This is a genomic window from Streptomyces sp. NBC_00158, assembly GCF_045160885.1.
In the GTDB taxonomy this organism is placed as follows: Bacteria; Actinomycetota; Actinomycetes; order Streptomycetales; family Streptomycetaceae; genus Streptomyces.
The window spans coordinates 6,338,676-6,795,927 of sequence record NZ_CP108161.1; the positions used below are offsets into that span (position 1 = coordinate 6,338,676).

Annotated in this window: 377 protein-coding genes and 8 pseudogenes (2 of these 385 only partly in view); 215 read left to right on the top strand and 170 right to left on the bottom strand. The window is 73.8% G+C overall.

Annotation, left to right across the window (positions count from 1 at the left end):
* A protein-coding gene (locus OG553_RS29225; protein ID WP_405981823.1) for an SRPBCC family protein crosses the window boundary here: on the bottom strand, positions 1-418 show its 5' portion. Its footprint begins 2 nt before the window's first position; the window shows 418 of its 420 coding nt (coding positions 1-418); the start codon lies at positions 416-418; only part of the stop codon is in view: it crosses the left edge, with 1 base visible at position 1.
* A gap of 155 nt (positions 419-573) precedes the next feature.
* On the opposite strand from OG553_RS29225, the gene OG553_RS29230 reads away from it, so the two are divergent.
* Positions 574-759, top strand: a complete 186-nt coding sequence (locus OG553_RS29230) for a DUF5999 family protein (RefSeq protein WP_125815414.1) — start codon at positions 574-576, stop codon at positions 757-759.
* Positions 760-904: 145 nt separating this feature from the next.
* Here OG553_RS29230 and OG553_RS29235 read toward each other — a convergent pair whose 3' ends face one another.
* Positions 905-3,046 (bottom strand): ATP-binding protein, encoded by a 2,142-nt coding sequence (locus OG553_RS29235; RefSeq protein ID WP_405981824.1) that lies wholly within the window; start codon positions 3,044-3,046, stop codon positions 905-907.
* A 76-nt stretch (positions 3,047-3,122) separates the two neighbouring features.
* Complete coding sequence (locus OG553_RS29240; protein ID WP_405981825.1) at positions 3,123-4,091, bottom strand: fibronectin type III domain-containing protein; 969 nt, start codon at positions 4,089-4,091, stop codon at positions 3,123-3,125.
* A gap of 231 nt (positions 4,092-4,322) precedes the next feature.
* Here OG553_RS29240 and OG553_RS29245 point away from each other — a divergent pair, with 231 nt between their 5' ends.
* From OG553_RS29245 to OG553_RS29270, 6 genes are all read left to right on the top strand, one after another.
* Positions 4,323-5,912, top strand: coding sequence for an ABC transporter substrate-binding protein (locus tag OG553_RS29245; protein WP_405981826.1), 1,590 nt, complete (start codon positions 4,323-4,325; stop codon positions 5,910-5,912).
* A gap of 38 nt (positions 5,913-5,950) precedes the next feature.
* Complete coding sequence (locus tag OG553_RS29250; RefSeq protein WP_405981827.1) at positions 5,951-6,916, top strand: ABC transporter permease; 966 nt, start codon at positions 5,951-5,953, stop codon at positions 6,914-6,916.
* Positions 6,909-7,775, top strand: coding sequence for an ABC transporter permease (locus OG553_RS29255; RefSeq protein ID WP_405981828.1), 867 nt, complete (start codon positions 6,909-6,911; stop codon positions 7,773-7,775). The genes OG553_RS29250 and OG553_RS29255 overlap by 8 nt, the downstream gene beginning before the upstream one ends.
* Before the next feature lie 65 nt (positions 7,776-7,840).
* Positions 7,841-8,743, top strand: a complete 903-nt coding sequence (locus OG553_RS29260; protein ID WP_405983171.1) for an ABC transporter ATP-binding protein — start codon at positions 7,841-7,843, stop codon at positions 8,741-8,743.
* Positions 8,736-9,395: an ABC transporter ATP-binding protein gene (locus OG553_RS29265; protein WP_405981829.1), complete on the top strand. Its 660-nt coding sequence runs from the start codon at positions 8,736-8,738 to the stop codon at positions 9,393-9,395. Before OG553_RS29260 ends, OG553_RS29265 begins: the two co-directional genes overlap by 8 nt.
* A 129-nt stretch (positions 9,396-9,524) precedes the next feature.
* A complete protein-coding gene (locus OG553_RS29270; protein ID WP_405981830.1) occupies positions 9,525-11,096 on the top strand; it encodes a hypothetical protein in 1,572 nt (523 codons plus the stop codon).
* Between the two features lie 42 nt (positions 11,097-11,138).
* Here OG553_RS29270 and OG553_RS29275 read toward each other — a convergent pair whose 3' ends face one another.
* Both OG553_RS29275 and OG553_RS29280 read right to left on the bottom strand, forming a co-directional pair.
* Positions 11,139-15,410, bottom strand: a complete 4,272-nt coding sequence (locus OG553_RS29275; RefSeq protein ID WP_405981831.1) for a trypsin-like peptidase domain-containing protein — start codon at positions 15,408-15,410, stop codon at positions 11,139-11,141.
* 151 nt (positions 15,411-15,561) lie between these two features.
* Positions 15,562-16,485, bottom strand: coding sequence for an ion transporter (locus OG553_RS29280; RefSeq protein ID WP_405981832.1), 924 nt, complete (start codon positions 16,483-16,485; stop codon positions 15,562-15,564).
* A 215-nt stretch (positions 16,486-16,700) separates the two neighbouring features.
* Between OG553_RS29280 and OG553_RS29285 the strand changes: the two genes are divergently transcribed.
* On the top strand, positions 16,701-17,921 hold the full coding sequence (locus OG553_RS29285; protein ID WP_405981833.1) for a sensor histidine kinase: 1,221 nt from the start codon (positions 16,701-16,703) through the stop codon (positions 17,919-17,921).
* Entirely contained in the window at positions 17,918-18,589 is a 672-nt protein-coding gene (locus OG553_RS29290; protein WP_405981834.1) for a response regulator, read from the top strand. Before OG553_RS29285 ends, OG553_RS29290 begins: the two co-directional genes overlap by 4 nt.
* 91 nt (positions 18,590-18,680) lie before the next feature.
* Here OG553_RS29290 and OG553_RS29295 read toward each other — a convergent pair whose 3' ends face one another.
* Entirely contained in the window at positions 18,681-19,085 is a 405-nt protein-coding gene (locus OG553_RS29295) for a DUF5997 family protein (RefSeq protein ID WP_405981835.1), read from the bottom strand.
* Between the two features lie 58 nt (positions 19,086-19,143).
* On the opposite strand from OG553_RS29295, the gene OG553_RS29300 reads away from it, so the two are divergent.
* Together OG553_RS29300 and OG553_RS29305 are read left to right on the top strand one after the other, a co-directional pair.
* Positions 19,144-19,956 (top strand): LysR family substrate-binding domain-containing protein, encoded by an 813-nt coding sequence (locus OG553_RS29300; protein WP_405981836.1) that lies wholly within the window; start codon positions 19,144-19,146, stop codon positions 19,954-19,956.
* A 94-nt stretch (positions 19,957-20,050) separates the two neighbouring features.
* The gene (locus OG553_RS29305; protein WP_405981837.1) at positions 20,051-21,451 is read left to right on the top strand and encodes an NADP-dependent succinic semialdehyde dehydrogenase; all 1,401 of its coding nucleotides are present in this window, start codon (positions 20,051-20,053) and stop codon (positions 21,449-21,451) included.
* 4 nt (positions 21,452-21,455) lie between these two features.
* On the opposite strand, the gene OG553_RS29310 is transcribed toward OG553_RS29305, so the two are convergent.
* Positions 21,456-22,049 carry a TetR/AcrR family transcriptional regulator gene (locus OG553_RS29310; protein WP_405981838.1) on the bottom strand — a complete coding sequence of 198 codons (594 nt, stop codon included), beginning with the start codon at positions 22,047-22,049 and terminating at the stop codon, positions 21,456-21,458.
* Positions 22,050-22,139: 90 nt separating this feature from the next.
* Positions 22,140-24,149: a discoidin domain-containing protein gene (locus tag OG553_RS29315; RefSeq protein WP_405983172.1), complete on the bottom strand. Its 2,010-nt coding sequence runs from the start codon at positions 24,147-24,149 to the stop codon at positions 22,140-22,142.
* Between the two features lie 298 nt (positions 24,150-24,447).
* On the opposite strand from OG553_RS29315, the gene OG553_RS29320 reads away from it, so the two are divergent.
* Positions 24,448-25,557, top strand: a complete 1,110-nt coding sequence (locus OG553_RS29320) for a hypothetical protein (protein ID WP_405981839.1) — start codon at positions 24,448-24,450, stop codon at positions 25,555-25,557.
* A gap of 64 nt (positions 25,558-25,621) precedes the next feature.
* Positions 25,622-26,605 (top strand): alpha/beta fold hydrolase, encoded by a 984-nt coding sequence (locus OG553_RS29325; protein ID WP_405981840.1) that lies wholly within the window; start codon positions 25,622-25,624, stop codon positions 26,603-26,605.
* Here the strand turns inward: OG553_RS29325 and OG553_RS29330 are convergent.
* Together OG553_RS29330 and OG553_RS29335 are read right to left on the bottom strand one after the other, a co-directional pair.
* Positions 26,602-27,309, bottom strand: coding sequence for a helix-turn-helix transcriptional regulator (locus OG553_RS29330; RefSeq protein WP_405981841.1), 708 nt, complete (start codon positions 27,307-27,309; stop codon positions 26,602-26,604). The two genes, OG553_RS29325 and OG553_RS29330, sit on opposite strands and share 4 nt — an antisense overlap.
* A 16-nt stretch (positions 27,310-27,325) precedes the next feature.
* Positions 27,326-28,255: an alpha/beta hydrolase gene (locus tag OG553_RS29335; protein ID WP_405981842.1), complete on the bottom strand. Its 930-nt coding sequence runs from the start codon at positions 28,253-28,255 to the stop codon at positions 27,326-27,328.
* Positions 28,256-28,384: 129 nt separating this feature from the next.
* Between OG553_RS29335 and OG553_RS29340 the strand changes: the two genes are divergently transcribed.
* Entirely contained in the window at positions 28,385-29,617 is a 1,233-nt protein-coding gene (locus OG553_RS29340; protein WP_405981843.1) for an MFS transporter, read from the top strand.
* On the top strand, positions 29,614-29,880 hold the full coding sequence (locus OG553_RS29345) for a hypothetical protein (RefSeq protein WP_405981844.1): 267 nt from the start codon (positions 29,614-29,616) through the stop codon (positions 29,878-29,880). The genes OG553_RS29340 and OG553_RS29345 overlap by 4 nt, the downstream gene beginning before the upstream one ends.
* Here the strand turns inward: OG553_RS29345 and OG553_RS29350 are convergent, their stop codons facing one another.
* Positions 29,881-30,336 carry a GNAT family N-acetyltransferase gene (locus OG553_RS29350; protein ID WP_405981845.1) on the bottom strand — a complete coding sequence of 152 codons (456 nt, stop codon included), beginning with the start codon at positions 30,334-30,336 and terminating at the stop codon, positions 29,881-29,883.
* A gap of 184 nt (positions 30,337-30,520) precedes the next feature.
* Complete coding sequence (locus OG553_RS29355; protein ID WP_405983173.1) at positions 30,521-33,997, bottom strand: M28 family peptidase; 3,477 nt, start codon at positions 33,995-33,997, stop codon at positions 30,521-30,523.
* A gap of 169 nt (positions 33,998-34,166) precedes the next feature.
* Here OG553_RS29355 and OG553_RS29360 point away from each other — a divergent pair, with 169 nt between their 5' ends.
* From OG553_RS29360 to OG553_RS29405, 10 genes are all read left to right on the top strand, one after another.
* Positions 34,167-35,126: a LysR family transcriptional regulator gene (locus OG553_RS29360; protein WP_405981846.1), complete on the top strand. Its 960-nt coding sequence runs from the start codon at positions 34,167-34,169 to the stop codon at positions 35,124-35,126.
* Positions 35,127-35,251: 125 nt separating this feature from the next.
* Complete coding sequence (locus OG553_RS29365) at positions 35,252-36,697, top strand: glyceraldehyde-3-phosphate dehydrogenase (RefSeq protein WP_405981847.1); 1,446 nt, start codon at positions 35,252-35,254, stop codon at positions 36,695-36,697.
* Positions 36,698-36,779: 82 nt separating this feature from the next.
* Positions 36,780-37,136 (top strand): zinc ribbon domain-containing protein YjdM, encoded by a 357-nt coding sequence (locus OG553_RS29370; protein ID WP_405981848.1) that lies wholly within the window; start codon positions 36,780-36,782, stop codon positions 37,134-37,136.
* A gap of 397 nt (positions 37,137-37,533) precedes the next feature.
* Complete coding sequence (locus OG553_RS29375; protein ID WP_405981849.1) at positions 37,534-37,719, top strand: thiazolylpeptide-type bacteriocin; 186 nt, start codon at positions 37,534-37,536, stop codon at positions 37,717-37,719.
* Positions 37,720-37,821: 102 nt separating this feature from the next.
* Positions 37,822-40,641, top strand: a complete 2,820-nt coding sequence (locus OG553_RS29380; RefSeq protein WP_405981850.1) for a lantibiotic dehydratase — start codon at positions 37,822-37,824, stop codon at positions 40,639-40,641.
* 29 nt (positions 40,642-40,670) lie between these two features.
* Complete coding sequence (locus OG553_RS29385; RefSeq protein ID WP_405981851.1) at positions 40,671-41,810, top strand: lantibiotic dehydratase C-terminal domain-containing protein; 1,140 nt, start codon at positions 40,671-40,673, stop codon at positions 41,808-41,810.
* Positions 41,807-43,585: a hypothetical protein gene (locus OG553_RS29390; protein WP_405981852.1), complete on the top strand. Its 1,779-nt coding sequence runs from the start codon at positions 41,807-41,809 to the stop codon at positions 43,583-43,585. Before OG553_RS29385 ends, OG553_RS29390 begins: the two co-directional genes overlap by 4 nt.
* Positions 43,585-45,519: a TOMM precursor leader peptide-binding protein gene (locus OG553_RS29395; RefSeq protein ID WP_405981853.1), complete on the top strand. Its 1,935-nt coding sequence runs from the start codon at positions 43,585-43,587 to the stop codon at positions 45,517-45,519. Before OG553_RS29390 ends, OG553_RS29395 begins: the two co-directional genes overlap by 1 nt.
* A gap of 36 nt (positions 45,520-45,555) precedes the next feature.
* On the top strand, positions 45,556-47,244 hold the full coding sequence (locus OG553_RS29400; protein ID WP_405981854.1) for a thiopeptide-type bacteriocin biosynthesis protein: 1,689 nt from the start codon (positions 45,556-45,558) through the stop codon (positions 47,242-47,244).
* Between the two features lie 133 nt (positions 47,245-47,377).
* Entirely contained in the window at positions 47,378-48,247 is an 870-nt protein-coding gene (locus OG553_RS29405; protein WP_405981855.1) for a DMT family transporter, read from the top strand.
* Between the two features lie 6 nt (positions 48,248-48,253).
* Here OG553_RS29405 and OG553_RS29410 read toward each other — a convergent pair whose 3' ends face one another.
* Complete coding sequence (locus OG553_RS29410; RefSeq protein WP_405981856.1) at positions 48,254-49,651, bottom strand: STM4012 family radical SAM protein; 1,398 nt, start codon at positions 49,649-49,651, stop codon at positions 48,254-48,256.
* A 191-nt stretch (positions 49,652-49,842) separates the two neighbouring features.
* Here OG553_RS29410 and OG553_RS29415 point away from each other — a divergent pair, with 191 nt between their 5' ends.
* Together OG553_RS29415 and recQ are read left to right on the top strand one after the other, a co-directional pair.
* Positions 49,843-50,982: a DUF1152 domain-containing protein gene (locus OG553_RS29415; protein ID WP_405983174.1), complete on the top strand. Its 1,140-nt coding sequence runs from the start codon at positions 49,843-49,845 to the stop codon at positions 50,980-50,982.
* Positions 50,983-50,991: 9 nt separating this feature from the next.
* Positions 50,992-53,013 (top strand): DNA helicase RecQ, encoded by a 2,022-nt coding sequence (gene recQ, locus OG553_RS29420; RefSeq protein WP_405981857.1) that lies wholly within the window; start codon positions 50,992-50,994, stop codon positions 53,011-53,013.
* A gap of 288 nt (positions 53,014-53,301) precedes the next feature.
* Here the strand turns inward: recQ and OG553_RS29425 are convergent, their stop codons facing one another.
* Entirely contained in the window at positions 53,302-55,683 is a 2,382-nt protein-coding gene (locus OG553_RS29425; RefSeq protein ID WP_405981858.1) for an ATP-binding cassette domain-containing protein, read from the bottom strand.
* 261 nt (positions 55,684-55,944) lie between these two features.
* Between OG553_RS29425 and OG553_RS29430 the strand changes: the two genes are divergently transcribed.
* Both OG553_RS29430 and OG553_RS29435 read left to right on the top strand, forming a co-directional pair.
* A complete protein-coding gene (locus tag OG553_RS29430) occupies positions 55,945-56,886 on the top strand; it encodes an NAD-dependent epimerase/dehydratase family protein (protein WP_405981859.1) in 942 nt (313 codons plus the stop codon).
* Positions 56,883-60,224 carry an aminotransferase class I/II-fold pyridoxal phosphate-dependent enzyme gene (locus OG553_RS29435; RefSeq protein WP_405981860.1) on the top strand — a complete coding sequence of 1,114 codons (3,342 nt, stop codon included), beginning with the start codon at positions 56,883-56,885 and terminating at the stop codon, positions 60,222-60,224. The genes OG553_RS29430 and OG553_RS29435 overlap by 4 nt, the downstream gene beginning before the upstream one ends.
* Before the next feature lie 19 nt (positions 60,225-60,243).
* Here OG553_RS29435 and OG553_RS29440 read toward each other — a convergent pair whose 3' ends face one another.
* From OG553_RS29440 to OG553_RS29480, 9 genes are all read right to left on the bottom strand, one after another.
* On the bottom strand, positions 60,244-60,813 hold the full coding sequence (locus tag OG553_RS29440; RefSeq protein WP_405981861.1) for a toxin: 570 nt from the start codon (positions 60,811-60,813) through the stop codon (positions 60,244-60,246).
* A complete protein-coding gene (locus tag OG553_RS29445) occupies positions 60,810-61,262 on the bottom strand; it encodes a helix-turn-helix domain-containing protein (RefSeq protein WP_405981862.1) in 453 nt (150 codons plus the stop codon). Before OG553_RS29445 ends, OG553_RS29440 begins: the two co-directional genes overlap by 4 nt.
* A gap of 306 nt (positions 61,263-61,568) precedes the next feature.
* On the bottom strand, positions 61,569-62,723 hold the full coding sequence (locus OG553_RS29450; protein ID WP_405981863.1) for an MAB_1171c family putative transporter: 1,155 nt from the start codon (positions 62,721-62,723) through the stop codon (positions 61,569-61,571).
* A 39-nt stretch (positions 62,724-62,762) separates the two neighbouring features.
* On the bottom strand, positions 62,763-63,491 hold the full coding sequence (locus tag OG553_RS29455) for a TetR-like C-terminal domain-containing protein (RefSeq protein WP_405981864.1): 729 nt from the start codon (positions 63,489-63,491) through the stop codon (positions 62,763-62,765).
* A gap of 115 nt (positions 63,492-63,606) precedes the next feature.
* Positions 63,607-64,998, bottom strand: coding sequence for a serine/threonine-protein kinase (locus OG553_RS29460; protein ID WP_405981865.1), 1,392 nt, complete (start codon positions 64,996-64,998; stop codon positions 63,607-63,609).
* An 11-nt stretch (positions 64,999-65,009) separates the two neighbouring features.
* Positions 65,010-65,807, bottom strand: coding sequence for a serine/threonine protein kinase (locus OG553_RS29465; protein ID WP_405981866.1), 798 nt, complete (start codon positions 65,805-65,807; stop codon positions 65,010-65,012).
* Between the two features lie 111 nt (positions 65,808-65,918).
* The gene (locus tag OG553_RS29470; protein WP_405981867.1) at positions 65,919-67,430 is read right to left on the bottom strand and encodes a peptidoglycan DD-metalloendopeptidase family protein; all 1,512 of its coding nucleotides are present in this window, start codon (positions 67,428-67,430) and stop codon (positions 65,919-65,921) included.
* Positions 67,431-67,437: 7 nt separating this feature from the next.
* On the bottom strand, positions 67,438-68,427 hold the full coding sequence (locus OG553_RS29475) for an alpha/beta hydrolase (protein WP_405981868.1): 990 nt from the start codon (positions 68,425-68,427) through the stop codon (positions 67,438-67,440).
* 179 nt (positions 68,428-68,606) lie between these two features.
* A complete protein-coding gene (locus OG553_RS29480; protein WP_405981869.1) occupies positions 68,607-69,869 on the bottom strand; it encodes an MFS transporter in 1,263 nt (420 codons plus the stop codon).
* A 152-nt stretch (positions 69,870-70,021) separates the two neighbouring features.
* Between OG553_RS29480 and OG553_RS29485 the strand changes: the two genes are divergently transcribed.
* From OG553_RS29485 to OG553_RS29510, 6 genes are all read left to right on the top strand, one after another.
* Positions 70,022-71,053 carry an ABC transporter substrate-binding protein gene (locus tag OG553_RS29485; protein ID WP_405981870.1) on the top strand — a complete coding sequence of 344 codons (1,032 nt, stop codon included), beginning with the start codon at positions 70,022-70,024 and terminating at the stop codon, positions 71,051-71,053.
* 409 nt (positions 71,054-71,462) lie between these two features.
* A complete protein-coding gene (locus tag OG553_RS29490) occupies positions 71,463-72,404 on the top strand; it encodes a FecCD family ABC transporter permease (RefSeq protein ID WP_405981871.1) in 942 nt (313 codons plus the stop codon).
* A complete protein-coding gene (locus OG553_RS29495) occupies positions 72,401-73,189 on the top strand; it encodes an ABC transporter ATP-binding protein (RefSeq protein ID WP_405981872.1) in 789 nt (262 codons plus the stop codon). Before OG553_RS29490 ends, OG553_RS29495 begins: the two co-directional genes overlap by 4 nt.
* A 10-nt stretch (positions 73,190-73,199) precedes the next feature.
* The gene (locus OG553_RS29500; RefSeq protein ID WP_405981873.1) at positions 73,200-74,054 is read left to right on the top strand and encodes a Rossmann-like domain-containing protein; all 855 of its coding nucleotides are present in this window, start codon (positions 73,200-73,202) and stop codon (positions 74,052-74,054) included.
* Entirely contained in the window at positions 74,051-75,151 is a 1,101-nt protein-coding gene (locus tag OG553_RS29505; protein ID WP_405981874.1) for a GHMP kinase, read from the top strand. The genes OG553_RS29500 and OG553_RS29505 overlap by 4 nt, the downstream gene beginning before the upstream one ends.
* Entirely contained in the window at positions 75,072-76,118 is a 1,047-nt protein-coding gene (locus tag OG553_RS29510) for a pyridoxal-phosphate dependent enzyme (RefSeq protein ID WP_405981875.1), read from the top strand. The genes OG553_RS29505 and OG553_RS29510 overlap by 80 nt, the downstream gene beginning before the upstream one ends.
* On the opposite strand, the gene OG553_RS29515 is transcribed toward OG553_RS29510, so the two are convergent.
* Complete coding sequence (locus OG553_RS29515) at positions 76,081-77,028, bottom strand: methionyl-tRNA formyltransferase (protein ID WP_405981876.1); 948 nt, start codon at positions 77,026-77,028, stop codon at positions 76,081-76,083. The genes OG553_RS29510 and OG553_RS29515 overlap by 38 nt on opposite strands.
* A gap of 269 nt (positions 77,029-77,297) precedes the next feature.
* Between OG553_RS29515 and OG553_RS29520 the strand changes: the two genes are divergently transcribed.
* The 8 genes from OG553_RS29520 to OG553_RS29555 all read left to right on the top strand — a co-directional run bounded on the left by OG553_RS29520 (position 77,298) and on the right by OG553_RS29555 (position 97,344).
* On the top strand, positions 77,298-78,668 hold the full coding sequence (locus OG553_RS29520; RefSeq protein WP_405981877.1) for a lysine N(6)-hydroxylase/L-ornithine N(5)-oxygenase family protein: 1,371 nt from the start codon (positions 77,298-77,300) through the stop codon (positions 78,666-78,668).
* Between the two features lie 17 nt (positions 78,669-78,685).
* A complete protein-coding gene (locus tag OG553_RS29525) occupies positions 78,686-79,753 on the top strand; it encodes a FecCD family ABC transporter permease (protein ID WP_405981878.1) in 1,068 nt (355 codons plus the stop codon).
* Entirely contained in the window at positions 79,750-80,811 is a 1,062-nt protein-coding gene (locus tag OG553_RS29530) for a FecCD family ABC transporter permease (protein WP_405981879.1), read from the top strand. The genes OG553_RS29525 and OG553_RS29530 overlap by 4 nt, the downstream gene beginning before the upstream one ends.
* A gap of 39 nt (positions 80,812-80,850) precedes the next feature.
* Complete coding sequence (locus tag OG553_RS29535; RefSeq protein ID WP_405981880.1) at positions 80,851-81,702, top strand: ABC transporter ATP-binding protein; 852 nt, start codon at positions 80,851-80,853, stop codon at positions 81,700-81,702.
* Between the two features lie 102 nt (positions 81,703-81,804).
* Positions 81,805-82,872: an iron-siderophore ABC transporter substrate-binding protein gene (locus OG553_RS29540; protein WP_405981881.1), complete on the top strand. Its 1,068-nt coding sequence runs from the start codon at positions 81,805-81,807 to the stop codon at positions 82,870-82,872.
* Entirely contained in the window at positions 82,869-84,668 is a 1,800-nt protein-coding gene (locus OG553_RS29545) for an ABC transporter ATP-binding protein (protein ID WP_405981882.1), read from the top strand. The genes OG553_RS29540 and OG553_RS29545 overlap by 4 nt, the downstream gene beginning before the upstream one ends.
* 42 nt (positions 84,669-84,710) lie before the next feature.
* Positions 84,711-95,657: an amino acid adenylation domain-containing protein gene (locus tag OG553_RS29550; RefSeq protein WP_405981883.1), complete on the top strand. Its 10,947-nt coding sequence runs from the start codon at positions 84,711-84,713 to the stop codon at positions 95,655-95,657.
* The gene (locus OG553_RS29555) at positions 95,644-97,344 is read left to right on the top strand and encodes an ABC transporter ATP-binding protein (RefSeq protein WP_405981884.1); all 1,701 of its coding nucleotides are present in this window, start codon (positions 95,644-95,646) and stop codon (positions 97,342-97,344) included. The genes OG553_RS29550 and OG553_RS29555 overlap by 14 nt, the downstream gene beginning before the upstream one ends.
* A gap of 23 nt (positions 97,345-97,367) precedes the next feature.
* Here OG553_RS29555 and OG553_RS29560 read toward each other — a convergent pair whose 3' ends face one another.
* Positions 97,368-98,504 (bottom strand): alpha/beta hydrolase-fold protein, encoded by a 1,137-nt coding sequence (locus OG553_RS29560; RefSeq protein WP_405981885.1) that lies wholly within the window; start codon positions 98,502-98,504, stop codon positions 97,368-97,370.
* A 93-nt stretch (positions 98,505-98,597) separates the two neighbouring features.
* Here OG553_RS29560 and OG553_RS29565 point away from each other — a divergent pair, with 93 nt between their 5' ends.
* Complete coding sequence (locus OG553_RS29565; RefSeq protein ID WP_405981886.1) at positions 98,598-98,810, top strand: MbtH family protein; 213 nt, start codon at positions 98,598-98,600, stop codon at positions 98,808-98,810.
* Between the two features lie 18 nt (positions 98,811-98,828).
* Here OG553_RS29565 and OG553_RS29570 read toward each other — a convergent pair whose 3' ends face one another.
* A complete protein-coding gene (locus OG553_RS29570; protein WP_405981887.1) occupies positions 98,829-99,815 on the bottom strand; it encodes an Lrp/AsnC family transcriptional regulator in 987 nt (328 codons plus the stop codon).
* A gap of 296 nt (positions 99,816-100,111) precedes the next feature.
* On the opposite strand from OG553_RS29570, the gene OG553_RS29575 reads away from it, so the two are divergent.
* The 6 genes from OG553_RS29575 to OG553_RS29600 all read left to right on the top strand — a co-directional run bounded on the left by OG553_RS29575 (position 100,112) and on the right by OG553_RS29600 (position 106,165).
* The gene (locus OG553_RS29575; RefSeq protein WP_405981888.1) at positions 100,112-100,642 is read left to right on the top strand and encodes a hypothetical protein; all 531 of its coding nucleotides are present in this window, start codon (positions 100,112-100,114) and stop codon (positions 100,640-100,642) included.
* Between the two features lie 38 nt (positions 100,643-100,680).
* The gene (locus OG553_RS29580) at positions 100,681-101,103 is read left to right on the top strand and encodes a CBS domain-containing protein (RefSeq protein ID WP_405981889.1); all 423 of its coding nucleotides are present in this window, start codon (positions 100,681-100,683) and stop codon (positions 101,101-101,103) included.
* A 38-nt stretch (positions 101,104-101,141) separates the two neighbouring features.
* Positions 101,142-101,384, top strand: a complete 243-nt coding sequence (locus OG553_RS29585; RefSeq protein WP_405981890.1) for a DUF6213 family protein — start codon at positions 101,142-101,144, stop codon at positions 101,382-101,384.
* An 89-nt stretch (positions 101,385-101,473) separates the two neighbouring features.
* Entirely contained in the window at positions 101,474-102,889 is a 1,416-nt protein-coding gene (locus OG553_RS29590; protein ID WP_405981891.1) for an amidase, read from the top strand.
* A 122-nt stretch (positions 102,890-103,011) separates the two neighbouring features.
* Entirely contained in the window at positions 103,012-104,562 is a 1,551-nt protein-coding gene (locus OG553_RS29595; protein WP_405981892.1) for an alpha/beta fold hydrolase, read from the top strand.
* 13 nt (positions 104,563-104,575) lie between these two features.
* Positions 104,576-106,165, top strand: a complete 1,590-nt coding sequence (locus OG553_RS29600; RefSeq protein ID WP_405981893.1) for an alpha/beta fold hydrolase — start codon at positions 104,576-104,578, stop codon at positions 106,163-106,165.
* Positions 106,166-106,421: 256 nt separating this feature from the next.
* On the opposite strand, the gene OG553_RS29605 is transcribed toward OG553_RS29600, so the two are convergent.
* Positions 106,422-107,426: a BTAD domain-containing putative transcriptional regulator gene (locus tag OG553_RS29605; RefSeq protein ID WP_405981894.1), complete on the bottom strand. Its 1,005-nt coding sequence runs from the start codon at positions 107,424-107,426 to the stop codon at positions 106,422-106,424.
* A 313-nt stretch (positions 107,427-107,739) separates the two neighbouring features.
* On the opposite strand from OG553_RS29605, the gene OG553_RS29610 reads away from it, so the two are divergent.
* A complete protein-coding gene (locus tag OG553_RS29610) occupies positions 107,740-109,230 on the top strand; it encodes a DHA2 family efflux MFS transporter permease subunit (RefSeq protein WP_405981895.1) in 1,491 nt (496 codons plus the stop codon).
* 19 nt (positions 109,231-109,249) lie between these two features.
* Here OG553_RS29610 and OG553_RS29615 read toward each other — a convergent pair whose 3' ends face one another.
* Together OG553_RS29615 and OG553_RS29620 are read right to left on the bottom strand one after the other, a co-directional pair.
* The gene (locus OG553_RS29615) at positions 109,250-109,936 is read right to left on the bottom strand and encodes a 4'-phosphopantetheinyl transferase superfamily protein (RefSeq protein ID WP_405981896.1); all 687 of its coding nucleotides are present in this window, start codon (positions 109,934-109,936) and stop codon (positions 109,250-109,252) included.
* 114 nt (positions 109,937-110,050) lie between these two features.
* Positions 110,051-110,809, bottom strand: a complete 759-nt coding sequence (locus OG553_RS29620) for a BTAD domain-containing putative transcriptional regulator (protein WP_405981897.1) — start codon at positions 110,807-110,809, stop codon at positions 110,051-110,053.
* Positions 110,810-110,951: 142 nt separating this feature from the next.
* Here OG553_RS29620 and OG553_RS29625 point away from each other — a divergent pair, with 142 nt between their 5' ends.
* The 3 genes from OG553_RS29625 to OG553_RS29635 are packed head-to-tail and all read left to right on the top strand — an operon-like array spanning position 110,952 to position 114,421.
* Positions 110,952-112,484, top strand: coding sequence for an FAD-dependent monooxygenase (locus OG553_RS29625; protein ID WP_405981898.1), 1,533 nt, complete (start codon positions 110,952-110,954; stop codon positions 112,482-112,484).
* Between the two features lie 12 nt (positions 112,485-112,496).
* Complete coding sequence (locus OG553_RS29630) at positions 112,497-113,579, top strand: DUF1611 domain-containing protein (protein WP_405981899.1); 1,083 nt, start codon at positions 112,497-112,499, stop codon at positions 113,577-113,579.
* Positions 113,579-114,421, top strand: a complete 843-nt coding sequence (locus tag OG553_RS29635; protein WP_405981900.1) for an SMP-30/gluconolactonase/LRE family protein — start codon at positions 113,579-113,581, stop codon at positions 114,419-114,421. Before OG553_RS29630 ends, OG553_RS29635 begins: the two co-directional genes overlap by 1 nt.
* Positions 114,422-114,427: 6 nt before the next feature.
* Here the strand turns inward: OG553_RS29635 and OG553_RS29640 are convergent, their stop codons facing one another.
* Genes OG553_RS29640 through OG553_RS29650 form a run of 3 tightly spaced genes read right to left on the bottom strand, consistent with a single transcriptional unit; the run spans position 114,428 to position 116,638 of the window.
* Entirely contained in the window at positions 114,428-115,603 is a 1,176-nt protein-coding gene (locus tag OG553_RS29640; RefSeq protein ID WP_405981901.1) for an MAB_1171c family putative transporter, read from the bottom strand.
* Positions 115,600-116,145, bottom strand: a complete 546-nt coding sequence (locus OG553_RS29645; protein WP_405981902.1) for a toxin — start codon at positions 116,143-116,145, stop codon at positions 115,600-115,602. Before OG553_RS29645 ends, OG553_RS29640 begins: the two co-directional genes overlap by 4 nt.
* Before the next feature lie 7 nt (positions 116,146-116,152).
* A complete protein-coding gene (locus OG553_RS29650; protein ID WP_405981903.1) occupies positions 116,153-116,638 on the bottom strand; it encodes an XRE family transcriptional regulator in 486 nt (161 codons plus the stop codon).
* A 177-nt stretch (positions 116,639-116,815) separates the two neighbouring features.
* On the opposite strand from OG553_RS29650, the gene OG553_RS29655 reads away from it, so the two are divergent.
* On the top strand, positions 116,816-117,574 hold the full coding sequence (locus OG553_RS29655) for a sensor histidine kinase (RefSeq protein WP_405981904.1): 759 nt from the start codon (positions 116,816-116,818) through the stop codon (positions 117,572-117,574).
* On the top strand, positions 117,553-118,278 hold the full coding sequence (locus OG553_RS29660; RefSeq protein ID WP_405981905.1) for a response regulator: 726 nt from the start codon (positions 117,553-117,555) through the stop codon (positions 118,276-118,278). Before OG553_RS29655 ends, OG553_RS29660 begins: the two co-directional genes overlap by 22 nt.
* A 96-nt stretch (positions 118,279-118,374) precedes the next feature.
* On the opposite strand, the gene fabG is transcribed toward OG553_RS29660, so the two are convergent.
* Both fabG and OG553_RS29670 read right to left on the bottom strand, forming a co-directional pair.
* The gene (gene fabG / locus OG553_RS29665; RefSeq protein WP_405981906.1) at positions 118,375-119,079 is read right to left on the bottom strand and encodes a 3-oxoacyl-ACP reductase FabG; all 705 of its coding nucleotides are present in this window, start codon (positions 119,077-119,079) and stop codon (positions 118,375-118,377) included.
* A gap of 58 nt (positions 119,080-119,137) precedes the next feature.
* Complete coding sequence (locus tag OG553_RS29670; RefSeq protein ID WP_405981907.1) at positions 119,138-120,193, bottom strand: ketoacyl-ACP synthase III family protein; 1,056 nt, start codon at positions 120,191-120,193, stop codon at positions 119,138-119,140.
* Between the two features lie 276 nt (positions 120,194-120,469).
* Between OG553_RS29670 and OG553_RS29675 the strand changes: the two genes are divergently transcribed.
* The 7 genes from OG553_RS29675 (at position 120,470) to OG553_RS29705 (ending at position 127,215) form a co-directional block, all read left to right on the top strand.
* Positions 120,470-120,742 (top strand): acyl carrier protein, encoded by a 273-nt coding sequence (locus OG553_RS29675; RefSeq protein ID WP_405981908.1) that lies wholly within the window; start codon positions 120,470-120,472, stop codon positions 120,740-120,742.
* On the top strand, positions 120,735-121,970 hold the full coding sequence (locus OG553_RS29680; RefSeq protein WP_405981909.1) for a beta-ketoacyl-[acyl-carrier-protein] synthase family protein: 1,236 nt from the start codon (positions 120,735-120,737) through the stop codon (positions 121,968-121,970). Before OG553_RS29675 ends, OG553_RS29680 begins: the two co-directional genes overlap by 8 nt.
* The gene (locus OG553_RS29685) at positions 121,967-123,118 is read left to right on the top strand and encodes a beta-ketoacyl synthase N-terminal-like domain-containing protein (RefSeq protein ID WP_405981910.1); all 1,152 of its coding nucleotides are present in this window, start codon (positions 121,967-121,969) and stop codon (positions 123,116-123,118) included. Before OG553_RS29680 ends, OG553_RS29685 begins: the two co-directional genes overlap by 4 nt.
* Before the next feature lie 74 nt (positions 123,119-123,192).
* Complete coding sequence (locus OG553_RS29690) at positions 123,193-124,254, top strand: aldo/keto reductase (protein ID WP_405981911.1); 1,062 nt, start codon at positions 123,193-123,195, stop codon at positions 124,252-124,254.
* 56 nt (positions 124,255-124,310) lie between these two features.
* Positions 124,311-125,519 (top strand): MFS transporter, encoded by a 1,209-nt coding sequence (locus OG553_RS29695; protein ID WP_405981912.1) that lies wholly within the window; start codon positions 124,311-124,313, stop codon positions 125,517-125,519.
* 16 nt (positions 125,520-125,535) lie between these two features.
* The gene (locus tag OG553_RS29700; RefSeq protein WP_405981913.1) at positions 125,536-126,477 is read left to right on the top strand and encodes an AfsA-related hotdog domain-containing protein; all 942 of its coding nucleotides are present in this window, start codon (positions 125,536-125,538) and stop codon (positions 126,475-126,477) included.
* A gap of 51 nt (positions 126,478-126,528) precedes the next feature.
* A complete protein-coding gene (locus OG553_RS29705; protein ID WP_405981914.1) occupies positions 126,529-127,215 on the top strand; it encodes an HAD family hydrolase in 687 nt (228 codons plus the stop codon).
* A 48-nt stretch (positions 127,216-127,263) separates the two neighbouring features.
* Here OG553_RS29705 and OG553_RS29710 read toward each other — a convergent pair whose 3' ends face one another.
* From OG553_RS29710 to lanKC, 3 genes are all read right to left on the bottom strand, one after another.
* Positions 127,264-128,049 carry a GNAT family N-acetyltransferase gene (locus tag OG553_RS29710; RefSeq protein ID WP_405981915.1) on the bottom strand — a complete coding sequence of 262 codons (786 nt, stop codon included), beginning with the start codon at positions 128,047-128,049 and terminating at the stop codon, positions 127,264-127,266.
* A complete protein-coding gene (locus OG553_RS29715; RefSeq protein WP_405981916.1) occupies positions 128,039-129,670 on the bottom strand; it encodes an amidase family protein in 1,632 nt (543 codons plus the stop codon). Before OG553_RS29715 ends, OG553_RS29710 begins: the two co-directional genes overlap by 11 nt.
* A 235-nt stretch (positions 129,671-129,905) precedes the next feature.
* Positions 129,906-132,608 carry a class III lanthionine synthetase LanKC gene (gene lanKC / locus OG553_RS29720; RefSeq protein WP_405981917.1) on the bottom strand — a complete coding sequence of 901 codons (2,703 nt, stop codon included), beginning with the start codon at positions 132,606-132,608 and terminating at the stop codon, positions 129,906-129,908.
* Positions 132,609-132,878: 270 nt separating this feature from the next.
* Between lanKC and OG553_RS29725 the strand changes: the two genes are divergently transcribed.
* From OG553_RS29725 to OG553_RS29740, 4 genes are all read left to right on the top strand, one after another.
* The gene (locus OG553_RS29725) at positions 132,879-135,893 is read left to right on the top strand and encodes a type 2 lanthipeptide synthetase LanM family protein (RefSeq protein WP_405981918.1); all 3,015 of its coding nucleotides are present in this window, start codon (positions 132,879-132,881) and stop codon (positions 135,891-135,893) included.
* 82 nt (positions 135,894-135,975) lie between these two features.
* On the top strand, positions 135,976-136,185 hold the full coding sequence (locus tag OG553_RS29730; protein WP_405981919.1) for a hypothetical protein: 210 nt from the start codon (positions 135,976-135,978) through the stop codon (positions 136,183-136,185).
* A gap of 139 nt (positions 136,186-136,324) precedes the next feature.
* A complete protein-coding gene (locus tag OG553_RS29735; protein WP_405981920.1) occupies positions 136,325-139,288 on the top strand; it encodes a helix-turn-helix transcriptional regulator in 2,964 nt (987 codons plus the stop codon).
* A 174-nt stretch (positions 139,289-139,462) separates the two neighbouring features.
* The gene (locus OG553_RS29740) at positions 139,463-141,301 is read left to right on the top strand and encodes a BTAD domain-containing putative transcriptional regulator (protein ID WP_405981921.1); all 1,839 of its coding nucleotides are present in this window, start codon (positions 139,463-139,465) and stop codon (positions 141,299-141,301) included.
* On the opposite strand, the gene OG553_RS29745 is transcribed toward OG553_RS29740, so the two are convergent.
* Genes OG553_RS29745 through OG553_RS29770 form a run of 6 tightly spaced genes read right to left on the bottom strand, consistent with a single transcriptional unit; the run spans position 141,298 to position 149,238 of the window.
* Positions 141,298-143,439: a prolyl oligopeptidase family protein gene (locus OG553_RS29745; protein WP_405981922.1), complete on the bottom strand. Its 2,142-nt coding sequence runs from the start codon at positions 143,437-143,439 to the stop codon at positions 141,298-141,300. The two genes, OG553_RS29740 and OG553_RS29745, sit on opposite strands and share 4 nt — an antisense overlap.
* Positions 143,440-143,450: 11 nt before the next feature.
* Positions 143,451-144,896, bottom strand: a complete 1,446-nt coding sequence (locus tag OG553_RS29750) for an MFS transporter (protein ID WP_405981923.1) — start codon at positions 144,894-144,896, stop codon at positions 143,451-143,453.
* Positions 144,893-145,822: a DUF6895 family protein gene (locus OG553_RS29755; RefSeq protein WP_405981924.1), complete on the bottom strand. Its 930-nt coding sequence runs from the start codon at positions 145,820-145,822 to the stop codon at positions 144,893-144,895. Before OG553_RS29755 ends, OG553_RS29750 begins: the two co-directional genes overlap by 4 nt.
* A 2-nt stretch (positions 145,823-145,824) precedes the next feature.
* Positions 145,825-147,084: a radical SAM protein gene (locus OG553_RS29760; protein WP_405981925.1), complete on the bottom strand. Its 1,260-nt coding sequence runs from the start codon at positions 147,082-147,084 to the stop codon at positions 145,825-145,827.
* Positions 147,081-148,043, bottom strand: a complete 963-nt coding sequence (locus OG553_RS29765; RefSeq protein WP_405981926.1) for a DUF6895 family protein — start codon at positions 148,041-148,043, stop codon at positions 147,081-147,083. The genes OG553_RS29760 and OG553_RS29765 overlap by 4 nt, the downstream gene beginning before the upstream one ends.
* A complete protein-coding gene (locus tag OG553_RS29770; protein ID WP_405981927.1) occupies positions 148,015-149,238 on the bottom strand; it encodes a glycosyltransferase in 1,224 nt (407 codons plus the stop codon). Before OG553_RS29770 ends, OG553_RS29765 begins: the two co-directional genes overlap by 29 nt.
* A 528-nt stretch (positions 149,239-149,766) precedes the next feature.
* Between OG553_RS29770 and OG553_RS29775 the strand changes: the two genes are divergently transcribed.
* The 6 genes from OG553_RS29775 to OG553_RS29800 are packed head-to-tail and all read left to right on the top strand — an operon-like array spanning position 149,767 to position 156,938.
* Complete coding sequence (locus OG553_RS29775; protein ID WP_405981928.1) at positions 149,767-150,852, top strand: radical SAM protein; 1,086 nt, start codon at positions 149,767-149,769, stop codon at positions 150,850-150,852.
* A complete protein-coding gene (locus OG553_RS29780; RefSeq protein WP_405981929.1) occupies positions 150,849-151,511 on the top strand; it encodes a hypothetical protein in 663 nt (220 codons plus the stop codon). Before OG553_RS29775 ends, OG553_RS29780 begins: the two co-directional genes overlap by 4 nt.
* Positions 151,508-151,735, top strand: coding sequence for an aroma-sacti cluster domain-containing protein (locus OG553_RS29785; protein WP_405981930.1), 228 nt, complete (start codon positions 151,508-151,510; stop codon positions 151,733-151,735). Before OG553_RS29780 ends, OG553_RS29785 begins: the two co-directional genes overlap by 4 nt.
* Positions 151,736-151,768: 33 nt before the next feature.
* Positions 151,769-155,491, top strand: coding sequence for an adenylate/guanylate cyclase domain-containing protein (locus OG553_RS29790; protein WP_405981931.1), 3,723 nt, complete (start codon positions 151,769-151,771; stop codon positions 155,489-155,491).
* A complete protein-coding gene (locus OG553_RS29795; RefSeq protein ID WP_405981932.1) occupies positions 155,488-156,321 on the top strand; it encodes a S8 family peptidase in 834 nt (277 codons plus the stop codon). Before OG553_RS29790 ends, OG553_RS29795 begins: the two co-directional genes overlap by 4 nt.
* 26 nt (positions 156,322-156,347) lie before the next feature.
* A complete protein-coding gene (locus tag OG553_RS29800) occupies positions 156,348-156,938 on the top strand; it encodes a GAF domain-containing protein (protein ID WP_405981933.1) in 591 nt (196 codons plus the stop codon).
* Between the two features lie 10 nt (positions 156,939-156,948).
* On the opposite strand, the gene OG553_RS29805 is transcribed toward OG553_RS29800, so the two are convergent.
* The 3 genes from OG553_RS29805 to OG553_RS29815 all read right to left on the bottom strand — a co-directional run bounded on the left by OG553_RS29805 (position 156,949) and on the right by OG553_RS29815 (position 165,212).
* Positions 156,949-158,451 (bottom strand): hypothetical protein, encoded by a 1,503-nt coding sequence (locus OG553_RS29805; protein WP_405981934.1) that lies wholly within the window; start codon positions 158,449-158,451, stop codon positions 156,949-156,951.
* Positions 158,448-164,579, bottom strand: a complete 6,132-nt coding sequence (locus OG553_RS29810) for a hypothetical protein (RefSeq protein ID WP_405981935.1) — start codon at positions 164,577-164,579, stop codon at positions 158,448-158,450. The genes OG553_RS29805 and OG553_RS29810 overlap by 4 nt, the downstream gene beginning before the upstream one ends.
* Before the next feature lie 273 nt (positions 164,580-164,852).
* The gene (locus tag OG553_RS29815; protein ID WP_405981936.1) at positions 164,853-165,212 is read right to left on the bottom strand and encodes an ArsR/SmtB family transcription factor; all 360 of its coding nucleotides are present in this window, start codon (positions 165,210-165,212) and stop codon (positions 164,853-164,855) included.
* A 130-nt stretch (positions 165,213-165,342) separates the two neighbouring features.
* On the opposite strand from OG553_RS29815, the pseudogene OG553_RS29820 reads away from it, so the two are divergent.
* A pseudogene (locus OG553_RS29820) lies at positions 165,343-166,647 on the top strand (MFS transporter); the annotation flags it as partial.
* Here OG553_RS29820 and OG553_RS29825 read toward each other — a convergent pair.
* Together OG553_RS29825 and OG553_RS29830 are read right to left on the bottom strand one after the other, a co-directional pair.
* Complete coding sequence (locus tag OG553_RS29825) at positions 166,572-167,690, bottom strand: fatty acid desaturase family protein (protein ID WP_405981937.1); 1,119 nt, start codon at positions 167,688-167,690, stop codon at positions 166,572-166,574. The pseudogene OG553_RS29820 and the gene OG553_RS29825 overlap by 76 nt on opposite strands.
* 7 nt (positions 167,691-167,697) lie before the next feature.
* Positions 167,698-168,753 carry a ferredoxin reductase gene (locus OG553_RS29830; RefSeq protein ID WP_405981938.1) on the bottom strand — a complete coding sequence of 352 codons (1,056 nt, stop codon included), beginning with the start codon at positions 168,751-168,753 and terminating at the stop codon, positions 167,698-167,700.
* A gap of 86 nt (positions 168,754-168,839) precedes the next feature.
* Between OG553_RS29830 and OG553_RS29835 the strand changes: the two genes are divergently transcribed.
* Positions 168,840-169,979: a helix-turn-helix domain-containing protein gene (locus OG553_RS29835; protein WP_405981939.1), complete on the top strand. Its 1,140-nt coding sequence runs from the start codon at positions 168,840-168,842 to the stop codon at positions 169,977-169,979.
* A gap of 88 nt (positions 169,980-170,067) precedes the next feature.
* On the opposite strand, the gene OG553_RS29840 is transcribed toward OG553_RS29835, so the two are convergent.
* A complete protein-coding gene (locus OG553_RS29840; RefSeq protein ID WP_405981940.1) occupies positions 170,068-171,738 on the bottom strand; it encodes a multicopper oxidase family protein in 1,671 nt (556 codons plus the stop codon).
* Positions 171,735-172,265, bottom strand: a complete 531-nt coding sequence (locus OG553_RS29845) for a hypothetical protein (RefSeq protein WP_405981941.1) — start codon at positions 172,263-172,265, stop codon at positions 171,735-171,737. The genes OG553_RS29840 and OG553_RS29845 overlap by 4 nt, the downstream gene beginning before the upstream one ends.
* 158 nt (positions 172,266-172,423) lie before the next feature.
* Between OG553_RS29845 and OG553_RS29850 the strand changes: the two genes are divergently transcribed.
* The 5 genes from OG553_RS29850 (at position 172,424) to OG553_RS29870 (ending at position 177,491) form a co-directional block, all read left to right on the top strand.
* On the top strand, positions 172,424-173,317 hold the full coding sequence (locus tag OG553_RS29850) for a hypothetical protein (protein ID WP_405981942.1): 894 nt from the start codon (positions 172,424-172,426) through the stop codon (positions 173,315-173,317).
* 3 nt (positions 173,318-173,320) lie between these two features.
* A complete protein-coding gene (locus OG553_RS29855; RefSeq protein WP_405981943.1) occupies positions 173,321-174,454 on the top strand; it encodes a sensor histidine kinase in 1,134 nt (377 codons plus the stop codon).
* A complete protein-coding gene (locus tag OG553_RS29860; protein ID WP_405981944.1) occupies positions 174,451-175,104 on the top strand; it encodes a response regulator in 654 nt (217 codons plus the stop codon). Before OG553_RS29855 ends, OG553_RS29860 begins: the two co-directional genes overlap by 4 nt.
* A 448-nt stretch (positions 175,105-175,552) precedes the next feature.
* Positions 175,553-176,752, top strand: a complete 1,200-nt coding sequence (locus tag OG553_RS29865; RefSeq protein WP_405981945.1) for a PP2C family protein-serine/threonine phosphatase — start codon at positions 175,553-175,555, stop codon at positions 176,750-176,752.
* Between the two features lie 187 nt (positions 176,753-176,939).
* Complete coding sequence (locus OG553_RS29870; RefSeq protein ID WP_405981946.1) at positions 176,940-177,491, top strand: DUF5994 family protein; 552 nt, start codon at positions 176,940-176,942, stop codon at positions 177,489-177,491.
* Positions 177,492-177,576: 85 nt separating this feature from the next.
* On the opposite strand, the gene OG553_RS29875 is transcribed toward OG553_RS29870, so the two are convergent.
* The gene (locus OG553_RS29875; RefSeq protein ID WP_405981947.1) at positions 177,577-178,395 is read right to left on the bottom strand and encodes an alpha/beta fold hydrolase; all 819 of its coding nucleotides are present in this window, start codon (positions 178,393-178,395) and stop codon (positions 177,577-177,579) included.
* A 92-nt stretch (positions 178,396-178,487) separates the two neighbouring features.
* Here OG553_RS29875 and OG553_RS29880 point away from each other — a divergent pair, with 92 nt between their 5' ends.
* Positions 178,488-180,509, top strand: a complete 2,022-nt coding sequence (locus OG553_RS29880) for a transcriptional regulator (RefSeq protein ID WP_405981948.1) — start codon at positions 178,488-178,490, stop codon at positions 180,507-180,509.
* 257 nt (positions 180,510-180,766) lie between these two features.
* Here the strand turns inward: OG553_RS29880 and OG553_RS29885 are convergent, their stop codons facing one another.
* Both OG553_RS29885 and OG553_RS29890 read right to left on the bottom strand, forming a co-directional pair.
* Positions 180,767-181,468 carry a DUF6766 family protein gene (locus OG553_RS29885; protein WP_405981949.1) on the bottom strand — a complete coding sequence of 234 codons (702 nt, stop codon included), beginning with the start codon at positions 181,466-181,468 and terminating at the stop codon, positions 180,767-180,769.
* 81 nt (positions 181,469-181,549) lie between these two features.
* The gene (locus OG553_RS29890) at positions 181,550-181,999 is read right to left on the bottom strand and encodes a hypothetical protein (protein ID WP_405981950.1); all 450 of its coding nucleotides are present in this window, start codon (positions 181,997-181,999) and stop codon (positions 181,550-181,552) included.
* Between the two features lie 393 nt (positions 182,000-182,392).
* Between OG553_RS29890 and OG553_RS29895 the strand changes: the two genes are divergently transcribed.
* On the top strand, positions 182,393-182,692 hold the full coding sequence (locus tag OG553_RS29895) for an isoamylase early set domain-containing protein (protein ID WP_405981951.1): 300 nt from the start codon (positions 182,393-182,395) through the stop codon (positions 182,690-182,692).
* A gap of 42 nt (positions 182,693-182,734) precedes the next feature.
* Here OG553_RS29895 and OG553_RS29900 read toward each other — a convergent pair whose 3' ends face one another.
* The 4 genes and pseudogenes from OG553_RS29900 to OG553_RS29915 all read right to left on the bottom strand — a co-directional run bounded on the left by OG553_RS29900 (position 182,735) and on the right by OG553_RS29915 (position 185,250).
* Entirely contained in the window at positions 182,735-183,562 is an 828-nt protein-coding gene (locus OG553_RS29900; RefSeq protein ID WP_405981952.1) for a ribonuclease BN, read from the bottom strand.
* A 216-nt stretch (positions 183,563-183,778) separates the two neighbouring features.
* Positions 183,779-184,329: pseudogene (locus tag OG553_RS29905) on the bottom strand (phytoene desaturase family protein); the annotation flags it as partial.
* Positions 184,323-184,589, bottom strand: coding sequence for an SRPBCC family protein (locus OG553_RS29910; protein WP_405981953.1), 267 nt, complete (start codon positions 184,587-184,589; stop codon positions 184,323-184,325). The gene OG553_RS29910 and the pseudogene OG553_RS29905, both read right to left, overlap by 7 nt.
* 268 nt (positions 184,590-184,857) lie before the next feature.
* Entirely contained in the window at positions 184,858-185,250 is a 393-nt protein-coding gene (locus OG553_RS29915; protein WP_405981954.1) for a hypothetical protein, read from the bottom strand.
* Positions 185,251-185,715: 465 nt separating this feature from the next.
* On the opposite strand from OG553_RS29915, the gene OG553_RS29920 reads away from it, so the two are divergent.
* From OG553_RS29920 to OG553_RS29930, 3 genes are read left to right on the top strand one after another with little or no spacing between them, the layout of a single operon-like run.
* On the top strand, positions 185,716-186,402 hold the full coding sequence (locus tag OG553_RS29920; protein WP_405981955.1) for a HemK2/MTQ2 family protein methyltransferase: 687 nt from the start codon (positions 185,716-185,718) through the stop codon (positions 186,400-186,402).
* The gene (locus OG553_RS29925) at positions 186,395-186,655 is read left to right on the top strand and encodes a CDGSH iron-sulfur domain-containing protein (protein WP_405983175.1); all 261 of its coding nucleotides are present in this window, start codon (positions 186,395-186,397) and stop codon (positions 186,653-186,655) included. The genes OG553_RS29920 and OG553_RS29925 overlap by 8 nt, the downstream gene beginning before the upstream one ends.
* Positions 186,655-187,683 (top strand): iron-containing redox enzyme family protein, encoded by a 1,029-nt coding sequence (locus OG553_RS29930; RefSeq protein ID WP_405981956.1) that lies wholly within the window; start codon positions 186,655-186,657, stop codon positions 187,681-187,683. Before OG553_RS29925 ends, OG553_RS29930 begins: the two co-directional genes overlap by 1 nt.
* 14 nt (positions 187,684-187,697) lie before the next feature.
* Here the strand turns inward: OG553_RS29930 and OG553_RS29935 are convergent, their stop codons facing one another.
* A complete protein-coding gene (locus OG553_RS29935; protein ID WP_405981957.1) occupies positions 187,698-189,551 on the bottom strand; it encodes a SpoIIE family protein phosphatase in 1,854 nt (617 codons plus the stop codon).
* 272 nt (positions 189,552-189,823) lie between these two features.
* Here OG553_RS29935 and OG553_RS29940 point away from each other — a divergent pair, with 272 nt between their 5' ends.
* The 15 genes and pseudogenes from OG553_RS29940 to OG553_RS30010 all read left to right on the top strand — a co-directional run bounded on the left by OG553_RS29940 (position 189,824) and on the right by OG553_RS30010 (position 201,602).
* On the top strand, positions 189,824-190,921 hold the full coding sequence (locus OG553_RS29940; RefSeq protein WP_405981958.1) for a YbdK family carboxylate-amine ligase: 1,098 nt from the start codon (positions 189,824-189,826) through the stop codon (positions 190,919-190,921).
* An 11-nt stretch (positions 190,922-190,932) separates the two neighbouring features.
* Positions 190,933-192,309 carry a mycothione reductase gene (locus OG553_RS29945; protein ID WP_405981959.1) on the top strand — a complete coding sequence of 459 codons (1,377 nt, stop codon included), beginning with the start codon at positions 190,933-190,935 and terminating at the stop codon, positions 192,307-192,309.
* Between the two features lie 17 nt (positions 192,310-192,326).
* The gene (locus OG553_RS29950) at positions 192,327-192,815 is read left to right on the top strand and encodes a flavin reductase family protein (RefSeq protein ID WP_405981960.1); all 489 of its coding nucleotides are present in this window, start codon (positions 192,327-192,329) and stop codon (positions 192,813-192,815) included.
* A 198-nt stretch (positions 192,816-193,013) separates the two neighbouring features.
* Positions 193,014-193,274, top strand: a pseudogene (locus OG553_RS29955) (LLM class F420-dependent oxidoreductase); the annotation flags it as partial.
* 35 nt (positions 193,275-193,309) lie between these two features.
* Positions 193,310-193,981, top strand: a complete 672-nt coding sequence (locus tag OG553_RS29960; protein ID WP_405981961.1) for an HAD family hydrolase — start codon at positions 193,310-193,312, stop codon at positions 193,979-193,981.
* Between the two features lie 183 nt (positions 193,982-194,164).
* Positions 194,165-194,707, top strand: coding sequence for a hypothetical protein (locus OG553_RS29965; RefSeq protein WP_405981962.1), 543 nt, complete (start codon positions 194,165-194,167; stop codon positions 194,705-194,707).
* Between the two features lies 1 nt (position 194,708).
* Positions 194,709-195,242, top strand: a complete 534-nt coding sequence (locus OG553_RS29970) for a hypothetical protein (protein ID WP_405981963.1) — start codon at positions 194,709-194,711, stop codon at positions 195,240-195,242.
* A gap of 601 nt (positions 195,243-195,843) precedes the next feature.
* Positions 195,844-197,214: an FAD-binding oxidoreductase gene (locus OG553_RS29975; RefSeq protein ID WP_405981964.1), complete on the top strand. Its 1,371-nt coding sequence runs from the start codon at positions 195,844-195,846 to the stop codon at positions 197,212-197,214.
* A 364-nt stretch (positions 197,215-197,578) separates the two neighbouring features.
* The gene (locus OG553_RS29980) at positions 197,579-197,920 is read left to right on the top strand and encodes a metalloregulator ArsR/SmtB family transcription factor (RefSeq protein ID WP_280913739.1); all 342 of its coding nucleotides are present in this window, start codon (positions 197,579-197,581) and stop codon (positions 197,918-197,920) included.
* A gap of 14 nt (positions 197,921-197,934) precedes the next feature.
* Complete coding sequence (locus OG553_RS29985; protein ID WP_405983176.1) at positions 197,935-199,650, top strand: SulP family inorganic anion transporter; 1,716 nt, start codon at positions 197,935-197,937, stop codon at positions 199,648-199,650.
* Complete coding sequence (locus OG553_RS29990) at positions 199,647-200,069, top strand: pyridoxamine 5'-phosphate oxidase family protein (RefSeq protein WP_405981965.1); 423 nt, start codon at positions 199,647-199,649, stop codon at positions 200,067-200,069. The genes OG553_RS29985 and OG553_RS29990 overlap by 4 nt, the downstream gene beginning before the upstream one ends.
* A gap of 17 nt (positions 200,070-200,086) precedes the next feature.
* Entirely contained in the window at positions 200,087-200,491 is a 405-nt protein-coding gene (locus OG553_RS29995) for an ATP-binding protein (protein ID WP_405983177.1), read from the top strand.
* 16 nt (positions 200,492-200,507) lie between these two features.
* The gene (locus OG553_RS30000) at positions 200,508-200,918 is read left to right on the top strand and encodes an STAS domain-containing protein (protein WP_405981966.1); all 411 of its coding nucleotides are present in this window, start codon (positions 200,508-200,510) and stop codon (positions 200,916-200,918) included.
* A 46-nt stretch (positions 200,919-200,964) separates the two neighbouring features.
* The gene (locus tag OG553_RS30005) at positions 200,965-201,090 is read left to right on the top strand and encodes a PhnA domain-containing protein (protein ID WP_405981967.1); all 126 of its coding nucleotides are present in this window, start codon (positions 200,965-200,967) and stop codon (positions 201,088-201,090) included.
* A gap of 176 nt (positions 201,091-201,266) precedes the next feature.
* On the top strand, positions 201,267-201,602 hold the full coding sequence (locus OG553_RS30010; RefSeq protein WP_285341461.1) for a helix-turn-helix transcriptional regulator: 336 nt from the start codon (positions 201,267-201,269) through the stop codon (positions 201,600-201,602).
* Positions 201,603-201,763: 161 nt separating this feature from the next.
* On the opposite strand, the gene OG553_RS30015 is transcribed toward OG553_RS30010, so the two are convergent.
* Genes OG553_RS30015 through OG553_RS30025 form a run of 3 tightly spaced genes read right to left on the bottom strand, consistent with a single transcriptional unit; the run spans position 201,764 to position 202,517 of the window.
* Positions 201,764-201,922, bottom strand: a complete 159-nt coding sequence (locus OG553_RS30015; RefSeq protein WP_405981968.1) for a DUF6126 family protein — start codon at positions 201,920-201,922, stop codon at positions 201,764-201,766.
* Positions 201,919-202,122: a hypothetical protein gene (locus tag OG553_RS30020; protein WP_405981969.1), complete on the bottom strand. Its 204-nt coding sequence runs from the start codon at positions 202,120-202,122 to the stop codon at positions 201,919-201,921. The genes OG553_RS30015 and OG553_RS30020 overlap by 4 nt, the downstream gene beginning before the upstream one ends.
* A complete protein-coding gene (locus tag OG553_RS30025; protein WP_405981970.1) occupies positions 202,119-202,517 on the bottom strand; it encodes an ATP-binding protein in 399 nt (132 codons plus the stop codon). Before OG553_RS30025 ends, OG553_RS30020 begins: the two co-directional genes overlap by 4 nt.
* A gap of 4 nt (positions 202,518-202,521) precedes the next feature.
* On the opposite strand from OG553_RS30025, the gene OG553_RS30030 reads away from it, so the two are divergent.
* Positions 202,522-202,812, top strand: coding sequence for a hypothetical protein (locus tag OG553_RS30030; protein WP_405981971.1), 291 nt, complete (start codon positions 202,522-202,524; stop codon positions 202,810-202,812).
* A gap of 66 nt (positions 202,813-202,878) precedes the next feature.
* On the opposite strand, the gene OG553_RS30035 is transcribed toward OG553_RS30030, so the two are convergent.
* The 3 genes from OG553_RS30035 to OG553_RS30045 form a co-directional block, all read right to left on the bottom strand.
* The gene (locus tag OG553_RS30035; RefSeq protein WP_405981972.1) at positions 202,879-203,622 is read right to left on the bottom strand and encodes a carbonic anhydrase; all 744 of its coding nucleotides are present in this window, start codon (positions 203,620-203,622) and stop codon (positions 202,879-202,881) included.
* 146 nt (positions 203,623-203,768) lie between these two features.
* The gene (locus tag OG553_RS30040) at positions 203,769-204,152 is read right to left on the bottom strand and encodes a DUF305 domain-containing protein (protein WP_405981973.1); all 384 of its coding nucleotides are present in this window, start codon (positions 204,150-204,152) and stop codon (positions 203,769-203,771) included.
* Positions 204,153-204,236: 84 nt separating this feature from the next.
* A complete protein-coding gene (locus tag OG553_RS30045; protein ID WP_405981974.1) occupies positions 204,237-204,563 on the bottom strand; it encodes a DUF6153 family protein in 327 nt (108 codons plus the stop codon).
* On the opposite strand from OG553_RS30045, the gene OG553_RS30050 reads away from it, so the two are divergent.
* The gene (locus OG553_RS30050; protein ID WP_405981975.1) at positions 204,558-204,791 is read left to right on the top strand and encodes a hypothetical protein; all 234 of its coding nucleotides are present in this window, start codon (positions 204,558-204,560) and stop codon (positions 204,789-204,791) included. The genes OG553_RS30045 and OG553_RS30050 overlap by 6 nt on opposite strands.
* Positions 204,792-205,041: 250 nt before the next feature.
* Here the strand turns inward: OG553_RS30050 and OG553_RS30055 are convergent, their stop codons facing one another.
* From OG553_RS30055 to gntD, 17 genes are all read right to left on the bottom strand, one after another.
* Positions 205,042-206,253, bottom strand: a complete 1,212-nt coding sequence (locus OG553_RS30055; RefSeq protein ID WP_405981976.1) for an argininosuccinate synthase-related protein — start codon at positions 206,251-206,253, stop codon at positions 205,042-205,044.
* Positions 206,253-206,477, bottom strand: a complete 225-nt coding sequence (locus OG553_RS30060) for an acyl carrier protein (protein ID WP_405981977.1) — start codon at positions 206,475-206,477, stop codon at positions 206,253-206,255. Before OG553_RS30060 ends, OG553_RS30055 begins: the two co-directional genes overlap by 1 nt.
* 9 nt (positions 206,478-206,486) lie before the next feature.
* Complete coding sequence (locus OG553_RS30065) at positions 206,487-208,043, bottom strand: amino acid adenylation domain-containing protein (protein ID WP_405981978.1); 1,557 nt, start codon at positions 208,041-208,043, stop codon at positions 206,487-206,489.
* Positions 208,044-208,046: 3 nt separating this feature from the next.
* Entirely contained in the window at positions 208,047-208,253 is a 207-nt protein-coding gene (locus tag OG553_RS30070) for an MbtH family protein (RefSeq protein ID WP_405981979.1), read from the bottom strand.
* Positions 208,250-208,417 (bottom strand): hypothetical protein, encoded by a 168-nt coding sequence (locus OG553_RS30075; protein WP_405981980.1) that lies wholly within the window; start codon positions 208,415-208,417, stop codon positions 208,250-208,252. Before OG553_RS30075 ends, OG553_RS30070 begins: the two co-directional genes overlap by 4 nt.
* A 1-nt stretch (position 208,418) precedes the next feature.
* Positions 208,419-217,322, bottom strand: a complete 8,904-nt coding sequence (locus tag OG553_RS30080; protein WP_405981981.1) for an amino acid adenylation domain-containing protein — start codon at positions 217,320-217,322, stop codon at positions 208,419-208,421.
* A gap of 98 nt (positions 217,323-217,420) precedes the next feature.
* Complete coding sequence (locus tag OG553_RS30085) at positions 217,421-218,326, bottom strand: NAD(P)-dependent oxidoreductase (RefSeq protein WP_405981982.1); 906 nt, start codon at positions 218,324-218,326, stop codon at positions 217,421-217,423.
* A gap of 49 nt (positions 218,327-218,375) precedes the next feature.
* Positions 218,376-219,140, bottom strand: a complete 765-nt coding sequence (locus OG553_RS30090; protein WP_405981983.1) for an SDR family NAD(P)-dependent oxidoreductase — start codon at positions 219,138-219,140, stop codon at positions 218,376-218,378.
* Complete coding sequence (locus tag OG553_RS30095; RefSeq protein WP_405981984.1) at positions 219,137-220,156, bottom strand: Rieske 2Fe-2S domain-containing protein; 1,020 nt, start codon at positions 220,154-220,156, stop codon at positions 219,137-219,139. Before OG553_RS30095 ends, OG553_RS30090 begins: the two co-directional genes overlap by 4 nt.
* Before the next feature lie 41 nt (positions 220,157-220,197).
* The gene (locus tag OG553_RS30100) at positions 220,198-223,497 is read right to left on the bottom strand and encodes an amino acid adenylation domain-containing protein (protein ID WP_405981985.1); all 3,300 of its coding nucleotides are present in this window, start codon (positions 223,495-223,497) and stop codon (positions 220,198-220,200) included.
* Entirely contained in the window at positions 223,494-224,651 is a 1,158-nt protein-coding gene (locus OG553_RS30105) for a pyridoxal-phosphate-dependent aminotransferase family protein (protein ID WP_405981986.1), read from the bottom strand. The genes OG553_RS30100 and OG553_RS30105 overlap by 4 nt, the downstream gene beginning before the upstream one ends.
* A 77-nt stretch (positions 224,652-224,728) precedes the next feature.
* Positions 224,729-227,527, bottom strand: coding sequence for a non-ribosomal peptide synthetase (locus tag OG553_RS30110; protein WP_405981987.1), 2,799 nt, complete (start codon positions 227,525-227,527; stop codon positions 224,729-224,731).
* A 139-nt stretch (positions 227,528-227,666) separates the two neighbouring features.
* Positions 227,667-228,503, bottom strand: coding sequence for an SDR family oxidoreductase (locus OG553_RS30115; RefSeq protein WP_405981988.1), 837 nt, complete (start codon positions 228,501-228,503; stop codon positions 227,667-227,669).
* Complete coding sequence (locus OG553_RS30120; RefSeq protein WP_405981989.1) at positions 228,500-229,189, bottom strand: thioesterase II family protein; 690 nt, start codon at positions 229,187-229,189, stop codon at positions 228,500-228,502. The genes OG553_RS30115 and OG553_RS30120 overlap by 4 nt, the downstream gene beginning before the upstream one ends.
* Positions 229,190-229,310: 121 nt before the next feature.
* Entirely contained in the window at positions 229,311-230,555 is a 1,245-nt protein-coding gene (locus tag OG553_RS30125) for an MFS transporter (protein WP_405981990.1), read from the bottom strand.
* Positions 230,552-231,706, bottom strand: coding sequence for a capreomycidine synthase (vioD, locus tag OG553_RS30130; RefSeq protein ID WP_405981991.1), 1,155 nt, complete (start codon positions 231,704-231,706; stop codon positions 230,552-230,554). Before vioD ends, OG553_RS30125 begins: the two co-directional genes overlap by 4 nt.
* Positions 231,707-231,716: 10 nt before the next feature.
* A complete protein-coding gene (gene gntD, locus OG553_RS30135) occupies positions 231,717-232,724 on the bottom strand; it encodes a guanitoxin biosynthesis L-enduracididine beta-hydroxylase GntD (RefSeq protein ID WP_405981992.1) in 1,008 nt (335 codons plus the stop codon).
* An 895-nt stretch (positions 232,725-233,619) separates the two neighbouring features.
* On the opposite strand from gntD, the pseudogene OG553_RS30140 reads away from it, so the two are divergent.
* Positions 233,620-234,104: pseudogene (locus OG553_RS30140) on the top strand (ATP-dependent endonuclease); the annotation flags it as partial.
* 154 nt (positions 234,105-234,258) lie between these two features.
* Here the strand turns inward: OG553_RS30140 and OG553_RS30145 are convergent.
* Positions 234,259-235,128 (bottom strand): hypothetical protein, encoded by an 870-nt coding sequence (locus OG553_RS30145; protein ID WP_405981993.1) that lies wholly within the window; start codon positions 235,126-235,128, stop codon positions 234,259-234,261.
* 441 nt (positions 235,129-235,569) lie between these two features.
* On the bottom strand, positions 235,570-235,872 hold the full coding sequence (locus OG553_RS30150; protein WP_405981994.1) for a hypothetical protein: 303 nt from the start codon (positions 235,870-235,872) through the stop codon (positions 235,570-235,572).
* Positions 235,873-236,058: 186 nt separating this feature from the next.
* Between OG553_RS30150 and OG553_RS30155 the strand changes: the two genes are divergently transcribed.
* From OG553_RS30155 to OG553_RS30175, 5 genes are all read left to right on the top strand, one after another.
* Complete coding sequence (locus OG553_RS30155) at positions 236,059-237,270, top strand: IS701 family transposase (protein WP_405983178.1); 1,212 nt, start codon at positions 236,059-236,061, stop codon at positions 237,268-237,270.
* Positions 237,271-237,410: 140 nt separating this feature from the next.
* Positions 237,411-237,995 (top strand): DinB family protein, encoded by a 585-nt coding sequence (locus OG553_RS30160; protein WP_405981995.1) that lies wholly within the window; start codon positions 237,411-237,413, stop codon positions 237,993-237,995.
* Positions 237,996-238,043: 48 nt separating this feature from the next.
* Positions 238,044-238,861, top strand: a protein-coding gene (locus tag OG553_RS30165) for an IS5 family transposase (protein ID WP_405981996.1) whose coding sequence is annotated in 2 segments (ribosomal slippage) — positions 238,044-238,386 and positions 238,386-238,861 — 819 coding nt in all. Because the reading frame shifts where the segments join, the coding sequence is not laid out codon by codon here.
* 514 nt (positions 238,862-239,375) lie between these two features.
* Positions 239,376-239,573, top strand: a complete 198-nt coding sequence (locus OG553_RS30170) for a hypothetical protein (protein WP_405981997.1) — start codon at positions 239,376-239,378, stop codon at positions 239,571-239,573.
* A 220-nt stretch (positions 239,574-239,793) separates the two neighbouring features.
* Entirely contained in the window at positions 239,794-240,375 is a 582-nt protein-coding gene (locus tag OG553_RS30175; protein WP_405981998.1) for a WYL domain-containing protein, read from the top strand.
* A 202-nt stretch (positions 240,376-240,577) separates the two neighbouring features.
* Here OG553_RS30175 and OG553_RS30180 read toward each other — a convergent pair whose 3' ends face one another.
* Both OG553_RS30180 and OG553_RS30185 read right to left on the bottom strand, forming a co-directional pair.
* A complete protein-coding gene (locus OG553_RS30180; RefSeq protein ID WP_405981999.1) occupies positions 240,578-240,778 on the bottom strand; it encodes a hypothetical protein in 201 nt (66 codons plus the stop codon).
* Positions 240,779-241,145: 367 nt separating this feature from the next.
* Complete coding sequence (locus tag OG553_RS30185) at positions 241,146-248,468, bottom strand: LamG-like jellyroll fold domain-containing protein (RefSeq protein WP_405982000.1); 7,323 nt, start codon at positions 248,466-248,468, stop codon at positions 241,146-241,148.
* Between the two features lie 253 nt (positions 248,469-248,721).
* Here OG553_RS30185 and OG553_RS30190 point away from each other — a divergent pair, with 253 nt between their 5' ends.
* A complete protein-coding gene (locus tag OG553_RS30190) occupies positions 248,722-249,099 on the top strand; it encodes a hypothetical protein (protein WP_405982001.1) in 378 nt (125 codons plus the stop codon).
* 230 nt (positions 249,100-249,329) lie between these two features.
* Here the strand turns inward: OG553_RS30190 and OG553_RS30195 are convergent, their stop codons facing one another.
* Together OG553_RS30195 and OG553_RS30200 are read right to left on the bottom strand one after the other, a co-directional pair.
* Positions 249,330-250,853 (bottom strand): aldehyde dehydrogenase family protein, encoded by a 1,524-nt coding sequence (locus OG553_RS30195; RefSeq protein WP_405982002.1) that lies wholly within the window; start codon positions 250,851-250,853, stop codon positions 249,330-249,332.
* Positions 250,854-250,909: 56 nt separating this feature from the next.
* The gene (locus OG553_RS30200; RefSeq protein WP_405982003.1) at positions 250,910-252,196 is read right to left on the bottom strand and encodes a GAF domain-containing protein; all 1,287 of its coding nucleotides are present in this window, start codon (positions 252,194-252,196) and stop codon (positions 250,910-250,912) included.
* A gap of 197 nt (positions 252,197-252,393) precedes the next feature.
* On the opposite strand from OG553_RS30200, the gene OG553_RS30205 reads away from it, so the two are divergent.
* Complete coding sequence (locus tag OG553_RS30205; protein WP_405982004.1) at positions 252,394-252,984, top strand: MOSC domain-containing protein; 591 nt, start codon at positions 252,394-252,396, stop codon at positions 252,982-252,984.
* A 38-nt stretch (positions 252,985-253,022) separates the two neighbouring features.
* Here OG553_RS30205 and OG553_RS30210 read toward each other — a convergent pair whose 3' ends face one another.
* Together OG553_RS30210 and OG553_RS30215 are read right to left on the bottom strand one after the other, a co-directional pair.
* Entirely contained in the window at positions 253,023-253,499 is a 477-nt protein-coding gene (locus OG553_RS30210; protein ID WP_405982005.1) for an SAM-dependent methyltransferase, read from the bottom strand.
* 109 nt (positions 253,500-253,608) lie between these two features.
* Positions 253,609-254,397 (bottom strand): hypothetical protein, encoded by a 789-nt coding sequence (locus tag OG553_RS30215; protein WP_405982006.1) that lies wholly within the window; start codon positions 254,395-254,397, stop codon positions 253,609-253,611.
* A gap of 144 nt (positions 254,398-254,541) precedes the next feature.
* On the opposite strand from OG553_RS30215, the gene OG553_RS30220 reads away from it, so the two are divergent.
* Positions 254,542-255,456, top strand: coding sequence for an oxygenase MpaB family protein (locus tag OG553_RS30220; RefSeq protein ID WP_405982007.1), 915 nt, complete (start codon positions 254,542-254,544; stop codon positions 255,454-255,456).
* Positions 255,457-255,513: 57 nt separating this feature from the next.
* On the opposite strand, the gene OG553_RS30225 is transcribed toward OG553_RS30220, so the two are convergent.
* A complete protein-coding gene (locus OG553_RS30225; protein WP_405983179.1) occupies positions 255,514-256,122 on the bottom strand; it encodes a class I SAM-dependent methyltransferase in 609 nt (202 codons plus the stop codon).
* 170 nt (positions 256,123-256,292) lie between these two features.
* On the opposite strand from OG553_RS30225, the gene OG553_RS30230 reads away from it, so the two are divergent.
* From OG553_RS30230 to OG553_RS30260, 7 genes are all read left to right on the top strand, one after another.
* The gene (locus OG553_RS30230; protein WP_405982008.1) at positions 256,293-257,153 is read left to right on the top strand and encodes an MHYT domain-containing protein; all 861 of its coding nucleotides are present in this window, start codon (positions 256,293-256,295) and stop codon (positions 257,151-257,153) included.
* Positions 257,154-257,200: 47 nt separating this feature from the next.
* A complete protein-coding gene (locus OG553_RS30235; protein ID WP_405982009.1) occupies positions 257,201-259,813 on the top strand; it encodes a nitrate- and nitrite sensing domain-containing protein in 2,613 nt (870 codons plus the stop codon).
* Complete coding sequence (locus OG553_RS30240; protein ID WP_405982010.1) at positions 259,813-260,256, top strand: roadblock/LC7 domain-containing protein; 444 nt, start codon at positions 259,813-259,815, stop codon at positions 260,254-260,256. Before OG553_RS30235 ends, OG553_RS30240 begins: the two co-directional genes overlap by 1 nt.
* Positions 260,257-260,273: 17 nt before the next feature.
* The gene (locus tag OG553_RS30245; RefSeq protein ID WP_405983180.1) at positions 260,274-260,654 is read left to right on the top strand and encodes a DUF742 domain-containing protein; all 381 of its coding nucleotides are present in this window, start codon (positions 260,274-260,276) and stop codon (positions 260,652-260,654) included.
* A complete protein-coding gene (locus tag OG553_RS30250; protein WP_405982011.1) occupies positions 260,654-261,295 on the top strand; it encodes a GTP-binding protein in 642 nt (213 codons plus the stop codon). The genes OG553_RS30245 and OG553_RS30250 overlap by 1 nt, the downstream gene beginning before the upstream one ends.
* 308 nt (positions 261,296-261,603) lie before the next feature.
* Entirely contained in the window at positions 261,604-262,002 is a 399-nt protein-coding gene (locus tag OG553_RS30255; protein ID WP_042800536.1) for a roadblock/LC7 domain-containing protein, read from the top strand.
* A 125-nt stretch (positions 262,003-262,127) separates the two neighbouring features.
* Positions 262,128-262,910 (top strand): DUF6397 family protein, encoded by a 783-nt coding sequence (locus OG553_RS30260; protein ID WP_405982012.1) that lies wholly within the window; start codon positions 262,128-262,130, stop codon positions 262,908-262,910.
* Here OG553_RS30260 and OG553_RS30265 read toward each other — a convergent pair.
* From OG553_RS30265 to OG553_RS30275, 3 genes are all read right to left on the bottom strand, one after another.
* Positions 262,874-263,275 (bottom strand): YchJ family protein, encoded by a 402-nt coding sequence (locus OG553_RS30265; protein WP_405982013.1) that lies wholly within the window; start codon positions 263,273-263,275, stop codon positions 262,874-262,876. The two genes, OG553_RS30260 and OG553_RS30265, sit on opposite strands and share 37 nt — an antisense overlap.
* 78 nt (positions 263,276-263,353) lie before the next feature.
* Complete coding sequence (locus OG553_RS30270; protein WP_405982014.1) at positions 263,354-264,256, bottom strand: acyl-CoA thioesterase; 903 nt, start codon at positions 264,254-264,256, stop codon at positions 263,354-263,356.
* A 67-nt stretch (positions 264,257-264,323) separates the two neighbouring features.
* On the bottom strand, positions 264,324-266,846 hold the full coding sequence (locus OG553_RS30275; protein ID WP_405982015.1) for a DEAD/DEAH box helicase: 2,523 nt from the start codon (positions 266,844-266,846) through the stop codon (positions 264,324-264,326).
* A 145-nt stretch (positions 266,847-266,991) separates the two neighbouring features.
* On the opposite strand from OG553_RS30275, the gene OG553_RS30280 reads away from it, so the two are divergent.
* The gene (locus OG553_RS30280; protein ID WP_405982016.1) at positions 266,992-267,783 is read left to right on the top strand and encodes a metal-dependent hydrolase; all 792 of its coding nucleotides are present in this window, start codon (positions 266,992-266,994) and stop codon (positions 267,781-267,783) included.
* A gap of 86 nt (positions 267,784-267,869) precedes the next feature.
* On the opposite strand, the gene OG553_RS30285 is transcribed toward OG553_RS30280, so the two are convergent.
* From OG553_RS30285 to OG553_RS30300, 4 genes are all read right to left on the bottom strand, one after another.
* Positions 267,870-269,651, bottom strand: a complete 1,782-nt coding sequence (locus OG553_RS30285; protein ID WP_405982017.1) for an ABC transporter ATP-binding protein — start codon at positions 269,649-269,651, stop codon at positions 267,870-267,872.
* Positions 269,648-271,477, bottom strand: coding sequence for an ABC transporter transmembrane domain-containing protein (locus OG553_RS30290; RefSeq protein WP_405982018.1), 1,830 nt, complete (start codon positions 271,475-271,477; stop codon positions 269,648-269,650). The genes OG553_RS30285 and OG553_RS30290 overlap by 4 nt, the downstream gene beginning before the upstream one ends.
* Positions 271,478-271,618: 141 nt before the next feature.
* Complete coding sequence (locus OG553_RS30295; protein WP_405982019.1) at positions 271,619-274,555, bottom strand: FAD-binding and (Fe-S)-binding domain-containing protein; 2,937 nt, start codon at positions 274,553-274,555, stop codon at positions 271,619-271,621.
* Between the two features lie 63 nt (positions 274,556-274,618).
* Positions 274,619-275,089, bottom strand: a complete 471-nt coding sequence (locus tag OG553_RS30300; RefSeq protein WP_405982020.1) for a MarR family winged helix-turn-helix transcriptional regulator — start codon at positions 275,087-275,089, stop codon at positions 274,619-274,621.
* Between the two features lie 85 nt (positions 275,090-275,174).
* Here OG553_RS30300 and OG553_RS30305 point away from each other — a divergent pair, with 85 nt between their 5' ends.
* The 3 genes from OG553_RS30305 (at position 275,175) to OG553_RS30315 (ending at position 279,042) form a co-directional block, all read left to right on the top strand.
* Positions 275,175-277,100 carry an ABC transporter ATP-binding protein gene (locus OG553_RS30305; RefSeq protein ID WP_405982021.1) on the top strand — a complete coding sequence of 642 codons (1,926 nt, stop codon included), beginning with the start codon at positions 275,175-275,177 and terminating at the stop codon, positions 277,098-277,100.
* Between the two features lie 62 nt (positions 277,101-277,162).
* Positions 277,163-278,068, top strand: a complete 906-nt coding sequence (gene mltG / locus OG553_RS30310; protein ID WP_405982022.1) for an endolytic transglycosylase MltG — start codon at positions 277,163-277,165, stop codon at positions 278,066-278,068.
* Positions 278,069-278,139: 71 nt separating this feature from the next.
* Complete coding sequence (locus tag OG553_RS30315) at positions 278,140-279,042, top strand: hypothetical protein (protein ID WP_405982023.1); 903 nt, start codon at positions 278,140-278,142, stop codon at positions 279,040-279,042.
* Here the strand turns inward: OG553_RS30315 and OG553_RS30320 are convergent.
* Positions 278,955-280,106 carry an FAD-dependent oxidoreductase gene (locus OG553_RS30320; protein ID WP_405983181.1) on the bottom strand — a complete coding sequence of 384 codons (1,152 nt, stop codon included), beginning with the start codon at positions 280,104-280,106 and terminating at the stop codon, positions 278,955-278,957. The two genes, OG553_RS30315 and OG553_RS30320, sit on opposite strands and share 88 nt — an antisense overlap.
* A gap of 158 nt (positions 280,107-280,264) precedes the next feature.
* Here OG553_RS30320 and OG553_RS30325 point away from each other — a divergent pair, with 158 nt between their 5' ends.
* Both OG553_RS30325 and OG553_RS30330 read left to right on the top strand, forming a co-directional pair.
* Positions 280,265-285,451, top strand: a complete 5,187-nt coding sequence (locus OG553_RS30325; protein ID WP_405982024.1) for a caspase family protein — start codon at positions 280,265-280,267, stop codon at positions 285,449-285,451.
* A complete protein-coding gene (locus tag OG553_RS30330; protein WP_405982025.1) occupies positions 285,448-286,296 on the top strand; it encodes a hypothetical protein in 849 nt (282 codons plus the stop codon). Before OG553_RS30325 ends, OG553_RS30330 begins: the two co-directional genes overlap by 4 nt.
* A gap of 26 nt (positions 286,297-286,322) precedes the next feature.
* Here the strand turns inward: OG553_RS30330 and OG553_RS30335 are convergent, their stop codons facing one another.
* On the bottom strand, positions 286,323-287,177 hold the full coding sequence (locus tag OG553_RS30335; RefSeq protein ID WP_405982026.1) for a helix-turn-helix transcriptional regulator: 855 nt from the start codon (positions 287,175-287,177) through the stop codon (positions 286,323-286,325).
* A 53-nt stretch (positions 287,178-287,230) separates the two neighbouring features.
* Between OG553_RS30335 and OG553_RS30340 the strand changes: the two genes are divergently transcribed.
* Positions 287,231-288,745 carry an MFS transporter gene (locus tag OG553_RS30340; protein WP_405982027.1) on the top strand — a complete coding sequence of 505 codons (1,515 nt, stop codon included), beginning with the start codon at positions 287,231-287,233 and terminating at the stop codon, positions 288,743-288,745.
* A gap of 96 nt (positions 288,746-288,841) precedes the next feature.
* Here the strand turns inward: OG553_RS30340 and OG553_RS30345 are convergent, their stop codons facing one another.
* Positions 288,842-289,567 (bottom strand): HAD family hydrolase, encoded by a 726-nt coding sequence (locus tag OG553_RS30345; RefSeq protein WP_405982028.1) that lies wholly within the window; start codon positions 289,565-289,567, stop codon positions 288,842-288,844.
* A 4-nt stretch (positions 289,568-289,571) separates the two neighbouring features.
* A complete protein-coding gene (locus tag OG553_RS30350) occupies positions 289,572-290,051 on the bottom strand; it encodes an Lrp/AsnC family transcriptional regulator (protein WP_405982029.1) in 480 nt (159 codons plus the stop codon).
* Positions 290,052-290,182: 131 nt separating this feature from the next.
* On the opposite strand from OG553_RS30350, the gene OG553_RS30355 reads away from it, so the two are divergent.
* Both OG553_RS30355 and OG553_RS30360 read left to right on the top strand, forming a co-directional pair.
* Positions 290,183-291,580, top strand: coding sequence for a cryptochrome/photolyase family protein (locus OG553_RS30355; RefSeq protein ID WP_405982030.1), 1,398 nt, complete (start codon positions 290,183-290,185; stop codon positions 291,578-291,580).
* A gap of 4 nt (positions 291,581-291,584) precedes the next feature.
* A complete protein-coding gene (locus tag OG553_RS30360; RefSeq protein ID WP_405982031.1) occupies positions 291,585-292,571 on the top strand; it encodes a MerR family transcriptional regulator in 987 nt (328 codons plus the stop codon).
* On the opposite strand, the gene OG553_RS30365 is transcribed toward OG553_RS30360, so the two are convergent.
* Both OG553_RS30365 and OG553_RS30370 read right to left on the bottom strand, forming a co-directional pair.
* Positions 292,495-293,106 (bottom strand): RNA polymerase sigma factor, encoded by a 612-nt coding sequence (locus OG553_RS30365; protein WP_405982032.1) that lies wholly within the window; start codon positions 293,104-293,106, stop codon positions 292,495-292,497. The genes OG553_RS30360 and OG553_RS30365 overlap by 77 nt on opposite strands.
* A gap of 128 nt (positions 293,107-293,234) precedes the next feature.
* Entirely contained in the window at positions 293,235-293,942 is a 708-nt protein-coding gene (locus OG553_RS30370) for a YoaK family protein (protein ID WP_405982033.1), read from the bottom strand.
* 79 nt (positions 293,943-294,021) lie between these two features.
* On the opposite strand from OG553_RS30370, the gene OG553_RS30375 reads away from it, so the two are divergent.
* Positions 294,022-294,615, top strand: a complete 594-nt coding sequence (locus OG553_RS30375; RefSeq protein WP_405982034.1) for a histidine phosphatase family protein — start codon at positions 294,022-294,024, stop codon at positions 294,613-294,615.
* A gap of 7 nt (positions 294,616-294,622) precedes the next feature.
* Here OG553_RS30375 and OG553_RS30380 read toward each other — a convergent pair.
* A pseudogene (locus tag OG553_RS30380) lies at positions 294,623-295,198 on the bottom strand (PLP-dependent aminotransferase family protein); the annotation flags it as partial.
* 3 nt (positions 295,199-295,201) lie between these two features.
* Between OG553_RS30380 and OG553_RS30385 the strand changes: the two are divergent.
* The 3 genes and pseudogenes from OG553_RS30385 to OG553_RS30395 all read left to right on the top strand — a co-directional run.
* Positions 295,202-295,321: pseudogene (locus tag OG553_RS30385) on the top strand (carboxymuconolactone decarboxylase family protein); the annotation flags it as partial.
* Between the two features lie 69 nt (positions 295,322-295,390).
* The gene (locus OG553_RS30390; protein WP_405982035.1) at positions 295,391-296,908 is read left to right on the top strand and encodes an APC family permease; all 1,518 of its coding nucleotides are present in this window, start codon (positions 295,391-295,393) and stop codon (positions 296,906-296,908) included.
* 9 nt (positions 296,909-296,917) lie between these two features.
* Positions 296,918-297,340, top strand: coding sequence for a universal stress protein (locus tag OG553_RS30395; protein WP_385758849.1), 423 nt, complete (start codon positions 296,918-296,920; stop codon positions 297,338-297,340).
* Between the two features lie 12 nt (positions 297,341-297,352).
* Here OG553_RS30395 and OG553_RS30400 read toward each other — a convergent pair whose 3' ends face one another.
* On the bottom strand, positions 297,353-298,975 hold the full coding sequence (locus OG553_RS30400; RefSeq protein ID WP_405982036.1) for an FAD-dependent monooxygenase: 1,623 nt from the start codon (positions 298,973-298,975) through the stop codon (positions 297,353-297,355).
* Positions 298,976-299,306: 331 nt separating this feature from the next.
* Between OG553_RS30400 and OG553_RS30405 the strand changes: the two genes are divergently transcribed.
* The 4 genes from OG553_RS30405 to OG553_RS30420 all read left to right on the top strand — a co-directional run bounded on the left by OG553_RS30405 (position 299,307) and on the right by OG553_RS30420 (position 303,923).
* On the top strand, positions 299,307-300,812 hold the full coding sequence (locus tag OG553_RS30405) for an FUSC family protein (RefSeq protein ID WP_405982037.1): 1,506 nt from the start codon (positions 299,307-299,309) through the stop codon (positions 300,810-300,812).
* 76 nt (positions 300,813-300,888) lie between these two features.
* Positions 300,889-301,446 (top strand): GNAT family N-acetyltransferase, encoded by a 558-nt coding sequence (locus tag OG553_RS30410; protein ID WP_405982038.1) that lies wholly within the window; start codon positions 300,889-300,891, stop codon positions 301,444-301,446.
* 213 nt (positions 301,447-301,659) lie between these two features.
* On the top strand, positions 301,660-302,799 hold the full coding sequence (locus OG553_RS30415; protein WP_405982039.1) for a nitric oxide synthase oxygenase: 1,140 nt from the start codon (positions 301,660-301,662) through the stop codon (positions 302,797-302,799).
* A 56-nt stretch (positions 302,800-302,855) separates the two neighbouring features.
* Complete coding sequence (locus OG553_RS30420) at positions 302,856-303,923, top strand: lactonase family protein (protein WP_405982040.1); 1,068 nt, start codon at positions 302,856-302,858, stop codon at positions 303,921-303,923.
* A 78-nt stretch (positions 303,924-304,001) separates the two neighbouring features.
* Here OG553_RS30420 and OG553_RS30425 read toward each other — a convergent pair whose 3' ends face one another.
* From OG553_RS30425 to OG553_RS30435, 3 genes are all read right to left on the bottom strand, one after another.
* Entirely contained in the window at positions 304,002-304,922 is a 921-nt protein-coding gene (locus OG553_RS30425) for a hypothetical protein (protein ID WP_405982041.1), read from the bottom strand.
* A 110-nt stretch (positions 304,923-305,032) separates the two neighbouring features.
* The gene (locus OG553_RS30430) at positions 305,033-305,719 is read right to left on the bottom strand and encodes a uracil-DNA glycosylase (RefSeq protein WP_405982042.1); all 687 of its coding nucleotides are present in this window, start codon (positions 305,717-305,719) and stop codon (positions 305,033-305,035) included.
* A 49-nt stretch (positions 305,720-305,768) separates the two neighbouring features.
* Entirely contained in the window at positions 305,769-306,857 is a 1,089-nt protein-coding gene (locus OG553_RS30435) for a WD40/YVTN/BNR-like repeat-containing protein (RefSeq protein WP_405982043.1), read from the bottom strand.
* A 228-nt stretch (positions 306,858-307,085) separates the two neighbouring features.
* Here OG553_RS30435 and OG553_RS30440 point away from each other — a divergent pair, with 228 nt between their 5' ends.
* Positions 307,086-308,186: an NADH:flavin oxidoreductase/NADH oxidase gene (locus OG553_RS30440; protein WP_405982044.1), complete on the top strand. Its 1,101-nt coding sequence runs from the start codon at positions 307,086-307,088 to the stop codon at positions 308,184-308,186.
* Between the two features lie 116 nt (positions 308,187-308,302).
* Positions 308,303-308,656 (top strand): ArsR/SmtB family transcription factor, encoded by a 354-nt coding sequence (locus OG553_RS30445; protein ID WP_405982045.1) that lies wholly within the window; start codon positions 308,303-308,305, stop codon positions 308,654-308,656.
* Positions 308,657-308,705: 49 nt separating this feature from the next.
* Here the strand turns inward: OG553_RS30445 and OG553_RS30450 are convergent, their stop codons facing one another.
* Both OG553_RS30450 and OG553_RS30455 read right to left on the bottom strand, forming a co-directional pair.
* Complete coding sequence (locus tag OG553_RS30450; RefSeq protein ID WP_405982046.1) at positions 308,706-310,091, bottom strand: FAD-dependent oxidoreductase; 1,386 nt, start codon at positions 310,089-310,091, stop codon at positions 308,706-308,708.
* Positions 310,092-310,143: 52 nt separating this feature from the next.
* A complete protein-coding gene (locus OG553_RS30455) occupies positions 310,144-310,800 on the bottom strand; it encodes a DUF305 domain-containing protein (protein ID WP_405982047.1) in 657 nt (218 codons plus the stop codon).
* Positions 310,801-310,876: 76 nt separating this feature from the next.
* Between OG553_RS30455 and OG553_RS30460 the strand changes: the two genes are divergently transcribed.
* Complete coding sequence (locus tag OG553_RS30460; protein WP_405982048.1) at positions 310,877-312,364, top strand: LVIVD repeat-containing protein; 1,488 nt, start codon at positions 310,877-310,879, stop codon at positions 312,362-312,364.
* Positions 312,365-312,380: 16 nt separating this feature from the next.
* Here OG553_RS30460 and OG553_RS30465 read toward each other — a convergent pair whose 3' ends face one another.
* The 4 genes from OG553_RS30465 to OG553_RS30480 form a co-directional block, all read right to left on the bottom strand.
* Positions 312,381-313,004 (bottom strand): TetR/AcrR family transcriptional regulator, encoded by a 624-nt coding sequence (locus tag OG553_RS30465; RefSeq protein ID WP_405982049.1) that lies wholly within the window; start codon positions 313,002-313,004, stop codon positions 312,381-312,383.
* A gap of 37 nt (positions 313,005-313,041) precedes the next feature.
* Entirely contained in the window at positions 313,042-313,707 is a 666-nt protein-coding gene (locus OG553_RS30470) for a phosphatase PAP2 family protein (protein ID WP_405982050.1), read from the bottom strand.
* Positions 313,708-313,741: 34 nt separating this feature from the next.
* Positions 313,742-314,680 carry a M56 family metallopeptidase gene (locus tag OG553_RS30475; RefSeq protein WP_405982051.1) on the bottom strand — a complete coding sequence of 313 codons (939 nt, stop codon included), beginning with the start codon at positions 314,678-314,680 and terminating at the stop codon, positions 313,742-313,744.
* A gap of 102 nt (positions 314,681-314,782) precedes the next feature.
* Entirely contained in the window at positions 314,783-315,328 is a 546-nt protein-coding gene (locus OG553_RS30480; RefSeq protein ID WP_405982052.1) for a DUF5134 domain-containing protein, read from the bottom strand.
* Positions 315,329-315,459: 131 nt separating this feature from the next.
* On the opposite strand from OG553_RS30480, the gene OG553_RS30485 reads away from it, so the two are divergent.
* Entirely contained in the window at positions 315,460-316,002 is a 543-nt protein-coding gene (locus OG553_RS30485) for a GNAT family N-acetyltransferase (protein WP_405982053.1), read from the top strand.
* 54 nt (positions 316,003-316,056) lie between these two features.
* Here the strand turns inward: OG553_RS30485 and OG553_RS30490 are convergent, their stop codons facing one another.
* Together OG553_RS30490 and OG553_RS30495 are read right to left on the bottom strand one after the other, a co-directional pair.
* Positions 316,057-316,749, bottom strand: coding sequence for a glycerophosphodiester phosphodiesterase (locus OG553_RS30490; RefSeq protein ID WP_405982054.1), 693 nt, complete (start codon positions 316,747-316,749; stop codon positions 316,057-316,059).
* 190 nt (positions 316,750-316,939) lie between these two features.
* Positions 316,940-317,590, bottom strand: a complete 651-nt coding sequence (locus OG553_RS30495) for a PadR family transcriptional regulator (protein WP_405982055.1) — start codon at positions 317,588-317,590, stop codon at positions 316,940-316,942.
* Positions 317,591-317,639: 49 nt separating this feature from the next.
* On the opposite strand from OG553_RS30495, the gene OG553_RS30500 reads away from it, so the two are divergent.
* The 5 genes from OG553_RS30500 to OG553_RS30520 all read left to right on the top strand — a co-directional run bounded on the left by OG553_RS30500 (position 317,640) and on the right by OG553_RS30520 (position 322,985).
* Positions 317,640-318,782, top strand: coding sequence for an LLM class flavin-dependent oxidoreductase (locus tag OG553_RS30500; RefSeq protein ID WP_405982056.1), 1,143 nt, complete (start codon positions 317,640-317,642; stop codon positions 318,780-318,782).
* 276 nt (positions 318,783-319,058) lie between these two features.
* Positions 319,059-320,465: a DUF6421 family protein gene (locus OG553_RS30505; protein ID WP_405982057.1), complete on the top strand. Its 1,407-nt coding sequence runs from the start codon at positions 319,059-319,061 to the stop codon at positions 320,463-320,465.
* Between the two features lie 26 nt (positions 320,466-320,491).
* Positions 320,492-321,241 (top strand): SDR family NAD(P)-dependent oxidoreductase, encoded by a 750-nt coding sequence (locus tag OG553_RS30510; protein WP_405982058.1) that lies wholly within the window; start codon positions 320,492-320,494, stop codon positions 321,239-321,241.
* On the top strand, positions 321,238-322,299 hold the full coding sequence (locus OG553_RS30515) for a threonine aldolase family protein (RefSeq protein ID WP_405982059.1): 1,062 nt from the start codon (positions 321,238-321,240) through the stop codon (positions 322,297-322,299). Before OG553_RS30510 ends, OG553_RS30515 begins: the two co-directional genes overlap by 4 nt.
* Positions 322,300-322,385: 86 nt before the next feature.
* Entirely contained in the window at positions 322,386-322,985 is a 600-nt protein-coding gene (locus tag OG553_RS30520; RefSeq protein WP_405982060.1) for a transglutaminase family protein, read from the top strand.
* On the opposite strand, the gene OG553_RS30525 is transcribed toward OG553_RS30520, so the two are convergent.
* A complete protein-coding gene (locus tag OG553_RS30525) occupies positions 322,921-324,159 on the bottom strand; it encodes an MFS transporter (RefSeq protein WP_405982061.1) in 1,239 nt (412 codons plus the stop codon). The two genes, OG553_RS30520 and OG553_RS30525, sit on opposite strands and share 65 nt — an antisense overlap.
* Before the next feature lie 82 nt (positions 324,160-324,241).
* Here OG553_RS30525 and OG553_RS30530 point away from each other — a divergent pair, with 82 nt between their 5' ends.
* On the top strand, positions 324,242-324,841 hold the full coding sequence (locus OG553_RS30530; RefSeq protein ID WP_405982062.1) for a CGNR zinc finger domain-containing protein: 600 nt from the start codon (positions 324,242-324,244) through the stop codon (positions 324,839-324,841).
* 27 nt (positions 324,842-324,868) lie between these two features.
* Here OG553_RS30530 and OG553_RS30535 read toward each other — a convergent pair whose 3' ends face one another.
* Positions 324,869-325,597, bottom strand: coding sequence for a lysophospholipid acyltransferase family protein (locus OG553_RS30535; RefSeq protein WP_405982063.1), 729 nt, complete (start codon positions 325,595-325,597; stop codon positions 324,869-324,871).
* A 189-nt stretch (positions 325,598-325,786) separates the two neighbouring features.
* Here OG553_RS30535 and OG553_RS30540 point away from each other — a divergent pair, with 189 nt between their 5' ends.
* From OG553_RS30540 to OG553_RS30560, 5 genes are all read left to right on the top strand, one after another.
* Positions 325,787-326,161 carry a thioredoxin family protein gene (locus tag OG553_RS30540; protein ID WP_405982064.1) on the top strand — a complete coding sequence of 125 codons (375 nt, stop codon included), beginning with the start codon at positions 325,787-325,789 and terminating at the stop codon, positions 326,159-326,161.
* Positions 326,162-326,417: 256 nt separating this feature from the next.
* Positions 326,418-326,957: a flavin reductase family protein gene (locus OG553_RS30545; RefSeq protein WP_405982065.1), complete on the top strand. Its 540-nt coding sequence runs from the start codon at positions 326,418-326,420 to the stop codon at positions 326,955-326,957.
* Between the two features lie 202 nt (positions 326,958-327,159).
* Positions 327,160-327,945, top strand: a complete 786-nt coding sequence (locus tag OG553_RS30550; RefSeq protein ID WP_405982066.1) for an electron transfer flavoprotein subunit beta/FixA family protein — start codon at positions 327,160-327,162, stop codon at positions 327,943-327,945.
* Between the two features lie 59 nt (positions 327,946-328,004).
* Complete coding sequence (locus tag OG553_RS30555; RefSeq protein WP_405982067.1) at positions 328,005-328,967, top strand: electron transfer flavoprotein subunit alpha/FixB family protein; 963 nt, start codon at positions 328,005-328,007, stop codon at positions 328,965-328,967.
* Positions 328,968-329,152: 185 nt separating this feature from the next.
* A complete protein-coding gene (locus OG553_RS30560; protein WP_405982068.1) occupies positions 329,153-330,451 on the top strand; it encodes a DUF6986 family protein in 1,299 nt (432 codons plus the stop codon).
* 34 nt (positions 330,452-330,485) lie between these two features.
* Here the strand turns inward: OG553_RS30560 and OG553_RS30565 are convergent, their stop codons facing one another.
* Complete coding sequence (locus tag OG553_RS30565; RefSeq protein ID WP_405982069.1) at positions 330,486-332,690, bottom strand: WD40 repeat domain-containing protein; 2,205 nt, start codon at positions 332,688-332,690, stop codon at positions 330,486-330,488.
* A 147-nt stretch (positions 332,691-332,837) separates the two neighbouring features.
* Here OG553_RS30565 and OG553_RS30570 point away from each other — a divergent pair, with 147 nt between their 5' ends.
* Positions 332,838-333,032, top strand: coding sequence for a hypothetical protein (locus OG553_RS30570; RefSeq protein WP_405982070.1), 195 nt, complete (start codon positions 332,838-332,840; stop codon positions 333,030-333,032).
* On the opposite strand, the gene OG553_RS30575 is transcribed toward OG553_RS30570, so the two are convergent.
* Positions 333,022-334,011, bottom strand: coding sequence for a LacI family DNA-binding transcriptional regulator (locus OG553_RS30575; protein WP_405983182.1), 990 nt, complete (start codon positions 334,009-334,011; stop codon positions 333,022-333,024). The genes OG553_RS30570 and OG553_RS30575 overlap by 11 nt on opposite strands.
* 220 nt (positions 334,012-334,231) lie before the next feature.
* On the opposite strand from OG553_RS30575, the gene OG553_RS30580 reads away from it, so the two are divergent.
* Positions 334,232-335,269 (top strand): NUDIX domain-containing protein, encoded by a 1,038-nt coding sequence (locus OG553_RS30580; RefSeq protein WP_405982071.1) that lies wholly within the window; start codon positions 334,232-334,234, stop codon positions 335,267-335,269.
* Between the two features lie 87 nt (positions 335,270-335,356).
* Here the strand turns inward: OG553_RS30580 and OG553_RS30585 are convergent, their stop codons facing one another.
* Both OG553_RS30585 and OG553_RS30590 read right to left on the bottom strand, forming a co-directional pair.
* Positions 335,357-336,058, bottom strand: coding sequence for an MBL fold metallo-hydrolase (locus tag OG553_RS30585; RefSeq protein WP_405982072.1), 702 nt, complete (start codon positions 336,056-336,058; stop codon positions 335,357-335,359).
* 122 nt (positions 336,059-336,180) lie between these two features.
* Positions 336,181-337,545: a dipeptidase gene (locus tag OG553_RS30590; protein ID WP_405982073.1), complete on the bottom strand. Its 1,365-nt coding sequence runs from the start codon at positions 337,543-337,545 to the stop codon at positions 336,181-336,183.
* Positions 337,546-337,706: 161 nt separating this feature from the next.
* On the opposite strand from OG553_RS30590, the gene OG553_RS30595 reads away from it, so the two are divergent.
* Positions 337,707-339,035: a geranylgeranyl reductase family protein gene (locus OG553_RS30595; protein ID WP_405982074.1), complete on the top strand. Its 1,329-nt coding sequence runs from the start codon at positions 337,707-337,709 to the stop codon at positions 339,033-339,035.
* 105 nt (positions 339,036-339,140) lie between these two features.
* On the opposite strand, the gene OG553_RS30600 is transcribed toward OG553_RS30595, so the two are convergent.
* Positions 339,141-339,599 carry a nitroreductase/quinone reductase family protein gene (locus OG553_RS30600; protein WP_405982075.1) on the bottom strand — a complete coding sequence of 153 codons (459 nt, stop codon included), beginning with the start codon at positions 339,597-339,599 and terminating at the stop codon, positions 339,141-339,143.
* Positions 339,600-339,763: 164 nt separating this feature from the next.
* Between OG553_RS30600 and OG553_RS30605 the strand changes: the two genes are divergently transcribed.
* Both OG553_RS30605 and OG553_RS30610 read left to right on the top strand, forming a co-directional pair.
* A complete protein-coding gene (locus tag OG553_RS30605) occupies positions 339,764-340,462 on the top strand; it encodes a TetR/AcrR family transcriptional regulator (RefSeq protein ID WP_405982076.1) in 699 nt (232 codons plus the stop codon).
* Positions 340,463-340,641: 179 nt separating this feature from the next.
* The gene (locus tag OG553_RS30610) at positions 340,642-341,598 is read left to right on the top strand and encodes a spherulation-specific family 4 protein (RefSeq protein ID WP_405982077.1); all 957 of its coding nucleotides are present in this window, start codon (positions 340,642-340,644) and stop codon (positions 341,596-341,598) included.
* Positions 341,599-341,608: 10 nt separating this feature from the next.
* Here the strand turns inward: OG553_RS30610 and OG553_RS30615 are convergent, their stop codons facing one another.
* Both OG553_RS30615 and OG553_RS30620 read right to left on the bottom strand, forming a co-directional pair.
* Complete coding sequence (locus OG553_RS30615) at positions 341,609-342,820, bottom strand: GDSL-type esterase/lipase family protein (protein ID WP_405982078.1); 1,212 nt, start codon at positions 342,818-342,820, stop codon at positions 341,609-341,611.
* A 158-nt stretch (positions 342,821-342,978) separates the two neighbouring features.
* A complete protein-coding gene (locus tag OG553_RS30620) occupies positions 342,979-343,722 on the bottom strand; it encodes a maleylpyruvate isomerase family mycothiol-dependent enzyme (RefSeq protein WP_405982079.1) in 744 nt (247 codons plus the stop codon).
* Positions 343,723-343,848: 126 nt separating this feature from the next.
* Here OG553_RS30620 and OG553_RS30625 point away from each other — a divergent pair, with 126 nt between their 5' ends.
* Positions 343,849-344,469, top strand: coding sequence for an alpha-ketoglutarate-dependent dioxygenase AlkB family protein (locus tag OG553_RS30625; protein WP_405983183.1), 621 nt, complete (start codon positions 343,849-343,851; stop codon positions 344,467-344,469).
* A gap of 41 nt (positions 344,470-344,510) precedes the next feature.
* On the top strand, positions 344,511-345,773 hold the full coding sequence (locus OG553_RS30630; protein ID WP_405982080.1) for an ROK family protein: 1,263 nt from the start codon (positions 344,511-344,513) through the stop codon (positions 345,771-345,773).
* 51 nt (positions 345,774-345,824) lie between these two features.
* Here the strand turns inward: OG553_RS30630 and OG553_RS30635 are convergent, their stop codons facing one another.
* On the bottom strand, positions 345,825-346,370 hold the full coding sequence (locus tag OG553_RS30635; RefSeq protein ID WP_405982081.1) for an ATP-binding protein: 546 nt from the start codon (positions 346,368-346,370) through the stop codon (positions 345,825-345,827).
* 209 nt (positions 346,371-346,579) lie between these two features.
* Between OG553_RS30635 and OG553_RS30640 the strand changes: the two genes are divergently transcribed.
* On the top strand, positions 346,580-347,743 hold the full coding sequence (locus OG553_RS30640) for a PLP-dependent cysteine synthase family protein (protein ID WP_405982082.1): 1,164 nt from the start codon (positions 346,580-346,582) through the stop codon (positions 347,741-347,743).
* An 8-nt stretch (positions 347,744-347,751) separates the two neighbouring features.
* Here OG553_RS30640 and OG553_RS30645 read toward each other — a convergent pair whose 3' ends face one another.
* The 6 genes from OG553_RS30645 to OG553_RS30670 all read right to left on the bottom strand — a co-directional run bounded on the left by OG553_RS30645 (position 347,752) and on the right by OG553_RS30670 (position 354,699).
* Positions 347,752-348,240, bottom strand: coding sequence for an SRPBCC family protein (locus OG553_RS30645; RefSeq protein ID WP_405982083.1), 489 nt, complete (start codon positions 348,238-348,240; stop codon positions 347,752-347,754).
* A gap of 99 nt (positions 348,241-348,339) precedes the next feature.
* Positions 348,340-350,832, bottom strand: coding sequence for a right-handed parallel beta-helix repeat-containing protein (locus OG553_RS30650; protein WP_405982084.1), 2,493 nt, complete (start codon positions 350,830-350,832; stop codon positions 348,340-348,342).
* A 121-nt stretch (positions 350,833-350,953) separates the two neighbouring features.
* Positions 350,954-351,562 (bottom strand): hypothetical protein, encoded by a 609-nt coding sequence (locus tag OG553_RS30655; protein ID WP_405982085.1) that lies wholly within the window; start codon positions 351,560-351,562, stop codon positions 350,954-350,956.
* Positions 351,563-351,739: 177 nt separating this feature from the next.
* Positions 351,740-352,567: an MOSC domain-containing protein gene (locus OG553_RS30660; protein ID WP_405982086.1), complete on the bottom strand. Its 828-nt coding sequence runs from the start codon at positions 352,565-352,567 to the stop codon at positions 351,740-351,742.
* Between the two features lie 105 nt (positions 352,568-352,672).
* Positions 352,673-353,251, bottom strand: coding sequence for a DUF6643 family protein (locus OG553_RS30665; RefSeq protein WP_405982087.1), 579 nt, complete (start codon positions 353,249-353,251; stop codon positions 352,673-352,675).
* Positions 353,252-353,517: 266 nt separating this feature from the next.
* The gene (locus tag OG553_RS30670; RefSeq protein WP_405982088.1) at positions 353,518-354,699 is read right to left on the bottom strand and encodes a glycosyltransferase; all 1,182 of its coding nucleotides are present in this window, start codon (positions 354,697-354,699) and stop codon (positions 353,518-353,520) included.
* A gap of 206 nt (positions 354,700-354,905) precedes the next feature.
* Here OG553_RS30670 and OG553_RS30675 point away from each other — a divergent pair, with 206 nt between their 5' ends.
* Both OG553_RS30675 and OG553_RS30680 read left to right on the top strand, forming a co-directional pair.
* Positions 354,906-355,700, top strand: a complete 795-nt coding sequence (locus tag OG553_RS30675; protein WP_405982089.1) for a glutamate racemase — start codon at positions 354,906-354,908, stop codon at positions 355,698-355,700.
* Between the two features lie 207 nt (positions 355,701-355,907).
* On the top strand, positions 355,908-357,068 hold the full coding sequence (locus tag OG553_RS30680; protein WP_405982090.1) for a hypothetical protein: 1,161 nt from the start codon (positions 355,908-355,910) through the stop codon (positions 357,066-357,068).
* Positions 357,069-357,520: 452 nt separating this feature from the next.
* On the opposite strand, the gene OG553_RS30685 is transcribed toward OG553_RS30680, so the two are convergent.
* Together OG553_RS30685 and OG553_RS30690 are read right to left on the bottom strand one after the other, a co-directional pair.
* Positions 357,521-358,444 (bottom strand): ADP-ribosylglycohydrolase family protein, encoded by a 924-nt coding sequence (locus tag OG553_RS30685; RefSeq protein WP_405982091.1) that lies wholly within the window; start codon positions 358,442-358,444, stop codon positions 357,521-357,523.
* Complete coding sequence (locus OG553_RS30690; protein WP_405982092.1) at positions 358,441-359,037, bottom strand: TetR/AcrR family transcriptional regulator; 597 nt, start codon at positions 359,035-359,037, stop codon at positions 358,441-358,443. Before OG553_RS30690 ends, OG553_RS30685 begins: the two co-directional genes overlap by 4 nt.
* A 100-nt stretch (positions 359,038-359,137) precedes the next feature.
* Between OG553_RS30690 and OG553_RS30695 the strand changes: the two genes are divergently transcribed.
* The 4 genes from OG553_RS30695 (at position 359,138) to OG553_RS30710 (ending at position 363,094) form a co-directional block, all read left to right on the top strand.
* Positions 359,138-360,214 carry an FAD-dependent oxidoreductase gene (locus OG553_RS30695; RefSeq protein WP_405982093.1) on the top strand — a complete coding sequence of 359 codons (1,077 nt, stop codon included), beginning with the start codon at positions 359,138-359,140 and terminating at the stop codon, positions 360,212-360,214.
* A 163-nt stretch (positions 360,215-360,377) separates the two neighbouring features.
* Positions 360,378-360,893: a hypothetical protein gene (locus OG553_RS30700; protein WP_405982094.1), complete on the top strand. Its 516-nt coding sequence runs from the start codon at positions 360,378-360,380 to the stop codon at positions 360,891-360,893.
* A gap of 64 nt (positions 360,894-360,957) precedes the next feature.
* Positions 360,958-362,583 carry an apolipoprotein N-acyltransferase gene (gene lnt / locus OG553_RS30705; RefSeq protein WP_405982095.1) on the top strand — a complete coding sequence of 542 codons (1,626 nt, stop codon included), beginning with the start codon at positions 360,958-360,960 and terminating at the stop codon, positions 362,581-362,583.
* Positions 362,584-362,620: 37 nt separating this feature from the next.
* Complete coding sequence (locus OG553_RS30710; RefSeq protein WP_405982096.1) at positions 362,621-363,094, top strand: NUDIX hydrolase; 474 nt, start codon at positions 362,621-362,623, stop codon at positions 363,092-363,094.
* On the opposite strand, the gene OG553_RS30715 is transcribed toward OG553_RS30710, so the two are convergent.
* Complete coding sequence (locus tag OG553_RS30715; RefSeq protein WP_405982097.1) at positions 363,091-363,882, bottom strand: trypsin-like serine peptidase; 792 nt, start codon at positions 363,880-363,882, stop codon at positions 363,091-363,093. The genes OG553_RS30710 and OG553_RS30715 overlap by 4 nt on opposite strands.
* Positions 363,883-364,121: 239 nt before the next feature.
* On the opposite strand from OG553_RS30715, the gene OG553_RS30720 reads away from it, so the two are divergent.
* Both OG553_RS30720 and OG553_RS30725 read left to right on the top strand, forming a co-directional pair.
* A complete protein-coding gene (locus OG553_RS30720) occupies positions 364,122-365,411 on the top strand; it encodes an ATP-binding protein (RefSeq protein ID WP_405982098.1) in 1,290 nt (429 codons plus the stop codon).
* Positions 365,412-365,804: 393 nt separating this feature from the next.
* A complete protein-coding gene (locus tag OG553_RS30725) occupies positions 365,805-366,131 on the top strand; it encodes a DUF6191 domain-containing protein (RefSeq protein WP_405982099.1) in 327 nt (108 codons plus the stop codon).
* Here OG553_RS30725 and OG553_RS30730 read toward each other — a convergent pair.
* The 5 genes from OG553_RS30730 to OG553_RS30750 all read right to left on the bottom strand — a co-directional run bounded on the left by OG553_RS30730 (position 366,109) and on the right by OG553_RS30750 (position 371,408).
* A complete protein-coding gene (locus OG553_RS30730; RefSeq protein WP_405982100.1) occupies positions 366,109-366,726 on the bottom strand; it encodes a hypothetical protein in 618 nt (205 codons plus the stop codon). The two genes, OG553_RS30725 and OG553_RS30730, sit on opposite strands and share 23 nt — an antisense overlap.
* Positions 366,723-368,336, bottom strand: coding sequence for a serine/threonine-protein kinase (locus tag OG553_RS30735; protein WP_405982101.1), 1,614 nt, complete (start codon positions 368,334-368,336; stop codon positions 366,723-366,725). The genes OG553_RS30730 and OG553_RS30735 overlap by 4 nt, the downstream gene beginning before the upstream one ends.
* A gap of 129 nt (positions 368,337-368,465) precedes the next feature.
* Positions 368,466-369,722 (bottom strand): Tm-1-like ATP-binding domain-containing protein, encoded by a 1,257-nt coding sequence (locus OG553_RS30740; protein ID WP_405982102.1) that lies wholly within the window; start codon positions 369,720-369,722, stop codon positions 368,466-368,468.
* Positions 369,723-369,770: 48 nt separating this feature from the next.
* Positions 369,771-370,262 (bottom strand): NUDIX domain-containing protein, encoded by a 492-nt coding sequence (locus OG553_RS30745; protein WP_405982103.1) that lies wholly within the window; start codon positions 370,260-370,262, stop codon positions 369,771-369,773.
* Between the two features lie 84 nt (positions 370,263-370,346).
* Entirely contained in the window at positions 370,347-371,408 is a 1,062-nt protein-coding gene (locus OG553_RS30750; protein WP_405982104.1) for a cation diffusion facilitator family transporter, read from the bottom strand.
* A 160-nt stretch (positions 371,409-371,568) separates the two neighbouring features.
* Between OG553_RS30750 and OG553_RS30755 the strand changes: the two genes are divergently transcribed.
* Genes OG553_RS30755 through OG553_RS30765 form a run of 3 tightly spaced genes read left to right on the top strand, consistent with a single transcriptional unit; the run spans position 371,569 to position 375,551 of the window.
* Positions 371,569-373,929, top strand: coding sequence for an FHA domain-containing protein (locus OG553_RS30755; RefSeq protein ID WP_405982105.1), 2,361 nt, complete (start codon positions 371,569-371,571; stop codon positions 373,927-373,929).
* Positions 373,930-373,938: 9 nt separating this feature from the next.
* Positions 373,939-374,592 (top strand): hypothetical protein, encoded by a 654-nt coding sequence (locus tag OG553_RS30760; RefSeq protein WP_405982106.1) that lies wholly within the window; start codon positions 373,939-373,941, stop codon positions 374,590-374,592.
* Positions 374,589-375,551 carry a serine/threonine-protein kinase gene (locus tag OG553_RS30765; protein WP_405982107.1) on the top strand — a complete coding sequence of 321 codons (963 nt, stop codon included), beginning with the start codon at positions 374,589-374,591 and terminating at the stop codon, positions 375,549-375,551. The genes OG553_RS30760 and OG553_RS30765 overlap by 4 nt, the downstream gene beginning before the upstream one ends.
* 28 nt (positions 375,552-375,579) lie before the next feature.
* On the opposite strand, the gene OG553_RS30770 is transcribed toward OG553_RS30765, so the two are convergent.
* Complete coding sequence (locus OG553_RS30770) at positions 375,580-376,821, bottom strand: streptophobe family protein (RefSeq protein WP_405982108.1); 1,242 nt, start codon at positions 376,819-376,821, stop codon at positions 375,580-375,582.
* A 137-nt stretch (positions 376,822-376,958) separates the two neighbouring features.
* Between OG553_RS30770 and OG553_RS30775 the strand changes: the two genes are divergently transcribed.
* The gene (locus tag OG553_RS30775; RefSeq protein WP_405982109.1) at positions 376,959-378,386 is read left to right on the top strand and encodes a DUF6777 domain-containing protein; all 1,428 of its coding nucleotides are present in this window, start codon (positions 376,959-376,961) and stop codon (positions 378,384-378,386) included.
* Between the two features lie 12 nt (positions 378,387-378,398).
* Positions 378,399-380,468 (top strand): SpoIIE family protein phosphatase, encoded by a 2,070-nt coding sequence (locus tag OG553_RS30780; protein ID WP_405982110.1) that lies wholly within the window; start codon positions 378,399-378,401, stop codon positions 380,466-380,468.
* 6 nt (positions 380,469-380,474) lie between these two features.
* Here OG553_RS30780 and OG553_RS30785 read toward each other — a convergent pair whose 3' ends face one another.
* From OG553_RS30785 to OG553_RS30800, 4 genes are all read right to left on the bottom strand, one after another.
* A complete protein-coding gene (locus OG553_RS30785) occupies positions 380,475-381,314 on the bottom strand; it encodes a DUF4328 domain-containing protein (protein ID WP_405982111.1) in 840 nt (279 codons plus the stop codon).
* Between the two features lie 173 nt (positions 381,315-381,487).
* Positions 381,488-383,410: an ABC transporter permease gene (locus OG553_RS30790; RefSeq protein ID WP_405982112.1), complete on the bottom strand. Its 1,923-nt coding sequence runs from the start codon at positions 383,408-383,410 to the stop codon at positions 381,488-381,490.
* A 132-nt stretch (positions 383,411-383,542) separates the two neighbouring features.
* The gene (gene modA / locus OG553_RS30795) at positions 383,543-384,373 is read right to left on the bottom strand and encodes a molybdate ABC transporter substrate-binding protein (RefSeq protein WP_405982113.1); all 831 of its coding nucleotides are present in this window, start codon (positions 384,371-384,373) and stop codon (positions 383,543-383,545) included.
* A gap of 139 nt (positions 384,374-384,512) precedes the next feature.
* Positions 384,513-384,908 carry a molybdopterin-binding protein gene (locus OG553_RS30800; RefSeq protein ID WP_405982114.1) on the bottom strand — a complete coding sequence of 132 codons (396 nt, stop codon included), beginning with the start codon at positions 384,906-384,908 and terminating at the stop codon, positions 384,513-384,515.
* A gap of 134 nt (positions 384,909-385,042) precedes the next feature.
* Here OG553_RS30800 and OG553_RS30805 point away from each other — a divergent pair, with 134 nt between their 5' ends.
* Positions 385,043-385,477, top strand: coding sequence for an RNA-binding S4 domain-containing protein (locus OG553_RS30805; protein WP_405982115.1), 435 nt, complete (start codon positions 385,043-385,045; stop codon positions 385,475-385,477).
* A gap of 276 nt (positions 385,478-385,753) precedes the next feature.
* Here the strand turns inward: OG553_RS30805 and OG553_RS30810 are convergent, their stop codons facing one another.
* From OG553_RS30810 to dhaK, 3 genes are read right to left on the bottom strand one after another with little or no spacing between them, the layout of a single operon-like run.
* Positions 385,754-386,161 carry a PTS-dependent dihydroxyacetone kinase phosphotransferase subunit DhaM gene (locus OG553_RS30810; RefSeq protein WP_405982116.1) on the bottom strand — a complete coding sequence of 136 codons (408 nt, stop codon included), beginning with the start codon at positions 386,159-386,161 and terminating at the stop codon, positions 385,754-385,756.
* Entirely contained in the window at positions 386,158-386,775 is a 618-nt protein-coding gene (dhaL, locus tag OG553_RS30815; protein ID WP_405982117.1) for a dihydroxyacetone kinase subunit DhaL, read from the bottom strand. Before dhaL ends, OG553_RS30810 begins: the two co-directional genes overlap by 4 nt.
* A 37-nt stretch (positions 386,776-386,812) precedes the next feature.
* Complete coding sequence (gene dhaK, locus OG553_RS30820; RefSeq protein WP_405983184.1) at positions 386,813-387,811, bottom strand: dihydroxyacetone kinase subunit DhaK; 999 nt, start codon at positions 387,809-387,811, stop codon at positions 386,813-386,815.
* Positions 387,812-387,991: 180 nt separating this feature from the next.
* Here dhaK and OG553_RS30825 point away from each other — a divergent pair, with 180 nt between their 5' ends.
* On the top strand, positions 387,992-389,032 hold the full coding sequence (locus tag OG553_RS30825; RefSeq protein WP_405982118.1) for an MBL fold metallo-hydrolase: 1,041 nt from the start codon (positions 387,992-387,994) through the stop codon (positions 389,030-389,032).
* Between the two features lie 4 nt (positions 389,033-389,036).
* Here OG553_RS30825 and OG553_RS30830 read toward each other — a convergent pair whose 3' ends face one another.
* Positions 389,037-389,501 (bottom strand): MarR family winged helix-turn-helix transcriptional regulator, encoded by a 465-nt coding sequence (locus OG553_RS30830; RefSeq protein ID WP_405982119.1) that lies wholly within the window; start codon positions 389,499-389,501, stop codon positions 389,037-389,039.
* Positions 389,502-389,613: 112 nt separating this feature from the next.
* On the opposite strand from OG553_RS30830, the gene OG553_RS30835 reads away from it, so the two are divergent.
* Together OG553_RS30835 and OG553_RS30840 are read left to right on the top strand one after the other, a co-directional pair.
* Positions 389,614-390,174, top strand: coding sequence for a DoxX family membrane protein (locus tag OG553_RS30835; RefSeq protein WP_405982120.1), 561 nt, complete (start codon positions 389,614-389,616; stop codon positions 390,172-390,174).
* Between the two features lie 67 nt (positions 390,175-390,241).
* On the top strand, positions 390,242-392,035 hold the full coding sequence (locus OG553_RS30840) for a glycoside hydrolase family 15 protein (protein ID WP_405982121.1): 1,794 nt from the start codon (positions 390,242-390,244) through the stop codon (positions 392,033-392,035).
* Between the two features lie 64 nt (positions 392,036-392,099).
* Here OG553_RS30840 and OG553_RS30845 read toward each other — a convergent pair whose 3' ends face one another.
* The 3 genes from OG553_RS30845 to OG553_RS30855 all read right to left on the bottom strand — a co-directional run bounded on the left by OG553_RS30845 (position 392,100) and on the right by OG553_RS30855 (position 397,433).
* Entirely contained in the window at positions 392,100-393,509 is a 1,410-nt protein-coding gene (locus tag OG553_RS30845; protein WP_405982122.1) for an APC family permease, read from the bottom strand.
* 296 nt (positions 393,510-393,805) lie between these two features.
* Entirely contained in the window at positions 393,806-396,016 is a 2,211-nt protein-coding gene (locus OG553_RS30850) for a PP2C family protein-serine/threonine phosphatase (protein ID WP_405982123.1), read from the bottom strand.
* Positions 396,017-396,020: 4 nt separating this feature from the next.
* Positions 396,021-397,433, bottom strand: a complete 1,413-nt coding sequence (locus tag OG553_RS30855; protein ID WP_405983185.1) for an MFS transporter — start codon at positions 397,431-397,433, stop codon at positions 396,021-396,023.
* Positions 397,434-397,708: 275 nt separating this feature from the next.
* Between OG553_RS30855 and OG553_RS30860 the strand changes: the two genes are divergently transcribed.
* Positions 397,709-398,626, top strand: a complete 918-nt coding sequence (locus OG553_RS30860; protein WP_405982124.1) for a LysR family transcriptional regulator — start codon at positions 397,709-397,711, stop codon at positions 398,624-398,626.
* Between the two features lie 101 nt (positions 398,627-398,727).
* On the top strand, positions 398,728-399,444 hold the full coding sequence (locus OG553_RS30865; RefSeq protein ID WP_385761778.1) for a class I SAM-dependent methyltransferase: 717 nt from the start codon (positions 398,728-398,730) through the stop codon (positions 399,442-399,444).
* Between the two features lie 14 nt (positions 399,445-399,458).
* Here the strand turns inward: OG553_RS30865 and OG553_RS30870 are convergent, their stop codons facing one another.
* Complete coding sequence (locus tag OG553_RS30870) at positions 399,459-400,370, bottom strand: alpha/beta hydrolase fold domain-containing protein (RefSeq protein WP_405982125.1); 912 nt, start codon at positions 400,368-400,370, stop codon at positions 399,459-399,461.
* A gap of 227 nt (positions 400,371-400,597) precedes the next feature.
* On the opposite strand from OG553_RS30870, the gene tdh reads away from it, so the two are divergent.
* The 4 genes from tdh (at position 400,598) to cpt (ending at position 405,236) form a co-directional block, all read left to right on the top strand.
* On the top strand, positions 400,598-401,626 hold the full coding sequence (gene tdh, locus OG553_RS30875) for an L-threonine 3-dehydrogenase (RefSeq protein WP_007262513.1): 1,029 nt from the start codon (positions 400,598-400,600) through the stop codon (positions 401,624-401,626).
* 846 nt (positions 401,627-402,472) lie between these two features.
* Positions 402,473-403,681 (top strand): glycine C-acetyltransferase, encoded by a 1,209-nt coding sequence (locus OG553_RS30880; protein ID WP_405982126.1) that lies wholly within the window; start codon positions 402,473-402,475, stop codon positions 403,679-403,681.
* Positions 403,682-403,693: 12 nt separating this feature from the next.
* Positions 403,694-404,608 carry a LysR substrate-binding domain-containing protein gene (locus OG553_RS30885; RefSeq protein ID WP_405982127.1) on the top strand — a complete coding sequence of 305 codons (915 nt, stop codon included), beginning with the start codon at positions 403,694-403,696 and terminating at the stop codon, positions 404,606-404,608.
* Positions 404,609-404,681: 73 nt separating this feature from the next.
* Positions 404,682-405,236, top strand: a complete 555-nt coding sequence (gene cpt, locus OG553_RS30890; protein WP_405983186.1) for a chloramphenicol phosphotransferase CPT — start codon at positions 404,682-404,684, stop codon at positions 405,234-405,236.
* Between the two features lie 173 nt (positions 405,237-405,409).
* Here the strand turns inward: cpt and OG553_RS30895 are convergent, their stop codons facing one another.
* Entirely contained in the window at positions 405,410-406,285 is an 876-nt protein-coding gene (locus tag OG553_RS30895) for a LysR family transcriptional regulator (RefSeq protein WP_405982128.1), read from the bottom strand.
* A 71-nt stretch (positions 406,286-406,356) separates the two neighbouring features.
* Here OG553_RS30895 and OG553_RS30900 point away from each other — a divergent pair, with 71 nt between their 5' ends.
* Entirely contained in the window at positions 406,357-406,725 is a 369-nt protein-coding gene (locus OG553_RS30900) for a nuclear transport factor 2 family protein (RefSeq protein ID WP_405982129.1), read from the top strand.
* 32 nt (positions 406,726-406,757) lie between these two features.
* On the opposite strand, the gene OG553_RS30905 is transcribed toward OG553_RS30900, so the two are convergent.
* A complete protein-coding gene (locus tag OG553_RS30905; RefSeq protein WP_405982130.1) occupies positions 406,758-407,546 on the bottom strand; it encodes a DeoR/GlpR family DNA-binding transcription regulator in 789 nt (262 codons plus the stop codon).
* 196 nt (positions 407,547-407,742) lie between these two features.
* Here OG553_RS30905 and OG553_RS30910 point away from each other — a divergent pair, with 196 nt between their 5' ends.
* The 9 genes from OG553_RS30910 to OG553_RS30950 all read left to right on the top strand — a co-directional run bounded on the left by OG553_RS30910 (position 407,743) and on the right by OG553_RS30950 (position 417,931).
* Complete coding sequence (locus OG553_RS30910; protein ID WP_405982131.1) at positions 407,743-408,645, top strand: SIS domain-containing protein; 903 nt, start codon at positions 407,743-407,745, stop codon at positions 408,643-408,645.
* The gene (locus OG553_RS30915) at positions 408,642-409,484 is read left to right on the top strand and encodes a class II fructose-bisphosphate aldolase (RefSeq protein WP_405982132.1); all 843 of its coding nucleotides are present in this window, start codon (positions 408,642-408,644) and stop codon (positions 409,482-409,484) included. Before OG553_RS30910 ends, OG553_RS30915 begins: the two co-directional genes overlap by 4 nt.
* A gap of 133 nt (positions 409,485-409,617) precedes the next feature.
* Positions 409,618-410,790, top strand: a complete 1,173-nt coding sequence (locus OG553_RS30920; protein ID WP_405982133.1) for an LLM class flavin-dependent oxidoreductase — start codon at positions 409,618-409,620, stop codon at positions 410,788-410,790.
* Entirely contained in the window at positions 410,787-411,857 is a 1,071-nt protein-coding gene (locus OG553_RS30925; RefSeq protein WP_405982134.1) for a zinc-binding dehydrogenase, read from the top strand. Before OG553_RS30920 ends, OG553_RS30925 begins: the two co-directional genes overlap by 4 nt.
* Before the next feature lie 397 nt (positions 411,858-412,254).
* Positions 412,255-413,334 (top strand): hypothetical protein, encoded by a 1,080-nt coding sequence (locus tag OG553_RS30930; RefSeq protein ID WP_405982135.1) that lies wholly within the window; start codon positions 412,255-412,257, stop codon positions 413,332-413,334.
* 99 nt (positions 413,335-413,433) lie between these two features.
* A complete protein-coding gene (locus OG553_RS30935) occupies positions 413,434-415,158 on the top strand; it encodes an Ig-like domain-containing protein (protein WP_405983187.1) in 1,725 nt (574 codons plus the stop codon).
* Between the two features lie 128 nt (positions 415,159-415,286).
* Positions 415,287-416,477 carry an acyl-CoA dehydrogenase family protein gene (locus OG553_RS30940; RefSeq protein WP_405982136.1) on the top strand — a complete coding sequence of 397 codons (1,191 nt, stop codon included), beginning with the start codon at positions 415,287-415,289 and terminating at the stop codon, positions 416,475-416,477.
* A 279-nt stretch (positions 416,478-416,756) separates the two neighbouring features.
* Positions 416,757-417,065: a transposase gene (locus OG553_RS30945; protein WP_405978164.1), complete on the top strand. Its 309-nt coding sequence runs from the start codon at positions 416,757-416,759 to the stop codon at positions 417,063-417,065.
* Positions 417,062-417,931 carry an IS3 family transposase gene (locus OG553_RS30950; RefSeq protein ID WP_405982137.1) on the top strand — a complete coding sequence of 290 codons (870 nt, stop codon included), beginning with the start codon at positions 417,062-417,064 and terminating at the stop codon, positions 417,929-417,931. The genes OG553_RS30945 and OG553_RS30950 overlap by 4 nt, the downstream gene beginning before the upstream one ends.
* Before the next feature lie 37 nt (positions 417,932-417,968).
* Here OG553_RS30950 and OG553_RS30955 read toward each other — a convergent pair whose 3' ends face one another.
* The 3 genes from OG553_RS30955 to OG553_RS30965 form a co-directional block, all read right to left on the bottom strand.
* Positions 417,969-418,532 carry a CBS domain-containing protein gene (locus OG553_RS30955; RefSeq protein WP_405982138.1) on the bottom strand — a complete coding sequence of 188 codons (564 nt, stop codon included), beginning with the start codon at positions 418,530-418,532 and terminating at the stop codon, positions 417,969-417,971.
* 10 nt (positions 418,533-418,542) lie between these two features.
* On the bottom strand, positions 418,543-419,013 hold the full coding sequence (locus OG553_RS30960) for a cyclic nucleotide-binding domain-containing protein (RefSeq protein WP_405982139.1): 471 nt from the start codon (positions 419,011-419,013) through the stop codon (positions 418,543-418,545).
* A gap of 95 nt (positions 419,014-419,108) precedes the next feature.
* A complete protein-coding gene (locus OG553_RS30965; RefSeq protein ID WP_405982140.1) occupies positions 419,109-420,530 on the bottom strand; it encodes an MBL fold metallo-hydrolase RNA specificity domain-containing protein in 1,422 nt (473 codons plus the stop codon).
* A 177-nt stretch (positions 420,531-420,707) separates the two neighbouring features.
* Between OG553_RS30965 and OG553_RS30970 the strand changes: the two genes are divergently transcribed.
* The 12 genes and pseudogenes from OG553_RS30970 to OG553_RS31025 all read left to right on the top strand — a co-directional run bounded on the left by OG553_RS30970 (position 420,708) and on the right by OG553_RS31025 (position 432,807).
* A complete protein-coding gene (locus OG553_RS30970) occupies positions 420,708-421,784 on the top strand; it encodes a zinc-dependent alcohol dehydrogenase family protein (protein ID WP_405982141.1) in 1,077 nt (358 codons plus the stop codon).
* A gap of 14 nt (positions 421,785-421,798) precedes the next feature.
* A complete protein-coding gene (locus tag OG553_RS30975) occupies positions 421,799-422,473 on the top strand; it encodes a helix-turn-helix domain-containing protein (protein WP_405983188.1) in 675 nt (224 codons plus the stop codon).
* Positions 422,473-423,231, top strand: a complete 759-nt coding sequence (locus OG553_RS30980; protein ID WP_405982142.1) for an HAD family hydrolase — start codon at positions 422,473-422,475, stop codon at positions 423,229-423,231. Before OG553_RS30975 ends, OG553_RS30980 begins: the two co-directional genes overlap by 1 nt.
* A complete protein-coding gene (locus OG553_RS30985) occupies positions 423,222-425,627 on the top strand; it encodes a glycoside hydrolase family 65 protein (protein WP_405982143.1) in 2,406 nt (801 codons plus the stop codon). Before OG553_RS30980 ends, OG553_RS30985 begins: the two co-directional genes overlap by 10 nt.
* An 85-nt stretch (positions 425,628-425,712) precedes the next feature.
* Positions 425,713-426,162, top strand: coding sequence for a universal stress protein (locus OG553_RS30990; RefSeq protein ID WP_405982144.1), 450 nt, complete (start codon positions 425,713-425,715; stop codon positions 426,160-426,162).
* 132 nt (positions 426,163-426,294) lie between these two features.
* Complete coding sequence (locus OG553_RS30995; protein WP_405982145.1) at positions 426,295-426,597, top strand: DUF1801 domain-containing protein; 303 nt, start codon at positions 426,295-426,297, stop codon at positions 426,595-426,597.
* A 396-nt stretch (positions 426,598-426,993) separates the two neighbouring features.
* Positions 426,994-429,435: a phosphoenolpyruvate synthase gene (gene ppsA / locus OG553_RS31000; protein WP_405982146.1), complete on the top strand. Its 2,442-nt coding sequence runs from the start codon at positions 426,994-426,996 to the stop codon at positions 429,433-429,435.
* Between the two features lie 43 nt (positions 429,436-429,478).
* Positions 429,479-429,976 (top strand): flavodoxin domain-containing protein, encoded by a 498-nt coding sequence (locus OG553_RS31005; protein ID WP_405982147.1) that lies wholly within the window; start codon positions 429,479-429,481, stop codon positions 429,974-429,976.
* Positions 429,977-430,018: 42 nt separating this feature from the next.
* Complete coding sequence (locus OG553_RS31010) at positions 430,019-430,615, top strand: hypothetical protein (protein ID WP_405982148.1); 597 nt, start codon at positions 430,019-430,021, stop codon at positions 430,613-430,615.
* Positions 430,616-430,749: 134 nt separating this feature from the next.
* On the top strand, positions 430,750-431,034 hold the full coding sequence (locus OG553_RS31015; RefSeq protein ID WP_405982149.1) for a DUF1876 domain-containing protein: 285 nt from the start codon (positions 430,750-430,752) through the stop codon (positions 431,032-431,034).
* Positions 431,035-431,146: 112 nt separating this feature from the next.
* A pseudogene (locus tag OG553_RS31020) lies at positions 431,147-431,989 on the top strand (ABC transporter ATP-binding protein); the annotation flags it as partial.
* Positions 431,986-432,807 carry an ABC transporter permease subunit gene (locus tag OG553_RS31025; protein WP_405982150.1) on the top strand — a complete coding sequence of 274 codons (822 nt, stop codon included), beginning with the start codon at positions 431,986-431,988 and terminating at the stop codon, positions 432,805-432,807. The pseudogene OG553_RS31020 and the gene OG553_RS31025, both read left to right, overlap by 4 nt.
* Positions 432,808-432,825: 18 nt before the next feature.
* Here OG553_RS31025 and OG553_RS31030 read toward each other — a convergent pair whose 3' ends face one another.
* Complete coding sequence (locus OG553_RS31030) at positions 432,826-435,186, bottom strand: phosphoketolase (protein ID WP_405982151.1); 2,361 nt, start codon at positions 435,184-435,186, stop codon at positions 432,826-432,828.
* Between the two features lie 238 nt (positions 435,187-435,424).
* Between OG553_RS31030 and OG553_RS31035 the strand changes: the two genes are divergently transcribed.
* Positions 435,425-436,300, top strand: a complete 876-nt coding sequence (locus OG553_RS31035; protein ID WP_405982152.1) for a universal stress protein — start codon at positions 435,425-435,427, stop codon at positions 436,298-436,300.
* A gap of 67 nt (positions 436,301-436,367) precedes the next feature.
* Here OG553_RS31035 and OG553_RS31040 read toward each other — a convergent pair whose 3' ends face one another.
* Positions 436,368-437,075, bottom strand: coding sequence for a response regulator (locus tag OG553_RS31040; RefSeq protein ID WP_405982153.1), 708 nt, complete (start codon positions 437,073-437,075; stop codon positions 436,368-436,370).
* Between the two features lie 274 nt (positions 437,076-437,349).
* Between OG553_RS31040 and OG553_RS31045 the strand changes: the two genes are divergently transcribed.
* Positions 437,350-437,676: an STAS domain-containing protein gene (locus OG553_RS31045; RefSeq protein WP_405982154.1), complete on the top strand. Its 327-nt coding sequence runs from the start codon at positions 437,350-437,352 to the stop codon at positions 437,674-437,676.
* 7 nt (positions 437,677-437,683) lie between these two features.
* Positions 437,684-438,133, top strand: coding sequence for a pyridoxamine 5'-phosphate oxidase family protein (locus tag OG553_RS31050; RefSeq protein WP_405982155.1), 450 nt, complete (start codon positions 437,684-437,686; stop codon positions 438,131-438,133).
* Positions 438,134-438,147: 14 nt separating this feature from the next.
* On the opposite strand, the gene OG553_RS31055 is transcribed toward OG553_RS31050, so the two are convergent.
* The gene (locus OG553_RS31055) at positions 438,148-439,830 is read right to left on the bottom strand and encodes a GAF domain-containing protein (protein ID WP_405982156.1); all 1,683 of its coding nucleotides are present in this window, start codon (positions 439,828-439,830) and stop codon (positions 438,148-438,150) included.
* Between the two features lie 272 nt (positions 439,831-440,102).
* Here OG553_RS31055 and ppk2 point away from each other — a divergent pair, with 272 nt between their 5' ends.
* Positions 440,103-440,897, top strand: coding sequence for a polyphosphate kinase 2 (ppk2, locus tag OG553_RS31060; RefSeq protein WP_405982157.1), 795 nt, complete (start codon positions 440,103-440,105; stop codon positions 440,895-440,897).
* Between the two features lie 22 nt (positions 440,898-440,919).
* On the opposite strand, the gene OG553_RS31065 is transcribed toward ppk2, so the two are convergent.
* The 6 genes from OG553_RS31065 to OG553_RS31090 all read right to left on the bottom strand — a co-directional run bounded on the left by OG553_RS31065 (position 440,920) and on the right by OG553_RS31090 (position 445,982).
* On the bottom strand, positions 440,920-441,912 hold the full coding sequence (locus OG553_RS31065) for an Acg family FMN-binding oxidoreductase (protein ID WP_405982158.1): 993 nt from the start codon (positions 441,910-441,912) through the stop codon (positions 440,920-440,922).
* A gap of 24 nt (positions 441,913-441,936) precedes the next feature.
* Complete coding sequence (locus OG553_RS31070; protein WP_405982159.1) at positions 441,937-442,815, bottom strand: universal stress protein; 879 nt, start codon at positions 442,813-442,815, stop codon at positions 441,937-441,939.
* A gap of 110 nt (positions 442,816-442,925) precedes the next feature.
* Positions 442,926-443,522: a CBS domain-containing protein gene (locus tag OG553_RS31075; RefSeq protein ID WP_405982160.1), complete on the bottom strand. Its 597-nt coding sequence runs from the start codon at positions 443,520-443,522 to the stop codon at positions 442,926-442,928.
* 13 nt (positions 443,523-443,535) lie between these two features.
* Positions 443,536-444,138: a CBS domain-containing protein gene (locus tag OG553_RS31080; RefSeq protein WP_405982161.1), complete on the bottom strand. Its 603-nt coding sequence runs from the start codon at positions 444,136-444,138 to the stop codon at positions 443,536-443,538.
* 271 nt (positions 444,139-444,409) lie between these two features.
* Positions 444,410-445,279: a universal stress protein gene (locus tag OG553_RS31085; protein ID WP_405982162.1), complete on the bottom strand. Its 870-nt coding sequence runs from the start codon at positions 445,277-445,279 to the stop codon at positions 444,410-444,412.
* 34 nt (positions 445,280-445,313) lie between these two features.
* On the bottom strand, positions 445,314-445,982 hold the full coding sequence (locus OG553_RS31090) for a CBS domain-containing protein (RefSeq protein ID WP_405982163.1): 669 nt from the start codon (positions 445,980-445,982) through the stop codon (positions 445,314-445,316).
* Positions 445,983-446,233: 251 nt separating this feature from the next.
* On the opposite strand from OG553_RS31090, the gene OG553_RS31095 reads away from it, so the two are divergent.
* From OG553_RS31095 to OG553_RS31115, 5 genes and pseudogenes are all read left to right on the top strand, one after another.
* Complete coding sequence (locus tag OG553_RS31095) at positions 446,234-447,142, top strand: universal stress protein (protein WP_405982164.1); 909 nt, start codon at positions 446,234-446,236, stop codon at positions 447,140-447,142.
* Positions 447,139-448,002, top strand: a complete 864-nt coding sequence (locus OG553_RS31100; RefSeq protein ID WP_405982165.1) for a universal stress protein — start codon at positions 447,139-447,141, stop codon at positions 448,000-448,002. The genes OG553_RS31095 and OG553_RS31100 overlap by 4 nt, the downstream gene beginning before the upstream one ends.
* A gap of 7 nt (positions 448,003-448,009) precedes the next feature.
* Positions 448,010-450,586, top strand: a complete 2,577-nt coding sequence (locus OG553_RS31105) for a cation-translocating P-type ATPase (RefSeq protein ID WP_405982166.1) — start codon at positions 448,010-448,012, stop codon at positions 450,584-450,586.
* A gap of 35 nt (positions 450,587-450,621) precedes the next feature.
* Positions 450,622-450,831: pseudogene (locus tag OG553_RS31110) on the top strand (DUF1918 domain-containing protein); the annotation flags it as partial.
* 112 nt (positions 450,832-450,943) lie between these two features.
* A complete protein-coding gene (locus tag OG553_RS31115; RefSeq protein WP_405982167.1) occupies positions 450,944-452,707 on the top strand; it encodes a GAF domain-containing protein in 1,764 nt (587 codons plus the stop codon).
* A gap of 15 nt (positions 452,708-452,722) precedes the next feature.
* Here the strand turns inward: OG553_RS31115 and OG553_RS31120 are convergent, their stop codons facing one another.
* The 3 genes from OG553_RS31120 to OG553_RS31130 form a co-directional block, all read right to left on the bottom strand.
* Positions 452,723-453,421 (bottom strand): response regulator, encoded by a 699-nt coding sequence (locus OG553_RS31120; RefSeq protein ID WP_405982168.1) that lies wholly within the window; start codon positions 453,419-453,421, stop codon positions 452,723-452,725.
* A gap of 85 nt (positions 453,422-453,506) precedes the next feature.
* Positions 453,507-454,145, bottom strand: a complete 639-nt coding sequence (locus tag OG553_RS31125) for a CBS domain-containing protein (RefSeq protein WP_405982169.1) — start codon at positions 454,143-454,145, stop codon at positions 453,507-453,509.
* 26 nt (positions 454,146-454,171) lie between these two features.
* Positions 454,172-454,636 (bottom strand): Crp/Fnr family transcriptional regulator, encoded by a 465-nt coding sequence (locus tag OG553_RS31130; protein ID WP_405982170.1) that lies wholly within the window; start codon positions 454,634-454,636, stop codon positions 454,172-454,174.
* Positions 454,637-454,858: 222 nt separating this feature from the next.
* Here OG553_RS31130 and OG553_RS31135 point away from each other — a divergent pair, with 222 nt between their 5' ends.
* The 3 genes from OG553_RS31135 to OG553_RS31145 form a co-directional block, all read left to right on the top strand.
* Positions 454,859-455,098, top strand: coding sequence for an SHOCT domain-containing protein (locus OG553_RS31135; protein WP_405982171.1), 240 nt, complete (start codon positions 454,859-454,861; stop codon positions 455,096-455,098).
* 58 nt (positions 455,099-455,156) lie between these two features.
* On the top strand, positions 455,157-455,627 hold the full coding sequence (locus OG553_RS31140; protein ID WP_405982172.1) for a pyridoxamine 5'-phosphate oxidase family protein: 471 nt from the start codon (positions 455,157-455,159) through the stop codon (positions 455,625-455,627).
* Positions 455,628-455,722: 95 nt separating this feature from the next.
* Positions 455,723-457,252, top strand: partial view of a SulP family inorganic anion transporter gene (locus OG553_RS31145; RefSeq protein ID WP_405982173.1) — the 5' portion only. The gene runs 174 nt beyond the window's last position; the window shows 1,530 of its 1,704 coding nt (coding positions 1-1,530); the start codon lies at positions 455,723-455,725; its stop codon lies off the right edge, out of view.

Genomic DNA, 457,252 nt, shown 5'->3' on the forward strand with positions numbered 1-457,252 from the left:
AGGTCAGGAGGCGGACCAGGGCCCGGGTGAAGAGGTGCCGGCCCGCGCGGGCCACGAGGGGGTCCAGGGCGCGGGGGAGGGGGCGCAGGCGCAGGTCCTCGCGCCAGTGGACCTCCGTGCCCCCGGCGGGGAGCGGGCGGAGCTCGATCTCGGCCCAGCCCGTCACCGCCCTCCCGCGCTTCTCCAGCCGGACCAGGTTCGGGGGCTCCCAGACGACGACCTCCATGGTGTCGTCCAGCGTGATGCTTCCCACTCCCGTGCGCGCCGTGAACCGCGTTCCGGCGCGCGTCGGCGGTTCCGTCTCGATGATCGTCCGGGTCAGCGGCACCTGTTCCCCGTGGCGTTCCCAGTCCGTGAGCCGCCCCCACACCTCGGCGGGCGGCAGGGACGTGCGGCGAATGATCCGGATAACGGGCATGAGCGCATGGTAAGCGGGCATACACACCCTGAACTGGACGTCGAATACGGCTTCCGTCGGAGGGCGGCGATCAGTAATACTCACCGCCACCGTGGATCGTGGGTTCGACCGGGTGACCACCGGCCCTCCCGCCCCACACTGCGAGGAGGTGCGCCATGTGCTCCCACCAGCCCCCCTGCCCGCCCGCCGACAGCGCCGACCACGAGGCCGCGCGCGTCGTGGCCTCCCATCCCGAACAGGGCTGGAGCCTGCTCTGCAACGGGGTGGTCATCTTCGACGACACCGGTGAACTGCTCCCCGAAGGCCGGACGGTGGAACCCCGTCGCCCGGCGCTGGTCTGAGCGAGGAGGCAGCATGCGCCAGCAGCTGATCCGCAAGCCCGTCCCCAAGCCCGCCCCCCGAGACCTGGACCTGCGCACACCGTCGGGCAGACCCCTCCCGTACTGACGGGAGCCCAGGCGTTACGCGGCCCACCGGCTGGGAAACCTAGCCGGTGGGTGCCGCCGCACCGCCGCGGAACGCGGTCTCGTACGCCGCGTCGCCGATCGCCGCCCTGGCCTGCCGCTCGCCCTGGTCCCGCAGGGCCGTCAGCGAGGGCGAGCCCATCTGCGGCCTGCCCACCGTGCGCCACCAGGCGTGTCCGGTGCCGAGCAGCCGCGCCGCCAGTTCCCCGTCGCCGAGGGCCGCCACCGCCGCCGCGAGCAGGTCCAGGCCCAGGGCGATGCCGAAGCGGTCGCCCAGCAGCCGCTTCCCGGACAGCATGGCCCGTACGTGCCGGGCGGCCTCGTCGTACTGGCCGAGCCCCAGTGCCGCGACGGCCAGCACGTAGTCCGCGTACGCCCGCAGCCAGCGCTCGCCCAGGTCCGCGCACGCCTCGCGCAGCCCGTAGGCCTCCTCGGCGGCCTCCTGGAAGCGGCCGAGGTCGCACAGGGCGTACGCCGTGACCAGCCGGCACAGCAGCCAGCCCGGGCCGTCGGCCCGCCCCTCGTGGGACGCCCGCGCCCGGGGCCCCGCCAGCGCGAGCGCCTCCACCGGGTCGCCCGGCATCATGACCGACACCCCCCGCAGGTAGGCGGCGCGCAACCGCCGCTCCGGGTCGCGGAGCAGGGACGCCTCCCGGACGCACTCGGCGCCCATCGCCTGGGCCCCTTCCATGTCGCCCTGGAGCAGCATCGTCAGCCCGAGCGCCCACTGCGCCTGGACCCGGGCGGCCCCCGGCTCGGGGGCCCCGCGCAGGGCCCGCTCCAGGAAGCCCCGGCCCTCGTGGACGTGCCCGCACGAGAACCAGAAGAACCAGAGCGCCCCGGCCATCTCCAGGGCCGCCGCGGGGTCCGTGCCGAGCAGGTGTTCCAGGGCGGTGCGCAGCTGCGCGTGCTCGGCGCTCATCCTGCGGTACCACTCCAGCTGGCCGGACCCCAGCCAGCCCTTGTCGGCGGCCCCGCAGAGCGCGGCGTACCAGTGGGCGTGCCGGTCCGCCACGGTCCGTACCTCGTCCAGCTCCGCGAGCCAGTCGTGGCCGAACTCCCTTATGGTGTCGAGCATCCGGTAGCGGGCCCCGGCCCCGCGCTCCCGGGAGCGCCGTACGACGGACTTGGCGACCAGTCCCTCCAGTACCCGTTCCACCCGCGCGGCCGGCAGCGGCCCGCCGGCGCACACGGCGCGGGCGGCGGCGACGTCGAAGTCCCCGCTGAAGACGGACAGCCGTGCCCACAGCAGCCGTTCCACCGGCTCGCACAGTTCGTGGCTCCAGCCGATCGCGGTGCGCATGGTCTGGTGGCGGGGCGGGAGCACGGCACGGGTGCCGGAGAGCACCTCGAAGCGCGCGCCGAGGCGCTGCGCCACCTGCTCCAGGCTCCACAGCCGCATCCGGGCCCCGGCCAGTTCCAGTGCGAGCGGGATGCCGTCCAGCCTGCGGCACACCTCGGCGGCGGTCCGCGACCGCGCGGGGTCGGTGAACGCGGCCGAGGCGCCCGGGCTGACGGCGACGGCGCTGGCCCGGAAGAGGGCCAGTGCCTCGCTGTCGGGGCCCTCGCAGGACAGCGGGCGGACTTCGAGCACCGTTTCGCCGGGGGAGTCGAGCCGCTCGCGGGAGGTGGTCAGCACCGTCAGGCCGGGTGCGGACTGCAGCAGTTCGCCCGCGAGGTGGCGGACCTCGGAGACCATGTGCTCGCAGGTGTCGAGGACGAGCAGAAGGGCCTTGTCGGCCATCCACGCGCACAGTTCCTCGTCGAGGGGGTGCACGGAGTGGTCGGCGAGGCCGATGGCGTGCGCGACGGTCGTGGTGAGCAGTGCGGGGTCGCGCAGCGGCGAGAGCTCGACCCACCAGATCCCGTCGGGCCAGGCGCGGCCGGGGCGGCGGCCTCCGGGCCGGGGGGCCAGGCTGTGGCGGGTGGCGGCGCGCAGGGCGAGCCGGGACTTGCCGACACCGCCGACCCCGGTCAGGGTGACCAGTCTCCGTTCGCCCAACAGGCCGTCGAGGGTGTCCAGTTCGCCGTGCCTGCCGATGAAGCCGGCGGCTTCCGGGGGCAGGTTGCCCGGCAGGTGCGCGGGGGCGGCTCCGGGGTCCGGGGCGGGCTCCCCGCATGCGGATTCTGTCTGATTGTGGTTGACCGAGTACTCACCGAACACGGATGTATTGTGCGCGATCTTCTTTCGCGGGGTCTGCCGTTCGGGACGGATCGGCCCCGGTCCGGGCGGGCGGGGGTCAGCCGGACAGCAGGATCCGCCGTTCCTCGGAGAAGGCGCCCCAGTTCCCGTCGGGCAGCCGGGCGCGCAGTTTCAGCGTCCAGGCCGTCCCGGCCGGCTCGGTGGTGGTGAGCCGGTAGGAGGCCCGGCCCTCGGGTACGGCTCCGGCGCCGAACTGGACGACGGTGACGGGCCGGTCGTTGACGTAGAGCTGGTACTCGCTCGTCGGGCGGCCGGTGTCGGGGGCGGTCCAGGTCAGCTCCACGGCGCCGGGGGAGGGGGAGGCGGTGAACGAGCCGGGGGCGGTGCGCGGCGCCTGGCCGGGGTCGGCGGGGGTGGTCACCGCCACGGGCGGGCCGTCCGGGGAGGAGTTGTCGGAGCCGTCGCGGGCGCGGACGGTGAAGGCGTAGGCGGTGCCCGGCTGGAGGCCGGTGACCGTGGTGGACCGGTCCGTGCCGGGGGCGGTGTGGACGCGGACCCCGGCCTGGTAGACGTCGTACGCGGTCACCCCGGTGTCGTCGGTCGCCGCGCCCCAGCTCAGCCGGGCCTCGTGGGGGCCCTCGGCGCGGCCGTCGGCGGTGGGCGGGGCGGTGGGGGGCTGCCGGTCCTCGGCCTTGGCCTCGGGGGTGGTCACCTCGGCCGGGGCGCTGAGCGGGGAGCGGTTGCCGGCGGCGTCCTTGGCGCGGACGGCGAAGGAGTACGCGGTCCGGGGGGCGAGGCCGGTGATGTCGGTCATGGTCTTGTCGGCGGGGAGTTCGCGTACCAACTGGCCGCCCTGGAACACCTGGTAGCCGCTGACCCCGTCGGCGGTGCCGGGCGCCCGCCACATCACGTGGACCGAGGTGGCGCTGCCCGCCTGCGCGGTGAGCCCGGTGGGGGTCGCCGGGGGCCGGGTGTCGCCGTCCGCGCCGCACGCGGCCAGGGCGGCGGTCAGGCCGAGGGCGAGCGCCGCCGCCCCGGCGCGGCGCGGGGAGGTGGTGCCTCGCACGGGATGCCCCTTCCGCCGTGGGTGCGCGCACGGGTCCGCCGTGCGCATGCCCTCGGTCCGCTATTGGTCTAGACATATATGGCACGGGCGGGGCGGGCCCACAAGACCCCGCGGCCGACGGCTGCGCGGTCGGGGTGCGGGTCTGGGCGGGTTCGTCTTCATCTGCTCTTGTCTGGCAGTATTGCGATCTCTTTGCAATAACGGATGATTTTGAACAGGGATGTGCACAGCATGACGGCCCGGACAGTACGGGGAGCGGCCGGCGCGACGCTCGCCACCGCGCTCATCACGGGCCTGGCGGCCTGCTCGAACCCCTCGGGGGCCGCTTCGCAGGCGGATTCCGCGGTGGTCGGCATCGCGACCGAACCGGAGAGCCTCAGCCCGCTGCTCGGCTACGGCAAGGACGGCAACTCCAAGATCTTCGACGGGCTGCTCACCCACGACGCGGACATGAAGCTGAAGCCCGCGCTGGCCGAGGCCCTGCCCGAGGTCTCCGCGGACGGCCGCACGTACACGTACAAGCTGCGCCAGGGCGTGAAGTTCAGCGACGGGGAGCCCTTCACCGCCAAGGACGTCGAGTTCACCTACCGGACCATCCTCGACCCGAAGACCAACAACGCCTCCAAGACCGAGCTGGACGCCGTCGAGAGCGTCACGGCCCAGGGCGCCGACAAGGTCGTCTTCACCCTCAAGTACCCCTACGCCCCGTTCGCCGAGCGGACCGTGCTGCCCATCGCGCCCGAGCACGTCGCGGGCCGCCAGGACGTCAACAGCGGCGAGTTCACCACGAAGCCCGTCGGCACCGGCCCGTACCTGCTGACCGGCTGGTCCAAGGGCGAGAAGCTCAGCTTCAGGGCCAACCCCGGCTACTGGGGAGGCGAGCCCGCCGTGAAGAAGTTCACCATGGCCGTCGTCAAGGACGACGACGTCCGCGCGACCCGGCTGCGCGCCGGGGAGCTGGACGCCGCCGTCCTGCCCCCGAACCTCGCCCGGGGCTTCGCGCAGGACAAGGCGCGCAAGACGTACGCCGCCAAGACCTTCGACTACCGCAACGTGACCCTGCCGACGCACCACCCCGTCACCGGTGACGTGGCCGTGCGACGGGCGCTGGACATCGCCGTCGACCGGCAGGCCATGGTCGACAAGCTCCTCGACGACGCGGGCAAGGCCGCCTACGGTCCCGTGCCCACCGACAGCCGCTGGTTCACCCCGGGCACGGAGCGCCCGTACGACCTCGAACGGGCCAAGCAGATCCTGGACGAGGCCGGCTGGAAGGCCGCAGACGACGGCATCCGCGCCAAGGACGGCGTCCGGGCCTCCTTTCCGCTCTGGTACACCTCCGGCGACAAGATCCGCCAGGACCACGCCCTGGCCTTCGCCTCCGACGCGAAGAAGGCCGGCATCGAGGTCAAGACCGAGGCCGGTACCTGGGAGGTCATCGAGCCCCGGATGAAGACCGACGCCGTCCTCGCCGGCGGCGGCTCCCCGGCCGACCCCGACTTCGACCAGTACCAGCTGCTGACCTCCTCCCTCGCGGGCGACGGCTTCAACAACATGGCCCAGTACGCCAACCCGGCCGTCGACCGCGCCGTGGCCGACGGCCGCACCAGCGGGGACCCGGCCGCACGCAAGGCCGCGTACGACACCGTGCAGCGCGAACTCGTACAGAACCCCGGCTACGTGTTCCTCACCCACATCGACCACCTCTACGTGGTGAACGACAAGTGGGAGGGCCCCTCCACCCAGGTCGAGCCGCACGACCACGGCCTCGGCTCCGGCCCCTGGTGGAACGTCGAGAGCTGGAAGCCGAAGCAGAAGTGACGTTTCCCCGCCGTCCGGGCCGCCCGCCATGGGGGCCGATGGCCCGGATGGCGGGACGGCGGACCCTGTCCGCCGTACCCGTCCTCCTCGTCGTCACCTTCGGGGTCTTCGCCGTCGCCGCCCTGTCCCCCTTCGACCCCGTGAAGGCGTACGCCGGCACCGCCGGACTCACCGCCTCCCAGGCCGAACTCGACCAGCTGCGCGCCAACCTCGGCGCGGACCGGCCCTTCCCCGCCCAGTGGTGGGACTGGCTCACCTCCGCGCTCACCGGCGACCTCGGCGACTCCGCCGTGATGCGCCAGCCCGTCGCCGACGTCATCGCCGAGCGCGTGGGCTGGTCCGCGCTGCTCGCCGGCTGCGCCTTCGCCGTAGCCGTCCTGCTGGGCACGCTCCTCGGGGTGCTCGCCGCCCGCCGCCAGGGCGGGGCCCTGGACCGGGCCGCGTCCGGCCTCGCCTACACCCTGGAGGCGGCCCCCGCGTTCTGGCTCGGGCTGCTCGCCGTCTGGTTCTTCTCCGTACGCCTCGGCGTCCTGCCCTCCGGCGGGCTCACCGACGCCGCCGACGACACCGTCACCTTCTCCGGGGTCGCCTCCCACCTGGTGCTGCCCGCACTGGTCCTCGGCGTCTCCCAGCTGCCCTGGTTCTTCCTCTACGTACGCCAGGGCGTCGCCGACGCCCTCGACGAGGACCCCGTACGCGGGGCCCGCGCACGGGGCCTGTCAGAGCGACGGGTCCTGCTGGGCCACGCCCTGCGCTCCGGGATGCTGCCCGTGCTCACCCTCATCGGCTCCCGGGTACCGGAACTGATCACCGGCGCCCTGCTCGTCGAGACCGTCTTCAGCTGGCCCGGCATCGCCGCCGCCACCGTCACTGCCGCCACCTCGGTCGACTTCCCGCTGCTGGCCGCGCTCACCGTACTGGCCACCGCCGCCGTACTCGCCGGCAACCTGCTGTCCGACCTGCTGTACGGGCTGGCCGACCCGAGGGTGGGCTTCGATGGCTGACACCGCCTGGCGCCGGCACGGCCCGGACCGCCGCTCCACCCGCGCCCTGCGCGTGCGCACCGCGGCCGCCGTCACCGCCCTCCTCGTCCTCGCCGTCCTGCTCGTGCCCCCGCTGGTCCGGCTCGACCAGCAGGCCGTGGACCTCTCCGCCAAGCTGCTGCCGCCCTCCTGGCAGCACCCCTTCGGCACCGACGACGTCGGCCGCGACCTGCTGCTGCGCTGCGTCTACGGACTGCGCGTCTCCCTGCTCGTCGGCGTGGTCGCCGCGCTCGTCGCCACCGTCCTCGGCACCGCCGTCGGCGCGGCCGCCGGAGCCCTCGGCGGCCGCACCGACCGGCTCGTCATGCGGGCCGTCGACGCCCTCTCCGCCATCCCGCACCTGCTGCTCGGGATCTTCATCGTGGCCCTGTTCCGGCCGGGAGTCTGGCCCGTCGTGGTGTCCGTCGCGCTCACCCACTGGCTGTCCACCGCCCGCATCGTGCGCGCCGAGGTGCTCTCGCTGCGCGGCCGCCCCTACGTGGACGCGGCCGTCTCCGGCGGCGCCTCCCGATGGCGGGTCACCGTCCGGCACCTGGTCCCCGGCGTGCTGCCGCAGGCCGGGCTGGCCGCCGTGCTGATGATCCCGCACGCCATGTGGCACGAGTCCGCCCTGTCCTTCCTCGGCCTCGGCCTGCCCGCCCACCAGGCCAGCCTCGGCACCCTCGTCCAGGCCGGCCGCGGCTCGCTGCTCGCCGGCGACTGGTGGCCCACCCTCTTCCCCGGCCTGCTGCTGATCGCCCCCACCCTGGCCATCGCCGGCCTCGCGGGCGCCTGGCGCGACCGCCTGAGCCCCCGCCGCCGCTCGGAGCTGAACCTGTGACCCCGCACCCCGCCCCCACACCCCCCGCCCGGGAGGTCCTGCGCGACGTCCTGCGCGTCGAGGGGATGTCCGTCCGCTTCCGGATGCGCGGCGGACGGTACGTCGAGGCCGTCTCCGACGCCGCCTTCGGCCTCGGACCCGGCGAATGCCTGGCCCTCGTCGGCGAGAGCGGCTGCGGCAAGTCCGTCCTCGCCTCCGCCCTGCTCGGCCTGCTCCCCGGCAACGCCGAGACCACCGGCTCGGCCCGCCTCGGCGACGGCCTCGACCTGCTCGCCGCCGACGAGAAGACCCTGGCCCGCACGGTACGCGGCCGCCGCGTCGGCCTGGTCCCGCAGAGCCCCGCCGCGCACCTCACCCCCGTCCGCTCCGTCCGTTCCCACCTGGAGGAGACCGTCCGGGAGCTCACCGGCACCCGCGACCCGCGCGGGGCCGCCGAAGCCGCCGCCGACCGGGCCGCCTTCCCCGCGGGCCACCTCGACCACCACCCCCACCAGCTCTCCGGCGGTCTCGCCCAGCGCGCCGCCACCGCGCTCGCGCTCATCGGGGACGCACCCCTGCTCCTCGCCGACGAGCCGACCACCGGCCTCGACCGGGACCTCGTGGAGCGCACCGTCGACGAACTGCGCGCCCACACCCGGGACGCCGGCCGCGCCCTGCTGATGATCACCCACGACCTGGCGGCCGCCCAGCGCGTCGCCGACACCGTCGCCGTCATGTACGCGGGCCGGATCGTGGAACTAGCCCCCGCCGGAACCTTCTTCGGCACCCCCGGCCCCCGCCACCCCTACGCCCGGGGCCTGCTCGACGCCCTGCCCGAACGGGCCTTCACCCCGATCCCCGGCGCCCCGCCCGAGCTCGGCGACCTGCCGCCCGGCTGCGCCTTCGCCGCCCGCTGCGCCCTCGCCGACACCGCCTGCCGGGCCGGGCGGCCCCCGCTCGCCGAAGGGGTGGCCTGCCACCATGCTTGAGCTCAAGGGCATCACCGCCGGCTACGACCGCCGGGGCCCCGTCGTACGCGACGCGCACCTCGCCCTGCACCCCGGCGAGGCCCTCGGACTGCTCGGCCCCAGCGGCTGCGGGAAGTCCACCCTCGCCCGGGTCGCGGCCCTGCTGCACCGCCCCGACCGGGGCACGGTCACCCTGGACGGCCGCACGGCGACCGGCTTCCGGCACCGCGCCCCGCGCTCCCTGCGCACCGCGGTCGGCGTCGTCTTCCAGCAGCCCCGACTCTCCGCCGACCCCCGCCTCAGGCTGTACGACCTCGTCGTGGAACCGCTGCGCGCCACGGGCAGGCGGGGAGAGGCCGAAGCGGCCGTCGCCGAGCTGGCGGACCGGGTCGGCCTCGGCGCCGACCTCCTCGCCCGGCGCCCCCACGAGGTCAGCGACGGCCAGCTCCAGCGGGCCTGCGTGGCCCGGGCCCTGGTGCTCCGGCCGCGCTGGCTGGTCTGCGACGAGATGACCGCGATGCTCGACGCCTCGACCACGGCGGCCCTGGTCGGCGTGGTCGAGGAATACCGGAGGGAGACCGGAGCAGGTCTCCTGGCCGTCGGGCACGATCCGGTGCTCCTGCGCAGGTGGTGCGACCGGACGGCCCACTGGAGCGACATCGCGGACGGTTGATCGACTGTTGCGCCTTCGTGAATCATCCGGTCCCTCCATGGACTCCTCGGGCAGTGCGATCTAGCGTCTGGCGGCGGCGCGATGTCAGACGCAATGTCAACAACACTGAGGAGCAAGGAGGATGACCGGATGTTCCGAAGAGCGCTGAACTGCGCCGTGGTCCCAGCCATCGCCGCCCTGACGGTGATCGGCGGGATCGCCCCGGCCGCCCGGGCCGACGAGATCCCCAAGGCCCCCGGCCACCGCCTGGTCAGCCACTACGAGGGCGGACCCGCGACCGCCGCCCCGCTGCCGGGCGAGGCCCCGCCGCAGCACCCCTTCCTCGCGCCCAACGGCCGCAGCGGCATGCACTCGGACGCGGCCGGCAGCGCCACCTCGCCGTGGTCCGGCCCCCTGGGGAAGAACCCCCGGGTCACCAGCGAGAAGATCGCCGCCCTCGGCGGCGAGTGCGCCACCGCCACCTTCGACGCCGGCGGCCGCCTCGTCACCGTCTGCGGCACCTTCTCCGGCTTCAAGGTCAAGCTCCTGGAGCCCCGTACGCTCGCCACGCTCGCGGAGTACCAGCTCCCGCAGCGCTCTTCCACGGTCGAGGCGATCACCTCGCTCGACTTCGCGAAGATCTTCAAGGACACCTCGGGCGGCGCCTACTTCTACCTGGACGACCAGGACCGCGCCGTGCTGGCCGACTCCCGCCAGCACGTCCTGCGCCTGTCCCACTCCCAGAACCCCGACGGGAGCTGGAAGTTCACCGTCGACGACGACTGGGACCTCACCGGCCAGGTGCCGCACGACTGCGTCAGCTGGACCAACCTGTGGCCCAGCGGCACCTGCGACCCCGTCACCTCGGTCATGCCCGACTGGAACGGCCGCATCTGGTGGGTCACCCGCCAGGGCCGGGTGGGCACCGTGGACCCGGCGAGCGGCCAGATCCGGTCGATCCGGCTGGAGGGCGAGGAGATCCAGAACTCCTTCTCCGTTGCCGAGGACGGTGTCTCCATCGTCACCGACCACGCCCTCTACAGCTTCCGCACCCGCGCCGACGGCACCCCCGAGGCCCAGTGGCGCCAGACGTACGACCGCGGCACCGGGACCAAGCCCGGCTCCGTGAACCAGGGTTCGGGCACCACCCCGGACCTCTTCGGCAACGGCTACGTCGCCATCACCGACAACGCCGACGACCGGATGAACGTGCTGGTCTACAGGCGGGGCGTCGACGTCCCCGCCGACCGGCGGCTGGTGTGCAAGGTGCCCGTCTTCGGATCCGGCGCCTCGACCACCGACAACTCCCTGATCACCTGGGGCAACAGCATCATCGTCGAGAACAACTACGGGTACGAGAACCCCACCTCGCTGCTCCTGGGCAAGTCGGTCGTCGGCGGCGTCAGCCGCATCGACGTCCGCGCCGACGGCAGCGGCTGCGACACGGTCTGGGAGAGCGCGATCCGCGCTCCCTCCGTGGTCCCCAAGCTCTCCACCGCGAACGGGCTGCTCTACTTCTACGAGAAGGAGCCCAACTTCTGGGGCATCGACTCCTGGTACCTCACCGCGGTCGACTTCCGCACCGGTGAGCGCCGCTGGCGGCAGCTGACCGGCACCGGGCCGCTGTACGACAACAACTGGGCGCCGATCACCCTCGGCCCCGACGGCACGGCGTACGTCGGCGTGTTCAACGGCATCGTCGCGGTCCGCGACGGCGGCTGACCCACCCGTCTCCGAGCCCCCGCCCGCACCCCGGGCGGGGGCTCACTCCTGGAGCGAGGCGCAGGCGTCGGAGCGGGCCCCGGGCGGGAGGAGTTCCCGTTCGGGCCCGGTCAGGTCCCGTGCGGCCAGCGCGCAGGCCCGCTCGCGCCAGGTCTCCGGGTCCAGGGGGAGCACGTCCACGGACGAGCCGTCCGCCCAGGCGAGCTTCGTCCCGTCCGCCGACCAGTCACCGGCGGCGCCGTAGCCGGGGGTGAAGCGGTACAGCTCCGTGCCCTTCTCCACGTCCCAGAAGGTGAAGGAGTTGGTCGTGGCGACCGTGCTCAGCCTGGACGGGGCGGGGAACCCGTTCAACCACTGGACCCCCTGGTACACCAGGGTCTTCCACTTCTTCCGCTCCATGTCCCGGACCTTGAGGGCTCCGTCCGTGGTGACCATCGCCAGCCGCCGGCCGGTCTGGTCGAAGGACAGGTGGCGGGGGTTGCCGTTCTCCGACTCGAAGGTCTCGACGACCTGGCCCTTCTTGAAGTCCCAGATCTGGATCTGGTCTCCCCCCGTACGGACCGCGGCCTGTTCGTACCCCGGCCGCGCCACGCCGAAGACGGCCGAGGCCGCGCCCGACACCTCGACCAGCTCCTGGGCCGACGGCCGGTAGGTCCGGCCCTGCTGCGTGCCGGTCTTCAGGTCCCACCGGGACACGTAGGAGACCGCCGAGACCACGGCGTGGTCGTTGCCGTCGTACCAGACGTTGACCCAGGCCGGGGTCCGGCCCGTACGCGGGTCCGGGCGCGCCGGGTCGATGCCCGGGGGAGCCGGCAGCCCGAGGCGGCGGCCCTCGGTGAGGGCGGGGCCGCCGCCCGGCGCCCCCACGTCCCACACCAGCACCCCGCGACCGTCCGTGGTGACGGTCAGCAGCCGTCTGCCGTCCGGGCTGAACTGCGGGTAGATCCGCGCCAGCGGGGAGGAGGGACGAACGCCCGCGAGCTGGCTGCGCGTCTTCAGGTCCCACAGGCGCAGGCCCGCGCCGTCGGCGTCGACGGTGGCGACCCGGCCGTGGTCCACGTCCACGGTGCGGACGAGACTCGTGAGCATGGCGCTGTCGAAGACGGTCGGCCGGGGCACCTTCGCGACGACGACGGTGCCGCCCGCGCTGACCGCCGCCTTCAGCGCGTCCGGGGGGCCGGTGAGGCTGATGGACGGCAGTGCCGAGGAGCCGGCGACGAACTCGTCCTGCTGGGCGGCGGCCGGCAGGTCGAGCGTGGCGGGCAGGCCGTCCTCCAGGTCCAGCACCAGGAAGCGGTACCGGCCGAGGCTCGCCCCGAAGCGCTGTGCCGGGTTGAGCAGGAAGCGGCCGGTGCGGTCCAGGCGGGGTACGTACAGCGGGCAGACCAGGCTCAGCTGGCTCGTGGTGTACTGCTTCCTCACCTTCGGCTGCCCGGTCAGGTCCCATGCCTGCAGGGTTCCGTCGGCGGTGCACCGGACGAGGGTGGAGCCGTCCGCGCTGACCGTGACGGGACCCGTGTCCTGGCTGCCCCAGGGTTCCTCTTCGCGGCGGCCGTCGGACAGCTGCCAGCGCACCAGCCGGCCGCTCGCCCCGGCTGCGGCGCCCTCCTGGACGATCCGGCCGATCACGGTGTCGCCGTTCGGCCCGAACCAGGCGTGCGAGACGTTCCAGCCGTCCGGTGGTGCGAGGGTGCCGCCGACAGGGGTCCCGCTCGGGGCCTCCCACACCGACACCCCTTCCGAGGGGACCGCCGCCAGCAGCCGCCGCCCCGCGGCGTCGAACCGGAGGTCGGTGGCCGACCGGGCGTTGTCCCGCGCCCGGTCCGTGCGGCGCAGCGGCACCGTCGGCCAGGTGCCGTCGGCCCCGCGGACCCCCAGTGTGACGAGGCCGATGACATTCGAGGTCGCCACGGTGCGGCCGTCGGGGGAGGCCGCGATCAGGTGGACGTTGCCCTCGGTCCGGACCGGGGAGAGGCGCGGTGCCCCCGTGCCGAGGTCGGCCCCCCAGATGTCGCCGGACTGCAGGCCCACGGTCACCCGGCTGCCGTCCTCGCTGAGGGCCGCCTCCCGGATCTCGCCCTTACCCTCCAGCACGACCTGGTCGACGTGCCGCATGCGGACGTACTGCTCGAACAGGGCCGTCTCCGCCTCGGGCTCCGGAGCCGTGCGGTACGCCGTCGCGCCCATCAGCGCCGACGCGGCGAGCGATACGTCGTCCAGCCGGCCCGCCAGCTGCGCGATCTGCGGCGACGCGGCCTTGCGCAGGTCCTCGTCCAGCCTGCCGTTCGCCCCGTACAGCTGCCACGACGCCAGGACGGCGACGGCCAGCAGGAAGCTCAGCAGGGAGATGCCCGCCCGCCTGAGCCTGCGGGAGCGTCTGGTCTGTGCCGCTTCGTCCGCGCGGCGGGACAGGCCCGCTTCGAGGAACTCCCGCTCGTCCACCGAGAGTTCGTCCCCGCGCAGGCCCGTCTGGGTGACGGCGGCGTCCAGCGGCGCGCCCGTCGGTAGCTGGTCGCGGGACCGGCCGAGCTCCTGCCAGCGCTCCAGGTCGCGCCGGAAGCCGGCCCGCCAGGTGAGGAACTCCCGGTCCTGCGCCACCCGTTGGGCCAGCGTGGGCCAGGCTCCGATCAGCGCCTCGTGAGCCAGCTCGACGGTCTGTCCCCGCTCCGGGTCCCCGCCCACGACGAGGATCCGCCGCTCGGCGAGCAGGCCGGCGATCCGCCACCGCTCCTCCCCGGCGTCGGACCGGCCGAGCACCGCGCGCAGCGGGGCCCCGCCGCCCGGAGCCATCCGGACCAGCGCCGTCAGCAGCCGCAGGGCCTCCTCCTCGTCGGCCTCCGCGACACAGGCCCGCCAGGCCGCCTCCGCGTGCCGGCCCAGGGCCCCGCGGACGCCGCCGATCTCCTCGTACGAGGCGAAGCGCAGCCGGCCCATGGCCCGTTCGTCCCACAAACGCGCCAGGACGAATCCCAGCAGCGGCAGTGCCCCGGGCTCGGCGCCGGCGTCGTCCAGCATCCGGCTGACGAGGCCCGGGTCGTACGACACCGCCGGGATCCGGGCCAGCGGCCGCAGGACGACCTCGGCCATCTGGGCCCGGGTCATCGGCAGCAGCGGCCGGACCGCCGTCCGGCCCAGCGCGGGCCCGAGGACGGGGTGCGCGAGGGCCGCCTCCAGGAAGTCGGCCCGCAGCGTCAGCAGCACCCGCAGTCCGGCCGGGGGCGGCTCGGGGAACAGCAGCGAGGCGGAGCCGTCGTCGCCGGACCGGCCCTCCGCCAGCAGCGCCTCGGCCTGGTCGAGCACGACGAGCAGCCGGCCCGCCCGCTCGCCGAGGGCCTGCCGGGCGGCCGCGGCCAGCCCGTGCCGGGCCAGCTCCTCCTCCAGCTCCCGGGGCCCCGCCGGCCCGTCGCCGAGGCGGGCCAGCTCCGAGGCGAGCGCGGTACGGACCGGCAGCCCCTCGGCGGCCCGCACCACCAGCACCTCGTACCCCCGGGCGCGCAGCCGGGGGGCCACCCCCGCCAGGGCCAGCGAGGACTTCCCGCAGCCGGACGGACCGACCAGGGCCACGCGGGAGCGCGGGCCGTCGTCCAGCAGGCCGGCGACGTCCGCGGCCTCCGGGTCCCGGCCGAAGTACACCTCCGCGTCGGCCTCCCGGAAGGCGGCGAGGCCGCGGAACGGGGAGGCGGGACTCAGCAGCGGGCCGAGCGCGGGGACCTCCGCGATCAGGGTGAGGGTGGGGATCACGAAGCTCTGCCGGTCCCCGGACAGCTGGGCGGCCACCACCATGCCGACCACCGCCCCGGCCTCCTCGTCCCAGACGGGGCTGCCGCTGAAGCCCCGGTCCACGGCCACGCCCTGCTGGTCGGCGCCCGACAGCTGCACCCAGTTCTCGGCGGTCCAGCCGCGCAGCCGTCCCGCGTGCCAGACGCCGCCCGGGAAGACCGCGGGGAAGCCGGCCACCCGCACGGAGTGGTCCCAGACGCTCGCGGGCGAGGCCATGGCGAGCGCGCCCGCACCCGCGACGGGCGTCCGCAGGCGCAGGACCGCGACGTCCCCGGTACCGTCCGCACGCATCGGAACCCAGTGCTCCACCTCGGCCGGAACCGGCCGGGAGGCCCCGGACAGCGGGCGGTCCAGGGTCAGCTCGCCCGTCGGCGCGGTGACCTGCGCACGGGGTGTGCCGAGCGCGTCGGCCACGACGTGCGCGCAGGTCAGCGCCAGGTCGGGAGCCACCAGGAAGCCTGCCCCGGCCGGTCCGGCCGGGCCCGCGACACGGACGATGGCCGAACCGAGCAGCGCGTCCGCCCCGGTACTCATGACCGCCCCCTCCCCGTTGCCCAGCGGCTCGGTGCCGTGGGCAACTTTCGCACGGGACGGGGGAGTTGGGGCAAGGCCCGGGAGTGCCCGCGCCGGGGGTTGGCCGAAACCCCGCCGAGCGGTCCCGGCTGCGGGCCGCGGGGGCGGTCCGCTACCTGGCGGTTTCGAGCGGCCGGTCCGCCAGGAGCTCCGGTTCCGGGGCGGGAGGCGGTACGGCCCTGGCCGGATCGAGACTCGCCTCCAGGTCGTCCAGCGCCAGGCGGGCCGCCGCGATCCGGTCCCGGACCTCGTCCACCGGGTCCATGGCGTTCGCCGCGCGCTCCCGGGCCCGCGCGTCCGCCTCCTCCATCTCCCGTGCCTCGTCCAGGGAGTTGAGCACGACGCCGATCAGGACGTTGACCAGGACGAAGGAGGCGAGCAGGGCGTACGAGGCGTAGTAGAGGATGCTGAACCGGGAGATCTCCAGCCCGGCCCGGACCGCGTCCGTCAGCCCGTCCAGGGTGGTCAGCAGGAACAGGGTCAGCGCGGCCCGCCCGATCGAACCGTAGTGCTGCGGGTCGGAAGCGGCGAAGCAGACCCAGCCGACCATGGCGTACACGTACACCACCAGCGCGCCGATGAACAGGAAGCTGGCCGTGCCCGGCAGGCTGCGCCCGACCGCCAGCAGCAGGATCCGCAGGTGGGGCAGGAAGCGGGCGGTGCGCAGCACGCGGGCGAGGCGCAGCAGCCGCAGCACGGTGGTGTTCTCGCGCAGGAACGGCAGGAAGGCGGAGGTGACGATCAGCAGGTCGAAGATGTTCCAGGGGTCCCGGAAGAATGCTTTCGGCCGGTCCGCGTGCGCGCCCAGGCGCAGCAGCATCTCCACCGTGAACAGGGCGAGGCAGGACTGCTCCGCGATCTGGAGCGCCTGGCGGTACTCGGCGGCCAGCCCGCTGTACGTCTCCAGGCCCATCAGGGCCGCGTTGAGCAGGATCGCGGCGAAGACGCCCATCCCGAACGGCGGCGCCTCGGTGATGCTGCGGCAGCGGGCGGCAAGTCTCCGGCGGCCGGATCCGGCCGGCGTGGGGTCCGTCATGGTGTCCCTCGTACTCGTGCTCGTGTGGCCCGTCTGGCCCGTGGTCGGCGTCGTCGTACGGACCGGCGCGGGGCGGGGGCGTGCACGCCGGTCCGTACGACCCTCTAACGCCGCACGGCCGGACGGGTTTCAGGCGGCCGGGCGCAGCGGACCCTCCCCGGGGCTTAAGCCCCGGGGCCGATGCCCCTCCTGACCAGGCTGGTTACTGTCGCCGCATGGACAGGACCACACGAAAAGCTCGCCTCGGAGCGGCAACTGACATCGGATCAGGCGCAGGGGGCACCGCCCTCGCCTGGGCGGGGGCCGCAGGCCACCTCGCCGTCGCGGGCCTGCTCGTCGGTGTCGCCCGCTACACGGCCCCCGGGGTGCTCGCGGGCGTCCTGCTGCTCGCCGCCGGGCTGTCGGCCGGGCTGCTGCGGCGCAGGCCCCTGACGGCCCTGGCCCTGACCCTCCTCGCCGGGTCGGCCGTCACCTTCTCGGCGGGCGGCTACGGCTCGCAGCGCCTGCTCGTGTACCTCCCGGCCGCGCTGCTCCTCGGCTTCGTCGTCGCCACCCGGCCGCGCCGCACCGCCGTGGCCGCCGGCGTGCTCTGCGCGGCGGTCGAGCTGCCCGCCGTCGGCCTGCTGGCGCCGGGGACGGACGTGCTCGCCGCGGGCCTGATCGCGGCCCTGACGCTGGTGCTCGCCTGGCTTGCCGGGCTGACCCTGAGCCAGCGCCGCGAGCACGCCGTCGAACTGCGCGGCAGGGAGGTGGCGGAGGCCGTCACCGCCGAACGCCTGCGCATCGCACGCGAGCTGCACGACATGGTCGCCCACAGCATCGGCGTCATCGCCATCCAGGCCGGCGTGGGCAGCCGGGTCATCGACACCCAGCCCGAGGAGGCGCGCGGCGCCCTCACCGCCATCGAGGCCACCAGCCGCGAGACCCTCGCCGGGCTGCGCCGGACCCTGGTCGCCCTGCGCCGGTCGGAGCCCCGGGACGACGGGGACGACCGGGACGACGAGGGCGCCGCGCCGACGGCGCCCGCGCCCGGCCTGGCCGACCTCGACGCGCTGGCGGCCTCGCCCGCCGGAGCGGGCGTACGGGTGGACGTACGCCGGACCGGCGAGCCGCGCAGGCTCCCGCCGGAGATCGAACTGTCGGCGTACCGCATCGTGCAGGAGGCCCTGACGAACGTGGTCCGGCACGCGGGAGCCGGCGCGGGGGCCCGGGTGACCCTGGACTTCCGGGAGTGCGAGCTGGCGGTGGAGGTCGTCGACGACGGCCGGGGAGCCGCGGCACGCCCCGGGAGGACCGGTTTCGGCATCACCGGCATGTACGAGCGGGTCGCCCTGCTCGGCGGCCGGTTCAGCGCCGGACCCCGCCCCGAGGGCGGCTTCCGGGTCGCGGCCGAACTGCCCCTGCCCGTCACGGCGGCGGCGGAGGCGGCCCGATGAGCCCGGCACCGGTGCGCGTCCTGCTGGTGGACGACCAGCCGCTCATCCGCTCCGGACTGCGGGTGCTCATCGCGGACACCGCCGACCTGGAGGTGGTCGGCGAGGCCGGCACGGGCGGGGAGGCGGTCCGGCTGGCCGCCGAGCAGGGACCCGACGTGGTGGTGATGGACATCCGGATGCCGGGCATGGACGGCATCGAGGCGACCCGCCGGATCACGGCCGGCCCCGGCTCGCCCCGGGTGCTCGTCCTGACCACCTTCGACGAGGACGAGCACGTCTACGGGGCGCTGCGCGCCGGAGCCAGCGGCTTCGCCGTCAAGGACATGGCCCTGGACGAGATCCTGGCGGCCGTCCGCGTGGTCGCCGCCGGGGACGCGCTGATCGCGCCGGCCGTCACGCGCCGCCTGATCGCGGACTTCGTACGCACCCCCGTGCGGGAGCAGCGGCGGACCGTGCGGCCGGTGGAGGGCATCACCGACAGGGAGCGGGAGGTGCTCACCCTGGTCGGGCGGGGCCGGTCGAACGCGGAGATCGCCGCCGAGCTGTACATCTCCGTGGCCACGGCCAAGGCCCACGTGGCGCGCCTGTTCGGCAAGCTGGGCGCCAGGGACCGGGTCCAGCTGGTGATCACCGCCTACGAGGCGGGCCTGGTCACACCGTCGCCCTGAGCGGGCGCGCCGCCCGGGGGTACGGCGAACGGCCGGGCCGGGATCCCCGAGGGGGCCCGGCCCGGCCGTCGGTGTGCCGTGGGGGCGGGGCTCAGTCCTGCTTGCCGGCGCGCCGGGCCGCGTCCTGGGCCTGCTTCTCCTTGATCCGCACGGTTTCCTTGCGGACCTCGGCCTGGGTGGTGCGCTCCTTCTGCAGCCACTCCGGGTTCTCCTGCTTGATCGCCTCGATCTGCTCGGTGGTGAGCGCCTCGGTGACCCCGCCGCGCGCGAGACCGGCGATGGAGACGCCCAGCTTGGCGGCGACCACCGGACGCGGGTGCGGGCCGTTGCGCCGCAGCTCCACCAGCCAGGCCGGCGGCTCGGCCTGGAGTGCGTTCAGCTCGGTGCGCGAGACCACGCCCTCCTGGAACTCTGCGGGGGTGGCCTCGAGGTACACACCCAGCTTCTTCGCCGCGGTCGCGGGCTTCATCGTCTGGGTGCTCTGGTGCGACGTCATGGGGTCAAGGGTATCGAGCATGTGCACTACCTCCGACCACGACCGGTAACCTGGCGGGGTGACAGGCTCGGATACACCCCCTTCGTTCCGGCTCGCCTATGTCCCGGGAGTGACGCCCACGAAGTGGGTGCGGATCTGGAACGAGCGGCTGCCCGACGTCCCCCTGACCCTCGTCGGCGTACCCGCCGCCGAGGCGTTCGCCGCGCTGCGCACCAGCGACGCCGACGCCGGGTTCGTACGGATGCCGGTGGACGGGGCGGACCTCAGCGCGATCCCCCTCTACACCGAGACGACCGTCGTGGTCGTCCCGAAGGACCACCTCGTGGCCGCCGTCGAGGAGATCACCACCGCGGACCTGGCCGACGAGATCGTGCTGCACCCCCTCGACGACGTCCTCGTCTGGGAGACCCTGCCCGGCCGTCCCGCCTTCGAGCGGCCCGCCACCACGGCCGACGCCATCGAGCTGGTCGCGGCGGGCATCGGCGTCCTCGTCGTCCCGCAGTCCCTCGCCCGCCTGCACCACCGCAAGGACCTCACCTACCGGACGGTCTCCGACGCCCCCGCCTCGCGGATCGCGCTGTCCTGGCCGGAGGAGAAGACCACCGACCTGGTGGAGGAGTTCATCGGGATCGTCCGCGGACGGACCGTGAACAGCACCCGCGGCCGGCAGCCCACCCCGCCGCAGCCCAAGCAGCGCAAGGCCGCCGGGGGCGCCGGCGGGAAGACGGGGGCCAAGGCCGGCGGCGCCAAGGCCGGCGGCGCGAAGAGCGGTGGAGCCAAGCCCGCCGCCCGGTCGGGCGGCAAGCCCGCAGCCAAGCCCGCAGCCAAGCCCGCCGCCAAGCGCGGCGGCAAGCCGCGCGGGCGCCGCTAGGGCTCAGAGCCGACCGCGGCCGGTCCTCGCGTTGCGGGGGCGGGTCCGGGCGGGCAGGGTCGGTGGGGCGGCTCCCTCGCAGGAAGGTCCGACCATGCCCATCGCCACCGTCAACCCCACGACGGGCCAGACGCTGCTCTCCTTCGACGCCCTCGACGCGGCCGGCATCGAACGCTGCCTGGCCCTGGCCGCCCGCACGGCGGCCTCGTACCGGCGCACCTCCTTCGCCGAGCGCTCCGCGCTGCTGAACCGGGCGGCGGACCTGCTGGAGGCGGAGGCCGAGGACGTCGCCCGCACCATGACCGTCGAGATGGGCAAGCCGCTCGCGGCGGCCCGCGCGGAAGCCGCCAAGTGCGTCAAGGCGATGCGCTGGTACGCGGCCCGCGCCGAGTCCCTCCTCGCCGACGAGCACCCCGCCGACGCCGACGTCCGCGACGCGGGTGCCTCGGCCGTCCGGGTCCGCTACCGGCCCCTGGGCGTGGTGCTCGCCGTCATGCCGTGGAACTTCCCGCTCTGGCAGGTCGTGCGGTTCGCCGCGCCCGCGCTGATGGCCGGCAACGTGGGCCTGCTCAAGCACTCGTCGAACGTCCCCCAGACCGCCCTGTACCTCGGCGACCTCTTCCACCGGGCGGGCTTCCCGCAGGGCTGCTTCCAGACCCTGCTGATCGGCTCGGGCCCCGTCGAGGGCATCCTGCGCGACCCCCGGGTGGCGGCGGCCACCCTGACCGGCAGCGAACCGGCCGGACGGGCCGTGGCCTCCGTGGCGGGGGACGAGGTCAAGAAGACGGTCCTGGAGCTCGGCGGCAGCGACCCCTACGTCGTGATGCCCTCGGCGGACGTCGCCCGGGCGGCCAGGACCGCGGTGACCGCCCGGGTGCAGAACAACGGGCAGTCCTGCATCGCCGCCAAGCGGTTCATCGTCCACACCGACGTCTACGAGGAGTTCGCCCGCCTCTTCACCGAGGGCATGCGGGCGCTGACCGTCGGCGACCCCATGCGGGAGTCCACCGACGTCGGCCCGCTGGCGACCGAGAGCGGCCGCGCCGACGTGGAGGAGCTGGTCGACGACGCCGTTCGCCACGGGGCCACGGTCCTGTGCGGCGGCCGCCGGCCGCCCGGCCACCCCGACGGCTGGTTCTACGAGCCGACGGTGCTGGCCGACGTCACCCCGGCCATGCGCATCGACCTGGAGGAGACCTTCGGCCCCGTCGCCACCCTCTACCGGGTGGGCAGTCTGGAGGAGGCCGTGGAGCGGGCCAACCACACGCCCTTCGGACTCAGCTCCAACGTCTGGACCCGGGACGACTCCGACCTGGAGCGCTTCGTCGCCGAGCTCGACGCGGGCGGGATCTTCGTCAACGGGATGACCGCCTCCCACCCGGCCCTGCCCTTCGGCGGGGTCAAGCGGTCCGGGTACGGGCGGGAGCTGTCCGGGCACGGCATCCGCGAGTTCTGCAACATCACCACCGTCTGGCAGGCCGCGGAGCAGGGCTGACCGCTCAGCCCTCCATCAGCCCCAGCACGTGCTCGGTGATCATGTCGAGGACCGCCCCGGCGGCCTTCTCGTCGCCGAGCACCAGGACGCTCAGGGTCAGCCCGTCGGTCATGGCCGCCAGGTACCGGGCCAGGACGGGTGCCGGGACCTTCGGGACGAGTCCCATGTCCCGGCACAGCTGCCCGATCAGCTCCTCGTACGTCTGGCAGTACAGCTCGTACTGGCGGCGGGCCAGGTGCTCGAAGCCGGGACGGCGCAGGGCGTACTGGGTGAGCTCGTAGGTGAGCATGTGCTCGCCGGGCTGCGCCCCCACGTGGTCCCAGTACGCCTGGAAACCGGCCCGGACGGTCTCGCGGAGGGTGGGTTTCGGCCGGATCGCCTCCCTCACCACGCTGATGTAGTGCGCGGTGATCGCGTCCAGGACGGATTCCAGCAGCTCCTGCTTGGAGTCGAAGCAGTAGTGGAAGACGCTCAGGGACACGCCGGCCTCGGCGGCGATCGAGCGGGTCGTGGTCCGGGCGACGCCGTCACGGGTCATCGCGCGGATCGCCGCCTCGGTCAGCTGGGCGCGCCGCTCGGCCGACGGCATGCGGGGCATGGAACTCCTCGGGGTGGGGCCTTCGGGCCGGGGCCTTGGGGTACGGCGGCGGGGCCGGCCGGACGTTCCCGGCCGGCCCCGCCGGTGGTGTCAGCTGCTGAAGACGCCGACCTCGTGGAGGGAGTACCCCCACTGGGTGGCCCGCTGGACCCCCTGGACGCGCAGGTACCGGGCCGTCACCCCGGAGAAGCGGGCGGTGTCGAGGCCGCCGTCGCTGTCGGAGGTGGACCAGACCGTCTGCCAGTCAGAGCCGTCCGTGGAGACCTCCAGCCGGTACGCCTTGCCGTACGCCCGCTCCCAGTCGAGCGTGACCCGCCCGATCCGGTGCGCGGAGCCCAGGTCGATGCGCAGCCACTGGCCGTCGTTCCACTCGCTGGCCCAGCGCGAGCCGGAGTCGCCGTCCACGGCCCGGCCGGGGGAGTAGTCGACGAAGGGGTTCCACCACTCCGACGAGGAGGCCGAGGCGGAGGAGCCGGCGGCGAGGTTCACCGACGACCGGTGCCGCTCCGAGGCCCCCCAGGTGCCGAGGTAGGACTCGGCGCCCTTGAACAGGTCGTCCACCACGTCCTGGCCGCCGGTGAGCCGGATGTCCTCGATCCAGTCGGGGACCAGGCCGTAGTGCGAGGCGCCGTCGGTGTTGAGGTCCCAGGTGCGCTGCCCGGTGGTCTGCCGGTCGATGACGGAACCGCCGTCGGTGCTGGTGAAGGGGTACTTCACCGGGTTCGGCGTGTTCGCGCCCCGGGGGCCGGGCCAGCCGCCCACGCCGTTCATGTCGGTGCCGTAGCCGTAGCCGACCTTGTACTTGTCGCGCAGGGCGTCGGTGCGCTTGGCCTCCGCGCTGAAGGCCTCGGAGCCGCTCATGTACTGGGCCGCGAAACCGCCCAGCTTGTAGAGCCGCTCGGTCCAGCCCAGGTCCATCCAGCTGTGCGATGAGATGACGCCCGGGTAGGACTCGGACTCCAGGATGTCGAAGGCGCGGCCCGCGGCCTTGACGCTCATGTGGTCGACCTCGAGCATCATTCCGCGCTTCATCATGCCGCGGACGGCGTACTCGCCGAGTTCGGTGAGACCGCGCTTGTTGCAGCGGGCGTCGGAGGAGTACGAGGGGACCGCGACCCCGGCCGGGAGCTCCTTCTGCGCCGCCGGAGCCGCCGCGAGGCCGATCGGGTTGTCCTTCTGCGGGCCGGTGCACTGCTCGGTCTGCCAGAAGGTGCCGGTCGACAGGAACTGGCCGACGTTGATCGCGGTGCCGAGGGCGCCCTCGTCGAAGCGGACCCCGCACAGGGCGTTGTCGAACTTGTGGCAGAGGAACATGCTGCGCACGCCCAGCTTGTACAGCTCGTCGAGGCCCCGGTCGACGTCGGCCTTGCCGCACTGGGCGACGTCGAGGATCTGCTTGCAGCCGAAGGGCTCGGAGGTCTCGACCCCCATGACGACGGCCAGCTTCCCCTGCTTGACGACCTCGCGGGCCTGGTCGGAGTCGGTGACGATGCGGAACCAGCCCTTGCCCGGGCCGCCGTACATCTTGTCGACGAAGGCCTGCATGTCGTAGGTCTTCTGCGCCTCCAGGCGGATGGCGGTCATCTCGTCGCAGCCGCGGTCCTTGAAGAAGTAGACCGAGCAGATCACCCCGTTGGTGACGAGGTCGTTGACGAGGACGCGCTGCCCGCCGCGCCAGGCGCGTTCGACCCAGGCGTAGTAGTTCTGCTGGTGGGTCAGCGAGTCGTGGGCGGGCCAGTCCTTGAAGGTGGGCCAGCCGTTGGGGTCGTGCTTGCCGTCCCCGCCCTTGGTGATGAAGTCGAAGACGGCGAGGGTGCCGTCGGGGTAGTGCTCGGGACAGTCCTTGAGGGCGTCCGCGACGCCCGCCTCGGAGAAGGGCTTGCCGCAGATCAGGCGGCCGCCGAAGCCCTCGTTGGACATCAGGTGGTCGTGCGCGTCGACGAACCCGCGCACCTTGCCCTGGGCGTCGGTGCCCTTGAAGGGCTCGCCGGTGACGTTGATCGCGGAGTCGGGCTGGGGCCGGGCGGTGGGGTTCCACCAGCCGGCGTCGGCCGTGGAGCCGGCGTCGGCCGAGGACAGCGGCGCGGGGCCGAGCAGCATGGCCAGCGCGGCGACGAGCGGTGTCAGGAGCGCGAGGCGGCGGCGCCGTCGGCGGGCGGCGCCGCGGTACGGCCGTGGGGGCGGGTGAGGGGTCAAGGTCATCACTCTTGTCTTCGGTCGTCGGATGCGGCGCGATCGGATCCGGGCATGACTTGTCATGCCCCGCACAAAGGTGGGACGAGAATCCCGACTGGCTCGAAAGGAGTCAAGAGTCCGGGACGGATGACCTGATCGGAAGATGATCCGACGATGGCCGGAAAGGTCAGGAGTGCGGAAGGGGCCTCCTAGCCTGCCCCGCATGCGACGCCTCCCCCTGCCCGGTCATCCCCTGGAGACCAGCCGCCTCCTGCTGAACCTGCTCACCCTCGCCACCCTCGCCGCCGTCTTCGCGGCGGTGGTCCTCGGCGGCTACCCGGCCGGCGGCATCACCCTGCTGCTGGTCCTCGCCGCCCTGCTGGTGTGGAGCGTGCGCTTCCGCAAGGAGTCGCTGCGCAGGCTGGAGGTGGAGCGCGCCGAGGACCTGCTGGCCCACGCCGAACTCCTGGAGCAGCGCCAGCAGTACGCGCGCGACCGCGGGTTCGCGTACGAGGAGACCAGCGCCGGGCCGGCCGTCGGCTTCGGCCGGATCGAGCAGCACGTGCCGCAGGACCCGGCGGAATGGGAGGGCGGCGCCACCATGGGGGAGCGGGTCAAGGAGGCCCCGCACCTGGAGCGCCTGGTGGGCCTGGCCCGGCACGCCCGCGAACTGGTCGCGGAGGGCGTCGTGAGGATGGACCGGGAGGGCTTCCGCGTCACCGTCTTCGACCTGGAGCTCGTCGACCACGAGGACCTCGGCGGCCTCGTCCGGATGCTGAAGCCCGCCGCCGCGCTGGAGGCCTCCAAGGACTACGTCACCGTATGGTCGGTGGAGCTGCCTTTCCCGCTGCCGTACGTGTCCTCCGCGTACGCCTGGGACGGCCGGCGCGACCCGGTCGAGGCGCTCGCCGAGGGGGAGGAGCGGATCGAACGGCGGGCCGAGGACCGGGAGTTCGCCGACAGGCTGCTGTCCTACCCGGCCGTGCGCGAGGACGCCCTCTCCGACACCGCCCACCCGTGGTTCCTCGACGGAGCCCGGCTCGTCGCCTGCGCCCGCTCCAACCGGGGCGTGGACCCGTGGACCGTGGAGGCCACCGCCGCCCGCCTGGCCCGGCTCGCCGCCCGGGTGCCGTGGACGGAGCTGGAGCGCTTCCGGGTGACCGACCCGCAGGACGGGCCGGTGCGCGCCGGCCGGATCCGCTGGACGCACCGCTGGCACGGGCTGCCCGGCCGGCCCCCGACCGCCCGCGCCCTCCTGGAGGAGCGGCAGATCACCCACGCGGGCCTGCGGGCCTTCGTACCGGCCGACGAGGGCTTCGACGAAGGGAGTTGACCGCACGGCCGGCACTGGCCGGATCCGGGCGGTACCGGCCGGAGTCGATCATAGGGTCGGAGGCATGAGCGAACAGAGTGACATCGTCGAAGGCGGCGGCCTTTCCCGACGCGGGGTCCTGCGGGTCACCGCGGCCGGCGCGGGTGCGGTCGCCGCCGTGGGCGCCGGGGCCTCCGCCGCGCACGCCGAGGGCCGCAGGTCCGCTGCGCCGACCTTCGTCCTGGTCCACGGCTCCGGGAGCAACTCCTACGGCTGGTCCGCGGTCCTCGCCGAGCTGGGCCTGCGCGGCCACCGGACGGTCGCCGTCGACCTCCCGGGCCACGGCCCCGGCTCCTACGTCCCCCTCTCCTACCAGTCCCCGCAGGACCTGGACCGGCTGGCCACCGAGCCCTCGCCGATCGGCCGGGTCACCCTGGACGACTTCGCGGAGCACGTCGTGGGCGTCGTCCGTGCCGCCCACCGCAACGGCCCGGTGGTCCTGGTCGGGCAGAGCCTGGGCGGGGCGACCCTGAACGCGGTCGCCAACCGGGTACCCGAACTCCTCTCCCACCTGGTGTACGCCTCGGCCTTCTGCGCGACGCGGCACACTTCGGTGACCGAGCTGATGACGACCCCCGAGGCCTCCACCAGCTCGCTGTTCAAGATCCCCCCGTTCAGGACCCCGCCGGAGCTGGGAGTCAACCGGGTCAACTGGCGCTCCGCCGACCCGGCCTTCTTCGCCGTCATGAAGGAGGCCCTGGCCGCCGATCGGACCGACGCCGAGGTCCGGGCGCTGCTGGCCACCCTGGAGCCCGACGAGTCCTCGGCGATCGGCAACGCGGACTCCCGCGGGCTGGCGGACCGCTGGGGACGCGTCCCGCGCACCTTCCTCCGGTTCACCGAGGACCGCTCCATCCCGGTACCGCTCCAGGACCTGATGATCCGCGAGGCCGACGGGGCCACCCCGCGCAACCGCTTCCGCGTACGCTCGATCGCCGCCCCGCACGTCGGGCCGCGCGCCGCCGTATGGGGGGACGAGCTGGAACGGGTCGGGGAGCTGTGCCGTTAGGCCGTAGGTGACGCCAGGGCGGGGCGGGCGTCCGCTCCGGCCGAGCCGTGCAGCAGCGCGGCCAGGTCGTGCGGCCGCGCCCGCTCGCCGGTCGGGGCCGCCTCCGCGATCCGGTCCAGCCGGAAGCCGCGGCCGGCCCGCCGGGTGCGGCACCAGGCGATGAGGTACCAGCGGCCGTCGACGGTGAGCAGCCCGGCCGGCTCCACCACCCGGTCGCTCGCCCGCCCCTCCGCGTCGACGTAGGACAGCCGCAGCACCAACCGGTCGGTGAGGGCCCGTTCCACGGCGGCGCGGACCGCCGCGGGGGTCCGTGACGGCAGGGCGACGATCCGGGCGGCAAGCTCCCGCGCCGCCGCCGGGGCGGGCCCGGTCATCGACGCGATGAGCTTCTGGTGGGCGGTGCGGGCCGCACCCGCGTAGGGGGCGCAGCCGGCGGCCGCGGCGAGGGCGGAGGTCAGAGCCGCGGCCTCGTCGGCGGTGAAGCGGACCGGGGGCAGGGTCATCGCCGGGTCGAGGGCCCAGCCCCCGCCCCGGCCGGCCGTGGAGCGCACCGGGACGCCGGAGTCCATCAGCGCCCCGAGGTCGCGCTGCACCGTGCGCCGGCTGACCTCGAACCGCGAGGCGAGCGCCGCGACCGTGAGCGGCCGGGGCGCGGCCGCGCGCAGCTCCTCCACCAGGGCGTAGAGGCGGGTCGTGCGGTTCATGCGGCCGACGCTACCGTCACGCGGAGGCCAGGAACGCGCGCTCGCGCTCCTGCTCCCGCTCGGTGACGGCCAGCGGGAACAGGGTGAAGCCGTGCATGGCGCCGGCGACGACGCCGAGCCGTACGGGAGCCCCCGCCGCCCGCCAGCGGGCGGCCAGGAACAGCGAGTCGTCCAGCAGCGGATCCTCGGTGCCGACGACGATCCGGGCGGGCGGCAGGCCGGCCAGGTCGGCGAACAGCGGCGAGACCTCCGGCGCCCGGCGCTCCTCCGCACTCATGCCGGGGGTGATCAGCCCGTAGCCGCCGCGCAGCGTGTCGGTGTTGGAGAGCAGCCGCCGGGAGCCGAACGACCGCTGACTCGGCGTCATCGACAGGTCGTACGCGCCGAACAGCAGGTTCGCGGCCCGGAAGGCGCCGGTGATCCCGTGCCGGTCGCGCAGGCGCAGCAGGGTCAGGACGCTCAGGTGGGCCCCGGCCGACTCGCCGCCGATCAGCAGCCGTCCGGTGCCGAACTCGGCCGGGGCGTGCTCCACCAGCCACCGGGCGGCCGCCTCGCAGTCGTCGGGACCGGCGGGGAAGGGGTGTTCCGGTGCGAGCCGGTACTCCACGCTCACCACGGCCAGCCGAGCCCGTACGGCCAGCCGCCACAGTCTCCCGTCCTGTCCGGCCGCGGAGCCGAACGCCCAGCCGCCCCCGTGGACGTGCAGGTACACGCCGTCGACAGGCCCGGGCACGAACGTCCGGACCGCCACCCCGCCCGCGAGGACGCGGTCGCGGCCGTGCGGCAGCCGTACGGGGGGCGTGGATCCGCCGAGCCGGTTGCGCCTCAGGAGCGCCAGCAGGGCGGCGTCCGGGGCTCCCTCACGGGCCGGCCGGTCCGCGGCGGTCCCGTACTGCTCGTTGAAGGCCAGGGTTTCGGAGAGGAGGTCCTCGTCGGTGATCGTCATGCGTCGACGGTCGCAGCCTTCCGCGACAGCCCCGTGTCACCTTTTCCCGGGGACCCGCGGCCCCCGCCCGATGTCCCACCATGCGAAACGATCTGTCTCACATCGCGGCACGTTCATTAGGGTGGGGGCATGAACGAGGAGCGGATACCCCGTAGTTGGCTGATGCTCGCCCTGGGAACGGCCGGCCAGACAGCGAGCACCACCGCGCTCTACGGCCTGCCGTACCTGATCCCCGCGCTCCAGGAGGAGCGGGGGCTGTCCCTGGCCGGCGCCGGGCTCCTCGTCACCTGCCCGGTCATCGGGATCCTGTTCGGCCTGACCGGCTGGGGCGCGGTCGCCGACCGGTACGGGGAACGCCCGGCGCTGACCATCGGGCTGCTCGCCGCCGCCTGTGCCCTGGCGGGCGCGGCGGCCGCCCGGGGGCCGTGGGTGCCGGCCGTCCTGCTGGTGCTGGCCGGGGTGGGCGGCTCCGCCGTCCACTCGGCCTCGGGGCGGCTGGTCATCGGCTGGTTCCCGCCCGGCCGGCGGGGCGTCGCGATGGGGGTGCGGCAGGCGTCGCAGCCGCTCGGCACCGCACTGGCCGCGGCGGCGTTCCCGCCGCTCGCCCACCACTTCGGCCCGGCGGCGGTCTTCGGATTCTGCGCGGTGCTCTGCGGGGCGACGGGCGCGGCGATCGCCCTGTTCGCCGTCGACCCGCCGCGTCCCGCGAAGGCGCCGGGCGTACGGACGCCCGCGCCGTACCGGAGCGGGGACGGCTACCTGTGGCGGATCCACGCCGTCGCCGCGCTGCTGTGCGTGCCGCAGTTCGTGGTGACCGGGTTCTCCCTGCTGTTCCTCACCGAGGTGCGCGGCTGGTCCGCCACCGCGGCCGGGACCGTGCTGGCCCTGGCCAATCTGGCCGGGGCGGGGGTGCGCCTGCTGGCCGGCTGGTGGTCCGACCGGGTGGGGAGCCGGACCGGCCCCATGCGGCTGCTGGCCGTGGCCACCGCGGTGGACCTGGTCCTGCTCGTCGCCGGTGCGGCCTGGGACTCCCCGGCCGGTACGGCGGCCCTGCTGCTGGCCTCGGGCCTGACCGTGAGCACCAACGGCCTGCACAACACTGCGGTCGCCGAGTACGCGGGCCCCGACTGGGCCGGCCGGGCCCTCGGGGTGCACGGGATGGGGCAGCACGCGGCGGTGGTGCTGGTCCCGCCGCTGGCCGGGGCCCTGGCCGCCGGCCACGGCTACACCCCGGTCTTCGCCCTCGCGGCGGCCTTCCCGGTGCTGGCGGTGGTGCTGCTGCCCGCGGCCGACCGCCGGGTGGACTGGCCGGCCGTGCCGGCCCGGCGGGCTCCGGCCGGGGGGCCTATCGTCGAGGTATGAGCGGGACGGTCGTGGTGTACGAGTACGACGGCGCGGCGGGAGCGGCGCCCGGTGCCGGAGCGGCGGTCCTGCGCGTGCACGCGGCGCCCGCCGCCCCCGGGCAGAGCGGGGTGCGGGGGCCGAGGACCCTGTGCGGCAGGGACACCTTCGCCATGGGGACGGCCCCGTGGCAGCCCTCCGGGCACCCCGGCTCCGGCTGGTACCCCCCGGAGCACGCCGACCGGATCTGCCCCGCCTGCGACGACGTGGCCGGCGGGGACTGATCAGCGGCCGGGTGCCATGTCGTAGGTGACCCACATGGTCCGGGTGGCCACCTGGTCGTACTTGGAGCGCGCCCGGTGGTTGTCGTCGGCGGTGATCCACCGCACCACGCTCCACCCGCGCTCGGCGGCGAGCCCGCGCAGGGCCCCGAGGAGCAGGTCGGCGGCGCCGGAGCCGCGGTGCTCGGGGGCCACGAACAGGTCGTCGAGGAAACAGCCGGTGGTCGCGGACAGCGGCCGGGCGAAGGGCCGGTAGTGCGCCAGCCCCAGCAGCCGCCCCCCGGAGTCCTCGGCCACCAGGGCGTTCACCTCGTGGCCGGGGTCGATCAGCCACGCCCACACCGTCGCGGCCGCCTCCTCGGTCTGCTCCACCCGGTAGAAGTCCGCGTAGCCCCGGTACAGGACGCGCCACTGGGCGAAGTCCCCGGGCTGGACGGCGCGGACCAAGATGTCGGACATGTGGGGCAGCTCCTCTGATCGGCGGACCGACGCAACGTAGCAAGGGGCCGCCGCCCCGGCACCTGTCCACGGAGGTGCCACGGCCGTCGTCGTTTTCGACGCGGCGGCGGTTGCGGCCGCACGCGGCGGAGCCCGGCCGGGGGTGCCGGCCGGGCTCCTGGGTGGGGCGGGTGGTGCCGTCGGGTCAGCTCGTCTGGAGGGTCACGTCGTCCACCACGAAGGAGGTCTGGAGGGACTGGTCCTCCACCCCCTTGAACTGCAGGACCACGGTCTGCCCGGCGAACTGGGAGACGTCGTAGCTCTTCAGGGTGTAGCCGGAGCCCGCGTCCAGGTTGGACAGGGTCGCCAGGGTCTGGCCGCCGACCGAGACCGTGAAGGTGTCGTAGGCGACGTTCTCGTTCTCGTCGGTGTCGATGTGCAGGTAGAAGGAGAGCCGGCCGGAGGCGCAGCCGGCGGGCAGGGTCAGGGACTGCGAGGCGGTGTCCGTACGGGAGCTGCCCCAGCCGTTCAGCCAGGCCATGTACGAGCCGCCGTGCGGGGCCTGGCCGGACTGGTTGGTGATCACCCCGGAGGTCGTGGACCACGGGGCGGAGCCGCTCTCGAAGCCGCCGTTGGCGACGACCTGGGCCGGGGTGCAGGTGCCGCCGCCCCCGCCGACGGTCAGCGTGTACGTGGTGCTGTGGCTGACGGAGCCGGTACCGGTGACGGTCAGGGTGTGCGTGCCGGCGGGGGTGCCCGCGGCGACCTGGACCGAGAGGGTGGCGGACTGGCCGGACTGGACCGAGGCCGGGCTGACGGTCGCGGTCACGCCGGAGGGGGCGCCCGTGACGGACAGGGCGACGGTCTGCGGGCTGCCGCTGACGGTGGCGGTGTTCACCGTGGAGGTGACGCCGTCGCCCGGGTTGGCGGAGCCGGCGGCCGGGCTGGTGGCGATGGAGAAGTCGGAGGCGGGGGTGCCGCCGCCGACGGCCGTCTTCCAGATGGCGTACGCGACGCCGTCGGCGCTGCGGTCGAGGACCGTGGCGCTGATGTTGGAGGTGGTGTCGCAGGAGCTGTGGTAGCAGGAGTCGTACGCCGCGCCCGCGGTGCCGCCCCACTTCGAGGCCTGCGCGGAGGTCTTGCGGGCGCTGGCGCCGGCGGCGTAGCCGGAGGTGGGGATGCCGGCCTGCTGGAAGGAGTAGTCGTCACTGCGGCCCTGGCCCTCGGTGTTCTCCTCCGGGGCGAGGTTCAGCGAGGTCCAGTACGCCTTCAGCGGGGCGGCGGTGGTGGAGTTGACGTTGTTGATGAAGTAGCCGCCGTTGGTCGAGCCGACCATGTCGAAGTTGTAGTAGCCCTTGATGGTGGCGCGCTGGGCGCTGGTGAGCTGGTTGACGTAGAACTTCGAGCCGTTGAGGCCCTGCTCCTCGTCGGTCCACCAGGCGAACCGCACGTGCTGGGTCATCGTCGGGTTCTTCTGGGCCAGGACGAGGGCGTTCTCCAGCAGGGTCGCGGAGCCCGAGCCGTTGTCGTTGATGCCCGGTCCGGCCGAGACGCCGTCGAGGTGGGCGCCGAACATCACGGTCTTGTCGGCGGGGCCGCCCGGCCAGTCGGCTATCAGGTTGTTCGACGGGTAGGTGCAGGAGGTGCAGGCCTGCTCGGTGACGGTGTAGCCGGCGGCCTGGAGCTTGCCCTTCACGTACGCGAGGGACTGGGTGTAGCCCGCGCTGCCGGCCCGGCGGTTGCCGCCGTTCTGCGAGGCGATCGTGCCGAACTGGGCCAGGTGCGCCTGGACGTTGGCGACGCTGATGTCGGGCGCCGTCGGGTCGGGCTGGGTGCCGCCCACGTTGAGGGCGTAGTCCACGGTGTGCGCGAGGGACGCGCCCTGCCCCTTGACGGTGACGGTGGAGGCCCCCGGCGCCGCGTTGGACGAGGCGGAGAGGGTCAGCGTCGAGGACTGCCCGGACTGCACGGTGGCCGGGTTGAAGGAGGCGGTGACCCCGGCGGGCAGGCCCGTCGCGGTGAGGGTCACCTGCTGGGCGGAGCCGCTGGTGGTGCTGGTGGCCACGGTGGTGGTGACGGAGCCGCCCTGCTGGACGGTGCCGGAGGCCGGGTTCAGGGAGAGCGAGAAGTCGTTCTGCCCGCTCGGGGTGCAGGTCGGGTCACCGCTCTGGGCGGGCACGCTGATGGCGTCCCAGGCGGCCTTGGTCTTGTTGAACAGGTTGCAGGTGGCGTCGAGGGACTTGGCCGAGCTCAGCGTGGCCGTCCGGTACTTCTTGTAGGACATGCTGCTGGTCTTGAGGAGCATGCCGCCGTAGAAGATCTTGCCGGCGTTCTGCACGCCGACACCCGTCAGCGCGGTCTGGTTGCAGGTGCTGCTGTTGGGCTTGCCGCCACCGGGGTTGGTGCCCTCGGCCAGCAGGTAGAACCAGTGGTTGAGCGGCCCGGCGGCCTTGTGGACCTCGGTGCCGGGGATCGCGGAGCTGTAGCAGGCCGGGTCGTTGTTGACGGCCGGCGGGTCGTACATGTTGCGGATCGGGCCGCGGCCCTGGAGGTTGATGACCTCGCCGACCGTGTAGTCGGGGGTGTCGTACGGGGACGGTTCGTTGACGTACGCCTCGGTCAGCGCGCCGAATATGTCGCCGGTGGCCTCGCCGAGGCCGGCCTCCTGGCCGCTGGTGCCGCCGGGGGTGTTGGAGTCGATGGCGTGCCCGTACTCGTGGGCCACCACGTCCACGCCGGCGATCCACTCGTTGGCGCTGTTGCGCCCGATGGTCACCGAACTGCCGTCCCAGTAGGCGTTGAGGTCGCTCAGGCCCACCTTGCCGGGGAAGCTGCGCCCGTTGCCGCTGACGCCGTTGCGGCCGAGCCACTGGGACAGCATGTCCCACTGCTTCTGCGCGGCGAACATCAGGTCGACGCACCCGGTCTCCTTGGAGGTCGGGTTGCCGGTGCCCCAGGAGTCCGAGGACTTGCTGAAGACCGTTCCGGAGCTGTAGTCCGCGCAGCTCAGACCCGGGCGGTTCGGGTCGCGCAGGGAGTACGTGCCGCCGGAGGCGGTGGTGTCGATCGTCAGCGGGTTGGGCCCGTTCCACTTGCTGTTGCCGGTGCCGGCCACGACGTCGTCGTAGCGGTCGACGACCTTCCCGGTGCGGGCGTCCACGAAGACGTGCAGCCGACTGGGCGCCGTACGGCTGCGGCCGGTGAGCACGGTCTCCCAGGCCAGGACGGGCTTGTCGTCCTTGAGCCGGACGACGAGCCGGCTGCTCTCGACCTTGTCCACCTTCTCCAACTCGCGCCGCGAGGAGGCCTCGGCCGCCTTCGCGTCGACGTCCGGGGTGGTCGCCACGTCGATCACCGTCGCGGAGGCCGACTGGAGCGCGCGGACCCGGCCCTCGCCGTCGGCGAGGACGACCGCGTCGCCGCCGACCACGGGCAGGCCGCGGTAGCTGCGCTCGTACGCGACGGAGTACAGGTCCTTCACCCAGGGGGTGACCTGGCGCCGTTCGTACTGCTGGCGGGGGGAGTTGACCAGGGTGTCGAGGCCGCTGCGGACGGCCGCGTCCGCGGCGGCCACGGCCCGCTCGGCCTTGGACTGGCGGGGTGGTACGGGATCCGGCTGCGCGGCCGACGCGGTGCCGGCCAGGGCGCCGGCGAGGCTCGCGGTCAGCGCGAGGGCTGCCACGGACGCCGTCCATCTGGTGGGCTGCACGAGTCCACTCCGATCGTGTGTGGGGGGTGGGTGGCGGTACGCGTCGCCGAGTATGGGCGTGGACATGGCGAGATTGGGACATCCCTGCGGGCATAAGGCGCGGGTTATGGTGCGCCGCCGTGGAGCTTCGTAAGCTGCCCGGATGCAGCTGGAGTTGAGGCATCTGCAAGCCGTCTGCCGGATCGCCGAAGCGGGCAGTCTGGGGGAGGCGGCCAGGCGGCTGGGGGTCTCGCAGCCGGCGCTCTCCGCCCAGCTGCGCCGGATCGAGGCGGTCACCGGCGGGGAGCTCTTCGCCCGGGGCCGCCACGGTGTGGAACCCACCGCCCTGGGGCACTTCGTGCTGGCCAAGGCGCGCCGCGTGCTGGGGGAGATGGCCGCCCTCGGCGCCGAGGCGCGTGCGCTGGCCGCCGACGCCCCGCTCAGGCTCGGCTGCATCCTGCTCGTGCTCCTGGACGGCCTGCTCGCCCGGACCGACCAGGCCCTGTCCGGGCGGGAGGTCACCGTGGACCTGGAGGACTCCGTCACCGCCCTGGTGCGGATGCTCGGCGCCGGCCAGTACGACGTGATCGTGTACGGGGAGGTGAACGACTACGAGGTCCCGCTGCCCCGAGGGGTCGCGGCCCGGACGGTGGTGCCCCAGGAACCCTTCTGCATCCGGATGTCCTCGGGGCACCGGCTCGCCGGACGCGCGACCCTGGAGCTGGCCGAGCTGGCCGGCGAGCAGTGGATGACGCTGGTGGAGGACGACGACGGCGGCCCCGAGGCCCTGATCGAGGCCTGTGCGAAGGCGGGCTTCGTCCCCTCGTTGCGCCACCGGATCACCGACCGCCAGATGCGGCACGACCTGATCGCCGCGGGCCGCGCGATCGCCCTCTGCCAGCCCACCGCCCCGCCCGTGCCGGGGACCGTGATGCGCCCCCTGGCGGGCACGCCGGTCACCGGCCGCATCCGCCTGGCCTGGAACCGCTCGGCGGTCCCGGCGCAGCAGGCGGAGCGGCTCTACCGCGCGGCGGTCGCCGCCTACCTGGCGAACGTGGACAACAACGACTTCCACCGAGCGTGGTGGGACGCTCACCCGGAGGCCCGGCCGGCGCTCGACTGAACCCGCAAGGCCGCAGCTCAGGCCGGGGGCGGGCGGTGCCGGCGGCGCTCAGGAGGTCCCCCTTGGAGGAACGATCCGGCGGCGGGTTAGCATATGAGCGCCGCCTAGCTCGAAAGATAACGTCTGTGACTGTCAACGAGGACTCGTTCGCCAACTGGAAGACCCGCGAGGAGATCGCGGAGTCGATGATCCCCCTCATCGGGAAGCTGCACCGGGAACGGGACGTAACGATCCTGCTCCACAGCCGCTCCCTGGTGAACAAGTCGGTCGTGAGCATTCTCAAGGCCCACCGCTTCGCCCGGCAGATCGACGGCGAGGAGCTGTCGGTCACCGAGACGATGCCGTTCCTCCAGGCCCTCACCGCCCTCGACCTGGGCCCGTCCCAGATCGACATCGGCATGCTCGCCGCCACCTTCAAGACCGACGACCGCGGTCTGTCGGTCGAGGACTTCACCGCCGAGGCCGTCATCGGCGCCACCGGCGAGAACAAGATCGAGCGCCGCGAGGGACGCGACGTCGTCCTCTACGGCTTCGGCCGCATCGGCCGCCTCGTCGCCCGCCTGCTCATCGAGAAGGCCGGCTCCGGCAACGGCCTGCGCCTGCGCGCCATCGTCGTGCGCGGCGGCGGTGAAGCGGACCTGGTCAAGCGCGCCTCGCTGCTGCGCCGCGACTCCATCCACGGCCAGTTCCAGGGCACCATCACGGTGGACGAGGCCGCGGGCACGATCGTCGCTAACGGCAACACCATCAAGGTGATCTACGCGAACGACCCGTCCGAGATCGACTACACCGAGTACGGCATCAACGACGCCATCCTCATCGACAACACGGGCAAGTGGCGCGACCGCGAGGGCCTCTCGCAGCACCTGCGCCCGGGCATCGACAAGGTCGTCCTGACGGCCCCCGGCAAGGGCGACGTCCCGAACATCGTCCACGGCGTCAACCACGACACCATCAAGCCGGACGAGCGCGTCCTGTCCTGCGCCTCCTGCACCACCAACGCGATCGTCCCGCCGCTGAAGGCGATGGACGACGAGTACGGTGTGCTCCGCGGCCACGTGGAGACCGTCCACTCGTTCACGAACGACCAGAACCTGCTGGACAACTACCACAAGGCCGACCGTCGCGGCCGCTCCGCGCCGCTCAACATGGTCATCACCGAGACCGGTGCCGCCTCCGCCGTCGCCAAGGCGCTGCCGGACCTCAAGGCCCCGATCACCGGCAGCTCGATCCGCGTCCCCGTCCCGGACGTCTCGATCGCCATCCTGAGCCTGCGCCTGGGCCGCGAGACCACCCGCGAAGAGGTCCTGGAGTACCTGCGCGGCGTCTCCCTGCACTCGCCGCTCAAGCGCCAGATCGACTTCACCACGGCCCCCGACGCCGTCTCGATGGACTTCGTGGGCTCGCGCCACGCCTCCATCGTCGACGCCGGCGCCACCAAGGTGGACGGCGACAACGCCATCCTCTACCTCTGGTACGACAACGAGTTCGGCTACTCGTGCCAGGTGATCCGCGTCGTGCAGCACGTCTCCGGGGTGGAGTACCCGACCTACCCGGTCCCGCAGGTCTGATCCCGCGCACAGCCGCACAGCACGCTCCGGTGCCCCGCCGACTCCCGTCGGCGGGGCACCGCGCGTTCCGTAGACTGGACGGGTGACCGAGAACGTGCTTCCCCCCTGTCCCGAATGCTCCGGCCCCTACGCCTACGAGATGGGCGCCCTCCTCGTCTGCCCCGAGTGCGGGCACGAATGGCCCCTCGCCGCCGGCGGGGACGGCGACGCCCCCCAGGAGCGGGTGATCAAGGACTCGGTCGGCAACGTGCTCGCCGACGGGGACACCGTGACCGTCGTGAAGGGCCTGAAGGTCAAGGGCCACCCGACCGGCATCAAGGCGGGCACCAAGGTCCGGAACATCCGCCTCGTCGACGGGGTCGACGGTCACGACATCGACTGCAAGATCGACGGCTTCGGCGCCATGCAGCTGAAGTCGAGCGTGGTGAGGAAAGGCTGATTTCCCACTGACGCCACTCGCCCTTTCCGCCCCCGTCCACCTCTGGAGGACGGGGGCTTCGTCGTATCCGGACCGGCCGGTGGTGCCCTTTCCGGCCGCGATGGCTTGACCGTGCGGATCCGATGCCCGGCGGGGAGGTTTTTTCCATGAAATCCCGCCACTTGCCGTACGGGTTGGGAAATGCGGCTGGATCTCCGCTCTAGCGGACCTTCGGGCGGCTGGGTGATTCTGATTCCGGGTCGGCCGCTCCAGTGGCCGGATGTCATCGATACCCGACCGGGCCGCAACCCGAGAAAATCCGGCATTCCCTCCGGCGGCCCGCGAGCCGTTTCACCGGCCTGCGGAATTCCGCCCAGTGCACCTTTCGGCTTCCGCTTCCACCCTCAGGGAGACACCCATGTCCGACACCGCGCGCACCCCCGAATTCGCCTTCGAGGACCTCGACCTGGACCTCGGGGACCTCACCGTCACCGCCATGCGGGACACCGTCGCCCTCCCCGAGGGCGGCGCGTCCTCGGGCTCCTGCTCCTGCCAGGCCTCCTCCTCCTGCGCCAAGCCCCACATGGACATCCCGCTGGGCTGACCCGCCCGCGAGCGACCGCACGTCCCCGTCACGGAACCGCTTCCCGCCGCGCCCCGAGTGCGGCGGGAAGCCCGCGCGCCCACACCCACAGGAGGGACCGGCATGCCGCAGCCGCAGCCGCACCGCACGTCGGCCGGGGCCCCGGCCGAGCCCGGCGGCTACCGGGTGTGGGCCGCGCCGTACGCGCTGGTCCGCGCCACCGCGCTGACCCACCCCGCCCAGACACCGGACGCCGCCGCGTTCCGCACCCTGCTCGCACGCCTGCGGGACACGGAGCGGCTGCTGCTGGAGACCGCCGCACCGCTCTGCGACGACCTGTACGACAGCCGGGCCGGGCACCCCGAGGCCCTCCACCGGGACGTGGTCCTCCCGCTGCGCCGCGCCCTGCACAACGGACGCGAACCCCGGCCCGCCCTGCTGGAGCGCCTCGGCGACCTCCCCGAGCGGCTGCCCCGGCTCGGCGCCTGGCTCGCCCTGCGCGACCGCCGCACCGCGCTCCTCGCCGCGCTCGCGGACGCCGCCGCCCCCGCCCTGGCCGCCGAACGCGGAGCCCTGGCCGGGCTCTGCCGCGAGCCGGCCCTCGCCAAGGCCGTCGCCCTCACCAGCACCGACCTGCTGCGGGCCGTGGAACGGGCCGCCACCGGGGCCCGGGACCGCAGGGCCCGCAAGGAGGAGGCGGCCGTCCTGCGCTACGCCCTGCGGGCCAGTACCAAGACCAGCCCGCTGTCCTGGTTCACCGCCGTCGGCTGGGGAACCCTCCCGGCGGAGCCCTCCCGGGCCGTCCCCTCCTGGGGGCGGGCGCCCCTGTTCGACGGCCCGCTCCGGTCGGTCGTCCAGCCCAGCCGGACCCTGACCACCGCCCTCACCCTCGCCCTCCTGGACGCCCCGCACCGCCGGGCCGCCCTGCCGCACCGCATCACCAGCAGCGCCCGTACCGCCGCCGGGCGGGCCGCCTACTCCCGGGACCGGACCGCCTTCGCCGGGGGCCGCTACCTCGTGGCCGGCGAGGACGAGGCCGAACTGCCCGCCACCGGCCCGCTGGGCCTCGTCACCGAGCGGGCCGCGGACCCCCTGCCGCTGGACGAGCTGACCGCCCTGCTGGCCGACGCCCTGACGGGCGCGGGCGCCGGGGACGGCGGCCGGGCCGCCGCGGCCGGTTTCCTCGCCCGGCTCGCGGACGCCGGGCTGCTGGTGCCGGGCGAACCCCTCCCACCGCAGGACCCCGACCCGCTGGGCGCCCTCGCGCACTGGCTGCGCTCCCTGGCCACCACCGAGCCCGCCACCGCCGAGGCCGCCGCCAACGACGACGCCGAGGCGGCTACCGCTGGCGCCAGCGCCACCACCACCGACGACGCAGTCGCCGCCCCCGCCGCCCCCGCTGTCCCTGCTGCCGACGACGTAGACGCTGCCGGCGACGTCGCCCACGCCCGGCGCCTCGGCGGCATCGCCCGGCTGACCGCCGGGTTCGCCGACGCCCCCGCCGCCGGCCGGCCCGCCCTGCTCGCCGCCCTGGCCGACCGCTGGACCGAGGCGCTGGCCGCCGCCGGCCGCCCCGTCCCGGCCGTGTCCGCCCCGCTCAGCACGGTCTCCGAGGACGTCGTCGCCCCGGACCCGCTCGACCTCGACGGGTTCCTCGGCGCGGCCGACCACGAGGCGCTCGGCGAGCTCACCCCGCTGGCGGAGCTCTTCGACCTCGGCCACCTCCTGCGCCGCGTCGTCCGCGACCGCTTCGTCGCCCGCTACGGACCCGGCGGGACCTGCCGCCACCCGTGGGAGTTCGGGGCCGAGGTCACCGAGGCCTGGGAAGCCGCCGGACGGCTCGCCGCCCTCGACCCCGCCGACGCCCTCCCCACCGGCACCGGCCCGCTGGCGGCCCTGCGCGCCGAGGCCGTCGCCGCCGTACACGGGGCCGCGCTCGGCGCCCCGGCCGACGCCGCCGAGATCGTCCTGCCCCCGCACCTCCTCAAGGGCCTCGGCGACCGGCTCCCCGACTGGGCCCTGTCCCGCCCCCTCGGCTACGCGTACTTCCTCCAGCGCGACCCCCGCCACGGCCTGCTCTGCGTCAACCAGGTCTACGGCGGCTGGGGCCGCTTCACCAGCCGATTCCTCGACACCCTCGACCCCCGCGCCGCCGCCGAGGTCTCCCGGCAGGTCCGGCGCGCCCTCGGCCCCGGGGCCCGGGCCGCCCAGATCCGGCCCGTCGGCGGCTTCAACGCCAACCTCCACCCCCTCCTCGTCCCCGACGAGATCGGCCCCGACCGCCGCTGGACCCCCCTCGGCGAAGCCGACCTCGACCTCGTCCACGACGAGGCCGACGACCAGGTGCGCATCCGGCTCCGCGACACCGGCGAACTCCTCGACGTGCTCTACCCCGGCTTCCTCTCCCCGGTGCTGCTGCCCCGCCGCCTCGGCGCCCACCTCGCCGACCAGCCCCACGGGGTCGTCGACCTCCGCCCGCTCGTCCCCCGCACCGCCCTCACCGCGCCCGGCGGCGCCCGCGTCACCCACACGCCCCGGCTGCGCCACCGCCACGTGGTGCTGCGCCGCCGCCGCTGGCTGCTCCCGCCCGACGCCGTCGACCGGCTGCGCGCCGACCTCGCCGCAGGCGGCGAGGTCCCGGCCGCGGCAGCCGCCCGCTGGCGCGCCGCCCTGGGCCTGCCCGAACAGCTCTTCCTGCACCCCGCCGTCACCGCCCCCACCGGACGCCCCGCCGAGGACTTCCTGACCGGGCTGAGCCGCCCCAAGCCCCAGCTCGTCGACCTCGGCAACGCCCTGCACCTGCGCTGCCTGGCCAAGTGGCTCTCCCGCCACGGCGGCGGCGCCGTCCTCGAAGAGGCACTGCCCGCCCCCGGAGCCCAGGACGCGCCCACCCGCGCCGTCGAACTCGTACTGGACGCCTACCGGGCCGGGCGGACCCGATGACCCGCCCCCGGACAGCAGAGGAACCGACCATGCCGGCACCCACCAGCCGCGCCCTCGACGTGATCGCCTACCACCACCACCCGGTCAAGGCCCCGCTGCTGCGCGGGGCGCTGCTCCCCCTCGCCGCGGACGCCGCCCGGCAGGGGCTCGCCGCCCACGTCGAACGGCACTGGCTGTACGGCCCCCACCTGCGGCTGCGCCTCCAGGGCCCGGCCGACCGGGTGGAGGCCGCCGCCGAGGCCGCCGCCACCGGGATCCGCGACTGGCTGCGCCTGCACCCCTCGCGCGGCGACCGCACCGAGGCCGAACTGCTGGCCGCGGCCGCCGAGGCCGGGCGCGCCGAACTCGTCCCCCCGCCCTACGGGCCGATCACCCCGGACAACACGGTCCGCGTCGAACCCGCCGACCGGTCCTCCGTACGCGCCCTGCTCGGCGACGACGGCGCCGCCCTGCGCGACGACCTGCTGCGCGACGGGCTCGACGCGCTGCGGGCCGGCGCCGGCTTCCTCGGCGACCGCGGCGAAGACGGGTCGGCCCGGATCCGGCTCGCGGTGACCGCGCTCGCCGCCCACGCCGCCGCCCACCCCGCAGGCCTGGCCGGCGGCCACTGGTCGTACGTCTCCCACCTGGAGGACTTCCTCCTCCACGACGACCCCGACGGCAAGCTGCGGGCCTCCTTCGACCGGCAGTGGGAACGCGCGGGAGACGGCGTCACCGCGCTCGTCGGCCGGATCGCGGACGGCGGCGCCCAGGACTGGGAACGCCCCTGGGCCGACTTCTCGGCCGGTGCCTGGCAGCTGACCCGCACCCGGTACGAGGCCGGCGCCGACCTGCACGGCAGCCCGCCCGCCTACCGGGAGCGGGCCACGGCCACCGGGGACCGGGCGGCGGCCGAACGCTGGAACCCGGACACCCGCACCCGCTACAGCGAGTTCCACCGGCTGCTGAGCCGCGCCGACCCGGACGGGGCCATGTTCGGCGACCCCGACTACCTGGTCTACCGGGCCTGCACCAACGCCCTCTACCGGCTCCTCGCCATCTGCGACGTCCGTCCGCTGGAGCGGTACCTGGCCGCGCACCTGGTCGTCCGCACGGTCCCCGCGCTGGCCGGCTCCGACTGGCGCACGGAACTCGACGCCGTCGTCGCCGCCGCGGAGCGCGGCGCGTGACCGCCGCCGAGCGGGCCACGACGGCCGTCGCCGCCCGGGACGCGCGCAGGCTCCGGCCGGGCGTCGCCGTGACCCCGCTGCGGGCCGGACTCCACCTGCGGGGCCGGGCCGGCAGCGTCACCCTGGAGGGCAGCGCCGCACTGCCCGCACTGTGGCAGTGGCTGGAGGGCCCGCTGCGCGCCGGCGCACTCGACGAGCACCTCGACGCGGCCGGGGCCGGCCCGGCGCTGCGCACCGCCGTCGAGACCCTGCTCGGGCAACTGGCGGCGCACGGCCTGCTCGTGTCCGACCCGGCGGACCCCGCGGACCCCGCCGGTCCCGCCGGGTACGCGGACCAGGAACACGACCCCGTCGCGCTGTGGCTCGGGGCCACCGCCGAGCGGCCCGCCGCCGCCCGGACCGCACTCGCCGCGGCCCGGGCCGAGGTGCTGGCCGGCGACCCCGACGGGCCGCTGGCCCGGGCCGCCGGGCGGGCCCTGGAACTGGGCGGCGTACCCGCCACCCGCACCGCCGACCCGGCCCTGCCCCCCGGCCGGGTGCTGCTCCACCTCCACGGCACCGGCCCGGTCCGCGCCCTCGCGGCCGGGCTGCTCCCCGACGGCGGCTACGCCACCGCCCCCGCCGGCCCGGCCCAGGCCCGCGCCGACGCGGCGGCCCTGGAAGCCCGGACCCGCCCCGGCGACAGCCCCGGCCGGAGCGGCGCCGCCCCGGCCCCGGCACTCGCCCCGCTGCTCGGCGGCGCGGCCGCGCACCGACTGCTGTGCGCGGCCGCCGGGCTCCCCGACCCGGCGGACGAGGGCGGCGACGACCGGCTGCTGCCCGGCCTCCCGGCGGTGCTCCTCGCCGGGGCCGCGCCCCTGCGCGCCGAGTACCGCACCTGGCTCGGGCCCCTCCGGTCGGACCCCGGTCGGCGGACGGACCTCGCCCCCGCCGCCACCCTCGGCGAAGCCCTGCGCCGGCTGTCGGCCCTGACCGACGAGCGGTGCGGCGCCCTGCCCGCCCCGCGCGCGGCGGACCTCAAGCAGCTTCCGGTGCCCCTCGCCGCCTGCGAACTCCCCGGCGACGGCCCGGCTCCGCGACGCCTGACCGCCGGGGCGCCGAGGCTGGACCTGGCCCGCCTGGAGCTGCTGTGCCGGACGGCGGAACTGCTGATGGGCGGAGCGGGATCCACCGTCGGCGCGAACCCCGGCCACGCCCACGGCCGGGCCCTGCGCGCCGCCTTCGCCCGCCGCGCGGCCCGGACGCCCGGCGCGGCCCCCGGGGCCGTCGCCGTCGCCGATGCCGAGTGGGCGGGGCACCCCCAGTTCCGGCACTGGTGGCACACCCTGACGGCCCGTCTGGAGGTGCCCGCCCGGCTCCGGGTGCTGCGGCCCGGCCCGGACGGGATCCACCACGCCGTGGTCCGCCGGGCCGGGGACCCCGAGGTGCTGGGGGAGGCCGTGGAGGCCACCCCGGGCGACGCGGCCGCCTTCGCCGCGCTCGCCGCCGTGGCCGCCGTCCGCGCGGGCGGGCCCGCCGGAGCCCCGCCCTCCGGCGGGGCCGTCGCCCCGCTGGCCGCGGCCGGCACCCGCAGCGCCGGCTGGGAGGACGACGGCTGGACCGGACACTGGCTGGCCGGCACCGCCGCACGCGAGGAGGCCTTCCAGGACGCCCTGCGCCGCGCGGCCGGACCCTCCCTCGGCACGGGCCCGGCCACCCCGGCCCGCGGCGGCGAACTCCCGGCGCTGCTGCGGGCCTTCGGGTTCACCGTCCTGCCCACCCCCGAGGAGCCGTGATGACCACAGCAGTCCGCACCGCCCCGGCCGCGGCCGCCCTCTTCGAGGCCCTGCCCGTCCCGGTCCTCGACGCCCGGGCCGCACTGGCTGCCACCGCGGGCACCGCCGCCGTCCTGCTCACCGAATGGACGCAGGGGCTCGCCGAGGAACTGAGCCGGCACGCGCTGGCCCACCCCGTGGCCCTGGTCCCCGTACGCTTCGACGGACCCCTCGCGGTGGTCGGCCCGCTGCTCGCACCCGGCGCGCCGGCCTGCCTGAGCTGCGCCGAGCACCAGCGCCTGGCCACGGCCGGCGGACGCGTGCCCCGGCAGAGCCCGGCGCTGGCGATGGCCGGCGTACCGTCCCCCGCGCTCGCCGAGTCACTCGGCGCCCTCGTACAGGACCTCCTGGACGGCCACGCCCGCCCGGCCCCCGCCCAGGACCCGCCGACCGCCACCGTGCACCTGCTCCACCAGGGACGCGGCACCTGGTCCGCCCACCGGGTCCGCCCGGTCGGCGGCTGCGCCGTCTGCCACCCGCTGCCCGCCGACTCCGCGGCCCCGCCGGACCCGCTGCCCTCGGCACCCCGCCCGCTGCCCGACCCGTACCTGCTGCGCGCGCCCAACCCCCGCACCACGGCCGCCGGCCTGCGCGCGGCCCTGTACGACGACCGGTTCGGGCCGGTCCGCGGCCTGTTCCGGGCGGAGGACTCCGCCGTCTGCCTGACCAGCGCCCTCGTCACCGACGGCCGGGACGTCGACGACGGCGGCCACGGCCGGGCCTCGGACTTCGACGGCAGCGAGCGGACCGCCCTCTTCGAGGCAGTCGAACGGTACGCCGGGATGCGCCCCACCGGCCGCCGCTCCGACCTGCGGGCCTCCTTCGCCGAACTCGGCCCCGAACGCGCCCTGGACCCGGAACGCCTCGGCCTGCCCGACCCCGCCCACCACGGGCACCCTGCCTCGCCGACCGTCCCCTACACACCGGACCTGGAACTGGACTGGGTGCGGGGCCGGTCGCTCACCCGGCGCCGGGAGATCGCCGTCCCCGAGCACGTGGCGTACTGGGACCCGCCGGGCGGGGGCCGCCCGCGCGTCGTCTACGAGTCCTCCAACGGCTGCGGCCTCGGCAACAGCCCCGAGGAAGCGGCGCTCTACGGCCTGTTCGAGGTCGCCGAACGCGACGCCTTCCTGATGGCCTGGTACGCCGCCACCCCGCTGCGCCGCGTCCAGCCGCCGCCCGAGGACACCGAAACGGCCCTGCTCGCCGACCGGGCCGCCCTGGCCGGCTACCGGCTGCTGCTGCTCGACGCGACGAACGACTTCGGGATCCCGGCCGTCGTCGCCGTCTGCCGCTACGAGGGGTCCCACCCGGACGCCCCGCGGATGTTCCTCGCCGCCGGCGCCCACCACGACCCGCGCGCCGCGATCCGCTCCGCGGTGTCCGAGGCCGTCACCAACGTGCTGGAGTCCGCCCAGCGCTTCCTCGCCGAGGACCGCCCGCGCGATCCCGAACGGCTGCGGCCGATGCTGGACCGCCCCGAGCTGGTGGTCACCCTCGACGACCACGTCGGCCTGGGCGCCCTGCCCGAGGCCGCCCCCAGGCTGGAGTTCCTCTTCGCCGACACCCCCCGCGTGACCGTCGCCGAGGCCTGGCCGGGAGCGCCCGAGCCGGTCGCCGACCTCTCCGCCCTGCTCACCGCGACGGTGGACCGGCTGGCGGCGGCCGGACTCGAAGTGGTCACCGTCGACCAGACCGAGCCGGGCCTGCGCCGGAGCCTCGGCCTGCACTGCGTCAGGGTGGTCGTGCCCGGCGCGCTGCCGATGACCTTCGGGCACGTCAACCGCCGCACCCGGGGCCTGCCCCGGCTGCTGGAGGTGCCCCACCGGCTGGGCCGCACGGACCGGCCGCTGCGCCACGAGGACCTCTCCCTCCACCCGCACCCCTTCCCCTGAACCCCCGACCCCCGAACGAGGACCGGACGTGACGCCGTGACGACCCCCGACACCTGGCACAGCCAGCACCTCTTCCTGCACTCCGCCACCGAGGACACGGACGCGTTCCTGCTCGACCGGGCGGCCCCGCTCCTCGACGGCCTCGTCGCCGCGGGCGAGGCCGCCGGATGGTTCTTCATCCGCTACGGGGAGGACGGCCCCCACGTACGCGTCCGGGTGCGCGGCCTGAGCCCCGCTGCCGCCACCGCGCTCCCCGGCGAACTGGCCCGCGTCGCCGAGGGGGTGCCCGCACTGCCCGGCCCGTGGCCCACCCGCCACGGCGAGGTGCGCGCCGTGCCGTACGAGCCGGAGACCGGCCGCTACGGCGGCCCCCGGGCGCTGCCCGTCGCCGAGGAGGTCTTCGAGGCCTCCACCCGGGCGGCCCTCGACACCCTGCGCGCGCTGCCCGCGGGCGGCGGAACGGGAGCCCGGCTGACCGCCGCCGCCGACCTGGCCCACACCACGGTGCACGCGCTCGGCATGGACCCGCTCACCGCGGCCCGCCGGCTGCGCGGGCACGCCGCCGGCTGGCGCTGGGTCACCGAAGTGCCGCTGCTGCCCGCCGCGTCCGTGCACACCCGCGTCAACACCGTGTACGCGGCGCAGCGCACGGGCCTGCGCCGCCGGGCGCGGGTGCTGCGGGAGCGGCTCGCCGCGGGCACCGCCGAGCCCCGGCTCCTGCGGTGGGCGGCCGCCGTGCGCCGGGCCGACGGACGGCTGCCGGACCTGGGGGAGGAGCTCCGGGCCTGGGTGTGGGGCTCACAGCTCCACATGCTCTTCAACCGGCTGGGGATCACCCCCGACGAGGAGCGGGCCGTGTGCCGGCTGGCCGCCCGCACCCTGCTGGAGGCCGAGGAGGAGCCAGGGGAGGGGCCCGGGGAGGGGCCCGGATACTTCCCGGAAGGGCACACCGCCGCCGACTTCCGCTACCTGGAGCGCAGCAAGTTCCAGATCGGGCGCGGCGAGGACAGCGAACTGCGCGACCTCCCGGAGGGCGCGGACCGGGCCCGGGCGGCCGGCCCCGAACTGGCCCTGCCCGCCGCCCCGCTGCCCGAGGTGCCGCTGTCCGCCGTGCTGGCCGCCCGCACCTCGATGCGCGGCCGGCTCCGGGGACCGCTGGACGCCGCCGCCCTGGGCTCGCTGCTGTGGCACTCCCTGGCCGAGAGCGCCCGCAGCGAGGAGCCGGACCCGGACGGCGGCCCGCCCTTCACCCTGTCCCACCGGCCCTACCCGAGCGCGGGAGCCCTGTACACGGCCCGGGTGCGGCTGCTGGTCTTCGACGTGGAAGGGGTCCCGGCGGGCACGTACGACTGCCTGCCGGAGCGGCGCACCCTGCGCCCGGTGGGCCCGGCGCCGGCAGTGGCGGACCTCAAGGCCCTCTCCACCTACCTGTCCCGGCCGGACACGGCCCCCCACTGGATCGGCGTCGACGAGGCTCCCGCGGTCCTCGCCGTGTACGCGGACCTCGGCCTGCTGCGCCGCCGCTACGGCCTGCGCGCCCTGCGGCTGGGGCTGCTGGAGGCCGGCCACCTCACCCAGACCCTGCTGCTGACCGGTGCGGCGCTGGGCCTGGCCGGTACTCCGCTGGGGGGATTCCACGACGACCTCGCGCACGAACTCCTCGGCCTGGACGACCTGGAGCAGCCGCTCCAGTACCTGCTGCCGCTGGGGCGGCGGGCGCCGTGAGCGCCCGGCGCCTTTGTGCGAAGGCACGGACCGGGCCCCGCGCGCGGGCGGAATCCCATGGTTTTCCCCAGTAGGTCCGGCGGCTCCGGCCCGATACGTTCGCCACGTTCCGGATGTGGCGAAAGGGGAAACCGTGGGAGCGGTGGCGTCCGTACTGGCGGCGGCGGTGCTGTGGGGGACGGTGGGGCCCGCCCAGCTGTGGGCGGACACCGGCGTGCACCCGGTGTCGCTGGGGGCCTGCCGGATGCTGCTCGGCGGTCTCGTGCTCAGCCTGCTGACGGTCCGTCCGGCGGGACTGCGCAGTCTGGGCAAGCCCGGAGCGGGCCGGTGGCTCGTGCTGAGCGTGCTGGTGACGGCCGCCTTCCAGGTGTGCTTCCTCCAGGCGGTGCAGCGCGGCGGAGCGGCCCTGGCGACGGCCGTGGCCTTCGGGACCGTGCCCGTCGTCGGAGGGCTGAGCGCCCGGTGGCTCACCGGCGAGCGGCTGACCCGCCGCTGGCTGTGGGGGACGGGCTGTGCCGTGGCCGGCATCGCGCTGTTGCTGCTGCCCGGCAGCGGGGCCCGCGCGGACCTGCTCGGGCTGGTCTTCGCGGTGGTGTCCGGGGCGAGCTTCGGCGTGTACATCGCCGCGTCGAAGCAGCTGGCCGCCCGGGGCGCGGACCTCGCCACGGCGGCCCCGGTGAGCGTGCTGTGCGCGGGGCTGCTGGTCTCCCCGTACCTGCTGGTGGCCCCCGAGGGGCTGGCCACGGGACGCGCGCTCGCGCTGATCGGCTGGCTGGGCCTGGGCACGACCGCGCTCGGCTACCTGCTGTTCACGCGCGGCGTCGGCCGGCTCAGCGCCGCCACGACGGGGACGCTGAGCCTGACCGAGCCGCTGGTGGCGGCGGCGCTGGGGATCGCCGTGCTGGGCGAGCGGCCCGGTCCGAGCGCGGCGGCCGGAGCGGCGCTGATGCTGCTCGGGCTGGTCCTCGTATCCCTGCCGGAGCGGCGCCGGGCCCGGCCGTAGGGCCCGCTACCGGTCCTGGTAGGAGGTCATGTTCGCGCGGACCCGGTCCGAGAAGAACATCGGGCCTATCGCGTCGGCCCAGGCCATGCCGTCCGGGGTCAGGCCCAGCGTGCCGCCCTTCTCCCGCAGCCAGTTCCGCTTCAGCAGGAAGCCGAGCTGGGGCCCGAAGTCGTCCTCGAAGCGCGTCGCGAACCGCTGTTCGTAGGCGGCCGTGCGCATGCCCGTGGACTCCAGCAGGTGCTGGAGCACGTACATCCGGCGGCGCTCGCCGTCGTCCATCCGGAACGCCCACTGGGCGCGCCGGAACCGGTCGGTCGGGGTGGCGACGTAGTCGTCGATGATCCGCCGGACCTCGGGCACCGCGACCGCGTAGTCGGTGGTGTAGTGCAGGTCGGTGGTGAACGAGCGTGCGCCGACGCCCAGGCCGACCATGCCGGCCTGCTGGTTGTACTCGCTGATGCTGCTGCCGTCGGTGTCCTCCACGGCGGCGGTGCCGGAGCGTCGGAAGACCCGCATGGAGGTCTGCTCGTAGCCGGCGGAGAGGAGGTGGTCGCGGCCGTAGCGGTAGAGCCGCAGCCGCTGGTCGTTCCAGTCCTGGAGCGTCTTGGCGTGGCGGGTGCTCAGCCCGGTCAACGGGCGCACGTACAGCGGGTAGAGGTAGATCTCCTCCGGCGCCCAGGCGAGGGCGGCGTCCAGCGAGACCCGGAAGGTGCGCTCGGTCTGGCCGTCGATGCCGTAGATGAGGTCGATGTTGAGGATCGGGAACCCGGCCTCCTTGAGGCGGGCGAGGGAGGCCTCGACCTCGGCGCGCTTCTGCGGCCGTACGGCGGCGCGCGCCTCCTCGTCGACGAAGCTCTGCACGCCGATGCTCAGCCGGGTCGCGCCGCGTTCTGCGAGTACGGCGATCCGGTCGGCCGTCGCGGTGGCGGGGGAGGTCTCCACCGACCAGGAGGCGGCCTTGAGGTCCGCTCCCATGACGTTCTCGCTGATGTCGCAGAGGCGGGTGAGTTCGTCCGCGGTCAGGTAGGTGGGGGTGCCGCCGCCGAACGCGGCGAGGGTGAAGCGGATCGGCTCGCCCTTGGCCTCCAGCGCCTCGCGGGTGACCCGTGCCTGCCGCTCCAGGGTGGCGAGGAACGCGCCGGTGACCTCCTCCGGCGCACCGGTGCGGGTGAAGAGGTTGCAGAATCCGCAGCGCATCTCGCAGAAGGGGATGTGCGCGTAGAGGGAGAGCGCGTCCAGGCGCTCCCCGGACCACAGGTCGCTGAGCAGCGGGCCGTCCTCCAGCAGGCGGTACGCCTTCTGGTGCGGGTATGCGTACACGTACTGCTCGTACGGGGTTTCCGGATCCGGATCGGCGGGGGAGGCCGGGAAGGACGGAGCGGGGAGCAGAACAGGCGTCGTCATGACGGGAACCGACTCTCTCTCGGTAAGAAAAGGGGACGTCACTCTTCGTGACCAGGCGTCACCTTAGGTTCGGGCTCCGGCCGTTTTCAGCAGTGCAATTCCCATGAACCGCCTTTCGGTGTGTAGAGCTTCATATGTACTTTTTGCGGAAGCTGGGATTCCGTCCCGGGGGCGGTGTATCCGTGACCGCCATGGAGAACAAGCGCAGACTTCTCGTCGCCGCCGGGGGCGGCGGCGACGCCATCACGGCCGCCATGGTCCACGCCGCCCTGTACGGCGCGGACACCCCGGCACTCGTCCTGACCTACGCCTGGGAACGGCTGGTCGTCGACCCCGTCCCGGGCCCGAGGCGCGCCGGCGACTTCCACGGCACCGAACCCGCCGCACCGGACCTCGCCCTGCTCACCCCCGCGACCCGGCCCGTCGCCCCGGCCGGCTCCCTGCTCCCGCGGCTGTCCGGCGCACTGCGTCCGCGCCTGGGACTGCTGGACCCCTACGACGGCGCGCTCGGCCTCGCCCGCCAGATCGGGGCGGCCGCCCGCTGGTGCCGGGCCGACCGGATCGACCTCGTCGACGTGGGCGGCGACATCGTCGCCCGGGGCGACGAGCCCACCCTGCGCAGCCCGCTCGGCGACGCCCTCGCCGTCGCCGCCTGCGCGGCCACGGGCCTGCCCGCCGACGTGTACGTGGCCGGGCCCGGACTCGACAACGAGGTGCCCCCGGCCGACCTGCTGCCCCGGCTCGGCGAGCCCGCCCTCACCCTCGCCGCCGGGCACACCGACGTCGTCGCGGGGGTCTTCGACTGGCACCCCTCCGAGGCCAGCGCCCTGCTGGTGGCCGCCGCCCGCGGGGTGCGCGGGGTCTGCGGCACCCGGGACGCCCCGCAGCCGGTCCACCTGGACGCCCGGGCCGCCGCCGTCCACCGGCTCACCCTGGACCGGGCCCTCTCCCTCAGCCCCCTCGCCCGCGCGCTGGCCGGCACCGCAGGCCTGGCGGAGGCCGAGGAGGCCTCCCGCGCCGTGTGCGGCTTCTCGGAGATCGAACGCGAACGCCACCGCGCGGCGGCCCTGCCCGCAGCCCCGCCCGTCCCGCGCCCGGACCGGGACCCCGCCGCCGTCCGGGCCCGCTTCGCCGCCTGGGAGCGGGAGGCGCTGGCGGACGGGATCGCGTACGCCACCACCCGCCGGATCACCGAGGACCTGGACCTGGCCGCCGGGGAGGCGCGGGGCCTGTTCGCGGCGCTGGACGGCCGCCGGGCCGCGCCGCTGTGGCGGCTGGGTCCGGCCACCGGCCGTCCACAGGCGGGACTGGCTGTCGGCGGAGGCCGCTAGGCTTCTCGAATGGCTCTTTCGGACGCTTCCCCCGAGATCTCGGACTCCCTGCAGGTACTCCACCGCGTATTCGGCTACACCTCCTTCCGCGGTGAGCAGGAGCAGATCATCGAGCAGGTCGCCGGGGGCGGCGACGCCCTCGTGCTGATGCCGACCGGCGGCGGCAAGTCGCTCTGCTACCAGATCCCGGCGCTCGTCAGAGAGGGCACCGGCATCGTCATCTCGCCGCTGATCGCGCTGATGCAGGACCAGGTGGACGCGCTCACCGCCCTCGGGGTACGGGCCGGGTTCCTCAACTCCACCCAGGACCCCTACGAGCGGCAGGCCGTCGAGCAGGCCTTCCTCGCCGACGAGCTGGACCTGCTCTACCTGGCCCCCGAGCGGCTGCGCACCGAGGGCACCCAGCGGCTGCTCGACCGGGGGAAGGTGTCCCTGTTCGCGATCGACGAGGCGCACTGCGTCGCCCAGTGGGGCCACGACTTCCGGCCGGACTACCTGGCCCTGTCGATGCTGCACGAGCGGTGGCCGAAGGTGCCCCGGATCGCCCTGACCGCGACCGCCACCGAGGCCACCCACGCCGAGATCGCGAAGCGGCTGGGCCTGGAGGAGGCCCGGCACTTCGTCGCCAGCTTCGACCGGCCCAACATCCAGTACCGCATCGCCGCCAAGGACAAGCCGCTGGCGCAGCTGCTGGAGCTGATCAGGTCCGAGCACGACGGGGACGCCGGCGTCGTCTACTGCCTGTCGCGGTCCTCCGTGGAGAAGACCGCCGCCTTCCTGGTGGAACAGGGCATCGACGCCGTCGCCTACCACGCCGGGATGGACGCCCGCACGCGCGCCGCGAACCAGTCGCGCTTCCTGCGGGAGGACGGGGTCGTCGTGGTGGCCACCATCGCCTTCGGCATGGGCATCGACAAGCCCGACGTCCGCTTCGTGGCCCACCTGGACCTGCCCAAGTCCGTCGAGGGCTACTACCAGGAGACCGGCCGCGCCGGCCGCGACGGCGAGCCGGCCACCGCCTGGCTCGCGTACGGCCTCCAGGACGTGGTCCAGCAGCGCAAGCTCATCGAGGGCTCCGAGGGCGACGAGAACCACCGCCGCTCCCTGGCCGCCCACCTGGACGCCATGCTGGCGCTGTGCGAGACCGTCGACTGCCGGCGGGTCCGGCTGCTCGCGTACTTCGGGCAGGCCGGCGAGCCCTGCGGCAACTGCGACACCTGCCTGACGCCCGCCGAGTCCTGGGACGGCACGGTCGCCGCGCAGAAGCTGCTGTCCACCGTGTGGCGCCTCGCGCGCGAGCGGCGCCAGAAGTTCGGCGCCGGGCAGATCATCGACATCCTCCAGGGCAAGAAGACCGCCAAGGTCATCCAGTTCGACCACGACGGCCTGTCGGTGTTCGGCGTCGGCGCGGACCTGAGCACCGGCGAGTGGCGCGGGGTCGTCCGCCAGCTGCTGGGGCTGGGGCTGCTCGCGGTGGAGGGCGACTACGGCACCCTCGTGCTGACGGACGCGAGCGGCGAGGTGCTGGGCGGACGCCGCACCGTCCAGATGCGCAAGGAGAAGGCGCCGGCGGCCCGGAAGAAGGAGTCCGGCTCGCGCTCCGGCAAGAGCGCCCGCGTACCGGTCGACCTGCCCGCCGCCGCGGTGCCGGTCTTCGAGGCCCTGCGCGCCTGGCGCGCGGCGACGGCGCGCGAGCAGGGGGTCCCGGCGTACGTGGTCTTCCACGACGCCACGCTGCGGGAGATCGCCACGAGCCTGCCCGGCACGGTCGGGGAGCTGTCCGGCGTGAGCGGCGTCGGCGAGGCCAAGCTCGCCAAGTACGGCGAGGGCGTCATCGAGGCCCTGGCGGACTTCACGGCCGGCGCGGCCCCGGCCGCCGCGGCAGCGGGAGCCACGGGAGCGGGAGCCACGGGAGCGGGGGCCGCCGGAAGGGGAGCCCCGTCGGCCCACGAGCCTCCGCACGGGGCCGAACCGCTCGACGAACCGCCCTTCGACCTGGACGAGGACCCGCCCTGGGACGACTGGGAGTAGCAGGTCCGGCGATCCGGAACGGGATCGTCAGGCCCGCGTCAAAGATCGGTCTCCTTGTGCAAAGGGCACGTCAGGAAGTACGCCCAGGGGAGTCGGCCGGCCACAGACTGGTGGTGCGACGGAGCCGGACGACGGCCGGCGGCACGCCGACCGGAGCACGGTCCCACCGTGGGGGTACGGACCGGGCGCCGGGGGCGCGTGCCGTCTCCGTTCGCACAGCACGGGCCGTCCGGCCTCCGGTGTGGGGATACCGGTGCCCGGACGGCCCGCGTGCTGCCGGGGGACCGCTCAGACGCCCACGTACGCCGCGAGGTGCTCGGCGGTGAGGGTGGAGCCGGCGGCGACGAGGTCGGCGGGCGTGCCCTCGAACACGATCCGGCCGCCGTCGTGCCCGGCGCCCGGCCCCAGGTCGATGATCCAGTCCGCGTGCGCCATGACCGCCGGGTGGTGCTCGACGACGATCACCGACTTGCCGGAGTCGACCAGCCGGTCCAGCAGCCCGAGCAGCTGTTCCACGTCGGCCAGGTGCAGGCCCGTCGTCGGCTCGTCCAGGACGTAGACCCCGCCCTTGTCCGCCATGTGCGTGGCCAGCTTCAGCCGCTGCCGCTCGCCGCCCGACAGCGTGGTGAGCGGCTGGCCGAGGGTGAGGTAGCCCAGCCCGACGTCCGCGAGCCGGCCCAGGACGCGGTGCGCGGCCGGGACCCGGGACTCGCCGGAGCCGAAGAACTCCTCCGCCTCGCGCACCGGCATCGCCAGCACCTCGCTGATGTCACGGCCCCCGAGCCGGTAGTCCAGCACCGACGCCTGGTAGCGCTTGCCCTCGCAGTCCTCGCAGGTGGCGGAGACGCCCGCCATCATCCCCAGGTCCGTGAAGACCACCCCGGCGCCGTTGCAGGCCGGGCAGGCGCCCTCGGAATTGGCGCTGAACAGGGCCGGCTTGACGCCGTTGGCCTTGGCGAACGCCGAACGGATCGGGTCGAGCAGCCCCGTGTACGTCGCCGGGTTGCTGCGGCGCGAGCCGCGGATGGGGCCCTGGTCGACCGAGACCACGCCCTCCGCCGCCGGGACCGAGCCGTGCACCAGGGAGCTCTTGCCGGAGCCGGCGACCCCGGTGACCACCACCAGGACCCCGAGCGGGACGTCCACGTCGACCGCGCGCAGGTTGTGCGCGTCCGCCCCGCGGATCTCCAGGACGCCCGAGGGCGTCCGTACGCCCTTCTTCAGGCCGGTGCGGTCCCCCAGGTGGCGGCCGGTGACCGTGCCGGAGGCCCGCAGCCCCTCCACGGTGCCCTCGAAGCAGACCGTGCCGCCCGCGGTGCCGGCCCCGGGGCCGAGGTCGACGACGTGGTCGGCGATCGCGATGGTCTGCGGCTTGTGCTCCACGACCAGCACCGTGTTGCCCTTGTCGCGCAGCCGCAGCAGCAGGTCGTTCATCCGCTGGATGTCGTGCGGGTGCAGGCCCGTGGTGGGCTCGTCGAAGACGTACGTGACGTCGGTGAGCGCCGAGCCGAGGTGGCGGACCATCTTGACGCGCTGCGCCTCGCCGCCCGAGAGCGTGCCCGCCGGGCGGTCGAGCGCGAGGTAGCCGAGGCCGATCTCCACGAAGGAGTCCAGGGTGTGCCGGAGCTTGTCCAGCAGCGGCGCCACCGAGGGCTCGTCCAGACCGCGGACCCAGGCGGCCAGGTCGCTGATCTGCATGGCGCAGGCGTCCGCGATGCTCACCCCGCCGATCTTCGAGGACCGGGCCTCGGCGGTGAGCCGCGTCCCCTCGCACTCGGGACAGGTGGCGGAGGTCGTCGCCCGCTCCACGAACGCCCGGATGTGCGGCTGGAGCGCGTCGAGGTCCTTGGACAGCATCGACTTCTGGATCTTCGGGATCAGGCCCTCGTAGGTGAGGTTGACGCCGTCGACCTTGATCTTGGTCGGCTCCTTGTGGAGGAGGTCGGCCAGCTCCCGCTCGGTGAACTCGCGGATCGGCTTGTCCGGGTCGAAGAAGCCGCAGCCGCCGAAGATCCGCCCGTACCAGCCGTCCATGCTGTAGCCGGGGATGGTGAGCGCGCCCTCGTTGAGGGACTTGGAGTCGTCGTACAGCTGGGTCAGGTCGATGTCGGAGACGCTGCCGCGGCCCTCGCAGCGCGGACACATGCCGCCGGTGCGGTTGAAGGTGGCCTTCACCGTCTTCTTGGCGCCCTTCTCGACGGTGATCGCCCCGCTCGCCCGGACCGAGGGCACGTTGAAGGAGTACGCGCCCGGCGGCCCGACGTGCGGGTCGCCGAGGCGGCTGAAGAGGATCCGCAGCATCGCGTTGGCGTCGGTGGCGGTGCCGACGGTGGAGCGGGGGTCGGCGCCCATCCGCTGCTGGTCGACGATGATCGCCGTGGTCAGCCCTTCGAGCACGTCGGCCTCGGGCCGGGCCAGCGTGGGCATGAAGCCCTGGACGAAGGCGCTGTAGGTCTCGTTGATCATCCGCTGGGACTCCGCGGCGATCGTGTCGAACACCAGCGAGCTCTTCCCCGAACCGGAGACCCCCGTGAACACCGTCAGCCGGCGCTTGGGGATCTCGATCGCGACGTCCTTGAGGTTGTTCACGCGCGCGCCGTGCACGCGGATCAGACCGTGGCTGTCGGCGATGTGGGGTGCGGGCGATCCCGAGTCGGTCCTCTTGGCCATGCTCTTCGTGTCTCCATCGCTCGGTCCGGCCCGTGCGGCGTGGACGCCGCACCGTACGGCAGCCACGCTATGCGGGGTCCGGGGTGCGGCGCTTCTCGAATCCTGACCGGTCCGCCCCGCCCCGCCCGGACCCGGTGCCCGTTCCACTGCGCAAAGCCCTCCTGACCGGCGCAAACCGCCGGGCGTCTTCAAGCCAAACGCGCCTCGGCGCCCCGAGGGCGGCTTGCCGGGGACCAGCACCCCCCGCGCTAGTGTGCGTACGTGAACTCTCATGTCGTCATAGGTTTCGGGCCCGCCGGGGCCGCCACCGCTCGGCTGCTCGCCGGACGGGGCCACTCAGTCAAGGTCGTCACCGCCTCGGGACGGGCCCCGGAGCCCGGCATCGAGCACGTCGCACTGGACGCCCGGGACGCCGCGCGCCTCACCGAGCTGGCGCGCGGCGCCGTCGCCCTCCACAACTGCGCCTCGCCGCCCTACCACCGCTGGGCCGCCGAATGGCCCGCGCTCGCCGCGTCGTTGTGCACGGCGGCCGAGGCCACCGGCGCCGTCCTGGTCATGCTGGGCAACCTCTACGGGTACGGCCCGGTGGCCGGCCCCATGACGGAGGACCTGCCGCTCGCGGCGACCGGCCCCAAGGGACGGGTCCGCGCGGCCGCCTGGGAGCGGGCGCGCGCCCTCCACGAACAGGGCCGCATCAAGGCCGTCGAGGTACGGGCCTCGGACTTCTTCGGACCCGGCGTCACCGACGGCGGGCACCTGGCCGCCCGCGTGGTGCCCCCGCTGCTGCGCGGCAAGCCGGTCTCCACCCTCGGCGACCCGGACGCCCCCCACAGCTGGACCTACCTCCCCGACGTGGCCCGGGCCCTGGCCGAGGCCGCGGGCGACGAGCGCGCCTGGGGCCGGGCCTGGCACGTTCCGACCGGACCCGCCCTGTCCGTCCGCGAGATGACCGGCCTGCTGGCCGCCGAGGCGGGCACCCGGCCGGTCGCCGTGCGCGGGCTGCCCCCGGCCGTCCTGGCCGTCGGCGGGCTCTTCTCCCCGCTGCTGCGCGAACTCAAGGAGATCCGCTACCAGTTCGACCGCCCGTTCGTCGTCGACTCGACCGCCTGGGAAACCGCGTTCGGCGTACGGGCCACCCCCGTCGACGAGCAGGTGAAGGCGACCGTGGCGTGGTGGCGCGAACGCCTGGAAGCCGGCCGATGACCCCGCCGGACCGGCCCACCCCGGTGACCCGCGACGACATCGCCGTCGTCGGCATGGCGTGCAGGTTCCCCGGCGCCCGCGACCTCAACCAGTACTGGCGGCTCCTGACCGACCCGGAGCCGCAGTTCTCCGGGATACCCGACTCCCGGTGGCGCGCCGCCGCCTTCCTGAGCGACGACTTCCGCGACACCTCGGCCGCCTACACCGACACCATGGCGCTGCTGCCCGACGTGGACCGGTTCGACGCCGCCCACTACGGCATCCCGCCGCGCCGGGCCCGGGCCATGGACCCCCAGCACCGGCTGCTCATCGACCTCGCCCGCGAGGCGGTCCAGGACGCGGGCTGGGAGGTGGACGGCTTCGACCGCGAGGAGACCTCGGTCATCACCGCGCTCACCGAGAGCGGCTACCGCCAGCTCAGCACCATGCGGCTGCGCATGCGCCAGCTGGCCGGAGGCGAGTTCGGGGCGCGGGCGGCCGGCCCGCACTGGCAGGAGACCGTCCGCGCCGTCGACGGCCTGCACGGCACCTCCGCCGCGGGGCTCCTGCTCAACATGGGCCCGAACACCATCAGCTCGGTCCTCGACCTGCACGGCGAGAGCTACGCCCTGGACTCCGCCTGCTCCGGCGGCCTGATGGCCGTGGCCAACGCCGTGCACGCCCTGCGCGCGGGCCGCACCCGCATCGCCCTCGCGGGCGGCGCGCAACTGGTCCTCACCCCCGACCTGCTGGTGGGCCTGTGCCGGATCGGCGCGATCTCGCGCAGCGGCCGCTGCCTGCCCTTCGGGGCGGGGGCCGACGGGTTCGTCCTCGGTGAGGGCGCCGCGGTCCTGGTCCTGCGGCCCCTGTCCGACGCCCTCGCCGCCGGGGACCGCGTCTACGCGGTGATCCGGGGTGTCGGCACGGCCAACGACGGGACCGTGCAGGGCGGGATGCACCCCCGGGCGGCCGGACAGCTCCGCGCCCTGCGCCGGGCCTACCGGGACGCGGACCTGGCGCCCGACGCGGTGGACTACCTGGAGGCGCACGGCACCGGCACCACGGTCGGCGACCCCGTCGAGCTGGAGGTGCTGCGCGAACTGCGCGGCGAGGGCGCCCGCCCGGCGCACCTCGGCGCGGTGAAGGCGGTGGTCGGCCATTCGCTGAACTCCGCCGGCATGGCGGGGCTCGTCAAGTCGGTGCTGGCCGTGCACCGGGGGGTCGTTCCGCCGCAGCCGGGGTTCGAACCGGCCGACGGAGCCCTGCTGGACTCCGCGGGGCTGACCGTCCCGACGGCACCGGTCCGCTGGCCGGAGACCGGCCGGCCGCGACGGGCCGGCGTGAGCGCCTTCGGCTTCGGCGGCACCGGCGTCCACATGGTGGTGGAGCAGGCCCCCGACGCGGCCGTGCCCGCCGGACCCGGGCAGGGGCCGCACGTGCTCGTCCTCACCGCCCGCGACCGGGCGGGGCTGGCCCGGCACGCCCGGGAACTGGCCCGGGTCATCGCCGAGGACCGGCCGGAGCCGGCCGCGGTGGCGGACACCCTGGCCCGCCGGGCCCCGCTCGGGGAACGGCTCGCCCTGGTGGTGCAGGACGCCGCCGACGCCGTGGCGCGGCTGACGGAGGCCGCCGCCGGGGTGGAGGCCGGGCGTACGGGTGACCCCGGGGCGGAGCCCGCCGTGTTGCCCGGCCCGCGCCTGCCGCCGTGCACCCTGCCGCCGAGCCCGCTCGCCCCGCGCCGCCACTGGGCCGTGGACGAGGCGGCCCGCGAGACGGCCCCCGGCCCGGCCGGCCCGGACGCGCCGGGGGAGGCGTACCCGGCGGAGCGGCCCGTGGCGGGACCGGCGGTGCCTTCCGGCGCGGAGTCCGTCGCCGCCGTCGTGCTGGAGGAGGTCTCGCGGGCCGGCGTCTTCCCGCTCTCGGACCTGGGCACGGACATGTCGCTCGTGACCGACCTCGGCTTCGACTCCCTCATGCTCCAGGAGCTGGAGGTCAACATCGGCAAGCGGGTGCCGGGCTTCCGCGCCGAGGAGCTGTTCACGCCCGGCCTCACCGTCGGCCGGCTGATCGCGGTGGCCGCGGGGGAGGTCCCGGCGGCCTTCACGGCCCCTGCGGAAACGATTCTTTTCGACGTGCCGCCGCAGTGGAGCACCGACTCCGCCCGGGTCGACGAGTTCCCCGAGGTGGCCCGGTTCGAAGAGCGGCTCGACGCGGTCGCCGGGAGCCCCTCGGGGTACCCGTACTTCCGGGTCCACGAGGGCACCATCACCGACACCACGGTGATCGGCGGCCGCCCGTACCTGTCCTTCGGCAGCTACAACTACCTCGGCCTGTCGGGCCACCCGGCGGTCAACGCGGCCGTGCACGAGGCCGTGGAACGGTACGGGACCTCGGTCTCGGCGAGCCGGGTGCTCTCCGGCGAACGCGACCTGACCGTACGGCTGGAGCGGGCGCTCGCCGACTTCCTCGGCGTCGGGGACTGCCTCACCCTGGTCAGCGGCCACGCCACCAACGTCACCGCGATAGGCCACCTCGTGGGCCCCGGCGACCTGGTGGTCCACGACGCGCTCGCCCACGACAGCATCCTCCAGGGCTGTGCCCTCTCGGGTGCCGCCCGCCGCCCCTTCGCCCACAACGACACGGGCGAGCTGGAGCGGATGCTGAGGCTCAACCGGTCCCGGTTCCGGCGGGTCCTGATCGCCGTCGAGGGCGCGTACAGCATGGACGGGGACCTCGTGGACCTGCCCGCCGTGATCGAGCTGAAGAAGCGCTTCGGCGCCCTGCTGATGGTGGACGAGGCGCACAGCATCGGCACGGTGGGCGGGAGCGGCCGGGGTGTCGGCGAGTTCCACGGGGTGGACCGGTCCGACGTGGACCTGTGGATGGGCACCCTCTCCAAGGCCTTCGCCAGCTGCGGCGGCTATCTCGGCGGCTCCGCCCGGATGGTGCGCTGGCTGCGCCACACGCTCCCCGGCTTCGTCTACAGCGTCGGCCTGACCCCGGCCAACGCGGCGGCGGCGCTGGCCGCCACCGAGCTGATGACGGCCCAGCCGGAGCGGGTCCGGGCGCTGCACCGCAACTCCGGGCTCTTCCTGGACCTCGCCTCCTCGGCCGGGCTCTCGACGGGCTCCAGCGGCGGGACGCCGATCGTGCCGTGCATCCTCGGGGACTCGGCGAAGACCCTGCGGGTCGCGCACCGGCTCTTCGAGCGGGGCGTCGTCGCCGATCCCATCTTCCACCCGGCGGTGGAGGAGGGGCTGTCGCGGCTGCGGTTCTTCATCACCAGCGAGCACCGCGAGGAGGACATCAGGCGCGCGGTCGCCCTGCTGGCCGGGGAGGTGGCGTCCGCCGGGGCGTGAGCCGGTGGGTAAGCCCATCTCAGATCAGGGTGCGTTCTATGCGGCTGAGGGTGGCGCTCTTCGCCGGGCGGTCGCCCGTGCCCTCCTCGGCGTCGGCGGCGGGCTGTTCGGCGCCCCCCATGCGCTGGGAGAGGAGGTAGGCGATGATCTCCGCCTCCTGTTCCTGGACGTCGTCGTAGGTCGCGCGCAGGAGCATGTCGCGCACGATGTCGGGGTCGAGGTCGGGGAACAGGAGACGGGCGGCCGCCTCGTCCAGTCCGCCGGCCCCGCGGTGGCAGCAGATGATGTGGCCCAGCTCGTGCAAGATGATGTGCTCCTGATGCGCGCTGGTGGTGTTGGCGTCGTAGAAGATCAGGTCCTCGTCGCGGGCGGCGACCCACATGCCGCACGGGTGCGACGAGGGCATCTGCATCGGGACCAGGATGATCGGACGGCCGCGGACCTCACCGAGGTGGCGGCAGAGCTCGGCGACGTCGGGGGCTTCGGGGAGGCCGAGTTCGGCGATGCGCCGGGCTCCGGCCTTCCGCAGCTTCTTCAGCCGGCTGCGGCGGTCGTGGTCGGCGGCCCGCTCCTTCCAGGCGCCCCTCATCCGGGGTCGTTGGAGTCGGTGACGGGGGGAAGGCCCTGCAACTGCCGGTACTGGTCCATGATGGCCGTGATCGCGGCGAGGTTCTCCTTCTTCATGCCCGCCGCCCGCATCGCCACGGCGCGGACGCCGGACTGGCGCAGCGCCTCGATGGCGGCCACCTGGCTGAGCACGGACTCGGCGACCTTGTCGTCGAAGAAGTAGGCGACCGAGACGCCGAAGAAGCGGGCGAGGGCCGCCAGGAGGTCGGGCGAGGGGTTGGAGCGCTTGCCCGTCCGCAGCTGGGACAGGTAGACGCCGCCGACCTTGAGTTCGGGGTTGGCCCGTTTGAGCTCCTCCGCGACCTCTGCGTTCGTCCAGTGCTTGCCCTTGGGGCGGACGGTCTTGAAGAGGTCGTCGAGGCGCGTCGCGAGCAGGGGACGGTCCTCGGCCTCGGTCTCGGTGTCGGTCATGGTGATCCTTCCTCCCGTCACCTCCTCGGTATAGCCCTTGGCTATACGTCAGTTTCACAGATTAGCGGTCAGTTGACAATTGGGCTGGACTCCTGCCAACGTTGGGTCTCGCCGATAGCTGGCAGTTAACTCGACTCACGGGGGTTTGTCGGTTGGCTCGCCGGTGAAAAACGGACTGGCCCGGCCCTCGGGGGATGGGCCGGGCCAGTCCGGGCGGTGTCCGCCCGTCCCGCCCCGTGCGGAGACGGGGGGTAACGGGGGAGCCACCCGCCCGGTTTGACGGGGGATGCAAACCGGGCGGGAGCTTCAACTCGCGGTGCCGAGCTTACTGTAGGCAGCCGCAACTTTGGTGAGCCATGCGACCTCCGCCGTGAAGTTGTCGGTGTCGCGGTCGTCGAAATCGCCGGCGTCCTTGCTGTCCTGAGGGACTGTGCCGTTCCGCTTCGCCAGCAGGGCCTGCTTGATCTGCGCGGCTTCCGTGAACGCCTGCCGGGACTCCTCGCTGGCGTCCTTGCCCGCCCCCGCGGAACCGGGGGCGGTGCGGTCGATGTAGGGGCGCAGATCGCGCCACCCGTCGCGTATCTCCACGACCCGGCGGTGCAGCCGGTAGTCCATCTCCGAGACCGCGGCGCTCGGCGGCTCCAGCGCGATGTCCGGGGAGGACTCGTACAGGTCCCGCCACAGCGGGTACAGCGCCCGGTAGGACCGGTAGCTGCGCGCCCAGTCCAGCAGCCTGGTGGCCGAGGGACCCCAGGAGGAGTTGGTCAGGCTCAGCGACAGGATCACGATGCCCGTGGCGCTGAAGACGTTCGACGCGAGCTTCCAGACGCCGATGTCGACCCCGGCCGCGGCCGTCAGGATGTTGACGGTCCGCGCCGAGCAGTACAGGAAGAGGACCACCGCGGCGACGCGCAGCATCCGCAGCGCCTGCCGCAGCGAGGCGTTGTCGGTCATCTCGGCGTAGGGACCGCACTGGCGGAAGATCGTGACGCACGGAACCGCCTGCGACACGATGAAGGCCAGCAGGTACGTGAGCACCAGCGGCTGGCCGCTGCCCGTGTCGAAATCGGTGGACGGCCGGTTCGTCCCGTCCGCCAGCAGGAACAGCGCGACCAGCCCCACGTTCAGCGCGAACCCGGTGACGGTCCACCAGCGCGCCCTGCGCAGCGCCTCCTCGTCGGCGTCCGCCCACTTCAGCAGGATGATCTGCGAGCTCACGCAGAAGGCCACCGCCGCCAGGTGCATGAGGAGGATGGCGAGGTTGCCGACGCCGAGGACGCTGCCGCCGCCCATGGCGACCGCGCCCATCGTGAAGGTCAGGCACTGGAGCAGGAGGGTGGTGATCAGCGCGCGGTAGGCGCTGTCCCGCCAGCTGCGCCGCGCCTGGCACAGCCGGTAGACGAGCGCCGCGTACGACGACAGCGCCGCTATGACGAAGCAGAGGGTTCTGGTGGTGTTCACGTCCTGGATTTTCTGCGGGTACCGCGTAGGGGGTGGGGGTCAGGCCGTCTGTTCGGGCAGGGGGACGTCGAGTCCGACGCCCTCGGCCGCCACGGCGATCGCGTAGTCGAAGAAGGCCGCCTCGTCGCTGACGCTGTCGTGGGTGCGGCTGAACACCTGGAAGACCAGGAGGCCGATCAGGTTGCTCCACAGGACGATGCCGCGCTCGATGATGTCCGAGAACGGAGCCCCGGGCACCCCGCCGAAGGCCGCCACGGCCTCGGGCAGCAGGAGCCCGCGGGCCGGCGGCGTCCGCCGGGGCGGGGTGAGCTCACCCGCCTCCAGGGCCGAGCGGATGATCCCGGCGAGGACCGCGGGCGTACGAGAGGCGGGCGGGACGGTGTCCTGCGGCGCGTGGTACCCCGGTACGGGCGAGCCGTAGATCAGGGTGAACTCGGCCGGGTTCTCGAACGACCACCGCCGCAGCGCCCGGGTGGCCGCGAGCAGCCGTGCGCCGGCCGGGGATCCCTCGGCCGCCGCGGCGGCGTCGGCCCGCTCCATCGCGGCGCCCGACGCGTCGTACGCGTCGACGACCAGGGCGGTCAGCAGGTCGTCCCGGTGGGGGAAGACGGCTTCCACTTCGGTGACGGCGAGGCCGCCCTCGTGCGCCACGGCCTCCGGGGACAGCCCTGCGGCCCCCAGCTTCGCCAGCTGCGCACGAGCGGCGTCCAAGACCCGGGCCGCCGGGCCCGTGCGTTCGGGATTCGAACTCGTTGCGGAAACGTCCATGCCGGAACCGTACCGGCCGCGGGTCGGCGGCCGTGAGCGCGACCGCCCGGACGCCCCGGCCGGACGCCGTGTTCCGGCCACCGCCCGCGCCGTCCGTCCCGTGTGCCCCGCGTGCTCAACGCGCCTTCGCCGGGGCCGGGCAGCGGGGGAGCGCCGGCCGGTCCTTCGTCCGCACGGCGGGCAGCCAGGCCCGCTCCCCGGAGTCCGCGCCGGACGGGCGGACCCGGAACCAGAGCGTGGAACGCATGTCCGACTCGTCGATGACGGCCTCGCCGCGCGGCAGTTCGCAGTCCGCCTCCAGTGCGTCGCCGTGCCACACCCGGGCCGGCGCCACGTTCCCCGCCGCGTACGGCAGCAGCGGGTCCAGCGCCAGGCCCAGGCTGCACTGCGGGTCCCGGTCCGACCGGTCCTGGCAGGCCCGTTCGGCGTTGAACACCCGGACCCGAGCCGGACCCGGACCGGATCCGCCCGCCGGTCCCGCGTACCACCAGGCACCCGCCGCCCCGCACGCCGCGACAGCCAGCGCGGCCGCGGCACGGGCCCACCGCCGCCGGCGCCCCGGGCGCCCCCCGGAGCCGCCCGCCGGCCGCGGCTCCGCCTCCCGGGCCGCGATCCGCGCGAGCAGGCTCTCGGCGGTGTACCCGGCACGGGCCTCGTGGGCCGGGGCCAGACAGTCGGCGGCCAGCGCGCGCCAGAACGGCGGGACCCCGTCGTCCATACGCAGCGGGGCCCGCCCGGCCGCGTACTCCTGCACCGCGTTGCCGCGCGCCATCGGCGTGGCGCCGGGGAACAGCGGCGTGCCGGAGGTGAACACCTCGTGGATGACCAGGCCCAGGGCCCAGATGTCGGCGCTCGGGCGGACCCGTACGCCCAGCTCGCCCAGCGGCGCCCGCCAGCGCTCTGGCGGCAGGTAGTCCGGGGTGCCCATCGGCGGCGCGTAGCCGTGCGTCCCGGTCAGCTCGGTGGCGAGCCCGAAGTCCGAGAGCTTCACCGAACCGTCCGCGCCGATCAGGACGTTCTCCGGCTTGAGGTCGGAGTGCACCCAGCCGCTGCGGTGCAGATGGGCCAGCCCCTCGCAGATCCCGGTGATCAGCCGGCCGCCCTCCGTCTCGTCCACCCCGGCACCGATCAGGTCCCGCAGACTGCCGGACGCCCGCTCCATCACCAGCACGATCGCCCCGTCCAGGGAGGGGTGCTCCGGTGCGCGCAGCACCGCGGTGTCCAGCAGCCGCACGAGCCGCGGATGCCCGGCCCGGCGGCCGAGTTCGACCTCGCGCCGGGCGGACTCGGCCACGCTGCGGGCCTGGCGCGGGGCGAGCCCCGCCGTGGGCAGCACCTTGAGGGCGACCTCGCCCGGCTCCGCGCCCGCCCGGACCGGCCGCCCCGCGTACACCGTCGCCCAGCCGCCCGCACCGATCGGCTCCGCCACCACCCAGTCGCCCACCAGGTGTCCCGGAGGCAGCAGTTCCGTACGGTCGCTGCCCCAGGAGGCCTCCGGACTCCGCACCCGTGCCACCTCTACCGCCCCCGCGCGCCCGATCCGGTCCGCGGCGGCAGCAGCGCCAGGTGCTCCTCCCGGACCACGCCGAACTTCAGCGCGAGCCCGACGACCGCGTCCCGCTTCCCGTTGCGGCGGTCGCCCCGGCCCGCGCCGGGCGCGCCGGGCGCCTCGATCCGCAGCTTCTCCCCGGCCAGGTAGTCGATGTGCGAACTGACCGCCCGCGCCGTCAGCCGGCCGCAGCCGGGATGCGTCCGCAGTCGCTCCACCACCTGCGGGGTGGTCGGCACCGAGAGCGGCGACTCGTCCCGCAGCCAGGGTTCGCAGAGCGCCACGAGCACCAGGAAGTAGGTCGCCGTCTCGTCCAGCGAGTACGCCGTGACCGTACGGCCGGCGCCCGGACCGCCCGCGCCCGGCGGGTCCAGGTAGACGTGGTCGGGAGCGTAGACCTGGAAGGAGAGGGTGGTCCCGCGCCGGGTGGGCAGCACCACCCGGGAGAACTCGAACGGAATCGGCGCCCCGGCCCGGCGGGGCGGGACCCGCAGGTACTCCCCGGCCCCCTCCGGGTTCTCGACGAGGTAGCTCTGCGCCGCGCTGTGGTTGGTCAGCTGCCAGTGGTCCTCGCAGACCCGGATCTCCCCGGCGAGCCGGGACACGGACTCGTCGGCGAGCGGGAGCTCGACCGGCGTCCGGGAGGAGCCGCGCCCGAACCGCGCGGCCTCTCCCGGACCGAGCCGTAACGTCACTCCGCCGCCGCCCGCTTCACCGTCCGCCGGGCCACCGCTGCCCGGCGGCAGATGGACGACTATGCCGCTCACGGCTCCCCCTGTACGACGCGTTGACGCGTCGGCCGACGTCATCGACAGGGAACGTTACCGGCTGCGCGCGCGGCTGCACCGTGCGACATCGGCCAATTGCACGTGGGGGTCTCAGTCGACGGCGGGCCCGGAAGCGCCGTTCACCCAGGCCCATTCGGACCAGCTGGAGAAGCCGGTCTGCCACTTGTGGTGGACCCCGGCGGCGCTGGTCCCGAAGACCTCGATGCGTCCGTCGGCGTTCGCGGCGGCCGTGATCTCGGTGCCGCCGCCCCCGAAGGCCTCCCACGGGCCGAAGGGGGCGTTGACCCCGGTCTGCCACAGGTGCTGGGCGGTGCTGCCGTTGATCGCGAACACCTCGACCCGGCCGTCCGGCGAGCGTTCACTGGTGAGCTGGGAGTCGGCGGGACCGCCGGTGGGCTCCCAGCCGGACCAGCTCGCGGGGCCCGTCTGGTACTTGTGGAAGACGCCGACGGGTCCGGAGGCGAAGACCTCCAGCCTGCCGTCGCGGTCGTGGTCGACGGTGAGGTCGCGCCCGCCGCCGCCGAACTCCTCCCATGTGGACCAGCCGCCGTTGGCGGTCCTCTGGTAGAGGTGCTGGAACGTGTCCCCGCCCAGGGCGAAGACTTCGAGGCGCCCGTCCGGCGACTTCTCCATCTCGATGCGGCTGTCGGCCGGTCCGCCGTCGGCGGGTTGCCATTCGGACCAGCCGCCGTTGGGGGTGCTCTGGTAGCGGTGGAAGACGCCGACCGGGCCCGAGGCGAAGACTTCGAGGCGTCCGTCGGCGTTGGCGCCGACGGCGATGTCCTTGCCTCCGCCGCCGAAGCCCTCCCAGCCGGACCAGGCGCCGGAGGGGGAGAGCTGGTAGCGGTGGGAGAAGGTGGCGCCGTTGATGGCGAACAGTTCGAGCCGGCCGTCCGCGTTGGGGCCGATGGCCAGCTCGGCGCCGCCGGGTCCGCCGAGGGGTTCCCATTCCGACCAGGCGCCGTTCACCGTGTTCTGCCAGGCGTGGTGGATGCCGTCGGCTCCGGCGGCGAACATTTCGAGGCGTCCGTCCGCCGACCGCGCCGACACCACCCGCCCCGACTCCGCCGGATACGTCAACGGGGCGGGCCGGGGGCCGGTGCCGGGGGTGCAGGGGAGCTCCACGCCGCGCTCGGAGAGGTACACCTCGGGGTCGATCCCGTACGAGGTGGAGGGGTCCCCCCAGATCCGCAGGTGGAGGTGGGGGCCGCTTGAGTTGCCCTCCTGACCCATCAGGGCGATCTGCTGCCCGGCGACGACGTGCTCGCCGACGGCCACGTCCCGCTGGTACATGTGTCCGTACTCGGAGATCCGCCCGTCGGGGTGCTGGACGCGGATCCACTGGCCGTAGCCGTCGGCGAATCCGGAGTGGGTCACCTCGCCGTCGCCGATCGCGTGGATGGGCGTGCCGATGGGGGCGGCGATGTCCACGCCGTTGTGGCCGCTGTGGTGGTGCTGCGAGACGTAGCCGGCGGCCGGGCAGGCGGCGGTGGGAGCGGCAGTGGGCCGGGCGGCGGCCGCCGGGGCAGCCGCCAGCGCGGGCAGCAGGGCGGCGGCCGCCGTCAGCAGGACGCGCAGCGCGCGCCGGGAACCGGGGAGCATCCGCCCGTCACGCCTTGCGGAGCCGGGCGATGACGCCGTCTATGTCGCGCTGGAGCAGGTCGTGGCGGACGAAGTGGCCGCCGGGCACCTCGTACGACTCGTGCGGGATCCCGGCGCGGTCGAGCAGCGCGCGGAACTCCCGCTGTCCGGCGAGGACCTGGGTCTCGTTGACGGTGTCGAACCAGTTGACCGGGTCGGGGCTGGTGCCGGCCACGAGGAAGACCCGCTTGTGGCGGTAGCTCTCGATCCGCTCCACCGGGTTGTCGGCGCTCACCCGGGCCTGGTCCCAGAAGGGGGCGCCGTAGATGGTGCCGCCGCTCAGGTCGAGGGCGGCCGCCGAGGCGTTGGCCCAGTGGCCGACGAGCCCGCCGTCCCGGCGCAGGCTGGCCGGGCCGGAGTGGGCGCTGACGGACGCGAAGTGGCCGTAGTACTCGGCGGCGTACTTCAGGGCGCCGAAGCCGCCCATCGAGAACCCGGCCACGGCCCGCCCGTCGTACTCGGCGTACGTGCGGAAGTTGGCCTCGATCCACGGCAGCAGCTGGGCGATGTGGAAGGTCTCCCAGTTCCGGGGGCCCACGTTGGAGCTGACGGGGTTCGAGTACCAGCCCGCGTGGCCGCCGTCGGGCATGACCACGATGAGCGGCTTGCCGGCCGTCCAGTCGCGGATGCGCTCCCGGTCGAAGGTGATGAAGTCCTGGTCGGTGCCGCCGCCGTGGAAGAGGTACAGCACGGGGTAGGTGCGGCCGCTCCAGTGGTAGTCGTCCGGGAGCAGGACGTTCACGGCCGGGTCCCAGCCGATGGCGTCGGTGTCGAACCGGTAGTACCACATGCGGTGGTCGCTCTCGTTGCGGTCCACGATGCGCAGGCCGAAGCCGTCCCCGGCGGCCGAGGCGGCGGTGGCGCCGGCCAGCACGCCCCCGGCGCCGAGGGCCAGCGCCGCCGAGAGCCCGCCGGCGGACTTGAGGATGCTCCTGCGGGTGGGGTGCTGCGCGGTCAACGGGGCCTCCCGGTGCGAAGGGTGCGGCTTGGGGGGCGTGCTGAGCGCCCCGGCGGCCGTACGGACTGGCGCTCGGGAACCTAACAACGGGCCTGCGGCCGGGGGATCCGGAACATTGCGGAATGACACCCGCGCCGCCCTCGGGTAGCGGGTGCCGGGGAGCCCCCGGCCGCGGCCGGTCAGTCCCGCGCCGCCGGGGCCGTGCGGGCGAAGTGGCGGGCGGTGGGGGTCAGGGCGGCCGCCGCCGGTACGAGGAAGCAGGCGGCGGCGCAGGCCGTGAGGACGGGGGTGACCCCGAAGGCGGTGATGGCCGGGGCGATCAGGGCCAGGCCGACCGGGGCCAGGCCGTAGGAGACGAGGAAGTCCAGCGAGGAGACGCGGGCCAGCTTGTCCGGGGCCACCTCGCGCTGGGTGGCCGTGAACCAGGGCACGTTGAACAGCTCTATCCCGGTCCCGGCGACGGCGTACGCGGCGACGACCACCGCCGGGTGCACGGGCAGGACGAGGCTCAGCGGTGCGAAACCGTACGCCGCCAGCCCGGCGAAGGCGGCCCAGCCCTGCGAGCGCGGCCGCAGCCGGGCGGTGAGCAGCGCCCCGGCGAGCGCGCCGACGGTGTAGGCGGTCATGGCCGCGGCCAGCACCCACTCGGTGCCGTAGCGGTCCCGGCTGATCAGCGGCAGGGCGACGCTGGTGGCGGAGTAGCCGAGCGAGATCACGCAGACGAGGGCGGCGAGTCCGGCCAGGAACCAGGGGTGCCGGCGGGCCTCGCGTATCCCCTCGGCGAACTCGGCGCGGAAGCCGGCGCGGGGTGCGGGACCGGCCGCCGCGGCCGGGGCGGCGGTGCCCCGGGCGGGGACGAGGGCGGCGACCAGCCAGAGCAGTCCGATGCCGAGGAGCAGCGTGCGGACGTCGAGGAAGGCGGCGAGCAGCGCCGTCAGGGCGGGGCCGGCGAGCGTGGAGGCGCGTACCGCGAGGGTCATGGCGGCGTTGGCCTGCTGGCGGCGCTCCGGGTCGACGGTCTCGGCGACGAGGGCCTGGAACGCCGGGCGGCAGGCGCCCTGCCCGGCGCCGGCGAGGGCGGCGGCGGCCGTCATCAGCACGAGGGAGCGGCCGAGTCCGGCGGTGAGCAGGGGGGCGGCGGCGCCCGCCGCGAGGGCGGACCAGAGGACGACCGCGCGGCGCGAGTGCCGGTCGGCCAGTACGCCGCCCACGGCGACGGCGGCGAGGAAGCCGACGGTGCGCGCGGCGAGGACCAGGCCGAGTCCGGCGGCTCCGAGGTCGCGGTGGAGGACGGCGAGCCCGAGGACGAAGGGCAGGGCCCAGGTGGCGAGGCCGGAGGCGGTGGTGCCGGCCCAGAGGCGCAGGAAGGCGGGGTCGCGCAGGATCGAACGGGGCGGCGGGGCGGGGGACTTGACGGTGGTCGGCGCGGGTGTGGTGGCCACGGGTCGGGTGCTCCTGGAAGGCGGGGAGGCGGTTCGGTGAACCACCCCCGAGGTGGTTAATGAAAATGATTGCCATTACAGTACCCTTCCATCGCGGCAGTTCTGCCCGGTGCACGACAACGCCCGCCCCCGCCTCCCGGACCGGAGAACCCATGCGCCACCCCGCCCGCCCCGCCCTCGCCCTCACCCTCACCCTCGCGACCCTCGCCACCGCCGGCTGCTCCACGGCGGGCGGCGGTGGCTCCGGCGCGGCCGCCGCCGGCCCCGCAGCCGCGTCCTCCGTCACCAGCTGCGGCACCCCGCTCACCTTCGCCAAGCCGCCGGAGCGGGCCGTCGCCCTGGACCAGGCCTCCACCGAGACCCTCCTCGAACTGGGCCTCCAGGACCGGATGGCCGGAACCGCCAACCTCAAGACGAAGATCCCCCCGCAGTACGAGGCCGCCTACGCCAAGATCCCGGTCATCGCCCCCAAGATCGCCACCGGCGAGCAACTGCGCGCCGCCACACCCGACTTCGTCCTCGCCGGATCCACCGACCTCTTCACCCCGGACCGCGCCGGAACCCGCGAGGAGCTGGCCGCCCTCAAGGTCCCCGCCTTCGTGAGCGCCGTGGACTGCCCCGACCGGAACCCGGCCGGGAAATCCCCCTTCGAGCTCCTCTTCTCCGACTACGAGAACCTCGGCCGCGTCTTCGGCGCCGGGGAACGCGCGGGCCGGCTGGCCGCGGGCCAGCGCGAAGCCGTGGCCAAGGCGGCGGAGACCGGTGCCAAGGCGGCCCGGGGGGCGGACCGGCCCACCGTCGTCTACCTCTACTCCGTCTTCAACGGCATGCCCTACGTGGCCGGGAAGAGCGGCCTGCCGAGTGAGATGAGCCGGATCGTCGGCGCGCGCAACGCCTTCGACGACGTCGACGGGGACTGGCCGGAGGTCTCCTGGGAGGAGGTCGCCAAGCGCGACCCGGACTTCATCGTGATCGGCGACCTCTCCGAGCGCGGCCGCCCCGGTGACAGCGCCGCCGAGAAGCGCGCCGTGATGGCGCAGCACCCGGTGGTCTCCCGGCTGGGCGCCGTCCGCGACGGCCGGATCATCGAGGTGCCGGGCATCGAACTCGACCCCTCCGTACGGTCGGTGCACGCCCTCGGGCTGCTGGCCGCCGGGATGAAGGACCTCGGCCGTGCCCGTTGACCAGGCCGCCTCTGCCTCCGGCGCGGACTCCGGTCCCAGTGCGGGCCACGGCTCCGGCGCACGCCGCAGCGCAGGGGCGGGCTCGTGCCCCGAGACCGGCTCCGGCTCTGGGCCTGGCTCCGGGTCCGGGTCCGGCACCGGGTCCGGCACCGGGTCCGGCACCGGGTCCGGCGCCGGCTCCGGCTCTGGCCCTGGGTCCGGCGCTGGCTCCGGGGCCGGGGCGGGGTCCGAGTCCGGGTCCGGGTCCGGGTCCGGCGCCGGGTCCGGCTTCGGCTCTGGCCGCGGCGCCGGGGCCGGCGCCGGGGGGCTTCGGGCTCGGGTTGTCGGCGGTGTTCGGGCTCGGCGCGGGGGCCGTGCGGTTCGGGGTCTCGTCGCCGCGGTCGTTCTGGCAGGCTCCCTCGCGGCGGCCGTGCGCACCGGCACCGCCGACATCGGCTGGAGCGGCCTCGGCCGCGCACTCGGTACCCGGCTCGGCCTGGCCGTGGAACCGCTGCCCCCGCTGCTGGACTCCCTCGTCTGGGACCTGCGGCTGCCGCGCGTGCTGATGGCCGCCCTCGTCGGCGCCTCCCTCGCCGTCTGCGGCGCGGTCCTCCAGGCCGTCACCCGCAACGCCCTGGCCGACCCCTACCTGCTGGGCGTCTCCTCGGGCGCCTCGGCGGGAGCCGTCACCGTCGTGGTGCTCGGGGTGGGCGCGGGCGCGCTCGGCGTCACCGGCGGGGCGCTCGTGGGAGCCCTGCTCGCCTTCGGGGCGCTCCTGCTGCTGCTCCGGCGCACCGGGCTGGACTCGGTCCGCATCGTGCTCACCGGTGTGGTCGTCGGCCAGCTCTGCACCGCGCTGACCTCGCTCGTCCTGATGGCCTCGGCGGACGCCGACACCACGCGGGCCGTCACCCACTGGCTGCTCGGCTCGATGGCCCCGGCCCGCTGGGACACCGTCGCGGTCTGCGCGCTCGTCACCCCGCTGGGCCTGGCGGCCGCCTGGCTCTGCTCCAACTCCCTCGACGGGCTCGCCTTCGGCAGCGACACCGCCGCCTCCCTCGGCATCGGCGTACGGCGCACCCGGCTGCTGCTGCTCGTGGTCACCGCCGCGCTGACCGCCGTGGCCGTGGCCACCGTCGGTGCCATCGGCTTCGTCGGCCTGATCGTCCCCCACGGGGTGCGGTTCCTCGTCGGCCCCCGGCACCGGGTGCTGCTGCCGTACGCGGCCCTGGCGGGCGCGGTGTTCCTGGTGTGGACGGACGCGCTGGCCCGGATCGCGTTCGCGCCCCGCGAGGTGCCCGTCGGCGTGATCACCGCCCTGCTCGGCGTACCGCTCTTCCTACTCGTCCTGCGCAGGAGGGGGGAACTGTGAGGATCACCGCCGAAGGGCTGAGCTGGTCGGTGGCGGGCACGCCCGTCGTACGCGGCGTCAGCCTGGACGTCGCACCCGGCGAGACGGTCGGCCTCCTGGGCCCCAACGGATCCGGCAAGTCCTCGCTGCTGCGCTGCCTCGCCGGGCTGCGCACCCCCGACGCCGGAACCGTCCGCTACGACGGCGAGTGCGTACGGGACTGGAGCGCGCGCCGGACCGCCCGGCACGTCGCCTTCGTCGGACAGGACGCGGCCGCCGACAGCGATCTGACGGTCGCCGACGTCGTCGGCCTCGGCCGGACCCCGTACCGCGACCGCTGGCGCGGACCCGACGCCCGCGACCGGGCGGTGGTGGCCGCCGCGCTGGACCGCCTCGGCCTCACCGGCCTCGCCGGCCGCTCCTGGCGGGCCCTGTCGGGCGGCGAACGGCAACGCGCCCACATCGCCCGCGCGCTGGCCCAGCAGCCGAACGGGCTGCTCCTGGACGAGCCGACCAACCACCTGGACGTCCGCCACCAGCTGGAGCTGATGGAACTGCTCACCGGTACCGGCCGGACCGTCCTGGTCGCCCTGCACGACCTGTCCCTCGCCGCCCGCTACTGCGACCGGCTGCTGCTCCTGCACCACGGCCGCCTGACCGCCTCGGGCACCCCCGCCGCCGTACTGACCCGCGAACGGCTCGCCGCGGTCTTCGAGGTGGACGCCGAACTCACCACCGACGCCCTCGGCCACCCCGCCGTCGGCTACCGGGGACCCCTCCCCGCGACATCCCGACCCGCCCCCTGAAAGGACCCCCGTGCACAGCACCACCAGCACCACCGCCACCGACACCGCCCACAGCGTCGACTCCCTCGTCGAAGCGGTCCTCGCCGGATCCCACGGCCCGCTCCCCTCCGGGCTCACGGCCACCAGCGTCTTCTGGATCCACCACGGCACCCGGCTGGCCGGCGGCGACACCACCTACCTCAACCAGTACGTCCTGGTCCGGCTCGGCGCCTCCTTCGGCGGCTGCGCCTTCGAGGCCGGGCAGATCGACCCCGCGCTCTGCCACGAGTACTCCGGCGCCCCGCTCGACGTCCTCCTGCGAGAGGCCCCGCGGCCGCTGCGGACCGCCGCGCTCGACGCCTACCTCGGCGCGGTGCGCCCGCACACCGGGGCCGCCGCCGCGGGCGAGGCCGAACCCGTCGTCCTCCCCGCCGGGACCCCGGAACTCCGGGCCGGCGCCAGGGACGCGGCCATCGCGGGCCTGCTCGACATCGAGGAGGGAGCCCGCGTCGGCCTGATCGGCGTGGTGAACCCGCTGGTAGCGGCGATCCGCGAGCGCGGGGGCCGGCCGCTGCCCTGCGACTTCAACCTGAAGGCGACCCAGTGGGGAGACCCCGTCACCGACGACATGCACGAGGTGCTGGAGCGCGCCGACGCCGTCGTCGCCACCGGGATGACCCTGGGCAACGGCTCGTTCGACACGATCCTGGAGCGCTGCCGGTCCCGGGGCGTCCCGCTGGTCGTCTACGCCCAGAGCGGCAGCGCGGTGGCCCGGGCCTTCCTCGGGTCCGGGGTGACCGCCCTGTCCGCAGAACCGTTTCCCTTCTCCCAGTTCAGCGCCGGGGAGACCGTCCTGTACCGCTACCGGACGGCGGGCCGCGCGTGATCCCCGCCGCCCGTACGGCCCCCGCCCGTACGGTCCCCGTCCGTACGGTCCCCGTCCGTACGGCCCCCACCCGTCCCGCCCCCGCCCCGGGCGGCCTCCGTACGGGCACCGGGCGCGCCCCCTGCCACCACGGCGAGCTGCTCCAGGGCGTCTTCCTCGACGGCGCGGGACGCCGCTGCGCGGGCCTGGTCACCCTCCCCATGCCCGGCCCCGCCGGCCGCGCCCGGTTCCGGCCCCGGCCCGGCACCGCCCCGGACGACCTGACCGTCGTGCCCGAGGGCCGGACCAAGGCCGCGCGGGCCGCCGTCCTCGCGGTCGCGGAGTGCGCGAGGCGGTCCGGACGGGCCGCCTGCGGCGGCGAGCTGAGGCTCACCGGGGGCGTCCCGGTGGGCCTGGGCATGGGCAGCTCCACCAGCGACGTGATCGCCGCCGTGCGCGCGGTCGCCGACGGGTACGGGCTGCGGCTCCCGCCGGACGCGGTCGCGCGGCTGGCCGTACGCGCGGAACTGGCCAGCGACCCGCTGATGCTGGACGGCCGCCCGGTGCTCTTCGCGCAGCGCGAGGGCCGCGTCCTGGAGGTCCTCGGCCCGGCCCTGCCGCCGCTGGTCGTGGTGGGCTGCGCCCTCGGCGGCGGCTCGCCCGTGGACACCCTGTCCCTGCCCGCGCGCCCGCCCGCCGAGGCCGGGGCGGACGAGGTGCGGGCCTTCGAGCGGCTGCGCGCGCTGCTGCGCCGGGCGGTGGCCACGGGCGACGTGCGGCTGCTCGGCGAGGTCGCCACGGCCAGCGCCCGGATCGGCCAGCGCGTCCTGGCCCACCCGGAGTTCGACGACCTGACCGACGTCGCCCGGCGGGTCGGGGCGGCGGGCGTGCAGATCGCGCACAGCGGATCCGTGGCGGGCCTGCTGTTCGACCCGGCCGCGCCCGGCCTGCGCCACCGCGTCCGCTCCTGCGTGCGGGCCCTGGACGCCCACGGCATCCCCGCCACCCGGACCTTCACCACCACCGAGGAGATCCCCCATGGACCAGCACATCGCGGAGGCGGTCGGCCGGCCGGACCTGGTACGGCTCGACGACCGGCTCGTCTGCCTGCGCTTTGAGACGATGAAGGCCGTCTCCGCCCTCGCGGCGGTGCGCCACCTGCTGGACACCGGAGCCGTGCGGCGCGGCGACACCCTGCTGGACAGCTCCAGCGGGATCTACGCGTACGCCCTGGCCCTGGCCTGCCACCGGTACGGCATGCGCTGCCACATCGTCGGCTCGACGACGGTGGACCGCACCCTGGGCGTCCAGCTCGCCGTGCTCGGCGCGACGCTGGAGCGGATGGAGCCGTGCGACGACCTCAAACTCGACCAGAAGCGGCGGGTCGAGCGGATCCACGAGATCCTCGCCGAACACCCCGAGTACCACTGGATGCGCCAGTACCACGACGACGTCCACTACCTCGGCTACCGGGCCGTCGCCGACCGGATCCGGGGGGCCGTCGGGGACGGCCCCCTCACCCTCGTCGGCGGGGTCGGCTCGGGCGCCTCAACCGGCGCCCTCGCCCGCTACCTGCGCGGGGGCCCGGGCGGGAGCGCGGACGTGGAGCTGGTCGGCGTACAGCCGTACGGCAGCGTCACCTTCGGCGCGGAGCACGTCAGCGACCCCGAGATCATCATCGCGGGCATCGGCAGCTCCATCCCCTTCGGCAACGTGGCGCACGAGCTCTACGACACCCTGCACTGGGTCTCCTTCGACGCGGCCCTCGCGGGCGGAGTCGACCTGCTGCGCCGGCACGCGGTGTTCGCGGGGCTGTCCACGGGCGCGGGCTACCTGGCGGCCCGGCACGAACGCGGGCGCGCCCCGGAGCGGACCGTCGTCTTCGTCGCGGCCGACACGGGCCACCGCTACGTGGACTCCGTCTACGCCCGCCACGGCGAGGCCGCCCGCATCGGCGACCTCGTACCGCGCGAGGTCACCGGTACGGACGAGCTGTCGCTGCCGTGGTCCCGGATGCGCTGGAACCGCCGCCCGGACCCCCGGGGGCTCACGGCGTGCGGGTCAGGTACCCGCCCATGGAGGTGAAGTACTCGGTCGCGGGGAGTTCGCGCCCGTCCTCGGTCCGCACCCGGGTGACGGCCAGGCCGTGGTTGCGTCCGGTGGCGGCGCCGGCGCCGGCGACGATCACCACGCCGTCGCCCTCGCGGTAGAAGATCCGGCCGGGCGTGCCGCCGTAGCGGGCGCCGGAGACCCTGGCGGCGAGGACCTCGATGCGCCTGCCCCGGTGGAAGGTGAAGGCGCTGGGGTACGGGTCGGACTGGGCGCGGACCAGGCGTTCGAGGGTCTCGGCGGGCCAGGTCCAGTCGATGCGGCCGTCCTCGACGGAGCGCTTGTGGAAGAAGCTCGCCCGCGAGCGGTCCTGGCGGGTGAACTCCCTCTGCCCGGAGGCGATCAGGCCGAGCGCGCCGATGGTGACCGGGGCGATCAGGTCGACCGTCTTGTGGAAGAGGTCGGTGGCGGTGTCGGCCGGTCCGACCGGGACCGCCTCCTGCCGGACGATGTCGCCGGCGTCGAGCTCGTCGTTCATCATGTGCGCGGTGACGCCCACTTCGGTCTCCCCGTTGATCAGGGCCCAGATCAGCGGGGAGAAGCCGGCGTACTTCGGGAGCAGCGAGTCGTGCACGTTCAGGGTGCCGTGGCGGGGGAGGCCGAAGACGCGCGGGGGGATCCAGGTCCGCCAGTTGTTGGCGACGATGACGTCCGGGTCGGCCGCCTTGAGGCGCTCGAACAGCTCCTCGTCGTCGGGGCGGTTGCGCAGCAGCACCGGGACGCCGTGCTCCTCGGCGAGGTCGGCGACGGAGTCGCTCCAGATCTTCTCGTAGACGTGCTCGCTCTTGGGATGGGTGACGACCAGCACCACGTCGTGTTCGGAGTCCAGGAGGGCTTGCAGGGTCCGGTGCCCCCAGGTCTGGTAGCCGAACATGACGACCCGCATGGAGTTCCTCCTCAGCGCAGGGGGTTGGCCGCCGGTCAGTTAAGCAAGGCTTGCCTAAGTGCGCAACGGGGCGCATTGGGGGGCGCGTTGGCGTCCGCGTGCTCCCGTCCGGTCGGCTCTCCCCTCGACAGCCCCAAGAACATCAGCTTAGCCTTACCTAAGTTCCGGATCGGGGCCTCGGCCTGCGCACCGGCCTCCCGTACGTCCCCACTGCCCGACCAACGGCCGCCGCGCGGCGCTGCGGCCGCCCCCCGCACGATGGGAGTGACATGGCACAGGCTCGTCCCGGCGACGCCCCCCTGATCCACGACCTCGTAGGCATCGGCTTCGGGCCGTCCAACGTGGCCATGGCGATCGCGCTCAGCGAGCACAACGCACGCGTCGGCAGACAGGGCGCGATCACCGCCCAGTTCTTCGAGGTCCAGCCGCGCTTCGGCTGGCACCGCGGCATGCTCATCGACGACGCCACCATGCAGGTGTCCTTCCTCAAGGACCTGGTGACCCTGCGGAACCCCGCCAGCGCGTTCAGCTTCCTCTGCTACCTCAAGAGCAGGGGCAGGCTGGTCGACTTCATCAACCACAAGAGCCTCTTCCCCCTGCGGGTGGAGTTCCACGACTACCTGGAGTGGGCGGCCGCCCAGGTCGACGACATGGTCTGCTACGGCCACGAGGTCGTGGGGGTGACCCCCGTCCTGTCGGACGGAGTCGTGGAACACCTCGACGTCACCGTCCGCTCCGGTGAGGGGCTCGCTCTGCACCGGGCCCGCAACCTGGTCATCGGGACCGGGCTGCGCCCCCTGATGCCGGAGGGCGTCGACCGCACGGAGCACGTCTGGCACACCTCCGAACTGCTGACCAGGGTCGAGGAGATGGCGGGGGCCGCGCCCTCCCGCTTCATCGTCGTGGGCGCGGGGCAGAGCGCCGCGGAGAACGTGGCCTACCTGCACCGGCGCTTCCCCGGGGCCGAGGTCTGCGCCGTCTTCACCCGCTACGGATACAGCCCCGCCGACGACAGCGGCTTCGCCAACCGGATCTTCGACCCGGAGGCGGTCGACGCGTTCTTCACCGCCCCCGAGGACGTCAAGCGCGGCCTGATGGACTACCACCGCAACACCAACTACTCCGTGGTGGACATCGATCTGATCGACGACCTGTACCGGCAGATGTACCAGGAGAAGGTCCTCGGCACCGAACGCCTGCGCTTCCTCAACGTCTCCCGGCTGACCGAGGTGAAGGAGGACCCGGGGGCCGGCGTACGGGCCACCGTGCGGTCCCTCGTCACCGGCGAGGAGACCCCCCTGGACGCCGACGCCGTGGTCTTCGCCACCGGCTACCGGCCCGCCGACCCCCTCGGCCTCCTCGGCGAGGTCGCCGACCGCTGCCTGCGCGACGCGGAGGGGCGCGTGCGCGTCGGACGCGACTACCGCATCGGGACCGATCCCGGGGTGCGCTGCGGCATCTACGTGCAGGGGGGAACCGAGCACACGCACGGCATCACCTCCTCGCTGCTGTCCAACACCGCCGTCAGGGTCGGCGAGATCCTCGACTCCCTCCTCGGCCGCACCCCCGGATCCGGCTCCGGCGACGGGCCGGGCGCGGCCCGGACCGTCGTGGACGGCACCGGCAGCACCGCCCGCTAGCCGAAGGGACGGAGTACGTGGACACGGGTACGAGCGCGGTGGAGGTCCCCGCGCCCCGGGGCGCCTCCCGGCCGCCGCGCCGGCGGCGGCCGGTGGGGCCGGGGGCGCTGGTGGCGGTCCTGCTCGCGGCGGCGCTGGTCTCGCTGGCCGTCGGCGCCCGCGCGCTGACCCCCGCGGAGGTGTGGCAGGGCCTGTTCGCCGCGCCGGACCCCGACCGGCGGCTCACCGAGATCCGGCTCATCGTGCAGACCGTACGGGTGCCCCGGACGGTGCTCGCGATCGTGGCGGGCACTGCCCTGGGGGTCGGCGGGGCGCTGATCCAGGGGTACACGCGCAACCCGATCGCCGACACGGGCCTGCTGGGGGTGAACTCCGGCGCCTCGTTCGCCGTGGTGACCGTCGTCGCGGTGTTCGGGTTCACCGGCCCGTTCCAGTACGTCTGGTTCGCCTTCCTGGGGGCGGCGGTCGCCGGGGCCGTCGTGTTCGGGCTGGCGAGCATAGGGCGGGGGGCCGGCAACCCGCTGACCCTGGCCCTGGCCGGGCAGGGGGTCACGGTGTTCCTCGCGGCGATGACCACGGCGGTCGCGCTGTCGGACCAGGCGTCGCTGAACGCGCTGCGGTTCTGGAACGCGGGCTCCGTGGCCGGGGTCGGCTTCGACGTCATCCGGCCGGTGGCCGCCTTCGTCGCGGCCGGGCTGGTGCTGGCCCTGGTCACCCTGCCCGCCGTCAACCTGCTGAACCTGGGGGACGACGTGGCGCGCGGGCTCGGCGTGAACACCACGCTGGTCCGGACCGCGGGCATCGTCGCCATCACCCTGCTGGCGGGCGCGGCGACGGCGGCGTGCGGCCCCATCGCCTTCCTCGGCCTGATGGTGGCCCACGTGGCGCGGTACCTGACCGGGCCGGACTACCGCCGGCTGGTGCCGTACGCGGGCCTGCTCGGCGCGATCGTCCTGCTGGTCTGCGACATCGCGGGACGCCTGGTGGTGCGGCCGGGCGAACTGGACGCGGGGGTCCTCGTGGCCCTGCTCGGGGCGCCGTTCTTCGCGGTGCTGGTGTGGCGCGGGAGGTTCAAGAGCGCGTGAACGGGACGGACACGAGGGCTGCGGTGGCACCGGGCGTACGGCTCGGCCGGGTGTCGTTCGTCTGGCGGCCGTGGATCGCGGCGGCCACCCTGCTGCTGGCCGCGGCGGTCTTCCTGCTGGGCTGCCTGTCCATCGGCGTGGGGGAGTTCCCCATCGCCCTGCCGCAGGTGATCGCCACCGTCCTCGGCGGCGGCGAGCGGGTCGACCAGTTCGTGATCATGGACCTGCGGATGCCGAGGGCGCTGGCCGGACTGGTCGTGGGCGTGGCCCTCGGGGTGTCCGGGGCGATCACCCAGTCCGTCGCGCGCAATCCGCTGGCCAGCCCGGACATCCTGGGGATCACCGGGGGCGCCGGCATGGTGGCGGTCTTCCTGGTCACGGTCTCCGGAGGGGCCGCCGCGGCGGTCGCCGACTCGGTGGGCCTGTCCGCGGCGGCGCTCGCGGGCGGGCTCGGCGCGGGCCTGCTGGTCTACTTCCTGGCGTGGCGGCGCGGGATCGACGGCTTCCGGCTGGTCCTCATCGGCATCTCGGTCAGCGCGGTGACGGAGGCGGTCACCACCTGGCTGCTGGTCACGGCGGACATCAGGGACGTGGCGCGGGCGCAGGCGTGGCTGATCGGCTCGCTGGACGGTCGCTCGTGGGGCGAGGTCCGGGTGGCGCTCTGGTGCACGCTCGTGCTGCTGTGCGTGGTGGCGTGCGCGGCGTTCCAGTTCAAGCCGCTGCACCTGGGTGACGAGGTCGCCGCCGGGCTGGGCGTGCGCTACTCGGCCGTACGGGCCGTGCTGCTGCTGTGCGCGGTGCTGCTGGCCGGTGTGGCGGTGAGCGCGGCGGGCCCGGTCCCGTTCGTGGCGCTGGTGGCGCCGCAGGCGGCGATGCGGCTGGCGAGGTGCCCGACACCGCCGTTGGCGGCCTCGGGGCTGGTGGGGGCCCTGCTGCTGATCGGGGCCGACCTGGTCGCCCGTACGGCCCTGCCCGTCACCCTTCCCGTCGGCGTGGTCACGGCCGCGATCGGCGGTCCCTTCCTCGTATACCTGCTGGTGCGGGCCAACCTCCGCTAGCGGCACGGATTCGCGTACACACGGAAAGCAGGGGGAACAGTGGCAGCGGAGCACGACGGCGGGGGCGCCCCCGGGCCGGGTGGCGCCGCCCGGCTGGCGGCCAGGGGCGTCACGGTCGGGTACGGCGGGCGGAGCGTCATCGAGGACCTCGACGTGGAGATCCCTCAGGGGGTGGTCACCACCATCATCGGGCCCAACGGCTGCGGGAAGTCGACCCTGCTGCGGACCCTGTCGCGGCTGCTCAGGCCGACCGGCGGGACCGTGGTGCTGGACGGCGAGGACATCGGCCGGCTCCGCACCCGGGACGTGGCGAAGAAGCTCGGCCTGCTGCCGCAGGCGCCGGTCGCGCCGGAGGGGCTCACGGTGTCGGACCTGGTCGCGAGGGGCCGGCACCCGCACCAGGGCTGGCTGCGGCAGTGGTCCTCGGACGACGCCGCCGTGGTGGAGCGGGCGCTCGCCATGACCGGGGTGTCCGACCTGGCCGACCGCCCGGTGGACACCCTCTCGGGCGGGCAGCGCCAGCGCGTCTGGATCTCGATGGCGCTGGCCCAGGGCACCGACCTGCTGCTGCTCGACGAGCCGACCACCTACCTCGACCTGGCCCACGCGATCGACGTCCTCGACCTGGTGGACGACCTGCACGAGGGCGGCCGCACGGTGGTCATGGTGCTGCACGACCTCAACCTCGCCGCGCGCTACAGCGACAACCTCGTGGTGATGAAGGCGGGTTCGGTGCTGGCGCAGGGCCATCCGAGCGAGATCGTCACCGCCGGCCTGCTGCAGGAGGCCTTCGGCCTGCGCGCGGAGGTCGTCGACGACCCGGTGGGCGACCGCCCGCTCGTCGTCCCGATAGGCCGCGCGCACGTGCGGCGAGGTCCGGCTCGGACATAGATCCGGGCTCAACTAAGGCTAGGCTGCCCTCAGTTGGGGCGCTAGGGTTTGGCTGCCTTCGGGCAGCACTGCAATGGACGGCACGAAAGCAAGGGATTGCGGATGCTCCTCCAGCGAACGGCACCACGTACCCACCCATCGCGGCGGCCGGCAGCGGTCCTGACCGCCGCCGCCCTCGGAGCCGCCCTCCTCGCCGGATGCGGTTCCGGCACGGCGGACCAGGCCGACAAGAAGAGCGGCGAAGCCCCCGTCGGCACGGCCGGCACCTTCCCGGTCACCGTGGAGCACGCGTTCGGCACCACCAAGGTGGACAAGGCCCCCCGGCGGGTCGTCTCCGTCGGCTACACCGACGACCAGGCCGTCCTGGCGCTCGGCACCAAGCCCGTCGGCATGGTCGACCAGTACCCCAACCCGCCGGGCACCAGCCCCGACGTCAACACCCAGTGGCCCTGGGTGAAGGACAAGTGGGGCGACACCCGCCCCGAGGTCGTCATGAACAACGGCGACACCGGCCCCAACTACGAGAAGATCGCCGCCCTGCGCCCGGACCTGATCATCGCCGTCTACTCCGAGATCGACCGGGCCGCCTACGACAAGCTCTCCAAGATCGCCCCCACGGTGGGCCGCACCAAGGCCGAGAAGGAACCCTTCAGCGCCCCCTGGCAGGACAACGCCGTCCACATCGCCAAGGCCCTCGGCCAGGAGCGCAAGGGCGCCGCACTGGTGAAGGGCATCCAGGACAGGCTCGACGCGGCCCGCGCGGCCCACCCCGAGTTCGCGAACCGGACGGCCGTGGCCCTGTCCTGGTACAAGGACGCGGCGGCGCCGTTCACCACCACCGACGTACGCGGACGGCTGGTCACGGGCATCGGCTACAAGGGGCAGACCGAGATCGACAAGATCGCGGACGGCAAGTTCTTCACCGTGCTCTCCCCGGAGCGGATGGACCTGATCGACGTCGACCGGATCTTCGTCATCAACGACAAGGCGGACCAGGAAGCCCTGAAGAAGTCCGAGCTGTTCACCAACCTGAAGGCCGTCAGGAACGGAAAGGTCTCCTACCTCCTCGACAGCGAGGGACCCGCGGTCGGCGCCGCCATGTCCCAGGGCACCCTGCTCTCCCTGCCCTACGCGATCGACGAACTCGTCAAGGCGGCCGGACAGGGGTGAGCGCCACCGACACCGCAACCCGGGCCCCGTCGGCCCTGCGCACCACCACGGGCCGCGAGGCCGCCCGCTGGGCCGGGGCCTACTGCCGCGAACGGCCCTGGCTGACCTCCGCCACCGTTCTCAGCACGGTGGCGGGGGCCGCGCTCCAGGTCCTCCCGCTGCTCCTGCTCGGCCGGGTGGTCGACGCGGCGGCCGCCGGCGGCCCCCGCTCGGTCCTGTACACGACCGGGGCGGTGATGGCGGCCGCCGCGCTGCTCGGCGCGGCGGCCGGCGCCCTCTCCGCCTACCTGGTCGGACGGCTCGGCGCGGACCTGCTCGCCCGGCTGCGCGAGGTCGCCGTCCGGGCCGTCCTGGGCATGCCCAGCGCCCGGATCGAACAGGTCGGCCGCGGCGACGTGCTGTCCCGGGTCGGCGACGACGTCGCCGTCCTGTCCCGGGGCATCCGCTCGGCCGTACCCACCGTCTTCTCCGCCGGCGTGCTCGTCGTCATGGCCACCGCCGGCATGTTCGGCCTGGACTGGCGGCTCGGCCTGGCCGGCGCCGGCGCGCTGCCCGCGTACGCGTTCGCCCTGCGCTGGTACCTGCCCCGGTCCGCCCCGCTCTACCGCAGGCAGCGCGCCGTCCAGGCCGACCGCGCGCAGGCGCTGATCAGCGGGCTCGACGGGATCGACACCGTCCGGGCCTACCGGCTCGAAGGGGCCGTCCGGGAGAAGGTCACCGCCGAGTCCTGGCGGGTGCGCGAACTCGGCATCGAGGTGTTCCGGCTCTTCGGCCGCTTCGTCGGCAGGGAGAACCGCGCCGAGTTCATCGGACTGGTCCTGATCATCCTGGTGGGGTACGCCCTGCTGGAGGCCGGCGCCGCGACACTGGGCGAGGTGGCGGCGGCCCCGCTCGTCTTCCACCGGCTCTTCACCCCGCTCGGCTCCATCATGTTCACCTTCGACGAGGCGCAGAAGTCCGGCGCGAGCCTGACCCGGCTGGTCGGAGTGCTCGGGGAGAACACCGCCGACCGGCTCGTGGGCACGCCGGCCGTCGCCCCGGCGGAGCCCGGCGCCCACCCGCTCACCGTCAAGGGCCTGACCTTCACCTACCCCGGCGCCGAGGAGCCGGTGCTGCGGGACGTCGACCTGGCCATCCCGGCGGGCGGCTCGCTCGCCCTCGTCGGGGCGACGGGCGCGGGCAAATCCACCCTGGCCGCGCTCGTCGCCGGCATCGGAACCCCGCAGGCCGGCTCCGTGCACATCGGCCCGACCGACCTCGCCGACCTCGACGAGGCGGGCGCCCGGGCCCTGGTGAGCATCCTGACCCAGGAGACGCACGTCTTCTCCGGGACGCTCGCCGACGACCTGCGCCTCGCCGCGCCCGCGGCGTCCGACGCCGAACTGGCCGACGCCCTGCGCACGGTCGGCGCCGACGAGTGGGCCGCCGCCCTGCCCGACGGGCTGGACACCCCGGTCGGCGAGGGCGGCGAACGCCCGGACGCCACCCTGGTCGCCAGGATCGCCCTCGCCCGGCTGGTGCTGGGACGTACGCCCGTGGTGGTGCTCGACGAGTCCACGGCCGAGGCGGGCAGCGAGGGCGCCGCCGGACTGGAGCGGGCCGTGCGCGCCGCCTGCGCCGGCCGGACCACCCTGTTCGTGGCGCACCGGCTGACGCAGGCGATGGCGGCCGACCGGATCGCCGTGCTGGACGCGGGACGGGTGGCCGAACAGGGCACCCACGAGGAGCTGGTGGCCCTCGGAGGCAGGTACGCGGACCTGTGGCGGGCCTGGCGCGAGGGCAGCAGGCCCACCTGACCGGGTGGGCCACCGCAGGAAGACCGAAGGGGCGTTGAGGCTTTGAGGACCGAACCGACCGCTCGTCTCGTACGGCTCGCTCCCACCCGGCTGGCCGGGGTGCGCCGAAGGGCCGGCGACCACGGCGACCGGACCATCACCACCGCCTGCGCCATCGCGCTGGCGTACCGGGCGACGGGCCGCGGCCCCGACGGCACGGCACTCACCCCGGGCACCCCCTTCACCGACCTCCTCGCCCTCGTCGGCGCCGGAGCCGCGACGGCGCCGGCCGGCTGGGAGGTCGGCGCGGACGGCCGGAGCATCGCCGTACCCGAAGGCGTCGAACGGGCCGACGCCCAAAGGACGCTGGACGACCTGGCCGACTTCCCCGCCCGCCCCCTCGGCACCATCGGACCGGGCGGCGCCGCCGAGCGGGCCCGGACCCTGGCCGCGTGGAACGACACCGGGGCGGAGCGGGACCGACCGACCGTCGTGGAGATGTTCCGCGAGCAGGCACGGACCAGGCCGGACGCCGTCGCCGTCCTGGACGGGCACCGGTCGCTGACCTACGGCCGGGCCGCGGAACTGGCCGCCCAGCTGGCCCACCACCTGACCGGGCGCGGCGTCACCGCCGAACAGGTCGTCGGCATCTCCCTGCCCCGCTCCGCCGACATGGTGATCGCCCTCCTCGGAGTGCTCCAGGCGGGAGCCGCGTTCGTGCCCCTCGACCCGCAGTGGCCGGCCGCCCGCCGGGCCGCCGTCATCCAGGACGCCGGCGTGGTGCTCCAGCTCAACGACACCGGCGAACACGACCCCGCCGAACCGGAGGCCGTGGCCGTCGACCTCGGTGACTGGGCCTTCGCCTCCCACCCCGCCGACGCGCCCGCCGCCACCGTCCCCGGCGCCGCCCTCGCCTACGTCATCTTCACGTCGGGATCGACCGGCCGGCCCAAGGGGGCCATGATCCGGCACGAGGCGATCAGCGAACGCCTCCTCTGGCAGAGCCGGGAGGTCCTGGGCTTCGGACCCGACGACGCGTCACTGTTCAAGGCCCCGCTGTCCTTCGACATCTCCGTCAACGAGGTCTTCCTGCCGCTCGTCACCGGCGGCCGGCTGGTGGTCCTGCGGCCCGGAGGCGAACGCGACCCGCACCACCTGCTCGGCGTCATCGCCGGGCAGCGCGTCACCTTCACCTACCTCGTCCCCTCCATGCTGGACGTACTGCTGGAGATCACGGGCGACTCCGGACGGCTCGACAGCCTGCGCCACGTCTGGTGCGGCGGCGAGGTCCTCACCCCCGAACTGTACGAACGCTTCCGCGCCCGGCTCGGCATCCCCATGTACCACGGCTACGGCCCCGCCGAGACGACGATCGGCGTCTCCCACGTCGTCTACCGGGGCGCCGCCGAACGCCTCACCACCTCCATAGGCAAGGCCAACCCCAACACCCGGCTGTACGTCCTCGACGAGGAACTGCGCCCCGTCCCCGTCGGCGTCGGCGGCGAACTGTACGTGGGCGGCTTCCTCCTCGGCCGCGGCTACGCCGGCGCGCCCGGACTCACCGCCTCCCGCTTCGTCGCCGACCCCTTCGCCGCGGACGGCTCCCGCCTCTACCGGACCGGCGACCTCGCCCGCTACGCCCCGGACGGCTCGCTGGACTTCCTCGGCCGGGCCGACAACCAGGTCAAGATCCGGGGCATGCGGCTGGAGACCGAGGACGTCGAGGCCGGCCTCGCCGAACACCCCGAGGTCCGGCACGCCTGCGTCGTCGCGCGGAAGAACGCCGCCGGCGCCACCCACCTCGTGGGCTACGTCATCCCGGCCGCCGGAAGCGAACACCTGCGGGGCGACGAGGTCCGCGACTGGGCCGCCGCGCACATGGTCGAGTACATGGTCCCCGCCCGCGTCGTCGTGCTCAAGGAGTTCCCCCTCACCGCCAACGGCAAGACCGACCGGGACGCACTGCCCGAGCCAGAGACCGGGGCCGGCCCGCTCCTGGCACCCGCCACCGAGAGCGAACGCCTGGTCTGCGCCGCCTTCGCGGCCGTGCTCGGGCTCGACGAGGTCGGTGTCGACCAGGACTTCTTCCGGCTCGGCGGGGACAGCCTCCTGGCGATCTCCCTGATCGGCGCCCTGCGCGAGGCCGGACTGCACGTCACGGCCCGGCAGGTCTTCACCCACGGCGTGGTGGGCGCCCTGGCGGCAGTGGCCGGCCGCGGGGGCACCGGCCCCGCCGACGACGCCGACACCCCCACCGGCCCCGTGACCGGATCACCGGTCGTGCGCTGGCTCGGCGAGACCACCGGCGCGATCGACGGCTTCGTCCAGTCCGTGGTGCTCGACACCCCCGCCGCGCTCACCGCCGAAGCCCTCGACCGGATCCTGACCGCCCTGCTGCACCGCCACGACATGCTCCGCGCCCGCCTGGTACGCGGCGACCACTGGGGCTTCTACGTCCCCGACGCCGGCCCGGCCCGCGCCCGGTGGGAGCAGAGCGACCGGCCCCTCGACGCGTGCGTGGCGCTCGCCACCGCCGGACTCGACCCGGAGGGCGGCGTCATGCTGCGCGCCGTCTGGCGCCGCGCCGCCCGCCAACTGGTCCTGGTCGTCCACCACGTGGTGGTCGACGGGGTGTCCTGGCGGATCCTGCGCGACGACCTCGCCACGGCCTGGCGGCAGACGGCCGCCGGCGAGCCCGTCGAACTCCCCCCGGTGGGAACCTCGTTCCGACGCTGGACCCGGCTGCTGGAACGCGCCCGCTTCGACGCCGACCGGGACCACTACCGGCGTCCGCTGCCCGGACCCGACGCACCGCTCGGCCGGCGCCCGCTCACGGACGCCGACACCGTCGCACGGGAACGCGAGGCGACCGTCACCGTCGGCCCCGACGTCACCGCCGCCCTGCTCGGCACGCTCCCCGCCCGGTTCCACACGGGACCGGGTCCCGTACTGCTCACCGCCCTCGCCGTCACCCTCGCCCGGTGGCGCCGCCGGCTCGGGCAGGACCAGACGTACGCCCACGTCGAACTGGAGGGCCACGGCCGCGAAGGCGCCCTGCTGACGGACACCGCCGGCTTCGAACCCGACCTCTCGCGCACCGTCGGCTGGTTCACCACCCTCTTCCCCGTGACCGTGGACCCCGGACCCGCGGCCGACCCCACCGCGCCCGCCCACCTCGCCGCCGCCCTCAAAGCGGTCAAGGACGACCTCGCCCGCGTCCCCGGCAACGGCCTCTCCTACGGGGTCCTGCGCCACCTCGCCGGCACGCGCTTCGACGCCCCCGCCCCCCAGGTGCTCTTCAACTACCTGGGCCGGTCCGGCGCCGGAACCCCCGGAGACTGGGAACTCACCGGGACCACCAGCCAGCTGGGGGAGCGCCGCGACCCCCGGATGCGGCTGCCGCGCGCCCTGGAGTTCAACGCCGTCGCCCGGCCGGCCCCGGCCGGCGGGTACGAGCTGGTCACCACCGTCACCTGGCCCGAGGGGATGTTCACCGACGAGGACGTCGCCACCCTCACCGGCTGGTTCCGGGAAGCCCTCACCGGCCTCGCCGGCCTGGTCCCGCTCGGCCTGGGCGGCCACTCGCCCGGCGACTTCCCCCTCGTCGCGCTCACCCAGGACGACGTGGACGCCCTCGACGGGCCCGCCCTGCGGGACGTACTGCCGCTGACCCCGCTCCAGGAAGGCCTCTACTTCCACTCCGTCTTCGACGACGACTCCCCGGGCAGCTACGTCGAACAGCAGCTGCTGACCCTGGAGGGCGAGGCGGACGCCGGGCGGCTCGCGGCTGCCGCCGGCCGGCTGCTCACGCTCTTCCCGAACCTGGCCGCCCGGTTCACGGACCTCGCCGACGGCCGGGTGGTCTGCGTACTGGAAAGCGGCGCCGAAGCCCCCTTCACCACCCTCGACCGGCCCGGCGCCACCGCCGAGGAGATCGCCGCCCACGCCGAGCAGGACCGCCGCGCCGGATTCGACCTGGCCGCGGGCCCCCTCATGCGGTACACGCTGATCCGCACCGCACCCGGACGCGGCGTCCTGGTGCAGACCGTCCACCACCTCGTCGCCGACGGCTGGTCCGTGCCCCCGATGCTCCGCGCCCTGCTGGCCGAGTACCACGCACCGGGCAGCGTGCACCCGCGCGGCACCTTCACCGACCACGTGCGCTGGCTGGCCGCACGCGACCAGGACGACAGCGACCGGGTGTGGGGCGAACAGCTCGCCGGCCTCCCCGGCCCCTCACTGGTCGCCGAAGGACACACCCCCTCCGACCGGTTCGCCGACGCCACCGCGGAGGCGGACGGGGACCCCGACGCGGCCGCCCGCGCCGCCGGAGTCCCGCTGAGCGCCGCCGTGCACGCCGCCTGGGCGCTGACCCTCGGCGGGCTCCTGCACGGCACAGACGTGGTGTTCGGCTCCACCGTGTCCGGGCGCGACACCGGCCTGCCCGGCATCGAGGACATGGTCGGCCTGTTCATCAACACCGTCCCCGTGCGCGCCCGGTGGACCCCCGCCACCACGGCCCGCGAACTCCTCGACTCCGTGCGCGAACACCAGGGCGCGGTCCTGGCCCACCAGCACGTCTCCCTGGCCCGCATCACCCGGCGGGCCGGGACAGGCCCGCTCTTCGACACCCTCGTCGTCTTCGACGTCGCCACCGACCCGGCCGCCCTCCGCCGCCCCGGGGACACCCTCGCCGTCACCGCCGTCGTGAACGAGGGCGCCCCGCACTACCCCCTCACCCTCGTGGTGGAACGCCCCGACGGGAGCCGTCCGCGCTTCAACCTGATCCACGACAGCGCACTCCTGTCCGAGGAGGACGCCCGCGCGCTCCTCGACACCTTCAACCGCACCCTCACCACCCTGCTCACCCACCCCGACGCCCCCGTCGCAGGCCTCGCCCCCGCCGGCCGGCCCCGGCTCCCCGCCGCGTCCGCCCGTACGACCCTCGGCGCGCTCTTCGACGCCGCCGCCCGCCGGGACCCCGCCGCGACCGCCGTCACCCAGTGCGCACTGGACGGCGCCACCCGCTCCCTGACCTACGGCGAACTGGACGCGGCGAAGCGGGATCTGGCCTCCGTCCTGCGCGCCGCCGGCGTCGGACCGGGGGTACGGGTCGCCGTCGCCGTACCGCGCTCGCTGGAGCAGGTCGTCGCCCTGCTCGCGGTCGTCGGCGCGGGCGGCGCGTACGTACCGCTGGACCTCGCCCACCCGGACGAACGCCTGGAGTACGTGCTCGCCGATGCCGCTCCGCAGGCCGTGCTCGTCGACGCCGGGCAGCGGGAGCGCCTGGCCCGGCTGCTCGACCGGGCGGGCGTCGCGGCCCGGCTGCTGGTGCCGGGGGAGGAGCCGGCACCGGAAGCGGGCACCGCCCCGCCCCCGGAGGCGGGCCCGCACGATCCCGCGTACGTGATCTACACCTCGGGCTCCACCGGCAGGCCCAAGGGCGTCGTCGTCACCCACGCCAGTGTGGTGGCCCTGCTGGCGAACACCTGGCACGACCTGGACCCCTCACCGGACGACGTCTGGGTGCAGTTCCACTCGTACGCCTTCGACTTCGCGGTCTGGGAACTGTGGGGCGCGCTCGCGCACGGCGGCGAACTCCTCGTCCCGGACTACGCGCTGACCCGCTCCCCGGCCGACTTCCACCGGCTGGTCCGCGAGCGCGGCGTGACCGTCCTCAACCAGACCCCCTCGGCCTTCCACCAGTTCACCGAGGCCGACCGGCAGGCCGGCTCCCCGGCCACCGCACTGCGCCGGATCGTCTTCGGCGGGGAGCCCCTCGACCTCGGACGGCTGCGCGACTGGACCGACCGGCACGGCACGGACTCGCCCGAACTGGTCAACATGTACGGGATCACCGAGACCACCGTCCACGTCACCGGGCGGCGGCTGACCGAAGCGGACTCCGGCCGGGGCGACGGGGCCAGCCCCATCGGCACCGCCATCCCCGGCCTGGCCGTCCACCTGCTCGACGACCGGCTCCGCCCGGTGCCGCCGGGCCGGGCCGGCGCCGTCTACGTGGCCGGCGACCAGGTCGCGCTCGGCTACCTCGGCCGGCCGGGACTCACGGCGGGCCGGTTCGTGGCCGACCCGTTCGCCGGCGACGGCTCCCGCATGTACCACACGGGGGACCTGGCCCGCCGCACCCTCGGCGGCGAGCTGGAGTTCACCGGCCGCGCCGACGACCAGGTCCAGGTCAAGGGCTTCCGCATCGAACCCGGCGAGGTCGAGGCCGCGATCAGGGAACTCGACGGGGTGACCGACGCGGCCGTCACCGTGGCCGGCGGGGACCACCTCGTCGCCCACGTGGTCGGCCCGCTGCCGGGCGGCCCGGACGCCCTCATCGGCGCGCTCTCCGCGCGGCTGCCCGCCCACATGGTGCCCGCCCGGGTGCTCACGGCCGGCACCCTGCCCCTGACGGTCAACGGGAAACTGGACCGGGCGGCCCTGACCGAGCGGGCCGAACGGCAGCAGGAGCTCGTGGCGGCCCCGGCCCGCCCCGCCCTGGAGGCGCTGGTCGGCGTCTTCTCCGGCACCCTGCCCGGCACCGCCGTCGACGCCGACAGCGACTTCTTCCGGGCCGGCGGCGACAGCATCCTCGCCATCACCGTCGTCAACCGGGCCCGGGCACTGGGCCACCCGATCACACCCCGGGACGTGTTCCTGCACCGGACCCCGCGCGCCCTCGCCGAGCACCTGGCGGCCCGCACGCCGGGGACACCCCAGGCCCCCGTCCCCGATTCCGCGGCGGACGACGGCCCGCTGCCGCCCACGCCGATCATCCTGCGCCGGCGCGAACTGGGCGGCACCCTCGACCGGTTCGCCCAGGCCCGGACCCTCACCGCACCCGGGGGCACCGCCTTCGCCGACGTCCGGCGGGCCGCGAACGCCGTCGTCGCCGCACACCCGGTGCTGCGGCTGCGGCTGAGCACCGCGCACGGGGTGTGGGCCCTGAGCACCGGACCCGCCCGCGCCGTGGAGCCCGTACGCGCGGACACGGCCGACGCGGCCGCCGCCGCCGACGAGGCCGCCGGCCGGCTCGACCCCGCCACCGGCGACGTCGTCGCCTTCACCTGGCTGGAGCCGGCCCGGACCCTGGTCGTCACCGCCCACCACCTCGCCGTCGACGCCGTGTCCTGGAACGTCCTGCTGGACGACCTGGCCGCCGCCCTGCGAGGCACCCCGCCCGCCCCGCCGACCACCTCCTACGCCGAGTACGCGCGGGCCCTGGCCCACGGAGCCGCCCCCGGCCCGGACGAGGCCGCCGGGCTCGGACACTGGATCCGCACCCTCCAGGCACCCCCGCTGCTGCCCGCAGGACCCTCCGGACCCCCGCGCACGACCACGGCCGTGCTCCCGCCCGCCACCGCCGACCTCCTCACCCGGACCGCCCCCGCCGCCCTCGGCACCGGCCTCACCGAGCTGCTGTGCGGCGCCCTGCGCACCGCCCTGACCCGGATCCAGACCGTCCCCGCCGACCTCGCGGTCGACCTGGAGCGGCACGGCCGGGACCCGGTGCTGCCCCACCACGACTACACCCGCACCGTCGGCTGGTTCACCTCCATCGCCCCCGTACGGCTCAGCCCGCACACCGACCCCGTCGCCGCGGCCCGCGAGGCCGCCGCACGCCGCCCCGACGAGGCGGCGCACCGCGCCTACGGGCGGCTGCGACACCTCGACCCGCAGACCGCCCCGCTGCTGGCCGCCACCGGCACCCCGCAGGTCCTCCTCAACTACCTCGGCCGGGGCGGCGAGTCGCAGGTGCCGCGCATCACCGGCGGCGCACAGGACAGCCCGTACGCCGTGGAGGTCAACGCCTGGACCGACGCGGCCACCGGCGCCCTGCACGCGGAGTTCACCCTCGACGGGGGCGTCCCCGACGAGCTCACCGGGCACTGGCTGGACGCCCTGGAGGAACTCGCGGACGCCGCCGGTGCGGCCGGGCGCACGGCGCCCGTCACCCCGCTCCAGCGCGGCCTGTACTTCCAGGCCCAGCTGGGCGGACCGGCCGGACACTACGTCGCGCAGAGCTGGTTCACCTTCGACCGGCGGCTCGACACCGGGGCCCTCGCCGACGCCATGGCCTGGGTGACGGCACGCCACCCCGTCGTCGGCGCCGGCTTCACCACCGACGAGGACGGCAACCCCGTCCAGGTCCTCGCGGCGGGCCGGCGCGCCGCCGTCCGCACCCTCGCCCTCACCACCGACGCGGAGGTCGAGGACCTCCTCGCCCGGGACCGCGACACCGGATTCGACCCCGCCGAGCCCCCGCTGCTCCGGCTGACCGTGGTCCGGCTGCCCGGCGGGCACGACGGCCTGCTGCTCAGCTACCACCTGCTGCTGTGGGACGGCTGGTCCCGCGAGACCGTGCTGCGCGACCTGTTCGACGCCTACGAGGCCGCCCTCGCCGGAACCCTCACGGCCCCCCTCCCCGCCACGCCCGGCTTCGAGGAGTACGCCCGGACGCTCGCCGCCCGGGACACCGCGGCCGCGGAACGCTTCTGGGCGCAGCAGCTGGCCGGCCTGCCCGGCCCGACCCTCCTCGCCGGGGCGGCGCCGGAACTCGCGGACGGCCTGCCCCGCACCCTCGTCGACACGCTCTCCGCCGAGCGCTCGCAGCGGCTGCGGGACGCCGCGCGGACGCACGGCGTCACCCTGAACACGGTCCTGACCGGCGCGTTCGGCCTGCTGCTCGGCGCCCGCACGGGCCGCGCCGACGCCGTGTTCGGCGTGACCGTCTCCGGCCGCGAGGGCGAGGGCCTGTCCGGCATCGTCGGCGTGCTCCTCAACACCGTGCCCGTGTGGACGCGGCCCCGGCCGGCCGCGACGGTACGGGAGTACCTGGCGGAGGTGCAGGCGGCCCGGGTGGCCGCGATGGAGCACGAGCACCTGGGGCTCGGCGAGATCCAGCGGGCCGGCGGCCACGACACCCTCTTCGACAACCTGTTCGTGCTCCAGAACTTCCTCGACACGGACGCCTTCGCCGCGATGAACACCCGGCACGGCATCACCTCGGTGCGCGCCGACGACTCCACCCACTACCCGTTCACCTGGGTCGTCACCCCGGGCGAGCGGCTCACCGTCAAACTGGAGTACCGCGACCACGACGCGCCCGCCGCGCGCCGCCTCCTCGACGACTACCTGCGCGTCCTCGACGATCTGACCGGCGCGGACGGACCCGTCGGCGCCCTGCCCGGACCCGGCCCCGAGCCCGTGGCCGGCGTACGCACCGACATCGGCACCGACACCGTCGTCGACCGGTTCGACCGCGCGGCGGACCGCCACCCGGATCGGGTCGCGCTCGTCGCCGGCGGCCGCGCCATGACCTTCGGACGGCTCCGCGACCGCAGCCGCGAGGTCGCCGGGGTCCTCGCCCGGCGCGGCATCGGCCCCGAGCGGAACGTGGGCATCGCCGTCCCGCGCTCCCTCGACTCGATCGTGGCGCTGTTCGCGGTGCTGCGCACCGGGGCCGCGTACGTACCGCTGGAGCTGGACCACCCCGACGAGCGGATCGCCGCCATCGTCGCGGACGCCCGCCCCGACGCGATCCTCACCGTCGCAGCCGTGGCCCCCCGGCTCACCGGCGAACTGATCGAGCTGGACCGGCCGCTGCCGCGGGCCGCGCCGCTGGTGACGTTCGCCCCCGGGGACCCGCACCGGCTGCGGCACCCCGCCTACACGATCTACACCTCCGGATCCACCGGCCGGCCCAAGGGCGTGGTCACCGAGTACGCCGGGCTCACCAACATGCTGGTCAACCACCAGCGCCGGATCTTCGCGCCGGTGCTCGCCGCCCACCGGCACCGCACCTTCCGCATCGCCCACACCGTGTCCTTCGCCTTCGACATGTCGTGGGAGGAGCTCCTGTGGCTCGCCGACGGCCACGAGGTGCACGTCTGCGACGAGGAACTGCGCCGCGACGCCCCCCGGCTGACCGCCTACTGCCTCGAACACCGCATCGACGTCGTCAACGTCACCCCGACCTACGCGCGGCAACTGGTGGCCGAGGGCCTCCTCGACGACCCGGAACACCGCCCCGCGCTCGTGCTGCTGGGCGGCGAGGCCGTCACCCCGGACCTGTGGCGGCGGCTCGCCGACACCGAGGGAACGGCCGGCTACAACCTGTACGGGCCGACCGAGTACACCATCAACACCCTCGGCGTCGGCACCTTCGAATGCCAGGACCCGGTGGTGGGCGTGGCCATCGACAACACCGACGTGTACGTACTCGACCCCTGGCTGCGGCCGCTGCCGGACGGGGTGCCCGGCGAGCTGTACGTGGCGGGCACCGGCATCGCCCGCGGCTACCTCGGCCGGCCGGGCCAGACCGCGCACCGCTTCGTGGCCTGCCCGTTCGGTGCCCCCGGCGAGCGGATGTACCGCACCGGCGACCTGGTGCTGCGGCGGCCCGACGGGAACCTCGCCTACCTCGGCCGCACCGACCAGCAGGTCAAGATCCGCGGCCACCGGGTCGAACCGGGCGAGGTCGAGGCCGCGTTCACCGCGCACCCGGCGGTCCGGTTCGCGGCCGTCGTGGCCCAGCCCGATCCCGGGGCGGGCGGAGGGCACCGGCTGGCCGCGTACCTCGTCCTCGTGGACGGCGCCGAACTGGCGGCCGTCGCCGCCGAGGTGTGCGCCGCGCTGCCGGACTTCCTGCGCCCGGTCCACTACGCGCGCGTCGAGGGCATACCGCTGACCGTCAACGGGAAGGCCGACACCGCGGCGCTGCCGCAGGCCCGGCCGCTCGGCGCGCTCGGCACGGCGGGGGAGCGCGGCCCGCGCCCCGGGACCGAGACCGTGGTCCGCGCGTACTTCGCGGAGGCACTGGACCTGGACGACGACGAGGTGAGCGCGGTGGGCGACTTCGTGTCCCTCGGAGGGCACTCCATGCTGGCGGTGCGGCTGATCGGGCTGCTCCGCCGCGAGTACGGTCCCGTCATCACCATCCGAGACCTGTTCACCCTGCGGACCCCGGAAGCGATCGCCCGTCACCTCGATGAACACTCCTGACACGCGGGAGCCGCGCACGGGCTCCGACATCCTGCGCACCGCGCTGCGCCGCAACCGCGGCGCCATGGCCCGGGGCACCGTCCTCATGGGGCTGTACCAGGCGGGCGAGACCGCCTTCCCCATCGCGCTCGGCCTGATCGTCGAGCTCGCGCTGCGGGAGCGGAGTCCGGGCGCGCTCGCCCTGTCCGTCGCCGCGCTGGCCGTGATCATCACGACCGTGTCGCTGTCGTGGCGGTTCGGCATGCGCGTCCTGCAGAAGGCCAACACCACCGAGGCGCACCGCTGGCGGGTCCGCGTCGCGGACTGCGGACTCCAGCCGGTGGCCCGGGACACCGGCCTGAAGTCCGGGGAGGTGCTGACCCTCGCCACCGAGGACGCCGACCAGACCGCCGACATCATCGAGGTGGTGCCCCTGCTGATCAGCTCGCTCGTCGCGGTCCTGGTCGCGGCCGTCGCGCTGGGCCTGGCCGACCTCCGGCTCGGCCTGCTGGTCATCGTCGGCACCGTGGCGATCCTGTCCGTCCTGAGCGTGCTGTCCAGACGGATCGGCGCCGGCACCCGCGAACAGCAGGCCCGGGTGGCGCGGGCGGGCGCGAAGGTCGCCGACCTGATCACCGGCCTGCGGCCGCTGCACGGGTTCGGCGGCAACCACGCGGCGTTCCGCTCGTACCGGGAGGTCAGCGGGGAGGCGAGGCGGCAGGCGGTCGCCGTCGCCCGCGTCAACGGCGCGTACGCGGGCACCGCGCTGGCCCTCAACGCGGTCCTCGCCGTCGCCGTGACCCTGACCGCCGGATGGCTGGCCTTCGAGGGCAGGATCACCATCGGCGAGCTGGTCATGGCCGTGGGGCTGGCGCAGTTCGTCATGGAGCCGCTCAAACTGTTCTCGGACATGCCCAAGTACGTGATGACGGCGCGCGCCTCCGCCGAGCGCATGGCCCTGCTGCTGGCCGCGCCCCCGGCGGCCGTCCCGGGGGCGGACCGCCCGGCCCCCGGCGCGGACCTGGAGGTCGACGGCGTCCGCCACGGGGCGCTGAGCGGGCTGCGGTTCCGGGTGCCGGCGGGCGGGTTCGTGGCGATCGCCGCCTACCAGCCGCGCGCCGCCGCCGACCTGGCCTCGGTACTGGCCCTGCGGGTGCCGCCGGGCGCGTACGGGGGAGCGGTGCGGCTCGGCGGACGGGACCTCACGGACCTGTCGGTGGTGGCGGTACGGGAGCACCTGCTGGTCAACCCGTACGACGGGGAGATCTTCGCGGGCACCCTCCGTACGAACATCGACCCCTCGGGCACCAGTACGAAGGTCCGCGAGGCCGTCGGGGCGTCGATGCTGGCCGACGTCGTCGCCCTGCACCGCGAAGGCCTCGACCACCCCGTCCGCGACCGGGGCGCGAACCTGTCCGGGGGGCAGCGCCAACGCCTGTCCCTGGCGCGGGCGCTGGCCGCCGACAGCGAGGTGCTGGTCCTGCACGACCCGACGACGGCCGTCGACGCGGTCACCGAACAGCTCATCGCGCGGGGCGTCGCGGAGCTGCGCCGGGGCCGCACCACGGTCGTGATCACCAGCAGTCCGCCGCTCCTGGACGCCGCCGACCGGGTCCTCGTCCTGGACGGCGGCGTGATCACCGCCGAGGACACCCACCGCAACCTGCTGGCGGGCGACCCCGACTACTGCCGGGCCGTGGCCCGTTGACACCCTTCCGGGGGTGCCGGGGATCAGCCGAGCGCCCAGGCGACGTCCCGCAGCAGCGCGTGCCGCCACCCCGCCCGGTCGTGCGCCGATGCCGAGCGCGAGACGCGCACGGCCGCGCCGGCCCGCTCGGCCAGGGCCTCGGTCAGCGCGCAGTGCGGCAGCATCCGCGTCTCGTGCTCCCCGACGTCGAAGGCGACCCGCAGCCCGGACAGGTCGGTGCGCCCGCGCAGCCGTGCGGCGACGGCGCCGCCGACCGGCCCGCCCAGCGGGTCCGCCGAGCCCGGGGCGCCCGGCGTCCACCAGAAGGACCCCGACTGGCAGGCCACGCGGGACACCAGCTCCGGGAACTCCAGCGCCGCGTACACCGCGCTGAGCCCGCCGAGGCTCTGGCCCGCGACCACCAGCCGGTCCGGGTCCGCGGGCACCCCGGACGCCGCCACCAGCGGGAGCAGCCCGTCCCGGACCGCCTCCCACAGCCGCGGACCGCACGCGAACTCGGTCTCCCGGTCCCCGGCGGGCAGGAAGACGAGGGTGACGGGGGGCACCGCGCCGGCGGCCACGGCCGCCTCGAAGGCGGTCGCCGCCGGGTGCAGGTACAGCCAGTCGTCCCCGTCGAGCAGCAGCACCAACGGCCCGCCGCCGCCCACCGGATGGAGGCGTACGGTGCGCCGCCTCCCGGTCACCCCGCCGTCCCAGCGGATCCGGGCGGCGGGCAGGGGCAGCACGGGGTCCGGGCCGAGGTCGGGCCAGTACGGCTGGGCGGGGGCGTCCGGGGTCGCGGCGACGGACCGGTCGCCGCCCGCACCGGCCGGGTTGAAGGGGTCGGCGTACGCGGCGCCGTCCGCGCGGAACCAGTAGGTCACGCGCAGCCGTTCGGGCATCGGCACCTCGGCGTACCAGCAGTCCGTGCCGGCCCACCGGTGCAGCGGCACGGGGTCCGACCAGCTCTCGAAGACCACGTCCGCCGGGGAGCCGCGCCACAGGAACAGGGTCGTCCAGCCGCCGCCACCGCCGTCGCCGGCGGGCACCGACGAGGGCGGGCCCGCCGCGCCCACGGCCGTCCAGAACTCCCCGCTGCCGGGAGCGCCGGGGAGTCCGTAGGCGGCGAAGGGGCTCCGGGCGCCCTCCGAAGGGCGGTCGACCGCGTCCGTGGGGCGCATCGGGGTCTCCTTGTGAGCGGCAAGGGGAACGTCTAGGCTCATCGTAGTCAGGTGAGCCTAACCTAATCAGCGTGTTCCGGGGAGGCACCCAGCATGAGCACCAATCCGTTCGACGACGCCGAAGGCCGTTTCCTCGTCCTGGTGAACGACGAGGGCCAGCACTCGCTGTGGCCCTCCTTCGCCCCGGTGCCCGGCGGCTGGACGGCCGTCTTCGGTGAGGACACCCGGGACGCGTGCATGGACTTCGTCGACACCCACTGGACCGACCTGCGCCCCCGCTCGCTCGCCGAGTCCATGGACGCCTGACCCGCGGGGGCGCCCCCGTCAGGCGCGCTCCGCGGCCCCGGCCCGCTTGTAGGTCCGCATCAGCAGGGCGGTCTCCACGCGCGCGGTCCCGCCCAGCCGGGCGAAGACGCGGGACGAGAAGGCGTGCAGGTCCGCCAGGTCGCGGTGGCTGGAGTAGCCGAGCAGCCCCGCGTCCCCGGTGGTGACGACCAGGTGGCGCACCGCCGGCTCGCCCGCCAGCAGCCGCACCGCGGCGCCCAGCCGGCGGTGCGCCACCGCGATCCGGAACCGGGCCTCCACCGGATAGCCGAGCACCGCCGGATCCGCCAGCAGCCGCAGGTGCAGGATGTGCGAGGTCATCAGCCGGGCGAGGCGGCGCCGGGCGGTGGTCTCGCCGACCTGGAGCTCGCGGGCGAGCCGGGTCGTCGACATCCGGGCGTCCCGGCCCAGCAGCTCCACCAGCCGCCGGTCCAGACCGTCCACGGCGAGCGGCGCGGGCAGTTCCAGCCCCGCCATGGCCAGCCGGCGCACCTCGGTCGGCTCGTCGTCGTACGGGGCCCAGTCCCCGGCGGTCAGCAGCAGCCGCAGCACCACGCTGGAGTGCACGTCCACCACCCCGTCCAGCCGTCCGATCACCGAGTCGACCAGGGTCAGCAGGGCGTCCTGGCCGGGGGCGTTCAGCTCGGCGAACACCTCCAGGGCGCCCGTGGCCACCTCCACGGACCGGGTCTCGGGCCGCCGGGCGAGGGTCAGGGCGGTCTCGTGGACCCGCCCGGGAGCGCACCGCACGGCCAGCTCCGCGGTGATCCCCTCGCCCTGGTACTCGGGGGCGAGCGCGGCCGTGAAGCGGACGTGCCCGGTCGAGGTCATCCGCTCCAGGCGGCGGGCGACGGTCCGCTCGTGCACCCCGACCGCGTCGGCCACGTCGGCGAAGGCGGCCCGCGGGTCGCGGTGCAGGATGCGCAGCACCGCGTGGTCGACGGCGTCGAGCTCGGGCGGCGCGGGGCCTCCGGCGGCGGTGTCCACGGCTCCGTCCATCCTGTCGGCCCGCCGTGCGGGGGCACGGGGGCGCCCGGCGGCTCACGGCCGACCCGGCGGCTCACGGCCGACCCGGCGGGCCCGGCCGACCCGGCGGTGGTCGGCGGAGCGCCGGGCCGCCCGGCGTGCCCCGTCGGCCGGACCGCGTGCGGATCAGGGGCGTCCGGCGGATCAGCGCCGGTTCAGGCCCTCCGGCCGGAGCCCGGGCCGCCCGGCCCCGGCTGGACGGGTGCGTCCTGACGTGTGGGGTGTGGCTGCGGCTGACTGGTGGCGGCCCGGTGTAGTTGCCGGTCACCAGCGAGGAGCTCGCCGAGCTCCAGGCCCGCGTCCGGGCCTGCTTCGAGGCCGGGGCCCTGGCCACCGGCGCCGAGCTCGCCCTGGAGACCGTCGGGAACGGCTACGCCGACCTGCGCCAGGACTTCGCCATGGGTCGCGGCTACCTCGCCGCCGCCCGCGAGCTCGGACGCCGCGTCCAGGACCTGGACCCGACCCTGCGGGGCGGCTCTACGGACATGGGCAACGTCTCCCACCTGGTCCCCACCATCCACCCGATGATCGGCTACGACTGCGGGGACGCGATCATGCACAACCCGGAGTTCACCCGCTACGGGGTCTCCGCCCAGGCCGACCGCGCGGTGCTCGACGGAGGCCTGCTCATGGCCTGGACCGCCATCGGCCTCGCGACCGACCCCGGCCACCGCGCCTCCCTGCTCGGCCGCCTGGCCGCCCGCCGGGAGTCCCCCGCCGCCGTCGGCCCGGGGCCGGACCGGGCCCCCGCGCGCGGGGGTGTGCGTACCGCCCGCCGGGGCGGGTAGGCGCCCGCCAGGAGCCGCTTCCAGCAGCGGGAGGACCCATGACCCGAAGCGTCCACGAGGTGATGACCTCGAACCCGGTGACCGTCGAGAAGCTGACCTCGCTGGCGGAAGCCGCCCGGGTGATGCGGGACGCGGACATCGGGGACGTCCTCGTCGTCGACGGGGGCCGGCTCCACGGCATCCTGACCGACCGGGACCTCGTCATCCGGGGCATGGCCGAGAACCGGGACCCGGCCGAGACGACCGTGCAGGCCATCTGCACCGCCGAGCCGCTCACCGTCCGGCCCGGCGACGACGTGCACCAGGCGGTCGCCCTCATGCGGCGGAGCGCGCTGCGCCGGCTGCCCGTGCAGACGGAGGACGGGGAACTGGTGGGCGTCGTCACCCTGGGCGACCTCGCGGTCGAGAGCGACCCCGGCTCGGCCCTCGCCGCCATCGCGGCCGCCGAACCCGGCAGCTGAGGACCGCCGCCCGGCGGGGGAGCGAGGGAGGTGCCGCCGTGAACGCGTCCATCCCCCTGGTCTGCGTGCCGGACGGCCGGGTGCTGATCCCCGCCGAAGAGGTCACCGGCCTGCTGCGGCACCTCGCGGGGGAGTGGCTGTACGCCGTCTACCAGGGCGAGGCCGAGCTCGACCCGAAGACCACCCTCGGCCTGGCCGGCGTACTGATGGCCTTCGCCGACCAGATCGACGTGGAGTGCATCGCGTACCTGGCGGGCCCGGAAGAGGACCCCGGCGGATGATCGCGCCAACACCGTTGAACCCCTCCCGTGTTACTTCCTGGTAGGGAATGATGGCGGGCGACCACTTACAGGGCGGGGGCTGATCAGCGGTGACCACTTTCGACAACCTGACCAGGGTGCACGCGTTCCGGGACGACTCCCTGGGCGAGCACGACGCCGTGGGCCTCGCCGCGGCGATCCGGCGCGGCGAGGTCTCCGCCGCCGAAGCCGCCCGCGACGCGCGGGAGCGGGTCCGGGCGGTCGAGGACCGTCTCCACGCGGTCGAGACGTACGCGGACACCCCCGCCCCCACCCCCGCGGCGACCGGCGCCTTCGCGGGCGTGCCCACCTTCGTCAAGGACAACACCGACTACCAGGGGCTCCCCACCGGCCACGGCAGCAGCGCCTTCCGCCCCGCCCCGGCCCGGCGGCACGCGCCCTTCGCCCGGCAGTTGCTGAGCAGCGGCGTCACGGTCCTGGGCAAGACCCGGCTGCCCGAGTTCGGCTTCAGCCCGAGCACCGAGTACGAGGACGCCGAACCGGTCCGCAACCCCTGGCACACGGACCGCTCCGCCGGCGGCTCCTCGGGCGGGGCGGCCGCGCTGGTCGCCGCCGGAGCGGTGCCCCTCGCGCACGCCAACGACGGCGGCGGCTCGATCCGGATCCCCGCCGCCTGCTGCGGACTCGTCGGCCTCAAGCCGACCCGCGGCCGGGTCGTGCCGAACGACCAGAGCCGCCGGCTCCCGCTCGACCTCATCTGCGACGGCGTCGTGAGCCGCTCGGTACGCGACGCCGCCGCCTTCCTCGCGGCCGCCGAGACGTACTGGCGCAACCCCGCGCTGCCGCCGGTAGGCCTGGCCGAGGGCCCGACGGGCCGGCGGCTGCGCATCGGCTTCCTGGCCGACTCGCCGAGCGGCGTACGGTCCGACGACGCCACCCGGCAGGCGGTCGACGCCACCGTGACCGCGCTCCGCGGACTCGGGCACACCGTCGAGCCGGTGGAGATGGCCATCGACCCCTCCTTCACCGACGACTTCCTCACCTACTGGGGCATGCTGTCCTTCCTCCTGGGCGTCACCGGCCGCACCCTCGGCACCGGTTTCGACCGCGACCGCATGGACGCCCTCAGCCGCGGACTGCGCGGGACGTACCTGGAGAACTGGCGGCGCACCCCCGGGGTGCTGCGCCGTCTGGGGCGCACCAAGGAGGCCTACGCGGCCGCCTTCCGCGGCCACGACCTCGTCCTCACCCCCGTACTCGCCCACACCACCCCGCCGATCGGCCACCTCAGCCCGGCCGTCCCCTACGCCACGCTGATCGCGCGGATCCTCGCGTACGTGGCCTTCACCCCCGTCGACAACGTCGTCGGCACCCCCTCGCTCTCGCTCCCCGCACCGACCGCGACGGCGGACGGACTGCCCGTCGGCGTCATGTTCTCCGCCCGCCCCGGCGGCGAACGCACACTGCTGGAGATCGGCTTCCAGCTGGAGGCCGAGCACCCGTTCCGGCGCGTCCAGGACCGGTGACCCGCCACCGATGTGCAGGCGCCCCGACCGGGCGGTAGCGTCGGTTGTGTGCGATCCGTCCGCACCGCCGGGCGCCGCCCGGCGGGCAACTCGGGGATGTCGGCCGAGGAGCGGGATCCGGTATGACGAAGCACACCCTCCACGCGGCCGCCGCCGCGGCCGCCCTCGCCTGCCTGTCGGCGGCCGGCCCGGCACAGGGCGCCGCGGGGGCACCGGCGCAGCCCGCGGGGACCGGCCCGGCGGCCCCGTCCGCCCGGTTCGTGCCCGGCCCCTGCCCCAGGACGCCCGAACCGATCGAGGCGCTGGGCACGGCACGGTGCGGATACCTCGAAGTCCCCGAGGACCGGACCCGCCCCCCGGGCCGGACCATCAGGCTCGCCGTCGCGGTCATCAAACCCGTCACCACCAAGCCGGCCCCGGACCCGCTGGTGTTCATGGCGGGCGGCCCCGGCGCCGACACCTTCGACGACATCCCCTTCCTGATCGACTCCGGTCTGAACAAGGACCGCGAACTGATCGTCATGGCCCAGCGCGGCAACCTCTACGACCATCCGAACCTCGCCTGCCCGGAGGTCGACCGGGCCAACGAGAAGACCGTCGCCTTCGGCTGGGACGCGCCCGAGGCCGAGCAGCTCGTGCTGAAGGCGTTCAAGGAGTGCCGGGACCGCCTGACGGCCGACGGCACCGACCTGAGCGCCTACAACAGCACCGAGAACGCGGCCGACTTCGCCGACCTGCGCACCGCCCTCGGCATCCCGCAGTGGAACGTCTACGGGTACTCGTACGGCAGCAACCTGGGCCTCACCTACCTGCGCCTGCACCCCGAGGGGATCCGCTCGCTGGCGATCGACTCGCCCAGCCCCCCGCAGGTCACGATCCTGCCGTGGGGCTGGAGCAGCGCCAGGGAAGGCCTCGACGCCGTCTTCGACGCCTGCGCGGCCCAGCCCGCCTGCAAGAGCCGCTACCCCGGCCTCGACAAGACCCTGGACGAGCAGGTGGCCGAGCTGGAGGCGAACCCCCTGAAGCTGAACACCCGTCCGCCGGGCGCCGGGAACCCCGTCGGGGTCGTCCTCGACGGAGGCACCCTGCTGAACATGATGGTCGGCTTCAACGTCAAGCCGGTCGACATTCCGGCAGCCCTGGAGGAGCTGGGCCGGGGCAACCCGCAGCGCTTCGCGCAGGGCCGCGCCAAGGACGCGGTCCAGCCCAAGGGTCTGGTGGCGCACGGCCTGACCCAGTCGGTCGCCTGCGCCGAGTGGGTCCCGGGCACCTCGGAACCCGACGTGGCGGCCGCCGGGCGCGAGGCCTTCCCCGGGTGGCCGGAAACGGTCCTGGCCCAGGTCCCGCAGCTGCCCTTCGAGTACGACGTGTGCAAGGTCTGGAACGTCGCCGACAACGCCGCCCGGCACCGGGTGGCCACCGTCAGCTCGGTACCGGCGCTCGTCATCTCCGGAACCTTCGACATGAAGACCGGGGCGAACTACGCGAAGGACGCCTCACGCACCCTGTCCCGCTCCACCTCCGTGCTGGTCCCCGGGATCGGGCACTGGGTGGTGCCGCAGTCGAAGTGCGCCCAGCAGGTGCTGGCCTCGTTCCTCGCACGGCCGACCGCACCCGACACCACGTGCGTGGCCGGCCTCGCGCCGGCACCGTTCACGATCGCCCCGAAGTGACCGGGAGGACATGATGGCTTCCCACCGCGCGCCCCGCCGCCGCACCGCACGCCGGATCCGCGCCACCGCGGCCGGCGCCGCGACCGGGCTCCTCATCACCGGCCTGCTGGCGGCCCCCGCCCAGGCGCGGGACGACACCGGAGGGCCGGTCGGAACGGCCGCGGGGAAGGCGGGCGACGCCACCTACGAGCCCGGCCCCTGCCCGAAGACGCAGTACCCCGTCCCGGAGATCGAAGGGGCCCGCTGCGGCACGCTCACCGTGCCCGAGAACCGGGCCGGGCCCGGCAGCCGCACCATCAGGCTCGGTGTGGCGGTCGTGCCGGCCAAGGCCGCCCAGCCGAAGCCCGACCCGATCGTCTGGCTCGCCGGCGGACCGGGCGACGACGCGGTCGGAGAGGCGAAGATGGCGGTCGACGGCGGCCTCAACCGCGACCGCGACCTGATCCTCATGTCCCAGCGGGGCACCTACTCGGCCGACCCGGCGCTCACCTGCCCCAACGTCGACGAGTTCAACGCGCGCGTGGTCGGCCTCGTCTACGACGCGGCGTCCACCGAGACCCTGCACGTCCAGGCGACGAAGGCGTGCCGCGACAAGCTGGCCGCGACCGGGGCCGACCTCAGCGCGTACAACGACATCGAGAGCGCCGCCGACCTCGCCGACCTGCGCACCGCGCTGGGCCTCAAGGAGTGGAACGTCTTCGGCATCTCCTACGGGACCCACCTGGCGCTGGTGTACATGCGCCTGCACCCGGAAGGCATCCGGGCGGTCGGCCTCGACGGCATCCTGCCGCCCTCCAGGGGAGGTTCGGCCGCGGCCTGGAGCAGCGCCCGGCAGGGCTTCGACGGCCTGTTCAAGGCCTGTGCGGAGCAGCCCGCGTGCAACAGCCGCTATCCGAACCTCCCGGCCACCTTCGAACGCCTCGTCCGCGAACTGGAGGCCAAGCCGGTCACCACCACCGTCACCGTCCCCGGCCGCTCCGAACCGGTGAAGGTCGTACTGGACGGCGGGGCCCTGGTGACCTGGATGACCTCGGCGACCCACACGGCGACCCAGGTGCCCCGCGCCCTCGACGACCTGGCGCACGGCAAGCCGCAGCGGATCGCGCAGCAGTGGGCGGGATGGAGGCTCGCCCCCCAGGCCATCGGGGCCACCTCACACGGGCTCGTCTACGGAGTCTTCTGCAGCGAGTGGATCCCGTTCGAGACCCCGGAACAGGCGCTCAAGGGAGGCCAGGACGCCTTCCCGTCCTTCCCCCGTTCGGTACAGGAGCAGGCCCCGCAGCTCAACTCCCTCCGGCCCGACTGCGACGTGTGGAAGGTCGCGGCGGCGCCGGATTCGATCCGCGACACCACGAACGGCGACATCCCCACCCTCGCCATCTCCGGCGGCTTCGACGCCCAGACCGGCGCGGACAACGGCCCGTACGTGGCCCGCACCCTGAGCAGGGCCCACGTCGTGACGGTCCCCTACGAACCCCACGTGGTGTTCGCGACCTCGAAGTGCGCCCAGGAGATCACCGTCTCCTTCTTCGAGAACCCGGCCGCACCGGACACGAAGTGCCTGAGCGGCCTGGAGGCCCCCGCGTTCGAGACCGGCCCCTGACCGGCCCACCGGGCGTCCGTGCCGGCCCCGCCCCGCACCCGGCCCCGGTCACCCGGAATTTCGGACAGGGGCCGCCGGACCGGCCGGCGATCCGCCACGCCGAGACCCGGCCAGAACCAGAACGGCACCACCAAACTCAAGCGACGGCGGCCACAGCGCCGGATGCTGCGAGGAGGACCTCCGGGACCTGATCCCCAGGCTCGAACGGGCCTTCGCCGCCGCCTGACCCGCGGCCGGCCGGGCCGGGTCCCGCGGGTCAGGCCCGGCCCCCGCACAGGATCATCCGGTGCGTCCGCCGCAGCACCCCGCTCGGCGGAACACCCAGCTCCACGGCCAGCAGCCGGCGCGTGCGGTCGAACACGGCCAGCGCGTCGGCCTGCCGGCCCCCGCGGTACAGCGCGCGCATCAGCATCGCCGCCACCGGCTCGTTCAGGGGGTGCGCCGCGCACAGCGCGTACAGCTCGGCCACCGCCTCGGAGCACCGGCCCAGCCGCAGCTGGTGCTCCAGCTTCCGCTGCGCGATGCCGAGCCGGCGCTCCGTGAGCCGCAGCCGCTCCAGCTCGGCGAGCGGCCCCGGCAGCCCGGCCAGGAGCTCCCCGCGGAACAGGTCCAGCGCCCGGGAACACAGGCGGACGGCCTCCTGCGCGTCTCCGGCCCGGTCCGCCGCCCCGATCTCCCCGGCCAGCTCCTCCAGCCGTACGGCGTCCACCTCGACCGCGCCCGGGACCAGCCGGTAACCGCGCGGGCCGTGTTCGATCACCGGGTCCGGGACGCTCCCGGCACGCAGCGCCTTGCGCAGCCGGTAGACGTACACGGGCACCACGTTCGCCTCCGGCGGCTCCGCCCCCCACACCCCGTCCAGCAGCTCCCGCCGGCCGAGCGTGCGCCCCGCGCCCAGGGCCAGCGCCGCCAGCACGGCCTGCTGGCGCAGGTGCCCCAGCCGGACGGGCCGCCCGTCCTGCCACGCGCGCAGCGGCCCGAGCACGGAGATCCGTATCCGGGGCCCGGCGGTCGGCACCGGACCGGCCGTTCGGGTCCGGGGACCGTGCCCCGGCACGGCCAGACCGAGGTCGAAGGCGTGCACGATGGCGGCGGACCGGTCGCGCAGCCCGAGCTTCACCAGGATCCGGGCGAGCCGCTCGGCCACGGCCTCCTCGGGGACCGCGAGGGCGGCGGCGATCTCGTCGTCCCGCAGTCCGCAGCCGACCGCCGCGAGCACCTCGCGCTCCGGTTCCCCGAGCGGGACGGCGGTCGTCGGCATCACAGCCCCCAGGACTCTCGGTCGGACGGTCGGTCGGACGGACGGACGGACGGACGGACGGATGGTCGGACGGTCGGACGGTCGTACGGACCGCCGGCCGGGCCGGGGTCGCCGACAAGCTAGCGCCCCCGGCCCGGCCGGGACATCCGGAACCATCCGGAGTGACGCGCTGCCCCTTCCGGACCGACAAAATGGTTTGAGCCCCGGCCGCGCTGCCGACAGGATCGGGTGACACCGATGAGTTCTTCCCGGCGCCGAGGTCCGTCCTCCTGTCCGGCCACGCGCGCAGGAAGCTCACCCGACGGAAGGCACCATGCCCGTACCCCCCGCATCTCCCGCAACGCCCGCCCACCCGCCCGCTCGCGTCACCGCCGTGCTGCGGGTCCTCGTGCTGTCCACGTTCGTCGTCTTCCTCAACGAGACGATCATGGTCAATGCGATCCCGAGGCTCATGCGCGAGTTCGAGGTCACCGCGGCCGCCGCCGGGTGGCTCTCCACGGCCTTCATGCTCACCATGGCCGTCGTCATCCCCGTCACGGGCTGGTTCCTCCAGCGCGTGACGACCCGGACCGCCTTCGGCCTGGCCATGGCGCTGTTCCTCGTCGGCACGGCCCTGGCCGCCGCCGCGCCCGCCTTCCCCGTACTGCTGGCCGCCCGCGTCGTCCAGGCCGCCGGCACCGCCGTCATGATGCCGCTGCTCATGACGACGCTGATGACCCTCGTGCCCCCGCAGGACCGGGGTCGCGTCATGGGCAACATCACCCTCGTCATCTCCGTCGCCCCCGCCCTCGGCCCCGCCGTCTCCGGCGTGCTGCTCCAGCTGGGCAGCTGGCGCCTGCTGTTCCTGGCCGTGCTGCCCATCGCGGGGGCCATGGCCCTCTTCGGCCGCCGCACCCTCGTCAACATCGGCGAGCCGCAGGCCGGCCCGATCGACTGGCTGTCCGTCCCGCTGGCCGCGGCGGGCTTCGGCGCACTGGTCTACGGCCTGAGCGAGCTCGGCGCCGGGGACGCCTCCCAGGCCCCGGTCTCCCCCGAGGTCACGACCGTGGTGGGCGCCGTACTGGTGGCCCTGTTCGTCTGGCGGCAGTTGGCCCTGCAGCGCTCGTCCACGCCGCTGCTCGACCTGCGCGCCCTGACCTTCCGGCACTTCTCCGTGGCGCTCGCCCTGATGTGCCTGTCCTTCATGGGCCTCATGGGCGCCTTCATCCTGCTGCCGATGTACCTCCAGGAGGTGTGCGGCCTCACCTCGCTGCAGACCGGCCTGCTGCTCATCCCCGGCGGCCTGACCATGGGCCTGCTCGGACCGCAGGTCGGCAAGCTCTACGACCGGGTCGGCGCCCCGCGCCTGGTCGTGCCCGGAGCCGTGGTCACGGCGGTCTGCCTCGCGCTGTTCGCCCTCACGGGCGAGGGCACCTCCCCGTGGCTGGTGCTCGCCCTCCACGTGGCCCTGAGCGCCGGCATGGCGTTCGTGTTCACGCCCGTCTTCACCTCGGGCCTGTCCGTGCTGCCGCCGCACCTCTACCCGCACGGCTCCGCCATCCTGGGCTCGCTCCAGCAGGTCGCGGCCGCCGCCGGAACCGCACTGGTCATCAGCGTGATGACGGGACACGCCGCCTCGGCCGCGGCCGACGGCGCCGACGCCACCGGCGCCCTGGCCACGGGCGTCCGGTGGGGATTCGGCGTCGGTGCCGTACTCGGAGCCCTGACCGTGCTGGTCGCGCTCGTGGTCCGCACCCCGCCCGTGCCGGAGCCGCCCGCCGAGGCGCAGCCCCAGGACGACAAGGCGGCCGGGAAGTCCGCCTGAGCCCCTGACCGGCGGCGGCTCACCGCGGGCCGTCGCCGGCGCGGAGCAGCACCGTCGTCCACACGTACGGGCCCTCGTGGCGGACCTGCCCCCGGACGGTGCACCCGCCCGGGAGCAGCCCGGGGGCGGGGGCCAGGCGCAGCCCGTTCCCGTTCCCGGCGTCCGGGAGGACCTCCAGGTCCTGGAAGACCGGCTCCCGGGGCAGGTCCAGGGCGGTGGCCGCCTTGTAGAAGGCCTCCTTCGCCGAGAACAGCACCGTCAGGAGCCGTGCGCCCGCCGCGCCGCCCCTGACCAGGGCCAGCTCCGCCGGTGTGCAGACGAGTCCGGCCGCCTCCTGCGAGAGGCGGCCGACGCGTTCGACGTCCACCCCCACCGCGGACACGTCCGGCCGGGTGGCCGCCAGACACGCGGCGGCCGCACCCCGGCAGTGGCTGATGGACCCCCGTGTCCCCGCCGGGAACCGGGGGCGCCGGCCCTCGCGCAGCACCGGCCCCGCCCGGCCCAGCAGCCGCAGGGCGTCGGCGGCCGCGGCGCGCCCCGCCGCGAAGTCCCGGTGGCGGGCCGGCGGCACGCCCCGCATCAGGGCCCGCTCCTCGGGGTGCAGGCCCTCCCCTTCGGCGTCCCCGCGCGCGCCCGGCAGGCGCAGGACGGCGACCACCCCCCGCGCGGGACGCACCGCGAGGACCCGGGTCCCCGTGCTCGCCACGCTTTTATCCGGCTTTCATGGCGGCGCCCCATGATCGGGACTCCAGGCGGAGGACGACGGCGGAGGAGGCCCATGTCCGGCAGGCGCGGCGGGCGCGGCAGGCGCACGACCCGGTCACGCGAGCACGCTCCACGCCGGACCGTCGGCGGGTTCGAGCCCCAGCTCGTCCCGCAGCATGGTCCGGAGCTCCTCGAAGGCGCTCAGCGCCTCACCACGGCGGCCCGACTCCCGCAGGGACTCGATCAGCGAGTGGTGGAACCACTCGTTGAAGGGGTGCGCGGCGACCAGGTCGCGCAGCTCGGGCACGAGGTGGGTGTGACGGCCCCGGCGCATCTCCGCCTCGACCCGCACCTGATGGGCCCGTACGCGCAGCTCCTCCAGGTACTGCGCGTGACCGGCCAGCACCCGCCCCGGGCGGACCGTGGCCAGGGCGCGGCCCCGCCACAGCGCCAGCCCCGCACCGCAGGCGGCCACCGCCTCGTCCACCCGGTCCGCGGCGAGCAGCCGCTCGCCCTCCCGCAAGAGCCGCGTGAACCGGGTCGCGTCCAGCTGCTCCGGGTCGATGTCCAGCAGGTAGCCGGACCGGCCGGTGCGCAGCAGCCGCTGCGAGGGGGCCCCGAGGACCTCGTCGAGCTGGCGGCGCAGGTGGTAGACGTGCGTGCGCAGGGTGCTCAGCGCCCAGCGCGGCGGCCGCTCCTCCCACAGCTCGTCGACGAAGGTGTCGGTCTCCACCACCCGGCCCGCCCGCAGCAGGAGCAGGGCCATCACCTTGTTCACCATCGGCCCGCGCAGGGTGTGGGGGGTGGTGCCCGCGGAGACCCCGAGAGCCCCGAGCACCGAGAAGCTGATCTGGCCGGCCACTGCTGCCAGCACCTCCGTCAGTCCGCCGGCGACACCGTGCGCATCGCCGTCCGAGGGCTGGAATACAAGCACGCGCGCGGGCCGTGACCGGCGGTTCTGCCCCGCAAGAGGCGCACGCCTGCGCCTAAAGAGACATCCGTAGGAAGGTGGGACCATGAACGAATCACCGCAGGTGCTCGTCGTCGGAGCCGGCCCGGTGGGGCTGGTGACGGGGATCGAACTCCTCCGGCGCGGAGTGCCGGTGCGCGTCGTCGACCGCTCCGAGCGCCCCAACCCCCATTCCAAGGCGATCGCCCTGTGGCCCCGGGGCATCGAGGCCCTGGCCCGGTTCGGCGCCGCGGACGAACTGCACCGCCGCGGTGTGGTGCTGCGGGCCCAGAACTACCACTCGCAGGGCGAGCGGGTGGCCCGGCTGGCGTTCGGCGGGATGCGCCGCACCCGCTACCCGTACGCCCTGTCGATCCCGCAGCAGGAGACGGAGGCGGTCCTGCGGGACGTCTTCCGGGAGCTGGGCGGGACGATCGAGTTCGGGACCTCCCTGACCTCCTTCACCCAGGACGCCACCGGGGTGAGCGCCGGACTGGAGACGGCGCAGGGCCGGGTGACGGAACGCTTCGGCTGGCTCGTGGGCTGCGACGGCGCGCACAGCAGGGTCCGCGAGGTCCTCGGCGTGCCCTTCCGGGGCAGCTCCTACCCGCAGCAGTTCCTGCTCACGGACGGCCCGGTCCGCACCCCGCTGGCCCACGACGAGGTCCACTACTTCATGTCGGCCGCCGGCGTGCTGGTGGTGGTGGGGCTGCCGGGCGGCATGTACCGGACGTTCGTCAGCGCGGCTCCCGACCTGGCGGTGGACGACCCCCGGGAGGCCGTGCAGCGCGCGGCCTCGGAGCGCTGCCCGGTACCGATCGAGCTCCTCGGCGAGCAGCGCACCGGTGTGTTCCGGGTGCACCGCAAGGTCGCCGACCGGCTGCGCTCCGGCCGGGTGCTGCTGGCGGGCGACGCCGCGCACATCCACAGCCCGGCGGGCGGCCAGGGGCTGAACACCGGTATCGAGGACGCCGCTTCGCTGGCCTGGCGCCTCGCGGGGGTGTGCGAGGGCCGGTGGGGCGAGGAGGAGCTGGCGCGCTGGGAGGAGGAGCGGCTCACGGTCGCCCGGGCCGTGGTCGGCGACACCGACCTGCAGACCCGGATGTGGACGATGGGCGGCTGGCGCGCCCGCGCCCGGGACGCGGCCCTGGGCGCCGCCGGACGCAGCGGGCTCCTGAACCGCGTCGTCGTACCGCGCCAGGCCCAGCTGTCGTTCGCCCATCCGGGCCCGCGGCGGCAGGCCGGCCACCTGCGGACCGGGATGCGGCTGCCGGACGTACCGCTCGACGCCCGGAGCGGGCGCTGGCTGCGCGACGAGCTGGGCGACCCCGCGCCGCTGCTCCTGCTCTTCCCCGGAACGGGCAGGCACCGCAGGGACGTCGGGGGAGTGGCCGACATCTTCCGCAAGGCCCACGGCGCCCTCCGGGTCACGGTGGTCCCCGACGCGGACGGCACCGGCCACTCCCTGCTGGGGCTGGCCCGCCCGTGCGCCGTTCTCGTGCGGCCGGACGGGACGGTCGCCTCGCTGGGCGACCCCTTCCGTGACGAACTCCACTCGGAGGCGCGGCATTTGACCGGAATGACCGCCGGGGCCAGGTAGTTGGGAGACGACATGGATCTTCTTTCGGAATTCACCCGACTCCCCTTACCCGCCGTTCTGTTCGCCGACGGGGTGTTCGCCCACCCCGAGGGGAAGACCGTCCAGGGGGTGATCCGGCACAGTACGGTGCTCCGCCCCGTCGCGGTCGTCGACCGCTCCCACCCCCACCCGACCTCGGCGTCCGTGCTGCCGGGGACCGACGTCCCGGTCGTCGGCTCCGTCGCCGAGGCCATGAAGTACGGCCCCGAGGCACTGGTGGTGGCGCTGACCGAATCCGATTTCGGCGAATCGGCCGGCGGGAAACTGCTCCACACCCCGAGGGATCCGGGCGACCTGCCGGACCTGTGGTGGGAGGAGATACGCACCGCCGTCCGCGGCGGCCTGCACGTCATCTCCTGTCTCCACGCGCAGCTGCGCGAAACGGAACTCGCCGGAATGCTGGCGGAGGGGCAGCGCATCGTCGACGTGCGACGCCCGTACGGCGTACTGCCCAAATACTCCGGACGGGTCCCCCGGCGGCGCGCCAGACTGATCCACGTCGCGGGCAGCGACTGCGTCGTCGGGAAGCGCACCACCGCCCTCCAGATGCACCGGGAAGCCCTTTCCCGCGGGACCGACTCCGGCTACGTGGGAACCGGCCAGACCTGCCTGCTCGCCGGATGCACCGAAGGCGCGATCGTCGACCGGACACCGGTGTTCCAGGCCGCGGGCCTCGTCGAGCACCTGGTCCAGCAGGCCGACGCCCGCCACGACCTGCTGATCATCAAGGGCCAGGCGTCCGTCATGCACCCGGCGTTCGGCGGCCTGGCCTCCGCGATCCTCCAGGGCTCGCAGCCGGACGCGGTCGTCTTCGCCCACGACCCGCGGCGCGCCTCCCGCTACCACTGGGACCATCTGCCGCTCGCCGACCTGGAGACGGAGATCCGCACGGTCGAGGCCCTCGGCGGCGCCCCCGTCGCGGGCATCGCCACCCGCGGCCGGGACAACGTACGACGGCTCCGCCATCTCGGACTGCCGGTCGCCGACGTCCTCGACGGTGACGGGGCGGCGGTCCTGCTCGACGCGGCCGAGGCCGTCTGGGCGGGGGGCCGGTGATGGGAGTGGAGGTGGCGCTGCGCGCGGTGGCGGCCTTCGCCGAGTGCCCGACCTGGGACCCGGCCGACGGAACCCTGCTGTGGGTCGACATGAACCGCTGCGAGGTGCACCGGCTGCGTCCCTCGGACGGGACCGGGACGGTCCTGCGGTTCGACCAGCCCGTCGCCGCCGCCAAGCCCCGGGCCGGCGGCGGGCTGGTGCTCAGCATGCGCGACGGCGTGGCGGTGCGCGATCCCGACGGGACGCTGCGTCCGCTCGCCGACTGGTCGGCCGAGGGCGTACGGGGCAACGACGCGGGCGTCGACGCGCGGGGCCGCCTCTGGGTCGGCACCATCGCGGGCCCCTCCGCCCCCGGCTGGCTGGGCCGGGTGTCCCCCGGGGGCGACACGCACCGCGCGCTGTCGGGCACCCGGCTGAGCAACGGCATCGCCTGGAGCCCGGACGGCGGGCGGATGTACTTCGTCGACACCCCGACGTGCCGCATCGACGTGCTCGACTACGACCCGGCCGCGGGGGAGGCCTCCGGCCCGCGTCCGTTCGTCGAGCTGACCGGCACGGCCGGGGTGCCCGACGGCCTGTGCGTCGACGCCGACGGCGGGGTGTGGGTGGCCCTCTTCCGCGGCGGCGCGGTCCGCCGCTACACGCCCGGGGGCGCGCTCGACCGCGAGATCCGGTTCCCCGCCGCGCTGACCACGGCGTGCGGCTTCGGCGGGACCGGGCTGACCGACCTCTACGTCACCACGGCCCGGCGCGCGCCCGAGTACGACGAACCGCTCGCGGGCAGCGTGTTCGTCGTGCCCGGCGCGGGCCGGGGCCTGGCCCCCGTGCCGTTCGCCGGCTGAGGACGGTCAGGGGGCCGCCGATACGACGCCGGGCTCCGGCCGGGCGGGGCGGGTGAGGGCGAAGGCCCGGGACACCTGGACGAGCCACCGCACGTCGGCGGAGAAGTCCAGGTCGTCCGGGCCCACCGCCGCCCCGGCCGCGAGGTCCTGCGCCCGGTCCTCCCCGGTCCGTGCCGCGAGGGCGGCGGCGATCCGCGCGGCCTCCCAGCGGGCCCGCTCCTCGACGGTCCCGTCGGGGCCCGGGGCGGGCCCCAGGTCCGGGGAGACCCGCCCGCCCAGGGCCAGGCAGCCGTCCCGGATCTCGATCACCCGCCGGTGCAGGCGGAACCGCAGGTCCCACAGGGCGAACAGGTCGCTGCGGGGAGCGGGCTGCAGGGAGGTCTCGGGGTGGGCCCGGTAGAGGGCGTACCAGAGCGGGCGCAGCAGGCGGAACCGCCGGTAGTCCGCCCACCAGGCCCGTACCGCCTCCAGGCGCGGTCCCCACAGCGGGGCCGTCCACCCGATGGTGTTCAGGGTCAGACCCACCGTCAGGCAGGTGCGGATGAAGCCCGCGGCGGCGGCCGGGTCCCAGCCGTGGTGCACGAGGAAGATGTCCGCGAACCGGCCCAGGGAGTAGACGAGGTCGAGGCAGGCTCCGGCCGCCGCGGTCCGCAGCCCGCGCCGGAGCCAGACGTCCTCGGTCAGCCGGGCGTAGAACCGGCAGGCCTTCGCCACCACGGCCTTGCCGATGGTGAAGGCCGTGAGGTAGACGACCTGGTAGGCCACGAAGTACGGCTGCTCGCGCGGGTGCGCGAACGTGTTCCGGGGGTGGCCGTGCAGCACGGCCAGCTCGAAGAGGACGGCCATGGCGGCCGGTACGCAGGCCAGCAGGGCCAGCCGGCGGCGCGCGCGGGCGCGGGCCTCCGCCCTCGGGTGCAGCCAGTGGATGAGCAGCACCTGCTGGCAGGCGATCGCCGCGATGATCCACATCTGGACGGACACGTTGTACCAGGTGACCGTGCCGAAGAGCTTCCCGGTGAGGTGGGCGGGCGTGGACATGGCGAGGTACATGCCCTGGCAGCCGAAGGACGCGCACAGGGCGACGAGCGCCGGCTCCCGGCCGCGCCGCAGGACCGGCGGCAGGGTGCGGGCGAAGGCGAACCAGCAGACCAGCGCGCCCAGCGGGTAGCGGAGGCTGTTCATGTCCGGCCCCGGCGGCGCCAGTCGAGGGAACCCTGGATCCGGCCGAGCACCCCGTCCGCCTCGGCGGCGGCCGTGCCGGGCCGCGAGCGCAGTCCCTCGCCGAGGAGGAACGCCATCACCTCGGCCTCCCGTTCCTGGCTGTCGGTGTACGTGTCCCGGCACAGCAGGTCCTGCACGAGCGAGGGGTCGAGGTCCGGGAAGAGCGCGGCGACGGCGGACGGGTCGCCGGTGCCGCTGCGGTGGCCGCACACCATGTGCGCGAGCTCGTGGGCGATGATGTGCTCCTGGTGGTGCCGGCTGGTGTGCTGCTCGTAGACCACGTAGTCGGCGTCCGAGAAGGCCAGCCACAGCCCGCACGGGCCCGAGGTGCCCAGGGGCATGGGCAGCAGGTGGATGGGCCGTCCCCGGCAGCCGCTGAGGTGGTCGCACAGGGTCATGAGGTCGTAGGACCCGGGCAGCCCGAAGTCGGCCAGCCGCTGCCGCCCCTCGCGGCGCAGCGCCCGTAAGCCGCCCCGGCGCCGGATCCGCTGTGGGAGTCGCATGGGCGCTCTACTCACCGGCCCCCGCCGCGCCGCCGGCTGCGCCGGCCGCGCTGTCGTCGGGCTGGCCGCCCGCCGTGCCGGCCCGGCCGGACTGCCCGCGCGAGGCCGCCGAGTGCAGCAGGCTGACCTCGCGGATGATGCGCGCCAGGTGCTTGCGCCCGGAGTCGTCCATGCTCATCGCCCGCAGCGCGATGTCACGGACCTCGGCGTTGCCCATCGCCGAGGCCAGGGCGAGCTGGGCGTCGACCCGCTCGGCGGTGTCGTCGTCGAAGAAGTACGCGGCGGGCACGCGGAAGAACGCCGCCAGCGCCTCCAGGTGCCGCTTGGTGGGGTTGTCGCGCTGCCCGGTGCGCAGCTGCCAGACGTACGTCTTGGAGAACGTGCCGCCGCTCAGCCCGCTGCATCCGCGGGCGACCTCGTCGTACGTGTACTCCCGGCCGTTGGTGCGGATGGTCCTGAAGAGCTTGTCGACCTTGTCTGCCAAAGAGGGCATCAACGCTCCTTCCCGTACGCCAGCGTGAACCGTCAAGGTGACGGCGGCCAATCGTAGTTGACAGCCCTCGGGGCCGCACCTACGGTCGGAGCGTTAGCTGAGATGAACACGCGGGTGGACACCGGTAGCCGTCGACGGTCGGCAGGCCGGCAGGACGCCCGACTGGGGGAGGTTTGCGTGGGAAACGTCTCTGTGACCGGCCGGCGCGGCGAACTCGACGCGCCGCCGGGCCGCTTAAGGCCCGGGGCGCCGCGGGCACACCGGCCGGCTCCCGCCGACGACTGCTGCGGCAGCCTGGCCCGCGACGTCCACGACCACCTCGGCGCAAGCCTCGCCCTGGCCCTGCGCCACCTGGAGCTGTACCGGGTCAAGACCCGTACCGCGAAAGCGGACCCGGCCGCCGAACGGCACCTCGCGGCCGTCCACGACGCCCTGCGGGAGGCCGCGGCCCAGACCCGGGGCCTGGCCGCCGGACTGCGCGACATCGGCGCCGCCGCCGCGTCCGAGGGCCTGGAGGAGGCGCTGCGCCGCCAGGTGGACCGGCTCAACCTGGCCGGACTCCCCGTCCGGTTGACGGTGGAGGGCGACGAGTCACGGGTACCGCCCGCCCACCGCCGTGAACTCGTCCTCGTCGTCGGCGAGTTCCTGCGCAACTCCTTCGGCCACGCCGACCCGCGCAACCTCACCGTCGGCGTACGGATCTCCGGCCACCGCATCACGCTCCGGGCCGCCGACGACGGCCGGGGCTTCCACCGCGACGCCCCCGGCGGCCACCGGGGCGGACTCACCGCCATGCGCGAGCGGGTGGCACGGCTCGGCGGGCGCAGCCTGCTCCTCAGCGCACCGCGCAGGGGCACCCGGCTGCTGCTGTGGGTGCCGCTGGCCGACGGCCACGGACCGTACTCGGGGGAGACATGGAAACCATTCGCATCCTGATGGCCGACGACCACACCCTGCTCCGCGACGCCCTGGCCGAACTCCTCGAAACCGAGGAGGACTTCGAGGTGGTCGGGGTGGCCGGGGACGCCGCCGAGACCGTGCGCCTCGCCGCCGAACTCCGCCCCCGCGTACTCCTCCTGGACATCGAGATGCCCGGCAACCACGACCCGGCCGCCACCGTCCGGCACCTGCGCCGGGCCGCGCCGGAGACCCAGATCCTGGTGCTGACCATGCACGACGACCCAGGGCTGGTCCAGGCGCTGCTGCCGCTCGGCATCCGGGGGTTCCTGCACAAGACCGTGAGCCACCAGTCGCTGGCCGGCACCGTGCGCGACGTCTGCTCCGGCGGCGGCCGGGTCACCATCTCGCTCTCCGCCCGGAGCCTGGCCGCCCCCGCGCCCGCGGACGTCGCACCGCTCTCGGTCCGCGAGACGCAGGTCGTGGAGCTCGCCGCCGGCGGACTGAGCAACTACCGCATCGCACGCCGGCTCGACATCGCGGAGGGGACCGTGAAACGCCACATGCGCAACATCTTCGACAAGCTGGACGCGGGCTCGCGCGTGGAGGCGGCCAACAAGGCGGTGGAGCGCGGCCTGATCGCCCCTCCCGTGACCGCCCCCCGGGGCCTGCGCGACACCCGGCAGCTGCGGGACGCCGTCCTCAGGGGCCCGCGCGCCCTGCCGGAAACCGCTCTGCGGTGACTCCGGCCGGGCGCGTTCCGGGATCGCTCCGGGTGCGCTCCGGGATTGCCCCGGGTGCGTTCCGGCGGCGGCCCGGTCGGCCGCCGCCGGAACGGCTCAGATGCCCATGCCGATGCCGCCGCCCACGGGCAGCACCGCACCGGTCACGTACCCGGCCTGCTCCGACGCGAGGAACCGGACCGCCGCAGCGACCTCCTCCGGCGTACCCGGCCGGCGCAGCGGGGTCATCGCCATGCACTCCTTCATCCGCCGCTCGGTCAGCCCGCTCGTCATGTCCGTGTCGATGATCCCCGGCGCCACCAGGTTCACCGTGATGCCGCGCGGCCCCAGCTCCCAGGCGAGCGAGCGGGCGAAGCCCAGCAGACCGGTCTTCGTCGCCGCGTAGTTGGTCTGCCCGGGGGAGCCCAGGAACCCCAGCGCCGACGACACCAGGACGATCCGGCCCCGGCGGGCGGCGAGCATCCCGCCCGCCGCGGCCCGCACCGTACGGAACACGCCCTTCAGGTTCGTCTCCACCACCTCGTCGAACGCGTCGTCCTCCATGCGCAGCAGCAGGGTGTCCCGGGTGATCCCCGCATTGGCCACCAGCACCTCCACCGGACCCTGCTGCTCCGCGACGGCCGCGAACGCGGACCTGACCGAGGCCTCGTCGGTCACGTCGCAGTTCACCCCCAGGAACCCCTCCGGCGGGGTCCCGGACCGGTGGCCGACCGCCACCCGGTCCCCGTCGGCGGCCAGGGCCCGCGCCACGGCCAGACCGATCCCCCTGTTGCCTCCGGTGACGAAGACGGAACGTGACATGTGTTGCTCTCCTTCCGGGAAACCGGGCGCCCGCCCGGCCTCGTGAACGGCGCGAAGGTCATCGCGCCGGGGACTCCACCAGCAGGCACGACCAGGTGAAGCCGGCCCCCGCGCTGAAGACGAGGGCGGCGGTCCCGGGCGCGGGCAGCCCCCGGGCCGTCAGCTCGGCGATCCCGGCGACCGCGTCACCGGCGCCCAGGTGCCCGGTCTCCCGGCCGGGGTCGAGCAGCCGCGCCCCGCCCACCAGCTCCCCGAGGACCGGGAGCCACGACTCGGCCAGTGTCTTGGCGCCGAACCGGGGCAGCACGACGTGCGTCAGGCGCGGGTCCCGCCCGTCCATGCCGCCGTCGGCCAGCGCCTGCGCGACGACCGTGCGGACGGCCCGCCGGTTGGACGTGGTGAACGGCAGCATTCCGTGGGCGCTGAGGTAGGCCCGCTTGGTCGCGCGCATGTCGACCCGGTCGCGGTGCCCGCGGGCGACCGGCGAGAAGGGGTCCGCGCCGCGGTGCATCTCCTCCAGCAGGGGATCCGCGACCGTCGCGACCGACCGCAGCAGCAGCACGTCACCGTCCGCGGCGGGCCGGCGCAGCAGCACGGCCGTACCCGCGTCGCCGTACGCCACCCCGAAGTCACCCGCCCAGCGGTCGAAGCCCGGCCCGGCGAACCGGTCACCGGTCGTCACCAGGCCCAGGCGCGGCCGGGCGGAAGGGGACGGGTCGGGCGAGGCCAGCCACGCCATCACCAGCCCGATGGCGGCGGCACCGCCGTTGCACACCTGCTGGACGCCCACCGGCAGCGCCCGCAGGGCGTCGAGCCGACGGGCGACGTAGTGGGCCGGCGACCACAGGTCGTGCCCCTGGTAGTACATCCACGCGTGCGCCAGCACGTCCAGCTCACCCGCGTCCACACCCGCCCCGTCCAGCACCCCGCGGGCCGCGAGCACCGCCGCGTCGGGCGGGGCGACGTCCCCCGCGTCCGGCACGCTCTCATGCCCCAGGGCCTCCGCGTCCCGCCTGCGCAACCGCCCCGCGGCGACCGCGTCCGAGGCACTGGAGCGCCCCTCCGGCAGCCACAGCCCGGCCGTCACGATGCCCACCGGCTCGGTCGGTCTCATCCCCGCACCACCTCCGCAACACGGAATCGTCTTCACGTCCGGAACGCTCGGGCGCGCCGATGAAAGCGCGGGCAAAACCGGCCGGAAACCCCCGCGGCCGGTCCGGAACACCCCCATCGGCATACGGCCCGCACCCTGGCGGAGGCACCCCCCTATGTCACTTTCGGAGTGCTTGCCGCTGCCTCCAGGCCTGGGATTGGCTGGTTCAGGCCGCACCGGAGACGTGCAGAACTCCCGGCCGCGACCTCCCACACCAGCGAACCGAAGGGCAGTCAGATGAACGACACGGCGATATCCGAGGACCGCCGCGCACAGGTCCGGGCCATCGTGGCGGACGTGCTCGAAGCGGACCCGGACGCCCTGACCGACGAGAGCAGCTTCGCCGACGACTTCGACGCGGACTCGCTGCTGATCATCGAGATCTACTCGCGGTTCGAGCGCGACCTCGGCATCCGGATCCCGAAGGAGGACCTCGTCGAGCTCGACGAACTCCCCAGCGCCTACCGACTCGTCGCCAAGCACAGCACCCCGGAGGCGCTGGGTGTCTGACGAGTCCTCCGCCACCGGGCGCAGGGTCGTCGTCACCGGACTCGGCGCGGTGAGCAGTCTCGGGCTCGGTGCCCGGGCGCTCACCGCGGCGGTCCGGGCCGGACGCAGCGGCATCGGCCCGATCGCACAGTTCGACGGAACCGGCTTCGAGCGGGTCCTCGCCGGTGAGGTGCGCGGCTTCCACCCGGAGGTGCACCTGCGGGGAACCGACCCCGCCCGCTGGGGCCGCAGCGGCCGCTTCGCCGCCGCCGCCGCGCGGATGGCGGTCACCGACGCGGCGGTGGACCCGGCCGCACTGGCGGCCGGGAACACGGCGAGCTGCTTCGGGACCACCAACGGCGAATCCCTCGAACTCGAAGGACTGACCCGGCAATGGGTCGACGACGGCCTCGCCGCGCTCGACCCGCGGCTCGCCGGCCGCGCCGACGCCGGCCGGATCGCCGCCGCCGTCAGCGCCGAACTCGGCCTGAGCGGCGAGTCCGTCACCCTCGGCACCGCCTGCGCCGCGGGCAACTACGCCATCGGCTACGGCTACGACCTGGTCCGCACCGGAGAGGCCGACGCCGCCCTGTGCGGCGGGGCCGACGCCTCCAACCGGGCCACCCACGCCGGGTTCCACCGCCTCGGAGCCCTCGCCGAGGACGTCCCCCGCCCCTTCGACCGGCACCGCGACGGCATCGTCACCGCGGAAGGCGGTGCGGCCCTCCTGCTGGAACCCCTCGAAACGGCCCTGGCGCGCGGCGCCCGGATCTACGCGGAGGTCCTCGGGTACGGCATGACCTGCGACGCCGCCCACATGACCAACCCCGACGCCGCGTCCATCGCCGAGTGCATCCGGCGCGCCCACCACAACGCCGGCGTCAAGCCCGGCGACGTCGACTACATCTGCGCCCACGGCACCGGCACCAGGGCGAACGACTCCACGGAGACGGCCGCCGTGCGCGAGGTGTTCACCGACGGCCCGCCGCCGATCAGCTCCGTCAAGTCCATGCTCGGACACACCATGGGAGCGGCGGCCGGCTTCGGGGCCCTGCTGTGCTGCGCCGCCCTGTCCGAAGGGTTCCTCCCGCCGAGCGCCACCCTCCGCGAGGTGGATCCGGCACTGGGCCCGGGACTCGACTGCGTACCGGGACGGGGCCGGGACGCCCGGCCGCGCATCGTACAGAACCACGGCTTCGCCTTCGGCGGGAACAACGCCGTGACGATCTTCGGGGAGTTCACCGGATGAGCATCGTGGAAGACCGGCGGCCTCCGGCCGCCACGGCGCGGACGGTGGCCCCCCTGGCCCTGGACACCGCCGGCGTGATCAGCGCGGCCGGCCCGGGACTGCGCCCCCTCGCCGACGCCCTGCGGCACGGCGCGGCGGCCGGCGGACGGTTACCCGCCGCCCACGACGCGGAGGACTACCCGCCGCTCACCCTGCGTCCGGCGGACTTCGAGGCCGGCGACCTCCTCGGCACCAAGGGCCTGAGCCGGCTCACCCGTGCCGAACAACTGGGCATGGCCGCCGCGACCCTCGCACTCGAACCGCTCCCCGACCGCTCCGGAACCGGCCTGGTCCTCGGCACCGCGGTCGGCAGCAGCGGCGGCATCGGCCGCTTCAACCGGGACACCTTCGTCCGGGAACGCCCCTACATGGTGAACCCGTCGGCCTTCCCGGGCACCCTGATGAACTCGGTGGCGGGACGCACCGCCATCCGCCACGGGCTCACCGACGCGAACGCCACCGTCTCCGGCGGCCCGCTGGCCTTCCTGCACGCGCTGCGCTTCGCCCGCAACGCCCTCGCGGGCGGCCACGCCCGCCGGATGCTGAGCGGCGGCGTGGAGGAACTGTCACCCCACGGCGCCTGGGCGTGGCACCGGACCGGAGCGCTCGCACCCGGGACCGCGCTCGGCGAGGGCGCCGCGGTGTTCGCCCTGCGGCCCCTCCCGGACGGGGCCGCAGGCGAGCGCCCCCTCGCCCTCCTCATGGCCGTCACCACCGGCTTCGCCGCGGGCGGCCCCCTCGCCGCCGCCAGTCGCCTCACCGCCTGCGTACGGGACGCCCTCGCCCGCAGCGGGGTCGCGGCCGCCGACGTCGCCGTCGTCGCACCCGGCGCGGCCGGCCGGCGGGGCTGGGCCGCCGTGGAGCGGCGCGCCCTCCGCGCGGCCCTGGACGGCCCCGACGCCACCGGGGGCCGGCACCTGCTGTGCGTACGGGAGGTCCTCGGCGAGACCCACGGCGCGAGCGCCGCCCTCCAGACGGCGGCCGTGATCGCCCGCTGGCACGACCCGCACCTCGACACCCGCCGCGAACGGGCCGCGCTCGTCACCTCGGTCGGCCCGGACGGCTCGGTCGGCTGCGCCGTCCTGCTGCACCCGTACGCCGACGCCTGACGCACCCCGCCCCCCCTCGATCCACCGATCCACCGATCCACCGATCCACCACCACGTGAGGACGTGACCTCCCCATGCGCTACCGCTACCTCGGCCGGACCGGCCTCCAGGTCTCCGAGCTGTCCTTCGGGGCCGCCACCCTCGGCACCCCCGGCGCCTTCGGCGGGCTGCCCGGCGCGAACTGGTCCCAGTTCGGAGTCAACGCGGGCGACGACGCCGTACGCCTGGTCCACGCCTGCCAGGACGCGGGCGTCAACTTCTTCGACACCGCCGACGTCTACCGCGACGGCGAGTGCGAGGAACTGCTCGGCCTCGCACTGAAGGGCCGCCGCGACAAGGCCGTCATCGCCACGAAGGCCCGCTTCCGCACCGACCCCGCCGACGTCAACGCGGCCGGCTCCTCCCGCCACCACCTGGTGCGCGCCGTCGAAGCCAGCCTGCGCCGCCTCGGCACCGACCACATCGACGTGCTCTACCTCCACGGCACGGACCCGCGCACCTCCCTGGAGGAGACCCTCACCGCCCTCGACGACCTCGTGCGCGCCGGAAAGCTGCGCTACACCGGCTGCTCGAACTTCCCCGGCTGGCAGCTGATGAAGGCGCTGGACGTCTCCGACCACCGCAACCTCGTCCGCTTCGCCGCCTACCAGGGCTACTACAACCTCGGAGCCCGCGAGCTGGAGCACGAGATCGTCCCCGCCGCCGCCGACCAGGGCGTGGGCATCACCGTCTGGAGTCCGCTGGCCGGCGGCTTCTTCACCGGCAAGTACCGGCGCGGACAGGAGGTCTCCCGGGAGTTCCGGCTGGCCCACGAGGGCCCCGCCTCCATCGCGCCGCTCACCGACCGGGAGCAGGCCTACGACGTTGTCGAGGTGCTCGACGTCATCGCCCGCGAACGCGGCGTCTCCATCGCCCAGGTCGCCCTCAACTGGGTGCTGAGCAAGCCCGGCGTGACGTCCGTGGTGTTCGGCGCCAGCCGCCCCGCCCAGCTCCAGGACAACCTCGCCGCCGTCGAATGGGAGCTCACCACCGAGGAACGAAAGCGCCTGGACGCGGCGAGCGAACGCCCCGCCCCCTACCCGTACTGGCACATGCGGGCGATCGCCGGCGACCGCGACCTCCCCGGCGACCTCTAGGCCGCGCCCCCCGCCCACCCCACCGTTCCGCCCGAGCCCGACCCGGGAGCACACCCGTGCCCATAGCCGTCATCGCCCTGTCCCTCAGCGGCTTCGCCATCGGCGTCGCCGAGTTCATCATCGCGGGGATCCTCCCCGACATCGGAGCCGACCTCTCCGTCTCCGTCCCCACCGCGGGACTCCTGGTGTCCGGGTACGCCCTCGGCGTCGTCGTCGGCGCCCCCGGCCTCACCGTGCTGTGCGCCCGCACCGAACGCCGGAGCCTGCTGATCCGGCTCATGCTGCTCTTCCTCGCCGGCACGGTCCTCTCCGCCCTCGCCCCCGGGTACGGGCTGCTGATGACGGGCCGGGTGCTGTCCGCCCTCGCCCACGGCGCGTTCTTCGGCGTCGCGATGGTCGTCGCCGCCGACCTCGTCCCCGAGGACCGCAAGGGCCGCGCCGTGTCGATGGTCGCCGCCGGGCTCACCCTCTCCACGATCCTCGGCGTCCCCGCGGGCACCTTCATCGGCCAGCACTTCGGCTGGCGCTGGGCGTTCTGGATGGTCGCGCTGTTCGCCGCCGCGGGCCTGGCGGGCATCGCCGCGCTCGTACCCCGGACCCCGGCGCCCACCGGCACGGGACTGCGTTCCGAACTGACCGTGCTGCGCCGCCCCCAGGTCCTGCTGGTCCTGCTCACCACGGTGCTCGGCTTCGGCGGCGTCATGACCTCCTACACCTACATCGCCGAGATGGTCACCCGGGTCACCGGCTTCACCGACGACGCCGTCACCCTGATCATGGTGCTCTTCGGCGTCGGCATGTTCGTCGGCAACCTCGTCAGCGGCCGGCTCTCCGACCGCGCCCCCAAGAGCGCCATGTGCGGTGCGCTGGCCCTGCTGACCCTCGTGCTCGGCGCGTTCACCTTCACGGTGCACGACAAGGCCGCCACCTGCGTGACCGTCTTCCTCTTCGGCGCGGCCACATTCGCCACCATCGCCCCGCTCCAGATGCGGATCATGGCCAAGGCCGACGGCGCCCCCACCCTCGCCTCGGCCTCCAACATCGCCGCCTTCAACCTCGCCAACGCCGCGGGCCCCCTCCTCGGCGGCCGGATCATCGCCGCCGGCCTCGGCTACCCCGCCCTCAACTGGGCCGGAGCCCTCGTCACCCTCGCCGGACTCCTCCTCGCCGGCCTCGGCGTGGCCGCGGAACGCAAGGAGCGCGCCACCACCCCGGCCCCGCAGCACCCGACGGCGGCTCCGCTGCCCTCCTCCCCACGCCCCTGAACCGAAAGGAAACCCCGTGGCAACGCCCACCGCCACCCTCGCCTACGACCGGACCGTCTCCCGCGCGCTCGTCCACCGCTGGGCCCTGTCCGAGGTGTTCCTCACCGACTCCGTCGCCACCGGCGAGGACACCTTCACGGCCGCCGCGCAACTGCCGCTCTCCCACGCCCACTACCGGGACCACGAACCAGGACGCGCCTCCCACGACGCGCTGCTCGTGCTGGAGAGCTGCCGCCAGGCCGTCACCTACGCCTCGCACCTCCACGAGGACGTGCCGCGCGACACCACGTTCATGGTCACCTCCTGGACGCTCGACATCACCGGCCCCGAAGCGCTCCGCTGCGCCGACCGGCCCGGGGAACTGCGCATGGACGCCGAGGTCACCGCACGCGCCCGGCGCGGCGGACGGCTGCGCCGGCTGGCCTTCGCCATGGACCTCGTACTCGACGGCCGCCCCCTGGGCCGGCTCACCATGGACATCAACTGCACGCCCACGGACCAGTACCACGCACTGCGCCACATGCAGCGGGGCACCACCGTCCCCACGGCCTTCACCCTGCCCGCCCTGCCCGACGGAACACCGGTCGACCCGGCCCGGGTCCGCCGGCTCGACCCGGCCAACGCCGTCCTCGACGCCGCACACCTGGCCCCGGACGCCCTGACCGCGCTGCTCAGCCCCCGCACGTTCGGCAACCGCAGCATGTACGACCACCCCTACGACCACGTCCCGGCCATGGTCTTCAGCGAGGCCGCACGCCAGTGCGCCCTGCTGCTCGACCCGGAACGCGGCACCGCACGCGTGCTCCGGCTGCACGGGCGCTTCCTGAAGTTCGCGGAACTGGACGAGGAGGTGCGCCTGACCGCCGTGCCCGAGGAGGGCGGCGGCCCGGGGGAGTTCCGCATGACCGCCGTCCAGCAGGACGAGACCGTCGCGGAGGTGCGCGTGGCCCTGGGCTGACCCCCGTCCCCTCGCTCCCCTTCCCCCCTCCCCCTCCCACCGGAGCCCTCCATGACCACGGCACTGCCGACGGCCACGCGCGCCGTCGCCTTCTTCGACGTCGACGAGACCCTCACCACCGTCAAGACCATGTTCGACTTCTACGACTTCTTCCTCGAAGCCGTCGGACACACCCCGCAGGAACAGCTCAGGCTCCAGCGGGAGGCCCGCGACCTGCTGCGCCCCGGCCTGCCCCGGGAACAGGGCAACCGGCTCTTCTACCGCCGCTTCGCCGGCCACACCGCCGAGCGGGCCGCGGCCGTCGGCCGGGCCTGGTTCGAGCACCATCTGCGCCGGGGCGGCTTCTTCCACCAGGACGTCCTCGCGGCGCTCGCCGCCCACCGGGAGCGCGGCCTGGCCACCGTGCTCGTCTCCGGCTCCTTCTCCGCGGCCCTGGACCCGGTCGCCGCCCACGTCGGCGCCGACGCGGTGCTGTGCACCCGCCCGGAGGTCCGGGACGGCGTGTACACCGGGGAGGTGCTGTCCACGATGATCGGCGACGCCAAGGCCCGCGCCGCCCGAGAGCTCCTGTCCGGGCACGGCATCGGCCCCGAGCAGTGCCACGCCTACGGTGACCACGTCTCGGACCTGGGCATGCTCCGCCTCGTCGGGCACCCGGTCGTCGTCGGCGACCACCCGGACCTGCTCGCGGAAGCCGGCCTGCACGGCTGGCACCGGCTGCCGGGCACCGCGGCCTGACCGAGCCCGCCGGCCCGCCGGTGCGGGCGGTCCCGGCGGGCCGGCGGGTCAGGTGCGTTCGAAGCCGTGGGAGCGTCCGACGACGGTGAAGCCGCGCCGTCCGTACCAGTGGCGCGGCCAGTCGTCGGCGTCGGCGATCAGGAAGCGCGTACCGCAGCCGGCGTCCGCCGCCCGGCGCAGCGCGGCGGTCAGGACGGCGTCGGCGTGACCGCGCCGGCGGTGGTCCGCGGCGGTCATCAGGGCCTCGACCTGGGCGATCCCGAGGCCGGGTTCGAGGTAGAGGTCCGTCCAGGCGGCCACCTCGCCGTTCCGCGCCCGTGAGCCGAGGAGGCACACCCGCTCGGCGCCCCGGCGACGGGTCGCGTACCGGTCGACCAGCATGCGGACCACCTCCTCGTCGGCCTGCGGCAGCGAGGCCCGCCAGCCGGCCGACACCGGCTCCCTGATCTCCTCCAGGGTCACCTCGCCGACCGTGCTCCCGTCCCCGTCCCCGGCCGGGGGAGCGGGGGCGGGGCCGGTGTGCCGCATCACCAGGTAGGAGGAGTGCCGGTAGCCGGCCCGCAGCAGGTGTTCGGCGCAGGCCAGGCCGAAGCCGTCGTCCAGGACGGAGACGATGCGGAACGGCCGCTCGGCCATCGCCCGGTCCACCAGGTCCGGCACGGCGGCCGGATCCACCCCCGGCCGCTCGACCACCACCTGGTTGTGCGACCAGGAGCCGGCGAAGCGGTCGTCGAACACCGCGAAACCGCACGGCAGTTCCACGGTCCGCTCGGCCTGCCGCCGTGCGAACCCCGCCAGGAACGCGTTGATCCGCCCGAGCTCGTCACTCCCCACGGCGCGCGTCCGGGCCGGCGGAGCCGGATGCCGTGGAGGGCAGGTACCGCGGCGCGCGCCAGGCGTCCAGGCGGTGCTCCACCGCCGCACCCAGCCTCAGCAGCCCGGCGTCCTGCCGTTCCCCGGCCATCAGGAGCAGGCCGACCGGCAGCTCGCCGACGAATCCGGCGGGCACGGACAGCGAGGGGTAACCGGCCACGGCGGCCGGGGTGGAGGAGGGGATCACGTCGTTGTCGCCCCGCGCGCAGTCCGTCGTCCAGGCGGGCGGGTTCGTCGGGGCGGCGATGGCGTCCAGGGCATGGACGGCCATGGTCTCGTCGATGGACCGCCGGGACAGGTCCTTCAGCTCGGCGCGCGCGGCCCGGTATCCCGGGTCGGTGGTCGGCGGCGCGGTCAGGGCCTGCTCGAACAGCTCCTGGCCGGCGAAGCAGGTCCGCTCGGCCGGGTGCGTACGGTTGAACGCGATCAGCCCGGCCAGGTCGCGCGGCCCGCCGCGGGAGCCGAGGTACGCGTCGATGTCCCGGTGGAACTCGCTCAGCAGGGCGGGGAACTCCAGCTCCGCGAGCCGGTCCTGGTACGGCGGCGTCACCTCGACGACCTCCGCGCCGGCGGCGCGCAGCCGCTCCGCCGTCCGGGTCATCAGGGCGTCCACCCCGGCGCCCAGCGAGGGGAGCCGCCACAGGCCGATCCGCTTGCCGCGCAGACCGCCGGCGCGCGCGTCCGCGGCCGTGAGGCCGAAGGCACCGTCGGCGCCCGCGGAGCCGTGGCCGCTGAGCACCGAGAAGGCGATCGCGGTGTCGACGACGCTGCGCGCCATGGGGCCGGCGGTGTCCTGCTCGGCGGAGATGGGCACCACGCCGGACTGGCTGACCAGCCCGAGGCTGGGCTTGTGCCCGACGACCCCGTTCATCCCGGCCGGGCACACGATCGAGCCGTCCGTCTCGGTGCCGATCGCCACCTGCGCCAGCGACGCGGCGATCGCGGCGGCCGAACCGGCCGAGGAACCGCACGGATTGCGGTCCAGCACGTACGGGTTGTGCGTCTGCCCGCCCACCGCCGACCAGCCCGACGTGGGCTTCGCCGCGCGGAAGTTGGCCCACTCGGACATGTTGGCCTTGCCGAGGACCACCGCGCCCGCCGCACGCAGCCGCCCGACCAGCTCCGCGTCCCTGGCCGGCGGACTTCCGGCCAGCGCCAGCGAACCGGCCGTCGTCGGCATGTCGCGCGTGTCCACGTTGTCCTTCAGCAGGACGGGGATGCCGTCGAGCGGTCCGCGCACCTTCCCGAGACGGTGCCGGACGTCGCTCTCGGCCGCCTGGCGCAGGGCCGTCGGGCTGGTGCGCAGCACCGAGTTGACCTTCGGGTCGACGGTCTCGATCCGCCGCAGGTACGCCCGGGTCAGCTCCGACGAGGTCAGCGACCCGCGGCCCATGCGCGCCTGCAACTCGGGGATCGTCACCGAGTCCAGGTCCACTCCGCCCAGGAGCCCCGACCCGGCGCGGTACGCGGACCCGTCGGCACCGGACTCGGCGGCCTGCGCACGCTGTCCCGCACCACCCGCGGCCAGCAGGGGAACCACGGCCAGGGCGGCGGCCAGCGCCGCGACGCTTCTCGTCTTCATGGACGACAGCCCACACCGCGAACACCCCCGGCCACAAGCGAGTTCTGCGCCTCTTCACACCAACGCACCGGGCCGGGACCGGTGGCGGGGGCTCACCGGTCCCGGCCCGGTGGGGCGGCGGGCCGCTACATCGGCTCGGGGAAGATGTCGCTGATGCTCCAGGCCACGCTGAAGCAGGGAGGGAGGGAATTGGCCTCCGGCTCGGTGTCCAGGGACTGGAGCGCGAGGATCTGGCTCATGATGCTCTCCTCATGGTGGTGGGACGGGTCCGGTCGGGGACCGGGTACCCGGGCGCGCGGCCGACCGCCGCCGTGCCCGGGAGTTCATGGGGACGGTCCGCCCGGTGCTCCGGGGCGGCCGGCAGGAGCGGGCCGGACAGCAGGCGGTGCAGGGCCAGCAGGACACCGGCACTGCCACTGGACAGGTCGGCGGTGAACCGCTGCGAGCCCGCTCCGAGGAAGCGGACGCCGCGCCGGTACGGGACGGCGTACTTCAGCAGGCCGGTCGTGGCGCGCACCGCGTCCTCGCGGGCGGCGGCCGTGCCGGTGAGCTCGGCGTGCCCGGTCAGGAACCAGGCCAGCCCGGCCAGCCCGCGGTACAGGCCCGCCTCCTTCGTGGCCCGGGAGACCCGGACGCCGGCGACCAGCCCCGGCAGCGCGGCGGCGCAGCGCTCGTCCGGCGCGGTGGCCACGTAGCGGGTGAGTACGGCGGCCACCCCGGCCGCGCCCGTGGCCAGGTACGGCATGGCACGGGTGTGCCGTGCGTCGTCGGAGACGGACAGGGCGCCGTCGCCCGGCGGGAAGGTCCGGTCCAGCTCCTGGTGGAGCAGCGTGCGGCCCGCCTCCAGGAACCGGGTCTCGCCGGTGTCGCGGGCCAGGCGGTGGAGGAAGAGGGCGAGCCCCGAGCGGCCGTGCAGCAGGCCGCGGGCGTCGTGCTCGCCGAGGACGGCCGGCAGATCGGGGGTGCGCAGCAGGGCCTCGCCCGCCGCGGCGGCCCGCTCCAGGTGGCCGCCCTCCCCGGTCAGCCGGTACAGGGCGAGCCAGCCCAGGCCGACCCCGGCCCGCCCGCCGGCCAGGGTCCCGCAGGCGGTGGTGAGCGGGTGGCTGTCGGCGTCCCGGAGCAGGTCGAGGGCCTCGTCCGGCCGGCCGAGGGCGGCCAGTACCCGGGCGACGCCGGCCGAGCCGACGAGCAGCCCGGGCGGCAGCGCGTCGCGCAGCGCCAGCGCGTCGCGGCGCAGCCGTACGGCGATCTCCTCCGGTACCGCGACGCCGGCCCGGTGCAGGGCGTGCACCACGCCGGCGGTGCCGTAGGCCAGGCACACGTTGTTGGTGTGGAACGCCTCCGGCGAGGGCGGGAAGACCCAGTCCGGCCGGTCGGGATCGGCCGTCGCCAGCAGTCCCTCGGCGACCTCCCCGGCCAGCCGGGCGAGGCGGCCGCGCGGATCGGCGTCCACACCGGCGTCCGTACCGGGGTCCACATCGGCGGCCGTACCGGGGTCCTGGCCGGCGGCAGCGGCCCGCGCCCGGTCCTGCGTCAGGTGGAAGGCCGTCGCCCGCCGCCACAGGTCCTGCGGCGGGGCCACCTCCGCCAGGTCGCGGCGCAGCAGCGCGAGGTTGGCGGGCGCGTGCTCGGCCATCTCGTTGAACGGTGCCAGGAAGGCCAGCGCGACCGCCGCCGCGCCGTACCGGTCCCGCAGCAGCGGATCGGCGTCGCCCCGCAGCAGGCCGGGCGGCGGCGTGAACCCCGGGGTGCCCATAGGGGAGGGCGGCCCGGACAGCGGCGAGGCCGCCTCGAAGTCCACCAGCCGTACCCCGCCCGACGGGGTGACCAGGACGTTGCCCGGGCTGAGGTCGCCGAACCGGTAGCCGGCCGCGTGCAGCCGCTCCAGCGAGGCGTCCAGCCCGGCCAGCAGCTGCCGGCACGCCTCGTAGTACGCGGCGACCGACCCGGCCGTGCGGTCGGCGCGGGCCAGCGGGGAGGACCGGCTCAGCCAGCCCACGAGCGGCTGCCCCGCGACGTACTCGGTGACGAGGAAGTCGTGCTCCCACTCCGTGAAGTGGTCCAGCGGCTCCGGGCCCACCCCGGGGGCGGACGCGTGCAGCTCGCACAGCACCCGGTGCTCGTGCCGCAGCCGCGCCTGCGCGTCCGTCCCGTCGAAGACCAGGCCGTTGTGGGCGCGCGCCTCCTTCAGGAAGACCGTCCGGCCCGTGCGCCGGTCCACCGCCCGGTAGGCGCCGCCGGCGTTGCTCAGGCGCACCGCGCCGGTGACCTCGTAGTCGCGGATCAGGATCGGGCCCGCGTGCGGCCGCTCCTCCTCCTCGACGAACGGGTCCGCGATCCCCTCGGGCAGGTGGAAGGCGGGCAGCCGCAGGTCCACCACCTCGCGGCCGGAACCGTCCAGGACCAGCCCCTCCCGGGTGCCGTCGGCCCGCAGCCGGCTGCGGCCGCCGAAGGAGCCGTACCGGTAGTGCACGGTCCGCGAGTCGCGGAAGCGCCGGTCGGTGAGGACGTACGGTCCCTCCTCCCCGTCGAGCGCGTCGCGCAGGCGTTCCAGCAGCCGGCCGGCGGTCGCCGTGTCCGGCGGGTAGACGGCGCAGAACTTGCCCGCCTGGGCCCGCCCGGCGTGCTTGTGGTGCAGGAACAGGAAGAAGAGCCGGGCGCTCAGGTGCTTGAACGGCACGCCCTCGGAGAAGCAGATCCCGGCGACCGTGTCGAGCACGTGCTGCGCCCGGTCCAGCCGCGCCGACACGTGGATCTTCCAGCCCTGTTCGGCGAGGGGGGTCGACGGCCCGGCCCAGAGCGTCCAGATGCCCCGGTCGGCGCCGTGCAGGCCGGGCGGCACCTCGCGGGGAGCGAACCGCGGCCCGGGGTCGGCCACGCGGGCGGGCGGCAGGTAGTACTCCCGGTCCGCGAGCGCTTCGCCGAAGCCTTCGAGCACGGGATCTCCTCGCGGGGTGGTGACGGACGGTCGCAGCGGTCGTGGCAGACGCTAGGAACGGCGGGTATGGAAACGGTTCGGCGGCGGCATGCGACCGGTATCGGACGCGAGCGCCGGGCGCCGTAGCACCCCCCGCTCGAACCCGGCTCGCGGCGGGGTGGAAAACATGGGGGACCGACCCCCATGTGCCGGGGGCACCCCGCGTACCAGGATCGGGCGTGGCGCGGAGCGGTGCGGAGGGGCGCGGCGCGGTCGAGGAGGGGCGGGGCGATGGTGGCTGGGCAGGGGCGGGCGGGGGACCCGCCGTCGGCGGACGGGCGGTGGTGGGAGGCCGGGCTGGTCGGCGGTGACGGCGGTGGAGGGCGCCCGGACTGGGCCGCGTTCGCCGAAGGGGCCTCGGCCGCCGCACCCGAGGAGGCCGTGGCGCCCGAGGGGGACCATCCGGGGCTCGGCGGCTTCGAGTGGGTGCTGCGGCCGTTCACCGCCCGCGCCGGGGAACGGCTGGAGCGCGGCGTGTCGGAGCGGGCGCGCGGGCTGGTGGACCTGGCCGCCGTACGGGAGGACCTGGAACGGCACCTCGGCGGCAGGCTGGCCCGGGCCGCGGCGCGGACGCTGGTGCAGGAGCTGTACGAGGCGCGCGGCGCGGGCCGGCTCGAAGGGGACGACACCCGGGCCCGGTTCCGGGACTTCCTCGGGCGCACCGCGTCCCGGCGCGGACTGACGGCCCTGCTGGCCGGCCGGCCGGTGCTGGCACGGATCCTGGGCCGGGCGGCGCTCGACGCGGCGGACGCCGCCCGGGAGGCACTGGAGCGGCTGGCGGACGACCGCGCCCGTCTGGCCTCCGGCCTGCTGGAGGGGGCCGGCGGGAGCGTGCTCGTCGGCGTCGAGCCGGGCGCCGGCGACGGCCACCGGGGCGGGCGGAGCGTGATGCTGCTGCGCTTCGCCGACGGGACCCGGCTGGTGTACAAGCCCCGGCCGCTCTCCGCGCACCGCCACTTCAACGACCTCGTCGCCTGGTTCAACGCGCTGCCCGGCTCCGTGGACCTCCGTACGCTGCGGCTGCTCGACCGGGGCGACTACGGGTGGGTGGAGTTCGTCGCCGCACAACCCTGCGACTCGGCCGAGGAGGTCGAGGAGTTCTACCGCCGCCAGGGCGCGCTGCTGGCGCTGCTGCACCTGGTCGACGGGACCGACCTGCACCACGAGAACCTCATCGCCGTCGGCGCCCACCCGGTCCTGGTCGACGTGGAGACCCTGTTCCACCCGCCGCTGGTCGGCACCGCCACCCAGGACCCCGCGGCCCGCGCGCTCCACGACTCCGTGTACCGGGTGGGACTGCTGCCCCAGCTGCTGGTCGGCGATCACAGCGCCCTGGACGTGTCCGCCGTCGGCGGCGGCCGCGAAGCGGCTTCGCCCGTCGTCCGGGCGGACTGGGCCGACGCCGGCACCGACCGGATGCGGCTGGTGCGCCGGGCCGGGCGGTTCGGCGAGTCCGCCAACCGGCCGCGCCTCGCGGACGGCGCCCCCATCGAGCCTGCGTCCCACGTCGAGGCGCTCTGCGCCGGATTCCGCGCCGGCTACGCGGCGGTCGCCGCGGCCCGGGAGGAACTGCTGCACGGGACGGCCCTGTTGAAGGCGTTCGCCGAGGACGAGGTGCGGGTGCTGGTACGCCCCACCTGGGTGTACAGCACCATGCTCGACGAGTCGACGCACCCCGCGCTGCTGAAGGACGCGGCCGAGCGGCAGCGGGTCCTGGAGACCCTGCGGACCGACGCGCTCGGCAAGGTCCTCGCACCCGACCTGGTGGACGAGGAGATCGCCCAGCTCTGGGCGGGGGACGTACCGCTGTTCACCGCCAGGCCGGGCCGGGACCGCCTGTGGGGCACCCCGGAGCGGCCGCTGGGCGGCCGTACGGACCTCGCCGGCACCGCCCGGGTCGCCGCGCGGCTCGCCGCCCTGGACACCGTCGACCGCCAGGACCAGGAGTGGATCGTACGGGCCGCCATGGCGACGGCCTCCCGGGCGCCCGCGCACCGGCCCGTCGGGGACCGGCGCACCCGTACGGCGGAGCGCGCCCCGGAGCCGGAACGGCTGCTGTCGGCGGCCCGGTCCGCCGGGGACCGGCTGGTCTCCCTCGCGTACCGGGAAGGACCGCGCAGCAACTGGATCGGCCTGGAGCTCCTGGACGACCGCTACTGGCGGATCGGCCCGATGCCGGCCGACCTGGCCGGCGGGTACACTGGGCCGGCCCTGTTCCTCGCCCAGCTGGCGGCGCTCACCGGGGCCGGGCACTACGCCGAGGCGGCCCGTACGGCCCTGGCGCCGGTGCCCGGACTGCTCGACGCGCTGCGCGCCCGGCCCTCGGACCTCGGCGCGGTGGGCTCGGGGGCCTTTTCCGGCCTCGGCGGCATCGCGTACGCCCTCGCCGAGACGGGACGCCTGCTGGACGATCCCGAGGTCGGCTCCTGGGCGTCCGCCGCGCTGCGGCTGGCGGGGGCGGCGGCCCGGTCCGAGGGGGAGTACGGGGTCGGGGCGGGCGTGGCGGGCGGGCTCGCCGCCCTGCTGGCGGCCCATCGGGCCGGCGCCGGCGGCGGGAACGTGGGGCCGGAGACCTGGCGGGCCGCGCGGGCCTGCGCGGACCGGCTGGCCGCGGTGGATCCCACGGCCGGGGGGCGGGGCTTCACGACGGGGGCCGCCGGACTCGGATGGGCGCTGCTGCGGTTCGCCGAGGCCGACGCGGAGAACGGGGGCGCGCGCGGGGACGGCGAGCGGTACCGGCTCGCGGGCCTCTCCGCGCTGCGGGCGGCCGTCGCCGGGCAACCGGAACCGGACGCGGGCCCGGACGCGGGCCCCGGTGCGCTCGCGGGGGACGGCGGGGCCCGCGCCTCGGCCTGGTGCCGGGGGAGCGCCGGCATCGCGCTCGCGGTACTGGACGCGCCGGGCGCCCTGGACGACCCCCACCTCGCGGCGTGGTCGCGCGGGACCGTCGAAGCGCTGGGCCGGGACAGCCCGGCCGCCGACGACAGCCTCTGCCACGGCGAGGCCGGACTGTGCGAACTCCTGGCCCACGGCGCGGTACCCGAGGCCCGCCCGCACTGGATCCGCCGGGCCGGAGCACTCCTCGCCTCCGCCGAGGAGACCGGTGCCCGCAGCGGCGCCCCCGACGGGGTCGCCCATCCCGGCCTGCTGACCGGGCTGGCGGGGATCGGCCACGGACTCCTCCGGGCGGGGTTCCCGGAACGGGTGCCCTCCCTGCTCCTCCTGCACACGTCCGGCCCGGCCTGACCACCACCGGACAGCACGACGGCACGACAGCACGAGCGCATCACCGCACCACCACCCATCCCCCGGACACGAAGGACGGACGATGAGCATGCAGATCAACGACTCGGTGAAGTACGTGGACGGCAGCGCCGGCGCGGAGACCGCCGCCCACGAACACCCGGTCGGCGAGGTCGTGTTCGGGACGGCCGGGACACTGGGGCTGCGCAGCCGCCTGCTCCGGGCGGCGGACTCCGACGCGGCCGCCTTCTCGGTCGACGTGCCCTGGACCACCGGCTCCCTCACGTTGTTCTGACGGCCGACGGGCCGCCGGGGCCGACGGGCACGCCGCACCGGCGGCGTGCCCGGGACGGCGCCGTGATCCGGAACGGGCGGTGGCCGGGGGTTTCCCCGGCCCTTTGCCGTGCCCGAACAAGGTCAAGTAGCCTGCGCCCATGCGAGCGACGTCGTCGGTCATCGTGGGGCGGAACGCCGAGATCCGGGCGCTGGACGAGGCCCTGGAGAGCGTCGGGAGGGGTGCCGGACGGGCGGTGTTCCTCGTCGGCGAGGCGGGGATCGGCAAGTCCAGGCTTGCGGGCGAGTCCGCCCTGCGCGCGTACGACCGGGACATGCCGGTGCTGCGCGGCCGCGCCACCTCCACGGGGCTCGTCGTGCCCTTCCGGCCGCTGGCCGAGGCGCTGTCCTCGCGGTTCCGGGCGGCGGGCGCCCCGGACGATCCGGAACTCCAGCCCTACCGGCCCGCGTTGGCCGGCCTCGTACCGGAGTGGCGGTCCGCCGCGGTGCCGCCCGGATACGCGATATCGCTCGTCGAACTGGCCGAGGCGCTGCTCCGGCTGCTGGCGGTGCTCGGCCGCGAGCGGGGCTGCGTGATCCTGCTGGAGGACCTGCACGACTCCGACACCGAGACGATCGCCGTCGTCGAGTACCTCGTCGACAACGTGGCGGAGCTGCCCGTCCTCCTCGTCGGCACCCTCCGGCCCGACCCCGGCCCGGCGCTGGACCTCGCGCTCGCCGCCGAGCTGCGCAACACCGTCGCCCTGCGGGAACTGGGGCCGCTGGACGGGACCTCCGTACGGGACATGGCGGCCGCGTGCCTGGACGTCGCACCGGGCGAGGTGCCCCCGGCCGCGCACCGGCACCTCGCGCAGTGGGCGGGCGGGAACCCGTACCTGGTGGAGGTGCTGCTGGCCGACCTGCTGGACACGGGACGGCTGAGCCGGGCCGACGGCGGGTGGCGGTTCGCGGCACAGGGCGGGGCGACGGTACCGGCGGGCGCGGTCCGCAGCTGGGCGCGCCGCCTGGACCGGCTCGACGAACCGGTGCGCGAACTGCTGCTCGTCGCGGCGACGCTCGGCGGCCGGTTCTCCGTCGGCGCCCTCAGGGCCGTGACCGGCCTCGACGACCGGGCGCTGTTCGCCCACCTCCGGTCGGCCTCCGAGGTGGGGATCATCGCCCCCGACGGGGCCGCCCACGACCACTACGCCTTCCGCCACGCCCTGACCGCGGACGCGCTCAGGGCTTCGCTGCCGCCCGCCGAGCAGGCCGCGCTGGCCCGCCGGGCGGCCTCGGCCATCGAGGAGTGCGCCGCGGAACTCGGCGGTGACCAGCGCCAGTTGGTGGCGACCCTGCAACTGGCGGCGGGCGACAGGGTGGCGGCGTCCCGGCAGTTCGCCCAGGTCGGCCGGCAGATGCTCGACGCCGGCGCGTCCGGCTCGGCCGCCGTGCTGCTGGAGCGTGCCCGGGGCCTCGCGGCCGACGAGGAGAGGCACGAGGTCACGGTGCAACTGGCCATCGCCCAGGCCGAGTCCGGGCGGCTCGACGAGGCGGCCGCACTGCTCGACGACCTCCCGCCGGTGCCCGCCGGATCGCTCGCCGCGGAGTTACGGGCCCAGGCGCACACCCAGGTCGCGTGGGTCGCGACCATGGCGGAGCAGAAGGAAGAGGCGCGCCGCCGGATCCGCGCCGCCCGCGCCCTGCTCGGGTCCGCCCCCCGCCCGGAGCAGGAGGCGGCACTGGCGGTCGTCGAGGGCCACCTGGCACTGCTGCCGGAGCAGGACGGCGGGGGCGAGGGGCAGGGGCCGGTGGGCCGGGGCGGCGGGGACGGCCGCGAGCGGCTGGAGGAGGCGGAACGTTCCGCCCGGCGTGCCGCGCTCACCGCGGAGGAACGCGGCCGGCCCGTGGTGGCCTGCCAGGCCTGGCAGCTGCTCGCCATGCTGGCCCGCGAGCGCGGGTTCGACGAGGCGGACACCTGTCTGGAACGGATGCTGAGGGTCGCCGAGGAGCACCGGCTCGCCGTGTACCGGGCCGAGGCGCTGGTGCGGCTCGGCACCAACGCCTTCATGCGCACCGGTGAGGCGACCCGCCTGGAGACCGCCCGTACGGCGGCCCACGAACTCGGCTCCCTGGCCCTGCTCCAGGCGGTCGACGGGTTCCTCGCCATGCAGGCCGTGCTGGGCGGCCGGTGGGACCGGGCCCGGGAGACCGTCGACCGGCTGGTGGAGGCCAGCGCCCGCCTCCAGAACCTGTCGACGCACCGCTACCTGCTCCTCGTCGACGCCACGCTCGCCGCCCACCAGGGGCGGGCCCGCGAACAGGAGAAGGCCCTGCTCCGGTTCCGCCGGGCGGGCGGCGAGGAATCCATGCTCGTGCCCCTGCAACGCGGACTGTGCCAGGCCGTGGGCGCGCTGATGGGGGAGGACCGGGACCGGGCGAAGGCCGAGATCGCCGCGGCGCTGGCCTGGGAGCGGGCGCACCCGAGCTTCTTCTACCTCAGCGGCCGGTACGGGCTCGGCCCCCTGCTGCGGATCGTCGACGGCGAGGACGACGGCCGGGAGGCGTACCGGGAGGCGCTGGCCTCCCCGGGCGGCCAGCTCGCCTGGAACCGGATGTTCCTCGACATGGCGGACGCGGTGCTGCGCGGCCGGGACGGCGACCCCGACGGCGCGCGCCGCGCCGTGGCACGGGCCGGCCGTGCGGCGACGGTGTTCCCCCGGGCCTGGCACCTCGCCCTGAGGCTGACCGCCGAGGCGGCGCTCGCCGACTCCTGGGGCGAGCCCGTCGCCTGGCTGCGGACCGCAGAGGAGCACTTCCACGACGCGGGCGTACCGCCGGTGGCCGGGGCCTGCCGGGCCCTCATGCGGCAGGCGGGCGTCAGCGTCCCGCAGCGCCGCGGCGGCCGCGAGCGGATCCCCGCGGGCCTGCGCACCGCCGGGGTCACACCGCGCGAGTACGAGGTGTTCGTCCTGCTCGCACAGCGTCCCGGCAACCAGCAGATCGCCCAGAGCCTGTGCATCTCGCCCCGGACCGTGGAGAAGCACATGGCGAGCCTGATGGCCAAGACCGGCTCCGCCGACCGCTCGGCCCTGTGCGCCCTGTCCGCGGAATCCGCGCAGGAGTAGGCCGGGCCTCCGTCGTTGGGATGGGGGCCGCTCCCGCCCATATGGGGGTCCGGACCCCCATGACGCGCACCAGGGCGGCACGACTCTGCGTACCCGGCACCGATGTGTGCCGGGTACGGGCGCCGGATCATCGAACGGACCGACCAACTCCCGTCACCCACGGAGGTCCGCTCGATGCCGCGTCCGTCCGCGCAGCCCGCAGCCCCATCCGGCACGCTGAGGTTCTCCCTCCTCGGCCCGCTCGCGGTCCACCGGGACGACCGGGCGCTGCCGCTCGGTCCGCTGAAGCAGCGGGTCGTGCTGGCGGCCCTGCTCGGATCGGCCAACAGCCCCGTGTCCGTGGACGCGCTGACCGACGCGGTCTGGCAGGAGGAGCCCCCGCGCACGGCCCGCAAGAACCTCCAGGTGTACGTGAGCGCCCTGCGAACGCTGCTCGGGGACGACGACGCGGACCGGCCGCGGCTCACCCACACGGGTGGCGGATACGTGCTGCGCGTGGCGGAGGACGAACTCGACCTCCTGCGGTTCCGCTCCCTGGTGCGGGCCGCCGAGGGACAGGGGGCCCGCCAGGCCGCCCGCTTGCTGCGACAGGCCCTCGACCTGTGGCAGGGCCCCCCGCTCGGCGACGACCTGTGCCGGTCACCCCGGCTCGCCGAGGACGCCGAACGGCTGGAGCTGCACCGCCTGACGGCATGCGAGAGCTGGGCGGAGGCAGAACTGGAGCTGGGCGGCGCACCCGCCGTGGCCGAGGGGCTGCGCGAACTCGTGGAGCGGCACCCGCTCCGCGAACGGCTCCGGTCCGCCTGGATGTCCGCGCTGAGCGGGTCCGGCCGGCAGGCCGAGGCGCTCGCCGCGTACGACGACTACCGTCAGCTGCTCGCCCGCGAACTGGGCCTGGAGCCGGGCGGAGCCATGGCCGCCCGCTACCGGACGATCCTCTCCGGCGACCACCGGACCGGGACGGGCCCGGCCCCCCGGCCCCGGACCGTCCGGCCGCCGGCCGTCCTCCCGCCCGACCTCGTCGACCACACCGGACACGGCGAGGAACTCCGCCACCTCCTCGACCTCCTGGAGGACGAGGACGCCGGCCGCGTCACCCTGCTCTCCGGCCCCGCCGGAGCCGGGAAGACCGCCCTGGCGGTACGGGCCGCCCACCAGCTCGGCGACCGGTTCCCCGACGGCCGGCTCTGCGTCTCCCTGCGCGACGCGGACGGCCGCACCCGCCCGCTGCCGGCGGTCCTCGCCGAACTCGCCGAACTCGCCGAGCTCGCCGAACTCACCGGACGGACCGGCCGGTCCGGTCCCTCCGGCCCCGAGGACTGGCGGGAGTGGCTGGCCGGACACCGCGTACTGGTCGTCCTGGACGACGTACCCGACGAACGCGCCGCACGGCCGCTGCTCCCGTGCGGCGGCCGGGGCAGGGTGCTGCTCACCGCGCGCGGACAGCTGGGCGGTCTGGCGCCCGTGCACCGGATCCCCGTCCCGCCGCTCGGCACCGCCGAATCGGTACAGCTCCTCGCGGGGCTCGTCGGCCAGGGCCGGGTCCGCGCCGACCGGGAGTCCGCCCTGCGCATCGTCCGCGCCTGCGGCGGCTCGCCGCTCGCGGTCCGGGTGAGCGGCATGCGGCTCGCGGTGCTCCGCCACGTGCCGCTGCGGGAGTTCGCGGACCGGCTCACCGACCCCGCCGGGGCGCTGGACGAACTGACCTCCGGGGACGTGTCCGTCCGCCGGTGGCTGGCCCACGGCTGGGAGGCGCTGCCGGAACAGTGGGGCCGGGACGCGGAACGGCTCGCCGCCGGCACCGGGGAGGGCCCCTTCGGCCTGACCGAGGCGGCCGAGGCCCTCGGCTGCGACGAGCGGCACGCCGTACGGGTGGTGGAGGCGCTCATCGACGCCGGCATGGTGACCTCGCCCTGCGGCGAGGTCACCGCGCACGCCGCCCAGTACGAACTGCCCCACCTCATACGGATGTACGCGCGCGGTGTCGGCCTCGGCACCCCCGTGCTGACCTAGGGAGCCCTTTCCGGACCGGGACGTCCGGGGGCCGGGAGCCCCACCCCCCGTGCGAGGAAGGCGAGGCACTCGGCCTGGAGGGCCACCGCCCGGGACGCGGAGCGGTCGCCGTGGCCGACCCCGCGCTCCAGCCGCAGCAGCACCGGACCGGTGCCCGATGTGGCGTGCTGGAGCGCGGCGCACATCTTGCGGGCGTGCAGCGGATCGGTGCGGGTGTCCCCGTCCGCCGCGACCAGCAGCACCGCCGGGTAGGCGGTGCCGGGCGTGACCCGGTGGTAGGGGGAGTAGCCGAACAGCACCGGCAGCAGCGCGGGGTCCCGCGCGCTGCCGTACTCGGGAGTCCAGCTGGGGCCGAGGCCGGACAGTTCGTAGCGGACCATGTCCAGCAGCGGGGACGCGCACACCACGGCGGCGTACTTCTCCGGCTGCTGGGTGAGGGCGGCGCCCACCAGCAGCCCGCCGTTGGAACCGCCCATGACGGCGAGGCGGCCCGGAGCGGTCCAGCCCTCCTCGATCAGGCGGTCGCCGGCCGCCGCGAAGTCGTCGAAGGTGTTCTGCTTGTCCTTCCCGCTGCCCGCCCGGTGCCAGGCCTCGCCCTCCTCGCCGCCGCCGCGCAGCCCCGCCCAGGCGAACACCCCGCCGGCCCTGACCCAGGCGAGGACCTGGGCGCGGTACCGCGGCGACATGGTCTTGCCGAAGCCGCCGTAGCCGGTGAGCAGCGCCGGGCGCGGCACGTCCGGACGGCCGGAGGGGGAGATCACGAACATGCGCACCACCGTGCCGTCCCGCGAGGGGAACGCGACCTGGCGGGTGACCGCGCCGCCGGCGCCCGGGGCGTCCGGGGCGTCCCGCTCCCAGCGCGTCACCCGGCCCGTCCGGGCGTCGAAGCGGAGCACCCGCGGCGGAGTGACGAAGTCGGTGTAGGCGAAGAAGGCCTCGTGACCGCCGGGCGGCCCGGCCGAGAAGTCGCCGACCGCGCCGGTGCCGGGCAGCGGGAGCGTGCCGACCTGCCGCCCTTCGACCAGGTCGTGCACGGTCACCTCGGCCACCGTGTTCCGCGTCCACGCGGCCAGGCCGAGCGGGTGCTCCAGGTCCGGCCCGGACAGCACGGTGAAGTGCGTCAGCACCGCGTCGGGCCGCTCGGGGACCACCTCGCGCCAGGCGTCGGCCCCCAGGCCCAGCCCGTCCGGGCGGCACGCCACGACGCGTCCCCGCGCGGCGTCGCGGTCGGTGCGCAGCCACACCGTGTCCCGCGGACCGGTGCCGGGCACCGCGTACAGGCGGGTGGCGGCGTCCATGCCCTCCTGGACGGGCCGCAGCTCCGGGCGCTCCGGCGGCCCCGCCCACAGGTCGGCCAGGTAGACGTCGGTGCCGCGGCCGGTGCCGAGCGTGGCCGTGACGCCGAGCCAGCGGCCGTCCGCGGTCACCGAGACGCTGTAGAACTGGGTCCTGTCCCGCCCCTCGCCGAAGACCACGGCGTCCGCCCCGGGGTCCGTGCCGACCCGGTGCAGGCAGACCCGGCGGTGGTAGCGCCCCTCGCCGGGGTGCAGCCGGGGGTCGAGGTTCCTGACGTAGTAGAACGCCCCGCCGCCGGGCAGCCAGCCGATCGACGACCTGCGCACCCGGTCCACCGGCCCGTCGACGACTTCGCCGGTGGCCACGTCGAGCACCCGCAGCAGCGAGTCCTCCGTGCCGTCGCGGGACACCTGGAAGGCCAGCAGCCCGCCCTCCACGGAGGGCTCCCAGGCGTCGAGCACGGTGCGTCCGGACGGATCGAGGGCGGCGGGGTCCAGCAGCACCCGTCCCGCCGGGTCCGCCCCGGGCTCCGCGACCATGAGCACGGGATGCTCCCGGCCGGCCTCCTGCCGCAGCCAGAAGGTCCTGCCGCCGCGGACCCTGGGCGTCCGGACGCGGTCCACGGTGTCGATCGCCGCCACCTCCGCCTTCCAGCGCTCCAGGTCCGGCCAGGACGCCCGTTCCGCCTCGTACAGCGCCTCCTGCCCGGCGCTCCAGCGGAGCGTGCCGGGGGACCCGGCGTCCTCCAGCGGGCGGTACGGGTCGGGGACGCGCAGGCCGTGCAGTTCCTCGACGGCGTCCTGCCGTTCGGCGTACGGGTAGTGGCGGGGCTCCGGGGTCACTCGCTGCTCCCTCATCTGGACGGCGGCCGGGAGACGGGGTGCGGTGCGGGCGCGGGCGCTGTGGTGTCCTCGCCGGATCCCCCGCCGGTCTCCCCGGGCCCCTTCCGGGCGTCCTGCCCGGCGTCCTTCCCGGTGCCCTCCGCGCCTTCCGCTCCGGGCAGGGCCGCCACCGCGAAGACGCCGGCCAGCAGGACGATCAGACCCGACGCGGCGATGACCGTGTCGACGGGACCGAACCGGAGCCCGCCGAGCGAGCCCCCGGCGTCCCTCAGCACGGACCCGGCGAGCCAGCCGGACAGGGCCGCCGAGAGCATCGACGCCAGCCTCGTCACCGGGTAGAACACGGCCATCACCCGGCCCCGGTAGTCCGGCGGCGCCGCCGCGAGCAGCAGCGGTGACATCGCCGTGTTCAGCACGGTGAGCGGAACGGCGAACACGAAGAGCAGGGCGACGCCGCCCACGAAGCCGGTCTGCCGGGAGTAGGCGACCAGCAGCACGCCGCTCACCAGCAGGGCGGTCCAGGTGGTCCGGCGCGCCCCGAGCCACTGCACCACCCGGCCCCCGGCCAGCGCCCCCGCGATGCCGCCCGCGCCCATGGCCATGCCGAGGTACCCGTAGAGGCGGGCGTCCGCGTGGAGGTTGTCGGTGGCGAAGAAGACGTTGAGGGTGCCCAGCGCCCCGACCCCGAACTGCCCGATGACGGACAGCAGGAGCAGCGCCACCAGGAACCGGCTGCCCGCGAAGAAGCGCAACCCGGCCGTGAACTCCTGCCGCAGTCCGGCCCCTTGCCGTCCGGCGGGCGGCCGAGCGCCCTCGGGGGCACCGGGGCCGGCCCCGGGTGCGGGCACGCGGACGGCTCGGATCGCGGCGTAGGACACCGCGTACGTCAGCCCGTTGAAGAGCAGCGCCCACTGCAGCCCGGCGCCGAACAGCAGCGGCGCGGCGAGCGGCGGCCCGATGATCCAGGCCGTCTCGCCGGTCGCCTGCCCGATCCCGGCCGCCCGCGCCCGGTCGGCGTCCCCGGTCACCAGGTCCGCGAGGACGGCGAAGCGCGCCGGGGAGAAGAACTGGCCGGCCGTGTGGAGCAGGAGCACGGTCGCGTAGACCAGCGCGAGCCACACGCCGGTCGGCAGGGCGCCGGCCGGCAGGAAGGCGAGGGCCGCCGGCACGGCCACCAGGGCGCCGCGGACCACCTCGGTGCGCAGCATCGTGGCCCGCTTGTCCCAGCGGTCGACGAACACTCCCGCGAGCGGCCCGATGACCAGCACGGCGACGCTCGACGCCATCACGATGCCGCTGACCGCCAGCGGCGCCCACGGCTCGTCCTTCGCCAGCACGGTGGCCACCCACAGCACCAGCGTCGTGCTGAACACTGCGTCCCCGACGGAGGAGACTGCCTGGCCGATCCAGAGCCGGGTGTAGTCGCGGTTGATCAGGATCGGGCGCGGCCTCCTCAAGACGGCCTCGGCGAGGAGACGGCCAGCGCCATGAGGGCGGTGACCAGGGTCGTGTGGTACGCCTTCGCGAAGAACTCCCCGGCCGGGGCCGACGGCCGCGCCGCGAGCGCCGCCGACCGCCCCGGGAGCGCCCCGTCGGGCCGCTGGGCCCGTACCAGGCAGTCCACGGCCGCGGCTCCGGACGGCGTGTCCAGCGGATCGAGCCCCAGGACGAACTGGGTGAGGACCAGCTCCGCGGCCAGGTCCCACAGCTCCTGCCCGACGCAGTGGCGCAGCGACCGGTCGACCAGGTCCAGCGCGTGCGCCAGGGCCTCCCCGTCCAGCCTGGGGGCGGTCCGGCCGAAGTCGCCGAGGTAGAAGGCGGTGTGCGTGACGGCGTACGCCTGCGGGACGGTGAGCGGCGCACCGTCCGGGGAGGCGGGGTTCCCGGGCCCGGCCGCGGGGAACGCGACGAGCGGGCTGTGCGGCAGGAGTTCGGCGTACGGTTCGATGCCGTGGCGGAGCCCGGCCTTGTCCGCGTAGTGCCGGACCTCGATGCGCTGGTACGGGGACTTCCCCCGGGGCGAGAGGAACCCGGGGTCGAGCCGTGCGAGCACCTCCCGGACCTGCGTGCGGTCGATCCCGTCCGGGGCCAGTGCGGCGTAGACCAGCCCGTACGTGGACGCGTACGTCGGGACGCCGGCGAACAGCGGCGGCAGCGCCGGGTCCTGCCACAGCTCGCGGACCAGGGCCGCGGCCCCGCCCAGGCCGTCCGCGGGGCCGGCGGGGCGGGCCGCGCAGTGGCAGAGCAGGGCCAGTTCCAGCACCGCCTTGGCCCGGCCGTGGCCGGCCGGCCGGGGGCTCGCCGAGAACGGGTCGAAGAGGTCCAGGTTCCCGTCCAGCCAGCCGAGCGCGCCGGCGGAGAGCCGCTCCAGGGGTGAGGACATGGCTACAGGCGCCCCGTCTCTTGCAGGTAGTCGAGCAGGGCCGTGTCGACGGAGTCGCGGAACCGTGCGAGCGTCCGCGCGTCCTCGTCGTACCGGTAGAGGTCCTGGCAGGCGATCCAGCGGTCGCGGGTCGTCCCGCCCGGCAGGTAGCCGTCGGCGACGGTGCCGACCTCCCAGTCGGGCTTGCCCGCTGTCTCCCAGCAGCTGGCCAGGGTGCCGTCCGCGCTGACCACCGCGCCGTAGCGGCCGTCGGTGTGACCGCAGGTGACGCAGGTCTTGCGGGAGCCGGGGCGGCTCACGGTGAAGCCGAGGTCGAGCGCCCGGCGCTGCCAGCGGCTGAACGCGGCCGGGAGCTCGCCCGTGTGCAGCAGGCTGTTGGCGTAGCCCACCCCGACGTCGCCGATCCGGGCGAAGTAGAGCGTGCACCGGGCCGGGTCGAGGGCGCCGGCGAGCCGCTCGACCAGGGCGTCCACGCCGTGGAAGGTCTCCTGGGAGACGTTCACCCGCAGCGTCCACTGGAGCGCGGTGGCCTCGGAGGCCCCGGCGATGTTGCCGACGATCTTGTCGAAGGTGGCGCCGCCGTCCGCCCGGCCGACCCGGATCCGGTCGTGGTCGGCGCGGTCGCCGTCGAAGGTGACCTGGACCGACGTCAGCCCCAGGCCGGCGAGCCGGCGGGCGAGGGACGGGGTGAGCAGCGTGGCGTTGGAGATCATCCAGGCCGAGGTCGGCGCGATCTCCGCGGCCCGCTCCAGCAGTTCCAGGCAGCCGCGCGGGTTGAGCAGGGGCTCCCCGCCGAAGAGCAGGATGCGCAGCTTCTCCAGGCCGGCGGCGGCCATCTGCCGCCCGGTGAAGCCGAGGATCTGGGTGATGGTGTCCGAGGTGAGGCGGGTCTGGGCGATCCGGGGCGGCCGGCTGCCGCCCAGCTGGTCCTGGGCGGTGTTCTGGAAGCAGTACCCGCAGCCCAGGTTGCAGTGGGTGCTGGTGAGGACCGTCAGCGCGTAGGCGCTGATCCGGCCTTCGGCGAACATGCCGCTCTCGTGCAGCCGCCGCTCCGCGTCGGGCAGCAGGGCCCCCTCGGGCGTGACGTGCCGGTCGCGGAGCCGGGCCACCCCGCCCGGACCCAGGAACCACCAGTTCCGCTCGCCCTTCAGGAGACGGGCGCCGGAGGGGAGCGGCTCGGGGGCCGGCGCCTGAGAGCCCGGGTCCGGCGCCCGGCCGAGGTTCACGGGCAGGCCGACGTTCACCGCTTGGTCGATGCTCACAGGTTCTCCCGTACGGCCGTTGCCGCTGTCAGGGCGGGCTCGCCGGTCCGGCCGCCGGTGACGACGAGCGTCATCAGCGCCACGACGAGGGTCACTTTGTAGGACTTGCGGAAGTACTCCACGGGCGTGGCGTCCGCGGGGACCCGCTCGGCGGTGGAGCGCCCGGGAACCGCCCCGTCGGGGGCCTGGGCCGCGCACAGCATCCGCAGGCCGGCCGCGCCGGAGGGGGTGCGCAGCGGATCGGCGCCCAGGCAGTACTGGGCCAGCAGCAGCTTCGCGGTCACGTCCCAGTCGCCGATGGCCACGCAGTGGTCCGTCAGCCGTTCCACCACGCAGAGCGCCCGCCCCCGCTCGTCCTCGGGGAGCGGGAGGCCGCGCAGGCCGAAGTCACCGAGGTAGCAGAGGGTGTGCGCGACCTGGCAGCCGTCCAGGTCGGTGGCGGGCAGCGTGGCGGCCCGGGGCAGCGGACTCGCCCGGTACAGCTCCTCGTACGGGGCGAACCGGTGCGGGACGCCCGCGAGATCGGCGTAGAACCGGGCCTCCAGGTGCAGGAACGGGGGCTTGCGGCCCGGGGTCAGGTAGCTGCCGCCGGCCAGCCGGTCCAGCACGGCACGCGCCGCGCCGCCGGCGGACCCGGCAGGAGCCAGCGCCCCGTACATCAGCTCGAACTGTCTTGCGTGCCTGCCCTCCAGGGTGAGCAGCCGGGGGAACCCCGGGTCCTGCCACACCTGTTCGACCACCCCGGTCACCGCGGCCAGCGAGGGGTCCGCGGGCGCGCACCTCTCCCAGTAGCGGCGCAGCATCGCGAGCTGCAGGAGGGCCTTCACCCGCGGGGTCACCGGCAGTTCGGCCTGCGCGGCGGGCGAGGCGAGGTAGGCCGCGTGCAGCCCCGTCCACCGCCGGGCGCCCGCCGACAGGGCGGCCACGGCCTCATCCGGGCCGGCTGATCGCGTACTCATGCTTCTCCTTCGGGGGAACGGCCGACCCGGCCGGGGGAGCGGCGGACACCCCGCCCAGCCGCTCGACGACATCGGCCGCGCGCACCGCGCCGTCCGCCGCGGCCAGCCTGCCGCCGAGCGCGAGGGCACGGGCCCGCAGGCCGTCGTCCCGCCACGCGGACTCCAGCAGCCCCGGGGCGGGCACGGACGGGCTCTTCGGGAAGTGCGCGGCCACGCCCGCCCGCAGGCAGGCGCCGGTGAGCAGCGGCTGCTCGGAGCCGTTGGGCGCGAGCGCGAGGGGCCGGCCGCGGAGCAGCGCGGCCAGCACGGGTGCGGAAGTGCCGCTGCTCAGCACGAGGCCGGCGCGGTCGACGAGCGGTCCCATCCACGGCTTGCGGACCAGCAGGACGTCCGCGTCCGGGGCGGGCCGGGGGTCGGTCGAGCGGCCCTGCTCCACCACGGCCTGGAACCGGCCGCCGGTGAAGGCCTCGTTGAGCCGCGGCCACAGGCTCCTGCCCTCGAAGAACCGGCCGAGATGGACGTACACGACGGGCTTGCCCGACCGCGACAGGTGCTCCCCGACCGCCTCGACCTCCGCCGGGTCGGGCGTCGGCTCCCAGGACAGCGGCCCCACGTGCCGGACCCGCTCGGGCAGCAGCGCACCCGGATGCTCCAGCTCCGGGTCCCCGCGCAGCAGCAGCGCGTCGCCCGCCAGCGGCTCGTCCCCCCAGCGGGAGGCGCGCCCCGCCAGACCGGTCTCCTCCCGGAGTTCGGCGTGGATCCGCAGGCAGTCCTGGGTCCGGCTCTGCCGGGTCCGGCCCATGTGCGGTTCGTCGTCGCCGCCGGACCGGTAGTCCCACAGGTGCACCGACAGCCCGACCACCACCACCGGCACGTCCAGCGTCTCGGCGGCCAGCAGCGCGCCGTTGCAGAGCACCGAGGTGACCAGCAGGTCGGCCCCCGTCTCCCGGGCCGCGCGCAGGACCGCCCGGTACTGCGCCGCCCCGTTCGGCCCCCACCACGCGGCGGAGAACGCCCGGTGGCCGCCGTAGTCCTCCGCGGCGTGGAACGGAAGTCCGGCGTCGGCCGCGGCGGCCGACGCGGAGGACCGGCCCAGCACGCCGACGTCATGGCCCCGGCGCCGCAGTTCCCGGCCGGCCGCGATCGACGGATAGAGGTAGCCGCCGTCGCTGAGCGGACAGAGAAGGACCTTCATGTTGTGCCGCTCCCCACGGTGTGGCGGTCCAGGTGCCCGAGTGGCCGCGGGCCCCCGGCTCCGGCGGTGTCTGCCGGGAGCCGGGTGGCCCGCGCGGTGCTCAGGCGAGGTGACGGATCGTCACATCTCGTGGCTGTGGTTCACGATGCAGCCGGCCTCGGCCTCTTCGTCCTCGCTGTGGGCGACGACCTCGATGTCCTCGTTCTCGGTCTCCGGGTTCGTGTTCTCGGGCATGTTCTTCTCCTTTGGTCGTCGGCGTCGTCCCGCCGGCTGAGAAGAAAATTACGGAGCCCGGGTACGGGAACGCCTGGCCACCGGTTCGGCACCGGTATGCGCCGAGCCCACGGCCCCGGCACGCCCCCGCACCCCCGCCGCCCGCCCCGCCGCACCCCCGCGTCCGGCCGCGCCGACCTGCGGACCAACCGATCACCAGGCGTTCCCGAACCGGAAGCCAGCCGCGCGCGGGCACGATCCGGGGCATCATCCGCGCGCGGCACGGGCACGCGGCACGCGGACGGAGGAGGAGACATGGAGCTGGCGGAGCTCATCGGCCTGCGGCCGGTGCCCTGTGGCGGCCTGCTGGTGGCACTCACCCGCCGCTGCCCCATGAGCTGCGCGCACTGCTCCACCAGCTCCTCCATGGCCACCGCCGAGGAACCCGACCGGACGCACCTGCTGCGCTTCATCGGCTCGTTCGGCCCGCAGGACCGCCCCGAGGTGGTCATGATGACCGGCGGCGAACCGCTGCTGCTTCCCGGACTCGCCGCCCGCCTGGCCGGCCTCGCCCGCGCCGCGGGCTCCCGCACGGCCCTCCTCAGCGGCATGTTCTTCGCCCGCGACGGCCGCGTCCCGGACCGGATCATGCACGCGATCACGTCCCTCGACCACTTCTCGGCCAGCATGGACGTCCACCACGAGCGCGAGGTCCCCCGCGCCGACGTGCTGCGCGCCCTGCGCGCCGTGCTCGACGCCGGGATCCCCGCCAGCGTCCACCTCACCGGCACCGGCCCCGACGACCCCTACCTCGCGGACGCGGTCGGGGACGTCCGCCGCGCCTTCGGCGGCCGGGTGCCCCTGCTCGTCAACGAGGTCCGGCCGCTCGGCCGCGCCACGGGCCTCGTCCCCGCCACCCCGGACGGACCCGACGGCTCCCTGGCGGCGCCGTGCACCCTCGCCGCCTGGCCGGTCATCGCCTTCGACGGGACCGTGGCCGCCTGCTGCAACCAGTGGACCGTGGACCGCCGCCCCGTCCCCGCGCACCTGCGGCTCGGACACATCGCCGAAGACGACTGGCCCGCCGTCCGCGAACGCTCCCTCGGCTCCCCGGTCCTGCGGATGCTGCGCTCCGTCGGCCCCCGCCGGATGCACTCCCGGTACGGGACCACGCCCGCCCCCGCCGGCTACTGCCGCGGCTGCCACGCACTCGCCGACCGCCCCGAGGTCCTCGCTGGCGCGGCCCGCGACGCCGGCGGCCGGGTCGGCGAACTCCTCGACCGGCTCGGCGCGGAGCAGCAGCTCGCCGCCGGACCCGCCGCCCTGGTCCGCCGCATGGGCTGCGCCCGCTACGCGCACCTGGTCGAGCCGCTTCCCGTGAAGGAGGAGAGCCGGCGATGACCGCCCCCGCGTCCCTCGCACTGAGTACCAAACTGATGCCCACCACCCCCGCCCTGCGCGCCGCGACCGCGCTCCTGTGGCGGCCGGACGGACTCCGGCAGCGCTACCCCCGCTACCTGGCGGCCATGTACGCGCTCGTACGCGCCTCGGTGCCGCTGCTGGAACGGGCCGCCGAACGCTGCTCCGAGCTGGACGACGCGCAGGCGCGGAGCCTCGCGGCGTACTACACCCGCCACGCCGAGGAGGAACGCGGCCACGACGCCTGGCTCCTGGAGGACCTCGCCGCCGCCGGTGCCGGGCCGGCCGCCGTGCCGCCCCCCGCCGTCGTCGAACTCGCCGGGGCCCAGTACTACCGGATCGAGCACGAGCACCCCGTCGTCCTCCTCGGGTACATCGCGGTCCTGGAGGGCAACGCCCCCGGGCCCCGGCTCGCCGACCGCCTCGCCGAGGCCACGGGTCTCCCCGAAGGCGCGTTCCGCACCCTCAGGGAACACGCCGAACTCGACGGCGGCCACCTCGATGACCTCCACCGGGTGCTCGATGGACTCGCACCGTCCCCGGAGCGGCAGACCACCGTCTCCGTCAGCGCGCTGCACACCGCGAACCTGCTCACCCGGCTCTTCCTCACCCTCGCCGACGACCCCGGAGGACACCCGTGACCGAGGACACCGCCCCGCACGACGGCACGCCGCCCGGGCCCACCCTGGAGGCGCTGACCGCCGCGGGCTTCGACACCGACCGCCTCAGCGGGGACCAACTGGAGGTCCTGCGCGCCCTGGCCCCCGAGGAACTGGCCCTGCTCGTCGACATCAGGGGCCGCCTCGACGCGGCCGCCCCCGAGGTCCAGGCCCACGCCGACGTCGCCGGCGGCGCCCTCTTCTGACCCCCGCGGTCCCGCGTCCCCCGGAGGAACCCCATGCCGTGCACCTCGTGCCGGAGCGCACTGCCGCCCGGCGCCCGGTTCTGCCCCTCCTGCGGCAGCCCGTGCGCCCCCGGGCCGGTCACGGCCCGGCCGACCGGCCGCAAGGTGGTGACCGTCCTCTTCTGCGACCTGGTGGGCTCCACGGAGCTCTCCGGGGCGCTGGACGCGGAAACCCTGCGCTCGGTGACGCTCCGCTGGTTCGACCTGATGAGGCAGCGGATCGAGGAACAGGGCGGCACCGTCGAGAAGTTCATCGGGGACGCCGTGATGGCCGTCTTCGGCGTACCGGCGGTACGGGAGGACGACGCCCGCCGGGCGGTCGCCGCCGCCCTCGCCATGCGGGAGGCGCTCGACGGGCTCAACGCCCGGCTGGAACAGGGCGTCGGCGTCCGGCTGGAGATGCGCATCGGCCTCAACACCGGCCAGGCCGTCACGGGTTCGGCGATCCAGCGGCAGGCGATGGTCTCCGGCGAGGTGGTCAACGTTGCCGCGCGCCTGGAACAGAACGCCGCCGCCGGGGAGATCCTCATCGGACCGGACACCCTGGCCGCCGCCGGACCGGGCGTCCGGACGACGCGGACCGGCCCGCTGCTGCTCAAGGGCAAGAGCGACCGGGTCACCGCCCACCGCCTGCTCGGCCTCGACGAGGAGGAGGGCCCGGAGGCCCTGCGCCGCTTCGACCTCGCGTTCGTCGGCCGCACCCGCGAACTCGCCCTGCTGGAACGGACGCTGGACCGCGTGACGCGCACCCGCCGGGCCGACCGCCTGGTGATCGGGGGCGAGGCGGGCCAGGGCAAGACCCGCCTCGTCCGCGAGTGGCTCCACCGCTCCACGCCGGTGCCTCCGGCCACACCCCCAGAGCCCACGGCTACGGCCGCGCCTGCGGCCGTGCCCGCGCCCGAGCCCACGGCCGCGCCCGAGCCCGAGCCCACGGCCGCGCCCGAGCCCGAGCCCACGGCCGCGCCTGCGGCCGAGCCCACGGCCACGGCCGCGCCTGCGGCCGAGCCCACGGCCACGGCCGCGCCTGCGGCCACGGCCGCGCCTCCGGCCAGGCCCACGCCCACGGCTGAGGCCGCACCCACGCCCGAGCCCACGGCCACGGCCGCGCCTCCGGCCAGGCCCACGCCCACGGCTGAGGCCGCACCCACGCCCGCAGCCACGCCCTGGCCTCCGGCCACGCCTCCGGCCAGGGCCACGCCAGCGCCTCCGGCCACGCCAGCGGCCAGGGCCACGCCGGCGTCAGCGGCCACGCCTCCGGCCGTGCCCGCGCCAGCGGCCACGCTCACGGCTATGCCCGCCGCCATGATCGCGCCCGCAGCCGGCCCCGTGCTCACGGCCACGCCCGCGTCCACGCCCGCAGCCGGCCCCGCGCCCGCGCCCAAGGCCGCACCCGCGTCCGAGGCCGCGCCCGGCTTCGTGCCCCCGGCCCCGCGGCTCGGCGCCGGGCGGTGCCGGGCGCGGGGCGAACAGCCCAGCCTCGGGCCGCTCGCCGATGCCGTGGCCGGCCTCCTGGCGGCCGGCTTCCCGCTCGCACCGTCGCCCGAACTGGACCTGCTCCACCAGGGCCTGCTGCTGGACGGGACGCCCAACCCCTCCCCGGCGGACACCTGCGCCGCCCTCGCCAAGGTCCTCACCGGGCTCGCCGCGGCACAACCGGTGGTCCTGGTGATCGACGACTGCCACTGGGCCGCGCAGCCCCTCTTCGACGCCCTCGACCGGCTCCTGCGGGCACTCACCGACGCGCCCGTCCTGATCGTCCTCCTCGCCCGCCCCCAACTGTTCGACGCCCGGCCCGAGCTGGCCCTGGACGCCGTGCCGCTCGGCGGGCTCTCCGACGCCGAGGCCCAGCTCCTCGCCGCCGAGCTGACCGGCGGAACGCCGGACGGCGAGCCGCTCGGCCCCCGGGTCCTGGCACGGGTGGGCGGGAACCCGCTGCACCTGGAGCAGCTGCTGGCCGCGGTCGACCCGGTCGACGCGGAAAGCGTCCCGCTCCCGCTCCAGGCCCTGATCGGCGCCCGGATCGACGCGCTCGAACCGCCCGAGCACCAGGCCCTGGGCCTGGCGTCCGTCCTCGGCGGCGACTTCACCGCCGGCGAACTCACCGCACTCGCCGGACAGCCCGCGCCGCAGTGGACCGGGGCCGGACTCCGGCCCGTGCTGCACCGCCTGGTCCGGCACCGCCTGATCCGGCCGGACGGCGAGGCGTTCCGCTTCGCCGGAGGACTGGTCCAGGAGGTCGTCTACGCCAGCCAGTCCAAGCAGGACCGGGCCGACCGGCACGAACGGGCGGCCCGGCTGGACTCGGTCCGCCGCCGGGGCAGCGCGGCCGTCGGCGGCCACCTGGAACAGGCGTACCGCTACCGGGCCGAGCTCGGCGCCCAGGACGCCCACACCGACGCGCTGCGCCGCCGCGCCGCCGACGCCCTCGCCGAGGCCGGCCGGCTGGCCCTGGCCCACGCCGACCCCGTGTGGGCCGCCGACGTACTGACCAGGGCCACGGCCCGGTACGCGGCGGGCGAGCCGGGCAGCACGGCGGCCCGCCGGCGGCTCGGCCAGACACTGCTGGACCTGGGGCGCGGCCCGGAAGGCAGAGCACTGCTCGAAGAGGTGCTCGCCGAGTCCCCGGCCGGCGGCGCGGAAGCGGTGGAGACCGCGCACGCCCGCCTCGCCCTGGCCTCCGCCGGCCGGACCGCCGGACCGGCCGAGTCGGCGGCGGAGGCCGCCGGCGCCACCCTGCCGGTCTTCGAGGCCGCCGGCGACGACCTCGGCCAGGCCAGGGCCTGCCTGCGGCTCGCCCAGCGCGCCCAGGAACAGGGCCGCCACCGGGAGGCGGAGCAGCTCCTCGCCCGCGCGCTCGACCACGCCGTACGCGCCGACGCCGAGCCGGAGCGGGCCGCGGCCCTCGGCGCGACCGGGGTCTCCCTCTGGCGCGGCCCCCAGCCGGTCGCGGACGCCGTCGCCCGCTGCCGCGAACTCCTCGCCGACCAGGGGGCCGGCCGCCGGGCCGTCCGGCTGACGCTCAACTGCCCGCTGGCGGTGGTCCTCGCCCTCCACGACGACCGCGACGGGGCCCGGGCCTGCCTCGCGGAGGCGGAACACCTCGCCAAGAGGCTCGGCTACGCCGAGGCCGACGCCTTCCTGCCGATCTTCACCGCGACCGTGGCCGACCTGGCCGGCCGCCGGGAGGAGGCGCTCCTGAACCTGGACCGGGCCGCCGCCGCCGCGCGGGACCTGGGCGCCACGGCCCTGCTGCGCAGCGCCCTGCTGGACGCCGCGCGCATCCGGCTGGACCTCGGCGACTGGCGCACCGCCCACGGCACCCTCGCCGAACTCGACGGGGAGCGTCCGCAGCCGGCCCGCCCGCGGGCCGAGGCCGCGGACCTCGACGGCCTGCGCGCCCGGATCGCCGCCGAGCAGGGGCGGGCCGTGGCCGCCACCCGGCTCGCCGCCCGGGCGCTCGCCACCGCCGCCCGCACCGACTCGCCCATCGTCCAGGGCACCGCCGCCCTCGACCTGGCCCGTACGGACCTCGCGCTGGGACGCCCGGCCGACGCGGCCGCCGCGGCGACGCGGGCCCGCCGCGGCTTCGCGGCCAAGGGCCACCTCCCCGCCGTACGCCGCGCCGAGGCCGTGCTCTCCCGCTGCCACAGCCTCTCGCCCTGGCACGGCCCCGCCGCCGGACGCACCGCCGGAACCGGAAAGGAACCGCCACGATGACCGCCGCACGGCAACCGGGGCCCGCACTCACCTGGGGCCTGCGCGGGCGGAGCCCCTCGGACGTGCCCGTGGAGGCCGACGGCCCGCCGGACCCGCCCGCCGAGGGCCTCCTCGGCGGCACCGGACGCGGCGTACGCGTCTGCGTGGTCGACTCGGGCGTCGAACGCGACCACCCCATGGTCGGCCCGCTCGACCGCTCCTGGCGGGTCTTCAAGGACGCCGACGGCGTCCACGTCGAGGAGACGGAGGAGGGGGACGCCTGCGGCCACGGCACCGCCTGCGCCGGGATCATCCGCCGCATCGCGCCCGACTGCGAGCTGTCCAGCGTCCGGGTCCTCGGCGACCGGTTCTCCGGCAGCGGCGACGTCCTCCTCGAAGGGATCCGGTGGGCCGTGAGCCGGCGGTTCGACGTCGTCAACCTCAGCCTGTCCACCACCCACGACCGCTTCGTCGAGGAACTCCGCAGGCTCGCCGACGAGGCGTACTTCCAGCAGACCGTGATCGTCGCCGCCGCGCACAACACCCGCGTGGAGAGCTTCCCCTGGCGCTTCTCCTCGGTGATCTCGGTCGGCAGCCACCAGGAGGACGACCCGGACCTCCACCTCTACAACCCCGACCCCCCGGTGGAGTTCTTCGCCCCCGGCCAGAAGGTCCAGGTGGCGTGGCTCGGCGGCACGTCGATCCGCAGCTCCGGCAACAGCTTCGCCACCCCGTTCATCGCCGGGCTCTGCGCCCGGATCCTGTCCAGCAGCCCCCGCCTGACCCCGTTCCAGCTCAAGAACGCCCTGTACCTGTCCGCAGCCAACGTCCGTGTCCACGGACGCCGGTAACGACCGGCGCCGGAAGGGAAGCCCCCATGGCCCAGACGACCGCCCCCGCCCCGCCCGCAGCACCCCGGCCGGACCCCGCCGTGGCGGAACTCCTCCAGTCGGTGGTGGACACCGCGCGCGCCATCTTCGGCGCACAGGCGAGTTCCATCATGCTCCTGGACGCCGCGGCCGACGAGCTCGCCTTCGCCGCCGTCTCCGGACAGGGACAGGAGTTCCTGGTGGGCCGGCGGTTCCCGGCGGGCCGGGGGATCGCCGGCTGGGTCGCCGCCTCGGGCGAGCCGATGGTGGTCGACGACCTGCGCGCCAGCGCCTCATTCGACCGGGACATCGCCGAGTCCACCGGCTACGTCCCGGACGCGCTGATGGCGGCCCCCCTCGTCCGCGGGGACCGGGTCCTCGGCGTCCTGGAGGTGCTCGACCCGTCCCCCCAGGCCCGCTCCGGCCTGCCCGAACTGGACCTGCTGGGCCTCTTCGCCCGCCAGGCCGCCGTGGCCCTGCACGTCCTGACCACCCGCACCCCCCACCCCGCCCCGGACACCCCGGACACCCCGGACACGCCCCCGCGCACCGAACTCCTGCGCCTGCTCTCGGAAGCCCGCGCCCTCCTCGGAGGGTGAGCGCGGCACCTCAGGAGCACAGCACGCGCACCAGGGCCTCCAGGGCGGCGTTGTCGAGCGCGGTGCGGTGGGCGAGCTTGTTGCGGGACGCCCGCAGGGTGCGCAGCCGGTCGGCCTCCGGCCGGCTGAGCCGTACGTGGCCCTGCACGTGGGCGCGCCACATCGCCCCGAGTTCCATTTCGGCCCGTGGGCCGTAGAGGGCGGCGAGTTCGGTTCCGGAGATCCGCGACCGGACCCCGATCACTTCGGTGAACTGCTCCCGGGCCTCGTCGAGCAGGGGCAGCAGCGCGTGGTTCTGCGCCAGCCAGATCCGGGTGCGTACGCTGTGCTCGCGTTCGGCCCCGCCGTCGGGGCGGCGGCGCAGCCGCCCGTCCCACCTGTCGAGCGTGCCCCGGTCCCACTCGGCGCGCAGCGCGGCGTTCGGATGGAGCGGGGCCGCCGTGGGCTCCGCGTTCCGAGGGCCGGGCACGGGCACCCCCCGGTCGGGATCCGGTCCGGCCGTGAGCCGCAGCAGGTGGGCGGGGAGGCCGTCCGGGAGCCCGTCCCACTCGACCGCCAGCCGCGCCGCCAGATCGAGGAAGGGACCGCACACCTCGACCACGGTGGCCTGCGCCACCGCCTCCAGGAGCTGGTGGCGGGCCGCGGGCCCCGGCGGGCGCGGCCGGGTCATGGAAACCACGGTGGCCGTGTCCAGCCGGCCCAGGACGCCCCACCACCAGTGCACGCCGACGTCCTCGCGCGCGATCTGCTCCGGCAGTTCCACGGGGAGCCCCGCCGAGGAGGCCAGCACCAGCAGCCGCGGGCGCCGGCCCGGAGGCAGGCCCGCGGCCTTGACCGTCGCGGACAGCCGCCGCAGCAGGTCGGTGGCGGCCGTGGGGGCCGGTTCCCGCCAGCCGCGCACCACGATCACCCGGGCAGCGCCGGGGTCCGCCGGGGCGGCGGTGAGGCGTTCGAGGAGCCCTTCGGTCCCACCGTGCCGGTCTGCGTCGGCGGCGGAGTCACCCAGCTCCTTGAGGATCCGGTCGGCCAGGGAGTGCGGGCCGAGCTCCTCCGGCGGTCCGTCCGGTGCCGGGGCCGCACGGGTCCGCGGCACGGCGGCGTTCCCCGTCCGTACGCCGGAGAAGGCGGACAGCCCGTCGTCGTAGTCCAGGATCGGGTCCATGCCGCCCCACGGGTCCGGGGACGGGGGAGGCGGCGGGGCCGGGCCGGGTCCCGCGGTCGGCACGCCGTCGCCGGGCGCGGGTACGAGGGTGAAGTCCGCCAGCTCGTGGAGGAGTTCGTCCAGCAGGGCCTCGGCAGTGGCCGGCGATCCGGTCAGGTGGACCTGCGGGAGGAGGCAGAGGCAGCTCCGTCCCGCCCGCAGGTCGCCGAGCAGCCTTCGCACCCACAGCCGTGCTCCGGGCAGCGCGGTCACCCCGGTCCCGGCGGTGCCGTCGGCCCCGGCGGTCACCTCGGTTCCGGCGGCCCCGGCGGTCACCTCGGTTCCGGCGGCCCCGTGGGACGTCGCCGTCACGACGGTTCCGACAGGACCTGGAGCGCCCGGAAGGTGATCCGGTCCAGCGAGCAGCCCTCCGGTCCGTCGTCCAGCACGCCGTGGTCGAGCAGCCGGCCCACGAGCGGCCCGACCTCCTCGATCGGCATCCCGGTGACCGACGCGATGTCGGCGTACGTGCACCCCTCGCCCGGCTCCACGTACTGGCTCCACTCGGTCAGCACCTCGGCCAGGCCGGGTTCGAGTCCGACCCGCTCCAGGTGCACACGGGCGAAGTCGCGCTGCCCGATGAAGTCCCGGGCGTCCTCCAGCGCGGCTTCCAGCGTGGAACCCTCCCGCGTGATGCGGTGCACGGTCCGCTCCAGCAGGTGGGGCCAGCCACCGGTGAGCTCGATGACCCGCCGTCGCTTGTCCGGGGTGTCGAACGGACACTCCGGCCAGGCGCGGAGACTGTCCGCGGTCCACCGCTCGGGGCGCACCACGCAGGTGATGAGCTCCTCCTTCTGACCGGGCTCGGCCGGGTCCACCAGCAGGACGGCCGTCCGGTGCGGCACCGCGCCCTCCGGAGCGGCGGTGTGGGCGTGCAGGGCCCTGGCCCAGTCGGCGACCTCGGTGCCCCCGCGGCCCCGGACGTCGGCCAGGATCAGGAACGGCCGTCCGTCCGTGCCCTCCATCAGGGCCGCGGGCGGGGTGCCGGCGGCCACCTCCTGGAAGTCCAGCCCGCGCGCGGTGGAGTACGACTTCACCGCGCGCTTCACGAGGGCCGGCCCGTGGGCCCGGGTCAGGCAGACCGCGGCCACCCCGGGAGCCGTCACCAGGTGCAGCTGGTGTTCGGTGAGCGGGCTGTAGCGCGCGATGCCCTCGCCGTCCGGCCCGACGAAACGCCTGGAGAACCGGGGGTTGTAGTCGTAGGGAAGGTCGAACTCGGTCTGCCGCAGTTCGAGTTCGAGGTCCTCGCGGGTTCCCAGCATGCTGACGACGTTCGGGCTGCGGACGGCGTACAGGCGGGCGTCGGCCAGCCGGATGAGCAGGCCCAGGCCGACCATCTCGTCCAGGTAGATCCGTACGTCGCTGGCGGTGAGCGAGCTGAACCCCTCCCGCCAGCGCTCCTTGGCGGCCCTCAGGAGCTCGTCGGCGTCGTAGCCGTACCGGTAGCGGTCCTCCTGGCTGCGCAGGGCGATCACGAGGGCCAGGACCCGGTAGCGGTCCTCCAGGTTGATGGTGATCCGCAGCCGCTCCGCGATGTGCCGGTGGACCTGCGCGGATCCCGTCACGGACCGGACGTCCTCGTCCGTGACCGTGATCGGCCACTTCGCCGAGGCCAGCGACTTCCCGCGCAGGGTCGCGACGAGCCGCTCGCAGAAGATCTGGACCAGACAGGCCTGGTAGTTGGTCGCGGCGAGCACCCGCCAGACCAGCTCGGGGCGCTCGAAGCGGTACCCGAAGGCCGCCATCGGCTCGACGACCAGGCGCTGCGCCTCGGCCGGCTTCAGCGTGCTGATCAGTACGTCCGGACCGCCGTGCGTCAGGGGCACGTTGGACAGGTGGCTGAAGCGCTGGACCTGGTGCAGACCCGCGAAGACGATCTTGAACCGGCGGTCGGTGCGGTCCATCAGCCCCTTCAGCCGGAGCACGTTGGAGAAGGTCGCCTCGCCGCCCCGCCCGCGCACGGCCTTGGAGTCGGCGGTCAGGAAGGCGTCGGCCTCGTCGGCGAGCACCAGCACGCGCCTGTCGTGGCCCTCCTCCAGCCACCTCTCCACCCCGGCGAGCATCGCATCCGGGGTCCGGCCGGAATCCGCGTTCCCGCTCAGCACGCCGACGCGCTTGAGCTCGTCCTCCAGCACGGCCCAGATGCGCTCGGCCGGCTCGGCCTCGCCGACGCCGCGGGCCTTGAGGTCGACGTAGATGGCCTTGTGCCCCGCGGCACTGGGGAAGGACGCCTGCACCTTGCGCAGCAGCGCGGACTTGCCCAGCTGCCGCCCCCCGTAGAGGAACAGCGCGCCGAGCGGGTCCGTGACGGCCGCGATCTCCTCCTGGCGCCCGTAGAAGACCTCCGGCGGCACGAGCCCGGCCACGAAGGGCGTGTACGGGTTGTAGGCCGTCCAGGGCAGGGTCACCCGCTGGGTGGCCCGGAACGACCGCGGCGAGCGCGCCGCGATCCAGCCGAACACGGCGGGGTCCACCACCAGCGCCTGCTGGGCGGCGGCGGTGCGCGCACGGGCCGCCATCTCCCGCCGCCCGTTCAGCCCGAGCGGGTACAGGTAGAGGATCAGGCAGGCACCGGAGTCACTGCTGTCCAGCAGCTCCAGCGGGCTGCGGCCGCGCTGTTCGTCGGAGACCACCAGGATCGTGTACGAGGACGCCGCCGAACCCAGGGCCGCCACGTAGCCGGGAGCCGTCTCGCTCGCCCGCGCCCGGGCGGTGAGCCGCAGGACACCGCGCACCTCGTGCCGCTGGTCCCGGACCGGTGTCTGCGGGCACTCCAGCCCCAGCACGCGCAGCACCGACGGGATGTGCCGCTGCCACTCCGACCCCCGGGTCGAGGGGCGGCACAGGGCGTCCCACGATTCCAGTCCGCTCTTCGCGCCCTCGGTGAGGGGCTCCCCGTCCAGGTGGAAATCGGCCCAGGGGCGGGCGGAGTAGCCCTGTGCACCCGCCTTGCGCACCCCCGACAGCTCGATGCCGGCGGTGAAGCGCTCCAGCTCCGCACCCGAGTCCGTACCGCTCCAGACGGGGAGGGGCTTCCCCTCGCGCAGCAGCGCCAGACACTCCTCGGCGGTCACCGTGTCCCCGGCGTCGAGCAGGGAGGTGAGGTGCTGCAGCTCCCCGTCCGGGGGGTTCAGCGCGGCCAGGCTCTCGTGGAGGCTCTCCACGTACTCGCGGACCTTCGCCCGCATCTCCGCCTCCAGGGCGGTGATGCCGGCGCAGGCGCGGCCGAACGCGCCCTCCGGGGCGGGCCTGCGCAGCTCTTCGAGCCGGCCCACGAGCTCCCGCTCCGTCTGCATGTCGAGCTGCTGGGTGCGCAGTTCGGCGAGCAGCGCGCTGGCGGCGGCGTGGGCCCTGCGGTGGGCCGCGCTCCAGCGCGTCCACTCGGGGTCGCGCGCCTGACGCCATTCGCGGGGCACGGCCCCGACGCCCTCCGGGAGGGCGGGGACGAGGTCCTGCTCCAGCGCCGACACCAGGGCGTCGGCGAGGTGAAGGTCGCCCCGCTCGCAGTACCGCCTGAGCACCGCGCGGGCGTCGACGGGCTCCAGCAGCGTGAGCACCGCCTCCCCGAACCCCTCCTCCTCGGGCCGGGGCGCGCCCTCGGCCGACCGGGGGAGTTCCGGAGCCGCGAGCAGGGACTCCGTCCGGGGCTGGTCCGCCGTGCGCACGGAGTCGGGGTCGCTCGCCGGCACGGTGCTCCCGGGCGAGCGGTCACCGTCGAGCAGCCAGGTGCGCAGCCGGAGCAGGGCGGCCCCCTCGATGCCCGGCGGGGGCGGCTCGTGGCGCACCTGGTCCAGGGCGTGGCGCAGGCCGGTGGCGCTGTCCGCCCGCTCGTTGACGGCGGGAGCGGCCAGTGCCCGGGCCCGGCACAGCAGGTCGGAGACCTGCTCGATGCTGCGCAGCAGGGCCCTCTTGGCGGCGGCCTCGATCGGCTCCTTCGCCTGCTTCGGCGTCCGGATCTCGGCGTCGGCCTCCTCGATCATGCGCTCCGCGGATCCGCGCTTGCGGAAGAGCTCCCAGACCTGGTCGAGGTCGGCGGCCCCGGCGCCGCCGGCCGCCCAGGCGCTGACTCCGTCCAGGGCCTTCCCCAGGGGCTGGTCCGAGTCGATCAGACGGGTCCTGACCTGGGTCGCCCGGGTGTAGCCGATGCGCTGGTGCCGCAGGGCGTAACGCAGCTCGTCGGCTTCGGTGGAGAGCTGCTCCGGAGTGAGTCCCGACATGTCGTCGGTGGTCAGCCGGGTGGCACCGAGGTCGAGCCGGTGGTAGCGGCGCAGGGCGTCGACGGCACGCTCCAGGAGCCTGCCCCAGTTCCCGGGGACGGTGGAGGAGAGGTCCGCCTGGATCAGGAGGTCGTTGGGCCATCCCGCCAGCAGGCCGGCCCGCAGCGAGGCCACGGCGGCCAGCACCAGGGCGGGCCGGTCGGCCTGGAGCAGCTGGATCTCCGGGTCGAAGCCGGTCATCACGGCCACGGCCTCGCCGTCGTCGTCGCACGCGAAGGCGGCCTCGGCGAAGGCGAGGCATTCCGCGCGGTGCGGGGGCTCGGCGGAGCCGACCGTCGCCCAGTAGGCCTCCTGGAAACGCCCCTGGCCGACCAGCCGCGTCGCCGCGGCCTCGCCGTCGGCCCGGTCCGACGCCGGCGCCCACGGCAGGAAGCGCGGACGGGCGGTGCCCTGCGGACCGGCGGTGCCTTCCGGACGGGTGGGGTCCTCCTGACGGGCGGTGGCCTCCGGATGGGCGGTGCCTTCCGGCCCGGTGGTGCGCTCCAGGCGGGCGTTGCCTTCCGGACGGGCGGGGTCCTCCGCAACAGCGGTGGCCTCCGGACGGGCGGTGGCCTCGGGCCCGGTGGTGCGCTCCGGACCGGTGGTGCGCTCCGGACGGGCGGGGTCCTCCGCAATGGTGGTGGCCTCCGGACGGGCGGTGGCCTCCGGACCGGTGGTGCGCTCCGGACGGGCGGTACCTTCCGGACCGGCGGGGTCCTCCGCAACAGCGGTGCCCTCCGGACGGGCAGGGCCCTCCGGAACGGCAGTGCCCTCCGGACCGGCGGTGTCCTCCCCAGCGGTGGTGCCCTCCGGACCGGCGGGGGCCTCCACGCGGGCCCCTTCCGGCCGCGGGTCGGCCCCGGCCGGCGGCGTCGTCTGCGGGGCGGCCTCCGCGGCGGGCGCCGGACCGGCCGGTGTCTCCTCGGCCGGGGCGGGTTCCGCCGTCGGCGCGGCCTCCTGGGCGCCGGCGGTGACCGGCCCGGTGTGCGCGGCCGCCTCGGCTTCGGGCAGCGCGGTCGGGTGCGTGTCCGGGGGAACGGCCGGCGCCGCCGCCTCGGGGGCCACGTCGTAGGCCGGGGGGACGGGCTCCGGGGCCACCGCCGGTTCGGTTCCGGCACCCGCGTCGAGGCCCCGGCTCTGCTCGGGCACGGTGCCGGACGGGGACGCGTCGTCCGGCGGCGCGGCGGCGGGACGGGACCCCGCCGTCACGAGTTCGCCGATGCGCGCCTCCAGCACGGTCAACGACTCCTGCAGCTGTGAGCGGTGCGGGGCGCCGGGAGCGGTCCTCTCCAGCAGGGCACGGAGCCCCTCACGGTCCCCGTGCAGCCTGTCCAGCTCCTCGGCGCGCTCCGCCGCGGCTTCCCGCAGCTCCCGCAACTCCCGCAAGATCTCGTCGAGTTCGGCGAACCCCGCCCCCGCGGACCAGTCCCGCCCGTCTCCGGCGAGCCGGTCCGCGATCCCGGACCGGGCCTGCCGCCACTCCTCCAGCCGTACGGAGAGCCGCTCCGGGACGGCCCGTCCCGCCCGGACCCGGTCGGCCGCCTCCTCCAGCAGCCGGCCCAGTTCCTCCGACCGTTCGCTCAGCACCTGCCGCGACGCGAGCAGCTGCTCATCGGTGATCCCTGCGGTCAACGGGTCGCCCTCTTCCCCTCGTACGGCATCGGCCTCGACGGCCCCTTCTCCACCGGCTCCGTCCGCGCCGTCAGGACGGCACAGCCCGTCGCCGCGCTCGCACCTGCACGGGCTCCCGGCGGTCGAGGCGGCCGCCCAGAGTTCGTCCCAGTGCTCTGCGACCAGCCCGCTGCCGGCGACACCACTCGTCGCGAGGCCGTGGAGGGTGATCTGCGCGAGCACGGGATCGACCGCGGTCAGCATGTGCCGCAGCTGCTCCGGGTCGGACGCCGGCCGTTCCCCTGGCGGTTGCCCGTAGCACCGCTCCCAGCGGTGCGAGGCCAAGCCCGACGCGTACTGCGCGATGGCCGCGAGGCCGCCCGCACTCGCGCGGCTCAGCCACGTACGGGCCGCCAGGAGCTCGCGGCGCCGCACGCGCGGCGTCGGCCCCTTCGCCGCGCCGGCGATCCCCGGTATGTGCGCCAACATGCCCGGGACCATGAGGAGTTCTCGCAGGGCGCGGTCGTCCAGTCGGGTCACCCAGGCACGGAGGCCGTCCCCCTCTGCGTGCATGGCACGGATCTTGCCAGACGCACGTGCCCTCGCAGGGGGCTTCCGTCAGATCGAGCCCGGGAGGGAGGTCCCCACGGCCTCCACCGCCGGACCGGGGCGTCTCAGACCCCCTTCGCGAAGACGAGGACCTCGGTGGAGGCGAAGCCCGTGCGGGCCGGGAAGCCGGCCTCCAGGCCGCAGCCGAGGCTCTCGAAGAGGTCCACGCACGCCCGGCGGGGCATTGCGGCGTTCCGGAGAACGGGATGGACGAGTCCGGCGGTCGGCCTCCGGGGCTCAGTCGTGCGGGGCCTCGCCGCTCACCCGGTGGTCGGCGTGGCTGAGCGCCTCCGTGACGAGGCGGCGCAGGTGGCCGTCGCCGAGCCGGTAGAAGACGTGCCGTCCCTCCCGGCGCGTTTCGACCAGTCCGGCCAGCCGCAGCTTGGCCAGGTGCTGGCTGACGGCGGTGCGCGAGGCCGTGCACCGCTCGGCCAGCGAGCCGACGTCGGACTCCTCCCGGGTGAGGAGCCAGAGCAGGTGCAGCCGCGTGGTGTCCGAGAGCAGGGCGAACACCGCGGCCGCTTCGGTGAGGCGGGCGTCGTCCGGCGCGTGCAGATGCGCAGTGCTTGCAGCTGGGAGTGACTCGCTCACGGGCATGCGAACAGGGTATGCCGGTCGCCCGCCGCGGCCGTGGCGGGGGACGGCGCGAGATCCAGCAGTCATGTGCGCATGTGCGCACATGACTGTACGGTGGTGGGGTCCGTTCCTCCCCGCGAAGGACGTCCGCATGCTTTCCGTGCTGCGCAACCGCACCTACCGGCGTCTGTTCACCGCCCAGGTCATCGCCCTCGCCGGTACCGGACTGGCCACCGTGGCCCTCGGCCTGCTCGCGTACGACATCGCCGGGCCCCGCGCCGGATCCGTCCTGGGCACCGCCCTCGCGATCAAGATGGTGGCCTACGTGGCCCTCGCCCCGGCGATCGGCGCGGTCGCGCACAGGGTTCCGCGCCGGACCCTGATGGCCGGCTCCGACCTGACCCGGGCCGCCGTGGCGCTGGCACTGCCGTTCGTCGACCAGGTCTGGCAGGTCTACGTCCTGGTCTTCGCCCTCCAGGCCGCCTCCGCCGCCTTCACCCCGACCTTCCAGGCGGTCATCCCGGAGGTGCTGCCCGAGGAGCGGGACTACACCCGGGCGCTGTCCCTCTCCCGGCTCGCCTACGACCTGGAGAGCCTGTTCAGCCCGGCCCTGGCCGCCGCCCTGCTGACCGTCATGAGCTACGGCTGGCTCTTCCTCGGCACCGTCGGCGGCTTCCTCGCCTCCGGCGCGCTCGTGGTCTCCGCCGTCCTGCCCAAGCCCGCCACCCGGGCTCCGGAGCGGCCGGGCGGTGCCTACGCGAAGGCCGGGGCCGGCAGCCGCCTGTTCTTCCGCGTACCGAGCCTGCGCGCCCTGCTGTGCCTGAACCTCGCCGTGGCGGCCGCGAGCGCCCTGGTCACCGTCAACACCGTCGTCCTCGTACGCGACGGCCTCGGCCGCTCCACCGGCGACGTCGCCTTCGCGCTGGGCGCGTACGGAGCCGGCTCCATGCTGGTGGCGCTGCTGCTGCCGCGGATCCTCGACCGGGTCGCCGACCGCACCGTCATGCTGCGCGGCGCCCTGGTACTGAGCCCGGTGTTCGCGGCCGTCGGCGCGATGACGGCCGCCCCGGCCGGCGCCTGGCGCTGGCCGGCGCTCCTGGCCGCCTGGGCGGCGTTCGGCGCCGCCTGCTCGATGGTCCTCACTCCGACGGGACGGCTCATCCGGCGCTCGGCCCCGCCCGAGGGGCGCACGTCCGCCTTCGCCGCCCAGTTCTCCCTCTCCCACGCGGCCTGGCTGCTCACCTACCCCCTGGCGGGCTGGGTGGGAGCCTCGGCCGGGCTCCTCGCCGCCGTCGTCGTGCTCGGAGCGATCGCGCTCGCCGCGGCGGTGTCGGCCGCACGGCTGTGGCCGGCCCGGGACGCCGACGACGCACCCGGCGATCAGGCGGCGACGAGTTCCCGCTCGCGGTCCGGCGTCCCGGCCTTGGGCTTCCTGTTCGGCAGCGAGAGCCGGAAGACCTTGCGCCACGCGGAGAACACCTGCTTGGGCAGCGGCCCGGTGACGTACTCCAGCTCGTACTTCTCGAACAGCGCGCGGACCTTCACCGCGACCTCGGCGTACCGGTTGCTCGGCAGGTCGGGGAACAGGTGGTGCTCGATCTGGTGCGACAGGTTGCCGGTCATGAAGTGCATGGCCCTGCTGCCGCTGATGTTCGCCGAGCCCATCATCTGGCGCAGGTACCACTGGCCGCGGGTCTCGCCCTTGATCGACCGGCGCTCGAAGACCTGCACGCCCTCGGGGAAGTGCCCGCACATGATCACCGAGTGGGTCCAGAGGTTGCGGACCAGGTTCGCGGTGAAGGTGGCGGCGAGCGTGGTGAGGAACGAGGGGCCCGACAGCAGCGGGTGGATCACGTAGTCCTTGAGGACCTGCTTGCGGATCTTGCGGCCCACGGCCCTGGCCCGCGCACGGAACTCCGGGTCCTTGCGGCGGCGCTTGTGCAGGTTCTTGCCGAGCTCCAGGTCGTACGCCGCGATGCCGTACTCGAAGAAGCAGGCGTTGATGAAGTTCCACAGCGGCTGGCCGAGGTGGAACGGGTGCCACCTCTGGTCCTCGTCGACGCGCATGATGCCGTAGCCGAGGTCGTTGTCCTTGCCGATCACGTTGGTGTACGTGTGGTGCAGCTCGTTGTGCGAGTGCTTCCACTGGTCGGACGGCGAGACGTGGTCCCACTCCCAGGTGGTGGAGTGGATCTTCGGGTCCCGCATCCAGTCCCACTGGCCGTGCAGGATGTTGTGGCCGATCTCCATGTTGTCCATGATCTTCGCCACGGACAGCCCGGCGGTGCCGATCAGCCACGCGGGCGGGAAGAACGAGAACAGCAGCACGCCCCTGCTGACCAGTTCGAGCTTGCGCTGCGCCGAGATGACCTTGCGGATGTAGGCGGCGTCCTTCTCCCCCCGGTCGGCGATCACCTCGTCGCGGATCGCGTCCAGCTCGCGGCCGAGCTCCTCGATCTGCTCCGCGGTCAGGTGGGCGGTGGGGTCGATGGCGGTCAAGGTGCTCCTACCGTTCGATGTCGCAGGGGCCCGCGGCGGCGGACACACAGGTCTGGATGAGGACGCCCGGTTCGGCCTCGGTGATCTCGCCGGTGCGCAGGTCGCGGACGGCGCCCGCCTTGAGCGGCGTCACGCAGCCGAAGCAGATGCCCATGCGGCACCCGGACGGCATGAGCACGCCGGCCTCCTCGCCGACGTCCAGCAACGGCGTCGCGCCGTCCGCGTCGACCGTCTTGCCGGTGGAGCTGAAGGTGACCTCGCCGCCGTCACCGGTGACGACGACGCCGGGGCGGAAGCGTTCGGTGTGCAGGCGCTCCCGGACGCCGCGTTCGCGCCAGAGCCCCTCGGCGGCGTCGAGCAGGCCCGCGGGCCCGCAGGCCCAGGTCTCGCGCTCGGCCCAGTCGGGCACCAGCTCGTCGAGGCGGGCGATGTCGAGCATGCCGTCCGTGTCGGTGTGCACCTCGGTGAGCCGCAGCTTCTCGTCCGCCACCAGGCCGTGCAGCTCGTCGCGGAAGATCACGTCCTGCGGCCGGGGCGCGCAGTGGACCATGGCGACGTCGTCGAACTCGACGTCACGCAGCATGCCCATCGCGGGCGTGATGCCGCTGCCGGCCGTCAGGTAGAGCACCTTGGCGGGCTTGGCCTCCGGCAGTACGAAGTCACCGGTCGCCTGGTCGAGCTGGACCAGCGTGCCCGGTCTCGCCCTGCGGACCAGGTGGTTGCTGACCTTGCCGCCCGGGATCGCCTTCACGGTGATCGTGACCCGGCCGTCGCGGCGGCCGGTCGGCGAGGTGATGGAGTAGGCGCGCCACAGGCGCCTCCCGTCGACGTCCACCCCGATCCGCACGTACTGACCGGCCGTGTGGCCGCGCCAGCCCCGTCCCGGCCTGATCACGACGGTCGCGGCGTCACCCGTCTCGGGGTGCACGGCCTCGATGCGCCCTCGCAGGTCGGCGCCCGCACGCAGCGGGCTGACCAGGTCGAGGTAGTCCGACGGCAGCAGCGGCGTCGTGACCATCTCCAGCAGTTTCCACGCCCCACTGCGGAGGGCTGCACTCGTCATGACTTCAGCTTGATCTGCCTCAAGGCGTAAAGTCCTGACCGCAGGACGTGAATCTGCTCGGCTGAATTGTTCGCAGGGAATAAAAGATGAGCCACCCAATCCGGAGAGTCACCGACCTGTCCCTGGACGCGACGACGGTCACCGCACTCCGGGCCGCGCTGAGGACCACCGCCGACGAGGTCGTCCAGGCGATCATCGACGAGGTCCCTCCCTACGCCAACGCCCTTTCGGGCCGGATGGGCGTCACCATCCGGCGAGCCGTCCGCACCGCCCTGGGGCACTACCTGGACCTCGCGAGCGGGGACGCCACAGCCGGTGACGCCGGTGACGCGGCCTACGAGCTGGGCCGCGGCGAGGTGCGCGACGGCCGGTCGATGGACGCCCTGCTCAGCGCCTACCGCGTCGGCGCCCGCGTGGCCTGGCGGTGCCTGGCGGCGGGCGCCGTACCCGCAGGTCTGCCCGCCGCCGAGGTCGCCAAGTTCGCCGAGCTGACCTTCGCCTACATCGACGAGCTCTCCGCCGCGAGCGCCGCCGGCCACGCCGACGAACTGGCCGCCCGGGGCCGGGACCAGGAGCGCCACCTGGAACACCTGGCCCGGGACCTCCTCGCCGGCGCGAGCCCGGACGTCCTGCTGGCCTCCGCCCAACGGGCCGGATGGCAGCCCCCGGTTTCGCTGACCGCGGTCCTGCTGCCCGCCGCCCATGCCCGGCCCGCCTACCGCGCGCTCGACCCGGGCACCCTCGTCCTCGACGACCTGCCGGACGCCTCCGGTGTGCTGCTCGTCCCCGATGCCGACCGGTCGCACCTCCTGCGGCAGCTGGCCGGCCGCACCGCCGTGGTCGGTCCGGCCCGGCCGTGGACCCGCGCGTCCGCCTCGTACGCACGAGCCGCCCGCGCGCGCTCCCTCTCCGGCGACATCCGCGACACCGAGGAGCACCTGCCCGAGCTGGTGCTGAGCGCCGACGCGGACGCGTTCGCGGACCTGCGCGCCCGAGCCCTCGCACCCCTGCGGGCCCTGCCCGTCGCGACCGCACGGAGGATGGAGGAGACCTTGCGGGCGTGGCTGCTCCACCAGGGCAGGCGGGACGAGGTGGCGGCGGCGTTGTTCGTCCACCCCCAGACCGTCCGCTACCGGATGTCGCAACTGCGGGAGCTGTTCCCGGACCTCGCCTCGCCCAACCGGGTCCTGGAGCTGACGCTGGCGGTCGGTCTCCGGGCCGGCTGACGCGAAGGACGACAGTCGGCGCGGCCCTCTGGCGGGGCCTGGTCGGAAATGGTCCGGATCTCGGGTTCGGGATGTGCCGGGGCCGCCCTCAGACGACCCTGAAGTTGGCCATCATCGCCATGTCCTCGTGCTCCAGGTTGTGGCAGTGCATCATGTACCTCCCCTTGTAGCCGTCGAAGCGGGCCAGGACCTCGACGACCTCGAAGGGGCGTACGTCCACCGTGTCCTTCCAGCCGCCGTCCGTCTCCAACGGGCCGCCCGCGCCCCGGCCCACCACGGCGAAGTGCGCCAGGTGCACGTGGACCGGGTGGTGGAAGTCGCTGGAGAACCGCCACCGTTCGACCGTCCCCAGCGCGGGGTCGGCGAGGTCGCCCGCAACCTCGAACGGCCTCCCGTTGATGGTCCACATCGCCCCGGTGCCGGCGGCCTCCGTGCGCCGGAAGTCGAACACGCGGGTACGGACGGCCTCGCTCCGCCGGGGCAGGTTCAGTTCCGCGAGCAGGGGCCGGACGACCGAGTCGTCACGGGCGGAGCGCACGACGCGAAAGCGCATCACGTCCCGGGTGGCCTCCGTCTCGCCCACCGCATTGCGTACCGTGACCAGTGTTCCGACCGGGTAGCGGCTGAAGTCGACGACCAGGTCGAAGCGTTCGGCCGGCGAGAGCGGCACCTCGTGGTGCCGACGCGGCCCGGCCAGCAGCCCGGCGTCGCTGCCGACCTGCGCGAACGGCGCGCTGCCGTCCGGCGGCGGCGGGGAGAGGCGCAGCCGGTAGCGGCGGGCGTTGGACGCGTTGAGGAACCGGAACCGGTAGCGCGCGGCATCGACCTCCATCTCGGGCCATGGGGCGCCGTTGACCAGGAGCACGTCCCCCAGCACCCCCTCCATGTAGTCCTCCGTCACCCCCGGCACGCCGGTGAGGCTCGGGTCGACCGCGGGGTAGCGGAACTGCCCGTCGGCGTCGAAGGAGCGGTCACACAGCATCAGCGGTACGTCGCGAGCGCCCCCGGGCAGACCCGAGGCGTCCTCCGCGGCGTCCGAGACGAGGAAGAACCCGGCCAGCCCCCGCCACACCTGCGGCCCGGTGAAGTCCATGCGGTGATCGTGGTACCAGAGCGTTGCCGCCCGCTGACGGTCGAGCGGATAGACGTAGTCCCTGGTCCGCTCGTGCAACGTCCACGCGTCGGGCGGTACGTGTGCCATCGGCATCGCCCCGTGCCCGCCCCCCGACCCGCCGCGGTGGCCGCCGTGCCCGGTCGGCGAGGGGCCGGCGCCCGGCCGGAATCCCCCGGCCGGCACGACGAGGTCGGTCGGATACCCGTCCGAGTCCGCGGGCGTCACGCCCCCGTGCAGATGCGTCGAGGTCGGTACGGCGAGCTCGTTGGTCACCCGTACGGTCGCGGCGCGCCCGGACCGCATGCGGAAGGTCGGCCCCGGGAAGGTCCCGTCGTACCCCCACACCGTCGTGCGGACCCCGGGAAGCACCTCTACCGGTGCTGCGCGCTGCACGACTTCGAAGAGTTCGCCGCCCGCCGGCCCGCCGTTCCCCACCGCCCGCGCGGTCCGCGGAACCGGCAACGGTACCGTGAACCGCCGGGGCAGCCGCGCCCCACCGCTGCGCAGCAGCTCGCCGCTGGTCTCGGGGGAGCAGCCGGTGGTGAGGGCGCCGGTCAGCCCGGCGACCGTGGCGCCTGCGCCGAGGCCCAGGAAGCGCCTGCGGGACATCGCCGTCCGGTGCGTGTGCCCGCCCGTGCCCGTCATCGCGCGACCTCTCCTCGTGCCGCCGGGAGGGTGAGCGGGGCGCCGGGGCCGGGCGTCCCGTCGGCGAGGTGCCGGCGGTAGCCGTACGCCCAGATCAGCTGTCCTGCCGCGAGTCCGAAGAGGCTGAGGCCGAGGGGTATGTGCAGCGCCAGGTTCCGCCCGTGCCCCGCCCCGATCTGTGCGCCGGTCAGGGCGAACAGTCCGAGGGGGAACGCGACGTACCACAGCGGTCCGCGCCCGAACCACCACAGCGACAGTGCCGCGGGAACCGACAGCATCGGCACCAGGATCAGCGCGCCGCCCAGCGCTCCGTGAACCTTCAGGAGGTTCACATCGCCCGTCACGAACCGCCCCGCGAGCGCGGCCTGGGCGATGATGCCCGCAGCGAACACAGTGGCCAGCGTGCGTACGACGGCGATGGGCCAGCGCCGAGGGCGTACCCGGGCCCTCGCCGCGGCGAGTCCCTTCGGCCGCGGTCCGTGCTCCACGGCGACGCCGTGTCCTTCTGCGTACGGGGGTCGTCTCATGGACCGCATCGTGCCGCCCGGCCACGCGGCACCGCGTCCGCCCGGAACGGCAATCGGCGCGTACGTCCAGGGCAGTAGCGTCATCCCCGGGCGGTACCCGTCCGGTGCCGTCACCGACAGGACGCGGACGACGGTCCCCGGCCGCCAGTGTTGCCCTCATGAAGCGCATCCTGATTCCGGCCCTCGCCGGATCCCTCCTCGCCACCGTCTCCCTCCTCGCGGCCGCCCCCGCGGGCGCGGCCGCCGCCCCCGCATCGACGGCGCCCGTGGCGCGGGGTGTCCCCGCCCAGGCGGTCGACATCACGGTCACGCCCGACGGATTCGACGCACCGCCGACGCTGCGCGCCGGGTCGGCGACACTGAGCGTCCGTTCCACCGATCCCTCCGGCGCCTGGCTCGGACTCGTCCGCCTCCGCCCGGGCATCACCCTCGACCGCTACCTCGACGATCTGCGGCGGGCCATGGGCGACGACCCGGCCGAAGCCGTCGAAGGCAGCCGTGCCGTGGCCGGGGACGTGGAGATGCTGGGCGGTGTCGCCGTGGCGCACGACCCGGCCTCGGCCACGATCCCGCTGACGCCGGGCGACCACTACCTGATCGACTTCCGCGATGCCGGGCTGCCGGATCTGGCGAGCCGGGTGCGCCCGGTGCGGGTCGTGCCGGGCCACGCGGGCCCGCACGTCCGCCCCACCGCGCGGATCACGCTCACGGACGGGCGGTTCGACGCACCGCCCGCGCTGACGGGGCCGGCGCTCGTGGTCAACCGGTCGCGGCAGCACAACGAGGCCATGCTCATGCCCGTCCGGCCCGGGACCTCCCTCGCCGACCTGGACGTGTTCTTCACCGCCGTCGACGCCGGACGGCGTCCGACGGGCTCGCCGTTCACCGGCGGCCCCACGGGCGTAGTGCCCTTGTCTCCCGGCCGGTCGGTGACCCTGTGCGCAGAACTCCCGCCCGGAACCTACGCGTTGGTCACTTGGGTACGGGACCTGCGAACCGGCAGGATGTTCGCGGCGCAGGGAATGCGCGCGTTGATCAGGGTGGGGGAGTAGGACATGGCAGGAGCGGCCGACATCGGGCTGGGCGCAGGCCTGGCCACTCTGGTCCTCGCGACCAGCCTCCTGGAGGTGGGACCGCCCGGCCCCTCCGGTCCGCTGGACCTGGGGGCGGTCGCCCTCGCTGCTGCGGCCGGCGCGGCGGTGACGTTTCGGCGCGGGTTCCCCGTCACCAGTCTGCTGGCGGTCAACGTCATCACGTTCGCGTGGTTCCACTTCGACTACCACGGCAGGCTGATCACCCTCGCACCGCTGATCGGCTGCTACACGCTCGCCGCCTACCGGGGCCTGCGGCCGGGCGTCGCGGGCGGCCTGCTGACCGCCGCGGTCACGGTCGTCACGGTCCGATGGGCTCTGAACGGGCAGTGGTTCGGCGATCAGGTGTTCAACGGCGTACCGCTGGAGGCCGCCGCGACCGCCCTGGGCGCGGCGGTCCACTACCACCGGGCGTTCGCGTCGGGAGCCCGCGAGCAGGCCGAACGGATCGCCGAGGCCCGGTCCGACCAGACCCGTCGGCAGGCGGCCGAGGAGCGGCTGGAGATCGCCCGCGAACTTCACGACGTGTTCGGCCACACCATGGCGGCGATCAGCGTGCAGGCCGGAGTCGCCGTACACGTGATGCACCGCAAGCCGGAGCAGGCGTCCGAGGCACTGAACACGATCAAACGGATCAGCGACGAGGGGCTGTCGGAGGTGCAGGTGCTGCTGCGCGCGATGCGCTCTCCGGACATGCGCACGGCCACCGGAGGCCTGGCGCAGCTGGACAAACTGCTCGACACCGCCGGGGTCGCCGTCGAGCTGGTCGTACGGGGCGAGGACCGGACCGTACCCGTCGCCGTGGACCTCGCGGCGTTCCGGATCATCCAGGAGTCGTTGACCAACGTACGGCGGCACGCGCGCGCCTCGACCGTACGGGTGGAGCTGAACTACGGTGCGGACCAGGGCGAGATGCTGGAGGTCATCGTCAGCGACGACGGGAAGCCGGCCGACGCGGCGACGACGGTCGGCGGCCACGGGATCGAGGGCATGCGGGCACGGTCGCGGAAGCTCGGCGGAACGCTCGTCGCCGGGCCACGGCCCGAGGGCGGATTCGAAGTGCGCTGCGCACTGCCGATCAGGAAGGACACCCCGTGATCAAGGTGCTCATCGCCGACGACCAGGCGCTGGTGCGCGGCGGCTTCCGGATGCTGGTCGACAGCGAACCGGACATGACGGTGGTCGGCGAGGCGAGCGACGGAGCCGCCGCCGCCGACCTCGCCCGCGCCACCCGCCCCGACGTGATCCTGATGGACGTGCAGATGCCCGGCGCCGACGGAATCGAGGGCATCCGGCGGGTGGTCGCCGACCCGGGCCTGGCCGGCGTCCGCGTGCTGATCCTCACCACGTTCGACGAGGACGACTACGCCATCGCCGGCCTCCGCGCGGGCGCGAGCGGTTTCCTGCTCAAGAACACCGACCCCGCCCAGCTCCTCCACGGCATCCGGGTGGTCGCGGGCGGCGAGGAGCTGCTGTCCCCTGGCCTGACCCGCCGCCTGATCGCCCGGATGACCGACCCGTCCACCTCCGTCAACCACGACGTGTTCGCGCAGCTCACGACACGCGAGCGCGAGGTCGTCGCGCTGGCCGCCCAGGGCCTGGGCAACGACGAGATCACCGCCCGGCTGGTCATCAGCCCGGCAACCACCAAGACCCACGTCAGCCGCGCCCTGACCAAGCTCGGCGCCCGCGACCGCGCCCAACTGGTGGCCCTGGCCTACCGCCACGGCCTGGTCCAGCCGGGGTGAACGGCGCGGCACCGGGCTCGGATCGAGGAGTCGCCGTCGTTCCCGCCCGGGACTGACTTCCGCTACTCCAACACCGACACCGTGCTCATCGGCCTGGTCCCGGAGCGCGAGCATCAGGCCGAGCGGCTCGCCTCGATGCTGCCCGATCCGGGAAGACCGGACAGCAGCCACGTCCTCGGCTTGGCGAAGCGCCGCCTCGACCGTGCGTACGGGGCGCCCGCGAACCTGACCGATGCCGCTCTCGCGGACGTCCTCGTCGGCGGTGCTGTTCCCGGCGGCCGGTGTGGCTTGCCGGGCCGGCGAGGGGCATTCTTGTGGGTGAGCCCGCGGTGCGGGTTCGGGCCATGTGTCTGACCGGCTCCGGGCGCGCTCCTGGGAGCCCGGTGCCCGCGTCGCCTACGGCTGTGCCGGACAGGGTTGCGCACCCCGCGTGATTGGAGGCACCTGGATGGCAGCCCGACAGGGCGGGGGGCCGGACCGCTCCGAGAGTTTCGGGGAGGAGCTGTTGGGTGGGCTCCTGGACCTCGCCACGGAGCTGCCGCCTCATCTGGTCGGTCCGGCCGTGGCCGGCACGGTGACCCGGCTGGGAGGACGGCAGGTGCAGATCCTCCTCCAGGACTACGGGCAGGAGAAGCTGGTTCCCCTGGAGGGCGAGGGGCTGGCGGGTGGTGAACCGCTGTGCATCGACCGCTCGGATGCGGGCCGGTGCCTTCTCACGTCCCGGCCGGTCGAGGTGGTGCTGGGCGAAGGGGTGCGCGTCTTCGTGCCGCTGTGGGACGGCGGCGACCAGGCGGGCGTCCTGGCCGTCACGCTGGACCGGCTCGATGACGACGACCGCCGGATCCTGCGCAGGATCGCGGGCCTGGCCGCCGACATGATGGAGAGCAAGAACGGCTACACCGACGTCTTCTTCCGCACCCGGCGCAGCGAGCCGATGAGTGTTGCCGCGGAGGTCCAGTGGTCGCTGATGCCGCCCCTGGTCATGGTGACGCCACGCGTCACCGTCGCAGGAGTCCTGGAGCCCGCCTACGACGTGGCGGGCGACAGCTTCGACTACGCGCTGAACGGGGACACCTTCCACCTCGCGATGATCGACGCCATGGGACACGGCCTGAACGCGGCCGCGATGGCCACGGTGGCCATCGGCGCGTACCGGCACGCCCGCCGGATCAGCATCGAGCTGTCCGAGATCTACCTCTACATGGACCGGGCGGTGGCCGAGCAGTTCGCGCCCGACCACTTCGTCACCGCCCAGATGATGCGCCTCGACACGGACACGGGCCGCCTGCAGTGGGTCAATGCCGGCCACCCTGCCCCCATGCTGGTCCGCGGGCACCGCGTCGTGGGCCGCTTGGACAGTCCCACGACCCTGCCCGTCGGCTTCGGGGGAGCGCAGCCGCAGGTCAGTGAGGTGGCGCTCGAACCGGGGGATCGCATCCTCTGCTTCACCGACGGGCTGATCGAGGAACACGAGAGCGGGCAGGAGCAGTTCGGCGAGGACCAGCTGATCGACTGGGTGAACCAGCTGGAGGAGACGGACCGTGCGGTCCGCGCGGTGGCGCGGGACCTCTCCCACACGCTCAAGCGGGCACGCGGCGAAGTCACCTCGGACGACGCCACCCTCGTCCTGGTCGAGTGGCGCGGATAGCGGGGCGCGTGGGCGCTTCGCCCCCGGGCGTCGCCGTCCAGGCCGGCTCTCGAAACCGCTCGTCCGGCCCCGCAGCGGAGTAGGCTGGGATTACCGGGAGTAACTCGTGCACCCGCGACCGCGCGGACGTCGTTTCCGGCGATCAAGGAGCCGCCCGGCAGGGCGGTCCGGAAATGGGTCCGCGATCATGCCTGCTACCGCTTCCCTGTTCCCCGCACGTTTGGCCCTGACACCGAAGACCGCCCTCGCCGGCCTGTTGGACGGCGCGTGGTGGCCCAGGTCCCGCGATCTCGTAGCTGAGCTTCCGTCACTGGTCGAGGCGCTGGAGGGCCGCTTCGGACGCGTCACACGCGTCGCGGTGAATCCCACCTGCTGGCTCGTCGTCCCGCACAGGGTTTTCGTCGCAGGGCACATCGTGCACGTGGGCTGTTTCACGGAACAGGATTCCGACAAGATGATCCTGCTCTCCTACGCCGTCGGCCGCTGCGACCTGCTGGTGATCCCGCCCGAGACCGAGCCGGCCGCGGTGGACCGGCTCATGACCGCTGCCGCCCTCCCCGGCAACGTCCGGGCCGTCGGCACCCTGATGACCGACGAAGCCGCAAACGGCCTCCGCATCCGAAACGCGCGAAGGGGCGAGGACGCCGGAGAGACCGATGGCGGAACCCCGGCGACGCCCCGTCGGCACCCCGTCGTCGCGGCACGGATGATCCTGCTGCCGTGGAACCTGCGGAGGTGACCGCGCAGACCGTGCACCCGAAGGGGCCGAGCGTCGTCCCACGCCCCCGGCACGTCGTGAGCGGGCCCGGGCGCGGCGCCCGTGGTCAGGATGTGATCGGGTGCTGCTCCAGGAACCGGGCCAGGGCCTCGGCGACCGGCCGGGGCCGTTCGATGTGGAGCAGATGGCCGACGTCGTCGATGACGCACTCCTCGACGTCGGGCACGGTCGAGCGGAGGAACTCGGCGACCTCGACCCACAGCCGTAGGGTGTCGCTTCCCAGCAGGGACAGCACCGGTCGGCGGATCGCCGCGGCGTCTTCCGGGTTGAACCGCCACTCGGCCAGGGCGGGGAGCTCGATCCCGAAGAACGTGTCGGCATCCTTGACCGCCTGCTCGACGCTGCCCGGCATGCGGTCTTCGAGCAGGGCCCGGCAGCGTTCCCCGTCCATGCCGCTGACGAGGGACAGGAACAGCTCGATGGCGCGTTCGGCGTCCCCGTCGGCGTACGCTCCGAACGCCGGCGCCGCCTGTGTGAAGAACGCCTCGCCCGCGGGTACGGACAGCAGGGAGAGCTCCAGCAGGGCGACCGTCGCGATGCGGTCGGGATGGTCCTGGGCCATCTGGGCGGCGACCGCCGCGCCGCTGGAGTGTCCCGCCACGTGGGTGCGGCCGATGCCGAGGTGGTCGAGCAGCGCGATGGCGTCGGCGGCGTGGTCGGCGACCGTGACCGGTCCGGGGGTGTGGGTGCTGCCGCCCCAGCCCCGCTTGTGGTAGCGGACGAGCCGGTAGCGCTCGGTGAGTGCCGGTTCGGCGAGGAGCGGGGCGAACCCGTCGGCGAGGACCGGGCTGATGAGCAGGACCGGCTCCCCGGTTCCGCGGATCTCGTGTTCCAGCCGGATGCCGTTCACTGTGGCGGTGTCCATGATGTCCTCCCATGAGGTTGTGGCTCACCATGGAGGCGTAAGCAGGACGCTTACCGCCGTAACCGGCCGAACCCGGGATCGAGGGAATGCCCGTGACCCACGCCGCTGGGGACGGAAACGACCTGGAGCGGGCGCGGAACGCCGCGGCCCGCGGAGCGTGGTCGGACGCCTACGCCGGGTTCCTGGCGGCCAGGGATGCGGGCGGCCTCGACCCGGACGGGCTCGCCGAATTCGCCGACGTCGCGTACGCCGCCGGACACCTTGACGTCACGATCGAGACCTGGGAGCGCCTCCACGGCGAACTGTCCCGGCTCGGCGAGGACGATGCCGCGGCCGGCGCCGCAGTACGGGTCGCCATGCACCTGCTGTTCGACACCGCGCTCATGGCACCCGTACGAGGATGGCTACGCCGCGCGGACCACCTGCTCGGCCCCCCGCCACCCCTGACCGGCGCGCACGCGTGGTTCGCGGCGGTGCGCACCTTCGAGCGCCTCCTCAGCGGCGACCTGGAAGCCGCGCGGGGCTGGGCCGAGCGGGCGGTCGAGACGGGCTCGCACACCGATCCGGCGGCGGCGGCGATCGGGCGGGTGGCCCAGGCGAGACTGGTGATCCTCGACGGTGACGTCGCACGGGGCCTGGAACTCCTCGACGACGCCGGCACGGCGGCGATGGCCGGCGACCTCGATGCGCTGTCGACCGGAGTCGTCTACTGCGAGCTGGTGTGCGCACTGCAGGGCCTGGCCCAGTACGACCTCGCCGAACAGTGGACCGAGGCGATGGAACGGTGGGCGCGCACGAACGCGATCGGCAGCCTGCACGGCCGGTGCCGGGTGCACCGGGCCGAGATCCTGCGCCTGCGGGGCCGGTGCGCGAGCGCCGAGCAGCAGGTGTTGCTCGCGTGCGAGGAGCTGCGCCCCTACGTACGGCGCGAGCTGGGCTGGCCGCTGACGGAGCTGGGCCGGATCCGGCTGCGCCGTGGCAACCGGACCGGCGCGGAAGAGGCGCTGCTCGCCGCCCACCGCCTCGGGTGGGATCCCGAACCAGGGCTCTCGCTCGTCCGGCTCGCCGACGGTGACGTCGACACGGCGGCCGCCGCGATCCGGGAGGCACTGGCGCGGCCGCTGCCGGTGCCGTCGAAGGAGCTGCCCCCCACCTCCGAGCTGCGGCGGGCACCGTTGCTGGACGCACAGGTCAGGATCGCCATCGCCCGCGCCGACCTGGAGACGGCGCGGGTAGCGGCCCGCGAGCTAGAGGAGGTGGCCGTCGCCTTCGAAAGCAACGCGCTCGCCGCATCGGCACTGCGAGCCCGGGGGGAAGTCCTGCTCGCCGAGGGCGATGCGTCCGGCGCGTCCGCGTTCTTCACCGGTGCCGTCCGGGCCTGGAACGATGTCGGCGCCCCCTACGAGACGGCCGAGTGCCGGCTCCGGCTCGCGGACGCCCAGCGGGCCCTGGGCAACCTCCGGGCCGAGACCTTGGAGCGGGAGGCGGCGCGCAGCGAGCTCGATCGGATCACCCGGGCTCCCGCGGCCGAGGAGCCGCGGACGGACACGGCCGGGCTGGACTCCTTCGTCCGGGAGGGCGACTACTGGAGGGTCGTCTTCGACGGTCTGAGCGTGACCGCACGCGACAGCAAGGGCATGCACCACCTCGCCCGCCTGCTCGCCGCGCCGGGCCGGGAGTTCCACGTCCTCGACCTCGCCGCCGCCGACACCGCCGCCCCCGACGCCGCAGCCAGGCTCGCCCGCGCCGGCGACGCCGGTCCCCTCCTGGACGCCCGCGCCAAGCAGATGTACCGCCGGCGGCTCGCGGAGATCGAGGAGGACATGGAGGAGGCCCGCGCCGACAACGACATCGCCAGGCAGGAACAGACCGAACTGGAACGTGGATTCCTGATCAGCGAACTCACCCGGGCCGTCGGGCTCGGCGGGCGCGACCGGCACGCCGGCGCAGCCTCCGAACGGGCCCGGGCCGCCGTCACCCAGGCCGTACGCAAGGCGATCGGCCGTCTCCGCGACGTGTTGCCGGCCCTAGGCGACCACCTCGACCGGACGATCCGCACGGGAACCTACTGCGTCTACGCACCTGATCCGCGCGTTCCTCCGTGGTCCACGTGACTCCAGAATCACCCCGCTTCGCTTGCTGCTCCAGAGACGCGGAGCGCGGTGCCTGGCCCGGGCTCTTGCGCAGTTCAGGCACCGGTCCCACGTCTCCAGAAGAAGCCGAGCTTCTTGGGGGAGTAGCTGACCAGGAGGTTCTTCGTCTCCTGGTGGTACAGCAGCTGCACCCACGCTGACCAGCGAGAACGAAGCCGTGCGCGGCACCTTGGAAGCGGCTGGTCCGCTCGTCGGACGCAGGGGATCGCTTGTGCGGTTCAGCCCTCCACTCCCGTGGCGGTGTGCGGGGCTCCGACGGGCTTGGATTCCGGGGAGCCGCGCTGGCGCAGGTAGACGGAGAGGATGGCCATGGCGGCCACGGCGAGGAGTTCGGACTGCCAGTTCTGCAGCGAGCGGTTCCAGAAATCGGCGGAGGCCAGGTAGGCGGTCCAGGAGACGGGCGGCTGGAGCCGGCGCAGTTGCTGTTCGTCGTAGGCGGCCGTGCCGGCGATGGACTGGGCGAGCCAGGACAGGAAGAACAGCAGGGCCATCACGGTCCCCAGGGAGCGCGAGTACAGGTGCTGCCGCCAGTCCTTGGTACCGGCCCAGCGGGGGGAGTCGGCTCTGGCGTGGTCGCCGATTCGCTGCTCCCGGTCGCTTTCCGGTCCTGCCTTGTGGAGCTCTTTGGATTCCGGGGAGCCGCGTTGGAGGAGCCAGACGGTGCCGAAGACGTAGAGGAAGAACTGCAGGAACTCCGACTGCCAGTTCTCGCTGACGTCGACGGCGAAGTCCGATGACATCAGGTACTCCCCGAGTGCCAGCTGCTGCATCCCGTCGACGGCCAGGTCCTCGTTGAAGCCTGCGTGCCCGGAGAATGCCTGGCCGGCGAGGACGAGCAGGAAGGCGCCTCCGAAACCGAGGGTGAGGCTGTTGTCCCGCCAGAACCCGCCCCGGCGACCTTCCCGCGGCCCGCGGCTCACCGGTGCAACGCTCCGATCGTGATGAAATACCCCAGGCCGGCCAGGATCGTCGCCAAGCAGCCGATGAACAGGAAGCGCACGTCAGCCGCCTTTCAGCGAGCACCGGTAAGGCTGGTCGCCCCGTGGCGTGCAGCCCGCGGCGACCACCTTCCAGCCGTCGTGGAACTGCGACAGGAACAGGGTGTCGTGCTGCAGGCCGAGCAGCGCCTGCCGTCCGTACACCTGCGCGGCGCGCACCTGGCCGGCTGCCGGAAGGCCCTGACCCCGCAGCGCGGGACCGCACGGCAGGTGCTGGTCCTCCTGGAGCTGCTGCCGGGTCTGCGGTGCCAGCAGCGCGCATGCCCGGGGGTAGTCCGCGTCGGCGAGGGCCTGCTCGAAGGCGCTTCCGGCCTGCGTGGCGCCGTCCACTCGGGCCGCAGGCGCCCCGCACCCGCACAGCATCGCCGCCGCTCCGACGGCCGCCACCACGCTCATCGCCAGGTCACGAGCAGGCGCGCCGTGCCAGAACCCGTGGCCATGGCGGCTTCTCACGCGCTGTCCGCACCGGGTACGGCGAGCGGATCCCCGGGGGTCTTCTTCTCGGCCTCGAACCGCTCGTTCGAGGGCTCCACGTCCATGTCCAGCTCCTCCACCGTGACGATGCGGTCCCCGGCCCCGGTCGGGCACCAACGCCACCATCGCTCCGCAGGAGACCCACACCCCGGCTTCCGGCATTGGACACACGGGAGACCGCCCGCCCGGACGAGCTCCTGGTGCTGAGATCGTCGTGGCGACGGTGTTGTCCGCGGCGGTGCTTCAGCCCGGGGAGACCTGCCGCGGGAGGGTGCCGGGTTTGGACCGGACGGGTGACCTCCTGCAGGACCCACGGTCGTGTGCGGGGAACCAGAGCTGGCCACGCGCGAGGATGCACGGGCTCATTCCCCCATGTCTTCGCGTCTGGAGTTCTCCGTGCTCGAACGCAAGCAGCTCAAGGGTCGTACGCAGGTCACCTTCATCCTGCCGGAGAGCACTCCGGACGGGCCGGTCAGCGTCGTCGGGGACTTCAACCACTGGAATCCGGCCGCCCATCCCCTGAAACCGCGGGGCGACGGCACCCGCGCCACGACCGTCACCCTCGCCGCCCACGGCGGCCACGCGTTCCGCTACCTCGCGGCCGGCGACTACTGGTTCGACGAGGAGCACGCCGACGGCCACGACGGCACCAACAGCCGCCTCCACACCTGACACGGGACAGGCCGTGCCGGGCGCCGGCCGATCCTGGTCCTCTCAGGGGCCAGGGGCCGGTGGCTGGGCCCGGCGCCCCAGTTCGTCCTGGACGAGTCGGCCGGCGAGTGCCCCGCCGAAGACGACGACGCCGATGCCGACGAGCCAGGTCTGGATGACGAGGACGGTTCCGAACGGACCGTACGTGACGGCGCCGGACGCGATCAGCGGTGAGAAGACGAGCCGGGAGAAGACCCGAAGTCCGAGCAGCCCGACCATGGTGGCCACCGCCCCGGGCAGGAGGGCGAGCCACCCGACCCGGCCGCCGAGCAGCAGCCGCTGGGACCACCAGAAGAACAGGGTGCCGATCGCCACCGTGACGAACCCCCGGGCAGGGGAGTCCCGCCACGGTGACGTGATCGCCGAGAGGTAGAGGACGGCGATCAGCACGCCGAGCCACAGCACGTGCCGCCAGCGGGCCCACCAGCGGGCAGGAGGCAGATCCCAGATCCTTTCGTAGCCGCTCTGCAGCACGGTGCCGAAGGACAGGCCGAACACGGCGAGCAAGGCCAGGCCGAAGGCCGTGGTGGTCCGCCACGCCTCACCGGGCAGGGCGAAGAGCCGGTCGATCTCCGCCCTGGCGGCCTGCGACACTCCGAGCCCGTCTCCCAGCCACTGCGCGAATTCCTGTCCGCCGGTGCTGTTCGCCGCGGACACGACGATCAACAGCGGTACCAGCGTCAGGAACCCGAGCGCGGCGAACCCCAGCGAGCGCTGCCACAGTTCCACGTCCCGGACGCGCCCCCAGCGTCTGCCGGCCCGAGTACGACGGATCGTGCTGCGCAGCCGTGCGAAGCGCAGCCACCGGGCCGGCCCACGGGAGGCGGTCATGGCGCTCTCGCCGACAGGTACGGTGACCGGCACGAGGCGTGCGAGGACGAGGTCAGGTACATGGCCGCTCCAGTTGCTGCTGATTCCCAAGGTAGGACTCCCGCGCCCGGCAGCCCACCCCCTGCGGCCCCTCGCTCGGTCGGAGCAGGGTCCTCGCTGGGGCAGCGCAACAGATGTCCCGCCTGAACCGCCTGGAGCGACGAGGGCAGCGGCAGGTCAGATGTGCTGGGCGCGGTGGAGGGGGGTGTGGAGCCCCTGGGCCCGGAGCGCTGCCCGGGCGGCGTTCGCGCCGGGCGCTTCGTGGACCCCTCCACCCGGGTGGGCGGCTGCGGAGGCGAGGTACAGGCCCTTGACGGGGGTCTCCGGGCGGCCGGTGCCGGGGGTGGGGCGGAAACCGCCTGTTGGTGCAGGGCGGCGGTGCCGTTGTTGATGGCACCGTTATGGAGGTTCTCGTTCATGGTCTGGAGGGTGGTGGGGGCCAGGATGCGGCGGGCGCCGATCAGTGTGCGGAATCCGGGCCCGAACCGTTCCACCTGCGCTTCGATGCGGTCCGCCATCGCTTGCTGCTCACGGGCGTCCCACCGGCCGGTGATGCCGTCGGGGCCTGCGTCGGCGGTGATGTGCTGGGGGAGATGGGTGTAGGCCCAGGCCGATTCGGTGCCGGCCGGTGAGCGGCTGGGATCCGCTGTGGTCATCTGGCCGAAGAGGGCGAACGGTTCGTCGGGAACCTGCCCCATGGCGATCTGCGAGGCGAACCTCGTCAGGCTGGCGTGCCGAGGGGCTTGAAGGAGGCCTCCAGTTCCAGCTCCCGGCCCGGCTCGGCGTGACGGACGGTGGTGACCCCGTCGAACGACCACGGGCCCAGGCGGATGGTCTTGCGCAGCCGCGAGCCGACCCCGGGCCAAGCGCCGTCGAGGGGCGCGGACTCGGAGGGCCCCACCACCCACTCGCCGTACGCGTTCGGCTCCGCGAGCACCGCCCACACCGCCGGAGGGGAACGCCGGATCAACTGGTGTCGGACGGCCATGGGGAAATCCTTCTGCCGGGGCGGAGGGAGAGCGGCGCAGCCGCAGTCGTGCAGGGCCTGCGCCGGACGGGTGGCTGAGGCGGAGCTTGCGGTACGGCGGCCGTGTGACCGCGAGACCTTGCTGTCTGATGGAGTGGCGCTGCGGGCGGTGCCCTTTGTCCACCTGCCTTGGCGACCAGGCCTCCTGCTCCTTGCGAAGCCGTCACACGTTTGCGCCGGGAGCGGGGGCCGCCCGCGGGGACGTGCGCAGCGGGTGCAGATGCGGGGGTCAGCCGGCGCTGCGGGTACCGGGCGGGTCCTGGGGGTCGATGCCGGTCGTGGCGGATGCGTCCTTGGTTCCGCTGGGGCGCTGGGAGCGGCCCCGGGGACCGGTGTCGTGCATGCCCTTCTCGTCACGGCCGGCCTTGCTCTGGTCCTCGCCGCGGCGGCCCCTGCTTTTCACGGGCCTGCCGTGCGGGTTCCCCGCTTCCTCTGGGGAAACTTCGCGCCCGGGGCCCTTGGCGGGGGCGTACTGGTCGGGGTGGAAGGAGCGGTGGGCGCTCGGGTTGTCCTGCTGACGGGTCTCGTCGACATCGGGAGACCATCCGTGCTGTTCGGTGCCCTTGTGCGGGCCGGGGCCCTCACCGTGCGTGGGTTGGGACGACTTCGGCTGTTTGGCCATGATGATGCCTGCCTGCCTTTCCTGCGGCCCGTTACCAGTAGTACTTGCGTCCGCCCAAGGAGTGTCCGAGGGCGACCATGAGGTCCTCCGATTTCACTGTGACGCTCCTTCCAGCCTAGGCGTCATCGTCACCGTCGGCGTGCCGTGCATGGCGGAGGGCCCTGCCCAGGGCGCGAGGCCTCCTCGGACCAGCCTCCGCCCCCGGATGACAGCCGGCGGGCGAACTCGGAGGACGGCTGAGTTCGCAACTTCGATGCCGCTCGCACGATGAGCCTTGTTGCCCTTGCGTGGACACCCGGAGTTTCCGGGAAACGAAATGCGGTGTGTGGCCGCATTGGATTTCGTCTGATCCTCCTGAGTTCGGCGGGGTTCCGGATGGTGAGCACTTGGAGGGGCAGGCGCAAAGCCTCAGCCGGCTACCGCCGTTCGTCGGGGCGGCGTAGCGGTCGGTCAAGGAGGTGCGCCGTGTCCTGTTCTGCTCTGGCCGGGAGCGAGCTGCCTGCCGGCCTGATCGCTCTGCCGGGTGTCTACCGGCCGCAGGCGGACACCCGGCTCCTCGCGGCGGCGCTCGACCGTGAGGACTTGGGGCCGCAGACCGACATGCTGGAGATCGGGACGGGCACGGGAGCCCTGGCCCTGCATGCCGCCGGCCGCGGTGCGCGGGTAACGGCGGTCGACGTGTCGTGGTCGGCGGTGCTCACGGCCCGCCTGAACGCCCTGCGCCGGCGGCTTCCCCTGCGGGTGCTGCACGGCGACTTCGCGGCGCGTGCCGCCCGGCGTCGCTTCGACCTGGTCGTCGCCAATCCGCCCTACGTCCCCGCCCCGCAGGCCCAACTGCCTTCACACGGGCCGGAACGCGCCTGGGACGCAGGCCCCGACGGGCGCACGGTCATCGACCGCATCTGCTCGGCCGCTCCGGCTCTGCTGCGCCCCGGGGGCACCCTGTTGATGGTGCATTCGGGGATGTGCGGGACAGAGGAGACCGTCGCACGGCTGACCCGCGTGCGGCTGGTCGCCGAGGTCACGGCGACGGCCTCCGTACCATGGGGCCCCGTACTGCGCTCGCGGCGGGCCTGGTTGGAGCGCCGGGGTCTGGCGGCCGAATCCGAGCAATGGGAAGAGCTGGTGATCATCCGTGCCCGGCATCTCTGACCGGTCCGCTGCCGACGTGCCGGACCCGGCGCACGCGGGTGCTCCCGCACGCCGGGTGTTCGTCGATCCGCAGGGCCCGGTACTGGTCGAGGGCCCGGTCGAGATCGTCCTGGAGGACGGGGCGGTCGCCCGCTCCGACCGCTTCGTGGTCGCGGTGTGCACGTGTCGCCGCAGTCGCACGTACCCGTGGTGCGACACCAGCCACCGCCGCCGCGCGCGAGCCGTCTCGCCGCCCGAGGACGGGAAGCCGTGATGAGCCCCGCCACCCTGAGAGCGGCGGCGACAGCTGTCGGCCCCCACCTGGTCGAGGGGCGGGGCGAGCTGTCCGGCGCCGTGACCGACGCCCTGCGGTCCGGCCGCCCGCCGGCATACGACCCGGAGCAGGTCCTCGGGGCCGATCCATGGGGGGAGGACGTCCAGCTCGCGCTGTACCTGCTGTACGAGCTGCACTACCGCGGCTTCGTGGGCGTCGACGACGCACGCGAATGGGACCCCGACCTGCTGCGGCTGCGCCGGGCCCTCGAAAGCGGCTTCCTACACGTTCTGCGGGCTGAACTGTCCGATGTGCCGAAGTCGGTCGAGGACGCGTTCGCGCCGCTCCTCGTCGAGCCCGTCGACCTCTCCGGCAGTCTCAGCCACTACCTGGAAACCGAGGGCGAGCTGTGGCAGTTGCGTGAGTACGCGGCCCTGCGCTCCCTCTACCACCTCAAGGAGGCCGACCCGCACGCCTGGGTCATCCCCCGGCTCACCGGCCGCGCCAAGGCCGCGATGGTGGCCGTCGAGTACGACGAGTTCGGCGCCGGACGCGCCGACCGCATCCACGCGCAGCTCTTCGCCGACCTCATGGCCGATCTCGAACTGGATCCGACGTACGGCCGCTACCTCGACCAGGCCCCGGCGGTCCTCCTCGCCACGGTGAACCTGATGTCGCTGTTCGGGCTCCACCGGGCCCTGCGCGGTGCTCTCGTCGGGCACTTCGCGTGCGTGGAGGTCACCTCGTCTCCCGGCTCCCGCCGCATGGCCCACGCCATGCGGCGCTGCGGGGCCGGCCCCGCAGCCGAGCACTTCTACGCCGAGCACGTGGCGGCCGACGCCGTCCACGAGCAGGTCGTACGCCACGAGGTGATCGGCGGCCTCCTCGCCGACGAGCCCGCCCTGGAGGCGGACATCGCCTTCGGCTGCGCGGCCACCGTACTCCTGGAAGACCGCCTCACGGCTCACATCCGCGGGGCCTGGGACCAGGGGCACACAGCTCTGCGCACCCCCTCGCCCGAGCCGTGACGGGAGCGGCGGGGTCAGGGAATGCGCAGTGCCAGCAGGACGACGTCGTCTTCGGGGGGCGGCTGGGCCATCCGCCCGCTGATCTGGCGGAGCAGTTCGGGCAGTGGACGGTTTCCATGGCGGTTCAGCAGGCCCGCGAGCTGTGTGATGGCGGTGTCGATGTCGCGTGCGCGTTGTTCGACGAGGCCGTCGGTGTAGAGCAGCAGGGTCGTGCCCGGGGGCAGTTCGCGCCGGTGCTCGGTTCGGGACACGTTCTCCAGGGCGTGGTGGAAGAGGGGGTCGTGTTCTTCCAAGAGGTCCACCCGGCCGTCGGGGGTGCGCAGGAGCGGTGGGGGGTGGCCGGCGTTGGACCAGGTCAGGGTCCAGGGCGTACCGGGTGGGGCGGGGTCGAGGCGTGCGTGTACGAGGGTGCCGCCGGCCTCGATGGGGAGCACGGCGCAGGTGGCGTCGAGGGCGGTGAGAGCGGTGGCGGGGCTGTGCGGGGGATGGTCGAGGGTGGCCTGGCGCAGCATGCTGCGGACCTGGCCCATCACGGTGGCGGCGTGCATGTCGTGGCCGGTGATGTCACCGACGGTGATCATGAGGGAGGAGTCCGCGCCGGACGAGGCGGGCGGAAGGTGGTAGGCGTCGTACCAGTCCCCGCCGATCATGTGGTCATCGGCGGCGGGCTGATAGAAGGCGCTGATCTCGATGCTGTTGGCGAGGGGCAGATCGGTGAGCATGGCCTCCTGGAGCTGCCGGGCGACGGAGATCCGCTCGTCGAGGTACTGGGCACGCTCCACCGCCTGCGCGATGTAGCCGGATGCCGCGGTGAGCGTGGCGCGTTCGGTGAAGCCGACCTCGTGCTGTTTGGCCCAGCCGATGGCGAGCACTCCCAGCAGGGCGCGGCTTCCCCACAGCGGCAGGCACATCACGGTCGTCAGGCCCAGCCGGTCGAACAGGCCGACCGCCTCGGGGCTGTATCCGGCGACGAGCGCCTCGCGGTCCGGCACGAACACGGTCCGGCGTTCCCGCATGGCCCGGGCGCTGGGAAACGCGGCGCCCGTCGGCAGGGTGAGGACCTCGCGCTCCACGGAGCTCGCGTCGTCAGGGTCGGGGATCCTGCGCAGTTCGTCCTGACCGACGACGAGCAGGCCGACGTACGAGGGCTTTCCGACACCGGCGAGGAGGTCGTGGAGGCGGCGTCGTACGTCCTCCAGCCCCGAGGTCTGGGCCAGTTCCTCCGAGGCCTTCAGCAGCAGCTCGGCGTGGTCCAGACCGGTCTGGGCCTCGCGCTCCAGCCGCTCCGCTTCGCCGCGGGCCCGCTCGGCGGCGGCGCGTGCGGTTTCCAGTACCTTCTGGGCGGAGCGGCGCTGTGCCGACAGGATCCGCAGGCACAGCTCGGCCGAACAGGCCGCGGCCAGGTCCTCCAGGTCGGCCAGTTCACCGGCGTCCCAGGTCCGCGGCTCGTGGTCGATCGCGCACAGGGCACCCAGGACCAGCCCTTCGCCGTCGGTCAGCGGCATTGCGCCGAACGCGACCATCCCGAGGTCCGCGACGGCCGGGCTGGTGCGCAGCCGATCGTCCGCACGGACGTCGGACACGACCAGCGGCTGCCCCGAGGCCACGACGAACCGGCAGAGCGAATGCGAGTGGGGCAGCGTCCGCCGTCCCGCCCAGGGCTCGGGCAGGCCGAGCATGCCGGGCAGGATCTGATGACCGTCCTCGGCCAGCGAAACGAGGGCCGCGGGCACACGAAGCAGTCGTGCCACCAGCCGGGCGAACCGGTCCATCCCTGGGTCGGGGGCGGCCGACAGCCCGGCCAGCCGCAATACCCGCCGGCGTGCGGTGTCGGAGCCCGCTCGCGGGCCCCGGTCCTGCTGTGCCATCTGTCCTCCGGTCCCGCTGTCCCGAGGCTTTGTCACCAGCATCGCAGAACGGCCGGGGCGGAACGACCGGCGTGCGGACTGGTCAGCAGACGTCGAGCCTTCCCGCTCCGGTTCGCGGGCCGGATTGTGGGCAGTCGCTGGTGTGACGGGTGAGCCCGCAGGGTTCACCTGTAGCCAGGCCGACGAAGGGCATGTTCATGTCCCCCAAAGCGAGGGCCCCGGTCCGTGCAGTGAATCGCGTCCACGAAGACCTGCCACGAGACGCCCGGCGGATGACGGTGGGGGTGGAGGAGGAATACGTGCTCGTGGAGCGGCGCACGGGGATCCCCGTGGCCCGCGGTCCGCTCGTCGTGGAAGCCGCACGTGCGGTACTGGGCGACCAGGCACAGCCGGAGTTCTTCGGCGCGCAGGTCGAGGTGTGCACCCGCCCCACGGCATGCCTGGCCGAGCTGAGGTCCGAGCTGGCGCTGCTGCGGCAGGTGATGGCCGAGGCCGCGGCCGGTGAGGGCTGCCTGCTGGTCGCCACCGGCACCCCGGTGATCCCTCCGGGGCGGCCGCCGACCGTGACCCCGGGCGACCGGTACGGCCGGATGGCCGCCCGCTGGCCCTCTCTCGTGCGTTCGTACGACGGGATGGTGTGCGGCTGCCACATCCACCTCGGCGTGACCGGACGCGGCCAGGCACTCGCCCTGGCCAACCACATGCGCCCCTGGCTGCCGATCCTGCAGGCGCTCGCCGCCAACTCGCCCTTCTCCCTGGGCCACGACACCGGCTGGGCCAGCCGACGGTCCGTGGAGCACGCCCGCTGGCCCGGCGTCGGGCCCGCCCCCCTGCTCGACGAAGCCGGCTACGACCGCCTCGCCGACCACCTGGTGCGCACCGGCACCCTGCTCGACCGCCGGATGATCTACTGGTACGCACGCCCCTCCGAGCACGTGCCGACGCTGGAGATCCGGCTCTGTGACGTGAACGCCGACCTCGACGTCGTGATCCTGCTGACCGCCCTCGTACGGGGGCTGGCCACAGCGCTTCTGCCCGAGATCGCCGAGGGGCGGCCGGCTCCCCGTCCCCCCGAGCCAAGGCTGCGTGCCGGCCACCGGCTTGCCGCGCAGCAGGGGCTGGAGGGCGAGGGGCTCGACCCCGTGAGCGGGGCGTCCGTACCGGCCGTGAGCTCCGTGGAGCGGCTGCTGGCGCGGGCGGGGCCCGGACTGGCAGCAACGGGCGACCGTGATCTCGCGGAGGAGCTGTTCGACCGGGTGCGGCGCTGCGGCGGGGGAGCCGCCCGCCAGCGTGCGTCATATCGGCGGCGAGGCCGCCTGAGCGACGTGGTCGGAGACCTGTCGCGTACGACCCTGACCGCCGGGACATGAAGGAGCACCGGATGCTCCACCACGATCTCGTCGTCATCGGGGCGGGGTCGGGCAACGCCGTCGTCGACGACTCGTTCGCCGATCTGGACGTGGCCATCGTCGAGGAGCGCTGGTTCGGCGGGACGTGCCTCAATGCAGGATGCATCCCGAGCAAGATGCTCGCCTACACGGCGCACATCGCCCGGACCGTCCGGGAAGCGGCGGCGTATGACGTGGATGCCGAGCCGGCAGCGGTGCGCTGGCGCGAGGCGCGCGACCGGGTCTTCGGGCGGCTGGACGCCGATCGGGACAGGGGGCGAAGGGGCCGTGAGCAGGCGGAGTGGGTCACCGTGTACGCGGGCACGGCCCGCTTCACCGGGCCCGGGACCCTGCGGATCGACACTACGGACGGGGCGGGCGGGGCCGTCGACGTCAGCGCCGGGCAGATCGTCGTCGCTGCGGGCGGTCGGCCCCTGGTCCCCGGTCCCGTCGCGGAGTCAGGTCTCCCGTACGAGACGTCCGACACCGTCATGCGCATCGACGCCCCGCCCCGGCGCCTGGCCGTCCTCGGTGGCGGCTACATCGCCGCGGAGCTGGCCGAGGTGTTCGCCGAGGCAGGAAGCGCCGTCACCATCGTGGAGAAGGAGGAGCTCCTGCTCGGCCCGCAGGACGAGACGGTCGCGCAGCGGTTCACCGAACTGGCACGCTCCCGCTACGACCTCAGGCTCGGCCGGGAGCTCACGGCGGTCGCGGGACGGCCGGGCGCGGTGCGGCTGGTCCTGGACGACGGATCGACGGTCGAGGCGGACATGCTGCTGGTCGCGGTCGGCCGGGTTCCGAACAGCGACCGGCTGAACCTCGCAGCAGCCGGCATCGCCACCCACGACGACGGCCGCGTGATCGTGGACCGGCACCAGCGCACCACCGCAGAGGGCGTCTTCGCCCTGGGGGACATCTGCTCGCCGGTTCCTCTCAAGCATGTGGCCAACCGGGAGGCTGAGGTCGTCGCGCACAACCTCCGTCACCCGGGCCACCTGATGGCGTGCGACCACGAGCTGGTGCCGGCGGCGGTCTTCACCCAGCCCCAGATCGCGTCGGTCGGCTTCACCGAGCAGGACTGCCGCGACCGTGGGCGGGACTACCTCGTGGGCACGGCCGGTTACGGCGACGTCGCCTACGGCTGGGCGATGGAGGACACCACCGGCTTCTGCAAGGTGCTCGCCGAGCCCGGTACCGGGCGGATCCTCGGTGCCCATCTGATGGGCGCGCAGGCGTCCACCCTGATCCAGCCCCTGGTCCTGGCGGCGACGCTCGGTATCGACGCCGCCACCCTCGCCGACTCCCCGTACTGGATCCATCCCGCGCTCACCGAGGTCGTGGAGAACGCCCTCCTCGAACTCGGCCTGTGAGCCCCCGAGGAGGCGCCGTGACGGAGCTCGACCCCTTCACCGACGATCTCGACGGCCCGATGTACGTGGTCACGGTCGCGTCCGGCGCGGAGCGGGCGGGCTGCCTGGTGGGCTTCGCCTCACAGTGCTCCATCGACCCGCCGAGGTTCATCGTCTGGCTGTCGGCCGCCAACCACACCTACCGCGTCGCGCGCGGGGCCGAGTACCTGACCGTGCACCTGCTCCACCAGGAAGACCGGGCACTGGCGGAGCTCTTCGGAGGGGAGACGGGCGACCGGGTCGACAAGTTCGCAGCGGTCGGCTGGCGGCCGGGAGAATCAGAGACCCCGATCCTGGAGCAGCTCTCCACCTGGTTCACCGGCCGGATCGAGGGGCGCATCGAGGGCGGCGACCACGTGGGCTTCCTCCTGGCACCCGCAGCAGTGTGCCCGCCGGGCGAGGGCCCGCCGCCCCCACTGCTCCGGTACCGGGAGCTGCGTGATCTCGAGCCCGGCCACCCCGCCTGAGGTCGCGGAGCGCGCCCGCCCGGCCCAGGCCCGGGCACGTTTCAAGGGGGCCGAATCGGTTAGGTGCCCGGCATGGTGCGCATCGGGTACACGATGATGACCGAGCAGGCCGGGCTCCGGGAGCTGGTCGAACACGTGGTGAAGGCGGAGCGGGCGGGGTTCGGCTTCTCCGTCATCTGCTGGAGGCCCAAGGGCACGCGCCCTACGCGTGGACAGTTCCCGGTCTCCTACGACCCCGACCGTGAGGCGGCCGTGGCCCGGGCGCACGACCAGTTCCGTTGGGCACTCGGCGGCTGGAAGGCCAACGCCGAGCTCCCCGGCCCCGCATGCTTCGCCCAGGCCTCGCAGCACACCAGACCCGAGGACGTCGCCGAGGCCATCCCCTGCGGCGACGACCAACAGGAGCCGTTCCTGGACTGGTCCGCCGCGAAGCTGCTGCCGGCCCTGGGAGACCTGTGAAAGCGGCCGGCTACCGAGCCCTACAGGAGGCGGACATGAACCGTGCCGCTCTGTTCGACGTCGACGGCACCCTCGCCGACACCAATCACCTGCACGTCGTCTGCTGGTGGGAGGCCTTGCGGCAGGCGGGCCACGACGTCGCGATGCACGACATCCACCGCGCGATCGGGCTCCCGGGCGAGGACCTCCTTGGACATCTGCTGGGCGAGGACCGGGACAGGAGCGAGGACGACGAGCTCAGCGCCGCCCACAGCACCCTCTACGGCACGTACTTCGACCGGCTGCCGCCACTCGACTCGGCCGCCGACCTGCTGCGCGAGCTGGACCGACGGGGCTGGCGGGTCGTGCTCGTGACCTCGGCGAAGGACACCGAACTCGAAGCGCTCAAACGGGCCGTCGACGCCGACGAGGCCATCAGCGCGACGGCGAGCTCCGACGACGTGAGCGAGGGCAAGCCCGCACCGGAACCGGTGCACCACGCCCTCGGCCTCGTCGACGCACCCGCGCACGGCTCCGTACTCGTCGGCGACACCGTCTGGGACATGCAGGCGGGCTCCCGCGCCGACGTCGTGTGCGTGGGACTGCTCTGCGGCGGCATCCCGCGGCGCGACCTCGAAGAGGCCGGGGCCCGAGCCGTCTACCGACACCCCGCCGACCTGCTCGCACACCTCGCCACCAGCCCGTTCGCCGACGGCCACGCTGCTTGAGCCGCGACCGGCCGGGTAGGCGCAGGGCGTACGAGAACGCTCTGTACGACGGGTGGGCCCGCGCCCCGCCGACCCCGGGGACAAGCCGTCCCCGGCTGCCCCGCCCGCCGAACCGCCGTCTCCCACCGACAGGGGACAGCCGCATGACTGAGGTCGGATGAGGCCCCAGGACGGAGGCCAACCATGTCAACCAGCACACTCATAGCCATCATCGCCATCGCAGCCGTCGTCGTGATCGTGCTCGCGGTCGGACTGTCGATGGCGGCCCGCCGCCGGCGTCTGCAGGACAAGTTCGGACCCGAGTACGACCGCACGGTGGACGCTGAGGGCGGCCGCATGGCCGCCGAACGCGAGCTACGGGCCCGCGAGGAACACCACGACGAGCTTCAGATCCAGGAGCTGCCACCTGAACGGCGAGACCGGTACGTCGTCGAATGGCGCACCGTCCAGGAACATTTCGTGGACCGGCCCGAAGGGTCCGTGCAGGAGGCCGACGAACTGGTGTCGCGACTCATGAGCGAGCGGGGCTACCCCACAGGCGACTACCACGGTCAGCTGCGTGACCTCTCGGTCGAACACGGCCGCACCCTGGAGCACTACCGGGCCGCCCACGACGTCAAGGTGCGCAGCGCCGGTCACCGGACGACAACCGAGGAACTCCGCGGGGCGATGGTGCACTACCGAGCCCTGTTCGACGACCTGCTGACCGACCAGAGGAGCCGTTGAGATGCAGAACCACGCAAGCGGCAACGAACGAGTGGGGGACGCCGGCATCACGACGGAGGACATCGCCCATCCGGTGCCGGCTCCGCATGCCGGAACGGACACCGGTGCGGACGCCGAATCCGGTGGTGCGTCGGCCGACGGGCGGACGCCGCCCGTGTACCCGGGGGAAGCCACAATGGACGCGGCTGCCGAGAAGCGCCGCGAAAGCGGGGACGAGCCCCCGACGGACGGTGGACCGGAGGTCGGTTCGGTAAAGGCCGGTGCCGATGAGCCACTGCTGGGTGCCGAGGACACCTTGGAGTACCACAAGGCGTGGAGCGAAATACAGGGCCGGTTCGTCGACGATCCGCAGGAGGCGGTCAGGTCGGCGGACACCCTGGTCGCCGAGGTGATGCAGTCCCTTGCCGGTTCGTTCTCCGCCCACAAGCAGGGGCTGGAGGAGCAGTGGGGCCGGGGCGGAGAGGTCGCGACCGAAGACCTGCGCCTGGCGCTGCAGCACTACCGGTCGTTCTTCAACCGCCTCCTGAACACCTGACCTGTCTGATCGGTCGCGTTGGGTGTCTGGTGTGGGCGTCGCCCGGAGGAGGCAACACCCACACCAAGTGACGGACTTCGCCCCTAGAAGAAGCCGAGCTTCAAACGGCAGTTGGCATGGCCCTTGGAGGAAGCTGGTCCGGAAATGGCCCGGATCGTGGTGCGTGCGGTCCTGGGGCGGCGGGGATGGGGTGGGGCGGGAAGTTCTGGGAGCGATCGGGAGCGGAGAGCCCGGCGGGGTCGGGCGAGCTGGGGCCCCGCCCTCCACGATGCCTCTGGCGCGAGCGTCGACGGTGCCGCGCCGAAGCCCGCGCGAGCGACGCGCGGCCCACCCTGCTCGCAGGCCGGCGCTGTCCCGGACCGTCCGGGGCGGTGCACCCACGTCGTAAGCACCGCCTGCTGCGAATCGGGTCCCGGGCGACGTCTCACGCCCAGGTCGCTCGAGGGGTTCCTGTTGACGCTTCACCCCATCGGCGTAGCGTGAATCTAGGCCCTGTCCAGTGGCAGGCGGCCTCGGGGCTCGCGGGAAGTTCCACCGTTCGACGCCGCGCCGCTGCCACAGGCACCACGCCTTCCGAGCCAGGGCAAAAGGAGCGATGGCCATGGGCAACATCTCTGTGGACCAGCTGCGCCAACGGGTGCGCGGCATGGTCGTCACTCCCGGGGACGAGGCTTACGACGAGGCCCGCAAGGTGTACAACGCCATGATCGACAGACGGCCGTCCGCCGTCGTGCGCTGTGTCAACGCGGGTGACGTCATGGCGGCCGTCGACTTCGCCCGGGAGAACGGACTCGACCTGGCGGTCCGCGGCGGCGGGCACAGTGTGCCCGGCTTCGGCACCTGTGACGACGGCGTGGTCGCCGACCTGTCCGCGATGCGCGGCGTCCGCGTCGACCCCGTACGCCGGACGGCGCGCGCCGAGGGCGGTGCGACCTGGGGCGACTTCAACGCAGCCACCCATGCCTTCGGCCTGGCGACGACCGGTGGGATCATCTCCACCACCGGCGTCGGCGGCCTCACCCTGGGCGGCGGCATCGGATACCTCGACCGCGGACTGGGTCTGAGCTGCGACAACCTGGTCTCGGCCGACGTGGTGACTGCCGACGGCCGGCTCGTCGTGGCGAGTGAGCAGGAGCACGAGGACCTCTTCTGGGCGCTGCGCGGCGGTGGTGGCAATTTCGGCGCGGTGACCTCCCTCGAATTCCGGCTCAGCCCTGTCAAGGACGTCTACGGCGGGCCGATGCTCTTCGAGCTGGACAGCGCCGGCACGGTCCTGCGTTCCTTCCGGGACTTCATCGCCGACGCGCCGGAGCAGCTCGGCGGGTTCCCGGCCTTCCAGATCGCCCCGCCGCTGCCGTTCATCCCCGAGGACCGGCACGGCGAGCCCTTCGTCCTGATCGTGTCGTGCTGGGCGGGTCCGCCGGAGGAGGGCGAGCGAGCGCTCCAGCCCTTCCACGACTTCGCCCCGGTGGTCGCGGAGCACGTCGGCGTCATGCCGTACCCGGCGCTCAACAGCGCCTTCGACGGGCTCGTGCCGCCCGGTCTCCAGCACTACTGGAAGGCCAACTTCGTGACGGAGCTGAGCGACGCCGCGATCGAGGCGCACCTGGTGCACGGCCCGCGCCTGCCCGCCGTGAACTCGACGGTCCACATCTACCCGATCAACGGCGCCTGCCACCGGGTCGCCCCGGATGCGACGGCCTTCGCCTACCGGGACGCCTCCTTCGCCACCGTCATCGCGGGCATGTGGCCGGACCCCGCCGACAACGAGGCCAACACCGCCTGGGTCCGCGACTACTACGAGGCCACCGCCCCGCACTCGGAGGAGGGCGGCTACGTCAACTTCATGGCCGACGACGACCAGGGCCGCATCCGTGCCAACTACAAGGGAAACTACGACCGCCTCGTCGAGGTCAAGCGCACCTACGACCCGGGGAACCTCTTCCATCTGAACCAGAACATCAGGCCTTAGCGGGTGTCTTACGTGGCAGGCTTCGCGCGCTTTGCGTTCGCCGGACTCCATGCCGGGCAGCGCGAGGTGCGTGACGAGCCGGGGTCCAACCGTGCGTCCGGATCTTGGTCCGAGCGGTCGTCGGCGGGGAGGGGTCGGGAGTTCCGGGAGGGGCCATCGGCCGGCTTGGTCGCACTTGACGAGTTCGATGGGCCCGATGCAGCCGCGTCCCTGGTCTGAACTTCACGGGAGGCGGTGGATCGCAGGATCTGTGAATTGCAGAAATCTGCAATTTCATAGATGCTGTGATTGCTGTGTCCCTGGTAGCCGCGGGCACAGCACCAGGCATCTGCCCCTTTCGGGGTGGTGAGAAGGGTGCGAGACAGTGCCGGTTCCGCTGTACCAGGCCAAGGCCGAGTTCTTCCGGATGCTCGGGCACCCGGTGCGGATAAGGGTTCTGGAGCTGCTGCAGGACGGGTCGATGCCGGTGCGGGACCTGCTGGCCGCGATCGAGATCGAGCCCTCCGCCCTGTCCCAGCAGCTCGCGGTCCTGCGCCGCTCGGGGATCGTCACCTCGACCCGTAACGGCGCTACCGTCGTCTACGCACTGGCCGGCGGGGATGTTGCGCAGCTGATGCTGGCCGCACGGCGGATCCTGACCGAGGTCCTGAGCGGGCAGAGCGAGCTGCTCGAGGAGTTGCGCGAGTCCGAGGTCCCGGCCTCGTGAGCGTGAACACCGCCATGACGGCCGTGCTCGGCCGGGTCCGTTCCGTCCTGCCCGCCCGGGCCGATTACGCGGTCATGGCCCGCAACCCTCGCCGGGACCTCCTGGCCGGCCTCACGGTGGCGATCGTCGCGCTTCCCCTCGCCCTCGGGTTCGGGGTCTCCTCCGGGCTGGGCGCGGAGGCCGGGCTGGCCACCGCCGTGGTCGCGGGCGCGCTCGCCGCCCTGTTCGGCGGGTCGAACCTCCAGGTGTCCGGGCCGACCGGTGCGATGACCGTGGTCCTGGTGCCGATCGTCGCCCGGTACGGGCCCGGCGGCGTCCTGACCGTCGGGCTGATGGCCGGCTTGCTCCTGATCGGTCTCGCCCTGCTGCGGGCCGGGCAGTACATGCGGTACGTACCGGCACCTGTGGTGGAGGGCTTCACCCTGGGGATCGCGTGCGTGATCGGTCTCCAGCAGATACCCAACGCGCTCGGCGTGGCCAAGCCGGAGGGGGAGAAGGTCCTGCTCGTGGCCTGGCGTGCGGTCACGGGGTTCGTGGCCGTCCCGAACTGGACGGCGATCGGCTTCACGACGGGTGTCGCGGCGGTGATGCTGGCAGGTGCCCGGTGGAAGCCGACGATCCCGTTCTCGATCGTCGCGGTGATCGCCGCGACCCTGATCGCGCAGCTCTTCCACCTGGACGCGGCGGCCCCGATCGGTGACCTTCCTCCGGGGCTCCCCGCACCGTCTCTGGCCTTCCTCGACGCTTCCGCGTTCGGGTCGCTGCTGGCGCCGGCGGTCGCGGTCGCGGCGCTCGCCGCGCTGGAGTCGCTGCTGTCGGCGACCGTGGCGGACGGGATGACGGTGGGGCAGCAGCACGACCCGGACAAGGAGCTGTTCGGGCAGGGCGTCGCCAACCTCGCGGCGCCGCTGTTCGGCGGAGTCCCGGCCACCGCCGCCATCGCCCGCACGGCGGTCAACGTCCGCACCGGCGCCTCCTCCCGGCTGGCAGCGCTCACCCACGCCGCGGTGCTCGCGGTGATCGTGTTCGCCGCCGCCCCCTTGGTGTCGAAGATCCCCCTCGCCGCGCTGGCCGGAGTGCTGCTGGCGACGGCGATCCGGATGGTCGAGGTCGGCTCGCTGCGCGCGATGGCGAAGGCGACCCGCTCGGATGCCGTCGTGCTCGTCCTGACCGCCGCGTGCACCCTGGTCCTCGACCTCGTGTACGCGGTCATCATCGGCCTCGTCGTCGCGGGAGCCCTCGCGTTGAAGGCGGTGGCGAGCCAGGCCCGGATGGAGCAGGTCGACTTCCGGCCTGACCTGCCCGGTGAGCACAGCGACGAGGAACACGCCCTGCTGGCCGAGCACATCGTGGCCTATCGCATCGACGGCCCCCTCTTCTTCGCCGGCGCCCACCGTTTCCTCCTCGAACTCTCGGAGGTCGCCGACGTGAAGGTGGTGATCCTGCGCATGGCACGGGTGACCACCCTGGACGCCACCGGCGCCCTCGTCCTCAAAGACGCCGTCGAGAAGCTGAACCGGCGCGGCATCGCCGTCACGGCCTCCGGCATCCGGCCCGGCCAGCGACAGGCCCTGGACGCCGTCGGCGCCCTGGACCTGCTGTGCCTGGAAGGCCGCGACTACGCCACCACCCCCGAGGCCATCGCCGGCGCCCGCGAACACCTGGAGCAGGCGGGCCTGCTGCCCCGTACGCATCACCGACCGCACCGCATCCGGAAGGCCGCACGATGACCGTCCCCGCCGACCTCCGCATGATCGAGGTCTCCGGCACCGAAGCCCTGTGGCTCCTCGAAGGCTCCGCCCAGGGCCGACTCGTCTACATCCAGCGGGAGGTGGCCGTCGTCCGCCCCGCCGCACACGTGATGGAGTACGGACGCCTCGTCGTCCGAGCCCCCGTGCAGGCCGCCACCATCCCCGGCCGGGCCGTGCTCACCTACCACGCCGATGAGATCCGCACCCCCGCCGGCACAGGCTGGACGGTGACCGCCCACGGCCCGGCCGACGTCATCGCAGACCCGGACGAGGCCGCCCACTACCGGCGCACCCTGTCAGGCTGGGCCCACGGCCCGCACGACACCCTGCTGCGCCTGTACCCGCAGTCCGTGTCCGGGTTCCGCTTGGCCCGCACCGTGAACGGGGCGGGCCGGTGAGCGTCCAGGTCGAGGCGATGCCCTACCGGCACGTTCTGGACGTGCCCGCCATGGGAGGCGCTGTCCGCATCGCCCGCGAAACCACCGAGCTCGTCCTCGTCGAGTGCGGGGTGGGCCTGCGGCATCCGAGCGTGGACCCGGCGCTGCTGATCCTGGCCGAGCTGGTCACCAACGCCGTGCGCCACGCCGCCGCGACCTCACCGGTGATCACCGTGACCTACGCCCATGGACCCGGAGCCTTCGCGTTCGCCGTCCACGACCGCCACCCCTACCTGCCGAGTCTCTTCGGGGCGCTCGGCACCGCCCCGCGCGGCGGCCTGGCCATGGTGGTGGAAATGACGTTGGAGCTGGGTGGCACCGCCGTCGTACGGGCGGACGCGGACGGGCGCGGCAAGGCCATCTGGATCACCCTTCCCCTGTGAAGCCGAGGAGCTGACGTTGACGATCGAATGGCGCTACACCACCCGCCAGGACCTGGGCGTACTGTCCCTGGCCGGGTACCTCGGCGCGGAGGCCGCCGACCGGTTCACCGGCGCTGTCGGCTGGGCGCTCGCGAGGGGCACCGGCCCGGTCATCCTGGACCTGACCGGCTTGCTGGGCTGGTCGGCCGGCGGGCAGATCGCCGTCGCCCAGGCCGCCCGCCGCCTCGCCGGGAGCGGGCGCCGGCTGGAGCTCGCCGCGATCCCCGCGGACGGCTCCCTCGTCCCCGACGCCACCTGCCCGCCCGTCCCGGTCCACTGTGACCTCCCCGCCGCGCTGGCCGCTCACGGAGTCCACGGGACGGTCAGGCAGTACCCCACCGATGACCGGCCCATTCCGCAGTCCCCCGAGGCACCCGCCCTCACCTGAACGCAGCAGCCCATCCTCAAGACCAGCGACGAAGGACATCGGCACCATGAGCGACATCATCTTCAAGGACTCCAACGGCACCGTCCTGGAGACCGGGGACTCGGTCACCCTCACCAAGGACCTGAAGGTCAAGGGCCTGGTTCTGAGGACCGAGTTCCTCAAGAAGGCCTGACCGGCGAACGGCCTGCCTGGGCGGGCCGAACGTCACGAAGGCACCCCGCCAGGTCCCGAGAGTTGCAGGGATCTGCAATTGTGGAGGTCACAAGGTGTGAAGAGGGGCGAACCGACGCCCCCGCGAGGAAACGGCTCCGGGTGGATGAGATGGGCAGTCGAGGCAGAGGTACGCAGGTGAGCACGCCGCTTTACCAGCTGAAGGCGGAGTTCTTCAAGACGCTGGGGCACCCGGTGCGCATTCGCGTTCTGGAACTCCTGTCCGTACGCGAGCACGCGGTCGCCGAGATGCTGCCCGAGGTCGGCGTGGAGGCCGCGAGCCTCTCCCAGCAGCTCGCCGTCCTGCGCAAGGCCAACTTGGTGGTCACCCGCCGGGAGGGCTCCAACGTGTTCTACAGCCTCACCCACCCCCAGATCGCCGAGCTCCTGCGGGTCGCCCGCGGCATCCTCTCCGGCGTCCTGGAAGGTCAGGCCGAACTCCTTGCCGACCTCAAGGCCGGCCGCCACGCCTGAACGATCCTCCCGCACGGTGCCGGCCCTGCGGGGCCCGCACCCCACATGCGGCGGCCGTCTTCCGTTAGTGCGGGTTCAACGCGCTTCTGACACCGGAAGACGGCCGCTCCCTCATATGCCGAACCGCGCCGCAGGCGTTCGGCCCCACTTCGGTCCCCGTCTCACTTCTGGGCGTGCTGCCCCAGGTAGAACAGCAGCCAGATGAACCCGGCGAACACGTGCGTGCCGAAGATGTAGAAGAAGGCCCGCATCGCAACGCCCTTCTCCTTCCACTTCTCGTGCTCCGTCGCCGTGTCCTTCTCGGGCGGGTCGTCCGTCATGACGCACCTTCCTCCTTCGTTCTCGGCTTCTCGACCGGGCGGCGGTACGGGCGGACGCGGGCCTGCATGCCGTGTTCGCCGGCGTACGCGATGGCGGCCGGGACTTCACCGGCCTCGACCGTGCGAACCTCCGGCTCGGGGCCGGGTCCGAGGTAGGTGATCTCGTACAGCTGGACGACCCTTTGGCTCCTGCTGGTCACGGTGTGCCTTCCGGCAGGATGAAGCGGACGAGCACCGTTTTGCCGTGCCCGCCGGCGGAAGGCTCGATACGGACGTCGCCGCCGAACGTGCGTGCCAGGTCGGCCACCGTGCGCAATCCCCGCCCGGAGGTCCGGCCGGCATCGGCCGGCGTTATCGGGTGCGGGTCCAGGTCCTCGACCGAGACCGCGAGCAGGTGCTCGGTCATGTGGAGAGTCACCTCCGCATCCGGGGAGTCCTGAGCGTGCCGGACGGCGTTGGTCACCAGTTCGCTGACCACCAGGAGCACGGCGCCGAAGAGGGCGCTGGACCTCTCGAGCCCGAAGGAGACGAGGGACCGTTCGCTGCGCTCGCGCGCGGCCCGCACGGAACCCGGCACCAGCGGCACCGTCCACACGTGCTTGAGCACCTCGACGGCAGGCCGGCCGCTGGGGTGCCGGGCCATCACCGACGCCTCGGACGCGCCGGTGCCGCTGTCTGGTTCACCGGCCGTCTCCCGCGTCGGTGGCCACACCGTGATCGTGGGCCACGCGCAATGCGTCCTCCAGCTCCTCTGCCGCCTGTGCCTCCTCGAAGGCATCGTCAGCTTCCTGTGCGGCCTGGAGACGGGCCCGCGCCACGCGGACCCGTTCCAGCGCCGCTTCCTCGAACCCGGCCACACCGCGACCCCCGTCCACCATATCCAGAACTAGTAAATTGCATAACTCTGCAAGTCTAGCTGGTGCGGGTCCGTTGGGAAGTTCACCGGCCCAGGCTGATCAGGGCACCTTGCGCACCAACTGGCTGGTCAGCTCGTAGCGGGCACCGACTACGGCCAGGCAACCGTCGGCGACCCGGGCGGCGAGGTCCGGCTCGGCGGCAAGGCGCGCCCGGACCCGGCGGACGTTCTCGGTGACCGCCGCGTCGATCCGGGCGTCGCCCTGAAGCCGGTGGTCGATCGCCGGCCGGATCCGGTCAGCCAGGTAGGCGATGTGCGCCGGGAGCTCACCGCCGGCCTCGGCGTGCACGGCCGCAGCGACCGCCCCGCACCCCTGATGCCCCAGGACGACGATCAGCGGGACACCCAGTTCCAGCACGCCGTAGGCGATGCTGCCCAGGACTGCCTCGTCCAGGACTTCGCCCGCCGACCGCACGGTCAGCAGATCTCCCAGCCCCTGGTCGAAGACCAGCTCCGGCGGCACCCGAGAGTCCACGCACCCGAGCACCACGGCGAACGGATGCTGCCCGCCCACCAGCGCCCGGCGCACATGCCCGGCGCGGTCCGGATGGCTCTCGTGGAACGTCCGCCAGCGCCGGTTTCCCGCCTCCAGCTCGCCCCACGCCTGCCGGGGCCCGGCAGGCCGCGGCCTGCGGACAGCTGCCTCCCCGGCCCGTGCGCCTGAGGCTGCCGACGGCCCGCACGCCAGCCCGACCCCTAACGCCAGGGCCCCGCTCAACCCCGCACGCACCATTCGGCGCCGCGCGAGGACCACCTCGGATTCGCAGTCACGATCGACACTCATGTCTGGACAAAGTAGGTGCCGGCCCTTGTCGGACATCAGGCAAAGGCCGGCCTTGAGGAAGATTTGGCCCGCGTTGGAGGTGCGCGTTTCCGGGGCGGGTCCGAGCTCTGTCGGGGCAGGGCGGCGAGGGCGCCGCCCTGCCGGTGTCAGCCGGCCTTGAGCATGCCGCGCATCTGGGCGATCTCGGCCGTCTGGGAGGTGATGATGTCGTCGGCCAGGGCCTTGGCGGGGCCGTGGGCGCCCTGCTGCTTCTCGGCCTTGGCCATGGCCACGGCGCCTTCGTGGTGGCCGATCATCATGGTCAGGAACATGGTGTCGAAGGCGTTGCCCCTGGTCTTGCCCTGCGCGAAGGCGACGTCCGCCTGGTTGTGCCGGTCGGCCTCCGACGGCGCCGGGGCGGTCGCCGTGGCCGGAGCGGTGCCGGCCGTGTCCGTGGTGTTGTCGCTGCCGCACGCGGCAAGGACCAGTCCCGCGGCGACCGCGGTGGCCGCCAGGGCAGCCCGGCGCGGCAGGGATCGGTTCGTGTTCATGTCGCTGAGCTCCGGTGATTCGGATGCGGGAGGGGCTGGCTCTCCGTGGCCGACGTGCTCGGGCGTGTGCCACGGGAGGAGCTCCTACGTCCGCAGGACCTGGAGATCGGCGAGCGAGGGAGGTGCCCGCCCTCCGTCGGGCTGATGGACCAGTGCGAGCGACGGTGCAGGCTGGGCAAGGACGAGGCTGCCGGGCATGCGGCTGAGGTGCGTGGTACCCGGCGCGGCGACGCGGGGGGCACCGGGCAGGGCCGGGGAAGCGCACATCTGGTCCGCACGACCGGCGTCCCGGACCGGGCCGCGCTGCTCGTCGTCGCACGGATACAGCGGGCCGGCGGCCGCCGCGTGGTGGGACACGTGCACCGTCACGCCCGTCGCCGGGAGCGCGGCGGAGGCGCCGAGACCGTGCATCCCGAGCAACCCGATCAGGAGAGCGAGGACGAGCAGCGCCCCGAGCCGCGGGACCGGCCGGGGCTGCGTGCGGGGCTCGTGGCGGGCTCGAAGACGCCGGCGGCGATGGGCAGGGCGATGGCGTTGTCGCGGCGTCGTTGGCGCCGCCGGGGCATGCAGCTGACGACGGCGTTCTACGCGCCGGATTCGATGCCGCAGCCGAAGCGATGGAAGCTGGCTGCGGGCTAATCGGCGATGCTCCACCGCATCGGGAAGTAGATCAACGGACCACTGGCCTCACCGATCAACGGGCTCACTTGGCGGGCTTGTTTGGTGAGACGAAGGGCGAGGAAATGGGGGGGGGTGCCTCTCGGCAGAGGAAACTCGTGCCGAGAGGTCTGCTCCCCGGACTCTTCGGCTGCCGCGGACAGCTGAAGGGCGCCGCAGAAGGCTAGGGTCTGGAAATCTCGTCCGTAGACCTGACGCCAGTGGCGACTGGTCAGATGCCGGGCCGGTGCGAGGCGACCTCCGCCGCGATCGACCGCCGCTCCCAGGTCTCCCGGTCTCGCAGGTAGCGGGGGCGCTCGGCGACGATCGAGCGGGTCTCGGCCGAGCCCGGTGAGAGCCGCCAGCGAACCGAGCCCGTGATGTCACGTGAGCAGACTTCGATGAATGCCTGGACAGCCGCCCTGAGTTCCCCGTACCAGCGGCCCTCCAGAGCCTCGCGTACCCAGAGCTGTTCGAGCGGCATCTTCTCCCGCAGGGTCTCCGCGTCGAGCACGGCGTTCTCCAAGAGCCGGTAGCCGCGCAGCAGCAGCCAGGCCGCCGGCATCTCGCGGATCTCCAGTACCTTCTCCCCGTGGTCCAGATGTTCCAGGCCGCTGTAGCGGCCCATGCCGTAGCGGCCCACGCGCGCGTTCAGCTCGGCGATCAGCTCGGGGAGCGCGAGCGCAGTACCGTCGACTGCCACGGGAACGCCCCCCTGGAACGCCACCTCGACCGTATCGAAGCCGACAGCGTGAGCGTCCGGGAGCCTGCTCCACCGGTACAGTTCCTCCGGTACCGCGTGCGCCTCGGGATCATCCAGGAGTCCGGACTCGAACTCCCGGCACCACAGATTGGAGTCGCCGCTCACTGTGCGGCCGTCCAACTCGTCGACCCCGACCTCCTTCAGTTCCTGAATCTTCTGTGTCCGGTCCACTGGGTCCAGGTCGTACGGGCTGCCGTAGCGGCCGCGCCAGCCGAGCAGGTCCAGGGCTCCGTTGAGCCGCCGGAGGGTGTTCTGGGAGCGGTTCGCCGTGTGCAGCAGCAGCCGTGCACCGAGCCGGTCTGCCACCTCGACCGCCTTCGCCGCGATCAAGGGTCGGCTGAGCGACGAGCTGATGGGGTGGGTGCCCAAGTACACCGCTTGTGCAGCGATGGCCGGACGGATGAAGTCGGCCGCGAACCGCTCCCGTGCATCGACCACATGCAGTGTGACGCCCAGCTTGGCTGTGACCTGTTCCTGGAGGTCGTGCCCCTCGTCCGCGTCGAGGCCGACGCTGACGGCGTGCACGTTCGAGGCGCCCGCCAGCCGCAGCCGGTGCAGCAGATAGGTGCTGTCGAGCCCGCCGCTGAACAGGGTGACGACCGGATGGTCGGGCGCGGACCGGATGGACGCGGTGATGTCCCGGAAGGACCGGATCAGGGGAGGCACGCCGGCAGACGGCATCACAGGGATGCTCCGCTCTGCAGGTACGCGCAGACGCCTGCCACCGTCGGTCGTTCGAAAAGCTCGTCCATCGGCACCTCGACGTCAAGACGCTGCTTGATGAGCGCCTGCATGCGCACCATCAGCAGGGAGTGCCCGCCCAGCATGAAGAAATCGTCGTCGTCGGAGAAGTCGTCCAGGCCCAGGACCTCGGCCCATATGTCGTGCATCTGCTCAGTGATCAAGAGAGTTCCTCAGTTGTGTGCCAGACGGGTCAGAGCCGTCCGGTCGACCTTTCCATTGGGGCTGAGAGGGAACGTCGGCATCAGGACGACATGCTGCGGGACCATGTGATCCGGCACGGAAGACCGGACGGCGACCCGCACGGCCTGGGCGTCCACCATCATCGACGGCGCCGGTACGACGTACGCGATCAGCTCGCCCCCGCGGGTCGTGACGGCTGCCGCGTCGGCGACATCGGGCAGCGTCCGCAGCGCTGTCTCGACATCCCCCAGGTCGACCCGCATGCCGCGCACCTTGACCTGGGAATCTGTCCGCCCGACAAAGATCAGTTCACCGTCGGAGCCGACGCGCCCGAGATCCCCGGTGCGGTACAGCTCAACGGCCCCTTGGGGCGTGTCCAGACGGGTGAACCGCTGCCGGCTCAGCGGGTCGGCGTTGAGGTACCCGGCGCCGACACCGCGCCCCGCCACGCAGATCTCGCCGGTCTCGCCCGGGGCCACCGGCGCCAGATCACCGCCCAGGACGTACACGTCGGTGTTGGCGAGCGGAAGCCCTGCGGGCACACCGCTGGTCACGTACCGGTCCCAGTCGTGCAGTTCGTGCGCCGTGGACGCATCGCTGCACTCGGCGACTCCGTACAGGTTGACGATACGACAGCGGTGTCCTGGACCGCGCGCCCAAGGGGAGACCCGTCCCGCCGACAGTGCCTCGCCCCCGCAGAAGAGCACCCGCAGCGATGCCAGTGGGGAATTCGCCTCATCCTCATCCCCCTCCCCGACCAGCAGGTAGAGGGTGCTGGGAGCACAGTGCAGCGTTCTCACACCGAATTCACGAATGAGCCGGCGGGCGAGCAGCACGTCGAATCGCCGGCTGGGCAGAAGATGCAACGTGGCACCGGTGAACAGGGGCATCAGCAGACTGCGCTGGGTGATGTCGAACCCGAATGAGCTGACAACCAGGTTGGACGACTCCACACCGAGTCCGTACGAGTCGGCGAGCGATTCCAGCAGGTTGAACCAGCCCTCGTGCCGGACGGCTGCGGCTTTCGGCGTACCGGTCGACCCAGAAGTGAACACCACGTAGCACGGAGCATCCGGGGCGAGGTCAGGACGGGGATCGCCCTCGGACGCCTGATCGCAGGACCCGGCCGTGGCGACGTCCGGGGCGAGGACCTCGATGCCGCCGTGGTCGACGAGTCGCCGCGTTGCATCCGAGGCCACCACATGGGTCATGGCAGGAAGCTGGGCGACGTTCAGGCGCAGCCGCTCCGCGGGGTAGGTCGGGTCGAGCGGCACGTACGCCGCACCCGACTTGAGCACCCCGAGGACGGCGACCACCAAGTCGACCGAGCGATGCAGACACACCCCGACCAGGGAACCGGGACCGATCCCGCGGGCGGTGAGAGTGTGAGCGAACCGGTTGGCGCGCGTGTTGAGTTCCCCGTACGTGTACTGGCCGGTCGAATCCGTGACCGCCGGGGCACCCGGGCGGTCGGACGCATGGGCCTCGAAGACCCGGTGGACGAAAGGAGAGCTGTGGCGCGGCGACCGCGGTCCTGAGAGGAGCATGGGTCAGGCGCTCCCGTCCACGCGGGCGCTCACCGGGCGCATGTCGGTCCACTGGGCTTCGATGTGGTCCACGCAGGACTGTCGGCTGCCCGGCCCCGCGGTGACCGACCAGCCCGGCGGGACCTCCGCGAAGCCCGGCCACAGCGAGTACTGACTCTCGTCGTTGACCAGCACCAGGAACTCGCCGTCCGGGTCGTCGAATGGATTCATGCCTCGATCTCCTCTGTGAAGGTGCGGCTCTGGACGCGTCCGATCGCGTCCAGAAGGCCGGGGGCGGCCATCGGTGCGGTGTGGCCCTCCCCCTCGTGTCCCTCGAAGCCGCCGTGACCGCGGGGGCCGGGCAGTTCGCCCTCGGGCCCGTTCGGCGGATTCATGTCATTTCTCCCGGGTGAGGTGCCGCAGCACCCGGCCGATGGCAGCCAGCGGGGTCGGCGCGGCCATGCCCAGATGAGTGCTGTCCACGTCGTGGACCTCGATGTCACCGAGCACGTGGGACCGCCAGGTGGCACTCACGGACGGTTGCGTCAGCCCGTCCGAGGCGCGAGCGGCACGGAAGAAGACGACGTCGCCGTCGTAACAGCCCGGGGTGTGGCGGTCCATCAGTTCGATGTGGCGGGCGACCGCATGAGCGAGGCCCGCGATCTGTCGTGGTTCGAGGGCGGCCAGCGCGGGGTTGTCGCGCGCGACGAGGGCGGCGAGCGCCTGATCGTCGGGTCGCACGGGGTGCTCGGCGAGCGCCCCCGCCACGTCCGCACCTTCACCGAGCAGATCCGCGACCACCTCGGCCCAGTCCGCAGCCGTGTCCGTCCCGTCACCCGGGCGCGGATAGCTGTCGAGCAGCGCGAGCAGTGCGACCTCTTCGCCGGCGGCACGGAGCCGTACCGCCATCTCATGCGCGACCAGGCCTCCGAAGGACCACCCCAGCAGACGGTACGGGCCCGTCGGCTGCACCGCGCGCACGTGGGTGAGGTAGGCCGCGGCCATCTCGGCGATGCTCGTGGGCAGCCGCTCCGGCTCCAGTAGCCCCCGGGTCTGCAGACCGTACAGCCCGGTCCGGGGGTGCAGGTGCGCCGCGAGCCCCGCATAGCACCAGCTCATCCCGAGTACCGGATGCACGCAGAACAGGGGGCTGTGCGCGGCGCCCGCACGGATCGGCAGCAGGGTGCGCAAGGAGCTCTCCCGTCGCGCCTCCTGATCGCCCGAGCCGTCCAGCAGCCCGGCCACCGTGGGGGTGTCGAAGACATCCCGGACGCTCACCTCGAGCCCCAGCTCGGCACCGATCCGTTTGACCAGCCGTGCCGCGAGGAGGGAGTGACCACCCAGGTCGAAGAAGCCGTCGTCGATGCCGACGCGGGACGCGCCGAGAAGCTCTGCGAAGATCCGGCACAGCTGTTCCTCGCGGTGGTCTCGAGGTCCGCGCAGCTCGCCGTCGGCCGAGTAGCTCGGTGCAGGCAGGGCGGTACGGTCCAGCTTGCCGTTGACGGTCAGGGGAAGCGCGTCCAGTACGGGGAACGCCGCGGGCACCATGTGGCCGGGCAGGGTGGCGGAGACGTGAGCGCGCAGCTCAGCAGCGCTGACACCCCCGGCGCTGTGGGCTTCGTCCGGTACGACGTACGCCACCAGCCGCTGGTCCCCCGGCCGGTCCTCGCGTGCCACGACGGCGACCTGCGCCACCGCTGGGTGCGAGATGAGTGCGGCTTCGATCTCGCCGGGTTCAACGCGGAACCCGCGCAGCTTCACCTGACGGTCGGCGCGGCCCAGATACTCGAGGGTGCCGTCGGTGCGGAGCCGTACGAGGTCACCGGTCCGGTACATCCGCTCGCCCGGTTCGCCGAACGGGTTGGCGACGAAGCGTTCGGCCGTCAGCTCGGGGCGGTTGAGATAGCCGCGTGCCAGCCCCGCGCCGGAGACGTACAGCTCGCCGGCCACTCCGGTCGGGGTGGGGGTCAGGCGTGCGTCCAGAACGTGGACCCGGGTGTTGGGCAGCGGCCTGCCGAGGGTCGGAGCCGTTCCCCCGCGGACTTCGGCGTACAGGACGTCCACGGTGCACTCGGTCGGTCCGTACGAGTTGTAGCCGCGCAGGTCCGCGTGCGTGCCCAGCTCCTCCCAGAGGTCTCGGCCGATGTCCTCACCGCCGATCCAGAGCAGGGCCGGACGGTGCCCTTCCTCGGCGAGCAGCCCCGCGGCCAGCAGCTGTCGTGCGTAAGTCGGGGTGATGTTGAGCATGTCGAGGCCGAACGACGCGGCATGGCCGACGAGGGCGTCCGGGTCCCGGCGGGTGGCGTCGTCCAGGACGTGCAGCTCGTGCCCGGCAATCATGCCGAGGATGTCGGTGGTCGACGAGTCGAAGGAGAAGGACGCCATCGCGCCGATCCGCAACGGCTTCTCGGAGCCGAGCAGTACCTTCTCGTACGCCGCGGCCAGATGGGTGAGGTTGGCGTGGGTGACCACGACGCCCTTGGGCCGGCCCGTGGAGCCCGAGGTGTAGATGACGTACGCGGGGTGGTGCGGCCGCAGCGCGTCGCGGGGCGGGTTGGTGGCGGGGCGTTCCGCGAGCGCCACGCCGGGATCGTCGAGCACGAGCCGCGCAGCGGTGGCGGTCGTGGGCAGGCGGTCCTGCCCTGTCGAGTCCGTCAGGACCAGAGCCGGTCGGGCGTCGTCCAGCACGTGTGCGATGCGGTCGGCCGGATACTCCAGGTCGATCGGCAGGTAGGCGGCACCGGACTTCAGAACCGCGAGCAGCGCGACGATGAACCGTACGGACCGGGGGAGGGCGAGGGAGATGTAGTCCTCGGGGCCTGTGCCGTGGCTGCGCAGGTGGTGGGCGAGTTGGTTGGCCTGTTCGTTGAGCTGGGCGTAGGTGAGGTGTTCGTCCTGGCAGCGGACGGCGATGGCGTCGGGGGTGCGGGCGGCTTGTGCTTCGAAGAGTTCGGGGACGGTGGAGTGGCTGGAGGCGGGGGTGGCGGTGTCGTTGAGGTCGGTGAGTCGTCGGCGTTCGTCGTCGGTGAGGATGTCGACGTCGCCGATGGGGAGATCGGGGTCGTTGGTGAGCGCGGTCAGGAGGTGTTCGAGGCGGCGGGCCAGGAGGTCGGCCGTGGCCTGGTCGAAGAGGTCGGTGGCGTACTCCACGACACCGGCGATGCCGGCCGGTACTCCGTGGTCGTCGTGCCGCTCGGCCATGTCGAAGATCAGATCGAACTTCGCCGAGGCCAGCCTGCCGGTCTCCGTGGTACCGGACAGACCGTCGAGTCCTGTGGCCGGGATGCCCGCCGTGTTGTCCAAGGACACCATCACCTGGAAGAGGGGGTGGCGGGCGGGTGAGCGGGTGGGGTTGAGGGCTTCGACGACGCGCTCGAAGGGCACGTCGGCGTGGACATAGGCTTCCAGGTCGGTGGTCCGGACGCGGGCGAGGAGTTGCGTGAAGGTGGGGTCGCCCGAGAGGTCGGTGCGCAGGACGAGCGTGTTCACGAAGAACCCGACCGCCCGATCCAGCGCGTCGTCGTCGCGGCCGGCCACATCGGTTCCGAGGGGGATGTCGTTCCCTGCGCCGAGGCGGTGGAGGAGCGTGGCGAGCGCGGCGTGGAGCACCATGAAGACCGTCGCGTCGTGTGAGCGGGCCAGTGCGGTGATCCGTGCGTGGGTCGTGGCGGGGATCTCCAGTGAGACGGTCGCTCCCCGGTGGGTCGGCTGGGCCGGGCGTGACCGGTCGTACGGAAGTGCGAGTTCCTGCGGTGCGCCCTGGAGGGCCTTCGTCCAGTACCGGACCTGGTCGGCGAGCGGGCCGGAGTCGTCGTCGCCCAGGTAGGTGCGCTGCCACAGGGTGTAGTCGACGTACTGCACCGGCAGCGGCGTCCATGCCGGCTCGCTGCCCGACAGGCGCGCCGAGTAGGCCAGGCTGAGGTCCTGCACGAGCGGCCCCAAGGACCAGCCATCACACGCGATGTGATGGATGTTCAGGACGAGCACATGCCGGTCGACGCCCATGTTCAGCAAGGTCGCCCGCGCCGGGAGGTCCGAGGCCAGGTCGAAGGGCTCGTTGACGGCGGTGTCGACCTCACGGTCGGCCTCCGAGGGGTCACGGTCCCGGATCGCCAGGGTTGGTGCGCCCTGTGCCGGGTCGAGCACGATCTGGCAGGGTTCCTCGCCGGACACGCGGTAGACGGTGCGCAGGATCTCGTGTCGGGTCACCAGGTCCACGAGCGCGGCCTGGAGTGCCGACGGATCGACCGTGCCCGCGAGCCGGAGCACCACCGGCACGTTGTACGTGCTGTTCGGCCCCTCCAGCTGTGCCAGGAACCACAGCCTGCGCTGCGCGAACGACAGGGGAACGACATCCGGCCGCACCGTCGGCACCAGTGCCGGCCGGCCCCCGGCCGAACGCGCGGCGGCCACCCGCTGCGCGAGCCCGGCCGGCGTCGAAGCCTCGAAGACATCACGAATCCCGACCTCCACACCGAGCACTCCTCGTACGCGGCTGATCAGGCGGGTCGCGAGGAGGGAGTGGCCGCCGAGATCGAAGAAGTCTTCGTCGACGCCAACACCGGGTGAGGCAAGGAGCTCGGCGAAGACCCGGCACAAGGCCTGCTCGACGGAGTTGCGTGGTTCGCGCGTCGAGGCGTTGGCCGCACGCACGGGCACGGGCAGGGAGCGCCGGTCCAGCTTGCCGTTCGGGGCGAGCGGGAAGGCGTCCATGACGACGAACGCGGTGGGGATCATGTACTCGGGAAGCAGGGCGCGGGCGTGTTCGCGCAGTGGCTCGACACGGAGTCCGTGGACAGGTTCGGTCGGAATGACGTACGCCACGAGTTCCTTCACGCCGGGCCGGTCCTCGCGGACCGTCACCAAGCACTGGCCCACCGACGGGTGGCGGTCGATGACGGCTGCTATCTCGGCCGGCTCGATCCGGAAGCCCCGGATCTTGACCTGGTCGTCTGCTCGGCCGACGAACTCCAGCTGTCCGTCACGGTTCCAGCGGGCTATGTCCCCGGTGCGGTACATGCGGTCCCCGGCCGGGCCGAACGGGTTCGCGACAAATCGTTCCGCCGTGAGGTCGGGGCGCTTGAGGTAGCCGCGGGCCAGCCCAGCGCCGGCGAGATACAGCTCTCCCGTCACACCCGGCGGTACCAGCCGCAACCGGTGGTCCAGGACGTAGGCGCGGGTGTTGGCCATGGGCCGGCCGATCGGGGCGACGCCGTCGGTGTTGCCGTCGTCGTACCAGGCGGTGGCGTAGACGGTGCACTCGGTGGGCCCGTAGATATTGGCGATCCTGGCTTTCGGGAGTGCCGTGCGCAGGTCCTTCACGAGCTGGGGCGGGACCGCTTCACCGCACAGGGCCACGTCGCCGGCGTTCAGCTGCACCGGGCCGCCGCCGAGGACGGCGGCGAAGACGGACGGCACGCCGCTGATGAGAGTTCCGGACCAGCCGCCCCGCTGGGTGACCTCCAGCAGATCCCGCACGATCTCGACGGTTCCGCCCAGAGTGAGCGGGACGAGCCACTCGAAGACCGACACGTCGAAGTTGAGGGACGTGGACAGGAGCGTGTGGGCCATCCGCTCGGGGCCGTAGTCCTGCGCGGCCCACAGGCAGAAGTCGACGACGTTGCCCTGGGTGACCACCACGCCCTTGGGCCGGCCGGTGGACCCGGAGGTATGGAGGACGTACGCGGGGTTCTGCGAACCCAGAGGCCGGGTGCGGTCCTGGTCGAGCAGGTTCGTCGGGGAAAGAGGCCTCGCCCGTACTTCCTCCAGCAGCACCCTCACGGTGTCACCTGCGGGCAGGACGTGCTCGACGTCACCGGTGGTGAGGACGCAGGACGGCGCGGCGTCTCCGAGGATGTAGGCGATCCGCTCGGCCGGGTAGTTCAGGTCGATCGGCTGGTAGGCGGCGCCGACCTTGAGCACGGCGAGGGCGGCGGTGAGCAGTGCCGGTGATCGGGGTAGTGCGAGGGCGACGTAGTCCTCGGGGCCTGTGCCGTGGCTGCGCAGGTGGTGGGCGAGTCGGTTGGCCTGTTCGTTGAGCTGGGCGTAGGTGAGGTGTTCGTCGTGGTAGCGGACGGCGATGGCGTGGGGGGTGCGGGCGGCTTGTGCTTCGAAGAGTTCGGGGACGGTGGTGTGGGGGGTGGGTGGGGTGGTGGTGTCGTTGAGGTCGGTGAGTCGTCGGCGTTCGTCGTCGGTGAGGATGTCGGCGTGGCCGATGGGGAGGTCGGGGTGGGTGGTGAGCGCGGTCAGGAGGTGTTCGAGGCGGCGGGCCAGGAGGTCGGCCGTGGCCTGGTCGAAGAGGTCGGTGGCGTACTCCACGACACCGGTGAGGCCGGCCGGTACTCCGTGGTCGTCGTACCGCTCGGCCATGTCGAAGATCAGATCGAACTTCGCCGCCTTGAGCCCGCCCTGATCGACGGAGCAGTCGACCCCGGACCAATGATGGGCCGCCCCGTCCACGGGCGATTGGTTGTTGAACCACAGAGCCACTTGGAAGAGGGGGTGGCGGGCGGGTGAGCGGGTGGGGTTGACGGCTTCGACGACGCGCTCGAAGGGCACGTCGGCATGGGTATAGGCCTCGAGGTCGGTGTCCCGGACGCGGGCGAGGAGTTGCGTGAAGGTGGGGTCGCCCGAGAGGTCGGTGCGCAGGACGAGCGTGTTCACGAAGAACCCGACCGCCCGGTCCAGCGCCTCATCGGTGCGGCCCGCATGGTTCGTACCGAGGGGGATGTCGTTCCCGGCGCCGAGGCGGTGGAGGAGTGTGGCGAGCGCGGCGTGGAGCACCATGAAGACCGTCGCGTCGTGTGAGCGGGCCAGTGCGGTGATCCGTGCGTGGGTCGTGGCGGGGATCTCCAGTGAGACGGTCGCTCCCCGGTGGGTCGGCTGGGCCGGGCGTGACCGGTCGTACGGAAGTGCGAGTTCCTGCGGTGCGCCCTGGAGGGCCTTCGTCCAGTACCGGACCTGGTCGGCGAGGAGACCGGAGTCGTCGTCGCCCAGGTAGGCGCGCTGCCACAGGGTGTAGTCGACGTACTGCACCGGAAGCGGCGCCCAATCCGGCTCGCTGCCCGACAGACGCGCCGAGTACGCGAGGCTCAGATCCTTCACGAGCGGCCCCAAGGACCAGCCATCAAAGGCGATGTGATGGATGGTCAACACCAGTGCGTGTCGGTCGGGGCCCGTAGTCACCAGCGTCGCCCTGAGAGGGAGGTCGGAGCCGAGATCGAAGGGTTCGTTGACCGCGGCCTCGACCTCGCCGACCGAACCGGAGGGGTCACAGTCCCGGATGACCAGGGTTGGTGCGCCCTGCGCCGGATCGAGCACGATCTGGCAGGGTTCCTCGCCGGACACCCGGTAGACGGTGCGCAGGACCTCGTGTCGGGTCACCAGGTCCACGAGCGCGGCCTGGAGTACTGCCGGATCGACCGTGCCCGCGAGCCGGAGCACCACCGGCACGTTGTACGTGCTGTTCGGCCCCTCCAGCTGTGCCAGGAACCACAGCCGGCGCTGGGCGAAGGACAGGGGCACGACATCCGGCCGCACCGCCGGCACCAGTGCCGGCCGGCCCCCGGCCGAACGCGCGGCGGCCACCCGCTGCGCCAGCCCGGCCGGCGTCGAAGCCTCGAAGACATCACGAATCCCGACCTCCACACCGAGTTTCGCTTTGATCCGGCCGATCAGTTGGACGGCGAGCAGCGAATAGCCTCCGACTTCGAAGAAGCTCTCGTGTTCCGCCACCGAAGGCGTGCCGTCCTCTTTCGCCGGCAGGTCGAGGAGATCGGCGTACACCTCACGCAGTTCCCTCGTCAGCTCGCCCGGATCCGCGGCCGGAGGCGTGTACGCGGCTGCGGAACCGGCCGGGGCCGGGGACTCGGGCGCGATCAGGATCTCCTGCTCGCCGCGCAGTGACTCCTCCTCGGAGAGCATCGGGGGCTCCTCGATCCGACGCTCGGGCTCCGCCATCAGACCTGCCAGCAGCCGGAGGTACCGGTCGGCGAACCGGCGCACCGTCGCCTCGTCGTAGAGCGCAGTCGAGTACTCCAGCTGGAGGTGGGGCCGGTCGGATCCGGTGACGACCGTCACGGTGAGGTCGACCTTGGCCGTGCCGGTCCACACCTCCTCGTGCTCACCGCTGCGGAGCAGCCCCGGGTGCGCGTCACGGGGCGGCGTACGGTCCTCCGCGGAGAAGATGATCCCGAACAGCGGGTGCGATCCCGCCGGATCACGCTCAGGGCATAGCCGCTGCATCAGGACGTCCAGCGGGACGTCCTGATGTGTGAGAGCCGCCAGTGCGGTGGACCGCACCTGATGGAGCAGCTCGGTGAACGTGGGTGTTCCGCCGAGATCGCTGCGCAGCGGCAGGGTGTTGACGAACAGCCCTATGAGGTCTGCGGCCTCCGGGCGGGTGCGTCCTGCCGCGGGCACGCCGACGACCACGTCCGGGCGTCCGGTAGACCGGTGAAGGAACGTTGCGAACGCAGCGAAGCAGACCATGAACGGGCTGCAGCGCTGTTCCCGGGCCGTGGCCCGTATCCGCTCCTCCAGGCCCTGGGGCAGCGGCACCAGGCAGGCGGCACCCGCGTGGTCGGGCCGGGGCGGACGAGGACGATCCCCCGGGAGTCCGAGTGGCCCGCCGACCCCGCGCATGCGCTCCTCCCAGTGGGCGAGCTGTTCCTCGAGCCCGTGGACGTCCACGCGCTCGCGCAGGCTTTGCGCGTAGGGGCCGTACTGTGCGGGCAGCGGCGGCAGGGGGCTCGGTCGGCCCGCCTCGAACGCCTCGTAATGGGCGTCGATCTCCTTGTGCAGGAGCTCGCGGGACCAGCCGTCGAAGACGATGTGGTGCGCGGTGAACAGGACGACGTGGTTCTGCGGGGCGAGCGTGATCAGTTCGACACGCAGCAACTGCCCGCGGGTGAGGTCGAAGGGTCGTTCTCCTGCGGCTCGCAGCGCATGGGCCAGCAGAAGCTCCCTTTGCGCCTCGTCAGCGTGCGTGAGGTCGGTCTCACGCCACTCCGGACGCTGACCCTCCTCGACGATCTGGGACGGAACGCCGTCCGTGCTGACGAAGCGCGAGCGGAGGGCGTCGTGTCGACGGGCCGTCTCGTCGACGGCCGCGCGCAAGGCGCCCGCCTCGATCGGGCCGCGCACGCGCACCGCCCAGGGGATGCTGTAGAGCGTCCGGCCCGGCATCAGCTGGTCGAGGAACCACATGCCGTGCTGGGAGGGTGACAGCGGATACCGCATCGCGGCTGCGGCCCGCACCTGATCGCCGGTGCCGCCGGGTTCCCGGTCAGTCCCTGCCATGGAAGAACATTCCCTTCGTCAACTGCGTGATGGGGTCCCGGTCCGGTCGGACGGTCCCCGCGTCTTGCTTGCTCGTGGTCGCCGCAGGGGCGGGCGGCTCAGTAGCCGAGCTCGGCGGAAACGGTGTTCCGCGGCTCGTGGCCCCGGGCGAGACGTTCGATGTTGTCGCGGACCAGATCGGCGAAGGCAGGCCATGAGTACGGCAGGTCACCCGCGCAGTGGGCGGTGAGGAAGCAGTTCTCCAAGTCCCACAGCGGATGGCCTTCGGGGAGCGGCTCCGGATCCGTCACGTCGAGCGCCGCGGCGCCGATCCGTTGCTCGCGCAGTGCCGTGATCAAGTCGTCGGTGACGACGAGTCCTCCGCGCGCCACGTTGACGAGGCAGGCGTCCGGGCGCATGGCCGCCAACACCTCCGTGTCGATCAGGCCGCGGGTGCCGTCCGTGAGTGCCGCGGCGAGTACCACCACGTCGGCCGTCGCCACGACGTCGACCAGCCGGTCGGACGTCACGACGCGCACCGCTCCCTCCACGGGCTCGGCGCGTCGGCGTACGACCGTGGGCCGGACCCGCAGCGGGGCGAGCAGCCGCAGCAGGGCTTCGGCCACCTCGCCGGCGCCGACGATCACCACGTCGGCGCCGTACAAGGAGCGCGGCTCCTGGGGTGACCAGCGGCCCCGGCGCACCGAGCGGTCGGCCGAGCGCAGCGCGAGCATCGACAGCATCAGCGCGTGCTCGGCCACCGGCTCGGCCAGCACTCCGCGGGCAGAGGTCCAACGTACGTCGGCCCGCATGAAGGGCGTGTATTCCTCCACGCCCGACCACGGCAGCTGTACCCAACGGACGTGTGGCATGCGGGCGAGTTGCGCGGTGAGCGCTGCGGGGTCCGAGCCGAGCCAGACGAGCGCCTCCGCCCGTTCGGGCGGAACCTGCTCGCAGGGCGCCTGTTCGAGGGCGGCGCGCAGGGCCGTCGGGAGGGGCTGCGGGTGCACCGCAATCCTGATCATGGAAGTTCTTCCTCGTCGGGGTGGCTTTCGCATTGCGCGGGCCGCGCGGTCACATCGCGATCCCGCCATTGGGGCTCAGCAGCCAACCCACGTAGTAGTCGGCTTCCGCGGAGGCCAGGAAGCACACGCTGGCCGCGATGTCCTCCGGCCTGCCCCAGCGGCCGGCCGGGATGGAACGCTCGCGCTCCGGGTTGTACGTGATCGGGTTGGCGGTGAGCATGGGGGTCTCCGTCATCCCGGGGGCGATCGCGTTGACATTGATGCCGTGGGGGATCAGTTCATGGGCGAGTGCCTTGGTCAGGCCGATGACCCCGCTCTTGGCCGCGCAGTAGTGGACGAGTCGGGCCTCTCCGGTGAGGGCCAGGTCCGAGGAGATGTTGACGACGCGCCCGCGACCGCGCGCGATCATGTCGGGAACCACCGCGCGGGTGACCAGGTAGACACCCTTGAGGTTGGTGTCGAGCACCCGGTCCCACTCGGCTTCCTCGAGCTCCGTGACGGCTGCCCGGGAGATGACGCCGGCGTTGTTGACCAGGATCCCGATCGGCCCGAAGGCCTCGTGGGCCGCCGCCACCATCCGCGCGACCGCCTGCGCGTCGGATACGTCGGCCTCGACGGCCAACGCCCTGCCACCCTCCGATTCGATCGCCTCGACGACGGCGCGGGCTTGGCTCTCCGTGTTCCAGTGGTTGACGGCCACGGCCGCGCCCTCAGCGGCAAGGGCACGGGCGGTTGCCGCACCGATCCCGGTGGCGGCGCCGGTTACCAGGGCGACCTCGCCTGCGAAACGGGGGGCGTGGATGCGAGGGGTCACCGCGCGTCCAGACCCTTCTCCTTCGTGAAGGTTTCGAGGAGTTCGATGTAGGTGCGACGGTAGGCGATGGAGTACTTGTCGGCAGGGGCGTGCGCCTGGGCGTGTACGTCCAGGGGAGCCTCGCGCGGCTCCTGGTTCTCCACGATGGGGAAGTCCTCTTCGAAGATGACCCGCTCGTATTCCCACATCTGCTCGATGGACACGCCGTGCTGTTCTGCCACGATCCTGTCAATCCCGACCACCCAGAACTCCCGCACGCGCAGGCCGTCCTCGGTGATGGGCGTCGCGAACTGCGCGACGAGCCGGCGACCGCCGTCGGGAAACGTGGTCCGGATCCACGCGAACATCGGCAGGGACAGGTGGTACGTGAGTGTCTGCCCGGTTCCGAGTGCCTTGTTCCCTTCCAGGGCCGTGCCGCCCAGGTCGGTGGAGAGCTGCCATTCGAGGTCCCAGCCGTCGCGGTGCACCTGGTACGGGTCCACGACACGGCGCACATCGGGCCCCATGCTGCCCTGGTGCACGAACGGGAAGTGACCCATGTCCCGGAAGTTCTCGGTGAGTTGCCGCATGCCGCAGTTGAGGTCGTTCGGCTCTCCGAAGGCGAGCTGCCACTCGACGGTACCCACGTCTGCCAGCTCGGGCAGTGGCAGGTAGGGCTCCTCCAGACAGCTCCAGACATGGCCGTAGGCCTCTGCCACCCGGTAGGTCTGAAGCCGTGCGCGCACCGGAGTGCTTCCCGGTGGCAGGGAGGGGACGTGCGTGCACACGCCGCTGCCGGCCGAGAAGATCCAACCGTGGTACGGGCATTCGAGGCCGCCGTCCCGGATCTCGCCCATGGAGAGGTCCACGCCGCGGTGCGGGCAGGCGGCACGGGCCACGGTGAGGGTGTCCCCGACCCGGTACGCCACGAGCTTGGTGCCGAGGATGTTGGCCTGGACCGGCCGGTCGGTGACGTCTTCGATGCGTGCGATCGGGAACCATGTGTGGCGCAGGAGTTGGTACTCGCGCGGGTCCATAGCTTTCTCGTTTCGGTAGTGCTGGTACAGCTGGGGGTTTCTCAGGCGTTCGGCCGGGGTCCCGGCGTGCTCTCGACCCTTCCCATTGCTTGGAACCCGTGTTCCGGGAGCGAGCGGCACGCAGCCGCGAGCCTGGCCGCGGTGTCGGCGTCGATGCGGGCCGTGCGGTGGTCGAGGCGCCCTTCGAGGCGGTCCGCGTGCTCCGTGACCGTCAGGACGAGGTCGGTGTGCGCCGTGCCGGTCGGCAGATCGTGGGCAGGGCCCGGAGTCAGCCCGGGCCATACCAGATCCAGGGACGCATTGCGTTCGTAGTTGAACAGGACGTTGAAGAAGGGGTTCTCGCCGACCCTTCGGCGGGTGGCGCCCGCGGTGTGCGCGATGATCCGGTCGATCGGCACGTCCTGGCGCGCGAAGGCGTCCAGGACGCACTGGTGCACCGAGTCGAGTACCTCGTCGTACGTCATGTCCTCGTCCAGACGTGGACGTATGACCAGCGTGTTGACGAACATCCCGACCACGTCGCGGAACTCCGGCTGGCTCCGGCCGAGGACTGGCGTGCCGACCGCGAAGTCCTGCTGCCCGGTCTCTCGCCTGAGCATGGTCAGGAAGGAGGCGAGCAGCACGACGAAGGGTGTGACACCAGCGGCCGTGGCCGCGCGGTGGAGGTCAGTGCGTGAGCCGAGCGTGAAAGTGATCGAGTCACAGGTCTCGTCCCCCAACCCGCGGCCGGTCCCGGTGTCCGGCGCGGCGGGCCAAAGGGGGGTGGAGCCGTCGAGTTGTTCACGCCACCAGTCGAGCTGGTCTGCGGCCTCGGGACTGTCGAGGAACGCCGCTTGCCAGGCAGCGAAATCGGTGTGCCGGGCCTTTGTCCCGTTTGGTTGCGGGTGGTGCCCGGGGGTGCTGAGTTCCCGGCCGTACGCGTCGGCCAGCTGCTCCAGGACCACCTGCTGCGAGCGCCCGTCGAGGATGAGGTGATGTGCCGCGCAGACGAGGAGATGCTCTTCGTTCCCGACGCGGAGCAGGCTCATCCGCAGCAGCGGGCCCTTCGCGGTGTCCATGGGCGCCCGGCCGAGTGCAGCCGCGCGTTCCAGGGCTTCGGCCTCGGGGTCGGTGGCCTCCCGGAGGTCCTCGATGGTGAACGTGGCGGGGGAGCCGGCGACTTGGGCGGGCTCGCCGTCGATGTTGGCGAACGCGGTGCGCAGCGCCTCGTGCCGAAGGACCAGGGCGTCGAAGGCCTTTCGCAAGGCGTCGTGGTGGAGGCGTCCGGAGAGGCGGCACAGCCAGGGAGTGCGGTAGAGGGTGCTGGCGGGAGCGAGCAGTCCATGGAACCAGATCCCGCGCTGGCTCTCCGAGAGGGGGCCGAACACCGGCAGACCGCTGCGTGCTCCGAGCCGCTCGGCGAAGTCGGCCCGGCGGGCGCGCGCCGCGTCGAGGTCGGGCACCCCGGCGGTCGCGGTGCCCGAGGGAGGCGCCGCGTCCACGACCGCCGCCAGTCGGCGCACCGTGGGGGCGGCGAACACGTCCCGGGCCCGTGGATCGCGGCGGAGGTCACTGCGGATACGGCCGAGGACGCGCTGGGTCAGGAGCGAGTCGCCGCCTAGGGCGAGGAAGGGATCGTCGGCACCCACCTCGTCGATGCCGAGGAGTTCGGCCCACAGCTCGCACAGGTAGGTCTCCGACCCGGTCCTCGGTGCCCGGTAGGCCACACCCAGGTCGGGGCGTGCCCCCGGAGGCTCGGGCAGGGCCGCTCGATCGATCTTGCCGTGGTTGTTCAGCGGGAGCGCGGGGATCGGCACGTAGCTGGAGGGCACCATGTACGCAGGCAGCTCGCGGGCGAGTGCGGCGCGCAGTTCGGCGTCGGTGGGCATGGCCGCACCGGGGGCAGCGGCGGGCACCACGTAGGCCACCAGACGGCGGTGGCCGGTGGCGCTCTCGGCCACGGTGACGACGGATTGCCGTACACCTGGGTGACGGGCCAGGGCCGATTCGATCTCGCCCGGCTCGACCCGGTATCCGCGGATCTTGATCTGGTCGTCGATGCGGCCGAGGAACTCCAGGTTGCCGTCCGGCCGGCGCCGCACCCGGTCTCCGGTCCGGTAGAGGCGCGACCGGTGGGTGTCCGGGATGTTCGGCGCGGACGGGTCCGGGATGAACCGCGCGGCCGTGAGCTCGGGCCGGTCGTGGTAGCCGAGGGCCAGCGAGTCGCCGCCGACGAACAGTTCTCCGTCCGCTCCCTCGGCGACCGGCCGCAGGTCCGGGTCGAGAACGTGCACCCGAGTGCCCCGGATCGGCTTGCCGATGGGGAGGAGCGACCCTGCGGGTAGGCGTGCCCCCGCGGGCAGGGTGTAGTACGTGACGGTCGCCGTGTACTCGGTCGGACCGTAGATGTGCACCAGGGGTATCTGGAGGCGTGCCCACAACGGCAGCAACTCGGGGTGGCAGCGCTCGCCCGACACTCCCACGAGCCGCACGCCGTCGGGGAACAGTCCCCCGGTGTCGGCGAGTTCCTGGACCACGACGTGCCACAGCGCGGTGGTCAGGATGAGTGCCGTCACCTCGTGGCGTTGCAGGCATGCCATGAGACCGTCCACCGTGGACAGCCGCTGCCGTTCGGTCGGCATGACGACGGCCGCCCCGTGTACCAGCGGGGGGAACAGTTCCTCCAGGGATCCGGAGAAGCCGGCCGAAAGGTTCACGAGGAAGCGGTCTCCCGGCGCGAGCCGGAACTCCTCTCCAGCCGCCAGCGCGAGATTGGTCAGGGCCCGGTGCGGTATGACAACCCCTTTGGGTCGCCCGGTCGAGCCGGAGGTGTAGATGACGCAGGCGGGGTCTTCGCCTGCCGGTGCCTTGGGCGGGACCCACCGGACGGCCGGTTCGTGCGCCCATTCGCCGCATGCCGCGTCCGGTTCGCGGACGGGGACCAGGCACGCGGAGCCGGCCGGACAACTGTCGGCGGTCTCCTGTGAGACGACGACATGGCTCAACGCCATGTCGGAGGTGATGAACTCCAGGCGCTGGGCCGGGTAGTCGAGATCGAGCGGGACGTAGGCCGCCCCGGCCGTCAGGATACCCAGCAGCGCGATCAGCAGCTCGGGGGAGTGCGGCAGGCAGACCCCGACCCGGTCGCCCGGTCCCAGCCCCAGGGCGGCGAGTCGTCCCGCCAGCCGGTCGGCGGCCTCGGCCAGCTCCCGGTAGGTCAGCTGCCGACTGTCGCCGAGGACGGCGAGCGCCTCGGGGCGGTGGGCCGCCTGCTCGGCGAAGAGTTCGGTCAGCGGCTGCAGCACGGCTGCCGCGTCGTCCCGGCCCGGCGTCGCAGTGGTGGCGGTCGAGGCGTGCGTCATGCCGCGTCCCCCGACACGTGGAAGGTGCGCAGTGCGGCCGCCACTCCCTCTCCGACGACGAGGTCGTGGCCGGCGGCGGCGAGCGACAACTCGAGAGCGCCCAGCGCACTCAGCACGTCGAAGGCGTCGACGTAACCGCAGTGGCCGATCCGCAGGACGCGACCCGCGAGCTCGCCGGGGCCGCCCACGAACTGGACACCGTGCCGGAGGAACGCCGAACGGATGAGGCCCTCGACATCTATGCCGGCGGGCACGCGCACGGCGGTGACGGATCCGGCACCGTCGTCATCCGTGCCGTACACCTCCAGGCCAATGGCACGCACGCCGGACCGGGTCATCCTGCCGAGGACGACGTGACGCCGCAGGACGTTCTCCAGGCCCTCCTCGAGGATCTGTGCCAGCGCCACGTCGAGTTGGCTGAGCAAGGTGATGGCCGGAGTCCAGGGGGTATGCGCCAGCGCGCTCTCGGTCGTGGCCCGCACCTGTGTCCAGTCGAAGTAGAACCGGGGCAGCGTGGCCTTCCGGTGCTGGCGCCAGGCGTTCTCGCTGATGCTGACGAAGGCCACCCCGGGTGGAGTCATGAGAGCCTTCTGGCCTCCCGCGACGACCACGTCGATGCCCCAGTCGTCGGTCCGCAGCTCACACGCCCCAAGACCCGAGGCGGTGTCGACCACGGTCAGGACGTTCGAGGCCACCCGCCCGAAGGCTTCGATGTCGTTGACGACGCCCGTCGAGGTCTCACAGTGCACAGCGACTGCCGCCGTGATGTCGTCGTGCTCGGCCAGCGCGCGGGCCACTTCGGCCATGTCCACGCTCTCGCCCCAGGCCGCGCGCACCTCGGTGACCCTCAGGCCGAAGGCACGGCACAGTTTGGCCCATCGGTCGCCGTAGACGCCGTTGACCGCGACCAGGACGTGGTCGCCCGGCGAGAGCAGGTTCTGAACGGCTCCTTCGAACGCGCCGGTCATGCTGGAGGTGAAGACCAGGACGGTGTTCTCGGTGCGGAAGACCTTCTTGAGGTTGCCCAGGATCCGCCGGAAGACAGCCCCGTATTCGGGGGTGCGTTCATCCTCGATGGGCCGCACCGCGGCCATGGTGACCGCGGGCGGCAGCGGCGTCGGTCCCGGGACCATCAGACGGTACTTGGGAAGCATGCGTGGGCCTCGTGTTCTGGTGTGAGTGGGGAAGCGTTCGGTTCGCTGCAGCGGTGTCCGCGTGGCCGCCGGAGGGGTCAGCCCGTCCGGCCCTTCGTCGCGTCCGAGGTCGTGGGCTCGCTGCTCCGGCGACGCACCAGCTCGATGAACCGGCCGGCGGTCGAGTTGCCGTAGAACTCCTGGACGGAGACCTTCGGCAGCCCCAGATCCTTCAGCTCGGCGATCAATCGCACGACGAGCAGCGAATTGCCGCCCAGCTCGAAGAAGTTGTCCTGGACGCCCACTTCGGTGCCGAGCCGACGTCGCCAGAGGTCGAGCACGGTCTTCTCCAGCGGATCCGCCGCCTGGCCGCCTGCCGGAGCGCTGCGCTCGCCGCCCCGAACGGGCACTCCCGCCCCGCTGCCGGGGGCGGGCAGACGGGAGGCGTCCAGCTTTCCGTTGATCGTCAGGGGGATCGCGTCCACAGGAGTGAGGGTGGTCGGGACCATGTAATCGGGAAGCGTCCGCCGCGCGTGCGACAGCACCTCCGCCCGGCTCGCGCCGGCCCTGAGGACGGCGTACGCGTCGATTCGTGCGGCCGTCGGATCGTCCCGGTCGCCGGGATCGAGGACGACGGCCGCGGCGAGGACGTCGGCCGAGGAGAGCAGCACGTGGCGGATCTCGTCCAGCTCGATGCGGAAGCCGCGCAACTTGACCTGGTTGTCGATCCTGCCCAGGTGCTCCAGGCGGCCGTCCGGCAGGATCCTGCCCTTGTCGCCGCTGCGGTAGATCCGCTCCCGGGTGGCCGGGTCGCGGACGAACCTCTCCGCGGTCAGCTCCGGCTGTCCGAGGTAGCCGTCCGACACCCCCGCGCCCCCGACACATATCTCGCCCGCGGCGCCCACGGGCAGCACCTGTCCCCGGCCGTCGCGCACGGTCACCGACCAACCTGGCAGCGGCCGCCCTACGCAACGCGAGCCGTGCAGAGCGGACTCCGGGGTGATCGTCTCAGCCGTCACGTGGACGGTGGTCTCGGTGATTCCGAACATGTTGACCAGCCGGCAGGAGGCGGGCGGGTACCGCGTGAACCACGGCAGCAGCATGCGGGTGTCGAGCGGCTCGCCGCCGAAGATGATCAGCCGCACGGCGAGCCGGGCATCGGAGTCCTGGTCAGCAGCCATGACCTGCCCGAATGCCGAGGGCGTCTGATTGAGCACGGTCACCTGCTGCTCGGCGAGCAGTTGGTGGAAGCGTTCCGTGTCGCGCGTGATCCAGTACGGGACCACGACGAGCCGCCCGCCCGTCAGGAGACAGCCCCAGATCTCCCAGACCGAGAAGTCGAAGGCGCTGGAGTGGAACATCGTCCACACGTCGCGCGGGCCGAGCCAGAAGTCGTCCTCGGTGGCATCCACGAGGGCGAGGACGTTGCGGTGGGGTACCACCACGCCCTTGGGACGGCCGGTGGAACCCGAGGTGTAGATGACGTACGCGGGCGCGTCCCGGTCCCCGCGGGGTGACGGGTCGGTTCCGTGCGGCGCGGTGGCGGCTAGCCGCAGCAACTCCTGCGGGCCGACGCACTTGACGCCCTCGACGTCGGGGAAGTCCGGCAGGTCGGTGACGACCACGGAGACACCGGCATGGGCGGTCACGTAGCGCAGCCGTTCCTCCGGATAGCGCGTGTCCATGGGAACGTACGCGCAGCCTGCCTTGAGGACCGCGAGCAGTGTGACCACCAGCATGGGGTCCCGTTCCAGGCACACGCCCACCGTCCGGCCGGGGCCCGCTCCCAGCCCGCGCAGTGCGGTCGCCATGTCGTCGGCCAGGTCGTCGAGCCTGCGGTAGGTCAACTCGGTGTCCGCTCCGCTGACCGCCACCGCATCGGGCTGGGCGCGGACCATCTCGCGGAACCGGTCGTGGATGTCCGCCGTCGGGTCGGGTGCAGGGGTCCGTGCGGGAGTGGTGCCGAGCACGGCGATGTGCGATGCCTCGGCCGTGCCCATCGGCGCGACGTTGATCGCTCCGGTGTCCTCCCCGCCGGCGGCCAGCTGCGCGGCGACTCGCGCCACGCCGCGTGTGAACGCCTCTGCCACCGTCGGAGCCACGAGGGCCGGGTCGTACAGGCAGCTGCCCAGGACGGATCCGTCGGGCTGCCGCTCGGCGTGCAGGGTGAGGGGGAAGTAAGGCGAGAGGCAGGGCCGGTAGACCTCTCCTTCCACGGCCTTCCCGAGGACCACTCCGACCGAGGGCCGGGCAGTTCCAGGGGCCTCGACCGTTGGTGTGCCGACGCCGCTGAGCGTGTACGCGACGCGGTTCAGGAAGGCGGCCGACTGCTCCCCCTCGACGGGAGAGAGATCGACTTCGTGGACGTACGTCGTTTCAAGGCCGTCCGGCCCGCCGTCCGGGTCCAGCACTCCTACGCGAGGCGATTCGTCCGATTCGTAGCGTGACAGGACGACGGCCGCGGCGAGGGCGAGTCGGGAGACCACCAGCGGCGGGCCGGCTGCCAGGGCGAAGGGGATGGGATCCACGAAGTCCGGGTTGTCCGGCTCGCCGAGTCCCCACGGGGGCACAGTGGTCGTCACGGCCGGCGGGTCTTGCCGCACGGGGGTGCGCGGAGTGATCCGCTGCTCGGTTCCCGTGGCGAGTGCGTTCGCCGTCCGGCTCAGGTCCGTGCGCGACAGCGCGGCGCGATCGGCCACCAGGACCAGCGCACCGTCGCCCTCGCTGTAGCGGACCAGTACGACTCGCAGGCGTTGCGCGCAGTGCAGGGGGCGTTCGGCCTCGCGCCGCACGTAGAGTGCCGCCGCCGTATCCCCGGAGGCGGCGGGTACGGACGTCTCCCAGAAGGTCCAGCCCGAAGCGCCTTGGGCGACGTCCGCCAGGCGTCTGTTCAGCACGTCCGCGGTCGGGGGTTGGGGGCAGGCCACTACCAGGCTGTGGAGCGAGGTGTGAGCCCGCGGGGGTCGGTGGGTCGCCACCATGGGGGATCTCCTGTTCGAACTGCGAGGTGGTGCCGGGGAAGTACCAGAGCGGGGGTCACCGTGCGGTGAAGCCTCCGTCGATGGTGAGCACGGTTCCGGTCACCTGCGGGGAGTCGTCGGCGGCCAGCCACAGGGCGGCTCCCGCGACGTCCGCCGGGTTCATCAGCGAGTTCATGGGCTGGGCCTGGAGGAAGACCTCCTCGTGCTCCTCGACCGGTACGTCGAGGGACCGGGCGATCTCGGAGAGCATGCGCCCGTCCACCGTCGGGTCGTCGCGCACCGAACCGGGACACAGCGCGTTGACCCTGATCCGGTGCGGCGCATAGTCCAGGGCGGCTGCCTTGGTCAGGCCGACGAGCCCGTGCTTCGCGGCCACGTACCCGGCGAAGTGCCGGTATCCGACCACTCCCGCGGTCGAGGAGATGTTGACGATGCTGCCGCACCGGTTTGCGATCATCCCTGGTGCCACTGCTCGCATCATGCGCCAGGCTCCGGAAAGGTCGACGTCCAGCATCATCGCCCACTCGTCGTCGGTGATCTCGTGGACGGCCTTGCCGGAAGGAGCCGCGATCCCGGCATTGTTCACGAGCACGTCGATCGTCCCGAAGCGGTCGAGTGCCTGCCCCACGCCGGCCGCGACGGACCCGCTGTCGCGGACGTCGAGGCGCAGGGAGAGCACGGAGGCGCCTTCCTGCCCGCACAGCCGTGCCGTGTGCGTGAGCTGTGCGGCCGAACCGAGCGGGTAGGGCACTCCGTCGATGTCAGCCCCGATGTCGGCGAGGACGAGGAAGGCGCCCTCGCGCGCGAAACGGACGGCGCAGGCACGGCCCAGGCCCCGGGCCGCGCCGGTGATCAGCACGACCTTGCCCTCCAGGGCGCGGCCCCCGCTCATCCCAGCACCCTGCCCATCGTGTCGAGGAGCTGCTCAGGGGCATCCGCCAGGTACATGTGGCCTCCGGGGAGTTCCAGGTAGCCGAAGTCACCCCGGGTGGCCGCTGCCCACTGAGCGGCCCCCTCCTTCGAGACGAGCGTGTCGTCCGTGCCGCGCAGCGCTGTGATCGGGACCATGAGGGGGTCGGCCGACGACGGCTTGTAGTCCTCGTGCATCTCCGTATCGGCCCGCAGCGTCGGCAGCAGCACCTCGCGCAGAGTGGGATCGTCCAGGGCGGGATGGCGGTATCCGGCGAAGCGCGCGACCTGTTCGACGAAGTCGTCGTCGCCGAGACCGGTGGCCCGCTCACTGCGGCCCGTCCAGGGGCCCGGTGATCCACTCACGAACAGGTGACACAGCTCGACGGCTCCCCGGGCTTCCAACTCCCTCGCCACTTCGAAGGCGAGCACCGCACCGAGACTGTGGCCGAAGAGCGCGATGCGGCCTTCGGCGCGTCCTTCCAGAGACCTCACCAGATCACGAGCGGCGGTCTGCACGTCGGTGTGCGGTTGTTCGCCGAACCGCTCCTCGCGTCCCGGGAGTTGGAGCGGGACGATGCTCGTCCCCGCCAACCGGTGCTTGGGCCAGGCCCGGTAGAAGCCGGCCCCTCCTCCCGCGAACGGCAGACAGACCAAGGACGTCGACATGCTGGGGAAACCCTTCTGGGGAATCGATCGTGTGCACGGGTGGGACGGAGGGGGTGCGGGCCGGGCCCGGCGGGCGAGGCCCTCCTCGGGGGAGGCGCGACCGGTGCGCGGTGCCGACAGGTCAGGCCGCCTGGCGCCGCCGCACCTTGGCAGCGGTCAGGAGGGCCACGGCCACGAGACAGCTCACGGCGGGCGCGGTGAGGGCGACGTTCAACGGCAGCACGGTGAGGCCCAGACCACTGGCCGCGAACCCGCAGGCGCCCGTGGTGTAGAGCCAGCCGAAGCCCTCGGAGCGTCGGTGTTCCGGAATGGTCTTCTCGACCGCGTAGGAGCGGATCGCGTTCAGTGGAGCGGTGCACAGGCCCGCGATGATCACGACGGTGAGCAGGCCGGTCCAACTGCCTGCCTGTCCCACCCCGACGGCCGCCACGGCCACCACCGTCAAGAGGGCACCCGCCTGCGCCCCGGGGCCGCCGGGCAGCCGGTCCGTCATGACGGTATAGGCGATGCCCGCGAGGGCGCTGCTGCCGGCGAGGACCGTGATGATCGCTCCGCCGCCGAAGGTACCGGATCCCAGGGTCTGAGCCAGCGGAAGAGCCGCCGTTTCGATGGCGCCGAGGGTGTGGCTGAATGCGACGCCCACCGCGACCCAGGCGATGAATCCCATGTTCCACAGCGGTTCGCGCTGCTTCTCGGTTGCACCGTCCCCGCTCGGGTCACTCGCGGGCGGGTTCTTCGGGGCCGGGCGTGCAGCGGTACGGGAAAAGGCCAGCAGGAGGGCCAGGACGGCGCAGCCCCCGGCCATCGCCGCCACACCGCCCAGCCAGCCGAACAGCACGATCGCGGCGCCCGCGATCAGCGGGGCTCCGACGACCAGCAGCTCCATCATGGTGGCATTGATGGCGAGCGCGCGCTGCACCAGCCCTTCCGGGACAGCCGAATTGAGGAGCGTGCGGGTGAGTCCGGTCAGGCCACCGAGGCCGAGGCCGGCCAACGCGCACAGCAGGCACAGCAGGGGCAGAGGCGCGCCGAGGCCGGCGGCCAGGGCGACGGATCCCAGCCCCAGTGCCGCCAGGGCGGCGGAGACCACTTGAACGGTCCGGCCCGACGTACGGTCCGCGACCTTGCCGATGAGGCCGGAGGAGACGACGTCCGCAAGGATCAGCGAGGCCACCATGACGCCTCCGTCCTTCGCGGAACCGGTACTCGCGGCGGCGAGACCGGCGAAGGCGATGGCCGCCATCAGAGCGGGCCCGTTCACGAGCTGGACGATAAGATTCCAGATCCAGTAGGGCCGGTGGGTGAGCAGTTCCCGGACGGGGCGGGCGGGGAGCGGTTGCTCCGTGGCCGGTGATTCGGTGGTCATCCCGTCCCCCGTTCGGCCGGCATGTCCGTCCCAGCAGTCCTGCGCACCCGCGCCGCCAGTAGATCGAGGCCCGCCGCGAGTTCGTGCGGGGGCCCGCCGAATCCGACCCGGATGCGGTCAGGGTGGTCGAAACAGTCACCCGGTACGACGAGAACTCCGTCCTCCGCTTCAAGGGCGTCGCAGAACGCGGTCACGTCCGGCACTCCCACGAGACGAGGGAAGGCGGTCACGCCACCCAGAGGCGTCGGCAGGTCGATCTGCCCGGGATGCCGCGCGGCCCAGTCGAGGAGCAACGCCCGGTTGCCGAAGGCGAGTTCCCGGTGCGGGGTCAGTACCTTCTCGGCCGCCTCCAGGGTCACCGCTGCCAGGTGCTCGGCCACCGGTGAGGTGCTTATGGTGAGGTAGTCGCGCAGCCGCACCATGTCGGGGATCAGCTGGCGCGGGGCGACGCACCAGCCGACACGCAGGCCGGGAAGGCCGTAGGACTTGGAAAGCGTGGAGAAGGACAGCGCCCGCTCCAGCTGATCGGTCGGCTCGGGCAGCGGATCGGCCTCGTGGGTGAGCTCGGCGAAGGACCCGTCCCAGAGCAGGTGGCAACCGTGGTTGTCGACCAATCGAAGGAGGTCGTCGTACTGTGCGCGGGAGAGGGTCGTCCCGGTCGGATTGTGCGGGAAGTTGACCACCACGGCGCGGGTACGGGGCGTGAGTACCGCCCGCAGCAGGTCCAGATCCGGAACGAAGCCGTCCTCGGCGCGCAGTTCCCAGGTCCGCAGGCGGGCGCCGAGTGCTTCGGCGATGGAGGAGAGGGACTGGTAGACAGGGCGCAGGGTGACGATCTCGTCCCCGGGCTTCACCAGGGCGGCGATGGCGAGGAACAGGCTCTCGCTCGCCCCGTGGGTCGCCATCACCCGGTCCGCACATCCAGGCGCGTAGCGAGCGGCGATGGCCTCCCGCAGCCGCTCACTGCCCGTCGAGGGACTGTCCCGGAACGGAATGGCATCCAGCTCCGTGCTGTCGATGCCCAGGGTCCGGCGCAGTTCGCCGAGAGTGCAGGGGGTCAAGCCCGAACTGGAGATGTCGTAGCGGGCGGAGAAGTAGCGGTCGCGCAGCCAGTTCTCGAGCAGGGCGGGCGCGATGTCGTGAAGGGTCACGTCTTCTCCCTCAACCGATCACGCGTGTGTCGGCGCCGGCACGGTCAGGACGAGTGCGCCGTAGATCGGCGACGACGTTGACGCGCTTGAGCCAGCGGTCCTGCCCGTCGTAGCGCGGGCGGAAGGAACGTCGCCCGTGCACCACGTTGCGGTTGTCGACGAACGCGACGTCACCGGGCTCCAGGACGAAGTCGTACAGCTGCTCGTCGAGGTGGGCGATGATCCAGCGCAGCGCCTCGGACGCATCGGCATCCCCGTCCCGGGCGATGGTGAAGTCCCGGTCGATTCGCAGCACCGGTGCGTCCGGGCTGCCGCCGAGGACGGACACCGGGGCCTGCTCCTTCTGCTGTTGCGCGAGGCGGGCGAAGGCCTCCGGGTTCGCCCCGCCGTCATCGGTGTTGTTGGCCGCGTCGTGGGAGGAGTCGGGCAGGATCAAGAACCGTTCCTGCGCCAGGACGTCGGCGATCACGCCCGGAACCCGCTCGAGGTCCACACCCGCGAGCGTGGTGGGAATGCGTTCCGGTGACCGCAAGCAGTAGAGCCCGACGTAGTCCGCGCGCGAGGCGGAGAAGGCGTCCTCGGTGTGCCAGCCCAGTTCCTGCTCGCTGCAGGAGCTGACCAGGCTGTCCTCGTATCCCGGGATGGGCAGCACGTCGGTGATCAGCTTGCCGTCCTGTTGAGTGGCCCACCCGATGGCGTCCCCGAGCAACGCCGCGTACAGGGCGAGCAGTACGGCGTGTACCCGGCTTCCCGGGGTGTCCGCGTCGCGCCAGTGCGTCGGCGTGCCCTCCAGGGAGGCCCCGTCCACGTGATTGCCCTTGATGACCAGCGCGTGCAACCTGTCGTCCAGCCGCGCCGCGTTGACCGAGGCCCTCAGTCCTCTGGGCAGATCTGCGGCGAGCACCGGAGCATCCCGCTGGAACTCCGGAGCCGACGCACTCCCATAGGCCGACAGGCACGCCTCGGCCAGGCCGAGGGCCTGTGCCGCCTCCACCTGGGGAAGGCCGTACGTGATCACAGGCGGTTGACTGTCGGTCAGGGAAGGGACGGATACGTCGGTCACGCTTCTGGTCATTGCTGTTTCACCCCCGGCCTGCGAGAGCGTGAGCGGTGCAGGCCTGTCGTCGGTTGCGGTGGAGCAGTTCTCGGCGTTTGCGTGTGGGCGTCCGAGCGCGCCGAAAGGGAAGGCCGCCGAGCCATACGGTGCGAGCGCCCCCTCGTCGAACCGGTGTGCCGGCAGTGGGGCTCGTTCACGACCGGGCGATCTCCCGCGGACACGCGAGGCGCCGTCCGGCGCGGCAGGGTGTTCCCCCGCGAGCGCGTACGGCGTCGGGTCGCAGCGGTCAGGATGGCCTCGGTGCCGCGGTCCGCGGCGTATGGCCGACGCTCAAGGCCGAGTGCCGTGAGCGGTGTTCACTTCTGGGGCTCCGCCGTCGACAGCTGCGCGGCTCAAAGCACGTCAGGCCGGCGCCCCCTGGCGCGGACATGGATCCTGTAGCGAACACCCTCCCCCGAGAATGGAATTGATCTTCCGTATGTTGGAAATCTAGCGGCGGGGGGTGTGGCGGTCAACCGGATTTCGAACAGTTGATGCAATAGCCAAGTCGACCCCCCGCGCTCCTGTGCGATCGGATGATGCCGACGGCCTTCTGTGCTGACACTCACTCAGATATGCAGTCCCGCTTGTCTGGACGTGTGTCCGGGAGGGTGAGCCGGCGTGGTCGGGGTCTTTACCTCGGACCCTGAACACACGAGACACTGGGTCCTGAGGATCTGAGAACGGACATCTCGTGGTCATGGAGCACTACCCGCCGCGGTTCAAGACGGTCGCGGTCGCGCTGTACGAGACGCTGCCGGGAGTGACGGTCAGGTCAGGCGCCGCCGAGATGGGGGCAATCCGGAGACGCTGCGGAGCTGGGTTCGAGGCGCTGGCCACCCGGTGTGGCCGGGTCCTGGCCGCCGAGGGGTGTGCGTCGTGCTGATGGGCGGGACGATGAACATCGGCCGCTGCGCCGGTCTCTCGGGCCACCCGGTCTTGGCCTGCGGCTGAGGGGACTGTGCGACGAGCGCGAGCAGCACTTCTGCGACCGAGGCCTGAAGCGGGCCCGGGCGCCGCACCGGGGCTTTTTCGTGTGCGTGGCCGACCTGGAGGACGAGCTCATCCACGCGCTGGGCATGGGGCAGGTCGAGGAGATCATCCGGGCCGAGGGCGACCTGCGGGCCTGGCATACCTTCCTGCGCCAGCCCGCGCACCACGGTAGGCCCCGACAACAGCAGTTGCGGCGCTTCCGCGGCACGAAGAAGGGGCGCACGAGGCGCTACGGCCACCTCCTCGTGGAGGACCTCGACCCCTGGGCAGGTACCGGCCCCACTCGACGACCCCTTCACGGGCTCGTGACCGACGGACGAAAGCGCGACCACAGTCAGTTCGGCCGCCCCGCCCCGGCTCCGGGCCAGCGCCGCGAGAAGTCGTCCCCGAGTCTGCAAGGAGGCCGTGGCCCTCATCGGCTGGCGTTGGCCGTCGAGGATGCGAGGCAAGAAGCGGATGGTTCTTAGCCTGCAAGCGCCTGATGGAACTCTTCGAAGCGAGATCGCTCTTCGCCCAGCATATCGAGGCGTTGCCGGACCGGGTATCTGTCTTCTTCGAGCTCCCGGATCGCGGTACTCCGCAAGACCCACCGGGGCCCCATCGGTCCTGCCGCGTTCCCACTTCGGGTGGGGTGGATAACGAACGGCAACCAGCCGGACTGGAGCTCGTTCCACTGGCGGTCCATCCGAGCCAGGAGCCATCGATCGGTTTTGCCTGCCAGGGCATCGTAGCGCTCAAAGTGAAGCTTGGCCTTGTCGGCCCACTTGGCTGCTGCCTGCATTCCCGCGTACTGGTTGATGAGCGCGATGGCAGCTGCGATGAGCGTTGCCTTGCGGTGCGCCTCGGCCCTGCGACAGGTGTGAGGGAGGAGCTTTCCCTTGAGGGATCCCGCCTCCTTCTCGGCAGCCTTGAACGCCACTCCGAGATGGCCCTGCGCGAGCAGGCGATGACGCTCCTTGCCGCTAGCTTTGGGCTCCTTGTTGGCGTCTTCGAGCTCTTCGAGTGCCGCCCCGAGGTTAACGTCGCCAATCGTACGCAGCGAATCAGCGAGCGCAGTGTCAAATAGCTGTGCCACCACGATGTCGACGGCAATTCCCGCCACGTTCTTGCCCGCCGTGTAGCTGATGAACTTAATCGACATGGAGGCCTTGGGGAGCTTTCCATTGGCGTCAAGGATTCGATAGAAGCTCTCGAGAGTCACACTGGTGGCGGTATCGACTCCCCTTTGCCCCAGCTTGGGCGTGACGAAGTGGAAGTCACCAGATTCTGGGTTCTGCTGCAGCCCGGTCAGGCGACTTTCCGGATTCGAGAATCCGACACTTTCCTTGGCCATGAAGACTCCTTCGACGTTGTCGACGAGTAGCGGGAGAAAGATGGCCTTCAGCCGTGCCTCACACCCAAAGCCCTGCGGCATGCCGGTGCACTCAGGTCGCCAGACTCAGCTCACTTCAATCAGAGTGTGACGAGAACCAGCCATCCCGGATAGATGTGCGAACCAGCCGCACGGCTGAATCCCATCTGGGATTGCTTCAGCCGACGCCATCCCCGGCCGGGCCGGTGCGCGCCGTGGCGTCCGGCTGAAGCCGTGGCAGGAAGAGGTGTACCCGGTCCGGGGGCGTCTCTTCCTGCGTCAAGGCACACTGCCGAAGTTCCCTTCCACCACTAAGGCTTGTCCCGTAGCGGGAGAGTGATGTCCCCGCAGTAGCGGGACAGCGCTGGCGGCTGGTGCTCCAGTGTGACTTCGTAGTTCCACGTCACGTCGCGCGTGTCGCGGCTACTGGGCGGTGTCCTGCCCGATCGCACGGAGGACATCGGCGAGCCAGACCAGGTGGTGGCCCACGGCCCGGTTCGGATCGGCGAGGAGGTCCTCAAGGTGCTGCCATGACTCGGAGAGCTGCCCGATTGTGATCGTTCTCGGTTCGTTGGGGACGTCGTAGAGTTCGTCGCCCGGAACGGACCAGAAGTATTCGTGTTCGAGCGCCACCGCGCTGCCGGCTGACGCTTCGATGTGTTGCATTGCCAGCTCGAAGGCGTGCCGAAGCTGGTCAAGCGGGATCCGCAGAGGTTCGCTGTCCATGTGCCTATTCTGTCGATCAGAGGCCGACGGGCCGAAGCAAGGAGTTCGGCACTGCCCAGGACCAGGCCTGGAGCGAGAACGGCCACCGCGTGATCATCGGGGGTTGTGTGGACTCCTGAAGATTGTGCGGTGGCCGCGGGCCGTAGCGTAGACCCTGCCCGCTGGCGGGCGATGTTCGACCAGGCTATGGCCCGGATTGCGGGCCGGTTCCGACGGGTGGAACCGAGGGCCACTGCCCGCGCGTACCTGCTCGGACTGCTGTCCGGTGTCGAGCGCAAGAACTGCCGACGGCTGGCCGAACAGGCCGGTCACGCCCGCCCCGGGCCGATGCGGCGTCTGCTGCGAAGCGCCCGCTGGGACGCCGATGCCGTCCGCGACGAGGTCCGCGCCTACGCCATCGACCACCTCGGCACCGTCGGTGGGGTGCTGATCGTGGACGAAACCGGCTTCTTGAAGAAGGGCCGGTCCTCGGCGGGCGTGCAGCGGCAGTACACCGGCACCGCGGGAAGCATCGAGAACAGCCAAGTCGGCGTCTTCCTCGCCTACGCCACCAGCTGCGGGCGGGCACTGATCGACCGTCGGCTCTACCTGCCCGAGCATTCCTGGTGTGGTGATACCGAGCGCCGGAATGCGGCCGGAGTGCCGGACGGCGTGCAGTTCGCAACCAAACCCCGCCTGGCGTGGGAGATGATCGCCGCCGCACTGGATGCCGGGGTGGAGGCACCGTGGGTGACCGGCGACGAAGCATACGGGCAGGACCCGCAACTTCGTGCCGCCCTGGAGGCACGAGGGACGGGCTACGTCCCGGCCGTCGCCTGCTCCATCCGGGTCCGGATCAACTCCGGCCGCACCCTGATCCGCGCGGCCACGGTCGCCGGCCGTCTGCCCGAGGCCGCCTGGCACCGACAGAGCGCCGGAGCTGGAGCAAAGGGCCCGCGCTACTACGACTGGGCCTGGATCGGCATCGGCACCGACGAGCACCGCCACCTGCTGATCCGCCGCAACTCCACCACGAGGGAAATCGCCTTCAATCTCTGCTGGGCCCCCACGGCAGCACCCCCGGCCGAACTCGTCCAAGTGGCCGGCACCCGCTGGAGCGTCGAAGAATGTTTCCAGGGCGCCAAGGGCCGAGTCGGCCTGGACCACTACCAGGTGAGGCACTGGGACGGCTGGCATCGGCACGTCACACTCGCCATGCTCGCGCTGGCCTTCCTCGCCGCCGTCTTCGACCAACCAGTCATGTCCCCAGCCAGACTGCTGCACTGGTCGAACTGGCGCAGACGCCACCAGGCGACAGCCCGACGCAGCCACTACCGACGACGGTCAGCCGAGGACGCCAGCGGACAGATCACGAAACCGCACTGGAGTACTAGGAGACGGTCGCAGATCAGCCTTTGAGCTTGTCTCACGTGGACAGATTCCTGGGCTCCTTGCAGCAGGTCGGAGCGGTGACCATAGCTGACCACGGCTCCGCCAGTCGTTCCAGACCGCGTCCGGGATCTTGAGACCATGAGCAGCCCATGGCAGGCTCGTGCCGCATGATCGATGAGTTCGCGAAAGACAACCTGCACAACAGGCTGCGGCGGGACCGTGAGGCGCTGCTCTGGAAGCTCGACGGCTTGTCCGAATACGACGCGCGTCGGCCTCTGACAGCGACCGGGACCAACCTCCTCGGCCTGGTCAAACACGTGGCCACGGTCGAGGCCAGGTACTTCGGTGAGGTCTTCGACCGCCCTTCTCCGGAACCGCTGTGCCGGTGGCAGGACTCCGACGGCAGCGATCAATGGGCGGCCGAGAACGAGACACGCGATCAGATCGTCGGGTTCTACCGGCGCACGTGGGAACACTCGGACGCGACAATCAATGAGCTTGCCCTCGACGCACCGGGCCACGTGCCCTGGTGGCCGGAGCCTTCACCTAACACGAACCTGTTCGCCATCATGGTCCATGCCCTCGGAGAGACCATCCGGCATGCCGGGCACGCCGACATCCTGCGCGAGGGCGTAGACGGCCGGACCGGGATGCGTGCCGAACACGAGCAGCCGATCGACGAGGAAGCCCGCGCGGCCTACTTCGCGAAGGTCGAGCAAGCGGCCAGGATGGCCGCACCGATCACCGCGTAGGGGCTGTTCCACGACATGACGTGTTGTTCGAACGGCATGATGCCGGTCGTGAGTGCTGATCTGTCGATACGTCTGGTTCCTGATGCACTCTGGGAGCTGGTTGGCCCGCTATTGCCGTCGTCCGAGCCTCGACCGCAAGGTGGTGGGACCACTCCGTGTGACGAACGGGCCGTCTTCACGGCAGTGGTGTACGTCCTGACCACCGGCTGTGCCTGGCGGCATCTGCCGCCGACGTTCGGCACGTCGCCCGCCACCGCGCATCGCCGCTTCACGATATGGACCGAGGCCGGCCTATGGCGTCGGCTCCACCGGGCCGAGCTGGACGAACTCGGGGCCCGGGGCAAGGTGGACTGGACCTCGGCGATCGTCGACGCGGCCTCTGTTCGCGCCAAAAGGGGGGATCACAGACCGGCTCGAACCCGGTCGATCGCGGCAAGAAGGGCAGCAAGCTGCACGTACTGTCCGACGCCCAAGGCGTCCCGCTCACCGGCGCCGTGTCCGGCGCGAACATGCACGACAGTCTCGCCCTCAAGCCGCTCATCCTCAGCATCCCCGCCATCCGGCCCCGCCGGGGGTCACGGCGAAGCCGCCCCGTCAAACTCCCCGTGGACAAGGCGTACTGTTCCGCCGAACACCCGGCCTGGCTGCGCGAGCGTGGGCTGGTCCCGCGCATCGGACGGCCAGCCATCGAGTCCGGTGAACGCCTCGGTCGGCACCGCTGGAAGATCGAACGGTCGATCGCTTGGCTCTTCGGCTACCGCCGCCTGACCATCCGATACGAACGAAAGGGCTCGCACTTCCTTGCCTTCCTCGGCCTGGCGGCTGCCCTGACCTGCTGCAAGAAGCTAGCGAAACTTGTCACGTGAGACACCCTCTTAGTCCGGTCCACAGCACTTGGGACACGGCCTGCCCCCGAGCCGGTCGCGGACCGGTGCCGGATTACGTTGCGGTGGTCAATCCGTCAGGACCATGTAGAGCAGGCCCTGGTTGATCACGCCTTCCCTGAACTTGTGTGATGCAATTCGGCCTGGTCATTGGCCAGCTGCTCTCCCTCGTGTCACCCTCTCGTGGGAGGGTGACACGAGGCTTCAGCACCCGGCTTTAACACCCGGCGAAATCGGGGGCCCAAGTGAGGAGGATTCCGCTGGCCTCCGCGAGTGAGGTCCACCTGGGGTCAGTCGGCTGCTTCTCCAGCACCAGGATGGGACGCACTCGCCTGCATGTCCTCGTCAGTTGGAGCTGATGGGCATAGTCGAGGACCTGCCCGATCCCCAGTCGAATCTGCTGGTCCTCGCTCGCACCAGTCAGACTCTTGACCTCGGCGATGAAAACGTCGTCGCCGCGTGACCAACCTGCGTCGAAGCGGGGAGCGTTGCGGGCATGTCCGCGAAGTTCGATGTTCTGGAGTGCCAGATGCTCGATGAGCGCCCCGATGGTCGACTCGTGTGCCTCCGTGCCCCTGTCTGGGTGGGCAAGATCGAGGGCCAGCGCACCGACATCGTGGCGACCGACCTTATGTGGTTGAAGCGGACCTCCCAACCCAGCACCCCGACGGCCACATCAACCACCGCCTCCTGACCGACCCCGGCCACCACACCCGCACGGCCATCGACAACGCCTGGCCGCAGCCGCAGCCTCCGGCGTCACCGGCGTCGGCGAGACCGCGCTGCGCGCCCTGGCCAAACTTGAGCAGGTCCTCCCCGCCCGCCTGCGCACCCAGGTCAGCGCCCTCCAGCAGGCGACTGCCGCACCCGTCACCTATGGCGCCGAGGAGGACGGGCCCCAGGCCGACCCGGCCATGCTCTCCGTCCTGGCCGCCGCCTGCCGCGACCACGAGATCGTCACCTTCGGCTACGCCACGCGCCGGGGCGCGCCCGGCTCCCGCCGAGTGGAACCCCACAGCCTGGTCCCCGCGGCGGGCCGCTGGTACCTCGTCGCCCACGACACCCGTGCGAACGACTGGCGGATCTACCGCCTCGACCGCATGACCGGCCCCGCTCCCACCGGCCACCGAGTCCCCGCGCGCACCTTGCCGGCCCCTGACCCCGCCGCATTCGTCGCCACCAAGATCGCCACCGCACCCGCCCGCTACCGGGCCGTCGCCACTGTGCACGCACCCGCCGTCGCTGTGCTCGCCCGCACGCAGGGGCTGCCCGAACGTGTCATCCCGATCGACGAGGCCACCTGCACGGTCGACCTCTCCGGCGGCTCCCTCGCCCGCATCGCCCAACTCGTGGTGGCCTTGGCCGCCGACTACACACTCGACGCCGACCCCGAAGTCGTCGGCTACCTCCGCGCCGCAGCCGAACGGACCTTGCGCCGTACCCAACCGGTCGGCGATTCCCGGCCAGAGCCCGGCCACGGCGATGTCAACGGATAGCTCCAGTGCCTGAACGGGGCCGCAACGACCGGCTGGTGCACTCTGCCCCTGGTGCACTCCACCCCCCGGGGGCAATCAGCTGGGCGGCCCGCCGCCACCTTCACGTTGCTGCACGAGGCTCAGGGCGAGGGCGGATTTGGTCCGTGACTGGTCCGGCAGTTCTGGTCAGGAAGAGCTGCAGATCCGGAGGAATCGCAATAAATCAATAAAGATCGCTTTCATGGCTCGCCGAAGGGGAGACCGGCCGCCGGGTGCTCAAGTTCCTTGCCGGACGGCCGCGGTGCCCTCTTTGGAAGAAGCCGAGCTTCTTGGGGGAGTAGCTGACCAGGAGGTTCTTCGTCTGCTGGTGGTACAGCAGTTGGAATAGGGCTGACCAGGCAAAACGGTGGTTCGGGATGTCCATCCCGGCAGTATGGTCCGAGAATGGACCGGATCTTGGTCACGGCCGACCCGACACGGGCAAGCGGTTGGCATGTCTGGTAGCGGCGCGCGTGGGCCGCGTGCCGCGAGTGTGGAGAGCCTGCTGGGGCTGGGGCTGGGGCTGGGGCTGGGGCTGGGGCTGGGGCTGGGGCCGGCCCGGGACGCGTACGGTCGGCGTCGGGTGGCGCTCGTTCCTCGCCCGGCTGCACCAACTCGGTGATCGGCACCGCCAACACGGTCACCGCCTTCTTCCCCGCCCGTGCGCAGCGCCTCTCCTTTCCGCAGTGGGATGCTGTCGCCGGACGCCTGGCGCGCCCGGCCCTCCGAGGTGACGGAGGGCCGGGCCCAGGTCAGTTGTCCATGCCGAAGTAGCGGCTGAGGTAGTCGATGATCTCCGTGGAGTGGGGGAGGAGCTCGGGCAGCTGGGCGGCCAGGGCCGCGCGGGTGGCGGTGGCGAGGGCGGCGGTGCTGGTGGCGGCGGGGCGGACGTACGGTTCCAGGCGCTTGATCAGCTCGTAGTTGCTGTCGATGTTCTCGGCGCGCATTGCCTTCTCCAGCGGCGGCGCCCCGGGCGGCGGGACGGGTGCGAGCACCCGGCTGACGTAGGTGACGCGGTGCAGGATCCGCCAGCACGGGGGCTTGGCGGAGTTCTGGCGGGTCTGCCGCAGTGCGGCGGCGTCGGGGGCGTCGCTGCCCGACAGCCAGGTGGGGTCGACGACCTTGTGGTAGAAGTCGTCGAAGTTGGCGCTGTTCTCGCCGAGGTAGAAGGTGAGGAAGCGGTAGGCGTCGACCTTGCCCGGCACCAGGACGGGCTTGCCCGCCGTGTCGTAGACGGGCTTTCCGTCCTTGTCGCGGCGCTGCAGGTCGCCCGGGGGTGCGCACTGGACGTCGAGGCCGAAGGAACGGGAGGCGTCCTTGCCCTTGGCCCGGGTGACGCTGAAACCGCCGCCCACGGAGGCCTCGAGCTGGCCGTAGAAGTTCACACCTTTGAAGCCGAAGTTGCCCCCGTAGGTGCCGCCGATGCTGCCGCTGAGCGCGTAGGAGCCGGAGGTGGTCTCGCTGACGGCGTCGGTGGCCTCGGTGGTCTCGGCGAAGAAGCCGCCCTGGGCCGTCCAGACGTAGGTGTTGACCAGGTCCCGGTGCGAGAAGCCGGTGGCGGCGGCGCTGCCGGCGGTGCTGCGCCCGGTCTCCTGCTGCTCGACGGACATGCCCATCGAGCGCAGGAGCGCGTTGGCCTGTCCCTGGGTCGGGTCCGGGCGGTGGGTCTCGGTCGAGACCGATTCGTAGAAGGCGTGCAGCCGCTGCTGGTCGCGGGTGATCCGGCGCTTGAGCGCGTAGGCGTCCCGCGGCTTGAAGTAGCTGTACTCGCCGTAGCCGGTGGCGGTGGGGTAGTCGGGGTCGGTGACCTTGCCGCGGTCGTCGAAGCCGACCGCGCCGTCCAGGGTGCCCTGCTTGGTGTAGCGGGGGTTGATCGGGAAGTGGATGAGGTTCCAGTCCAGCGGGATGTCCGGGTTGGGCAGCATCCGGTAGGCGACCAGGGCGCCGGTGTGCGCCAGGCGCAGCGCGAAGACGTCGGCGGTCTGGGACTGCACGAGCGCCATGCCGGTGTTGGCGGGCACGTACCGGCGGCCGACGGCGGAGTTCAGCACCTTGGCGGCGTCCTCGGTGTAGCCGGTCAGGGCCAGCTTGGCCTTGCGGGCGGTGTTGGCGCCCTGGCTGACCTTGGTGTCCTCGCTCCAGGTGTTGGAGAACTCCAGGCGGCCCGTCAGGCCGACCTTCAACTGGGCGTCGGCGAGCGGGGACGCGATGCCGAAGCCGGCCGGAGCAGTGATCGACAGGACGCTGGCATCGGTCTCGAAGCCCACCGCGAAGCCGAAGGCGGCGTTGACGCTGCGGGTCTTGCTGGAGGACAGGCTCCGCACCACCTGGTTGGCCTCGGCGAACTCCACCGAGGAGGCGGCGGCGTAGCCGTCGGCCTTGTCGGTGAGGTTCTCCGAGGGCACCGGCGGGGCGCCCTCGATGTAGCCCATGAGTTGCGGGTCGAACTGGGCCTGGCCGACCCACTCGGTGGTCAGGTCGCCCACCTTGTAGCCGGTGACCAGGTGCCAGCGGCCGTCGCGGACGAAGCCGTAGCAGCGCTTGAGCACACCGAGAGTCTCGCCCTTCGCGTCGTACTGGAGGTCGGCGTACTCGGTGGCGCCGGGGGCCCCGGCGATGGTGTCGTGGAAGGGAGTGCGGACGTCGGCGAGGGCCGACCGCACCTGGGCGGTGTCCGTGGACACGGGGGCGGTGGAGAGCAGGACGCGGGGCCGCTTCGCGGAGAAGGCGAGGTTGTTGCCGCGCAGGCCCTCGTCGCGCACCGAGGTGGTGCCGGGTTCGGTGGAGTCCCGGTCGAAGGGCCAGTAGCCGAGCAGGTCCCGCTTGTTCTCTCGCAGGCGGGTGAACAGGTTGTCGCTGATCTGCTCCCGGGTGCGGACGGTGCGCCAGATCCGCACCTCCTCCAGCGTTCCGGTCAGCAGCTCCGTCGGTTTGGCCCCTTCCAGGCGGGCGCCCAGGGTGAGCTGGGCATCGCCCCAGGAGGCGGTGTCCTGGGCGGTCACGGGGGCCTCGGACAGCGGCTCGCCGTTGCGGTACAGCCGCAGCGGGCTGGCCGTGGGGTCGACGTCGCGGGTCCAGCGGGCGCCCCGCAGCTTGGCCGGGAAGGAGCCGGAGACGTCGACGGTGACGTTCCCGGCGTTCTCGTTGAAGGGCCAGCGGGCCAGCAGCCCCTTCTCACGCGCGGTGACCGGCTGCCCGAGCTGGACGGCCGGCCGTGCGGAGTTCCACAGCCGCACCTCGCACAGGACACCGTGCAGCCCACGGCCGATCTCCAGCTCGCCGGAGTTGGACTGTGCACCAGGGCCGCTGTACAGGTGACTGCCGGCGGCTGCGCCGTCCAGGTAGAAGCGGATGTCCTGCTCGGACTGGATGCTCGCGTTCGCCTGGGCGGCAGCTGAGGTGTCGGGTTTGCGGCGCTGCCGCACCACGGTCACCCGCTGGAAGGCACCGACCGTCACGGGCCGGTCGGAGGTATGCCGGACGGCCTTGCCGTCGGCCTCGGCGAAGGCGAACTCCACCCGGCCGTCGGCCAGGATGCCCAACTGGTACGGGACGCCGTCCCGGCCGCCGTCGACCACCGTGCCCTTGGCGAGCAGGCCCATCGGGGCGCCGAGCTTGTCGATCCGGACGAACGCCTCGATGGTGAGGTCCTCCAGGACGTCCAGCGAGTTCTGCGGGGCCACCGACAGGCCCGCGCCGCCGTTCAGGCTCAGGGCCCAGGACTGGGTGAAGGTGGCGGCCAGGTGCGCCCACTCGTTGCACGGGAAACGCTCCGCCGAGCGCACCACCCGGTCGCCCACCCGCGCGACCACCTGGTAGCCCTTGATCGGTGAGGGCGGGCTGCTCGGCCCGTCGAAGGTCCAGTGGCCGAGCAGGCCCGGTTCGCGGCCGGAGAGCCGCTGGTGGCGCTCGGAGGAGATCTCGTGCTGGGTGCGGGCCCGGCCGAAGACGCGGACCTCGTCGATCCGGCCGTCGAGGTAGTCGCCGGTGAAGGGGAAGTGGCCCAGGATCAGCGGGCCGTTGCCGGTGTAGGCCCCGTTGGAGGTGCGGCGGGCGACCTCGACCCCGTCCCGGTAGAGGATCTGCTCGCGGGTGGCGTTCTTGTAGACCGCGGCCCAGTGGTGCCACTCCAGGTCCGGGTAGGCCTGGGTGGTCTTCAGGTCGTCGCCGTACAGCGAGAAGTAGAAGGTCTCGTCGGGGTGGACCCACAGGTGCAGGGACTGGTCGACCCGGCCGTCCGTCGCACCGTGGAACAGCAGCGGCTCGACGCGGCCCCGGGACTGGTTGCGCTTGGCCCACAGCTCGATGGTGAAGTCCCGGTTCGCCAGGTCGAGCGAGGGAGTCAGCTGGGCCTTGGTGCCGCCGACGAACTGCCAGGCCGGCAGGGCGGCCGGGGCGAGCGCCAGGGAGTAGCCCGATCCGTCCGTCCTGGCGTGGACGATCCGGCCCCCTCCGGCCTCGGGGTTGACCCAGGCCTCCAGGCTCAGGTCACCGGTCGGGGCGATGTTCTGCTGCTGGCCGGCGGGCAGGGTCAGGTACTGCTCCTTGCCGTCGAACAGGAAGGCCCGGCCGGGCATCTCGGCCCGCCAGCGGCAGCCGCGGCCGGTGATCGTCGCCTTGGCCGTGCCGTTGGGGACGGAGTCGACGCCGCCCGGGGTGAGCCCGATCAGACGGGAGCCGGCGGACAGCAGGACCCCGGCCCGGGTGGACTGCGCCCGGGCCGAGTCGTAGCCGACCAGGCTGACCTTGTCGCCGGGCTTGATCGCGGTGCCCGCCGTCGTGAGGGTGAGCGTCTTGGCGCCGGTGGGGTTGTCGGCCTCCGCGGCGTAGCCGGTGCTGCCGATCACGAGGTGGGCCTTGGCCGGGACCGGCACGGTGGTGGCCCCGGCCAGCTCCACACTTCTGCCCGTCACCCGGGCGACCGCCCCGACCGTCACCGGCCGGCCGGGGCTCCCGGCCAGGGCGGCGGCCATCAGGTCGGCCTTGCGCGGCAGCGACCGCCAGGTCTCGGTGTCCGTCCCGACGGTGATCGTGAGGTCGCAGCGGCCGGGCGCGTCGCCGTCCGAGACCTTGATGGTGGCGCTGTCCAGGGCAACGGCCGGGTCGCGGGCGAGGAAGGTGAGCGTGCCGCCGTCCCCGGCGAGGGTCTGGGCACCGCGGACGACGCCGGTGTCGTAGTACACGGCGAAGAACTGGTTCTCGGCGCCGCGGAAGTACAGCACGACGTTGCCGGTGCCGCTGTCCAGCAGTGCGGGCCGGTCGGTGCCCCGGGCGAATTCGAGCAGGCCGCCGGACAGGCTCAGACCTGTGGAGTCCACCGCCAGCAGCGGCATCGCCACTGTGAGGTCGTCGTCCCCCTGCAGGGCGGTCGACAGGCGGGCCAGCTGGTCCCGGGCGTCCTTGAGTTCGGCCTGCTTGGCGGCCAGCACGAGCTGCAGTTCGGCGACCCGCTGTTGGGCCGTGCGCGCCTCTTGGAGGAGCTGGCGCGCGGCGTCCAGCTTCTCCTTGGCCGCGAGGTACGCCACGTCCACACCTGAGCGCATGGACAGACGCGTCATCTTGAACAGGCCAGAGTCCGCCGTGAGGCATTCGCTCGACTGGACCAGGTGGGGCAACTGGTACGTGGAGGGCGAACCGATCGCGAGCCGGCTGCCGCGGTTGACGATGCGGACGTACTCGCCCTCGGCGATCAGCTGGAACTGCGCGCTGACGTTGCCCGGTTCGCGGACGATCGTGCTCAGCCGGGCGGTATCGGACGTCGAGTTGCCGGTGACGCGCAGGTCCCGGTTGCGCTCGCGGGCGACCAGGAAGTAGCAGGGCCGGCCGTTCTGGCTCTGACCGGTGTCGTCCAACCACCAGGTCGTCCGGGGGCCGTTGGGGGGGACGAACTGCACCCCGGCCTCGTACTCCGAGGTGAGGATGGCGAAGAGCGACTGCGCCAGGTGGCCGCTGGCCAACTGGCGCGGTGTCTTGAGCTCCAGGCTGTAGGTCCAGGAGGTGACCAGGTCCTTCTCGGCGAGGTATCGCCGCTCCAGGTCGTCGAAGCCCGGCTTCAGCCGGTCGACTTCCGCCTGGCACTCGGCCACCCTGCCCGCGGTGCCGGCCAGCCGGGTTATCTCCGACTGAAGGGACGCGACCTCCGGCTCCAGCCGCTTGATCAGCTGCTGCAGGGCGCTGACCTGCTCCGAGTCCTGGCCCTTCGTCGGCCGCTTGAGCACCGCCGGGTCCAGCACGTCCGGCGCCTGAGCCAGCCGGCCGTCGCGGCCGACCGCGAAGTCCAGGCCCGCCAGGCACGGGTTCTGGCCGTACCTGGCGGCGAACGCCAGCAGCACCCGGGCCTGCCGCTTGGCGGGCTTGGGGTCGGGGCGGTACCCGGCGACCACGTTCTCCTGCTGGTGGTACAGCACGGCCGACAGGCCGGACACCACCGAGCGCCCCTTGAGGACGAAGCTGTCGCGCCGCACCCCGGGGTGGTCGCCGACCGGGGCCTCCGAGCCGGTCCACTGCACGCCGCCGCCGAGGGTGCCGTGCAGTGCCCGGTCGGTCTGGTCGTTCGCGGTGCTCCCCGTGCCCTCGTCGAACCGGTAGTAGGCCACCAATCCCGGCTCGTTGCCGATCAGCCGGTAGCTCATGTCCTCGGTGAGCTCGGCGGCAGAACGCACCCGGTCCCAGATCCGGAGCTCGTCGACGTCGCCCTTGAAAAGCTTGTCCGTACCGCCGGAGGAGTCCTTGCCGACCAGGGTGTTCACACCGGTGGCCGGGGTGAACGGCAGCGCCCCGGTGCCGGCCGGCCTGCCGTTGACGTACAGCTTCGCGGTGGTGCCGTCAAAGGTGGCGGCGATGTGGGTGTAGGCGTCCGTCGGCACCGACTCGGTGGACAGCAGCGGCGACGGCGCGCCCCGGTGGGTGAGGCTCACCAGGCCGGCGGCGTCCACCGCCAGCAGGTACTCCCCGCTCCTGGCCAGCACCGGACCGTCGAGGGCAGCCGGTTTGACCCAGGCCTCGATCGAGTACGCCTTGCCGCCGAACCGCAGCGCCGCCGGATCGCCCAGGTCGACATGGGCGTCGGTGCCGTCCAGCCGCAGCGCGGTCTCCGCGCGCCCCTCGGTGCCCGTCACCGATACCAGCTCGCGACCGGTGAAAGGGCAGTTGCCCGGGCTGCGCTCGAACACCGCGTCGCGGTAGAGCGGGTCGGGGCTGGTGTAGAAACGGGTGCCCCGGGTGTTGAACAGGCCCTGGGTGCCTTGCTCGACGCTGAAGGAGTCGACCCGCCCGGTGGCGTCGTTGTGGGCGAACAGCTGCCAGCGCTGCACGCCGCTGATCGCGGTGGGCACCAGCACGGCGGCGAACCGGCCCTGGGTCAGGTTCCGTGCGAAGGACAGCTCCTGGGTCGGCTCGTGGAACGGGCGGCCCTCCATGTCCTCGGTGCCCAGGCTGTCCTTGGCCGACTCGGGACGGGTGGCGTGCCGGCTGCGCTTGTAGCGGACCTCGAGCACCGGCTTGAGCTTGCCGTCCACCAGCAGGAACCGGTCGCACAGCAGGGTGTCGCGCACCAGCGGCACCTTCTTCGTACCGCTGAGCACGTAGTCCGTGCGGGACGCGTTGCCCGAGCAGCCGCCGCCGGTCAGCTTGTACACCGCGTCGGAGTGCGTCTCGCCGACCGACTGCCGTAACACCACCACGTACGTGCCGTCGGAGACCACGTGGAACGGGGCGTCCGCCGTCAGCCGCGCGGTGGTGGACAGGAACGGGTCGGTCTCCTGGGCCGTGGGCCGCTCGTCGACGGCCGCCTCGGCCCCGCCGCGCTTGACCGTCGGCATCGCCGTCGCGCCGACCACTGCGTACCCCACCTCGGCCAGCTCCCGGGGGAAGACCAGCTCGGCCGGGTTGTCGCTCCAGTACGCGGTGTCCGCCTCGCCCTTGGCCGGCGGGCCGGACAGGTCCAACACCGAGTAGACGATCCGGCGGGACGCGTCCATCGCGAACGCGACGGTGGTGCCCTGGTGCCGCGCCATCGTCACGTGCCGGTAGGACCGGTCTCCGTAGATCTTGAGCAGGGATTCCTGCGGTGCCACTGCTTCCCCTCCCGCGAGCATGGCCGCCGGCCCCGGCCCTCACGGTCCGGAGCGGCGCTGGACGTGCGGATCGCTCCTGACGGAGCGTCGGTCATTCTGGCACCCACAGTTACGATTGCGCGGAGGTCGTGGAGCCACTCGGGCGGTACACGGCTTGAACACCGCTCCGCGTGGCCGGACTTCGCCGTCCGGCGAACATTGGCACGGCCGAGGGGACGCAGGCCCGGCGAAGCCGTCGGGTGGCCGCCCCGCCGTGTCGTTCCGCGTTCCACCCGCCGTCGGCACCCGTTGCGACCGGCGCCTGCTGCCGCCCGAGCGGCTCAACTCGCTCCTGCCGGAGCCGGGAAAACCGGAAACCAGCTACGGCCTTGGTCTTATGGGCGTGCGCGACTGGATCGGGCACACCGGCGAGATTCCCGGCTTCACCGCGACGCTCTTCTACCACCCGGGGCTGGACGCCACTGTGGTGGTGCTGGTCAACAGCGATGTCGCGACGGGAGGATGCCCGCCTCAGATACCCACCTTGGCGAAGAGCCGCCGCAACGGCCCGTGCGACGTACCGGCGAACCTGATCAGTGCCGCACTCGCGGACGCCCTTGGCAAGCCCATTCCGCCGCCGCCCACCCCCTGAGAACATCCTGCGAGGCGAACGGCGACACCCCTCCGCCCGGCCGTAGCTGGAGGATCGACTTGCGCTGTTCCGCAGGGGCGCCGGCCGGGAATCTGGTCCGTGACTGGTCCGGAAGGAAGGGCTGAGTTGACCCCTTGGGTACTCGGTGCAGTGGTTTCACACCGGTCGGTGTCTGATCGCAAGAGAGCTCCCGGAGAGCAATCTGCATTCCAGGAGCTCGACTTCGGGCTCTAGAAGAATCCGAGCTTCTTGGGGGAGTAGCTGACCAGGAGGTTCTTCGTCTGCTGGTAGTGCTCCAGCATCATCTTGTGGGTCTCGCGGCCGATGCCAGACTGCTTGTAGCCGCCGAAGGCGGCGTGGGCCGGGTAGGCGTGGTAGCAGTTCGTCCAGACGCGGCCCGCCTGGATGGCGCGGCCCGCGCGGTACGCGGTGTTGATGTCGCGGCTCCAGACGCCCGCGCCCAGGCCGTAGGCCGTGTCGTTGGCGATGCGGACGGCGTCGTCGAAGTCCTGGAAGGAGGTCACCGACACCACCGGGCCGAAGATCTCCTCCTGGAAGATCCGCATCCGGTTGTCGCCCTCGAAGATGGTCGGCTCCACGTAGAAGCCGCCCGCCAGCTCCCCGCCGTGGTCGATGCGGCCGCCGCCCGTCAGGATCTTCGCGCCCTCCCGCTGGCCGATCTCCACGTACGAGAGGATCTTGCGCAGCTGCTCCTCCGAGGCCTGCGCGCCGATCATCGTGTCCGTGTCCAGCGGGTGGCCCGGGACGATGAGTTCCGTGCGGGCCACCGCCGCGTCCAGGAAGTCGCCGTACCGGCCGCGCTCGATCAGCGCGCGCGACGGGCTCGTACACACCTCGCCCTGGTTCAGGGCGAACATCGTGAACCCCTCCAGCGCCTTGTCGCGCAGGTCGTCGTCCGTCGCCCAGATGTCGTCGAAGAAGATGTTCGGGCTCTTGCCGCCGAGTTCGAGGGTCACCGGCTTCAGGTGCTCCGCCGCGTACTGCATGATCAGGCGGCCCGTGGAGGTCTCCCCGGTGAAGGCGATCTTCGCCACGCGCGGGCTGGAGGCGAGGGGTTTGCCTGCCTCCTCGCCGAAGCCGTTGACGATGTTCACCACGCCCGGCGGGAGCAGGTCCGCCACCAGGCTCAGCCAGTAGTGGACCGAGGCCGGGGTCTGTTCGGCCGGCTTGAGGACGACGGTGTTGCCGGCGGCCAGCGCGGGGGCCAGCTTCCACACGGCCATCAGGATGGGGAAGTTCCACGGGATGATCTGGCCGACCACGCCCAGCGGCTCGTGGAAGTGGTACGCCACCGTGTCGTCGTCGATCTGGCTGAGCGCGCCCTCCTGCGCGCGCAGGGCGCCCGCGAAGTAGCGGAACTGGTCGATGGCCAGCGGCAGGTCCGCGGCCAGGGTCTCGCGGATGGGCTTGCCGTTCTCCCAGGTCTCCGCGACCGCGAGGGCCTCCAGGTTCTGCTCCATCCGGTCCGCGATGCGCAGCAGGACCGCGGAGCGCTCGGTCGCCGACGTACGGCCCCAGGCCGGTGCCGCCGCGTGTGCTGCGTCCAGGGCGCGTTCCACGTCCTCCGCCGTGCCGCGCGCGACCTCGGTGAAGGGCCGGCCGGTGATCGGGGAGGGGTTCTCGAAGTACCGGCCGCGGGCCGGTTCCACGTACTCCCCGCCGATGAAGTGGCCGTAGCGGGACTCGTACGACATCAGCGCGCCCTCGGTACCGGGTGCCGCGTAACGGGCCATGGGTGTCCTCCCCTTGCCGGGCGCCCGCCGCCGTCGGCGGGCGCTCGGTCGGGACGCTAGGGGAGGGCAGGTTGCGGGTACGTTGCGCGCCGGACGCCGAGTTCCTCGTCGAGGGAGCGTACGCGGGCCAGTGCGGCCGCCCGCCCCTGCGACGGCAGGACTCCGGCCAGCGCCCGCCACACCTCCGGGTCCTCCGCGCCCCACGGGCTGCACACCCAGTCGGCCAGCAGCCCCGGGTCCGCCCGGGCGATCACCGCGGCCCGCGCCTGCTCCTCGATCCGCCGCCGGAGCCGCACGATCCCGGGCGCCGAGGAGGCGGGCAGCAGGGGACCCGGGTAGCGGGTCAGGGCGGCCGAGACGGCACCCGCCGCCAAGTGCCGGGTCACGGCGGTGAAATCGGCCTCCAGCGGGACGGCGGTGCGGTACGGGCGGGAGAGCAGGTTCCCCGCGCCGAGCAGGGCCCGCAACCGGGACATCTCCGCCCGCAGCGTCACCGCCGCCACCGACTCCTCCTCGTACAGGGCGAAGGCCAGCTCCTCCCCGGACAGCCCCTCGGGGTGGTGCGCGAGCAGCGTCACGATCTCGCTGTGCCGCCGGCCCAGCGGGATCCGCCGGCCGCCGAGCACCAGCAGCGCCTCGTCCCGCCCGAGCGCCGTGAGGGTGTCGCGGGACGCCGCAGGCTCCGGGGCCAGCAGCGCCAGCTGGGATTCGGCGGCCCGGGCCACCGCCTGGACGAACGCCAGCGAGTGCGGATGGGCCAGCCCGTCGCCGCCGGTGATGTCCACCGCCCCGAGGACCCGCCCCGTGCCCGGGTCCCGCACCGGGGCCGCCGCGCACGTCCAGGGGTGCACCAGGCGGCTGAAGTGCTCGGCGCCGAAGACCTGTACGGGCTCCCCGACGGCCACCGCCGTGCCGGGCGCGTTGGTCCCCATCGCCGACTCCGCCCAGCGCGTGCCCGGTACGAAGCCGAGCCGCTCGGCACGGCGCAGGGTGGCCGTCTCGCCCTCGACCCACAGCAGCTCGCCGCGGGCGTCGCACACCGCGAGCAGGTGGGCACCGTGCGCCGCGAACGCCCCCACCAGGTCCCGGAACAGCGGCATCACCCGGGCCAGCGGATGCTGCTCCCGGTAGGCGGGCAGCTCCGCCTCCGCCCGGGCCTGCCGGGGCGCGCACTCCGGGCTGACCCGAGCGCGGGCGCACCGCCGCCAGGACTGTGCGATCACGGCCCGGACCGGCGGCTCGACCCGCCCGTCCCGGGTGAAGGCCTCGTGCGCCCGTCGCAGTACGCGCGTGCGCTCGACGGGATCGGTCCCGCCCGGCAGCGCCGGCGACGGATCGCCCATGTCACCCTCCCGCGGGGTCGTTGAGCCGGGTACGCGGAGGGCCCCATCGTCATGCGGCTCCCGGACCCCGGCAAGGGTCGCGTCGGCCAGTCCGGGACGGCACGCGGCCGGGAACACACGGCCGCGCCCGCGCGTTGACCATGGCGGAAGCAGCAGTCCGGCCGCCAGGGGCGGCCGGGGGACGGGGGGACCTTCTCATGAGCACCACCATGACCGAGCACGGCGCGGAGCCGACCGGCGCGGCGAGCGGCGCGACGGTCGCGGCCGTCAGCAGCAATGCCGAGTACTCCTTCACCAAGCCCAACCGGGAGAGCATCACGCTCCTGGCCGGCCTCGGCGTCGAGGGCGACGTCCACGCGGGGGTCACGGTCAAGCACCGCTCGCGCGTGGCGGCGGACCCGACCCAGCCCAACCTGCGCCAGGTGCACCTGATCCACCGGGAACTGTTCGACGAGGTCGCCGGAGCAGGCTTCAGCGTCTCCCCGGGCCAGCTCGGGGAGAACGTCACGACCGAGGGCATAGACCTGCACGCCCTGCCGACGGGCACGCTGCTGCGCCTGGGCGAGGAGGCGGTGGTGGAGGTGACGGGCCTGCGCAATCCGTGCCCGCAGATCAACGCCTTCCAGGACGGCCTGCTCAAGCAGGTCGTCGGCCGGGACGAGGAGGGCCGGGTGGTCCGCAAGGCCGGGATCATGGGCGTGGTCCGCCAGGGCGGCACGATCCGCCCCGGCGACCGCATATCCGCCACCCTCCCGGCCCTCCCGCACGTCCCGCTCGAACGCGTCTGACGGGGGCGGCGGGGCGGACCAGGCGGCCGTCCGACGGCCTAGTAGTAGTCCCGCATCAGGGCCGTCGCCCATTCCGGCTGGCGGGTCTCGCCGCGCGGGGCGAACTCGGCCATGTGGGGCTTGAGGTCGAGCACCGGGGTGCCGTCCACCGCGTCCAGGCCCTCCACGTGCACGTCCAGGCCGTCCACCTCGATCACCCTGCACCGGGACAGGCCGATCCGGTTGGGGCGGTTCTTGCCGCGCTGGGCGAAGATCCCGACCAGGGGCCAGTCCCGGTTCCCCCGCGGGTGCCGGGCACCCGTCTCGACCTTCTCCTCCGGCACCCGGTCGAAGTGGTACACGACCTCGACGTGGGAGAAGTCCTCCAGCCCGTAGAGGGCTTCGGGGCCGAACCGGTCGGCGTCCAGCCGGATCACCGCCCGCTCGCGCCCCCAGTCGTCGTCGACGACCTCCGCCCGGCCGCCCACGACCACGCCCACCGGCCGGGACTCCACCGGCTCCATCGATTCCGCCATCACGTTCCCCCGTGTTCCGTGTTCCGCACCCTGTGTTCCGTGCCCGGTGCCCGGTGCCCGGTGCCCGGTGCCGTGCTCGGCCGGACTCCGTGCGACGTGCTCCGCGCGCTCAGGCCGGCCGTGCCGCCACGCCGTCCAGCGCCGCCAGCAGGCCGGACAGCTCCGGCAGCCCGGCTTCCCCTTCGCGGGGGACGGCCAGGACCCCGCCCGGCTCCTCGTCCAGCAGGACGAAGGCCGGGCCGCCCGTCCGGGCCACCAGCGACCAGCCGGGCCCGTCCGCCCGCAGGGTCCGTACGCCCTCGCCCGCGAAGGCCGACCGGACCCGCCCCGGCGGCGGCGCCTGCCGCGCGTACCCGGCGGCCTCGCCCAGCGCCCGCGCGAGCCCGGGGTGCGCGGCGGCGGCCGCGCCGCCGTCCTCCGCTACGCGCTCGTGCCAGTCCGTCCACTCCCGGGCGATCTGGTCCGCGCCCAGCCGTCGCTGCACCGCCCCCCAGACCTTCGCCGAGGGCGGCGCCAGCGGCACCCGTCCCGTGCCGTCCGCGCCCTGTTCAGGGTCGTGCGGCTCCGGGATGCCCGCCGTGGAGACCGTCAGCTCCAGCGGCCAGCCCGCCAGCGAGACCACGATCGTGTGCTCGTCGGGCGACAGGTCGTACTCCATGCCGCAGTCCCAGGAGGCGATGGCGGTGGCCACGAGCGAGACGTCGTCCACGACGACCGTCCAGCGCGCGCCCTCCTCGTCCTGTCCCAGCACCAGCCCGTACCCGTCGGCGGCCGGCTCCACGCCCAGATGCGCGCACGCCTCGGGGAAATCGTCGCCGAGCACCGCCGGGAACTGCGCGGGGGTCAGCAGCACGGCCGTCAGCACGTACAGCGAGCCCCCGTCCTCCTCGTCGGACACGTGGCCTCCCGGTGCCTCCCGATCGCGTTCTCGTCGGCGCACCTTAACCAGCGGGTAACTCGCGCGTCGAGACCCGGCGGGCATCGATTTCCAAGCCCGCCACCTGCACGTAGAGTTGGGGACCCGCCACAGAAAGGGAGACCGGTGCAGCGTTACGACCGGCTGAGGGAGATCCTCCGGCTCGACCCCGACAAGGACTTCCTCGCCATCTACCGGCTCACCGCCACCTACGAGTTCCCCTGGGACTTCACCCGGGCCCTGGAGCTCGCGCTCTTCAGGACCTACGCCGTCCCCTCCATCGGGGCCCTCCTCGCGGAGACCGCCGAGTTCACCGAGCGCGCCCAGAAGCGGTACGACGACACCTCGCTGCTCCTCGACGCGGTCGTCGAGCACGGCTTCGACAGCGACACCGCGCGCACCGCGATCCGCCGCGTCAACCAGATGCACCGCAGCTACGACATCTCCAACGAGGACATGCGCTACGTCCTGTGCACGTTCGTGGTGATTCCGGCGCGCTGGCTGGACGTCTACGGCTGGCGCCCGCTGACCCACCACGAGCGCCGGGCCTGCGCCAACTACTACGCCGCCCTCGGCCGGCACCTGGGCATCACGGACGTCCCGGGCTCCTACGAGGAGTTCGAGACCACGCTGAACGCCTACGAGTCGGCCCACTTCGGCTGGGACGAGGGGGGCCGCTCGGTCGCCGACTCCACCCTCGACCTGATGGCCTCCTGGTACCCGGCACCGCTCGCCCCCGCCGTGCGCCGCGCGAGCCTCGCCCTGCTCGACGAGCCGCTGCTGTACGCCTTCCGGTACGAGGCCCCGACCCCGGGCCTGCGGCGGCTGGTCCGGGGCGCGCTGTGGCTGCGCGGCCGGGCGGTACGGCTGCTGCCCCCGCGCACCGCCCCGCACTACGCCCGCCAGAACCCGGAGATCAAGGGCTACCGCGACGGCTACGACGTCGGCGAGCTCGGCACGTTCCCCGTGCCCGGTGCCGGCGGCTGCCCCGTGCCGCACCCGCGCCGCCCGGCCGGAGCCGACGCCCAGCCCCCGGCCTAGCGCGGGGCCCCCGGCACGGCGCCGGCACCGGCGTGACGCCGGACCCCGGCGCGGCGGTCAGTCGCCGCGTACGGCCAGCGCCAGGAAGCGGGTGTCCTCGTCGGAGTACGAGGTCATCCGCCAGCCGGAACCGGACAGCAGGGGGCCGAGGTTCTGCTCGGCCCGCAGGTCGTCCGGGGTCAGCTCGCGGCCGTGGCGCGCGGCGAGCGCGGCCCGCCCGATCGGGTGGAAGAGCGCGAGCCGGCCGCCGGGGCGGACCACGCGGGCGAGCTCGCGCAGGTTCTCGGCGGGATCGGGCAGGTGGGCGATCAGCCCGGAGGCGAAGACCGCGTCCAGCGCCCCGTCCCGCAGCGGCAGCCGGGCCACGTCGCCCTGCAGCAGGGTCCCCTCGCGGTCGCGTCCGGCCCGCCGCGCCTCGGCCAGCATCTCCGCGGTCAGGTCCACGCCGAGCACGGTCCCGGACGGCCCGACCGCCGCACGGAGCGGGACCAGGGCCCGGCCGGTCCCGCAGCCCGCGTCGAGCACCCGGTTCCCGGGCCCCACGCCGAACTCCGCCACGGCGGTCTCGAAGGCGGGCCCGTCCTCCGGGAACTTCCCGTCCCAGGCGGCCGCGCGGGCACCGAAGAACTCCTGCACATGCGTGTGGTCTTCGTTCGTACGACTCATACGGCTCATGCGCACATGATCCCGCACCGCCTCCGCCCCTGCGGACCGTGCACAAGGTGACACGTCGTGTGATCGGAGATGAACGTCTCTCTGTCATATTCCAGCAGTTACAGCGTCTTTCGAAATGCGCCCCTTGTTCGCGCCCTCACCCGGACTAGCGTCCCGTGGCCATGGGACACCTGGACCACGCCGCCTATGGCTGGCTGACACCCGCACTGTCGTACGTGATGGCGTCGATCGGCGCCGCCCTCGGCCTGCGCTGCACCGTCCGCGCGCTCGCCGCGACCGGCGCTTCCCGGCGCAACTGGCTCCTCACCGCCGCCTCCGCCATCGGCACCGGCATCTGGACGATGCACTTCATCGCCATGCTCGGCTTCCACGTCACCGGCACCGAGATCCACTACGACGTGCCGATGACCCTGCTGAGCCTGCTCGTCGCCGTGGCCGTCGTCGGCGCCGGGGTCTTCGCCGTCGGCTACGGCAGGGACCGCGGCCGCTCCCTCGTCCTCGGCGGCCTGACCACCGGACTCGGGGTCGCGAGCATGCACTACCTCGGCATGGCCGCCCTGCGCCTGCACGGCCGGATCGAGTACGACCCGCTCACCGTCGGCCTCTCGGTCGCCATCGCCGTCGTCGCCGCCACCGCCGCGCTGTGGGCCGCCCTCAACATCAAGTCGCCGGTGGCCGTCGCCGTCGCCTCCCTCGTCATGGGCGCCGCAGTCAGCAGCATGCACTACACGGGAATGCTGGCCGTATCCGTCCGCGTCACCCCCTCGGACACGGCACTGTCCGGAGCCACCGCCATGCAGTTCATCTTCCCGCTCGCGGTCGGACTCGGCTCCTACCTCTTCATCACCGCCGCCTTCGTGGCGCTGTCCCCGACGGCGGACGAGCGGGCGGCGTCGGCCTCGGCCTCCGCGACGGGGGCTCCCGCGGCGGCTCCCGGCGGCGGCGCCCGTTCCGCCCCGGCCGCCGCCACCGCCGCCGCGGCCGGACGGCCGCTCGGCGAGGGCCCCCTCCCCTCCCGCTGACCCCCGACCGCCCCCCGAGGATCCGTACCGCCCGGAACGAGGAACCCATGCGCAGACCCCGCAGCAGACCGGAAGCAGCGCCACCGCGGCTCCCCGAACCCCCGTCCCGCGGCCGCCGCGCGCACGCGGGGCCCCCCGCCGCGGAACCGCCGGAACCCGGACCCGGCCGCCCCGCCCCGGCCGGGGGCACCGGCCCCGTCCGGGCCGGCGGGCCGTGGGGGCGGCTGCGGCCCGCCACCGTCCGGGCGAAGATCGTCTCCCTGCTGATGGTCCCGGTCGTCTCCCTGCTCGCCCTCTGGGGCTTCGCCACCGTCAGCACCGCCCAGGAGATAGCCCGGCTCAGCAGGGTCCGCCAGGTCGACGCCGAGATACGCACCCCCCTCGCGGCCGCCCTCACCGAGATCCAGGCCGAACGCCGGGCCGCCGTCCGCCTGCTGGCCGACCCCGCCTCCGGCGAGGCCCCCGCCCTCGAACAGCAGGCCCGCCGCACCGACGAAGCCGTACGCCGGCTGCGCCTCGGCGACCGGCACACCGTCGCCGACTCCGGCGACTACCGCACCGACACCGTCGCCCGCCTCGGGGCCTTCGTCGCCGCCGCGGAGGCGCTCGGACCCGCCCGCAAGGACGTCACCGCCCGCCGCGCCACCCCCGAGGGCGCCTACGAGACCTACACCCGCGTGGCCGACTCCGCCCTCGCCGCCGAAGGCGCCCTCTCCGGCGGCTCCGACGCCGAACTCGGCCCCGACGCCCGGGTGCTGCTGGAGTTCGCCCGTGCCGGCGAGCTGCTGGCCCGGGAGGACGCGCTGCTCGCCCTGCCCGGCCCCCGCACCGCCGACGCCCTGCGCCGCCTGGCCGGCACCGTGGAGGCCCGCCGCACCCTCACCGCCGCCACCGGGCGGGACCTGCCGACGGCCCAGCGGTCCGCCTGGGAGACCGTCTCGAAGGGCACCCCCTACGCCGAGCTCACCGCCGCCGAGGACCGGGCCCTGGCCGGGGCCCCCGCACCGGCCGCCGCGAACCCAGTCCCCGCCGCCGCGACCTCCGCCCCCGCCGCTTCGGCGGCCGCCTCGGCGGCGCGCGAGGTCCGCGGGGTGCCCGCCGGCTGGGACACCGCGTACGCGGCCGTGAGCGGTTCCATGCGCGAGGTGCGGCAGGCCGCGCACGCGGGGTCCGCCGGGCGCGCCGACCCGCTCGCCGAAGGCGCGTTCGGCCCGGCCGGCGGGGCGGTGCTGCTGGGCCTGGCGGCGGTCGCGGCCTCGCTGGTGATCTCCGTACGCATCGGCCGCGCCCTGGTGGTCGAGCTGGTGTCGCTGCGCAACACCGCGCTGGATATCGCCCACCGCAAGCTCCCGCAGGCCATGGAGCGGCTGCGGGCCGGGCGGGCCGCGGACATCGACGTCGAGGCCGAGGCCCCGGCCGGTCCGCCCGCCGAGGACGAGATCACCCAGGTCGGCGAGGCCCTGTCCACCGTCCACCGGGCCGCCCTCAGCGCCGCCGTCGAACGCGCCGAACTCGCCGACGGGGTGAGCGGAGTCTTCGTCAACCTCGCCCGGCGCAGCCAGGTCCTGGTGCACAAGCAGCTCGACCTCCTCGACTCCATGGAGCGCCGCGCCGACGACCCGGGCGAACTCGGCGACCTCTTCCGCCTCGACCACCTCACGACCCGGATGCGCCGCCACGCCGAAAGCCTGATCATCCTCTCCGGCGCGGCCCCGGGCCGGGCGTGGCGGATGCCGGTGCCGCTGACCAACGTCGTGCGCGCCGCCGTCTCGGAGATCGAGGACTACCCGCGCGTGGAGGTGCGCCGGCTCGCCGAGACGGCCGTCGTCGGCGGATCCGTCGCCGACCTGACCCACCTGCTCGCCGAACTGATCGAGAACGCCACCCAGTTCTCCCCGCCGCACACCAGGGTCCGGGTCAGCGGCGAACCCGTCGGCGCCGGCTACGTCCTGGAGGTCGAGGACCGCGGACTCGGCATGGGGCGCGAGGCGCTCGCGGAGGCCAACCGCCGGATCGAGCACTGCGAGGACCTCGACCTCTTCGACAGCGACCGGCTCGGCCTGTTCGTGGTCAGCAGGCTCTCGGCGCGCCACGGGATCCAGGTGCACCTGCGGCCCTCGCCCTACGGGGGCACCACCGCCGTGGTGTTGCTGCCCAACTCCCTCCTGCAGGGGGCGATCGAGGCCCCGCCGACCGTCGAGCCGCAGGAACCGGAGCTTCCGTCCGGCTCCGCACCGGAGGCCGCGCCCGAGCACGCGCGCGCCACCGCGACCGCCGACGCGCCCGCGGCAGGGTCCGGGTCCGGGTCCGGGCCCGACGCCGGACCGCGGCGGGCCACCGTACCCGCCCCCGTGGCGCCGCTGCGGCCGCGCGGCCCCGGCGGCACGGTCATCCGTACCGCACCGGCGCCCGCACCGGAACCGGCCGCCCAGGCCGCCTCGGTGACCGAACTGCCGCGCCGCGTACGCCAGGCCAGCCTGGTCCCGCAGCTGCGCGAGGCCCCCGACGCCGCCCGGGGCCCGGCGGGCGCACGGCCCCCGGCGGCCCCTGCGGACCGCACCCCGGAACAGGCGCGCGACCGGATGGCCGCCTACCGGGCCGGGTGGGCGCGCGGCTCCCAGGACGATTCCCCCCACGCAGGCAGCGAAGGAGAAGTGTGATGATCGAACACCACAGGACCGCCCTCGACGGGGTCCGCGGATCCGGCGAACTCGACTGGCTGCTCGACGAACTCGTCATGCGGGTCCGCGAGGTCCGCCACGCGGTCGTGCTCTCCAACGACGGTCTGGCGGTGGGCTCCTCCAGCGCCCTGGGCCGGGAGGACGCCGAGCACCTGGCAGCGGTCGCCTCCGGCTTCCACAGCCTCGCCAAGGGCGCCGGCCGGCACTTCCACGCCGGGAGCGTGCGGCAGACGATGGTCGAGATGGACGAGGGGTTCCTCTTCGTCGCGGCGGCCGGGGACGGCTCCTGCCTGGCCGTCCTCAGCACCGCCGGCGCCGACATCGGGCTGATCGCCTACGAGATGGCCCGGCTGGTCAGGCGGGTCGGCGAGCACCTCTACACGCCGCCGCGGTTCGCGGTCCGCCCCCCGGTCGCCGGGTGAGCGCGGCGGTCCGGCGGATGGAGGGCCAGTGGTACGACGCCGAGGCGGGCCCGCTGGTCCGCCCGTACGCCATGACCGGAGGACGTACGAAGCCGGGCCCGCACGGGGTCCGGTTCGACCTGATCGCCCTGGTCGTGGTGGACCCGGATGCGGCCGCCGCGGTGGACGACGCCCTGCTCGGCCCGGAGCACCGGACCCTGCTCGGGCTCTGCCGCTCCGAGACCCAGTCGGTCGCGGAGCTCGCCGCCGAGGCGGACCTGCCGGTGGGCGTGGTGCGGGTGCTGCTGGGCGACCTGCTGGAGGCGGGACACGTGCGGGTCAGCCGGCCGGTGCCGCCCGCGCGGTTGCCGGACGAGCGGATTCTGCGGGAAGTCATCGAGGGATTGCGAGCACTGTGATGGGACTGCACGACGACGGCACGAAGGGTCCCGGGGGTTCCGGCGCCGGAGCCGCGGCCGAGGAGGAACTCGCCGCCCTCGCCCTGAAGATCCTCGTGGCCGGCGGCTTCGGGGTGGGCAAGACCACGCTCGTGGGCGCGGTCAGCGAGATCAGGCCCCTGCGCACGGAGGAGCTGCTGAGCGAGGCGGGGGAACTGGTCGACGACACGGGCGGGGTGGACCAGAAGACCACGACGACCGTGGCCATGGACTTCGGCCGGATCACCATCCGGGCGGGCCTGTCGCTCTACCTGTTCGGGACGCCGGGCCAGGACCGGTTCTGGTTCCTGTGGGACGAGCTGTCGCAGGGCGCGCTGGGGGCGGTCGTCCTCGCCGACACCCGGCGGCTGGAGGACTGCTTCCCGGCGGTGGACTACTTCGAGCACCGGCGGATCCCCTTCGTGGTCGCCGTCAACTGTTTCAGCGGGGCGCGCAGTTACGCCTCGGACGAGGTGTCGCGGGCGCTGGACCTGGAGCAGGGGACCCCGGTGGTGCTCTGTGACGCGCGGGACAAGGACTCGGGGAAGGAAGTGCTGATCAGGCTGGTGGAGTACGCCGGCCGGGTGCACACGGCCCGGCTGCTCGACGCCGTCGGGCCGTAGACCGCGTCTTTCGGATGGGGCCGGATTCCGCCCCTTGACGGCCTTCCGGGCCGTGGTGAAGGCGACGGGACCCGCGGCGGGGAACGGACCAGATGGGAGCGGTGTGCGGCCCCCCGTCCTCGTCGGGTGGGGGCGGCGTCGGGGCGCGGTCGGCACGGCGGCCGAACGCCCGCCATTCCTCTTGAGTCATCTTCCGTGCCATGCGTCCATCCTCCTTGCCGGAAAGCCCCTGGTGGGGAAGGCTTGCGGCACGACCAAGCGGGGTGGGGCGCGGCCGCGTCGGCCGGGTCAACGGGGAGGGGCTGGAAATGGCACTGGACAAGCAGCTCGACTGGCTGTTGGACGATCTGACGCGCAGGGTCCAGCAGGTCCGGCACGCGGTGGTCCTCTCGAACGACGGGCTGGTGACGGCCGCGAGCGCGGGGCTGGCGCGGGAGGACGCGGAGCACCTGGCGGCCGTCGCGGCCGGGTTGCAGAGCCTCGCCAAGGGCTCCGGGCGGCATTTCCGGGCCGGGGAGGTGCGCCAGACGATGGTCGAGTACGACGAGGGGTTCCTCTTCGTGGTGGCGGCCGGCTCCGGCAGTTGCCTGTGCGCGCTGAGCGCCGCGGAGGCCGACATCGTGCAGGTGGCGTACGAGATGACGCTGCTGGTCAACCGGGTCGGGGAGCACCTGGGCGTCGCGGAGCGGCGCATCACCGGGGGCTGACGGCCGGGCCGGGTCCGGGCCTGGTCCGGGCCTGGTCCGAAGTTATCCACAGGCCTCGCATGCTGCCGTCACCCGCGGTTACGGTCTTCACACGGAGTGATCGCCACTCGTGGGGGAGGACTGTGATGAAGGTGGAGACGCGGGCGTGCGCGCCGCTCAGCGGCATCAGCGCGGCCGGAGAACTGGGACTGAGCCGGGGAGAGTTCGCCCGGGCCGTCCAGCTGGGGCTGGTCCGACCGGGGCCCCGGGCGGCGCGCGGCGCCGTCCGTTTCACCCGGGCCGAACTGGACCGGGTCAGGGCGGGGGAGGGGTTCCCGCGGGAGCTGCGCGCGCGGGTCGAGACCGCAGCGGGCGCCGACGCGGGCGCGCGGGTGCTGGAGGTGGGGCCGAGCCGGTTCACCCGCCTCGCGCGCTGCGGGCACCTCAAGCCCGTCGGCTACCGCATCAACCGCTACCGGGCCGTCGTCTGGCTCTACCTGGCCGCGGAGCTGCGGGAGTTCGCCGCCCGGGAGCCCGGACTGCTGCGCGGGGCCGCACCCCCGGGGGACCGGGAGCTGATGGCGGCCGGGGCGGACCTGCGGCCGCGCAGGTGGCGGGAGCGGCACGTGGGGCTGCTGCTGAGACGGGCAGCCGACCCCTGGGAGCGGGCCGCCGTACTGGCGTCCGTGCTACCGGAGGCGGAGGCGCGGGCCGCCGTGCCCGACCCGGCGGAGCGGATCGTCCTCGCCGCCCTCGCCCCGCCGCCGCCCTACGGCCACCCCCGGGTTCCGGCTGCCGAGGCCGTGGCCCGGCGGCTGCTGCTGGCGGAGCCGCCGGACGAGGTCCGCGGCTACCGCGCCGGCCTGGACGCCGCCCTGGCCGGCGCGCGCGGTCAGTCGAACTCGACGGGGGAGAGCGGGCCGACGTAGACCCAGGCCCCCTCCTCGCGGGAGAAGGAGCTGTGCTCGCGCAGCGAGCCGGTGTGGCCGCCCTCGCGGTAGTGGGCGCGGAACTCCACCGACCCCTCCGTCTCGAACATCCCGCCGCGCTCGGTGGCGAGGATCTCCAGCCGCTCCCAGCGCTGGTCCGGGTCCAGGTCGAGCCGGCCCGGACGGGTCGAGGGGTGCCAGGAACGCATGAGGTAGGCGGTGTCGCCGACCGCGAAGGCGCTGAAGCGGGACCGCATCAGCAGCTCGGCGGTGGGCGCCTGCCGCGCGCCGGAGTGGAAGCGGCCGCAGCAGTCCGCGTAGGAGGCGGGCAGCCCGCAGGGGCAGGGGAGGGCCGGGGTGGTCATCGGTGCGATCAGCTCTTCGGTGAGGAGGGTGGCCGGTGGAGAAGGGGGGCGCCCCGGAGGCCGCGGGCACCCCGGGTGTCACTGCGGTGAGACGGCGGGCCTGGCCTTGGCGGCCGGGTACGGGCGGAAGAGGCCCTCCTGCACCACGGACACCAGCAGCCTGCCCTCCAGGTCGTAGATGCGGCCGCGGGCCAGCCCCCGGCCGCCGTGGGCGATGGGCGACTCCTGGTCGTACAGGAACCACTCGTCGGCCCGGAACGGCCGGTGGAACCACATGGCGTGGTCGAGCGAGGCCATGTCGAAACCGCGCATGCCCCACAGCGGCTCCACGGGGATGCGCACGGCGTCGAGGAGGGTCATGTCACTGGCGTAGGTGAGGGCGCAGGTGTGCACGAGGGGGTCGTCGCCCAGCGGGCCGACCGCCCGCATCCATACCGCGCTGCGCGGGTCGGCGTCCTTGAGATCCTCGGGGGTCCAGCGGAGCCGGTCCACGTACCGGATGTCGAAGGGCTGACGGCGGGCCATCCGCTCCAGCGCCTCGGGCAGCGTGCCCAGGTGCCCGCGGATCTCGTCCACGACCTTCGGGAGCGTGTCCGGGTGGGGGAAGTCGAGGCGGGGAGGCAGCTGGTGCTCGATGCTGCCCTCCTCCGGGTGATGGAAGGAGGCGGTCAGGTTGAAGATGGTCTTGCCCTGCTGGACGGCGGTGACCCGGCGCGTGGTGAAGGAGCGCCCGTCACGCACCCGCTCCACCTGGTACACGATCGGGACCCCGGGGATGCCCGGGCGCAGGAAGTACGAGTGCAGCGAGTGGACCGGCCGGTCGCTCTCGGTGGTCCGGCCGGCGGCCACCAGCGCCTGGCCGGCGACCTGCCCGCCGAACACGCGCTGGAGGGACTCCTGGGGGCTCGCCCCCCGGAAGATGTTGACCTCGATCTGCTCCAGGTCGAGCAGATCGACCAGTCTCTCGGCGGGGTTCGTCATCACAGGTTCTCCACTGTCGGGTCCGGCGGGCCGGGCAGGGCCGCCCGCGGTGGCTTGCGGGTTCCGGTCAGAGCTCGCCGAGCTCGCCGACCGAGGTGACCCGGATGACGGCCCGGCCCTCCTCGTCGGACGCGGCGAGGTCGACCTCGGCGCTGATGCCCCAGCCATGGTCGCCGTTCGGGTCGGCGAAGGCCTGGCGGACGCGCCACAGGCCGTGCGCCGGGTCCTCCTCGATCTGGAGGAGCTTCGGGCCGCGCGCGTCGGGGCCGGTGCCGAGGTCGTCGTACTCGTCCCAGTACGCGTCCATGGCCTCGCCCCAGGCGTCGGCGTCCCAGCCGGACTCGGCGTCGAGCTCGCCCAGCTGGTCGACGTGGTCCAGGGCCGCCAGCTCGACCCGGCGGAACATCGCGTTGCGGACCAGCACGCGGAACGCGCGGGAGTTGGCAGTGACCGGCTTGACCTGGTCGGCCTTCTCCTGGGCCTGCTCCGCCGTCTCCACCTCAGGGTTCGCCAGCTGCTCCCACTCGTCGAGGAGGCTGGAGTCGACCTGGCGGACCAGCTCGCCCAGCCAGGCGATGAGGTCTTCGAGGTCCTCGGACTTCAGGTCGTCGGGGATGGTGTGGTCCAGCGCCTTGTACGCGCTCGCCAGGTACCGCAGCACGATGCCCTCGGTACGGGCCAGTTCGTAGAAGGAGGTGAACTCGGTGAAGGTCATCGCGCGCTCGTACATGTCGCGGATGATCGACTTCGGGGAGACGGGGTGGTCCCGCACCCAGGGGTGGCTCTTGCTGTAGACGTCGTAGGCGTGGACGAGCAGCTCTTCGAGGGGCTTGGGATAGGTCACCTCCTGGAGGCGCTCCATCCGCTCCTCGTACTCGATGCCGTCGGCCTTCATCGCGCCGACCGCGATGCCCCGCTCCTTGTTCTGCTGGGCCGCCAGGATCTGGCGCGGGTCGTCCAGCGTGGACTCGACGACGGAGACCATGTCCAGGGCGTAGGAGGGGGACTCCGGGTCCAGCAGGTCGAAGGCGGCCAGCGCGAAGGTGGACAGCGGCTGGTTCAGCGCGAAGTCCTGCTGGAGGTCGACGGTGAGCCGGATCGTGCGGCCCTCGGCGTCCGGGGTGTCGAGCTTCTCCACGACACCGCCGTCCAGCAGCGAGCGGTAGATCGCGATGGCCCGGCGGATGTGGCGCAGCTGGGCCTTGCGCGGCTCGTGGTTGTCCTCCAGGAGGTGGCGCATCGCCTGGAAGGCGTCTCCGGGGCGGGCGATCACCGAGAGGAGCATGATGTTGGTGACCTTGAAGCGCGAGGTCAGCGGCTCCGGGTCGGCGGCGATCAGCTTCTCGAAGGTGGTGTCCGACCAGGCCACGAAGCCCTCGGGGGCCTTCTTGCGGACCACCTTGCGGCGCTTCTTCGGGTCGTCCCCGGCCTTCGCGAGGGCCTTCTCGTTCTCGATGACGTGCTCGGGCGCCTGGGCGACCACGAAGCCGGCGGTGTCGAAGCCGGCCCGGCCGGCCCGGCCGGCGATCTGGTGGAACTCCCGGGCGCGCAGCGTGCGGACGCGGTTGCCGTCGTACTTGGTGAGCGCGGTGAACAGCACCGTGCGGATCGGGACGTTGACGCCGACGCCGAGGGTGTCGGTGCCGCAGATGACCTTCAGCAGGCCGGCCTGGGCCAGCTTCTCCACGAGGCGCCGGTACTTGGGCAGCATGCCCGCGTGGTGGACGCCGATGCCGTGGCGGACGTAGCGGGAGAGGTTCTGGCCGAACTTGGTGGTGAAGCGGAAGTTGCCGATCAGCTCCGCGATCTTGTCCTTCTCCTCGCGGGTGCACATGTTGATGCTCATCAGCGACTGCGCCCGCTCGACCGCCTGGGCCTGGGTGAAGTGCACGATGTAGACCGGCGACTGCCGGGTCTCCAGCAGCTCGGTGATGGTGTCGGTGATCGGCGTGGTCACGTACTCGTAGGAGAGCGGGACGGGCCGGGTCGCGGAGCGGACCACCGAGGTCGGGCGGCCGGTCCGGCGGGTCAGGTCCTCCTCGAACCGCTTCACGTCGCCGAGGGTCGCCGACATCAGCACGAACTGCGCCTGCGGCAGTTCGAGCAGCGGGATCTGCCAGGCCCAGCCGCGGTCCTGCTCCGCGTAGAAGTGGAACTCGTCCATCACGACCTGGCCGATGTCGGCGTACTTGCCGTCGCGCAGGGCGATGGAGGCCAGCACCTCGGCGGTGCAGCAGATGACCGGGGCGTCGGCGTTCACGGACGCGTCGCCGGTCAGCATGCCGACGTTCTCGGTGCCGAAGAGCTTGCACAGGTCGAAGAACTTCTCCGACACCAGCGCCTTGATGGGCGCGGTGTAGAAGGTGACCTTGTCCTGGGCCAGCGCGGTGAAGTGCGCTCCGGCCGCCACCAGGCTCTTGCCGGAGCCGGTCGGGGTGGACAGGATCACGTTCGCGCCGGAGACGACCTCGATCAGCGCCTCCTCCTGCGCCGGGTACAGGGTGATGCCCTGGTCCTCCGCCCACGAGGAGAAGGCCTCGAAGAGGGCGTCGGGGTCGGCGGTCGGCGGGAGCTGATCAATGAGGGTCACGCCCCCCATCTTGCCTGGATTCCCCCCGGAAGAGGGAACCGGCGGACGGAGCGAAGATCATCACGGGTACGCTGGGCCGTCGAGGCGGCCCGACCGAATCCCTCCACAGGGCCCCACCACGACAGGACCGGGGCGGGAAACGACCATGATGGGTCCGGCGCACTCACTGTCCGGGGCGGCCGCCTGGCTGGGGGTGGGCGCGGCCGCGGCGGCGTTCGGACACCCGATGCCGTGGCCCGTGCTGGTCGTCGGCGCCCTCATCTGCGCGGGCGCGGCCCTGGCCCCCGACCTCGACCACAAGTCGGCGACGATCTCGCGCGCCTTCGGCCCCCTTTCCCGGGGCCTGTGCGAGGTGGTCGACAAGCTCTCGTACGCCGTCTACAAGGCGACCCGCTCACCGCGCGACGCCCGCCGCAGCGGTGGCCACCGCACACTGACGCACACCTGGCTCTGGGCCGTCCTCATAGGCGCGGGTTCCTCGGCCGTCGCGGTCGGCTTCGACCGCTGGGGCGTGCTGGGGCTGCTCTTCGTGCACCTGGTGCTGGCGGTCGAGGGACTGCTGTGGCGGGCGGCCCGGATGTCCAGCGACGTCCTGGTCTGGCTGCTCGGCGCGACCAGCGCGTGGATCCTGGCGGTGGTGCTCGACGAGCCCGGCAACGGTGCCGGCTGGCTGTTCACCGGCCCGGGCCAGGAGTACCTCTGGCTCGGCCTGCCGGTCCTGCTCGGCGCGCTGGTCCACGACATCGGCGACGCGCTGACGGTCTCCGGCTGCCCCATCCTGTGGCCCCTGCCGATAGCCGGGAAGCGCTGGTACGCGGTGGGACCGCCGAAGATGATGCGCTTCCGGGCCGGCAGCTGGGTCGAGCTCAAGGTGCTCATGCCGGTCTTCATGCTCCTCGGCGGCATGGGCGGCGCGGCGGCCCTCGGCTTCATCTGAGCCCCGGACCGCCCGCCACCCCTTCGCCCACTCGCACGCCGCCCACCCGCAGGCCGCGCACCCGCAGGCCGCGCGGCCCCGCCCGGTCAGCCGTGCCAGGACCGCCACAGGGACGCGTACGCCCCGTCGGCCGCCACCAGCTCGTCGTGCGAGCCGAGTTCGCTGATCCGGCCGCCCTCGACCACCGCGATCACGTCCGCGTCGTGCGCGGTGTGCAGCCGGTGCGCGATCGCGATGACCGTACGGCCGTCCAGCACCCGCGCCAGCGAACGCTCCAGGTGCCGGGCCGCGCGCGGGTCCAGCAGCGAGGTCGCCTCGTCCAGCACCAGCGTGTGCGGATCCGCCAGCACCAGCCGGGCCAGCGCCACCTGCTGGGCCTGGGCCGGGGTCAGTGCGCTCCCGCCGGAACCGACCTCGGTGTCCAGCCCCGACTCCAGCGCCCGCGCCCAGCCGTCGGCGTCCACCGCGCCCAGCGCCGCCCACAACTCGGCGTCCGCCGCGCCCGTCCGGGCCAGGCGCAGGTTGTCCCGCAGGGTGCCCACGAACACGTGGTGCTCCTGGTTGACCAGCGCCACGTGCTCGCGCACCCGCTCCGCGGGCATCCGCGACAGCCGGGCCCCGCCCAGCGTGACCTCGCCCGTCCGCGGCGCGTAGACGCCCGCCAGCAGCCGGCCCAGCGTGGACTTCCCCGCTCCCGAAGGGCCCACCAGGGCCATCCGGGTGCCCGGCGGCACGGACATCGACACCCGGTGCAGGACGTCCACGCCCTCCCGGTAGCCGAAGCGCACCTCCTGCGCCCGCACGTCCCGCCCCTCGGGGGCGACCGCCCGGTCGCCGGCGTCCGGCTCGATCTCCCGTACGCCCACCAGCCTCGCCAGCGACACCTGGGCGATCTGCAGCTCGTCGTACCAGCGCAGGATCAGGCCGATCGGGTCGACCATCATCTGCGCCAGCAGCGTCCCCGTGGTCAGCTGCCCCACCGACAGCCAGCCCCGCAGCACGCAGTAGCCGCCGATCATCAGCACCGCGCCGAGGATCGTCACGTAGGTGACGTTGACGACGGGGAACAGGACCGTCCGCAGGAACAGCGTGTACCGCTCCCACGCCGTCCACTCCTTGATCCGCCGCTCCGACAGCTCGATCCGGCGCCCGCCCAGGCGGTGCGCCTCGACCGTGCGCCCCGCGTCGACCGTCTCGGTCAGCACGGCCGCGACCGCCGCGTACCCGGCGGCCTCCGAGCGGTAGGCCGAAGGGGCCCGCCGGAAGTACCAGCGGCACCCGACGACCAGCACCGGCAGCGCCACCAGCGCGGCCAGCGCCAGCGGGGGCGCGGTGACCGCGAGGGCGCCGTAGAGCAGCCCGGCCCACACCACGCCGATGGCCAGCTGCGGCACGGCCTCGCGCATCGCGTTGGCGAGCCGGTCGATGTCGGTGGTGATCCGCGACAGCAGGTCGCCGGTGCCGGCCCGCTCCAGGACGCCCGGCGGCAGGCCGACCGAGCGCACCAGGAAGTCCTCGCGCAGGTCGGCCAGCATCTCCTCGCCGAGCATCGCCCCGCGCAGCCGCACCAGCCGCACGAAGCAGGTCTGCACGGCCAGCGCCACCGCGAACAGCAGCGCCACCCGCCCGAGACGGAGTTCCCGCGCCCCCGCCGAGAGACCGTCCACGACCTGCCCCAGCAGGTACGGGCCGGCCATGGAGGCGACCACCGCGACCGCGTTGACGCAGACCAGCACCACGAAGGCACGCCGGTGCCGCCGCAGCAGCCCGCGCACGTAGCCCCGTACGGTCGCCGACGTGCCCACCGGCAGGGTGGCGGCCGTTTCGGGGGCCGCCGGGTCGTGTTGCGGCGGAGCCACGCCGATCATGCGGATTCCTCGATCCCTGTGAGTTCCTCGGCCGGTACGGCCGCGCCCGCCGCGGCCGACCGCTGTTCCTCTTCCGTCTCCCGGGTGACGACCGCCCGGTAGCGCGGTTCCCCGCGCATCAGCTCCCGGTGGGTGCCCGCCGCCACCGCCCGCCCCTCGTGGACCAGGACGACCCGGTCCGCGCGGTCCAGCAGCAGCGGCGAGGACGCCAGGACCACCGTCGTGCGCCCGGCGCGCAGCTCCGCGACCCCCTCGGCGATCCGCGCCTCGGTGTGCGAGTCCACCGCCGACGTCGGCTCGTCCAGCACGAGCACCTCCGGGTCGGTGACCAGGGACCTGGCCAGCGCGAGCCGCTGGCGCTGCCCGCCCGACAGGGACCGGCCGCGCTCGGTGATCCGCGCGTCCATCGGGTCCTCCACGCCTTCCGGGGCCGACTGGAGCAGGGCGTCCAGGACGTCTCCGCAGCGGGCGGCGGCCAGCGCCGCCCCCGCCGTGACCGCCCCAGAGGCCGGTACGTCGAACAGCTCCCGCAGCGTCCCGGACAGCAGCACCGGATCCTTGTCCTGTACGAGGACCAGCCCGCGCGCCGCGTCCAGCGGGAGTCCGTCCAGCGCGACCCCGCCCAGCAGCACCGGGAGCGTCCCGCCCGCCCCGTCCACGGGGTGCCCGCCGAGCCGCTCCGCGAGCCGTCCCGCCAGGTCAGGGTCCCCGCACACCACCGCGGTCAGCCGCCCGGCCGGGGCCAGCAGCCCCGTGCCGGGGTCGTACAGGTCCCCGCCCGGTGACGGAGCGGCCGCCTCCGCCGGGGCGGAGCCCTCCGCCCCGTCCTCCGTGCGCGTCAGCGACAGCACGCGCGCCGCACGCGCGGCCGAGGGCCGCGAGAAGGAGTAGGCCTGCGCGATCTCCTCGAAGTGCCGCAACGGGTACAGCATCGTGGCCACGGCGCTGAAGGCCGCGACGAGTTCGCCGACCGACAGCCGGCCGTCCCGCACGAGCACCGCCCCGTACCAGACCACGGTGATCAGCAGGGCGCCCGGCAGCAGCACCTGGACCGCGGAGATCAGGGCCCACATCCGCGCACTGCGCACGGCCGCCTCGCGGACCTCCTGGGATGCCTCCCGGTAGCGGCCCAGGAACAGTTCCTCACCGCCGATGCCGCGCAGCACCCGCAGGCCCGCCACGGTGTCCGAGGCCAGCTCGGTGGCCTTGCCGGCCTTCTCCCGCTGGAGGTCCGCGCGCCGGGTGGCGCGCGGCAGCAGCGGCAGCACCGACAGGGCGAGCACCGGCACGCCCGCCGCGACGACCACGCCGATGGCCGGGGCGTAGAAGAGCAGGCCCACGCAGATGGCGACGACCGCGAACGCGGCGGCCAGGAAGCGGGACACCGCCTCGACGAACCATCCGATCTTTTCCACGTCGCCTGTCGAGACGGTGGTGACTTCTCCCGCCGCGACCCGGCGGGTCAGCGCGGAGCCCAGTTCGGCGGTCTTCCGGGCGAGCAGCTGCTGCACCCGGGCGGCCGCGGTGATCCAGTTGGTGACGGCGGTGCGGTGCAGCATGGCGTCGCCGACGGAGATGGCCGCGCCGAACAGCAGGAGCAGCCCGCCGGCCAGCAGCAGTCCGGCGCCGTCGCGGTCCACGACCGCCTCGACGCCCACGCCGACCGTGTAGGGCAGCCCGGCGACCCCGCAGAAGTGCACCAGGCCCCAGGCCAGGCTCCGGGCCTGGCCGCCGAGCTGTCCCCGGCCCAGCCACCACAGGAAGCGGGGCCCGGAGCGGGCGTCGGGTACCCCGGGATCCGGATAGGGAAGATCGCTGATCTGCATGACGCCCCATGACTGGTCGAATGAGTGCAACCCGCGCAAGGTTCGTCTCAGTGACCGGACCGGGGCAATCGATTTTCCGGCCCGGGGGCGCGCGTACGGCGCACGCTCCGGCTCGCCCGCCTCGGCGTGCGCCGGGGGTGCTCAGGGGCGCGTCGCCCGCTCCAGCTCGATCAGCGCCGAGTGGTAGTGGCGGCCCGTGGCCCGGTCCATGCCCACCTCGCACATCCGGTTCGCCGACAGGTGCGCGTCGAACTGCCGTGCCGTCACCTCCGCGGCCTCCCGCGCCGTCGCCGAGGTCGTCAGCTCCGGGTGCAGCATCCCCCGGTCGCCCGCGAAGGCGCAGCAGCCCGCGTCGTCCGGGACCACCACCTCCGCGGCGCAGGCCCCGGCCACGGTGTGCAGCTGCGCCTCGTCGCCGAGGTGCCGCATCGAGCAGGTCGGGTGGAGGACCGCCGAGCCGAGGGTGCGCCGGACCTCCAGGTGCGGCAGCAGCTCCTCCGCCGCCCACACGACGGAGTCGACGATCCGCAGCTCGGCATGGAGGGCGAGGTTGTCCGCCGTCAGGAACGGGACCACCTCGCGGGCGAGCCCCAGGGTGCAGGAGGACGCGTCCACCACCAGCGGCAGCCGTCCCCCGGCCGTCCAGCCCCAGGCGGCCTCGACGATCCGGTTGGCCATCAGCCGGTTGCCGGCCCCGTAGCCCTTGGAGTGCCAGATCGTCGCGCAGCAGGTCCCGGCCACGTCGCCGGGGATCCACACCGGCTTCCCGGCCCGTTCCGACACCGCCACCACCGCCTCCGGCAGCGAGGGCCCGGGGTCCCCCGGGGACCCGCCGAAGATCCGGTTGACGCAGGCCGGGTAGTACACGGCGGCCGCGCCCACCCGCCGGGTCACGGGCAGCCGCCGCGCGGCGGCCCCGGGGACCTGCGGCAGCCACTGCGGCACCAGGTCGGGGCGTACGGCCTTGCGCGCCGCACCCGTGACGGCCTCCAGCACCCGGTCCCCGAGGGCGTGCGCGATCCGCTCGGAGGCGGCCACGGCCAGCCGGGCACCGGCCTCGACGGTACGGAACCGCCGGGCGGCCAGCTCGGCGGCCCGCTCCTCGCGCGCGCCGTGCCGACGGTGGCGGAAGTCCCGCATCAGCGCGCCGGTGTCGATCCCGACCGGGCAGGCGAGCCCGCAGGTGGAATCGCCCGCGCAGGTGTCGACGGCGTCGTACCCGTAGGCGCCGAGCAGTTCGGCGAGCACGGGGGAGCCCGGCTGCTGGCGCGTCATCTCGCGGCGCAGCACGATCCGCTGGCGCGGAGTGGTCGTCAGATCGCCGCTGGGGCAGGTCGGTTCGCAGAACCCGCACTCGATGCAGGGATCCGCCACGTCCTCCACCCGCGGGATCGTCTTGAGGCCGCGCAGGTGGGCCAGCGGATCGCGGTCGAGGAGGACGCGCGGGGCCAGCACGCAGTCCGGGTCGACGAGCCGCTTGGTGCGCCACATGAGGTCGGCGGCCTTCGTCCCCCACTCCAGTTCCAGGAAGGGGGCCATGTTGCGGCCGGTGGAGTGCTCGGCCTTCAGCGAGCCGTCGAACCGCTCCACCGTGAGGTGGCAGAAGGCGTCCATGAACGCCGCGTACCGCTCCACGTCGGCGGGCCGGGCGGCGTCGAAGGCGAGCAGGAAGTGCAGGTTGCCGTGGGCCGCGTGCCCGGCGACGGCCGCGTCGAAGCCGTGCTCCGCCTGGAGCGCCAGCAGCGCCTCGCAGGCCTCCGCCAGCCGTGACGGCGGCACCGCGAAGTCCTCGGTGATCAGGGTGGTGCCGGGCGGGCGGGCCCCGCCGACGGCGGTGACGAAGGCCTTGCGGGCCTTCCAGTACCCGGCGATCACGGCCGGGTCGCCCGTGAAGGCGTTGGTCACGGAGGCGACCGGCGCGACCAGCTCCAGCTCCGGCAGCACCGCGGCCGCGCGGCGCTCGTACTCGGCGCGGCCCGCCGCGTCCGCCGCCCGGAACTCCACCAGCAGCGCGGCGGTGTCCTTCGGCAGCTCGGCCCAGTCGGCGGGCACGCCCGCGACGCTGACCGAGGCGCGCAGGGTGTTCCCGTCCATCAGCTCGACCGCGATGGCGCCCGCCCCGTTGAAGAGCGGTACGGCGGCGGCCGCGGCGGGCAGGGACGGGAAGAAGAGCAGCGCGCTCGTGAGCTCGCGGTCCAGGGGCAGGGTGTCGAAGACGACCTCGGCGATGAAGCCGAGCGTGCCCTCCGAGCCGACCATCAGGCCGCGCAGGATCTCGACGGGCGTGGTGCCGTCCAGGTAGGCGTCGAGACGGTAGCCGGTGGTGTTCTTGATCTCGTACTTGGCCCGGATCCGGGCGACGAGGGCCGGGTCCGCCTCGATCTCCCGCTTGAGCTCCATCAGCCCGTGGCACAGGCCCGGTTCCGCGCGGGCCAGCTCCTCGTCCGCGAGCGGGTCGGCGGTGTCCACGACGGTGCCGGTCGGCAGGACCAGGGTGAGGGAGGACAGGGTGCGGTACGAGTTCCGCGTGGTCCCGGCCGTCATGCCGGAGGAGTTGTTGGCGACGACCCCGCCGAGGGTGCAGGCCACGGCGCTGGCCGGGTCGGGGCCCAGGATCCTGCCGTGCCGGGCCAGGGCGGCATTGGCCCGGAAGACGGTGGTGCCGGGCCGGATCCGGGCCCGCCGGCCCTCCTCCAGCACTTCGACGCCCGTCCAGTGGCGGCGTACGTCGACGAGGATGTCCTCGCCCTGCGCCTGGCCGTTCAGGGAGGTCCCGGCGGCCCGGAAGACCACCTCGCGCTGCTTCCCGTGGGCGTACGAGAGGACCGCGGAGACGTCGTCGATGTCCTCGGCGACCACCACGACCTGCGGGACGAACCGGTACGGGGAGGCGTCGGTGGCGTAGCGGACCAGGTCGGAGACCTTCCACAGCACCTTCTCGGCGCCGAGCAGCCCGCTCAGCTCGGCGCGCAGGGCAGGCGGGGTGCCGCCGGCCAGCCGGTCGGGGACCCGGTCGGGGGCGGGGGCGTGCGGGCCGCGCGGGCGCAGGGCTCCCGGCTTCGGTTCGAACAGCGGCATCAGCAGCCCCTTGTCCCTGGGGGTCCGGGGCGGCCGCCGGTGCCGGCGCCCGCCCCGCCCGTCTCAGCAGCGGCGCTCCGCGGGAGCGTCCGCCAGCGCGTTCAGCAGGCCGCCGAGCACCTCGCGCTGTCCGGCGGTCAACGGAGCAAGGATCTCCTCTGCGGCGTCGGTCCGCGCGTTGCGCAGACGGCGCAGCGTGGCGCGACCGGTTTCGGTGAGCTCGATCCGGATCACCCGGCGGTTCGCGGGGTCGGGCACGCGGCGCACGCAGTCGGCCGCCTCCAGCCCGTCCACCAGGGTGGTCACGGCGCGCGGCACGACCTCAAGACGTGTTGCCAGGTCGGCCATTCGGGGCGGCTGGTCCCCGCCGTGGTGCGAGACGAGGCGCAGCAGCCGGCCCTGGGCGGGGGTGATCCCGAGCGGCTCCATGTACCGCTTCTGGATGCGGTGGAGCCGGCGCGTGAGGCGCAGCAGCTGCTCGGCGAGGACGCCGTCGGTCGAATCGCGGGTGTCGGTCTCGGAACCGGTGCTCATACTGGGAACAGTAGCAGGACCGAATTCATTGTGAGCATAGGTAACAATGAGCTAAGCTCATCGCAGTCCCGCCTGAAGGAGGCCCATGCCCCACGACGAACCGAAGTGGACCCCATCGAACGAAGCCCTCGACCCCACCCGCCCGGCCCCGGCGGACCGACCCCGCGAGCTGCGCCGCATCCTCGGCCTGTTCCGCCCCTACCGCGGCCGGCTCGCCGTGGTCGGAGCCCTCGTGGGCGCGTCCTCGCTGGTCGGTGTGGCCTCCCCGTTCCTGCTCAAGGAGATCCTGGACGTCGCGATCCCCCAGGGCCGGACCGGGCTGCTCAGCCTGCTCGCCCTCGGCATGATCCTCACGGCGGTCGTGACCAGCGTCTTCGGCGTGCTCCAGACGCTGATCTCCACCACGGTCGGCCAGCGCGTCATGCACGACCTGCGCACCGCCGTCTACGCCCAGCTCCAGCGGATGCCCCTGGCCTTCTTCACCCGCACCCGCACCGGCGAGGTGCAGTCCCGGATAGCCAACGACATCGGCGGCATGCAGGCCACCGTCACCTCGACCGCGACCTCGCTCGTGTCGAACCTGACCGCCGTGATCGCCTCCGTCGTCGCGATGCTCGCGCTCGACTGGCGGCTGACCGTGGTCTCCCTCCTGCTGCTGCCCGTTTTCGTGTGGATCAGCCGCCGGGTCGGCCGCGAGCGCAAGAAGATCACCATGCAGCGGCAGAAGCAGATGGCCGCCATGGCCGCGACCGTCACCGAGTCCCTCTCGGTCAGCGGCATCCTGCTCGGCCGCACCATGGGCCGCTCGCAGTCCCTCACCGACGCCTTCTCCGACGAGTCCGAGAAGCTCGTCGGCCTGGAAGTGCGCTCCAGCATGGCCGGGCGCTGGCGGATGTCCACCATCGGCATCGTCATGGCCGCCATGCCCGCCCTGATCTACTGGGCCGCCGGCATCGCCCTGCAGACCGGCGCGCCCTCGCTCTCCGTCGGCACCCTGGTCGCCTTCGTCACCCTCCAGCAGGGCCTGTTCCGGCCCGCCGTGAGCCTGCTGTCGACCGGTGTGCAGATCCAGACCTCGCTCGCCCTCTTCGCCCGCATCTTCGAGTACCTCGACCTGCCGGTGGACATCGCCGAGCGGGACGAGCCCGTGCGGCTGGACCGCGCCAAGGGCGAGGTCCGCCTGGAGGACGTGCACTTCGCCTACGAGGCCAAGACCGGCCCCACCCTCACCGGCATCGACATCACCGTCCCGGCCGGCGGCTCCCTCGCCGTGGTGGGCCCCACAGGATCCGGCAAGAGCACCCTCAGCTACCTGGTGCCGAGGCTCTACGACGTGACCGGCGGACGGGTCGCCCTCGACGGGGTGGACGTACGCGACCTCGACTTCGACTCGCTGGCCCGCTCCATAGGCGTGGTCTCCCAGGAGACCTACCTCTTCCACGCCTCCGTCGCCGACAACCTCCGCTTCGCCAAACCCGACGCCACGAGCGAGGAGATCGTCGAGGCCGCCCGCGCGGCACAGATCCACGACCACATCGAATCCCTGCCCGACGGCTACGACACCCTGGTCGGCGAGCGCGGCTACCGCTTCTCCGGCGGCGAGAAGCAGCGCCTGGCCATCGCCCGCACGATCCTGCGCGACCCGCCGGTGCTCATCCTCGACGAGGCCACCAGCGCACTCGACACCCGCACCGAGCACGCCGTGCAGCGGGCCATCGACAACCTCTCCAAGGGCCGCACCACCATCACCATCGCCCACCGCCTCTCCACCGTCCGCGACGCCGACCAGATCGTGGTCCTGGACGCGGGCCGGATAGCCGAGCGCGGGACGCACGAGGAACTGCTGGACGCCGGCGGCCGCTACGCCGCACTGGTCCGCCGCGACCGGGACGCCGCCCAGGCGCACGACCGGGAGCGGGACGCCTCCGGGAGAGGTTCCGCGGGAGGGCCCGCGGGGGAACCCGCAGGGGAGTCGGAGGGGGAGTCCGTACCCACTCCGGTGAACGTGTGATCGTACGACCGGGGCGGGGTGTGATGCCCGGAAGGCCCCGGTTCGGGGGTTAACGTGCCCGCATGCACGACGAGTACCGGCCGAACCAGCCGCACCAGCCGCCGCCGCGCCGCTCCCGGCTCACCCGGCGGGGCCGCCTGACGCTCCTCGCCGGCGCGCTCCTCGGCATCGGGCTCGCCACGGTGGTGGTCGAACCCCTGCTGCCCCGGGAGGAAGCGCCCGAGAAGCCGCGCCAGTTGCTGATCCCCGAAGGATGGCGGGCCGCACAGGTCTACGCCGCCGTCGACCGCGAACTGCGGCTCCCCGCCGGCACCACCGAATCGGCCGCCGCCACGGCGGCCCTGGACCTGCCGGCGGAGGCCAAGGGCAACCCGGAGGGCTACCTCTTCCCGGCGACCTACCCGGTCACCAAGGACTCCACCCCGGCCGCGCTGCTCTCCTTCATGGTCCGCACGGCCAACCGGAAGCTCGCCACCAAGGCCGTCGCCGACGGCGGCAAGGCACACGGGATGACCCCGTACCAGACGGCCACCCTCGCCAGCGTCATCGAGGCGGAGGCCGACAACCCGGCCGACATGGGCAAGGTCTCCCGGGTGGTGCACAACCGGCTGGCCAAGTCGATGCCGCTCCAGATGGACTCCACCATCAACTACGCTCTGGGCCGCAACACCGTGGACACCACCCTCGGCGACACCCGCATCGACCACCCCTTCAACACCTATGCCCGCCAGGGCCTGCCACCCACCCCCATCGACAGCCCGGGCCTGCGGGCCATGGCCGCCGCGGTCGCGCCGACGCCCGGCGACTGGCTGTTCTTCGTCACCGTCAAACCCGGCGACACCCGCTTCTCGGCGACCTACGAAGAACACAAGAAGCACGTCGCCGAGTTCAACCGGCTGCGCGCCGCCGCCGGACCTTCCGCGAAGGCCCCCTCCGGACCTCCCGCGAAGCCCCCCGCCGCGAAATGAGCAGGCGCCCGCCCCGCGCCCCGCCTACCATCGGCCGCCTGGCGGACGCGCGGACGGGGGGCGGCGGAGCAATGGGACGGCCATGGTGGACACGTCGTACGAGGACCCGCGCGGCCGCGCCGACCCCGTCGGACGGCACCGCACCCCGGGCGGAGGAAGCGGACGGGACCCCGGAGACGACAGCCGCCCGCGCACACCTGGAGGAACTCTGGGGCAGCGACGTCGCCGACTGGCAGCAGTGGCTCGCCCGCTCCCCTCACGGCGTCGACCTGCTCCTGTGGTGGCACCGGCAGCGCGAGCTCACCGCCCTCGTCGGCCCCGACGCCTACCGCGAACGCCTCGCCCGGCTGCTGTCCCGGGCCGCCCCGCGCGACGTCGCCGCCATGGGTCTGGGCTGCAGCCGCCGGGTCGACCGGCGCTGCCGCGCCCCGGAGGTCTGCGGCCAGGACCCCGCCCCGTCCCCGCCCGGCGGCCCCGCCCCCCGCGGGACCGGACCCGTGCCCGGGGCCTGCGGCCGCTTCACCGACTGCTACACCTCGCACGAGATCCGGGTCCACTTCACCGACGACGACCGGCACAGCACGGTGCTCCTGCTCCGCGGTGGCCCGGACGCGGCCCGCATGTGGGTGGACGGGGTCCCCGTCGGCGAGGGCCACTGGCTGGACGACGGCGGCTGGTGGCAGGACGACCGCTTCTACGTGATCCGCGTCGACGGCCCCGAGGACCATCCGCTCCAGCAGCCCGGCGACATCGGGGACTGGCTCCACAGGATCGTCTCCCTCCTCGTGTACGACGCCGAGCGGGCCGTGGCGCACGTACTCGTCCCCGGGCCCGCCGAGGCGTGGACGGACCCGGTGCTGGCCATCCGCGACGGCGTCGTCCGCGTCTACGCGACCGTGGAGGCCCGCGAAGCCGGCTCCGCCGACCGGGAGCTCCCGCTGGACGCCTTCGGCCCGGCCCCGGCCGGGGGCTGAGCCGCCACCGGCCCCCGGGCCAGCAGGCGGCGTATCCCGCGCACCGCCGCGCCCCCCGCCCGGTTGGCGCCGATGGTGGAGGCCGACGGGCCGTAGCCCACCAGGTGCACACGCTCGTCGCGCACCGCCCTGGTCCCCTCCAGCCGGATCCCGCCGCCCGGCTCGCGCAGCCGCAGCGGGGCCAGGTGGTCGACGGCCGCCCGGAAGCCGGTGGCCCACAGGATCACGTCGGCGTCCACGCTCCGCCCGTCCGCCCACGCCACACCGGTCGGGGTGATCCGGTCGAAGACGGGAAGCCGCTCCAGCACCCCGGAGTCCAGCCCCGCCCGCACGGCCTCGGTGAGGGCCAGCCCGGTCACGCTGACCACGCTCCGCGGCGGCAGCCCCCGCCGGACCCGCTCCTCCACCAGCGCCACCGCCGCCCGGCCCTCCGCCTCCCCGAAGGCGCCCTCTCGGAACACGGGCGGCCGCCGGGTGACCCAGGTCGTCCCCGCCGCCACCTCGGAGACCTCCAGCAGGTGCTGCACCGCCGAGGTGCCGCCGCCCACCACGACCACCCGGGCCCCGGCGAACGCCCCGGGCCCGGGGTAGTCCGCGGTGTGCAGCTGGCGGCCCCGGAACAGCTCCTGGCCCGGGTACCGCGGCCAGAACGGCCGGTCCCAGGTCCCGGTGGCGTTGACCAGTGCCCGCGCCGACCAGCTCCCGGACGCCGACTCCACGAGCAGCCGCCCGCCGCCGCCCTCGCGCACGGCCGTCACGTCCACGGGCCGCCGCACCGGCAGCCGGAACCGCTCCTCGTACGCCGCGAAGTACTCCCCGATCACCTCGGACGAGGGCCGCAGCGGATCGGCGCCGACCAGCTCCATCCCGGGCAGCGCGTGCATGCCGTGCACCTTGCCGTAGGTCAGCGAGGGCCACCGGAACTGCCAGGCCCCGCCGGGCCGCGGCGAGTGGTCCAGCACGACGTGGCCGATCCCGGCCCGGGCCAGGTGGTAGGCACTGGAAAGCCCCGCCTGCCCGGCCCCGACGACCACCACGTCCACGTCCGCCGCGTCCTTCAGCATTTCGTTCACGGTTCTACTAACTGGCGGGGTGCGGGGGATCTTCCCGGATGATCCGAAGCCCTGCGAGGCGTGGTGGAGCGTCGCTAGAGTCGGCTGCGTCACAGGCGACGACGGCTTGCACTCTTGGGGGCTCGGTGGGGCGGCGCTTCTTCATCGGCATGGGCACCGGCAGGTACTGCCACCTCCCCCAGGAGGAACAGCTGGAATCGGTCCCCTCCGACATCGCCGCCATGACCAACCTCTTCGCGGACTTCGGCTACGAGCGCGCACTCTCCGGGCTGGGCGAGTACGACGGCGCCGAACAGCTGCGCCAGAAGCTGAGCCACTGGTCCGCCGACACCGGGCTCTCGGGCGACGACGTCGTGGTGGTCTACTTCGCCGGCCACGGTGCCGTCGAGGAACGGGACCGGCACTACCTGCTCTGCTGGGACACCCGCGACACCGACCTCGCCGCCACCGCCCTGGCCACCGAGGACCTCGTACGCATCCTGTGCACGGGCGGACTGCGCCACCTCCTGCTGATCCTCGACACCTGCTCGGCCGGAGCCGGCACCGCCGAGGCCTCCGCCGCCGCCCTCCAGACGATCATCTACCGGGGAACCGCCGCCGGAGCCTCCGCCGGCCTCTGGTTCCTCGCCTCCGCCCGGCGCAAGGAGTTCGCCCTCGACGGCGCCTTCGTCTCCGTGCTCGGCGCGGCGATCGAGACCACCACGGAGCGAACCGGACAGCGCCAGCAGTACCTCGACCTCACCGAGTTGGTGAAGGCCGTCAACGAGCGCTTCGACCTTGCGGGACGGGGCCAGCGCGCCGAACTGGCCAGCGCACTGGTCACCGGCCTCGCCCCGTTCCTTCCCAACTCGGGATACCGGGAGGAGTTACCCCCGACCGGCACCGACCTGGAGGTGCAGGGGCGCGTCGCTGTGAAGGAACTCGCCGAGCACTTCGGCCCCCGTTCACGCGGGGTGGAGTTCGAGTCGGAACAAGGCCTCTACTTCAGCGGCCGGGTGAAGGTGCTGACCGAACTGGCCGACTGGGCAACGGCGGAGCAGGGCGACGGCCGGGGCCGCGTCGTCACCGGTGTCCCGGGCTGCGGCAAATCGGCTGTACTCGGCCGGATCGTCGCCCTCTCCGACCCCACCTACCGGGCCCGCCTCGACCTCAGCGACGTCGACCCGGCCACCGTCGTCCCCGAAGGCTGTGTGACCGCCGCCGTCCACGCCCGCCACAAACGCCTCGAGGAGGTCGTCGAACGGATCGCTTCGGCCCTGGGTACCGAGGCCGACGGCGTGGCCGCTCTCCTCCAGGAACTCACCCGGCGCGGCCGCCAGGGCCCCCCGCTGGTCATCGTCGTCGACGCTGTTGATGAGGCCGGATCCGACACCGCCGCCGACGCCGGCGGCCACGGCGAGCCCCGCCGCATCACCCGCGAACTGCTGCGCCCCATGGCCGAGATCCAGGGTGTACGCCTCCTCGTGGGAACCCGACGCGAACTGGTCACCCCGCTCGGTCCGACCTTCACCTGCGTCGACCTCGACCGGCCCGATCACCGGGCCGGGGCCGAGGACGTAACCGCGTACGTCGCCCGGGTACTGCTCGCGGCCGAGGAGCCGGAGGTCCGCACCCCGTACCGGGACCGTCGCGCCCTGGCCTGGACCGTGGCGCGCGGCGTCGCCGAGAAGGCGGCGGGGGTCTACCTCTACGCCCGGATGACCGCCCGCACCCTGCGGTCCGACGTGGCGCCCATCGACGTCGGCCGACCGGGCTGGAAGGAGAACCTGCCCAGCGAGGTGGGCGACGCCTTCGACGACTACCTGGCCCGCTTCGGCCCCGACGAGCCGAGGGTCCGCCGCATGCTCCTGGCGCTGGCCTTCTCGGAGGGCAAGGGCCTTCCCCGCGGCCGGGTGTGGACCGGGCTGAGCTCCGCCATCTCCGGAGTGCCCTGCTCGGAGGAGGACGTCAGCTGGGCCCTGGACGTGGCCGCCGCGTACATCGCGGAGGTCGTGGACGACGACCGCCGCTCCGCGTACCGGCTCTACCACAAGGCCCTTGCCGAGCACCTGCGCGCGACGGCCGCCCAGAAGGCACGCGACATCCAGCACGCCCTCGTCGACGCGCTCATGGGGCTCGTGCCCCAGGCGGCGGCGCAGCAGCCCGACTGGTTCGCCGCCGTGCCGTACGTACGCCAGCACCTCGCCACCCACGCCGTCGCGGCCGGGCGCCTTGCGGAGCTGATGGAGGACCCCGGGTTCCTGCTGGCCAGTGAACCGCTCACGCTGCTCCGGGCGTTCGCCGCGATGGAGGGCGAAGGCGTTCCAGGGGTGCGCGGCGCGTACGAGCGGATCGCCCACCGGCTCAGCGCCGACACTCCGCTCGGGGACCGGGCCGCGGACCTCCAGCTGTCGGCCCGGTGCTGCAAGGCCGACCGGCTCGCCGACCGGGTCGGCGACCTCGCGGTGGCCCGCCCCTGGTCGACCCCCTGGGCCTGGTGGTCGAACAGCGGGGCCCACCGCATGCTGAACGGTCACGAACGGACGGTCAACTGCGTCGCGGGGGGTGCCCTCGACGGCCGTCCGGTCGCGGTGACGGGCAGCGACGACCTGACGGCACGCGTGTGGGACCTGACGACCCAGCGCCGCATCGGTGAGCCGCTCCCGGTCGGGATCGCCGTCAACGCCCTGGCCATCGGCGAACTCGGCGACTACACCATCGCCCTGACCGGCGGGGACGACGGCACCGTCCGGATCTGGGACCTCTCGGCCGGCCAGGAGTACGGGGAGTCGCTTACCGGGCACACCAACCGGGTCCTGTCGATCGCGGTCGGCGAGGTGAACGGCCGCCCCCTTGCCCTCACCGGGAGTGACGACGGCACGGCGCGACTCTGGGACCTCGTGGACCGGCGCCAGCTGGGCGCGGCGCTCGTCGCCCACCGCAGTTCAGTACGCGGCGTCGACCTTGGGTGGATCGACGGCCGGCCGGTCGCGCTCACCGGCGGCGATGACCGGGCCGTGCACGTGTGGGACGTGCGCGACGCGCTCGACGGGGGTAGCGCGAAGCTCGACGGACATCCACTGGTCGGTTCCATCGGCGGCGTGCGGGCGGTGTGCGCGGCCGCACTGGACGGGCGCTCGCTGGCCCTGGTGGGTGAATCGTCAGGGGTGCTCAGCTGCTGGGACCTCGCCGACCGGCGGCAGGTCGGGGAACCGGTCCCGGCGCACACCGACGACAGGCTGTCGGGTCTGCGTTCGGTGGTGACCGGTGTCATCGCCGGCCGCCCCGTCGTGCTGACCAGCGCCCGTCGTGTGGCGCGGCTGTGGGACCTGCGGACGCTGCGCCCGCTCGGCCAGCCGTTGCGAGGCCACGTGGAGGCCATGACCGCCGCGGCCCTCGCCGTCCACAACGACACGGCCCTGGCCGTCACCGTGGGCGCCGACCACACCGCGCGGATCTGGGATCTGGCCGCGGACCGCCCCGACGACGGCCTGACCAGGTCGATGGCGGCCACCGCTTTCTGCGACTGGGAGGGCCGCCCCGTCGTCGTGACGAGCGGGGAGGACGGGGCCGTCCGCGCCTGGGACCTGCGGACCCGCCAACAGCTGGGCCCGGTCTTCGGCGGGCATTCCACCCAGGTGAAGACCGTGGCCGTCACCGTGGTCAAGGGGCGGTTGACCGTGGCCGCCGGCGGATCGGACACGGTGGTCCGGCTGTGGAACCGCACCGAGGACCGCACCGACTGTGTCGAACTGGAGGGGCACACCAACGCCGTCATGTGCATCGCGTTCGGTGCGCTGGCGGGCCGGCCGGTCGTGGCCAGTGCTGGGGAGGACGGCACAGTCCGACTGTGGGACGTGGAGTCCGGCGCGGCGCTCGGCCGGCCGCTCGCGGGCCATGTGGGCGACATCGAGCACCTCGCCGTCCGGTCGGACGGGGGCGACCTGGAAGTCGCCGTCTCCACCGGCCTGGGCCACGCGTACACCTGGCGGATCACCCGGGGAGGCGGCGGGCCCGAGGCCCGCTGCACGGGCCACCGCGACCTGCGGGACGCGGACCCGTTCGCCAGGGCCGAGGGAGTGGCCTTCCACCGGGGGACGGCCGTGGTGGTCACCGTTGCCGGAGCTGGGCACCTGCAGGTCTCGGAGGTGCTCAGCGGCGCCACGGTGGCCGGACCGTTCCCGACGCTCGGCACGGTACTGGCCGCCACCCTCGTGCAGGTGGGCGCCGACTCCGTTGTCGCGGCGAGCGGCGGCGGCCAGCTGCGGATCTGGCGCGCGGCCCCCCGCGACCCGTCGGGCCCGCCGCCGGAACCGACCTGGTGCCTGGAGCCCGAGAGCACCCACGCGCCCGCGCTCTTCGGACGGGTGGACGGCTCGGTGGTCGTCGTGACCACGGGCAATCCGGACGTGCTCGTCTGGGACCTGAAGGGCCGCCACGTGATCGGCGAGCCGTTGTGCGGCACCACGAAGAGGATGGTGTCCGCCGACATCGTGGAGGGCCGCGACGGCCGTCCGATGGTCGTGACCGGGAGCAGCAGCGGGGTCGTCCGCCAGCACGATCTGACCGACGGCAGCCAGGTGGCGCCGCACCTGACCCACGACGGTTCCCACCAGTTGATCACCACGGTGCAGGAAGCCGGCCGGACCCTGGTGCTGCGCGACGGCTGGGCGGCGACCTCGGTATGGGACCTGGCGACCCGCCAGCAGCTGGCCAAGCGCTACGGCACCGGTGGCATCAGCCGCGTCTGCCGGTCGGGTGACCGGCGGGTCGTCGTGTCGGCGACCTCCGAATACGTCCTGGAGGCCTGGGACCTGGAAACCCAGGCGGCGTTCTGCCGCCCGATGGCACATCACATGGGGCCGGTGACGGCCCTGCGCGACCTGGTCGTCGACGGGGTCCACACCCTGGTGAGCGCCTCGCACGACGGCACCGTCGGACTCTGGAACCTGGGGACGGGAAGCCTCGTGGGTGATCCCCTGACCGGATTCGCCCTGGGCGCGACCGCCCTGGAGCTGGTCCGGCTCGATGGCGCCGACCTTGCCGTCGTCGGATCGGGCGACGGACACCTCCACGTCCGCGCGGTGGACGCCGACCGGGCGGTTGTGGGGGAGTTCCCGCGCTTCGCCTCGGGCGTCAGGGAGATCCGGATCGCCGAAGTCCGCGGCGTCCCCACCGTCGTCGCCGCCGACCGGCACGGGCTGCTGCGCGTCGGCCGGATGAACACCTTCACCTGGACCTCCGAGATCAACATCGGCAGCACCATCAACGGCTTCTCCATCGACCGTGAGGGCCACATCTGCGTGGCCACCGACATGGGCGCCGTCGCCCTCACCCTGGCGGAGGTGCGCCCGTGAGCCGGATCGTGTTCGTGCACGGCATCGCGCAGGAGGTGGTGGGCCCCGAGTCGCTGCTCGCCGAGTGGTACCCCGCGCTCTGCGACGGGCTCGCCCTCGCCGGCGGGGAGGCGCCCGCGCGGGACGAGGTCGGGATGGCCTTCTACGGGGACCTCTTCCGCCAGGCCGGGCACCGCGGCACCGGGACGCCCGAGCTCGACGCCTCCGACGTGGAGGAGGGGCTGGAGGAGGAACTCCTGCTCCAGTGGTGGGAGTACGCCGCCCGGATCGACCCCCGGCTGCCCGGGCCGCAGGACCGGGTCCGGCTGCGGACCCCGTACCCGGTGCAGCGGGCGCTGGACGCGCTCGGGCACTCGGCGTTCTTCGCCGGGGCGGGGGAGCGGCTGATGATCGGCGCGGCCCGGCAGGTGAGGCGGTACTTCACCGAGCCCCGTATCCGGGCCGCGGTCCGCGGGCGGTTGGAGGGGGCCCTGACCGACCGGACCCGGGTGGTCGTCGCCCACTCGCTCGGCTCGGTCGTCGCGTACGAGGTCCTGTGCGCGTCCCCCGACCGGCCGGACGTGGTGCTGGTGACCCTGGGGTCCCCGCTCGGGGTGCGCAACCTGGTCTTCGACCGGCTCGTGCCACCCCCGCACGCGGGGCGCGGCCGCTGGCCCGCGCCCGTGCGGCAGTGGGTGAACATCGCCGACCGGGGTGACCTGGTGGCGCTGGCCAAGGGGCTGGCGCCGCTGTTCGGGGACCGGGTGCGGGACGTGGCGGTGCACAACGGGGCCAGGGCGCACGACGTACGGCCCTACCTGACGGCCCGGGAGACCGGCGGGGCGATCGCGGCGGCGCTGGCCTGAGCCACCGGCCCCGGTGCCGGTGCCGGTCAGGCGGCGACGGGGGACAGGGCCCGGAGCCGCTCCAGGCCCCGGCGGGACTCCTCGTCCAGCGGGACGAAGGTCGTCAGCCGCGCCCCCGAGGCCGGGCCCAGCCACAGGCTCGTGTGTTCCAGGCGCAGCGGCCCCACGTGGGCGTTGCGGACGTACTTGGTGTTGCCGCCGGCCGTGACCACCTCGTGCCGGGCCCAGATCTCCCGGAACTCCGGCGAGGCCGCCTCCAGCCGGGCCAGCAGGGTCTTCCACGCGGGTTCGGCCAGGTGTCCGGCCATGGAGGCCCGGAACTTGGCGGCGAGCAGCCGGTTCACGCCCGGTGTGTCGACGAGGGAGGCCTGCCAGTCGGCGTTGGTGAACGCCAGCCACATGCAGTTGCGGTCCTCGGGCGCCAGCGCGTCCAGGTCGCACAGCAGCCGGGCGTAGGTGCTGTTGTAGGCGAGGATGTCGTACCGGCTGTTCTGCACGCACGCCGGGATCGGGTCCAGCTGGTCCAGCATGGCCCGCAGGGCCGGAGTCACGCTCGGGCAGCGGGTGTTCGGCGCCGGGTCGGTGCTGCCCGCCAGCGCGAACAGGTGCGCCCGCTCGCTGGAGTCCAGCAGCAGGGCCCGTGCCAGCGCGTCCAGCACCTGGGGGGACACCTGGATCTCGCGGGCCTGTTCCAGCCAGGTGTACCAGGTGACGCCGACGGCGGAGAGCTGCGCGACCTCCTCGCGGCGCAGCCCCGGGGTGCGCCGGCGCGGACCCCGGACCAGCCCGACCCGCTCGGGGGTGATCCGCTCGCGGCGGCTGCGCAGGAAGTCGGCGAGCTCGTGACGGCGCAGGTCGCTCTCGGGTGCAACGGTGGTCATCGCACCAGGATGCGGCACCGCTCATCCTGTTGCCAGGTACTCCTGGTACCAGGATGAAGAGACTCTGGTACCAGTCTGAGCGGCGGCGGATCGTTCCTTCCGTGAGTGAAACAACCGTACGCACGACCCACCCGTCCCCGTCCGTCACCGCGGTGCCCCCCGCCGTCCCGGCCACCGCCGAGGCACCCGCCGTCCTCACCCCGCTCGGGTTGTTCACGGTGCTGCTGGGCGCGGCCCTCCCCCTGATCGACTTCTTCATCGTCAACGTGGCGCTGCCCGCCATCGACGCCGACCTCGCCGCCGGTCCGGCCGTGCTGGAACTGGTCGTCGGCGGCTACGGGGTCTCGTACGCGGTGCTGCTGGTGCTGGGCGGGCGGATCGGCGACACCGTCGGACGGCGGAGGCTCTTCGTCATCGGGATGGCCGCCTTCGGGGTGACCTCCCTGGCCTGCGGCCTGGCCCCCACCGCCTGGGCCCTGGTCGGAGCGCGGGTGGCGCAGGGTGCGGCGGCCGCGCTGATGCTGCCCCAGGTGCTGGCCACCATCCAGGCCACCACCCAGGGTCCGCGCCGGGCCCGTGCGATGAGCCTGTACGGGGCCACCGGCGGCCTGTCCATGGTCGCCGGGCAGATCCTCGGCGGGGTGCTGGTCGCCGCCGACGTGGCCGGTTCCGGCTGGCGTTCGGTGTTCCTCGTCAACGTGCCCGTGGTCGTCGCGGGGCTGGTGCTCGCGGTCCGGGCCGTCCCGGAGACCCGCTCGGACCGCCCGGCGTCCGTGGACGTCCCCGGGACGCTGCTGCTCGGCCTCACCCTGGTCTCCCTGCTGCTGCCGCTGACCGAGGGGCGGGCGGCGGGCTGGCCGCTGTGGACCTGGGCGGCGCTGGCCGTGTCCCCCTTCGCGGCCCTGGCCTTCTACCTGACGGAGCGCCGCGCCGACCGGCTCGGCCGTACCCCGCTGGTGCCGCCGAGCCTGCTGCGGCTGGTGTCGCTGCGGCGCGGGCTGGTGATGCTGGCGCCGTTCTCGGTCGGCTTCAGCGGCTTCATGTTCGTGGTCGCCGTCGCCCTCCAGCAGGGCCTGCGGATGGGGCCGGTGGAGGCGGGGGCCGCACTGGTGCCGATGGCCCTCGGCTACTTCGGCGCCTCCCTCGCCGGGCCCCGGCTGGTCGGCAGGTTCGGCAGCCGGGTCGTCACCGCCGGCGGGCTGGTCCAGGCCCTCGGCATCGCGCTCGTCCTGGCGGCCGTCCGGTACGGCTGGCCGGACCTCGGCATCGCCGGGCTGGCTCCGGGCGTCGCCGTCGCGGGTCTGGGCCAGGGCCTCCAGCAGCCGGTGCTGATGCGGCTGATGCTCTCGGACGTCCCGGCGGACCGGGCGGGCGTCGGCAGCGGGGTCATGATCACCACGCAGCAGTCCTCGCTGGCCCTGGGCGTGGCGACCATCGGCAGCCTGTTCCTGGCGCTGGTCGCGCCGCTCGGGATGCGGGACGCCCTCGCCGTGACCCTGCTGGTCCAGCTGGGCCTGATCGCCGTGACGACGGTCCTCGCCCTGCGGCTGCCGCGCGTGGTGCGCTGACCAGGACCGGGGCTGGGAGCACGGGCGCGACCGGGGCCAGGACCGGGACCGGGAGCGCGAGCGGGGGGGCGCCGGCGAAGGCGCCCCCCGCCGCCGTCAGGCGCGTGCGGCCCCGCCCGCGAACAGCCACTCCTCGGCGGCGTCCGCGTCGAACTCCCGCTGCCCGCCCGCGAAGAGCAGCCCCGCCGCCGCGAACGCCGGATCGCCGGCGCTCTCCGCCACGTACGGGACCGCCAGGCAGGCCATCCCGGCGGCCCGCGCGGCCAGCGCACCGGGCGCCGCGTCCTCGACCACCACGCAGTCGGCGGGCCGGGCGCCGAGCCGGCGGGCCGCCTCCAGGAACACGTCCGGCGCGGGCTTGCCCCGATCGACCTCCTCGGCGGAGACGACCGTGGTCAGCAGCGCGGCCAGCCCGGTGCCCTCCAGCACGGCCTCGATCGCCTCCCGCGAGGACCCGGAGGCCACCGCCATCGGCACGCCCCGCGCGTGCAGCCGTTCCACGAAGGTCCGCATCCGGGGGAAGGCCTCCGTACGGGTGCGGGCCAGCTCCAGGTAGGCGGCGTTCTGCTCCGCCAACAGCTGTTCGACCGGGGGCCGCAGGCCGTAGCGGTCCTTGAGGACCTCCAGGGTCTCCAGGGTGCCGATGCCGATGAAGCGGGAGTGCTGCTCCCAGGTGAAATCGGGGACGCCGTGCCGCTCCAGGGTGAGGCGGCCCGACTCGTAGTAGTTCGGCTCGCTGTCCACGAGGGTGCCGTCGAGATCGAATATGACGGAGATCATCCGTTGTGCCCGTCCTGCCGGTCGTGTACCTGTCCCAGCCATCCTGTCAGGGTTTGTGAGCCGCCCGGCCCACGGACTCCACCAGCGGCAGCAGTCGGTGTGCGACCCGCTCGCGCAGCGCGACCTCCGTCCGCGTGCGGACCACCCCCGGAAGCCGGATCAGCCGCTGGATGACGTCCTCCAGATGCCCGGCGTCCCGGGCCACCACCCGGGTCAGCAGGTCCCCGCCGCCGGTGATGGAGAAGGCCTCGACGATCTCCGGCACGGTCGCCAGGGCGTCCCCGACCTCGTCCAGGTGCCCCTGGGTGACCTCGATGTGCACGAACGCCAGCACCGGATGCCCCAGCGCGGCGGGGGAGAGGACCGGCCCGGAACCGGTGATCACCCCGGTCCGCTCCAGCCGGTCCAGCCGGGCCTGGAGGGTGCCGCGGGCCACGCCGAGGATCCGGGCGTACTCACGGACGCTGGTGCGCGGCTGCTCGATCAGCAGGCGCAGGATCCGGGTGTCGAGCTCGTCCACCGCCATGTCTGGACTGTACCAATGGCCCGGATCATCCCGCCGCCGGGCGACCGCATCCGATCGCGCCCCCGCTGCCGAAGAACAGGGAGAGCAGGGTGACAGCCGCCGCCCACAGCCCCCGACACGGAGCCGAGCGCATGAACACCGCAGTGGTCCTGTACACCTCCGACCTGCGCCTGCACGACCATCCGCCGCTGCGCGCCGCCCTCTCCTCCTGCGACCGGATCGTCCCGCTCTTCGTCCGCGACCGGGCCATCGGGGACTCCGGCTTCGCCGCGCCCAACCGGCTGGCCTTCCTCGCCGACTGCCTCGCCGACCTCGACGCGGGCCTGCGCGAGCGCGGCGGCCGCCTCGTACTGCGCTCCGGGGACGCGGTCGCCGAGGTGTGCGCGCTCGTCCAGGAGGCCGACGCCGACGAGGTGCACATGGCCGCGGGCGTCAGCGGCTACGCCCAGACCCGCGAGGAGCGGCTGCGCGAGGCCCTGGAGGCACAGGGCCGCCGGCTCTACACCCACGACACGGTGGTCACGGCGGTCGCCCCCGGCGCGGTCCTGCCCGCCGGCTCGGGCGCCGACCACTTCGCCGTCTTCACCCCCTACCTGCGCCGCTGGACCGAACTGCCCCAGCGGACCGTGGTCGCCGCCCCGCGCCGCGTACGCGTCCCCGAGGAGATCGGCTCCGAGGAGCTGCCCCGCCGCGAGGACGTCACCGGAACCTCCCCGGGCCTCGCCCGCGGCGGCGAACGCGAGGCGCGGCGGCTGCTGACCAACTGGCTGCGCTCCGGCATCACCCACTACGAGGACGTCCACGACGACCTCGCCGCCGACGCCACCTCCCGGCTCTCCCCGCACCTGCACTTCGGCACCCTCTCGCCCGCCGAAGCCGTCCAGCGCTCCGCCGCGGCGGGCGGCGCCGGGGCCGAGGCCTTCGTCCGGCAGCTGTGCTGGCGCGACTTCCACCACCAGGTCCTCGCCGCCCGCCCCGCCGCCGCCTCCGAGGACTACCGCACCCGCCACGACCACTGGCGCACCGGCCCCGCCGCCGAGGAGGAGGTCCAGGCCTGGAAGGACGGCCGCACCGGCTACCCGGTCGTCGACGCCGCCATGCGCCAGCTGCGCCACGAGGGCTGGATCCACAACCGCGGCCGCCTGCTGGTCGCCAGCTTCCTCGCCAAGACCCTCTACGCCGACTGGCGCACCGGGGCGCGCCACTTCCTCGACCTCCTCGTGGACGGCGACGTCGCCAACAACCAGCTCAACTGGCAATGGGTCGCCGGCACCGGCACCGACACCCGCCCCAACCGCGTCCTCAACCCCGTCCGGCAGGGCATCAAGTACGACCCCGAGGGCCGCTACGTCCACCGCTGGGTGCCCGAGCTGGCCGGACTCCCCGCGCCCCGGGTCCACGAGCCCTGGCGGCTGCCCGAGGCCGAGCGGGCCCGCTACGACTACCCGCCGCCGCTGGTCGAACTCGCCGACGCGCTCGGCCGCTTCCGCCGGGCGCGGCCCGGCGCCGCGCCCGGCGGCGTACCGTAGGCCGGTGGACCCCGAACCCGCCCTGAGCACCGGTGCCGTAGCCCGCCGCCTCGGGGTCTCCCCGACCACGCTGCGCTCCTGGGAGCGCCGCTACGCCATCGGCCCGGCGCACCGCGAGGACGGCCGGCACCGCCGCTGGACACCCCGGGACATCGCCCGCCTGGAGGAGATGTGCCGGCTCACCGCGCGGGGCGTGCCCCCGTCCGAGGCGGCCCGGGCCGCGCTCGGCGAGGCTCCCGCCGCCCGCGCCGGCGGGAGGGCGGCGGCCGTGGTGCCGGGCGGGCCCGGCGCACTCCCGCTCGGGGAGGCGCGCCCGGAGGGACGGGGGCTCGCACGGGCCGCCGTACGCCTGGACCAGCCCGCGGTGGCCGACCTGCTGGAGACCGCCCTCGCGGAACACGGCCTGGTCGCGGCCTGGGAGGAGGTCATCGCACCGACCCTGCACGCGGTCGGCCGCAAGTGGGCCTCGGCGGGGGAGCGTTACGTCGAGGTGGAGCACCTGCTGTCCTGGCAGATCTCCGCCGCCCTGCACCGGATCCGCCCCGCCCGGGACCAGGCGCGGGTACCCCCCGTGCTCCTCGCGTGCGCGCCCGGGGAGCTGCACAGCCTGCCCATCGAGGCCCTGGCGGCCGCCCTCGGCGAACGGGGCGTGCCGGTACGGATGTTCGGCGCCGCCCTGCCCGCCGGAGCGCTGTGCGACGCGGTACGGCGTACGGGTCCCCGTGCCGCCGTGCTCTGGGCGCACTCCCGCACCACCGCGGACCGGGCCCTGGCCCGCTCGGTCGCCGGCATCGAGTGGGGGCTGCGCGGTGCCCGCGGACGGTCGGCGCTCCTGCTCGCCGGACCCGGCTGGGGCCCGGAGTCCCAAGCACCCGGCACCGGGCGGCTGTTCGGGCTGCGCTCCGGCCTCGGCGTCATCGCGGAACTGGTGGCGGCGCAGGCTCCAGCGACTGCCGCAGGGCACGCAGGGCCCGCCGCATGTGGCTCTTGACGGTGCCCAGCGGCAGGCCGGTGCGCTCCGAGATCTGGCTCTGGCTCAGATCGGCGTAGAAGGCCAGGCAGAGCACGTGCCGCTGGGCCCGCGGCAGCCGGGCCAGCTCTCCGAGGACCAGCACCCGGTCCAGGGCCTGCTCCGGCGGCGGCACCTGCGTCACCGTGCGCGGCTCCCCGGCGCGCTGCGCGGCGGCCAGCACCACCCGGGCCAGCCGCCGGCGGGCCTCCAGGGCGTCGGCCACCTTGTGCCGGGTGATGCCGGTCAGCCAGGCCCCGAGCCCGCCGGGCCCCGGACGGTACCCGGCCCGGCCGCGCCAGGCGGCGAGGAACACCTGCTGGGTGACGTCCTCGGCCTCGCGCGGATCGCCCAGCGCGCGCAGGGCCAGGGCGTGCACCATGGGCCGCCAGCGCCGGTATACGGCCTCCGTGCTGGCCTCGTCGCCGGCCGCGAACCCGGACTCCACGGCGGGGTAGGCTGCGCCGACGGGGTCGTCGTCCTGCGGGCGGGAGCCCTGCGGGGGAACGGTGTCCATGGGACGAGCCTCCCGAGACGGCGCCCGGTGATCCACTTGCACCGTTTCCGCATCGATTCAGCCCCGCGCCCCCGGCTCCGCAGAGCCGCCCGCGCCCCCGGCCCCGCCCGGGCCGCCCGCGCCCCCGATCAGCAGGTGCCGCGGCGCAGCGCCGGCTGCCGCAGGTAGGACACGGCGACCGCGCCCACCACCGCGGCCGCGGGCAGCAGCAGCCAGTTCACCGTCAGCCCGGCCCGCACCAGCAGGGCCCCGGTCAGCCCGCCCGTGAACATGGCGGCGACCGCCCACGCGCGCCGCCCCCACGCCCCCGTGCCGTATCCGAAGGCACTGTCGTGCCCGAGCGCGGATCCGCCCAGGAAGGCCGTCATCGACCGGGTGACCAGGGTGGTCGGCACCCCCGGCAGGTTGACCCGCATGCTGGTCACGTTGCGGAAGCCCATCGCCACCGCGAGGAGGGCGGCCGTCACCAGGTGCCGCGCGGCCGGGTTCCCGTACCGGGGCGGCACACCCCATCCGGCGCAGGCGGCAGCCAGCAGCAGGGCCGCCTCCACCGCCAGGCCGATCACGAACCAGTGCCGCCCCCGGTCCTGCGCGGCCCCCTCCAGCCGGGCCGCGCACACCGCGCCGACCGCGAACGACAGCAGCGACACCCCCGAGGCCAGTGCGGGCAGACCGCCCTCGTGGGCCGTGCCGAAGGCGAGGAACAGCACGTTGCCGGTCTGCATCGCGGTGAACACCGGTCCCAGGGCCAGCAGGCTCACGGCCTCGATCAGCCCGGTCACCCACGTCAGCACCAGCAGCAGGACGGTCAGCCGCCTGCACTCACGCACGTCCATGACGCCCGACAGTGACACGCCCGCCCGGCTCCGGCGGCCCGACATGCCGGGCACGAGCCGACCGCCATAGGGTCCGGGCATGAGCGAACTGCTACTGGTGAGGCACGGCGAGACGGCCTGGAGCGCGAACGGGCGCCACACGGGGCTGACCGACGTGCCGCTGACCGCGCGGGGTGCCGACGAGGCCCTCTCGCTGGCCCCCTTCTTCCGCGACCGCGAACCCGCCCTGGTGCTGACCAGCCCGCTGAGCCGGGCCGTCGCCTCGGCCGAACTCGCCGGGCTCACCGGCGGGATCCCCGAACCCGACCTCCACGAATGGGACTACGGCGGCTACGAGGGCGTCACCACCGCCGAGATCCAGCGCACCCGGCCCGACTGGTCGCTGTGGACCGACGGCGTCCCCCCGGGCGACGCGCAGCACCCCGGAGAGCAGGCCGCCCAGGTCGGGGTGCGCGCCGACCGGGTCCTCGCCCGCGCCGCCCGGACCCTCGAGGCCGGCCGGGGCGACGTCGTGCTCGTCGCCCACGGCCACTTCCTGCGCGTCCTGACCGCCCGCTACCTCGGCCTGCCCCCGCAGGATGGCCGGCTCTTCCTGCTGCGCACCGGCACGGTCAGCGTGCTCTCCACCGAGCACGGACTCCCCGTCATCGCGGGCTGGAACACCCGCCCCTGACCTGCCCTCAGGCCGGGTCCTGCCCCGCCCGCGGCGGGTCCGGCAGGGCCAGGCACAGGGCGTCCAGCGCCGCCGGGAAGGCGTGCTCGGGCGGCGTGCCGTAGCCCAGCACCAGGCCGTCCCGCGGGGCCATGGAGCTGTCCGGGTGCGGGTACGGGCCCAGCCCGTCCAGGGCCAGCCCCGCCCGCCGGGCCGCGCGCAGGGCGGCCGCCTCGGTGCCGGGCGGCAGCTCCAGCACCGCGTGCAGCCGGGCGGCGACCCCGCTGACCCGGACGTGCGGGGCCTCGGCCGCCAGCCGCGCCGCCAGCAGGTCCCGGCGGCGCCGGTAGACCTGGCGCCTCCGGCGCAGGTGGCGGTCGTAGCCGCCCGAGGAGAGGAACTCGGCCAGGGTGAGCTGGTCCGTCACCCCGGACCACATCTCGCGCGGCCCCTTCGCCTCCAGCACCTCGTCCACCAGCCGGCCCGGCAGCACCATCCAGCCCGTCCGCAGCGCCGGCGACAGGCTCTTGCTGACGGAGCCGACGTACGCGATCCGCTCCGGGTCCAGGCCCTGCACGGCACCGACCGGCTGGCGGTCGTAGCGGGCGACGAGGCCGCACGGCACTTCGGCGAGGAGGAACCGGCCCAGCTGATCGCGCTCGTCCTCACCGTGAACACCTGGAACCGGATGAACGTCACCACCCGCAAGACCCCCGGCACCGAGTAGCCCGCCCCGCCCCGCCCCGTGTGCCCCGCCCGCCTCGCGCGCGGCCGTCCCGTGCGTGACGATGCGTACATGAACGACGGCGACCGCGCCGAGGCGGGCAGCACCATCGGGGACGCCGGCCCCGAGGAAGGCCTCAAGGCCAACGCGATCGGCTTCCTCGACGCGCTCGTCATCGGCCTCAACTCCACGTCGCCCGCCTACTCCCTGGCCGCCGTCATCGGCCCGATCGTGGCCCTGGCCGGCATCTACGCCCCCGGCGTGATGCTGGCCTCCTTCGTGCCGATGCTCCTCATCGCCGCCGCCTTCTACTACCTCAACAAGGTCGACCAGGACTGCGGCACCACCTTCTCCTGGGTGACCCGGGCCATGGGCCCCTGGGCGGGCTGGCTGGGCGGCTGGGCCATCACCATGACCGGGGTGCTCGTCATCGGCTCCCTCGCCGACGTCGCCGTCCACTTCGGCCTGCTCGCGGCCGGGCTCGACGACTGGGCCGCCAACCAGGTGGTCCGCCAGACGCTCACCGTCGTCGTCATCCTCGCCATGACCGCCGTCTGCGTCATCGGCACCGAGCTCTCCGCCCACCTCCAGGACGTCCTGATCCTCGCCCAGGTCTTCTTCCTGCTGGTCTTCGCCGTCGTCGCCATCTACCGCGTGTACGCGGGCACCAGCACCCTCGACGAGATCGAACCCTCACTTTCCTGGCTCAATCCCTTCGGCGCCGGCGGCGCCGCCCTCACCGGCGGACTCCTGCTCGGCGTGTTCATCTACTGGGGCTGGGAATCCGCGGTGAACCTCACCGAAGAGGTCGAGGACTCCGCCACCGCCCCCGGCAAGGCGGGCATCTGGTCCACCCTGGTCCTGCTGGTCACCTACCTGTCCGTCGGCTTCGCCATCGTCGCCTACGCCGGGACCGAGTTCCTCGCGAAGAACGCCGGCGAGGAGGAGGCGATCTTCGCCGTACTCGCGCACGAGGTGATGGGCGGCTGGGACTGGATGGTGCTCCTCGCCGTCTGCACCTCCGCCCTCGCCTCCACCCAGACGACGATCATCCCCGCCTCCCGGACCGCCCTGTCCATGGCCCGCCGGCACGCCCTGCCCCCGCACCTCGCCCACATCCACCCCCGCTTCCACACCCCCGAGGTCAGCACCTGGTGGGTGGCCGGCATCGCCATCGCCTGGTACCTGATCGTCAACCAGATCAGCGAGAACGCCCTTCTGGACTCCCTCACCGCGCTCTCCCTGCTGATCGCCTTCTACTACGCGCTCACCGGCGTGGCGTGCGCCGTCTACTACCGCCGCCACCTGCTGGAGAACGCGCACAACTTCTTCCTCATCGGCGTCGGCCCGCTGGTCGGCGCCGGACTGCTGGCCTGGCTGCTGGTGGAGTCCGTCGTCGACATGTCCGACCCCCGCAACTCCGCCGGAGGGACCTCCTGGTTCGGCCTCGGCCCGCCGCTGGTGATCGGGATCGGCATCGCGGCCCTCGGCGTGCTCCTCATGTGCTTCTGGCGGGTCCGCGACGGCAGGTTCTGGCAGGAGCGCCGCGGCGTGGTCGACCCGGCCCTCGTGCGCGGCGGGAAGGTCTGAGGAGGCCGGATGTCCGTGGTCCTTGGATACGACGAGTCCCCCGGCGCCGAGCGGGCCCTGCGGGTGGCGCTGGAGGTGGCCACCGCCTTCGGGGAGCCCCTCGTCCTCGTCTATGGGGCCGCCGCCCCCGGAGCCACCGGGGAGGAGTACCGCGCCCACCGCGAGGCCGTCCTCCAGGCCGGCCGCACCGCGCTCGCCCGGGCCGTCGAGGCCGCCGACGAGGCCGGTGTCCCCTCGACGGTGGAGGTGGTGGACGACAAGCCGGCCCAGGCCCTGCTCGCCGCCGCCGAACGCCACCACGCGCGGGTCATCATCGTCGGCAGCTGGGGCGACAGCCCGATCCGGGGCGCCCTGCTCGGCTCCACCCCGCACAAGCTGCTGCACCTCTCGCCCGTCCCGGTGCTGTGCGTACCGACCGAGGACGGCCCCTGACCCGGCCGGGACTCAGTCCCGGAACACCCCCGCGAGGTACCCGGCCAGCCCCTCCGCCGTCGGCGGGCAGAGCCGGGCCCCGAGGTACCCGTCGGGCCGCACCACGAAGGCCGTCGGCCCCCGCACCCCGTACAGCCGGGCGAACTCGCCCCGCGCGTCGCGGTACACCGGCCACGCAGCCCCGGCGGGCGCGGTCCCGCCCTCGGAGAGGACCGCGTACGCCGTGAGCCGCCCCGCCGGCAACCCGTCCGCCAACGCGGCGAGTGCGGGGACGTACGGGCCCGGTGCGCCGTCCGTGTGGAGCAGCAGCACGTGCTCGCGGTCCCGCAGCAGGTCGAACAGTCGCAGCGGGAACCGCGCGACCTCCCCCGTCAGCCCCCCGCAGTCCGGGGCCCGCTCGCCGGGCCGCGGCCCCCGGGGCGCCCGGTCGTCCTCCCACCGGACCACCGGGCTGTCCGGGTAGCCGACCAGCAGCTGAGCCTCCCGCAGCACGAAGGCGGCGGGGTCCGCCGGATCGGCCGCGAAGCCCCGGGTGGCGTGCCGGACCGTCCGCCCGACGACCTCCTCGCCGACCGGCCGGCGCTCGGCGTCGTAGCTGTCCAGCAGCCGGGGGTGCGCGCCCCCGGCGACCGCGAGGGCGAGCTTCCACGCCAGGTTCCAGGCGTCCTGGATACCGGTGTTCATGCCCTGGGCGCCGGTCGGCGGATGGACGTGGGCCGCGTCCCCGGCGACGAAGACCCGCCCCTCGGAGTACCGGTCCACGATCCGGTGGCTGATCCGGAAGACCGAGGACCAGCGCATGCCGGACGCGGTCACGGGCTGCGGCGACAGCCGGTCCAGGACGGCCTGCACGTGGGACAGCGCCGGGGCGCGGCCGCCCTCCAGCCCGTGCGCGGTCCCGTCCGGGGCCACCGACGGAGAGGACAGCTCCGGCGGCACCAGCATCGACATCCGGTACCGGCCGGGGCCCGGCAGCGGGATGCACACCAGCAGGTCGTCCGGCTTCCCGTCGGCGCCCAGGTGCGTGGACCGCACGCCGTACCCGTACGGCAGGTCCCAGTCCACGCACACGTCCGCCAGCATGTACTCCTCGGGGAAGGCACCGCCCCCGAAGCCCAGCCCCAACCCCTTGCGGACCAGGCTGTGGGCCCCGTCGCAGCCCACCAGGAACCGGGTCCGCAGCTCCTCGCCGCCGTCCGGGCCGACGAGCCGGCAGGTCACCCCGCCCTCGTCCCGGGCGAAGGACACCAGCTCCGTGCCCCGCTCGATCCGGGTCCCGAACCGGGCCAGGAACCCCTCCAGGATCCGCTCCGTCTCGTACTGCGGGAGCGCGGCGAACCCGTACGGCACCTCGGGCGGCAGCACCAGCTCCATCCGCTCCCGCCGGACGCCGTCGACGTACACCAGCTGCCCGCGCATCGGGACCGCCGCCTCCAGGGCCTCCCGCACCACGCCCATCCGGTCCCAGACCTCCAGCGTGCGCGGCTGGACGCCCACCGCCTTCGCGTACGGCAGCCGGGCAGGCAGCCGGTCCACGATCCGGCAGGCCACCCCGCGCCTGCGCAGCTCCACCGCCGCGGTCAGCCCCACCGGGCCCGCGCCCGCGACGAGCACGTCAGCCGCATCGCCTCGCACCCCTCCATCGTGGGCTCGCCGCGCCCGCCGCGCGCGACGGGCGGACCGGCGCCCGACCCGGTCCGGGACCGCCCGGTCCGTTGGCTTCCCGATGGCCGGAAAAGGCGCCTCGGGGCTGTGCCAACGGTCCAGCGTGACGGACGTCGCTTGAGCCAATGCCCCTGCGGATGCTTATCTGTGTCATATCCAATTACTTTCGGCGCCGCGCAGCGCCGGACGGCAACGAGGCCGGTCCGGAGCGCGGTGCCTTCGCCGTGCCCGTCCGCCGCCCACCACCCCCGGGCGGACGCCGGGCCGGCGCGCTTCACTCCGAGGGGGGCGGCACACCGCCATGAAGAGGATGTTCGTGGCTCCGGATCCGGGGCGCACCAGACTGCGGAACTCGCTCCGGGCGGTGATCGGCACCGGGCTCGCCGTCGCCGTCGCCGAACTGGCGGGGCTCTCGCTCACCGCCTCCATCACCGGCGGCCTCGCGGCGCTGCTCGCGCTGTTCACCGTCCTCGACGCGGACGTCCGCGCCCAGCGGGTGACCACCGCCCTGCTGCCCGCGACCGGCTTCCCCGTCCTGGTGCTGGCCACCGGACTGCACGGGATGCCGCCCGCCCGCGACGCGGCCTTCCTCGCCGTCGTCTTCGCCGGGGTCTACGCACGCCGCTGGGGGCCGCGCGGTCACGCCCTCGGCATCTTCGGCTTCATGATGTTCTTCGTCACCCAGTTCCTGCACGCCCGGCCCGCCCAGCTGCCCGAGCTGTTCGCCGCCGTCGCCCTGGCGCTGCTGTCGGCCGGGGCCGTGCGCTTCGTGCTGTGGCCCATCGAGCGCCGTACGCCCCCGGCCCCCGCGCCGCCGCCCCTGCCCGGCAGCGGCCTGGCCCGGGCCACCACCCGCCAGGCCTTCCAGGCCACCGCCGCCTGCGCCTTCGCCCTCGCCATCGGCCAGGTGCTGTCCGAGGACCGCTGGTACTGGGCCGTCGGCACCGCCTGGTGGATCTTCGTCAACACCGCCTCGCGCGGCGAGACCCTGGTCCGCGGCTTCCGCCGGGTCCTGGGCACCGTCGTCGGCATCGCCGCCGGCCTGCTGATCGCCGTACCCCTGCACGGCGCGCCCGCGCCCACCGCCGCGCTCGTGGCCGTCTGCGTGTTCGGGATCTTCTACACGGCGGCGCCCTCGTACTCCTGGATGATGTTCTTCGTCACCGTCATGGCCGGGCTGCTCTACGGCCTCCTCGGCGTGCTGCACCCCGGACTGCTGCTCCTGCGCTTCGAGGAGACCGCCGTCGGCGCCCTCGGCGCGGCCCTCGCCGTGGTGCTGATCCTCCCCGTGACCACCCACGGCGCCAACGACGCCTGGATCCAGCGCGCCCTGCACTGCGTACGCGCGGCCACCGCGGCCTCCCTCGACCGCCTCGCCGGGGACCCCGAGGCCGACCCCGCCCCGCACGCCGCCGAGCTCGAACTGCTGCTGGTCCGCGCCCGCGTCGCGCTGGCGCCGCTCGTCCACCCGCTGAGCCCGCTGCGCGCCCGCAAGGCCCGCGCCCGGCAGGTCATGGCGCTGCTCGACGACTGCGCCCGCGAGGTGCGCGGGCTCGTGGCCGTCGCCGCCGACCCGCAGGCCTCCCACGACGCCCGGCTCGCCGCCGCCTGCTGGCGGGTGGAGGCGGCCGTCGAGGCGCTCACCGCCCCCGAGGGAGCCCCGGAGCCCGCCGCGCCGCGCACCGCGGCCCGGGAGGCCGGGGCCGAACCGGCCCTGGCCCACCTGCACGGCCTGGAGGAGGCGCTCGTCGCCCTGGCCACCCCGCTGCGCACGGACCCGCGCGCCCCGCTGGTCATCACGGCCTGACCGGCCCCTGCGGACCGGACCGCGCGAACGGCCCGAACCGCCCGCCCCGTCCCGCGCGGGCGGTACGGTCGGGGGCATGACGACCCCGCCGGCCTTGGGCCTGGAATACCGCACCGCCCGCCCCGGGGACCGGGGGGCGATCGAGACCCTCGACGGTTCCTTCCTCACCTCCACCGTGTTCGAGGTGAACGCCTCCGACGGCGGCTTCGCCCTCCGCGAGGTCCCGGTGGACCCGCCGCTGCGCAAGGTCTTCCCGGCGGACCCGGACGACGACGGTGACGAGGGCTCCGGTGAGCACTCCCGGACCTTCGTCGCCCTCGACGCAGGAACCCTCTGCGGCTTCGCCTCCGTCACCTACGCCCCCTGGAACCGGCGCCTGACCGTCGAGGACATCGAGGTCGCCCCCGGCCACCGGGGCCGCGGCGTCGGCCGGGCCCTCATGGAGCTCGCGGCCGGCTTCGCCCGCGAACGCGGCGCCGCGCACCTGTGGCTGGAGGTCAGCTCGGTCAACGCCCCCGCCGTGCACGCCTACCGGCGCATGGGGTTCACGCTCTGCGGCCTGGACACCGCCCTCTACGACGGCACGCCGGCGGCCGGCGAGCACGCCCTGTTCATGAGCCGTCCCTGCGGCTGACCCGACCGCGGGACGGCGTACCGGAATGCCGCGGATGGTACGCCCAACAGGGGCGCCCCGGAGGGGCATTGGGGCGATGTCACCCGGAGGGGTGGTGCGGAGGTCCCTGCGGCACCGGGCTGACCTGCGCCGTGTACAACGGGTGATTGTTCATTGCACATTCATCCGGCATGTACAGGGTGGATCTGGTCGGACAGGGGGTAACCGCCCGGAATGGAAATTCTGCAGAAGCACTCGAGCGCCGCTCAGGTGTGGGAGGAAGCCGAGGAGTTCATCCGGCTCTTCCACCGGGAGAATCCGCAGGCCGGTGATCCGCGTGCCCGGCTCGCCGCCGTACGGGCCGAGCTCGCGGAGACCGGGACCTACCGGCACACCCCGCAGGAGCTGGTCCACGGCGCCCGCGTGGCCTGGCGCAACAGCAACCGCTGCATAGGCCGGCTCTACTGGAACTCCCTGCGGGTCCGCGACCGGCGCGGGCTGACCGGGGCCGAGGACATCGCCGCCGAGTGCTTCGAGCACCTGCGGGAGGCGACCAACGGCGGCCGGGTCCGGCCCACCATCACCGTCTTCGCCCCCGACGCCCCGGACCGTCCGGGGCCGTTGATCTGGAGCGAGCAGCTGGTCCGCTACGCCGGCTACGGGGACCACCACTCCATAACGGTCGGCGACGCCCGCAACGCACCGCTCACCGAGGCGCTGCTCGGACTCGGCTGGTCCGGCGGCGCCGGCACCCCCTTCGACCTCCTCCCGCTGGTGGTGCAGGGCGTCGACGACAAGCCCCGCTGGTTCGACACCCCGGCGGACGCCGTGCTGGAGGTCCCGATCCGGCACCCCGACGGGCGCGACGACTGGAGCGACTGGGGGCTGCGCTGGCACGCGGTGCCCGCCATCTCCAACATGTGCCTGGAGATCGGCGGCATCCACTACCCGGCCGCCCCGTTCAACGGCTGGTACATGGGCACCGAGATCGGCGCCCGCAACCTCGCCGACACCGACCGCTACAACCTCCTCCCGGCCGTCGCCCGCAGACTCGGCCTGGACACCTCCAGCGAGCGCTCGCTGTGGAAGGACCGGGCGCTGGTCGAGCTCAACCGCGCGGTGCTGGACTCCTTCGACCGGGCCGGGGTCACCATCGCCGACCACCACACCGAGTCCCGGCGGTTCCTCTCGCACCTGGAGCGCGAGGAGCGCAAGGGCCGCGAGGTGGGCGCCGACTGGTCCTGGATCGTCCCGCCGATCTCCGGGGCCGCCACGCCCGTCTTCCACCGGACCTACGAGGACCGGCCGAGCTCCACGGCGTACGTCCACCACCCCGGGGCCCAGGAACGGGCCAGGGGGCGGGACTTGGTCTAGACCTTCTGTTACCGTCGGCTCCGGAGACGGATCCGGGACGGCGGAAAGAGGCACCAGTGGACGGCGCGCACAGCACGGACCAGGGCGGCGGACACCGGGCCTACATCGGCTCGTTCACCTCGGGGGGCGGCCGCGGTGTCACCACCGCGGCCGTGGATCCCGCCACCGGAGCGCTGACCCCGCTCTCCTCCGCGGACTCCCTGGCCGACCCCTCGTACCTCGCCCTCGACCGGGATTCCGGCGTGCTCTACGCGGTGAGCGAGACCGGCCGGGGGGCCGTGGGAGCCTTCCGCGCCACCGCCGCGGGGCTCGCCCCGCTGGGCGCCCCCGTCCCCGTCGACGGCTCGGGCCCCACCCACCTCAGCCTGGCCGGAGGCCGGTTGCTCACCGCCAACTACGGCTCAGGCAGCGTCAGCAGCCTGCCGCTCGCCGCCGACGGCAGCGTCGCCGGCCCGGCCGCCGTCCTCACCCACACCGGCTCCGGCCCCGACACCGAACGGCAGGCCGGCCCGCACGCCCACCAGGTGCTCCCCGACCCCACCGGCCGCTGGGTGCTGACCGTGGACCTCGGCGGCGACGCCGTACGCGTCCTCGCGCTCGACCCGGCCACCGGCGCGCCCCGGGAGCGCGCCAAGGTCGTCCTGCGCGCCGGGACCGGCCCCCGCCACCTGGCCTTCCACCCGGCGGGCGGGGTGGTCTACGTACTGCACGAGCTGGAGCCGCAGCTGACCGTATGCCGCTGGAACGCGGACTCCGGGCACCTGGAAGCCGTGACCGAGGTCCCGGTCGCCTCCGGAGCCGCTGCGGACGGCGTACGGGCCTACCCCTCGGCGGTCGCGGTCGCGCCCGACGGACGCTTCCTCTGGGCCGCCGTCCGCGGGAGCGACACCCTGGTCACCTTCTCCCTCGCCGGCGGCCCCGAAGGGCCGCGGCTCACCGCAACCACCGGATGCGGCGGCCACTGGCCGCGCGACCTGGCCGTCGACCCATCGGGCCGCCGCCTCTACGCCGCCAACGAACGCTCCGGGGACGTCACCTGGTTCGAGGTGGACCCGCTGACCGGTCAGCCGAGCCCCGCCGGGTCGGTGGCCGTCCCCGCGGCCTCCTGCGTGGTCTTCGCCTGAACCGGCGCCCCGGGTACGGCGAGGGGCCCGTCCGGAACGGATTCCGGACGGGCCCCTCGTCACGCGTACGGGCGGGTCCTACTGCGCTGCGGCGCCCAGCTGGATGCCCAGGGCGGCGCTGAACTGCGCCACGGCCAGCTTGCCGAGCGCCGGGTAGGCGCCGAGCACCTCGGCGGCCGAGCAGTCGGCCTCCTTGCAGGCGGTGTCCAGCAGGCCCTCGGCCGCCTCCGGGCCGATCAGGTACGGGGCCAGCGCCAGCTGGACCGAACCGGAACCGCGCAGCTCGGCGGCGACCGCGGCCACCGAGCCCTCCTGGTCCAGCGCGGCGGCGATCACCGGAACCGCGAGCCGGGCGGCCAGCAGCATGCCGGTGATCCCGGCCGCCTGGACGGCCTCCTCGCCGCCGGTGGTGGCCAGGATGATGCCGTCGGCGGCGGTGGCCACCGTGAACAGGCGGGCCCGGTCGGCGCGGGCCAGGCCGGCCTCCGAGAGGCGGACGTGCAGGCCCTCGGCGAGCAGCGGGTGCGGGCCGAGCACGTCGGCCAGCTCGGCGGCGGCCGAGGAGTCCATCAGCGCCTGGCGCATCCGGCGCAGCAGGTCGGCGTCGGGGCCGGCCAGCAGGGGCACGACCACGGCGTCGGGGCCGGTCGGCGCGGGCACGTCCAGACCGGCGGCGCGGGCGAACTCCGCGCGCGCGTTGCGCTCGTGCGCGACGGCGTTCAGGACGCCGGACAGCGAGGGGAACTCGCTCTCCTCGCCGTCCTCGCCCTCGAGGTAGCCGATCCGGGCGTCCAGCCCCGGCAGCTCGGAGCGGCCGATGCTGATGACCTCTTCGGCCAGCCCCCGCGAGGCGGCCGAGGGGGCACCGGGCACGGCGAGCACCAGCGCGGGCGCGCCCTCGGGCGCCACCGCGGGCTCGGGCCGGCGGTGCCGTCCGGTCTGGCGGGGTCGCGGCATTCGTACGGGCAGGCCGTTTGCGGGCCCAGTGGGGGAGCTCATGGCGCCGCATGCTACTGGTTTATCGGAACCAGGTGTTCGGGCAGGGCCCGCTCGGGCGGCATCTGTCCGCATTTATCCATTGAATGTCGTAGTTCAATGTCATATACGGTTCAACTGACTGTCGGCAGGCGCCAGTCGACGGGCTCCGCACCCTGCCCCACCAGCAGCTCGTTGGTCCGGCTGAACGGACGGGACCCGAAGAAGCCGCGGTCGGCGGACATGGGAGAGGGGTGGACCGACTCCACGGCCGGCAGGCTGCCCAGCAGCGGCCGCAGCCGGCGGGCGTCGCTGCCCCACAGGATGGAGACGAGGGGCTTGCCGCGTGCGGCGAGGGCGCGGATCGCCTGCTCGGTGACCGCCTCCCAGCCCTTGCCTCGGTGCGCGTTCGGCTTGCGCGGGGCGGTGGTCAGCGAGCGGTTCAGCAGCAGCACGCCCTGCCGGGTCCACGGGGTCAGGTCGCCGTTGAGCGGCCTGCCCGTGCCGATGTCCGCGTGCATCTCCCGGAAGATGTTGTCCAGGCTGGGCGGCCACGGGCTCACCTCGGGGGCGACCGAGAAGGACAGGCCCATCGCGTGCCCGGGGGTCGGGTAGGGGTCCTGCCCGACGATCAGTACCTTCACCTCGTCGAAGGGCTGCTGGAACGCGCGCAGCACGTTCGCCCCTGCCGGGACGTACGTTCTGCCTGCCGCGATCTCGGTGCGCAGGAAGTCGCCCATGGTGGCGATCTGCCCCGCCACCGGCTCCAGAGCGCGGGCCCAGCCCGGCTCGACGATCTCGTTCAACGGTCGTGCTGCCATGGGTGATCACTCTACTGGCCCACACCGACAGCCGGTCCCGCCCGCGGCCTCAGGGCAGCGCGGCCGCCCGTACGCAGAGCACGTCCGGCAGGTGGCCGGCGAGCAGCTGCCAGCTGTCGCCGTCGTCGTGGCTGGCGTACAGCTCGCCGTTGCGGTTGCCGAAGTAGACGCCCGCCGGGTCGGCGTCGTCGGTGCACAGGGCGTCGCGCAGGACGGTGCCGTAGTGGTCGCCGGCCGGCAGCCCCTTGGAGAGGGGCTCCCAGGTGGCGCCCGCGTCCCGGGTGCGGAAGACCCGGCAGCGGTGCTCGGCCGGGACCCGGTCGGAGTCGGCGTTCAGCGGGAAGACGTACGCGGTGTCCGGGCGGTGCGGGTGGGCGGCCACGGCGAAGCCGAAGTCGGAGGGCAGCCCGGAACCGATGTCGGTCCACGCGGCGCCCGCGTCGTCGCTGCGGTAGACCCCCCAGTGGTTCTGGAGGTAGAGCCGCCCGGGGTCCCCGGCGTCCTGGGCGATCTTGTGGACGCACTGGCCGAACTCCGGGTCCGGGTCCGGCAGGAACACCGCAGAGACCCCGTGGTTGGACGGCTCCCAGCTCGCCCCGCCGTCCCGGGTGCGGAACACCCCGGCGGTGGAGACGGCCACCGTGACGGCGTCCGCGTCGGCCGGGTCGGTGATCACCGTGTGCAGGCCCTCGCCGCCGCCGCCCGGCACCCACTCCGAGCGGGTCGGGTGCTCCCACAGCGGCCGGACCAGCTCGAAGGACTCGCCCCGGTCGGCCGAGCGGAAGAGCGCGGCGGGCTCCGTCCCGGCATAGACCACGTCCGGGGCCTCCGGACCGGCCGGGTGCAGCTGCCAGACCCGTTCCAGCGAGGCGCCGGTGTCCTTGGGGAACTTCACGGCGGGCGCGGCGGGCTCGTGCCAGGTCGCGCCCAGGTCGTCCGAGCTGAAGACGGACGGCCCCCAGTGCGAGCTGTCCCCGCCGACCAGCAGCCGGGGCAGCGGCCCCCGGGTGTCCACGGCCACGGCCGAGACGGCCTGGGCGTTGAAGTGCGGTCCGTCGAACTCCCAGGGGCTCCCGCCCCGGCGGCGGCCGATGAAGAGGCCCTTGCGGGTCCCCGCGAGCAGTACCACGTCGGTCATGGCCGACACCTCCGGACGTCGTTGTCCTTCACGGCAGCTTTCCAGCCAGTCTGCACCCGACCGCGGACGGCGGTCGGGCAGGCCGCGCCGTCGAAGACCTGTTCGATGGCTCCGGGCGGGCGGAGGTCGTTGTACGAAGGGGCTCGTACTACGGGAGTTTTCGTAGTACGGTGTTCCTCGTACTTAGCGCCGACCCCGGTGCGCGTCCGGTCACGTATGGAGAGCCCCATGAGTGCTGCACCCGCTGCCTTCGCCGCCCTGTTCCAGCCCTACACCCTGCGTTCGGTCACCATCCCGAACCGCGTCTGGATGGCCCCGATGTGCCAGTACAGCGCCGAGGCCTTCGGACCGAACGCGGGCGTGGCCCTGGACTGGCACTTCGCGCACTACGCGGCCCGCGCCACCGGCGGCACCGGCCTGATCATCCAGGAGGCCACCGCCGTCGCCCCGGAGGGCCGCATCAGCCCCTACGACCTCGGCATCTGGAACGACACCCAGGTCGAGGCCCTCCGCCGGATCACCGCCTTCGTCAAGTCCCAGGGCTCCGTCCCCGGCATCCAGATCGGCCACGCGGGGCGCAAGGCCTCCACCGAGCGCACCTGGAAGGGCGGCCGCCCCGTCGGCCCCGAGGGCCACGGCTGGCAGTCCGTCGCCCCGAGCGCCGTGCCGTTCGACGAGGGCTACCAGGTGCCCCACGAGCTCACTGCCGAGCGGATCCACGAGATCACCGGCCAGTTCGCGGCCGCCGCCGTTCGCGCCCTCGCGGCCGGCTACGAGGTCCTGGAGATCCACGGCGCCCACGGCTACCTCATCGGCGAGTTCCTCTCCCCGCACAGCAACAGGCGCACCGACTCCTACGGCGGCTCCTTCGAGAACCGCACCCGCTTCGCCCTCGAAGTCGTCGACGCCGTACGGGCGGTGTGGCCCGAGGAGCTGCCCCTGTTCTTCCGGATCTCCGCCACCGACTGGCTGGAGGAGGACGGCTGGACCGCCGACGAGACCGTCCGGCTGGCCCGGCTGCTCCAGGAGCACGGCGTCGACCTCCTCGACGTCTCCACCGGCGGCCTCGCCCCGCACGTCAGGATCCCCGTCGGCCCCGGCTACCAGGTGCCCTTCGCCGCCCGCGTCAAGGCCGAGACGACCCTCCCGGTCGCCGCCGTCGGCCTGATCACCGAGCCGGAGCAGGCCGAGAAGGTCCTCGCCAACGGGGAGGCGGACGCCGTCCTCCTCGGCCGCGAGCTGCTGCGCGACCCGTACTGGGCCCGCCGCGCGGCCGTCGAGCTGGGTGCGGAGATCCCCACGCCCGACCAGTACCACCGCAGCTGGTGACCCCGGTGCGGCGCCGGCCGCCCCGGCGCCGCACCCCGCCCCGTCCTACGACGACTCTCGTACGATGGGAATCCACGAGGGGAACCCTCGGCCGAGCCGAACGAGCGGAGCAGGACATGACGGAACGCGACACGGCCCGCGCCCTCGCCCACCCCGAGTCGTGCGAGATCCGGCTGGAGGGCGTCCTGCACGCCCTCTCCGACCCGATGCGGCTGTCCATCGTCCGCGAACTCGCCTCCACGGACGCCGAACTGGCCTGCTCCGACTTCGTCCTGCCGGTCACCAAGTCCACGACCACCCACCACTTCCGCGTCCTGCGCGAGAGCGGCGTCGTCCGCCAGACCTACCGCGGCACGGCCAAGATGAACGGCCTGCGCCGCGAGGACCTCCAGTCCCGCTTCCCGGGCCTCCTGGACAGCATCCTGACGGCCGCCACGACCGAGGAGAACCGGGGCCCCGACGCCTCCTAGGGCCCCCGACGCCTCTTAGGGGGCCGCGGCCACCACGGAACCGGTCACCCTACGCGGGGCCCGCCGCCGCGCGGAGGCCCGCCCAGTCGGGGATCTTCACCGAGCGGCGGCCCAGGGAGCGGCCCAGGGCCTCCTCGGCCGCTTCGATGGACAGCCAGCCGGGCCACTCCACCGGGCGCAGGCCCGCCGCCCGCAGGGCCTCCAGGGGGTCCGCGGGGAGGTCGCGCCGGGCCAGCGCGCCCGCGTCCTGGAGCAGCGAGGACACCGTCTCCTTGGCGCACGGCCGGTTGGTGCCGATCACCCCGGTCGGGCCGCGCTTGATCCAGCCCGCCACGTACTCGCCCACCGAGGCCCGGCCGTCGCGCACCACCCGGCCCGCCGCGTGCGGCACGGTCCCGGTGGCCGCGTCGAAGGGCAGGCCGGGCAGCGGCACGCCCAGGTACCCCACCGAGCGCAGCACCAGCTCGGCGCCGACGTCCTCGTACGCGCCCGTACCGGTCACCCCGCCCCGGCCGTCCGGGGCGGTGCGCTCGAAGCGGAGCCCGCGGACCCGGCCGTCGGGCCCGCCCAGCACCTCCACCGGCCGCAGGTAGAACCGCAGCCGGATGTCCCGGGCCGGGGCCGCGGCCGCCTCGCCGCCGTCCGCTCCGGCGCCCGCTCCGCCGTCCGCGGACCAGCCGCGCAGCACGTCCAGGTTGCGCCGTACCGCCGCGGGCAGCGCCGCCGCCGCGTCCTGGCCTGCGTACGCCGGGTCGAGGGCCAGCTCGGCGGGGTCCACGCGGGTGCCGACCCCGGGCAGCGTGCCCAGTTCACGGAGTTCCTTGGTGGTGAACCTGGCCTGGGAGGGGCCGCGCCGGGCCACCATCGACACCGTCCGCACCCCGCTGTCCGCCAGTACGCCCAGCGCCGCCTGCGGCATGTCGGTCGGCTCCAGCTCGGGCACGCCCCGGGCCAGGATCCGCGTCACGTCCACCGCCACGTTGCCGGCGCCGACCACCACCGCCGAGCGGACCCCGCCCAGGTCGAAGGGGCTGGCGTCAGGGTGGCCGCTGTACCAGGACACGAAGGCCGTCGCGGAGTGCACCCCGGCCAGTTCCTCGCCGGGGATGCCGAGCATCCGGTCGCGGGCGGCTCCCACGCAGTAGACCACCGCGTGGTACAGCTCCAGCAGCCGCGCGGTGGTCAGCCCCGGGCCGCCGACCTCCACGTCGCCGAGGAAGCGGATCCGCTCGTCCTCCAGTACCGACCGTAGGTTTCCGGTCAGCGATTTGATCTTCTCGTGGTCGGGGGCCACCCCGTACCGCACGAGGCCGTAGGGGGCCGGCAGCCGGTCCAGCACGTCGACCCGCACCCCCGGCACCTCCCGCTGCTGGACCAGCGTCTGGGCGGCGTAGACCCCGCTGGGGCCCGAACCGACGACGGCGACACGAAGCACGGCGGTACTCCTCCCGCAGGTGCTCCCAGGATGCCACCGGCCCCCGGACCCGTCAGCCCAACGCGCGCATCCGTTCGATCTCGGCGCTCTGGGTGGCCACGACCTCGTTCGCCATCTCCTCCACGGCGACGTTGTTGCCCTGGGCGAGGGCCTCGCCCGCCATCTTCAGCGCCCCCTGGTGGTGGGCGGTCATCAGCCGCAGGAACAGCCGGTCGAAGTCGGCGCCCTTGGCCGCGGTCAGCTCCGCCAGCTGCTGCTCCGTCGCCATGCCGGGCATCGCGGCGTGGTCGTGGCCGCCGGAGTCGCCGCCGGGCGCCGGGTACCGGGAGATCCACTTCTCCATGGCGCCGATCTCGGGCCCCTGTGCGGCCGAGATCCGCTCCGCGAGCCGTTTCACCCCGTCCGCCGAGGCCCGGCCGGGGGCGAGGGCGCTCATGGTGAGGGCCTGCCGGTGGTGTTCGACCATGTGCCGCACGTAGGCGTGGTCGGCCGCGTTGGGGCTGTCGTCGGGACGTTCCCCGGCGGCCTGTTCGGGAGTCAGGGTGCGGGCCGGGCCGCCCGGTTTGCCCGGGGCCACGACCACCGGCGAGCCGTCGCCCGCCGCGCGCGGGCCGGCGTCGCCGTCCTGGCAGCCGGTGAGGGTGAGGAGGAGGCCGGCGGTCAGCGCCGCCCCCAGGAATCGGCCGAGTAATGCGTTTGCCATGTCCATGAAAAGCAAGATACTGCCGGGGTCCAGGTTCCGTTCCCCACGGGAGCGAAACGTACGGGCCCCCACGGGAGGCACAGTGACCTCGCAGCACAGCGTCAGAGTGCGCCACCGGAGTCTGGGGGCGGCCCTGGCCGCCGCCGGACTCCTCACCACGCTCCTGGCCACCGCCGGACCGGCGGCCGCCACACCTGATCCGGGCGACCTGACCCCGGGCGCCGGATCCCGGCAGAGCACCGCCCCCGCCCAAGGCCGCGAACTCGCCCCCGGGGAGATCCCCGGCAAGGACGAGATCGTGCACAGCGCCAACATCAAACCGCTGGCCAACATCCCCAGCGCCAACCCGGCCGGGATCAACTCCGACCTGGCGTTCCAGGGCGACTACGCCTACGCCGGCAGCTACGACGGCTTCACCATCTACGACATCGCCAACCCCAAGTCGCCCAAGGTCGTCACCCAGGTCCTGTGCCCGGGCGGCCAGAACGACATCTCGGTCTCCGGCGACCTGCTCTTCCTCTCCACCGACTCCTCCCGCAGCGACGACTCCTGCAACAGCGTCTCGCAGCCCGCGACGGAGAAGTCCTCCTGGGAGGGCATCAAGATCTTCGACATCAAGGACAAGCGGAACCCCAAGTACATCAAGTCCGTCGAGACCGCCTGCGGGTCCCACACCCACACCCTGGTGCCCGGCGGCCGCGACATCTACCTCTACGTCTCCTCGTACTCGCCCAACGAGGCCTTCCCGGACTGCAAGCCGCCGCACGACGGCATCTCCGTGGTCAAGGTCCCGAAGAAGGCACCGACCCAGGCCGCCGTCGTCGGCTTCCCGGTGCTCTTCCCGGACGGCGGCAACCCGGGCGCGCCGACCAACCCCGGGGTCTCCAAGACCACCGGCTGCCACGACATCACCGTGCTGCCGTCCAAGAACCTGGCCGCGGGCGCCTGCATGGGCGACGGCATCCTCTTCGACATCAGCAGGCCGGAACGGCCCAGGGTCATCGACCGCGTCCAGGACAACGTCAACTTCGCGTTCTGGCACTCGGCGACCTTCAACGAGCGGGCGAACAAGGTGGTGTTCACCGACGAGCTCGGCGGCGGTGGCGGCGCCACCTGCAACGAGGCCACCGGCCCCAACCGGGGCGCCGACGGCATCTACGACATCACCGGCCGCGGCGACCAGCGCAAACTGGTCTTCAAGGGCTACTTCAAGATCCCGCGCCACCAGGCCGACACCGAGAACTGCGTCGCCCACAACGGCTCGCTGGTCCCGGTCGGCGGCGGCCGCGACATCATGGTCCAGGCCTGGTACCAGGGCGGCGTCTCGGTCTGGGACTTCACCGACTCCACCGCCCCCAAGGAGATCGGCTACTTCGAGCGCGGCCCGCTGACCACCGACCAGCTGGGCCTCGGCGGCTCGTGGTCCGCGTACTACTACAACGGGCACATCTACTCGAACGACATCGTCAAGGGCCTCGACGTGCTGAGGCTCGACGACTGGCGCACCGAGAGCGCCAAGTGGGTGCGCATGGACCGGCTCAACGTGCAGAGCCAGCCCGAGTACCACTGACCACGCCCGCCCCGCACTAGCGGGGAAACGTTCCGCCGGGCGGACCCCCGTCCGGCGGGACACCCAGCTCCCAGTCCAGCCCGTACCGCTGGAACAGCTCCGCCCGCAGCCGGGCCGCGGGCATCGGCGCCCCCGGCAGCAGCACCGCGACCACCGCGCCCATCAGCAGCGCCCGCAGCAGCGGGTAGTCGGTGTCCACGTCCGCCGAACCGTACGCCGCGACGGCCCCCCGCAGCAGCTCCGCCAGCCGCTGCTGCTCCGGGCACCGGATGAACCCGTCCGCCTGGAGGATGCCCGCCATGTGCGTGCGCATCAGCCGCGGCTGGTCCCGGGCCAGCCCCAGGATCGCGTCGATCGCCCGGGCCAGCAGCTCCCGCCCGTCGTCGGTGCGCGGCTCGCGCTCCAGGGCCGCTTCCAGCGTCAGGTGCATCAGCCGGTGCACGGCCGACTGGAGCAGCTGGCGCTTGCCGGGGAAGTAGTACGAGACCAGGCCGCGCGCCGCGCCCGCCCGGTCGGCGATGTCGCCGAGCTTCGTCGCCTCGTACCCGCGTTCGGCGACCAGTTCGACCGTAGCCTGCAGCAGCCGCTCCCGTGAACGTCTGCGCAATTCTTCATTGACCGACGGGCTGCGCGGGACCATGCTTACTCCTGCGTTGACTGGCTCCGAGCCAATATACTCAGCGCGCGGGACCGTCTGCTCGGGGCGACGCGGGGGATCGCCCCGGGCAGGCGTACCGGAACGCCGCGAGCGCCACCACGGCCACGCCCAGGAGCCAGCCCGCGAGCACGTCCGAGAACCAGTGGACGCCCAGGTAGAGCCGGGTGAAGCCGACCCCGAGCACCGAAACGGCCGCCACCGCCCGGGCCGCGGCCACCGCTCCCGCGGGCGCCTTCGCGGGCAGCAGCCACAGCAGCAGCCCGCACACCACCGTGGCCGTCATCGCGTGCCCCGAGGGATAGGCCGCGAAATGGGCCGTCGCGACGGGATCCGGCCACTCCGGGCGGGCCCGGCCGGTCAGCGCCTTCAGCCCCTGCTGCACCGCCGCGGCCGCCAGCACCGCCGCCCCGACCCGCACCGCCCGCGGACGGTCCCCGCGCCGCCAGAGCCACAGGCAGGCCGCGGCGGCCAGGGCGCGCATCGTCCACGGGTCCCAGAGCCAGTCGGAGAGGACCCGTACGAGGTGGGTGACCCCGCCGTGGGTGACGGCGTACGCGTGCAGGTACCGCGCGAGCCGGTCGTCGTACGAGATCAAGGGCGGCCAGCCCGTCACCACCAGCCCGGTCAGCACGGCCGCGAGGAGCGCGCAGCCCGCCCCGGCCCTCGAAAGCCACGTGTTCCACATGCCCTTGATCCTGTCAGCACGCGGACCGCGCGGATCAGGCCAGCGCGCTCAGCCCCGGTACGAAGGCCACCAGCAGGGGAACCGCCGGGACCAGCGCGGCCAGTGCCGCCAGCCGCAGCCGGCGGGCCGGCGACAGGCGCGGGGCGGCCGACAGCAGCCGCCGCACCCGCTGCGGGACGTGCGCCTGCTCGGGCCCGCACGGGCCGAAGACGCCCCGGTCCTCGTTCAGCCCGACCAGGGCCAGGGCGATGGTCAGCCGCCCGTAGCGGCGCGAGGCCACGTCGTCGGCGGCCAGCTCCACCAGCCGGTGCATCTCCGCCTCGAACGCGGCGAAGACCGGAACCTGCGGGAACCCCTGCGCCAGCGCCCGCGAGCAGTGCAGCAGCCAGTCGTGCCGGGCCGCCACGTGCCCCTGCTCGTGCGCGAGCACCGCGTCGAGCTGGCTGCCCTTGAGCCGTCCCAGCGCCGCCGTGGTCACCACCAGCCGCGGCGCCGACCCGGGCTGCCACCAGGCCTCCGGACGCGGACCCTCCAGCACCACCAGCCGCGCCGCGGCCGGATCCTCGCCGGGCAGCAGCGGCGCCCGGACCAGGAGTTCGGCCCCCCGGGCGCGCCGCCGGGCCCGCGCCCGCAACACCTCCCGGGCCAGCATCGCCCCGGTCCACAGCCCCCCGCAGGCCAGCGCCAGCGCCGTACCCGCGGCCCAGGGGCCGCCCTCCGCCCCCAGCGCGTACGCGTCGACCACCCCGTGCGGGGCCGCCGCGAACAGCCGGCCCCGGACCGCCTGCCAGGCGGCGGCCGCGCTCAGCAGCATCGACAGCGCGAGGCACAGCAGGGTCGCGGCCACCACGCACTGCCACACCCACAGCGCGACCACCGGTTCGCGGTCGGGCCACTCGGCCCGGGCCAGCAGGCGGGGCGCGAGCACAGCGGTCAGTGCGCCGAGCAGCAGGAGAGCGGCGGGGACCATCATGTCCGCAAGCCTATGAGCGCGGCGCCGCCCACCGGTACGGGCTCGGGGCATTGGTGACGCAGGACACGTTCCGCCCGCGCCCCGACGGCCGTGCCGGGGGCCTCACATGGCCAGCAGCATCGCCAACATCCCCGTACCCATGGCCAGTCGGCAGGCCCGCGTCAGGTCCCCGGCCCCGCCCGGGGCCCCTCCCCGGACCGCCGGCAGCGTCTGGGACGCACCGCCCGCCGTCACCAGCCGGGCCCCGCCGAGCAGCACGTAGCCCGCGTAGTAGAGCAGCAGCGCCCCCGTCACCGCGGGCAGCCCGGCCCGGCCGTGCCCGTGCCCGGCGGTCATGGCGAGCGCCATGTACGCCATCGCCAGCGAGCCGACCAGGTGGTGCGCGTGGTGCACCCCGCCGCGCAGCAGCCACAGCGCGTGCAGCGCCGCCCCGCAGAAGACGGCCAGCAGCACCTGCGGCCCCCACGGGCCGGTGCCCGCCGGCAGCGCCATCGCCGCCATCCCGAAGCCCATCACCGCCTCGCCGGCGGCCGCCCCGCGCGTGCTCCGGTCCGCTCTGCGCGCCCGCAGCAGGCAGTACCCGCCGCTCGCGGCGCACAGCACCACGAGCATCCAGGCCAGGGTGAGGGGCAGCGCGGATCCGTGCACGGCGGAACCTCCCGGTTCGTCGGCGTCAGCAGAAGGGATTCCCTGCTCACGCCGCCCTCACGCCGACCCGGGATAGGCTCTGCGTGCCGTACCAGGCATGTCATATGCCGCCGCGATGAACGGAGCCCCCGATGCCGACCGCCCAGCCCGCCGCCGCCCTGAGCTTCCGCAGCGCCGTGGAGGCGGACGTACCGGACCTGGTGGCCCTCGTCGAGTCCGCCTACCGGGGCGACGCCAGCCGGGCCGGCTGGACGACGGAGGCCGACTTCCTGGACGGGCAGCGCACCGACCCGCAGGGCGTGGGCGCGATCATCGCCGACCCGGACGGCATCCTGCTGGTGGTCGAGCGCGCGGGCGAGCTCGTCGCCTGCTGCCAGCTCGAACACCGCGGGGACCACGCGTACTTCGGCATGTTCGCCGTCCGCCCCGGGCTCCAGGGCGCCGGCCTCGGCAAGGAGGTCCTGGCCGAGGCCGAGCGCCGGGTCCGCGAGACCTGGGGCGCCAAGCAGATGCGGATGACCGTGGTGAACGTACGGGAGGAGCTCATCGCCTACTACGTGCGCCGCGGCTACGAGCGCACGGGCGAGCTGAGCCCGTTCCCGTACGGCGACGAGCGCTTCGGCGTCCCGCTCCGCGACGACCTGGCCTTCGAGCTGCTCGTCAAGGCACTCTGACCAGCCCGGACGTCCCTACGCCCGTACGCCCCTACGCCCTTACGCCCGGACCGCTCAGGCGGTGAACCGGCCGGTGCTGCGGATCTCCGGGAAGTCGGTGGCGGCGCCGTCCAGTTGCAGGGCCCGCGCCAGCCGCAGCTGGTCCAGCGTGTTGACCGTCCGGCCCGTCACCCGCAGCCCCGCCGCGTGGGCCGCCTCCACCGTCTCCAGGGTGAGCCGGCGGATGTCCAGGGCCACGGTACGGGCGCCCGCCGCCAGCGCCAGGTCCACGAGGTCCTCGGCGGCCGCGCCGGGCCGCTCCGGGTGCAGGGCCGTCCGGACGCCGGGGGCGTGCCGGGCGACCACCGCGAGCACCTCGCCGTCACCGGAGGCCACCTCCACCCGGGAGACCAGGTCGCGGCGCACGATCAGCTCCGCCAGCGCGGTGGCGGCCGCGCGGTCCCGCACCGACACCTGGAGCGGGATCCGGACGGCGTCCAGGACCTCCTCCAGGACCGGCACCCGCTCACCCTGGCCGGCGTCGAGTTCGCGCAGCTCGGCGAGGGTCAGGTCGGCGACGGCGCCCGCGCCGTTCGTGGTGCGGTCGACCTCGGCGTCGTGCAGCACGACCAGGACGCCGTCCTTGCTGAGGCGGACGTCCAGGGCGATGACGTCCATTCCGCAGCGTTCCGCGCGGACGAACGACCGCAGGGTGTTCTCCGGCTCCGCACCCATGACCCCGCGGTGACCGATGGTGAGGAAAGTCAAGGTTCTCTCGCTTCCGTCGAGGGCGGCTCCCCGCGCGGTCGCGGTGTCCCGACCGGCCGCGCGCGGTGAGGACGCATGCTAGTGCGCCCCGCCCGCGATGGGACCGGTCGTGCAGGGGCCCGCGGAAGCCCTCCGGCCGCTTCCCGCCAGGGGTGTGCGCCGCCCGGCGGGCCCGGGGCACCGTGTCGCGTCACCCCTGCGTGGGCGCGTCCCCGCCGGCTTGACGCAGAGCCGTCCCGGGCGCCGGAGCACCGGCGCCGGCGGCCCCTTCCGCGGCCTCGCGGAGGTCGTCGAGCAGGGCCCCGGCCAGCTCCAGCTCGGCCAGGTGCTGCCGCTCGCTCCAGCGCAGCGCGAGCACCGGGAAGGCCCATTCCGGTACGTCCGCCGCGTGGCCCATGGCCTCCCGTACGGCGGCCAGCTCGCCGCGTGTCCGCTCCACGTGGTCCTCGACCATCGCGCGCAGCCGTTCCGGCTCGGCCAGGTGACCCAGCCAGATCCGCAGCAGCAGCCCGTGCTTGAGCACCGGCGGGCCGGCGTCGGCGGTGTCGGAGGCCCAGCCCGAGAGGGCCTCGCGGCCCGCCTCCGTGATGGCGTAGCGGCGCTTGGCGCGGACCTCCTCGGGCCCCGAGCGCGCGGAGGACGCGTAGCCCAGTTCCTCCAGGCGGCGCAGTTCGGCGTAGATCTGGCTGATCGCGGGCGACCAGTAGAAGAAGCGGAGGGAGGAGTCCGCCCACTTCTTCAGCTCGTAGCCGGTGCGCTCGCCGGGGAACGACAGCAGGCCGAGCACCGCCCACGCGGTCGGCGGGAGGTCTTGCTTCTTCGAGGTCTGACTACTAGTCATATTTCTAATCGAAGTAAGACCGGGTACGGGACGCATCCCTGGAGGCATCGTGAAATTCTCCGTGATCTTCGAGGCTCAGCTGGCCGATCCGACCGTGGAACGGGAACACCAGGTCATCCGGGACTGCGTCGAGCAGGCGGTCCTCGCCGAACGCATGGGATTCGACCGGATCTGGGCCGTCGAGCACCACTCCTTGAAGTGGTACGCGCACATGAGCGCGCCCGAAGTGTTCCTGAGCTTCGTCGCGGCCCGGACGCACACCATACGCATCGGCCATGGCGTCGTGTGCATGCCCTTCAACTTCAACCACCCGGTGCGCGTGGCCGAACGGGCCGCGATGCTCGACCTGCTCTCCGGCGGGCGGCTCGACCTGGGCGCCGGGCGCGGTGGCACGGAGCAGGAGACCTCGCTGTGCGGGGTGGACCGGGAGCGCACCGCCGCCGAGGTGGAGGAGGCGCTGCGGATCATCGGGAAGGCCTGGCAGGAGGAGGAGCTGGAGTACCGCGGCGAGCTGCTGGACATCGCCCCGCACCCGATCCTGCCGCGCCCGGCGCAGCGGCCCCACCCGCCGCTGTTCCTGGCCTGCAGCCGGGGTGAGACCCTGGTGCAGGCCGCCGAACTGGGCGTGGGGGCGCTGGTGATGGGCTTCGCCGGGCCGGAGTCCATCGCGGGGATGCGGGCCGTGTACGACGCCGCGCTCGCGGCCCGCGACGGCGGCCGGTTCGTCTCCACGGCCGTCAACGACCACTTCTCGGTGCTGTGCCCGACCATCGTGCTGGACGATCCCGAGGAGGCCCGCCGGATCGGCGTCCGCGGGCAGCGGTTCTTCGCGCAGTCCATCGGGCACTGGTACGGCGGCGCGGGCATTCCGGACGAGGCGGTGGTGGCCGGCGCCGACGAGGCGGCGGAGATGCGCCGGGCCGCCGAGCAGGTCGTGGCCCGGCTGCACGAGCTGGACATCCCGGTGCGGCCGACCTCCACGGCCACCTTCAACGCCGACCACGCCTACGGGAGCGCCGACGAGGCCATCGCGTACGTGGAGCGGCTGCGGGCGGCGGGCGCGGACGAGGTGATGTGCCTGGTCCAGATGGGCACGGTGCCGCAGGAGGCCTGTCTGGAGACCCTGCGGCAGTGGGGGGAGAAGGTCATCCCGCACTTCCGGGGCGAGGGCGGGGGCCCGGACCCCGCCTGAGTGGGGCGGACCGATTCCCGGGTGGGGTGGACCGGCCCCCGGGTGGGGCGGACCGGCCCCTGGGTGGGGGAGTCCCCCCTTTATTTTCACCGTGCCGCCGGTGGAGGCCGAACGGGTCAACTACTAGGCGGAGTGGTGGATTCCACCGTGCGTTACGGGAAGACTTCCGGTGGAGTGGGGGGTCCCACAGGATAATTTCCTTAGTTTCCTCTTGAGTGGGAGAGCCTCGCATGCATACGCTGTCTTAACGCGAGGTTCTCCTGTGGAGGAAGTGACATGACGGAAACTCTTGTGCCGGGCTCCGGCGGTGCCGTGATAACCGCTGGCGCGCGGGTGGTCGACCACCCCGCCTGGCCCGCGCTCAAGGCCGCCGTGGAGGAGATCCGCCCCTGGCAGGCCAAGGACGGATCGATCGACTTCGACGCCGAGGGCGCCCCCGCCCGCGCCGACGTCGAGGCCGCCGTGGAGCGGGTCGCCGGCGCCGTCGAGGAGCTGTCCCCGCTGCTGCCGCACGCCACCGCGTACCACGCCGCGCTCGTCGCCGACCTGCGCAAGTGGGTCGCGCAGGGCTTCGGCGTGCCGGACTTCCTGGACTCGCTGCTGGCCTTCCACCCGGCCGCCCAGCGCGCCGACGGCCTGCAGCACCTCGTGGTCTTCCCGATGTACACGCAGAACGGCAACCCGGACCGCAACTTCGAGGCCGTCGTCCTGAAGATGGTGTGGCCCGAGTGGCTCTCCGAGCTGGAGCGCACCCGGTACGACAACCCGCTCTTCCTCGGCATCACCCTGGAGGACTTCACCCCGGGCTACGACACCCATTCCGCGGTGCTCTTCCCGGAGACCATCGCCGTGCGCGAGGCCCCCGAGCGCTTCACCTGGGGCGGCATCTTCTGCGACCGCGAGGCCGCCCGCTACCGCAAGGTGACCGGCGCCGCCGTGGACATCCTGGGCATCGAGCTGCCCGAGGACATCGCCCGCATGGTCGAGGACCAGGAGCGCTGCGAGAAGGCCTTCGTCCTGTGGGACATGGTCCACGACCGCACCCACAGCCACGGCGACCTGCCGTTCGACCCCTTCATGATCAAGCAGCGCCAGCCGTTCTGGATGTACGGCCTGGAGGAGCTGCGCTGCGACCTCACCGCCTTCAAGGAGGCCGTGAAGCTGGAGTCCGAGGGCAACGAGCACGGCCGCGACGTCCAGTACGCCGTCCTCTTCGACCGGATGTTCCGCTTCCCCGTCTCCGGTGACCGCAACCGCAACTACGACGGTCTCGGCGGCCAGCTCCTCTTCGCGTACCTCCACAAGCACGACGTCGTGCGCTGGACGGACAACAAGCTGAAGATCGACTGGATGCGCGCCCCGCAGGTCACCAACCAGCTGTGCGCCGAGATCGAGGACCTCTACCGCGCGGGCATCGACCGCCCGAAGCTGGTCCACTGGTTCAAGGCCTACGAGCTGGTCTCCACCTACCTCGCCCCGCACCCGGGCTCGAAGTGGGCCAAGGGCCCCGACGCCCTGGACCTCACGCAGCCGCCGCGCAAGCTCGTGGACGACGTGCTTCCCGACGAGTTTCCCCTCAGCATGTTCTACGAGGCCCTCGCCAAGAAGCTCAAGGGCGTGATCGCCTCGACCAAGGGCATCACCCCGGCGAACGCTGACGACGCCGAGCGGGCCGCCGCGTGAGCGACCGCGCACAGGAGGCTGTACGGATGAACGGCAATGGGACGCTCCACGGAGCCGTCGTGGCGGTGGCCGGGGCCGGCGGCCCCGCCGGCCGGGCCGCGCTGATGCGCCTCGCCGAGGCGGGGGCCACGGTCGTGGCCTCCGACGCCGACGCGGCGCGCCTGGCGGAGGCCGTCGACGCCGCCCGCTACGCCCACGGCGGCGCCACCGTCACCGGTGACACCGTCGACCTGCTCGACCTGGAGGCCACCAAGGCCTGGGCCGAGCGCACCGAGAAGGAGTTCGGCCGGGTCGACGGCCTGGTCCACCTCGTCGGCGGCTGGCGCGGCAGCAAGACCTTCACCGACGTGGACCTCGCGGACTGGGACTTCCTGGAGAAGCTCCTCATCCGCACCGTCCAGCACACCTCGCTCGCCTTCCACGACGGGCTGCTGCGCAGCGACCGCGGACGCTACGTGCTGATCAGCCAGTCCGGCGCGCACAAGCCGGTCGCCAACAACGCCGCGTACAACGCCGGCAAGGCGGCCGCCGAGGCCTGGACCCTGGCCATGGCGGACTCCTTCCGCAAGGCCGGGGGAGAGGACGGCCCGCAGGCCGCTGCTGCGATCCTGGTGATCAAGGCACTGGTGCACGACGCGATGCGCGCCGAGCGTCCCAATGCGAAGTTCGCGGGCTTCACCGACGTCAAGGAGCTGGCCGAGGCCATCGCCGGCGTCTGGGAGCGGCCCGCCTCCGAAGTGAACGGACAGCGTCTGTGGCTCACTCCACAACCGTGAAGACCGATGCCCGCCGCCACCACGATCCGGCGGTCCGCGGTTTCGCGAGCGACAACTACGCGGGGGTGCATCCGGAGATCCTGGAGGCCATCGCGCTCGCCAACGGCGGCCACCAGGTCGCCTACGGCGAGGACGAGTACACCGAACACCTGCAGAGGGTCATCCGCAGCCACTTCGGCCCGTACGCCGAGGCCTTCCCGGTCTTCAACGGCACCGGCGCGAACGTCACCGCCCTCCAGGCGATGACCGACCGCTGGGGCGCCGTGATCTGCGCCAAGAGCGCCCACATCAACGTGGACGAGGGCGGCGCCCCGGAGCGGATGGCCGGCCTCAAGCTGCTCGCGGTGCCCACCCCGGACGGCAAGCTCACCCCCGAGCTGATCGACGAGGAGGCCTGGGGCTTCGAGGACGAGCACCGGGCCATGCCCCAGGTCGTCTCGATCACCCAGAACACCGAGCTCGGCACGGTCTACACCCCGGACGAGATCAGGGCGATCTGCGAGCACGCCCACGGCCTCGGCATGAAGGTGCACCTCGACGGTGCCCGGATAGCCAACGCCGCGGCCTCGCTCGACGTGCCGATGCGCACGTTCACCAACGCGGTGGGCGTCGACGTGCTGTCCTACGGCGGCACCAAGAACGGCATGATGTTCGGCGAGGCCGTGGTCGTGGTGAACCCGGACGCCGTCCGGCAGATGAAGCACATCCGCAAGATGTCGATGCAGCTCGCCTCCAAGATGCGCTTCGTCTCGGTGCAGCTGGAGGCCCTGCTCGCGAAGGACCTGTGGCTGCGCAACGCCCGCCAGGCCAACGCGATGGCGCAGCGGCTCGCGGCGGGCGTGCGCGAGACCGACGGGGTGGAGATCCTCTACCCGGTGCAGGCCAACGCCGTCTTCGCGAAGCTGCCGCACGAGGTGTCCCGCCGGCTCCAGCAGCGGTACCGCTTCTACTTCTGGGACGAGGCCGCCGGCCACGTCCGCTGGATGTGCGGCTACGACACCCAGGAAGAGGACGTGGACGGCTTCCTCCAGGCGCTCAAGGAGGAGCTGGCCCGCTAGCCGCTCCCTCCCGCATGGCTGCATAAATATGCCTCTGACCGTAGATCTATTGATCTACGGTCAGAGGCATGCCTATGCTCCCGCCCATGCAGCTCATCCAGCAGAACCCCGATATCCATGCGTATTTGGCCTCCGATGAGGCCATCGACCACTGGCACCCCCTGGTGCAGGAGACCGCCGACGCCCTCTGGTCCGCCACCGGCGGCGCATACTCATACGCTGAAGCGGCCTTCGAATTCGTCCGCGACACCATCCCGCACTCGGCCGACTCCGGGGACCCGCGCGTCTCCTGGCGCGCCTCCGACGTGCTCGCCACCCGCAACGGCATCTGCTACGCCAAGTCCCACGCCCTCGCCGCCCTGCTGCGCGCCCAGGGCATCCCCGCCGCCCTGTGCTACCAGAGGCTGACGGAGGACGACGGCTCGGACCCCGTCGTCCACGGGCTCGTAGCCGTCCGGCTGCCCGGCGCCGAGACCTGGTCCCGGATCGATCCGCGCGGCAACAAGCCCGGCGTCGACGCGCGGTTCGACCTCGACCGGGAGCGGCTCGCCTTCCCGGTCCGCCCGGAACTCGGCGAGGTCGACTACCCCGAGCTGCACGCCGCCCCGCACCCCGCGACGCTCAAGGCGCTCCAGGACTCCGCGGACCGGCCGCAGCTGTGGCGGAACCTTCCGACGGCTCTGTGACCGCCTCGGCCGGCGCGGGCCCCCGGCCGGCCACCAGAGCGTGCAGCGCGGCGGCCGCGAGCTGCAGTACGGCGATCCCGAGCAGCAGCGTCCACGGCGGCGCGGTGGCGGCCAGCCCCACCAGGGCGGCGCCCGTCGAAGCCGCCGTGATCTTCAGGCCCGCCCCCAGCGTGAACACCTGCGGCCTCACCTCCGCCGGGGCGTTCTCCGAGCGGATCCGCAGCGTGGCCGTCAGCAGCGGCCCGTCGCAGTAGCCGGCCACCGCGAACGCCACCGCCGTCAGGGCCACCGACGGCGTGAACGCCGCCACCGCGAGGGCCACCCCGGTCCCCGCCATGCCCCAGCGGGCCAGCCGGCCCGGCGCCACGCCCGTCATCCGGCCCAGCGTCAGGGACCCGGCCAGCGCGCCCGCCGCGAAGGCCGTCATCAGCACCCCGCCCGCGCCCGGACTGCCGAGCCCGATCGCCAGCAGCACCGAGGTGGTGGTCAGCGACCCGATCCCCACGAAGGCCAGGGTCGTCGCCGAGGTGATGGCACGCAGCTCCCGGACCCGCCACAGGGCGGCCAGCCCCGCCCCCAGCCCGGCGCGGGGTCCGTCCGGGGAGCGGCCCGCGCCCGGGTCCGCGTACGGAAGGGACGCCGCCAGCAGCGCCGCCAGCGCCGCCGAACCCGCCAGCACCGCCATCGCGGGCCCGGCCGAGAGCACCGCCCCGACCACGCTCACCGCCGCCGGGGCCGTCACCGCGGCCGCGTTGTACGTGGAGGCGTCCCAGCCGTACGCCCGGTCCCGCGCGGGGCCCTCCGGCAGCAGTCCCGCGACCAGGCTGGAGAGCCCGCCGGTCACCACCGGCCCGCAGGTCCCGCCGAGCACCGCCACCGCGAGCACCACCGGCACCGGAGCCCGCCCCAGCAGCGCCGACAGCGCCGCGACCGCCAGCGTGAACCCCGCCAGCGCGCCCGCGTAGAACAGCCGGGGCCGCCGGGCCCGGGCCGCGGCGGTCCCCGCCAGCGGCGCGGCCAGCACGTGCGGCGCCAGCCAGGCGGTCAGCACGAACGCCCCGTGAGCGGCACTCCCGGTGCGCTCCACGGCCAGCAGCACCACGGCCATGCCCATGCCCTCGGACGCGAAGCGCGCGGCCAGTGCCGCCGCCAGATACCGCCCGAACCCGCCCATCGGCGAACCCCCTCCGCTTTGGGTAACGTGTTAAGCGGAAAAGACGTTACGTCAGACGAGTGCAGGATGAAAGGATCCGTGCATGGCGGACCGGCGGGACTCGAGCGGTGGATTCGCGGCGGCCCGGAGGCTGATCGAGCTCGCGGAGGCGGTCCGCGCGGACCCGGCACTGCCGCGCGCCGCCCTGGCGCAGCTGCTCGCCCGGCACGGGGAGCGTCCGGAGGAACTCGCGCCGGAGGTCTTCACGGAAGAGGAGGCGGACGAACTGCGCGCCGCGGTCCGGCGCATGGCGGAGGTCCTCGCCGAGACCGACGAGGACCGCGCGGCCGGGGCCGTCAACGCCCTGCTGGAGGAGTGCGCCACCCGGCCCCGGCTGACCCGGCACGACGGCCACCCCTGGCACCTGCACGTGGACCGGGGCGACGGGGCGCACTGGGGGGAGTGGTTCCTGGCCTCCGGCGCCCTCGTCCTCGCCCAGCTGCTCACCGAACACGGGCGCCTCGTCTGGGGCGCCTGCGCCGCGGCCGGCTGCGGCCGGCTCTTCCTCGGGGCCGGTCCCGGCAGTGCCCGCCGCTACTGCGCCCCGGCGTGCGCCACGCGAGCCCGGGTAGCCGCCCACCGGCGCCGCAGGCGCGACGGCACGCCACCGGATCCGGCGGGCGGTCCGGCGGCGGGGGAGTAGGGCGGGGTCAGCCGGCGGGGGGCGGGGTCAGTTGGCCTCGCGCTCCTTGACCTGCGCGGCCGTCGGGGCGGTGCCTCCGAGGTGGGCGGGGAGCCACCAGGAGTCCTCGGAGCCCTGCGGCTTGGCCGGGTAGGCGCTCTGCGCCGCGTCCAGCAGCTCCTGCACGCGCTCCCGCAGGCGGCGGGTGATCGCGCCCGCGAACTGGTCCTTCGGCGCCTCGATCGGCTCGCCGACCCGCATGGTCACCGGGATGTGGCTGCGCTTGAGGTTCTTCGGGCGCCCCTTGGTCCACAGCCGCTGCGTGCCCCACAGGGCCACCGGGATCAGCGGGACCCCGGCCTCCTGGGCCATGCGCGCCGCACCCGACTTGAAGCTCTTGAGGGTGAACGACTGGGAGATCGTCGCCTCCGGGAACACCCCGATGATCTCGCCGGAGCGCAGCGAGTCCAGCGCGTGCTGGTACGCGGTCTCGCCCTGCTGGCGGTCCACCGGGATGTGCTTCATCGCGCGCATGAGCGGGCCCGAGACCTTGTGCCGGAACACCGACTCCTTGGCCATGAAGCGGACCAGGCGCTTCTGCGGGCGCGCGGTCAGGCCGGCGAAGATGAAGTCGAGGTAGCCGATGTGGTTCGACACCAGGACCGCCCCGCCCTTGCGCGGGATGTTCTCGGTGCCCTTCATGTCGATCCGGATGTCCAGCGCACGGAAGAGGGTGTGCGCGGCACCGATCACCGGGGGGTATACGAGCTCAGCCATGATGGGGAGACCCCGCTTTCTGCCTGGGGAGGTGCTCCCGGCCGGAAGTTACGGCAGCGTAGGTACGCGGCCATGGGGATCGTGCCCCAAACGCGGCCCGCTGGCCAGCCCAGACGCCCGCGCCGGGCGAGATTCTCGTCACGCGGGGAATGCCGGGCGCCGGACGGATGCTCGGACCAGGGTACGTACATGCGAACAGGGCGGACGGGAGCGGGTGTGCACGGGCACGGAGAAGGAACGCGGCCGCCGGGCGGGCGGGGGCCCCTCGGGGCCGCCGAGCTGGGCCGGGAGCCGGGGGAGCGGGCCAGCCTGGTGCAGTTCTCCTCCGCCTTCTGCCAGCCCTGCCGGGCCACCCGCAGGATCCTCGCGGAAGTCGCCGAAATGGTGGACGGCGTCGAGCACATCGAAATCGACGCCGAGCGCAACCTCGAACTCGTGCGCGCCCTGGGCATCGAGAAGACCCCCACGGTCCTCGTCCTGGACGCCGCCGGGCGCGTCGTCCGGCGCGCGGCCGGGATGCCCCGCAAGGCCGACGTGATCGCCGCCCTGGGGGCGGCGGTGTGACGGACGCGCCGGTACGCGCGCCCGCACGCAGCGTGACGCGCCTGACATCTGCCCGCTGTGGCTTGACTGTGTACGCGTGAGATCGACAGGCTGGCCGCATGCGGTATGAACTCCTGCTTTACGGGCGGCTCCACGTGGACCTCGTCCGCCATGCGAGCGCGCGCTGTCGGGACCGCTGAAGGCCCCTGTCCAGGCCCCCGGCCCCCGGTCCACCCAGCGCGCCCGCGACCACGCGGGAGTAAGGAAACAATCCCCCATGACGGCTCCGACGGCTCCGACGGCCCCGCCCGTACCCCTCGGTTCCACCGACGTCCCCCTGCCCGGCTCCCCCGACCTGCTCCGTTCCGTCTTCCGGCGGCACGCCGCGGGCGTCGCGGTGATCACCGCAGGGACCGGGGGCCGGCCCGCCGGTTTCACCGCGACCTCGCTCAACTCCGTCTCCGCGGACCCGCCGCTGCTCTCGTTCACCATCGGCACCGGCGCCTCCAGCTGGCCGGCGGTGCGCGACGGCGAGTACCTCGGCGTCCACATACTCGGCGAGCACCAGAGGGAGCTGGCCGGCCTCTTCGCGCGCAGCGGCGCCGACCGCTTCGGGGCGCAGACCGAGTGGGCCCCGGGGCCGCACGGCGTGCCGCTGCTCGGCGGGGTGCTGGCGTGGATGGTGTGCCGGGTGGTGGCGCGCGTGCCCGCCGGGGCCCACCGAGTGGTCATCGCCGAGGCGGTGGCGGGGGACCCCGCCGGGGAGGGCCGCCCCCTGCTGTACCACCAGGGGCGCTTCAACGCGTTGCGGGACTGAATCGTCCCTGCTGGGACGGGTTCGGGCGGCGTTGGACAGATCACAGTTCAGCGGCCTTGCAACCGGGGAAGACCCACTGTGTACTGACGAGTAACATTCCCTTCGGAGCGCGGGCCGCCCCGACCGGGACCCGCCCTACAAGGCGCCTATGCTGCCTGCACAAGGCGGTTTCAGAAAAAGACGATGCGGTAGGAGAGCCGGCGTGAGCCTGAGGATCGTTGTCTGTGTGAAGTACGTGCCCGACGCCACCGGTGACCGGCACTTCGCCGATGACCTGACCGTCGACCGCGACGACGTCGACGGTCTGCTGTCGGAGCTCGACGAGTACGCCGTCGAGCAGGCGCTGCAGATCGCCGACGAGGCGGACGAGGCCGAGATCACCGTCCTGACGGTGGGCCCCGAGGACGCCAAGGACGCGCTGCGCAAGGCGCTGTCGATGGGTGCCGACAAGGCCATCCACGTCGAGGACGACGACCTGCACGGCACCGACGTCATCGGTACCTCGCTGGTCCTCGCCAAGGCGATCGAGAAGGCCGGCTACGACCTGGTCATCACGGGCATGGCGTCGACCGACGGCACCATGGGTGTCCTCCCGGCGATCCTGGCCGAGCGCCTGGGCGTCCCGCAGGTCACCCTGCTCTCCGAGGTCAAGGTCGAGGACGGCACCGTCACGGGCCGCCGCGACGGCGACTCCGCCAGCGAGCAGCTGGAGGCCTCCCTCCCGGCCGTCGTCTCGGTGACGGACCAGTCGGGCGAGGCCCGCTACCCGTCCTTCAAGGGCATCATGGCCGCCAAGAAGAAGCCGGTGGAGTCCTGGGACCTGTCGGACCTGGACCTGGAGGCAGAAGAGGTCGGCCTCGAAGGCTCCTACACCGCGGTCGACTCCGCGGCCCAGCGTCCGGCCCGCACCGCCGGCACGATCGTCAAGGACGAGGGCGAGGGCGGCAAGCAGCTGGCCGAGTTCCTGGCCGGCCAGAAGTTCATCTAAGAGCTTCGGTCACCCCTCTCAAGCCCCCAGACACTTCGCAATAGCAGGAGAGCAGTCCCATGGCTGAAGTTCTCGTCTACGTCGACCACGTGGACGGTGCCGTCCGCAAGCCCACCCTCGAGCTGCTGACGCTGGCCCGCCGCGTCGGCGAGCCCGTCGCCGTCGCCCTGGGCGCCGGTGCCGAGGCCACCGCCGCCGTGCTCGCCGAGCACGGTGCCGTCAAGGTCCTCACCGCCGACGCCCCCGAGTTCACCGACTACCTCGTCGTACCGAAGGTGGACGCGCTCCAGGCCGCGTACGAGGCCGTCTCCCCGGCCGCCGTGCTCGTCCCGTCCTCCGCCGAGGGCAAGGAGATCGCCGCGCGCCTCGCCGTGCGCATCGGCTCCGGCATCATCACCGACGCCGTCGACCTGGAGGCCGGTGACGAGGGTCCGGTCGCGACCCAGGCCGCCTTCGCCGCGTCGTTCACCACCAAGTCCCGCGTGTCCAAGGGCACCCCGGTCATCACCGTGAAGCCGAACTCGGCCCCGGTCGAGGCCGCCCCGGCCGCCGGTGCCGTCGAGGTGCTCGCCGTCACCTTCGGTGCCCTGGCCACCGGCACCAAGGTCGTCGCCCGCACCCCGCGCGAGTCGACCGGCCGCCCGGAGCTGACCGAGGCCGCGATCGTGGTCTCCGGCGGCCGCGGCGTCAACGGTGCCGAGAACTTCGCGATCATCGAGGACCTCGCGGACTCCCTCGGTGCCGCCGTCGGCGCCTCGCGCGCCGCCGTCGACGCCGGCTGGTACCCGCACTCCAACCAGGTCGGCCAGACCGGCAAGTCGGTCTCCCCGCAGCTGTACATCGCCTCCGGCATCTCCGGCGCGATCCAGCACCGGGCCGGCATGCAGACCTCGAAGACCATCGTGGCCATCAACAAGGACGCCGAGGCCCCGATCTTCGACCTGGTCGACTACGGCGTGGTCGGCGACCTCTTCGAGGTCGTCCCGCAGCTGACGGGCGAGATCAAGGCGCGCAAGGGCTGAAATTCCGCGCCCGGTCGCTGACCTGCGCATCTCTTGGCCTACGGGGCCGTGTGGTGATTGTCACCGCACGGCCCCGAGTCGTTTGTCCCAGGCGGTGGAGGGACCATTGACTGAGCGGAACCCCGTGACTAAATTCTGCTATGCGGATCTAAGCTTCCGTGAAGCGGAAAAGAGGAGAGTGCACGATGGGTCAGCAGGAGAAGGTGGCGACGAGCCTCGCAGGCGCGGTCAGCGAGGGCATCAGCGCCTCCCTGGCGCCGGTGGACGCGGAACTCGCGCGTCACTACCCGGGCGACCCCGGCACCCGCCAGCCCATCCACACCGTCTACGTCCCCGGTGACGTCTTCACGGCCGACACCATCCGCTCCTGGGGCGACCAGGCCCTCGCGGCCATGGACGAGCACGCCCCGGACGCCGCCACCTTCGCCAAGGTACTCGGCATCCCCGACGAGCTGGCCGTACCGGTCTACGACCGCGTCCGCGCCAAGCTCGCCACCGAGCCCGTCGAGGACCTCCGCGTCGACTTCGAGGACGGCTTCGGCGTCCGCTCCGACGAGGAGGAGGACCAGGCCGCCGCCCGCGCCGCCCGCCTGATCTCCGAGGCCTACTCCAACGGCACCAACGCCCCGTACATGGGCATCCGCATGAAGTGCATGGAGTCCAACGTCCGCGACCGCGGCATCCGCACCACGGACGTCTTCCTCTCCGGCCTGCTCGCCCACGGCGGCCTCCCGGACAACCTGGTCCTGACCCTGCCCAAGGTCACCTACGCCGAGCAGGTCTCCGCGTTCGTCGAGCTGCTGGAGGCCTTCGAGACCACGCGCGGGCTGCGTCCGGGCCGCATCGGCTTCGAGATCCAGATCGAGACCAGCCAGTCCATCCTGGCCTCCGACGGCACCGCCACCGTGGCCCGGATGATCGAGGCCTCCAAGGGCCGCGCCACCGGCCTGCACTACGGCACCTTCGACTACAGCGCCTGCGTCGGCGTCTCCGCCGCCTACCAGGCCAGCGACCACCCCGCCGCCGACCACGCGAAGGCCATCATGCAGGTCGCCGCGGCCGGCACCGGCGTACGCGTCTCCGACGGCTCGACGAACGTGCTGCCCATCGGCACCACCGAGAAGGTCCACGAGGGCTGGAAGCTGCACTACGGCCTCACCCGCCGCGCCCTGGCCCGCGCCTACTACCAGGGCTGGGACATGCACCCGGCGCACCTGCCGACCCGCTACGCGGCCGTCTTCACCTTCTACCGCGAGGGCCTGGAGGCCGCCGCGGCGCGCCTGAAGGCGTACGTCGCGAAGATCGAGGGCGACGTGATGGACGAGCCGGCCACCGCCAAGGCCCTGGCCGGCTACCTGGTCCGCGGCCTCGACTGCGGCGCCGTCGGCACCGACGAGGTCACCGCCCTCACCGGCCTGACCCGCGCCGAACTGGACGCCTTCGCCATCCCGCGCCGCTCGGCCACCCTGACGGCCACCGCCTGACCCACCCGGCCCCGCCGCACGGCCCGGCCCCGGATCACCGGGCCCGGGCCGTCGGCACGAGCCAGCAGCGCACCGTCCCGTCGTCCCCGGCGGAGGCCAGCAGGCTCGCGTCGGGGGAGAAGGCGACACCCCGGACCGCGCCGGCGTGCCCGGTCAGCGGCAGGTCGGTGGCGGGCCTGCCCGTCGCAGGGTCCCAGAGCTGCACGGTGCCGTCCTCGCTCGCGCTGGCCAGCCGGTGTCCCTGAGGGGAGAAGGCGAGGTCGTGGACGGGGCCGGTGTGCCCGGAGAGACGGCGGCCGGGGGCCCGGAGGGCGGTCACGTCCCACAGCATGACGTGTCCGTCGATGTCACCGGTGGCCAGCAGTTTTCCGTCCGGGGAGAAGGCCAGGGAGCCGACGCCACTCAGGTGACCCTCCAGCTCCAGGCCGGTCGGTGCCCGGTCGGCCGGGTCCCACAGCACCACCCGCTCGCCCATCGCGGCTGCCAGGACGCTCCACTCCGGACCGGCGGCGAGGGCGTACACGTCCGAGACCCCGTCCGGAACGTGCGCGGCAGCCGTGTTCAGCACCGACACCCGTCCCTCCGCACCGATCACGGCCACCGGCCCGGTGGCGCCGCAGAACGCGACGTGCCGCACCAGGGACAGGGGACGGGAGAGGGGCAGGCCCGGGGTCCAGAGCACGGCCGGCCCGCCGTCGGCCGGGAAGCCCAGCCCCCAGGGCGCCGTACTGCCGGGCGTGGGCAGGGACTCGGGCAGCTGGACGCGTGCCGCCGGATCCCAGGTGAGGACCCGGCGGTCCTCGGTACGGACGAGGAGGCGCCCGCCGTCGGGGGAGAAGGCCGGCCTGCGCAGGGCGACCCCGGTCTCGGACGACAGGGGAGGCAGGGCCACGGCCTGGTGTTCGCGCAGGGCGCTGGCGAGGGCCCGTGCCGCGAGCGGCCGGGTCGGTGCGGGTTCCGCGTGTGGCCGGTCGTGGTAGACGACCAGCGCGTCCGTCTCGCCGCACGCGGCGATCATGCGGCCGTCCGGGGACACCGCCAGTACGTCCAGCAGATCGTTGTGCCCGGTCAGGGGCGGGCCTGAGGGGGCACCCGTCGAAGGGTTCCACAGACGTACGGTGCCGCCGCCACTCATGGTGGCCAGCAGGCGGCCGTCCTGTGAGAACGCGACCGCAGCCCCGGAACCGGCCGCTCCGTCCAGGCTGCGGACGACGGTGCTGGTTGCGGTGTCCCACAGGGCTGACTCCTCCCTGCCGACCGTGGCCAGCAGGGAGCCGTCGGCGGAGAAGGCGGCGCTGAGGGGTCCTCTCATGCTCCCGATCAGGGGGCTGCCGAGAGTCCTGTTGGCCGTCAGGTCCCACACACGTACTGCGTGCCCGTCCCTCATGGCGGCCAGGAGACCACCATCAGGGAGACAGGCCATGGCCCTGATCTCACCGCTGTGGCCGATCAAAGGCGATCCGAGAGTCTCTTCGGTCGCCATGCGCCAACGATGGACGATCCCCTCGTCATCGGCCGCGACCAGGATCCCGCCGTCCGGCGTGAAGGCGATCGCGTCGATCGAACCCCTGCTGCCGGGCAACGGCGGCCCCGTCGGCCGGAGGGTCGTGGTGTCCCACAGCCCCACAGTGCCCGCCATGTCCCCGACCGCCAGGACCTTGCTGTCGGGGGAGAACGCCAGCGACAGGGCGCCGCGTTGGCCGTTGAGGGTGCCGATCGGCAGTCCGAGGACGGGGTCCCACAGCTGGACCATCGTGTCCTCGTCGTCCTCGCCGGACACTGCGAGGATCCGGCCGTCGGGGGAGAACGCCGCGCAATAGTTGTTGTTGGTCCGTGTGGTCAGTACGTGGGCCAGGACGAAGCGGTTTGCCCGTGCGGGCGCAGCCGCGGGCTCGGGTGCCGGCGAACGCCGGAGCGGCGCCAGGGCGGCCAGGTCGCGCCAGCGGCGGCGCCAGGGTTCCAGTTCGGGGGAGTTGTGGGGCGGGACGGGCCGTTCCTGGCCGAACTCGTCGTAGGAGTGCAGGATCCGGACCAGGCCCATGAGGCCGTCCAGCCCTGGCAGGCGGTCCCCGCGGAACGCGTCGCTCTGGGTGGGCACCGGAAGCCGGATCCCGGTCTTGGACTTCGCCGCACGCGTGGCGAGTTCGCGGTACGACCGGTTGCCGCGGTCGAGCCGCAGCCGGCGTAAGTCCGCCGCGAACGCCTTCAGTTCTTCGTCGAATGCACGCACGCCGTTCATCACCGCACAGGTTAGGGCCGGGCGGGACGCTCCGCCGGACGATTCCGAACAGTGCCGGTCAGCGCCGGTGTCCGGCGGTGTCCGGGGGCGCTACGGGTTCGTCCGGCGGGCGTGGCGTGCCGACGGGCGGGGCGGTGGGATCGGGGCATGACCACAGCCCCGGACACCGATCCGCCCCTCCTCACCCTGCACGCCGCCGTCGTGCTCCTCGGCGCCCTGATGGCCGGGCTCGTCACCGGCGGGCTGAGTTACCTCGGCGGGGTGGCGGTGCCGCTCGCCGTGCTCGCCGGGCTCGGCGCCGCCGGCGGGGCCGTGCAGGGGCTGCGCGGGCTCATCCGGTGAACGGCGGGAGTTCGCCCGAGCCGCGGGGGACGAGGCGGGTGGGGAGTTCGATGCGGGCCGGGGGGAGGGGGGTGCCCGCCAGGCGCTGGAAGAGGCGGTCCGTGGCCACCCGGCCCATGGCCGCCGGGTCCTGGGCGACCACCGTGACGCCCGGCCGCAGCAGGTCGGCGAGCTCGAAGTCGTCGAAGCCGACCAGGGCCACCGGCCGGGGCAGCGCCGCCAGGACCCGTACGACGGTGACGGTGACCCGGTTGTTGCCCGCGAAGACGGCGGTGACCGGCTCCGGGCCCGTCAGCATCGCACCGGCCGCCGCCGTCACCCGTTCCGGGGCGGTGGAGCCGAGGGAGACCCAGGCGTCCGACACCGGAAGGCCCGCCCGGGCCATGGCATCGCGGTATCCGCGCAGGCGTTCCGTCGCGGTGTGGATGCGGGGGTGGTCGCCGATGAAGCCGATCCTGCGGTGCCCGGCGGCGATCAGGTGCGCCACCCCGTCCCGGGCGCCGCCGAAGCTGTCCGACAGGACGACGTCCGCCTCGATCCCGCCCGCCGGGCGGTCCACGAACACGGTGGCCACCCCGGCCCGGATCTCGGGTTCCAGGTAGCGGTGGTCCTCCCCGGCCGGGATCACGATCAGCCCGTCGACCCGGCGGGCGCACAGTGCGAGCGCCAACTCCCGCTCGCGGTCCGGGTCCTCGGCGCTGGAGCCGTTGATGAGCAGCGCGCCGTGCGTGCGCGCCACCTCCTCGACCGCCCGGTTGAGGGGGCCGTAGAAGGGGTCGGCGAGGTCCTCCAGCACCAGGCCGACGGTCGCGGTGCGGCCCTTGCGGAGCACCCGCGCGCTGTCGTTGCGCCGGAAACCGAGCTCCTCGATGGCCTCCTGCACCCGCCGCTCGGTGTCGGGGGTGACGCCCGGCTCGCCGTTGACGACCCGCGAGACCGTCTTCAGACCGACGCCCGCCCGGGCCGCCACGTCCTTCATGGTCGGCCGGTTGCCGTAGCGGGGCTCGGACGGGTGGCGGGTCTGCGGCACGGCGGGGAAACCTCCGGAGGCGGCGGGTGGCGGGCGGCGGGCGGACGGCTGTGGTCCCGGCGCCGCACCCGAGCATAAGCACTCGACCGGCGGGCGGGTTTCCATGGCAGGGTGGGGCGGGCAAGCCACCGGGGGGCTTCGGAGGCGAGCCACAGGGAGAGGGGTAGACGTGATTGTCTGGATCAACGGCACTTTCGGGGCGGGGAAGACCAGCGCGGCCCGTGAACTGGCCGGACTCCTTCCGGACGGCAGCCTGTACGACCCGGAGCTCATCGGCGACGCGCTGCGCCGGCTGCTGCCGCCCAAACGCCTCGCCGAGGTCGACGACTACCAGGACCTCCCGATCTGGCGGCGGCTGGTCGTGGACACGGCGGCGGCGATGCTGGCGGAGCTGGGCGGGGTCCTGGTCGTGCCGATGACCCTGCTGAGGCAGGAGTACCGCGACGAGATCTTCGGCGGCCTCGCGGCCCGCCGGATCGCGGTGCGGCACGTGCTGCTCGCCCCGGAGGAAACGATCCTGCGTGAGCGCATCGCCACCCGTCAGGAGCCGGGGGCGCCGGAGGTGGTGGACGTACGGGTCCGCCAGTGGGCGTACGACCACATCCCGGTCTACCGGCAGGCCCTCGGCTGGCTCAGCGCCGACGCGCACCTCGTCGACAACGGGCACCTGACGGTACGGGAGACGGCGCAGCGCATCGCCGACGCCGTACGCACCGACACGGCGGCGGTCTGCGACATCGTGCAGACCCCGGAGCCCACGCGGGAGACGGTGGCGGCGGGGGTGCTGCTCTTCGACGACCGGGACCGGGTCCTCCTGGTGGATCCGACGTACAAGCCCGGCTGGGAGTTCCCGGGCGGGGTGGTCGAGCCGGGCGAGGCCCCGGCACGGGCCGGCGTACGCGAGGTCGCGGAGGAGCTGGGCCTGACGCTGGAGCAGGTTCCCGGACTGCTCGTCGTCGACTGGGAACCGCCCCGCTCCCCGGCCTACGGCGGGCTGCGGCTGCTGTTCGACGGCGGACGGCTGGCGGAGCCGGAGATCGCCCGGCTGCGGCTGCCCGGCCCGGAACTGCGGGCCTGGCGCTTCGTCACCGAGTCCGAGGCGGCCGCCCTGCTGCCGCCGCAGCGCTACGAGCGGCTGCGCTGGGCCCTGCGCGCCCGCGAGCGCGGCACCCCGCTCTACCTGGAGGCGGGCCGCCCCACCCCCTGACGGGGCCCGGACCCCGCCCCCTGACGGGGCCCGGACCCCGGTCCCGCGCACCGGGGTCCCTGCCGCGCCTCGCGGACCGGGCCGGACTCAGCCCGCGGCCGCGGCCGCCCGGGCGGCCGCGTGGAGGGCCTTCGCGGTGTCCTCGGTACAGGGGTCGCCGTGCCCGAAGCAGGCCACGGACGGGGCGAGCGCGGCCAGCCGGCCGAACGAGGCGATCGCCCGGTCCCGGTCGGTGTTGAAGACGCCCAGCATCACCTGGCCGACCCCCGCCACGCAGTCCCCCGTGAACAGCACCCCGTGCTCGGGCAGGTGCACCCCGATGCTGCCCGGCGTGTGCCCCGGGGCGTGGACCACCACCGCCCCGCCGCCGAAGTCCAGCACCTCGCCGTCCTCCAGCTCCCGGTCGACCCGGGTCGGCGGGGCCTCGGGGGTCGTCAGCCCGTGCGCGTACAGCGGGACTTCCCAGTCCAGCAGGACCGGCTCGGGGACCGGCTGCTCGCCCCGCACCACCGGGGCGTCCAGCCGGTGGGCCAGGACGGGCGCGCCCCGGCGGGCGGCGAGCTCTCCGGCGGCGCCGACGTGGTCGCGGTGGCAGTGCGTCAGGACGATCCGCTCCAGCCGCTCCGGCTCCAGCCCAAGGGAACGTATCGCCCCCTCGATGTCGTCGGCGGAGCCGGCGTGCCCGGCGTCGATCAGGGTGAGGGCCCCGCCGTCCTGCCAGAGATAGGCCTGGCCGATGGCGAAGCGCAGCATGTGGAGCCGGTCCGGGATGACTTCAACAAGATCCATGGCGGCGACCGTAGGCTCCCCGGCCCGCCCCGGGCACCCGACTTCGCCGGGAGCGGAGTACGCCCAGGGCGCAGTGCGCCCTGGGCGTAAGGGGAGGGGACGCCGGGGCCGGCGTCGGGCGGTCAGGCGCTCTTGGACGCCGCGTAGTTCACCAGGAACAGGGCCTCGGCGACCGAAAGCCGCTCCAGCTCCTCCGGGGAGACGCTCTCGTTCACCGCGTGGATCTGCGCCTCCGGCTCGCTCAGCCCGATCAGCAGCATCTCCGCCCGCGGGTAGAGCGACGTCAGCGTGTTGCACAGCGGGATGGACCCACCCATGCCGCTGATCTGCATCTCCTGGCCGTCGTAGGCCTCGCTGAGGGCCGCCGCCATCGACGCGTACGCCGGGCTGCTCGTGTCCGCCTGGAACGGCTGGCCCTGGCCGACGACCTCCAGCTCCAGCCGCGCCTTCCACGGGGTGTGCGCCACCAGGTGCGCCTCCAGCAGCTTGATGGCCTCCGTGGTGTCCACGCCCGGCGGCACGCGCAGGCTGATCAGCGCGCCCGCGCTCGCGTGCACGGACGGGGTGGCGCCGACGACCGGCGGGCAGTCGATGCCCAGCACGGTGACGGCGGGACGGGCCCACAGCCGGTCGGCGATGGTGCCCTCGCCGATCAGCTCGACGCCGTCCAGGACCTTCGCGTCGGCGCGGAAGTCGGCCTCCGGGTACTGCAGGCCCTCCCACACCGCGTCCGAGGCGAGACCGTCCACGGTCGTCGAACCGTCCTCGGAGCGCAGCGAGTCCAGCAGGCGGATCAGCGCGGCGAGCGCGTCGGGGGCGACACCGCCGAACATGCCCGAGTGCAGGTTGCCGCCCAGGGTGTCGAGCTTGACCTTGATCAGGGTCATGCCGCGCAGGGTGGCCGTCACCGTCGGCAGGCCGAGGCGGAAGTTGCCCGCGTCGCCGATGACGATGGTGTCGGCGGCCAGCAGCTCCGGGTTGGCCTCGGCGTACTGCTGGAGGCCGCCGGTGCCCTGCTCCTCCGAGCCCTCGACGATCACCTTCACGCTCACCGGCACCCCGCCGTTGGCCTTCAGGGCGCGCAGCGCGAGCAGGTGCATGATGAAGCCGCCCTTGCAGTCGGCCGCACCGCGCCCGTACCAGCGGCCGTCGCGCTCGGTCAGCTCGAAGGCCGGGGAGATCCAGGCGGAGTCGTCCAGCGGCGGCTGCACGTCGTAGTGGGCGTACAGCAGGACGGTCGGGGCGCCCTCGGGGCCGGGCAGGAACCCGTACACGGACTGGGTGCCGTCCGGGGTGTCGAGCAGCGCCACGTCCTGGAAGCCCTCGGCGCGCAGGGCGTCGGCCACCCAGTTCGCGGCGGCCTGGCTCTCGCTCTGCGGGAACTGGGCCCAGTCCGCGACCGACTGGAACGCCACCAGCTCGGTCAGCTCCGCCTTGGCACGGGGCATGAGCGAGGCGACGGTCTCGGCGATCGGATTCTGGGACATGGGCACGCTCCTCGTGGGTGCGACGTTGTTGTATGTGCCGGGGTACGGCGAATGCAAGGCGAAAGACTGTCACGATCCTCGCACAGAGGGACGAGGCGGCGTCTCGCCGTAGGATTTCCACGGCATCGGAGCAACCGGGTGATCAGGAGCAGCAGCACATCGTGAGCAGCGACGACGACGTGAACGGCGCGAGCGCAGAGCAGGCCGGCCGGGGGGCGGACGAGCAGTCCCCAGCGGAGGCGGCAGGGGAGACGGCCGCGGGGGCGGCCGCCGGGGGCGCCCCCGGGGGTGCCGCGGAGGTGTGGGACGTCGTCGTGGTCGGCGCCGGACCGGCCGGGGCGTCGGCGGCGTACGCCGCGGCCTCGGCGGGCCGCAGCGTCCTGCTGCTGGAGAAGGCGGAGCTGCCCCGGTACAAGACCTGCGGCGGCGGCATCATCGGCCCCTCGCGCGACGCCCTCCCGCCGGGCTTCACGCTGCCCCTCCAGGACCGCGTCCACGCCGTCACCTTCTCCCTGAACGGCAGGCTGGCCCGGACCCGGCGCTCGAAGAACATGCTGTTCGGGCTCATCAACCGGCCCGAGTTCGACGCGGCGCTGGTCGCGGAGGCCGAGAAGGCCGGCGCGACGCTGCGTACGGGCACGGCCGTGTCCCGGGTCGAGCAGCACGGCGCGGCCGTGCCGGACCGGCGCACGGTCGCCGTGGTGCTCGCGGACGGCGAGACGGTCCTGGCGCGGGCCGTGGTCGGCGCCGACGGCAGCGCCAGCCGGATCGGCGCCCACGTCGGCGTGGAGATGGACCAGGTGGACCTCGGCCTGGAGGCGGAGATCCCGGTACCGGAGACGGTCGCCGAGGACTGGAAGGGCCGCGTCCTGATCGACTGGGGCCCGCTGCCCGGCAGTTACGGCTGGGTCTTCCCCAAGGGCGACACGCTCACCGTCGGGGTCATCTCGGCGAAGGGCGAGGGCGCGGCGACCAAGCGGTACCTCGACGACTTCATCGCCCGGCTGGGCCTGGCCGGCTTCGAGCCGGCCGTCTCCTCCGGCCATCTGACCCGCTGCCGGAAGCCCGATTCCCCGCTCTCGCGCGGCCGGGTGCTGGTGGCCGGTGACGCGGCGGGCCTGCTGGAGCCGTGGACGCGGGAGGGCATCTCCTTCGCGCTGCGCTCGGGGCGGCTCGCGGGGGAGTGGGCGGTCAAGGTCTCGGAGGCGCAGGACGCGGTGGACGCGCGCCGGCAGGCGCTCAACTACGCCTTCGCGGTCAAGGCCGGGCTGGGCGTGGAAATGGCCGTCGGCAAGCGGATGCTGACCGTCTTCGAGTCCCGACCGGGGCTGTTCCACGCGGCGCTCACGGGTGTGCGGCCGGCCTGGATGGCCTTCGCCCGCATCACCCGGGGCTCGACGACGCTGCCCGACCTGGTGCGTACGCACCCGCTGGCGCGCAAGGCCCTGCACCTGCTGGACGAGCGTCAGGCGCGCGGCCGCCGCGGCTAGCGCCGGAGTGCGCCGACCGGAGCGCCGGTTCTCCTCGGGGGCCGGCGCTTCGCCGTACCCGGGGGCGGGCCGGTGACGGGGCCGGTGAGGGGCGGGGCGGTCGGGTCAGCGGGAGACCGCGAGGCGGAAGACGGGGTGGTCGGCGGCGGCCGCCCGGAGCTCGGCGTCGGTGGACCCGGCGGTGACGCCCTGGAAGAACCGGTTGACCTCCCAGCCCCACTTCTCCAGGTAGGCGCGCAGCACGGCGGCCTTCTCCGCGGGGTCGGTCAGCTCCTCGACGGTGAAGGCGCGGACCTTGCGGCCGACGCGCAGCTCGCCGCCGCCCGCCACGCGCATGTTGCGGACCCACTGGGAGTGGCCGCGGGCCGAGACGAGGTACTGCTCGCCCTGGTGGTGGTGCGGGTTGACGGGGATGCGCTGCATCTTTCCGGAGGTGCGGCCGCGGACCGACAGCTCGGCCGTGCCGGCCAGGCTGATGCCGAGCCGGGCGAGCTTGCCGAAGAGGGCGTTGAACCGGACTGCGAACGGGCCGGCCTGGACGTAGTAGGGGGTGGACGCGTTCATGGTGGCCTCCGGGGCGCGCTGTTTCGGGAACCGATTCGAGAGCACTGCTCTCGCTTGAGAACAGTGTGCACGGATCGGTGCACCAAAACAAGAGCAGTGCTCTCTGAACGGATCGCCGCTCCCGTTTTTGTGCACTGCTCCGGCCGCATGGCACACTGATCCGCATGAGCAGCGTGCGAGGAGCCAGGGAACGGGCCCGTATCGAGGTCACCGCCGCCATCAAGGACGAGGCGCGCCGCAGCCTCGCCGCCGAAGGCGCCGCGAAACTCTCGCTGCGCGCCGTCGCCCGCGAGCTGGGCATGGTCTCCTCCGCCCTCTACCGCTACTTCCCCAGCCGTGACGAGCTGCTCACCGCGCTGATCATCGACGCCTACGACAGCCTCGGCGCCGCCGCCGAAGCCGCCGACGCCACCGCCCTCGCCGCAGGCTCCGCACCCCGCGCCCGCTGGACGGCGGTCTGCGCGGCGGTCCGCGCCTGGGCACTGGCCCACCCGCACGAGTACGCCCTCGTCTACGGCTCGCCGGTCCCCGGCTACTCCGCCCCGCTGGACACCGTCGGCCCCGCCTCCCGCGTGGGCAACGTCCTCATCGGCATCGTCCGCTCCGCCCACGAGGGCCGCGGCCTCGCCCTGCCGCCGCTGCCCGACGCCCTGCGCCCCGAAGCCCGGCGGATGACCGCCGACTTCGCCGAGGGCCTGCCCCCGGCGGTGACGGCCGCCCTGGTCGCGTCCTGGGCGCAGCTCGTCGGCCTCGTCTCCTTCGAGCTGTTCGGCCAGTTCAACCGGGTCGTCGAGGAGCGGGAGGTCTTCTTCGAGCACGCCGCCGGGCAGCTGGCGCACTCGGTCGGACTGCCCGCCGTGTGAGCGGCCCGCGCCGGGGCCTTGCCGGGACCGTGCCGGGCCGCGCCGGAGCCCCCGCCGGGCCGTGGTGACGAGTCGCTTGTCTGTTCCTCATACCAATCCGGGTGGTTCGGCCTTCACCGGGATCCCGCGCGTCTAGTGTTCCTCGGGACCCCGCCCCCGCCGCAGCCGGAGGAACAGCCGTGGCTCCCGCCCGCGTACTGAAGGCCCTGTACGCCGTCGCCCTGATCGTGCTGCTCGCCGCACCGGCGCCGGCCGTACCCGCCTCCGCGAGACAGGTCGAGCCGTCACCGGCTCCCGCCCCCCGGATATCCGGCGTGCGCGGCCTGGAGATCGGGGTCCCCGCCTACGTCTGGGCCGGCGACCCGATGCTCACCGCCCTCACCGCCACCACCCCCGCCGCCTCCGTGGTCGTCCTCAACCCCGGCAACGGCGACGCCCCCTTCGACGGCCCCTGGCGGGCCCGCGCCGACGCCCTGCGCGCCGGCACCACCGCCACCGGCGAGAAGACCAAGGTCCTCGGCTACGTCCACACCGACCACGGCAACCGGGACCCCGCCGCCGTCAGGGCCTCCGTGGACAACTACCTGAAGCCCGCCGCGGACGGCGACGACCGGCTCCACGTCGACGGCATCTTCTTCGACGTCGTCAGCCGCGACTGCGGCCCCGGCAACGCCACCCGCGACCACTACGCCGCCCTGCGCCGCTACGTCCAGGACACCATGCACGCCGCCGACCCGGACGTGGACGACCTCGTCGTCGACAACCCGGGCACCGCCATCGCCGACTGCTACCTCGAACCGGGCCACCGCACGGCCGACGTGTTCGTCACCTACGAGGACACGTACGCGGCGTACACCACGGGCGGCTGGCAGGGGAACGTGTTCGACGCCCGCGGCGGCTACCGCCCGGGCACCGACCTCGACCCGAGCGGCACCGCGTTCTGGCACCTCGTCCACGAGGTCCCGGACACCGCCGCGATGCGCACCACGCTCGGCACCGCCTTCGCCCGCGGCGCCGGCTACGCCTACGCGACGAGCGCCGCCATGCCCAACCCCTGGAACACCAGCCCGTCCTGGAAGTACCGCCCCCAGACCGCGTACGCGGCCACCCTGGGCGCCGCGGACCCCGCCGGCTGACCGGTCCCGGCTACCGGGCGCCGAAGGGGCCGTCGGGCGCGAAGGCGCGGGTGGCGAAGCGGGTGCCGATGAGGCGGTGGGTCTCCGGGGCCGGGTGGAGCCCGTCGGGCAGGGGGAGTTCGGCGAAGTCGGCTGAGCCGTAGAGGCCGAGCCCGTCCAGGTGGTGCAGGTTCGGGTCGTCGGCGGAGCGCTCCCGCACGACGCGCGCCAGTTCCGCCCGGACGACCTCCAGGGTCAGCTTGCCCGCGGCCACCTCCGCCGGGTCCCCGGCGGCCCGGAACCGGAGGCGGCCGGCTGCGAGTTCGGAGTAGTCGGGGGCGCTGGGGCCCGGGGTGTCCTCGTGGATCGGGCAGAGGATCGGCGAGACGACCAGCAGCGGGGTGGCGGGGTGGCCCTCGCGGACGGTGTCGAGGAAGCCGTGGACGGCGGGGCCGAAGGCGCGCAGCCGCATCAGGTCGTGGTTGACCAGGTTGATGCCGATCTTGACGCTGATCAGGTCGGCCGGGGTGTCCCGCAGCACGCGGGCGGTGAACGGGTCGAGCAGGGCGCTGCCGCTCAGACCGAGATTGACCAGCTCCACCCCGCCGAGGGAGGCGGCCAGCGCCGGCCAGGTCGTACTCGGGCCGGCCGCGTCGGAGCCGTGGCTGATCGAACTGCCGTGGTGCAGCCACACCTTGCGGCCCGGATCGGGGGACGGCTCGACGGGGGCGTCGGTCCGCAGGGCCACCAGCTCGGTGACCTCGTTGTGCGGCAGCCAGATCTCCACGTCCTTGACCCGGTCCGGCAGGCCGGAGAAGCGGACCGTGCCGACCGGGCCGGGGATCCGCTCCACCGACCCGGTGGACATGTCGGTCATCAGGACGTGCCCGCCGGTCACCCCGCCCTGCCCGGCGAGCCTGCCGTCGACCAGCAGGTCGTACACGCCGTCGGGACGCGGCGGGGCTCCCCGGTAGGCCATCTTGGTGCGCACGGCGTCCAGTTCGACGACCGTCGCCCGGGTGCGGAACGCCAGCCGCACCCCGGAGGGCTGCGCTTCCGCCATGGCGAGCTGTCCGTCGGCGCACTGGGCGCGGGCCCGGGCGGGCAGCCGGTGCGGCAGCAGTCCGAGCGGGGTGCGTTCCACCTCCAGGGCGCCGCGCAGGAAGCGGGCTTCGACCGGGGTGGTGATCAGGCCGGAGGAGTCGGGGGAAGGCGAGGAGGCGGGGGAGAGGCGGGAGGTCATGCCGCCCACCCTGCCAAGCCGCCCCCCGCCCCGCACGCCGATTTCCCCCGGCGGCCCGTCGCGGACACCCACCGGGGAACACCCACCGGGGAACACCCACCGGGGAACACCCACCGGGGAACACCCACCGGGGAACACCCACCGGCGGACGCCCGCCGTCAGATGCCCGCCGTCTCCTGCCACAGCCGCACCAGGGACTCGTCCCCGCGTACGCCCGGACCCGCGAGCGGGAGCCGGTTCCACAGGGCCGCGTACAGCCAGGCAGCCTCCCCGGTCACCTCGCAGTCCGGCTCCTCCCCGGTGTCGCCCCGCACCGTACGGGCCGGCTCCTTCGACAGGTGGACCGTCCACACCGCGCCCGTGTCCGCGGCCCGCACCCGCAGCACCCTGGGCTCCTCGGTCCGGACCCGGCTGCTCGGCCGGGCGTGGAAGCCGGTCAGCAGCTCGTCCACCCCGTCCTCCGCGAACTCCGGGGTCACCTCCGAGAAGGCGGTCCCCCGCGCCGACTCGGCGTCGAAACGGTGCACGGTCGTCTCGTGCGCCTGCCGGCGGGCCCAGAACGCCAGCGGCGACGGCGGCGCCGTCGGCAGGAAGGTGAAGCAGGCCACCCCCTCCGGCGCCTCCGTCAGGGTCCGGACCAGCTCCGCGTGCCCCTCCCGGAACCAGGCCAGCAGCTCCGCCCCCGCCAGCTCCGGCGGCTCCGGGAAGGGCACCCGCTCCACCAGACCCTCCCGCACGAACCCGGCTGCCCAGCGGTGCACCGCCCCGGTGTGCCGCAGCAGGTCGGCGACCCGCCACTGCGGACAGGTGGGCACCAGCGCCTCCGTACCCGCCCGTTCGGCCTGATCGGCGAGCAGCTCGCCCTCCCGGGCCAGGGTCTCCACGTATTCGGTGATCTTCATGCCGCGAGTGTGCCAGCCGCCCCCGACAATGGGAGGGTGGACGGGAAACTCCCGCCGCCCGGGGAACCATCGCCGCACGGGGAACCCTTCCCGCACGGAGAGCTCTTCCCGCGCGAGCGGACCGAGATCGCCCCCGGCGCCGTGCACCTGCCCGACTGGCTCGGGCCCCGGCGCCAGCGGGAGCTCCTCGCCGCCTGCCGCGAGTGGGCCCGCCCGCCCGCCGGGCTGCGCACCGTACGCACCCCCGGCGGCGGAACGATGACCGCCCGGCAGGTGTGCCTGGGCCTGCACTGGTACCCGTACGCCTACGCGCGCACCGCCGTCGACGGGGACGGGGCCCCGGTCAAGCCGATGCCCGGCTGGCTCGCCGATCTGGGGCGGCGGGCCGTCACCGCCGCGTACGGGACGCCCCCGCCGCCCGCGGAGGCGTGCGACATCGCGCTGGTCAACTTCTACGACGGCGACTCCCGGATGGGCATGCACCGCGACGCCGAGGAGCGCTCCGGGGCCCCGGTGGTCTCGCTCAGCCTGGGCGACTCCTGCCTCTTCCGCTTCGGCAACACCGCCACCCGGGGCCGCCCGTACCGGGACGTCGAGCTGCGCAGCGGGGACCTGTTCGTCTTCGGCGGGCCGAGCCGGCTCGCCTACCACGGTGTGCCGAAGGTGCTGCCCGGCACCGCCCCGCCGGAGCTGGGGCTGGCCGGGCGCCTCAACATCACCCTGCGCGTCGGCGGCCTCGGGGCGTAGCCGGGGCGAGGGGCGGCCCCCGATCATGCGAGGATCCCCTCATGAACGGCAACGGGGCCCCGCTGGGGGCGGGGGACGAGACCACGGCGTCGGCGGGGTCCGCGAGGACCAGGCTGGAACGCGGCCGCGGCGCACTCGGACCCGCGCTGGAACTCGTCCACACCGGCCGGGCCCCGACCCGGGCGGTGCTCACCGCCGAGCTCGGCGTCACCCGCGCCACCGCCGGAGCCGTGGCCGCCGAGCTGGAGGCCCTCGGCCTGATCCGCGTCGACTCCCGCCCGGGTGGCGCCGGCGGCACCCAGGGCCGGCCCTCGCACCGGCTCGCCGTCGACGAGAACGGCCCCGTGGCGCTGGCCGCGCAGGTCCACCCCGACGGGTTCCGGGCCGCCCTCGTCGGCCTCGGCGGGCGCATCGTGGCGACCGCGCCCGGCAAGCTCACCGTCTCCGCGGACCCGGCCCAGGTGCTCGGCGCGGTCGTCGACGCGGGCGCCCGGCTGCTCGCCGAGTCGGGGCGGCGCTGCGTCGGCGCGGGCCTCGCGGTGCCCTCGGCGGTCGCGGAGCCCGAGGGGACGGCCCTGAACCCGCTGCACCTGGCCTGGCCGCCCGGCTCCCCGGTGCGGGCCATCTTCGCCGAGCGGATCAAGGCGGCCGGCATCGACGGGCCCGCCCTGACCGGGAACGACGTCAACCTCGCCGCGCTCGCCGAGCACCGGCACGGCGCGGGCCGCAGCGCCCAGCACCTGCTCTGCGTGGCCACCGGCCACCGCGGGGTCGGCGGGGCGCTCGTACTGGACGGCAGGCTGCACAGCGGCAGCGCGGGCCTGGCCCTGGAGGTCGGCCACCTCACCGTGAACCCGGAGGGGCGGGCCTGCCACTGCGGCAGCCGGGGCTGCCTGGACGTGGAGGCCGACCCGCTGGCCTTCCTCACCGCGGCCGGCCGTACGCCGGGGCCCGAGGTGTCGCTGCTGGCGCAGGCCCGCGACCTGCTGCGCGCCGAGTACGCGCAGCCGTCGGTCCGGGCGGCCGCCGAGGAGCTCATCGACCGGCTCGGCCTCGGCCTCGCGGGCCTGGTCAACATCCTGAACCCGGACCGGATCATCCTCGGCGGACTGCACCGGGAGCTGCTGTACGCCGACCCGGAGCGGCTGCGCGCGGTGGTCGCCGACCGCAGCCTGTGGGGGCGCAGCGGGGGCGTGCCGATCCTGCCGTGCACCCTCGACCACAACAGCCTGGTCGGGGCGGCGGAGCTGGCGTGGCAGCCCGTGCTGGACGACCCGCTGGGGGCGCTGGCCGCGGCGGCCTGAGCCGCGCGGGCGCGCCCCGGCCGGGTGCGGGGGCGGGTGGCCGCGGGGGAGTCAGCCGGGCCTGGCGCCTACCGGGACCGACGCCGGCACGCCGGTCGCGACGGCCCGTGCGTCGACGGCGGCGAGCACCGGGCGGGCGGCTTTCCGTACGGTCTTCTTCACGCCGATACTGACCGTGCGCGGCGGAGCCGCCGGCGCGGGGGCGGCCCGCATGGAGAACCAGACGACCTTGCCGGGTCCGTCCGGCCGGTGCCGGGCCCCCCAGGCCTCGCTGACCGCCTCGACGAGCGCCAGGCCGCGCCCGCAGGTCTCCAGGTCATCGGCGTCCCGGCGGACGGGCAGCCGCGGATCGCTGTCGTGGACGGAGACGGTCAGCCGCCCCAGGCGGAGTTCGATCTCGACCGTGCACGCCTTGTCCGGCTGCGCATGGCGGTGGACGTTGCTGAGCAGCTCCGTCACGCCGAGCGCAGCCCGGTCTATGAGCGGGTCGAGCTGCCAGTGGCGCAGTTGCGCTGAGACGATTCTGCGGACCTGGCCGATCCGCGCTGGCAGGGCCTGCAGTTCGACGACGCAGTGCCTGCGGGAATGACTGATCACGGCTGCGACTCCCCGACATCATCGTTACGGGTGCTGCACCCTCGGTGACGCAATCACCAGGGTCACCCACAGTGGCGCCGCTTGCAACCGAACGCCCGGGGAAGCGACCGAAAGCGATCCGCATGGAAACCCAAAGTAATCATTTGTGCAGGTGAGGGGGGTACATTTCGAAAGGAGGGGGCTTTGGAAACGACAAAGGAGCAAGGCGCATGAGCACCACCGGCACCACCGGTACCCCGGCCTCGAGCACGGCCGGAAGCACGGCGGCGACGACGGTCGACATCGACCGCAGCGACGCCGACTACCGGGCCTGGCTCAAGGAGGCCGTGCGCAAGGTCCAGGCGGACGCCAACCGCTCCGCCGACACGCACCTGCTGCGCTTCCCGCTGCCCGAGGCCTGGGGCATCGACCTCTACCTGAAGGACGAGTCAACCCACCCGACGGGCTCCCTCAAGCACCGCCTCGCCCGCTCGCTGTTCCTCTACGCCCTCTGCAACGGCTGGATCCGCCCCGGCCGCCCGGTCATCGAGGCCTCCAGCGGCTCAACCGCCGTCTCCGAGGCGTACTTCGCCAAGCTGATCGGCGTCCCGTTCATCGCGGTCATGCCGAGGACCACCAGCCCGGAGAAGTGCCGGCTCATCGAATTCCACGGCGGCGAATGCCACTTCGTCGACGACTCGATGAAGATGTACGAGGAGTCCGCCGACCTCGCCGCCCGCACCGGCGGCCACTACATGGACCAGTTCACCTACGCCGAGCGCGCCACCGACTGGCGCGGCAACAACAACATCGCCGAGTCGATGTACCAGCAGCTGCGCCTGGAGCGGTACCCCGAGCCCGCGTGGATCGTGGCGACGGCCGGCACCGGCGGCACCTCCGCCACCATCGCCCGCTACGTGCACTACATGCAGCACGACACCCGCGTCTGCGTCCCGGACCCGGAGAACTCCTGTTTCTTCGACGGCTGGACCAACAACGACCCGCACGCGAGCAGCGACTGCGGCTCCCGCATCGAGGGCATCGGCCGCCCCCGCATGGAGCCGAGCTTCGTGCCCGGCGCCGTCGACCGCATGATGAAGGTGCCCGACGCCGCGTCCGTCGCCGCCTGCCGGGCCCTCGAACAGGCCATAGGGCGCAAGGCGGGCGGCTCCACCGGCACCGGACTGTGGAGCGCCCTGAAGATCGTCTCCGAGATGGTGGCGGAGGGCCGCGGGGGCAGCGTCGTGACCCTGCTGTGCGACCCGGGCGACCGCTACCTCGACAAGTACTACTCGGACGAGTGGCTGGCGGCCCAGGGCCTCGACATCGCACCGTACGCCAAGACGATCCAGACCCTGCTGGACACCGGCGAATGGCGCGAGCCCCAGGCCTGAGCCCGCTGCTAGGGAGTGGTGCGCGCCGCGAGACGGGTGTCCAGGGCGCGCACCGCCGAACGGAAGGAACGGCCGAGGCCGGGGCGGGCCGCCGCCAGCGCCAGCCGGAAGGGGGCCGGGCCGTCGGCGGCGAAGGTCCAGCGGACGAGTGTCCCGACGGCGTCCGGCCCCGGGGCCAGCAGCCACTCCTCCACCAGGGCGCTCATGCCCGGCGCGTTGGTCTCGTCGACCCGGTAGGCGTAGCGCAGCCCCGGGTCGGCGGCCACCACCGTCTCCTGGAACCGGACCCCGCCCACCAGCCGTACCTCCCGGCCCGCCCCGCCCCCGGTCGGCCGGGCCAGGGTGACCGCGCCGAACCAGGCGGGCCAGCCCGTCACCTCCTCCGCGAGCGCCCGGTACACGGCGTCCGGCGGGGCCGCGGCCCTTGCCGTGAACGGCAGCCGGACCGGGGCGTGCTCGATGAAGTCCAGCCCCACGGGGCGGAGTCGGCGGGCCATGGCGTTGCCCCCTGGGGCCTCGTACGGGTTCGCGGCGCGGGTGCGCGCGCCGCGCCACCTTAACTGACCGTACGTCAGAAGTCCTCGCCGGCCGGCGGATCAGCACTCCGCCGGCAGTGCCGGCAGGTCCTCCGGGAACAGCAGCGTCAGCTCGTCCGTACTCGGGTCGGCCAGCTGCGCCACCCGGCCCGCGTGCCGCTCGACCATCGCCTCGAACGTCTGGCGGGCGGTCCGGCCGTTGCCGAAGGCCGGGCCCTTGGGCAGCTCCGCGAAGTACTTCAGCAGCGCCTCCCCGGTGCCCTCGTCGAGCCGGTACTCGTGCTCCTCCGCCTGCTGCTCCACGATCCGCAGCAGCTCCTGCGGCCCGTAGTCCCCGAAGGTGATGGTCCGGGAGAACCGAGAGGCCACCCCCGGGTTGACCGTCAGGAACCGCTCCATCTCCTCCGTGTACCCGGCGACGATCACCACCACCGCGTCCCGGTGGTCCTCCATCAGCTTCACCAGCGTGTCGATCGCCTCGCGCCCGAAGTCCCGGCCCGAGTCCTCCGGGGCCAGCGCGTACGCCTCGTCGATGAACAGCACCCCGCCCCGCGCCCGGTCGAAGGCCTCCTGCGTACGGATCGCCGTGGACCCGATGTGCTCGCCGACCAGGTCCACCCGCGACACCTCGACCAGGTGGCCGCGCTCCAGCACTCCGAGCGAGGCCAGGATCTCCCCGTACAGGCGGGCGACCGTGGTCTTGCCCGTGCCGGGAGAGCCCGTGAAGACCAGGTGCCGGCGCACCGAAGCCGCCTTCAGGCCCGCCTGCTGCCGCCTGCGCCCGACCTCGATCATGTCGGTGAGGGCCCTTACCTCCCGCTTGACGCTGTCCAGCCCGACCAGCGCGTCGAGCTGCCCCAGCACCTCGCCCGAGCCCCGGGAGGCCGCCGGGGCCGCCGCGGCCGGTCCGGCCGGTGCGGCGGCGGGGCTCCCGGCCGGATCCGGCCCGTCCCCGGCCCGCGCGGCCGGCACCCCGTCCGCCGGACGGCCCGCGAGTCCCTGCGCGGCCGTCGCCGTACGCGGCCCCGCGCCCCCCGGCCGCGCCCCCGTGAGCACGCCGCCCGCCGCCCGCGCCGCCGGGCCCGTACCGCCCTCGTCGCCGGTGCAGCCCTCGGTGTGGGGGCCGTCCTCGGAGAAGTCGTACCCGCCGCGTGCGCACCGCTCGGTGTGGCACCGGGTGAGGGTGGTGCGGCAGCCGTCGATGACGTGGAAGCCGAAACCCGAACTGTCCGTCACCCGGCAGGCGGTGAAGGTCCCGCGGCCGCCCGCCGACACGTAGAACCCGGCCTCGGCGGCGGAGGTGACCGTGCACCGCTCCACGACCGGATCGGCCCCCTTGGTGACGATCACGCCGGTCTGCACGGAGTCGATGGTGCAGTCGGCGAGGGCCCCGCCGCTGCCGTGGTCGCGGAACCACGCCCCGGTGCCCGCCTCCCGGATCCGGCAGTCCTCCAGCCGGGCGCCCGCCCCGTCGCTCACCGAGACGGCCGTGTTGCGCACCTGCGAGAGGTCGCTGTCGACCACGTCCACGCGCGAGCCGCGGTCCAGCACGAACAGCGCGTCCGGCACGTCGTGCAGCCGGCAGGCGGTCAGGGAGGCGGTGGCCCCGTCGCTGACCCAGACCGCCGGGTAGTCGCCCGTACTGTCGTGGATCTCGCAGGACTCGGCGTCGACCCGGGTGCCCGGGTCCCACACCGACAGGCCGTTGCGGCCGAACCGGCGCACCGTGGTGCGGCTGATCGTGAGCACGGAACGGGAACGCAGGTCGACGGCGTTCTCCGGGATGTCGTGGATGTCGCAGCCGGCGAGCGCCAGCACCGCGTCCGTGTCGAGGGTGACCCCGTCGGCGGACGTGCGGTGCACCGCGCAGTCGGTCAGCCGGGCCGCGGCCCGCGCGGCGATCTGCACACCGGCGCCCTTGACCTCGTAGACCTCGCAGCCCAGCGCCTCCAGTCCCGAGCCCTCGCCGGTGACCGCGATGCCCGCGCCGACGGCGTGGTGGATCCGGCAGCGCTCCAGTCGCGGGTGCCCGCCGCGCACCGAGAACCCGGCCTGCCCGGCGACGACCACCTCGCACTCCTCGAACACCCCGCCGCCGCCGTCCAGGACGGAGATCCCGACCCCGGCCGGATTCTCCACCGTGCACCGGCGCACCAGCGGCCGGGCACCGCCGCGCACCTCGATGCCGGAAGACGAACGGGTGTGCACCCGCAGGTCGGTGAGTTCGGGCGAGCCCTCCTCGACCAGCAGCGCCGGCGCCGCCCGGTCCGCCCCCTCCAGGTAAAGGTCCTGGACCACGGCCGAGGCGCGCACGGTCAGCGCGACCCCGTCGAGCGGGGCGATGCGCACCGATCCGGCCACCGCCCCCTCGGGCCCGCGCAGGGTGACGGCATGACGCAGCACCAGGTTCTCCCGGTAGGTTCCGGGGGCGATGGACAGGACGTCCCCGTCGCCCGCCGCGGCGAGCGCGGCCGTCAGCGTCGGATACTCCCCGGAACGCCGCCGCCACCGCGAGGCCCCGCCGTGCGTCACCTGGACCGTGCCCTGAGCCATCGTGCTGTCGTGCCCCCACCCTGGTACTCGCGCTGCCGGACCTGCGGAAGCGACTGGAGAGACCGGAGCGACCCGGCCTCCGGCCCCACGGTAGCGCGCGAGGGGCCGGAGGGTGGCCAGGTCAGCTGCCCGCGCCCGCCCGGCCCCAGTCCGGTCCCGCCGCCGCCCACGCCCGGTCCAGACGCGTGTACCGCCGATGCGTGAGCCGGCGTACGACCAGCCGCCGGACCGTCTCCGCGAGCGCGGCCGCGGTGAGCGCGGCAGCCAGGCCCGCGGCGCCCGCGTGGAACGAGGCGGCGGTGGGGTCGAGCGGTTGCCCCACCAGACGGCCCCGGATGTCGGTCCATATCCGGAACCGGTCGCCGGCCCGCGGCGGTTCCTCCGCCGCGGGGACCGTGCCCTGGTGGCTGCTGCCGTCGGGCGCGGTCCAGGAAGCCACGATCGGCGTCCGCTCGGGCGCCTGCCGCTGCGCCGACGCATCGGCGGCCGCCCCGGCCGCGGCCGGCGCGGGCCGGACCACCACCGCCGGCACCAGGTACCGCTCGTGCCGCTGCTCGCGCGCGGCCCGCTGCAGGGTCCCGTCCACCTGGAGGCCCGCCACCCAGCCGACGGCCGGGGCCACCAGCAGCACGCACACCAGCGCGGAGAACGCCACCCACGCCTCGAAGAGATCGGTCGGCCTGCGCAGCGGATTGCGCCGCCAGCGCCACACACCCATTGCTGTCCGCACGGTCCGGCTCCCCCTGCCCCATGCCCGGTCTACGTCTTCGTCCGTCGTCCTGACTGCTCCAACGGCCCCGCGCGGCCCGTTGGTTCCAGTGGACGCCACGAGCCCCTCGAAGGTGTCATTCCACCGGCCCGCCGTGGTCAGCGGCGGGGGCGGGACCTTCGTACGCGGCGGCCGCGGTCACTCCAGGACGCGCACCTCGTCGCCCACCCGGACCGTGCCCGTGACGACCGGCACCAGCTGGCGTCCGAAGGCCAGGGACTTCCCGATCCGCCGGTGCCTGGCCAGGGTCTTCAGCGGCTCCCGACCGCGCTCGGACGTCAGCTGGTCGGTGGTGGTCACGATGCAGCGGCCGCACTCGCGCACCCCGCGGAAGACCGCGTCGCCGATCGCGATGCGCCGCCAGCCGTCCTCGGCCCAGGCGTCGGCGGGACCGCCGACCACCAGATTGGGCCGGAAGCGGTTCATGGGCAGCGGACCCTCCTCCGGGTGGTCGCCCTGGGCGATCAGCTCGTTGAGGGCGTCCAGCGAGGAGCTGGTGGCCAGCAGCAGGGGGTAGGCGTCGGCGAGGCTGACGGTCTCCCCGGGCAGGGCGTAGTCGGGGTCCACCGGCCGCCGGACGGCCGGGTCGTCCATGTGTACGAGGCGTGCGGGCTGGCCGAGGTAGGCGGTGAACCACTCGGCGGCGGCGGACGCCGCGACCACCGTCTCGACCTTCTTCCCGAAGAGCACGACCGGCTCCAGCGGGCCGGGCTCCGGAACCTCCACGACGAGACCGGGCATGCCCGGTCCGGACAGCTCGATCCGCCCGCCCGGCAGCGGGCGCGCCGAGGCCAGCGCCAGCCGCGCCTGCTGGCGTTGGGTGATGACCGCCCCCGTCGTGTCGACCACGGCCCAGCGGCGGTCCCCGGCCGGGCCCCAGGGCTCCACGACGATCTCGTCCGGAGCGGTACCCGCCACCGACTTCACGGGATGGACGTGGAGTGACTGGACGTACAAGTTCGACATGGGGGCATTGTTACAGCTGCCCCCGCCGGCCCTCCAACGACCTTGTGCGCGGCACACGGTGCGCGGGCCGCCGGCGTCACCGCCGGCGGCCTCCGGGCCCCGGGCTCAGTAGGCGCGCTGCTGGTACTGGCGGCCGTACGGGTCCTCGTACGAGGGGACGCCCGCCGCGGACGCCACCGGCGCCATGGTGGGGGTCATGGCCGGCGTCATCGGGGCCATCGGCGTCATCGGGGCCATGGGCGCCATCGGGCGCGGGGCCGCCGGGCGCATGGCCTCGTAGCCGGTGCCCATGGCGGCCGGGCGGGGCTGCTGGGGCTGCGGCTGAGGCACGTACCCGGGCCGGGCCGCGACCTGCTGCTGCGGGATGTACGGAGCCGGCGCGTGCTGAAGCGGAACCGGCATCTGCTGCGGCTGGGGGGCGGCCTGCTGCGGGTACCCGTAGCCGTACGAGGGCGCCGGCAGCTGCGGGGCGGCGGGCGGCAGGGCGGGCATGGACGAGGCGAGGGCCGGCAGGAAACCACCGCTCGAGTAACCGGCACTGGGGGATTCGTAGGCGGCCGGAACGCGGATCGGGGCGATCTGCGGAGTACCCCGCTCGGCGACGAGGGAGTCGTAGATGGGGGTGTCCGGGAAGGAGGGCGCGGAGTAGTAACCGCCGCCATAAGTGGAGCGGGGGGAGGTCATGGGAGACAAGTTAAGCCCACGACTTCACCGGGTCCATAGCCAGGTGCCGCCAACACCGCGCTGACCTGCATATTCCCAGGTCAGCGCCACAGCTTTCACTTGACGTTCACCTGCACGATTCGTCACTTCCGCCCCGTCTTGGTGTCACTCGTACTCACCGGTTGGCCCGTGCACGCACTTCACGCTGACGCACCGTCACAACGCGGTGACCTCGGATGACGTCCCCTCAGGCGGAGGAATGCCCCGCCCCGACCACCCCGCTGGTTTCAGGCGTCGCTCGGGCGGGCATAGGTACGGCCCTTCCAGGCGGCCCCCCGCCCCCGGTAGTGCTGCACGGCCGAGTCGACGGTCATCAGCAGGTAGAGCAGCGCGGTGAACGGCAGCAGCGGGGCGAGCGCGGCCGGCTGCCGGTAGTAGCGCAGCATCGGCAGGTAGGTCCCCGCCATCAGCAGCCAGGCCAGCCCCCCGGCCCAGGCCGTCGCCGCGCCCACCGCCGAGGACGGACCCGCCAGTCCCGCGAACAGGGCCGCCGGCGGCACCAGGTACACCAGGGCCAGCCCCGCCACCGTCCCGGCCAGCAGCAGCGGCTGGTGGCGGAGTTGGGCGTACGCGCTGCGGGACACCATCCGCCACAGGTCCCCGAGGGCCGGGTACGGACGTACGCTGTCCACCCGCTCCGCCAGCCCCAGCCAGATCCGCCCGCCCGAACGCCGGACGGCGCGGGCGAGCGAGACGTCGTCGATGACGGCCTGCCGGATCGAGTCCGGGATCCCGGCGCGGACGGCCGCCGCGGTCCGCAGCAGCACGCACCCGCCGGCCGCCGCCGCCGTCCGGGAGGCGGGACGGTTGATCCGGCGGAAGGGGTACAGCTGCGCGAAGAAGTACACGAACGCGGGGACGACGAGCCGCTCCCAGAACCCGGCCGTGCGCAGCCGGGCCATCAGCGAGACGAGGTCGAGGTCCGCGCTGGTCGCGGCGGCGACCAGTTCGCGCAGGCTGTCCGGCTCGTGCGCGATGTCGGCGTCGGTCAGCAGCAGGTACGCGGGCTCCCGCTCCCCGGAGGTGCGGGCGTGGGCGATGCCGTGCCGCAGCGCCCAGAGCTTGCCGGTCCAGCCCGGCGGCGGGTCCCCGGGGGTGACGACGGCCAGGGGGAGGCCCGGCTGCTCGGCGGCCAGGCGGCGGGCGAGCGCGGCCGTGCCGTCGGTGCTGCCGTCGTCCACCAGGACGATCCGCGCCTCGCCGGGATAGTCCTGGGCGAGGAGCGAGGGAAGGCTCAGCGGGAGCACCCCGGCCTCGTCCCTGGCCGGGACCACGACGGCGACGGAGGGCCAGTGGGCGGGGGCGGTACGCGGGGGGAGGCGGACGTCGGTGCGCCAGAACATGCCCTGGGCGAGGGTCAGCCAGAGCCAGGCGGCGAGGGACGCGCAGGCGGCGATGAGGAGGCCCATGGCGGCAGTGTGGCCGAACCGGCGGGGGCCTGTCCCGGTCTTCCGGGCGAGTCGGGGCGGCGGGTCGCCGGCCTGCGCCGGAAGTGCGCCGGGGGCGGGTCCGGGGCGGCCCGGGGGCGGCCAGGGGGCGGCCCGGGGGTGAGCCGGGGGCCGGTCCGCGGGGCGGGGATCGCGGGCGCGACGGGCGCGTCGACTAAAGTGACCGGGTGAAGATCGCGCTCATGGACTCGGGAATCGGCCTCCTCGCTGCGGCCGCCGCGACGCGTCGGCTCCGGCCCGACGCCGATCTGGTGCTGTCCTCCGACCCCGACGGGATGCCCTGGGGGCCCCGGACGCCCGCCGGCATCACCGAGCGTGCCCGCGCCGTCGCCCGGGCCGCCGCCGCGCTCGCCCCCGACGCGCTGATCGTGGCCTGCAACACCGCCTCCGTGCACTCCCTGGAGGCCCTGCGCGCCGAGCTGGAGCCCGGCATCCCCGTCATCGGCACCGTCCCGGCGATCAAGCCCGCCGCGGCCGCCGGCGGGCGCGTGGCCATCTGGGCCACCCCCGCCACCACCGGCAGCCCGTACCAGCGCGGGCTGATCCGCGACTTCGCCGGCGGGGCGCGCGTCACAGAGGTGCCCTGCCCCGGGCTCGCCGACGCCGTCGAGCACGGCGACGAGGAGGCCGTCGCCCGCACCGTCGCGGCCGCCGCCGCGCTCACCCCGGCCGACGTCACGGACGTGGTCCTCGGCTGCACCCACTACGAGCTCGTCGAGGAGTCCATCCGGGCCGCCCTCGCCGTCCGCACCGGGGGAGCCGAGCTCACCTACCACGGCTCCGCCGAGGCCGTCGCCGTCCAGGCGCTGCGCCGCGTCGGCCTCGAACCCGCGCCGGGGCTGCCCCGCACCGGCGGCCTGACCGTGCTGCACAGCGGGCGCGCCTCCACGCTCTCCGACGCCGCCCTCGGCTACGCCGAAGGCCGGCTCCTCGCCGACCGGGTGCGGGCCCACCAGCACTGAAGGGGCGGGCGGCAAAAGGCGGTTACGGAGTGCGGGCCGCGCTCGCATACTGGCCCTGTGATTGCCTACGCCAAGCACCTTCCCGCCGGTGTGGTACCGGCAAGTGATGTGCGGACGTGGGGCGTTGAGGAGTCGGGGCGCTGGCGCAAGGCTCGTACCCCGGTCATCTTCGCCCCTGTAGCGGGGAGTTGGTTCCTCGCCGTCCTGGTGACCGTCTCACTCGTGCTGCTCCTCCGCGACGGGGGGCCGGCCGGTCCGGTGGGCACGGCGTGGCGGTTCTATCCGGCGGCCGTGCTGCTGGTGGCCCTGCCCCTCTGGTACCGGTTCCTGCCCGCTGCGGCCGCGGCGGCCGCCGCCCTGCTGGTTGCGGAGTCGGCCGCGGCGCCGTCCCGGGGGCCCGGGGCCGTCCTGGTGTGCGCCGCCGCCGCGTGGGCGCTGGCCGGGGCGCTGCTGCGGCTGCGGTCCCGGCGCGCGCAGGAGCGGCTGGCCCTCGCCGCCGCCGGGCCGGGCCGCTTCCGGCTCCCCGACCGGCTGCCGCCCGGCCAGGAGCGGCGCGGGAACACCCGGATCATCGTCGGGGCCGTCCTCTGCCTCGCGGCTGCCGGGATCCTCGTGGACGGCCTGGTCGAGGACCTCGGGACCGCCCCCGGCGGCCTCCCGTACGACGCGATCGGCCAGCAGCGGTTCTCCCTGGTCCTGCTGGTGCTCGGGAGCACCCTCCTGGGCCGGGGCTGGGCCGCCGACCTGGCCGCCCGGCGGCTGTACGAGGACGACCAGCCCGCGCTGGTCGTCGGCGTACGGATCTCCCCCTCGGGGCACTTCTGGCTGCTGCCGGACGCCGACGACACGGCCGGCCGGCCGCTGCTGTGCTACCGCCCGCGCGACCGGGACACCGTCAGGCCCGCACGGCTGCTGGCCGCGGGGACGCGGGGCCTGCCGCGGGGCGGCCTGCACGACGTCGACGCCCGCGCCGAACCCTTCGAGGCGCTGCTGTACGGGGTGCCGCGCGAGGGGGCCGAGGTGGTCCTGGAGTACGCCGTGCACCAGGAGCACGGCAGCATCTCCTGCCAGGTCACGGGAGTCCCGCTGCTGCCGCGCCGGCGGCACGGGCTGGGGCCCTGGAGCCCGGCCGGGGCGTCCTACCGGGAGACGACCCGGGGCCGGCGGGAGCAGGAGGAGGCGCGGCGCCGGGAGGCCGAGCGGATCCGCCGGGAGGCCGACCGGAAGAAGGGCGCCAAGCGGGCCACGGCCTCCGGCACCGCCGGCACGACGGCGGCAGGCGGCTGCGGCGGAGGCGGCGGAGGCGGCGGCAGCTGCGGCGGCGACGGCTGCGGGGGAGGCGGCTGCGGAGGCTGCGGCTGCGGGTGACCTCCGGCCGGGGCCGAGTGCACGCCCGGGCGGGGTCCCCCCCCGGGCGGCCACCCCTCGGGCACGCCCGCACCCGACGCGCCCCGCCGGTGTGCGCCCGGCGCCCCGGCGTTCGCCGCCGGCCCGCGCCCGGCGCCCCGCCGCGCTCCGCCGGCCCGCGCCCGGCGGCCCGGCGTGCACCGCCGTTCCGGCGGGCTCTGGCCCGGCCGTGGCTGCGAGCCGCCGGGCCAGGGGCGGCACCGCACCCGGGTCGGGCCCGCCCGCTCAGTGGTCGGTGACTCCGGCGAGCCCCGCCGGTCTGCGCCCGGCGCCCCGGGCCGGTGGCCAGCGTCGGACCGGTGCACGCGTGCCCGGCCGTGGCTGAGACCGGTCCGGTGAGGACCGGCCTCCGAAGGGCCGAGCCGGGTTCGGCACACGCGCTCGGGCGCCGCCCGGTGCCCGGCACGCCCCGCTCAGCCCGCCCCCGCGAGGCGGCGGGCCAGGGTGCGGAGGGCTTCGGTGTCGAGGGTCCGGCCGTCGAAGCCGGGCAGCGGTACGTGCAGCGGGGCCGTCCACGCGTCGGGGACCGCCGCCTGCCCGTACACGGCGCCGGCCAGGGTCCCGGTCACCGCGGCGACCGTGTCCGTGTCTCCGCCCAGGTCCACGGCGGCCCGTACGGCCCCGGCGAACCCGTCGGCCGTGCGCAGGGCCCACACCGCCGAGCCCAGGCAGGGCCACACCGCCCCGTTGAACTCGGTCGCCAGGCCGGGGTGCCAGTCGGGGGCGAGGACGCGGGCGTACCGGTCGCGGTGGTCCGGGTGCACCGCGTCCAGCGCCTGCGGGAGCGCGGCCAGCGGATCGCCGCCGTCCAGGGCCACCCGTACGAGTTCGTGCAGCAGGGCGGTGCCCTCCCAGGCGGCGCGGTCCCCGTGGGTGAGGGCCGCGATCCGCCGGGCCGCGTCCATGGACGCCTCGCGCCCGGCGGACGCGAAGTAGACCGCCGAGCCGGCGGCCCGCATCAGGGAACCGTTGCCCGCGGCCCGCGCGTTCACCTGGAAGTGGAGGGCGGCGGCCAGGTCCCAGGGCATGCCGTTGGTCAGCACGTCCTCGGTCTGGAGCCCGATGTCCTTGGGCTGCCCGGCCGCCCAGCGCTGGAACCGGGCGAACACGTCGGGGAGTTCGAGACCGCCGTGCTCCAGCAGGGACTCGGCGACGAGGACGGCCATCTGGGTGTCGTCCGTCGCCTCGCCCGGATCCCAGCCGCCGCCCCCGCGCATCTCCTCGCCCCGCGCGCTGAACTGCCCCGCCGGCCCGAACTCGTACGGGGCTCCCAGCGCGTCCCCCGCGGCCGAGCCCAGTACGGCTCCCTCGGCACGGTCCAGCCGGGTGGGCGTCACGGGGTCTCCGTCCCCTCGGGGCACACGGCCGCCAGCAGGCCGTGCGCGAAGGCGTCGAGGTCGTCGAGCCCGGCCGCGGACAGCGTCTGCGGGGCGCCCGTCAGCAGGTGCGGGATCGCCCCGTGCAGGGCGAGGGTCAAGGCGCGGGTCTGCTCCGGCCCCGCCGGGAGGCCGGCCGCCGCCAGCAGGGCGCGGTGCGCGGCGAAGTCGCCGGAGGCGATCGGGTCCAGCAGGGCGGCCAGCCAGGGCCGCCGGGTGGCTTCGGTCTGGAGTTCCAGGTAGGCGAGCATGCGCGGGCGCCCCGGCCCGGCCACGTTCCGCAGCAGCCCGGCCAGCAGCGCCGCCAGGCCCGCCCGGTCCGAGGGGCCCGGCCCGGCTCCCGCCAGAGCGGCGGCCGCGGCCCGGTACTGCTCCAGGCAGCGCTCGGCCACGGCCCGCAGCAGCGCGTCACGGCTCGGGAAGTAGTTCTTGGCGGTGCCCAGCGGCACTTCGGCGGCGGCGTCGACGGCCCGGTGGGTGAGCCCGCGCCCGCCCGACTCGGCCAGCACCGCGACGGCCGCGTCGCGCAGCCGGTCCCTCCGGTCCTGATTCACCTTGCCAGCATAACCACGGCCGTGGTACCACGGATGAGGTACCACGGCTGTGGTGGTGCGGTTCTGTTCATCCGGCGGATCGAGATCGAGGGGGCACGTCATGGCAGCCGACGACAAGAACGACAGGGGCAGCGGCAGCGGCAACGGCACGGCCGTGGTCGTCGGCGCGGGCGTCGGCGGGCTCGCCACCGCCATCGGGCTCCGCCGCGCCGGCTGGTCCGTACGCGTCCTGGAGGGCCGCACCGCCCTGGAGCGCTACGGCACCGCCTTCGGCATCCACCCCACCGCCCAGTCCGCCCTCGACCGGCTCGGCCTCGGCGAAGCCCTCCGCGCGCGGGCCCTCCCGTACCGCCGGGCCCACATCCGGCGCCCGGACGGCAGGGTGCTCGCCGCCCTCCCCCTCGAACGCGTCGAACGCAAGGCCGGCCGCCCCGAACTGCTCGTCTCCCGGCCCCACCTGATCGACGCTCTGCTCGCCGAACTCGGCCGGCTCGGCGGCGCCGACGTCGAGTACGGGCAGCGGCTCACCGACCCCCGCACCCTCGACGCCGACCTCGTCGTCGGCGCCGACGGCATCAACAGCACCGTCCGCACCACCCACTTCGGCACCCGCAGCGCGGTGCGCGCCGTCGGCACCGTCGCCTGGATCGGCATCGCCGGCTTCGAGACCGGCGTCTACGGCGAGACCTGGGGCGACGGCCGCTTCTTCGGGACGACCCCCGTCGAGCCCGGCCGCACCAACTGGTACGCCGCCGTCCCCGAGGCCACCACCGCCGACGATCTGCGGGCCGCCTTCGAGGGCTGGCACGACCCCGTCCCGCGGGTGCTCGCCGAGACCGACCCCGCCACCTGGATCCGTTACGAGATGCGCCACCTCCACCCGGCGCTGCCCGCCTTCGTCACCGCCTGCCGGATCGCCCTGGTCGGCGACGCCGCCCACGCCATGACCCCCAACCTCGGCCAGGGCGCCTGCACCGCCCTCCTCGACGCCGAGGCCCTCACCCGCGCCGTCGCCGCCCACGGCCGTACGGGCCTGCCCGCGGCCCTGCGCGCCTACGACGCGGAGCGCCGCCGCAGCGCGCAGCGGGTGGCCCTCGGCTCCAGGAGCCTGCACCGCTTCGTCACCACCCGCCGCCCGGCCCTCCGCGACGCCCTGATCGGCCTCCTCCCCGCCTAGGCCGTCTCTTTCGGATCTTGCCGCGGGCTCAACCGGCAAGATCGGAAAGAGACGGCCTAGTTTGAGTGCGACCGGCGGGGGCAGGCGCCAGCCCTGCGAGGGCGATGCGCCGACTGGCGCAGAGGTGGTGGCACGGATGCGGAACGTGGGTACGCTGCTGCTCATGACGGGTCACCCCCCAGGCCCCCTCTGGACGGGCCGGGCTTCCAACCGTGCGCAGTGGCTGCTGGCCGCGGCCGGTGCGGCCTGCCTGGCGCTGGGGGTGGAGCTGGCCGTCGACAACTCGTGGGCCGGCGGATACGTTCCGCTGCTGATGTCCGTGATCGGCTGCCTGGCCGTCGGGCTGCTGATCCTCTACGGCACCCTCGCCTTCGTGCACGTGGCGGTCACCGTCGACGCCGAAGCCCTGGAGGTGCGCTGCGGCCACATCGGACTGCCCCGCCGCAAGATCCGCCTCGCGGAGGTCGCCTCCGCCGAGTTCCGCCCCCGCATCACCCCCCAGCAGTGGGGCGGCTGGGGCTACCGCTGGCGGCCCGAGAAGGGCACCGCCGTCATCGTCCGGCGCGGCGAGGGGGTGGAGCTGAGGCTCGGCGACGGCAAGCTGTTCACGGTCACCGTCGACGACGCCGAGAACGCCGTCCGGGTCATCCGCGCCCACCTGCGCGCCCTCGCCCGGTAGCACGCCGGGGGTGTCCGGCGCCTCCTTACCGGCCCTTGGGGTGCGGGGACGTACACTCCGCCAGATGAGCAGCAGTGTCACCCGCGCCGCCGAGAGCGAGCCCTCGCAGCCCGCCGGACGAGCAGCGGCGGTCGCCCCGTCCGAAGCCGCCGCCTCCCCGCGACCGGGGGAGCACAAGGCCGCGTGGCTGGTGCGCTCCGCGCTGGCCGGAGCCGCCGGGGTGCTGCTCTACCTCAGCTTCCCGCCCCGCCCCCTGTGGTGGCTGGCCCCCTTCGCCCTAGCCCTGCTCGCCGGCTGCCTGCGCGGCCGCCGGGCCCGGGCCGGCTTCGGCCTCGGCTTCCTCTTCGGCCTCGGGTTCCTGCTGCCGCTCCTCGTGTGGACCAGCGAGGGCGTCGGCCCGGTCCCCTGGATCGCCCTCGTCACCCTCGAAGCCCTCCTCATCGGCCTGACCTGCCTCGGCATCGCCCTCGTCAGCCGGCTGCCCGGATGGCCCCTGTGGGCCGCCGCCGTCTGGATCGCGGGCGAGGCCCTGCGCGCCCGCGCCCCCTTCGGCGGTTTCTCCTGGGGCAAGCTCGCCTTCGGACAGGCCGACGGCGTCTTCACCCCGCTCGCCGCCGTCGGCGGCACCCCGCTGCTCTCCTTCGGCGTCGCCCTGTGCGGCTTCGGCCTCTACGAGGTCCTGCGCACCTCCCGCCGCGACCCCCGGCGCGGCGCCGCCGCCCTCGCCGCCCTCGCCGTCGCCGCCCCGGTCGGCGCGGGCCTCGCGGCCCGCCCGCTGGTCTCCGACGCCGCCGAGGACGGCACGGCCGTGGCCGCCGTCATCCAGGGCAACGTGCCGCGCGCCGGGTTCGACTTCAACGCCCAGCGCCGTCAGGTCCTCGACAACCACGCCAACCGCACGATCCGGCTCGCCGAGGACGTCAAGGCCGGCCGCGTCCCCAAGCCGGACTTCGTCCTGTGGCCGGAGAACTCCTCCGACATCGACCCCTTCACCCAGCCCGACGCCCACGCCGTCATCGACAACGCCGTCAAGGCCGTCGGCGTGCCCGTCGCCATCGGCTCCGTGCTGGCCCCCGAGACCGGGCCGCTGCGCAACACGATGATCCTGTGGGACCCGGTCAAGGGCCCCACCGACACCTACGACAAGCGCAAGATCCAGCCCTTCGGCGAGCGCATCCCCATGCGCTCCTTCGTCCGGCTCTTCAGCTCCGACGTGGACCGCGTCCGCCGCGACTTCGGGCCCGGCAAGGAGCCCGGCGTCTTCGACATGGCGGGCACCGGCGTCGGCATGGTCACCTGCTACGAGGCCGCCTTCGACGACGCCGTCCGCTCCACCGTGCGGGCCGGCGCCCAGGTCATCGCGGTCCCCAGCAACAACGCCACCTTCGGCCGGACCCAGATGACCTACCAGCAGCTGGCCATGGACCGGATCCGCGCCGTCGAGCACAGCCGGACCGTCCTCGTCCCCGTCACCAGCGGCGTCAGCGCCGTCATCCAGCCCGACGGGAAGGTGACGCAGCAGACGCGGATGTTCACCGCCGACGCCCTCGTAGCCGAGATCCCGCTGCGCTCCGGGCAGACCCCGGCCACCCGCCTCGGCCCGCTGCCCGAGTACGCGCTGCTCCTCGTCGCGGCCGGCGGGCTCGGCCTGGTGGCGGCCCGCCGGGTTCGCGCCCGCCGGGCCGCATGACGACGGCGGCCCCGACCGGGCCCCTTAGGGTCAGGCCATGACCACACCCGAGTACATCCGCGAGATCAGGGAGAGCGGCGCGGGCCACCGGCTGCTCCTGCTGCCCGGCGTCACCGCCGTCGTCGTCGACGACCTGGGCCGGCTGCTGCTCGGGCGCCGGGCCGACAACGGGAAGTGGTCCCTGGTCGGCGGGATCGCCGAGCCGGGGGAGCAGCCCGCCGAGACGGCCGTGCGCGAGGTGTACGAGGAGACGGCCGTGCGGTGCGCCCCCGAGCGGGTCGTCCTCGTCCAGATGCTCGAACCCATCACCTACCAGAACGGTGACGTCTGCCAGTTCCAGGACATCACCTTCCGCTGCCGCGCCACCGGCGGCGAGCCCCGCTCCGCCGACGGGGAGCTGCTGGAGGTCGCCTGGTTCGCACCGGACGCCCTGCCGCCGCTGGAGGCCTTCGCCCTGGAGCGCATCCGGCTCTCCATGACGGACGAACCGACCTGGTTCGAGGCCCCTTAGGACGCGCCCGCCGCCTCGCGGTACAGCTCCAGCGCCGCGGCGCCCATGACCGCGCTGTAGGAGACGTCCGCGACCGTGCCGCCGCCCTCGTGGCCGCCCAGCACCCCCGCCAGCGCGCCGCCCGCCAGCCAGGGGCTGCCACTGGTGCCGCCGCTCAGGTCCGGGCAGTCGATCCGGCGCTGCGTCGCGGAGAACAGGCCCGTCGCGTTCGAGCAGCGCAGCGGCGCCTCCTCGGAGCTGGGGTAGCCGACCACGGTCACCGTCACGTCCCCCGGCTGCGCGGCGGCGGCCACCGGGAAGCCGCCGACCACGTCCTCCACGTTCCGCGTCTGCGCGCCGTTCACCGGGGCGACCGTCGCGAAGGCGATGTCCGCGTCCGGATCCTCCCCGAGGGTCCAGGCCGGGTCCGTGTACACCTCCGTCACCCGCCACAGCCCGTACGGGGCCCCGCCGTCCCGGTAGCCCGGGGCGAAGACCGTGCCGTCCGGGTGGCCCAGGCAGTGCGCGGCGGTGGCGATCACGTCGCGGCCGGCACTGCGCACCACCGAGGCGGTGCAGAAGTGCCCGCCGTCCGTGCCGCCCGCGAACAGCGCGCCCACCCGGGCCGCCGTGTCGTCGGCGTCCGCCCGCACCGTCACGCCGAGCGGCGGCAGCGCCTGCGCCTCGGGGAGGTCCAGGCCCAGCAGGGCGGCCATCGAGGTCAGCGCGAGCAGGATCCGCGCCGCCCGCCGGGCGCGGGCACGGGAGCGGAGGCGGCCGGCCGGTCGGGGAAGGGTGCGAAGGATCATGCGTCCGAGCCTCCCCGTCGAAACTGTGCCCGGAGCCCGGTGTTCCGTATGAATCCGCTGTGAATGTGTCGGAACCCCCGAAGACCGCCCGGTCCCCGACGGCCGGTTTCGGCGGAACGCACCGGTCTATGGACGCCGCGGCGGAGTTCCGGCCCGGCTGTTGTGCACCGCGGTGCGTGATCGCCGGGCCCGCCCGCCCCTAGCCTCGCCGCAGGAGCACGAACGAGGGGCGGTACCGAGTGAACTGGCTCATCCACGACTACCGCGAGAGCGATCTCGCGGCGGTGGTCCATCTCATAGACACCACGGCCGAACTGGGCCAGGAGTCCGTCTTCTCGCTCGCCGAGTGCATCAGCGCGCTGACCGACCGGCAGCCCTGCGTCGTCGCCGTCCACCAGGGCGTCCCCATCGGCGCGGCCCTCGCCTGCGTCACCGGCGAGCGGGCCTGGGTGATGCGCATCGCGATCGCCTCCGGCTGGCGCGGCCGGGGCCTGGCCAGCGCCCTCCTCGTCGAGCTGGAGCGGCGCCTGATCGCCGCACGCGTCGGCCGGATCGCCTACGTCCTGCCCGAGGAGGACCTGCTCGGCGAGGGCCTGCTCAACGCCGGGTACACCCGGCAGCCCGCCGTCGCCTACTTCGAGAAGACCGAGCCCCTGCACGGGCCGGCGGCGGGCCTCCTCGACGACCTCGGCGGCCGCTTCCTCCCCAACGACCTGTGGGCCAAGGTCGCCGGCATGGAGAAGGAGAAGGAGCTCATCGAACGGCGCGTGGTCCTCCCGCTCGCCGAACCGGAGCGGGCCGCCGCGCACGGGGTCCGGCCGCCGCGCGCGATCACCCTCTTCGGGCCGCCCGGCACCGGCAAGACCACCTTCGCCCGCGCCATCGCCTCCCGGCTGGGCTGGCCCTTCGTCGAGCTGCTGCCCTCCCGCCTCGCCGACGAGGGCAACCTCGCCGCCGCGCTGCGCGTCGCCTTCGCCCGGATCGCCGAGCTGGAGCGGGTCCTCGTCTTCATCGACGAGGTCGAGGAGATCGCGCCCGTGCGCACCGAGCCCGCCCAGCCGGGCGGCATCCACGGCGTGACGAACGAGCTGCTCAAGCTGATCCCCGGCCTCCGCGAGGGCGACGAACGGCTGCTGGTCTGCGCCACCAACTCCATCCGCTCCCTCGACCCGGCCTTCCTGCGGCCCGGCCGCTTCGACTACCTGATCCCCATCGGCACCCCCGACGCCGGGGCGCGCGCCGCGATCTGGTCGCGCTACACGGCCGGGCGGACCGGCGTGGACGTGGCGGCCCTGGTGGCGGCGACCGAGCTGTTCACCCCGGCCGACATCGAGCACGCCGCCCGGACCGCCGCGCAGGTGTCCTTCGAACGGGACCTGGAGGCGGTGGGCGCGCGCGGCGCGTCGGCCGCGCAGCTCGGCGCCACCACGGAGGACTACCTGGCGGCCGTGGCGCAGTGCCGGCCGACGGTCACCCCGGCGATGACCGGCGAGTTCCACGCCGACATCACCGCCCACGCGCGCTTCTAGGAGCGCCCACGAGACCTCCGGACGGGACACCGTCCGGACCGGGAGCCGTCCGGCGCCGTCCCGCCGGCCGCTCCCCACAGGCACCGTCCCCCGGTTGCGGCGGGGGACGGGAACGCGAAACGGCCCGCGGCCGCTCCCCAAAGCGGCCGCGGGCCTCCCGCGCGGACTCGGCATCCGTGCGGGACGGCCGCGTTCCGTTGGGGTGTCGCATGCTGGAACGCGGCACGCAGGGGTGCCTGAGGGCGTCCTGCACGCCCTCGTCTACGTCTTCGAGTGAACCAGCGCGGCCCATACCCGGTCTTCGGCCGGACGGCCACACGCGCCCCGGCCGGAAGTACGGCCGCGGGTCCCCGCCCCTGGGGGCCGAAGGACCCGGTGGGTTGCGGTCGGGCCATGGGATTCGTCGTCTTCATGACCCTGCCGGGACTGGCGCTCCTGCTCACCGCGATGGCCTTCCTGGACCTCGCGCTGGTGCGCGCCGGCCGTGCCGGGCTGCTGCCCTGGCGGTGGAACGGCCGCCAGGGGCAGATCTCCTCCACCGGCTTCGAGCAGCTCCACGCCAGCTTCTCGCCCGGCAAGCAGAACGAGCTGAAGGAACGCCAGAGCGCCCTCGTCATGCGCGACGACGAGGAGGACGGCGCCCCGCCGCACTCCCGCGTCGACCTCGCCGGCGGACGTGCCGTGATCAGGCTCCGCGCTACCGGGGGCACCGGTAGGTGAACTCGGCCGCCGCCGTCCGCTCGACCGGCGAGACCAGCTGGAGCTCGGCCCGCGCCGGGTAGCTGCCCGTGCCCTGGAAGGTCCACAGCAGGTGCAGCGTGGCCTCCTTCCGCCCGGCGGGGACCCGCTCCGTGAGCTCCTCCGACCGGGTGCCGTCGCTGCGGACCCAGCGGTAGGTGAGGGTTCCGGGGCGCCCGTTGGTGCGTACGACGGCCACCACATCGGCGGCCGCCCCGCACTCGGGACCCCGCGGGTCGGTGGACACGGCGACCTCCCGCACCTCGACGGCCGGCCCGAACCGCTGCCACGCCAGGTAGCCGAGCACCGCGGCCAGCACCACCACCGCCAGCGTGTACCGCCGCCAGCCCCCGCCGCGCCGCGCGGCCGGCCGCGGCCCGGGGACGGGGCCGGGCACCACGGGGAACGGCGGTGCCATGGCCGCCGTCACCCCCGGCCCGAACCGCAGCACGGAACCCTCGACCCGGTCGGGCGCGGCGTCCGCGGGCGGCGGCGGGCCGCTGAACCAGTGGCTGCCGAGCACGGTGGCGCTGTACTCGTCGTCGGCGGGGTCCTGCGGGACACGGGGATCGCTCATCGCGGGACCTCCTGGTCCTGGCAGCGGTACAGCAGTGCGGAGGCGGAGGCCGAGCCGTTCGCGGCGGCGGGCTTGGTGGTGACCCGCACCCCGCCGTAGCAGCCGTGGCCCCGGCTGAAGGTGTGGGACTGGACCACGGTGGCCGCGGAGCCGGCTGCGACGGTGAGGGTTTCGGAGCCGTCGGCGTAGGAGTACGCCCCCTGCGAGCCCCCGAGGAACCATTCCACGGTGACGGTGACCGGGCCGCTGCCCTGGGCGGACAGGGAGACGGTCGCGTCGCCCCGGTAGACCCCGGGCTTGAGCGAGACGTCGAGCTTGGTGACCCGCAGCGTGGGCGACGGCGTCGGGGTCGGCGAGTGGCTGACCGTCGGTTTGGGGGTCGGGCTCGGGCTCGCCGAGGGGCTCCAGCTCGGGGAGGGGGAGTGCGTGGGCGTGGGGGAGTGCGAGGGGCTCGGCGAGGACGACGGAGAGGGGCTCGGCGAGGCGGACGCCGAGTGCGAGACGGACGGCCCGGGCGCGGGCGACGCGGGTCCCGGCGTGACCGGGCCCGTCGTGGCCAGGTCGCTGAGCGCGGAGGCCCCCGGCGGGGTGCCGGCGCCCGCGTCCGTCGTGAGCACCAGCACCGCCCCCAGGACCAGCGCCAGCCCCGTCGCCAGCCAGCCGCCGCGCCCCGGCGCCCAGCCGGAGCCGCCGCCGATCGAGGTGCTGGCCACCGCCGTGGTGCCCGCCGCCGCACCGGCCGCCGACGGGAACAGCAGCGGCAGCAGGGCCGCCAGCGCGGCGAGCTTGCGCTGCCCGCGCTCCTCCCACTGGGGCCCGTACGCGGCCACCGCCACCGCTTCCAGCTCGGCCACGAACGCCTCGGCGTTCTCCGGGCGCTGCTCCGGCCGCTTGGCCAGACCCCGCCGGATCAGGGGGCGCACCGGTTCGGGGGCCTCGGTCTCCGGGACCGGGGCCTCGATGTGCTGGACGGCGAGCTCGGCGAAGCTCGCCCCGTCGTACGGTTTGCGGCCCGTCAGGAACTCGAAGAAGGTCGCGGTCGCCGCGTACACGTCGGCCGTCGGCGAGGCCGGCTGCCCCTGCCACTGCTCGGGCGCCATGTAGGCGGGGGTGCCCGCCACCCCGGGAGTGGTGCCGCGGCCCGCCGCGATCCCGAAGTCCACCAGCTTGGAGGAGCCGTCGGGCGTGACCAGTACGTTCTCCGGCTTGTAGTCCCGGTGCACCACGCCCGCCCGGTGGGCGGCGGCCAGCCCGAGCAGGGAGCCCTTCAGCACCACCAGCGCGGCCTCGGCGTCCGCCCGCCCGGTCTCGCGCAGCACGGCGCGCAGGGAGATCCCGTCGACCAGCTCCATCACGATCGCCGCGCCGGAGGGGGCCTCGACGTACTCGTACAGGCCCACCACGTACGGGGACACCAGCCCGCCCAGCAGCCTGGCCTCCGCGCGGAACTCCCGGACGAAGGCCGGGTCCTCGCGCATCCGGTCGCTGAGGTACTTCACCGCGACGGCCGTGCCCGTGGCGTCGTGGAGCGCGAGCACGACCCGGCCGCTGCCGCCCGCGCCGAGCTCACGCACCTCGGTGTAACCGGGTACCGTCCAGCCGTTGCCCATCACGCGCCCCCGTCCGTGGCGTCACCGGCCGCCCGCGGGCGGCCGGCCGGTCGTCCCCCGACCGGCCACCTGCTGGGACACTTTTCCGCCACGGCCGGTTCCCAATCCGGCACGCGTCTCGCATACCGGTCAGGCCGCGGCCGACACCGCCCCGATCATCGCGTGCAGCCGGTCGGCGGCCGCCCGCCCGAAGGACGGGTCGTTGATGTGGGTGTCGTAGTCGTAGAGCCGGGCCGCACTGCCCCGCAGCCCGTCGCGCAGCGCCGAGAACAGCGCCAGGTCGGCACGCGGGTCGTGGTACGGCCCGCCCGGCGCGCCGAGCGTGGACAGCCCGCGCAGCGGGACGCAGACCGCCGTCGGCCCGGTCGCCGCGCGCAGCTTCGCCGCGACCCGCCGGCCCAGTTCGGCGCATTCCGACTCGGTCGTACGGATGACCGTGATCGAGGGGTTGTGGACGCGGACCCGGCGGTAGCGGGCCCGCTCGGGCAGGGTCTCCAGCGGCCCGAACTTCACCATGTCCAGCGCCCCCAGGCTCACCACCTGCGGCACCCCGGCCCGCCCGGCCGCGCTGAGCCGGTCGGGGCCGGCGGTCAGGATGCCCCCGCACAGGTCGTCGGCGAGCTCGCTCAGGGTGAGGTCCAGCACCCCCGCGAACACCCCCTGCCCGGCGAGGGTCTCCAGGGTGCGGCCGCCCGCGCCGCTGACGTGGAAGACCAGGACCTCGTACCCCAGCTCCTCAAGCCGCTCCCGGGCCGCGTCCACGCCGATGGTGGTCACCCCGGCCATGCTCGCCGCGACCAGCGGCCGCGAGCCCGAGCCCAGCCGGGCCGGCCGGCTGCGGTCCAGCGCGGCGCGCGCGTACCCCTTCGCCATCCCGGCGACGGCCTCGGCGGCGTTGGCCAGCACCGGGGCCGAGACGCTGTTCATCCCGGCGATGTCCACCACGCTGTACATCATGGTGATGTCCGCCGAGCCCACGTACGGGGACACGTCCCCGGACGCCATCGAGGAGACCATCACCTTCGGCACGCCCAGGGGCAGCGCCCGCATCGCCCGGGTCGCGATGGAGGTGCCGCCGCTGCCCCCGATCGCGAGGACGCCGTGCAGCCGGCCCTCGGCGTGCAGGCGTAACAGGGTCGCCTCGGCGCCCCGGGCCATCGTGGTGACGGCCGCGCCCCGGTCGGCGGCCGCACGCAGTTCCGACAGTTCCGTGCCCGCCGCCCGCGCCACCGCTTCGCGGGGCACGTCGGCGGGCACTCGGGGTTCTCCCATGATCCCCGTGTCCACCAGCACCACTTCGACGCCGGCGCGCAGCAGCCTCTCGCGCAGCCAGCCGTACTCGACACCCTTGGTGTCCAGGGTTCCCACCAGCACGACGTTCGTCATATGTGCAATGTCCATGCAGGTGGGGTTTGTTGGCAAGTAAAGGTCAGGTCAATCCGCCAATAGCACCAACAAACGTTCCAGGAACGGAATTTGACCGACAATCAGCTTGTTTCGTGCGATCGGGGGCGTGAACCAGGCCACCCGGTCCAGCTCGGGGAACTCCCGCTCGGTCCCCGAGTGCGGGGGCCACTCCATCGTGAAGGTGCCCGGCACCGTCAGCGCCGGGTCCAGGTCCGCCTCCACCGCCCAGATGGTCACGAGCTTCCCGCTGTTCAGCCGCACGTCGCCCAGCGGCAGGTAGTCCCCCTCCGGCGGGGGCACCCCCAGCTCCTCCGTGAACTCCCTGCGGGCCGCGTCGCGGGGCGCCTCGTCCGGCCCGTACTCGCCCTTCGGGATCGCCCAGCCCCCGGCGTCCCGCCCGGCCCACAGCGGACCGCCCATGTGGCCGAGCAGCACTTCCACCCCCTGCTCCGCCGTCCGGCGGAACAACAGCAGGCCGGCGCTCTGCCTGTACCTCTTCGATTCCGTCACGGGGGCCATACATGCCCCGCCGGAGCCCCGCTCAGTGATCGGGCCGTCCGCCGGGGGCCGTGCGCGGGGTGCGCGCGGGTCAGTGCGCGCGGGTCAGTGCGCGTGCGGCCCCTCGCGGTGCACCGGCCCGTGGGCGTCCGCGCAGTGCGGGTCCGCGCCCTCCGGGTCCTCGCCCGGCCGGCCCACCGACAGCAGGGCGTCCTGGACGTGGTCCACCTGGAGGGTGGTGTGCGTGATCCCGTACTCCTTCGCCAGCAGCAGCTCCAGCTCCCGGCGCACCGCGTGGCAGTCGCCCTCCTCCTCCACCAGCACGTGCGCGGACAGGGCCGCCTGCCCGGAGGTGATCGTCCAGATGTGCAGGTCGTGCACCTCGGTGACGGGCACGTGGGCGACGAGGCGGTCGCCGACCGCGTCCGGGTCCACGTGTGCCGGCGCGGCCTCCAGGAAGATCCGACCCGACTCGCGGACCAGCCCGTAGCCCGCCTTCACCATCAGCACCACCACCACGAGCGTGGCGATCGCGTCGGCCTGCACGAAACCGGTCGTCAGCACGATCAGACCGGAAACCGCCGTCCCGATGAACGCGAACAGGTCGTTCAGGATGTGCTGGTAGGCGCCCTCCACGGCCAGCGAGGACCGGTTCGCCCGCGAGATGCACCAGGCCGCGCCCACGTTCACCACGATCCCGGCCAGCGCCGTCACCAGCACCACCCCGCCCTCCACCGGCGGCGGGTCCAGCAGCCGCTGCACCGCCTCGTACGCCAGCCACGCCCCCAGCAGCAGCAGGGTCAGCCCGTTGGCCTGCGCGGAGAGTATCTCCGCCCGCTTGAGGCCGTACGTGAACCCGCCCCGTGCCGGACGCGCCGCCAGCCGCATCGCGATCAGCGCCAGGACGATCGAGACGGCGTCCGTCAGCATGTGCGCGGCGTCGGAGATCAGGGCCAGCGACTGGGCCATCACGCCGATGACCACCTCGACCGCCATGAACCCGCCGATCAGGGCGAGCGCGATCGCCAGCCAGCGGCGGTCGGCGTCCGGGTCCACGCCGTGGCTGTGCCCGCCGGGACCGTGGCCGTGCCCGTCGTGCCCGTGCCCGGTGTGGTCCGCCCCGGTGCGCTCGTGCTCGTGGTCGTGGTCGTGGTCGTGCCGGCTCATGGCTTCCCCCGTTTGTTCGGTTCCGACGCGTGAAGTGAAGCGCACCGCGACGAGATCGGCAAAGGCTGCAACGGGGACCGTTGTCATTACCCATAAGAAGCCCCTGACCTGCGGTGATGTCCCTTCTGCCGGTTGCGGCGGTTCATGGGAAAATCTGTCCATGGTCCAGCGGCCCGGTGCGGCGACCGCGCCCGAACTCGTCCTGGAAACCGCCATGGGCTCCACCGAGATGAGCCCGGGACGGTGCTACCGCGTCGGCCGCGACCCCCTCTGCGAGATCTGCCTCGACGACGACCGCGTCTCCTGGCACCACGCCGTCCTGCGCCCCGAGGGCGACCACTGGACCCTGGAGGACGAGGGCAGCACCAACGGCACCTGGGCCGACGGCCACCGCGTCCGTGAACGGGCCGTCGGACCCGGCAGCGAACTGCGCTTCGGCAGCGCCCAGGACGGCCCGCGCGCCCTCATCAGCAGCCGTACGCCGCCCCCGGCCGCCGCGTCCCGCCCCTCCCGGGTCGCCGACCCGGCCACGACCGGGACCTTCCGCAGCCCCACCAGCGTCCGGCCGCTGCCCGCCCGCACCACCGTCCGCATCGGCCGCGACCCGGGCAACGACCTCGTCATCGACGACCTCGTCGTCTCCCGCAGGCACGCCGAACTGCGCGCCCTCGCCGACGGCACGTACGAGATCGCCGACCTCGGCAGCCACAACGGCACCTACCTCAACGGCACCCCCGTCGACGTCGCCCCCGTCGCCGACGGCGACATCGTCGGCATCGGCCACAGCGCCTTCTGCCTCGTCGGCGACCAGCTCCAGGAGTACACCGACACCGGCGAGGTCTCCCTCGACGTCCAGGACCTCGCCGTGGCCGTCGACCACGGCCGCAAGACCCTCCTCGACCACGTCTCCTTCCCCGTCGGCACCAAATGCCTGCTCGCCGTCGTAGGCCCCAGCGGAGCCGGCAAGTCCACCCTCCTCGGCGCCCTCACCGGACTGCGCCCCGCCGACCACGGCACCGTCCTCTACGACGGCCGCGACCTCTACCGCGACTACGCCGAACTGCGCTCCCGCATCGGGCTCGTCCCCCAGGACGACATCCTGCACGCCCAGCTCACCGTCCGCCGCGCCCTCGCCTACGCCGCCGAACTGCGCTTCCCGCAGGACACCGGCAAGGCCGAACGGCTCGCCCGCGTCGACGAGGTCATCGGCGAACTCGGCCTGGAACAGCGCGCCGACCAGCCCATCCACAGCCTCTCCGGCGGCCAGCGCAAACGCGTCTCCGTCGCCCTGGAACTGCTGACCAAGCCCTCCCTGCTCTTCCTCGACGAACCCACCTCCGGCCTCGACCCCGGCATGGACCGCTCCGTCATGCACATGCTGCGCGGCCTCGCCGACGACGGCCGCACCGTCATCGTCGTCACCCACAGCGTCCTCAGCCTCGACGTCTGCGACCGGCTCCTCGTCCTCGCCCCCGGCGGCCGGGTCGCCTGGTACGGGCCGCCCGGGGAGACCCTCGGCTTCTTCGGCTTCGACCAGTGGCCCGAGGCCTTCGAGGCCTTCGAGAACCAGCGGGACCGCGACTGGGCGGCCCAGTACGAGGCCTCACCGCAGCACCGCACCTACGTGGCCGGCCCCGGCCGCCGCCCCCGCACCCCCGACGCCGCGGCCCCCGGCCCGGCCGGCTTCGCCGACCCGCCGCCCCAGGCGCAGAGCCGGCGCTCCCAGCTCTCCACCCTGATCCGCCGCTACGCCACCGCCCTCGGCGCCGACCGCACCTTCCTCGCCATCATGATCGCGCTGCCGTTCGTGATGGGCGCCATGACCCGCGCCCTCGCGGGCAGCGCCCTCACGCAGGAGACCGCGATCAACGCCCTGCTCATCCTGTGCGTCGGCGGCGTGCTGACCGGCGCCGCCAACGCGGTCCGCGAACTCGTCAAGGAACGGGTGATCTACCAGCGCGAACGCGCCGTCGGACTGTCCCGGGGCGCCTACCTGCTCTCCAAGGTGGTGGTCCTCGGCGCGATCACCGTGGCACAGGCCGTCGTACTGACCCTGGTCGGCCTCTTCGGGGTGCGGCTCGGGCCGCCCGGCTCCACCGGGGTCTTCCTGCCCCGGCTCGCCGAGATCACCCTGGCCGTGGCCCTGCTGTCCTTCACCGCCATGATGCTCGGCCTGCTGGTCTCCGCCCTGGTCAGGAAGGAGGAGGTCACCATGCCCCTGCTGGTCCTCCTCGCCATCGTGCAGGTGGTCTTCTGCGGGGCGCTGCTCCAGCTCGACGGCGTACCCGTCATCGGGCAGCTGGCCTGGCTGGTGCCCTCCCGCTGGGCACTCGGCGCCATGGCCGGCACCGTCGACCTCGGCCGGATCGTCCCCGGCACCCTCGCCGACGACCCCCTCTTCGCCCACTCCGCCGGGGTCTGGCTGCTCGACGTCGGCATGCTCGCCGCCCTCTCCGTGCTCTTCGGAGTGCTCGTAGCCCGGCTGCTGCGCCGCCACGAGCCCGCCGTGATGCGGAAGTAGGCCCCGGCGATGACCGGCTCCCCGGAGCCCGCCGGTTTCCACCCCACCCACGTGGTCCCGCAGGACGGGCTGCCCGCCTGGGAGGCCCCCGACGTCTCCCGGCCCACCGCCGCCCTCGACCCCTTCCTCCCCGTCCGGCTGCTGTCCCGGCGCGGCGAATGGGGGGAGATCCTGTGCGCCAACGGCTGGTCCGCCTGGGTCGACGGACGGCTGCTCGTCGCGGTGCCGCAGCCCCCGCCGACCGCCGGCCTGCCCCTCGGACGGGCCGAGGACCCCGACCCCCTCCTCACCCGGACCGCCGACGCCCTCGACCGCTACCGGCGGGCCCTGCGCGAGACCGTCCCCGGAGCCGCCGGCGACGGCTTCCGGCAGGCCGTACGGGGCCTGCGCGCCGGGATCGTCATCGACGGCGAGTCCGTGTGGCTGTACGAGGAGGAGGCCGGACGCTGGATGTACGCCGACGGGAGCCGGCTGACCACCTACGCGGTCGTCTCGGAGCCGGGAGCCCCGCCCGCGGCCGAGCCCGCGCCCCCGCCCGAGCCCGCGCCGGAGCCGGAGCCGGAGCCGGAGGAGTCCGGCGCCGGCGCGGTGGCCGGCGTACGGGAGGCACCGCACGAGCCCACGCGCGTCGCCGACCGCCCCGACGGGGGAGGGAGCCCGTGACGGACGCCCCGCCACCCGCCGGGCGGCCCTCGGAACTGACCGGCACCCGGTTCGCCGGCTACCTCGTCGGGGACGTGATCGGGCGCGGCGGCATGGCCGTCGTCTACCGGGCCCGGGACCTGCGCCTGGACCGGACCGTCGCCCTGAAACTGCTGGCCCCCCAGCTCGCCCGCAACGACACCTTCCGGCAGCGCTTCACCCACGAGTCGAAGGTCGCCGCCGCCATCGACCACCCGCACATCGTGCCCGTCTTCGAGGCCGGCGAGACGGACGGCGTCCTCTACATCGCCATGCGCTACGTCGCCGGACAGGACCTGCGGGCCCTGCTCGACCGCACCGGCCCGCTGCCCGTGGAGACGGCCGCCCGGATCGCCGGCCAGATCGCCTCCGCGCTCGACGCCGCCCACGCCCACGGCCTGGTCCACCGGGACGTGAAACCCGGAAACGTCCTCGTCGCCGAGGGCACCGACAGCGAACACCCCGAACACGTCTACCTGACGGACTTCGGCCTGACGAAGAAGTCCCTCTCGCTCACCGGGTTCACCAGCGTCGGACAGTTCGTCGGGACGCTCGACTACGTCGCGCCCGAGCAGATCGCGGGGAAGCCGGTCGACGGGCGCTGCGACGTCTACAGCCTCGGCTGCGTGGTCCACGAGATGCTCACCGGCGGACCGCCGTTCCGGCGAGAGGACGACATGGCCCTGCTCTGGGCCCACCAGTACGACCCCCCGCCCCCGCCGAGCGGAAGCCGCCCGGAACTGCCGGCCGCGGTGGACGAGGTACTGGCCAAGGCCCTCGCCAAGCAGCCGGGGGAACGGTGGGGCACCTGCCTGGAGTTCACCGGCGCCCTGCGCCGGGCGGGCGCCGGGGCGCCGGGGCGCGGCCCGTCGGACCCCCCGGACGAGGGTCCGCCGCCGGAGCCGCCGCGCTGGGCGCTGCCGGTGTTCCGGGGGCGCTGAGGAGGACGGACCGGGACCGGCCCGGGGCTCAGGGCGCCCGGCCCGGGTGGCGCAGGGGGCGGGCCAGGAGGGCGCCGAGGAAGCCGGCCACCGCGCCCCACAGCACCGCGAGGCCGGTCGTGCGCCACAGGTACGGGGTGAGCTCGACCCGGCCGCCGAGCCCGGTGACGTCCCCGAGCCCCAGCAGCGACAGCCCGAACCGGGCCCGCACCCCGGCCAGCAGGCACACCGTCAGCGTGGCCAGGCCCAGCGCCACCGCCAGGTGCACCGCGTGCTGCCAGGGACGGACCCGGGCGGGGGAGCGTACGGCGGCCAGCACGCCCGTGCCGAGCAGCGCGACGGCGGCCACCACGACCAGCCACCACGCCCGCGGGTCGCGCTGCGCGAGCGAGGCCACGTCGACCGTGGACGGCACGGGGCCGCGCAGGACCTGGTCCAGCAGCGGCGGCACCGGCAGTCCGAACGGCCCCTCGGCCACGCCCCGCCAGGCGCCGCCGAAGCCGACGGTGAGGGCGAGCCAGACCAGGTTCGGCAGTCCGAGCAGCAGCACCGCCAGGGTGTGGGCCGCGTGCCCCCGGGTGCCGGCCGCCACCAGGCCGACGCCGAGGCCGATGACCACGTACGCCAGGAGCAGCACGGCCGTCGCGTGGGCGGCCGGCCGCACCGCCGTGTGGAAGCGGAGCAGGCCGGGCGGGAGCGGGGTGCGGCGGGAGACCAGCAGGGCGATCAGCAACAGGCCCAGGAACCACAGCAGTCCGAAGAACAGGGTGGGTCCGAGGGCGGCCCGGAAGCCCACGGCCGGTGCGGAGTCGAGCAGTTCGCCGATCTCCCCGAGCGGGGAGTCGCCGGTGGACAGGCCGAATGTCTGCCGGGCCAGGAGCGCGAACAGGGTGAGCAGCGCCAGCCACAGCAGCGCCGACCGCCCGGCCCGGCCCAGCAGTTCGCGGGTCCCGGCCACCGCGCGGTGGCGCAGCGGGCGCAGGAACAGGTACCCGGTGGTGAGCGCGCCCGCCAGGCTCACCGAGAGCGGGAGCACGGACAGGCTCGCGTCGGCCCCGGCCAGGAACCCGGCGTCACCGGAGACCTCGACCGAGCCCCCGGCAGCCATCACGACGACCGCGGCGAGCACCCGGGGGAAGGCCCCGCCGGGCAGGTCGCCGGCGCCGGCGCAGGCCAGTCCGGCGGCGGCCACCGCGGTCATCACGGCGAAGCCCGCCACGACGGCGACGAGGGCGTCCCGCCAGGCCCCGGCGGCGGAGGTACGGGTCACCTTGTCACGGTGGCATCCCCGGCTTGCGGTCACCACCTGGACGGCGCACACAATGGTCGGCAGGAGTGCCGGGATTCCCCGGCACTCCTGGGATTCGCGCCATTTCCCCGGATGCGTCCGCCTGGGAAGAGGAGCCCGTGACCACGCAACCCTCCGGCGAGCGGCCGCCCGAGCCGCCGAAGCCGTCACAGCCGCCGTCGCAGTCGTCCCAGCCGCCGGAGCCGTCGCGGCCGTCGTCCGGGCCGCCCACCGGTCCGCCGTCCGGTCCGCTCTCGGGCGGGGGCGGCGAACCCCCGCCGCCCCCGCCCGGCGGGCCCGGCGTCGGGGAGCCGCCCCGGGGGCCCTGGTGGCGGTCGGTGCCGGGGCTCGCCACGGTGGCCGTGGCGCTCGCCGCGGTGGTCACCCTGGTGGTGGTGCTGACCAGGCCGGGTGGCGCCGGCACCCCGCAGCGGGCCGCGGCCGAGGTGTTCCTCCAGCCGGCCGCCGAGGCCGGGCAGGACCCCTTCACGGAGTCCAGCGCGGCGAAACAGGCCACCCCGCCGCCGGAGGTCCCGCCGGCCGGCACCGCCCCGCCCACCGCGCCCACCGGCACCCGCAGCGTCAGCGGCTCCTCACCCGGCCTGTACGGCGGCACGAAGGACGTCGCCAGCTGCGACGTGGAGAAGCAGATCACCGCCCTGACCTCGCAGCCCGCCAAGAACGCCGCCTTCGCCGCGGCCCTCGGCATCCGGCCGGCGGACGTCCCCGCCCGGCTGCGCTCGCTCACCCCCGTACAGCTGCGGATGGACACCCGGGTCACCAACCACGGCTTCCGCGACGGCCGCGCCACCCCCTACCAGGCGGTGCTCCAGGCCGGGACGGCCGTGCTGGTGGACGACCGGGGGGTGCCGAGGGTGCGCTGCGCCTGCGGGAACCCGCTGGGCCCGCCGGTGGCGCTGAAGGCCGATCCGGAGCGGCACGGCCGGCCCTGGTCCTCTTACCGGCCGGCGCAGGTGGTGGTCGTCGCCCCGTCGGTGACGGTCGTGAACAAGTTCGTCATCTACGACCACCACGACAGCCGCTGGCTGGAACGCGACCGCGGCACCGCGCCCCGTCCGGACAGGCCCGTCGAGCCGCCGGTCGGCCCGCCCGTGATCTCGCCGCCCGTCGTATCCCCGCCGGTGGTCTCGCCCCCGGCGTCCTCCCCGGCGACGTCCTCCCCGTCGGAGGTGCTCCCGCCGCCGCTCGTCGTCACGCCGACGGAGCCGCTCGTGCCCCCCACGCGGACCGCTCCGACGACCGCGCACCCGACGACACCACCGCCCGCGACCCCCACTCCCACCCCGACCCCCACCCCGACCCCCACTCCCGCCGAGACGCCGGCCGGCCCGCGGACCCCGCCCCAGACCGCCCCTCCGGCGGACGGGGGCACCCCGACGGCCCCCGCCACCCGGACCTCCCACCCGCCGGCCCTGACCGGCGACCGGACGGCCGTCCCGCCCACCGTGTCGGGCCCGCCGCCGGCCACGCCCCCGACGGACCACCGGACCGGCCCCGAGCACATGCCGAGCCGGGGTGAGGGGTGAGACCCTGGCTGCATGGACCAGCGGGGCCGTACCCCGGAGGTCGATTGGCCCGCGCGGCCCGACCTGAGCCTCGCGCTCAACCGGATGGGCACCTTCGACTGGGACCTCGACAGCGGCCGCCTGCACCTGGACGCCACCGCCCTCGAGGTCCTCGACCTGCGCCCGGAGCAGTTCGACGGCACCCCCGCCGGACTGCGCCGCCGGGTCGTGCCCGGCGACGGGGAACGGCTGGACGGCCGGGTGGAGCGGGCGCTGGAAGACGGCCGCAGCCACTACGGGGCGTACTTCCGCACCCTGCGCGAGGACGGGACCCAGGCCTGGACCCACCTCCAGGGGCACATCCTGCGCGACCCGCACGGCCGCGCGTACCGGGTCATCGGCATCCTCCGCGATGCCGACCAGGACCCCGGGGAGCCCGGCGCGGCGGGGCAGCGCAACGAGGGACGGCGCCGGATGACCGGGGTCGTCGAGCGGACCACCGCGATCCTCGCGCACGCCCGCACCGTGAACGACGTCACCGACGTCCTCAAGGACCCCGAGGCCCTCGGCCACCTCGGCGCCGTCAGCGTCATGCTCGGCATCGTCGACGGCGGCCGGATCCACCTGGTCGCGGAGGGCCTGCTGGGCTCGTACGTACCCGAGATCGAGTACACCCGCATCGACGCGGAGTTCCCGATGAGCGAGGCCGTACGCACCATGCAGCCGGTCTTCCTCGCGTCGCGCGAGGAGTTCCGGCGGCGCTACCCGCTGCTGTGGCCGTACATCGAACCGCTGGCCGTCGGCAGCGGGGTCTACCTGCCGCTCATCGCGCAGGGCCGGCCGGTCGGCGCGCTCGGGCTGCTGTACACCCGTGACGGGGACTTCGACGCGGAGGAGCGCAACCTGCTGGTGGCGCTCGGCAGCGGGATCGCGCAGGGACTCCAGCGGGCGATGCTCTTCGAGCAGGAGCACGACCTCGCCGAGGGCCTCCAGCGGGCCATGCTGCCCCGGGCGATCCCGGAGGTGCCGGGCGCGCTGATCGCCGTACGCTACCGGGCCGCCCGGGTCGGGCGGGAGATCGGCGGCGACTGGTACGACGTGGTCCCCCTCGGCGAAGGCCGGGTCGGGGTGACGATCGGCGACGTCGAGGGCCACGACACGGACGCGGCCGCCGTCATGGGACAGCTGCGGATCGTCCTGCGCGCCTACGCCCTGGAGGGCCACACCCCCGGCACGGCCCTGGCGCGGGCCTCCGCCTTCCTCCGCGACCTGGCGACGGAGCGCTTCGCCACCTGCACCTACGCCGAACTGGACCTGAACACCGGGATGCTGCACATCGTGCGGGCCGGACACCTGGACCCGGTCGTGCGGCGCGGGGACGGCAGCTGCCACCGGATCCAGGTGGTGGGCGGCCTCCCCCTCGGCCTGCCCCCGGGGGAGCAGCGGGGCAGCGGATCCGGCTACCCCGTCACCACCCTCGAACTGCACCCCGGGGACACCCTGCTGCTGTGCACCGACGGCCTCGTCGAACGGCCCGGCGGCGACTCCGAGGCCGGGATGCGGGAGTTCATGGAGGCGGCCGAGCGCGGCCCGGCCGACGTCGAGGAGCTCGCCGACGTGCTGTGCGACCTGGTCGGGGACGCGGGCGGCGGGGACGACATGGCCCTGCTCCTGCTGCGCCGGCGCGGCACCCCCGCCCCGCGCGGCGGCGGGCCGCTGCGCCAGCGCCTGGTACCGGGCGACGCGGACGGCCCGGCGATGGCCCGGCACCTGATCCGGGCGGCGGTGGCCGCCTGGGGAGCCCGGGACCGGGCCGACGAGATCGAGCTCGCGGCCGACGAGCTGATGACCAACGCCCTCGTCCACACCGACGGCGGCGGGCAGGTCGCCCTGCGGCTGACCGCCGCGGGCCGGATCCGGATCGAGGTCGAGGACAGCAGCAGCGCCCTGCCCCGTCGCCGGGAAGCCGACGACTGGGCGGTGTCGGGCCGGGGCCTGCTGCTGGTCGAACGGCTCGCGGACGCCTGGGGCGTGGAGCCCCGGGGCGCCGGGAAGTGCGTGTGGTGCGAGTTCGCCGTACCGGTCCCCGCCGCCACCCGCTAGCGGGTGTCAGACGGCCGCGTACGGGCCCTGAACGGACTTCACCTGCTGCAGGGCCGTCAGCTTGCGGACGAACTGCACCGCGAGGACGGCGGCCGTGACCACCATCGCGTCGGTGACGACGCCGAGCAGCGAGGCGGCGCCGAGGCTCTCCGGGGTCTCGGCGCGGGCGTACACCACGCCGAAGACCCGGTCGAGGACCAGCGACAGCACCCAGACCAGCCACCAGGACGTCACCGGGGCCGTGGGGACGCGGCGGTACGAGCCGTCCGGCGCGAGCTGGACGCTCGCCTCCCAGGTCTCCTTCGCCACCCGGTAGGGCAGGAAGAGGTTGCCGAGGGGGACGAACCAGGAGCCGACGGCCCAGCCGCTCGCCAGGGTGAAGCCGTCGGGGCGGAACACCTGGCCGTTGACGCGCACCCGGTAGAACCAGATGACGAAGACCACGGCGGTGGCGGCCAGGGACAGCCACTGCAGGCCGGCGGCGAGGCCCACCAGCATGTCGGACAGGTCGAGCGTGTCGTCCGGGACCGAGGAGGGGTCCTCGGCGACGTCCCCCATCAGGGACCAGGTGTGCAGGTTGGCGGCGGCCGAGTACACGTTGACCACGGCCGTCCCGAGGAGCAGCACCGTCAGCGCGGTCGCGAGCCCCTGCGGGGAGCGCAGCTGCCGCACGGGCGGCGGCGGGGGGAACGGTTGGGCCTGGCCGGGGTAGGTGCCGGGGTAGGGGGTGCCGGGGAGCGGAGGGCCCGCCGGGTACGGGGTCGCCCCGTACGGGCCGGCCGGGTACGGCGGCTGCGGGCCGGGGCCCTGCGGTGGCGGCGGCGATCCGGGCGCGCTGAAGGACATGGTGAAGGACCCCCCACGGGACGTGCGAAAGTGCGGTGGCGAAAGGGATACCGGCCGGTCGAACGCCGGTACGGCCAGCGCTGAACATATGTCAGCGTCACGTGAACCGTCCAAACCGTTCGCCGCCCGCGCGGCCCCCCGACACCGCCCCGCCGTTCCCTTGCGCCCACCCCCTAGAGCGGTACCAGCGTGACCTCGGTGGCCTTCACGCTCGTCCACACCGGCGCGCCGTCGGCCACGCCGAGCTCGGCGGCGGCCTCCGGGGTGATCTCCGCGACCAGGTCGGGCGCCTCGGCCGAGGCGACGAGCACGCGCAGCCGGCTGCCGGCCGCGGTGACCTCCCGTACGGTTCCCGGCCATACGTTGCGGGGGCTGCCGCCCGGGCGGTCCCGGTGCAGCGACACCGCCTCCGGGGCGATGATCGCCAGGGCCCGCGCCCCCTCCGGCAGCGTCTCCGCCACCACCAGCCGGCCGCCTCCCGCGAGCACGAGCCCCTCGGCGGAGGCCTTCCCGGGCCAGGCGTTGCGGCCCAGCATCCGGGCCACCCACGGCGAGCGCGGATGCCGGGTGACCTCGGCGGGCGGCGCGTCCTGGAGGGTGCGCCCGTCGGCCAGTACGAGGACCCGGTCGGCCAGCGACACCGCCTCGACGGGGTCGTGCGTGACGATCAGGCAGACCCCGCCGAAGCCCTCCAGGTGCCTGCGCAGGGTGTGCCGCACGTGCGCCCGGGTCGTCTGGTCGAGGGCGGCGAGGGGCTCGTCGAGCAGCAGCAGCCGGGGCCGGGCTGCCAGCGCCCGGGCGAGCGCCACCCGCTGCGCCTGCCCGCCCGACAGCTGCGCCGGCCGCCGCTGCGCGAGGTGGCCCACCCCGAGCCGGTCCAGCCACAGCTGCGCCTCGCGGCGGGCCTCGGCGCGCCCGACCCGGCGGGCGCGCAGCCCGTACGCGGTGTTGGCCAGGGCGTTCAGGTGCGGGAACAGCGCCCCGTCCTGCGGGACCCAGGCCACCTGCCGCCGGTGCGGGGGCAGCGCGGTGACGTCGGTGTCCCCGAGCCGCAGCTCGGCGCGGGCGCGCGGGGTCAGGCCGAGCAGGGCGCGGAGCAGGGTGGTCTTGCCGGCGCCGTTCTCGCCCACCACGGCGATGGTGGTGCCGGGCGCGGCGTCGAGGGTGAGTTCGTTGAAGCCGGTGACCTCGGCGTGCAGGGGCCAGCGGCCCTCGTCGGCATGTGTGGCGACGGGCTCCTCGCCGGAGACCGCGGGGGCGGGGGCTTCCGGCGCGGCCGCGGGGGCCGCCTTCGCCGCCACGGGGGTGCCGGTCCAGCGGCCGCGCAGGGCGATGAGCACGCCCATGGCGATGGCGAGCAGCAGCAGCGAGACCGAGGTGGCCGCCTCCGGCTGGTCCTGGAGCAGCAGGTAGACCTGGAGCGGCAGGGTCTGGGTGGTGCCCGGCAGGTTGCCGGCGAAGGTGATGGTCGCGCCGAACTCGCCGAGCGCGCGGGCCCAGGTGAGGGCGGCGCCCGCGATCAGGCCGGGGGCGACCATGGGCATGGTGACCGTGAAGAACACCCGGACCGGCGGGGCGCCCAGGGACGCGGCCGTCTCCTCGTAGCTCTGCTTCAGCCCGCCGAGCGCCCCCTCCAGGCTGATCACGAGGAAGGGCATGGCGACGAAGGTCGCCGCGACCACCGCCCCGGAGGTGTGGAAGGGGAGCGTGATGCCGAAGGAGTCCTCCAGCCACGGCCCGAGGAGCCCGCGCCGTCCGAAGCCGAGCAGCAGCGCGACACCGCCGACGGTCGGCGGCAGCACCATCGGCAGCAGCACCAGCGAGCGGACGAAGGCCTTGCCCTTGAACTCGACCCGGGCCAGCAGCCAGGCGAGCGGCACGCCGAGGAGCAGTGAGAGGCCGAGCGCCCACAGGGACACCAGCAGCGACAGCCTCAGGGCCGTGACCACACCGGGGCTGGTGAGGTGGGCGCCGAGTTCGCCCCACTGCGTACGGGTGAGGATGCCGACGAGCGGCAGCAGCAGGAACGCGACGGCGAGCAGCGCGGGGAGCGCCAGCGTCACGGGGGGCCGGGTGCGGGTGCGGAGTCTGCTCATGGGGTGATGGGGGTTCCTGGTCGGGGCCGGGGAGGGATCCTACGGAGCGTACGGGCGCGGCGCGGGCACCGGACACGCCGAAAGGGGCTGCCCGTCCCCCCGGACCGGGCAGCCCCCTCCGGGCCGTGGCGGCTAGGCCTTCTGGAAGCCGGCGTCCTGGAGGATCTTCTGCGCCTCGGGGCTGCTCAGCCAGGCCACGAACGCGGCGGCGGCCTCGGCGTTCTTGGACTGCTTGAGGGTGGCGGCCGGGTAGGAGGCGACGGCGTTCTGCTCGTCCGGGATGTCCACGGCGACGACCTTGTCACCGGACTTGGTGGTGTCGGTCTTGTAGACGAGGCCGGCGTCGGCCTCGCCCAGCTCGACCTTGCTCAGGACGGCGCGGACGTTGGGCTCCTGGGAGACCGGCTTCACCTCGACCTTCTGGGCGTCGAGGATCTGCTTGCTGTAGCGGCCGACCGGGACCTCGGGCGCCGCGAGGACGACCTTGATCTTGGAGTCGGCGAGGTCCTTGAGCTCGTCGACCTTGAAGGGGTTGCCCTTGCCGGTGGCGATGACCAGACGGTTCTTCGCGATGACGGTGGCGTCGTTGGTCTCGGCCTTCAGACCGTCCATGGTCTTGGTGTCGGCGGTGACCAGCGCGTCGGCCGGGGCGCCCTGCTTGACCTGGGCGGCGAGCTCCTGGGAGCCGGCGAAGGAGATGGTCACCTTGGTGCCGGGGTGGGACTTCTCGTAGGCGGCCTTCGCCGTGTTGAACACGTCGGTGAGGGAGGACGCGGCGAGCACGGTGAGGTTCGCCGCCTTGGCCTCGCCGGAGGCGGGGGCCGAGGCGGAGGGGGAGGCACCGGCGTCCGTCTTCTTCTCGTCGCCGCCGCTGCCGCAGGCGGAGAGGGGCACGAGCAGGGCCGCGGTGAGCGCGGCGGCCGCGATGCGGCGGGTGTTCACGGTGTTCGGGGTGGCGGACATGAGCGGGTGCTCCTCGGTCGGGTCGGCGGCCGGCCGGGTGCCGGGGCCGCGCGGTGGTGACCCGCGCCGGTGACGGGCGGAGCGGGTGGGGACGAGCGGGTGTGGGGGTGAGCGGAGGGGGCCGGGGCCGGGCCCCGGATCAGGCGCGGTCGACGTGCACGCTGGTCGACTTCACGCGGGCGGTGGCCCGCATGCCGACCTCGAGCCCGAGCTCCTCGACGGCCTCGCGGGTGAGGAGGGAGACCAGCCGGTGGGGACCGGCCTGGATCTCGACCTGGGCGGCGACGTCGCCGAGCCTGACGGCCGTGACGATGCCGGGGAAGGCGTTGCGCACCGAGGTGTAGGACTCGCGGTCCTCGGTGTGGGCTCCCTGCCCCACCTCGACGGAGAAGGCCGCCAGGTCGCGGCCGTCGATCAGGCGGCGGCCGCCCTCGTCGCGATGGGTCGCGACCCGGCCGGCGTCGGCCCAGCGGCGCGCGGTGTCCGGGCTGACGCCCAGCAGACGCGCCGCCTGTCCGATGGTGTAGGACTGCATGTGCGACAAGGTAGGGGGCTCAGGCCCGCATGTGCAATTCGTTTGGCTTGATCTCTATCGCATATGCCATGCCGGTTGTGGTATCCGCCAAAATCCGTTCCGTTTCGGGGCCGCCGGATCGCTAGAGTCGGGGCATGGCTGACGCAGGGACGGAGGGACCGTTGACCGGTACGAGGACGGCGGAGACGGGGGCGGCGCCGCTGGAGGCGGGGACCGCGCGGGTGGACGCCTGGATCTGGTCGGTCCGGCTCACCAAGACCCGCTCCGTCGCGGCGACGGCCTGCCGGGCGGGCCACGTGAAGGTCAACGGCGAACGGGCGAAGCCCGCGCAGCAGGTGCGCGCGGGCGACGAGGTACGGCTCTTCCACGCGGGGCGCGAGCGGATCGTCGTGGTCCGCCGCCCGGTGACGAAGCGGGTCGGACCGCCGGTCGCCGCCGAGTGCTACGTGGACAACAGCCCGCCGCCGCCGACCCCGGTGGAGGCGGCGGTGACCGGCATCCGCGACCGCGGCGCGGGCCGCCCGACGAAGCGGGACCGCCGCGAGATGGAACACCTCCGGGGTCGGTAGCCTCCGGGCCGGGCCCCGGACCACCGCCCGCAGGTACGGGGCCGCTGCGCGGGGCGGTCCCCTACCCGCCCTTCCACCGTTCCCAGGGGCTCCGCCCCTGACCCCGTTGCGCTCAAACGCCGCGCGGGCTGGATACGTCCAGCCCCGCCGGCGTTTGAGGCGCGGACCCCCTGGGGGCGGAGCCCCCAGGGGGTCCGGGGCGCAGCCCCGGGGGAACGGGCGAAGGGCGGGGCGGGGAGCAGCCCGCGCAGCGGCACGGCGGAGCCACCGGCAGGGTCACGACTTGCGGTACGCGTACGCCTCCTCGGCCGCCGCCGCCACGGCGTCCAGCGGGGCCCCCGCAGACGCGGCGACCACCGCCGCCACCGCGCCCTCCAGGAACGGGGCGTCCACCAGGCGGGAGCCGGGCGGGAGTTCCTTGTCCTCCAGGAGCGCCTTCACCGTCAGCACCGAGCTGCCCAGGTCCACCAGCAGCGCGACCCCGGCCCCCCGGTCCACGGCCGCCGCGGCCGCCGCGATCCGCTCCGCGCTCGTGCCGAGCCCGCCGTCGGCGGTGCCGCCCGCCGGGGCCACCGGGGCCACCGCCCCGCCCGCCGCGATGCCCCGCGCCAGCTCCGCCACCGACTCCGCGACCCCGGCGCTGTGCGACACCAGCACGATCCCGACCAGCGCCCCGCCGCTCACTCGGCACCCTCCGCCGCGTCGGCCGCGTCGGCCAGCGCGCCCAGCACCAGGGCGGCCGAGGTGGCTCCCGGGTCCTGGTGGCCCACGCTGCGCTCGCCGAGGTAGCTGGCGCGGCCCTTGCGGGCCAGTATCGGGACCGTCGCCAGCGCCCCGCCCTCCGCCGCGTCCCCGGCGGCACGGTAGGACGTACCCAGCGCCGCGACCCCCGGGACCAGCGCGTCCAGCATCGTCTTGTCGCCCGGCGCCGCCCCGCCCAGCCGGGCCACCGCCTCCACGCCCGCGTCCAGGGCCCCGCGCAGCTCCTCGTCGGAGACCTCGGCGGCCTCCCCGAGCTCCTTGCCGGTGCGCCGCAGCAGCGTCCCGTACAGGGGGCCGGACGCGCCGCCCACCGTGGAGATCAGGGTCCGCCCGGCCAGCTGGAGCAGCGCCCCGGGCGCGGCGGCCGGGTCGGCCCCGGCGAGTGCCGTGCGCACGGCCGTGAAGCCCCGCAGCAGGTTGGCCCCGTGGTCGGCGTCCCCGATGGGGGAGTCGAGTTCGGTCAGCCGGTCCGCCTCCCGTTCCACGGCCGCCGCGGCGGCCTCCATCCAGCGCCGGAAGAACTCCGCGTCCCGCATCCCGTCTCCTCCGTCTTCCCGTACGTCCGCCACGCGCTCAGCACCCCCAGCGCAGGGCGGCCGTCCGCACCGGCGCGTCCCACAGCCGCAGCAGTTCCTCGTCCGCCCGGCACACGGTCACCGAACAGCCCGCCATGTCCAGGGAGGTGACGTAGTTCCCGACGAGCGCCCGCGCCACCGGAACGCCCCGCGCGGCCAGGACCGCGGCCACTTCCGCGTGGAACCCGTACAGCTCCAGCAGCGGGGTCGCCCCCATCCCGTTGACCAGCAGCAGCACCGGACCGCCCAGGGGTCCCGTCTGCGCGAGGTCGTCCAGCACGGCCGTCACCGCCACCTCGGCGATCTCCCGCGAGGTCATCATCGCGCGCCGCTCCCGGCCGGGCTCGCCGTGGATGCCCACGCCCAACTCCAGCTCCCCGTCGGGGAGGTCGAAGGTCGGGCTGCCCTTCGCGGGTGTGGTGCAGGCGCTGAGCGCCACCCCGAAACTGCGGGAGGATTCGTCGACCTGCCGGGCGAGGGCGGCGACCCGCTCCAGCGGCGCCCCCTCCTCGGCGGCCGCCCCGGCGATCTTCTCGACGAAGAGGGTGGCCCCCGTGCCGCGCCGGCCGGCCGTGTAGAGGCTGTCGGTCACGGCGACGTCGTCGTCGACGAGCACCCGCTCCACCCGCAGGCCGTCCTCCTCGGCCAGCTCGGCGGCCATCTGGAAGTTCAGCACGTCCCCGGTGTAGTTCTTGACGACGAACAGCACCCCCTGGCCGGCGTCCACGGCACCGGCCGCGTGCAGCATCTGGTCGGGCACCGGCGAGGTGAAGACGGCGCCGGCGCAGGCGGCCGAGAGCATCCCGGGGCCCACGAACCCGGCGTGCAGCGGCTCGTGCCCGGAGCCGCCCCCGGAAACCAGCCCGACCCGCCCGCCGGCCCGCGCGTCCCGCCGCACGACGACCTGCCGCTCCACGTCGACGTCGAGCTCGGGGTGCGCGGCCGCCATGCCGCGCAGGGCGTCGGTGACCACGCTGTCTGGTGAGTTGATGAGCATCTTCACGGAAACCTCCCGGTGCGGTGGAGTCGTGTCGCGACCTGCCGCCGACGGTATGGCAGGCGACCCCGCCGAGGTGGCGGAACGCGGACACGGCGCGCGGCCGGGCGGGCGGTGCGGGGGCGGCGTACGCTCGTCGGCGGGGGCCGTTCCGCCTCCGGCGGCTCCGTGGGAGGAACCGTGGCCGCGCTGGGCGATCCGATCGGGATCGACGACAGGACCGTACTGGTCGTCGGGCGGGAGCTGGACCTCGCGCACGGACGGCCCGACGTGGCCAACGCCCTCGTCCACCGGGCCGGCGACACCCTCGTACTGGTCGACACCGGCGTCACCGAGCCGTTCCGCACCGCGCTCCGGGAGGCCGCCGGCCGGGTCGGCCCCTGGTCCCGGGTGCTGCTGCTGACCACCCACGGGCACCTCGACCACGTCGGCAACAACGACCTGGCCGACGCGTTCGGGGTGCCGGCGGAGCACTACGTCCCCGCCCCCGACCTCGACCAGATGCGGGACCCGGTGGCCTACTGGGCGCGGGCCTTCGAACGCGTCGCCGGACTGGGCGTACTGCCCGCCCCGCCCCGGGAGACCGCCGAGGCGGTGGTCGCGCTCTTCCGGCCGCTGCGCCCCTTCGGCGCCACGACCCGGACCTACGAGGAACGGCCGCCGGAGCGGATCAGGATCGGCTCGCTGCGGTTCGGCGGCTGGACCTTCGCCGACGGCGCGGTCCGCGTGCTGCGCAGCCAGGGCCACTGCGCCGGGCACGTGATCGTTCACCTCCGCGACTGCGGGGTCCTCCACCTCTCCGACGAGGCCAACGGCCCCTGCGGCCCCATGGCCGACGCCGACCAGCTCAAGATCCAGACGGTGCTGGGCTCCGCGGCCCGCCTGCTGGAGGAGGGCGAGGCCGAACTCCTCACCGACGGGCACACCTTCGCCGTGCGCCGGGGCGCCGGGGCGGTGTCCCACCTGGACCGGATGCTCGGCCAGGCGGCCGCCCTGCACGCGGCCGCACTCGAACTGACCGCGGGCCCCGGCCCGGTCCACCCGGACGTGTTCACCGCGGCCTGCGCGGAAGCCGCCACCGCACTGGGCGTCGCGGGCGCCAACCCGAACCCGCTGTTCACGGCGATGATGGCGGTGAACCTCCTGCACGGCCTGGGCCTGCGCCCCGAGTCCCCCGCCCCCACGGCCCCCTGGTCCCGGCCCGGGTTCACCCGCGCGTAGTCCTTCAGGCGCCCTGTTCGCGAAGGCGGCGGCCGACTTCGCCGAGGCCGTCGGCGAGGGCGTCGAGCTGTTCGGGGGTGAGGACGTCCACGAGGGCCTCGCGGACCGCCGTGACGTGGCCCGGGGCGGCTTCCTCCAGGCGGGCGCGGCCCGCGTCCGTGAGGACGGCGAAGACGCCCCGGACGTCCGAGGGGCAGCTGCGGCGGCGGACCAGGCCGGCCTTCTCCATCTGGCCGACCTGGTAGGTCAGGCCGCTCTTGGAGTTGATCAGCCCGTTGGCGAGCTCCGTCATGCGCAGCTCCTGGTCGGGGGCCGCGGCGAGCCGCACGAGGATCTCGTACTGCGGGTGGGAGAGTCCGGAATCGTCCTTGAGCTGCTGGTCGAGCCGACGGTTCACCAGGGCGGAGGCGGCCAGGAAGGCCCTCCATGCGCGCATCTCGCGGTCGTCCAGCCATCTCGGTTCAGCCATGGCGCCAGGGTACACGAGTTGTTCGAATTTGAATCAATGGCTATGGTCGGGCTCAAGCAGGTTCGAATTTGAACCAATCCCCTCGGGCCGCCCGATCGGAAGGACCCCCCTCATGAGCAGCGCCACCGCCACCGCGACGAAGACCCCCGCCGTCGCCCCGGCCGCCGCACCCGTCGCCGACACCTCCTCCTACGACGCCGGGCTGCTCCTGCTGCGCGTGGTCCTCGGCCTCACCGTGGCCGCCCACGGCACCCAGAAGCTCTTCGGCTGGTTCGGCGGCGGCGGGATCAGCGGCACCGGCCAGTTCTTCACCGCCAGCGGCTACCCGGCGGGCGACGCCATGGCCACCCTCGCCGGGCTGACCGAGACCCTCGGCGGCCTCGGCCTCGCCCTCGGCCTGCTCACCCCGCTCGCCGGCGCGGCCGTCACCGGCACGATGATCAACGCGCTGGCCGTGCACGGGGCCGGCGCCTTCTTCGCCCCGAAGGGCATGGAGTACGAACTCCTGCTCGCCGTGGCCGCCGCCGCCCTCACCCTGGCCGGCCCCGGCCGCCACGCCGTCGACCGGCTCCTGTCCGTCCCCGCCCTGCGCACCCACCGCCTCGCCCTCGGCGCCCAGGCCCTCGCCCTCGGCGTGGTCCTCGCCGTCGTGACGCTCTTCGTGCGGAGCTAGTCCGGAGCCGGTCGGGAGCCGGTGGCCGGGCTGATTGCCCCCCGGGTTTTGGGGGAAAAGCGGATGAATGACACAACCCATCGAAGACTACGCACTCATCGGCGACCTGATGACCAGCGCACTGGTCGGCCGTGACGGGTCCATCGACTGGCTGTGCCTGCCGCACTTCGACTCCGCCGCCTGCTTCGCCGCCCTCCTCGGCAACAAGGAGAACGGCCACTGGCGCATCGCCCCGGCCGCCGCCGAGAACGGCGAACGGTGCACGCGGCGGGCCTACCTGGACGGCTCGCTGGTCCTGGAGTCGTACTGGGAGACCGACGAGGGCACCGTCAAGGTCGTCGACTTCATGCCGCAGCGCGAAGAGGCGCCCGACGTCATGCGCATCGTCGAAGGGGTCTCCGGACACGTCACCGTCCGCAGCACCCTCCGGCTGCGCTTCGACTACGGCCACGTCGTCCCGTGGGTCCGGCGCAGCGAGGGCGACCGCGTCGCGGTCGCCGGACCCGACTCGGCCTGGTTCCGCAGCGAGCCGTCCGTACACACCTGGGGCGAGGACCGCAGCACCCGCTCGGAGTTCACCGTCGGCCCCGGCGAGAAGGTCGCCTTCGTGCTGACCTGGCACCCCTCGCACGAGCCGCGCCCCGAGCCCGTCGACCCGTACGAGGCACTGGAGCAGAGCCTCGCCGACTGGCGGGAGTGGGCCGGCCAGTGCCGCTACGAGGGCCCCTACGAGGAGGCCGTCACCCGGTCGCTGATCACGCTCAAGGCCCTCACCTTCGCGCCCACCGGCGGCATCGCCGCCGCCGCGACGACCTCCCTCCCCGAGGAGATCGGCGGGGTCCGCAACTGGGACTACCGCTACTGCTGGCTCCGCGACGCCACCCTGACCCTCGGCGCCCTGCTCTCCACCGGCTTCCTCGACGAGGCACGGGCCTGGCGCGGCTGGCTGCTGCGCGCAGTCGCCGGCGACCCGGCCGACCTCCAGATCATGTACGGCATCGCCGGCGAGCGCCGCATCCCCGAGACCGAACTGCCCTGGCTGCGCGGCTACGCCGGCTCCGCCCCGGTCCGGGTCGGCAACGCCGCCGTGGACCAGCTCCAGCTGGACGTGTACGGGGAGGTCCTCGACGCCCTGTACCTGGCGCGGGCCTCCGGACTGGCCGCGGAACGCCACTCCTGGAAGATCCAGCTCGCGCTGCTCGACTTCCTGGAACGCAACTGGCACCGGCCGGACGAGGGGCTGTGGGAGGTGCGCGGCCCGCGCCGCCACTTCACCCACTCCAAGGTGATGGCCTGGGTCGCCGCCGACCGGGCCGTGCGGACCCTGGAGAACGCCCCGCACCTGCCGGGCGACGTCCAGCGCTGGCGGACCATGCGGGACGAGGTGCACCGCGACGTCTGCGACAAGGGCTACGACCCCGAGCGGGGCACCTTCACCCAGTACTACGGCTCCCGCGAGCTGGACGCGGCCACCCTCCTCATCCCCCGCGTCGGCTTCCTCCCGCCCGACGACCCCCGGGTCGTCGGCACCGTCGACGCCGTCCGGGCGGAGCTGGGCAGCAGCGGCCTGGTGCGCCGCTACAGCACCGAGGGCCCCTCGGTCGACGGGCTCCCCGGGGACGAGGGCACCTTCCTGGCCTGCTCGTTCTGGATGGTCGACGCCCTCCACGCGACCGGCCGGACCAAGGAGGCCCGCGAGCTCTTCGAGAAGCTGCTGGCGGTGCGCAACGACGTGGGCCTGCTCGCCGAGGAGTACGACACCCGGGCCGGCCGCCAGCTCGGCAACTTCCCGCAGGCGTTCAGCCACGTCGGCCTGGTCAACACCGCGATCGCCCTGTCAGCCGGCGGCGAGGCCGGCTGACCCCGGCGGGCACGGCCGAGGGGCCGCCGCGAACCGCGACGGCCCCTCACCCGCGCGGAAGCGGTCAGACCGCCGCCGGCTCGTCCTCCGTGTCGGGGATGCTGACCAGCCAGCGCGAGTCCTTGCGCGGCCGCAGGTACAGCGCCCAGTAGAGGGTGGCGACGGCGGTGATGCCGCCGGTCCACAGCAGGTAGCCGGTCTCCTGCTGGGTCAGGATGTACGCGAACACGAGGATCAGCACGATCGGCACGGCCGGCCACAGCGGCATCCGCCAGGCGGCCTTCTCGCCCTGCGCCCCGCGCCGGCTGAACAGCGCGGCCACCGCGACCAGCAGGTACATGCCGGTCACCGACACGCCCGTCACGCCGTACAGGGTGTCGAGGTTGACGAAGCACATGGCCGCGCCCGGCAGGCCGACCAGCAGCGTCGCCACCCAGGGGGAGCCGAAGCGGCCCAGCCGCGACAGGCCGCGGTTGACCGGCTCGGGCCAGGCCTTGTCGCGGGCCGAGGCGAAGAGCACCCGGGAGTTCTGGATGACCATGACGATGCCGGCGTTGACGATGGCCAGGGCCACGCAGAGGCTGACGAAGGTGCCGACGGCGGAGTTCGACCAGGCCGTCACCATCGCTCCGAGGTCGCCGGAGGTCAGCGCCTCCAGGTCCGGGGCGCCCATGGTGATCGCGATGACCGGGACCAGGATGACGGCGGAGGAGATCGCGAGGGTGGCGAGAACGGTCCGCGGGACGTTGCGGCGCGGCTGCTCCAGCTCCTCGGAGAGGTAGACGGCGGTGGAGAAGCCCTGGGTGACGAAGAGCGCGATCGCCAGCCCGGAGACCACCATCATGGCCGTCACGGTGGAGACGCCGCCGCCCTCGGCGGCCACCGAACCGTGCACCAGGGCGTCGGCGCCGCGCTCGCTGTGGGCGAAGCCGAGCACGGCCACCAGCGCGGCGGCGACCACCTCCAGCACGAGGAAGATGCCCGTGATCCAGGCGTTGGCCCGCAGGTCCAGCAGGCCGGCCAGAGTGGCGAGCAGCATCACTCCGGCGCCGGCCAGCGGAGCCGGTACGTCGATCACCGGGGAGAGGTAGTCGGCCGTGCCCATGGCGATCACGGGCGGCACGATCATCACCACGAGCAGGGACAGCACGAAGACGAGCCAGCCCGCGAGCCGGCCCGCGAGGGTGGAGACCATGGCGTACTCGCCGCCCGCGCTGGGGATGAGCGTGCCCAGCTCGGAGTAGCAGAACGCCACGCCGACGCAGAGCAGCGAGCCGATGGCGATGGTGAGCGCGGTCCAGGTGCCGAGACCGGAGAACAGGTCGGGCACGACGACGAAGAGGGTCGAGGCGGGCGTCACGCACGACAGCGTGAGCAGGGTCCCGCCGACGACGCCGATGGAACGCTTGAGCTTCTGCGGGGTGGGACCGGTGGCCGGGGCGAGGGCCTGAGGTGCGCTGATCGTGTCAGTCATCGGTGCGAGGTTCCGATCGGCAGTGCGGTGAAGGAGTGCGGGAGCGGTATCGCCTCCGGGGCGGTGGTGGGCACTTCGTTCGCTTGGCTCCCGGGCCGCTATGCAAGCTCCACGAGATCCGCAGGTCAATAGCTGTTCACCTGCGGAATCCATCGTGGATCACCCCTCCGGCACGCGGGCAGCGGTGTTAAGGCCGCGTAAATATTGACCGGGCGGGACGTGCGGGAACCGCAGCGAGATCCAATGAATTTCCCTCCGCTTTGCCCGGCCGGGGCGGGCCGGGGCGGGCCGGGCCGCTACCCGCCCGCCTTCGCGGTCCGGGAGGCCAGCAGCAGGGCGATGTCGTCCGGGCGGTCCGGCGTACGGGCGGCCTCGGCGACCAGCCGGTCGGCCGTCTCCGTCAGCGGGGACGGCCGGGCCGCGGCCAGGGCCGCCCGCAGCCGCTCCACCCCGTCGTCGATGTCCGCCCCCGGCGTCTCCACCAGCCCGTCCGTGTACAGGGCCAGTACCTCGCCGGGAGCCAGCGCCAGTTCCGTCACCGGGTACCGCGCCCCCGGGTCTATGCCGAGCAGCACCCCGCCCGCCAGGTCCAGCACCTCGGCCCGGCCGTCGGCGTGCCGCAGCAGCGGCTGCGGGTGCCCGGCGCGGGCGGCCAGGGCCCGCCCGGACCCGGGGTCCAGCAGGACGTAGCAGCAGCTGGCGAACTGGCCCGGGTCCAGGTCGATCAGCAGCTGGTTCGTGCCCCGCACCACCTGGTCCGGGGCGTTCCCGCTGAGCGCGAACGCCCTTACGGCGCTGCGCAGTTGCCCCATGGTCGCGGCGGCCGCCACGCCGTGGCCCTGGACGTCCCCGATGACCAGCGCCAGCCGGCCCGCGTCCGTCTCGATGACGTCGTACCAGTCGCCGCCGACCTCCATGCCGTCCGTCCCGGGCAGGTACCGGCCCACCGTGGCCACCTCCCCGCGCACCGGCAGCCGGTGCGGCAGCAGGGCCGCCTGAAGCCCCCGGGCCAGCGCCGCCTCGCTGTCGTAGCGCCGGGCGCGCTCCAGGGCCTGCGCGATCAGGCCGGCCAGCGCCGTGAGGACCGTACGCTCCTCCGGGCTGAAGCCGCGCCGCCGGTCGAAGCCGAGGATGCAGGAGCCGACCGGGCGCCCGGAGGCGATCAGCGGCAGGAAGGCCCGGGCCCCGACCTCGGCGTCCAGCGGGATCCCCGGATAGGCCGCGGCCAGGTGCTCCATCGACTCGAAGAACAGCGGCCGGCCCGAGGTCAGGGTCTCCACCCCCGGCAGCCGCTCGTCCAACGGGACCCCGTCGAAGCGGCTCAGGAACCCCGTGGGGAAACCGGTCTCCCAGGCGAGGTACAGGTGCCGCTCGTCGAGCATGTAGATGGCCAGCTGCCGGCCGCCGAACGCGGGCAGCAGCTCCTCGGTGACCACGGCCGACACCTGGCGGGCGGTGACCGCCTCGGTCAGCGCGATGGCCAGGGCCACCGGCCGGTACAGGGAGGAGGCCTGGTCGGCGGGCGAACCGGGGCCGGCGCCCGGCCGGGCCGCCGACCCGGGCGCGTAGGCGGGCGGCTCGGCGGCCTCCAGGGTCACCGTCACCCCCGAGGGGCCCGGATACAGGCCCACCGACAGCCACTCGGCGGCCGACCCGGCCTCTGCCCCGGCATCGGCATCGGCATCGGCCGCGGAACCGGCGCCCGCCGCGGTGGCGCTCTCGGCGGGCGTCCGCCGGGCCGCGAAGCGCACGGGCTCGCCGGAGATGAACACCCCGCGGAAGTGGTCCTCGTACGCGGAGTTGCCGAGCCACGGCAGCACCTCCCACAGCGGGCGCCCGCGCAGCAGGGGAGCGGGCCGCCCGAGCAGCTGCCCGGCCGCCGCGTTGGCGAAGGCGACGGCACCCTGCCGGTCCACCGACAGCACCGCCGCCCCGAGCCGGTCCACGGCCTCCCGGGCCCCCTCCGCACCGGCCGCCGGCCAGGGCACGCACAGTGGGTCGCCGTCCCACAGGACCGCCTCCCCGGCCGCGCGCAGCGTCTCCAGCTCTCCGGCCAGCCCGGCGGCGGCCTCCCGCAGCCGCTCCCGCTCGCCGGCCCCGAGCACCGCCCCCGGCGTCGCGGGCCGCAGCACCAGCAGCACCCCGAACCGCTCCGGTCCGGCTCCGACCGGCTCGTAGAACGACCCGAAGGGGAACGGCAGCCCGGCCATCAGCTGGGGGAAGCGCCGCATCGCGGCCTCCGCGTCCGGCAGGTGCACCGACTGCCCGGTGCGGTACGCCTCGGCGACCGGGTACGGCCGGTTCACCTGCATCCGCCACCACGGCCGGAACAGCCGCCCCGGAAGGCCCGTGACCACCGCCATCCGCAGCAGCCCGTCCGTGCCCGAGCGCAGGTAGACCCCGCCCGCGTACCCGCCGACGGCCTCCACGGCGCGCACGACCGCCCGCGCCAGCGCCCGGTCCCTGGCGGCGGGGGCCGGGCCGGTGCTGTCCGCTCTCGCCGTCACACAGTCAGGATGCGCCCTCGCCCCCGGCGGCTGCACCCGTTCGCCCCGGGCCGCTGCCGCGGTACCCGCGGACCACCGCCGCCGCGGCGACGAGCAGTACGGCCGCCACCGTGCGCAGCGCCACCCCCATGGCGTCGGTGAAGGCGGCCGCCTGCGCGGGGTCCGCCGGGTTGCCGTGGAAGCGGGAGGCCAGCACCGTGCCGACCACGGCCACGCCCAGTGCCGCGCCGATCTCCCGGGCCGCGGTGTTCAGCCCCGAGCCGAGCCCCGCCTGGTGCGGCGGCAGCTGCGAGACCACCGTCAGCGTCAGCGAGGGCGCGCACAGCCCGGTCCCGACCGACAGCACCAGCAGGTAGCAGCCGTACACGGCGTACGGGGTGCCCGCGTCGGCGGTGGACACCAGCAGCAGCCCGGCCGCGATCAGCAGCAGTCCGGCCCCGACCGGGAGCCGGGGCCCGGTCCGCCGGGCGAGCCGCGCGCCCAGCCTGGGCACCACCGCCATGCCGACGGTGAGCGGGACGATCGCCAGCCCCGCCAGGGCCGGGGAGAAGCCCTTGGCGTACTGGAGGTACTGGGCGTTGACGAAGAACAGGGAGAACAGCCCGAAGAAGGCGGCGCCGATGCCCAGCGTCCCCGCCCGCAGCCCGCGCGAGGCGAAGACCCGCGGGTCCAGCAGCGGTCGGGCGGCGCGCAGCGCGTACGCGGTGAAGGCGGTCAGCAGCACCGCCCCCGCCCCGAAGGAGCCCAGCACGCGGACCGAGGACCAGCCGTACGAGGGCCCCTCGATGATCCCGTGGACCACCGCGAACAGCGCCCCGGCCAGCACAAGGGCCCCGAGCGGGTCGACGGCGGCGTCGGCGCGCGCGGGGGTGCGCGGCACCGCGAGGGCCACGGCGAGGGCGAGCAGCGCGGCCACCGGGACGACCCCCCAGAACAGGGCGCGCCAGGTCAGGAACTCCCCGGCCAGGCCGCCGAACACGTTGCCCGCCAGGCCCCCGAGGCCGGCGGACAGGGTCCAGGTGGCCAGTGCCTGCGCGCGCCGCTCGGGCGGGGTCAGGCGGACCAGCACGGACATGGTGGCGGGCATGACCAGCGCCGCCCCGGCCCCGGACAGTCCGCGTCCGGCGATCAGTACCGCCGGGCCGGGGGCGAGGGCGCTGACCGCCGCGCCCGCGGCGAACAGGCCGAGCCCGGACAGCAGGGCTCCCTTGCGCCCGTAGCGGTCGCCGAGGGCCCCGGCCGGGATCAGCAGCGCGGCGAAGACGATCACGTACGCGTCGACCGTCCACAGCAGCTGGTCCGGGGTCGGGTGCGGGGTGGAGGCGGCGAGCTGCGGGATCAGCAGGTTGACGGCGGCGACCATGGCCTGCGCGACGAGCACGCAGGCGCACAGCACCAGCAGGGCGGCGCGGGACAGGCCGGGGCCGGCCGGACCGGGCGCGGCGGCGCGGTCCCTCCCGCCAGGGGATTCCGTCCGGGCCGGGGCAGGGGCCGGGGATGCGGCCGGTGCGGGCGCCGGCGCCGGGGGCCGGGCCGGGGACGGTGTGCGGGCATGGCGGAGCACGGCTCCTCCTCGGAGTCGGTGAAGGGTGGTGGAAGGGGGCGGGGGAGGGCCGCTGCGGCCCGGTCGCCCCGGAAACCACCGTAGGGTTGGCGTGACCTGCTTTCCAGTGCAAGTTCTGCAAGGGATGAATGCGCGTGACGCAATCCGGATCCGGGCTGTCCGGGGTGGACCTCAACCTGCTCGTCGCACTGGACGTGCTCCTGGAGGAGTCGAGCGTCTCCCGGGCCGCCGCCCGGCTGCACCTCTCCGAACCCGCCATGAGCCGGACCCTGGGCCGCATCCGCAAGGCCCTCGGCGACCCCGTGCTCGTCCGCGCCGGACGCACGATGGTGCCCACCCCGCACGCGCTCTCCGTCCAGGGCGAGGTACGGGCCGTGGTGGAACGCGCCCGCGCCCTGTTCCTCACCGGCGGCCGGGTGGACCTGGAGACCCTGACCCGCACCTTCACCGTCCTGGCCCACGACTCCTTCGCCGCCGCGTTCGGCGCCGCCCTCTTCCGGCGGACGGCGGGCGAGGCGCCCGGAGTGCGGCTGCGGTTCCTCTCCGAGAGCCACGTCGACCTCCCGATGCTGCGCGAAGGGGTCGCGGACCTGGAGTTCGGAGTCATCGACGCCCGCTCGCCCGAGGTGCGCACCGAGCACCTCTTCGACGACCGGGTGCTCGGCGTCGTACGCGAGGGGCACCCGCTGCTGAGCGGCCCGATCACCGCCCGGCGGTTCGCCGCCGGGGAGCACCTGACCGTGTCGCGGCGCGGCCGGCTGGAGGGGCCGGTGGACGACGCCCTCGCGCAGCGGGGCCTGGCCCGCCGGGTGGTGGGCAGCATGGCCTCGTTCTCGGCCTCCCTCTTCGTGCTGCGGCAGACCGACCTGATCGGCCTGGCCGCCTCCCGGACCGTCCCGCAGACCGCCGCGCTCGGCCTCGTCACCTTCGAGGTCCCGCTGGAGCTGCCGCCGCTGCCGATCGGGCTCGCCTGGCACCCCCGCCACGACGCCGACCCGGCGCACGTCTGGCTGCGCGCCTGCGCCCGCGAGCTGCTGCCCGCCTGAACGGCGGCCGGGCGGCGGCGATGCGCCGAACGATTCCCCGAAAGGGGGAACGGGCCGCCGGGCACGCCGTCCGCCGCGCCCGCGCCGGGGAGGCATTCGGCATGCGACACCAGTACGACGACACCCACCCGGCACCCCGCGCGGCCTTCACGGCAGCCGACGCCTTCACCCTCCGCACCGCACTCGACGCCCTCGGCGGGGTCCGCGACCTCGACACCCTGGACGTGGCCTGCGGGCACGGCGGCACCGCCGCACTGCTGGCGAGCGGCGGCGCCCGGCGCACCGTCGGCGTCGACAACTGCCCGGACCGGGTCCGCCGGGCCCGGGCGTCCGCGCCGCCCTCCGCCACCGTCGAGTACGTGGTCGCGGACGCCGCCGACATGCCGCAGCTCGGCCCCTTCGACCTGGCCACCGCCGTCTACCTGTTCAGCCACGCCCCCGACCGGGCGGCCCTGCACGCCATGTTCCGCGGCATCCGCGCCAACCTGCGCCCCGGCGGGCGGCTGCTCTCGCTCGTCCGCAACCCCGGGGCGTACCCGCGCGTGGACTGGTCCCCGTACGGGATGCGCATCCTCGACCGGCTGCCGGACGGCGACGCCCCGCTGCTGAAGGCGCAGTTCCTGACCGAGCCCCCGCAGCACTTCGAGTACCGCGAATGGGCGCACGCCGACTTCGCCGAAGCCGCCGTCGACGCCGGCTTCAGCACCGTCGGCTGGCAGCCCTCCCGCACCCCGCCCGCCGACGCCGCGCGCGACGAGGCGTACTGGACGGCGTACCGGGCCTGGCCGGTCAGCTCGCTGATGACGTGCACCGCCTAGCGGCGGCCCCGGTCTCAGTCCTGGTCGGCGGTCTCCCGGACCAGCTCGACGATCCGGTCCCTGGCCGCCCGCCCCTCCGGGACCGGCAGCAGCGGGTACGCGTGCGGCATGCCCGGCTCCTCGTGCCACTCCACCCGGGCCCCGGCCGCGCCGGCCCGCCGCCGCAGCTCGTGGCTGTCGGTGGCCAGTACGTCCCGGGTCCCGGTGAACACCGTCAGCGGCGCCAGCCCCTCGAAGGAGCCGTGCAGCGGGCTCACCCGCGGGTCGTCCGCCGCGAGGGTCCCCGCGTACAGCCGCCCCGCCTCGGCCAGCCCCGCCCGGGCCAGCACCGGATCGGCCGCCTCCAGGGCCGCCTGCCCCGGGTGGCTCATGCTCAGGTCGAGCCAGGGGGAGATCAGCACGATCCGCGACGGCTGCGCCCCGGTCCGCTCCCGCAGCCGCTGCGCGGCGGCCAGCGCCAGCCCGGCGCCCGCGGAGTCCCCGATCAGCACCGTTCCGCCGGCACCGCCGCTCTCGATCAGACCGCTGAGCAGGTCGGCGGCCACCGGGACGTTCCGGTCGGCGGTACCGCGCGGGGCGAGCACGTACGCCGGGACGACCACGCGGGCCCGGGCCCGGGTCACCAGGGTCCGGATCAGCGACCAGTGCGGCCGGACCAGCTCGTCGATGTACGCGCCGCCGTGCACGTACAGCACCCGCGCCACGGGCTCCTGCCCGCGCGGCGAGGCGTCGTACACCGGCCAGGCGCCGACGAAGGTCCGCGACAGTTCCGCGACCCGGCCCAGCGAGCGCGGCGGCAGGTGCGAGGCGGGCCTGCGTGCCGCCTCGGCCACCGCCGCCCGGACCGCCTCCGCGGTCGCGAAGCGTCTTCGCCGCCCCGTCGCCACCAGTGCGGCCGAAAGCGCCCTGCTGCGCAGACTCGGCACGCCCCTCACCTCCCCTTTTCCCCGGTGACGGACCTTAGCGCGGCTTCCGCCCCCGGGCCCCATCCCCGTCCAGGGAGGAGCATAGGCGTGAAGCTGCGCTGTCGACCCGCTTAAGAAAGTCTCGATGGACTGATCACCGCGACGATCGGCAGATTGGTGCCCGTCACCAACGCCACCCGCGTCACAGCGGGAGCGGCAACACCCTTCGCATGCCTGGAGCCACCGCCATGAAGGCACTCGTCAAGCACAAGGCCGAGCCCGGGCTGTGGCTCATGGACGTCCCCGAGCCCGAGTACGGCCCCGGCGACGTGCTGATCAAGGTGCTGCGGACCGGTATCTGCGGCACCGACCTGCACATCCGGGCCTGGGACGGCTGGGCGCAGGGCGCGGTCAAGACCCCGCTCGTCCTCGGCCACGAGTTCGTCGGCGAGGTCGCGGCCGTCGGCGCCGACGTCCGCGACATCGAGACCGGCGCCCTGGTCAGCGGCGAGGGCCACCTGGTGTGCGGCAAGTGCCGCAACTGCCTGGCCGGCCGCCGCCACCTGTGCCGCTCCACGATCGGCCTCGGGGTCGGCCGCGACGGCGCCTTCGCCGAGTACGTGGTCCTCCCCGCGCAGAACGTGTGGGTGCACCGGACCGCCGTGGACCTGGACGTCGCGGCCATCTTCGACCCCTTCGGCAACGCCGTGCACACCGCGCTGTCCTTCCCGCTGGTCGGCGAGGACGTGCTGATCACCGGCGCGGGCCCGATCGGCATCATGGCCGCCGCCGTCGCCAAGCACGCCGGCGCGCGCAACGTGGTCATCACCGACGTCAGCCCCGAGCGGCTGGAGATCGCCCGCAAGGCCGGCGCCACGCTCGCGGTGAACGTCGCCGAGTCCTCCATCGCCGAGGCGCAGACGCGGCTGGGGCTGCGCGAGGGCTTCGACGTCGGCCTGGAGATGTCCGGCCGCGCGGAGGCCATGCGCGACATGATCGACAACATGACGCACGGCGGCAGGATCGCGATGCTCGGCCTGCCGGCCCAGGAGTTCCCGGTGGACTGGGCGAAGGTCGTCACCTCGATGATCACCATCAAGGGGATCTACGGCCGCGAGATGTTCGAGACCTGGTACGCGATGACGGTGCTGCTGGAGGGCGGGCTCGACCTGTCCCCGGTCATCACCGGCCGCTACTCTCACCGCGACTTCCAGGCCGCCTTCGACGAGGCCGCGACCGCCCGCAGCGGCAAGATCATCCTCGACTGGACCGCGTAGCCCTCCGGGGGTACCCCGCGCTGGGCCCCTGCCCGGGCCCGGAGCCCGGACCCCTGTGCGGGACCCCGGTCCGGCCCAGGGCCGGGACCCGTCACGGGCCCTGCCCGAACCCCGGGGCCCTGGTCCGGGGCCCGGCCCCTGGTCCGGACTCCGGCTCTTGGTCCGGATCCCGGTCCGGGACCGTGATCCGCGTTCCGAAGCGGGACCCGGCTCCGACCCCGGCGCCTCGGGCCCGTACCCCGGCCGGGGGCTCGCCTCGGGAACGAGGGCGGGTCCCCGCTCCGGGCCCGGATCCGGGATCCGGACGGGTCCTGGCCGGGGTCTGGCCGGGGACCCGGTTCGGGATCCGGACGGGTCCTGGCCCGGGGTCTGGCCCGGGACCCGGTTCGGGACTCGGGGCGGGGCCTGGCTCGGGGTCTGGTTCGGGGTCTGGCTCGGGACCCGGTTCGGGACTCCGGACGGGGCACTGGCCCGGGACCCCGGGTCGGTACCCGTGGGTGGGTCCCCGGCAGTGACCCGGGCGGGATCCCGGATCCGGGTCGGGAGCTCGGATCGGGGCCCCCTTCCGGCCACCCGGACGGAACGCCGGACCGGCGGCGCGCGGCGGCCACGTACGGTCCGGGCGGCCGCCGCAGGCGCCGGGAGCCGCTACCGTCGTCCCGGGCCGGAGGCGGCCGGCCGGCCGCCCAGAACACAAGACCATCTCCCTCCGGGCCGGGCCCCGCACACCCTCCCCCCTCCGCGGGGCCCGGCCCCCCCCTCAGACCACTCCGCCCCGCCGGGCGGCACCCGGCCCCTCCTCCCCGTCCGCCGGACGGCGATCCGCACAAGGAGAAACCGAAGCCCATGTTCGAGTCCGTACGCGAAGACCTCCGCACCACCCTCGACGAGATCCGCGCCGCGGGCCTGCACAAGCCCGAGCGCGTCATCGGCACCCCGCAGAACGCCGCCGTCGCCGTCACCGCGGGCGGCGCCCCCGGCGAGGTGCTGAACTTCTGCGCCAACAACTACCTCGGGCTGGCCGACCACCCCGACGTGGTCGCCGCCGCCAAGGACGCCCTCGACCGCTGGGGCTACGGCATGGCCTCGGTCCGCTTCATCTGCGGCACCCAGGAGGTGCACAAGGAGCTGGAGGCCCGCCTGTCGGCCTTCCTCGGCCAGGAGGACACGATCCTCTACTCCTCCTGCTTCGACGCCAACGGCGGCGTCTTCGAGACCCTGCTCGGCGCCGAGGACGCGGTGATCTCCGACGCCCTCAACCACGCCTCGATCATCGACGGCATCCGCCTCTCCAAGGCGCGCCGCTTCCGCTACGCCAACCGCGACATGGCCGAGCTGGAGGCGCGCCTCAAGGAGGCCTCCGAGGGAGGCGCCCGCCGCAAGCTCGTCGTCACCGACGGCGTGTTCTCCATGGACGGCTACGTCGCCCCCCTCCAGGAGATCTGCGACCTCGCCGACCGCTACGACGCCATGGTCATGGTCGACGACTCGCACGCCGTCGGCTTCGTCGGCCCCGGCGGCCGCGGCACCCCCGAGCTGCACGGGGTCATGGACCGGATCGACATCATCACCGGCACCCTCGGCAAGGCCCTCGGCGGCGCTTCCGGCGGCTACGTCGCCGCCCGCGCCGAGATCGTCGAGCTGCTGCGCCAGCGCTCGCGCCCGTACCTCTTCTCCAACTCCCTCGCCCCGGTCATCGCCGCCGCCTCCCTGAAGGTCCTCGACCTGCTGGAGTCCGCCGGTGACCTGCGCGAGCGGCTCGCGGACAACACCAAGCTGTTCCGCACCAAGATGACGGAGGCCGGCTTCGAGATCCTGCCCGGCGACCACGCCATCGCCCCCGTCATGATCGGCGACGCCGCCGAGGCGGGCCGGATGGCCGAGCTGCTGCTGGAGCGCGGCGTCTACGTGATCGGCTTCTCGTACCCGGTCGTTCCGCTCGGCGCGGCCCGCATCCGCGTCCAGCTCTCGGCGGCCCACTCGACGGCCGACGTGGAGCGCGCGGTGGCCGCCTTCGTGGACGCCCGCGCGGCGCTTTCCGCTGCTCAGGGCTGACATCATGGGGGTGTGATCGACCCCCGCCGGCTGCGCATCCTGCGGGCCGTGGCGGACCACCGTACGGTGACCGCCGCGGCCGCAGCGCTGTACCTCACCCCCTCCGCCGTCTCCCAGCAGCTCGCCGCGCTGGAACAGGAGACCGGCCACGCGCTGCTGACCCGCAGCGGCCGGGGCGTACGGCTCACCGCGGCCGGGGAGATCCTGCTGGGCCACGCCCACGAGGTGCTGGCCCAGCTGGAGCGCGCCGAGGCGGAACTCGCCGCCTACGCGGGCGGTTCCGCCGGCGAGGTCACGGTGGCGGCCTTCGCCACCGGCATCGCCGAGGTGCTGGCCCCCGCCATCGCCCGCCTCGCCCTGGAACACCCCGGCATCCGGCTCCGGGTGCGCGACGCGGAGGGCGACCAGAGCCTGCCGCTGCTGCTCGACGGGGAGGCCGACCTGGCGCTCGCCGTGGAGTACCGCGGCGCGCCGGGCGCCGACGACGGCCGGCTGTCGGTGCTCCCGCTGTACGCGGAGCCCTTCGACGCGGTGCTGCCCGCCGGGCACCCGCTCGCCGACCTGCCCGCGGTGGCGCTGGCGGACCTGTCCGACGCGGACTGGGTCGGCCAGTACCCGGGCAACCCCTGCTACGACGTGACCCTGCTGGCCTGCGAACTGGCCGGGTTCCAGCCGCGCTTCGTGCACTCCTCCGATGACTTCCGCGCGGTGACGGCCCTGGTCGGGGCGGGCGCGGGGGTGGCGCTGGTGCCGCGTTCGGCGCTGCGCGGCATGGACCTCAAGGAGGTCCTGGTCCGCCCGGTCGCCGGCCCGGCCGCGACCCGCCGGGTCTTCGCCGCCACCCGCCGCGGCGCCGAGTCCCACCCGCTGATCGCCCCGGTCCTGGCGGCCCTGACCCGCGAGGCCCAGCGGGTCCCGGCCCACTGATCCGCAGTCCGGCGCGGAAATCCGCTGTCCGCCGCGCGGGCGGCCGCCCTACGGTGGCGCGGTGACCATTCGGATGATCGTTCTCAACGGCGCGTCCAGCTCGGGGAAGTCCGGGATCGTGCGCTGCCTCCAGGCCGTACTGCCCGAACCGTGGCTGGCGTACGGCTGCGACTCCTTCATCGACTCCCTGCCGGCGAAGCTGCGGGACGGGGGCGGAGACGGGGACGGGGACGGGGGGATCGTGTTCGCCGAGGACGGCGGGGTGAGCGTCGGGGCGGAGTTCCGGGCCCTGGAGGCGGCCTGGATGGCGGGCGTCGCGGCGATGGCCCGGGCGGGCGCGCGCATCCTCATCGACGACGTCTTCCTCGGCGGGGCCGGGTCTCAGGAACGCTGGCGGAGCGCGCTGGACGGCCTGGAGGTGCTGTGGGTCGCCGTCCGGTGCGACCCGGAGGCCGCCGCGGGCCGGGAGATCGCCCGCGGCGACCGCACCCCCGGCATGGCCGCGTCCCAGGCGGCCGTGGTCCACGAGGGCGTCTCCTACGACCTGGAACTCGACACCACGCACACCGAGTCCATGGCCTGCGCCCGCGCCATCGCGGCGCGGCTGCGCCAGGCGGACACCCCCTAGGGGGTGTCCGCGGAGTCGCGCCTGCCCCGCGGCGTCCGGCACGCGCTCTCGCCGCACCGGGCGGAAGACCGAGTGCGTCCAGTACGCGGGCTTCCGCCCGGCACGCCGAGAGCACGCACCGGACGCCGCGGGGCCCGCCCTCCGGGCGGACGGCGCGACTTCGCGGACACCCCCTAGCCGTTCCGCAGTGCCGTGAGGAGCCTGGTCCGCAGGAGCCGTACGGCCGGGGAGTGCTGGTCGGCGCGGGTGACGAGGCCCAGCCGGGCGTGCGTGGCGGCGTCGGCGAGCGGGACGGTCCGCAGGCCGGCGCCCTCCGCGGAGGAGGCGCTGAGGACGGCGACGCCCGCGCCGCGCTCCGCGAGGCGGAGCAGGGCGGTGGGGGAGCCCGCTTCGAGGTCCACGCGGGGGTCGAGGCCGAGGCGGCGGCAGGAGTCCTCGTAGGCGGCGCGGATGCCGGTGCCCCGGGAGAGGCAGAGGACCTTCTCGTCCCGGAGGCCGGCGAGGCGCAGTTCCGCCCGGTCGAGCGGGTGTCCGGCCGGTACGACGGCGGCGATCGGCTCGTCGACGACGACGTCGGCCTCCAGGCCGGGAGCGGCCTCGCCCGCGTAGCCGATGAGGGCCAGGTCGAGGGAGCCGGCGAGGACCTGGTCCTGGAGGGCGTCGGAGTGGCCCTCGTGCAGGCTGAGCTCGATGCCGGGGTGGGTGCGGCCGAGGTCGGCGATGGTGTCCAGGAAGGGCGGGATCGAGCAGCCCGTGATCATGCCGAGGCGGACCCGTCCGCGGACGGCGTCGGCGAACTCGGCGGCGGTGTGCCGGATGGCGTCGAGGGTGGCGAGGGCGTTCCTCGCGAGGGGGAGTACGGCCTCCCCGGCCGGAGTGAGGCCGACCCGGCGTCCGCCGCGGTCGAGCAGCTGCTGCCCCAGCTCGCGCTCCAGCTTCGCGATCTGGGTGCTGATGCCGGACTGGCTGACGTGCAGGCGGTGGGCGGCACCGGTGAAGGTGCCCTCGTCCACGACGGCGGCGAAGTAGCGCAGCTGATGCATCTCCATAATCAGTGATGATAGATCTCATCCGATCCATCTGTTGGACGGATGGACGGGCTCGGCGGGAGGATGGGCGCATGACGACGACGAAGACCGCGCGAGAGCTTGCCGAGACCTACTTCACCGCCTGGGAGACGGGCGACTTCGAGACCCTGCGGGGGCTGCTGGCCGAGGAGGTCGACTTCGTGGGGGCGCTGGGAACGGCGTCGGGGGCGGAGGCGGCGCTGGCCGGACTGCGGGGGATGGGCCGGGTGCTGGAGCGGATCGACGTGAAGGCGCGGGTGGCCGAGGGCGACGAGGTGATCACCTGGTTCGACCTGTGCACCACCGTCGCGCCGCCGGCGTCCACGGCGAACTGGATGCACGTGGAGGACGGGCGGATCGCCCGGATCCGGGTCGCCTTCGACCCGCGCGCACTGCTGGCCGGGTTCGAGGAGCAGGGCTGAGGGGGGAGGGGAGAGCCCCTCGTGCGGGACCGTCAGACTCGTACGACCTCCACGCCCGCGTCCCGGAAGGGCCGCGCGGCGGTGTCCGTCAGGGCGGTGTCGGTCACCAGGACGTCCACGGCGGAGGTGGCGCAGATGCGGGCGAAGGCGCGGACGCCGAGCTTCGTGGAGTCCGCAGCGACGACCAGGCGGCGGGCCCGCTCGCAGAGCAGGGCGTTGACGGCGGCCTCGTCCTCGTGGCGGGTCGCCGCGCCGTCGAGGGGGTCGAAGGCGTCCACGCCGAGCACGGCGGTGTCCATCGACAGCTGACCGAGCGTCTGCTGCGCCAGCGGGCCGGTCAGTTCGTACGACTGGGGCCGGGCCACCCCGCCCGTCAGGACGATCTTGAACTGTGGCCGGATCACCAGCTCGCCCGCGATGTTGAGGGCATTGGTGACCACCGTGAGCGCGGGGGAGCCGCCGGCCGGCGCGGCGAGGTCGGGGCGGGCCGCGAGGGCGCGGGCGACCTCCGTCGTGGTGGTGCCGCCCGTCAGGCCGACCACCTCACCCGGCGCGATCAGGGCCGCGACCGCCTCGCTGATCCGGCGCTTCTCGGCGGCACGCCGGGACGTGCGGTAGCGCAGGGGGAGTTCGTACGAGACCCCGTGCGGCACCGCCCCGCCGCGCGTGCGGACCAGCAGCTGCTGCTCGGCGAGCTGGTCGAGGTCGCGGCGGATGGTCGCGGCGGACACGCCGAGGGCCTCGGCGGCGGCCTCCACCTCCAGCCCGTCCCGCTCCACCAGCAGGTCCAGCAGTCTCTGCCAGCGTTCCTTGCGGGTCATGGCGCCCCTCCCTGTCGTCCCCCGGCGTCCCGCCGGGCCCCGCCGTCGAGATTAACCCAGCGGATCACCCGGTAGATGCTTGAAGTTGCGCGAAACTGCCCGCTACCTTGCAGGAACACGCAGGACACGCAGGAACACGCAGGGAAGTCCGATCGGTTCGCAGCCGACGTACGCATCCACCGCGCAAGGAGCCCGCATGAGTCACGTCGCGTACGAGTTGGCCACGCAGCCCGACAGCTGGGAGCGGGCCGCCGAACTGGCCCCGGCCCACCGAGCAGTGCTGCCGGGGCCCGGCGAGCGTACCGCGGTCATCGGCTGCGGCACCTCCTACTACATGGCACAGGCCGCCGCCGCCCTGCGCGAGGAGGCCGGGCACGGGGAGACCGACGCCTTCCCCGCCTCCGAGTTCCCCCGCCACCGCCGCTACGACCGGGTCGTCGCCCTGACCCGGTCCGGGACCACCACCGAGGTGCTGGACCTGCTGGCGGGGCTGCGGGGGGCCGGGATCCCGACCACCGCCGTCATCGGCGACCCGGACACCCCGGTGACGGCCCTCGCGGACGACCTCGTCGTACTGGACTTCGCCGACGAGCGGTCCGTCGTCCAGACCCGCTTCGCCACCACCGCCCTCACCCTGCTGCGCGCCCACCTCGGCCGCCACACCCCGGCCGTGGTCGCCGACGCCCGCACCGCCCTCGACCTGCCGCTGCCGAACGGGCTGGAGGCGCGCGGCCAGTTCACCTTCCTCGGCCGGGGCTGGAGCGTCGGCCTGGCCCACGAGGCAGCCCTGAAGATGCGCGAGGCCTCCCTCTCGTGGGCCGAGGCCTACCCCGCGATGGAGTACCGGCACGGCCCCGTCAGCGTCACCGGCCCCGGCTCCGTCACCTGGTCGCTGGGCGGCACCCCCGACGGCATCGCCGAAGAGGTCCTCCGGACCGGCGCGGAGTGGGTGGACGGCGAACTCGACCCGCTCGCCGAGCTGGTCCGGGTGCAGCGCCTCGCCGTGGCCGTCGCCGCGCACCGGGGCCTGGACCCCGACGCGCCCCGCAACCTCACCCGCTCGGTGATCCTCACCGCGGGCGAGGGGGCGGTCCGATGACCCTCGCCCCCGCCGGGACCCTCGTTGCCGGGGCGGCCGCGGCCGGCGGCGCCGTCGCGGCCTTCAACATCATCACCCTGGAGCACGCCGAAGCCGTGGTCGAGGGCGCCGAACGGGCCGGACTGCCCGTCATCCTGCAACTCAGCGAGAACGCAGTGAAGTTCCGCCGCGGCGCCCTGCTGCCCATCGCCCGGGCCGCCGCCGCCTGCGCGGAGGCCGCCCGGGTGCCCGTCGGGCTCCACCTCGACCACGTCAAGAGCCCCGACCTGCTGCGGCGGGCCGCGGACGCCGGCTTCGGGTCGGTGATGTACGACGCCGCGCACCTGCCCTACGCGGAGAACCTGGAGTCCACCCGGTCCGCCGCCGACTGGGCCCACGCCAACGGGCTGTGGATCGAGGCGGAGCTGGGCGAGGTCGGCGGCAAGGACGGGGCCGCGCCGCTCGACCCGCACGCGCCGGGCGCCCGTACCGACCCGGACGAGGCGCGGCGGTTCGTCGCCGACTCCGGCGTCGACGCCCTGGCCGTGGCCGTCGGCAGCAGCCACGCCATGACCACCCGGACCGCCTCCCTCGACCACGCCCTGCTGGCCCGGCTCGCCAAGACACTGGACGTACCGCTGGTCCTGCACGGCTCCTCCGGCCTGCCCGACGGGGAACTCGCGGCGGCCGTGGCCGGCGGGATCCGCAAGGTGAACATCGGCACGGCCCTCAACCTGGCCATGACCGACGCCATCCGCACCCACCTCACCCCGGCCGACCCCCGCCCCTACCTCACCGCCGCCCGCACGGCGATGGCGGCGACGGCCGAGGCGATGATCGGGGTCCTGGCCCGGCCCTGACACCGCACCCGGGTGCGGTGTCAGGGCCGGAAATCCCACTGAGCGGGAGGACCGCGCCGCCGCCGTTGAAGGCGCGGCGCGCGCGGTGTTGGGTCGGACGGCGAAGGCTTCGCCGTCCGAAGGGGTGCCGCACATGCCGCAGCCGTACCTGCCCTCCCGCTTCGGGGTGTTCCTCGCCCCCTACCACCGGCCCGACCGCGACCCCGCCCTCCAGCTGCGCCGTGACCTCGACCTCGTCGTGGAACTGGACCGGCTCGGCTACGAGGAAGTGTGGGCGGGGGAGCACCACTCCGCCGGCTACGAGATCATCGCCTCGCCGGAGCTGTTCCTGGCGGCCGCCGCCGAACGGACCTCCCGGATCATGCTCGGCACCGGCGTCAACTCCCTCCCGTACCACCAGCCCCTGATCCTCGCCGACCGGATCTGCCAGCTGGACCAGCAGTCGCGCGGCCGCGCCATGCTCGGGGTCGGCCCGGGACAGCTGCCCTCCGACGCCCACATGACGGGCGTCGACCCGCTGGAGTCCCGCGCCATGACGGCCGACTCCCTTGACGCCGTCACCCGGCTGCTGCGCGGCGAGACCGTCACGGCCGCCACCGACTGGTTCACCCTGCGCGAGGCCCGGCTCCAGCTCGGGCCCTACCGGGGCCGGGAGCTGGAGGTGGCCGTCGCCTCCGCCGTCTCCCCGACCGGCGCGCTCCTCGCCGGGCGGCACGGCGCCGGGATGCTCTCGCTGGCCGCCGCCGACCCCGCCGGGTTCGCCACCCTCGACACCAACTGGACCGCCCACGAGCGGGCCTGCGCCGAGAGCGGCCGCACCGCCGACCGCGCGGGCTGGCGGCTGGTCACCCCCGTCCACCTGGCCGAGACCCGCGAAGAAGCCCTGCGGCAGGCGGAGTTCGGCACCCCGGACCTGGTCGCCTACATCGAGGCGCTCGGCGGCACCCGGCTCGACGGCTGCGCCACCCCCGCCGGGGCCGTGCGCCGCTGGACCGAGGAGGGGCTGCCCACCTTCGGCCGCGCCGTCATCGGCACCGCCGACGACGCCGTCGAACGCATCCTGCAACTCGCCCGGAAGACCGGCGGGTTCGGCACCTTCCTGATCCTCCAGCCGGACATCGCGGAGCCCGCCGCCGCCCTGCGCAGCCTGGAGCTCTTCGCCGAACGGGTCGTCCCCCGCCTCACCGGCACCACCGACGCGCGCGCGGCGAGCCTCGACTGGGCCGCCCGCAACAGCGAACGCTTCACCGGAGCGCTGCGGCGGGCCACGGCGGAGGCCATCGCCCGCGAGGGAGAAGTCCGTTGAGGGCGGCGGTGTGGGCGGACGGCCGCTTCGCCGCGGCCGAACACCCCGATCCGGTGCCCGGACCCGGACAGGCCCTGGTCGAGACCGAGGCCTGCGGGATCTGCGGCTCCGACCTCAGCGCCGTCGCGCACACCGCCGACTTCCTGCGCGCCTCCCGCGACAGCGGCACCACGGGCTTCCTCTTCGACCCGGCCCGCCCGCTGGTGCTGGGCCACGAGTTCGCCGGCCGGGTCATCGGTTACGGGCCCGGCGGGAGCGGCCCCGAACCCGGCACGGGAGTGGTCGGCCTCCCCTGGGCCGTCGACCCCGGCGGGGTCGTGCGTACCGTCGGCTACAGCAACGCCTTCCCCGGCGGATTCGGCGAGCGGATCGTCGTACAGGCGCAGGCCCTGCTGCCCGTCCCCGAAACCCTGGACCTGGCCCTGGCGGCCCTGACCGAGCCGCTGGCCGTCGGCTTCGGCAACGTCGCCCGCAGCACGGCCGGTCCGGGCACCCCCGCCGTGGTCGCCGGCTGCGGCCCCGTCGGCCTCGGCGCCGTTGCCGCCCTGCTGGAACGCGGCGCCGGCCCGGTCGTCGCCTCCGACCCCTCGGCGCTGCGCCGCGCCGCGGCGGCCCGGCTCGGGGCGCACGCGGTGGTGGACCCCGCCGGGGGCGAGGACCCCGTACGGCGGTGCGCCGAGCTGGCCGGGCCCCGGCCGCGTCCGATGGTGGTGGTCAACTGCGTGGGCGTGCCCGGCCTGCTGGACCGGCTGCTGCACGCCGTGCCGCGCGGCACGGAGATCCTGCAGATCGGCGGGGTGATGACCGAGGACGTGATCCGGCCGCTGGTCGGCATCTACAAGGACGTCACCATCCGGATGTGCCTGACCTACCCGCCGCGGGAGTTCGGCGCCACCCTGGCCCGGCTCGCCGACGGCCGCATCGACCCGGGCGCCCTCGTCACCGGCGAGGCGGGGTTCGGCGCGCTGGAGGCGGCCTTCGACTCCCTGCGGCGGCCGGAAGAGCACATCAAGGTCCTGATCCGGCCGGGCCTGGACGGGGTGGAGGTGCGGGGGAGCGGCCACTGAAGGCCGTGCCCCGCACCTGCCGCGCGAGCTACTCGCGAGTACCGCATCTGCAAGGAGAAGTCACTGTTCCCCGCTTACATGCGGGCTTATCTGACTGCTACATTCCGCAGGTGCAATTCGCGTGCCGGACGGCCGGGACGACCCACGACCTGGGTCCGCCCGGCCCGCCCGTACGTGGCGCCGCGCTCTCCCCGCAAGGCCAGTCCGTCCGCTGATCCAGCGAGCAGCCCGCTGCGGCACCCGGTCCACGCCGCTCCTGCGACGTGCCGACCACCACCCGTCCAGAGCGGAACCCTTCCCGACGCCCGGCCCCGGACCCGGAACCCCTTCCGGTGCGCCGGTGCGCCCGCGTGCGGTTCCGCCTGCCCGCAATCCGACTCCGAACAGGGAGAACTCGATGGACCGCTTCCTCCTGCGGCGCCCCTTCGCCGGAAGGGCCCTGATCCTGGGCGCCCTGCTGGCCCTCACCGCACCGGGAACCGCCCACGCCAACACCGTCGGTGTGACGGTGAAGACCCCCGGCGCCACCTCCGGCCCCGGCTCCGCCTTCTCCGAGATCTCGACCAACGCCCACTGCGGCAGCGGCCTCATCTCCGGCGGCGGCATCAACCAGGCCATCGGCACCGGCACCTCGTCCAACGGCAACAAGATCAACGGCACCTCGCCCAGCCCCGACGGCAGCACCGAGTACACCGGCTCCACCGGAGTCGTCGGCACCGACGTCACCTACTGGCTCGGCATCGGCGGCAGCGGCGGCGCCGTCAACGCCTCCTTCTCCAGCACCCCGTACGCGATGTGCTTCAGCAGCAACCTGATCAACCACACCCAGGTGGTGATGAACAAGGTCGCCGGACCCACCACCGCCTCGACGGTCGGGCTCGTCACCGCCACCTGCCCGGCGAACACCCGGCTGCTCGGCGGCGGGGCGCGCATCACCCCGGCCTCCGTCGGCAGCCTCAAGCCGATCGCCAGCTTCCCCACCTTCAACGACTCCGCCCACGCCTACGGCCAGAAGGCCGCGGCCGACGGCGAGACCAACCCCGACTCCTGGAGCGCCGTGGGCTGGAACGGCGGCGGCGGGGACAGCGGCAACACCACCTACGCGTACGCCATCTGCAGCGGCAACAACATCAACATCAGCGGCACGACCGTGAAGGTCCGCTTCTCCGAGGTCAGCGGCCCCACCGCCGGAACCAGCGGCGCCACCGTCACCGTGGGCTGCGGCGAGAACGACGGCAAGCTCGTCAGCGGCGGAGCCGCGATCAGCGGAGGCAGCGTCACCACCACGAACTTCACCGGACCCGGCTCCCAGGGCGACCACCTCAACGGCAGCTTCCCCAGCGACTCCGGCGGCAGCCCGGTCTCGGACGGGACCACCACCGCCGCGTACTGGTCGGCCTTCACCCACACCGGGGCCCCCAGCTCCCCGAACACCTACTCCGACGTCTGGGCGCTGTGCGCCGACGACGGCGTCTGAGCCACACGTAGCACAGCAGCCGCGGCAGGCCGCACCCGCGGCCGGCCGCGGCCCGCACGCCTCATCTCGCAAGCACCGTCGTTTGGAACCCCCTTGAGCATGTACCGATCGAAGATCCTGAAGGCAGCCGGTGCGGCCGGCCTCGTGGCCGCCGCGATGACACCCCTTCCCGCCACGGCCGACCCGGCCGCCGCCAACCCCTGCGGCACGGGCGGCGTCTTCACCGCCTCCACCCCCACCTGCACCTACACCGACGTCGGCACGGACACCTTCACCGTCCCGGCCGGGGTGACCTCCGTGACGGTCGACCTCTTCGGCGCCGAGGGCGGCGGCGCGGCCGGCTTCATCCTCCCCAGCCCCCCGAACGAGGGCGCCCCCGGCGGTCTGGGCGGCGAGACCCGCGCGGACCTGGCCGTCACGCCGGGCCAGACCCTCCAGCTCACCGTGGGCGGGGTGGGCAGCTCGGGAACCTCCCGCAAGGGCGAGTTCGCCCGTCCCGGCGGCACCGGCCACGGCTCCGGCGGTGGCGGCGCCCACGGCGGTGGCGGTTCCGGCGGCGGCGGCACCGACCTGCGTACGGGTGCCTTCGGCGGGACCGACCGGGTCCTCGTCGCCGGCGGCGGAGGCGGCGCGGGCAACGGCGGACCCCTGCTGCGCGGCGGTTCCGGCGGCGGCCTCGAAGCCGACCCCGGCGGCCAGGGCGCCGGCCCCGAGGGCTCCGGCCTCGCGGGCGGCGGCGGAACCCAGTCGGCCCACGGGGCGGGCGGCCTCCGCAACAACACCGTCGGTGCTCCGGGAGCCCCGGGCGCCGACACCGATTCCTGGGGCAGCAAGCCCAACCCCGGCAGCGGCGGCTCCGGCGGGAACGGCGGTGGCGGCGGCTCCGGCGCCGGTGGCGGTGGCGGCGGGTACTTCGCCGGCGGCGGCGGCTCAGGCGGCGGCCGGTCCGGCCCCGGCGCCCCCGCCAATCTTCCCGCGGCCGGCGGCGGCGGTGGCAGCAGCTACGCGGCCCCGACGGCCACCGGCGTCTCCCTCCTCAAGGGCGTCAACCGGGGCAACGGCAAGGCGGTGGTCTCCTTCCGCTACGGCACCTCGGTCACCGTCACCGCCGACACCGCCACCCCGCTGTTCGGACAGGCCGTCACCCTGACCGCCACGGTCGCCCCGGCCGGCCCCGACGCCGGCCCCCCGACCGGCGAGGTCACCTTCTTCGACGGGACCGTCCCGCTGGCCACCGTGCCGCTCCGCGACGGCCGCGCCACCACCCGCACCGGCGTCCTCCAGCCCACCACCGGCCACCCCGTCACCGCGCGCTACAGCGGTGACACCGCCTTCACCCCGGGCGCGACCGCCGAACCCACCGGCCTCACCGTCGGGTTCACCGAACCCTGCCTGACCTCGGCCCACACCGGCCCGCTGACGGTGGCCCCCGGCGAAGCCCGGTGCATCGCCGCGGGCGGCAGCCAGACCGGCCCGGTCACCGTCCGGCCCGGCGGCGCGCTGGCCGTCACCGACGCCGCCGTCACCGGCCCGGTCTCCGCCGACGGCGCCCTCGCCCTCACCGTCTGCCGGACCTCCCTCGCCGGACCGTTCACCATCGGGCGCGGCACCGGCCCGGTGCTCCTCGGCTCCGGCCGCCCCGAGGCGTCCTGCGCGGGCAACACGTTCCGGGGACCGGTGACGCTGGACGCCAACACCGGCGGCGTCGAGGTCTGGGCCAACACGGTCGACGGCCCGCTGCGCTGCGAGGGCAACAGCCCCGCGCCTTTGGTGGCCGGCACCACCGGCACCGGCCCCCGCACCGGACAGTGCCGCCGGACCTGACCAGGCCGCACCCCCAGGGCCGGGAGTTCCCCACGGAACTCCCGGCCCTTCCCAATTCCTGTAACGGGTTCTACTCTGACCGCCGCCACCACAGCGACCGGCAGTGCCGCCAGACCTCCGGAGGGGCCGTGCACCTCGAATACACGCCTGAGCAGCAGCAGTTGCGCGCCGAACTGCGCGCCTACTTCGCCGAGCTCGTGCCCGAGGACGTCTACGCCCGCTACGAGGACCCCGCCGCGCAGAAGCGCTTCTACCGGGAGACCATCCGCCGCCTCGGCGCGGACGGCTGGCTCGGCGTGGGCTGGCCGAAGGAGTACGGCGGCCGCGGCATGTCCGCCATGGACCAGTTCATCTTCTTCGACGAGGCCGCGCAGGCCGTGGTACCGCTGCCGCTGATGGCACTGAACACCGTCGGCCCGACCATCATGCAGTTCGGCACCGACGAGCAGAAGGCGTACTTCCTCCCCCGGATCCTCTCCGGGGAGATCGACTTCGCCATCGGCTACAGCGAACCCGACGCCGGCACCGACCTGGCCGCCCTCAAGTGCAAGGCCGTCCGCGAGGGCGACGAGGAGACCGGCACCTACGTGGTCAACGGCCAGAAGATCTGGACCACCAACGGCGACACCGCCGACTGGGTCTGGCTGGCCGTCCGCACCGACCCGGACGCCCCCGCGCACAAGGGCATCACCATGCTGCTCGTGCCGACCTCCGACCCCGGCTACTCCTGCACCCTGATCAACACCCTGGCCTCGCACGACACCACCGCCAGCCACTACGAGGACGTCCGTGTCCCCGCGAGCCGCCGCGTCGGGCAGGAGAACAAGGGCTGGCGCCTGATCACCAACCAGCTCAACCACGAACGCGTCACCCTCGCGGCCCACGGCACCATGGCCATCCGCGCCCTGCACGACGTGCAGCGCTGGGCCGCCGCGACGAAGCTGGCCGACGGGCGCCGCGTCATCGACCTGTCCTGGGTGCGCGGCCGCCTCGCCCGCACCCACGCCCGCCTCGACGCGATGAAGCTGCTCAACTGGCAGATGGTGGGCGCCGTCCAGTCGGGCACCCTCACCCCGCAGGACGCCTCCGCCGTCAAGGTGTACGGCTCGGAGGCCCGCAGGGACGCGTACGCCTGGCTGATGGAGGTGGTCGGCGCCGCCGGCTCCCTCAAGGACGGCTCGGCGGGCGCGGTCCTGCACGGCGAGCTGGAACGCGGCTACCGCAGCGCCGTCATCTTCACCTTCGGCGGCGGCAACAACGAGATCCAGCGCGAGATCATCTCCTGGATCGGCCTGGGCATGCCGAGGGTCCGCCGCTGAGGGCCTGTGACTCACAACGATCGTTGGCACATAACGACCGTTGTTGTCACCGGACGTGCGTGCGAACCTCTTGGATCTGGGGCGGCAGCTTGGCGGGCCTGCCGCCTCCACCGGCGCCCTTGTGTAACCGGATTCCGAGCGAAACTCACGTGGTCAGTTCAGTGGCGGGGACACCTCCTGTCTGCTTTCTTGGTAGGTCCTGCGTTGCAAGTGCGGGACGGGGTTGCTTCGGTTTGGCGGACATCCGAGATCCGGGCCCGTGCTCGGGGAGGGATGTCCATGATGGAGAACATGCCGAAGAAGAAGCCGCGGCAGCGGCGGCAGTTCACGGCCGATTTCAAGGCCGAGATCGTCGAGCTGTGCCTGCGCGGGGACCGGTCGGTGCCCGATATCTGCAAGGACTTCGACCTGACCGAGTCCGCGGTGCGGCTGTGGCTTGCGCAGTCCGACGACAGTCACCAGCCCAAGGACCTGGACCGCGACGACCGGGAGGAACTGGCCCAGCTGCGGCGGGAGAACCGCCGCCTGCGAGAGGACATCGAGATCCTCAAGCGGGCCACGGCTTTCTTCGCGAGGGGGACCCGGTGACGGTGCACCCGTTCATCGAGGCGGAGAAACACGCAGGTCACAGCGTCAAACGCGCCTGTGAGCTGATGAAGGTCTCCCGGTCCGCCTACTACAAACGCCGCCAGGAAACCCGCGGGCCGCGGGCCCTGCGGGACGAAGAACTGACAGGCCGGATCAGCGAGATCCACGACCTCTCACGCGGCACCTACGGCGCCCCCAGGATCCACGCCGCTCTGCTGCGTGAAGGCCTGGACTGCGGACGGCGCCGGGTCGCCCGCCTGATGCGCCAGGCCGGCATCATCGGCCGGCACCGCCGCCGAAACCACCGCACCACCATCCCCGACCCGGCCTCCGGCACTCGACCTGACCTGGTCGGACGCGACTTCCGCACCCACCCGGCCGCGACCGACACCCGCTGGTGCGGCGACATCACCTACATCCCCACCGGCGAGGGCTGGCTCTACCTGGCCACCGTCATCGACATCGCCTCCCGCCGCGTGGTCGGCTGGGCCACCGCCGACCACCTGGGCACCAGCCTGGCCGCCGAGGCCCTCACCACCGCTTGCCACCAGCGCCGGCCCAAGGGCCCGGTCGTCTTCCACACCGACCGCGGCACCCAGTACACCAGCCACGCCTTCGCCCGCCTCGCAGCCGACCTGTCCATCCGGCTTTCCGTCGGACGCACCGGCGTCTGCTGGGACAACGCCCTCGCCGAGTCCTTCTTCGCCACCCTGAAGACCGAGCTGGTCAGCCGACACAACTGGCACATCCGAGCCGCCGTCAAAAGCGCGATCTTCGAGTACATCGAGGGCTGGTACAACACCCGCCGACTCCACAGCAGCCTCGGCTACCAAAGCCCAGCCGAGTACGAAACCACAGCAACCTGACCAACACATCGAACCTGTCCGCCAAACAGGAACAACCTCAATCGCGGACCGCGCCGGTCAGGGTGGCAATTCCTTGGGCCACGGTGACCTTGACGGCTTCCTGGGAGAGCGGGAAAAGGCGCTCGACGACGGTGCGGCGGATCTCGGTGGCGAGTTCTTCGTCGCTGCGTAGGAAGACCTTCAGGAGGTCGGCGCGGCTGACGATGCCTTGGAGGGTGCCGTCGGCGTCGACGACCGGGAGGCGCTTGACGTGCCGGTCGGCCATGAGGCGGGCGGCCTGAGGCAGGGTGGCGTCGGGGCGGATGGTGACGGCCGGAGTGGTCATCAGGTTCTCGGCGCGAGAGGAGCCGGCCTTGGCGGTGTCGCCGAGGCGGCGCATCTGCTCGATCAGCCCCGGGCGGTGCTCGTGGAACTCCTCCTTGGGCAGGAGGTCGGCTTCGGAGACCACGCCGACGACGTGGCCCTCGCCCTCGATGACGGGTAGGGCGGTCACCTTCCACCGTTCCATCGCGGTGGCGATGTCCTTGAAGCCGGTCGAGGGGGTGACGGCGATGACCTTGGTGGTCATGACGTCGGCGACGGTGTACGGGGTGGAGGTCATGACGGAGTCCTCAGCGTGCGTAGGCGAGCGGGGTGCCGCTGCCGTGAGGGGCGAACATGTCGAGGAGCCGGGTGCGGGCGGAGTCGAGCCGGTCGGCGATGACCGCGGCGACTGCGGTGGAGACGGACCGGCCGACGGCCGAGTCCTCGCTGCACAGCTCCCGTACGGCCGCGGCGTCGAACTCCAGAGCGCGCACCTCGCGGGTCGCCGTGGCGCCGAGGTGCCGGCTGTAGGGGCGGAACATCCACGACCAGCCGAGCAGCTCGCCGTACCCGAGGGTGTCGACGACCACGTTCTTGTGGCCCGGCACGTGGGTGTCGAGGTCGACGGTCCCGCACTGGACGATCCAGAACTTCTCGGCCCGCTGGTGCTCCTTGAAGATGCGGGTGCCGACCGGGAAGGTCACCTGGTGGGAGTGGGCGAGCAGGGCATCGCGGGCTTCCGGTGCCATCGCTTCGAGGATGCTGTGCATGGTGCTCATGGAGTGCCTCCAACCCTTCGTACCCACCCTGCTCGGTGGGCCACCGTGGCCGGGAGGGCCGCGCGGTGCACACCGCCGGGGCCGTCCGGCCCCGGTCAGCGGACCAGGACGGCCTCCCCGGACTTGGGTACGACGGCCGTCCAGCCCAGCTCGTCGTCGATCCGGTCGCGCAGGGTTTCGGAGGCGCTCTCCTCACCGTGTACGAGGTAGGTGGTGTGCGGGGCCGGGGCGCCTCGCAGCCAGTCGATCATCTGGTCGGCGTCGGCGTGGGCGGAGAAGTGCGGGACGTCGGCGACCTCGGCGCGTACGGGGACGTACTCGCCGAACATCTTCAGCACCTTCGCGCCGTCCACGAGGTCGCGGGAGCGGGTTCCGGCGGCGGCGAAGCCGACGATGACGACTGCGTTGCGGGGGTCGGGGAGGATCCGGTGGAGGTGGTGCAGGACGCGGCCGCCGGTGGCCATGCCGGCGGAGGAGACGATGACCGCCGGCCCGGTGGAGTTGTTGATGTCGATCGACTCCTGGACGGTCCGGGCGGCCTGGAAGGGCTCCGGGCTGATCGCCGCCTCGCCCTGGGCGAGGATCTCGGGGCGCAGCTCGGGGGAGTGGGCCCGTACGGCCTCGCGGTAGACGTCCAGAGCGGCCAGTGCCATGGGGCTGTCGACGTAGACGGGTACGTGGCGGGGCAGGGTGCCGTCGCTGCGCAGGGTGGCCAGCTCGTGCAGGACGACCTCGGTGCGGTCGATCGCGAAGGCGGGAATGACCACCGTCCCGCCACGGGACAGTGCGCGCGTGATCGCCGAGGCGAGTTCGCGCCGTGCGCTCTCGTGGTCGTGGCGGCGGTTGCCGTAGGTCGACTCCATCAGCAGGACGTCGGCGCCGGTGAACGGTTCGGGTGGCAGGAGGAGCGGGTGGCCGGGGCGGCCGAGGTCGCCGCTGACGGCGAGGGTGTGGCCGTCCTCCAGGGTCAGGTGCGCCCAGGCGGAGCCGAGGATGTGCCCGCCGTGGTGCAACATCAGCTTCGTGCCGGCCATGATCTCGATCTCGCTGCCCACCGGTACCGGGTCGAAGTACTTGACCGTGTGGTCGACGTCGTCATCGTCGTAGAGCGGCTTGGCGGGCCGGTGCTTGGACCAGCCGTGCTGGTTGGCGTGCTCGGCGGCCTCCATCTGGAGGCGGGCGCTGTCGCGGAGCACGATCTCGGCGAGACGGGCGGTGGTGGCGCTGGTCAGGATCGGTCCGCGGAATCCGTGCCGGACCAGTCGCGGCAGGTACCCGCAGTGGTCCAGGTGGGCGTGCGTGACGACGACGGCATGGATGTCCGAGGCGTCGCACGGCAGCTTGTCCCAGTTGCGGCGCCGTAGGTCCGCGACACCCTGGAAGAGTCCGCAGTCGACGAGGATCCGGGCGTGGTCGCTCTCGACCAGGAACTTGCTGCCGGTGACCGTCCGTACACCGCCGAGGAACCTCAGCAGGGCCGGGCGGGCGGAAGCGGGGGACTGGGCTGACTGGGACATGGCAGCAGCCCTCCTTTCGGAACGGATGCCGGTCTCCACCGTCGCACCGCAGCGCCCCGTCCGCTGGGGACCGACCGGCCCCGGGTAGGGGCCGACCGGCCCAAGCGGGACGGAGGGACACGGGCACAGCCTGACGGTGACCCCCTCCCGCACAGCACACAGAGAGAAGGCCGCGCCATGAAGGCACTCGTCTTCCACGGGCCCGGACAGACCTCCTGGCAGGACGTCCCGGACCCCTCCATCAAGGACGCCGCCGACGCGATCGTCCGGGTCGACGCCGTCACCATCTGCGGCACCGACCTGCACATCATCAAGGGCGACGTCCCAGAAGTGACCCCCGGACGGATCCTGGGCCACGAGGCCGTCGGGACCGTCGTCGAGACCGGCGGCGACGTCCGCAGCGTCCGCCCCGGCGACCGCGTCCTGATCTCCTGCATCTCCGCCTGCGGCCGCTGCCGCTTCTGCCGCGAAGGGCACTACGGGCAGTGCCGAGGAGGCGGCGGCTGGGTACTGGGCCACACCATCGACGGCACCCAGGCCGAATACGTACGCGTGCCCTTCGCCGACCTCTCCGTACACCCACTGCCCAGCGCCCTGGCCAGCCACGACGCCGTACTGCTCGCCGACATCTTCCCGACCTCCTACGAGGTCGGCGTACTCAACGGCAACGTGCGCCCGGGCGACACCGTGGTCGTGGTCGGTGCCGGCCCCATCGGCCTGGCCGCCATCGCCACAGCACAGCTCTACAGCCCCGGGCGGATCATCGCAGTCGACCTCGCCGCCTCCCGGCTCGCTGCCGCGCGTGACCTCGGTGCCGATGCCACCGCGAGCGCCGACGAGGAGCCCGAGCGGCTGGTGGAGGACCTGACCGACGGGCTCGGCGCGGACACGGTCATCGAGGCCGTCGGCGTGCCCGAGGCGTTCGAGATGTGCACCCGCATGGTCCGCCCCGGCGGCCGGGTCGCCAACATCGGCGTCCACGGCAAGCCCGCCGTCCTCCACCTCGAAGACCTGTGGATCAAGGACGTCACCATCACCACCGGCCTCGTCGACACCCACTCCACCCCCATGCTGCTGCGCATGATGGCCGCCGGCCGCCTGCCCGGGGCCGCGATGGTCACCCATCGCTTCGAGCTGGACCAGATGGAAGAGGCGTACGACGTCTTCTCGCGCGCCGGCGAAACCGGTGCCCTCAAGGTCGTGCTCGGCGGACCGCAGCACGACACGGTCGCCGTACCGCCCCAGGAGCAGTGAGCGCCGTGAAGAGCATGCCGAGCACCCATCCCCAGCAGTCCGGCGAGATGACCGGACGCACCGACCTGGGCCGCCGCCTGGCGGCCCGCCGCGAAGCCCTCGGCCTGAGCCGCGACGAACTCGGCCGACGATGCGGCGCCGACGGAACGTACGTCGCCTACCTGGAGGAGTACGCCGCCAGTCCTGCCATCGGCACCCTGGTCCGGGTGGCCGACGCCCTCGGCCTCACCGTCGACGACCTGACCGGCGCCAGCGCCCAACGCGTCGCCGGCCGATCCACCGCCCGGCGCGACAGCACGCTCGTACCGCTGGACGAGACCGAATGCCGGCGGCTGCTGAACACGCGTGGCGTGGGCCGCATCGCCGTTTTCACTCCTGAAGGCCCGGCCGTCCTCCCCGTCAACTACCTCATTGCCGGATCCGACATCGCCTTCCGCACCGCAGCGGAAGCCGTCACGGCCAGAGCGGCCGGGACAGAGGCCGCCTTCGAGATCGACAACATCGACGACGTGACCGCCAGCGGTTGGAGCGTGCTGGCCGTGGGCGAACTGGCCGCCGTCACGGACCCGCACGAAATCCACCACCTCAACACCACGGCCCGGTCCCACCCCTGGGCCGGTGGCCCGCGCGACCACTGGATGAAGCTCACCCCCGTCCGGATCACCGGCCGTCGTGTGGTGCACGACTGATGAACGAACTGCGCGCGGTCGTCTTCGACACCGACGGAGTGCTCCTCGCCACGGCGGACCGCCACGCGGCCGCCTGGAAGGAGACCTTCGACGGCTGCCTCCTCGAGTGGCAACAGTCGCGCGCCGGTGCACGACCGCGCCCGTTCGACGCCGTCCGCGAATACCGGGACCTGGTCGACGGCAAGGCTCGCCTCGACGGAGTACGCGCCTTCCTCGCCGCCCGACAAGTCGACCTTCCGCCGGGATCCCCCGAGGACCCGCCCGGGTGCGCCAGCGTCCACGCGGTCGCCGCCCGCAAGGAGGAGGTCTTCTCCGCGATGCTGCGGACTGACGGCGTCCGTACCTTCGAGGACGTACAGCCCGCGCTTGAGGAACTGCGAAGGAAGGCGATCCGGTGCGCAGCGGTCTCGGCCTCCCGGCACGCCCGCTCCCTGCTGGAATCCGCAGCCCTCGTCGGCTACTTCGACGCCCTGGTGGACGGCCAGGACGCGGCCGCGCTCACTCTTCCGGGCAAACCCGACCCTGCCCTCTTTCTCGAAGCTGCCGGCCGTCTCGGCGTGCCTCCCGCACACACCGCCGTGGTGGAGGACGCGCTCGCCGGCGTCGAGGCGGGACACCGGGGCGGTTTCCGTTTTGTGGTGGGGATCGACCGCGAGGACGACCCACACATGAGGGACGCCCTGGCTGCGCATGGCGCCGATCTCGTCCTCCCCGACCTCGGCCGGCTGCCCGACGCGCTCGAAGGCGAATGCCCGTGACCACAGCCTGGCGCTGGGAGTACCACCGCTACGACCCCAAAACCGAGCGGCTGGTCGAATCCCTGTGCACCCTGGGCAACGGCCGCTTCGCCACCCGCGGTTCAGCCCCCGAAAGCGTCGCCGACGACATCCACTACCCGGGCACCTACCTCGCCGGCTGCTACAACCGGCTCACCTCCACCATCGGCGGACGAACCGCCTCCAACGAGGACATGGTCCGGCTGCCGGACTGGACCGCCCTGCGGTACCGCTGCCTCCCCGACGGCGCACCGCCCGGCGACTGGCTCACGCCCGATCATCCGACCCTGCGCCACAGCCACGTATCGCTGGACCTGCGCGCCGGTACGCTCACCCGCCACATGCTCTTCCACGACGCAGACGGCCGCCGCCTGGGCGTCACCCACACCCGCCTCGTCCACATGGGCGACCCGAACCTGGCGGCACAGAACACGGTCTTCAGGGCGTCCGGCTGGAGCGGCAGCATCGAGATCGAGTCCGTACTCGACGGCGACATCACGAACGCGGGAGTCGACCGCTACCGCGCCCTGGCCGGGCGGCACCTCGTCGAGCACCGGGCAGGAGTGGAGGCCGAGGGCACCGCCTGGCTGTCCTGCACCACCACCACATCCAGGGTGCGGATCGGGCTCGCGGTCCGTACTTCGGCACTCCCTCTGGCGCCGGTATGCAGGGCATGTACAGCCACCACCGCCACACAGACTTTCGTCCTGCCGATCAAGCGGGCCGCCCCGGTCGTCGTCGTGAAGACCGCCGCCCTGTGCACCTCACTCGACCGCCCCTCCGCCGATCCCCTGTGGTGCAGCATCGACTGCGCCGCACACGCCCCGGACTTCCCTTCCCTGCTGGCCTCCCACCGCGCAGCCTGGCAACGCCTGTGGACCGAAGGAGAGCTGAAGGTACCCGGCGAGACCGGGAAGGTGTTGCGGCTGCACGCCTTCCACGTGCTGCAGACCCTCTCGCCGCACACCGCCGAGCTCGACGCCGGCGTCCCCGCCCGCGGCCTTCACGGCGAGGCGTACCGGGGACACGTCTTCTGGGACGAGCTGTTCGTCCTGCCCTACCTTTCCCTCCACCTCCCCGAGACCGCTCGCGGCCTGCTGATGTACCGGCACCGACGGCTCCCTGCTGCTCGGGAGGCGGCCCGCCGGGCCGGGGCGAAGGGTGCCATGTTTCCCTGGCAGAGCGGCAGTTCCGGTGCCGAGGAGACGCAGCGGCTGCACCTCAATCCACGCTCGGGTCGCTGGCTGCCGGACCACTCCCACCTCCAGCGCCACGTGGGGTCGGCGATCGCGTGGAACGTGTGGCGGTACGGCCAGGCCACCGGCGACGCCGGATTCATGTACGGCCCCGGTGCCGAACTCCTCCTGCACGTAGCCCACTTCTGGGCCGGCGCGGCCACCTGGGACAAGAGTCTCGGCCGCTACAGGATTCGCGGCGTCGTCGGCCCGGACGAGTACCACGACGCCTACCCGGACGCCGCGGCTCCCGGCATAGACGACAACGCCTACACCAACGTCACCGCCGCGTGGGTACTGGCCCGCGCCATTGACCTGTACGGGGAACTCCCTGTTGCCCGACGCGCCGAGCTCCTCACACACGTCGGCATCGGCCCTGACGACCTCAGCGCCTGGGAGGACGTCTCGCGCCGCCTGTACGTGCCGTTCCATCGCGACGTGATCAGCCAGTTCCACGGATACGGGGACCTCGCCGAGCTCGACTGGGACGGCTACCGCGCCCGCTACCACGACATCCGCCGCCTGGACCGCATTCTGGAAGCCGAAGGCGACACGCCCAACCGCTACCAGGCGTCCAAGCAGGCCGACACCCTCATGCTCGGCTACCTCTTCCGCCCCACAGAGCTTGAAGAGCTGTTCCTTCGGCTCGGATACCGCCTCGACGGCGACCTCTGGCGCAGGACGGTGGACTACTACCTGCACCGCACCTGCCACGGTTCCACGCTCAGCAGCCTCGTCCACGGCTGGGTCCTCGCCCGGGAGCAAGGTCCGGACGCCTGGCGGTACTGCCAGGAAGCCCTGCTCAGTGACATCACCGACGTCCAGGGCGGGACCACCGGCGAAGGAATCCACCTCGGCGCCATGGGCGGAACCCTCGACCTCGTCGAACGCGGCATCGTCGGACTCGAACCCCAGCGCGACGGCCTGCACATCGGCCCGGTGCCCCTCTCGGAAGTGCCCGGGTCCTCGTTCTCGATCTCCTACCTGGGGCACCGCGGCATCCGCATCCGATTCCGCCCCGGCCGGCTCGGTATCAAGGTCTCCTCGTCGCTCCTGGGGTCGGTGCCCCTGGTTCTGCCCGGTGACCGGAGCGAACGCATTGCCGCAGGTCAGGAGCGTTGGTTCAGGCTCCCCAAGGGGTAGATCGGCACCCACTGCGTGCCCGCGTGGCGGTGCGTTCGCGATGCGCACACTGTGGATGTATCAGCCGTTTGGAAGGGTGAACGGAATGGACAGGCAGCATGAGGCTCCGCGGATCGTGGTGGGCGTCGATGGATCGCTCTCGTCCCAGGCCGCGCTGCGCTGGGCGGTCCGGTACGCAGACCTGGTGAGCGGGCGAGTGGAGGCGGTCGCAGCATGGGACCTGCCCGGTGCCGCATCGTGGTCGGCGCCGGCGGTGGACACCACGTTCGACGAGGAGGAAGCCGAGCGCCGGCTGGTCGAGGAGGTCCGCACGGTTCTCGGCGAGGACGGCGCCTCCTCCGTGCACCAACGCCTCGTACGCGGCAATCCGGTCGACGTCCTGGTCGATGCGGCACAGGGTGCGGACATGCTCGTCGTGGGCAGCCGCGGACGCGGCGGCTTCAGCCGAGCCCTGCTCGGTTCGGTGAGTCATCAGACGGCGCTGCACGCGCCATGTCCGATCACCATCGTCCGGGCGGACGTGCCAGTCCAGTAGCCCCACCCCAGGCCGACACGTACCTCAACGGCAGCGACCGGGTGGCCGCCCCTACCGTGTGCGAAAGCCGGCGAGGCGGGCCCTACACGGGACGTTGACGGCTACCTGACCGAGGTTCCTGGGGAACGCAGGGTGGCGCTGACCGAGGTGCGGCAGCTGTGCCGTGAAGAGCTGGTCGGCTTCGACGAGGTCATGGCCTACGGGATGCCCGCATACGAGCGCGACGGCGCCTGTGAGATCGCGTTTGCCAGCCAGAAGCAGTACATCTCCTTCGACCTCATGCGCAGTGATGTCCGCGAAGCGTTCGAGGAACGGCTGGCCGAGCAGGACATGGGCAAGGGCTGCCTGCGGTTCCGCAGGTCGGAGAGCATCGATTTTGCCCTGTTGTGTGACCTCCTCAAGGCCACCGCTGTCCGACCCGGCAAGATCTGCTGACCCTTCCACGTCCTCGCAGTGGCCATCGGCGTCGTGGCACGGGTGGACGACGTGTTCGTGCTGATGGCCCTGAGCAGGGCGAATACGCTCGTGCCGCGATCCGGGGCGGCCACCTCGGTACCGGGTCCTGGGCCGATCGGCCCCGTACCGCAGCGGCCCACTCGGCCCCGCGTGAATGGCCCCCTCGGCACTGCGGCCCCTCTGGCCTGCCGCGTGATCGTGGAACTCGGACGCCATCCCGGCGTCGCCTTCCGAAGAGGGTGACCACGATGCAGCGCATTCGGATCCAGACCCGGCCCAAGCAGCCTCACAAGCCCGCCCCGCTGGATCTGCGCACGCCGTCCGGCCGCCCCCTGCCGTACTGATCCCCGCTGATACGCAGCCCCGGAGGACGTCATGGGACACACGCGACGCGTCGTACCGTTCACCGAACTCGGCCGGGGCGACGTCGGCAGAGTCGGCGGCAAGAACGCCTCCCTGGGCGAACTGACCAGACGACTGACCGACGCGGGCCTGCAGGTGCCGCCCGGCTTCGCCACGACCGCCGACGCCTACGAGGAACTGCTCAGCGGTCACGGCCTGCGCACCCGCATCCAGGACCAGCTCGACCGGCTCCACGACGGTGTCGCGCTCGAAGACGTCGGCGCGGGCATCCGCTCACTGATCATGGGCGAGCCCCTGCCCGAAGCCCTGACGGCCGAGATCGTCGCCGCGTACGAGGAGCTCGGCCTAGAGCTCGGCCGCTCCGACCCGGAGGTCGCCGTACGCAGCAGTGCCACCGCCGAGGACCTGCCGGAGGCCAGTTTCGCCGGACAGCAGGACACCTACCTGAACGTGAGCGGCGCCGTGCAACTGGTGGACGCGGTGCACCGCTGCTTCGCGTCCCTCCACACCGACCGTGCGATCGACTACCGGGAGCGGATGGGCTTCGACCACCTCCAGGTAGCCCTCTCCGTCGGCGTCCAGGTCATGGTCCGTTCAGATCTCGCCGGAGCCGGGGTGATCTTCACCCTCGATCCCGAGAGCGGCTTCCCGAACGTCGTCGTGGTCAGTGCGGCCTGCGGGCTGGGCGAGACGGTGGTCAGCGGACAGACCGACCCCGACGAGTACACCGTCTTCAAGCCCGGCCTCAAGGACCCGGCCCTGAACCCCGTCATCGACGTGCGGATCGGCGCCAAGCGCCGCAAGGCCGTCTATGCGGAACGCGGGCTGACCGACACCGTCGACACCACCCCCGAGGAGCAGGCCCGGCCGGTCCTGACCGACGCCGAGGTGCGGCAGCTCGCCGAGTGGGCGGTTGCCGTCGAGGAGCACTACGGCTGCCCGATGGACCTGGAGTGGGCGAAGGACGGCATCACCGGCGACCTGGCGATCGTCCAGGCCCGGCCGGAGACCGTGCAGTCCCGTCGGCGCACCACGACCCTGCGGCGCTGCCGCCTGACCTCCGCCCCGGGCGACGCCCTGGCCGAGGGCATCGCGGTGGGCGAAGCCATCGGAGCGGGCACCGTGTGCCGCATGGACACGCCGGTGGACCTGGAACGCTTCCCGGCCGGAGCCGTACTCGTCACCTCGATCACCGACCCGGACTGGGAACCGGTCATGAAGCGCGCCGCTGCCATCGTCACCGACCACGGCGGCCGCACCTCACACGCCGCCATCGTCAGCCGGGAACTCGGCGTGCCGGCGGTCGTCGGCACCGGGAACGCCACCGCGACCCTGCGCGACGGCGCCGCCGTCACCGTCTCGTGCACCGAAGGCAGCCGGGGCAAGGTCTACGCGGGCCGTCTCCCGTACGAGGAGACCGAGACGGACCTGTCCGCGCTGCCCGTCACCCGCACCCGGGTGATGCTCAACCTCGCCGACCCGTCCGCCGCATTCCGCTGGTGGCGGCTGCCCGCGGACGGCGTGGGCCTGGCCCGCCTGGAGTTCATCGTCGCCCACCAGGTCAAGGTGCACCCCATGGCCCTCCTCCATCCAGAGCGCCTGGATGCCTCCGACCGCTGCGCCGTCGACCAGCTCACCGAGGGCTACCTCGACCGCGGCCGGTACTTCACCGACCGCCTCGCGTACGGCATCGCCCGGATCGCCTCCTCCCGCTGGCCCGACCCCGTCGTCGTCCGCACCAGCGACTTCAAGACCAACGAGTACGCCAAGCTCCTCGGCGGCCGCCCCTTCGAACCGGTGGAAGCCAACCCGATGATCGGATGGCGTGGCGCCAGCCGCTACTACAGCGACGGCTACCGGGAAGGATTCGCCCTCGAATGCCAGGCCCTGCGCCGGGTGCGCGAGGAGATGGGCCTGACCAACGTGATCGTCATGATCCCGTTCTGCCGCACTCTCGAAGAGGCCGACAAGGTCCTCGATGTAATGGCGGCTGAGGGACTGCTGCGCGGCGAGAACGGCCTCAAGGTCTACGTGATGGCCGAGATCCCCGCCAACATCCTCCTCGCCCAGGACTTCGCCGAGCGGTTCGACGGCTTCTCCATCGGTAGCAACGACCTCACCCAGCTCACCCTCGGAGTCGACCGCGACTCCGAAGCCCTGGCCCACGTCTTCGACGAGAACGACCCGGCCGTCACCACCCTCATCCGGATCCTCCTCCCACGGGTCCAGACCCTGGGACGTCCGGTCGGCCTGTGCGGACAGCGGCCCAGCGACGACCCGGCCTACGCCGCCGTCCTCGTCCGCGCCGGCATCGACTCGATCTCCGTCGCCCCCGACAGCTTCGCCGCCGTCAAGCAGCACGTCGCCGCCGCCGAGGAGAGCCGCTACGGGGAGGACCGAACGGCCCCCATCGGGATCCGTCCGGCCCAAGCGGACCAGCCGTCGGCCGCGTGACAGTGGCATCAGACCCGCACAACGGAATCAAGGAGCACCCGCCATGAGCACCAAGCGAGTCCTGGTCGCCTACGGCACCAAGCACGGAGCCACCGCAGGCATCGCCGAACAGATCGGCAAGACCCTCCGCGAGGACGGTCTCGACGCCGTCGTGCTGCCCGCCGACGACGTCCACGACGTCCGCGCCTACGACGCCGTCGTCCTCGGCGGCTCCCTCTACGCCGGCCACTGGAGCAGCAAGGCCAAGCACTGCGCGGAACGCAACGCCGAATCCCTCCGGCACCGCCCGGTGTGGATGTTCAGCAGCGGCCCCCTCGACCGCTCCGCCGAGGAACACGACATCCCCCCGGTCTCCGCGGTCGCCCGGGAGATGCAGCTGATCGGCGCGCGTGAGCACATGACCTTCGGTGGCAGCATCACGGCCCACACCCCGGGCTTCCTCGCCAAGGCACTGACCCGCCAGGGCAAGGGCGGAGACTTCCGCAACCCCGAGCGGATCCAGGACTGGGCCCACCACATCAGCGCCGAGCTCGCGGCCTGAAGGGACGGCCCGGCTCGGCACGCACCAGCACGGAGGCGTGCCATGCACCACCGGACGAAAGGGGCGGGGGCCAACCCGCTCAGGCGGGATGCCGACCGCACCCGGACCCACATGCATGCCGCCTTCGCGCTGACCTGCCTCTTGGCCCTCTTCGTCGGTTTCGCCCTCGGGCGGGCCGCCTGGACGGACGGCCACCGCACCGCCGAGAACATCGCGCGACACCGGCACACCGTGACGGCCACCACGGTCAGTGAGACCACCTACCGGGCGGGGGACCAGCCGAGCAGCCGGCCGGTCACCGTGGCGACCGCCACGTGGCACTACCCGTCGCAGCAACCGCACACGGAAGCCATTCCCGTTCCGGCAGGCACCCGGAACGGTGGCACGGTCCGTGTGTGGGTCGACGAAGACGGCCGTGCGGCCAGCGCGCCGCCCCGCCCGGCCGACATCGGTGTGAACGCGGTGGGCATCGGCGTCGGAGCGCTGGCCGGGATCGTGCTCGTCGGCGGCGCTCTTGTCGCCGTGCGCCTGCGCATCGTGGACGCGCGCAGCGCACGGTCCTGGGAATCCGAGTGGGCAGGCATCGAGCCCCTCTGGTCAGGACGCCTGCGCCCCGGACAGGGAGCCGACGATGACTGAGACCGCCGCCGCCCCGGACCTGATGCCGGACACCGCGCCGGATCTCCTGGAGCCCCTTCCTCTTCTCCGCCGTGGCGCCCGGGCTGGCACCCCGGCGACACCACCGCTACTCCTGATCCGAACGGAGGCACACCATGTCGCACACGAGCGAATGGAAGACCCACCTCTACCTCTTCGAGGAAGAGCACACGACCAAGGTCCGCGTCGAACTCGACACCGGCACCACGCGTCTCACGGGCCACGGCACCGCACGCTGCAACCCGGCGGACAAGGACGTGCCCGAGATCGGCGACGAACTCGCGGCCGCCCGGGCCCTGGAGAACCTGGCGGAACAGCTCAAGCGCACCGCCTACGGGGATATGACAGCATCCGGGGCCGCACCGCAGCGCGCTCCCCTCATGGCCTACGACCTTGGATGAGTGGGCGGGTCTCCGGCAGCGGGCTCAGACTGGATCCATGACTGACGGGCCGGCGATCGAGCTGACCGGACTGACCAAGAGGTACGGTCCGGTGGTGGGCGTCGACCGCCTGAGCCTCACGGTGAGACCAGGTGAGGTGTTCGGCTTCCTCGGCCCGAACGGCGCGGGGAAGACGACCACGCTCCGGTGTCTCACCGGGCTGCTCCGGCCCAGCGAGGGACGTGTTCGCGTGCTCGGGCTGGATCCGATCACCGATCACCGAAGGGTGGCCCCGCACCTGGGGTACCTGCCGGGCGAACTGCGCCTGTACCCGGAACTCTCCGGAGCAGAGACGCTCGATCTGCTGTCCGCGCTCCAGGGAGCCCCCGTGTCCCGCCGCGGCGAGCTGTGCGACCGGCTGGGGCTGACGCCCGCGGTCCTCGCCCGCCCCGTCGGGGGCTACTCGCGGGGCATGAAGCAGAAGCTCGGGCTGGTGCAGGCGATGCAACACGACCCGCACCTGGTGGTGCTCGACGAACCCACCGAGGGACTCGACCCGTTGGTCCAGGAGACGTTCTTCGCGCTGCTGGGCGAGGCGGCCGCCGCCGGACGCACCGTCCTGCTCTCCAGCCACATCCTGCCGGAGGTGCAACGCACGTGCGAGCGGGTGGCGATCATCCGAGGCGGGCAGCTGGTGACGGTCCAGAGCGTGGCCGGCCTGCGCGAGGCCCGTGCCCGACGGATCCGCCTGTCCTTCGCGGACGGACAGGGGGCCCGGCCCCTGGGCGACGCCCAGCGTTGGGACCCGCGTTGGCAAGGGGACCGGGTGGAGCTGCTCGTACCGCCGAGTGAGGTGGTGGGCGCGCTGCGCACGCTGCTCGGCCTGGCGGTGGCCGACGTCACGGTGGAGGAAGCCGGGCTGGACGAGGCCTTCATGGATCTGTACCGAAACGGCGCCGTGCGGGAGGGGCTATGAGACGGCGATGGCCCCTGCTGTGGCTCGCCCTGTACCGGCGGCGCCGGATGCTGGTAGCGCTGATCATCGGGATGGTCGTCTTCGAGGCGCTCATCGTGGTGGTCGCCAACGCCATACCTCCGGGCCAGCTCTTCTCCGCGGGCGGGAAGGGACCGCCCTCGGCCTACCGGGCCTTCAGCGGATCCAACGGAGACGTATCGATCGCCAGCTACGCCGGGTTGCTGGGCGCCGGCCTCACCCACCCGTTCTGGATCGCCATGCAGCTCACCGCGATCGGTTCGCTCGCCGCGGCCGCCGTGGCAGCGGACGTGGAATCCGGGACCGTGGAGCTGGTCATGGTGCGTCCCGTCAGCCGTACCCGGCTGCTGGCCGAACGGACCGCCGCACTCGTGCTCGCGGCCCTGGCCCTGAACCTGGCAGCGACCCTCACGGTGGCGGCCGGAGTGGCGCTGTCACCGGACATCCACCGTGCGGTGCCGCTCGGCGGGGTGTTCGCCGCCGGGGTCATGGGCCTCGGCTTCGCCCTGTGCCTGATCGGGCCGGCGATGGCAGTGTCGGCGGCGGGACGACGGAGGGCCCAGGTGGTCGGCGCGACCATCGCGATCGGAGCCGTGGGATTCGCCGTCAACTTCATCGCCCTGGCCTGGTCGCCGGCAGCCCCACTGAGGTTCCTCAGCCCGTTTCACTACTACGCCCCGGGTGATGCCCTGGCCGAAGGCGGCGTGCTCTGGCCCCAGCTCGGGATCCTCATCGGAACGGGAGTGCTGGGCATCCTGTTGGCCCAGATGCTGCTCCAGCGCCGGGACCTCGCGCCGTGAGCACAGCTGCCTCCGTGATCAATAGGGCCAGGACCAGTCCGCGACCTCCGGCAGGTCGGTGCCGTGCTCGCGGATCCAGCTGTGGTGGCGGACGCGCTGGTCGGCCATGGCCTGGCGCAGTCCCTCGGCGCGGCCGGCCAGGTCCGGGACGCGGTCGATGACGTCCATGACGAGCCGGTACCGGTCGAGGTCGTTGCGCACGACCATGTCGAAGGGGGTGGTCGTCGTGCCGGACTCCTTGTACCCGCGGACGTGCAGGTTCGGGTGGCCGGTGCGGCGGTAGGCGAGGCGGTGGATCAGCCACGGATAGCCGTGGTAGGCGAAGACCACCGGCTTGTCGGTGGTGAAGAGGGAGTCGTACTCGGTATCGGTCATTCCGTGCGGGTGTTCCTCGTGGGGCATCAGGCGGGCGATGTCCACGACGTTGACGACTCGGACGGCCAGCGACGGGAGGTGCTCGCGCAGGAGGGCCGTGGCGGCGAGGACCTCCATGGTGGGTACGTCGCCGGCGCATGCGAGTACGACGTCCGGTTCGCGGGAGCCGTGGTCCGTCCCCGCCCACTCCCAGATGCCGGCGCCCCGCGTGACGTGGACGAGGGCCTCGTCGACGGACAGCCAGTCGAAGGAGGGCTGCTTACCGGCGACGATCACGTTGACCTGGTCGCGGCTGCGCAGGGCGTGATCGGCCACGGCGAGGAGGGTGTTGGCGTCCGGCGGCAGATAGACCCGCACGACCTCGGGGCTCTTGTTGAGGACGTGGTCGACGAACCCGGGGTCCTGGTGGGAGAAGCCGTTGTTGTCCTGGCGCCAGACGTGTGAGGTGAGAAGGTAGTTGAGGGAGGCGATGGGCGCACGCCAGGGCAGGTCGCGCGAGGTCTTCAGCCACTTGATGTGCTGCCCGACCATGGAGTCGACGATGTGGGCGAAGGCCTCGTAGGTGGAGAAGAGTCCGTGACGGCCGGTGAGGAGGTACCCCTCCAGCCAGCCCTGGCAGACGTGTTCGGACAGGATCTCCATGACGCGGCCGGTGCGGGACAGGTTCGTGTCCGTGGCCTCCGTCAGCCCCTGCCAGGCCTTGCCGGTGACGTCGTACAGGTCGTCCAGCCGGTTCGAGGCGGTCTCGTCCGGACCGACGACCCTGAAGTCCCGCCGCTCGGCGGTGTCGCGCATGATCTGGCTGAGGAAGCGTCCGAGGACCCGCGTCGGTTCGTGGAGGCTGCTGCCAGGCTTGTCGACGTGGACGGCGTACGCACCGAGGTCCGTCAGCGGCAGCGGCCGCAGCAGTCGGCCGCCGTTGGCGTACGGGACGGCGCCCAGGCGGCGCTCGCCATGAGGGACGCACGCGAGCACCCGTTCGGAGGGCCGCCCGTCGGCGTCGAAGAGCTCCTCCGGCCGGTAAGAACGCAGCCAGGTCTCCAGCTGCTTCAGGTGTGCGGGGTTCTCCCGCACACCGGCGAGCGGGACCTGGTGCGACCGCCACGTGCCCTCGACCGGGTCGCCGTCGACGGTGGCGGGGCCGGTCCAGCCCTTGGGGGTGCGCAGCACGATCACCGGCCAGCGCGCGTGCTCCCGGCCCGGATCGGTGCCCGCCGTCCGGGCCTCGCGCTGGATGGCCGCGATGCGGTCCAGGGCCTCGTCCATCGCGCGGGCCATGGCCCGGTGCACCAGGGCGGGGTCGCTGCCGGTCACGTACAGCGGGTCGTGCCCGTAGCCGCGCAGCAGCGCGTCGAGCTCGGCCTCGGGGATCCGGGACAGCACCGTCGGGTTGGCGATCTTGTAGCCGTTGAGGTGCAGGATCGGCAGGACCGCGCCGTCATGGACCGGGTCGAGGAACTTGTTGGAGTGCCAGGACGCGGCCAGCGGCCCCGTTTCGGCCTCACCGTCCCCGATGACGCAGGCGACCAGCAGGCCGGGGTGGTCGAAGGCGGCTCCGTAGGCGTGGGCGAGGGCGTATCCGAGCTCGCCGCCTTCATGGACGGAACCGGGCGTCTCGGGGGCCACGTGGCTCGGCACTCCGCCCGGGAAGGAGAACTGCCGGAACAGCGCGCCCATGCCGGCAGCGTCCCGCGTGACGTCCGGGTAGGTCTCGGTGTACGTGCCCTCCAGCCAGGAGTTGGCGAGAACGGCGGGACCGCCGTGGCCCGGACCCCAGACGCACAGAGCGTCCAGCGAACGGTCCTCGATCACGCGGTTGAGGTGGGTGTGGACGAGGTTCAGACCGGGGGAAGTGCCCCAGTGGCCGAGCAGCCGCGGCTTGATGTGCTCCGGCCGCAGCGGCTCGGTGAGCAGGGGGTTGTCCATGAGGTAGATCTGGCCGACTGCCAGATAGTTGGCGGCGCGCCAGTGCGCGTCGAGCTCCGAGACGGGGTACGAGGTCATGGCCGCTCCTGAGTGCGACGGTCCGGGACGTTCGTCGACTGAGCCGATCCCTCCACACTGCCCTCCCCGAGGGGGCCGCCGCGAGGGGAGGACCGGCCCTGGGCGAGGGACTGTTGGCCCCTGTGTGCCAGGGCGCCCAGCCGGGAGAGTGAGGTCGGCGGTGCCGGTCTCCCCCGGCCGGCGCCGCTCCCTGCCGACCGACCCCCGATGCTCCGGCATCAGTACGGAGGACAGACTCGTGAAGCGCACCCTGGTTGTCGGAGTGGACGGATCCCCTCAGAGCCGGGCCGCGGCGGACTGGGCCGCACAGGAGGCCGTACGCCGTGACCTGCCCCTGCACGTGGTTCATGCCTGGCTGTGGGCGCCGCTCGCCGCCCCGATCGTCCAGGACCGCGACACCGAAGCCCGCCGCGCCGACGACGTCCTCAAGGAGGTCGGGGGCGAGCTCACCCACCGGTACCCGGGATTGGACCTCACCGCGGAAGTGCTCTGCGATGTGCCCGTGCCGGCCCTGCTGCACGCCGCCAAGGACGCGGAGATGCTGGTGATCGGCTCTCGCGGGCACGGAGCGCTGGTCGGTTTCCTGCTTGGCTCCTACGGCCGGCAGGTGATCGGCGCCGCGGAGTGCCCCGTCGTGTCCGTACGCTCCGCGCACGGCAGGCCGGTCGCCGTGCCGGAGGAGGGCGAGGTCGTCGTCGGGCAGCAGGGCGGCGTGCAGGAGTCCGCCGAGGTACTGCGCGTCGCCTTCGAGGCGGCCGCGGCACGCAGGGTGCCGCTCCGTGCGGTCCGCGCGTGGAGCCTGCCGCCGGTCTTCGGGTACAGCCCCGGGTCGATGTGGATCGCCGACCAGTTCGGTGGCCTGGAGCCCTACGAGAAGGCCGCGCTGGAGCAGGCGCTGGAGCCGTGGCGGGTGAAGTACCCGCAGGTCGAAGTCGTCGCGCAGGTGGAGCAGGGCAGCGGCGGCCACGTGCTGCTGGCCGCCGCCTCCGACGCGCAACTGCTCGTCGTCGGCCGCCGGGTCCGCGAGTCGGCGATGGGGGCGCACATCGGGTCCGTGGCCCAAGCCGTCCTGCACCACTCGGCGTGTCCTGTGGTGGTGGTCCCTCACCCCTGACCCGGCCCGGGGCGGGTGGGAGAGCCGGGCACGCGACGGTACGGCGTGCCCGGCTCCCGGCTCCCGGCTATTCGGCGGCCGGCACCGGGCGCTGGCTCGGCGGGACCAGCGTATGGCTGGCGATCACAGCTGCCTGGACGCGGCCCTCCACGCCCAGCTTGGTGAACAGCCGCGAGACGATGTTCTTGACGGTCTTCTCGGCGAGGTACAGCCGCTTGCCGATCTCCCGGTTGGTGAGCCCCTCGCTGACCATGACGAGGACCTCCTTCTCCCGCTCGGTGAAGCCGGGGAGGCCGGGGACCTGCTCCTCCTTGGGCACGTCACCGCGCATACGGGCCATCAGCCGGGTCGTGGCTCCGGGATCGAGCATGGACTGGCCGGCCGCGACCGTGCGGACGGCGGTGACCAGGTCGGTGCCGGTGATCTGCTTCAGCACGTAACCGGAGGCGCCCGCCATCACCGCGTCCAGCAGTGCCTCCTCGTCATCGAACGAGGTGAGCATCAGGCAGGCCAGCTCGGGCATCCGCGAGCGCAGCTCCCGGCACACGCTCACCCCGTCGCCGTCCTGGAGCCGTACGTCCAGGATCGCCACCTGGGGGCGCAGCGCGGGGACGCGGACCAGGGCCTGTTCCGCCGTGCCCGCCTCACCGACCACGTTCAGGTCGGGCTCCGCGTCCAGCAGATCGTGCACCCCGCGGCGCACGACTTCATGGTCGTCGAGAAGGAAGACCGTGATCGGCGTCTTGGCGGGGGAGGGACCACCGCTGTCGGTCATGACGCAACTCCTTCGGCTGGGTCCGTCCGGGGCGCACGAACTTCAGCATCCTGCATGCCGAAGGGGCCGAACGGACAGGGCCGATGGGCCCTCATTCACCCGCCAGGCGCTCATTCACCCGCTTCCCCGCGGAGGGAGGCGCCATGGGAGAGGGACCTTCGGCCCTGCACGGGGGGCATGTGGACCTTCCCGGGCCGGACCGCGTGCGGTGAGCTGGTGCCGCACGGGGAAAGGAGCGGCTCGACCGCAGAGCCGCACGCAGCGTGGAGGTTCCATGACGACCACCTTGATCGACCTGAAGACCGCAGTGAGGAGCGACGGCGACGTGGGCGTCACCTTGGCCGGAGAGCTCGACTTCCACACGGCAGGGCAGGTGGAGCCGCGCCTCACCGAACTTGCCGCATCCGGTCGGCACAGCCTCGTCCTGGACCTGACCGGGATCTCCTTCTGCGACAGCGCGGGCATCGGCCTCTTCCTGCGCGTGCACCACCGCTGCCACTCGGCCGGAACCCGTCTCCGGCTGCGTGGCGTGCCGCCTCTGGTGGCCAAGTCGATGCGGGTGCTCGGCGCCGACCGCGAACTGGGACTCACGGCGCCCTGATGACGACATGACGGCCACCCGGCGCATGCGGGAGCTCGACAGGGCAGAGGCGCTGAGACTGATGGCGGCGGTGTCCCTGGGACGCATCGTCTTCACGCAGCAGGCGCTGCCGGCAGTCCGCCCGGTCAGCCATCTCGTCGACGGCGAGGACATCGTCGTGCGGATCCACGCCGGTGGGGCGCTCGCCTCCCTGGTGGCCCCGGCCGATGTCACCGGTGTGGTCGTCGCCTACGAAGCGGACGACATCGACCCCGTCACGCACCTCGGCTGGAGCGTCGTCGTCACCGGCTTCGCGCGGCCGGTGACCGACGCCGAGGAGGAGGCCCGATTCGCTTCCCTGCTGCGCCCGTGGGCGGGACGGCCGATGATCGGCACCCTGCGGATCCGCCCCGACCTCGTCACCGGATTCCGGCTGGAAGCGGAGCGGACGCTGCCGGGGGCGGCCCGGCCAGGGTGATCGCGTAGGGGCCGTCAGCCGCCGGTGGGGAGCGGAGCCCGCCAGACCAGCCGACTTCCCCCCGCGTCGGGGGCGTCCACGGTGAAGGTGCCGCCCAGGCCCCGCGCCCGGTCGTCGAGGTTGCGCAGACCGCTTCTGCGGCCTTGGGCCGGGATGCCCCTGCCGTTGTCGGAGACCGTCAGCACGATCTCGCCCGGTTCCGCCTTGAGGGCCACGGCGACCCGGGTCGCCCCCGCGTGGCGCGCGGCGTTGCTCAGGAGCTCGCCCAGTGCCGCCATGACGTGGTCGGCGATTTCGGAGGGCACGTCCGTGTCGAGCAGGCCCTCCATGCTCAGGCGCGGTGGATGGCCGAGGGCGGTGGCCGCGTCGCCTACGGCCCTGGCGGCACGGGCCCGCAGACCCGGCCCGCTTTCGCGGTCCTTGGTGCGGAGGCCGAAGATCGTAGAACGGATGATCTTGATGGTCTCGTCCAGGTCGTCGACCGCACGGCTGACGCGCTCGGCGGCCCCCTCGTGCTCGACGAGGCGGGCAGCGCTCTGGAGGGTCATGCCGGTGGCGAAGAGCCGCTGGATGGCCAGGTCGTGCAGGTCACGTGCGATGCGGTCGCGCTCCTCCAGCAGTGCTATCTGCTCCGCGTCCCGGCGCCGCTCCGCCAGCTCCAAGGCGATCGCCGCCTGCCCGGCGAAGGCCACGAGAGGCTCGAGCTCGTTCTCGCCGAAGGCGGGCTCGCCGGCCGGCCGAGCGAGCAGCAGTACGCCCCTGCTGTCGCCGCCGGCGGTGCCCAGAGGGACCGCGACGACGGGGCCCAGCCAGCCCTGGGTCTGGGTGTCGTCCGGGTAGCTGTCGTCGTCCGAGGCGAGTACGGCCGTGACGGGCTGTCCGGTCTGGTGAGCCGCCCCCGAGAGGGTTCCCGCGACGGGGACGACGAGCCCCTGCCTGGTCCTGCCGTCCGGACCGGCCGCGAACTCCACGAACAGCCCTTCAGCCGCGGGAACCGGCATGGAGATGTCAGCGATCCGGGCCCCCGTGATCTCCTGGGCCCGCCGAGCGATGAGCTCCAGCACCGCCGGACGCGAACTGCCCGACAGCAGGCTCTCGGTGATCTCCGCATTGGCCTTCAGCCACCGCTGCTGACGCTGCGCCCCCTCGTAGAGCCGGGCGTTGTCGATCGCCACGCCCGCCGCCACCGAGAGGGTGGAGATCACCGTCTCGTCCTCGGGGTCGAAATCGACCCCGCCCCGCTTGTCGGTCAGATAGAGGTTCCCGAACACCTCTTCCCGCACCCGGATCGGTACGCCGAGGAACGTGCGCATGGGCGGGTGGTGCGGCGGAAACCCGTACGACGACGAGTGCGCGCCGAGATCGGTGAGGCGCAAGGGCTCCGGGTGGCGGATGACCTCGCCGAGCAGACCGTGCCCAGCGGGCAGGGGACCGATTTCGGCGATGGCCTCCTCGGTCAGCCCCACGGTCAGGAACTGCGACAGCGTGCGGCCGTCGGGGCCGATGACACCCAGCGCCCCGTACTCCGCGTCCACGAGCAGGGCCGCGGCTTCCACGATCCGCCGGAGCACCTGGGCCAGATCCAGCTCGCGCCCCACCGAGACGACGGCCTCCAGCAGGCTGTGCACCCGGTCACGGGTGCCGCGCACGGCGTCGATGCGCACTTGGAGTTCGTCGAGCAACTCGTCCAGCCGCATCCTCGGCACCTGCGTCAACGGATCCCCCACACCCACGTGATTCCCCTTCACCGCACGCCCCGTCCGGAGCCAGCGTATCGGCGAGCGCGGGCTTGAGGGGGCATCCTCAGCAGTACTGCGGACGGGGGACACGAACGCCCGGCAGGAGCTGACGTTCATGCTCGTGCCGGCCCCTCGACACACTCGATCGCGCGCGGGTCACCCTTGCACGCGGGGGCATGCCCTGACCGACTTGATCGCAGCACCGGACGGCGAAGTGGAAGGCGGCGGCGATGAGTCTCAAGAAGGCGGCCTACGAGAGGGAGCTGCTGCGGCTCCAGACGGAGCTGGTCAAGCTCCAGGAGTGGACGCGGGCGGAAGGCGCCCGGCTGGTCGTCGTCTTCGAGGGCCGTGACGCCGCGGGCAAGGGAGGCACGATCAAGCGCGTCGCCGAACACCTGAACCCCCGTGTCGCGCGCATCGCAGCCCTGCCCTCACCGACCGAGCGGGAGCGTACCCAGTGGTACTTCCAGCGATATGTCGAGCATCTGCCCGCCGCCGGAGAGATCGTCCTCTTCGACCGCAGCTGGTACAACCGCGCCGGAGTGGAGCACGTCATGGGGTTCTGCACCCCTGCCGAGCACCAGCGCTTCCTGCGCCAGTGCCCGCTGTTCGAGCGGATGCTGGTCGAGGACGGGATCCTGCTGCGCAAGTACTGGTTCTCCGTCAGTGACGCCGTACAGGAGGAGCGGTTCCGGCGTCGCGCGGAGGACCCGCTGCGCAGGTGGAAACTCTCCCCGATGGACCTGGAGTCCCTCACCCGTTGGGAGGCGTACTCGCGGGCCAAGGACGAGATGCTCGTCCACACGGACACCGCCGACGCCCCGTGGTACGTGGTCGAGAGCGACGACAAGCGCAGCGCGCGGATCAACATGATGGCCCACCTGCTGTCCTCGGTTCCCTACGAGGACGTGGCCGTACCGTCGCTGACCTTGCCGCCGAGGCCGCCGTCCACGGGCTACCAGCGGCCGTCCAAGGAGCTGCAGACCGCCGTACCCGACCACGCGGCCACCCTCGGGAAGGATTGAACTGCGGTGGGCGCCGTTGGTGTCACTCCCGGATTTCCAGCACCTCGGTCAACGGGCGGCGGGGTGTGTCGGGGCCTGCGGGGCCGTAGCCGAGGCGGAAGACCATCTGCACGTGTCCCATGGCCGCGACCGGGTCGCGGGCCGTCCAGCGCAACTCCGGCCATTCCAGCGGATGGGACGTCATCGACGTGGTAAGCCCGTCGGCCGTTGCCTGGAGCAGTACGCGCTCCATCGCCTGGCCGGCGCGCAGCCAGTCGGCTCTCGTGTCCCCCGAGGTGCTGAGGAGAGCCAGCTGCGGTCGCTTCTCGAACACGGCCCAGCCTCGATCCGGTATCGGGTTGGCCCAACCGAAGTCGCGTACGGGGGTGGGGCCGCCGGAAGCCTTGGGGCCGAATGCCGCGGCGGGAATGCCGTCGCGACGTGCGCCTGCAGCGCTCTCTGCGGGGGAGGTCCAGGCCGTGGTTTCCGCCCGGGCGAGCGGGTCGATCTCCTCGCGGTGTTCGGCGTCCCGTACGAGCCCGAGCACGGTGTCGATGTGCCAGGTGTCCGGGACGGTGAGCCGGCAGCCCTCCAGGCGGGCCGCGGTCCACAGACCGTCCAACAGTGCGGTCGGTACCGGCTCCTCGCTGAAGGGGTACCGGCTGGTGTGCCGACGCCGGATGGCGTCGTGCAGGGAGGCAAGCCCGCTGTCCGCGCTCGCGGATTCGTCGATGGTCACCGTGGCGAGCAGCCACGGTTCGGCGTTGTCGGGCAGGAGCTGCACACGGACCGGGAGACCGGTCGATGCTGCGGACACGCGCAGGTTGAACAGGGCCGCAGCGCAACCGAGGTGGAGGCTGCGGTGATCCGGGTCGGTTCGGGGCATGGCGCGGTCCGGATCGCCGTACAGGGCGAGGGCGCCGCTGCCGGTGTGGAACACGAACTTCCACGGCTGGGCGTTGTGCATGGACGGGGCGGTGACGGCGTCGCCGACGAGCCGGATGACGGTGTCGGGGTCGAAGTGGGTTGCGGTCACGGGACTGTTCCTGTCTGTGCGTCCTCAGTCGTGCGCCACGACGGCGACCGGTGAGGTGGCGCGGTGCATCACCGCGTGAGTGATCGGGCCTATGTGTGTGCCGAGTGTTGAACGGCGGATGCGCCGGCCGACCACGACGAGTGCCGCGCCGGCCGCCGCGTCCAGGATCTGGATGGCGGGCTGGCCGATGACGGTGCGCGCGTCGACGGCGAGTTGCGGATACTTCTGCTCCCAGGGGCTGAGCAGCTCCTGGAGGGTGGCCTTGAGCCCGTTGGCGATCTCCGCCTCGACGCCGGGGTCGAGTGCGGGAGCGTAGGAGAGGATCGGGGGCGGGGACCAGCCGTGGATGACGACGAGCGGGCAGGCCCGCCGGTCCGCTTCCTCGGAGACGAAGGCAAGGAGCCGATCGCAGTTGCTGCGCAGGTCCACTCCGAGCACGACCGCGCCGCCGTTGCCAGCGTGTCCGGCCGACAGCGCCGGGCTGTCCGTCGGGCGCACGAGGACGACAGGTGTGTCGGTCTCGGGGATGGTGTCCGAACCGGTGGAGCCGACCAAGAATCCGGCGACGGAGCCGAGGCCGCGTGAGCCGAGGACGAGCAGGTCCGCGCCCGCTGCGGCGGATGCGAGGCCGGTGGCCGCGGCGAGCCCCTCGATCCGGCGGACGCTGATGTCGAGCGCGGGGTGGTCGCGCAACAGTTGGTCCCGGGTTTGCCCCAGGAAGTCTTCGGCCCATTGTCGACGCGGTTCGGGCAGCGGTACGGCGAAGGGAGCGTCCTTGGGCCAGTCCTCGACGTGGACGAGTTCCAGTGCGGCGCCGCGGAGTTCGGCCTCGTGGGCGGCCCAGTCGGCGGCGGCGAGGCCGCCACTCGATCCGTCCAGGCCTACCGTGATCCGGTTCGACATGACGTTCCTCCTGGGGTCGGACGGTCGGCTGCTTTCAGGCTCTTCCGTTTGCGGGGCCCGTGGGAGGGCCGAGCGGCCCAACCGGGGGCCAACCGGCCCTCCTCGCCCAGTCAGCTCGGTTCGGCCTCGGCGCAGGTGAGTCTGTTGTCGACGTCGACGACCCCGTCGACGCTCTGACAGAGGCGCAGCACCACGGGCAGCAGCCCGGGCTGTGGCACGGTGCCGCTGAGCGTCACGAGGCCGTCCTCGACTTCGACGGTGATGGCCGAGGGAGCGAGGTGGAGTGTCCGGGTGAGGACGTCCTCGAGGATCTCTTCCTGTATCGCGTGGTCGCGGCGGAGGAAGAGCTGGATCAGATCGCTGCGACTGAGGATGCCGACCACGCGGCCTTCTCCGTCGACGACCGGCAGCCGCTTGACCCGGTGCCGCTGCATGACCCGGGCGGCGCGGACCACGCTCCACTCGGGTCGGGCTGTGACGGCCGGGCTCGTCATCAGTTCCTCGGCTGTTGCAGCACCACCGGCGGGCCGCCGACGGAGAAGGTCGGCTTCGGAGATGACGCCGACCGGGTGCCCGGCTTCGTCGGTCACGGGCATGGCGGTGATGTCGAACTCCTTCAGCAGCCGGGCGATCTCCTTGAACGTGGTCGTGCGCCGGACGGTGACGGCGGTGTGCGTCATCAGGTCCGCGACGCTGCGGTGCCTCATGGCGGTCGTGCCCTCATGCGGAGACGGGGGCCGTGAAATCCGCCTTGACGTCGACGACGCCCGGTACGGTGCCGGCGGCGCGTACGACGATGTCTTCCATCGCGTGGTCCGGCAGCGACCCGTTGAGGTAGGCGATGCCGTTGGCGACGTGGACGTGCACCTCGCCGGGGCCGTGCGGGATCAGCTGGTACATGAGCAGTTCGCGGATCTCGGCGCCGATGTCCTCGTCCGGGCGCAGGAAGACCTTCAGCAGGTTGCCGCGGCTGACGACGCCGACGAGGCGGCCGTCGCCGTCGACCACGGGAAGGCGCTTGAGGTGTCCGCGGGCCATCAGACGCGCCGCCGTGGGGATGGTGGCGTCCTTCGTGACCGTCACGGCCGGGCGGGTCATCAGCTGCTCGGCGGCGGTGTCGTGGGCCGTGTCGGTGCCTTGGGGCTTGAGCAGCAGGTCGGCTTCGGAGACGACGCCGACCACCTGTCCGCCCTGGTCCAGGACGGGGAGCGCGCTGACGTTCCACATCCGCAGCGCTTCCACGATGTCCTTGAACGCGGTTCCTCGGTCGACAGAGATCACGGCGTGTGTCATGACGTCATCGACGTTGCGCAGGTGCTTCATGATCTTCCTCCTCGATGGGACGGCCGGTACTCGCGATGATGTGAAGGGTGAGCCGTCCGTGGGCAGGGCCGTCCGGGGTCCGAGGAGGTCCGGCCGGCCCTGGTGGGCTTCGCCAGGGGGTGGTTCCATGGAAGTGCGGAAAGGGTCCTTGCGAGGATGCGGAGAAGCGGCCGAGCGCCGTGCACCGCACAATCGGGATCCGCGAGAAGCGGGCGGACTCTTTCCGCCCTCTGCTGCGTTCCTCGCACGGCCGTTCACCGTCTTCGCGTCTTCAGCCGTGGGCGATGACGGCCACGGGGGCTGCCGCGTGGTGCAGGACCGTGTGGGCGACCGACCCGAGGTGCGCGCCGAGGGGGGAGCGGCGCACATGGCGTCCTACGACGACGAGTCCCGCGCCCTGCGAAGCCCGGACGAGATGCTCGCCCGCCGAGCCCATGAACACGTTGTGGCTGACGTTCACGTCGGGGAACTTGTGCTTCCAGGGCAACAGCATGTCGTCCACCATGTGCGTGACGCTCCTGCCGATGTACCGTTCGTTGTCCGGGTCGAAGAAGGGGACGTAGCTGTAGGCGGCCGGCATCTTCCAGCCGTGCACGGCCCGCAGCGGGCAGTCGCTCCGGTCCGCCTCCTCGAAGGCGAAGCTGAGTACCCGGTCGCACGCTTCGTGGATGTCGACACCCACGACGACCTCTGCGCCGGAGCCGGTGCCCGGGCCGTCCGGGTCGTCGGCGACCCGAACGAGGACGACCGGGGTGTCGGTCGCGACCACGGTGGACATTGCCACCGAGCCGACGATGAAGCCGACCAGGCCGCCCAGACCGCGCGATCCCAGGACCAGCAGCCCGGCGTCGGCGGCCTCGGCCGCGAGAGCGGCGGCCGGGCGGGCCGTCAGGCAGCGGGTCGTGATCTCCAGGTTCGGGTGGTGCCCGCGCAGTTCCTGCGCGGCTTCGGTCAGGGCCTGGTCCGCCCAACGGTCCACGTCCTGGCGGCCCAGGCCGGGGAACACCGGGTCCAGGGGCCAGTCGACGGCGTGCACGAGACGCAGCGGCACCTGCCGCAGGACGGCCTCCCGCGCCGCCCAGCGTGCCGCTGCCCGGCTCTCCGGGGAACCGTCGACTCCGACGGTCACGTGGTTCTTCATGACTGCGCCTTCCTTCGTGCGGTCCGGCGCCTCGTCACCACGGCATCGCGTGGCGGGCGTGGTCGGCTTGAGTGGTTGCCGTGTCGTCGGTTCGAGCAGTGACGTGCGATGCCACGGCGACTACCCCGTCGAGTTGCTCGACGAGGCCGAGAAGTACGGGGAGCTGACTCCGACGCTCGACATGGCCGTCGAGGGCGACGATGCCGTCCACGACATGAACATCGATGTCGCCGGCCGATACACCGAGTGCCTCCACGAGGATCTCGTCGGTGATACGTCGGCGTATCTCGGAGTCCGGGCGCAGGAACATACGGAGCAGGTCCCGACGTGTGACGATGCCGACGAGCCGGTCCTCCACGTCCACGACGGGGAGGCGTTCGATGCCCCGGCGGGTCATCAGCCGGGCGGCGTCAGCCACTGTCTCTTCGGCATGGACGGTGACCGCGGGCGCGGACATGACGTCACCCGCGGTGGGCGGCCCAGCCGCAGTGCTGCTCTGCTCGGAGGGATGGGGGGCCGGCACCGTCTGGGCCAGCAGGTCCGTCTGCGATACGACGCCCACCACGCGGTCCTCGTCGTCCAGGACGGGGACTCCTGAGATGTCGTACTGGGCGAGGAGCTTCGCGACGTCCTTGAAGGTGGTGCCCGGGGCCACGGAGACGACCTCGTCGGTCATCAGGTCCGCAACCTTGATGTGCTTCATGAGGCCCTCCTGCTCCGCCGTGTCACGCGAGGCTGATCTCCGGTGTGGGGTGTGTCCCCACCATCCGCCGACGACCGCCTGGTCATCGAGGGCCGAACGGTCCCGTCCGGGGGCCTGTAGGGCCCGGGGTGCCAAACGTCGAGGATGGGGACCTTTGGTCCCGCCAGTGGTCCCGGGCGGCCCTCTTCCGGGAGCGTCGACGGTGCCAGCGTGAGTGGTATCCCTCATCGGCTTCTCGGTTGGGAGGAATCGTGGAAAGCAAGTTCCGCACACCGGACACCAGCTCGGTCACCGTCGGCGTGGACGGCTCGCAGTCGGCGCGCATCGCCGCCCTGTGGGCGGCCAAGGAGGCCGTACGCCGTGACCGTCCCCTGCACATCGTCTACGGCGCCGACACCGACGGCAGGGCCCTGTACCTGCCCGCGGAGACCATCGAACGGGTCCGCGCCAACGGTCGGGAGCTCCTGGACGACACGGCGAAGGCCGTGTCGGCTGAGTACCCCGGACTGAACGTGACCACCGAATTCAGCCGCGCGGGCGCCGTCGACAGCCTGCACCGGGCCGGCGGGCTCCACGGCACGGTCGTGGTGGGCAACCGCGGCCTGGGCGGGTTCAACTCCCTCATGCTCGGCTCGGTCGGCATGGGCGTCGCGGCCGCCGCCATGACCCCCGTCATCGTCGTCCGGGGCATCGACGGGGCCGAGGAGACCGGAACGGTTCTCGCGGCGATCCGCGATGAGCACGACCTCCTGATCGCCCGGTACGCCGCCAGGGAAGCCGAGCTGCACAAGGCCTCCCTGCGCCTGCTGCACGTGTGGAACGTGCTCCAGTCCGTCGGCGAGGTGGTCACGATGCTCGACGGCGTCGACGAGATCGCGGGCGGGCACGCAGAGGCACTGCGGGCCGTCACGGACGTGGTCCGCGGTGAGTTCCCCGACCTCGAGGTGCAGGCCGATGCGGAGAAGAGCATCTCCGTGGCCGGTGTCCTCGTCGAGGCTTCCCGCCACGCAGACCTGCTCGTCATGGGCGGCCGTCGTGTCCCCAGCGCCCTTGGAATGGCCCGCAACCTGGGCAGGGCCACGCACAGCCTGCTGCACCACGCCCACTGCCCCGTCCTCCTCATCCCCCGGACCGGCAGCGACTTCGGGAGCCGGTCATGACCAGACACCCGGCAGGAAGCCGTGACATCGTCATGGGCATCGACCCGGACAGGGACTGGCACCTCGCCCTGGCCTGGGCCGCCGACGAGGCGCAACGGCGCCGGCTCCCGCTGCGCCTGGTGCTCGCCGTACCGCGCCAGCACGACACCCATCACGTCGATGACACCGCCGGCCAGGCGGCCCTGCGGCAGGCTGGATCCGACAGGCTCGAACAAGCGTGCAGCTGGGTGCGTGACCGTCATCCCGAGGTGGCCGTCACCGGTGATCTGCTCGGCGGCTTTCCCGCCCCCGTCCTGGGCGGCGCGGCGCGAGAAGCCCGCATGATCGTCCTCGGCTCCCGGCACCTGAGCCGCACGGCGGAGTTCTTCAGCGCCGGCTCGCTCGTGGTCCCCGTCACCGCCCAGGCACGTTGCCCGGTCGTCGTAGTGGGCGACGCCGAGCACATCAGCCAGCAGCCGCCGTACGTCGTCGCGGGCATCGACGGCAGCGCGTCCGCCACGGCCGCGCTGGATTTCGCCTTCGACGAGGCCGACCTCCGGGGTGCGGCGCTGCGGGTCGTCTGCGTGTGGCAGCCGCCCCTGATCATGCTGGACGACGAGGAGGTGGCGCTGCGGGCCCAGCGCACCCTGCTCTCCGAGGCCACCGCCGGCCTGTCCGAGAAGTACCCGGACGTGCACGTCACCCACGAGGTCCTCACCGGCCACCCGGTCGAGGAACTGGCCCGAGCCGCCGAGCACGCCCTGTCCGTCGTCGTGGGCCGCCGCGGCCGTGGTGGATACACCGGCATGCGGATCGGATCCGTGGTCCATGGCCTGCTGCACCGCGCGCACTGCCCCGTGATCACCGTCCCCACCGGATGAGCCCGCCATGACCAGCCGCACGATCGACACGCAGCCCGTCGGCACCTCGGCCCCGGCGGGGCTGACGCAGGCCGAGGCCGAACGCCGACTGGCCCGGTACGGCCGCAACGAGGTGGCACCGCCGCGGCCCACGCCGCTGCACCGGCGGGTGCTGGCGCAGCTGCGTGATCCCCTGATCATGGTGCTGCTCGGTGCCGCATTCCTGACCATCGCGATCGGTGACCACCCGGACGCCGTCGTCATCGGCCTGGTGGTCGTCTTCAACACGACCGTGGGAGTCACCCAGGAGGTCCGGGCGGACCGCGCGGTCGCCGCGCTTTCCGCTCTCTCGGCCCCGCACGCCCGGGTGCGGCGCGACGGCGAAGCGTACGAGGTGTCGGCAGCGCTCGTGGTGCCCGGTGACAGCCTGCTGCTGGGTGAGGGAGACATCGTCGCCGCGGATGCCGACCTCACCGAGGCGTCCGCGCTCCTGATGGACGAGTCGATGCTCACCGGCGAATCGGAACCCGTCGCCAAGACCGCGGGTGACACGGTCAGCGCCGGCACCGTCGTGGTGCGCGGACGAGGTGTCGCGACCGCCACGGCCACAGGGGCCGCCAGTGCCCTCGGCCGGATCGCAGCACTCCTCGATGGGGACCACGAGCCGACCCCGCTCCAGCGCCGCCTCGCCTCCCTCGGCCGCATCTTGGCTGCCGTCACCCTCGCCCTGTGCGTGCTGTTCTTCGCCCTGGGCCTCATACGCGGCCTTGGCGTGAGCACGATGGCCGTCACCGCCATCAGCCTGGCCGTTGCCGCGGTACCCGAGTCCCTGCCCGCCGTCGTCACCCTCGCCCTCGCCCTCGGGGCACGCCGCATGGCAGCCCGGGGCGCCCTGATCCGGCGCCTTCCGGCGGTCGAGACGCTCGGCTCGGTGAGCGTGCTGGCCACGGACAAGACCGGCACCCTCACCGAGGGCCGCATGGTCGTCCAGCACGTGTGGACACCGTCGGGAGCCGCGGACGTGTCCGGCAGCGGATACGAACCCCACGGAGACCTGACCCGTGCCGGACACTCCCTCACTCCCGAGCAGCTCCGCCCCCTGCAGGAGCTGCTCACCACGGCGGCCCTGTGCAACGACGCGAGCCTCAAGCCGCCCGGGAGCGGTTCCGAGGTCTGGACCGCCGTGGGCGATCCCATGGAGGCCGCACTGCTGGCTGCCGCCGCCAAGGCAGGCTGCCCCGCCCCGGCAGAGCTGCAACAAGCCTGTCCCCGGATCGGAGAAGCCCCGTTCGACAGCCTGCGCAAACGGATGACCACCCTCCACCACCTGCCGGACGGCAACGTACTGGTCTGCCTCAAGGGGGCGCCGGAGACCGTCCTGGCTCCCACGGTCCTCGCCGACCCGCTCGAAATCCTGGACCGGGCCCATCGGCAGGCCGCAGAGCTGGCCGCCCACGGATTCAGGGTCCTGGCGGTGGCAGGCACCGAACGGCTCCAGTGGCACACACCTGCTGCCGAGGCGGAACACGGACTCCGTCTGCTCGGTCTGGTCGCCATCAGCGATCCGCCGAAAGCGGCGGCCGCAGCCACCCTGGCAGCCTGCCGAGCCGCCGGCATCACCCCGGTCATGATCACCGGCGACCACCCCGCGACGGCCCATGCCATCGCCGTACGCATCGGACTCGTCGAGGACGGTCCCTCCGATGCGGTCGTCACCGGACCCGAGCTGGCCGCAGCACCGGACACCGACCTCACCGCGGTCCGCGTCTTCGCCCGGACCGATCCCCAGCAGAAGCTGGACATCGTCCACGCCTGGCGCGCCCGCGGCGCCGTGACCGCCATGACCGGGGACGGGGTCAACGACGGCCCCGCCCTCCACCAGGCCGACATCGGCGTCGCCATGGGCGCCCGCGGCACCGAGGTGGCCCGCCAAGCCGCCGACCTCGTCCTCACGGACGACGAGCTCTCCACCGTGGTCACGGCCGTCGAGGAAGGCCGCCGCGTCTACGACAACATCCGACGCTTCCTCGTCTACGCCATGGCCGGCGGGGCCGCCGAGATCCTCGTGATGCTGACAGGCCCCCTGCTCGGCCTGGCCCTCCCGCTCCGGGCCGGACAGATCCTGTGGATCAACCTCCTCACCCACGGACTGACCGGCGTGGCCATGGGAGCCGAACCGGCCGCCCCACAGGCCATGCGGCGCCCGCCCCGGCCGCCGGGACAGCACATACTGGCCGCAGGCGTGTGGCAACGCCTCCTCGTCCTCGCCGCAGCCGTGACAGCGTTCAGCCTGATCGCAGGCATGAGCGCGCGCGCCGTGGGCCTGTCCTGGCAGAGCGTGCTCTTGCTCGCCCTCCTCGGAGCTCAGCTCGGAGTGGCCCTGGGCCTGCGGGCCCGTTTGCTCACCAGCCAGAACCCCTTCCTCCCCGCCTCCGTGGCAGCCTCCGCCCTCCTGGCGATGGCCGCCCTGCACGTTCCCGCTCTCCAGTCGCTGCTGGACACCCAGCCGGTGGGCTGGGCCGGCACCGGGCTCGCCACCGCCGCAGCGCTCGCGGCATTCGTCGCCGCCAGGCTCCTGCGGGGGGCATTCCACAGAAAGGCATGATCATGAACGCGTACTCGCCTGCCTACGGGCACGGGATCCACGCCGAGGTGGGCGACCGGATCGTCGTGGGCGGCCCCACCCTCGGAGCACCGGGTCGCGACGGCGAAGTCATCGCCCTGCACCACGACGACGGCACCCCGCCCTACGACGTGCGCTGGTCCGACACCGGCCGTACCACCGTGTTCTTCCCCGGCCCGGACGCCCACGTCCGGCACCTGCACCACGAATCCGGTACGCCGCGGCCCGACCAGAGGCCATACGGGGCCACAGCCCGCTGAGTGGGAAGGCCGGGCCCTGCGGCCGGAGATACCGTGGAAGCGGTGGCCATCTCGCCATCGCTTCCGGCCGGAGGTGGGCATGACGGCAGCCGATCAGCCCACCGGCATGAGCGCGGGCGGCCCGCCCGCCCGCAGCGGTGTCCCTCGACTACGGCTCGACGAACTGCTGGATGAGCTGCAGGTACGGATCAACGAGGTCAGGGGCACCCGGGACCGGCTGAACGGTCTGCTCGAAGCCGTCATGTCCGTGGGGCGGGAACTCGACCTGCCGCAGGTCCTTCAGGGCATCGTCGAGGCGGCCGTAGGGCTCGTAGACGCCGAGTACGGGGCCCTCGGAGTCATCGGGACCGACAAGAAGCTGGCCCAGTTCCTCCCCGTCGGCATCAGCGACGAACTGCGCGGGCGGATCGGGGACCTGCCCTCCGGCCACGGCATCCTCGGCGAGCTGATCCGCCACCCCGAGACACTGCGGCTGTCGGAGCTGTCCGAGCACCCGGCCTCGTACGGGTTCCCGGACCACCACCCGCCGATGCACTCCTTCCTCGGTGTCCCCATCCGGATCCGCGAGGAGGTCTTCGGAAACCTCTACCTGACCGAGAAACGGGGCGGAGCCGAGTTCGACGCCGAGGACGAGGCGGTCCTGTCCACCCTCGCGGTGGCGGCCGGCATCGCCATCGAGAACGCGCGGCTCTTCGAAGCGGTCAGGCTGCGCGAGCGCTGGCTGGAGGCCAGCTCGGACATCACCAGCGCCCTGCTCTCCGGAGCGCCCGAGGACGAGGTCCTTGAGGGCATGCTGGAGCGGGCCAAGGACATCACCGGCGCGGACATGGGCGTCTTCTACCTGCTCGGCTCCGCCGGAGAACTGCGGGGCTCCCTTGCCCTCGGGGAGGGAGCGGAGGCGCATCGCGGGATCGTCCTGTCCAGCACCCAGGGCACCCTCGCCGAGGCCGCACTGGCCCGCGACGGACTCATCACGGTTCCCGACGTGGCGACCGACGCGCGCGTCACCGTCCAGCCCGAGAGGTGGACCGGCTTCGGTCCGGCCGTGGCCGTCACCGTGGGCACGAAGGAAAAGCTCAGCGGCGTCCTGATGCTCGCCCGGCGGCACGGCCGCCCCGGCTTCGCCACCGCGGAGATCGCCGCGCTGCCGGGATTCGCCGGCCAGGCCGCCCTCGCCCTGGAGCTGGCCGACCGGCGCCGCGACGCCGAGCAGATGAGCCTGCTGGAGGACCACGACCGCATCGCCCGCGACCTGCACGACCTCGCCATCCAGCGGCTCTTCGCCACCGGCATGACCCTCCAGAGCGCCCAGCGCTTCGTCGACCACCCCCAGGCGTCCGAACGCCTCGCGCGCGCGGTGGACGACCTGGACGCCACCATCAAGATCATTCGGTCCACCATCTTCGGACTCCGCGAGCACGAGACCCCCGGTCAGGCATCCAAACTGCGATCCCGCCTGGTCCAGGCCATGGACGAGGCCTCAACAGCCCTCGGTTTCGCCCCGGCCCTGCGGATGGAGGGACTGATCGACACCGACGTACAGTCGGCCATGGCGGACGAGGCCCTCGCCGTGGTCGGGGAGGCACTCACCAACGTCGCCCGCCACGCCGAGGCCACGCGGGCGGAGGTCTCGATCGCCGCGGCCGAGGGAAACCTGACCATCACCGTGACCGACGACGGCGTCGGCCTGCCCGAGAGCGGCCGGCGCAGCGGACTGCGCAATCTGGCAGAGCGTGCCGAGAGGCTGCGCGGCCGGATGACGGTCGCAGCGCGGGATGACGGGAACGGGAAGGGAGGCACTCGTCTGGAGTGGCGGGTGCCCCTCGCTCCACCACCGCCGTGACCGACTCCGGCGTCCCTACTGCTTCGCCGTCCCGGTGTCGTGCTCGTGTACCTGGGCGGCGATCACGGCCGCTTGGACCCGCCGTTCCACGCCGAGCTTCCCCAGCAGCCGCGAGATGTGGTTCTTGACCGTCTTCTCGGACAGGTAGAGCTGCTTGGCGATCTGCCGGTTGGTGAGGCCGTCGCCGATGAGTTCCAGGACGGCCCGCTCGCGTTCGGACAGAGCCGCCAGCCGGGCGTCCTGCGGTTCCTTCGCCGACTCAGGGTCCCGTAGGGAGTGCATCAGGCGGGCGGTGGTGGCCGGGTCCAGCATGGACTGCCCGGTCGCCACCGTCCGTACGGCGGAGACCAGGTCGGAGCCCTTGATCTGCTTCAGTACGTACCCGGCGGCACCCGCCATGATCGCGTCCAGCAGTGCGTCCTCGTCATCGAAGGACGTCAGCATCAGACAGGCCAGGCCGGGCATGCGAGAGCGCAGCTCGCGGCAGACGGTGATGCCGTCGCTGTCGGGCAGCCGCACGTCGAGCACGGCCACGTCCGGGCGCAGCGCCGGCCCGCGGGCCAGTGCCTGCTCGGCCGTGCCCGCCTCGCCCACGACGGTGATGTCCGGCTCGGCGTCCAGGAGGTCATGCAGCCCGCGCCGGACCACCTCGTGGTCGTCGAGGAGGAACACCTTGATCGGCGCTCCGGCGGAGGCATTCGGATCGTCGGACATGATCGCCCCTGGTTCAGTGCCAATGACGCATTTCCATCCGAATTGTCTCAGTAAGGCGTACGAAACACCCCGTGGTCGTGAGGCGCTAGGCAGCTACGGCGCCGTCCAGCTCCATCCTGACGTCCACGACGCCCTCGACGGCGCGGATCGCGCGCGCGAGCAGGGGGACCAGGGCCCGGTCCCGCAGCGGGCCGCGCAGAGTGACGACCCCGTCCTGTACGGCGAAGTCCACGTGCACGCCGGGTGTCAGCTCGGTGAGCACGCTCTGGCGGATCTCCTCCTCGAGTTCCTCGTCGGGCCGCAGGAACACCTTGAGGAGGTCGCTGCGGCTGACCACACCTTCCAGCATGCCGAGCGCGTTCACCACGGGCAGGCGCTTGACGTGCCTGCGGGCCATGATCCTGGCGGCTTCGGCGACGGGCGCGTCGGGGTGCACGGTGATCGCCGGGCTCGACATGAGCTCCTCGGCCAGAACCGCGCCGGCCTTGGACGCTTCCTCCAGCTGATCGGGCAGCGAGGGGTCCGTACGCCGGAACTCCTCCTTCGGCAGCAGGTCCGCCTCGGAGACCACGCCGACGACGCGGCCCTCGCCTTCCAGGACGGGGACCGCGCTGACCTTCCACTCGTGCATCAGCTCGACGATCTCCTTGTAGGACGCCTCACGGCCGATGGCGACGGCGGTGTGCGTCATGACGTCACTGACGGTGTAGCGGGATGCGGGCATGACCGGCTCCTTCGGCGTACGGACGGTCAGAGGAAGCTGCCGCTGCCGTAGGGCGCGTACAGGTCGAGAAGGCGTACGCGGGCGGCCTGCAGCCGGTTGGCGAGGACCTGCCCGACCCAGTGGCCCAGGGCAGAGCCGAAGGCGGCGTCGGTGTCCATCAGCGTCCGTACGCGCTCCGCGTCGAACTGGTACGCGCGGACGGGCGACATCGCCTCGGCGCCCAGGCGCCAGGAGTACGGCTTGAAGAGCCACGAGCAGCCGACCAGCTGACCGGCGCCGAGGCTCTCGATGACGGCCGCACGCCGCCCGGGCACGTGTACGTCCAAGGTCACGGTGCCGGACCGGACGATCCAGAACCGATCGGCGTGGCCGCCTTCGCGGAAGAGACGTGTCCCTTCCTCGAAGTTGACCTCTTGGGCCAGTTCCATCAGACGGGAGCGGCAGTCGGCGGGCAGTGCCTCGGAGATACGGGTGGGTGAAGGGGTGTTCATGAACGGCCTCCTGTTCGAGTCCGTCTTCAGTCTTGGCGTTCCCCCTGGTTGCGGGCATGGGCCCTGTGGTCCTGTTTGAGGGCCGACCGGCCCATGCCGGGGCCCGGTGCAGCCGGAGATCCTGGCAGCAGATGGCCGACTCGCGGCCGTCGGCCCCGTCCACCCGGTAGGTGCGCGATGTATTGGAATGGCCATGGGATGGGGGCCTGGGGATGGTTCGCCATGTCCCTCACCACATTGATCGTCTGGACCCTGATCGTCGCAGCGGCCGTCCTCGTGGTCCGCGCCCTCAGGCGGGACGGTGCGGACGGGCACACATCAGCCGCGTCGTACCCAGCCTTCGGCAACGGGGCCGAGAGACTCCTCGCGGAACGATTCGCCAGAGGCGAGATCGACGACGAGGAATACAGCCGGCGGCTCGCGGTGCTGCGGAGCCATGCCCCTGGGCCCACGCCCCTTTGAGAAACCGACAGCGGGCAAGGGCCCTGGCGTCCTGCCCGCTTGACGAAGGATGCCCACGATGAAGAGCGACCCGGCCGGTACGACCATCAGTTCGCCTGCCGCCGGCATGGAAGGGCGGCAGATGGAAGAGCTCAGCCCTGACGAGGCGCTGCGGTTGCTGGGCACGGTCGAACTGGGCCGGATCGTGTTCACCCGTCACGCGCTGCCCGCCGTGCGCCCGGTCAACCACCTTCTCGACGCCGGCGACATCATCGTCCGTGTCCAGGACGATTCGACGCTGGCATCCTTGCTCGCGGCTCAGGGGGGTGCGGGCGTGGTCGTCGCGTACGAAGCCGATGTCATCGACCAGGGCGAGCACCTGGGGTGGAGCGTGGTCGCCACCGGCTACGCCACCGCCGTCACCGCCCCCGGCGAGGTCGAGCGCTACGCGCGCCTCCTGCGACCCTGGGTCGAGGGCGCTGCATCGGGCGCCGTCCGGATCAGGCCCGATCTGGTCACCGGCTTCCGTCTGCGGGAGAGCACCACGTAGTGGCCGGCCCGGCTCACTTGCGCGCTTCACCTCCTGGCAGCGCTCCGCCCGGCACGATGGTGAGGCAAAGGCCCGCGTTGAGTCCCGGAGGTGCCATGCCGAAGCACGGACGGATCACGGCGATCCTGCCCGCCTTCCGTGGCTACCGAAAGAGCTGGCTACGGGGCGACGTCCTGGCCGGGATCACGGTCGCCGCTTACCTGGTGCCTCAGGTCATGGCTTATGCGGGCGTGGCCGGCCTGCCTCCGGTCGTCGGCCTGTGGGCCGTCCTGCCGGCGATGGTCCTCTACGCTCTGAGCGGCACCTCGCGCCTGCTGTCCGTCGGACCGGAGTCGACCACCGCCCTCATGACCGCCGTGGCCGTCGGACCGCTGGCCGCCGGCGACCCCACGCGCTACGCGGTGCTCGCGGCAGCCCTGGCCCTCGCCGTCGGCCTGCTCTGTCTGGTCGCGTGGGCCGTCCGGCTCGGCTTCTTGGCCGACCTTCTCTCCAGGCCCGTGCTCGTCGGATACCTGGCCGGTGTCGCCTTCATCATGATCGTGGATCAGCTGCCCCGTCTCACCGGGACCAGCGGCAGCGGATCGGGCTTCTTCCCCCAGCTGGTCTCGTTCCTCCGCCACATCGGCGACCTGCACTGGCCCACGGCCGTCATGGCCGCGGGCTGCCTGCTCCTGCTGTTCACCCTGCCTCTGCTGTGGCGGGCACTGCCCGGACCGCTCGTCGTCCTCGTTCTCGCCACGGCGCTGGTGGCGGTCTTCGCACTGGACGAGGAGCAGGGGATCGACGTCATCGGCGCGATCCCGACCGGCTTGCCGGGCTTCGCCCTGCCCCGGCCGGCCGACCTCGCCGACCTGGTGCTGCCGGCCCTCGGGGTTCTGCTGGTCGGCTACACCGATGTCGTCCTGACCGCGCGCGCCTTCGCCCGGCACGACGACCCGCACCCCCTGGACGCCAACCGCGAGCTGCTGGCCCTCGGCGCGGCGAACCTCGGAGCCGGAGTCCTGCACGGATTCCCGGTCAGCAGCAGCGCCAGCCGCACCGCCCTTGCGGACTCCGCCGGCGCCCGCACCCAGGCGTACTCCCTCGTCGGCGCCGGCTGCGTGGCCGCCGTCCTGCTCTTCCTCGGCCCGCTGCTCACCCACACCCCCTCCGCCGTCCTCGGCGCCATCGTCGTCTACGCGGCCGTACGCCTGGTCGAGGTGGGCGAGTTCCGCAGGCTGGCAGCCTTCCGCCGGCGCGAGTTCCTGCTCGCCCTCGGCTGCGGTCTCGGGGTCCTGGCCCTCGGCATCCTGTACGGCGTGCTCCTCGCCGTGGCGCTGTCCGTAGCCGAACTGCTCACGAGGGTCGCCCGCCCCCACGACGCTGTCGAGGGCATGGTGCCCGGTCTGGCCGGCATGCACGACATCGACGACTACCCGACCGCGCGCACCATTCCCGGTCTCCTCATCTACCGCTATGACTCACCGCTGTTCTTCGCCAATGCCGAGGACTTCCGCCGGCGGGCGCTGGCCTCGGTCGCCGCCCAGGACGACCCCGTCCACTGGTTCGTCCTGAACACCGAGGCCAACGTCGAGGTCGACATCACCGCCCTCGACGCAGTCGAGGCCCTGCGCTCCGAACTCACC

What these genes read in the sequence shown, in the direction of transcription:
- OG553_RS29675 (WP_405981908.1), top strand. Translation starts at nt 120,470, where the DNA reads ATGAACGACACGGCGATATCCGAGGACCGCCGCGCACAGGTCCGGGCC.
- OG553_RS30620 (WP_405982079.1), bottom strand. Translation starts at nt 343,722, where the DNA reads ATGAAGATCACCGAATACGTGGAGACCCTGGCCCGGGAGGGCGAGCTG.
- OG553_RS29580 (WP_405981889.1), top strand. Translation starts at nt 100,681, where the DNA reads ATGACCCGAAGCGTCCACGAGGTGATGACCTCGAACCCGGTGACCGTC.
- OG553_RS30615 (WP_405982078.1), bottom strand. Translation starts at nt 342,820, where the DNA reads ATGACCTCCCGCCTCTCCCCCGCCTCCTCGCCTTCCCCCGACTCCTCC.
- OG553_RS30155 (WP_405983178.1), top strand. Translation starts at nt 236,059, where the DNA reads ATGGCCCGGATTGCGGGCCGGTTCCGACGGGTGGAACCGAGGGCCACT.
- OG553_RS29335 (WP_405981842.1), bottom strand. Translation starts at nt 28,255, where the DNA reads ATGACGATCACCGACGAGGACCTCCTCTCCGAAACCCTGGCCTTCAAC.
- OG553_RS29330 (WP_405981841.1), bottom strand. Translation starts at nt 27,309, where the DNA reads ATGAACCGCACGACCCGCCTCTACGCCCTGGTGGAGGAGCTGCGCGCG.
- OG553_RS29725 (WP_405981918.1), top strand. Translation starts at nt 132,879, where the DNA reads ATGGTGGCTGGGCAGGGGCGGGCGGGGGACCCGCCGTCGGCGGACGGG.
- OG553_RS29270 (WP_405981830.1), top strand. Translation starts at nt 9,525, where the DNA reads ATGTTCCGAAGAGCGCTGAACTGCGCCGTGGTCCCAGCCATCGCCGCC.
- OG553_RS29740 (WP_405981921.1), top strand. Translation starts at nt 139,463, where the DNA reads ATGCCGCGTCCGTCCGCGCAGCCCGCAGCCCCATCCGGCACGCTGAGG.
- OG553_RS30465 (WP_405982049.1), bottom strand. Translation starts at nt 313,004, where the DNA reads ATGGTCCCGCGCAGCCCGTCGGTCAATGAAGAATTGCGCAGACGTTCA.
- OG553_RS30935 (WP_405983187.1), top strand. Translation starts at nt 413,434, where the DNA reads ATGTACCGATCGAAGATCCTGAAGGCAGCCGGTGCGGCCGGCCTCGTG.
- OG553_RS29990 (WP_405981965.1), top strand. Translation starts at nt 199,647, where the DNA reads ATGACCGTCCCCGCCGACCTCCGCATGATCGAGGTCTCCGGCACCGAA.
- OG553_RS31055 (WP_405982156.1), bottom strand. Translation starts at nt 439,830, where the DNA reads ATGCGGCTGGACGAGTTGCTCGACGAACTCCAAGTGCGCATCGACGCC.
- OG553_RS31025 (WP_405982150.1), top strand. Translation starts at nt 431,986, where the DNA reads ATGAGACGGCGATGGCCCCTGCTGTGGCTCGCCCTGTACCGGCGGCGC.
- OG553_RS30660 (WP_405982086.1), bottom strand. Translation starts at nt 352,567, where the DNA reads ATGTCGAACTTGTACGTCCAGTCACTCCACGTCCATCCCGTGAAGTCG.
- OG553_RS30475 (WP_405982051.1), bottom strand. Translation starts at nt 314,680, where the DNA reads ATGATGGTCCCCGCCGCTCTCCTGCTGCTCGGCGCACTGACCGCTGTG.
- OG553_RS29770 (WP_405981927.1), bottom strand. Translation starts at nt 149,238, where the DNA reads ATGAAGGTCCTTCTCTGTCCGCTCAGCGACGGCGGCTACCTCTATCCG.
- OG553_RS30975 (WP_405983188.1), top strand. Translation starts at nt 421,799, where the DNA reads ATGCCGAGCACCCATCCCCAGCAGTCCGGCGAGATGACCGGACGCACC.
- OG553_RS29345 (WP_405981844.1), top strand. Translation starts at nt 29,614, where the DNA reads ATGAGCGGGACGGTCGTGGTGTACGAGTACGACGGCGCGGCGGGAGCG.
- OG553_RS30410 (WP_405982038.1), top strand. Translation starts at nt 300,889, where the DNA reads ATGACGACCCCGCCGGCCTTGGGCCTGGAATACCGCACCGCCCGCCCC.
- OG553_RS30900 (WP_405982129.1), top strand. Translation starts at nt 406,357, where the DNA reads ATGACGACGACGAAGACCGCGCGAGAGCTTGCCGAGACCTACTTCACC.
- OG553_RS30980 (WP_405982142.1), top strand. Translation starts at nt 422,473, where the DNA reads ATGAACGAACTGCGCGCGGTCGTCTTCGACACCGACGGAGTGCTCCTC.
- OG553_RS30280 (WP_405982016.1), top strand. Translation starts at nt 266,992, where the DNA reads ATGATGGGTCCGGCGCACTCACTGTCCGGGGCGGCCGCCTGGCTGGGG.
- OG553_RS29510 (WP_405981875.1), top strand. Translation starts at nt 75,072, where the DNA reads ATGGACCAGCACATCGCGGAGGCGGTCGGCCGGCCGGACCTGGTACGG.
- OG553_RS30860 (WP_405982124.1), top strand. Translation starts at nt 397,709, where the DNA reads ATGCGCGTGACGCAATCCGGATCCGGGCTGTCCGGGGTGGACCTCAAC.
- OG553_RS30105 (WP_405981986.1), bottom strand. Translation starts at nt 224,651, where the DNA reads ATGCTTCCCAAGTACCGTCTGATGGTCCCGGGACCGACGCCGCTGCCG.
- OG553_RS29780 (WP_405981929.1), top strand. Translation starts at nt 150,849, where the DNA reads ATGACCGCCCCCGCGTCCCTCGCACTGAGTACCAAACTGATGCCCACC.
- ppk2 (WP_405982157.1), top strand. Translation starts at nt 440,103, where the DNA reads ATGAGTCTCAAGAAGGCGGCCTACGAGAGGGAGCTGCTGCGGCTCCAG.
- OG553_RS30695 (WP_405982093.1), top strand. Translation starts at nt 359,138, where the DNA reads ATGGCAGCCGACGACAAGAACGACAGGGGCAGCGGCAGCGGCAACGGC.
- OG553_RS30325 (WP_405982024.1), top strand. Translation starts at nt 280,265, where the DNA reads ATGGGCACCGGCAGGTACTGCCACCTCCCCCAGGAGGAACAGCTGGAA.
- OG553_RS30015 (WP_405981968.1), bottom strand. Translation starts at nt 201,922, where the DNA reads ATGACGGACGACCCGCCCGAGAAGGACACGGCGACGGAGCACGAGAAG.
- OG553_RS29325 (WP_405981840.1), top strand. Translation starts at nt 25,622, where the DNA reads ATGAGCGAACAGAGTGACATCGTCGAAGGCGGCGGCCTTTCCCGACGC.
- OG553_RS30495 (WP_405982055.1), bottom strand. Translation starts at nt 317,590, where the DNA reads ATGACTAGTAGTCAGACCTCGAAGAAGCAAGACCTCCCGCCGACCGCG.
- OG553_RS29775 (WP_405981928.1), top strand. Translation starts at nt 149,767, where the DNA reads ATGGAGCTGGCGGAGCTCATCGGCCTGCGGCCGGTGCCCTGTGGCGGC.
- OG553_RS30640 (WP_405982082.1), top strand. Translation starts at nt 346,580, where the DNA reads ATGAGCACCACCGGCACCACCGGTACCCCGGCCTCGAGCACGGCCGGA.
- OG553_RS29470 (WP_405981867.1), bottom strand. Translation starts at nt 67,430, where the DNA reads ATGCTCCCCGGTTCCCGGCGCGCGCTGCGCGTCCTGCTGACGGCGGCC.
- OG553_RS30415 (WP_405982039.1), top strand. Translation starts at nt 301,660, where the DNA reads ATGGAAATTCTGCAGAAGCACTCGAGCGCCGCTCAGGTGTGGGAGGAA.
- OG553_RS29440 (WP_405981861.1), bottom strand. Translation starts at nt 60,813, where the DNA reads ATGAGGGGCGCCTGGAAGGAGCGGGCCGCCGACCACGACCGCCGCAGC.
- OG553_RS30205 (WP_405982004.1), top strand. Translation starts at nt 252,394, where the DNA reads ATGAGCACCACCATGACCGAGCACGGCGCGGAGCCGACCGGCGCGGCG.
- OG553_RS29850 (WP_405981942.1), top strand. Translation starts at nt 172,424, where the DNA reads ATGAAGCGCATCCTGATTCCGGCCCTCGCCGGATCCCTCCTCGCCACC.
- OG553_RS31030 (WP_405982151.1), bottom strand. Translation starts at nt 435,186, where the DNA reads ATGACCTCGTACCCCGTCTCGGAGCTCGACGCGCACTGGCGCGCCGCC.
- OG553_RS30965 (WP_405982140.1), bottom strand. Translation starts at nt 420,530, where the DNA reads ATGTCCCAGTCAGCCCAGTCCCCCGCTTCCGCCCGCCCGGCCCTGCTG.
- OG553_RS29310 (WP_405981838.1), bottom strand. Translation starts at nt 22,049, where the DNA reads ATGCCCCGCATGCCGTCGGCCGAGCGGCGCGCCCAGCTGACCGAGGCG.
- OG553_RS30120 (WP_405981989.1), bottom strand. Translation starts at nt 229,189, where the DNA reads ATGTCGACGTCCTTGGTCTGTCTGCCGTTCGCGGGAGGAGGGGCCGGC.
- OG553_RS29945 (WP_405981959.1), top strand. Translation starts at nt 190,933, where the DNA reads ATGCTCCACCACGATCTCGTCGTCATCGGGGCGGGGTCGGGCAACGCC.
- OG553_RS30150 (WP_405981994.1), bottom strand. Translation starts at nt 235,872, where the DNA reads ATGGACAGCGAACCTCTGCGGATCCCGCTTGACCAGCTTCGGCACGCC.
- OG553_RS29810 (WP_405981935.1), bottom strand. Translation starts at nt 164,579, where the DNA reads ATGCACGCAGAGGGGGACGGCCTCCGTGCCTGGGTGACCCGACTGGAC.
- OG553_RS30085 (WP_405981982.1), bottom strand. Translation starts at nt 218,326, where the DNA reads ATGATCAGGATTGCGGTGCACCCGCAGCCCCTCCCGACGGCCCTGCGC.
- OG553_RS29800 (WP_405981933.1), top strand. Translation starts at nt 156,348, where the DNA reads ATGGCCCAGACGACCGCCCCCGCCCCGCCCGCAGCACCCCGGCCGGAC.
- OG553_RS29295 (WP_405981835.1), bottom strand. Translation starts at nt 19,085, where the DNA reads ATGACGTCGCACCAGAGCACCCAGACGATGAAGCCCGCGACCGCGGCG.
- OG553_RS30245 (WP_405983180.1), top strand. Translation starts at nt 260,274, where the DNA reads ATGGAGGGCCAGTGGTACGACGCCGAGGCGGGCCCGCTGGTCCGCCCG.
- OG553_RS30840 (WP_405982121.1), top strand. Translation starts at nt 390,242, where the DNA reads ATGACACAACCCATCGAAGACTACGCACTCATCGGCGACCTGATGACC.
- OG553_RS30670 (WP_405982088.1), bottom strand. Translation starts at nt 354,699, where the DNA reads ATGGGCCTCCTCATCGCCGCCTGCGCGTCCCTCGCCGCCTGGCTCTGG.
- OG553_RS30345 (WP_405982028.1), bottom strand. Translation starts at nt 289,567, where the DNA reads ATGGCTGGGACAGGTACACGACCGGCAGGACGGGCACAACGGATGATC.
- OG553_RS29940 (WP_405981958.1), top strand. Translation starts at nt 189,824, where the DNA reads ATGACGGTGGGGGTGGAGGAGGAATACGTGCTCGTGGAGCGGCGCACG.
- OG553_RS30285 (WP_405982017.1), bottom strand. Translation starts at nt 269,651, where the DNA reads ATGATCGGCGTGGCTCCGCCGCAACACGACCCGGCGGCCCCCGAAACG.
- fabG (WP_405981906.1), bottom strand. Translation starts at nt 119,079, where the DNA reads ATGTCACGTTCCGTCTTCGTCACCGGAGGCAACAGGGGGATCGGTCTG.
- OG553_RS30070 (WP_405981979.1), bottom strand. Translation starts at nt 208,253, where the DNA reads ATGAATCCATTCGACGACCCGGACGGCGAGTTCCTGGTGCTGGTCAAC.
- OG553_RS30315 (WP_405982023.1), top strand. Translation starts at nt 278,140, where the DNA reads ATGGGACGGCCATGGTGGACACGTCGTACGAGGACCCGCGCGGCCGCG.
- OG553_RS30005 (WP_405981967.1), top strand. Translation starts at nt 200,965, where the DNA reads ATGAGCGACATCATCTTCAAGGACTCCAACGGCACCGTCCTGGAGACC.
- OG553_RS29835 (WP_405981939.1), top strand. Translation starts at nt 168,840, where the DNA reads ATGAGCCACCCAATCCGGAGAGTCACCGACCTGTCCCTGGACGCGACG.
- OG553_RS30725 (WP_405982099.1), top strand. Translation starts at nt 365,805, where the DNA reads ATGGGATTCGTCGTCTTCATGACCCTGCCGGGACTGGCGCTCCTGCTC.
- OG553_RS30895 (WP_405982128.1), bottom strand. Translation starts at nt 406,285, where the DNA reads ATGGAGATGCATCAGCTGCGCTACTTCGCCGCCGTCGTGGACGAGGGC.
- OG553_RS30290 (WP_405982018.1), bottom strand. Translation starts at nt 271,477, where the DNA reads ATGCAGATCAGCGATCTTCCCTATCCGGATCCCGGGGTACCCGACGCC.
- recQ (WP_405981857.1), top strand. Translation starts at nt 50,992, where the DNA reads ATGGCTCTTTCGGACGCTTCCCCCGAGATCTCGGACTCCCTGCAGGTA.
- OG553_RS30100 (WP_405981985.1), bottom strand. Translation starts at nt 223,497, where the DNA reads ATGACGCACGCCTCGACCGCCACCACTGCGACGCCGGGCCGGGACGAC.
- OG553_RS29870 (WP_405981946.1), top strand. Translation starts at nt 176,940, where the DNA reads ATGCCTGCTACCGCTTCCCTGTTCCCCGCACGTTTGGCCCTGACACCG.
- OG553_RS30125 (WP_405981990.1), bottom strand. Translation starts at nt 230,555, where the DNA reads ATGACCACCGAATCACCGGCCACGGAGCAACCGCTCCCCGCCCGCCCC.
- OG553_RS30305 (WP_405982021.1), top strand. Translation starts at nt 275,175, where the DNA reads ATGCCCCACGACGAACCGAAGTGGACCCCATCGAACGAAGCCCTCGAC.
- OG553_RS30745 (WP_405982103.1), bottom strand. Translation starts at nt 370,262, where the DNA reads ATGGCCCCCGTGACGGAATCGAAGAGGTACAGGCAGAGCGCCGGCCTG.
- OG553_RS31050 (WP_405982155.1), top strand. Translation starts at nt 437,684, where the DNA reads ATGACGGCCACCCGGCGCATGCGGGAGCTCGACAGGGCAGAGGCGCTG.
- OG553_RS30785 (WP_405982111.1), bottom strand. Translation starts at nt 381,314, where the DNA reads ATGTCCTTCAGCGCGCCCGGATCGCCGCCGCCACCGCAGGGCCCCGGC.
- OG553_RS29230 (WP_125815414.1), top strand. Translation starts at nt 574, where the DNA reads ATGTGCTCCCACCAGCCCCCCTGCCCGCCCGCCGACAGCGCCGACCAC.
- OG553_RS30955 (WP_405982138.1), bottom strand. Translation starts at nt 418,532, where the DNA reads ATGACCTCCACCCCGTACACCGTCGCCGACGTCATGACCACCAAGGTC.
- OG553_RS30095 (WP_405981984.1), bottom strand. Translation starts at nt 220,156, where the DNA reads ATGGACCCGCGCGAGTACCAACTCCTGCGCCACACATGGTTCCCGATC.
- OG553_RS30845 (WP_405982122.1), bottom strand. Translation starts at nt 393,509, where the DNA reads ATGACTGACACGATCAGCGCACCTCAGGCCCTCGCCCCGGCCACCGGT.
- OG553_RS30790 (WP_405982112.1), bottom strand. Translation starts at nt 383,410, where the DNA reads ATGAGCAGACTCCGCACCCGCACCCGGCCCCCCGTGACGCTGGCGCTC.
- OG553_RS31015 (WP_405982149.1), top strand. Translation starts at nt 430,750, where the DNA reads ATGTCGCACACGAGCGAATGGAAGACCCACCTCTACCTCTTCGAGGAA.
- OG553_RS31140 (WP_405982172.1), top strand. Translation starts at nt 455,157, where the DNA reads ATGAAGAGCGACCCGGCCGGTACGACCATCAGTTCGCCTGCCGCCGGC.
- OG553_RS30145 (WP_405981993.1), bottom strand. Translation starts at nt 235,128, where the DNA reads ATGGCCAAGGAAAGTGTCGGATTCTCGAATCCGGAAAGTCGCCTGACC.
- OG553_RS29540 (WP_405981881.1), top strand. Translation starts at nt 81,805, where the DNA reads ATGCTCCTCCAGCGAACGGCACCACGTACCCACCCATCGCGGCGGCCG.
- OG553_RS29375 (WP_405981849.1), top strand. Translation starts at nt 37,534, where the DNA reads ATGTCCGACACCGCGCGCACCCCCGAATTCGCCTTCGAGGACCTCGAC.
- OG553_RS30300 (WP_405982020.1), bottom strand. Translation starts at nt 275,089, where the DNA reads ATGAGCACCGGTTCCGAGACCGACACCCGCGATTCGACCGACGGCGTC.
- OG553_RS30910 (WP_405982131.1), top strand. Translation starts at nt 407,743, where the DNA reads ATGAGTCACGTCGCGTACGAGTTGGCCACGCAGCCCGACAGCTGGGAG.
- OG553_RS29790 (WP_405981931.1), top strand. Translation starts at nt 151,769, where the DNA reads ATGCCGTGCACCTCGTGCCGGAGCGCACTGCCGCCCGGCGCCCGGTTC.
- OG553_RS29685 (WP_405981910.1), top strand. Translation starts at nt 121,967, where the DNA reads ATGAGCATCGTGGAAGACCGGCGGCCTCCGGCCGCCACGGCGCGGACG.
- OG553_RS30540 (WP_405982064.1), top strand. Translation starts at nt 325,787, where the DNA reads ATGCGAACAGGGCGGACGGGAGCGGGTGTGCACGGGCACGGAGAAGGA.
- OG553_RS29650 (WP_405981903.1), bottom strand. Translation starts at nt 116,638, where the DNA reads ATGCCCTCTTTGGCAGACAAGGTCGACAAGCTCTTCAGGACCATCCGC.
- OG553_RS30530 (WP_405982062.1), top strand. Translation starts at nt 324,242, where the DNA reads ATGGCGGACCGGCGGGACTCGAGCGGTGGATTCGCGGCGGCCCGGAGG.
- OG553_RS29930 (WP_405981956.1), top strand. Translation starts at nt 186,655, where the DNA reads ATGAGCCCCGCCACCCTGAGAGCGGCGGCGACAGCTGTCGGCCCCCAC.
- OG553_RS29395 (WP_405981853.1), top strand. Translation starts at nt 43,585, where the DNA reads ATGACCACAGCAGTCCGCACCGCCCCGGCCGCGGCCGCCCTCTTCGAG.
- OG553_RS29735 (WP_405981920.1), top strand. Translation starts at nt 136,325, where the DNA reads ATGCGAGCGACGTCGTCGGTCATCGTGGGGCGGAACGCCGAGATCCGG.
- OG553_RS29360 (WP_405981846.1), top strand. Translation starts at nt 34,167, where the DNA reads ATGCAGCTGGAGTTGAGGCATCTGCAAGCCGTCTGCCGGATCGCCGAA.
- OG553_RS29845 (WP_405981941.1), bottom strand. Translation starts at nt 172,265, where the DNA reads ATGAGACGACCCCCGTACGCAGAAGGACACGGCGTCGCCGTGGAGCAC.
- OG553_RS29830 (WP_405981938.1), bottom strand. Translation starts at nt 168,753, where the DNA reads ATGACGAGTGCAGCCCTCCGCAGTGGGGCGTGGAAACTGCTGGAGATG.
- OG553_RS31100 (WP_405982165.1), top strand. Translation starts at nt 447,139, where the DNA reads ATGACCAGACACCCGGCAGGAAGCCGTGACATCGTCATGGGCATCGAC.
- OG553_RS29875 (WP_405981947.1), bottom strand. Translation starts at nt 178,395, where the DNA reads ATGGACACCGCCACAGTGAACGGCATCCGGCTGGAACACGAGATCCGC.
- OG553_RS30835 (WP_405982120.1), top strand. Translation starts at nt 389,614, where the DNA reads ATGAGCAGCGCCACCGCCACCGCGACGAAGACCCCCGCCGTCGCCCCG.
- OG553_RS29255 (WP_405981828.1), top strand. Translation starts at nt 6,909, where the DNA reads ATGGCTGACACCGCCTGGCGCCGGCACGGCCCGGACCGCCGCTCCACC.
- OG553_RS30865 (WP_385761778.1), top strand. Translation starts at nt 398,728, where the DNA reads ATGCGACACCAGTACGACGACACCCACCCGGCACCCCGCGCGGCCTTC.
- OG553_RS31105 (WP_405982166.1), top strand. Translation starts at nt 448,010, where the DNA reads ATGACCAGCCGCACGATCGACACGCAGCCCGTCGGCACCTCGGCCCCG.
- OG553_RS29915 (WP_405981954.1), bottom strand. Translation starts at nt 185,250, where the DNA reads ATGGCCAAACAGCCGAAGTCGTCCCAACCCACGCACGGTGAGGGCCCC.
- OG553_RS29340 (WP_405981843.1), top strand. Translation starts at nt 28,385, where the DNA reads ATGAACGAGGAGCGGATACCCCGTAGTTGGCTGATGCTCGCCCTGGGA.
- OG553_RS29380 (WP_405981850.1), top strand. Translation starts at nt 37,822, where the DNA reads ATGCCGCAGCCGCAGCCGCACCGCACGTCGGCCGGGGCCCCGGCCGAG.
- OG553_RS29250 (WP_405981827.1), top strand. Translation starts at nt 5,951, where the DNA reads ATGGCCCGGATGGCGGGACGGCGGACCCTGTCCGCCGTACCCGTCCTC.
- OG553_RS30255 (WP_042800536.1), top strand. Translation starts at nt 261,604, where the DNA reads ATGGCACTGGACAAGCAGCTCGACTGGCTGTTGGACGATCTGACGCGC.
- OG553_RS29350 (WP_405981845.1), bottom strand. Translation starts at nt 30,336, where the DNA reads ATGTCCGACATCTTGGTCCGCGCCGTCCAGCCCGGGGACTTCGCCCAG.
- OG553_RS29765 (WP_405981926.1), bottom strand. Translation starts at nt 148,043, where the DNA reads ATGAGTACGCGATCAGCCGGCCCGGATGAGGCCGTGGCCGCCCTGTCG.
- OG553_RS29315 (WP_405983172.1), bottom strand. Translation starts at nt 24,149, where the DNA reads ATGCTGCTCGGCCCCGCGCCGCTGTCCTCGGCCGACGCCGGCTCCACG.
- OG553_RS31010 (WP_405982148.1), top strand. Translation starts at nt 430,019, where the DNA reads ATGCACCACCGGACGAAAGGGGCGGGGGCCAACCCGCTCAGGCGGGAT.
- OG553_RS30365 (WP_405982032.1), bottom strand. Translation starts at nt 293,106, where the DNA reads ATGGACACCGTTCCCCCGCAGGGCTCCCGCCCGCAGGACGACGACCCC.
- OG553_RS30545 (WP_405982065.1), top strand. Translation starts at nt 326,418, where the DNA reads ATGACGGCTCCGACGGCTCCGACGGCCCCGCCCGTACCCCTCGGTTCC.
- lnt (WP_405982095.1), top strand. Translation starts at nt 360,958, where the DNA reads ATGAGCAGCAGTGTCACCCGCGCCGCCGAGAGCGAGCCCTCGCAGCCC.
- OG553_RS30575 (WP_405983182.1), bottom strand. Translation starts at nt 334,011, where the DNA reads ATGAAGGACGTGGCGGCCCGGGCGGGCGTCGGTCTGAAGACGGTCTCG.
- OG553_RS29435 (WP_405981860.1), top strand. Translation starts at nt 56,883, where the DNA reads ATGACCCCGCCGGACCGGCCCACCCCGGTGACCCGCGACGACATCGCC.
- OG553_RS30700 (WP_405982094.1), top strand. Translation starts at nt 360,378, where the DNA reads ATGACGGGTCACCCCCCAGGCCCCCTCTGGACGGGCCGGGCTTCCAAC.
- OG553_RS30250 (WP_405982011.1), top strand. Translation starts at nt 260,654, where the DNA reads ATGGGACTGCACGACGACGGCACGAAGGGTCCCGGGGGTTCCGGCGCC.
- OG553_RS29660 (WP_405981905.1), top strand. Translation starts at nt 117,553, where the DNA reads ATGGAAACCATTCGCATCCTGATGGCCGACGACCACACCCTGCTCCGC.
- OG553_RS30035 (WP_405981972.1), bottom strand. Translation starts at nt 203,622, where the DNA reads ATGAGTGTCGATCGTGACTGCGAATCCGAGGTGGTCCTCGCGCGGCGC.
- OG553_RS30045 (WP_405981974.1), bottom strand. Translation starts at nt 204,563, where the DNA reads ATGCACGGTCTCGGCGCCTCCGCCGCGCTCCCGGCGACGGGCGTGACG.
- OG553_RS29485 (WP_405981870.1), top strand. Translation starts at nt 70,022, where the DNA reads ATGCGCCACCCCGCCCGCCCCGCCCTCGCCCTCACCCTCACCCTCGCG.
- OG553_RS29935 (WP_405981957.1), bottom strand. Translation starts at nt 189,551, where the DNA reads ATGGCACAGCAGGACCGGGGCCCGCGAGCGGGCTCCGACACCGCACGC.
- OG553_RS29385 (WP_405981851.1), top strand. Translation starts at nt 40,671, where the DNA reads ATGCCGGCACCCACCAGCCGCGCCCTCGACGTGATCGCCTACCACCAC.
- OG553_RS31040 (WP_405982153.1), bottom strand. Translation starts at nt 437,075, where the DNA reads ATGACCGACAGCGGTGGTCCCTCCCCCGCCAAGACGCCGATCACGGTC.
- OG553_RS29595 (WP_405981892.1), top strand. Translation starts at nt 103,012, where the DNA reads ATGACGAAGCACACCCTCCACGCGGCCGCCGCCGCGGCCGCCCTCGCC.
- OG553_RS30265 (WP_405982013.1), bottom strand. Translation starts at nt 263,275, where the DNA reads ATGACCACCCCGGCCCTCCCCTGCCCCTGCGGGCTGCCCGCCTCCTAC.
- OG553_RS30735 (WP_405982101.1), bottom strand. Translation starts at nt 368,336, where the DNA reads ATGGGCAACGGCTGGACGGTACCCGGTTACACCGAGGTGCGTGAGCTC.
- OG553_RS30915 (WP_405982132.1), top strand. Translation starts at nt 408,642, where the DNA reads ATGACCCTCGCCCCCGCCGGGACCCTCGTTGCCGGGGCGGCCGCGGCC.
- OG553_RS30405 (WP_405982037.1), top strand. Translation starts at nt 299,307, where the DNA reads ATGAAGAGGATGTTCGTGGCTCCGGATCCGGGGCGCACCAGACTGCGG.
- OG553_RS30880 (WP_405982126.1), top strand. Translation starts at nt 402,473, where the DNA reads ATGTTCGAGTCCGTACGCGAAGACCTCCGCACCACCCTCGACGAGATC.
- OG553_RS30570 (WP_405982070.1), top strand. Translation starts at nt 332,838, where the DNA reads ATGACCACAGCCCCGGACACCGATCCGCCCCTCCTCACCCTGCACGCC.
- OG553_RS30650 (WP_405982084.1), bottom strand. Translation starts at nt 350,832, where the DNA reads ATGGCTCAGGGCACGGTCCAGGTGACGCACGGCGGGGCCTCGCGGTGG.
- OG553_RS29910 (WP_405981953.1), bottom strand. Translation starts at nt 184,589, where the DNA reads ATGGCCGTCCGACACCAGTTGATCCGGCGTTCCCCTCCGGCGGTGTGG.
- dhaL (WP_405982117.1), bottom strand. Translation starts at nt 386,775, where the DNA reads ATGCGGGACGCGGAGTTCTTCCGGCGCTGGATGGAGGCCGCCGCGGCG.
- OG553_RS30080 (WP_405981981.1), bottom strand. Translation starts at nt 217,322, where the DNA reads ATGGCAGGGACTGACCGGGAACCCGGCGGCACCGGCGATCAGGTGCGG.
- OG553_RS30710 (WP_405982096.1), top strand. Translation starts at nt 362,621, where the DNA reads ATGACCACACCCGAGTACATCCGCGAGATCAGGGAGAGCGGCGCGGGC.
- OG553_RS30945 (WP_405978164.1), top strand. Translation starts at nt 416,757, where the DNA reads ATGATGGAGAACATGCCGAAGAAGAAGCCGCGGCAGCGGCGGCAGTTC.
- OG553_RS30805 (WP_405982115.1), top strand. Translation starts at nt 385,043, where the DNA reads ATGGCTGACGCAGGGACGGAGGGACCGTTGACCGGTACGAGGACGGCG.
- OG553_RS30425 (WP_405982041.1), bottom strand. Translation starts at nt 304,922, where the DNA reads ATGAGCTCCCCCACTGGGCCCGCAAACGGCCTGCCCGTACGAATGCCG.
- OG553_RS30075 (WP_405981980.1), bottom strand. Translation starts at nt 208,417, where the DNA reads ATGAATCCGCCGAACGGGCCCGAGGGCGAACTGCCCGGCCCCCGCGGT.
- OG553_RS29425 (WP_405981858.1), bottom strand. Translation starts at nt 55,683, where the DNA reads ATGGCCAAGAGGACCGACTCGGGATCGCCCGCACCCCACATCGCCGAC.
- OG553_RS30520 (WP_405982060.1), top strand. Translation starts at nt 322,386, where the DNA reads ATGCAGCTCATCCAGCAGAACCCCGATATCCATGCGTATTTGGCCTCC.
- OG553_RS29320 (WP_405981839.1), top strand. Translation starts at nt 24,448, where the DNA reads ATGCGACGCCTCCCCCTGCCCGGTCATCCCCTGGAGACCAGCCGCCTC.
- OG553_RS29280 (WP_405981832.1), bottom strand. Translation starts at nt 16,485, where the DNA reads ATGACGGACCCCACGCCGGCCGGATCCGGCCGCCGGAGACTTGCCGCC.
- OG553_RS29895 (WP_405981951.1), top strand. Translation starts at nt 182,393, where the DNA reads ATGTCTTCGCGTCTGGAGTTCTCCGTGCTCGAACGCAAGCAGCTCAAG.
- OG553_RS29285 (WP_405981833.1), top strand. Translation starts at nt 16,701, where the DNA reads ATGGACAGGACCACACGAAAAGCTCGCCTCGGAGCGGCAACTGACATC.
- OG553_RS30055 (WP_405981976.1), bottom strand. Translation starts at nt 206,253, where the DNA reads ATGCCGTCTGCCGGCGTGCCTCCCCTGATCCGGTCCTTCCGGGACATC.
- OG553_RS29965 (WP_405981962.1), top strand. Translation starts at nt 194,165, where the DNA reads ATGTCAACCAGCACACTCATAGCCATCATCGCCATCGCAGCCGTCGTC.
- mltG (WP_405982022.1), top strand. Translation starts at nt 277,163, where the DNA reads ATGCACGACGAGTACCGGCCGAACCAGCCGCACCAGCCGCCGCCGCGC.
- cpt (WP_405983186.1), top strand. Translation starts at nt 404,682, where the DNA reads ATGATCGTTCTCAACGGCGCGTCCAGCTCGGGGAAGTCCGGGATCGTG.
- OG553_RS30170 (WP_405981997.1), top strand. Translation starts at nt 239,376, where the DNA reads ATGTCCGCGAAGTTCGATGTTCTGGAGTGCCAGATGCTCGATGAGCGC.
- OG553_RS30200 (WP_405982003.1), bottom strand. Translation starts at nt 252,196, where the DNA reads ATGGGCGATCCGTCGCCGGCGCTGCCGGGCGGGACCGATCCCGTCGAG.
- OG553_RS30630 (WP_405982080.1), top strand. Translation starts at nt 344,511, where the DNA reads ATGAACGGCAACGGGGCCCCGCTGGGGGCGGGGGACGAGACCACGGCG.
- OG553_RS29705 (WP_405981914.1), top strand. Translation starts at nt 126,529, where the DNA reads ATGACCACGGCACTGCCGACGGCCACGCGCGCCGTCGCCTTCTTCGAC.
- OG553_RS30445 (WP_405982045.1), top strand. Translation starts at nt 308,303, where the DNA reads ATGACGGAACGCGACACGGCCCGCGCCCTCGCCCACCCCGAGTCGTGC.
- OG553_RS29515 (WP_405981876.1), bottom strand. Translation starts at nt 77,028, where the DNA reads ATGCGGGTCGTCATGTTCGGCTACCAGACCTGGGGGCACCGGACCCTG.
- OG553_RS30240 (WP_405982010.1), top strand. Translation starts at nt 259,813, where the DNA reads ATGATCGAACACCACAGGACCGCCCTCGACGGGGTCCGCGGATCCGGC.
- OG553_RS30225 (WP_405983179.1), bottom strand. Translation starts at nt 256,122, where the DNA reads ATGAGTCGTACGAACGAAGACCACACGCATGTGCAGGAGTTCTTCGGT.
- OG553_RS31045 (WP_405982154.1), top strand. Translation starts at nt 437,350, where the DNA reads ATGACGACCACCTTGATCGACCTGAAGACCGCAGTGAGGAGCGACGGC.
- OG553_RS30800 (WP_405982114.1), bottom strand. Translation starts at nt 384,908, where the DNA reads ATGCAGTCCTACACCATCGGACAGGCGGCGCGTCTGCTGGGCGTCAGC.
- OG553_RS30605 (WP_405982076.1), top strand. Translation starts at nt 339,764, where the DNA reads ATGAGCAGCGTGCGAGGAGCCAGGGAACGGGCCCGTATCGAGGTCACC.
- OG553_RS31120 (WP_405982168.1), bottom strand. Translation starts at nt 453,421, where the DNA reads ATGTCCGACGATCCGAATGCCTCCGCCGGAGCGCCGATCAAGGTGTTC.
- OG553_RS29730 (WP_405981919.1), top strand. Translation starts at nt 135,976, where the DNA reads ATGAGCATGCAGATCAACGACTCGGTGAAGTACGTGGACGGCAGCGCC.
- OG553_RS29840 (WP_405981940.1), bottom strand. Translation starts at nt 171,738, where the DNA reads ATGACGGGCACGGGCGGGCACACGCACCGGACGGCGATGTCCCGCAGG.
- OG553_RS30260 (WP_405982012.1), top strand. Translation starts at nt 262,128, where the DNA reads ATGAAGGTGGAGACGCGGGCGTGCGCGCCGCTCAGCGGCATCAGCGCG.
- OG553_RS30985 (WP_405982143.1), top strand. Translation starts at nt 423,222, where the DNA reads ATGCCCGTGACCACAGCCTGGCGCTGGGAGTACCACCGCTACGACCCC.
- OG553_RS29605 (WP_405981894.1), bottom strand. Translation starts at nt 107,426, where the DNA reads ATGCCGACGACCGCCGTCCCGCTCGGGGAACCGGAGCGCGAGGTGCTC.
- OG553_RS30565 (WP_405982069.1), bottom strand. Translation starts at nt 332,690, where the DNA reads ATGAACGGCGTGCGTGCATTCGACGAAGAACTGAAGGCGTTCGCGGCG.
- OG553_RS30590 (WP_405982073.1), bottom strand. Translation starts at nt 337,545, where the DNA reads ATGTCCCAGAATCCGATCGCCGAGACCGTCGCCTCGCTCATGCCCCGT.
- OG553_RS31135 (WP_405982171.1), top strand. Translation starts at nt 454,859, where the DNA reads ATGTCCCTCACCACATTGATCGTCTGGACCCTGATCGTCGCAGCGGCC.
- OG553_RS30535 (WP_405982063.1), bottom strand. Translation starts at nt 325,597, where the DNA reads ATGGCTGAGCTCGTATACCCCCCGGTGATCGGTGCCGCGCACACCCTC.
- OG553_RS30780 (WP_405982110.1), top strand. Translation starts at nt 378,399, where the DNA reads ATGGACCAGCGGGGCCGTACCCCGGAGGTCGATTGGCCCGCGCGGCCC.
- OG553_RS29305 (WP_405981837.1), top strand. Translation starts at nt 20,051, where the DNA reads ATGCCCATCGCCACCGTCAACCCCACGACGGGCCAGACGCTGCTCTCC.
- OG553_RS30065 (WP_405981978.1), bottom strand. Translation starts at nt 208,043, where the DNA reads ATGCTCCTCTCAGGACCGCGGTCGCCGCGCCACAGCTCTCCTTTCGTC.
- OG553_RS31005 (WP_405982147.1), top strand. Translation starts at nt 429,479, where the DNA reads ATGAGCACCAAGCGAGTCCTGGTCGCCTACGGCACCAAGCACGGAGCC.
- OG553_RS29715 (WP_405981916.1), bottom strand. Translation starts at nt 129,670, where the DNA reads ATGAAGACGAGAAGCGTCGCGGCGCTGGCCGCCGCCCTGGCCGTGGTT.
- OG553_RS30455 (WP_405982047.1), bottom strand. Translation starts at nt 310,800, where the DNA reads ATGGACATGGCAAACGCATTACTCGGCCGATTCCTGGGGGCGGCGCTG.
- OG553_RS30560 (WP_405982068.1), top strand. Translation starts at nt 329,153, where the DNA reads ATGGGTCAGCAGGAGAAGGTGGCGACGAGCCTCGCAGGCGCGGTCAGC.
- OG553_RS31085 (WP_405982162.1), bottom strand. Translation starts at nt 445,279, where the DNA reads ATGAAGAACCACGTGACCGTCGGAGTCGACGGTTCCCCGGAGAGCCGG.
- OG553_RS30485 (WP_405982053.1), top strand. Translation starts at nt 315,460, where the DNA reads ATGCCGACCGCCCAGCCCGCCGCCGCCCTGAGCTTCCGCAGCGCCGTG.
- OG553_RS29455 (WP_405981864.1), bottom strand. Translation starts at nt 63,491, where the DNA reads ATGGACGTTTCCGCAACGAGTTCGAATCCCGAACGCACGGGCCCGGCG.
- OG553_RS30905 (WP_405982130.1), bottom strand. Translation starts at nt 407,546, where the DNA reads ATGACCCGCAAGGAACGCTGGCAGAGACTGCTGGACCTGCTGGTGGAG.
- OG553_RS29415 (WP_405983174.1), top strand. Translation starts at nt 49,843, where the DNA reads ATGGAGAACAAGCGCAGACTTCTCGTCGCCGCCGGGGGCGGCGGCGAC.
- ppsA (WP_405982146.1), top strand. Translation starts at nt 426,994, where the DNA reads ATGGGACACACGCGACGCGTCGTACCGTTCACCGAACTCGGCCGGGGC.
- OG553_RS29995 (WP_405983177.1), top strand. Translation starts at nt 200,087, where the DNA reads ATGCCCTACCGGCACGTTCTGGACGTGCCCGCCATGGGAGGCGCTGTC.
- OG553_RS30175 (WP_405981998.1), top strand. Translation starts at nt 239,794, where the DNA reads ATGCTCTCCGTCCTGGCCGCCGCCTGCCGCGACCACGAGATCGTCACC.
- OG553_RS30435 (WP_405982043.1), bottom strand. Translation starts at nt 306,857, where the DNA reads ATGACCGACGTGGTACTGCTCGCGGGGACCCGCAAGGGCCTCTTCATC.
- OG553_RS29970 (WP_405981963.1), top strand. Translation starts at nt 194,709, where the DNA reads ATGCAGAACCACGCAAGCGGCAACGAACGAGTGGGGGACGCCGGCATC.
- OG553_RS29645 (WP_405981902.1), bottom strand. Translation starts at nt 116,145, where the DNA reads ATGCGACTCCCACAGCGGATCCGGCGCCGGGGCGGCTTACGGGCGCTG.
- OG553_RS30440 (WP_405982044.1), top strand. Translation starts at nt 307,086, where the DNA reads ATGAGTGCTGCACCCGCTGCCTTCGCCGCCCTGTTCCAGCCCTACACC.
- OG553_RS29975 (WP_405981964.1), top strand. Translation starts at nt 195,844, where the DNA reads ATGGGCAACATCTCTGTGGACCAGCTGCGCCAACGGGTGCGCGGCATG.
- OG553_RS30230 (WP_405982008.1), top strand. Translation starts at nt 256,293, where the DNA reads ATGGGACACCTGGACCACGCCGCCTATGGCTGGCTGACACCCGCACTG.
- OG553_RS29560 (WP_405981885.1), bottom strand. Translation starts at nt 98,504, where the DNA reads ATGCGCCCCACGGACGCGGTCGACCGCCCTTCGGAGGGCGCCCGGAGC.
- OG553_RS30715 (WP_405982097.1), bottom strand. Translation starts at nt 363,882, where the DNA reads ATGATCCTTCGCACCCTTCCCCGACCGGCCGGCCGCCTCCGCTCCCGT.
- OG553_RS30600 (WP_405982075.1), bottom strand. Translation starts at nt 339,599, where the DNA reads ATGAACGCGTCCACCCCCTACTACGTCCAGGCCGGCCCGTTCGCAGTC.
- OG553_RS30295 (WP_405982019.1), bottom strand. Translation starts at nt 274,555, where the DNA reads ATGCCGCTGTTCGAACCGAAGCCGGGAGCCCTGCGCCCGCGCGGCCCG.
- OG553_RS31090 (WP_405982163.1), bottom strand. Translation starts at nt 445,982, where the DNA reads ATGAAGCACATCAAGGTTGCGGACCTGATGACCGACGAGGTCGTCTCC.
- OG553_RS30390 (WP_405982035.1), top strand. Translation starts at nt 295,391, where the DNA reads ATGAACGACGGCGACCGCGCCGAGGCGGGCAGCACCATCGGGGACGCC.
- OG553_RS29960 (WP_405981961.1), top strand. Translation starts at nt 193,310, where the DNA reads ATGAACCGTGCCGCTCTGTTCGACGTCGACGGCACCCTCGCCGACACC.
- OG553_RS29985 (WP_405983176.1), top strand. Translation starts at nt 197,935, where the DNA reads ATGACGGCCGTGCTCGGCCGGGTCCGTTCCGTCCTGCCCGCCCGGGCC.
- OG553_RS30755 (WP_405982105.1), top strand. Translation starts at nt 371,569, where the DNA reads ATGGTCCAGCGGCCCGGTGCGGCGACCGCGCCCGAACTCGTCCTGGAA.
- OG553_RS29610 (WP_405981895.1), top strand. Translation starts at nt 107,740, where the DNA reads ATGCCCGTACCCCCCGCATCTCCCGCAACGCCCGCCCACCCGCCCGCT.
- OG553_RS30370 (WP_405982033.1), bottom strand. Translation starts at nt 293,942, where the DNA reads ATGGACGTGCGTGAGTGCAGGCGGCTGACCGTCCTGCTGCTGGTGCTG.
- OG553_RS29265 (WP_405981829.1), top strand. Translation starts at nt 8,736, where the DNA reads ATGCTTGAGCTCAAGGGCATCACCGCCGGCTACGACCGCCGGGGCCCC.
- OG553_RS30040 (WP_405981973.1), bottom strand. Translation starts at nt 204,152, where the DNA reads ATGAACACGAACCGATCCCTGCCGCGCCGGGCTGCCCTGGCGGCCACC.
- OG553_RS30270 (WP_405982014.1), bottom strand. Translation starts at nt 264,256, where the DNA reads ATGACGAACCCCGCCGAGAGACTGGTCGATCTGCTCGACCTGGAGCAG.
- OG553_RS30665 (WP_405982087.1), bottom strand. Translation starts at nt 353,251, where the DNA reads ATGACCTCCCCCCGCTCCACTTATGGCGGCGGTTACTACTCCGCGCCC.
- OG553_RS30320 (WP_405983181.1), bottom strand. Translation starts at nt 280,106, where the DNA reads ATGCTGAAGGACGCGGCGGACGTGGACGTGGTGGTCGTCGGGGCCGGG.
- OG553_RS30760 (WP_405982106.1), top strand. Translation starts at nt 373,939, where the DNA reads ATGACCGGCTCCCCGGAGCCCGCCGGTTTCCACCCCACCCACGTGGTC.
- OG553_RS30990 (WP_405982144.1), top strand. Translation starts at nt 425,713, where the DNA reads ATGGACAGGCAGCATGAGGCTCCGCGGATCGTGGTGGGCGTCGATGGA.
- OG553_RS29520 (WP_405981877.1), top strand. Translation starts at nt 77,298, where the DNA reads ATGGCACAGGCTCGTCCCGGCGACGCCCCCCTGATCCACGACCTCGTA.
- OG553_RS31130 (WP_405982170.1), bottom strand. Translation starts at nt 454,636, where the DNA reads ATGAACACCCCTTCACCCACCCGTATCTCCGAGGCACTGCCCGCCGAC.
- OG553_RS30920 (WP_405982133.1), top strand. Translation starts at nt 409,618, where the DNA reads ATGCCGCAGCCGTACCTGCCCTCCCGCTTCGGGGTGTTCCTCGCCCCC.
- modA (WP_405982113.1), bottom strand. Translation starts at nt 384,373, where the DNA reads ATGTCCGCCACCCCGAACACCGTGAACACCCGCCGCATCGCGGCCGCC.
- OG553_RS30350 (WP_405982029.1), bottom strand. Translation starts at nt 290,051, where the DNA reads ATGGCGGTGGACGAGCTCGACACCCGGATCCTGCGCCTGCTGATCGAG.
- OG553_RS29865 (WP_405981945.1), top strand. Translation starts at nt 175,553, where the DNA reads ATGGCAGCCCGACAGGGCGGGGGGCCGGACCGCTCCGAGAGTTTCGGG.
- OG553_RS29555 (WP_405981884.1), top strand. Translation starts at nt 95,644, where the DNA reads ATGAACACTCCTGACACGCGGGAGCCGCGCACGGGCTCCGACATCCTG.
- OG553_RS29640 (WP_405981901.1), bottom strand. Translation starts at nt 115,603, where the DNA reads ATGAACAGCCTCCGCTACCCGCTGGGCGCGCTGGTCTGCTGGTTCGCC.
- OG553_RS31125 (WP_405982169.1), bottom strand. Translation starts at nt 454,145, where the DNA reads ATGCCCGCATCCCGCTACACCGTCAGTGACGTCATGACGCACACCGCC.
- OG553_RS29260 (WP_405983171.1), top strand. Translation starts at nt 7,841, where the DNA reads ATGTCCGTCCGCTTCCGGATGCGCGGCGGACGGTACGTCGAGGCCGTC.
- OG553_RS30375 (WP_405982034.1), top strand. Translation starts at nt 294,022, where the DNA reads ATGAGCGAACTGCTACTGGTGAGGCACGGCGAGACGGCCTGGAGCGCG.
- OG553_RS30210 (WP_405982005.1), bottom strand. Translation starts at nt 253,499, where the DNA reads ATGGCGGAATCGATGGAGCCGGTGGAGTCCCGGCCGGTGGGCGTGGTC.
- OG553_RS30505 (WP_405982057.1), top strand. Translation starts at nt 319,059, where the DNA reads ATGACGGAAACTCTTGTGCCGGGCTCCGGCGGTGCCGTGATAACCGCT.
- OG553_RS30930 (WP_405982135.1), top strand. Translation starts at nt 412,255, where the DNA reads ATGGACCGCTTCCTCCTGCGGCGCCCCTTCGCCGGAAGGGCCCTGATC.
- OG553_RS29815 (WP_405981936.1), bottom strand. Translation starts at nt 165,212, where the DNA reads ATGCCCGTGAGCGAGTCACTCCCAGCTGCAAGCACTGCGCATCTGCAC.
- OG553_RS29670 (WP_405981907.1), bottom strand. Translation starts at nt 120,193, where the DNA reads ATGAGACCGACCGAGCCGGTGGGCATCGTGACGGCCGGGCTGTGGCTG.
- OG553_RS30645 (WP_405982083.1), bottom strand. Translation starts at nt 348,240, where the DNA reads ATGGCCCGCCGACTCCGCCCCGTGGGGCTGGACTTCATCGAGCACGCC.
- OG553_RS30235 (WP_405982009.1), top strand. Translation starts at nt 257,201, where the DNA reads ATGCGCAGACCCCGCAGCAGACCGGAAGCAGCGCCACCGCGGCTCCCC.
- OG553_RS29755 (WP_405981924.1), bottom strand. Translation starts at nt 145,822, where the DNA reads ATGTCCTCACCCCTGGAGCGGCTCTCCGCCGGCGCGCTCGGCTGGCTG.
- OG553_RS30180 (WP_405981999.1), bottom strand. Translation starts at nt 240,778, where the DNA reads ATGGACATCCCGAACCACCGTTTTGCCTGGTCAGCCCTATTCCAACTG.
- OG553_RS29445 (WP_405981862.1), bottom strand. Translation starts at nt 61,262, where the DNA reads ATGACCGACACCGAGACCGAGGCCGAGGACCGTCCCCTGCTCGCGACG.
- OG553_RS31115 (WP_405982167.1), top strand. Translation starts at nt 450,944, where the DNA reads ATGACGGCAGCCGATCAGCCCACCGGCATGAGCGCGGGCGGCCCGCCC.
- OG553_RS29245 (WP_405981826.1), top strand. Translation starts at nt 4,323, where the DNA reads ATGACGGCCCGGACAGTACGGGGAGCGGCCGGCGCGACGCTCGCCACC.
- OG553_RS29690 (WP_405981911.1), top strand. Translation starts at nt 123,193, where the DNA reads ATGCGCTACCGCTACCTCGGCCGGACCGGCCTCCAGGTCTCCGAGCTG.
- OG553_RS29795 (WP_405981932.1), top strand. Translation starts at nt 155,488, where the DNA reads ATGACCGCCGCACGGCAACCGGGGCCCGCACTCACCTGGGGCCTGCGC.
- OG553_RS29600 (WP_405981893.1), top strand. Translation starts at nt 104,576, where the DNA reads ATGGCTTCCCACCGCGCGCCCCGCCGCCGCACCGCACGCCGGATCCGC.
- OG553_RS29630 (WP_405981899.1), top strand. Translation starts at nt 112,497, where the DNA reads ATGGATCTTCTTTCGGAATTCACCCGACTCCCCTTACCCGCCGTTCTG.
- OG553_RS30585 (WP_405982072.1), bottom strand. Translation starts at nt 336,058, where the DNA reads ATGGATCTTGTTGAAGTCATCCCGGACCGGCTCCACATGCTGCGCTTC.
- tdh (WP_007262513.1), top strand. Translation starts at nt 400,598, where the DNA reads ATGAAGGCACTCGTCAAGCACAAGGCCGAGCCCGGGCTGTGGCTCATG.
- OG553_RS30335 (WP_405982026.1), bottom strand. Translation starts at nt 287,177, where the DNA reads ATGACCACCGTTGCACCCGAGAGCGACCTGCGCCGTCACGAGCTCGCC.
- OG553_RS29565 (WP_405981886.1), top strand. Translation starts at nt 98,598, where the DNA reads ATGAGCACCAATCCGTTCGACGACGCCGAAGGCCGTTTCCTCGTCCTG.
- OG553_RS30355 (WP_405982030.1), top strand. Translation starts at nt 290,183, where the DNA reads ATGAACACCGCAGTGGTCCTGTACACCTCCGACCTGCGCCTGCACGAC.
- OG553_RS29275 (WP_405981831.1), bottom strand. Translation starts at nt 15,410, where the DNA reads ATGAGTACCGGGGCGGACGCGCTGCTCGGTTCGGCCATCGTCCGTGTC.
- OG553_RS30510 (WP_405982058.1), top strand. Translation starts at nt 320,492, where the DNA reads ATGAACGGCAATGGGACGCTCCACGGAGCCGTCGTGGCGGTGGCCGGG.
- OG553_RS30555 (WP_405982067.1), top strand. Translation starts at nt 328,005, where the DNA reads ATGGCTGAAGTTCTCGTCTACGTCGACCACGTGGACGGTGCCGTCCGC.
- OG553_RS30960 (WP_405982139.1), bottom strand. Translation starts at nt 419,013, where the DNA reads ATGAGCACCATGCACAGCATCCTCGAAGCGATGGCACCGGAAGCCCGC.
- OG553_RS31075 (WP_405982160.1), bottom strand. Translation starts at nt 443,522, where the DNA reads ATGAGGCACCGCAGCGTCGCGGACCTGATGACGCACACCGCCGTCACC.
- OG553_RS30740 (WP_405982102.1), bottom strand. Translation starts at nt 369,722, where the DNA reads ATGACGAACGTCGTGCTGGTGGGAACCCTGGACACCAAGGGTGTCGAG.
- OG553_RS29900 (WP_405981952.1), bottom strand. Translation starts at nt 183,562, where the DNA reads ATGACCGCCTCCCGTGGGCCGGCCCGGTGGCTGCGCTTCGCACGGCTG.
- OG553_RS30730 (WP_405982100.1), bottom strand. Translation starts at nt 366,726, where the DNA reads ATGAGCGATCCCCGTGTCCCGCAGGACCCCGCCGACGACGAGTACAGC.
- OG553_RS30160 (WP_405981995.1), top strand. Translation starts at nt 237,411, where the DNA reads ATGATCGATGAGTTCGCGAAAGACAACCTGCACAACAGGCTGCGGCGG.
- OG553_RS29855 (WP_405981943.1), top strand. Translation starts at nt 173,321, where the DNA reads ATGGCAGGAGCGGCCGACATCGGGCTGGGCGCAGGCCTGGCCACTCTG.
- OG553_RS30525 (WP_405982061.1), bottom strand. Translation starts at nt 324,159, where the DNA reads ATGGGCGGGTTCGGGCGGTATCTGGCGGCGGCACTGGCCGCGCGCTTC.
- OG553_RS30395 (WP_385758849.1), top strand. Translation starts at nt 296,918, where the DNA reads ATGTCCGTGGTCCTTGGATACGACGAGTCCCCCGGCGCCGAGCGGGCC.
- OG553_RS30750 (WP_405982104.1), bottom strand. Translation starts at nt 371,408, where the DNA reads ATGAGCCGGCACGACCACGACCACGACCACGAGCACGAGCGCACCGGG.
- OG553_RS30470 (WP_405982050.1), bottom strand. Translation starts at nt 313,707, where the DNA reads ATGTGGAACACGTGGCTTTCGAGGGCCGGGGCGGGCTGCGCGCTCCTC.
- OG553_RS30115 (WP_405981988.1), bottom strand. Translation starts at nt 228,503, where the DNA reads ATGAGCGGGGGCCGCGCCCTGGAGGGCAAGGTCGTGCTGATCACCGGC.
- OG553_RS30340 (WP_405982027.1), top strand. Translation starts at nt 287,231, where the DNA reads ATGAAGAGACTCTGGTACCAGTCTGAGCGGCGGCGGATCGTTCCTTCC.
- OG553_RS29635 (WP_405981900.1), top strand. Translation starts at nt 113,579, where the DNA reads ATGGGAGTGGAGGTGGCGCTGCGCGCGGTGGCGGCCTTCGCCGAGTGC.
- OG553_RS30430 (WP_405982042.1), bottom strand. Translation starts at nt 305,719, where the DNA reads ATGGCAGCACGACCGTTGAACGAGATCGTCGAGCCGGGCTGGGCCCGC.
- OG553_RS29410 (WP_405981856.1), bottom strand. Translation starts at nt 49,651, where the DNA reads ATGACGACGCCTGTTCTGCTCCCCGCTCCGTCCTTCCCGGCCTCCCCC.
- OG553_RS31070 (WP_405982159.1), bottom strand. Translation starts at nt 442,815, where the DNA reads ATGTCGAACCGGATCACGGTAGGCCTGGACGGATCGAGTGGCGGCCTC.
- OG553_RS30830 (WP_405982119.1), bottom strand. Translation starts at nt 389,501, where the DNA reads ATGGCTGAACCGAGATGGCTGGACGACCGCGAGATGCGCGCATGGAGG.
- OG553_RS29290 (WP_405981834.1), top strand. Translation starts at nt 17,918, where the DNA reads ATGAGCCCGGCACCGGTGCGCGTCCTGCTGGTGGACGACCAGCCGCTC.
- OG553_RS30195 (WP_405982002.1), bottom strand. Translation starts at nt 250,853, where the DNA reads ATGGCCCGTTACGCGGCACCCGGTACCGAGGGCGCGCTGATGTCGTAC.
- OG553_RS31080 (WP_405982161.1), bottom strand. Translation starts at nt 444,138, where the DNA reads ATGAAGCACCTGCGCAACGTCGATGACGTCATGACACACGCCGTGATC.
- OG553_RS29625 (WP_405981898.1), top strand. Translation starts at nt 110,952, where the DNA reads ATGAACGAATCACCGCAGGTGCTCGTCGTCGGAGCCGGCCCGGTGGGG.
- dhaK (WP_405983184.1), bottom strand. Translation starts at nt 387,811, where the DNA reads ATGCTCATCAACTCACCAGACAGCGTGGTCACCGACGCCCTGCGCGGC.
- OG553_RS30970 (WP_405982141.1), top strand. Translation starts at nt 420,708, where the DNA reads ATGAAGGCACTCGTCTTCCACGGGCCCGGACAGACCTCCTGGCAGGAC.